The organism is Bradyrhizobium sp. McL0616, from assembly GCF_049993385.1.
Taxonomy (GTDB): Bacteria; Pseudomonadota; Alphaproteobacteria; order Rhizobiales; family Xanthobacteraceae; genus Bradyrhizobium.
Window position 1 is genome coordinate 1412009 of sequence record NZ_CP188255.1, and the last position, 445419, is coordinate 1857427.

The window sequence follows — 445419 nt, forward strand, 5'->3', positions numbered from 1 at the left end:
CACAACAGCCCCGAGGAGACGATGCGGTAATGCGGGGCGACGATCAGGCGGTCGAGCTGGTCGTCAGTGTTGTTGGCGAGCGCGAACACGATCCAGTTCTGGCCGCCCTCGCGGGCGCGCACCTCGATGCGGCGGACAATGCCGTCGGTGCCGGGCGCGGTGGAGACCTGGATGCGGTCGGCGTCGCTGCGCTGGTGCTCGAGCACGCCGGTGAGGTCGATCGCGGGCGCATCGCCGCGGACGCTGACAGCGTCAAGCGCGCGTGCTGGCGACGCGGCGACAAGAATCATGAGGCCCAGCGCGATGGGCGCGAGGCACCTGATCAGACGCAAGGTCAGTTCTCCGCGTTCGACGCAAACTTGGCGTGCAAGGCTGGCACGCAATGGCGATTTCAGGCCGGACGGAAGTGGTTCGGCACATCGCGATAGATGCCACGAAAGCGAGGAAAATCAAAGGGTTTCCGCCTTGCCGGGTGGGCCAGAGGCCTAGACCTCCAACACAATTTTGCCAATATGTGCTGAGGTCTCCATGCGGCGGTGCGCATCGGATGCCTTTTCCAGCGGGAAAGCGCTGTCCATCAGGGGTTTGACGCGGCCTTCGCGCAGCAGCGGCATCACTTTGGCCTCGATCGCGGCCACCATCGCCGCCTTGTCCGCATTACTACGGGGGCGCAGCGTCGAGCCGGTATGGGTCAACCGCTTCACCATCACCTTGGCGATGTTGACGCTGATCTTGGGGCCGTTGAGGGTCGCGATCTGCACGATCCGGCCGTCGACCGCGGCGGCGTCGTAATTGCGGTCGACATAGTCGCCGGCCACCATGTCGAGGATCAGATTGACGCCGGCCTTGTTGGTCTCTTCCTTGACCACGGCGACGAAGTCTTCGGTCTTGTAGTTGATGGCGCGGTCCGCCCCGAGCTTGAGGCAGGCATCGATCTTGTCCTGCGAGCCGACAGTGACGAACACCTTTGCACCGAACGCTTTCGCAAGCTGGATCGCCATGGTGCCGATGCCGGAGGAGCCGCCGTGGATCAGCAGCGTCTCGCCGGCCTTGAGGCCGCCGCGCTCGAACACATTGTGCCAGACCGTCATCAGGGTTTCCGGCAGCGCGCCGGCTTCCGTGATCGACAACGCGGGCGGCACGCTCATCGCCTGGGCGTCTTGCGCGATGCAGTACTGCGCATAGCCGCCACCGGCGACGAGCGACATCACCTTGTCGCCGATCTTGTGCCGCTTGGCATTGCTGCCGACGGCAACCACTTCGCCCGCGATCTCGAGGCCCGGCAGGTCGCTGGCGCCGGGCGGCGGCGGATAGGCGCCGGAGCGCTGCGCGACGTCGGGCCGGTTCACGCCGGCCGCTTGCACCTTGACCAGGATCTCGTCGGGACCGGGCTGCGGAACGGCACGTTGTTCCGGCACCAGCACCTCCGGTCCACCGGGCTTGGAAATGGCGACCACGGTCATTTGCGCGGGCAGCTTGTCCATGATGTGTCCTTGAGCAAAGGTGCGGGATGGAACGAGGCCTTTGCTTAGCCAGCGCGGTTCAAGCTGGCAACCGCTTCAACGCATGGAGGAACCACGATGGCGACGGAAGACGACGACCGCCCGCGCAAGAAAATCAGCCATGAGATCGGACAGGACCTCTCGCTTTTGTCGGTCGAGGAACTGACCGAACGCGTCGCCCTGCTCAAGACCGAGATTGTAAGGCTCGAGGAAGCCGCCACCAGGAAGCGCGCCTCGCGCGATGCGGCCAACAGCGTCTTCAAGTCGTAGGGCGGGCGACAGCGGGGCCTTCATGGTTCACCCGGCGATGCAAAGCATCATCCAGAGACGCGCGCGAAGAGCGCGCTCCTCACGATGAGGGGCAAGTCCTTGCCTGCCGCGCCTGCACCGAGACCGTTCCGCAATGCACTCAGCCAGCGGCCGACATGGCTAACGAATCCTCAAAAAAATCGTTCGTTTACTCCTAATTAAGCTTTCGAGTTTATGACTGGAACTGTCCTCGTTTGGACACCGAGTGGCTCCTGTCCACTCTGTTTGACGCCTCCCTGTTATCAACTTTCAAAGCCGCCGGTTTTCCGGCGGCTCTTTTTTTGCGTTTCTTTCCAGTTGAACTTCGAGGAAAGACCCGCGGAAACCATATCCGCGCTTGTCGCTGGACTCCGGGTCCGGCCCGCGCAATGATTTGTTCATCATAAGCCGGCGCCTAAGCCGGACCGGTAAACAGTTGCGTAAGGGGCGTTAACCATGGAACGTTTGCAAGCCGAAGGCGCTCTCGTTCAACTCAGCGAGCGGTTCACCAATTCTGCGGCGTTCGGCGTCCTGTTCCGTGAGGGCATGGACCTGGTCGAAGAGACCGCCGCCTATCTCGACGGCGCCGGCCGCACCGAGGCCAAGGCGCTCGACCGCGCCGTCAGCCTCACCTATGCCACCGAGAGCATGCGTCTCACCACCCGCCTGATGCAGCTTGCCTCTTGGCTGCTGCTGCATCGCGCGGTCAAGGAAGGCGAGATGACGCTGGGCCAGGCCAATCGCGAGAAGACCAAGGTCAAGCTCTCGGCCGCCGATCCCGGTGCCGCCGACAGCATCGACAAGCTGCCGTCGCAATTGCAGGACCTGATCCATCGCTCGATGAGCCTGCAGACCCGCGTGCGCCGCCTCGACACCACCATCCACACCCCGCCAGCCGATTACCCCACGATCGGCAACCCGCTGGTGCCGCATCTCAACGCGCTGAAGGCCGCGTTCGAGCGGTAAGCGCAACCCCGTCATTGCGAGCGAAGCGAAGCAATCCAGAATGTCTCCGCAGAGGCAGTCTGGATTGCTTCGTCGCAAGCGCTCCTCGCAATGACGAGAACCCCCAAACAAAAACGCCCCCGGTCTCCCGGGGGCGTTTTTCGTCTCCAGCCTTGCGGCCGGATCAATCCTTTTTGAGGAAGCCCGAAAACTTCTTCTGGAAGCGGGAGACGCGGCCGCCGCGATCCATCAGCTGGGCGTTGCCGCCGGTCCAGGCCGGGTGCGACTTCGGGTCGATGTCGAGGTTCAGCGTGTCGCCTTCCTTGCCCCAGGTGGAGCGGGTCAGGTACTCGGTTCCGTCGGTCATCACGACCTTAATCGTATGATAATTCGGATGAATCTCGGCTTTCATGACAATTCCTAGGGCGACCGGCGCCGCTCGCTTGAGTGATGATCGATGACGGATTTGGCGGCTCTATAACCCACGGGGGCCCCTAAAACAAGCCATTGTGGGGCAAGGAGAACCGGCCGGTCCCCTAAGTGACATCCCGGATTTGCCACTCCCCCTGCGCGGGCCTATGTGGAGCACACCTTACCTCTTTTGCCTCTTTTGGTCGGATCTCATGAGCGCAGTAGAACGGCTTGAAACCGGGCCTGTAGAAGACGCGTCGATCGAAGCCGAGCTGCTCGAGCAGCCGGCGAAGAGCCGCGCCAAGCTGCGGCCGCTGCTGGCGCTCGCGCCTTATGTCGCCCGCTATCGCGGCCGCGCCGCACTCGCCTTCGTCTCGCTGACGGTCGCCGCACTGACCACGCTGCTGGTGCCGGTCGCGGTGCGCAGGATGATCGATTTCGGCCTGACGCCGGAAGGCATCGCCCTGATCAACAGCTACTTCTCGGTGATGATCGCGGTCGTCGCGGTGCTCGCGCTCGCGAGCGCGTCCCGCTACTACCTCGTGATGACGATCGGCGAGCGCATTGTCACTGACTTGCGCAGCGACGTCTTCGCCCATCTGCTTTCGCTGTCGCCGGCCTTCTTCGATTCCGCGCGCAGCGGCGAATTGGTATCGCGGCTTACCGCGGACACCACCCAGATCAAATCCGCGGTCGGCGCCTCCGTCTCGATCGCGCTGCGCAATCTCATGATGTTCTTTGGCGCGGCAGCCATGATGGTGATCACCAGTCCGCGCCTGTCGGGCTTCGTGCTGCTCGCAATCCCCCTGATCGTGCTGCCGCTGGTCGCCTTCGGGCGCTGGGTGCGGCGTCTGTCGCGCAATGCGCAGGATACGCTTGCGGATGCGTCCGCCTATGCCGGCGAGCTGATCGGTGCGATCCGCACCGTGCAGGCCTATACCAGCGAAGGGCTGGCCGCGAAGCGTTTTGGCGGCGAGGTCGAGCAGGCCTATGAGGCCGCGCGGACCTCGACGCAGGCGCGTGCGGTGCTCACCGCCGTCATCATCTTCATCGTGTTCGCAAGCGTGGTCGCGATCCTCTGGATCGGCTCGCATGACGTGCTCACGGGCACCATCACGCCGGGCCGGCTCGGCCAGTTCGTGCTCTATGCGGCGTTTGCGGCCGCCGGCCTCGGCCAACTCAGCGAGGTTTGGGGCGAGGTTTCGGCGGCTTCCGGCGCTGCCGAGCGCCTGTTCGAGATTTTGCATGTGCAGCCCGAGATCGCAGCGCCCGCTTCCCCGCGCGCGCTGCCGGTGCCGGCGCGCGGCGAGGTCGGGTTCGATCATGTCAGCTTCTCTTATCCGGCGCGGCCCGACGTCAACGTGCTCGACGCCGTGTCATTCACGGTGCGGCCCGGCGAGAAGGTCGCGATCGTTGGTCCGTCCGGCGCCGGCAAGAGCACGATCTTCCATCTGCTGCTGCGCTTCTACGACCCGCGCAATGGCGCGATCTCGCTCGACGGCGTGCCGGTGAAATCGGCCGATCCGCGCGACTTCCGCGCCCGCATCGCGCTGGTCCCGCAGGAATCGAACGTGTTTGCGGCCAGCGCCCGCGACAACATCCGCTTCGGCCGGCCCGACGCGACCGACGCCGAGGTCGAGCGCGCCGCCGAGCTCGCGCATGCCACCGAGTTCATCCGCCGCCTGCCCGAAGGCTTTGACACCCCGCTCGGCGAGCGTGGCGTGACACTCTCCGGCGGCCAGCGCCAGCGCATCGCGATCGCCCGGGCGATCCTGCGCGATGCACCGCTGTTATTGCTCGATGAAGCCACCTCCGCGCTCGATGCCGAAAGCGAGACACTGGTGCAGACCGCGCTCGAAGAGCTGATGAGCCACCGCACCACGCTGGTGATCGCGCACCGGCTGGCAACCGTCTTGTCCTGCGACCGCATTCTCGTGATGGACCAGGGCAAGATCGTCGAACAGGGCACGCATGCCGAGCTCGTGGCGGTGAACGGGCTCTATGCGCGATTGGCAAGGTTGCAGTTCGAGGGCGCGTGAGGCGGCGCCTCATTCATGGTGTCATCGCCCGCGAAGGCGGGCGATCCAGTACTCCGTGACGGTAGTGAATCATCGATAGGCCGCGGCGTACTGGATTCCCCGCCTTCGCGGGGAATGACGTGCCCTACGGCTTCCACGCCATCTTCAATACCGGCCGCCCCGAGGTCGGATTCAAATCGTCGCCGGCATGGCCAAAGCCGTTGCGTTCGTAGAAGCGGATGGCGCGGGAATTGTCCTTGTTGACGAGCAGGGTGACGCCGGTCGGTGACAGGCGCTTGGCTTCGTCTACCAGCAGCCTTGCCGCGTCCGAGCCCCAGTGATCGGGGTCGACCACGAGCTGGTCGAGATAGCCTTCGCTATCGATGGTGACGAAGCCGGTCAGCGCGCCGTCCTGCTCAGTGACGACGATGGAAGCTTTCGGCACCAGATCCTTGCGCCAGCGTTCGCGCCACCATTCCAGCCGCGCGGCGAAGTCGATCTGCGGATAGGCCTGCTGCCAAGTGCGATGCCATAGGTCGATCGCGGCCGCTTCGTCGGCAGCCACGTAGGGACGGAGGTGGAGGGCGCTCACTACCGCTCCGTCAGCTTCAGTTCGATGCGGCGGTTGCGCTTGTAGGCGTCTTCGGTATTGGCGGTGTCGAGCGGCTGGAATTCACCGAAGCCCGCCGCGACCAGGCGCTGGGCCGGCACGCCGAGTGTGATCAAATACTGCACCACCGAGATCGCGCGCGATGCGGACAGGTCCCAGTTCGACTTGAAGTTCGCACCGCTGACCGGCCGGACGTCGGTGTGGCCGTCGACGCGTAGCACCCAGGCGATCTCGTTCGGGATCTTCTTGTCGAGCTCGATCAGCGCATTCGCGACGGTGTCGAGCTCGGCGCGGCCCTCAGGCAGCAGCGTCGCCTGCCCGGTGTCGAAAAACACTTCGGACTGGAACACGAAGCGGTCGCCGACCACGCGGATGTCGGGGCGGTTGCCGAGAATGGCGCGCAGGCGGCCGAAGAATTCCGAGCGGTAGCGCGACAATTCCTGCACCCGCTGCGCCAGCGCGACATTCAGGCGTGAGCCGAGATCGGCAATTCGATTCTGCGATTCCTTGTCGCGCTTCTCGGAGGCGTCGAGCGCCTCTTCCAGCGCCGCCAATTGCCGGCGTAGCGCGCTGATCTGCTGGTTCAGCACCTCGATTTGCGCGAGCGCCCGCGCCGAGACCGACTTCTCGGAGTCCAGCGCCTTGCCGAGTTCGGTGCTCTTGCCTTGTGCGTCGTTGCCGGCGGCGGCGAGCCCGTCGTAGAGGCCTTTGATGCGATCACGCTCGGTCTCGGCCGAGGCGAGGCCGGCCTTCAATTGCGAGACCTGGTCGTCGAGCGTGAGCTTGCCGAGCTTTTCCAGCGACAGCAGCTCGTTGAGCTGCGCGATCTTGGCGTTGAGCTGCTCCAGCGCCTTGTCCTTGCCGGTGACCTCCTGCGACAGGAAGAACTGCACGACAAGGAACACCGACAGCAGGAACACGATCGACAGCACCAGCGTCGACAGCGCGTCGACGAATCCGGGCCAGTAGTTGAAGCCGGCTTCGGTGCGGCGGCCACGGGCTAGAGCCATGATGCTCAGCTCTTCTCAGGCTGGCGCGCGATGCGCTCCAGCAGGCGACGGATCTCGCGGTTCTGCTCGCCCTGGCCGTCGGCCCATTCGCGGATCATCTGCTGCTCGGTCCGCATATGCGAGACCAGCGCCTGGATCGCTTCGGCGAGACTGGCCATCGACGCGGTGGTGCTGCGGCTGGCGGTGCCTTCCTCGAGCACGAGGCGCAGCCGCTCGACCGCGGCCTGGAGCTCGCCGCTCGCAACGCCGCTGCCGCTCGATGCGACGGCGACCTCGCCGCTGCCATATTCGCGCACGGTGGTGGCGAGCCAGTCTTCGAGGTCGGTGTAGAAACGGTTCTGCGCCTGGCTCGATTGCAGATCGAGGAAGCCGAGGATCAGCGAGCCGGCGAGGCCGAACAGCGAGCTGGAAAACGAGATGCCCATGCCGCCGAGCGGCGCGGCGAGGCCCTCCTTCAGCGTGTCGAACAGCGCGCCGGAATCGCCTCCGACCTTGAGGCCGTCGATTACCTTGCCGACCGAGCCGACCGTCTCGATCAGGCCCCAGAACGTGCCGAGCAGGCCGAGGAAGACGAGCAGGCCGGTCATGTAGCGCGAGATGTCGCGGGCCTCGTCCAGGCGGGTCGCGATCGAATCCAGCAGGTGCCGCATGGTCGTCTGCGTGATCGACATCCGCCCGGTGCGCTCGCCGCCCAGGATCATCGCCATCGGCGCCAGCAGCTTGGGGTGCCGGGCCGGCGCCAGGCCGGGATCGGAAATCCGGAAATTGTTGACCCAGGAGACCTCGGGATAGAGCCGGATCACCTGGCGGAAGGCCAGGATGATGCCGATGAACATCACGCCGCCGATCAGGGCGTTGAGCCCGGGATTGGCGAAGAAGGCCTGGATGATCTGCTTGTAGAGCACCACGCCCACCAGCGCGCACAGCACCAGGAAGACCAGCATCCGCACCAGGAAGACGCTGGGCGAGGATAGCTTGGTGTATTCGATGTCGAGGGAGGAGCGAGGCGAGGCGCCTGACGGCATGGCCGGTATCATCCGTTACGAAGCTTGCTTGCAGCGCGCACTATGGCACAGCGCCAGCCCAAAAAAAGCGCCGGTTGTGCCGATTTCGGGACGGCGCGGGGAACCCAGGGCTGAAACCGCGCTTTGATACCAACGTATTTTGTAAAACTTCGGCGTTCCATTGGCTTAGGTCGGATTTTTGCATGGCGATGTTTCTTGGGGGACTGGCGGCCATCGCGATATCGCTCGCGGTCCTGATGGCGTTCGCCTGGGTGGTGCAGCAGCGCACCGGCAATTCCGGCTGGGTCGATACCATCTGGACCTTTGCGCTCGGTCTGACCGGCGCAGGTGCGGCCCTGTGGCCGATGGCCGGCGAGGGACCCAATGCGCGGCAATGGCTGGTCGCCAGCCTCGTTGCCCTCTGGTCGGTCCGGCTGGGGGTGCATATCGCGATCCGCACGGCGGGGATCACCGACGATCCCCGCTATGCCGCCTTTGCCGCCGAGTGGGGCCTCAACGCGCCGTGGCGGATGTTCGTCTTTTTGCAGAACCAGGCGCTGGGCTCGGTGCCGCTGGTGTTTTCCATTTTCGTCGCCGCGCATGTCCCTGAGTCCGCCTTGCGCATTCAGGATTTCCTTGGTGCGGCGATCCTGCTGATCGGGATTGCGGGCGAAGCGCTGGCGGATGCGCAATTGCGCCGCTTCCGGCACGACCCCGCCAACCACGGCAAGGTGTGCGATGTCGGGCTGTGGCGCTGGTCGCGCCATCCGAACTACTTCTTCGAATGGCTGGGCTGGCTTGCCTATCCCGTGATCGGCCTTGCTATCGGATATCCGTGGGGTTGGGCCAGCCTGCTCGCGCCGGTCTTCATGTACTGGATCCTGGTCCACGTCACCGGCATCCCGCCCCTGGAAGCGCAGATGCTGCGATCGCGCGGCGAGCGCTACCGCGCCTATCAATCCAGAACCAGCATGTTCTTTCCCCTGCCCCCCAGAGAGGGAATGGCCGCATGAGCGTCGTGTCCACGATCATCGGCACTGCCGAACGCGTGCCGCTGCCGGACCTCGTGGTCCGTGCCGCGATCCAGCGCCTCTGCTCGCGCACGGCGACGCGTCTGGCCGCGCACACTGCCGTTGACGATGCCGCTTTCGCCGGGCGGATGATGATACGGCCGATCGCCGAGTACACCGACGCCGCCAACAGCCAGCATTACGAAGTGCCGTCGAGCTTCTTTGCGCAGGTGCTCGGCCCCAACCGCAAATATTCGTCCTGCTTCTACAGCAACGATGCGACGACTTTGCAGGAGGCCGAGGAGGAGGCGCTGCGCCAGACCGCCGAACATGCCGCTCTCGCCGACGGCCAGACCATCCTCGAGCTCGGCTGCGGTTGGGGCTCGCTGTCGCTGTGGATGGCGCGGCAGTTTCCGCATGCCAAGATCACGGCGGTGTCGAACTCGCAATCGCAGCGCGCCTATATCGAGGAGGAAGCGCGGCTGCGCGGACTGCTGAACCTGCGCGTGGTCACTGCCGACATGAACGTGTTCGCGCCCGACGGCCAGTTCGACCGCATCGTCTCGGTCGAGATGTTCGAGCACATGATGAATTGGCGCAAGCTGATGACGCGCGTGCACGCATGGCTCGCGCCCGAGGGGCGCTTCTTCATGCACATCTTCACCCATCGCTCGGGCTCCTACCAATTCGACCGCGCCAACCGCGAGGACTGGATCGCGCAGCACTTCTTCACCGGCGGCGTGATGCCGAGCCATCAGCTCGTCAGGCAATATGCCGACGTCTTCGCGATCGAAAAGGAATGGCGCTGGAGCGGCACGCATTATCAGCGCACGGCCAACGACTGGCTCGCCAATTTCGATGCGCATCGCGACGCGATCGAAGTGTCCTTGCGCAACGTCTATGGCGAGGACACCGCGTTGTGGATGCGGCGCTGGCGCTGGTTCTTCCTCGCCACCGCCGGTCTGTTCGGTTACGCCGACGGAACGGAGTGGGGTGTCAGCCACTATCGGATGAAGGCGGCGGGTTAGGCGTCTCATCAAGCATTCCGCGCCGAAAATCACGATCCATTTTCCGCCCGGGTTTGATCTAGCGCAAGAAGCTGAGATGTTTTCACGCTAACGTGGATGCTTCTCAATGCTTCATCAGAGGCTGCCATGATCATTGAGCGGTTGTCCCGGGAACATCGCAATATCGAGACACTGCTCGCCGTCCTCGAGCGCGAGCTGGAAGTTTTCGATCGCGGGGATCGCCCTGACTATGAGGTCATTCGCGCGATCATCAGCTATTTCGAACTCTATCCCGAGCTGTACCATCATCCGCAGGAAGATCTGGTCTTTGCCAAGCTGAAACTGCGCGATCCCGCTGCGGCTGCAAAGATCGGTAACCTCACACGTGAGCATCAAAAAGGAGCCGAGCGTTTGCGCCGCGTCGCTCAAGCGGTCGACGGTGTCCTCGCGGATCGTGAAATTCTGCGGCAAAATGTCGACAACATCGTTCGCGATTTCATAGAAAGCGAGCGGCGTCACATCATGATGGAGGATCGTGATTTCTTTCCTGCGGCCCTCAAGGCTCTAGAGCCTCAGGATTGGACGGAGATCGCTTCGGCCTCGATCAATCATGACGATCCGCTGTTTAGCGAGGCTGCCGAAGAAACCTTCGACGAGCTACGAGCGCGCATCTTGCAGTTGGAACAAGAGGCTGAAGCCGAGCGACATTAGTCGAGCGCGCATCGCATCTCGATTCTTCAAAAGCGGTAGTTCACGCCCAGACGAACGGTGTGGAAGGTGAGGTCGGCGGGGAAGCTGTCGGTCGTGTGCGGGGTGCCGACAAAGGTCGTGCCAATGAAGCGATTGCCCGCCGATCCCAAATCTACGTAGAGGTATTCCGCCTTAACGGACCAATTTCGGGAATACATCCACTCGGCGCCCGCCCCTGCCGTCCAGCCAATATGATTGTCGTGGGCCGACGCCGTCGCGGTCACCAGGCAACAAGGAATTACGTTCGTGACCACCTCGTCCGCCCTGGTCTGCCCGAAGGCAACGCCGGCCGTGCCGTAGAGCAGGACATTACTGACAGCGACGCCTGCACGGCCGCGCACGGTGCCGAACCAATCCAGCCGGTTTTCGATGGCCCAGTTAACGTCGCCGGGAATGGTGTTGAAGCTCCCCCGACCTTTCAGGTTTGTCCACGACGCATCGGCTTCAAGCCCGAACACGAGTGAGTTGACCTGATAGTTGAAGCCGATCTGCCCACCCGCGAGCCAGCCCTCGGCGTCGATTTTTCGATGGGACGGATCGAAGACCTCGAGCGGGCCAGTGCCGGGGTCGAAGGTGAGGTCGCCATCCGAGCGCCCCCAGGCATAGCCGGCATGACCCCCGACATAGAGACCGGTCCAATTGACGGCTTGCACGGCTGGAACGGGGAGTGCCTTGACGGGCAGATCCGCGGCCAGCGTCGAATTTGCCAAAACGCAAAGTCCAAGTGCAGCAAATGATGCGCGCATCACACGCCCTCCATTTACGCCCGCCAGCGCTGCATGCTGATGCAGCCAAAAGGTGCATTTTATGGACGGGGCACGTGCTTCACCGAATTTATGCGCAGCGTGGCATCTCGGACACAACAATGTTCCGACCGCGCGTCCTATCGGGTTCGGTCTAAAGCTGTCGCTGGGGCAGCGACGATTTCACGTCAGCCATCGGCTAAGCGCACACGGGCCGCTCTGACAGCGCTAGATCGGCAAATTGTCCGTCATGCCGGGTGGCACCTCGCCCTGCTCGGACCGCTCGGCTACAAGCTCCTTTTCGGCCTCGTACCAGAGCGTGTCCATTTTGCCATTGGGTTCGCCTGCAGCTTTCCAAAGCTCATAGGCGCGCTTGCGGATTTCTTCCTCGCTTAAACCTGCCATGCGCTGGCCTCCCTGGTCTCTCGACCTCCAAGCCGCGAATGTGCTGATAGTTCCGCTGTCGGGCCACTTGCACTCGCATCTGCGTTCAGTCTGTCGAGGAAAGCCCGCTCGAAGCTCTGTCAACTGGCCGCCGGAACGGTCAGAAAGAGTGCGCGTTGATCCCAGGTTGAATGGGAAGGACCTCGGATCCCTCGCACGGTACTGGTTGTGGATGACGATGCCAGCGTCCTCGAAGTCGTCGCGGCCATGCTCGAGGACCTCGGCTGCGAAGTCATCAGCGCTGAGAGTGGCAGCGAAGCCCTGGACCAGCTGAAGCGACACGATCGGATATCGGTCCTGATCACGGATATCAACATGCCCGGCATGGATGGGCATGAGCTGGCCGAGCTCGCGACGCGTCTTCGCCCGGCGTTGAAAGTTCTGCAACTCTCGGGGCGAGAGCGTCGGCGTGACGGCTTTCCGATGATCAGAAAGCCGTTCTCTGAAGAAGATCTGGCCAAGACGATGCAACAAACGACCGGCCTTTGCTGACGATCTCCACGCTGCGTCGGGTGTGTTCACAAGTGGACAGAACTTTCCCTTTAGCCGGCGTTAATGCTCCATCACAGCCCGACCCGTGGCTTTTATCTGTGATGAGACCGCCAGCAAGCGCTCCCGCCTTCCTCTCAATGGAAAGGAGCAGCGCCATGCTTTCGCGGCGTCGTTTCATACATGTAAAAACGCTCAAACAGCGACTGCTCGAAGAGGCTCGAAATCTCCGGGAGGAGGCGAAGTTATTGCCTTATGGACCGCTTCGCGATGCTGTCTTGATGAAAGCACGGCAGGCCGAAACTGCAGCCCACATGGACGATTGGCTTTCTTCTCCCGGCCTGCAGCCGTCGAAAAAGGACGATACGCCCGGTCCCAGCTAAACTCGGTCTGGCCCGCCTCAATTGGCAAACATGTTTCCGCTTGCGATGTTCTGTCGCAGAACGCCGCGATGGAACCCGACTCACAATCCGGTGACTCCCAAAAAGCGGCCTGAACTCAGCGCGATAGGGCGTGTGACATTGAGCCGCCTGCGCGATGCGTTGCGTCGCAGCAAGTCCATTCTATTTTGATCGCATCAGTCGCGCAGAAATTGCCCAGAACGGGCGTGGCGCGGTGTGTGATCAGTTTCAACAATTTTGGGGCACCCCACTTCATGTCAGGACTTCGAGCGCGATCGGCATGCGTTGCAGTGATGCTCGCGGCCTTTGCGCCGCTGCTGGGTGCTTGCAATGAATCCAGCTCCGCCGTCTCCGCCGCGCAGGCCCTCGAACCCGATGTCAGCGTCGTCACCGTCAAGCCACAAGCCCGCGCCGTGGTGCGCGAGCTGCCGGGCCGGATATCGCCGACGCGCGTCGCCGAAGTGCGCCCTCGCGTGTCAGGCATCGTGGTGGAGCGGCTGTTCCGCCAGGGCAGCGAGGTGAAGGCAGGCGATGCGCTCTATCGCATCGATCCGCGCCCGTTCGAGGTCGAGGTGATGGCCAATGACGCGGCGGTCGACAAGGCCGAGGCCGCGTTGATGCAGGCGCAGCAGCAGGCGCGCCGCATCGCGACGCTCACCAGCCAGCGCGCCGCGCCGGAAGCCGAGAACGAGAAGACCATCGCGGCCGAGCGCCAGGCGCAGGCTGAAGTCGAGGGCCGCAAGGCCGACCTCGCGCGCACAAAGCTCAATCTTGATTATGCGACCGTACGCGCGCCGATCGACGGCGTCGTTGGCGCGGCGCAGGTCAGCGAGGGTGCGCTCGTGGTGCAGAACGAGACCAATCTTGCCACCGTGCAGCAGCTCGATCCGATCTATGCCGACTTCACCCAGTCGGTAACCGAGCTCAACCAGCTTCGCCGCGCCCTCGAGAGCGGCGACCTCGATCGTATCGAGGCCGATGCCGTCAAGGTACGCCTCGTGCTCGACGACAACTCCGTCTATTCGCTCGATGGCAAGCTGCTGTTCTCCGAAGCCAAGGTCGATGCCCATACCGGGCAGGTGACGTTGCGCGGCGAGTTTCGCAATCCCAAGCGCGAGCTGCTGCCGGGCATGTATGTCCGCGTCCGCCTCGACCAGGGCCTGGATTCCGACGCGATCGCCGTGCCGCAGCAGGCGGTTCAGCGCAATGGCGGCGGCGGTAGCGAAGTGTTCGTCGTCAAGGACGACAACCGCATCGCGGTGCAGCCGGTCCGCACCGGCTCGGTGCAGGACGGCGTCTGGTTCGTCACCGAGGGCCTGAAGGCCGGCGACAAGGTCGTGGTCGAAGGCTTCCAGAAGTTCGCCGCCGGCGACAAGGTCAAGCCACAATCCTGGTCGGAGGCGGATGCGACCGCCGACAACCGGCACGCCCTCAAGGTCGCGCGGTAACCGACCATGGCAAGCTTCTTCATCGACAGGCCGATCTTCGCCTGGGTCGTCGCGCTGTTCATCTGTCTGATCGGCGCGATCTCGGTCCCGCTGCTGCCGGTCGCGCAATATCCGATCATCGCGCCGCCCTCGATTTCGATCTCGACGAGCTATCCGGGCGCGTCGCCGGAAAACCTCTACAACAGCGTCACCCGGCTGATCGAGGAGGAGCTCAACGGTGCCTCCGGCATCCTCAATTTCGAATCGACCAGCGACTCGCTCGGCCAGGTCGAGATCACGGCCAATTTCGTGCCGGGCACCGACACCAGCGCTGCTTCCGTCGAGGTGCAGAACCGCATCAAGCGCGTCGAGGCGCGGCTGCCGCGCGCGGTGATCCAGCAGGGCATCTTGATCGAGGAAGCCTCCAGCGCGGTGCTCCAGATCATCACGCTGAATTCGACCGACGGCAGCCTCGACGAGGTTGGCCTCGGCGACTTCATGATCCGCAACGTGCTCGGCGAGATCCGCCGCATTCCCGGCGTCGGCCGCGCCACGCTCTATTCGACCGAGCGCAGTCTTCGTGTGTGGGTCGATCCGGCAAAACTGGTCGGCTATGGGTTGACCGCCGACGACGTCAACAAGGCGATTGCGGCGCAGAATGCCCAGGTCGCCTCGGGCAGCGTCGGTGCCGAACCGTCGACCGAAAGCCAGCGCACCTCCGCGCTGGTGCTGGTCAAGGGCCAGTTGTCCTCGCCCGATGAATTCGGTGCCATCATCCTGCGCGCCAATGCCGATGGTTCAACCGTGCGGCTGCGCGATGTCGCGCGCGTCGAGGTCGGCGGCCTCAGTTACCAGTTCAACACCCGCCTGAACGGCAAGCCGACCGCCGGTCTCTCCGTGCTGATGTCGCCGACCGGCAACGCGCTGGCGACCGCGGGTGCGGTCGAGCAGAAGATGAAGGAGCTGTCGCGCTTCTTCCCCGCCAACATCGGCTACGAGATTCCCTACAACATCACGCCCGTGGTCGAGGCCTCGATCAAGAAGGTGCTGACGACGCTGCTCGAGGCCGTGGTGCTGGTGTTCGCGGTGATGTTCCTGTTCTTGCAGAACATCCGCTACACCATCATTCCGACCATCGTGGTGCCGGTGGCGCTGCTGGGCGCCTGTACCACGCTGCTGCTTGCCGGCTACTCCATCAACATGCTCTCGATGTTCGGCATGGTGCTCGCGGTCGGCATCCTCGTCGACGACGCCATCGTCGTGGTCGAGAACGTCGAGCGCATCATGACCGAGGAGGGCCTGCCGCCGAAGGAAGCGACGCGGAAAGCGATGTCGCAGATATCAGGCGCCATCATCGGCATCACGCTGGTGCTGATGGCGGTGTTCGTGCCGATGGCGTTCTTCCCGGGCTCGGTCGGCATCATCTACCGCCAGTTCTCGGTGACCATGGTCGCGGCGATCGGCTTCTCCGCGTTTCTCGCGCTGTCGCTGACGCCGGCGCTGTGCGCGACGATTCTCAAGCCCGTTGCGGCTGGCCACGGCCATGCCAGGAAGGGCGTGTTCGGCTGGTTCAACCGCATGCTCGAAGGCGGCAAGGAAGGCTATTCGCGCACCGTCGGCTTCTCGCTGAAGCGCACGGGCCGCTTGATGCTGGTTTATGTCGCGCTGCTGGCCGGCCTGTCCTGGGCTTTCGTCAAGCTGCCCGGCGGCTTCCTGCCCGTCGATGACCAGGGTTTTGTCACCACCGACGTGCAGACTCCCTCGGATTCGTCCTATGGCCGCACCGAGGCCGTGATCGAGAAGGTCGAGAAATATCTGGCGCAGCGGCCGGGCGTCGACAACGTCACATTTCTCACCGGCTTCAGCTTCTCCGGCCAGGGCATGAACACCGCGCAGGCCTTCATCACGCTGAAGGATTGGTCGGAGCGCGGGCCGAAGGAGTCGGCTGCGGCTGTCGTCGCCGACATCAACCGCGATTTGTCCTCGTCGATCCGCGACGCAAAGATCTCGGCGCTGCAGCCGCCGCCGATCGACAATCTCGGCAATTCGTCCGGCTTCTCGTTCCGCCTCCAGGATCGCGGCCAGAAGGGCTATCCGGCCCTGATGCGCGCCGCCGACCAGCTGATCGCGGACGCCAATGCGAGCTCTGTATTGCAGAAGGTCTATGTCGAGGGCCTGCCCGAAGCCGGCGTGGTCAATCTCGTGATCGACCGCGAGAAGGCCGGTGCCTTCGGCGTCACCTTCGAGGACATCAACAATACGATCTCGACCAATCTCGGTTCGAACTACATCAACGACTTCCCGAACCGCGGCCGCATGCAGCGCGTCGTGGTGCAGGCCGATAGCCGCGACCGCATGAAGACCGAGGACATCCTCAACTACAACGTCAAGAACTCCTACGGCCAGCTCGTGCCGTTCTCCTCCTTCGCTACCATCGAATGGGCGCGCGGGCCGACCCAGATCGCCGGCTTCAACTATTATCCGGCGGTGCGCATCTCGGGCGAAGCCAAGCCCGGCTTCACCTCGGGCGATGCCATCGCCGAGATGGAGAAGCTTGCGGGCAAACTACCGCGCGGCTTCGGCTATGAGTGGACCGGCCAGTCGCTGCAGGAGAAGCTCTCGGGCTCGCAGGCGCCGTTCCTGCTGGCGCTGTCGGTGTTCGTGGTGTTCCTGTGTCTGGCCGCGCTCTACGAGAGCTGGACCATTCCGCTTGCGGTGCTGCTCACCGTGCCGCTCGGCATCGTCGGCGCCGTGGTCGCGGCGATGCTGCGCGGTCTGCCCAACGACGTCTATTTCACCGTCGGCCTCATCACCATCATTGGCCTCGCCGCCAAAGACGCGATCCTGATCATCGAGTTCGCCAAGGATCTGCGCAAGGAAGGCAAGCCGCTGGTGGACGCCACCCTGGAGGCCTGCCGCCTGCGCTTCCGCCCGATCCTGATGACCGGCCTTGCCTTCATCTGCGGCGTGCTGCCGATGGCGATAGCTCACGGCGCCGGCGGCGCCAGCCAGCAATCACTCGGCACCGTCGTGATGGGCGGCATGATCGCGGTGGTGATCCTGGCGCTGCTGATGGTGCCGGTGTTCTTCGTGTCGGTGCAGCGTGTGTTGGCGGGAGATCGGGAGAAGGTGGCGAAGGAAGGCGAGGCGTATGGGCCGCCGGCGCCAGTGCGGCCGTAAGGCACGCTGTCATGCCCGCGAAGGCGGGCATCCAGTACGCCGCGGCCTCTCGGTTCAATCACCGCCGTCTCTGGAATACTGGATCATCCGCCTTCGCGGATGATGACAGCTGAAATGTGGAGAGGCCTTTGCCTTAAGCCTACTTCCGCAGCACCTTCACCAGCTCCCCATGCACGAATTCGTTCCCGCACACGACGTGCCCGGTGACCAGCGCATCGCCGGGCGTGTCGATGTCACTCACCGTGCCGCCCGCTTCGCGCACCATCAGCAGGCCGGCGGCGATGTCCCAGGATTGCAGATTGCGCTCCCAGTAGCCGTCGAGGCGGCCGGCGGCGACGAAGGCGAGGTCGAGGGAGGCGGCGCCGAAGCGGCGCAGGCCGGCGACACGGTCCTGGATCGCGGTCATCTCGCGGCGGAATTCTTCGTGGTCGCCACGGCCGATATGGGGCAGGCCGCAGGCCACCACGCATTCGTTGAGCTGGCGGCGGCCGGCCACGCGCAGGCGCTGGTCATTCAGGAAGACGCCCTTGCCGCGCTCGGCGATGTAGAGCTCGTCATTGGCGGGATTGTAGATCACGCCGGCGATCACCGTGCCCTCGCGCACGAGGCCGATCGAGATCGCGAATTGCGGGATGCCGTGCAGGAAGTTGGTGGTGCCGTCGAGGGGATCAACGATCCAGGTGTGGCTCTTGTCGGAACCTTCCCGCGTGCCGCCTTGCTCGCCGATGAAGCCGTAGCCGGGGCGGGCCTTGGCGAGGTCCTGGTAGACGATCTCCTCGGCGCGCTTGTCGGCGAGCGAGACGAAGTTGGCCGGGCCCTTCAGCGAGACCTGCAAATGCTCGATCTCGCCGAGATCGCGCTTGAGGCTGCGGCCGGCGCGGCGCGCCGCCTTGACCATGACGTTGATAGTGGCGGAATACAGCATGAGCTCTGGTCTTGATCGGGGGGAAGGGGCACGAACCGCGCCATTTGAGGGGATTGGGTGCCCCGCGAGGGGCCAAACGTCAAGTCATTTGGTCCCTAGCCATTTTTTGGCGGCGGCCTCGGCCTTGGCGCGGTCGTCCGCGGGCAGATCGGCCAGTTGCTTGTCGAGTTCAGGATCGCCCTTGCCGCCGGTTTTTGCCACCAGGTGCCATTTGAACCCCTCGACCTTGTCCGCGGTCGCGCCCATGCCGTTGATCAGGACCCAGGCCAGCCGGTTCTGCGCGATCGCGCTGCCCTGGCGGGACGCCTTGCGGAGCAACGCTACGGCCGCTGGCTGGTTCTTCGGCGTGCCGGTGCCGTTGAACAGCGCGATGGCGTATTCGACCTCGGCATCGACATTGTCGGCCAGTGAGGCCGCCTGGAGCAGTCGCACGGCCTTGTCGGCGTCCTTCGGCACGCCGGTGCCTTCCTTGTAGAAGGTCGCGAGCGCGTATTGCGCTTCGGGCAGGCCCGCGTCCGCCGCCTGGCGCAACAGCTCGGCGGAACGATTGACGTCCTGCGGCAGGGTCTGGCCGTCGAGGTAAAGCAAAGCCAGGTTATAGGCCGCCTTGGGCTCGCCGAGTTTGGCGGCGGACGCCATCAGCTTGACCGCTTCGCCCTTGTCGACCGGGCCGCCGCGGCCGGCGATGCGCATCATCGCGAGCGCGAACATGCCCTCGCGATCGCCGGCATCGGAGGCGCGCTTGTACCATTGCACCGCCTTGGTGTAATCGCGCCGCACGCCCATGGCGTTGGAATAGAGCTCGCCCAGCATGGTCATCGCCTTGGCGTCGCCGGTCGCGGCACGGGCGGTGGCGAGATCGAACGCGGTCTTGTACGCGCCGCGCTGATAGGCGCCGAACACCAGATCGACGTTGGAATTGTCCGTCGGCGGCGCGGGAATCACGGTTGCGGCCGGGCTCGGCGAGGCCGACGGCTTTGGCGCCGGCGCAGCTTCCTTTTTCTTGGTGATCGTGTGCGGCGCAGTCTTGGGTTTTTCCTTGGGCTTCTGCTTTTCAGCCGACGGGCTCGGCGTCGTCGCCGGCGGCGCGATCTGGAGCTGCGCGGCTGCGGGCGCCGTCAGCAGCAGCGTGGCCAGAAGGGTGATGCGCGAAGAATTCATCGCGGGCGCTAGCTCTGGCTCACGGCAAGCGCCGCATAGCCCTTCTTGATCGCAGCGTCCGCCTCGTTCAGCGCAGCCTTGGGCCCGCGCGGGTCGGCCCAGACGAGATCGCCGACCAGCACGAAATCGGCGCCGCTGGCCGCGAACTCATGGGCCTCTTCGAACGACATGGCAAAGCCGACGCAAGGCGGCTCGAACAGCTCCGCCCACCAGTCCAGCCGCTCGGCGATAGCCTGCGACGACGGCCGCTGGCCGTTGGCATCGGGCTCGCCGAACAGCAAATAGTCTGCGCCGATCTCGCCCGCATCCATGGAATGGTGCCGCGTCGTCAGCCCGCCGACGCCGGCGATGCGATCGGGCTTGAGCGACGGCAGCGCCTCTTTCAGTGCGGCGATGCCGGGCAGGTGCGCGCCATCGGCGCCGCCGCGCGCGACGAGCTCAGGATGGCCTTCGACGAGAAGTGCTGCGCCCGCGCTCTGGACGACCGGCGCCAGCGCCTTAATCCGCGAGATCATGGTGCGCTGGTCGGTCTCCTTCAGCCGCAGCAGCACGGCCGCGACATCCGCGGAGGCGAGCAGGGCCGGCAGCTCGGCGAGAAGCGAAGCGGGATCATCGACGACCGGCGTCGCGAGGTAGAGGCGCGGCACCGGGCGCGGCGGAGGCGGTTTGTTCGACAAGATCTAGGCTGCCTTCTTTTCCAGGCTGCTTTGCCATTCGCCCCGTGAGGCGAGGCCATTCATGCGCGCGCGATGACTGAATGCGGTCTGTCCGGCGGCAACATTCTCGGCCTTGCCCGACCAGGCCTTCTGCGGCGCGGCCTGCAGCGCGCGGCCATAGGAGAAGGTCAGGCCCCAGGGCAGCGGGCCGAGCTTGTGCATGGCATTGAGATGCGCGGTCGCCTCTTCATCCGACTGGCCGCCGGAGAGGAAGGCGATGCCGGGCACCGCGGCGGGCACGCAGGCCTTCAGCAGCCGGATCGTCTTCTCCGCGACCTCATCGACGGAGGCCTGCTTCGCGCATTTCTTGCCGGAGATCGCCATGTTGGGCTTGAGCACCATGCCTTCGAGCGCCACGCGCTGCACCCGCAATTCCTGGAACGTCTTGTTGAGCACGCGTTGCGTCACCTCATAGCAGCGATCGATGTCGTGATCGCCGTCCATCAGCACCTCCGGCTCGACGATCGGCACGATCTGCGCGGCCTGGCACAGCGCGGCGTAGCGCGCCAGCGCGTGGGCATTGACGCTGATCGCGGTCATCGAGGGAATGCCGCCGCCGATGTCGATCACCGCGCGCCATTTGGCGAAGCGCGCTCCGCGCTCGTAATATTTCTGCAAGCGCTCGGCGAGCTTGTCGAGCCCGACGGTGACGAGCTCGCCCGGGCACATCGGCAGGGCTTGCGTGCCCTCGTCGACCTTGATGCCGGGGATGGCGCCGCTCTGTTCGATCAGCTTCACCAGCGGCGTGCCATCCTTGGCATCCTGCCAGATCGTCTCGTCATAGAGGATCACGCCGGAGATGAACTGGCTCATGGCCTCCTGCGACCGGAACAGCATCTCGCGATAGTCGCGGCGGCTTGATTCCGTCGATTCCACGCCGATCACATCAAAGCGCTTCTTGATGGTGCCGGAGGATTCGTCGGCGGCAAGGAGGCCCTTGCCGGGCACGACCATGGCGGTCGCGATCCTGTTGAGCTCAGTCAGATTCATCGAGAGGTCCTCCCAAAACGATTCTGCCCTTGCCTGTGAAGTTAGACCGTTATCGGGCGGTTGCCGAGTTAACGTTCGTCGCAGGGTAATAAAGGGGAGGCCGGCCGTTCACCTCTCCCCGCCTGCGGGGAGAGGGGGAGGACAGGGCGTGCCAGGGCCCTTACGCCACCACGCGATCGCTACGCGACGCGGGGGTCGAGCTCGCCCTTGGCGTAGCGCTTGGCCATGTCGGCGGGGGTCAGCACCTTCTTGAACTTGGAGGCCTGGCCGGCAGTGTTGAACTCCTGGAGCCGCTGCTTGCACAGCTTGGTCATGGCTTCCATGGCCGGCTTCAGGTACTTGCGCGGGTCGAACTCTTCCGGATTGTCCTTGAGGACTTTGCGGATCTGGCCGGTCATCGCCATGCGGTTGTCGGTGTCGATGTTGATCTTGCGGACGCCGTGCTTGATGCCGCGCTGGATCTCGGCGACCGGCACGCCCCAGGTCGGCTTCATCTTGCCGCCATAGGTGTTGATGATGTCCTGGAGGTCCTGCGGCACCGACGAGGAGCCGTGCATGACGAGATGCGTGTTGGGCAGCTTGCGGTGGATTTCCTCGATCACGTTCATGGCGAGGATGTCGCCGTCCGGCTTGCGGGTGAACTTGTAGGCGCCGTGTGAGGTGCCCATCGCGATCGCGAGCGCGTCGACCTTCGTCTCCTGCACGAACTTCACGGCCTCGTCCGGATTGGTCAGGAGCTGGTCGTGGGACAGCTTGCCTTCGGCGCCGTGGCCGTCTTCCTTGTCGCCCATGCCGGTCTCGAGCGAGCCGAGCACGCCGAGTTCGCCCTCGACCGAGATGCCGCCGAGATGGGCCATGTCCGTCACCGTCTTGGTGACGCCGACATTGTAGCCCCAGTCGCCGGGGGTCTTGCCGTCGGCCTTGAGCGAGCCGTCCATCATCACCGAGGTGAAGCCGGCCTGGATCGCGGTCATGCAGGTCGCCGGCTCATTGCCGTGGTCGAGATGCACGCAGACCGGGATGTGCGGATAGATCTCGGTCACCGCGTCCATCATGTGCTTGAGCATGACGTCGTTGGCGTAGGAGCGCGCACCGCGCGAGGCCTGGATGATGACGGGCGCGTCGACCTGATTGGCGGCGTCCATGATCGCCAGCGCCTGCTCCATGTTGTTGATATTGAAGGCCGGTACGCCGTAATCGTGTTCCGCCGCATGGTCGAGCAATTGACGCAACGTGATCCGAGCCATCTGTATCTTTCTCCGTTTGGGCCAGTTCGGCCGCTAATTACTTGACGCGCAAGACTTCGACGCCGGGCAGGGGTTTGCCCTCCATCCATTCAAGAAATGCGCCACCGGCGGTCGAGACATAGGTGAATTGACCGGCTACATGGGCCTGGTTGAGGGCCGCGACCGTGTCGCCGCCGCCCGCGATCGAGATCAGCTTCTTGGCCTTGGTGCGCTCGGCGGCATGCTTGGCGGCCGCCATCGTGCCGCGGTCGAACGGCTGCATCTCGAAGGCGCCCAGCGGTCCGTTCCAGACCAGCGTGGCGGCATCGTCGATCGCGGCATGGATGCGCACGATCGACTGCGGGCCGACGTCGAGGATCATGCCGTCGGCCGGGATTGCATCGAGGCCGTAAGCATGCGACGGCGCGTTGGCCGCGAAATGATAGGCGACGGTGGCGTCCACCGGCAGGATGATGGCGCAGTTGGCGGCTTCCGCCTTCTCCATGATGCGCAGCGCAGTGGGGGCTAGATCCTTCTCGGCCAGCGATTTGCCGATGCCGACGCCCTGGGCGTGCAGGAAGGTGTTGGCCATGCCGCCGCCGATCACGAGCGCGTCGACCTTGGTCACGAGGTTCTCGAGCAGGTCGATCTTGGTCGAGACCTTTGCGCCGCCGATGATGGCGATGACCGGCTTGGTCGGCGACCCCAGCGCCTTCTCCAGCGCGACCAGCTCGGCCTGCATGGTACGGCCGGCGTAGGCCGGCAGCTTGTGGCCGAGGCCTTCGGTCGAGGCGTGGGCGCGGTGCGCCGCTGAGAACGCGTCATTGACCCAGATGTCGCCGAGCTTTGCGAGCTCCGCGACGAAGGCCGGATCGTTCTTCTCTTCCTCTTTGTGGAAGCGGGTGTTTTCCAGGCACAGGATGTCGCCATCCTTCAACGCCGCCACGGCCTGGGCCGCGGGCTCGCCGATACAATCGTCCGCGAAGGCGACGGGCTTGTTCACGACCTTGGACAGCGCCTCGGCGACGGGCTTGAGCGAGTCCTTGGCATCGCGGCCTTTCGGCCGGCCGAAATGCGCGAGCAGGATGACCTTGCCGCCCTTGCCCGAGATTTCGGTGATGGTCGGCGCGACACGCTCGAGCCGGGTCGCGTCACTGACGCGCCCATTGTCCATAGGCACGTTGAGATCGACGCGCAGCAGCACGCGTTTGCCCTTCACGTCGACGTCGTCGAGGGTGCGGAATTTGTTGGCCATCGGACACTTCCTTGTCCCGGGCGCATTGCGGCGCGAAGTGCCGCTGTGCTGAACCGGGACCTACGCGGTGAGAACCTACGCGGGTAAGACATGGCTCCCGGCTCTGCGGCGCACCGTGGAGCCACGCTGCGCCGCGTCCGGGACACGAGACGCTTAGATCACCTTCGCCAGCGCGACGGCGGTGTCGGCCATGCGGTTCGAGAAGCCCCACTCGTTGTCGTACCAGGCCATCACGCGCACCAGCGTGCCGTTCTGCACCTTGGTCTGGTCCATGTGGAAGGTGGCCGAGTGCGGATCGTGATTGAAGTCGATCGAGACGTTCGGCGCGGTGGTGTAGCCCAGGATGCCCTTGAGCTGCTGCTCGGAGGCGCGCTTCATCGCCTCGTTGATTTCCTTGGCGTCGGTGGCACGCTTGGCGACGATCTTCAGGTCGATCACCGAGACGTTCGGGGTCGGCACGCGGATCGAGACGCCGTCGAGCTTGCCCTTCAGTTCCGGCAGCACCAGGCCGATCGCTTTCGCAGCACCAGTCGAAGTCGGGATCATCGACATCGCCGCCGCGCGGCCGCGATAGAGGTCCTTGTGCAGCGTATCGAGCGTCGGCTGGTCGCCGGTATAGGCGTGGATCGTGGTCATGAAGCCGGTCTCGATACCGACTGTCTCATTCAGCACCTTGGCGACCGGCGCGAGGCAGTTGGTGGTGCAGGAGCCGTTGGAGACGACCAGATGCTCCTTGGTCAGCACGTCGTGATTGACGCCGTAGACGATGGTCGCATCGGCGCCATCCGCGGGCGCCGAGACCAGCACGCGCTTGGCGCCGGCGGTCAGATGTGCGGAGGCCTTGTCCCTGGCGGTGAAGATGCCGGTGCATTCCAGCGCGATGTCGACGCCGAGATCTTTCCAGGGCAGCTTCGAGGGATCGCGCTCGGCGGTCACCTTGATCTTGTTACTGCCGAGGCTGATCGAGTCACCATCGACGGTCACGGTGCCGGGGAAACGGCCGTGAACGGAATCGAAGCGGAGCAGATGGGCGTTGGTTTCGACCGGGCCGAGATCGTTGATGCCGACCACTTCGATATCCTTGCGGCCGGACTCTGCGATCGCCCGCAGGACGTTGCGGCCGATGCGGCCAAAACCGTTGATTCCAACGCGGACTACCATCTTTCGTCTCCTTCAATGACCGTTGTCATCCCGCCGGACGCGCGATTAAAGCGCCAGCGAGGGTTTTTTAGGGCGGACGCCCGGTTCGGCCGGGCGGAGCTTGATCATATGAGAAGTTACGTAGTCCTTTTTTTTGGCAAGCTCAACTCTCAGGTAACGCGCTTCAGCACAGCGTTAACCGCGGCCTCGGCGGTAATGCCGAAATGCTTGTAAAGGTCCTTCGCCGGCGCGCTCGCGCCGAAGGAATGCATGCCGATAAATTCGCCATCCTGGCCGATCACGGCATCCCAGCCCCAGCGTACCGCGGCCTCGATCGCGACCTTCACCGGCGCGTTGCCGATGATGGCGGCCCGCTTTGCCTCTGGTTGCGCTAACAACAGCTCGAGCGAGGGCACCGAGACCACCCGCGACGCGATGCCGCGCTCGGCGAGCTGCTTCTGGGCGGCGACCGCGATCTCGACTTCGGAGCCCGAGGCGAACAGCGTCGCCTTGGCTTCGCCCTGGGCTGCGACCAGCTCGTAGGCGCCCTGCTGGCAGGGAGTTTCGTTCGGAGCATTGGTGCGCAGCTGCGGCAGGTTCTGCCGCGTCAGCACCAGCACGGTCGGTCCGTCGATACGGTTGAGCGCCAGCTCCCAGCACTCGGCGACCTCGATGGAATCGCAGGGACGCAATACGCGCATGTTCGGGATGGCGCGCAGCGCTGCGAGATGCTCGACCGGCTGATGGGTCGGGCCGTCTTCGCCGAGGCCGATGGAATCGTGCGTCATGACATAGACGACGCCGGTGCCCATCAGCGCGGCCAGCCGCATCGCGGGACGCGCATAATCGGTGAACACCAGGAAGGTCGCGCCGTTCGGCGCGAAGCCGCCGTGCAGGAAGATGCCGTTCATGGCGGCACACATGCCGTGCTCACGGATGCCGTAATGGATGAAGCGGCCCTTCGGCGTCTTGGCAGAGAAGCCGGTTGCCGACTTCGCCTTGTTGTTGTTGGAGCCGGTGAGATCGGCCGAGCCCGCGAGAAATTCCATCGGCATCGCGCCGGCAATGACTTCGATCACGGCTTCCGAGGATTTGCGGGTCGCCGCAACAAGCGGCTTTTCCAGCAACTCCTTCTTGTAGGCGCGTACTGCTTTCGCGAGCGCCGCCGGGCGTTCGTGGCGCAGGCGGCGCTCGAACTCGGCGCGCTTGCGGCTGCCGAGCTCACCGAGCCGGCCTTCCCATTCCTGCCGTGCGGTTGCGCCGCGGCTGCCGGCCGCGCGCCAGGCCTTCAGCACGTCGTCCGGCACCGAGAACGGCTCGAGCGAGATGCCGAGATTTTCCTTGGCGGCCTTGAGCTCGTCGGCGCCGAGCGCCTCGCCATGCGCCTTCGCGGTGCCGGCCTTATGCGGCGCGCCGAAGCCGATGGTGGTGCGGCAGGCGATCAGGGTCGGCTTGTTGGATTTCTTCGCGCGGGTGATCGCGGCGGCGATCGCGACCTGGTCGTGGCCGTCGATCTTCTCGGCGGCCCAGCCGCACGCCTTGAAGCGCTTCACCTGGTCGACGGAATCGGAGATCGAGGTCGGGCCGTCGATCGAGATGCCGTTGTCATCGTAGAGCACGATCATCTTGTTGAGCTTCCAGTGCCCGGCCATCGCGATCGCTTCCTGCGACACACCTTCCATCAGGTCGCCATCGGAGGCGATCACATAGGTGTGGTGGTCGACGATCTTCTTGCCGAACTCGGCGGCCAGCATCTTCTCGGCGAGCGCCATGCCGACCGCGGTCGAGATGCCCTGGCCGAGCGGGCCCGTGGTGGTCTCGATGCCCTTGGTGTGGAAGTTCTCGGGGTGCCCCGGCGTCAGCGAGCCGAGCTGGCGGAACTGCTTGAGCTGGTCCAGCGTCATGTCGGCATTGCCGGTGAGATACAGCAGCGCATAGAGCAGCATCGAACCGTGGCCGGCGGAGAGCACGAAGCGGTCGCGGTCGGGCCAATGGATTGCGGCGGCGTCGAATTTCAGGAATTGCGTGAACAGCACCGTGGCCATGTCGGCGGCGCCCATCGGCAGGCCCGGATGGCCCGATTTCGCCTTCTCCACGGCGTCCATTGCAAGGCCGCGGATCGCGTTGGCCATACGGTTGGGATCGACCTGCGTCATGTCTGAAATCCGTCTGAAATGAGGCGCTTGTGGCAGCATTCGCCGCGCCGGAAGGAGCCTTTCGGCCGCTGGGGTCGCGGCTGGGATAGCATCTCGGTTCCGACAGGCCAAGGCAATCAAACGCCGGTTTGGCCGTAAAAGTTGCTTAGCAGTGCATAGTTTCGCGGCGACGTTGCGCTTCGCAAGCTTGCCACGTAAATTTCTGCTTCTAACCGCTTGCCGAACCGAGTCTTTTGCCGGCCGGCAAGCCCCGAAACAAAGGCCACCAAGGTCCGCCGCTGACTGCATGAACGATCGCGTTTCCAACAGTTCCGCCATGACAGAGTCCTCGGCCGTCGAGATCGAGATCGCGACCCGCAGGCTCATGGCGGCGCTCGACTCGCTCGAAAGCGCGGTCGAGCGGCGGCGCGATGCCGATCGCGACGAGAACGAACTCGCGACGCGGATTCAGGCGCTGGGCGCAGATCGCTCGCGGCTTGCAGACGAGCTCGACGGCGCGCTGGTGAAGGCGCGCAAGCTCGAGCGCACCAATCGCGAGATTTCCGACCGGCTGGATTCCGCGATCGTCACGATACGTTCGGTGCTCGATACCGGAGAGGACGGATGAGCCACATCAACGTCACCATCAATGGCCGGCAGTACCGCATGGCCTGCGAGGAGGGCCAGGAGGTGCGGCTGCTGAAGCTCGCCGAAAGCCTGGAGACGCGGATTGAGTCGCTCCGCGGAAAATTCGGCGAGATCGGCGATGCACGGCTCACGGTGATGGCGGCGCTGACCGTCTGCGACGAACTGGTCGACGCCGGCAACCGGATCCGCACCATGGAGCAGGAATTGGCCGAGCTGCGGGATTTCCGCAATGCCGCCGTCGAGCGCGCCCGGATGACCCAGACCGCGGTGGTGAACGCCCTGAATGCCGCCGCCGAACGCATCGAGAAGTCGACCCAGGTCCTGAACCGGACCGTCGGCAACGGGATTGCGATCGGGTAGAGGGCGTGTTGCCGCGTGGCCAGTGCGCTCCCTCCCTCGCTTGCGGGGGAGGGTTGGGGAGAGGGTGTTTCCACGATCGAGGACCCCCAAGAGGAGAAAGCCCTCACCCGCGCCTTCGGCGCGACCTCTCCCGCAAGCGGGAGAGGTTAAGCGAGCCCGCGGCGCGAGCAACTCACCCAAACACCATCCCGCCCGATGCATCGCTCTGGCGATTCGTCAGTATCGTTGTTACATTGCCCAGGCGAGGCTGCGACGCGCGTCCGGAGCCATAATATCCCCGGGGCCTTATCGATCCTTAAGGGAACTGTCCCTGGCCGGGCCCGTGGGCCCGGACATATGGTGCCCACCTACTTTCGTAGGGAACTCCGGGATCGAGCGCTTCAACGGCGTTTGCGGCTTCGCACTTTGTTTTCTGTTTGGCTTCTGCTTGTCGAAACGACCGCGGTCAGTTCAGTAGGTGCCATGCCCCGGCTTGACCGGGGCATCCAGTACGCTGCGGCCCTTGTGTGAATCACCACCGCCTCTGGAATACTGGATCACCCGCATTCACGGGTGATGACGGCAGACAGCTCTGCCTCGGGACCAACGCGCATGTCCAACTCCAAAGCCGAACTCCGCGCCAGGGCCCTCGCCAGACGCGACGCGCTGAGCGAGAAGAAGCGCAGCTCCGCCGCCACCAAACTCGCCAAGCGCGGACTGCCGTTCAAGCTGCTGCCCGGCAGCATCGTCTCCGGCTATTCGCCGATCCGCAGCGAGATCGACCCAGTGCCGCTGATGAAGAAGCTCTTCGAGGAGGGCGCAAGGCTGGCGCTGCCTTGCGTCACCGCGCGCGGCCAGGCGCTGGTCTTCCGCATCTGGCACCCGAACGACCGGCTGATGCTCGGTCCGCTCGGCATTCCCGAGCCGTCGCCGGCGGCCGCTGAAGTCATCCCCGATATCATGCTGACGCCGCTTGCGGCCTTCGACCGTCTCGGCCACCGCATCGGCTACGGCGCCGGGCACTACGACCACACATTCGCGCATCTGCGGAAAACCAAGCAGATCGTCGGCATCGGGCTTGCTTTTGCCGCGCAGGAGATCGAGGCCGTTCCGGCACTATCGCACGACGTGGCGCTGGATTATGTGCTAACGGAATCGGAAGTGTTTGATTTCCGGAGTTCTGAAGTTGCGCATTCTCTTCGTGGGTGATGTCGTCGGCCGTAGCGGCCGCAACGCCATCGCGGAATACCTGCCCGGCATGGTCAAGGACTGGTCGCTCGATTTCGTCGTCGTCAACGGCGAGAATTCGGCCGGAGGCTTTGGCATCACCGAAGCGATCTACCAGGAGTTTCTCGATGCCGGCGCCGACGCGGTGACGCTCGGCAATCATTCCTGGGACCAACGCGAAGCCCTGGTGTTCATCGAGCGCGCCGACCGCCTGGTGCGGCCGACGAACTATCCGCGCGGCACGCCCGGCCGCGGCGCCGCTTTGGTCGAGACCAAGAACGGCAAGCATGCGCTGGTCGTCAACGCTTTGGGGCGCGTGTTCATGACCCCGTTCGACGATCCCTTCGCAGCGCTGGAGCGCGAGCTCGGCGCCTGCCCGCTCGGCGTTGCCGCGGACGCCATCGTCGTCGATTTCCATTGCGAGGCGACCAGCGAGAAGCAGGGCATCGGCTTCTTCTGCGACGGCCGCGCCAGCCTCGTCGTCGGCACGCATACTCATGTGCCGACCGCCGACCACCAGATCCTCACCGGCGGCACCGCCTACATGACCGATGCCGGCATGACCGGCGACTACGATTCCATCATCGGCATGCAGAAGGAAGAGCCGCTGCGCCGGTTCACGTCGGGGATTCCGTCGGGCCGGTTTGAGCCGGCGGCGGGTGTTGCCACACTCAGCGGCGTTGCGGTGGAGACGGACGACGCGACGGGCCTCGCACTACGAATTGCGCCGGTGCGTGCAGGCGGCCGCCTGGAGCCGGCGACGCCGAGGTTCTGGTTGAGCTAGTTCTACAAGCTCAGTGTCGTCCCGGCGAAGGCCGGGACCCATACCCACAGGGAGCAGTTGTGGTGCGACGCTGGCAACCACGAGTCTTCGCCAAACCACTCCCCGTGGTTATGGGTCCCGGATCTGCGCTTCGCTTGTCCGGGACGACAGTTGAGATTGACGCGCGCAACTGCCCATCACTCACTTGCGATACCTACTCCGCCGTCTGCTCCCTCAATTCCGCCACATCCTTCGCCGTCAGCTTCGAGCCCTTCGTCCCGAACCGCGCCGTGACGTAGTTCGCCACCGCCGCGATCTCGTCGTCGCTATACGCATTGCCGAACGCCGGCATCGACAGCGCGCCGTCCGGCGTGTCGCGCTTGGTGCCCGACAGCACGATCTGCGCGACATTGGTGGCGGCGGGGTCGTTGACGGCCCAGGTCCCGGTCAGTGTTGCCATCGGCGACACCGGGCTCTCGCCGCTCCAGCCGTGGCAACTGGCGCAGGCGCCGGCGAACAGCATCTTGCCGCGCGCATCCGCCGTGACGCCGTCCTTGTGCGAGGCGGGCGCGACCGGCGCCGTGGTGGCGGGCAAATCGGGCGAGGCTACTGGCGGCACGCTGCGCAAATACGCAACGATGCCGCTGATGTCCTCAGGCGCGAACTGGCTGAAGCTGTGGTCGACCGCTTCGCCCATCGGACCCGAGGCCGAGCCATGGCCCGGCGCATGGCCGAGCGACAGATACGAGGTCAGATCCGCGTCGCTCCAATTGCCCAGGCCGGTCGCCTTGTCCGAGGAGATATTGAACGCGTGCCAGCCGGCCGTGATCGCGCCGCCGAACTTCTTGCGGTTATCCAGCGCGAAGCCGAGATTGCGCGGCGTGTGGCATTCGCCGCAATGCGCCAAGGCTTCCGCGAGATACGCACCGCGATTCCATTCCGGGCTCTTCGACGTGTCAGGCGCAAAGCGCGTGTCCGGATTGAACACCGCCGACCAGAAGATCATCGCCCAGCGCTGGTTGAACGGGAACGATAGCGTGTTCTCCGGCGCCTTGGCGCGGATCGCCGGCAGGCTGAACAGATAGGCCTTCACCGCCAGCACGTCCTCGTCCGTCATGAAGGTGTAGGACGTGTAGGGCATCGCCGGATAGAGCCGCGCGCCGTCATGGCGCTTGCCGCGCTGGACCGCGTTGAGAAAGTCCTGGTCGCTGTAATTGCCGATGCCGGTGTCCTTGTCCGGCGTGATGTTGGTCGAATAGAGCGTGCCGAACGGCAGCTTGAAGCCGAGCCCGCCGGAGTATTCCTTGTCGCCTGGCTTGGTGTGACAGACCATGCAATCGGCCGCCTTCGCCAGATACTCACCGCGTTCGACGAGGCTTGCCTTTTCGAGCTTTGCCGGCACGCCCGTCGGCTTGCCGGCGCGATAATCGGCCAGCGCCACCTTGGTGCCGCCGGCGAAATCGAGCGGGCCGGGCCCGCGGATGATCCAGACGCCGAGTGCCACCGCGACGATGGCGATCACGACGAGGCTTGCGAGGATACGCATTGTCCTGCTCATGCCTTTTTCCCCGCAGCCAGCAGTTTCCGGTCGATCGGCAGACGCCGCAGCGCCACGCCGGTTGCGGCATAAATCGCATTGCGCAGCGCCGGCGGTCCGGCGTTGACGCCCGCTTCGCCGATGCCGCCGGGCGCCTCGCCGCTCTTGACGACGGTGACGTCGATCTTCGGCGTCTCGTTGATGCGCATCATGCGGTAGTCGTGGAAGTTCGACTGCTGCACGCGACCCCTCTCGATGGTGATCTCGCCATAGAGCGCGGCGGTGAGGCCGAAGATCAGGCCGCCCTCGATCTGCGCCTTCACCGTGTCGGGGTTGACCGCGATGCCGGTATCCACGACCGAGGTGATGCGGCGGAGCACGATCTCGCCGATGTCGTCGATCTCAGCCTCCACCACGGTTGCGAGGAAGCTTGCAAACGACGGCTGCACGCAAACGCCGCGGGCGACGCGAGGTGGCAGCGGCTGGCCCCAGCCGGATTTTTCAGCGGCGAGGTTGAGCACCGCGAGCATGCGCGGGTTCTTTGTCAGATTGGCGCGACGGAATTCGACCGGGTCCTTGCCGGCCTTGCGCGCCAGCTCGTCCATCGCGCATTCGAACGCGAACACGTTGTTGTTCGGGCCGACGCCGCGCCAGAAGCCGGTCGGTACCGCGGGCGGCTCGGCGCGGACATATTCAACGTGAAAGTTGGGGAAGTCGTAGGGCATGTCCACCGCGGCATCGACCGCGTCGATATCGACGCCTTTCTGGAACGCCGGCGGCAGCCAGCGCGCAATCACCGCCGAGCCGGCGATCTTGTATTTCAAGGCCGAGACCTTGCCATCGACGACGGTCGCGGTGACCTGGTCGCGATAGACCGGGCGGTAGACGTCGTGCTGAATATCCTCCTCGCGGGTCCATATCACCTTGACGGGATAGTCGACCTGCTTGGCGATCTTCACCGCCGCAACCACCATGTCTGGCTCGAGCTTGCGGCCGAAGCCGCCGCCGAGCAGATGCTGGTTGACGATGACCTTGTCGACGGGAAGGCCGGCGGCCTTCGCCGCCTCCGACTGCACGCGCGTCATGATCTGCGTGCCGGTCCAGATCTCGCAGGCATCCGGCCGGACGTGGACGGTCGCGTTGATCGGCTCCATCGAGGCGTGCGCCAGAAACGGTAGTTCGAAGCTCGCCTCGAATCTGTCGCCGCTCGCGAGCCCCTTGGCGATGTCGCCGACTGACTTTGCGACCGCGCCGTCCTTCTCGCTGGCGGCGCGCAGATCCTGCCAGATATCCTTGGTGCTGATCCTGGCGTTCGGTCCCTCGTTCCACGCGATCTTGAGCGCTTCGAGACCTTTCTTCGCGGCCCACATGTGGTCGCCGATCACCGCAACCGTGTCCTCGAGCACCACGATTTTGCGCACGCCCGGAATCTTCGTCGCCGCGCTGTTGTCGACCTTGCCGACCTTGCCGCCGAACACCGGGCAATTGGCTATCACGGCGATCTTCATGTTCGGCAGGATCGCATCGATGCCGTAGACCACCTTGCCGTTGGTCTTGTCCGGCGTATCGAGCCGCTTCAGCGGCTGCCCGATGATGACGAAGTCCTTGGGGTCCTTGACCGGCACGTCCTTCGGCGGCGTCTGGCTCTGTGCGGCCAGCGCCAGTTCGCCATAGCCGAGCTTGCGGCCGCTTGCCGCGTGCACGATCTCGCCTTTCGACGCCGTGCAGCTTGCAGGATCGACCTGCCATTGTGCTGCTGCGGCCTGGACCAGCATCGCGCGCGCGCTGGCGCCTGCTGAGCGCAGCGGTTTCCACCAGGCGCGGATCGAGGTCGAGCCACCGGTCGCTTGCAGGCCGAATACGGGATTGGCGTAGAGCTTGTCGTTGGGTGGCGCGTGCTGGACCTCGACCTTGCTCCAGTCGGCATCGAGCTCTTCGGCCAGGATCATCGCAATCGAGGTATAGACGCCCTGGCCCATCTCGACCTGCGGCATCATCAGCACGGTGCGGCCGGTGTCGTCGATGCGGATGAAGGCATTGGGTGCGAACTTGCCGTCGGTCGCATCCTTCTGCTCCGGCTCGTTGCCGGCGGCGTGCAGCGGCAGATGGAAGGCGAGCAGGAAGCCGGTGGCGAGGCCGCCGGTCAGGAGCGCGCGGCGGGAGACGTTCGAAAGAGTCTTGTCTGTGATCATGGCGGACCTCACGACTGACGGCCGGAGGCGGCCTGCTTGATCGCCTCGCGAATGCGCACATAGGTGCCGCAGCGGCAGATATTGCCGGCCATCGCCGCGTCGATGTCGGAATCGTCAGGGTTGGGCGTTGCCGCCAGCAGTGCGGCGGCCGACATGATCTGGCCGGACTGGCAGTAGCCGCACTGGATCACTTCAAGATCGAGCCAGGCCTTCTGCACCTTCGCGCCCGACGGCGTGCTGCCGACATGCTCGATGGTGGTGATGGCGCGGTTCGCGACCGCGCTGACCGGAAGCACGCAGGAGCGCACCGCCTTGCCGTCGACATGCACGGTGCAGGCACCGCATTGCGCGATACCGCAGCCGAATTTGGTGCCGGTCATCCCCAGGATATCGCGCAGCACCCACAGCAACGGCATTTCGGGTGGCGCGTCGAAGGATTTCGTCTCGCCGTTGATGGTGAGATTGGTTGCCATATGCATCTCCTGGCTCGTCGATCGCTTACGGCGATCAGGTCGCGCAAGCATAATCATAACGATGCGAAACGATGAAGCATCGAATTTTCTGGCAATGCATATTTGCGCGGCTGAAGCGTCAGGCCATGACGTTCACGAATTTGTGCGGCGATCGCTGCAACGGTTTTGGGCTAGTTGATATGATAAGCGTCATGTTTTGACGCGTTTTCATCAATGCGCTGAGGCTCGTCGTAGACAATCGTGCGAACGCGCAAAAGCGTACGAAGACGAAACTCGTGCGATTGCGAAAATCGGCGACCTCAGCCAACGTGCGCGATGATGCCATCGTGCGCCTGTTTTGCCCGACGGGTCAACGGCTCCGTCTAGCGGCTGGAGCGCGATGAGTTGAGGTCGGATCGAGTTCGACCGACGCCGTCATGGCCGGGCTTGTCCCGGCCATCCACGACTTGCCCCGCGGCGCAAAGAACGTGGATGCCCGGGACAAGCCCGGGCATGACGACCCGTCGTGGATGTTCAAATGCGATTGTCCTGCCGACAAGCAGGGAGGGAACGCACCTCCGTCAGGGTGCTAGACGAGTCTCATTTCAGCTGGCGTTAAGCCATTGATTCCGTGCGCCCCGGCTACTGTGCATGGGGTTGTTTTCCAGCTTTTTGATTCAGGGACGCCAGAGCGCGGTCGCGCGAGGTGCGTCGCTGCGGTCGTCAGCCCTGCCGGAATCCCATCCGGAAGGCGCCCCAGTGCTTGCCGCGGATCACGATCGGCGACGACAAATCCTTCATCAGCACGAATTGCCCGCCGCCCATGTCGCGGCGATAGGTCTGGAGCAGGAAGGGCTTTGTGTTCGCGGCGACCTTCTTCACCGCGCGATCGGTGAACAGGCGGCGGTTGCGGCAGTTGGCGTTGTTCCAGACCGGGTCCTTGCCCTGCGGCAGGCGGTAGTTCGGATTGTGCGTCGGCAGATAGCCGCTTCTCGCCCAGGCGACGCAGAACGCGATGCGGGGATCGGATTTCTGGATCGGGTCCTGGATCGCAGGCAGCAGGCGATCGGTGAACTCGACGTAGTTGGTGTTGTACTGCTTGGGATCGGTGCCGGGAATTTCCCGGTAGTTCTCGTCCATGAGCTGGTCGAGCGTGATCTCGCCGCGATCGATCGCGGCCTCGAACTCGGCCGAGATGCGCTTGGCGGTGTCGACCACGGCGCGGATCAGCGGGGCATCCGACGTCTCCACCCCGCTGTCGGCGATCAGCGCGATCAGTCCCTCGGAGGTGTCGAGCAGCTTTGTCACCCGCTGGTCGGCGTTCTTGAGATCGCGCGAAGAGAGGTCGACGCCCTTGGCGAGCTCGTTGAGTTCAGAGATGACGGTGTCGCAATGGCCGAGATTGGAGGTCGCGGCGCGCGTGACGCTGTCGATCTCGGCTTCCACCGAGGCAAAACCCTGCTGGACGCGCGAGATGATGCCGGAGATCCGCTGGGCGCCTTCGCCGGCGGTCTTGGCACGCTGCGAGGCGTCGCTGCTCTCGCCGATCAGGCCTTCGATCTGGCCGTCGAGATCGCGTACGGTGTCGGAGATCTGGTGCGTGGCCTGGCGGGTGGCTTCCGCAAGGTTCTTCACCTCGCTTGCGACCACCGCAAAACCGCGGCCGGCATTGCCGGCGCGCGCCGCTTCGATGGTGGCGTTGAGCGCGAGCAGATTGGTCTGCTTGGCGATCGCCTCGATCGAGCCGGACACCTTTGCGACCTGCGCCAGCGCGGAGCCGACGGCGCTCAAGCGCGCCTCGATGCGCTCCACTGCGGCGACGAGTTCGGAGATGTGGCTGACCGCGGCGTCGACCGCGCCGCGCGACTGCGCGATCTCGCCGACGGCTGCCGACGTGGTCGATTGCACCGCCTGCGAGGCATTGGCGATGTCGTGGTTGGCGGAGACCATGGTCTGCGCCGTCTCCTGGAGGTGATGGAACCGCTCGGACTGGTTCGCGACGCGGTTTGCGACCTCCTGGACGTTGCCGGCGATGTCGGCAAGCTCGACGCCGAGACCGCCGATGCGGTCGGCGAGCTGGTCGATCAGGCGTTCGGCCAGCGTCCGGTTCGATCCGGTGTCCATTACTGCAAGCTGCGCGAGGGACATGCTTGGGCTTTCTCCAGTCAGAGCCGTTCGCGGGCTCTCCGCGGCATTCCCATTCCAATTCCAACTTTAAGGGGTGATTCGCGCCCGGCGTCTTGCCTGAGCGTGCACTACAGCTTGTACGCCGTGCGGAATCCACCCCAGTGCCGGCCCTGCACGCGGATCGGGACGTCGATCTCGCGCATCATCACCGTATTGCCGTTGCCCATGTCGCGCGCATAGCTCTGGATCAGATACGAGCGAAGGTTGCGCGCGGCGGCCAACCCCGCCGGATCGTTGAAGATGCGCCGGTTGCGGCAATTGGCCGTGTTCCAGGCGGCGTCGCCCGGTCGCTGCGGATGCGAATAGATCTTGTTGTGCACCGGCAGGAAGCCGTTGCGGTCGACCATGGCGCAGAACGCCATGCGCGGTTCCTTGACGAGAAACGCTTCCTGGAACGGCGGCAGCGCGCGGTCGGCCCAGTCTAGATATTTCGTGCGGTATTGCTGCGGATTGGTGTTTGCGATGTCCGCGTAGTCTGTGTCGAAGAGGTCGTCGCTCCTGACCTCACCACGCGCGACCGCCTGCTCGAATATCCTGGTCAGCGCGGTGCCCGCCTCCATCGCGCGGGTGACGAACTCCGTATTCTCCTCGTGGATCGACCAGAGCCTGTCTTCGATCTTCTCGCTGAGCGCGGCATTGGGGCTGACGAATTGCGTTCGGGCGCCGGCCTTGGACTGCTCGATCACGCGCAGGCGGCAGGCGCCGACGCCTTCGAGGTTACCATCGATGATCGCCTGCGGCGCGAGCCTGGCCGCATCCGGACCTCCGATCAGCACGCCGTCCATCGCGATCTCGTAAATTGGCATCACACCGCGCGCGCTCTCAAACTTCAGATGGCAGGGCAGTCGCTCGGTCTTGCGGCGGTCGTCATGCTCGCTCTGCTTGAGCAGCACCGCGCAGCGCGATTTTAGCTTCTGCGCGAAGGTCGTCACCGCTTTGCCGGCGCTGGCGACGTTCTCGCCATGGGTTTCGGCCGCCTTGGTCGCGGCGTCGATCTCGGCGGCACTCTCGCCGACCGAGATGATGAAGTCCGATGCGCTTGCCGCGTTGCCGGAGACCTCGCTGGTGGTGGCGTTCTGTTCGGCCACCGCGCCGTTGACGGTGTCGAACACCGGGCGGATCGCCTCGATCGCCTGCGAGATGCGGTGGACCGCGTCCGCGGAGCCGGCGGCATCGCGCTGGAGCGCGTCGATCTTCCTGGAGATCTCTTCCGTCGCGCCCTGGGTCTGTACCGCGAGTGCCTTGACCTCGGTGGCGACCACGGCAAAGCCCTTGCCGGCGGCACCGGCGCGTGCGGCCTCGATGGTCGAGTTGAGCGCAAGCAGCGTGGTCTGCCGGGCGATCTGCGCGATCAGATTGACGACATTGCCGATTGCCGCGGAGGACTCGCGCAGGCGGTCGACATTGGCGCGCGCCTCCTGCGCCGCGGCGCTGGCCTCATCGGCGAGCTTGCCGGCCTCGCGGACCTGCGCGCCGATCCCTAGCGCGGATTGGGTGAACTTGTCGGCGGCATGGGCGAAGGTCGAGGCGTTCGACTGCGCGGCATTGGTCCGCCCGGTCAGCGCGTCGGTGCGCTGGCGGATGTCCGCGAGCGTCGTGGCGGTCGCTTCGGCGCCGCCAGCCACGGAATTGGCGGCGCGCTCGAGCTGGCGGATCATGGCGCCGAGCTCGAGTTCCAGGAGTTCCAGGATTTCCCGGGCCGAATCGCCATCAGTGGCCGGAGCGGGCTCGGAATTGGCCGCCGGCGCAGCCTGCGGGGCCGCGGCGGGCGAAGCCACGTCCGGCAGACGCTTCCGAAATAATGCGAACGCCATCAGGTCACTCTTGTCGGGGGACAGGCGGACGCTATTTTTGCAGGCCGGAATGAAATCAGGGTTAACGATGCCTGACTTTGAGGCACGGATCGCTACGGTATTACCTTAAAGTCGTAGAGCCTCTTTCATTCCGGTGGGTTGGCGGCCTATAAGGCCGCGCTTCCCACGCTCACCTTGGCTGACAATTCCTTTACGAGACCACGCATGGCCGGACATTCCCAATTCAAGAACATCATGCACCGCAAGGGGCGGCAGGATGCCCAGAAGTCGAAGCTGTTCGGCAAGCTGGCGCGGGAAATCACTGTCGCAGCCAAACTCGGCACGCCCGATCCCAACATGAACCCGCGCCTGCGCGCGGCCATCATCGCGGCGCGCCAGGAGAACATGCCGAAGGACAATATCGAGCGCGCCGTCAAGAAAGCGCTCGGCAGCGACGGCGAGAACTATGACGAGATCCGTTACGAGGGCTACGGCCCCGGTGGCGTCGCCGTCATCGTCGAGGCGCTGACCGACAACCGCAACCGCGCCGCCTCCGACATCCGCTCGTTCTTCACCAAATCGGGTGGCAATCTCGGCGAAACCGGCTCGGTGTCCTTCATGTTCGACCGCACCGGCGTCGTCGAATATGACCGCAGCGTCGCTTCGGACGACGCCATGCTCGATGCCGGCATCGAGGCGGGCGCCGACGACGTGGTCTCTAGCGAAGGCGGCCACGAGGTCTACGCCTCGACCGAGAGCTATCGCGACGTCGCCAAGGCGCTGGAAGCCAAATTCGGCGAACCGCGCAAGGCCGCGCTGATCTGGAAGCCGCAGAATACAATCGCGGTCGACGACGAGACCGGCGAGAAGCTGCTCAAGCTGATGGACCTGCTCAACGAGCACGACGACGTCCAGCACGTCTACGCCAATTTCGAGGTGTCGGACGCCCTGATGGCGAAGATGGGCGGGTAGGGCCCGCTTTCCCCTGTTACTTCCGTTCTGTTTCTGTTTCCCCCCGCAGCAGTCAGCCGCTATCACTGGCGCATGACTGCGCTCCCGATTCGTGGCCCCGTTCGCATCATCGGCATCGACCCCGGCCTGCGCCGCACCGGCTGGGGCGTGATCGAGTCCGAAGGCAATCGTCTGATCTATGTCGCTTGCGGCTCGGTGGAACCGCCGGACGATCTGCCGCTGGCGAGCCGTCTGCTCGCGATCCATGAGGGGCTTGCGGCCGTTCTGTCCGATCACAAGCCGATGGAGGCTGCGGTCGAGCAGACCTTTGTGAACAAGGACGGCGTTGCGACGCTCAAACTCGGCCAGGCCCGCGGCGTCGCCATGCTGGCGCCCGCGATGTTCGGCATCAGCGTCGCCGAATATGCGCCGAACCAGGTCAAGAAGACCGTGGTCGGCGCCGGCCACGCCGACAAGCAACAGATCGCGATGATGCTGAAGATCCTGCTGCCCAAGGCCGAGCCGCCGTCGGCGGACGCCGCCGACGCGCTCGCCATCGCCATTACGCATGCCCACCATCGCCAGAGCACGGCGCTGAGGCTGAAGGTGGTGGGGATATGATCGGCAAGCTCAAGGGCCTGATCGATTCCTACGGCGAGGATTACGTGCTGCTCGATGTCGGCGGTGTCGGCTATCAGGTTCACTGCTCGGCGCGCACGCTCCAGCACCTGCCGTCGCCGGGCGAGGCCGCGGTGCTGTCGATCGAGACTTACGTTCGCGAGGATCAAATAAAGCTGTTCGGCTTCCGCACCGACCAGGAGCGCGAATGGTTTCGCCTGCTCCAGACCGTGCAGGGCGTCGGCGCCAAGGTCGCGCTCGCCGTGCTCGGCACGCTGGCGCCCTCTGATCTCGCCAACGCGATTGCGTTGCGCGACAAGGCTGCAGTGGCGCGCACGCCCGGCGTCGGCCCCAAGGTCGCCGAGCGCATCGTCACCGAATTGAAGGACAAGGCGCCGGCCTTCGCCAACGTCGATCCCGCCGCCGTGCATCTCGCCGGCGCCATCGACGACCAACGCGCGCCGCGGCCCGTCGCGGATGCGATCTCCGCGCTGGTCAATCTCGGCTATGGCCAGCCGCAGGCCGCAGCGGCGATCGCCTCGGCCTCGCGCAGCGCGGGTGAGAATGCCGAGACGGCGCAACTCATTCGCCTCGGCCTGAAGGAGCTCGCGAAGTGAGCGACCCCAAGGCAAACCGCATGGTCACGCCCGAGCGCCGCAGCGATGATGTCGGCGACACCTCGTTGCGCCCGCAGTCGCTGTCCGATTTCGTCGGTCAGCAGCAGGCACGCAAGAATCTCTCGATCTTCATCGAGGCCGCGCGCAAGCGCGGCGAGGCGCTGGATCACGTGCTGTTCGTCGGTCCCCCGGGCCTTGGCAAGACCACGCTGGCGCAGATCGTGGCCAAGGAGCTCGGCGTCGGTTTTCGCGCCACGTCGGGCCCGGTGATCGCCAAGGCCGGCGATCTTGCGGCACTGCTGACCAATCTCGAAGAGCGCGATGTGCTCTTCATCGACGAGATTCATCGCCTCAGCCCGGCGGTGGAGGAAGTGCTCTATCCCGCGATGGAGGATTTTCAGCTCGACCTCATCATCGGCGAGGGCCCGGCGGCGCGCTCGGTCAAGATCGAACTGTCGAAATTCACCCTGGTCGGCGCCACCACGCGCGCCGGCCTGCTCACCAATCCGTTGCGCGATCGTTTCGGCATTCCGGTCCGCCTCAACTTCTATACGATCGAGGAGCTGGAGAGCATCGTCACCCGCGGCGCGCGCGTGCTCAATGTCGGCATGAGCGCTGACGGCGCCAACGAGATAGCGCGCCGCGCCCGCGGTACGCCGCGCATCGCCGGCCGCCTCCTGCGCCGCGTGCGCGATTTTGCCTCGGCCGCCGATGCCATATCGATCGACCGCAAGATCGCCGACCACGCGCTGAGCGCACTCGAGGTCGACGCCGCCGGCTTAGATGCCATGGACCGCCGCTATCTCACGACCATCGCGATGAACTATGGCGGCGGTCCGGTCGGCGTCGAGACGATGGCCGCCGCGCTGTCCGAACCGCGCGATGCGATCGAGGACATCATCGAGCCCTATCTGATCCAGTGCGGTTATCTCCAGCGTACCCCGCGCGGGCGCCTGCTCACCTCGCACGCCTTCCGTCATCTCGGGATAGCCGAACCCTCGCGAGATGCGGCGGCGCAGTTCGGACTGTTTGGCACGGACGAGAGCGACGACTGATCTGCGCAAGAGCTCAGCGCTTCGATTGTCATGAACTTCCTGTAACCTCCGTGCAGACGGCCTGCACAAGCACACCCCAATTCCGCTCCAATCGGGCCGCATCACGGACGCGCACCACGATCGGGTTTCCATGATCTCTCGGCGCCATCTCATCCGTTCCATCGGCGGCCTCTCCGCCCTCGGCGTCTCGACCGCGGCTTACGGCGTCGGTGTCGAGCCGGTGCTGCGGCTTCGCGTCACCCGCTATCGTCCAACGCCGCGGCAATGGCCGGCGGACTTCCCGCTCAAGATCGCCGTCATCGCCGACATTCATGCCTGCGATCCCTGGATGTCGTTGGATCGGATCGAGGCCATCGTCGAGCGTAGCAACGCGCTCAGCCCCGATCTCATCGTGTTGCTCGGCGACTACGTTGCCGGTCATCACCATGTCACGCGCATCATCCCGGCCGATGAATGGGCCAGGGTGTTGACCGGTCTGAAGGCGCCGCTCGGTGTTCATGCCGTCATGGGCAATCACGACTATTGGGACGACAAGGTCGTGCAGCGGATCGGGCATGGGCCGACGGTCGCCCACCGTGCGCTGGAGGCGGCCGGCATTCCCGTCTACGAGAACGACGTCGTGCGTCTCACCAAGGATGGCCGCCCGTTCTGGCTCGCCGGCCTCGGCGATCAGCTCGCTTATGCGCCCTCGCAACGCTACGGCCGCGCGCAGCGCTTCGGTGCCGATCTCAATGCGACGCTGGCAAAAATCACCGACGACGCGCCAATCATCCTGCTCGCGCATGAGCCCTATATCGCGACGCGGGTGCCTGCGCGCGTGGCGCTGCAGCTCTCCGGCCACACCCATGGCGGCCAGGTCCGCCTGTTCGGCTGGGCGCCGGCGCTGCCGCCGCAGCATGGCGTCCAGCTCGTCTATGGCCATCTGCGGCTGAAATGCGACGTCATCATCTCCGGCGGGCTCGGTTGCAGCATCATGCCGGTCCGCGTCGGCGCGCCGCCGGAGATCGTCGAGGTGACGCTGGGGCGGGGGCCCGTGGTGGTGTAGCTACGCTTGCGCAGCCGACCGTTTTTGCGCAAAACGGACTGGAAGCGAAAAGCGAAGAGGCTCGCGACGTGACAGCCCATCTTGACGGCGATATTCGCGACGGCCGCCACCACATGCAGGTCCGCGTCTATTACGAAGACACGGATTTTTCCGGGATCGTCTATCACGCCAACTATCTGCGCTTTATGGAGCGCGGGCGGACCAACCATCTGCGGCTGATGGGCGCAGAGCAGCAGGCGCTGTTCGAGCAGGCCGAGACCGAAGATTCGAGCTTCGCCTTCGTGGTGCGGTCGATGCATCTTGATTTCCTCAAGCCCGCGCGGATGGACGACGTGCTCGATGTCGTGACCTGGCCGATCGCGGTGAAGGGCGCCTCCATCATGCTGGCGCAGGAGGTGCGGCGCGGCGACGACGTGCTGGTCAAGGCCGAGGTGCGCGTCGCCTTCATCAGCGGCGGCCGGGCCCAGCCGATCCCGAAATCGATCCGCACACTGATGAAGCCGATCTGATTTCATGATCGCCCGATAAGTGATCAGTCGATAGGCAATGGCCTATCGACTCCGCCAATTGCGGCGATAGATTTGCGGCCTCAACCAACCGATGAGGCCACCATGTCGCGCCCGCCGCTTCCGCCCTTCACCCGAGAGACCGCCGTGCAAAAGGCGCGCATGGCCGAGGATGCCTGGAATTCGCGCGATCCGGTCCGCGTCTCGCTCGGCTATACCGAGGACAGCCGCTGGCGTAATCGCTCGGAAGTGTTCCAGGGCCGCGAGGCCATCGTCGAATTCCTTACCCGCAAATGGGAGAAGGAGCACGACTACCGCCTGATCAAGGATCTCTGGGGCCTCGACGGTAACCGCATCGCCGTGCGCTTCCAGTACGAATGGCACGATGCGTCCGGCCAGTGGTATCGCTCCTATGGCAACGAGCAGTGGGAGTTCGACGAGCACGGCTTGATGAAGCGGAGAGAAGCGTCGATCAACGACATTACGATTGCGGAGAAGGATCGGCGGTTTCACTGGCAGGCGCCCGGGCCGCGGCCGGCGGATGTCGCGGGGCTGGGAACGGATCCGTTCTAACTCTCACCCCTCATGGTGAGGAGCCGCGACGCGGCGTCTCGAACGATGCAGGCCCTGCTGCCGCAGCTGGGCCTCTATCCTTCGAGACGCGCGCAAGAGCGCGCTCCTCAGGATGAGGAGATGGGCTTTTTCGCCAGAAACCGCGTAATCGCCCCACCGAGTTTGGCGTTGTCCATCGGCTCTGCCAGTGACGCCCGCGCCGTGGCAACGACATCCTCCGGCGCCTTGCCGTCGCGTAGCTCGCAGCACACTTGCGCAAAATCCACGTCGAATTCCGGATGCGGTTGCACCGACAGCGTAGTCCCGTTGGCGTAGAGCAGTCCGGCATGCGGGGTGAAGTCGGACGAGAGGATCGTCTGCGCGTCGCGCGGGGCTTCGACGACCTGGTCCTGATGCGAGCAGGCGATGGCGACCGCTTCACCGCCGACAACACCGTTGTCCTGCGCCACGCGATAGACGTGCCGCCCGATGCCCCAGCCCTTCTCCGACTTACGCACGGTGCCGCCGAGCGCCTGGGCGATCAGTTGATGGCCGAAACAGACGCCGACCATCGGTGTGCTGTTCGCGTGTGCAGCGCGCACGAAATCTTCCAGCGGCGCGATCCAGTCGAGCCCGTCATAGACGCCGGCCGCCGCACCGGTGATCAGGATGGCCTCCACCTTGTCGGGATCGGGGAGTGTATCGCCATTCGGGATGCTGACGACCTCGACTTCGGCTGACGGATCCTCGGCGCGGACCATGCGTTCGAACATGTCCGGGAACGAGCCGTGCCGCTCGCGATATTTAGTGGGAACCTGTCCCGTCTCGATGATGGTGATGCGTGCCATGTGCGCTAGCTCAGTCGCTTCCTGACTTGTATTCGTGTGGCGTTGCGGGCTCCAAGAGTGCGCTCTCCTTGCGGACCTCGCCGAGAAAGGCTTTTGCCAGGCGCGACAACGGTTCGGCCTCCGACCATAGCATATAGGCGACCGCGCGCGTCGTCGGCGTGAACGGTCGGACCACGAGACCGTGGCCACCGTTCTGGCGGGGCGAGAAGGGATCGACCACCGCGGCGCCGACGCCGGCGGCCGCGAGCACGCAGGCCGTGTTGCAATAACGCACCTCGACGGTCGGCTGGAACGGCGCGCCGGCGCGGGCAAAACTGTCGCGCACGGCTTCGCCCAGCCGCGTGCCGCGCTCGAGCCCGATGAAGGGCATACCGGACAGGTCCGCCGCCGATATCACCGCTCTGTCGGCAAGCGGATGCCGCGGCGGCAGCACGCACACCATATCGCCCGTGTGCACCACCTCATGCGCGATGCCGGGATGATGCGTCAGCCCGAGCGCGAAGCCGAGCTCGGCGACATGGCTGAGCACGCCTTCGATGATGCCCTCATAGCGCCGCACGTCGAAGAACACCCGCGTCTCCGGGCGGCGGCGCAGGAAGCCCGATAGCGCCGAGGGAATGATGCTGTAGGCGAGCGGCGGCGTCGCCACGATCGAAAGATGCCCGGAGCGGTTCTCGCGCAGATCGCGCACGCGGTTCTCGAGCTTGGCATGCAGCGCGAAGATCGCCTCGCTCTCCTTGTAGAGCGCCATGGCTTCGGCGGTCGGAAACAGCCGGTTGTTGACGCGCTCGAACAGCGCAAAACCCGCCTGCGTCTCCATCGTCTTCAGCGCGTTGCTGACCGCGGGCTGCGACAGCGCCAGTTCGTCCGCCGCAGCCACCGTGGTGCGATGGCGGATGACGGCACGCAGGATCTCGAGCTGGCGCAGGTTCATATCACTGCCAATTATACTCAGGGCCAAAAGATCATAGCACGATGAATTGCTTTTGCAGCCCCGCTTGCGCCTAATGCCTACGGATTTGCACGCTGGATCAAAGGGTTCGATCGCCCATTGAGGCAGCAGCGCGCACATATTGGAGGCAATCTTGGTTCGTGTCCTTCGCGCCGCCGCAGCCCAGATGGGGCCGACGCAAAAAGCCGATACGCGCGCACATACGCTGAATCGGATGCTCGGCATGCTGGAGGAAGCCGCCAGCCGTGGCGCCAGCCTCGTGGTGTTTCCCGAGCTTGCTTTCACCACTTTCTTCCCGCGCTGGCTGCTCGAAGGCGATGCGCTCGACCATTATTTCGAGCACGGCATGCCGAACCCGGCCGTGGCAAAGCTGTTCGACCGCGCGCGCGCGCTGCGCGTCGGCTTCTATGTCGGTTACGCCGAGCAGACGGCGGATGGTCGCCGCTACAATTGTGCCATCCTGGTCGATCGCGACGGCGAAATTCTCGGCCGCTATCGCAAGGTGCATCTGCCGGGTTCGGTGGAGCCGCGCACCGGCGCGCGCTACCAGCAGCTCGAGAAGCGCTATTTCGAATATGGCGATCTCGGCTTTCCCGCCTTCCGCGCCGGCTCGGCCTGGGCGCATGCGATCATGGGCATGATGATCTGCAACGATCGCCGCTGGCCGGAAGCCTGGCGCGTGCTCGGCCTGCAAGGCGTCGAGCTCGTCTGCATCGGCTACAATTCCGCTGCCTACGATCCCAATGGCGGCGTCACGGAAGACGCGTCCTTGCGCACCTTCCACTCGACGCTGGTGACGCAAGCGAACGCCTACATGAACGCGACCTGGGCGATCTCGGTGGCCAAGGCCGGCGACGAGGACGGCTCGGGTTTGATCGGCGGCTCCTGCATCGTCGATCCCAATGGCTGCATCGTCGCGCAGGCCGCGACCTTGACCGACGAGGTGATCGTCGCCGACATCGATCTCGACCTCTGCCGCCAGGGCAAGGACAAGATGTTCAATTTCGCCGCCCACCGGCGGCCGGAGCAATACCGGGTGATCACCGAGCGCGCCGGCGTCATCGAGCCGGCCGTTCTCGACGCGGACTGACCAAATGGCACGGCGCTGGCAAGCGTCGTCAAAAGGAAAAGATCGGCACAGGAAAAAGATTGGAGTTGACATGATCCGCCTCTCGCTTTCTCTCGGCCTTGCGGCGCTCGCCGCGATCGCCTCCGCGCGAGCTGCCGAACTGCCCGCGGAGATCAAGCAGGCGGGCACGCTGAAGCTCACGGTCAACGCGACCTACGCGCCGATGGAATATCGCGATCCCGCGACCAGTGAGCTGGTCGGGCTCGACATCGATCTTGCGAACGAACTCGCCAAGCGGCTGGGTGGCCTCAAGATCGTCTGGAGCGAGACGCCGTTCGCCGAGCTGATCCCATCGCTCCAGACCAAGCGCGCCGATTTCATCATCAGTGGCATTCAGGATCGCAGCTCGCGGCGCGAGACAGCGGACTTCGTCGACTATCTCACGACCGGCCCGCAATTCTTCGTCCTGACAGAGAGTGAGGCCAAGGCCGCCACCGATCTTTGCGGCAAGAAGGTTGGTACGACGCGCAGCACGGCATTTCCGCTCGAGATCGAGAAGTGGAGCAAGCAGAATTGCGAGGCGGCCGGCAAGCCGGCCATCCAGTATGTTCCCGGCGAGAACTCGATCGACGTCCGCAACCAGCTCAAGCAGGGCCGCATTGACGCCGCCGTGCAGGGCAGCGAGACGCTGCCCTATGCGCAGTCGCAGGAGGCCGGCAAATATCGCGTCATTGGCGAGCAGTTGTCGACCGGCTATCAGGGCATCATGTTCCGCAAGAACGATACAGCCTTGCGTGAAGTCGTGACGGAAAAGCTCACCGCCATGATCGCCGACGGCGCCTACAAGGCCGTGCTCGACAAATGGGGTCTCGGCGCAAATGCGGTGGCCCAGCCCATGCTGAACGCGGCGCCGCAATGAAGCCGGCGCCGGCACTCGCGGAGGGTTTTCCCGATCTGTCGGGCATGCGGATCGCGCGCGAGCCGCACTGGTTTCGCTGGCTGAGCGCAGCCCTGATCGTGCTCGTGCTGGCCGCGATCGCGCGTGCCTTCGCCAATGGCCAGATCGAATGGTCCTATGTCAGCCGCTTCATCACTGCGAAGGTCATCATCGAAGGCATCGTCAACACCATGGTGATGGCGGTGCTGGCGATGGCGCTCGGCATCTTCCTGGGCGTGGTCGTTGCGATCATGCGGCTGTCGCCCAATCCGGTGCTGAAGACGGTCGCGGCCGGCTACACCTGGCTGTTCCGTGGCACGCCGCTGATCCTGCAACTGCTGCTGTGGTTCAACCTTGCGCTGGTGTTTCCGAGCATCGGCATTCCCGGCCTGTGGAGCGCGCGCGCCGTCGATGTCATGACGCCGTTCCTCGCCGCGCTGCTCGGGCTCGGCATTAACCAGGGCGCCTATACGTCGGAGGTGATGCGTGCCGGCATGCTTTCGGTTGATGTCGGGCAATATGAGGCGGCGCAAGCGATCGGCATGGGACGGCTGCGCGCGCTGCGTCGGATCATCCTGCCGCAGGCGATGCGCGTGGTGATCCCGCCGCTCGGCAACGAGTTCATCGGCATGGTCAAGGCGACGTCGCTCGCGAGCGTGATTCAGTACCCGGAAGTGCTACACAACGCCGAAAACATCTACTACGCCAATTCACGCGTGATCGAGCTCCTGATCGTCGCTGGGCTTTGGTACCTGCTCGTCGTCTCGATCCTGACGCCGCTCCAGATGCTGCTCGAGCGCCGATTCGCGCGCGGCACCATGCAGTTCGCCCGATGACAAAGCCCCTCGTCGCGATCCGCTCCGTCAGCAAAAATTTTGGAGAGTTCCAGGCTCTCAAAAATGTCTCGCTCGACGTTTGGCCCGGCGAGGTGATGTGTCTGATCGGCGCCTCCGGTTCGGGCAAGACCACGCTGCTTCGCTGCATCAACCAGCTCACCACGATCGACAGCGGCGGCATCTGGCTCGACGGCGAGCTTTTGGGTGTGTGCGAGCAGGGCGGGCGGCTCTATCGACTCAGCGAGCGGGAGATCGGTCGGCAGCGGTTGAAGACCGGCATGGTGTTCCAGCGCTTCAATTTGTTCCCGCACAAGACCGCGCTGGAGAACATCACCGAAGGTCCTCTCCAGGTACAGGGTCGGAAATTCGACGAGGTGCGCGGCGAAGCCATCGAGTTACTCCGTCGCGTCGGGCTCTCGGCCAAGGCGGACTCGTATCCCGCGCAGCTCTCCGGTGGCCAGCAGCAGCGCGTCGCCATCGCGCGGGCGCTCGCGATGAAGCCGATGCTGATGCTGTTCGATGAGCCGACCAGCGCGCTCGATCCCGAGCTCGTCGGCGAGGTGCTCGCGGTCATGAAGGAGCTGGCGAAGAGCGGCATAACCATGATGGCGGTGACGCATGAACTCGGCTTTGCCCGCGAAGTCGCCGACCGTGTCGTCTACATGGACCAGGGCGCGATCGTCGAGCAGGGGCGTGCCTCCGAGGTGCTGGCTGCGCCGCGCGAGGAGCGCACCAAGGCATTTCTTTCGGCTGTGATCTGATATGGGGGCGTGTTGATGAAGAAAGTTCTGGTTGCGGCGGCGCTTTTCGGCGCCACGAGCGCGTTCGCTCTGGGTGTTCAGGCTTGGGCGATCGAGCTGCCGGCGGAGATCGCCAAGCGCGGCAGCATCAAGATCGCGCTGGTGCCGAATTATCCGCCGATGGAGTTCCGCGATCCCGCCACCAACGCGCTGTCCGGCTTCGATATCGATCTCGGCGACGCCATCGGCCGCAAGCTCGGAATCAAGATCGAATGGCAGGAGACCAGTTTCGACCAATTCATGCCGTCGATTGCGACCGGCCGTGTCGATGCGATCCTCTCGGGCTTCACGGACTACGCCAGCCGGCATGAGACTGCGACCTTTGTCGACTACCTCAAGAGCGGTCCGAACTTCTTCGTGCAGCAGTCGCGGGCCGCCGAGTTCAAGGACCTGGCCTCGCTCTGCGGCAAGAAGGTCGGCGCCAGCCGCCGCACCATGTTCCCGGCCATGATCAATGCCTGGAGCGAGAAAAGCTGCGGCAGCAATCCGGTCGTGTTCGTCGGCACCGACGGCTCGGCAGATGCCCGTACCCAGCTCAAGCAGGGCCGCATCGATGCCGCCGTGCAGGGCAACGAGACGCTGCCCTATGTCATGGACCTCGAGCCCGGCGCCTATGCGCCGGTCGGCGCACCCATCGCGCAGCAATTCACCGGCATCGCCATTCCGGTCAAGGAAAAGGCACTTGCGCAGGCCATGCTCGAAGCTGTCGACGCGCTGATCGCCGACGGCAGCTATCGTACCCTGCTTGCCAAGTGGAAACTGACTGACAACGCACTCGAAAAGGCGACCATCAATGCTGGACAGTAAGGCACTCCAGAGCATCCCGCTCATCCCAGCCAACACCGCAGATCCCGCGCCGGAATATCCCTGGCCGAAGCCGTATAACTCCGCGATGTTCCTCTCCTTTGACGTCGACGCGGAAAGCGCGTGGACCAGCAAGGACGCCGTGCATGCGCAGCGGCTCATCACCATGAGCTATGGCGGCTACGAGGCGCGCGTCGGCACGCCGAAACTTCTGGAGCTGCTCGACCAGCTCGACCTCAAGGCGACGTTCTTCGTCACGGGATGGTCGGTCGACGCGCATCCGGCGATGGCGGAATCCATCCTCAAGGCCGGCCATGAGATCGGCCATCACGGTTATCATCATCTCTTGCCCGATCCCGGCGATCCCTGGATCGAGGAGGAGCTGGAGCGTGGTTTCGAGGCGCTCAAGCGCCGGCTCGGCGTCAGGCCGACTGGCTATCGCGCGCCCTATGGTGAGTTCACCGAGGAACTGCGTGTCGCGCTGGTGCGCCACGGCATCGTCTATACGTCGTCGTTCCGCGACGACGTGCGGCCCTATCGCCATCGCCTCGCCGACGGCAAGCCCGGCACGATCGAATTGCCGGTGACCGCGAGCTATGACGACTGGATGCACGGCCTCTCCGCCCGCTTCAGCCCGCGCTCGATCTTCCCCAAGGAGCATGTGCTCTCGATCTGGAAGGACGAGCTCGACGAAACCAGGGACTGGGGCGCGATGGTGACGACGGTGCTGCATCCGCAATGCAGCGGCCGCCCGATGCGGCTGCGCCTGCTGCGCGAGTTCCTGACCTACGCAAAGTCCTGCCCGGATGTCTGGATCACGACCGGCGAGAAGATCGCGGCCAACTTCGTGCGCCACGAGGCCGGCAAAAGTTGAGCAATGCCATGACCCGTATCCTCGTCATCAACCCCAACTCCTCCGCGTCGGTGACGGCGGCGATCGATGATGCGGTGGCGCCGCTTCGGATCACCGGCGGCCCGGAGATCGAGGTGGTCGGGCTCGCCGAGGGGCCCCTGGGCATCAGCTCGCAGCGCGATGCCGATAGCGTCGTGATGCCGCTGGTCAACCGTGTGTCGCGCGACGATGCCGACGTCTTCGTGCTCGCCTGCTTCAGCGATCCCGGCCTGCATGCGGTGCGCGAGGCGGATGGCGGCCGTCCGGTGCTAGGCATCGCCGAGTGCGGCATCTTTCGCGCGCTGATGCTCGGCGAACGCTTCGGCATCATTGCGCTGTCGCCGTCGAGCATCCGCCGCCAGCAGCGCATGGCGCGGGTGATGGGTGTCGATGGGCGCTATGCCGGCAGCTGGTCGGTCGGCGCGAGCGCGGCGGAAACGGCGGGCGCGGACATCCGTGGCCGGTTGATCGAAGCCGGCCGCGCGCTGGTCACGCAATGCCGGGCCGATGTCGTCGTGATGGGCTGTGCCGGCATGGCGTCGCATCGCGCGGCGATCGCGGAGGCGATCGGCGTGCCCGTGGTCGAGCCGGCGCAGCAGGCGGTGGCGGCCGCGATCGGCGCGGTCTTGCTCAACACATGAAACGCCAATGATGCAGTTCGTCAGGAGCCCTTTGTAATGCCCGTCTCCCGCCGCTCGCTCCTCAAGGCTGCCGCAGCCGTTCCGGCGCTGTCATTCCCTGGTATCGTCCGCGCCGAATCGCGGACCACGCTGCGCTTCATCCCCGTCATCGATCTCGCCTTCGTCGATCCGATCTATTCGACCGCGCAGGTGTCGCGAAACCACGGCTTCATGGTCTACGACACGCTCTATGGCATGAGCTCCTCGCTCCAGGTCTCGCCGCAGATGCTGTCGGGCCACGCCATCTCCGGCGACGAGCTGCAATGGGACCTCAGCCTGCGCGATGGCCTGGTCTGGCACGACGGCGAACGCGTGCTCGCGCGCGACTGCGTCGCCAGCATCCGCCGCTGGGCCGCGCGCGACGGTTTTGGCGGCGAGCTGATGGAGGCGACCGATGAGCTCTCGGCCGCCGACGACCGCACCATTCGTTTCCGCCTCAAGCGTCCATTTCCGTTGTTGCCGCAGGCGCTCGGCAAGGCGGCGATCAACGCCTGCTTCATGATGCCGGAGCGGCTGGCGAGCCAGGACCCTTTCAAGCCACTGACCGAAGTGGTCGGCAGCGGCCCGTTCCGCTACCTCGCCGACGAGCGGGTGCAGGGCGCCCGCAACGCCTATGCCAAATTCGAGCGCTACCAGCCGCGCACCGACGGCAAGCCGGATTGGACGGCGGGTCCGAAGATCGTGCATTACGATCGCGTGGTCTGGACCACCACGCCCGATGCCGGCACCGGCGTCGCAGCGCTCCAGACCGGCGAGCAGGACTGGCAGGAAACCACGCCGCACGATCTCTTGCCGATCATTAAGGCGGCCGGCGATATCGAGACGCGCATCCTCGATCCCCGCGGCTATGCCTGCATGCTGCGCCTCAACCATCTCCAGCCGCCGTTCGACAATCCCGCCGTCCGCCGCGCGCTGCTGGGTGCGATCGACCAGTCCGCGTTCATGACCGCCGTCGCCGGCACCGATCCGGCGTTTCAGGTGTCGCCGATCGGCTACTTCGCGCCGGGCACGCCGATGGCGAGCGAGGTCGGCCTCGACGTGTTCCGCGGGCCGCGCGACTACGCCAAGGTCAAGGCCGATCTAAAGGCCGCCGGTTACAATGGCGAGAAGATCGTGGTGCTCGTTCCGACCAATTCGCTGGCGCAAAAACCGCTCGGCGAGATCGCCGTCGACTCACTGCGCAAGGCCGGCATGAACGTCGAATATGCCGGGCTCGATTTCGCCGTCGTCCTCCAGCGCCAGCTCAAGAAGGATCCGATTGGGCAGGGCGGCTGGAGCGCCGCGGTCGGTAACTGGCAGGGCATTGACTGGCTCAACCCGGCCGGCAACACCAATTTGCGCGGCGAGGGCAAGGTCGCCGGCTGGTATGCGAGCGAGAAGATGGGAGCCTTGCGCAGCCAGTGGCTCGCGGCCTCCGAACTTGCCGAGCAGCAGCGCATCTGCCGCGAAATCCAGGCGGTCGCATTCCAGGAAATCCCCTATATTCCGATCGGTCTGTACAAGCAGCCGACCGCCTATCGCAAAGCCATTACCGGCATTCTCGACGGCACCGCCGTCTTCTGGAACGTACGCCCCGCATGAGGACCATCGCAATTTTTGGCAGCTATGTGCTGTCACGCAAGGACGGCGCGCAGGATGTGTTGCGCGACCATTGGGTTCTGGTCGAAGGCAAGAAGATTGCCGCAATCACGCGCGACAGACCAAGCGCGGATCAGGTCTACGATCGCCCCGGCCGCTTCGTGCTGCCCGGCCTGCTGAACCTGCACAATCACTGCTTCTCTGAAGCGGTGGCGCGCAGCCACAGCGAGGATGGCAACGGCCGCAAGAACAACCAGAGCATCGTCTACACAGTGCTGTTGCCGCTGACCAAGCGCGGCGCTGAGATCTTGTCGGCGGAGGAGCGCATGGCCGTGGCGCGGCTCGGCATTCTCCAGCTCCTCAAGGGTGGCGCGACCACGGTGATGGAGCCGTTCCGCAATTCGATCCCGGAGATGTTCGACGCGGCGGAAGAGATGGGCATCCGCTTCTACGGCGCGCCGTATCTGTTCTCCACCTCCGACGCCAAGGCGGGTCCGGACGGTGTTGTTCAATATGCCGGCGATGATGGCACCGCCGACATGGCGACTTGGGATGCGCTGTATCAACGCTGGAACAATCGCGGCGACGGCCGCATCAGCCTTGCGATGAGCCCGCATGCCACCGACACCTGCGGTCCCGATCTGCTCAAGGCTTGCGCGACGCGCGCGCGCGAGCTCGGCGTGCCCATCACGACGCACATGGCGCAGAGCCGCACCGAGGTCGAGACCATCGGCAAGCGCTATGGCGGCCGCACGCCGGCGCAATATCTGGACTGGCTCGGCCTGCTTGCGCCCGATCTCATGGCGGCGCATTGCATGTTCAGTACCGACGACGATCTCAAGTTGATGGCCGCGCGCGGCATGACCGTGCTGAATTGCCCGCGCGTATTCGCACGCGCCGGCGTCACCGCGGCGTTCAGCCGATTTGCGGAGCATGGCGTGCGCACTGTGGTCGGCACCGACGGCTACAACATGGACCTGCTCGGCGAACTCAACGCCGCCTCACTCATCTCCAAGATTACCTCGCAGCGCGCCGATGTTGCGAACTCGCCCGAGCTGATCGAGGCGAACACGGCTGTTGCCGCTGACGTCATCAAGCGGCCCGATCTCGGCCGGATCGAACCCGGCGCGACCGCCGATCTGACCGTGGTCGATCTCACCCATCCGCATCTCCAGCCGCTGTTCGATCCGCGCCGCGCGCTGATCGCGCTCGCCAACCGCGCCAATATCGACCAAGTCATGGTCGATGGTCGCGTGCTGGTCGATGCCGGTCGCTATCTCGGCGCCGACGAGGCGGCGATCATGGCGGCCGGCACCGCCGCGATCGGCAAGATCTGGGATCTGCCGGAGGCGCAGGCGGCGTTCAACAGCTAATCGTCGAATTCGATAAGCGCTTTGCGCACGGTTTCGACCAGATCCAGCGCCACCGGCGAGGGGCTGCGCTGCGCGGGAAAGACCGCAGAGAATTCGAAGTCGACGCGCGGCAGGAAGCGGCGCACGACGACGCCGCGGGTAGAAAATTCCTGCGCGGTGAAGGGATCGCAAATCGCGACGCCAAGCCCCGACGACACCATGCCGCACATGATCTCCGACAGCGCGGTCTCCACCCGCAGCACGCGGCGGACGTCGTGACGGTGGAAGATCTGGTCGACGAGGTGGCGGCTCGACGATCCCGCCGACAGCGAGATGAAGGTCTCGCCTTCGAAGTCGCGCGGCTCCAAGACTTCCTTTTCTGCGAGGCGATGTCCCGTCGGCAGCACCGCAACGCGCGCCGGCGCCGGCAGCTTCTGGCTCGGCAGCCCGGAATGCGCGATCGGCACCTCGGCAAAGCCGACGTCGCACTGATTGTTCAGCACCCAATCGACCACGATCGGCGAGATCACGCCGAAAAAGGCGAGGTTGAGGTTGGGCCGCTCCTTCAGGAAATGCCCGGTGAGCCGCGGCAAATAGCCGTTCGAGAGCGCCGGAAGTGCAGCGATCCGCAGCGAGCCGGTGCGGCGGCTGCGGATTTCCTCCGCCGCCGCGGTGATGCGTTCGAGCCCGACGAAGGAACGCTCCACTTCGGTATAGAGCGCCATTGCTGCGGCGGTCGGCACTAGGCCGGTGCCGCGCCGCTCGAAAAGCTCCATCTTCAGCAGCGCCTGGAGGTCGCGCAGCAACCGGCTCACCGCCGGCTGCGTCACGGTCATCAGCGCGGCCGCCTCGGTCACGCTGCCCGTGAGCATCGTCGCGCGGAAGGCCTCCACCTGCCGCGAATTGATCCGCGCCATCCCAATTTCCATCCATAACATTTTGGCATGCAGAGGGTGCCATTATTCATTGGACGATGGAAGCTCAGGTTTGCGATCTTTTTCATCAGAGCTGGAGACAGCCCGCTTTTTCGGCAGATTGGAGGGGTTCGAACCTCCGGATCGCGCCAGAACCCGCCGAACAGGGGCCGGAGCCCTGGTGGATACGGGATTTGCGCGGAAGGAAATGCGGAAGGCGCTTTGGCCTATGAGACTCGTCGGCACGTCACCTCATTCCGGTATTGGAGATCGGTCCACATGAAGACTTTTCGCCTTCTGACAGCGGTCAGCATCGCGGCGCTCGCCGTCCTTCCGTCGGCCGCCTCGGCCCAGCAGAAAACGCTTTATGTCGCCGGCTATGGTGGCTCGTTCGAGAAGACCATCCGCGACGAGGTGATCCCGGCCTTTGAGAAGGAGAACGGCGTCAAGGTCGAGTACGTCGCAGGCAACTCCACCGACACGCTGGCAAAACTCCAGGCGCAGAAGGGCAACCAGCAGATCGACGTTGCCATCGTCGACGACGGCCCGATGTATCAGGCGATCCAGCTTGGCTTCTGCGGCAAGCTCGACAGCCTGCCCGCCGATCTCTATGACACCGCGCGCTTCAAGGATGATCGCGCCGTCGCGATCGGCATCGTCGCCACCGGCCTGATGTACAACACCAAGGTGTTTGCCGAGAAAGGCTGGGCGCCGCCGACCTCGTGGAATGATCTGAAGGACACGAAATACGCAAAACAGCTCGTGATCCCGCCGATCAACAACACCTATGGTCTCGAAGCGCTGGTGATGCTGTCTAAGATGAACGGCGGCGGCGAGGCCAACGTCGATTCCGGCTTCAAGATTTTCAAGGAGCAGATCAATCCGAACGTGCTGGCCTATGAGCCGTCGCCGGGCAAGATGACCGAGCTGTTCCAGTCCGGTCAGGCCGTGATCGCGGTGTGGGGTACGGGCCGCGTACAGAGCTTTGCCAACACCGGCTTCCCCGTCGACTTCGTCTACCCGAAGGAAGGCGCTGCGACGCTGCTGACGACGGCGTGTCCGATCACCAAGCCCAATGCCTCGCCGCTCGCCGGCAACTTCATCAAGATGTTGCTCGACGCAAAAATCCAGCTCGTGATGCTCAGGGATTATGGCTACGGCCCGGTGCTGAAATCGCTGGTGGTGCCGCCCGAGCTCGGCAAGATGGCGCCGATCGGCGAGCGCGCGGCAAAGCTCTATAATCCGGACTGGACGGTCATCAACGACAAGCGCGAGGAATGGACCAAGCGCTGGAACCGCGAGGTCGAGCGCTGATCTGATCATCCGTAGCGGAGACAGCGTATGGCCTTTCTCGAGCTCGAAGGGGTCGCCAAGCAGTTCGGCGCGCAGACTGTAGTCGATGACTTCAGTCTGTCGGTGGGCAAGGGGGAGTTCATCTCCTTCCTCGGCCCGTCCGGCTGCGGCAAGACCACGACCCTGCAGATGATCGCGGGCTTCCTCGATCCTACGCGCGGCGCGATCCGTCTGGAGGACAAGGACCTGGCCGCGATCCATCCGGCCAAGCGTGGCCTCGGCATCGTGTTCCAGAGCTACGCGCTGTTTCCGCATATGACCGCGGCGGAGAACGTCGCGTTTGGTCTGGAGATGCGCAAGGTCGCGCGCAGCGAGCGGGCCGAGCGCGTCCGTGCCGCGCTCGCGATGGTGGGCCTTGCCGGCTACGAGGACCGTCACCCGCGCCGCATGTCCGGTGGCCAGCAGCAGCGCGTGGCGCTGGCGCGTGCGCTGGTGATCAAGCCGAGCGTGCTGCTGCTCGACGAGCCGCTGTCGAACCTCGACGCAAAACTGCGCGAGGAGATGCAGATCGAGCTGCGCCAGATCCAGCGCACCATCGGCACCACCACGATCCTGGTCACGCACGACCAGAACGAGGCGATGTCGCTGTCCGACCGCATCGTGGTGATGAGCCAGGGCAAGATCGAGCAGATCGGCACGCCACAGGAAACCTATGAGCGGCCGGCCTCGGCCTTCGTCTCGCAGTTCCTCGGCAAGACCAACGATTTTGCCGCGACGATTGATCGGACCGTGACGCCGGCCCGGGTGACGGCGGGCTCCTGGAGCGCGCCGGTGCCGGCAGGACTCAGCGGTGGTCCCGTGACCGTCAGCATTCGTCCTGAGCGGATCGGGTTTGGCGATGCGGGCCTCGGTGCGAAAATCGTCACCCGCATTTTTCAAGGAAATCATTGGCTGTTCCAGTGCGAGAGCGAATGCGGGCCCGCAATCGTGATCCGTCAGAATGACGGCCAAGCGCAGCCGGTCGAAGGCGAGGCCGTTCGCCTCGTTTGGCGGCCGGAGGACATGAGCGTGAGGGGCGTCGCATGAGCACGGCCGCCGACGAGCGCGACGCGCGTGCGCCGTGGGCGCTGACCGCGCCCGCTTTGATGCTGTTCGTCGGCGTGCTGCTGATTCCGCTGGCGATGACCGTGATGCTGTCGTTCCATGATTGGGGCCAGTACAAGGGCATCGAGCCGGTCTTCATCCTGAAGAACTGGCGAGAGATCGCGACTGATCCCTATTACGCCGAAATGTTCTGGCGGACGTTTCGTATCGCGATCCTCACCACATTGCTCACCGCCGTGTTAGGTGCGCCCGAAGCTTACATCCTCAACCGCATGAGCGGCCGCTGGAGGAGCATTTTTCTGCTTGTGATCCTTGGGCCGCTGCTGATCTCCGTGGTGGCGCGCACGCTCGGCTGGGCGCTGCTGTTCGGCGGCAACAACGGCCTCGTCAACAAGCTGCTGATGTCGGCCGGGGTGATCCGCTCCCCCATTCCCTTCATGTTCACCGAGACCGGCATAGTGGTCGCGCTCGCGCATGTGATGATGCCGTTCATGGTGCTGTCGGTGTGGGCGGCGCTGCAACGGCTCGATCCGCAGATCGAGAATGCCGCGATGTCGCTCGGCGCGGGCCCGATCACCATTATTCGCCGCATCATCATGCCGCAGATCATGCCGGGCGTGCTGTCCGGCGCGATCATCGTGTTCTCGCTCTCGGCCAGCGCCTTTGCGACGCCCGCGATTATCGGCGGCCGCCGGCTCAAGGTTGCGGCGACGCTCGCCTATGACGAATTCCTCAACACGCTGAATTGGCCGCTCGGTGCGGCCGTCGCCACGCTGCTGCTGGTCGCCCTCGTGCTGATCGTCGTCGGTAGCAACGCGCTGATCGAGCGGCGCTATGCGGAGGTGTTCCGATGAGACGGAACGGCCCGCTGGCACTGATCTTCCACACCATCTTCGTCATCGTCATGGTGGCGCCGATCCTGGTGGTCTGCCTCGTCGCCTTCACGCCCGAAGGCTTCTTGTCGCTGCCGACCAACGGTTTTTCGCTCCGCTGGTTCAGGGCGATTGCGAACTATCCTGAATTCATCCATGCGTTCTGGGTCAGCCTTGGCCTCGGCGCACTGTCGTCCTTCGTCGCACTTCTGTTCGCAGTGCCGGCGGCGCTCGCGATTGCGCGCTATCGTTTCCGCGGCCGTGATGCGTTGGCGGCGCTGTTCCTGTCGCCGCTGATGATCCCGCATGTCGTGCTCGGCATCGCCTTCCTGCGCTTCTTCACCTCGGCAGGCCTCGGCGGCAGCTTTGCGGCGCTGATCATCGCCCATGTCATCATCGTGTTTCCGTTCGCGCTGCGGCTGACATTGGCGGCCGCGACCGGCATGGACCTCTCGGTCGAGATGGCCGCGGTCTCGCTCGGCGCCGGCGGCTGGACACTGTTCCGCCGCGTGACGCTGCCGTTGATTTTGCCGGGGGTCATCAGCGGCTGGGCGCTCGCTTTCATTCAGTCGTTCGACGATCTCACCATGACCGTCTTCCTTGCAGCACCCGGCACCGAGACATTGCCGGTGCGCATGTTCCTTTATATCCAGGACAACATCGATCCGCTGGTGACGTCGGTCTCGGCCTGCGTGATCGCGATCACCATGACCGCCCTCATTCTGCTCGACCGCTTCTACGGGCTCGACCGCGTGCTCGCCGGCAAGGGCGATACGGGACGATAGGAGAACTCATGTCAGGAGATTACGACGTCGCCGTGGTCGGCGGCGGACTGCTCGGCTCCGCCATCGCCTGGGGCCTTGGCCGGCTCGGCAAAAGCGTGGCCGTGCTCGATGAAGGTGACATCACCAAGCGCGCCTCGCGCGCCAATTTCGCGCTGGTCTGGGTTCAGAGCAAGGGGCTGGGCATGCCGGCCTATACGGTCTGGACGGTGCAGGCGTCGCAGGCGTGGGGCAGGCTCGCCGCCGAGTTGAAGCAGCAGACCGGCCTCGATGTCTCGCTACAACAAAACGGCGGCTTCCATCTCACGCTCGGCGAGGACGAATTCGGCCAGCGCATCGAACTGGTCAAGCGTATGCACAACCAGACCGGCGCGGCCGACTACAAAATGGAGATGATGTCGGCATCGGACGTGAAAAAGTCGTTGCCGCTGATCGGGCCGGAAGTCTCCGGCGGCAGCTTTTGCCCGCTCGATGGCCACGTCAATTCGCTGCGCACTTTTCGTGCCTTCCACACTGGATTCAAGGAATTCGGCATCGACTATTTCCCCGAGCGCCCGGTCTCTGCGATCACGAAGAGCGACGGCGAGTTCCGGCTGACCACGCCGAAGGGCGAGCTCCGCGCCGCCAAGATCGTGCTTGCCGCCGGCAATGCCAACCAGACGCTGGCACCGATGGTCGGTCTCTACGCACCGATGGGCCCGACCCGCGGCCAGATCGTGGTGACTGAGCGCACCATGCCGTTCCTGCCGCATCCGCTGACCACGATCCGCCAGACCGACGAGGGCACGGTGATGATCGGCGACAGCAAGGAGGACGAGCTCGACGATCGCGCGCTGAAGCATTCGATCAGCGGCGTGATGGCCGATCGCGCGCAAAAGATGTTTCCGCATCTGGCGCGGCTCAACGTGGTCCGGAGCTGGGCCGGCATTCGCGTCATGCCGCAGGACGGCTTTCCGATCTACGACCAGTCGGAGACGCATCCCGGCGCCTTCGTCGCCTGCTGCCATTCCGGCGTGACGCTCGCCTCCAACCACGCCTTCGAGATCGCGCGGATGGTTGCGCAGGGCGCGCTCGAACCGGAGCTGGTCGGCGCGTTCTCGGCCAGCCGTTTCGGCGGCGCGGGCACGGCGAACAACAGCGGCTATTAGAGTTTTTGAGAAGGAGCCAAGAGGCATCCCATGTTCAAACGATCCGAACAGGACAAACGGCCACAAGTTCAGATATTCGTCGACGGCGTTGCCATCGCTGCGCGTCAGGGCGACACAGTCTCCGCCGCGCTGCTGGCGTCCAGCCTTGACGTGCGCCGGTCGACCGCGGTGAGCGGCGCGCTGCGGCTGCCCTATTGCATGATGGGCGTGTGTTTCGACTGCCTCGTCACCATCGACGGTGTCGGCAACCGCCAGGGTTGCCTCGTGCCCGTTGCCGACGGCATGCAGGTCGAAATCCAGAAGGGCAAGCGGGAGATCGGAAAATGACCATGGCTCCCAAGCGCGAAGCCTACGACGTCGTGGTGATCGGAGCCGGGCCCGCCGGCCTCGCTGCGGCTGCGACATCTTCTGAGGCGGGCCTGTCGACGCTGCTGCTCGACGAGAATATCGGCCCGGGCGGCCAGGTATTTCGTGCCATCGCCTCCACGCCAGTGACCGAGCGCAATCAGCTTGGTGCCGATTACTGGGTCGGCGCCGATCTCGTGCAGTCATTGCGCGCGAGCGATGCGGAAGTTGTCCAGCGCGCGACGGTCTGGAGCCTCGACCGCAATCTCGACATCGCCGTCTCCGTCGGGGGCGCCTCGGCCTTCGTCAAGGCGAAGCGCGTGATCCTGGCGACCGGCGCGCTGGAGCGGCCGTTTCCGATTCCCGGCTGGACGCTGCCTGGCGTGATGACCGCGGGTGCCGCGCAGACCATGCTGAAATCGTCGGCGCTGGTGCCGGATGGCCGCACGGTGATCGCGGGGCAGGGGCCGCTGCTCTGGCTGCTCGCTGCGCAAATCTTGCGGCTCGGCGGCCGCATCGACCGCATCCTCGACACCACCGAGCGCAGCAATTATTTCGCCGCGCTGCCCCACGCCTTCGCGTTCCTGACCTCGCCCTATTTCGCCAAGGGCCTGTCGATGATGCGCGAGGTGCGGGCCAAAGTGCAGGTCGTCTCCGGCGTCACCGAGCTAGCTGCGTCTGGTGACGGCCAGCTCGCAAGCGTGAGCTATGTCGCCGGGGGCAAGCGCGAGACCATTCCCGTCGATCTGCTGCTGTTGCATCAGGGCGTCGTGCCCAACGTCAATCTGGCGATGGCCGCCAGCGTCGAGCATCGCTGGGACGATCTGCAATTGTGCTGGTCGCCGGTGCTCGATGCCAGCGGCAATTCGTCGGTCGCCGGCATCGCGATCGCCGGCGATGGCGCTGGCATCGGCGGCGCGAATGCGGCCGTGGTGCGTGGTCGCATCGCCGCGCGTGCTGCTGTTGACGCGCTGGCGCCGGCTGCTGCTGCGAAGCTTCCGTCAATGGCGACACTTCGTGCCGATCTTGCCAAGGCCGAGCGCGGGCGGGTGTTCCTCGACACGCTGTTCCGTCCCGCGCCGCAGTTTCGCATTCCCTCCGGCGATACCATCGTCTGCCGCTGCGAAGAGGTGACGGCCAAGGACGTCCTCGACTCCGTCGCGATTGGTGCGACCGGGCCTAATCAGCTCAAGGCCTATCGCCGCACCGGCATGGGGCCGTGCCAGGGCCGGCTCTGCGGCCTCACCGTCACCGAGCTGATCTCGCAGGCGCGCGGCAAGAGCCCGCAGGAGATCGGCTATTACCGGCTGCGCGCGCCGGTCAAGCCGATCACGCTCGCCGAGCTCGCGGCCGTTCCGAAGAGCGAGGAGGACGTCAAGGCGGTGGTGCGCGGATGACCAGGAACGTGGATGCGATCGTCGTCGGCGGCGGCATCCACGGATGCTCGACCGCACTGCATCTGTGTCTTGCTGGCCTGAAACCGGTGCTGATCGAGAAGGACTATGCCGGCCGGCACGCCTCGGGCGTCAATGCCGGCGGTGTCCGCCAGCTCGCGCGGCACATCCCGGAGATCCCGCTCTCGATCCGCTCGATGGTAATCTGGGAGAAGATTTCAGAACTTCTCGACGATGAATGCAGTTTTGAGAGCTACGGCCAGGTCCTGGTCGCGGAGAACGAGGACGAGCTCGCGGTCTGCCGGGCGCGTGTCGCCGAACTCAACGCGCTTGGCTTCACCCATGAGGAATTGATCGACGCGACTGAACTGCGGCGGCTCGTGCCTGCGGTGGCGGAGACCTGTCCCGGCGGCGTGGTCTCTCGCCGTGACGGCGCGGCCAATCCGGCGCAGACGACGACCGCGTTTCGGCGCAAGGCCGAGCAGCTCGGCACGACTGTGCGCGAGGGCGTGGCCGCCAGCAACATCCGGTACAGCGACGGTCTTTGGCATGTCGATGTGGGTTCGGAGAGCTACGCCGCGCCGGTGCTCGTCAACGCCGCCGGTGCCTGGGCCGGGAACATCGCCGCCGCGCTCGGCGAGCCGGTGCCGGTCGAGACCGTGGCGCCGATGCTGATGATCACCTCGCGCGTGCCGCACTTCATCGACCCCGTCGTGATCCTGCGCGGCCGAAAGCTCTCCTTCAAGCAGTTCAAGAACGGCACCGTGCTGATCGGCGGCGGCCATCTGGCAACGCCCTATCAGGACCGCAACGAAACGGTGCTGGACTGGAAGAGCCTCGCCACCAGCGCCCGCACCGTGTTCGAGCTGTTTCCGGTGATGCGCGATGCGACGATCATGCGCGCCTGGGCCGGCATCGAAGCCAGGATGAAGGACGATATTCCCGTGTTCGGGCCGAGTTCACGTCACAAGGGCCTCTACCACCAGTTCGGCTTCTCGCTGCACGGCTTTCAGCTCGGCCCCGGCGCCGGCGCCGTGATGGCGGAGTTGATCGTCAACGGCGGCACCCAGACTCGCATCGGCGATCTCGGCATCGATCGCTTCCATCCTTCCACGCTCTAGCAACAAGAGGACATCATGAGCATCACCCGCAGCATCCGCACGCCCATTCAGCACCGCGCCGTCGAAGCCAACGGCTTCGTCTTCATCGGCGGCACCATCGCCGACGATATCTCGGGCTCGATGGGCGATCAGACCCGCAACATCCTCGGCAAGATCGCCAGCTATCTGAAGGAGGCCGGTACCGACAAGTCGCGCGTGGTCAGCACCTCGATCTTCGTGACCGACCTCTCCAAGAAGAAGGAGATGGACGCGGTCTGGACCGAGTTTTTTGGCGACAATCTGCCGACCCGGGCCACCGTCGGCGTCGCCGATCTCGGCGGCGCGCTGATCGAGGTGGTGGTTACCGCGCTCAAGGGCTGATCTGGTCAGTCCGATCTGGCGAACATCCCGACCAGGGTCTCGCGCAGCCAGCGCTGCGCGGGCACGGTGTCGTTGCGCTGGTGCCAGAACAGGCTGACGATGCGCGCCGGCGCCTGGAGCGGCAGCGGCATCGTATGCAGGAACGGCGCGTGGCGCGACTGCGAGCGAAGATCGCTCGGCAGGACGGCGATGAGATCGGATTGCCGCACGACCTCGTGGGCGGCGCTGTAATGATTGACGGTCGCCACCAGATTGCGCGACAGCCCGCGCGAGGCGAGAAAGAGATCGTAGGACGGCAGCGTCTTTCCGGCGAGGCTTACGTCGACATGCCCTGCGTTGAGGAAGGCGCGCGTGTTCAGACGCTTTTGCGCGGCGAGCGGATGATCGCGCCGCTTCAGCCGGAATTGCTGGCGGGCCATGACGTGCTGGTCGAGGACAGCCTGATCAAGGAGGTCTCCGATCGGCCGCTGCAGGCCACCGCCGATCGAACCATCGATCTCAAGGGCAAGACGCTGATGCCTGGCCTGATCGATCTTCATGTGCATGCCATCGCCGTGGAGCTCAATCTGGCGCAGCAGGTCCACATGCCGAACGTGCTGGTGACGCTGCGCTCGACGCTGCTGCTCCGCGGCATGCTGCGACGTGGCTTTACCACCGTCCGCGATGCCGGCGGCGCCGGTCATGCGCTGAAGCAGGCTATCGACACCGGCCTGACTGATGGTCCGCGGCTGTCCGTCTCTGGCCCCGCGCTGAGCCAGACCGGCGGGCACGGCGACATGCGGGCGCGCTCGGATTACCTCGCGAGCGACGCGCCTTGTCCCTGCTGCGTGCGCGTCGGCGCGCTGGCGCGCGTCGCCGACGGCGTCGACGGCGTGCGCAAGGCTGCGCGCGAGGAGCTGCAAATGGGGGCCGACCAGATCAAGATCATGGCGTCCGGCGGCGTCGCGTCTCCGACCGATCCGGTCGGCGCCTTTGGCTATTCCGAGGACGAGATCCGCGCCATCGTCGAGGAGGCGCAGGGACGCCAGACCTATGTGCTCGCCCATGCCTACACTGCCGCGGCAATCGCGCGTGGGGTCCGCTGCGGCGTCCGCACCATCGAGCACGGCAACCTGGTCGACGAGCCGACCGCGCGCCTGATGGCGGAGAAGGGCGCCTATGTGGTGCCGACGCTCGTCACCTATGAGGCGCTTGCCAACGAGGGCGCGCAATATGGCCTGCCGCCGGAGAGCGTGGCCAAGATCGCGGACGTGCGCGACGCCGGCCTGCGCTCGCTCGACATCTATCGCAAGGCCGGAGTGAAGATGGGGTATGGCAGCGATCTGCTTGGACCGTCCCAGCGCCTCCAGAGCGACGAGTTCCGCATCCGCGCCGAAATTCTCCGACCCCGCGCAGTCATCGCCAGCGCGACCGTGATCGGGGCCGAGGTGCTCGGCATGGAGGGCAAGCTCGGCCAGATCGCGCCCGAGGCGCTTGCGGATTTGCTGGTGGTCGACGGCAACCCGTTGCGTGACGTCGCCTGCCTGCTCGGGCAGGGCGAGCACATTCCGCTGGTGATGAAGGCGGGCAAGATCCAGTTCGACAGGTTGGCTGCGTAACGGCGCGGCGCACGCCGGCTATCAAAACATGACGAAGATGTAATGGTCAGGACGCGTCGCCGGGCTTCTACGCGCGGCAGTTTCCGTTTATCGCTAGGGGACTCGGCTGGAATGCCCAATGTCCTCGCAGACCAATAACAACAAGCTGGCGATCAAATTTCGCTGCCCCAAAGAGCTGGAAGGCCTGCTGCCGCAGCCGGTCCCGGCGAACCTCGGCATTCCCGATTGGCTCAAGGCGATGCCGACGACCGCGTTCAGCGCGCTCAACCAGCAGGACGACGAGACCATCAAGCGCTGCCCGCCCTTCATCGATGCGATGACATGCGGATTCTTGATTCCCTTGATTTGCGACCTCCGGGTCGAGGATGGCGAGATCATCTGGGACAACGATGTCCCGCCGGGCGGCGAAATCGACTTTCCGCGCTCACCGATCAGTTTTCACGACCAGGGCCAGCTCACAGGCACGCCGCTGTTCGAAGCGGACCGCTTCGTCGTCAAGTTTCACAATCTCTGGACCATCGAAGCGCCGGAAGGCTATGCGCTGTTCTTCACGCATCCGATCAACCGCTTCGATCTGCCCTTCACGACGCTCAGCGGCCTGGTCGATTGCGATCGCTATCGCGACAGCTGGATTCACTTTCCGGCACACTGGCACAACACCAGCTTTCGCGGCGTACTGCCCAAGGGCACGCCGATCGCGCAGTGCATTCCGGTCAAGCGTGAGGATTGGACCCGGCAAACCTCCGCCTTCACCGAGGACGAAACGCAGAAGGTTCATGCCCTGCGCGCCGCGCTGAAGCGCGAGCCCGGCTTGTACCGGCGGAAATTCAGGGCGTAGCCGCCCGCTCGGGTTCGCGTTCCAGGAACTTCGCGGCAGCGCTCGGGCGGAAGAAGAAGCGGCCGTGCGACGAGGCGGCCATCGCGAATGCGGCGCGGCCAAGCATATGCGGCCGTCCGCGCAACACCGAACGCAGTGCGGCCTCGCCGCCGCTGCGCTCGCCCATCTCGCAGAGGCAGATCGCGAGATTGGCGCGGGACAACGTGTCGTCCGGGCGAAGCCCGAGCGCGTGACGATAGGTGTCGGCGGCCTCTGCATGGGCCCCATCGAGAAGCTGTGCCCAGGCAAGCTCCGTCAGGATATCGGTGCGGCCCGGCGCGGTGTGGCGTGCAGTGGTCAGGACGCGGCGGGCCTCTGTGCGATGGTTGTTGCGGACAAGCATGCGGCCGAGGTCGAGTTGCAGGTCGACGCTGGCAGGGGCGAGCGTGAGGGCGTCCTCGATGATCCGGACCGCGTCGCCGACCTCGCCGGCGTTCGCGAGCTGACCGGCCAGCTCCTGAAATGCAGGCAGATAGGGCGGCCGGCGCGCTGCGGTCCGGCGCAGTTGCGCGATGCCGTCCGCGGTGCGCCGCGCTCCACACAGGGCATGACCGAGAAGGGTCTCGATTTCCGGATCATTGCCGCGATGCGCAGCCTTTTCGAGCGGCACCACCGCCTCGTCCGCGCGACCCAGGCCCAGCAGGGCATGGGCGAGGATCATCACGGCATTCCGATCCGTGCGATTTGATTTCAGGGCTTCGGTCGCAAGCCGTGTTGCGATGTCGAACTGCTTTGCGCGCAGTGCCATGAAGGCTTGCTGAAGCAGTTGGGCGAGGGCGTTGTTCAGCTTGCCGTTCACGAACTGGCCTCTTGATTGAGACACGGATTTTGTTCGCCTGTATCGCGCCGCCTGCGGGGCGTCCATCAACGAGTTCGTGAGGCGTCGAGGGCGTCGTTCGGAATGCGCCTTGATCTCGCGCCCCGGCAGGATTATGAGCGGGTTATCAATCAGGAATTCGAAGCCATGGATTTTACCCCGACCGCAACGCCGACCTGCCTTGCACACGGGGAATACCATGCCTGCTTCGATCATCCTGTCGCGCCTGTCGCTGTCTACGCCTGACGGCCGCTCTCTTCTTTCCGACATCGATCTGACCTTCGGCGCCGAGCGCGCCGGCCTCGTCGGCCGCAACGGCGTCGGGAAAACGACGCTGCTCGCGTCGATTTCGAAAGAACACGGTCCTCAGTCCGGCCACGTCGTGGTCAACGGAACCGTTGGGCTCCTGCGTCAGGACGCTCAACTCCTGGCGGGCGCGACGGTCGTTGACCTGTTCGGTGCGCGAGGCGCGCTGGAGCTGCTTCATCGCGCAGAGCGCGGGGAGGCCTCGGTCGACGAGCTTTCCGATGTCGACTGGACCCTCGAGACGCGGCTGGCGTCCGCTCTCGCCCGTGTCGGATTCGATGTCGCCCCCGACATGGCGTTGGACCGCTTGTCGGGCGGGCAGGTCACGCGCGTTCGTCTTGCCGCGCTGCTCTTCACCGCGCCGGACTTCCTGCTGCTGGACGAGCCCACCAACAATCTCGATCGGGACGGGCGCAGGGCCGTGATCGAGCTCCTGGCGACCTGGCGCGGCGGCGCGATCGTCGTCAGCCATGACCGGGCATTGCTCGAGACCATGGACGCCATCGTCGAGCTGACCTCGCTCGGGGCAACGCGATACGGCGGCAATTGGAGCGCTTACCGCGACCAGAAAGCCGTCGAGCTCGCGGCTGTCAGGCATGACCTCGCGCACGCCGAGAAGCACCTGTTCGAGATCGACGGAAGAGCGCAGGAGGCCGCCGAACGGAAGGCGCGCAAGGACAGCGGCGGCAAGAAGAAACGCGCCAAGGGCGACATGCCGCGTATCCTGGCGGGTGCGCGCAAGGATCGCAGCGAAGACAGCGGCGGAAAGAACTTACAGATCGCCGAAAGGCGGCGCGCGGAGGCACTCGGTGCGGTCGACACGGCGCGCGGGCGCATCGAGATCCTTCAGCCTCTGTCCGTGAAACTTCCCTCGACACATCTGCCGGCGGGGCGGGAGCTGGTTTGGCTCGATGGTGTCAGTGCCGGCTATCAGCCGGAGCGGCCGGTGCTGCGCGATCTATCGCTCACCATCGTTGGACCGGAGCGTATTGCGCTGGTCGGGCTGAACGGCTCCGGCAAGACGACCTTGCTGAAACTCATCGCGGGCGAGATGCGTCCCCTGTCGGGCATCGTGCGCGTGAGGCCGGACTTCGCGCTGTTCGACCAGAAGGTCAGCCTGCTCGATCCCGCAGTCTCGATCCTGAACAATTTTGGGCGTCTCAATCCGGACGCAGGCGCGAATGAATGCCACGCCGCCCTCGCGCGCTTCATGTTTCGCGCCGATGCGGCCTTGCAGATGGTCGGCAGCCTGAGCGGCGGGCAGCTGTTTCGTGCGGGCCTCGCCTGCGTGCTGGGTGGGTCGGCGCCGCCGTCGCTGCTGATCCTGGACGAGCCGACCAATCATCTGGACCTCCAGTCCATCGAAGCCGTCGAGGCAGGCTTGAGGGCTTATGACGGCGCACTGCTCGTCGTCAGTCATGACGAGGCGTTCCTGCAGGCGATCGGGATCACGCGCCGGCTCGATTTCGCCGGCTCAGACTGATTGTTCGAATCGAACGAACAATGATGCCGGCCGACAGCCGATTATCTTTCGCCGGAAACGGGGTAGATCCTCCCCTGTCAGCCGCAGGCAGCGGCCCGGAACCACGGAGAAGGCAAGTGTCCAACGCAAACAAAAAAGTCGCTGTTGTCACCGGTGGCTCGCGCGGCATCGGCGCTGCGATCGCCGAACGGCTCGCCGGCGACGGCTTTGCGGTCGTCATCAATTATGCCGGTGGTGTGGCAGAGGCGGAGGCGCTCGCTGGCAAGATCGCGCAGGCCGGCGGCCGGGCCATCACCGCGCAGGCCGATGTCAGCGACCCCGCCGCAGTCGCACGCATGTTCGACGCGGCGGAGTCCGCGTTCGGCGGCGTCGACGTGCTCGTCAACAACGCCGGGATCATGCGGCTCGCGGCGCTTGCGGACGCCGACGACGCCGTCTTCGACAGCCAGATTGCGATCAATCTGAAGGGCACCTTCAACACGCTGCGCGAGGCCGCGCGCCGGCTCCGCAATGGCGGCCGCATCGTCAATTTATCGTCGAGCCAGGCCGGCCTGCTGTCGCCGACCTACGGCATCTATGCCGCCACCAAGGCGGCGGTCGAAGCCTTGACGCATGTGCTGGCCAAGGAGCTGCGCGGCCGCAACATCACCGTCAACGCCGTGGCGCCGGGGCCGACCGCCACAAAACTGTTTCTTGACGGCAAGTCGGACGAGTTGATCGATCGCCTTGCCAAGCTCGCGCCGCTGGAGCGGCTCGGCCAGCCCAACGATGTTGCTGCTGCGGTCGCGTTCCTCGCCGGCCCCGACGGCGGCTGGATCAATGGTCAGGTGTTGCGCGCCAATGGCGGGATCATCTGATCGCGCCGCTCGAAGATCGATCAAAAACCCGACGCTCTGCCCCCAGCGCGCCGGGTGGAATGAATGAGTATCAATCGGTGATCCCAACACAGACTTTGTGACGCGTGCTGCACCGACTTTCCACTCTGCGAAACTACCGCAACGGAACCGGGCCGCGCCTTCCGTCGATCTGTGCGACCTCAGGCACTGCCGCCCGGCTCCAACGCCTCGCCCATCTCTAGCGGATGCGCCATGGCCTCGTGCAGCGCGTCGCGGTCGAGCTCGCCTTCAGAGATGCTGATGACGACGCAGGCGACGCCGTTGCCGATCAGGTTGGTCAGCGCGCGGCATTCGCTCATGAACTTGTCGATGCCGACCAGGATCGCGATCGACTGGATCGGGATATCAGGCACGATCGAAAGCGTTGCCGCGAGCGTGATGAAACCGGCGCCGGTCACGCCCGAGGCGCCCTTTGAGGTGATCATCGCGATGCCGAGGATGCCGAGTTCCTGCCAGATCGTCAGATGGGTGTTGGTCGCCTGGGCGAGGAACAGCGTCGCCAGCGTCATGTAGATATTGGTGCCGTCGAGGTTGAAGCTGTAGCCGGTCGGTATCACGAGGCCGACGACCGAGCGCGAGGCGCCAAGGTGCTCCATCTTCTGGATCATCTGCGGCAGCACCGTCTCCGACGACGACGTGCCGAGCACGATCAAAAGCTCGTCCTTGATATAGGCGATGAAGCGCAGGATCGAGAAACCGGCGAGCCGCGCGATCGAGCCCAGCACGATCAGCACGAACAGGATGCTGGTGAGATAAAACGTGCCGATCAGGGCGACGAGGTTGAGCAGAGAGCCGAGGCCGTAGGCGCCGACGGTGAACGCCATCGCGCCGAACGCGCCGATCGGAGCGACGCGCACGATCATGCGGATGATGCCGAAGAACATCTTTGCGGCCTTGTCGACCGCCTCGGCGATCGGTTCGCCGGCCTTGCCGAGTAAGGCGATGGAGAAGCCCGACAGGATCGAGATCAGCAGTACCTGGAGCAGGTCACCGCGCGCGATCGCGCCAACATAGCTGTCGGGGATAATCCCCAACAGATGGGCGACGATGCCATCTTCCTTGGCCTTGGTGACGTAGGTCGCGACCGACTTGGGATCGATTGTCGCGGGATCGATGTTGAAGCCGTTGCCGGGCTGGAGAATTTCACCGACCAGCAGGCCCATCGCAAGCGCGAGGGTCGAGACCATCTCGAAATAGATCAGCGACTTCAGCCCGACCCGGCCGACGCGCTTGAGGTCACCCATCGAGGAGATGCCGTGCACCACGGTGCAGAAGATCACCGGCGCGATCATCATCTTGATCAGCGCGATGAAACCGTCGCCGAGCGGCTTCAGCTCCTTGCCGAGATCGGGATAGAAATAGCCGATGAGCACGCCGAGTGCGATCGCGATCAGCACCTGGATGTAGAGAACTTTGTACCAGGGCTGATGCCGGCGGTGGACGGCTGGCTGGATCGCGACTTGTGTCATAAAGTGAGCCCCGGAACGCATTGATTTTGCAGGATTTGGATCTTGCAAGGTTCGCATCATGTGACGCTCGCCGCAGAAGCGACAATCACATTTTTGTCTGTTCGCACGAAGATTGATCGCTGCACTGCAACGGGGGAAACATGTCGACAGCAACGGGCCCCGAAGAGCAGGTACAAGACCGTTCTTCACAAGGCTATTTTCCAAATTGGAAGCCGAAGACCTCCGGCGTGATCATGCCGGAGGAGCGGCTGTCATGGGGCCAGACCGTCGTCTCCGGTCTCCAGCATTGCGTTGCAATGTCGGGTTCAACGATCATCGCGCCGCTGCTGATGGGGTTCGATCCCAATGTTGCGGTGCTGTTCTCCGGCATCGGCACGCTGATCTTCTTCGTCATCGTGGCGGGACGCGTGCCGAGCTATCTCGGTTCAAGCTTCGCCTTCATCGCCGTCGTCATCGCCGCCACCGGCTATGCCGGGCATGGGCCGAACCCGAACCTGTCGGTCGCGCTAGGCGGCATCGTCGGGGCCGGCGTGCTCTACGGCCTGATCGCGCTGATCGTGATGTGGTCGGGGGTTGGCTGGGTCGAGAGGCTGCTGCCGCCGGCCGTCACCGGCGCTGTGGTCGCCGCGATCGGCCTCAACCTCGCGCCCGTGGCGGTCAAGGCGGTGAGCGCCGGCGCGTTCGACACCTGGATCGGGCTCGCGACGGTTCTGATCATCGGCGTAGTTGCCGTTGCCGCGCCAAGCCTGTGGCGCCGCCTGCCGATCATCCTCGGCGCGATCGGCGGATATCTTTTGTACCTGCTGTTCGCGAACGGCCTCGGCTTCGGCAAGCCGGTCGACTTCACCCAGCTTGCGGCTGCGCCGTGGCTCGGCCTGCCGAGCTTCACCACGCCGACCTTCCAGGCCGATGCAATTGTCCTGATCGCGCCGGTTGCGATCATTCTCGTCGCCGAGAACCTCGGTCACATCAAGGCCGTCGGCGCCATGACGGGCCGGAGCCTCGATGACTATCTCGGCCGTGCTCTGCTCGCCGACAGCATCGCGACGATCGTGGCGGCCTGCGGCGGCGGAACCGGCGTCACCACCTATGCCGAGAACATCGGCGTCATGGCGGCGACGAAGGTCTATTCGACCTTGCTGTTTGCCTTCGCTGCCATTGTGTCGATCGTGCTCGGCTTTTCGCCCAAATTCGGCGCGCTGATCCTGTCGATCCCCGGGCCCGTGATCGGCGGGCTCTCGATCGTGCTGTTCGGATTGATCGCCGCGATGGCGGGCCGGATCTGGGTCGAGAACAAGGTCGATTTCGCGAATCCGGCGAACCTGATCACCGTCGCCGTGGCGCTGACCGCGGGCGCCGGCGATCTCACGCTCAAATTCGGTGCGTTCACGATCGGCGGGATCGGCACCGCGACCTTCGGCGCCATCATTCTCTATCAGATCCTGACCTCGCCGCTCGCGCGTCCCGCGCAGTGAATCCCAGGGATGCGCCGAGGGGATGGAACAAAACGCGCCGTCGGCCGATGATGAAGCATTCCGGAGAGAACCCATGACCGATCGCTCGCCCCCGTTTCCCTCGCGCCTCACTGGCCAACACGCGCTGGTGACCGGCGCCTCGCAAGGCATTGGCCGCGCCGTCGCCATCCGGCTCGCCCAGGAGGGCGCGACGGTTGCCATCAACTATTTCGGTCATCCCGAGGGGGCCGAGGAGACGCTCGCGCTCGCGCGGACGGCATCGGGCGACCGCGGCCACAGCAAGCTCGATCATGTCATCGTCAAGGCTGACATCGGTAACGAGCAGGACATCGCCGCGATGTTCGAGACGATCCTGGCGCGCTGGAAGCGCCTCGACTGCCTCGTCAACAATGCCGGCTTCCAGAAGGAGTCGCCGAGTGAGGCGCTCGACGTCGAAACCTATCGCCGCATCATCGACGTCAATCTCAACGGCGCGGTGCTCTGCGCGCAGAAGGCGCTGGCGCATTTCGTCGCGCGCGGCGCAGGCGGCAGCATCATCAATTGCTCCAGCGTCCACCAGATCATTCCGAAGCCCGGCTATCTCGCTTATTCGATCAGCAAAGGCGGCATGGCCAATCTGACGCGCACGCTGGCGCTGGAATTCGCCGGCCGCGGCATTCGCGTCAATGCGGTAGGTCCCGGCGCGATCGACACGCCGATCAATGCCACTTGGACAGGCGACGCTGATAAGCGCGCCAACGTCGCAAGCCACATTCCGCTAGGCCGTGTCGGAACGCCGGAAGAGATCGCGGCCGTGTTCGCCTTCCTCGCCTCGGATGACGCCAGCTACATCACCGGTCAGACGATCTATGCCTGCGGCGGTTTGACGCTGTTTCCCGAGTTTCGGGAGAACTGGGCGAGCTAAAGCATGATCCGGAAAAGTGCGAAGCGGGTTGCCGAAAAGATCATGCTCAAACAATAGCCTAAAGCGCGATGACGATTCATCCTAACCTCATCGCGCTTTAGGGTACGGATTTGCGGTGGAACGCCAACTCAGGCGCGGCTGAGCCGGCCGTGTCAAAAATCTGCGGCGACCAAATTGTAGGACCCCCTGCTGCCCCGGACATACTTCCTGGCCGCGGCAGCACATATCAAGTCGCGATTGGAATCGAACGCGTTCAGAAAGCCCGATTCGTTGGAATGGGCGCCGGGCTGGATGCGCTGCAATGCCCCTTCTTCTATGAAAAATGAGGCCTCAATAGCGCTGTCGTGTCCCCAAAACCGCACGGCATGTCGCGTCCGGTCATATGAGCGGCTGTGATTTGGAAAATCAATCATGGCTTGGGCCGATCAAGTTGCAGGTGCCGCGCCGGCCTGTAGGCCGTTTAAACCAGGGTACGCTGGGCGACACGCGGCTTGTTTATGTCAGGAACGCGGACGCTTTGTCGAGACGCTGACAAGATCTGGCGTCGGGAAACCTTTTGGCGAAAGCAGAGAGGGTGCAGCGAACCGGTTGCGTTTCTTTCAAGTGATGATTGGCAACGGGTTATAACGCGGTTCGTTGCTTATCGTGTCAAATAGGCTCTGCCAGGCCTCGCTATTCGGCGGAAGGTCACTATATCGAGGTCATCACCGCACGCCCCTCGGCTGTTACCGGTGACTGAGAGCGTTGCGCTCCCGCCGCGACAAGAGGCGGTCAATATGTCGGATTCCCCCGGGTTCAACCTTCGCGAGTGGCTCGTACCTCGAGTATTGCTGCCGCTCTTCTTCGTGCTGTTGGTCGCCGCTTCAATGCTCATTCAATGGTAGTCGGTTTCGGCGCGCCGCCGCCATCGGATCAGGCAAGCAGCTCATTGGATTCGGGTCAGTCGTCGTTGGCTTGCGAGCTCAATTCCAGGGCGATCGACGCCCTTGGTAGAGCTCACGAGATGCCGTCAGGAGACAAGCGCACGGCGGCAATGCGCAGCGCGGCGATCCTTGGAAACGCCGCCGAAATCCTCGCGTATTTCGCGACAACGAAGCAATGCAAGCAAAATGATGATGCCGTTGAAATCTCGCTTCGTGACGGAACGGTCCGCGGACATCAGGTCCGGCAGCAGCCCACGTGATGTAGTCGCCAATGCTCGAGATCGATCTCCGTACGGGCCAGCACCCCGGCGCCACAGAATCGTACGAGGATGCTCTGGCGGCAGAGAATGTCAGCCTGCGGCTTCTCCTCGCCCAGGCCGAGATCGATACGAGGGATCTGCTTGCCAGGGCGGGCATTGACGCCAAGGAGCGAGAGACGTCCGACAAGCTGCAGAAGCTTATGCTTGAAGAGCTGCACCACCGCGTCAAGAACACACTTGCTACCGTCTCCGCCATCGTCTCGCAGAGCTTGCGCAACGTGCAAGGCGCAGATCACGCGCAGCAGGCTATCGAGGGCCGGTTGTTGGCACTCGGCCGGGCACACGATCTCCTTCTGCAGACAAAATGGTCAAACGCCGATCTCGGCGCGGTTGTCCGCAATGCCATCGAAGCTTTCGACGATCGCAATGAGTCGAAGTTCTCGATTTCGGGACCCGATATCCGGATTAATTCGGGCGCTGTCATCGCCGTCGCGATGACGCTCAATGAGCTTTGTACAAACGCCACGAAATATGGCGCCTTTTCTGTCTCACGGGGGTGCGTTGACATCGTCTGGACGATCGACCCGCAGACGTCACGCTTGCACCTGACCTGGACCGAGAAGGATGGTCCGTCGATCGAGCCACCCGTAAAGCGCAGCTTTGGAACGAGATTGATCGAAACCCTTGGCCGTCAACTTCAGGGCAACGTGCAATTGAGCTATGCGGCGCGGGGCTTCGCGTACACGTTCGACGCTCCGCTGGTTTCTCTGAGTGTCCCGATGCAGGTATAGCCGGCAAGCGGGGATACGCGGAGATTTTCAACGAAAGGAGCCCGCATGTTTAAATTCTTACAGTATCGTGCAAGAGCGGCCGCGTACGGCGAACTAGCCAGGAGTTCGTCCGGCAAGGACGATACTCGTAAATTTGAGAAACTGCAGGACAGCCTTGCATCGCGCGCGGACAACGAGCAGGCCCTCGCGGACAATTACGTGGATGCAGTCAACGCCGGGGAGACCGAGCGATCGCGCGGCGCTGCCCTTGCCACGGAGGAGGAGCATGTTTTGCGCTGTCTCGGCGCGGCGATCATCATGCAATGGAATTCATTGCCGACGCCCCTTCAGCGGGAGATTTTCGACACCGCCGGGTCGGTTGGAACATTGTTGGAGACAGCGGCGCTCCGCGGGCAGATCGCCCGGTTTCTTCACAAGCACAAGCATGACGTCGGTCCCCACAAGGTCTGACGGGTGATGTACTCGGGGGCAGAATAAGAGGTGCGGCCCGCGAAGCACGCGAACGTATGTCCGTCGGTCATTCTGTGCCCGCGAAGCACGTTCCGATCTTCCCGGGTCCTGTGTCGCCGGCCATCATGACGCCCTCGATTGCGCGCTAGAACTCGCCGCCGAGGCCCAGATAGGCGGTGTGCTCGGTGCCGCCACCATTGCCGTAGCCGCCGACCACGCTCAGCGGCATGGCGGTGTTGAGCCGATGGGCGAAGCCGAAACCGAAGCCGCCTTCGCCGTGATAGACCGAGCCACGCATCTGCCAGGTGGTCTTGCCGGGGGCTGACGGCATCGGCGCGCTCGCGGTTGCGACGGCGGCCGCGATGCCGCGGCGTGCCTCTGTTTGGTTGTTCCAGATCTGCGATTGCAGCCCGGAGAGCTGCGATTGGAAGCCCGAGGACATGCTGCTCAGCTGGCTCATGTTGACGGCGTCCGTCGCATTGATGCCCGCCGCGACGTTGGTCAGCCGGCGCTCGTTGCCGGCCGTGCCGAACGACACCGTGTTGGGAGCGCTCGCCACCGAATTTGCGCCGATCGCGACCGAGTTTGACCCTAGCGCCTGCGCCCCGGCTCCAAAGGCACTCGCAGTCGCGCCATTGGCAACGCTATTTGCGCCCATAGCCGTTGCGTTGATTCCAATCGCCTGGCTGGAAGAGCCCGTTGCGGTTGCGTTGTCGCCGGTCGCTTTGCTGAGGAAGCCCGTGGCGGTTGCGTTCAGGCCGGTCGCATTGCTGAAAAAGCCGGCTGCAGTCGCGTTGTCACCGATCGCGCTAGCCTGGCTGCCGAGTGCGGTGGCGTCGCCTCCAGTGGCCACCGAGTTGCCGCCGATTGCCGTGGCGATCAAGCCGGTTGCGTGGCTGAATTGACCGACCGCAGTGGCAGCCGAGCCGTCTGCGTTGGCCTGCTCGCCGTAGGCTGCTGCGGCATTGCCGTTCGTAGAGGCAAGGCTTCCCACCGCCGTCGCGTTGCCTGCGGCTCCGTTGTTCACGCCGCCACCCGCGGCGTAGTCGGCCGCCGCTGCCTCTTTTGCCGCCAGTAGCGGGACCGCCGCGGCCGCGAGGACGAAACTTGCCGATACAAGGCGACGGATGAAGATCGCGTGGCCCGCCCTGGACCGCGTGCGCTCGTGTTGGCGACGATCCACATCGTCCAGTCGGCGAAGCAACCTGAATGACATTCTTTGACGCCCCATTTGATTGTTGACGCCAACGTCCGGAAAGCGCGCCAATGGCGCATCAACCGTTGGGTTGAGAGCGCCTCGATACCGCCATGCGGCGGTTGGTTTTCCGCCGGGTGTTGCAGAATTACTGGCGCCGTTCCGGATGCATTTCGGCAACAGCCCGACGAAAAGCAGGTGCCAGAGACCGGCAGTGCTTCGACTTCAGCCGAACGGTTGATGTTCGACTTGTCGCCTTGGCCCACATTCGCAGCAGCCCACGGTATCCGGTCAAAGATCGGGACAGACCCGAGTTCTGGAGCTGAGAGCGCAAATGCTTCGTGCGATCGCTAAGTCGATGTTTCGTGTGACCAAATCCGTCGCGGGCGCAGCGCTTGTTCGTTACGTCAGGCTCGCCGGCATCGTCCTGGTGTTGGGCATCTCTGCGCTGGGCGTCTCTCCAGCAGCGGCCGATTGCTATTCCAATGGAAGTGGATTCCTGGGCAGCTGCGACGCCTCAACGTTGGGGCCAGGCCAAGCGACCGCGGTCGGCAACGGCGCTGCCGCGTTTGGAGCCGGCGCTACCGCGTTTGGCGATCAGGCGGGCGCAACGAACAGTGCGGCGACGGCGATTGGCGCTGGCGCCATTGCGACCGCCTCTAGCACATCATTGGGCAGCAATGCCGGCGACATCTTTATCGGTGCTGGACAGGGCGTGACGAGCATCGGCGCATACGCGAATCACAGGCAAGCTGACTTCGCCGATTGGAGCACGGCAATTGGTGCCGGTGTCGACGGCACGGCTGCTACGTCGTCCGGAGCGTACAGTGTTGCGATCGGTGGGGGCGATGGAGTATCCGGCCTGACTGGTGCAAGTTCCAGCGGTGATAAATCGGTCGCGATCGGCGTGAGCAGCGTCGCGGCGGGGGTATCTGCCACCGCGATCGGGAGCGGTGCGAGCGTCACGGCTGACAACGCCGTTGCTTTGGGCAACGCGGTCACGGCGAGCGGTACCAACGCCTTTGCGGCCGGCAACAACTCGCACGCCACAGGGACGAGCGGTATCGCCATCGGCGATGGTGCGAATGCCGGCGCCGGCGCCAATGCCATCGCGATCGGGACCAACGCCACCGCAGGCTTTGCGAACTCGACGGCCATCGGATCCGGCGCGACGGCGACGGCTCCCAATCAGGTCGCGATCGGTACGGCAAGCAACACTTATCGCATGGCCGGCGTCGCATCCGCGGCGAGTCTCGCGGCGCAGAGCGGGCCGGTCTCCTTCGTCACCACCGATGCGGCCGGCAATCTGGCGACGTCGAGCTTTAGCTCGGCGAACATCACTTCATTGCAGTCGCAGGTGACCTCGTTGCAGTCGCAGGTGACGGACAACCGGCTGGAAGCGCGCAGCGGTACCGCGGTTGCGCTGGCGGCCGGCTCGATGCCGGCGTTACAACAGGGGCGCAAGTTCGCGCTCTCGGCCGGCTATGGCAATTTCGAGGGAGCCAATGCCTTTGCGGTTGGCGCCACCGCACTGCTCTATGACGGCAAGAGCTATGCGATCATTGCCAATGCCGGCGGCGGCATCGGGCTCGAGCGTAACGTTGCGGGCGGGCGCGGTGCTGTTTCGATCCAGTGGTAAAAAGAACCCGTTCATCATGATGCTGCGCTGGGTGAGTGCCGGCTTCGGGCTTGTCCTGCTCGGGCTCCTGATCCTGGGCGCAGTGACGACATCCGCGCAGCAGACGCCGCCGCAACCGCAACAGGCGTCACCACAGCAGCAAGCAGCAAAGCCCGCCAACATCGACCGCAACGGCGTGCTCATGCTGATCCGCTCGACTTTGCTTGCGCTCGACCAGGCCAACAAGACCGGCAACTACACCGTGCTGCGCGATCTCGGCGCGCCGGGTTTCCAGGTCAACACCGCCGCGCGGCTCGCGGAGATCTTCGCCAAGCAGCGCGGCGACAAGCTCGATCTCTCCGGCGTCGCCGTCATCGATCCGCAGTTGTCGTTGCTGCCGCAGATCGAGCCGAACGGTCTGTTGCACATGGCAGGGTTTTTTCCGTCGGTGCCGTCGCAGGTGAATTTCGAACTGTTGTTTGCGCCGGTCGAAGGGCAATGGCGCGTGTTCGGCGTGTCGTTGTCGGTCGGACAGTCCGCGCCGGTGGCTCCCCCCGCGCCGGAAGCTGCGCCGGGCAAGGCGGTCGTTTCGCAGAAACAAGCCTCGCCGCCAAAGCCGAGCGGGTCCTCGAAACAGCCGACTCCGTCGGCAACGCAATGATCAGCCGAGCGCGGGTGATCTGGCAAAACCGGCCGGCACAGACTACATCTGCGCCATGGCAAATGCTCCGCTGGCAAACCACCCGCTCCAGGATTTCGTCGACCGGCACGAGCGTCTGTTCGTGCTGACCGGCGCGGGCTGCAGCACCAATTCCGGCATTCCCGACTATCGCGACAGCCACGGCAACTGGAAGCGGACCCAGCCGGTCAACTTCCAGGCCTTCATGTCGGAGGAGCATACAAGGCAGCGTTATTGGGCGCGCAGCCTGATCGGCTGGCGCCGGTTCGGCCAGGCCCGGCCGAACGATGCGCATCATGCCCTCGCCCGGCTCGAGGCCAAGGGTCGCTGCGAGATGCTGCTGACCCAGAACGTCGACCGGCTGCATCAATCCGCCGGCCACCGGCAGGTGATCGATTTGCACGGTCGGCTCGATCTGGTCCGCTGCATGGGATGCGGCGGCAAGACGCCGCGCCACGAATTCCAGGAAACCCTCGGCCGCGCCAATGCGGAGTGGCTGACGCTCGATGCCGCGGATGCACCGGACGGCGACGCCGATCTCGAGCATGCGGATTTTTCATCGTTCAAGGTGCCGGCCTGCGAGGCCTGCGGCGGCATCCTCAAGCCTGACGTCGTGTTCTTCGGCGAGAACGTCCCGCGCGAGATCGTCGCCACCGCGCAGGACCATCTGGCGCAGGCCGACGCGATGCTGATCGTCGGCTCATCGCTGATGGTCTATTCCGGCTTCCGCTTCGTGCAGGCTGCCGCGCAGCGGCAGATCCCGATCGCGGCGGTCAATCTCGGACGCACCCGCGCCGACGACCTCCTGACGCTCAAGGTCGAGGAGCGCTGCGAAGCGGCGCTCGCGTTTTTGCTTTGAACGCAGCCAACCGTACGCCCTCTATCGCATAGGTGCCACGCGCTTCACCATCGGAGCCGTCGCTGGTATGAGAATTGCTGCCATTTTCGCGCAATTTGACGATCAGTACGGAGAGTTTTGGAATGCTTGAGGGAGCCGAGGTGCGGCTTGCCGTCGATATCGGCGGCACGTTCACGGATATCGTGCTGGACGTGGGCGAGGCGCGCAAGACGCGCAAGCTGCTGACGACGCCGCAGCGGCCCGAACAGGCGGTGCTGGACGGGATGCGCCTCATCCTCGCCGATGCGCGTGCCCATATCAGCGACATCGACGTCTTCATTCACGGCACCACGCTCGCGACCAACGCGATCATCGAGCGGCGCGGCGCCAAGACCGCGCTGATCGCGACCGACGGCTTTCGCGACGTGCTCGATATCGGCACCGAGAGCCGCTACGACCAATACGATCTGTCGATCGACAAGCCGAGGCCGCTGGCGCCGCGCAATCTGCGCTTCACCGTGCCCGAGCGCATCGACGCGCACGGCGCCATCCGCCTCCCGCTCGAGGAAGCAGCAGTGCGCGCGCTCGCGCCGAGATTGCGTGCGCTCAACGTCGAGAGCGTCGCCATCGCATTCCTGCATTCCTACGCGAATCCCGAGCATGAGCGGCGCGCCGCCGCGATCATCAGTGAGGAGATGCCTGGCATCGCCGTGACGATGTCGTCTGCGGTGTGTCCGGAAATCCGCGAATATGAGCGGACGTCGACGGCAGTTGCCAACGCCTATGTGCAGCCGCTGATCGACGGCTATCTCGCGCGGATGTCCGATGCCTTGCAGGTCGAGCAGTACCGCGGCGCGATCTATCTCGTGACCTCCGGCGGCGGCGTTACCTCGATCGAGACGGCGCGGCGCTTTCCGGTTCGTCTCGTCGAATCCGGCCCGGCCGGCGGCGCGATTTTCGCGGCGCAGATCGCAGCGCGTCTTGGTGAGAGCAAGGTGCTGTCCTTCGACATGGGCGGCACCACGGCAAAGATCTGCCTGATCGAAAAATATCAGCCCGAGACCTCACGCGTGTTCGAGGTCGATCGCGCCGCGCGCTTCCTCAAAGGCTCCGGCCTGCCGGTTCGCATTCCCGTGATCGAGATGGTCGAGATCGGCGCCGGCGGCGGCTCCATCGCGCATGTCGATGCGATGAAGCGCGTTACCGTCGGCCCCGAGAGCGCCTCGTCAGAGCCGGGACCGGCCTGCTATGGCCGCGGTGGCCAGCGTCCCGCCGTGACGGATGCGGACGTAGCCCTCGGCATGATCGATCCCGACGCCTTTGCGGGCGGCACGATCAAGCTCGACCCGGAGCTTTCGAAACAGGCACTGCTGCGCGCCGTCGGCGAGCCGCTGGGCCTGTCGGCGGAGACAGCGGCCTATGCCGTGCACGAGGTCGTCTGCGAGAACATGGCGAGCGCCGCACGCGTGCACGCCGTCGAGCGCGGCGCCATTGTCGGCCAGCACACGCTGATCGCCTTCGGTGGTGCCGCACCGCTGCACGCGGCGCGCGTCGCCGAGAAGATCGGCGTCTCCCGGGTGATCGTGCCCTCGAATGCCGGTGTCGGCTCGGCCGTCGGATTCCTTGCGGCTCCGATCGCTTATGAGCTGGTGCGCAGCCGTCACGTCCGGCTCGATGATTTCGACACTGATGCGGTCTCCGACCTCCTGCAGGAAATGGCGACCGAAGCGCGTGCGCTGGTCGAGCCCGGCGCAGCCGGTGCACCCGTGCGCGAACGTCGCGCGGCCTTCATGCGCTATGTCGGCCAGGGTCATGAGATCACGATCGAGCTGCCGAACCGGCGGCTGAATTCGGCCGATCTCGCCGGCTTGCGCGAGAAGTTCGAGGCGAACTACTCTGCGATGTTCGAGCGTCCGATCCCGGGCGCTGCGGTCGAGGTCCTGAGCTGGTCGGTGCTTGCCACGACGGACGCGCGCAATCCGTCTGTTGTTGCCGCCGTTGCGCGCAAGCCTGCCGGTAAAGCATCCGGCAGCCGAAAGTTCTTCGACGGCCGGGCGGGCCAGGTGATCGACATCCCGCTTTATCGCCGCGAGGACATGGCGCCGGGCGCGACCATCGCGGGCCCTGCCGTGATCGCCGAGGACGAGACATCCACTTTCGTCTCCACCAGTTTTGACGCCCATATCGACGGGGCCGGCAGCATCGTCATGGAACGGAAGGCGGCCTGATCATGAGCAAGGCAAGCGGCGCGAGCCTGATCGACCTTCAGATCATGTGGCACCGGCTGATCGCCGTGGTCGAGGAGCAGGCGCAGGTGCTGCTCCGCACCGCCTTCAGCCCGATCGTGCGCGAATGCGGTGATCTCTCCGCCGGCGTGTTCGACCTCAAGGGCCGGATGCTGGCGCAGGCGGTGACGGGCACGCCCGGCCACGTCAACTCGATGGCGGAATCGGTCAAGCTCTTCATCGCGCATTTCCCGATCGAGACGATGAAGGAAGGCGACGCCTACATCACCAACGATCCCTGGATGGGCACCGGCCATCTCAACGATTTCGTCGTCACCACGCCCTGCTTCAAGGACGGCAAGGTCGTCGCGCTGTTCTCCTGCACCAGCCATCTGATGGACATCGGCGGCATCGGCTTCGGGCCCGACGCCACCGATGTGTTCATGGAGGGGCTCTACATTCCCATGCTGAAGCTGATCGACCAGGGCGTGGTCAACGAGACGCTGATGGCGATGATCCGCACCAACACGCGGCTGCCGATCGACACCGAGGGCGACACCTATTCGCTCGCCGGCTGCAACGACGTCGGTTGCGAGCGCCTGGTCGAGATGATGACCGAATTCGAGATCGATACGCTCGACGAGCTCGGCGACTACATCTGCGATCGCTCGCGCGAGGCTGTGCTCGCCGAGATCGCAAAGCTGCCGAAGGGCAGCTGGCGCAACTCCATGATCGTCGACGGTTATGACGCGCCGGTCACGCTGGCCGCGACGCTGACGATTTCGGATACGGGCATTCATGTCGATTTTGAAGGTACCTCGGCCGCCTCGAAGTTCGGCATCAACGTGCCCTTGTCCTACACTACGGCCTACACGGTGTTCGGCCTCGGCTGTGTCGTCGCCTCGCAGATCCCGAACAATGCGGGCTCGCTCTCGCCGCTGACGGTGTCGGCGCCGCTAGGCGCCATTCTGAATGCACCAAAACCCGCGCCGGTGGCGTCGCGCCATATCGTCGGCCAGATGCTGCCCGACGTCGTGTTCGGCTGCCTGCGCCAGATCATTCCCGAGCGCGTGCCGGCCGAAGGCACTTCGTGCCTGTGGAATCTCAACGTGCGCGGACAGACCCGCAGCGGCGCCGGCGGCAACTACGGGTTCTCGATGGCGGTGACCTCCAATGGTGGCACCGGCGCGCGCTTTGCAAAGGACGGGTTGTCGGCGACCGCCTATCCCAGCGGCGTGCGCGGCACGCCGGTCGAGATCGCGGAGACGCAGACGCCGCTGATCTTCTGGCGCAAGGAGCTGCGTCCTGACTCTGGCGGGGCAGGGCGCACGCGCGGCGGCCTCGGCCAGATCATCGAGGTCGGCAGCGGCATCGATGCGCCGTTCGACATCCTCGCAGCCTTCGACCGCATCGATCATCCGCCGCGCGGCCGCGACGGTGGCCGAAACGGTGAGGCCGGCTATGTCGGCTTGAAGTCCGGACAGAAGATGCGCGGCAAGGGCTTTCAGACCGTGCCGCCTGATGACCGGCTGGTGGTGATGACGCCGGGCGGTGCCGGCATCGGCGATCCCCGGGAACGCGCGCCGGAAAGTGTGTGCGGCGACATCGAGAGTGGATTGGTGTCTTCAGACAATGCGGTTGCGATCTATGGACGCGCGGGATGAGGTGACGGGCTCGGCTGTATCGTCTGCGTCACGCCGCCGTATCGCGTCATCATGATCGGCTTCGTGCTGCTGCTGACGCTCCGGCCGCGCACCGTCACGGTGCTGCCGCGCGTGCTGTACGGATAACCCGCTCGGTTCGAGATTTGTCGATTGAGACGAAACGGTCAGCGCCGCTGCCGTTTTAGTTCGCTCTCACGCATCAAATTCACGCCCTGCGCGCATTCCGTCTTTGCACTCTCTTTGATCAGGCGTACTCTATATCCGCGCGCAGAAGTGCAACAACAACCACTCCAGTGAACGTAGCTCCTTTGGCGATATGCGTCGAAAGAGGGGGACATCCGTTGGCAGCTCATGTCCGATGGAGAAAGATCAACGCGTACTGAACTGCAAACATCCCTCGCAGCGGCGCTCATCACGCAATCAACAAACACGAAAGCGGGAGGAAATGCATATGAGGAAGCAGTGGCGTAACTCGGGTTTGCCTGCTCTTGTCGGTGCAACGCTTGCGGCGTCGGCGGCTTTGGCTCAATCCGTGGACACGGCCCGGATCGAGGCCGCCGGTCAGAACGATTGGCTCACCTATCACGGTTCATACAAGTCGTATCACTACAGTCCCCTCTCACAGATCAATACCGGTAATGTGAACAATCTGGGTGTCGCCTGGATCCACATCCCCGGACGTTCGACCCGGGGGCTGCAATCGATGCCGCTCGCGGCCGATGGCGTGCTCTACTACACCGGCTCCTATAGCCGCACCTTTGCGCTGAACGGCGCTACCGGCGAGGTGATCTGGTCCTACTTCCCCGAGCTGGATGAAGCCTTGGTCGCGCGGCAGACCCATTCGCCCTACAATCGCGGTGCCGCCCTCGGCGAGGGAAAGGTCTATGTGGGGACAATGGATGGCCATCTCATCGCGCTCGACATGAAGACCGGAAAGGTCATGTGGGACACCAAGCTGATTGATTCCCAGAAGCTGACCGTTGGGTTCACCGGAGCGCCGCTTTACGCCAAAGGCACGGTGGTGATCGGCTCGCAGGGCGGCGAGTGGCCGGGCCGGGGTCCGATCTTCGGTGTCGATGCCACCACCGGCAAGAAGAAATGGGAATTTCTGACGGTTGCCGGCACCGACGACGCCATGAAGACCTGGGGCAATGACTCCTGGCGCACTGGCGGTGGCGGCGGATGGATGCCGGGGACCTACGATGCCGAGAACAACACAGTCCTGTGGGGCACTGCCAACCCGGCGCCGCTCTACGACTGGTCGGGAACCGACTACAAGACGCAGGGTGCGCGTCCGGGAGACAATCTCTACACCACCTCGGTAATCGCGCTCGATATCGATAGCGGCAAGCTGAAATCCTATCACCAGGAGCTGCCTCACGACGCCTGGGACTTCGACAGCGCGGTCGGCGAGTTCGTGATGCTCGATCGCGACGGCCAGAAGTACGTCATCCATCCGAACAAGAGCGGATACATCTTCGTCTATGACCGCAACCTCGGCGTCAAGAACGTCTGGCGGATCACGCAGAACAGCAATTTCGTCAAGGACATTGATCCTAAGACGGGTGAGCTGATTGGCCGTCGCGACTTCCCCGCAGGCAAGGTTTCCGAGCCGTTGTGCCCGCACATTTCCGGTGGAGTGAGCTGGAATGCCGGGTCGTACAACCCGAAGACGGGGCTCTACTACAAGCTCGGCCAGGAATGGTGCATGACGCTCGAAGTTCAGAAGACGACTCCGATCGTTGCTCCTCAGGCTCAGCTCAACATCGGCGCCGACTTCAAGATCGCGCCGCCGCCTGGTGGTGAGATCTATGGCCATCTCGACGCGCGCGACCCCATCACCGGCGCCAAGAAGTGGGAAGTCCGCTTCCCCGAGCCACCGCTCGGAAGCGTATTGTCGACCGGAGGCAATCTGGTGTTCGTGCCGGATTCGCGGGGCACAGTTCATGCCTACGATGCCGACTCCGGTGCCGAGCTGTGGAGCCACGGCGACGGCACCGGCCATCAAGGCGGCATCATCAGCTATTCCGTCAATGGCAAACAGTTCATCGCGGTCGTCGCCGGCTTCGGCGGCATGGCTTCGGATGACTACGCGCCGACCTTCGGCGGCGTCTACAAGAGCATGCCGCGCGACGACGGCGCGCTCGTCGTCTACAGTCTGAAATAAGGGCCTCGTGACATTGAGAGGGAACGGCGTGATGCCGCTCCCTCCCGTCAAAGCGGGGCTGATGAGCCTTGAGGCGAATTGGAGTCCTGAGAGGTAGTTTGGCCGGTATGCGATTGGCTCGGAACATTGCGACATTGTCGACGCCGACACTTGCCGTGCTGCTTCTCACGATTTCAGCCCTGCCGTCTCGCGCGCAGCAGCCTCCGCCGCCCGCGCCCGATAGTGGAGAGCTCGATGTCGGACAGTTGTTCGCGACGACCTGTGGCTGGTGTCACTCCGCCGGCGGTCGCGCCGCCGGCAAGGGGCCGCAGCTCATGGACACCAGGCGAGATGACGACTTCATGCGCAACCGCATCAAGAACGGCAAGGAAGGCGCGATGCCCGCCTTCGGCGCGTCGTTCAGCGATGCGCAGATCGACGAAATCGTCAAATACATCCGTGCCCTGAAGCCAACTGAAGGCTGAGCCAGCAAACCAGTACTGATCCACACCGGAAATCTCATGAAGACCTGTCTCCTCTTCGTGGTCGGCGTCCTGCTGGGACTAATTGGCGTGGCGCAGGCCCGTTCCCTCGGTGCGATCCGCGACTCCGGTGTGCTCGGACTATGCGCCCACCCCAACTCGCTGCCCTTCGCCAACAAGGCCGGCGACCCTCCGGGATTTCAGATCGAGTTGGGCGGCGCGTTCGCACGCGAGCTTGGCGTCTCGCTCAGGCTCGACTGGATCATCACGCAGTACCAGATGCGCAGTGCCGGCTGCGACATCGTGCTCGACGTCATCGCCGACCGCGAAGCGCAAGGCGAAACCCGCTTGAGGATATCGAAACCGTATTATCGCACGGGCGTCGTGCTGGCAGTGCCGTCATCCAGCGCGCTGACCTCGCTCGGGAGCCTCAACGAATCCACCAAGGTGGGAGTGCAGGTCGGGTCCGTCGCAGCAATGATCATCGGTCAACGGCGCGTACCGACATCGACGTTCGGCTTCGAGACCGATAGCCTCGATGCTGTGTCAAACCATGAGATCGATGCCGCCGCGGTCACGCCCACCGCGGCAAGCTATTTCAACCTGACGCATCCGGACAAGGCACTTCGGATACTGGATCGCGACGAGGGTGTGGCCGACCTCAACTGGAATGTCGCGGTCGGCATGGTCCGCCCGGATGATGCGTTGCGCGAGGCGATCGACGGAGCGCTGGAACGGCTGCACAACGACGGTACGATCGATCGGATATACGGTCGCTATGGGATCGTGCTGCAACCGCCGAGGTAGTGACCGGTTCCGGGTGCGGTCCTCTGATCCGCCACGTCCATGGCGGCAGCCTAGCGGCCGCAGTCGTTGGGCGCCGCCTTGCCCGCAAAGCGATCGGTCATCCAGTTCATCGCGGCCATGGTGCTCGCCTGCGCGGCGCGGCCGTGCCCGATGTTGCGAAGGACGACCATTCTCACCGGACTGCCCGCCTTGCACAGTCGGTCCATATAGGCGCGCGTGACCGCCGGCCGGATGATCTGATCGACAGTCCCCTGCGCCAGGAACACAGGGAGGGCGGGCGGCAATGTGCCGGCGCTGTTCTTCTCCAGCAGCGAGTGCCAGGGCTCACCTTTGGTCGGATCGGGGACGGTCAGGAAATATTGCTGGAGCGGCCGCTCGGTGCGCTGCCGGACGAAGATGTCGAAGGGTCCCTCGATGCATTCGCGCGCCAGCCGGTTGATCACCGGCAGCGCGCGCGGATCGACGATGTTGTCGAGCGCAACGTCGTAGACGCGATGCCAGGACCACAGCGTCATCGCCGTGATGTTCTTGCCGCCGACCGAATTGATGTCGTCGCTCATCAGCGTGGCGAGGTCGGTCGCGGGCGCAGCCGCAGCGACGCCGAGCAGATGGAGATCGGGCGCATAGGTCGGCGCCAGCTGTCCGGCAAACAACACCGCCTGTCCGCCCTGCGAGTGCCCCCACAACGTAAAATCCTTGGCCCCGCCCGCGCCGGGCAGGTCGCGCGCCGCCCGCACGATGTCGAGCACGGCGCGGCCCTCGCTCTCTCCGACGAGATAAGGATGCGGGCCCGGCGTGCCGAGCCCAGGATAGTCGGTCGCAGCGACGATGTAGCCGCGCCCCACCATCGAGCGCAGCCCCTGGATCTGCTGGAACAGGAAGATCGCGAGCGACGGCGCGCAGCGCGGCACGATGCCCGACGTCGGATGCGCCCAGGCGACGATCGGACGACCGCCGGGCGGCGGTGGGCCCGGCGGAACGATGACGACGCCTGAGACGAGGATTGGCTCGCCCCTCAGTCCGGTCGAGCGGTAAAGCACGCGATAAGTCGAGGCCCCGAGTGGCGCGCCGTCCATCGGCTCCTGCCGCACCAGGCTGCCGGGCGGGCCGTCGGCGAGCGATGCCGGCGCGTCGTAGAAGGCCGACTGCGCGCGGGCTGCCGCGACACCGGCGGCGAATATGACGAGTGCAGCTATGGTCGCGCGGGCGATGAAGGGCATCTGTGATCCATTCCTGCTCATGGTCACATCCCGTACAGGATCTTCAGGTCGCCGCTGGCGCGCAGCGCGAGCGTGATGCCGTCGGCGAGCAGCAGCGCCCTGTCGAACTGCACCGAGGACAATTTGCCTTCCATGCGAAAGCCGTCCTTGAGCGGGCGCGTCAGCCGCTGGTTCGCCGCCATCAGCAGGTTCTGGTAGGAGACGCCGTAGTCGATGTTCACGGCCTGCTTCAACTGCGCGGCGATCGCTTGCAAGGCCGGATTCGGTTCGCCGTCCTGCGCGGCGATACCGAGATCGGCAAGCGCGACGCTCTTGCTGGCATCGTCCACCCTGAGCGCACCGGAGAGGTAGGTCCACTGGCCCGCATTGGGATCGCTATCCGACGTCTTTGCAATGCGCAGGCCGATCACCAGCTTGCCCGAGGACGGATAGACCTGCACCTCGCGCAACGCGATGTCCTGCGCCGGAAGCGCGGCGATCGCCTGGCTGATCTTGTCCTTGATCGCGTCATATCCGATGCGGACGGGCAGGATGACGTCGAACGTTCCTGGCGCGGTCACATCGGTGCCGAGCGGCGGTAAGGCCGTCGGCGTGACGCTCGCGCCCTGCGGCCCGATCGACGTCACGGCGGTGCCGGAGAGTTCGAGCGAACCCGACAGAACCTTGTCATTGGCGCGCACGCCGGCGAAGGCAGCGTTCTCCGGCGTCACTTGCAGCCAGACAGGTGGTTCATCGGCAAGCTTCACCGGCTCGAACGCATGCGCCCAGGCCGCCGTCGCCTTGTCGCGAAGATTGAGCTTCTTCACGGCCGCCAGAGCGCGCGATCGCACGCGCGCGAGCTGGGCGCGGATGCGCGGCTCGACGTACGGCGCAAGGTCGATCTCGCGGCCGAGCACGTGCAGATAGGGCGCTTCGCTCCAGTGGAAGGAGTCGCTGAAGTTCAGGTCGAGTGACCAGTCCTTGCGCAGCGCGGGCCGCGCCTCGGCCTCGATGGTCGCGCGCGCTTCGGTCTCACCGCGGATGCGCGCGGTGAAGCGGTTGGCGCCCTGGCCTTCGGCCGCGCCGTAGATCGAGACTGCGCCAAAGACGCGGTCGCCGCGGCCATAGAGCGAGACGCCGCTGGTGCGGTTGACGAAGCCGAACACGTCGCAATTGGCGTTGACGCGAAACATCAGCACGCGGCGATGCACGCAGTTGACGCGCTCGTCGATGGTGGCAAGCCGCTGCGGGATATCCTGCTCGATCGCCTTGGCGAGCGCAGGCAGGCCGAACTCGATGGTCGCAGACACGCGCGAGGTCGTTGCGAGCGGCGCCGGCGGATCGGGATTGAGTGGCGGCTTGTCGGCGGCGAGTGCTGTTTGCGTGAGTGCGGTGAGGGCGAGCGCAGCAAACGCGGCGCGTTTCGCTGAACGAAAAATTCGCAGAGGATCTGGCATTGTTCTTATTCCAGCTTGGCCCATGCTTCGCGTTTAAGGCCGTCGGCAACGGTGCCGTGTCGTCCTCAGAGCAAAATCGCGGAAGGAGAGGGCATTCAGCAGATCAATTATTGCTTGTATTCGATGGTCGCGTATCGCGACGCTTGTATGGCGCGACATCGCGCTTTGGGCAAGGTGCGGCGCGTAGGCACGGTATGATGGTGGTTTTTGAATCGCTCAAAAAAATTTGACGCCGCCCCGGTTGGCCGGGGCGACGTCGCTGGTATGCGAAATATCAGGCGTGACTTTGGCTTACGCCGCAGCCTTCTTCCGCGCGAGCTCGGCCTTGTAAAGCTCGAACTCTTCCGCGACTGCTTTCGCGACCGAAGGCCGCTGGCGCAGGCGCTCGTAATAGGCCTTCACGTTCGGCCATTTGGCGAGCTCGATCGGTGGCGTCGCCATGGTCCAGTTGATGACCGTCACGAGATAGGCGTCGGCCACGCTGAAATGGTCGAGCAGGAACTCGCGTCCCTCAAGGTAGTTGTCGAGATAGTCGAGCCGCGACAGGTTCTTTTCCAGCACGTAGGCTTTCACTTCCTGCGGCGCCTTGCGGTCGAGCACGGGCACGAACAGGCCCTTGTGCAGCTCGGTGCCGATGAAGCAGAGCCATTGATGCAGCCGCGTGCGATCGATGCCCGCTGCCGCGCCGAGGCCGGATTGCGGAAAACGGTCGGCGACATATTGCAGGATCGCCGCGTTCTCGGTCAGCACCACGCCCTCGTCGGTGCGCAGCGTCGGGACAAGGCCGATCGGGTTCACGGCGCGGAAGTCGGAGCCGTCGCGCAGCACTGTCTTGGTCGGCGGATCGACTTCGAGATAGTTCGCCTTGGCGCCAGCCTCATACAGCGCAACGCGCGTCGCCATCGAACAGGCGAGCGGCGAGAAATAAAGATCCATCTGTAACCTCCTTGGGCAATTCCTCGTTGTGAGTGTCGCTCAACCTGGCCAGATTGATTTTTGTACCATCTTGCATAGTATGGGGGTGGTCAAGGATTATTTTGCGAAATGGTACAAAAATCAAAGCCGCCAGCTACTGCCAACGAACCGAAGCGCCGCGGCCGTCCGCGCGCCTATGAGCCCGATGTCGCGCTTGGCAAGGCGCTAGACCTCTTTCGCAAGCAGGGCTTTGCGGCAACGTCGCTCGACGATCTCAGCGAAGCGACCGGTATGAACCGGCCGAGCCTCTATGGCGCCTTCGGCGACAAGCGCGAGCTCTACATCAAGAGCTACCAGCGCTACCGCGAGGACGCGCGCGCATCGATGGTCGCGATCTTTCGCGAGGAGATGCCGGTGCGCCAGCGGCTGGAGCGCATCTACGCCTCCGCGCTGAACATCTATCTCTCCGGCGAGACCGGCCCGCGCGGCTGCTTTACGGTGGTGACAGCGGCCTCCGAAGCGGTCGGTGATCCCGAGATCCGCGCCATGGTGCTCGAGGGCCTGTCGGAGCTCGACAAGGCCTTTGCGAGTTGCTTCCGCCGCGCCAAGGAAAAGGGTGAGTTGCCGGAGAGCGCCGATCCCACCGTGCTGGCGCAACTCGCATCAGCCACAATCCACACCGTCGCCATCCGCTCGCGCGCGCGCGTGACGCGCAAGGAGCTGGAAGCGATCGTGAAGGGCGCGATTGATGTGATGGTGGGCTCCGCTGTCGTCCCGGCGAAGGCCGGGACCCATAACCCCAGGGAGTAGTTTGGCAGGCAATCGTCGTTCGGTACTGCGACCAATCACGATCGATGGATCACGCGGTATGGGTCCCGGCCTTCGCCGGGACGACACTGAGTATGTGTTGCGCGCCGGGGCTAATACCCTCTTATCCGGTCCACCACATTTTCCAACGCCCCACCTGCCTCAAACCGCGCGATCTGCTCGGCGACATAGGCCGAGATCGCGTCGGCGTCGGTGTCGGCCGCATTGTGCGGGGTCAGCAGCACCTTCGGATGGGTCCAGAACCGGCTGTCTTTTGGTTGCGGTTCCTGCACGAAGACGTCGAGCGATGCGGCGCCCAGCGTGCCGTCGTCGAGACAGGCCAGCATGTCGGCCTCGTTCTGCAAGCCGCCACGGCCGGCATTGATCAGCACGGGCGCGCCGAGTGGGCTGGTGCGATTGAGCTTTGTGAAGACGTCGCGGTTGAGGATGCCGTTTGTATCAGGCGTCAGTGGCAACAGGCTGACGAGGATGTCGGTCGCGCGCAGGAAGGTGTCCATCCCAGCGGTGCCATGGAAGCATTCGACGCCTTCGATGGTGCGCGGGCTGCGGCTCCAGCCGACGACACGAAAGCCGAGCCGCCGCAGCACATCGGCCGCATCAGCGCCGAGCGTGCCCAGTCCCATGACGCCGACCGTGACTGCGCTCGCCGGCCACTGATACGTCGGCTCCCAGCGCTTGTCGCGCTGCGAGGCCCGCAGATAGAGCTCCTGGCGGTGATGCATCAGGACGTGCAGAACGACATATTCGGTCATGCGGTTGGTGAGATCAGGCACGGCGACGCGGACCAGCGGCACATCAGGCAGGCTCTTGTCCGCCATCAGCGCGTCGACGCCAGCGCCGAGATTGAAGATCGCGCGCAGATTGGGGAAGGAGCCGAGGTCGCCCGGCACCGGCTTCCACACCGCGGCATAGTGCACCTCGGCCGGATCGAGCCCGGCATCGGGCAGCAGCACCACGCGGCGGCCGCCGCAGACCACGTCGAACCGGGCCTTCCAGCGCTCCGGCAGCCAGTTCTGCTGCGTGCTGTTGATCAGGACGGCCAGTGTGCCTTTGGTCATTCCAGGTGCCTCGTCGGTTCCGCTTCGAAAGGCCCTCCTTGGCACGATCTGCCGGATTTTTCTTGCAAATTTTTTCCGCAGCTCTGTCGGGGCCGGGCATATTGGATCGTCTTCAAAACAAGAGTTCAGGGAAGGTGCTGCCCATGCTTTATGCGATCCTTTGCTATCACGATGAGGACTTCGTCGGCTCCTGGAGCAAGGACCAGGACGAAGCCGTGATGAAGAAGCTCGCCGTGGTGCAGGAGAATCTCGCAAAGCAGGGCCGGCTCGGCCCCGTCGCGCGGCTGCTGCCGACCACTGCGGCGGCGACGTTGCGCAAGGAAGACCCGCCGCTGGTGCTCGACGGCCCCTATGCCGAGACCAAGGAGCAATTGCTCGGCTTCTACATCGTCGACTGCAAGAATCTCGACGAGGCCCTCGACGTCGCGCGCGACCTCGGCGCGGCCAATCCCGGCGGCGCCTATGAGGTGCGCCCGGTCGGCGTGTTCAGGCCGGGAGGGAGTTTGACGTGAGCGAGACCGACACCGCCTGGATCGAGACCGCGCTGACCTCGGCGCGTCCGCAGGCGGTCGGTGCACTGCTCCGCTATTTCCGCGATCTCGATACCGCCGAGGAGGCCTTCCAGAACGCCAGTCTTCGTGCGCTGAAAACCTGGCCGCAAAACGGACCGCCGCGCGATCCCGCGGCCTGGCTGATCATGGTCGGCCGCAACGTTGCGATCGATGAGGTGCGCCGTGCCCGCAGGCAGCAGCCGCTGCCGGAGGACGACCAGGCGATCTCCGATCTCGGCGACGCCGAGGGCGCACTCGCCGAGCGGCTCGACGGCTCGCACTATCGCGACGACATTTTGCGGCTGATGTTCATCTGCTGCCATCCGCAACTGCCGGCGACGCAGCAGATTGCGCTCGCGCTGCGCATCGTCTCCGGTCTCACCGTGAAGCAGATCGCGCGTGCCTTCCTGGTTTCGGAAGCCGCGATGGAGCAGCGCATCACCCGCGCCAAGGCCAAGGTCGCGGATGCCGGCGTTCCCTTCGAGACGCCCGGCCCGGTCGAGCGTTCCGAACGGCTCGCCGGCGTTGCGGCGATGATCTATTTGATTTTCAACGAGGGCTATTCGGCGAGCGGTGACACCGCCGAGTTGCGCAAGCCGCTGTGCGAGGAGGCAATCCGGCTGGGGCGTCTGTTGCTGCGCCTGTTCCAGAGCGAACCGGAGATCATGGGGCTGACAGCTCTGATCCTGTTGCAGCATGCGCGCAGCGCCGCGCGCTTTGCCGCGGACGGTTCGCTGATCCTGCTGGACGACCAGGATCGCTCGCTGTGGAACGGCACCATGATCGCGGAGGGCCTGGCGCTGATCGACAAGGCGATGCGCCACCGACGCAGCGGGCCCTACCAGATCCAGGCCGCGATCGCCGCGTTGCATGCCCGCGCGTTGACGCCGGAGGAGACCGACTGGGCCCAGATCGACCTGCTCTACGGCGCGCTGGAAGTGGTGCAGCCTTCGCCGGTGGTGACGCTCAACCGCGCGGTCGCGGTCTCCAAGGTGCGCGGGCCGCAAGCCGCGCTCGATCTGATCGAGCCGCTCGCCCCCAGGCTCGCCAACTATTTCCACTTCTACGGCGTGCGCGGCGCCTTCCTGATGCAGCTCGGCCGCAACGACGAAGCCCGCATCGCCTTCGACCGCGCCATCGCGCTCGCCAATACCTCGGCGGAAGCCGCCCACATCCGCATGCACATCGATCGCCTGATCAAGGACAGCCAGCCGAAGGGGACCAATGGCGGCGCCCGGCAGGGCGCGAAGGCGAAGTAGGGCGACCGTGCCATCACGTCGTCATGCCCGGCCATGACGGGTGGATATGTCTTGAAAAAAATCCCATTTCGAATTGTCGGCCCCAGCCCTTCCCCTTCGTCCTTAGCCCGTATCCAGGGAGCCACTTATGCTGAAAGCCGTTGCCGTCATCGCCATCGTGCTCGCGGTCGGGATCGCGGCCGTCCTCGTCTTCGCCCTCACCAAGCCCGATACCTTCCGAGTCGAACGCTCGCTCGCCGTGAAGGCGCCCGCCGCTGCGATTTATCCCCAGGTTGCCGATTTTCGTTTCTGGATGAGCTGGTCGCCTTATGAGGATCGCGACCCCGCCATGAAGCGTATCTTCGGAGCAACCGCGTCAGGCAAGGGCGCGACCTATGCCTGGGACGGCAACAACAATGTCGGCGCCGGCCATATGGAGATTCTCGAGGCGACCACGCCGTCGAAGCTGCGCATCAAGCTCGACTTCGAGCGGCCGTTCGAAGGCCACAACACCGCCGAGTTCACCTTTGTGCCGCAAGGCGATGCCACACTGGTCACATGGGCGATGTACGGTCCGGCGCCCTTCATGTCCAAGCTGATGCAGGTTTTCATGAACATGGACAGCATGATCGGCAAGGACTTTGAGGCAGGTCTCGTCAGCTTGAAGAAGCTGACCGAGAAGTAACGCTCTGTACGCCCGAGGAAAGCAAAAGGAGAGAAACGATGCTCAATCCCTATCTGTTCTATCAGGACACCTGCGAAGCGGCGTTCAACTTCTATGCCAAGGTTCTTGGCGGCAAGATTGAGATGCTGTTGCGGGTCTCGGACGCGCCGCCGGACATGCCGTCGGGGACGCCCGGCCGCGAGAAGACGATCATGCATGCGCGGATGTCGCTGCCCGGCGGCAGCGTGCTGATGGCCTCCGACGCGCCGCCGGAGCATATCGAGAAGCCGCAGGGCTTTTCGATCTCGCTGACGGTCACGGACGTCGCGGACGCCGAGCGCAAGTCAACGCGCTCGCAGATGGCGGCACCGTCACCATGCCCTTCAGCAAGACCTTCTGGGCTAAGGGCTTTGGCATGTGCGTCGACAAGTTCGGCATTCCCTGGATGGTGAACTGCCCGGCCGAGGGGATGTGAGCCGGGGCGTGATGCGTTGAGCCGCCCTCTCTCGATATCTTGTGAGAGAGGGGGCGGGCAGAGCCGCAATCACGTCGCCCGCCGGACATTGTCTCAGCGGATCGGTCTCAGCGGATTGATCCGGTCGTGTCCTCGCTCGGCGGCTCGGCAACGCAGCGACGGCAGATCACGAGCTTCGAGCCGAGCTGCCTGTCGTTCTCGGCCTCGATCTCGTCATGGACCGCCCACCATGCGTTGGAGTAGGGGCGCAGCGTGGCCAGCACGCGTCGCCGCTCCGGATTGGGGTCGCTCTCCGGCGCTGCGCGATTCGTAACGCGGCGGTTTGTGACAGCCGGACGATTGGGATCCTGGCCGAGCCCGTCCCATGCGATCGGACGACGCTCCGCCGCCGGTGCGGCTGTGCATCCCGCGAGCGTTGCGCAAAAACTGAGCAAAACAAGAATGTGTCGGGTCATGCCGGACCTGCTGTGCGGTACGCACCACGCAAACCGCGTGGAAAACTTTGCATCGCAACGATTAGTCGGGACTTAAGGGAAAACGACGACGCCGACATGGCCGAATATGGATTCGTGCTCTCGCCTCACGCCGCAAGAACAGTGCGAGCGTCTTCGCCATGAAGCGGACTGCATCGCACAACAACTGGCGCAATAATAGGCTGTGAACTTCGCGACAGAATCGCTAATTCTATTCACAATAACTACAAATTGGGGCGGGCGTGACTTGGAAGGGAGCGACCGATGGCAGCGGCGCTACAAATCAATTTTGCTCTTTGGGGAATGCTCATCTGCGCCAGCATGAAACTTGCGCCGATGATCCAGATTCTCTTCTATTAGAAGAACAGCCAGTTTGTGGCGGCCATGGCTCCCTGCGTGAGCGCGTAGAGCCAGCCGATGGTCATGACGGCGCTCGTGATCAGGAATGTCAGGGTGAAAGCTTGCTCGCTGCCTTTCCGCAAAAATGATGACTGAGCTTGCGAACCGGCATCTCCGTCGGTTCCGGTGCTGGTCATGAATATCTCCGCGGACGTCGGTGTCGCTTCGTCTGATGTATGCCAATCCAACTGGGCTTTAGTGTGACGCGGTTCACAGACGTGGTTGCATTCTGCCGGCGCAACGCGTCGTTCGTCAGCTGATGAACAATGCAATTAGCATGAAGCTCATGCCCATCACGACGATCATGGGAACGACATAGTTGCGGTGCCGCGACGGTCACCGCCATCTGTGAGCGACATCTGCTCAATCATCGGACGGCAGCCGCGTCCGCTAGGGTCACGATACGCGCAGGGAACCGATTGCCGCCCGTCGTCGCCGCATCATCGACAGAGCGGATAGATCGCGGCGAGGTCGCGTCCCTTCAACAGAAGCAGCCGCGCAGTCAGGCCGCCGCGGCGGCTGATCCAGTCGCGCACCGGGCCGGGATAGGCCTGCAGTACGGCTTCGGACGCTTCCGGTTCCGTATAGAAACGCCCGCGCCGGTCGACCGAGCGCGCCGCATGGAAGCCGAGCACGGCGCGCCTGGTGACGCAGATGCGCTCGCCCGGCACGATGCTGAGCACCAGCGTGCAGGCGGAGAGGCAGGGACCGTCGATCACCACGCGCTCGCCGCTGGCGCGCACCTTCTCGAACAGATCGAGGAACGGCCCGACCTGTCCGCCGGGGCTCTGGATGATGCGGACCTCGGCGGAAGCGGGCGTTGCCGCGAGCAACGCGGTCGCGAGCATCGTGAGCGTGACGAAAGCGGCGCGTTGCATGCAGCACTCCTACCCGTTCCGCCGCTGCCCGCGCAGCGTCGGCAGGCCGATACCCGCCGCATCGAAGCCGCCATCGACGGCCAAAATTTGGCCGGTGATGTAGCTCGACCGCCCGGAACACAGAAAGAAGATCGCCTCCGCGAGTTCCTCTTCGAGACCATAGCGGTTGAGCGGAATGGCGTCGTGATAGTCGGCGCGGATCTCCTTGGTGTGCACCTGCTTCGCCATCGCGGTGTCGACCGGCCCCGGCGCCACGGCGTTGACGCGGATGTTGAGCGAGGCGAGTTCGACCGCGAGCTGCTTGGTCAGATGGGCGAGGCCCGCCTTGCTGGTGCCGTAGGCCGAGCGCAGCGTCGAGGCGCGCACCGCCGAGATCGAGGTGATGTTGACGATGGCGCCGCCATCGCTGTCGCGCAGCAGCGGCACCGCGGCCTTGGTGCAGAGGAACGGGCCGGTCAAATTGACCTCGAGCACGCGGCGCCAGTCGGCCTCCGAGGTCTCCATCAGCGGCGCGAACACGGCAATACCGGCATTGTTCACCAGCGCATCGAGCCGACCGAAGCGCTGTTCGACGGCCTTCATCGCTGCGCCGACCGCAGCTACGTCCGAGACATCGCAGGTCAGCGCCAGCGTCACCTCGCTTTGGCCGATTTCGGCAACGGCACGGCCGAGCAATTCGCCCTCGATGTCGAGCAGCGCCACGCGCCAGCCCTCGATCAGGAATTTCTTCGCGGTCGCAAGTCCGATGCCGCGCGCGGCTCCTGTGACGAGGGCGACTTTTTGCGGGGCTTGAGGCATTGGCTGGTCTGTCCTTCTGTCGGAACGGAAGCCGCACGGGCGGCCAGCGCTTTTACTTCGCTTTCGTTCTGGCAAGAAGGGCGACGGCCCGGCTGGATCTGGGGCCAATCCATGCTTCGAGGCTCACCGTGCTTTGCACGGCGAGCGCCTCAGGATGACGGGTGGAGAGCAAGGGCTACTTAGGACAGCTCCGCCGCCGCGCGCTGCATGTTCGAGGACATGTCCGAGGTCACGATGCTCTGTTCCTCGACCGCGGCGGCGGTGGAGGCGATGAACTCGTTGACGCCGGCGATCGCGACCTTGATCGCGGTCAGCGAGCTCGCGACGTCGCCCGAGATGGTGTTCAGCGCGTCGATTTCCGACGTGATCGTGTCGGTCGCCTGCTTGGCCTGGTTGGCGAGGTTCTTCACCTCGGAAGCGACCACCGCAAAGCCGCGGCCGGCCTCGCCCGCGCGCGCCGATTCGATCGTGGCGTTGAGCGCGAGCAGGTTGATCTGGCTGGTGATGCCCGCCGGCGCGCCGGCGGCCGGCGCAATGACCTTCAAAATAATTCTCGTAGCCGTGTCGGTTCCATAAAAGGCCATTCGTCTTACAAAGGTACCGTTGTCATTCCGGGCTTGCGCCTGACGGCGCGTCCCGGAATCACGAAGCCAAAGAGGACTTCCATGCGATTCATGATGCTGATGATCCCGCTCGGTTACGAGAGCGCGCCAGCGGACGTGCAACTCGATCCCGAGCGCGTCGCCGCGATGATGCGCTACAACGAGGCGCTCAAGGATGCCGGCGTGCTGATCACGCTCGACGGCCTGCATCCGCCCTCGACGGGCGCCCGCGTCTCCTTTGCGACCGGCGAGCCTGTTGTGACCGACGGCCCCTTCATCGAAGCCAAGGAAGTCCTGGGCGGCTACTGGATGATCGAAGTCGCCTCGCGCGCGGAGGCGATCGCCTGGGCCAAGAAGTGCCCGGGATCACCCAACGAGGTGATCGAGATCCGCCAGGTACAGGAGATGAGCGACTTTTCGCCGGAAGTGCAGGAGGTCGTCGCCGGCTTTGGGGACCTGAAGAGGAAATAACCAACGCGGCCTCGCGGCCGTCGTCAATCCGTCAACACAGGGAGAGAACCGATGAGCACTGACACCTATCTCGCCGTTTTCCTCGGCAGCAAGACGAGCTCGAACATGGCCGCGTGGAATGCGCTGTCCGAGGCCGAGCGCAAGGCAAAGGAAATAGAGGGCATCGCCGCCTGGAAGGCCTGGGTCGAAAAGCACCAGGGCGCGATCCAGGCAATGGGCGGGCCGCTCGGCAAGACCAAGAAGGTCGACGGGAAGGGCACAACTGACATCGCCAACGAGATGGGCGCCTTCACCGTGGTCCGCGCCGCGTCCCACGAGGCCGCCGCAAAGATGTTCGAGAACCACCCGCACTTCGCGATCTTCCCCGGCGAACGCGTCGAGATCATGCCGGTGCTGCCGATCCCGGGCGGCTAGAGCGTTTTCGAGCGCAGTGGATACCGGTTCGCGTAGAGGAAATGCGTCAAAACAGGAAGCTAGAGCCCTGTTCCGATTCCATCGGAACGGGGCTCTAGAGCCTCGTCTGCGGCAAATACGGGTTAATCAAATCCGGTCGGCGCTAGTGACCTTCACATCCAGCTCATGTAAAGCTCGTTCACATGAGCTGGCGCAAGGAAGAGCGCCGCGCCGAGCGCGGCTATCACCACGGCAATCTGAAGGAAGCCTTGTTGCAGGCCGCCCTCGGGCTGATCGCCGAGAAGGGCGCGGCGGGCTTCACCTTTGCCGATGCCGCGCGCATGGCCGGCGTCAGCGCGGCGGCGCCTTACCGGCATTTTCGCGATCGTGACGAGTTGTTGTCCTCGATCGCGCAGCGCGGCTTCGAGCAGTTCGAGGCGCGGCTGACGGCGGCCTGGGACGACGGGCGGCCCGACACCGTCACGGCATTCGAGCGTGTCGGCCGGGCCTATCTCGCCTTCGCCCGCGAGGAGCCGGCTTTCTACAACGCGATGTTCGAATCGGGTCTGCCGGTCGACGCCAATGCAGCCCTGCAAGCCGCAAGCGAGCGCGCATTTAACGTCATTCGTGCTGCGGCCGAGCGGCTTGCAGCACTCGCTCCGCCCGGCATGCCGCGGCCGCCGGCGATGATGATGGCGCTGCACATCTGGTCGATGGCGCATGGCGTGGCGTCACTGTTCTCCCGGGGCGACGCCGCGCGGCGAAAACTGCCGATGTCGCCGGATGAGTTGCTCGAAGCCGAGGTGCTGATTTATCTGCGAGGGCTCGGCTTTCCGACTGACCGCCGTCCGCCGGCGAACAGCGCCGAGCCGCCGCCGGTGCCACCGGAGGCCCCCTCCGGTTCTGGCGTGCCGCCCGGCGGCCCCTGGGGCAAACCGAAATAAAATTGCGCAAATAATTCGGCAGACCTGTCGGGCGGCCAGCTTGACAAAATCGCGGGATGGGCTAGCTATGTAAATGTTATTTACATTCACAACGGCTCAGACGCCTTGATGGAGACGGAAATGGCCTACACCGCAGATGTCAATCGCTGGCGCGGCCCTTCAGACGACCAACAGTATGAGCGCCCCCATATGCTCGATACGCCCTGGCATCCCGGCTGGATCGCCGTGACCATCCTCGGCTTCATCATCTGGTGGCCGATCGGACTTGCACTTCTCTTTTTCACACTCGGGAGCAGAAAAATGGGTTGCTGGAGCCACCAGGATCGCTGGCAGAACAAGATGGAGCGGATGCAGTACAAGATGGACCGCATGCGCGGCCGCATGGAGCGCCGTGGCTTCGGCTTTGGCTTCGGTCCGCCGACCTCCGGCAACCGCGCCTTCGACGAATACCGCAGCGAGACCATCCAGCGTCTCGAGGAGGAGCAGGTCGAATTCAAGAACTTCCTCGAGCGTCTGCGCCACGCCAAGGACAAGGCAGAGTTCGACCAGTTCATGGCCCAGCACAAGACGCGTCCGACCCCGCCGCCGACCGACCAGCCGCAAGGCTGATCTGGAAAGGTTGATCCGGGGACTGACACCTCTCAAAGCCTTCAGGCGCAAGCCCCCAAAGTCCTGATGGCCCCGAGCCGCCCGCCTGCGCAACCCGCAGGCGGGCGGTTTGGTTTTTGGGGGAGAACCAACGGCCGGCGATTCGACACTAAGACTTGTGCGCACTGTCTCGCTCCGCCGCGCTGCTCATGTCTGGACGACGCGCATCATGGACCTCACCACCCGCTTCCTGCTTGGACTGACCGCCGTCGCGGTGCTGGGCTACATCAGTTTCGTCTACGGCAGCTGTGCGTCCGATCTCGACTGTCATTTTCGCTCTTGTGCCGGAGGTCGCCAGTTTTGCGGCGTTATCCACGCCCGTGTTCAGGAATATCAGACGCCTTAGAACCCGTTTCCCGCGAGGCCCGACCAAATCCTGACAGCGCCTCCCGCGCGCCAACGGGTACGACCATGACCGACGCCGCACGCAAGCAGATCACCCAGCGCATCGCGGCTCTCGAGCGCACCACCGCGCTGTTCGGGCGGTTCGGCGGCCTAATTCCGATGGCGATCGCGTTTCTCAATAAATGGCCGGCGGAAGTTGAACTCTATCCGCACTGGCAGGTCGGCGAGTCCTGGAAGCTCTTTATGAGCCTCTATCTTTATTGGTTCGCCTGGCTTGCACTCGGCCGCGCCATCTCGTTTGCGAAAGCGAGTATCGACCCATGATCCCGCTCCGCGATTTCGCGCTCTTCATACTTCCGGCTCTGGTCGCGGCGGGCGGCTGGCTCTATGCGCTCAGCCTGCGCAAGCGGGCCCGAACCACCCTCGAGCCCGCGAGCAATCGCGCGCCGGCGGCACGACTGGCGCCTTGATGCAGACCGCCTATATCTCCCGGTGCAAACGCGAACGGATCGGGGGCGGCGATGGCGGAAGCTGCGATCATGGCGAGCGACGGCCTCTGGCGGGAGATCCGCAGTGAGGCGCAGCGCGCGGCGGAGGCCGATCCGGTGTTCGGCAAGGCTCTTGCCGGCACCATTCTCGCCCATGATGGTTTTGCCGCCGCGCTCGCCGATCTGATCGGGCGCCGGCTCGGCGGCAGCGCGGTCGGGCAAGCGCGCTTCGCAGCCTTTTCTCTCGATGCCTTTCGCGACGAGCCGAACCTGATCGAAGCGGCGAGCCGCGATCTGCGGTCCATTGCGCTCCGCGATCCCGCCATCACCGCGTTGTTGCCGCCGCTGCTGCACTACAAGGGCTATGTCGCGTTGCAGGCCTGGCGCGTCTCGAACTGGTTCTGGCGCCGCGATCATCGCGATGCGGCGCTGCTGTTTCAGAACGAGGCTTCGAACCTTTTGCAGGTCAGCATTCATCCCGCAGCCAGCATCGGATCGGCCGTCTATCTCGACCATGCCACCGGCATCGTGATCGGCGCCAACGTCGTGATCGGCGGCGAGGTCACCATCCTCCAGAATGTCAGCATCGGCCGCCGCGGTGAACTGCCGACGCGCTCACCGCGCATTGGCCGCGGCGTCTACATCGGCGCCGGCGCGACCATTCTCGGCGATATCAGGATCGGCGATCTTGCAAAGATCGGCGCGGGCACGGTCGTCACCAGTGACGTGCCCGGCGGCTGCACCGCGGTCGGCAATCCCGCGCGACTGATCAACTGCCCCGAGCCCGCCTCGGCGGCATGAGCCCCATCGTCAGCTTTCAATCTTTGGAGATGTACAATGAAGACGGCAATCGTGATCGGCGTCGGCCCGGAGCGCGGGCTCGGGGCCCAGCTTTGCAAGCGCTTTGCAGCCGATGGGTTGAAGGTGATCGTCGCGGGCCGGACGCAGGCGGCATTGCAGGCGGTCGTGGATGACATCACGAAGGCGGGTGGTGTCGCCGTTCCCTTCGTCGCCGACGCGACCAAGGAGAGCGACATCACCGCTTTGTTCGATGCCGCGGGCGAAAACCTCGATCTCGCCGTCTACAATGCCGGCAACAATACGCCGGGAAAAATCATCGAGATGGAGGCCGATTACTTCGAGACCGCCTGGCGCGTGATCTGCTTCGGCGGCTTCCTGTTCGGCCGCGAGGCGGTGCGCCGCATGGCGCCGAAGAGAGCCGGCACGCTGCTCTTCACCGGCGCCAGCGCCTCGCTGCGCGGTCGCTCCGGCTATGGTGCGTTCAATTCGGCCAAGGCAGGCCTGCGCACGCTGGCGCAGGCCATGGCCAAGGAATACGCGCCCGACGGCATCCACGTCGCCCATGTCGTGGTCGACGGTGCGATCGCTGGCGACAAGATCTTTTCGCGCTTCCCCGACGCCGCAAGCCGCGAAGACAGCCTGATCAGCATCGAGGGCATCGTCGACGCCTTCGCCTTCCTCTACCGCCAGCCCGAACGAGCCTGGTCGTTCGAGCTCGACGTGCGGACGTCGAAGGAGAAGTGGTAGATCACGTCCGACGGATCAGGCGGCAGCCTTGTTCTTGAAGGCGCCGATGATCGCGGTGAGTATCGCCCCGCCGGCGCCACCGGCGACAACCTGTGACACGACGCCGCCAACGCTGAGATTTCCCGATTGCGCTGCGGCCATGACGGACGGAAGCAACAACGTCACGATCTGGCCGAGCACGCCACCGCCGACCAGACCGGAAATGACGTTTCCAGCCATTCCGAGATCAAATGTCGGCGAAGACTTGCCCGCGCCAATTCCACCAAGCGCGCCTGAGACGAGGTTGATCAGAATCTGTTCCATGGGGATCTCCCGTATGACGGGCAGCTCATCAGCCACCACCATCGGTTGACGAGCGGCCCATCCGGCACTCTCAGGCGGTTTGCAGACAAAAACAATAGAGCTGTATCGCCGATCGCGAGGTGGAGTTCCGTCGCGCGTGGCACAAACTGCATAACGATGCTTCCGACCGCGCCTTCACCGAATTTCGGATTCGGCGTGTGTGATGCGCCCCGCTCGGACGGAATGCGCCGCGAGAACGCCAACCGAAAAAGTGTGCCGTGTGGGCCTCCCCTGACCCTCCCCCGCAAAGGATCCGCAAGGGGGAGGGAACGCAGCTCGCGCGGGGGACAGCCTCGATGTATCCAAGACTCCCGCCAACCGCCTGCTCCGCCTACCTTTCCGGCTGCCTAATTCACTCCCGGTAACCCCGCATTAACTATCGCTGGCGTCTGGTAAATGACGGAAAGTCGCGCCCGGAGCCCTTAGTTTTGACATCTTGGCGGGGAAAGCAGACGGCCGGCTTCGGACGGGCCGCTGCAAACCAAAAAGATAAGGCTTTGAGCAGGCTTGCGAGCTGCGCCGTGACGCGCGGCCTTGGGGAACCGGCAGCCATTTTGCTCCCGGGAATACGTGGAACGATCGCCTTGAGAGGATATTGCTGATGAACCCGGCCGATGTGGCTCAGTCCGCCCTTCCGGTTGCCGCTTCCGCCGACGTGTCGCTGATCGCGCTGTTCTGGCAGGCTCACTGGATCGTGAAAGCGGTGATGCTGGGGCTGCTGTCCTGCTCGGTCTGGGTCTGGGCGATCGCCATCGACAAGATTTTCCTGTTTGCCCGCACCCGCCGCTCGATGGACCGATTCGAGCAAGCGTTCTGGTCTGGCGAGTCGATCGAGGAACTCTATCGCACGCTCTCGGCCAAGCCGACGCATTCCATGGCGGCCTGCTTCGTGGCGGCGATGCGCGAGTGGAAGCGCTCGTTCGAGAACCAGGCCCGCTCGGTCGCAGGCCTCCAGATGCGCATCGACAAGGTCATGAACGTCTCGATCTCCCGTGAGGTCGAGCGGCTGGAACGCCGGCTGCTGGTGCTCGCGACCGTCGGCTCCGCCGGCCCCTTCGTCGGCCTGTTCGGCACCGTCTGGGGCATCATGTCGAGCTTCCAGTCGATCGCGGCGTCGAAAAATACCTCTCTGGCGGTGGTGGCCCCCGGTATCGCGGAAGCGCTGTTTGCGACCGCCGTCGGCCTTATCGCCGCCATTCCTGCCACTATTTTCTACAATAAGTTCACCTCCGAGGTGAACCGGCAGGCCCAGCGGCTCGAAGGCTTTGCCGATGAATTTTCAGCCATTCTGTCACGTCAGATCGACGAACGGGGCTGACGGACGGCATGTATAGTGTGAAGGGCAATTTGGGCACCAAGCCATGGGCATGAACGTCGCGGGTTCGTCCGGAGGCGGCGGCCGTCGCAGCCGGCGCAAGCCGGTCATGGCCGAGATCAACGTCACGCCGATGGTCGACGTGATGCTGGTGCTGCTCATCATCTTCATGGTGTCGGCGCCGCTGCTGACCGTCGGCGTGCCGCTCGACCTGCCGCAGACCCAGGCCAAGAGCCTCGAACAGAACGACCAGAAGCCGATCCAGATGTCGGTCGACATCAAGGGCAAGGTGTTCATCAACGATTCCGAGATTGCGATCAACGAACTGATCCCGAAGCTGAAGGCGATCACGGACGCGCGCGGCGGCCTCGAAGAACGCATCTATCTGCGCGCCGACAAGAAGGCGGATTACGGCACGGTCGCAAGGGTCATGGGCCTGTTGTCCGGGGCGGGCTTCAAGAAGCTGGCACTCGTCACGGAAGCGGATCAGGGGTCCTAGACCGGTGAAGGTAAACGTCGACAAAACACTCGTTGCGTCGATTGCCCTCCACGTCCTCGTGCTTGGATGGGGACTGGTCACCTTTAGCAGCAAGGCCTTCATCGCCCCGGAAGAGTCGCTTCCGATCGATATCATTTCCACCGACCAGCTCGCACAGATGATGGCGGGGCAGAAGACCGGCAAGAAGGAAGAGCCGAAGCCCAAGGTCGAGAAGATCGCGGAGGCCAAGCCCGAGGAAGACGCCGTCGGCAAGGTCACCCAGAAGCAGGAGCTGATCAAAACCAATTCGACGCCGGAGCCGCCGCCAAAGCCCGTCGAGAAGCCGGTCGAAAAGAAGCCTGAGCCGCCCAAGCCGGTCGCCGAGGCCAAACCGAAGGAAGAGCCGAAGCCGCAGGAGAAGAAGCCTGATCCGGCCAAGGAAGATCCGATCGCCGAACTCCAGAAGAAGCTGGAGACCAAGAAGCCGCCGCCCAAGCCGCCTGAGCAGAAGGTCGCGGCGGTGCAGCCACAGCAGCAGCCGAAGCCCAAGGAGCGTTCGTTCGATCCAGCGCAGATCCAGCGCGACCTCGACAAGCGCGATTCGACCCGGCACGAGCTCACCGGGACAGCGCTGAATGCGTCCGCTTCGCTGGGATCGACGACAGGGACCGCCGCCAACAATGTCGCGACCTGGCGCGGTGCATTCCAGAACAGGGTCAAGCAGTGCTTCACGCCGACCTATAATGGGCAGGACGCTGACCAGTACGAAGCCGACATCGACATTCCCATGAAGATCGATGGCTCGCTGGCGTCGGAGCCTATCGTGGTTGCGGTCAGAGGTCCGTCGCGGTCGATTGCGCAGGCGGTGGCGGAGAGCGCCAAGCGCGCCATCGTGCAGTGCCAGGTCTATACGTTCATGCCAAAGCAGCAGTACGAGAGCTGGAAGACCATTCCGATGACTTTCGGCCTGAAAGATATGTTGTGACATCCGAGCAAAAGAATTTTCCGATGAATGACGTCCGATCGATGAACCGCCGCCGCTTCATGACCCTGACCGGATCGGGGCTCGCGATGCTCGGAGGCGGACGCGCCTTCGCCCAGGCCCAGGATCGCATCCGCATCGACCCCAATGCATTCCAGCCGATCCCGATCGCGATCACCAATTTCGTGGCGGGCTCGCCGTCCGATGCCGACGTCGGTAACGGTGTCACCCAGGTCATCACCAACAATCTGAAGCGTTCGGGCCTGTTCGCGCCGATCGATCAGGCCGCCTTCATCGAGCGCATCGGCAATATCGACGTGGCGCCGCAATTCCCGAACTGGAAGACCATCAACGCGCAGGCGCTTGTCACCGGCCGCATGACGCGGCAGCCGGATGGAAGGCTCAAGGCCGAATTCCGTCTGTGGGACGTCGTCTCCGGCCAGCAGCTCACCGGCCAGCAATATTTCACCTCGCCGGAATATTGGCGCCGCATCGCCCATATCATCTCCGACCAGATCTATGAGCGGATCACCGGCGAGAAGGGCTATTTCGACAGCCGCGTGGTGTTCGTCGACGAGTCCGGGCCGAAGGAGCGCCGCGTCAAGCGGCTTGCGATGATGGACCAGGATGGCGCCAATGTGCGCTATCTGACCCGTGGCGCCGACCTCGTGCTGACGCCGCGCTTCTCGCCGAACTCGCAAGAGATCACCTATATGGAGTTCGGGCAGGGCGATCCAAAAGTCTATCTCTTCAACATCGAGACCGGGCAGCGCGAAATCGTCGGCAATTTCCCCGGCATGACCTTTGCTCCAAGGTTCTCGCCGGATGGTCAGCGCGTCATCATGAGCTTGCAGCAGGGTGGCAATTCCAACCTGTTCGCAATGGATCTGCGTTCGCGCTCGACCACGCGCCTCACCGATACGCCGGCGATCGACACCTCTCCGTCCTACTCGCCCGATGGCACCCGCATCTGCTTCGAGTCCGATCGCGGCGGCAGGTCGCAGATCTACGTGATGGCGGCGGGCGGCGGACAGGCGCAGCGCATCTCCTTCTCCAAGGACGACACCAACGCCACCTATTCGACGCCGGTGTGGTCGCCGAAGGGCGACTACATCGCCTTCACCAGGCAAGGCGGCGGGCAGTTCTCGATCGGCGTCATGAAGCCGGACGGCTCCGGCGAGCGGCTGCTCACGTCCGGCTATCACAATGAGGGCCCAACCTTCTCGCCGAACGGCCGCGTGCTGATGTTCTTCCGCGATCCCGGCGGCGCCGGCGGACCGTCGCTGTTCTCCGTCGACATTTCCGGTCGCAACGAGCTGAAGGTGCCGACGCCGGGCTTCGCCTCCGACCCGGCATGGTCGCCGCTGCTGTCTTCGACAGCGGGCCAATAATGGCTGGCCCCTGGCGCGCAATCGTTTGAACGTGCGCCTTTTTCGAAAAACTTTGCGAGATGTTTTCCCGCCGAAATCATTCCTTTAGGTTGTGCTCGGCAAACTTTTCCTAGTGCATTGTTTCCATTTATGAATTTCAATTACTTGCGTTGTAAAACAACTCGACTTTAACGATGTTCCCTCAGAAAGACTTCATACCGGCTCGCTAAAACTACGTTCCAAACACGACGCGCGTGCGGGCCAAATGCAGTTTGCAAATCAGAGCGGAGAGCCGGAGCAGGGGCAGCCGTCAAATTCGGCGGCGCAAATTGATTCGTTCTTCGAAGCGCCCGGTCCGTTGCTTGCGGGGCTGATCTTCGTGTCCATCGGTGCGGCATTGACCGCGTTGAAGACGGGCGAACCTCTCGTCTGGGCATGCGTGGCACTTCTTGTCCTGGCCGGGACCGTCCGGGCGATCGATTTGCGCCTCTATCAGGCGCGCAAGGCGAACCTGACCGCTGAGGCGGCCGAACGCTGGCAGAAGCGTTATCGGATCGGCGCAAACATCCAGGCGGCTGCGATCGGCATCTGGTGCTCCACCGCCCTGTGGGCGACGAACGACGCGGTGGCCCACATGATCGCCTTGTCGGTCACCACCGGCATCGCGGCGGGCGGTGCGGGCAGGGCGTACGGACGGCCGGCGGTGTTCCATCTCCAGGCTTTGCTGATCTTCGCTCCGGCGGTGATCGCATTGGCGTGGCGTGGAACGCCCTACTACATCGCGATGGCTGTCGTGAGCGGCGCTTTTCTGATGGCGATCATGCAGCTATCGGTCAACCTGCACAGAATATTCATGCGCGCGGTCGTGGCACGCGAGCGCGAGGCAGCGCTGGCCGGTCAGTTCGACACGGCGTTGAACAACATGCCGCACGGGCTTTGCATGTTCCGCCCCGACGGACAGCTGGCGGTGATGAACTACCGCTTCGGCGCGATGATGAATCTGCCAGACGATCTCGCGCAGAGCGGCACAAACGCGCGTGACATCGTCGCGGCGTGCGTCCGCGCCGGATCGATCTCGGCTGCCAGCGGCGAACTGATTATCGGCGAAATAGAGCGCTCACAGGCGAAAGAAATCGTCACCGCAGATCCCGACATGAAGAGGAACCGGTCGCTGTCCTGGACCGTCCAGCCGATGGTTGACGGTGGCGCGGTGGTGTTGCTCGAGGACATTACGGACCGCCGCAACGCCGAGGCGAAGATCACCCATCTCGCGCGTTACGACGATCTCACGGCTCTGCCTAATCGCGTGAATTTTCGCGACGAGATCGAACATCTGCTGGCGGTGTCGCACAATGCGGAGCGACTCTCGGCGTTGTTGTTCGTTGATCTCGACCAGTTCAAGCAGGTCAACGATACGCTCGGCCACCCCTGCGGCGACCAGCTCCTCTGCGCGGTCGCCAACCGCCTGCGCGAGATGCTGCGGCCGGAGGATTTCGTCGCCCGCTTCGGCGGCGATGAGTTCGTCGTGTTCCAGCAGAACATCAACACGCCCGAGGACGCGGCAAGCCTCGCCCGCCGCATCGTCGAGCGGCTGAGCGAGCGCTATCGCATCGATAATCATCTCGTCGAGATCGGCGCCAGCGTCGGCATCGCTCTGGCCCCGCCAGAGGGTGTCAGCGCAGATACCCTTCTGAAGAACGCGGACATGGCGCTCTACCGCGCCAAGGCCGATGGTCGCGGCACCTTCTGCTTCTTCCGCGACGAGATGGCGGCAACCGTCGAGGCCCGCCGTATCCTCGAACTCGATCTGCGCAAGGCGCTCGCCAACGAGGAGTTCGAGCTGTTCTACCAGCCGCTGGTCAATCTGAAGTCCGGCAAGATCACCACTTGCGAGGCTCTGTTGCGCTGGAATCATCCGGTGCGCGGCACGGTCTCGCCGATCGACATCATCCCGGTTGCCGAGGACATGGGCCTGATCGTCGATCTCGGGCGCTGGATCCTGCGCCGGGCCTGCATGGAATGCATGAAGTGGCCCGAAGGCGTCAGCGTCGCCGTCAACTTCTCGCCGCAGCAATTCCACCAGCGCGACGTGCTGAGCGAGATCCGCTACGCGCTCGAAGTCTCGGGCCTGCCGGCGCATCGCCTCGAGATCGAGATCACCGAATCCTCGCTTTTGCGCAACACCCAGCTCACCCACGACATCCTGTCGCAACTGCATGCGCTCGGCGTACACATCGCGCTCGACGATTTCGGCACCGGCTATTCGAGCCTGAGCTATCTTCACAATTTCCCGATGCAGAAGGTGAAGATCGACCGCTCGTTCCTCGAGGGCATCGATACCGACCGTCCGCTCACGCTTTTGCGCGGCGTCGCGCGATTGTCCGCTGACTTGGGCATGTCGGTTGTCGTCGAGGGCATCGAAACCAACGAGCAGCTCGAACTGATCAGCGCCGACGGCACCGTGACCGAGGCGCAGGGTTACCTCTTCAGCCGGCCGGTTCCTGCGGTGCGCATCCGCCAACTGCTCAATGCCTCGCACAGCCGCCGCATGCCGGACGGCCAGTTCACCGTGGTGTCATCGCGGTCCATCGCCTGACCCTTCCCGAATAGCTCTCCAGTCTTTCAACTCTCAACGCGCTGCCCGTGTTTTGCGGGCCACAAAGGTTAACCTTAACACTTCTAAGGCTTTGCAATTCGGTTAAGGAACTATTAACCTCTGGCTACTCGCGGAAGTTGCTTGGAGTCTAGAGGTATCAGATGAAGTCCGGAGCCGAACCGAACACGGCGCTCCTTCCGCGGGGGGCCGCGTTGTTTGACCGCATCGACTATCGGCTCATTGAAACTCCGGAAGACAGAGACAACCTCTATTTGATGCGTTACCGGGCCTATTTGCATGCCGGGCTGATCGATCCGTCGGAGTCACGACGGGTCACCGATCGCTTCGACGAAGCGCCCAACACCTGGAATTTCGGTGTCTATGTTGATCGGGAGCTTTGCAGTTCCGTCCGCATCCACGTCCTGACGTCGGAATGGCGGACGTCCTATACGACCGAAGTGTTCGGAGACGTCCTGCATCCGCGTCTCGACCGTGGCGAGGTCTTTGTCGATCCATGTCGGTTTGTTGCTGATCCCGAAAAACACCAGCGGTTTCCGGAACTGCCCTATCTGACCGTGCGGCTGGCGTTTATTGCATGCGATCATTTTAATGCCGATACCGGCCTTGCGATGATCCGTACCGACCACCAGGCATTTTATCGCCGCATCTTTCTCCACGAGACGATCTCGCCCGAACCGCGTGGATTCCCTGGCTGGCCGACAAAAAAGGCGGTCCTGATGGCGTCGGATGTCCGCAACCAGCGGGAAAAGGTCCTGACGCGTTTTCCCATCCTGCGCTCCAGTGCGTTCGAGCGTCGGATGCTGTTTGAGCGCAGCAACCCGCGCGCGGCTGTTCATCGGCCGGTGCTGTTGTCCACGTCGCGAAACGCGGACGTGGTAGTGTCTGCGGTCGGGACCGCTCGCTAGACGCGATCCGCGGGTCCGCGTTCCGCCCTCTCAGGCCCAAAATTCAAGCAAAACAAGCGTTTTGCCGGCTGAAGCGACTTGCCTTCACCCTCGCGCCACATTTACAACCCATTAACCATCGCGGGTGCTTTTCGCCGGTGGGGGGCATTTGACCGGCTGCAGCAACGTCCCATCAAGGTTGACGGAACGTTCGCTTAACCAACCCCCTGTAGACCGGAAAGCAGTGGACGAAACGTGAGCGTGGAGGCTCCGGAATGAAACATCCTATGCGTATCCTCCAGGGATTGAAGCTGGCCGCGGTGCTTGCCGTCGCACTGTCGATGGGCGCTTGCGCCAACAAGAACCTGGGTGCCGATGCGATGGCCAGCGCGGCGACGCCTGGCAGCCAGCAGGATTTCGTGGTGAACGTGGGCGACCGCGTGTTCTTCGAAAGCGACCAGACCGATCTGACCCCGCAGGCGACCGTGACCCTGGAGAAGCAGGCGCAGTGGCTGCAGACCTATCCGCGCTACTCCTTCACGATCGAAGGTCACGCCGACGAGCGCGGCACCCGTGAATACAACATCGCGCTCGGCGCACGTCGTGCCCAGTCGGTGCGTTCGTTCCTTGCCTCGCGCGGCATCGATCCGAACCGCATGCGCACGATCTCCTACGGCAAGGAACGGCCCGTGGCCGTCTGTAACGACATCTCCTGCTGGTCGCAGAACCGTCGCGCCGTCACCGTGCTGAACGCGAGCTCGTAAAGCTCCCGCGCCGTCAGCCAAGTGTAAACAAATTCATCGGCCGGCGCCCTCTCGGGCGCCGGTTTCGTTTCAGCGATCTGTGACCGAAACCCCGTGGTGCCAGTCACATTTTTGGCGTACTCCCCTTCAATGTGTGGCGCGTCGAAGGTTCCGTCGCAGGCCATTTCGCTTTCGTCGTCAGGGCAAGATGTCATCGAAATTCAAGGCAATTACCGGCACTGTGGCGATCGCCGCGCTGCTCGCGCTCGGCTCGCCCGTCCTCGCGCAGTCGGACGATGCCGACCCGGAGATGCGGATCGAGCGGCTGGAAAACCAGCTGCGCCAGCTCACTGGCCAGAATGAAGAGCTGCAATATCGCAACCGCCAGCTCGAAGATCGCGTCCGGCAGCTCGAAGGCGGCGCGCCCGGCCAGGCCCCAGTTCAGCCCAACGCCGCCGCCGTGCCGCCAGCTCAGGTCGCGCCGGCCTATCGCCAGCAGCAGCAGGCCGCCCAGCCGAATTACGAGCAGCCGCAGATCGCTGCTCCCGCGCCGATCGTTCAGGAGCAGCCGGCGTCTGGCGCCCCCGGCACGCGCCGCCGCGGCGATGCGTTTGACCCGAACCAGAATCCGAGCGCGCCGGGCTCGCCGCGCGCGCTTGGCGGCGGCCAGCAGCCCATGTCGGCTGGAACGTCGGCGGGAGCGCAGGCCGGCGCGCCCGGCGGCCGCGGCGCCGGCGAGCCGCTCGATCTCAACAACAATGGCGGCCGCTATCCGCAAGCAGCAGTGCCTGGCGCACAGCCGGCCCAGCCCGGTTATCCGCCGCCGGCCGCCGGCGGCACCCTGGCGACCCTGCCGCCCTCGGCCACGCCGCGTGACGAGTTCGACCTCGGCATCGGCTACATGCAGCGCAAGGACTACGCGCTCGCCGAACAGACTATGAAGAACTTTGCGCAGAAATATCCGAGCGATCCGCTGCTCGGCGACGCGCAATACTGGCTCGGCGAAAGCTATTTCCAGCGCCAGCAATATCGCGACTCCGCGGAGGCCTTTCTCGCCGTCACCACCAAATACGACAAATCGGCCAAGGCGCCGGATGCGCTGCTGCGGCTCGGTCAGTCGCTCGCCGCGCTCAAGGAGAAGGAGGCCGCCTGCGCCGCCTTCGGCGAGGTCGGCCGCAAATATCCGCGTGCGTCAGGTGGCGTCAAAGCTGCCGTCGACCGCGAGCAGAAGCGGGTGAAGTGCTGACACGCGGCGTTAGAACCTGACAATTCGGGTGGTGCTGCGCTAAACAGTCTGACGATTGCCAGGCAGCGTCATGTCAGACGACGACAACTCACCGATCTCGGCGCGCGAAGCCAAGCGGCTCTTCGCCGATCTCAAAAGCGCCCCCGCGCTGGTGCTCGCGGTCTCGGGCGGGCCGGATTCGGTCGCGCTGATGTGGCTGGCGGCGCGCTGGCAGCGGAGCCTTGCCCGCGGCCCGAAGCTCGTGGTCGTCACCGTCGATCACGGCCTGCGGGTGGAGGCGGCGCGCGAGGCGCGCGAGGTCAAGCGGCTCGCGACTGCGCTGGCGCTGACGCACCGGACCCTGCGCTGGCGCGGCGCAAAGCCGAAAACAGGTCTGCCCGCCGCGGCCCGCGAGGCCCGCTACCGTCTGCTCGCGCAAGCCGCGCGTGCCGCCGGCGCGAGCCATGTGCTGACCGCGCACACCCGCGACGACCAGGCCGAGACGTTGTTGATGCGACTGCTCCGCGGCAGCGGCATCGCCGGACTGTCGGCGATGGCGCGCCTCACGATGCGTGACGGCATCGTGCTGGCACGCCCGCTGCTGGATGTCCCGAAGTCGCAGCTGATCGCGACCTTGACGCGGGCGAAGATCGGCTTTGCCGATGACCCCACCAACCGCGACACCACCTTCACGCGGCCGCGGCTGCGGGCGCTGTTGCCGCAGCTGGCGAGCGAGGGCGGCGATGCGCGCAATCTGGTGCGGCTCGCCGCGCGGCTTGCCCGGGCCAACACGGCGGTCGAGGTGCTGACCGACGGCGCCGAGCGCTTCCTTCACCTTCGGGATCGTGGTCTTGATCGTGGTCTTGGGGATCGCGGCGATGCGCCGCATGGCCCGGGCGCGCGAAGTTTCGAGGCCAAGGCCTTCGCCTCCCTGCCGGAGGAGGTCCGGCTGCGGCTCCTCTGGCGGGCCATCAACGCCCTTGGCCATGAGGGGCCGGCGGAACTCGGCAAGGTCGAAACCCTCCTGGCCGCGCTCGATCAGGCCATCCTTGATCAGACCATGGCCGCAAGTCCCCGTGCACCCGCAAATGGTCGTGCGATCCTGAAGCAGACGCTGGCGGGAGCCTTGATCAGCCTTGTCGGAGGGCGTATCCACGTCGCGCCGGCGCCGGCCCGGCGGCGCAAAGCGGCGGATAAGGGCGGATCATGACACCGGCCATTTCGGCAGGGCGGCGTCAGGCCACCCTTAACCAGGCGTGAAAAACCCCGATTCCGGCGCCATTATTTCAGCGGGAATCGCTCTAAGATGGGATAAATAGTCCCATCTCGTTCCCTTGGCAGCGACCGGGGCGGCACCTAAATTGTATGCGTCTAACCGAGAGGATTCCTTGGGGATTTCCTCGTGCTGACCAGATAGCTACCCAAGACAACTACCCAAGATAACTACCCAAGGATCAGGCCGCGATCCGCGCGACCACGAAGGAAGATCGATGAACGCCAATCTGCGCAATTTCGCCCTCTGGGTCATCATTGTCCTGCTGCTGCTCGCGTTGTTCACGCTCTTCCAGAATCCGGGTCAGCGCGCCTCCTCGCAGGACATCGCCTTCTCCCAGCTGCTGAGCGAAGTTGACCGCGGCAATGTGCGCGACGTCGTGATCCAGGGCCCGGACATCCACGGCACCTTCACCAACGGCTCCAGCTTCCAGACGTATGCGCCGAGCGATCCGACGCTGGTGAAGCGCCTCTATGACAGCAAGGTTCAGATCACCGCGAAGCCGCCCGGCGACAACGTGCCGTGGTTCGTCTCGCTGCTGGTCTCCTGGCTGCCGTTCATTGCGCTGATCGGCGTGTGGATCTTCCTGTCGCGGCAGATGCAGGGCGGCGCCGGCAAGGCGATGGGCTTTGGCAAGTCGCGCGCAAAGATGCTCACGGAAGCGCATGGCCGCGTCACCTTCGAGGACGTCGCCGGCGTCGACGAGGCCAAGCAGGATCTCCAGGAGATCGTCGAATTCCTGCGCGACCCCGGCAAGTTCCAGCGCCTCGGCGGCCGCATTCCGCGCGGCGTGCTGCTGGTCGGACCTCCCGGCACCGGTAAGACCCTGATCGCGCGTGCGGTTGCGGGCGAAGCCAATGTGCCGTTCTTCACCATCTCCGGTTCGGACTTCGTCGAGATGTTCGTCGGCGTCGGCGCGAGCCGCGTCCGCGACATGTTCGAGCAGGCCAAGAAGAACGCGCCCTGCATCATCTTCATCGACGAAATCGACGCCGTCGGTCGTCACCGTGGTGCCGGTCTCGGCGGCGGCAATGACGAGCGCGAGCAGACGCTGAACCAGTTGCTGGTCGAGATGGACGGCTTCGAAGCCAACGAGGGCGTGATCCTGATCGCCGCGACCAACCGTCCCGACGTGCTCGATCCCGCGCTGTTGCGTCCCGGCCGCTTCGACCGTCAGGTCGTGGTGCCCAATCCGGACGTCGTCGGCCGCGAGCAGATCCTCAAGGTCCACGTCCGCAAGGTGCCGCTGGCGCCGGACATCAACCTCAAGACCATCGCGCGCGGCACCCCGGGCTTCTCCGGCGCCGACCTGATGAACCTCGTCAACGAGGCCGCCTTGACCGCCGCCCGCCGCAACAAGCGGATGGTGACGCAGGCCGAGTTCGAAGAGGCCAAGGACAAGGTGATGATGGGCGCCGAGCGCAAGTCGCTCGTCATGACCGAGGAAGAGAAGCTGCTGACGGCCTATCACGAGGGCGGCCACGCCATCGTCGGCCTCAACGTCGTCGCGACCGATCCGATCCACAAGGCGACCATCATTCCGCGCGGCCGTGCGCTCGGCATGGTCATGCAGCTGCCCGAGCGCGACAAGCTGTCGATGTCGCTCGAGCAGATGACCTCGCGCCTCGCCATCATGATGGGCGGCCGTGTCGCCGAAGAGCTGATCTTCGGCCGCGAGAAGGTCACCTCGGGTGCGTCGTCCGACATCGAGCAGGCCACGCGGCTTGCCCGCATGATGGTGACGCGCTGGGGCCTGTCCGAGGCGCTCGGCACCGTGTCCTATGGCGAAAACCAGGACGAGGTTTTCCTCGGCATGTCGGTGTCGCGCACCCAGAACGCCTCGGAGGCGACGGTCCAGAAGATCGACACCGAGATCCGGCGTTTCGTCGAAGAGGGCTACAACGAAGCGACGCGCATTCTCACCGAGAAGCGCGCCGATCTTGAAGCTCTCGCCAAGGGTCTGCTCGAATTCGAGACGCTCTCCGGCGACGAGATCATCGACCTGCTCAAGGGCAAGAAGCCGAACCGCGAGTCCGTGCTCGAGCCGACCACGCCGCGCGCCTCCGCCGTGCCCCCGGCTGGCAAGCCGCGCCCGCGGCCCGATCCGGATCCCGGCCTGGAGCCGCAGCCGCAGGCGTAACGCAAGCGGCAGATCGAATTGAAAAACGCGGCGGAAACGCCGCGTTTTTTGTTGGCGGTGACGATTTGCGGATGGTGGCAACTGAGCGCCCCGTCATTGCGAGCGCAGCGATGCAATCCAGAGTCTTTCCGCGGTGGCAGTCTGGATTGCTTCGCTGCGCTCGCAATGACGGAGGAAAGTAGGGTGGGCACCCCACCCTACAAGCTTCTCATTTCGGCGCCGCTCCCTGCGCACGTTCCAGAAAATGCAGCACATCGTCGTTGAACTGCTCGGGGTCCTGCAGGAACGAGAAGTGACTGACCTCCGGCTGGATCAGCAGGCCGGCCCCCGGAATGTTCGCCGCCATGAATTCGGTGTTCTCGCGCTTGATCGCCTCGTCATGATCGCCATCCACGATCCAGGTCGGGACCTTGATCGCCGCGAGATCGGAGGCCGTCCATTTCGGCTGGCTCTCCCACATTTTGGTAATTTCCGCGACGAAGCTTTTGTACTCGGTCGGGGTCGGCGACAGGCGCTTGTACTCCTCGCCGGCTCTCGCGATGTAGGCGTTGAAGACGTCGCTCGACGCGATATCGGCAACGCCTGATGGATCCGAGTTCGCGGCGAAGGCGAACAGCTTGCTCACCCGCTCCGGGTGCTTCATGGCGATGTCGAGACCGATGATCGCGCCGTCGCTCCAGCCAACGATTGCTGCCCTTTTGATCTTGAGATGATCGAGCAGCCCGACCACGTCCGAGGCCATCAGATCGTAGCCATAGGGCTCCTGATTGCGGCTGCTGCGCCCATGGCCGCGGCTGTCCATGACGATGACCTGATAGTGCCGCTGCAGCGCGCGGACCTGGTGGCCCCAGTAATTGGCATTGGCGAGTCCGCCATGCAGCAGGATGACCGGCTCGCCGCGGCCGAACATTGCGTACCAGACCCTGATGTCGTTGACGGGCGCGAAGCCGCTCTGCGCCGCCTTTGGCAATGTCGGCGTCGGCGGCAGGCTCAGCCATTGCGGTGCCGCATGCGCCGCATTGATCGAGACCGCGACGAGCAGCGCGACGAAGAGACTGCGAAGCACCATGATGCGCCTTCCTGTTCGACCGCCCTGCGATCGCCGTCGCGATAATGATTGGAGTCTGCCGCGATGTCATGGCATGCTCACGTCAAATAAAGGTGCGGCGTGATCGCACCAACAAAGGGGAGGGGATACCGATGCGCTTTACGGCGGCATTGGGCGCGCTTGGCGCCGTTTCGTTCCTGTCATTCACGATTCCATCCATCGCCGCCGAGATGCGCGGCGTCACCGCGACCGAGATCAAAATCGGCCAGACCATGCCCTATAGCGGGCCGGTCTCTGCCTTCGGCGCGCTCGGCAAGGGCGAGGTCGGCTATTTCAAGATGCTCAACGACAAGGGCGGCATCAACGGCCGCAAGGTCAATCTGATTTCGCTCGACGACAGCTATGCGCCGCCGAAATCGGTCGAGCAGACCCGCAGGCTGGTGGAGAGCGACGAGGTCGCGCTGATCTTCTCCTCGATCGGCACCGCCCACAACACGGCGATCGCGAAATATCTCCAGTCCAAGAACGTGCCGCAGCTGTTCATCGGCTCCGGCGCCTCGAAATTCGCCGACATCACGCAATATCCGCAGGCGACCATGGGCGTGCAGGGACCGTTCCGCTACGAGGCCCGGCTCTACGCGCGCTATGCGCTGGCGAAAAACCCGAACGCGAAATTCGCCGTGATCTCGCAGAACGACGATTACGGCCGCGACTATCTCGCCGGCCTCAAGGACGTGCTCGGGGAGCAATACGATTCTGTTGTCACCAACGCGACCTACGAGATCCAGGACCCGACCATCGATTCCCAGATCGTGAAGTTGAAAGCATCGGGCGCCGACGTGTTCGTGATCGCGGCGACGCCCAAATTCGCGGCGCAGGCGATCCGCAAGTCGTTTGAAATCGGCTGGCGTCCCATGACGTTCCTCTCCAACGTCGCGGTGTGGATCTCGACCGTGATGGAGCCCGCAGGCCTGGAGGCCGGCACCGGCATTCTCTCCACGGCTTACGTGAAGGATCCCGACGATCCCGACTGGAAGGACGATCCAGGCGTCAAGGACTGGCGCGCGTTCATGACGAAATATGTGCCGGAGGCCGACCAGCACGACACCAACTACGTCAATTCCTACAACAGCGCGATGGCGCTGGAAGCGGTGTTGAAAGCCTGCGGCGATGATCTGTCGACCGGGAACATCCTGAAACAGGCGTTCGCGATCCATGACCTCGAATTGCCGATGCTGCTGCCCGGCATCAAGATCAATACCAGCGCGACCGACCATGTCCCGGTCGACCAGATGCAGTTCATGCGCTTTAACGGCAAGACCTGGGAGCGCTTTGGCGAATTGCGGACGGGGAATTGATAGCTAACGCGGGATCAGCGACCTCAAGGGAGGCTTCAATGATCCTGCCCGTTCAAGGGGGGCCCGCCAGATCACGAGGAGGGCATCGCGGCGGGGCCAAAATGCCTCGCCTTGGCCATGATTTCGAGCGTAGATCCGCCCAATCTGGGCGATGGCAGGGCAGTTGCAATGACGGCTCAGTCCCACAAGACGGCAGAAGAGGAGTACGAGGAGCAAGTTCGCATCCTCGTCCGTATCGTTTCAGCCTCAACTTTGGGGCTTCTCGCCTTCGCTGCGGGCCTGCTGATCGGGACCTTTCTGTTTTCGTGATCGATGGTGAATGATGGGCTCCCCACGAGCTGCGTCTTCACTTCGACGTCGTGGTGGCCGCGCCACGCACGCGACCGTCCTGACGTGCCGACCTGCCGCAATTGCGTCCAGGCAGGATTCAAGGGTGCTCCTCTCTAGCGGTGTAGCTGTTCTTTTGATTGACGCGCCGCCGCGAGTAGAACATTGCGCTGGGACTATTCGCCCATTCTCCGTATTCGAAGTTTGTCTCTGGGGTTGCGGGAGCGATGGTTTCAAGGCCATCGTCAGGCGGAAGATTGGCGCCTTCCGCTGTGGCCGAGACGAGCCGAGGGTCGCGTGGGCTCTGGCTGTCGAAGGTAAATCCTCGCCATTTTGTCGGCGTATCTGCGCTGTCGACAATGTAACCGTCGTATCCATACCCGCCTTCGGTCGGCCGTTCGCGAATGATGCCGCCGCAAAGGGCGATCAGGTCGACCTGCTTGTGCTCCTTCATCGCGGCAACGAAATTGTCATCCGCGCGAGCTTCCTCGTATCCCTGATCAGTCGGCCAGGCTTCGTGCCCACCTGCGAAATCAGAGACGGCCGCGCGGCATAGCCTTGCGCGGAGAAGCACAAGGCGGCTATCGGCCAAGCGAAATGCGACAATGGACCCAATAGGCTGATTGCACCAACCTCCAGTATTGATCCGATTATGCTGTAGCTCGCTGATGGCGTTCGACGCGTACTGGCGGCCGTCGACCTCGATCGTGACATCCAGGCGATATGCAAAGCGGACGCTGCAAAACGGGTTCAAGGAGATCCGGGGGCGATCCCAATGGTAGAAGACGAGCGCTGCAACGACAACGACGGGAGCAAGTCCTAGAAGCCACGGCTTGAGACGAGGCGACATCGGCGCTACCGGGGCTGCATCATATCGGCCCGCCCGTGGTGTCCCGCACATGCACCACCGCGACCTTGTCCGTATACACCCGCTTCCAGCCCCTGATATGATCCAGCATCTGCGCCGCCGGAGAATCCGGCATCAGCAGCGTTGCGTCGATCCGGTTGTCGTCGAGCATGCGTAAAAGGCCCGACACGTCGCGACCGTCTTCGGCGGCAAAATAGTCCATCAGGAATTTTTCGCCGTAGAGCTCCGATCGTCCGTCGACGAAAGGCTTGATGTCGCGAACGATCAGATAGCCGCCGAAGCCATAGGAATTGAAGATGCGCGCGGCCTTGCGTTCAGTCAGAACATCGACAGCGGCAACCGGTGTCTGCGTCGCGGAGAATTCGAAGGTGTGATGTGCAGCAAAGGTAGCGGTTACGCTTGCGGTCGCGAGCACGATGGCCACCGCAGCCAGCGCCGCCGGCGCCATCCGCAGCGTACGCGGCGCATCCGATGCGGTGCGCCTCATCCAACCACCCAGCGGCTGCGCCAGTACCAGCGGGACGAGCACGCCGAAGGTTTCGATGCTGCGCACATGCGCCAGCGCCATCCAGGTGACGACCAGGATCAGCAGCACGCGCGGCGGCGATAGCAGAAGGCCGCGCGAGAGCCCGAGACCGAGCAGTGCGAGCAGCGCGGCCGCGAACGGGCTGAACGAGCTGAAATCGGCCGGGCGCCATTCGGCGATGACCGCGAAGGATTTGCCAAGGCTGAGGATGCGCGCAGCACCCAGCACGGTGTCTATGCCGTAGGGCGTGCAGCAGCTCGCCACCAGCGCCGCTAGCCCGAATGCGGTCCAGCGCCATGCGAGCGCCAGCCGTCGCGCCGGCGCCGCGCGCCAGAGCACTTCAAGCCCGATCGCGCCAATCAAGGCGAGTCCGAGCACGAAGCCGCCGTGAAGGTTGGCCCACAGCGCCATCAGCGGCAGCAGCAGGAAGGAGGGCGCGCGGCCGCGATCGGCCGCGGCCATCAAGGTGCCGGCCCAGGCGACCATGACCGGCAGCGCGAGCACGTGCGGACGGGCCAGCAGATGCGGCGCCGCCAGCGTCATCGCCAGCAGGCAAAACACCAGCGCGTAGGGCAGATCGAGATGCCGTTGCAGCAGGGCCAGCAACAATCCCATCGCCAATGCGATCGCGGCCGCGGTCAGGACGACCGGCCCGGCCCATCCCCAACAAGAATAGGTCGTTGCGAACAGCACCTGGGACAGCCAGGACGTCGAGAGCCAGACCTCGCCCGCGTGCGTCAGGGAATAGAAGTCGGTCCAGGGCACGGCGCGGTGATCGAGAATCCATTGACCGACCTTGATCTGCCAGAGCGTGTCTGGATCGTGCAGCAAACTGTCGCCGCTCACCAGCAGCAGCAGATAGGTCGCAGCCGCAACGCACAGCGGCGCCAGATTGCGCTGGCGCCGCGCGATGGGAAGACTGGCCGCGATCGTCATGGTTTCGCCGGCGTGGCCGGCTCTCGCTCGCCGTCCCGCACATGGATCACGGCGATGTTGTCGGCGTAAAGTCGCTTCCAGCCCTTGATGTGGTCGAGCACCTGCGCGGCGGGGGCATCGGCGACCATTAGCGTGGCGTCGATCCTGTTTTCCTCGAGCAGCCGGGTCAAATTGTCGAGCTTCTTGACCTCCACGGCCTTGAAGAAGTCCATCACGAATTTCTCGCCATAGAGCTCGGCGCGGCCGTCGACGAACACCGGGATGTCGCGCGAGATCAGGTAGCCGCCGAACTGGTAGGCGTTGAAGATGCGCTGCGCCTTGCGTTGCTGGAGCAGATCGACGGCGGCGACCGGCGTCTGTCCCATCGTGAAGGTGAAACGATGATGCGACATGTAGATCGAGGTCGAGGTCCAGGCCGCCGCCGCGATCATCAGCGCGCCCGTCACGGTGACATAGCGGGCCGGCCAGCTCTCGGCGCCCCGCTCGGTATCTTGCGCGTCGAGTTGCGGGAGCGGAGATTTTTCACCAAGTGGCTTGGCCAGCACCAGCGGCACCAGGAACGCAAAGGCCTCGATGCTCCTGACATGGGTGAGCCCCATCCAGGTGAAGAGCAGGATCAGGAGAATGCGCGGCGGCGACAATGTGAGGCCGCGAAACAGGCCTATTGCGATCAGGCCGAGCAGCGCGCCTTCGAACGCAGAGAACGAGGCGAAATTGGCCGGCATCCATTCGGAGATGACCGACAGCAATTCGCCGAGATTGAGGATGTTGGTCGCGCCCAGCAGCGTGTGCCAGCCATAGGGCGTGACGCAGGCAGCGAGCATCGCAGCGACGCCGAACAGGAACCAGCGTGCGAGCAGCCGGACCTGCTTGCCGGAATCGAGAGTCCAGATAGCCTCGAGCGCCATCGGGCCGATCAGCGCGAGGCCGAGCACGAAGCCGCCATGCAGGTTCGCCCACAGCGACATCAGCGGCAGCCAGTACCAGGACGGCGTGCCCTTGCGGTCGGCCGCCGCCATCAGCATGCCGACCCACGCGATCATCACGGGCAGCGCCAGGATGTGCGGCCGCGCCAGGATGTGGTGCAGCGACAGCACGACCGCCAGCATCGCGAACAGCACGGAGCGCGGAATTTCGAGATGGGCATCGAGCAGGTAGACGAAAACCGCGGCCGACGCTGCAATCGCAAGCGCGGTGAAGACAACCGGCCCGGCCCAGTCCCACTGCGCATAGGAGAAGGCGAACAGCACCTGCGACAGCCACGATGTCGAGATCCAGGGCGCCCCCGGCCGCGTGAAGGAATAGAAGTCGGTATAGGGCAGGGCGTGGTGGTCGAGGATCCACTGCCCGATCTTGATCTGCCAGAACGAGTCGGAATCCTGCAGCAGCGTGTCGCCGATATAGAGGAAGAAGAGATAGGCGCCAGCGCCGACACACAGCGGCACCAGCGCTCGCGCGCGGCTCTGCACCGCAATGCTGTTGGTGAAGGAAATGGACATGCCGCCTCGTCTTGTTCTTGTCGGGTTGGCCGAGCGGACGGCATTGGACCATGGCGGTCATAACTTCGGGTAAACCGCTAGAGCTGCGCCGGTTCGTTTCCTGGCAATTTAACTGATCGTTTTACATTTCGGTTTACCATCGTCGAATACACGCAAACCGCTCTGTGTTTACGCAGTCGAATTAACTGCGGCGCAATTTTTTGCCCTTACGTTCGGTTCCATGGTCAGAAGGCGCTGGGAAGCCAAAAAGACCAGACCAGTTGTAGCCTCGTGTCCTCTTTGGGAGCAGTTTTATGAAGAACCTCGTTTCGCGTTTCGTGAAGGATGAATCCGGCGCCACCGCCATCGAATACGGCCTGATCGCTGCCGGCATCGCGCTGGCGATCATCACCGTCGTCAACAACCTCGGCTCGACCCTGAACACCAAGTTCGGTTCGATCTCGTCCAGCCTCAAGTAAGAGCTGACGAACCAGGAATACAAAGAGCCCCGTCCTGGACGGGGCTCTTTTCGTTTGGGCGCACGACATCGGGAAGCCCGTAGCTCGTAGGGCACGCCGTAGACGGTGAGCACGGTGTACCCACAACGTCATTGCGAGCGCAGCGAAGCAATCCAGACTGCCTAGGCGGAGAAACTCCTGGATTGCTTCGCTGCGCCCGCAATGACGAGGAAGCGCCAGCGTTTCGAAGGATGGCCGCAGGGGAAGCGCCCACCACCACATTCGGATGAGATTGCGTGCCGCGAGAAGACCGGCCTGTCGCGCCGCTATTCCGCGAGGCTGGGCTGCCAGGCCGCGGATGGGGCAGTTGCCGCAGAGGCCCGCGGCGCGCGCCCCAACCATGCGAGACAGAATTTCGCGGCCCAGATCGAGCCGGCTGCGAGCGCGATGCCGCCGGCGACGTCGATGATGTAATGCGCGCCGATCACCGGCGTCGCCGCGATCATCAAGAGGTTGAGCGCAGCGGCAATGCCGCCGATGCGGCGCACCGGCCACAGCGCCCACACGTAGAGCGCGGCGGATGCGGCGTGGAAGCTCGGAAACGAGACGATGCCTGCGAGCTTGAACAGTTCGAGCTCGTGCAGGCTGCCGTCGCGCAGCGCCAGGATGTCGCGCAGCTGTCCGGCGTAGACCGCGGTGTTGATGTCGGGGAAATGCGCGGCCGGCAACTGCAGTCCGTAATAAGTGCCGATGGCCGGCACGAGCGCCGAGATCGCGATGGTGATGGCGAGCGCGAGGCTCATCGCCAGCATGAACAATTGCAGCCGCACGTAACGCGCCGTCAGCGCCAGCACGACGGGGATGCCGAGCAGGGGCCATTTGATCAGACCGTAGCCGCGCGCAAGAGCGTCCGCGAGCCAGGGATGATCGTTGACGTAGCGCGCGATCGGCTCGGGATCGAGGCCGAGCGCACGATCGATCGCGAGCAGCGCCTGGTCCTGGAGTGGCCAGCCCATCTTGCCGGCGACATAGCTGAGCGGTCCGACGATGGCGCAGGTGAGGATGACCTGACCGATCGTGCCGAGTGAGAACACCAGTTTCGGATCGGCGAGATCGCCCTTGGCGATGCGGTGGTGATAGGCGATGGCGATGAAGGTCGCCGCGATCGCGAGCGTGATGCCGTAGGCGACCGGCTCGAGCCTGAGGTCGGTGACGGAGAGGCCGAGCGCCAGCAAGCCGCCCATGGTTGCGATGGGAAGCCAGTTCAGGTGGAAGAGCTGCCAGGCAGTTCGGGCGTCCGTGTCGACCATGCTGCACCGATATGGATCGCGGTCACAGTCGCGGACCCGCTTTAAGACTGCGGTAATAATTGTGGTTAGTGTTCGCCAACCGATACGCTGCAATTTGAGCGATCTGCGATCCCGCCTCCGGCGTGTGACGCTTTACGCATTTGCTTCTTGTCATCCACCCTGAATAGTTGTTCAGTCCTTGCGGGGCGATTTGTAGTAATTCGATGACGAAGCGTTCGGCCGCGGCGTGCGGTTGGCGGGTGGGACAGGAAGCGCGCCATGGTTTATCGGCGGACGCATCAAGTGGTTAAGCGCCTTGCGGCTCGGCGCAGCGCCATTCTGGCGGCGGCGAGGGAGGCTGCGGCCGAAGGCGGAATGGCGGCGGTGCAGATCGCGCCAGTCGCGGTCCGGGCCAGTGTGGCGGCAGGCACCGTCTATCGCTACTTCCCCTCCAAGGCCGAGCTGATCTCCGAATTGATTTCCGAGGTGTCCCGCGACGAGCTCGCGGCGATCCGCCGTGCGGCCGATGCCGCGCCCGGCCCGTCCTCGGCGCTGGCGGCTGCCGTGACCACCGTGGCCGTCCATACGCTGTCGCAGCGCCGGCTGGCCTGGGGCATCCTGGCCGAGCCGGTCGATGTCGATGTCAGTGCCTCCAGGCTTGCGAGCCGGCGCGAGATCGCGGGCGAGATGGCGGGGCGGATCGACGCCGCCGTGCGCGCCGGCCATCTGCCGGCACAGGACACTGCGCTCGCCGCGACCGCGCTGCTTGGCGCGCTGCATGAGGCGCTGGTCGGGCCGCTCGCGCCCGACAATCTGGAAGATCCCGGCAAGATGCGCGATGCCGTGCAGACCGTGACGCTGCTCGCACTGCGTGCCGTCGGCGTCATGGACGCCCGCGCCCGCGGTCTGGTGGTGCAGCAGACGCTGCTGCCGACCGCGAAAGCACTGGTCGGAGCCTGAGCTATCGGCCGGTGCGCGTCGCGCGCTGATTGGCCCGGCACATCAATGGTTTCGCCCGGTCCGTAAGGCACCGTGCCGGCACTTGACGGCTACTGTGCATGGGGTTGTTTTCGACTTTTTTTGTCGAAGGGCCCGCGCGAGATCAGATATCCGGATTGCCCTCGGGGCCAACGGTGGCGATGCGCACCATGTTGGTGGTGCCGGGGATGCCGAGCGGCACACCGGCGACGATGATCACGCGCTGGCCGGCCCTGACGAAGCCGTCGCGGAATGCGATCTGGCCGGCCCGGCTCACCATGTCGTCCTGGTCGCGCGCATCTTCCGCCACCACGCAATGCACGCCCCAGACCACGGCGAGCCGGCGGCCGGCCGTGATGTTCGGCGTGATCGCCACGATCGGCGGCTTCGGCCGCTCGCGCGCCACGCGCGAGGCGGTCGAGCCCGAACTGGTCCAGCAGATCAAGGCGGGCAGGTCGAGCGTTTCGGCGATCTGCCGCGCGGCGTCGGCGATGGCGTCGCCCGCGGTGGATTCCGGCGGAGGCCGTTGCGCGGTGAGCACAGAACGATAGATCGGGTCGCGCTCGACCTCCTCGCCGATGCGGTTCATGGTCGAGACCGCCTCGACCGGGAATTTGCCGGCCGCCGATTCCGCCGACAGCATGATGGCGTCGGCGCCTTCATAGACGGCGGTGGCAACGTCGGAGACCTCGGCGCGGGTCGGCACCGGCGACTGGATCATCGATTCCAGCATCTGGGTTGCGATCACCACCGGCTTGCCGGCGCGGCGCGCCATCCGCGTCATCTGCTTCTGCAGGCTCGGCACGCGCTCCAGCGGCAGCTCGACGCCGAGGTCGCCGCGCGCGACCATCAGCGCGTCGGAGGCTTCGATGATCTCGGCGAGGCGGTCGATCGCCTGCGGCTTCTCGATCTTGGCCATCACGGAGGCGCGGCCGCGGATCATCTTCTTGGCTTCGATCACGTCGTCGGCGCGCTGCACGAAAGATAGCGCGATCCAGTCGACGCCGGTGACCAGTGCCGCTTCGAGGTCGGCGCGGTCCTTCGGCGTCATCGCCGAGACCGGAAGGTCGGTATCCGGCAGGCTGACGCCCTTGCGGTCGGACATCCGGCCGCCGACCACGACGCGGGTTACTGCGTGCTCTTTCGAAGTCTCTTCGGCGATGAGCCGCACCTTGCCGTCGTCGAGCAACAGCGCATGGCCAGGCCGCAGCGCGGCCAGGATCTCGGGATGGGGTAGGTTGACGCGCGTGGCATCGCCCGGCGTCTTGTCGGAATCGAGCGTGAAGGTCTGGCCGTTCTGGAGTTGGACCGCGCCTTCCGCGAAGGCGCCGAGCCGGAGCTTCGGTCCCTGAAGGTCGACCAGGATGCCGATCGGGCGGCCGTAACTGCTTTCGACGTTGCGGATCGTCGCCACCAGCTCCCGCATCTTGTCATGCGGGGTGTGGCTCATGTTGATGCGGAACAGGTCGGCGCCGGCCTCGAACAGGCGGCGGATCATCGCGAGGTCTGAAGAGGCGGGTCCCAGGGTCGCGAGAATCTTGATACGGCGAAGACGCCTCATGGCTTATTTCCAGACGGGGGTGGCAGGCCGGGCGAGCCCGGGGGCGTAGCACCGGGCGGGCCATTGGGCAAACCCGGAACGCCGCCACCCGGGCCAACCGGGCCGGGCATGCCGGGTACGCGCGGCTGTGCCGGCTGCTCATTGGCGTCGGTGAGTTGCACCGTCCAGGCTCGCTGCTCGCCGGTATCGACCTCGAAATAGCCTGTGCGGTCATAGCCGCGCGTCAGGCAGTCCTCGGTGCCGCGGATGGTGAATTCCTTGTCGCGCGAGCACATGAAGGCCTGGCCGGACCATTCACCGCCGCGGTCATAGTCGATCGCGTAGATGTAATAATAGCGGGCGACCAGCGTGCCCCGCAGCAGCGTCTCGCAGGAACGGGACGAGATGTTCCACCAGCCCTCGGTGGTCCAGCCCTCGGCGTCCTTGTAGCCGAGCGCGATGCCGACCCGGCTGGAGGTGTTGTTGCAGAGGCGGAAGTCCGCGGAAGCCGGGCTGCTCCAGAAGCAGAACAGGGCAAGCACCAGCACCGGAGCGAACCGGGCGAGCAGGCGGAGGAGGAAGCGGGGAGATTCGGCGATCATTGTCGCGGAGGCTATATCAGATCATTGACGATTTGGCGTAGAGGCGCCGGAACCCGGTTTGGGCCGGCCTCAGGTCCGTTTGCGCCGCGATATGGCAAAATCTGTGACAGGGTCTACCTAAATCCGTAAGGGTGACCATCAAACCCAAGGGGATCCAGCTATGGCAATCGACGACAAAACCAGAACAGAGCTCGAGGCGGCCGCTTTCCGGCGCCTGGTCGATCATCTGCGCGACCGGAGCGACGTCCAGAACATCGATCTGATGAATCTGGCGGGCTTCTGCCGCAACTGCCTGTCGAACTGGCTCAAGGACGCAGCCGACGCGCAGGGCGTGGCCCTGAGCAAGGACGAGAGCCGGGAGGCCGTCTACGGCATGCCCTACGAGACCTGGAAGGCGAAACACCAGGGCACGGCCACGGCCGAGCAGCTCGAAGCGATGAAGAAAGTCCATCCCGGGCACTGAACGGCGCGCGCGCTGAGTCGCAAACACAACAGCTTTCTTTGCTTCCCTGCAGGAAGGTGTGGGCGCGCTGTGGACGAGCGCGATGCTGCCTTGAACGTCGGAGGTCCGAACCCTAAGGGTCTAGCCAGCACGCGCGGTGAGGATGCCGGCGTCACCTCGTTTTGCCAGTTCCATTGGGAGTACCAAGATGGCCACCTCCGCCGCCGTTCGCGACGACGAGCCCGCGACGAAATTTGCAAAAGACCAGCTCAAATCCATCATCGAGCGCATCGAGCGGCTGGAGGAGGAGAAGAAGGCGATTTCCGACGACATCCGCGACGTCTTCGCCGAAGCCAAGGGTAACGGCTACGACGTCAAGGCGCTGCGCACCATCGTGCGCATGCGCAAGCAGGACCCCAACGAGCGCGCCGAGGCCGAGACGATTCTCGAGACCTACATGCAGGCGCTGGGAATGATCTGAGGCTGACCCGGGCTGCAGTTGCAGCGCACCAGATTTGGGCAAAATCCGGTCGTCTGCTATGGTGCTCGGTGAAGGGACCGAGCCATGGATGTGCCTGGGCCAGAGCGCAGGCTCGCAGCGGTCCTCGCGGCTGACATGGTCGGCTTTAGTCGGCTCATGGAGGCCGACGAGGCTGGCACGCTCGCGCGCCTCAAGACCCACCGGATCGAGCTGATCGATCCGGCCATTGCCAAAAATCACGGCCGCATCATCAAGACGACGGGCGACGGCATGCTCGTCGAATTTCATAGCGTCGTCGACGCCGTGCTGTGTGCTGCTGAGATTCAAAGCCGGATGGGGCGACGCAATGCCGACGTCCCGCCGCCGCGATGGATACAATTCCGTATCGGCATCAATCTGGGCGACGTGATCGTCGATCAGAACGATATTTTCGGCGACGGCGTCAACGTCGCGGCACGGTTGGAGGCACTGGCCGAGCCTGGAGGTATCTGCATCTCGAGCGCGGTACGCGACCAACTCGGCCTGCGCCTTGATGGCGTTGCATTCGAGGATATCGGCGAGCAGAACGTCAAGAACATCGTCCGTCCAATCCGCGTCTACCGGATTCGACTGGAGGAGGGGCCGGCAAGCGCATCAGACGGCACAAGGGACACTGCAAAGGCGACGGGCAACTCGAAGAAGCCGTCCATCGCCGTGCTGCCCTTCGCCAACATGAGCGGCGACCCCGAGCAGGAGTTCTTTGCGGATGGCTTGACCGAAGACATCATCACCGAGCTTTCGCGCTTCCACGACCTGTTGGTCATCTCCCGCAACTCGACCTTCGTGTACAAGGGCAAGGCGGTCAAGGTGCAGGATGTCGGCCGCGAATTCGGCGTCGATTATGTGATCGAGGGCAGTGTGCGAAAGGCCGGAGATCGCGTCCGCGTCACCGTGCAGCTGATCGATGCGGAAACCGACCGGCACATTTGGGCCGAACGCTACGACGGCGAGCTCAAGGACATCTTCGCCATCCAGGACGAGATGACACGGGCGATCGCCGCCACGTTGCCCGGCCGCGTCGAGGCGGCCACGCACGATCGCGCGAACCGCAAGCCCACGGACAACATGGCGGCTTATGAATGCGTGCTGGCCGCCAAGGTCTTGCACCATCGCTCCAATCGCGAAGACAATGCGCGGGCGCAACTTCTGCTCGACCGGGCGGTCGAACTCGACGCGAACTATGCTCACGCGCACGCGTGGAAGGCGTGCGTCCTGGGCCAGACCTGGGTCTATAGCTGGTGCGCGGATCGCGACGCCACCTTCCAACAGGTGGCTTCGGAGCTGGAGACCGCGCTGGCCCTCGACGACAATGACAGCGACGTCCACCGCATCCTCGCGGCGCTCAATCTGAACCGCGACGACCATGACAAGGCCACCTACCATCAGGAGCGCGCGCTCGCGCTCAACCCGAACTACGATCTCGTGGTGGTGCAGCAGGGCGAGCTGCTGACCTGGCTGGGGAGGCCGGAGGAGGGCATCGACTGGATCAAGAAGGCGATGCGGCTCAACCCGTATCACCCGGAACGCTTCTGGAGCCATCTCGGGCGCGCCTATTATAGTGCCGAGAAATATGCCGAAGCCGCCGAGGCCTTCTCACGGATCACACGCCCCGATCACACCCATCACGCGTTCCTTGCGGGGATCTTCGCGCAAATGGGCAACGCGGTTGCGGCCGGCGCGCACGCGGCCGAAGTTCTCAAGCGTGAGCCGGCATTTTCGGTGGCCAATCATCTCTCGACCCAGCATTATAAGCGCGACGTCGACCGTCAGCGCTACGAGGCGGGCCTTCTCGGAGCAGGCCTGCCGGCTTGATCCGGCGCAGCACAGGCCGATTGGCGATCCATCGAGAGTGAAACCGTGACTGAGCCGCTGTTGCCGCGTGAGGTGAGCCGGGCCTTCGACGCCTTTCCATTGCCGATCCGCCGGCGTCTTCTCGACGTACGCAAGCTCATTTTTGCGACGGCCAAGGCGCATGACGACGTCGGTCCGCTGACCGAGACGTTGAAATGGGGCGAGCCTGCTTATCTGACCGATGAGACCGGCAGCGGCTCAACCATTCGACTCGGGCGCGTGAAAGACAGCGAGCACCCCGCGATTTTGTTCAACTGCAAGACGACGCTGGTCGATACATTCCGCGAGCGCTTTCCCGATCAATTCGAATATCGGCAGACCAGGGCTTTGCTGCTGCCCGTATCCGGCGCGCTGCCGAAGCAGGAGCTCACCGTCTGCCTGTCGCTGGCGCTGACGTATCATCTGGATCGCCGGCGCCGGAAAGCGGGATAAAAGTAGCGGGGTTGTAGCCCGGATGCAGCGCATCGAAATCCGGGATCTCGTCAGCGTTTGGAGTCTCGTCGGGCCTGCGCCCGCTTGTTGGCCTGCGAGACTCTTCCGATTGTTTCCGGTGGAAGTTTCTTGATTCGGCGGCGGCTTGGGATGGACCGCATGCCGTCATGCGAAGTTGGGGTCGTCTGTGGTCGAGAAAACTGACGCGCCCGACGGAGTGCTAACGCCCGTCGCGCCGCTTCCCCGAGCTCCCGCCGTGCTTCAAACTTTCGGATGCGCCTCAGCTCGTTCTTAACGCGCTTGATGGCAGCAGCGAAAACCGATTGGCGCTGGTTTGCGTGCTCTGCCGTTCCGGAGAAACTCTTGCCGCGCGGGTCGGCTGTTCCCTTTGTTTCGCGGCGTCGATGCCGCGACAATGTACGCTCCCTGTCGCGGAGATCCCGAAGGCGGGCGCGAAGGCTCTCAAGTCCATCGCGCTCCATCTCTCCAACCAGGGGATGGTGCGTCTTCAATATGACTTCGCGCTCGTCGTCCTTCAGAAGGCTGAGCTCAGACTTGCATGGAACTGACATCGCACGCTCCTCCTTCGCTGTAGCGACATTTCCCTTGAGATGCGGCGCCGCTACGGAAACGCGGACACCAAGGCAAACGCAATCGCGTCCTCGGATTTTGTCATGGCGTCCGTTCTGGGCGCATTGCCACAATGCGCGTTTGGAATGCGTAGCGATACCGGGTGGATTACCCGTTGGAAGTGGGGGAATCTCCCTTAGTTCAGATGCGCACCACGCTGGGACGGCACTGGGCGTGTGGCGCTGTCGTGCCGCAGGATGGCGCCGCGTTTCATCCGCGCTGCGGGACTACCGAACGGTGTAAGGGGAAAGATCTCAGCGCAACGCGGCGGTGCGCACGACAAAGGACGTCGTTGCGAGCTTGGCGGTGGCGCTGCCCGAGAAGCTGTCGCAGGACAGGCCCTGCATCGGATCGTCGGCAAAGCCCATCGCAACCACGGCCTGCGGCTTGACGAAATAGGCGCGCAGCGCCGCCATATCGAGCTCGCCCATCAGCGTGACCGACATCGCGCGGCTCGCGCTCGGGGACAGCATCACGATCTTCAGCCAGACGCTCTCGCCCTTGGCGGCGGAGAGCCGGGTCGCGGTCGCGATCATGCCGTCGGTGCTCTTGCTGACAACGGTATTGATCTCGGTGGCCGGCGCGGAATTGCGCGCTGCGGACGCGGGGCGCGGGGCGCGCGGGATCGGCGCGGAGGCGGCAACAACGTTGGCGCGGTCGACCGGCGAGGCGGCCGCCGGCGCATAGGCCAGCGCCTGATAGGCAGCGCTGGAGACGCTCGCGGTCGGCTGCGGATCGGTGGCGGCGGCAAGCGCCTGGCGCGCCTTCAGCGCGGCGACCTGGGCTGGCGTTGCCTGCTGCGGCGTGGCTGGGGCATCCCAGAAGCCGCGGGCATTGATGATGTCTGCCGGCGTCTCCGGCTTGTTGTCAGCAGATTTGCCGGCAGCCGGCTTGTCAGCCACAGCCGCGGGCTTCGGCCTGGGCGGCGCAACGATCTGCATGTCGGCCGAAGCAAGCTGGATCGCGGCGGCGACCTGTGGCTTGGCTCGCGGCGTCGGCACCGGATCGGCCGGCTTTGCAGCGGCTGCGACCACGACGGGCGCCGCCGGCCTCTCGGCCACGGCGGGTGCGCCCTCGTCATCCTCGTCGCTGCTCGTGGCGGCCGGAGCCGACTTGCCCTTGAACAGGGCCGCAAAGAAGCTCGGCTTGCTGCCGGCGTGGTCGCTCCGCTTCTCGATGTCGGCCTTCGCGAGCTCATAGCCCTTCAGCGGCGTACCATCGGTCGGGACATGGACGGTGCGGCCATCCGGGAACACGCGGACGAGTTGGTCATGCGTCATGCGCGGCCAGTGCCGGATGCTGCCGGTGTCCAGATGAACGAAAGGCGAGCCGGAGGTTGGATAGAAGCCGACGCCGCCGCGCTGGAGGCGCAGGCCGGCGAAGCGGATCTGCTCCAGCGGCACGTTCGGAATGTAGAAGTCCATCGCATGACCCAGCATGTGCTGGCTGAAGCGCGCGACGCCCGAGGAGCGGCGGCGGAGCATGGCGTTGGTGGCCGGGGAGCGATAGGAGGAGATGATCTGGATTGGCTGCTTGCCGTCGACGTCGCGGTAGACTTCCCAGAGGATGTCGAAGAGGTGACGGTCCATCACCGTCTCGTCCTGGGTGCGCCAGTCGCGCAGGAAGTGGTTGAGCGTCTTCAGCGCGGCTTCGTCGTAGCGGCCATCGCGCTTGAAGGTGACGGTGAGGTCTTCGCCGGAATGGGTGTGATGGAACGAGAGCGTCTTGGTTTCGTTCAGCGCGGCGGCGTTATGAACCGAACCGGCAGCCGCAAGCAGCACCAGCGAGGCGAGGCCGATCCGAGATCCGACCTTCACTCCCGCATGGGACAACGACGACGCAGCGAATTGGCGTGCGAAACCAGCCAGCACGTATGAGCCCACCCAGTCGACGAGCGTTCAATGGACTCTCCCGCCAAACCCCGCTAGCGCGCGAAAGAGGATGAACACTTTGTTAAAGCGAGAAGGTTAATTGGAGGTTTACCTTCCCGCCCCCCAAGCCAAGTCAGAATACGGACCTAAGCGGTTGAGTGTGGCAAAAAAACGCCCGCTGCCCGAACGGGAGTGGAGAATGGTTAACGTTAAGCGATCCCGCCCGGAGGGCGAGATCGCTGATTTTTTTGAAGAATCTTGGAAGCCGAGGTTCCGAGCGGGGCTCAGCGGGTGAATACCCGCTGAGCCTTGCGGCCGACCGGAGCCGGCGGCGGGGACGGCGCCCCGAACAGGCGTTCGAAGAAGTTCGGACCGGACGAGCCGCCATTGTTGGCCACCGCCACGCCGGGCGGCAGCGTCGTCGCCGGGCGCGAATAGCCCGGCTGCGAATGCGCAACGACGTTTTCGAGATCCTTGCCGCGGCTGTTCTTCAGGATGTTGATCATGGTCGCGTCGCGGCCATAGACGTCCTTGCGGAATTGCAGCTTGCCGCCATCGTCCACGAACGCGGTCTGGTAGGTGATGTTGACCGGGATCGGGGTCGGGAATTTCAGGTCGACTTCACCCGAGCCGTACATGCTGCGTACGCGCTCCGGCGTGTACTTCTCGCCCGGCAGGGCGATGTTGAGCAGGATCGAAGCGTACTGATCCGGATACTGAACACGCATGCAGCCGTGGCTGAAGGCGCGTTCGTCCTTGGCGAACAGGTTTTTGTCCGGCGTGTCGTGCTGATAAACCAGGAACTTGTTCGGGAAATTGAAACGGATGCGGCCGAGCGCGTTGGCTTCACCGGGCGGCTGCGAGATGTGCACCGAGCCGTCGCGGTTCTGCTCGAGCTTCAGGCCCATGCGCTGAAGCACGGTCGGGTCCTGCTGCAATGCCGGCAGATATTCGCCATAGACGATCGACGGCGGCACGTTCCAGGTCGGGTTGACCGTGATGTACTTCATCGTCTCGGTCAGCAACGGCGTGGCGTGCTGGCCGGGTTTGCCGGTGACGACACGGGTGCTCCAAACCTGCTGGCCGCGCTGCATCACCTTCAGCGTATAGTCGGGAATGTTGAGGATGACATAGGCATCGCCCAGCGAGGGCACGCCGAGGTCGCGCGGCAGCCAGCGCCAGCGCTCCATGTTCACCAGCACGGTGTCGATCTGCTTGTCGCGCTTCGGGCTGTTCAGCGCCTTCACGGTCGGCGCGTCGAGCACGCCGCTAGCCTTGATCTCGGCGCCGTCCTGGAATTTCCGCACGGCTTCAGCGACCGTGGCGTCGTAATGCGTGTCGTTGGCGTTTTCGGTGATGCCGAGCTTGGCGCGGAGCTGCGGCACGCGCGGATCTTCCACGACGATCTCAGCCTGCTTCCTGCCCCTGGCGGGCGTGTATTTCAGCGCCGGGCCGTCGGTGATCTCGACCACCGGGCCTTCGCCCTGGCCGCGGAGCTGCGCGAGCTTCGCCTTAAGTTCCTTGTAGAGCTTCTGCGGCGGGTTGTAGCTGTCGAGCGCGGCGGACGCGTCGGCCGCGGTCGCGACCTTGGTGAGCACCTCGTTCGGATCGATCGGATGCTCGGGGTAAAGGATGTCAGCGCTGACCTGCGACCAGTGCATGCGGCCGCTTTGCGCCTGGCGCGCATAGTCGAACATGCCGGCGGTGAGCTTGAGCTCCGCGTCGGCTAGCGCATCGGGCGTCGTGGCGGCGGCGAAATCCGGCACCGGATAGTCGGTGGCGTTGAGACCGTCGGAGGCCGCATCCTTGAGCCGCGCGATCACGCCCTTGGCCGCAGCGGTGAGGTTGCCAGACTGGGTCCAGACCGGCGCATAGTCGCGCGCGCCGTAAAACTTCTCGACGGCGGCGCGCTCGTTCTTGCGGTCGAAATAGCGCGAGGTCTTGGCGCCGAGGGCGTCCTTGAGCTTGTCGGCGACCGGCTGGTCGGCCGCGGGAACGTTGCTCGCGGCCTTCACCGGCTCGGCGGCCGGGGCCGCTGCTGCGGCGGCGGGTGCTGCGGGAGCAGCCGGTGCCGCGGCAGTGTCAGCCGTGGCTGGTTCAGATTTGACGGGCTCAGTCTTCGCGGGTTCGGTCTTGGCCGTCTCGCTCTTCGGCGCCTCAGCGGCGGGCGTGGTGGCGACGTCGGAGGGCTTGGTTTCGACCTTCTCGGGGGCCGGGGCAGCAGCTTCGGCCTTCACTGGTTCCTTGGCTGCATCCTTCGGGGCGTCTTGCACCGTTGCGGTGGTGTCGAGCTTGATGTCGGCGGCGCTCGGGGGCGGGACGTTGGCGGGCTCGGGGCGTGGGATCGCGGCCTCGATCGCAAGCTCGGCGGCGCTGCTGCGCGCCTGATCCTGCGCCAGGGCTGAGCTGGCCGATACCGTGAGGAAGGTCGCCGCGACCGTCATCAAAACGCGGTCAAAGCCTGCACGGTGGTTCAAACAGTCACGCATTGTGTCACACCCCTTGGGTGAACTGTCCCTCGTGGAACAGCTTTGTTTATCGTCTTCAGCTTCGGCAAAATTGCGCCGGCCTCACGCCTGCACGCAACGATTCTTACGCAGACGATATACAGGCCCCGATTTCGCAGCCAGCGCTACCCGGGACAACTCACGACAAACTGACTTCAAGGAAGCCGCTTTGCAACGGATTGTGCGCCTCTCGCACGCGCTTTTCCCGCCGTCTGTCACTTCCAAGTCACGGTTCCTGAACGGGGCGGATTCTTCCGTCATACGAACGGCTTACGGCCCCGTCGCAGCGTCCGGCAAACCACTGTTCACAGTGCGGCTCAGTGCGTCTCCTCGCCGCTTTTGCCGCCATGCCCCTGCACGCCGGCCTCGTCGAGTTTGCGGTAGAGCGTGGAGCGGCCGATTTTGAGGCGGCGGGCGACTTCGGACATCTGCCCGCGGTAGTGCGAGATCGCAAAGCGGATGATCTCGTTCTCCATCTCCTCCAGCGGGCGGACATCGCCGGTCGCAGTCAGCAGAGCGAGGGTTCCCACCGAGGAGAGCGGCGCGATTGGTATTTCATTACCTGAGATCATGGCCGGCGCCGCGATCGGCTCGATCATCAGCGGCGCGGTCGGGATGTCCGTTGCAGAATGCGGATGCGAGGCCAGTAGCGGGAAATCGTCGAGACCAAGCTGGTCGCCTTCGCTCATGACCACGGCGCGGTAGACTGCGTTTTCGAGCTGGCGGATGTTGCCGGGCCAGTCGAGTTGGGCGAGGTGCGCTACGGTCTCGCCGCTGATGCCGCTGATCGGGCGGTTCTCCTCGGCGGCAAAGCGCGCCAGGAAATGCCGCAGCAGATTCGGGATGTCCTCGCGCCGGGCCCTGAGCGAAGGGATCGTCAGTGGCAGCACGTGCAGACGATAGAACAGATCCTCGCGGAAATGGCCCTGCTTCACCCGCTCCAGAAGCTTACGGTTGGTCGCAGAGATGATGCGGACGTCGACCTTTACAGGCTTGCGGCCGCCGACCGCCTCCACTGCGCCTTCCTGGAGCGCGCGTAGCAGCTTGACCTGCGCGGTCAGCGGCAACTCGCTGACCTCGTCCAGGAACAGCGTGCCGCCATGGGCCTCGACGAACTTGCCCGTGTGCCGATCGGTCGCCCCGGTGAAGGCGCCTTTCTCGTGACCGAACAGAATGGACTCGACGAGATTGTCGGGGATCGCGCCGCAATTGACCGCGACGAAGGGCTTTGCCTTGCGCTCGCCGCTGCCATGGATGGCGCGCGCGAACATCTCCTTGCCGACGCCGGAGTCGCCCTCGATCAGCACGGGAATTGAAGAGTTCGCCGCCTTCTGCGCGGCGCGCATCACCGGCGCCATCGCCTCGGCGCGGGTGATGATGTCGGAGAAGGTCAGCCGGCCCTCGCGGCTGTGACGGATGCGCTGCAATTCGCCCTTGAGCGCGGAGGCGTTGAGCGCGTTGCGCAAGCTCACCTGAAGCCGCTCGACGCCGACCGGCTTGACCACGAAATCGGCAGCGCCGGCGCGCATCGCCGAGATCACGTTGTCGATGCCGCCATGGGCGGTCTGCACGATCACAGGCACGGTCATGCCGGCTTCGCGGATCTTTGCCAGCACGCCCATGCCGTCGAGGCCGGGCATCACGAGATCGAGGATCACAGCGTCGATGGCTGGCGCGTCGGGGGCGGTGAGCACGGCGAGCGCGGCGTCGCCGGACTCCACGACGATCGTCTCATAGCCGCATTTCTGCACCATGTTCTCGACCAGGCGGCGTGCCACGGCGTCGTCATCGGCAATCAAAATACTGGCAGCCATGGTGTTCCCCGCACGCTACTACTATCTGTCTCGAATCGGGGCACTCTGGCCGAAGCCGATTAACGCACTCTTAAACCTTGCCGACCCCAGCCATTGCGATCCCTGCCATTGCGATCGTTGAACACAGGTTTCCAACACGATGACGTCGCGCCCCTCCGCACTCCGCAAGTCGAACACCAAAAAAGCAGCCACCAAGGCAAAATCCTCCAGCAAACCTGCAAGCAAGACCGGCAGGCTTCCGGAGTGGAACCTCGCCGATCTCTATTTCGGGATCGACGCACCGGAAGTGGCGCGCGATCTCGAAACCATGGATGCCGATTGCGTCGCGTTCGAGACCGACTTCAAGGGCAAGCTCGCAACAGGCACAGCAAACGAAGATGGCGGAAAATGGCTCGCGCAAGCCGTGCGTCGCTATGAGGCGATCGACGATCTCGCCGGCCGCCTTGGCTCTTATGCCGGCCTCGTCCATGCCGGCGACAGCGTGGACCCTGCGATTTCAAAGTTTTACGGCGATGTGTCCGAGCGGCTGACGGACGCGTCGACGCATTTGCTGTTCTTCGCGCTCGAACTCAACCGGATCGATGACGATATTTTGACCCGCGCGATGCAGGCCCCGGAGCTCGCGCATTACCGTCCCTGGATCGAGGATTTGCGCAAGGAGAAGCCGTACCAGCTCGACGACAAGCTCGAGCAGCTCTTCCTGGAGAAGTCGCAGACCGGCTATTCCGCCTTCAACCGGCTGTTCGACCAGACCATCTCGGGTCTGCGTTTCAAGGTCGGGGCCAAGGAACTCGCGATCGAGCCGACGCTCAATTTCCTGGCGGACCGTGACGGTGCCAAGCGCAAGGCCGCGGCCGAAGCGCTGGCGAAAACCTTCAAGGCCAATGAGCGCACCTTCGCGCTGATCACCAACACGCTCGCCAAGGACAAGGACATCTCCGATCGCTGGCGCGGTTTCAAGGACGTCGCGGATTCTCGCCATCTGAACAACCGCGTCGAGCGCGAGGTTGTGGATGCGCTGGTCGCCTCCGTGCGCGCGGCCTATCCGAAACTGTCGCACCGCTATTACGGGCTCAAGGCAAAGTGGTTCAAGAAGAAGCGGCTCGCCTATTGGGACCGCAACGCGCCGCTGCCGTTTGCCGCGACCGGCACCATTGCCTGGCCCGAGGCGCGCAACATGGTGCTGTCAGCCTATCGCGGCTTCTCGCCCAAGATGGCCGATATCGCCGAGCGCTTCTTCACCGATCGCTGGATCGACGCGCCGGTACGTCCGGGCAAGGCGCCGGGCGCCTTCTCGCATCCGACCACGCCTTCGGCGCACCCCTACGTGCTGATGAACTACCAGGGCAAGCCGCGCGACGTGATGACGCTCGCCCACGAGCTCGGCCACGGCGTGCACCAGGTTCTGGCCGCGAAGAACGGCGCGCTGATGGCGCCGACGCCGCTGACGCTGGCCGAGACCGCAAGCGTGTTCGGCGAGATGCTCACGTTCAAGCGCCTCCTTGCCCAGACCAAGAATGCAAAGCAGCGCCAGGCGCTGCTCGCCGGCAAGGTTGAGGACATGATCAACACCGTGGTGCGGCAGATCGCGTTCTATTCCTTCGAGCGCGCGGTCCACATCGAGCGCAAGAACGGCGAGCTGACCGCGACGCGCCTCGGCGAGATCTGGCTCTCGGTGCAGGGCGAGAGCCTGGGCCCCGCGATCGAGATCAAGGCTGGCTACGAGAACTACTGGATGTACATCCCGCATTTCATCCACTCGCCGTTCTACGTCTACGCCTACGCGTTCGGCGATTGTCTCGTGAACTCGCTCTATGCGGTCTACGAGAACGCGGCCGAGGGCTTTGCCGAGCGCTATCTCGACATGCTGGCCGCCGGTGGCACCAAGCACTATTCCGAACTGCTGCGGCCGTTCGGGCTCGATGCCAAGGACCCGAAATTCTGGGATGGCGGGCTGAGCGTCATCGCGGGCATGATCGACGAGCTGGAGGCGATGAGCTGAGGCGGAGCCACGCCACCTGGCGTGCCGGCTCGGTTGGCTTTTTCGAACGAAAGGGCTGAGAGCGTTTTCGCGAGATCGGCTCTTGCCCCGCCGAGGGCGCTGGTTGACGGGTCTGGAGATCCTGCCGCACGGGAATGAACGTTCGTGCGGGTGGCAAGACTAACCGTGTAAGGTACTTTATTTTAAGAATGCAATTTTTGATTGTTGATTGTCTGAGTGCCCTGGCAGGGAGGCGGACATGGCCAGCTTTGGCCCTCACGTCCAGCAACCGGATACGAAACGGGTCGTCGAAGAGCAAAGATCCTGGGGCCAGCAGCACGGCGACATGGTCCGGCAGGAGCTCGAGGCGATCAATACCCGTCGTCGCGCCGAAGGTCTTTCAACTGTCGAGTATGTCAGTGCCGAGAAGCCGAGCGAGACCGTTGGGCTTGCGCTCTCGGGCGGCGGCATCCGCTCGTCCGCCATTTGTCTCGGCGTATTGCAGGCGCTCAATCATCACGATCTGATCAAACGGATCGACTATCTGTCGACGGTTTCGGGCGGCGGTTATATCGGCTGTTCGCTCACGGCGACGATGACCAGGGCGCGTGAGTTCGTCTTTGGTGGCGCCTCCGGAGGAAGACCTGCCAATGAAATCAGCGACACCCCCGCGGTCGGACACATCCGCAACTATTCGAACTATCTGATCCCCGCGGGTGCGCGCGATCTCGTCACCGGAATTGCGATCGTCGTGCGCGGCCTAGTCGCAAATCTCAGCCTGACGCTTCCGGCCGTGCTGATCGTCGCGGCGATCACAATCCTCTCCAATGCCGCTCGATCCTCGCTCTACGTGCCGAATCTCTTCGGGCTCAGGGTCGATGACGGGCAGACGCTCGGGTTCTTCGCCAAGCTTGGAGCGGAGCTTGCTTTCATCCTCGCCGGTGTGGCCATCGCTGCTGCCGCGCTGCTCATCGGCTTTTTTTACCGCCGGATCTTCAAGGTCGAACGCCGTGACTTGTTTTCCTATGTGGCAGGGATTGCACTGGCGATGGGGTTCGTGTGCACGATCGCACGCCACCTGAAGGTCGATCATTTTGCGCTCACGCTCGCGGCCGCGCTGTTCGGTTTGTTGATCTTTTTTGCCTGGGCGCTGCTGCGATCGATGATGCCCAGCACCAGAGGTGAATTTCGCGGCTATCCACCGACGGCCGGCGCCACATACCTCGTGCTGCTCGCGGTGATCTGCTTCTTTGAATTCCAGCCCTTCATGATCGCTCAAATGTTCGATGTCGCCGAGGCGAACGTGGCGCAGTCGGGCGGCATCGTCACGGGCCTGGCGGTCAAATGGATACAGTCGCTTGCCGCCGTCGCGGCGCCGGTTGCCGTGGCGGTCACGCTGTTCAGGCAGCAATTCGCCGAACTGCTGAAGGGCGTCGGAGCATCAGACTTTTCGTCGCGACTACTTGCCTATGTGGCGAGAGCGGCTGTGTGGATCGCTGGCCTCGCGTTGCCGCTGTTGATTTGGGTCGGGTATCTCTATCTCTGCTATTGGGGCATAGCCAACGACAAGGTGCTGATAGACACGGACCGCCAATACGCGATGGCGGAGGAGTGGGGTGACAAGGCCGTGCTGCCGAATGCGGCGAAAGCCGCGGCAAGCGTATCGGGCAACGTTCAATTCAACAGCGAGGCTCGAACGCTTTCGGCGAACATCGACAGCAAGGAGGAAGCCAAGCCCGGCATCACCAAACCGGTCAATGCTGTCTCCCACGTTCCCCAATGGTTGTATGCGATCGGCTGCTGGTGCAAGCCCGTCGAGTTCAAATGGTCGAAGTACGAGTTCGGCAACAACGTCAACTGGGCGATGGCGCCTCTCTACCTCGTTGCGGCCGTCATTCTGTTTGCGTTGTCCTGGATCCTGGGGCCCAACGCCAACTCGCTGCACCGCCTTTACCGTGATCGCCTGAGCAAGGCCTTCCTGTTCAACCCGAGATTCTACGCGGATGGCGAACCGTCGCGCAACGAACCCAGCCTGGACCAGGGGCGGGACTTCCTGCCGCTCGACGAGGAGAAGCTGAGCGAACTGCTTTACCCGACCGTTTATCCCGCCGACGCCACGCCTGCCGGGCAGGCGATGGCGGGCGTGAAATCGCCTGACCGCCTTTTGGCCTCGCCCTATCACATCGTGAATGCCGCGCTGAACATTCAAGGATCGGATTTCGCCAATCGGCGCGGTCGGAATGCCGATTTCTTCATGTTCTCGCCCTTGCACGTTGGCAGCGAGGCGACCGGCTATGCCGACACCGAAGCATTCCCGAATCTCGACCTGGCGACCGTCATGGCGATCTCCGGTGCTGCAGCTTCCTCGAACATGGGGTCGGGCTCGATCAAACCTCTGACGCCGACACTGGCCTTGCTCAACGTGCGCCTCGGCTACTGGCTGAAGAATCCGCGCTACGTCTCGTCGAACGGCAAGCCGCAGCATCACTCGACGCCGCTGTTCCTGTGGTCGGAAATCTCCGGCCGCCTCTACGAGAACGCCGACGCGGTGTATCTCACTGATGGCGGCCACATCGAGAACCTGGGCGTCTATGAATTGCTGCGCCGGCGCTGCCGGGTGATCATCGTGGTCGACGCGGAGGCCGACGCGCCGATGAATTTCTCCGCGCTGGTGACCCTGCAGCGATATGCGCGCATCGATCTCGGCATCATCATCGACCTGCCGTGGACGCCGATCCGCAACGCGACGCGGGAATGGATGAAGTGCAACGCCGGCAAGCCTTCCGATCCGGCACCGCGGTCGTCAGCGGGACCGCATGTTGCGGTCGGCAAGATCGACTATGGCGGCGGCGAGACCGGGTATCTCGTCTACCTCAAGTCGTCGCTGAGCGGTGACGAGAACGACTACATCCGCGACTATGCCCGTCGCAACGACACCTTCCCGCACGAGACCACGGGTGACCAGTTCTTCTCGGAAGAGCAGTTCGAGGTCTACCGGGCGCTCGGCTTCCACATGGCGCACGGCTTCCTGACCGAGGATGCCGGTGCGGACGCGATCGTGGTCGACGTCCCGGGCGAGCGCTGCGCGAAGCGGGGTTTTTGCGACAGCAAGGTGGACGCGATCCGGGCGGTTCGCCGCGCCCTCGGGCTGTCGGTCGACGAGCCGCCACCGTCGACGTTGACCATGGCGGTCCTGGATATGGGGTAGGGTCGGCGGGGGTCGGCGGCCTAAAGAAGTGCTGAGCATCTGATTGAACGGCTCTCACCGGGCGCCGCGCCGCTGGATCCGCGGCAATCTGGATTCCAAATGAGCCGATTTGCGGGAAAACGGCCCGCCCGTGCCGTTGCCCTGCCCGAAGGTTTAAGGTATCCCAGCCCAAGAATTCGACTTTCGACTGGGGACAATCCATGGCTGACCATAGCGAAGTGGCCTACACCACGGCCGACGGCAACGACTACGTTGCCCACGAGCAGACCTATGAGGGCTTCATCAAGCTCGTGAAGTACGGCACGGCCTCGGTCGCGCTCATCGTGATCCTGATGGCGATCTTCCTCACCTGATCCATCGCCTTTGCACCGCCAGCGTCGTCGGTGCCCATAATATTTGCATTCAAGCCGGTCCCAAAACCGGTATCCAACGTTGCGGGAGTAACGCTAAGTTCGCGTGCGCGTTTTTGCCCGCGTCGCCGGAGGGCCTATGAAGATCGCCGTTGCCAAGGAAATCGACCCGTCGGAGCCGCGCGTCGCCGCTTCGCCTGATACGGTGAAGAAGTTCAAGGCGCTCGGCGCCGAGATCGCCATCGAGCCGGGTGCTGGCCTCAAGTCGGGCTTGCCGGATTCCGAATTCACCGCAGTCGGCGCCACCGTCAGCGCCGATGCGCTGAAGGACGCCGACATCATCATCAAGGTGAAACGCCCCGAGGCGTCCGAGCTCGCGCAGTACAAGCGCGGCGCGCTCGTCATCGCCATCATGGACCCCTACGGCAACGAGGCTGCGCTGAAGACGATCGCCGATGCCGGCGTCTCCGCCTTCGCGATGGAATTGATGCCGCGCATCACCCGCGCGCAGGTGATGGACGTGCTGTCGTCGCAGGCGAACCTCGCCGGCTACCGCGCCGTGATCGAGGGCGCCGAGGCCTTCGGCCGCGCCTTCCCGATGATGATGACGGCCGCCGGCACCGTGCCCGCGGCAAAGGTGTTCGTGATGGGCGTCGGCGTCGCCGGCCTCCAGGCGATCGCGACCGCGCGGCGCCTCGGCGCCATCGTGACCGCGACCGACGTGCGTCCTGCGACCAAGGAGCAGGTCGAATCGCTCGGTGCGAAATTCCTCGCCGTCGAGGACGAGGAGTTCAAGAACGCGCAGACCGCCGGCGGCTACGCCAAGGAAATGTCCAAGGAGTACCAGGCCAAGCAGGCCGCGCTCACCGCCGAGCACATCAAGAAGCAGGACATCGTCATCACGACGGCGCTGATCCCGGGCCGGCCCGCGCCGAAGCTCGTTTCGGCCGAGATGGTCAAGTCGATGAAGCCGGGTTCGGTGCTGGTCGATCTCGCCGTCGAGCGCGGCGGCAATGTCGAGGGCGCGCGGCCGGGCGAGGTCGTCGATCTCGATAGCATCAAGATCGTCGGCTACACCAACGTTGCCGGCCGTGTCGCGGCGTCCGCTTCCAGTCTCTATGCGCGCAACCTGTTCAATTTCATCGAGACCATGGTCGACAAGGGTAGCAAGGCCCTCGCCGTGAACTGGGACGACGAACTGGTCAAGGCTACCGCACTGACCAGGGACGGCGCCGTCATCCACCCGAACTTCCAGCCGAAGGTTTAAGGAGAGCCGCCATGGAGCATGTTGCACAGGTCGTCGACCCCTTCGTCTTCCGGCTGTCGATTTTCGTCCTCGCCGTCTTCGTCGGCTATTTCGTGGTGTGGTCGGTCACCCCTGCGCTGCATACGCCGCTGATGAGCGTGACCAACGCGATCTCCTCGGTGATCGTGGTCGGTGCGCTGCTCGCGGTCGGTGTCGGCATGATCTCGAGCGGCTCGGGCTGGGCGCGCGGCTTCGGCTTCATCGCGCTCATCTTCGCCTGCGTAAACATCTTTGGCGGCTTCCTTGTCACCCAGCGCATGCTGGCGATGTACAAGAAGAAGGTGAAGTGAGCGGCGTGCACCTCGGGGTGACGAAGACAAAGGGGACCTGAGATGAACGCCAATCTGGCTGCAGTTCTGTATCTCGTGGCGGGTGTGCTGTTCATCCTGTCACTGCGCGGGCTATCCAGCCCCGCCTCATCCCGGCAGGGCAATTTCTTCGGCATGATCGGCATGGCGATCGCGGTCGCCACCACGCTGGCAAGCCATCCGCCGGCGGACGGTCTCGCCTGGATCCTCGTGATCCTCGGTATCGCCATCGGCGGCAGCGTCGGCGCCGTCATTGCGCGCCGGGTGCCGATGACTTCGATGCCGGAACTGGTGGCTGCCTTTCACTCGCTGGTCGGCATGGCCGCGGTGCTGGTTGCCGCCGGCGCGTTCTACGCGCCAGAAGCCTTCGACATCGGTACGCCCGGCAACATCCATCCGCAGAGCCTGGTCGAGATGTCGCTCGGTGTCGCCATCGGCGCGCTGACCTTCACCGGCTCGGTGATCGCGTTCCTGAAGCTGTCGGCCCGGATGAGCGGTGCGCCGATCATCCTGCCGTTCCGCCACATCATTAATATCGCGCTCGCCGCGGCGCTGGTGTTCTTCATCGTCGGTCTCGTGCTCTCCGGCAGCGCGCTGGACTTCTGGCTGATCGTCATCATTGCGCTGGCGCTCGGCGTGCTCATGATCGTCCCGATCGGCGGCGCCGACATGCCGGTCGTGATCTCGATGCTGAACTCCTATTCCGGCTGGGCTGCGGCCGGCATCGGCTTCACGCTCGGCAATTCTGCGCTGATCATCACCGGTGCACTGGTCGGCTCCTCGGGGGCGATCCTGTCCTACATCATGTGCCACGCGATGAACCGGTCGTTCATCTCGGTCATCCTCGGCGGCTTCGGCGGTGAGACCGCGGCGGCCGGCGGCGGTACGGGCGAGCAGAAGCCTGCCAAGCTGGGCTCGGCAGACGATGCCGCCTTCATCATGAAGAACGCGCAGAAGGTCATCATCGTGCCCGGCTATGGCATGGCGGTGGCTCAGGCGCAGCATGCGCTGCGCGAAATGGGCGACATCCTGAAGAAGGAGGGCGTCGAGGTGAAGTACGCCATTCATCCCGTCGCAGGCCGTATGCCCGGCCACATGAACGTGCTCCTGGCTGAAGCCAACGTGCCTTACGACGAGGTGTTCGAGCTCGAGGACATCAACTCCGAATTCGCGCAGGCCGACATCGCCTTCGTGATCGGCGCCAACGACGTCACCAACCCGGCGGCCGAAGACGACAAGACCTCGCCGATCTACGGCATGCCGGTGCTCCAGGTCTGGAAGGCCGGCACGGTGATGTTCATCAAGCGCTCGCTGGCGTCCGGCTATGCCGGCATCGATAATCCGCTGTTCTATCGCGACAACACCATGATGCTGCTCGGCGATGCCAAGAAGGTGACCGAGAACATCGTCAAGGCGATGTAGCATCCGAGCGCCGGCGCAGCGATGACCTTCCTGAAATGGATCGCCATCGTCGTTGCAGCCGGTTATCTCGCGGGTCTCGTCCTGCTCTATGTGAAGCAGCGGGACATGCTGTTTCCGATTCCGACCGCCGAGCGCAAGGCGCCCGCTGCCGCGGGATTTCCGGAGGCTGAGGAACACGTCCTCACGACATCAGATGGCGAGAAGGTCATCGTCTGGCATGTGCCGGCGAAGCCCGGCCGTTCCGTGGTGCTCTTCTTTCCAGGCAACGGTGATTTTCTCGCCGGACGCGTCAGCCGCTTCAGGGGTATCACGGCCGATGGCACTGGCCTCGTCGCGCTGTCCTATCGTGGCTATGCCGGCTCGACCGGCGCGCCGAGCGAGCAGGGCCTCGTGCGGGACGCTGTGGCCGCCTACGCCTTTGCGGCCGAACGTTATGACGCAGCGCGTATCGTCGCCTGGGGTTTTTCGCTTGGGACCGGCGTTGCTGTTGCAGTCGCATCCGAGCATCCGGTCGGCAAATTGATTCTGGAAGCTCCCTATACATCGACGGTCGATGTCGCAGCTTCGCGCTTTCGCTTCGTTCCGGTTCGTCTCCTGATGCGCGATCAATTCCGGTCCGACGAGCGCATCGCAGGCGTCGCGGTGCCGTTGCTGATCATGCACGGCACCAACGATCCGGCGATCCCCATCACATTCGGCGAGCAATTGTTCGCGCTGGCCCGCGAGCCCAAGAAGCTGGTGCGGTTTCCCGGCGGAGGGCACGAAAACCTTGATGACTTTGGGGCTATCGAGACGGCGCGGCAATTCGTCAATGACGGCTAAGGGCTGACGGGCGCGGTGTTCTCGCGCATAATCAGCGGGCACCTTTTGGAGGAACTGTTGGTATGAGCGCACACGGACCGATGCCGCGGTCGTCCTGGATCTTCCCCGCCTTGGCGGTGCTGCTGTTCCTGATCGTCACCGTGACCGGCTATGGCTTCACCCTGTCGGCCGGCGGGGGCGCCTTTGCGGTTGTCCTTCTGGTGATCCTGTTCGGCACCGTGTTCGCGGCCGTTCATCATTCCGAGGTAATCGCGGAACGGATCGGCGAGCCGTTCGGCACGCTGCTGCTCACGCTCGCGGTCACCATCATCGAGGTCGCACTGATCACGACGATCATGCTGGGCGACAAGCCCGCGCCGGCACTGGCACGCGACACCGTGTTCGCGGTCGTGATGATCGTCTGCAATGGGTTGGTCGGGCTCTGCATCTTCATCGGCGGCCTGCGCTATCGCGAGCAGGGCTTTCAGGTCTCGGGCGCCAACGTCTATCTCAGCGTGCTGATCGCGCTCGCGACCCTCACGCTGATCATGCCCAATTACACGCTGACGACGCCGGGTCCCTTCTTTTCGACGCTTCAGCTTGGCTTCGTCGACCTCGTGACGATCGTGCTCTACGGCGTGTTCCTGTATACCCAGACCGTCCTGCATAAGGATTATTTCGTCCACGAGCGGGCGGACGGCGAAGGTGCGGAGGCGCATTTGACGAGCAAGATGCTGGCGCTCAGCATCGCGTTGCTCCTGATCTCGCTGCTGGCCGTGGTCCTCCTCGCCAAGAAGTTCTCGCTGGTGGTCGACGCCGTTGCAGCGCAGATCGGTGCTCCGCCGGCGTTCGCGGGCCTTCTGGTCGCGCTCCTGATCCTCTTGCCGGAGGGCGTCTCGGCGATCGCCGCCGCACGCAAGAACGACCTCCAGAAGAGCATCAATCTGGCGCTCGGGTCGTCGCTTGCGACCATCGGGCTGACAATTCCGGCGGTCGGGCTCGCCGCCTATGCGCTCGACCAGCCGCTGGTGCTGGGCCTCAATTCCCAGAACACGGCGCTGATGATCCTGACATTCCTGCTGAGCATGCTGACCTTCGGCACCGGCAGGACCAACATCCTGTTCGGACTGGTCCATATGGTGGTATTCGCGGTTTTCGTGTTCATGGTTTTCGTGCCCTAAAGCGCGATCGCGCTTTAGGTTATTGTTTGGGCATGATCTTTCCGGAAAACCGCTGCACACTTTTCTGGATCATGCCGTAGAAGGAAATGCCAATGCTTGCCGCCCAATCCGAGGTTCAGGTCGACAACGAAGAGGTCCGGGTGACTGAATGGCGGCTGGCGCCGGGCAGTGCGACCGGGCATCACACCCACGGGATGGACTATGTGATTGTTCCCGTGGTCGCCGGCGAAATGACCATCGTGGCGCCTGGCGGCGAGCGCTCCAAGGCGAAGCTTGCGGCCGGAAAGTCCTACTTTCGCAAGGCCGGCGTCCAACATGACGTACTTAACGAAACCTCAACCGACATCGTGTTTCTTGAGATCGAGCTGAAGCGGTAGCTGACGTTACCGATTGCCATCGATCCGTCGCACTTGATCCCTTACTATGCCTCAAAGTTCCCGCATCAGATCACGCGGGGAGTGGCCGGAATGCTGAAATACATCGCTAAAATCTCGATGGATATCTTCCCCTCGGTGCTCGCCACGATCATCGGGGCCTACATCGTCAATCATTACATCAACGCCAGGCCGGCGGCGGATGCGCCGTCTGCCGTGGTGGCGCCTGCCCAGACCGGCAAGAACGGCAAGCCAGCCGATGTGGCCAACCTGCCGGCGCCCGGCGTCAAGGCCAAGGGCATTTCCGAGAAGAACGTGACGGAGAAGGCGGTTGTCGAGAAGTCGGCCGACAAGCTGGTCGACCAGCCCGCCGCTGAGACCAAGGCTGCGGACGTCAAGGCTGCGGACGCGGCACCCGCCGAAACCGCGCCCCATGGTCGCGCCCCGGCGCGTGAGAAGCCCGCCGCCAAGTCAACTCCAGCGTCCACCCCGGCCGTCGCCGCTCCCGCCACCGTTCCCGTGGTGGAGGCCAATTCGGCTCCCTCGACCTCGCCTGCGGCCGCGACCCCCGACGCCAACGATCTCGCGCGCGCTGCGATCGAGCGCCTGCGCAAATTCCCCGAAGCCAAGTCTCTCGAGGCCAAGTCCGCTGAGAAGCCGGCTGAAGCTGCGCCGCAGGAGGCCGCTCGCACGCCCGAAGCGCCGCGCGCTCAGGAGGCTCCGCGGTTCGTGACTGCGGCTCCCTTGGCCGTGCGGCCGCTGCCGCCGCCGATCACGGTGTCGACGCCGTCAGTCGAGACGCCTGCCAGCCCGCCTTACACGGCCTCGGTCGGCAATGACGACCCGAACCGGCTGACGCCGCCGGCTGATATTCCTGTCCCGGTGATTGCGCCGCCGCTCGACCTGCGCGCCGACGCAGGCGGATCCATGCCGCGGCCAAAGACCAATGTCGCCGACGAGATGTTGTCCGGCGTCAAGTCGATGTTCCACGCCGTTCTGCCCAAGAGCGCCACCCCCGACTGAGCGAGCGCTTGCGCCGCGCCAGATCTTTCAGCCGCCGACGCGGGCAAGACCGCTACGGGCGGCATCGTCGCGTGGACGAAGTGAGACTGCCTTGGTGTAGGACGCCGCCGCCTTGGTCTTGTCGCCCAGCCGCTCATAGGCTTGCCCCCGAATCGTCCAGACCTGGGCGTTGTGCGGGTCCGCGTCCGAGGCCTCATCGAGATCGGCCGCGGCTTCCTTGACCTTGCCGATGGCGAGATAGCTGATGGCGCGGCCGAGCAGCGGCTCGACCTTCTGCGGATTGAGCCCGCTCGCGGCACCGAAATCGGCGATCGCGGAGTCGTGCTCGTTATTGGCTTGGTAGACCAAAGCACGGCCATAGAGGGCCTGTGCATTGTAGGGATCGAGCGCAACGGCGCGATTGAACTCGTCGAGCGCTGCGGCCGTGTCCCCCGACTTTGCAAGGGCCTGGGCCTTTGCGGCGTGGTTCTGGGCTTCGCTGACGTTCCCTGCGCTGACGGCGCTCTCGGCGGCTGCGACCGGCTTGGCCTCTTCCCGCGGCTTCTCCTTCTCGGGCATCAGCGAGCCCATGTCGAAGGAGCAGCCGGACAGTGCGATCGCTATCAACGCCAAAGCGAGCGGGCGTTGGCAGGGTCGAAGTGACCATGCAAAGCCGGGCTCGGGGGAAGGGTCGGCCATCTACGGTTCGCTCGCGCGCTGGTGCCGCATCTGTGGCGCCCCGTCCCGGAAAAGGCACCGCTATAAAATAATAACGCGGGCCCGGGGCCCGCGTCATTGAAAACTAAAGTCTTGGAAAACCCAGTCTTGCCACTTCGGCAAAATCAGCGGGGTCCGCGCGGACCTGCACCTGCACCGGCACCTGCGCCCGCACCCGGGCCACCGCGACCGCCACGATCACCGCCGGGGCCGGCGCCGAACACCGGCTTCGGCTTCATCGGCAGCAGGCCTTCACGCTGCAGCTTCTTGCGGGCCAGCTTGCGCGCGCGGCGCACGGCTTCGGCCTTTTCGCGGGCCTTCTTCTCAGAGGGCTTTTCGTAATGGCCGCGGAGCTTCATCTCGCGGAAAATACCCTCGCGCTGCATCTTCTTCTTCAGCGCCTTGAGAGCTTGGTCGACATTGTTATCGCGAACGAGAACCTGCACGCGGCATCCTCTTCAGTGGATCGGATTTGAATTCTTGTAAGTCTAAGGGGATGGCAAACGCCCGGCCCTTAACCTTGAGGGCGCGGATGTATCAGACAAAACCCGGCATGTCCACCTGCGAGGCGGCTTTTCGGGCCAAGTTCAGCCACTAAATGGGGCGAAAATACTCCTGTGCGGCCTGATTTGGGTGGTTTGGCGCCAAGGACGGGCCGTTCCCGGACGCTTTGCGCCGGAAATCAGAAAATCAGGGGAGACGCCACATGGACATGAAGAAATACGCTGCCGAGGCCATAGGCACGTTCTGGCTCACATTCGCAGGCTGCGGCAGCGCGGTGATCGCGGCCGGCTTTCCGCACGTCGGCATCGGCCTGGTCGGCGTGTCCCTCGCCTTCGGCTTGAGCGTCATCACCATGGCCTATGCGATCGGACATATCTCGGGCTGCCATCTCAACCCGGCCGTCACGGTCGGCCTTGCCGCCGGTGGGCGCTTCCCGGTGGGCCAGATTCTGCCTTACGTGATTGCGCAGGTCTGTGGCGCGATCGTCGCCGCCGAGCTGCTCTATATGATCGCCAGCGGCGCTCCCGGATTCGACGTCACCAAGGGCTTTGCCGCCAACGGCTATGGCGCGCATTCGCCCGGCCAGTACAGCCTGGTCGCCTGCTTCGTCACCGAGGTGGTGATGACCATGATGTTCCTGTTCGTCATCATGGGCTCCACTCACGGACGCGCGCCCGCGGGCTTTGCACCGCTCGCGATCGGGCTCGCGCTGGTGATGATCCATCTCGTCAGCATCCCCGTCACCAACACGTCGGTGAATCCGGCGCGGAGCACAGGCCCCGCGCTGTTCGTCGGCGGCTGGGCGCTGGCGCAGCTCTGGCTGTTTTGGGTCGCCGCCTTGATCGGCGGCGCGCTCGGCGGAGTGATCTATCGCTGGCTCAGCGAGGAGCCGGGCGGCATCGTCGCGGGCGTGAAGACGGCTTGAGTGTAAAGCGGGATCGCCGGCGTCGCCGCGGTCCCGTCACTTGAACTTTACTTGTGAGCTTTACTTGGCTTTCGAAGGCCGGACTTCGGTGACATGGCCCATCTTGCGGCCGGGGCGCGGTGCGCCCTTGCCGTAGATGTGCACGGTGGCGCCGGGAACGTTCAGCCATGTCTCGTAATCGTTGATCTCGTCGCCGATCAGATTGGTCATGGTGACGATTTCGCCGTGGCGCACGGGCTTGCCGAGCGGCCAGCCGGCGATGGCGCGAATATGCTGCTCGAACTGCGAGACGGACGCACCGTCGAGCGTCCAGTGCCCGGAATTGTGCACGCGCGGGGCGATCTCGTTGACCAGCACCTTCGGTCCGGTGCCGTTGGTGAGCACGAACATCTCGACCGCCAGCACGCCGACATAGTCGAGCGCGGTTGCGATCTTGCCGGCGATACCGCGCGCTTCCTCGGCCAGTGCGCCGGGAATCGCTGCGGGGGCGCGCGAAATCTTCAGAATGTGATCGCGGTGCTCGTTCTCGGTGACGTCGAAACACTCGACCTGGCCTGAGGCCGAGCGGGCGGCAATCACGGAGATCTCACGCTCGAACGGCACGAAGGCTTCCAGGATCGCCGATTTGGTGGCGAGGCTGGTCCACACCTTCGCGATGTCGTCGCCCTCGCGGACGATGGCCTGGCCCTTGCCGTCATAGCCAAAGCGGCGGGTTTTCAGCACGGCCGGGAGGCCAATCTTTGCGATTGCCTCGCGTAACGATGCGACCGATGTGACATCGGCGTAAGCGGCGGTGCCGATGCCGAGCCGCGTGACAAAATCCTTCTCGGCAAGACGGTCCTGGGTGGTCTCCAGGATCTTGCGGTTGGGCAGCACCGGGCGGCGCGCGTCCAGTATCATCGCGGCCGCGGACGGCACGTTCTCGAACTCGTAGGTGATGAGGTCGACGTCGTTGGCGAACAGCTCCAGCGCCTCGACATCGGCGTATTCGGCGCAGGTCGCGTTCAGCACGACGTCGAAGGCCGGTGAATCCGGATCGGGCGAGAACACCTGGCAGCGCAGGCCGAGCCGCGCCGCGGCCATTGCCAGCATCCGGCCGAGTTGTCCGCCGCCGAGGATTCCGATGGTGTCGCCGGGCTTCAGCTTCACCTGCCTTGAGTCAGTCACGCCTTGTCCTCCGGGCGCTCGGCGACCGCCTCGGTCTGCGCCTTGCGCCAGGCGGCGAGGCGATCGGACAGGGCCGGGTCGGACAGCGCCAGCACGGCTGCCGCCAGCAGCGCTGCGTTGATCGCGCCGGCCTTGCCGATGGCCAGAGTGCCGACCGGGATGCCGGCCGGCATCTGGACGATCGAATAGAGCGAATCGATGCCCTTGAGCGTCCTGGATTCGACGGGCACACCGAAGACCGGCAGTTCCGTCAGCGCCGCCGCCATGCCGGGCAGATGCGCAGCACCGCCGGCGCCGGCGATGATGACCTTGAAACCTTGAGCCTTGGCCCCTCTGGCGAAAGCAAACAGCCGATCCGGGGTCCGGTGGGCCGAAACGATGCGGGTTTCACAGCCGACGCCGAGCGCTGCAAGCGTGTCGGCGGCATGCCGCATGGTGTCCCAGTCCGACTGGCTTCCCATAATGATGGCGATCGGCGCGGTCATGTCGTCAATTGTGCTCGGGAAACAGAAACATAGGCCAGATTAACGGTTCCGGCCGGCGGCTCGCAAGGCGGTGGCAAGGAGAAGGGAATGCACTATCCTGTCTTGGTGAATCCCCGCAAGCCTTCATTGAGCAAGATGCCCATGAAGAAACCAAAAAGGGCGACCGCTGCGAAGGCCAAAAAGGGCCGAAAAACCAGCGGAAGCCGAGCCAAAGCCGCTCCCAAGCGTTCAGCCGCGCCGGCGCGTCGCCGCGCGTCTGCCGTTGATGACGGCGCCAAAGAAACCGTCAAGAAAACCGACAAGGCAACCATCCGCGGCCTGCGGACCAGGCTCAAAGGGGCCCTGCGGCGGGTCGCGGAACTCGAGGCGGCCGCCGACACAGATTTCCTGCTCGACATTCCGAACCGGCGCGGTTTCGAGCGCGAGCTCAATCGGGCCATCGCCTATATGAAACGCTACCGCGCCAGCGGCGCGCTGATCGTGCTCGACGTCGACCGGCTGAAGCCGATCAACGATTCCTTCGGCCATGCCGCCGGCGACGAAGTGCTCAAGGCGATAGCCAGCACGCTGACGCGGCAGATCCGCGCGTCCGACGTGGTCGGCCGGCTCGGCGGCGACGAGTTCGCGCTGCTGTTGTGGAATCTCAGCGAGACCGATGCCAAGGCGAAGGCCGTGATCTTCGAGCAGGCGGTCGACGAATTGTCGTTCGTCTTTCGCGGCCAGCATGTGACGGCGGGCGCCTCCGCCGGTGTCGCGCTGCTTGGGTCGCAGTCCGATGCAGTTCGCGCGCTGGAACAGGCCGATGCTGCCATGTATGTGCGCAAGGCGCACCGCCGGCACGAGCCGCGGATCAGGCTCGTTGGCAGTTGAATTCAGAGTGTGGCGAGATCTTCCGGCACGTTGCCGAATTTGCGCAGTAACGTTGCGTCGCCGAATTCGCCGGTCATGGGATCACCGCTGCGGCTGAATGCGACCGCGCCGATGTGGCCGGCACCGTGCGACAGAATCTCGGCGCGCCGCAGCGCGGCCGTTGAGGACTGACATTCCTCGGCCGCGCCCGCGACTGGTGATCCGTCAGCATCGATCAGAAAGGGCATTGCAACGTAATAGGTCACATCCGACATGGCGTTGCTCCAATACTGAAATCAGGCGGCGCTGCTCCGCGCCTTGCTGCGTGAGGTTTCCGGAATGCAGCCGGCCGAGATCGCCGCCTGCAATTCCTCGAGTTCGGTTTCCAGATATTCGTTGGCCATGATCAGCGCCTTGATGGTGCTGCGCAGATTGCCGTCGCACATCGCGATGGCCTGGTCGCAGGCTTGTTCATAATGGCTGTTGTCGAAGAGGGCGGTTGCTGACATCTGCGTTTTCCTGAGCCGGTTGGGTACAAATGTTCCCTCTTTGTTCTTTTTGAGTCAAGCGGAATCAGGGGACGCAGCTTCGCTGCGAAACGATGCCTGTGGATCAGGCGATGATGTCGGGCGTGATCTGGTCTTCGATGAAGGCGATACGGTCGCGCAACAACAGCTTGCGTTTCTTCAACCGCTGCAACCGCAATAGGTCGGGGGCGGGCGATTGATGCAGTGCATCGATCGCCGCATCAAGATCTCGGTGTTCCTGGTGCAACCGGGCGAGTTCGGCTTCGAGCTCGCGCTCGTCTTCATTGGTCATGTCTGCGGTGGCCGAAAACCGATAGGCTTGAGATTAAAGGCTGTGGATGCCCTGTGGAAATTATCGTCCTTGCGCGTCGTGATCGCAAGCGATCTGGGTCGTCGGTTACCGTTCTCTCGAAAGATATTTCGGTGGATCGCTCAACGCGGCTTGCGCAAGCGTATTGATATCATGGATTTTTCGCCGCGTGGTTCCTTACTCACGTTTCGTTACATATGAATTTTCAAAAATGACACTGCGACGACGGATATCGATCGACAGAACGAATCGGTGATGTAGACTTGCTCGTCCGGATCGAATCCAAGGTCACCCCTACCGAGGAGGTTTCGAATGACAATTCAGGCACATCTGGTTGAATTGGAACGGAAGCACAAAACTCTCGAAAACGAATTGCACGAAGCTCTCGTGCACCTTTCAACAGACGACCTGCAAATTGTTGAGTTGAAGCGCCGGAAATTGCTGGTCAAGGACCAGATCGAGCGATTGAAGCACACCGGTGCCACGCTCCACTAGTAACCCCCATACAGCGTAGAGTTTGATCGTACCCTTTCCGCAGGGATGGGAGCTTTTGCGCTCATCCCTGCCTAAAGGTGTGCACTGCGTAACCATCGTCGTGTGGCGCTTAGAGTCCCGCGAGCTCGGCGACGTGATCGGCGATCGCGAGCGACGACGTTAGTCCCGGCGATTCGATGCCGAATAGATTGACCAGGCCCTCGACGCCGTGGTCGCGCGGACCCTGCATCAAAAAATCCTGCGTGGCGACCGCCGGGGGGACGATCTTCGGGCGAATGCCCGAATAGCTTGGCATCAGCGCGCCATCGGGCAGCGTCGGCCAGTATTTGCGGATCGCCGGATAGAAGCGTTCGGCGCGCGACGGATCGACCTCATAGTCGATCGTTTCGATCCACTCGACGTCGGGGCCGAAACGCGCCTGACCCGCCATGTCCAGCGTCAGATGCACGCCGAGCCCGCCGGGCTCGGGCACCGGATAGATCAGGCGCGAGAACGGCGCCTTCGCGTTGCAGCTGAAATAGTTTCCCTTGGCGAGATAGGCCGGCGGGATCCGATCCAGCGGCATGCCGTCGATGTGGCGCGCCACGTTCGTCGCCGAAAGCCCGGCGGCGTTGACGAGAAGGCTGCATTGCAGCGTCATCGGCGCCTCGCCGCCGGCCTCGACCTCGATGGCGCCGCTGGTCGCCTTGGCGCGAATGAGTGGTGTGTGAAACGCAAAGGCCGCGCCGGCCGCCTCGGCCTCGCCGCGCAGCGAGAGCATATAGGCATGGCTGTCGATGATGCCCGTCGATGGCGACAGCAGCGCAGCGTCGCAGGCCAGTGACGGCTCCAGCGCGCGCGCGGCTTCGCCCGGGAGCAACTGCATGTCGAGCACCCCATTGGCCTCGGCATGCGCCTTGATCGATTGCAGCTTCTCGCTTTCCTGGGCATTGGTCGCGACGATCAGCTTGCCGCAGTTCTTGTGCGGGATATTGCGCTCGCCGCAATAGCGGTAGAGCGCGTGCTTGCCGCTGACGCACATGCGCGCCATCCAGCTTCCGGCGCGATAGTAGATCCCGGCATGGATCACCTCGCTGTTGCGCGAGGAGGTCACGGTGCCGATGGCCTCGGCTTCCTCGAGCACGATCACCTCGCGCCCGGCCTGGGCCAGCTTCCGGGCCACCGCGAGCCCGACCACGCCGGCTCCGATGACGACGCAGTCGACCCTATCCATGGTTGTGCAGGATTCTCGCTGAAGGTGCCGATGGAGCCGGTTTGCCTGTGAAACGTGCCGTGCGGCCGTTTTCCGTTAAGGAAGCATTTATCATGTCAGGGCAATTGCCGTATTTCGCGTCACATTTTTCTGCTGGGCGTACAGGCGTTTACCCGATCCAAACGCGTGAAGCCAGACAATCCGCAGTTGAAATCGCGGGTGGCTGATGGCTGAGAAGAACTGGCACGCTGGCAGCACTATTCTGATTGCTGTGCAGGCCGTCGCGTGCCTAGGCGCGGCGATCGTGCCTGCGCGTGCTTTTGCGCTGTCCGAACCATTCGCTCCGGGGGCCTATCTTGCCGAGCTCGATCCCAGCTTGATCTGGGAAGGCCTGATCGGCGGTATTGCGGTTTGCTCGCTGCTGACGGCCATCGCTCTGTGGATCAATTCCGCATTGCGTCGTGCCAGGCGTTCGCAGTTGCGGCGCAACGCCTTCGTCTCCTCTGCCATGAACAATCTCAACCAGGGCGTGGTGATGACGGATGCGCAGCGCCGCATCATCTTCTGCAACGACCGCTATCTCGAGATCTACAGCCTGTCACGCTCGGACCTCTGGGCCGACATGAGCGGCTACGACATCCTCGAGCTGCGACGCCAGCGCGGGGTTCTGGGCGGCGTCTCCGACGACGAGTTTTACGAGAAGGCGGCCAGCCCCAACGGCTTGATCACCGAACTGCCGGACGGGCGGGCCATCTTGGTGAAATATTTCGTGCTGCCCAACGGCGGCTCGGTGGCGACCCATCTCGACGTCAGCGAGCAGCGCACGCTGTCGCGTCAGCTTGCCTCCACCAAGAAATTCCTGGAATCGGTGCTGGACAACGTGCCGGGCTGCGTCGCCGCCAAGACGATCGAGGATGGCCGCTACATTTTCGCCAATAGCGCCTATGAGCGCTTTTGGGGTTTCTCACGGGACCATGCCGTCGGCAAGAACGCGCGGGAGTTGTTTCCGATCGCCTCGGCGGCGAGCATCGAGGCTGCCGACCGGGCCGCGCTCGTGGCGCCCGCCGGCCAGTATCGCAATGAATTCGAGGTCGAACTCGGCGGAATGCGCCGCATGGTCGCCTCGATCCGGATCGTGGTTCGCAACGAAAGCAACCGGCCCGAATTCCTGCTGCTGCTGTTCGAGGACATCACCGACCGCCGCTCGCTCTCACAGGAGCTCGAGAGCACGAAAAAGTTCTTGGAGCTCGTGGTCGACAACATCCCGGTGGCGCTGATCGTGGAGCAGGTCAAGGATGGCCGCTATCTGCTCGCCAACCGCAGCGCCGAGACGATCCTGAACCGCAGGCGCGAGGAAGCCACCGGCCTGACCGCGTCCGACATCTTCAATCCCAAGGAAGCCAAGCTGATCATCGCGCGCGACGAGGCCGCGATCAAGAAGCGCGGGATGGTCACCGAGGAGCATCCGATCTCCACCAAGGATGGCCTGCGGTTGTTCCTCACCCGCCGCGCCACCGTGCTCAACGATGGTGGCGAGCCGCAATATCTGATCAAGACCCACGAGGACGTCACCGACCGGCGGCAGACCGAGTCGCGCATGGCGCATATGGCCTATCATGACGGCCTGACCGATCTGCCGAACCGGGCCGCTTTCCTTCAGGCGTTGACCCAGATGATCGAGGCCTGCGAAGGCACCGACGAGGAGTTCGCCGTTCTCTGCATCGATCTCGACGGGCTGAAGGAGGTCAATGACGTCTTCGGCCATGCGCTTGGCGACAAGCTGCTGGTCGAGGTGGCCCAGCGGCTCCAGGACGTCGCGCGTGGCGGCGTGGTGGCGCGCCTCTCCGGCGACGAGTTCGGGCTCATCATCGACGGCAAGCAGCCGGAGGCGGGCCTCGTGCTGGCGCAGCAGCTGGGCGACGCCATTGCCCAGGAATTCCACATCGACGGCCGCGCGGTCCGCGCCGGCGTCACCACTGGCATGTCGATCTTCCCGCATAATGGCGCCGACGGTGCCTCGCTGCTCGCGAACGCCGGTGCTGCGCTGTTCCGTGCCAAGCAGAAATCGCGCGGCACGATCAGCCTTTACCAGCCCGAGATGGACCAGCAGATCCGCGACCGCCGCGTGCTGCATCAGGATCTGTCGAAGGCGATCAAGAACGGCGAGCTGTCGCTCGCCTTCCAGCCGCAGGGTATCGCGCGTCACAGCGTGGCCGAGAGCGAGATCATCGGCTTCGAGGCGCTGGCGCGCTGGGCGCATCCGGTGCGTGGCCAGGTCTCACCGGCCGAATTCATCCCGATCGCGGAGGAGAGTGGCCTGATCGTCGAGATGGGCGAATGGATTTTGCGCCAAGTCTGCCGCGAGGCGGCGTCGTGGCCGAAGCCACTTCAGGTCGCAGTCAATCTGTCGCCGGCGCAATTCATGCACGGCGACGTGGTCGGCCTCGTCCATTCCATCCTGCTCGAGACCGGGCTCGCGCCCGGCCGGCTCGAGCTCGAAATTACCGAGGGCGTGCTGATCGAGGATTTCGATCGCGGCCTGGCGCTGCTGCGCCGGCTGAAGGCGCTCGGCGTGCGCATCTCCATGGACGATTTCGGCAGCGGCTATTCCTCGCTGAGCTATCTCCAGGCGTTCCCGTTCGACAAGATCAAGATCGACCGCGCCTTCATCATGAATCTCGGCCGCAACCCGCAATCGGCGGCGATCGTCCGCGCCGTGATCGATCTCGGCCACGGTCTCGAAATGTCGATCATCGCCGAGGGCGTCGAGACGGTGGACCAGCTCGCCTTCCTCGCCAAGGAGGGCTGCGACGGCGTGCAGGGCTATCTGCTCGGCAAGCCACTGCCGATCGGGCAATATGCCGGCCTCGTCGGTCGCGCCGAGGCCGTGGCGCTTGCGCTCAAGACCGGCTAGAGCGTTTTCCAGCGAAGTGGATACCGGTTTGCGCCAAGAAAACGCGTCAAAACAAGAATCTAGAGCCCCGTTCCGATTTCATCGGAATAGAAATGGCTCTAGTGATGAGGAGCGTCCTTTTCGCTCCCTCTCGACGGCTTCATGGCGGATTACGACCTTGCGATCATCGGCGGCGGCCTGAACGGTGTCAGCCTCGCGCGCGATGCGGCCGGCCGCGGCCTGCGCGTCATCCTGGTCGAGCAGGGTGATCTCGGCGGTGCCGCGTCGTCGGCGACGCCGCGGCTGATCCATGGCGATCTGTCGGTGCTGGAGCGCCGCGGATTCTGGCGGTGCGCCGGGCGCTGGCCGAGCGCCGGACCTGGCTCCGGATCGCACCGCATCTGGTGCGGCCGATGCGCTTCATCATCCCCGCCCATTCCGACGAGCGTCCGCCCTGGCTGCTGCGTGCCGGCCTGTATGTCTATGACAGCCTAGCGAGCCGGAGCGGCCTGCTGGGATCGACCACGCTCGACATCACCCATCATCCGGTCGGCAATGCGCTGAAGCGTCCGTTCGGCATCGCCTTCGCATATGCCGATTGCGTCGTCGACGATTCCCGCCTGGTGGTGCTCACGGCGCTGGACGCCACTGAGCGTGGCGCCGCGATCCACACCGGGGCGCGCTGCGTCCGCGCTGACAGGACCGATGTCTGGCGGCTCGCGGTGGTCGATCGCGGCCATCGCCGGGTGATTACTGCCCGCGCTCTGGCCAATGCCAGCGGCGGCTGGACCTCGATGGTTGCGGACACCGTGCTGCGGCAGCCGCAACCCGCCATGGCGGCGATGCAGATGAGCCAGATCGTCGTGCCGCGGCTGTTCGAATCCGACAACGTCTATGTCTTCCAGAACAATGATGGCCGGCTGATCTTTGCGAGCCCGTTTGAACGCGACTTTACCCTGATCGGCACGGTCACACACGACTTCACCGGCGATCCCGCGATCGTCGCGATGCCGGGTGCCGACGTGACCTATCTCTGTGAAGCCGCGAGCCGCTATTTTCGCGAGCGGGTCGCACCGACCGACGTGGTGCGGACGGTCTCCGGCGTCAACCTGACGCCGCCAGCAGCGCAGCGGCGCGACGGGACAACGCTGTTCCACGCGCGCCGGCGCAAGGCGCCGCTGCTCACGATGTTCGGCGGCGACGTCACCACCTCGCGCCTGCGCGCGGAGCGAGCGGTGACAAAACTGGCGCCGTTCTATCCGATGTCGCCGCGCTGGACCGCAGGCGCCGCGCTGCCTGGCGGAGATTTTGCCTGGGATCGTTTCGACACCGAGGTCGACCTCGCGCGCGACCGCTGGCGGTTTCTCGGGGAGCCGCAGGCCCAGCGGCTGGTCGCGGCTTATGGCTCGCGGCTGCCGGCCGTGCTAGGCGAGGCGAAGACACGCGACGACCTCGGCCCAGCCTTCGGCCCCGAGCTGACCGGCGCCGAGGTGCGCTATCTGATGAATCAAGAATGGGCGCGCTTCCCCGACGATATCCTCTGGCGCCGCTCCAAGCTGGGCCTGACCATGCCTCAGGTGGACCGCGACGCGCTGGCCGCGTTCATGGCTGGCGTGAACGATCCACCTCGAACCGGTTGAGCAAAGGCCGATCCGCCGCTAGCGTGCGGCGGCATTGGGGTTGGCAGGGAATATGGCTGAACAGTTGCCCAAGACGGACGTCGCGGTCGATGCGGTTGGCGGAAATGCGCATCCGGCGGCCGACCAGCCGTTGCTGCGCATCGAGGGTGTGGCGAAGACGTTCGGGACGTTCCGCGCGGTTGACGGCGTCTCGCTCGACATCAAGGCCGGCGAGTTCTTTGCGCTGCTTGGGCCGAGTGGCTGCGGCAAGACCACGCTGCTGCGCATGCTCGCCGGCTTCGAAGCGCCCGACGAGGGGCGCATCCTGCTCGGCGGCCAGGATATCGCGCAAGCGCTGCCGCATGAGCGCCCGATCAACATGATGTTCCAGAACTATGCGCTGTTTCCGCATCTGTCGGTGCGCGACAACATCGCTTTCGGCCTGAAGCGCGCCGGGATGGCACGCGCCGACATCGCCACCCGTGTTGCGGAGATGGTCGCGCTGGTGAAGCTCGAAGGACTGGAGAAGCGCAAGCCCGACCAGCTCTCCGGCGGCCAGCGCCAACGCGTCGCGCTGGCGCGTGCACTGGCGCGTCGGCCGCAACTGCTGCTGCTCGACGAGCCGCTCGCCGCGCTGGACAAGAAGCTGCGCGAGAGCACGCAAGGCGAGCTGATGGAGCTGCAACGCCGGCTCGGCATGACCTTCGTCATCGTCACCCACGACCAGGAGGAGGCGATGACAATGGCGAGCCGGATCGGCGTGATGAACGCCGGCAAGCTTGCCCAGGTCGCCGGCCCCCGCGAGCTTTACGAGGCGCCGCGCTCGCGCTGGATCGCGGAGTTCGTCGGGGACATCAATCTGTTCGACGGCGAGTCCAAATTGCGCGACGGTCATCGTCTGGTCATTGGCACGCGCGATGCGGGTGCGCTGGTGGTGGCCGAGCCGCGCGAACCGGTCGGCGCGGGTAAATTTTCGGTCGCGATCCGGCCCGAGAAGGTCAAGCTGTCGCGCCGCGGTCCGGTGAACGAGGCCGGTCATGAAACCGCGATCAACCGACTGGACGGCGTGATCGCAGACATCTGTTATCTCGGCGGCACCACCACCTACCAGGTGAAGCTCGATACGGGCGGGATGATACAGGCTTCGGTGGCCAACAGCGCGCGCATCGACGTCGATGCCTACAGCTTGAACCAGCACGTCGTCGCCTGGTTCACGCCTGACGATTGCGTGGTGCTGCCGTCATGAGCGCGCGCCGCATCTTTGCGCGACCGGCGCGCTTCGCTGCGATCGCGCCCTATGTCTGGATGGTGCTGTTCTTCCTGGTGCCGTTCGGCTTCGTTCTGAAGATCAGCCTGTCGCAGACGGCGATCGCGCAGCCGCCTTACGAGCCGGTGTTCGACCTGACGGCGGGCTGGACGGCGATCCAGGCGGCCTTCGCCGCACTGTCGGTCGACAATTTCAGGCTGCTCGCCTCCGACGACATTTATGTGTTCGCCTATGTGCGCAGCCTCACCGTCGCTCTCACGGCGACCGCGCTGTTACTGCTGATAGGCTACCCCATCGCCTACGGCATGGCGCGATTGCCGACGCGCTGGCAGGCGGTGGCGATGGTGCTGGTCATCGTCCCGTTCTGGACCTCGTTCCTGATCCGCATCTATGCCTGGATCAACATCCTCCAGCACGACGGCCTGCTCAACCAGATCCTGCTGGCGCTGCATCTGGTCAGCCAGCCGGTGGTGTGGCTGTCAACCGACAGTGCGATGTATCTTGGCATCGTCTATTCGTATTTGCCGTTCATGATTCTGCCGCTCTACGCCACGCTCGCCAAGATGGAGCCGGTGCTGGAGGAGGCGGCTTCCGATCTCGGTGCGCCGCCGTGGCAGGTGTTCTGGCTCGTGACCTTTCCGCTGTCGCTGCCCGGCGTTGGCGCCGGCGTGCTACTGTGCTTCATCCCGATCGTCGGCGAGTTCGTCATTCCCGACCTGCTTGCCGGCTCTAATTCGCTGATGATCGGCCAGACGCTGTGGCTCGAATTCTTCACCAACAAGGACTGGCCGGTCGCATCGAGTGCGGCGATCGTGCTGCTGGTTGTGCTGCTGTTGCCGCTCCTGCTCTATGAGCGGCTCCAGCGCCGGCAGCTGGAGGTGCGGTGAGATGCGCAAGCTCTCTCGCCTGTCCCGCTTCAACATCGCCTCGCTCGCGCTGGGGCTTGCGTTCCTCTACCTGCCGATCCTCATTCTCGTCATCTACTCCTTCAACGCTTCGCGGCTGGTGACGGTGTGGGGCGGCTGGTCGCTGCGCTGGTATCACGAGTTCTTCAATGACAGCGCCATGATCGAGGCGGCCTGGATGAGCCTCAAGGTCGCGGTCTCCTCCGCAACCATCGCCACACTGCTCGGCACGCTCGCCGCGGTGGCATTGTCGCGCGGCGAGCGCTTTCGCGGCCGCACGCTGTTCTCCGGCATGCTCTATGCGCCGCTGGTGATGCCGGAGGTGATCTCCGGCCTGTCGCTGCTGCTGCTGTTCGTGGCGCTGGACGCCGAGCGCGGCTTCTGGACCGTGACGATCGGGCATACCACGCTGACGATGTGCTTTGTTGCCGTGGTCGTGCAGTCCCGCCTCGGCTCGCTTGATCGTTCGCTGGAAGAGGCGGCGATGGACCTTGGTTGCGACCCGGTCCGTGCCTTCCTGTCGGTGACGCTGCCACTGATCGCGCCCGCCATCGTCGCCGGGTGGATGCTGGCCTTCACGCTGTCGCTCGACGATCTCGTGATCGCGAGTTTTACCACCGGTCCGGGCTCGGCGACCTTGCCGATCCGGATCTATTCGGAGGTACGGCTCGGCGTGAAGCCCGAGATCAACGCGATCTGCACCCTGGTGATCGGCCTGATCGCGGTCGTCATCGTCGTCGCTTCGCTCGCCGCTAAACTGTCGAGCTCACGAGGCGAGAGCGCGGCGCCGTTGTGATTCGAGGGGCATCATGACATTCGCCTACCAGGTCCTGACCCACACGCCGCTCTGGGTCTTCGCCCTGTTTGCCTATCTGGTGTGGCAGGGTATCCAGGCGATGCAGCCGCGCACGACGCCAATCTGGCGTGCGCTGATCGTGCCGGTCGTGTTCATCGTCTGGGGAGTTTCGCGGATCGGATTCAGGCATCAGGGCAGCGCATGGCCGCTGCTCGCCTGGATCGCGGCCGCGTTGGTGCTCTTGCCCCTTGGTGTGCTGACGCCGCGCCCATTTGAAGTCGATCACACCACCGGGCAGATCATCCGTCGGGGCAGCGCGTTTGCCCTGATCCGCAACCTGATCGTGTTTGTCCCGCAATATGCGGTCGGCGTGATCTCCGCGATCGACGCCAGCGACCGTGCGCTGGCGCTGATCGCCGGCCGCGCCGTTTCCGGCGCGACGGCCGGTTATTTCATCGGCTCGACGATCGCATTACTGATCGCATATCGACGCAAGCACCCAGTGGAGTGACCGGCGCGTCCGGGACGCCCGTGTCGAGACTTCGCGGCAGCTAGGTTAACAATTCATATAGCATATCTGGTTATCGTCGCGGCGCTTGGGGAAGAGGGGCGATGAGGCGACTTTATATTGGTGTGGCCAGCACGGTTCTGGCGTTGTTTTGTCTCGCCGTTCGGCCGTCGGATGCCGCGACCCAGATGGTGTCGCTGCTGTACAATGGATCGCCGCAGTCGCCACAGCAGATTGGCTCGGACGAATTTCGTCGCAAGCTCGTCGAGATCGCGCAGGGCCGCATCATCATCGATGAACGCGCCGGCAACGCGTTGGGCAGCGAGACGGCGCTCCTTGCGGCAATGCGCAGTGGCGTGGTCGACATGGCGACGCTGTCTGGCTCGGTCGTCAGCTCCGCCGTGCCGGAATTCGGTGTCTTCGACGTGCCGTTCCTGTTCCGCGATGCTGCGCAAGCCAAGGCCGTCGCTGACGGGCCGGTCGGCGCTCTGTTCGCCAAGCATTTCGCCGACAAGGGTTTGGTGCTGCTCGCCATCGGCAAGCAGGGCTTTCGCAACGTCACCAATTCGAAGCGGCCGATTCAGACACCCGCGGACCTCCGGGGGCTGAAGATCCGCGTCCTGCCGAACGAGGTCTATCAGATGACCTTCAAGGCGCTGGGCGCCGAGGTCGTGCCGATGGAGTTCACGCTGGTGTATTCCGCGCTGAAGGACGGCCGCATCGACGGGCAGGAGAACCCGGTCACGACGATTGCCGCCAGCCATCTTGAGGAAGTGCAGAAATATGCCAGCCTGACCGGTCATTTCTTCGCCCCCATTGCCTTCGTCGCCAATCGCGATGTGTTCCAGGCCCTCAAGCCCGCGGACCAGGCCGCTATCATCGCCGCAGCAAAGGCCGGCGCGGAGGCGACTTGGCAGAGCGGCGTCGCGGACGAGACGAAGAAAATCGAGGAGCTTCGCAAGGGCGGCATGGAGATCATCGAGAAGGTCGATCGCCAGCCCTTCATCGATGCCGTGAAGCCCCTGGAGCCCGAATTCGAGAAGCGCTTCGGCAAGGATCTGCTCGCCCGGATCCGGGCTACGCCGTAATTCTCCGGAAAACATCATGAACCTCTCTTTGCTTCTGTCGCGCATCGGCATCCGCCCGCGCATCTTCGGCGGCTTCGCGCTGGTCCTGGGTTTCCTCTGCGTGTTGGCGCTGCTCGCCGTCCTGCGGCTGTCCGAGATCGGGGGCACCGTCGGAGAGCTCGTCACCAGCGCAGACGGTGATGCCGGCATGGCGAGGGTGCATGCCGCGCTGCTCTCGGCGAACGTCACCGTCGAGAAATTCATCCGTACGCGCAATCTCGGCGACCGCGACAGCGCCATCAAGGCGATCGACGGCTTTGGCCAGACTTTTGACCAGGTCGACCAGCAATTCGGTCGCCTGCCGGCGATTGCAGCTGGCCGAGGCGCGCTGGTGGATGCGCTTGGGACCTATCGAAAATCCTTCACATCGGTCGCCGGCGCCGTCGATCGTCTCCGCAACGCAAGCACCAAGAGCGAATCGCTCGGCGCCTCGGCGGGCCTCGACGTCGGTGCGATCAATGTGACGCTCGCCAACCAGCCCGATCGTCTGCTCCAGCCGCTGCGTCTGGCCGGCACGGTGGATGCGATGCGCGTCGCGGCGCTGCGTTTCACAATTACCCAGGCCCAGGTCGACGCCGATGATGTTTCGCTGACGATCGGCTACGCGTTGGCCGCGGTTGCCGATAGCGAGGCAGAGATCGCCGATGTCGAGGCGCCGCGACTGAAGAGTCTGATCGCAGCCTTGAAGAAGGTGCTCGCCGATCAATCGGCGACGCTGACGGAGCTTTCCGCCGCGATGGGCGAGCTGCGCAAGGCTCAAGCCGATCTCGTCAAATCCAGCAGCGCGATCGACGCAAAGGCAGCCGAGATCAGCCGGGCCCTCGGCGCGATGCGCACCGAGCAGAGCCGGTTGACCGCTGAATCGGTTGATCATACGCGCAATCTCGTGTTCACGGTCTCCGCGTTTGCGCTCGTCCTTGGAGCATTGTTGGCGTGGCTGATCGGACGCAGCGTGTCACGGCCGATCGGCCAGATGACCTTGCGCATGCAGAGCCTTGCGAAGGGCGAGCTCGATGAGGCGATTCCGGGTGGCGAGCGCGGTGACGAAATTGGCCATATTGCCGGCGCGGTCGAAATATTCCGCCAGAATGCGCAGACCGTCCGGCGCATGGAGCAGGAGGCTGCCGCGCAGCGCGCCGCTGCCGAGACAGAACGCGCATCGATGATGGCCCAGCTTGCCGATCGCTTCGATAGCGGCATGGAGGGCGTCATCGGCGGCGTCTCAAGCCGTGCCGAGGAGATGGGACACAGCGCCCAGAGTCTCGCCCGCGTCGCCGAGCGTGGCCGCTCGCTCGCCGAGCAGGTCGCTGCGACATCGGCCCAGGCGTCCTCGAATGTGCAGACCGTCGCGGCCGCGACGCATCAACTCGCCGCATCGATCAAGGAGATTTCGAGCCAGGTGGCGCGCTCCGTATCGGTTTCGGACCAGGCCAAGGAAGAGGCGTCCCGTACCGAGGCGCTGATGCGCGCGCTATCGGATTCCGCCGAGCGGATTGGCACGGTGGTCCAACTGATCCAGGCGATCGCGAGCCAGACCAATCTCTTGGCTCTCAATGCTACGATCGAGTCGGCGCGGGCCGGCGATGCAGGCAAGGGCTTTGCCGTCGTCGCAAACGAAGTGAAGAGCCTTGCGACCCAGACCGCGCGCGCCACCGAGGAGATCGCAGGGCTCGTCGCCGAGATCCAGGGCTCGACCGGACAGTCCGTCGCCGCGATCGGCCAGATCGGCAAGACCATCGCCGAGATGACGGAGATCGCGACCACGATAGCCTCCGCCGTCGAGGAGCAGGGAGCGGCAACGAGCGAGATCGCCCGCAATGTCGAGCAGGCGGCGAACGGCACGGCGGCCGTGACTGACCAGGTCGGCTCCGTCCGCACCGTGGCCGGAGAGACCGATGCCGGCGCTGAAGCGACGCTCACGGCGGCTTCCGCGTTGCAGGATCAGGCACGCGCGCTCAAGAAAGGTGTCGCAGAGTTTCTGCAGACCGTGCGCAAGGCGGGGTGATCAACGCGACCGGGGTGCCCGTTTCGACGCTTTTGGGCCTGTCGCGCGCCGGCGCGATGCGGAGGCTGACACGGGCGCGGCATACCGCGTCCGCACTGCGCCCTGAACGGCGGCGACGAGCTGCCGCAGCGCGAGGCTGTCGAGCGGAAACTCCAGCAGGATGTGGATCAGGCTCAGCGCCAGCAGGAAGGTGAAGCCGAACGCATAGTCGTAGAAGTACAGCGCGGTGGAGGCGGCGCTGGCCGCAATCATCGCTGCCAGCCGCGCCTTCGGCACTTCCGCCCAACGGATCACGTCAGCTTTGATGAACCAGTTGAGGTAGTGATAGGTGTAGACGAAGGCGAGCAGGCTCGTCAGCCTGGTGTCGAGCACGAGGCCGGGCACGCCGAACAGCCGGCCCAGCGCCGGACCGACATTACCAAAATAGTCCTGCCCGACGCGGGCGAAGCTTGCGATGCGGATTTCGGCCGTCGGCGGCAGCAGCAGGATCGTCGCGATCGCGAGCAGGTAGACGGCCACCAACGCGGCCTGCAGGCGGCTGCCGGACCGGTTGGCGCCGAGCACCATGAAGATCAGCGTGAACAGGCAGACGTGGATCAAGGTCGGAATCAGGACGCCGATGACGGCGAGCGAAGATCCGCTTGAATACATGATCGCGGACAGCGCGAGCGCCACCATGAACAGCAGCATGCTTTCGATCGCCGAAGTGGTCGCCGCCAGCATGGCGCAGACAATCAGCGCGCCCCACATCGCGAAGCCGAACCAGGAGGCGTTGTCGATCAGCGCCGCGACCACGGCGACGATCACGAGCGCGGCCGCGATCCCGCGGTGAGGCAGATAGTAGCTGCGATCGTGCAGCCACGAGATCTCGGTGAAGTAATGCGCCGGGCCGAGCACGACATAGGCCAGCAACAGGAGCTCGAACGGGACCAGATAGGCCGCGGCGAGCGCCAGTAGCATCAGGCCGAGATGGAGTGCATCGTTGCTTCGCATGAGGAGCCCGCTGGCTTTGCGGACTGCAGGTTAGAGCAGGCGCGGACAACTGACAATTGTCCGCGGACCTGCTCGAACGCTGTGTTTGCTGCGCTCCGATCCGTCCTGACGCGTCAGGACTTCACCGCACCCGCCGTGAGCCCGCCCACCATGTAGCGGCGGAACGCGTAGTAGATCGCGGCCGGCGGCAGCGCGTAGATGAAGCCGGTCGTCATCAACAGCTCCCAGGGCGAGTCGTCGGCGGCGAGGAAGTTGCCGAGCGCGACGGGGAGGGTGATCTCGCGGTCGTTCGAGAGCAGCAGGAACGCGTAGAGATATTCGTTCCAGGCCAGCAGCACCGCATAGGTGCCGATCGCAACCAGCGAAGGCATCATCAGCGGCAAATAGACCAGGCGGAAGATCTGGAGCGTGGTGGCGCCATCCATGACGGCGGCCTCGTCGAGCTCGACCGGCAGCTTGTCGGAGGCCTGCTTCAGCACCCAGATCGCGTAAGGGCTGGCGATCGTCACCATCGCCAGGATCAGCGACCAGTGATTGTTGAGCAGGCCGTAATTGCCCATGGTGCGGTACATCGGCACGGCGAGGAACGCCGCGGGGATGAAATAGGTGAAGAGCGCGAGATTCATCACGATGCGCCCGCCCGGCACCCGCAGCCGCGAGATCGAGAACGCCGCCGCGGTCGCGATGAACAATGTCAACACGCCGACGGCTGCCGCAATCACCAGCGAATTCCAGAACTGGATGTAGAAGTCGCGCAGGAAGTAATGCTGCTGCTTGAACACGATCTCGAAGTTGTGGAGCGTCGGATGATCCGGCCACAGCTTGCCCGAGAACGCGTCCTCCTTCGGCGAGATAGCGAACAGGAACATGTGGTAGATCGGTATCATCGTCCACAGGAAGACGGGGATGCCGATCAGGAGCAGCCGCGTTTCGGTCGCGACTTCGCGTAAGGTAGGGATCTTCATCGCGACAGCCGTTTCATCATGAAGTACATCAGCGGGAGGACGAACGGTATCGCGCAGACGATGGAGGCCATCGCGAGCGAGAGCTGGTCGAGCCGGAGAAAGCGGATGCCGAGGGTCGACAGCACGTGAGTGAGGTCGGCCGGACCGCCGCCGGTGAGCAGATAGACGCTGTTGAAGTCCCCGAGCGTCCAGATCATCGAGAGCAGCGAGCAGGTGATGTAGAGCGTCTGCAGGGAGGGCCAGGTGATGTAGCGGAATTTCTGCCACCAGCTCGCGCCGTCGACCTCGGCGGCCTCGAACAAATCGTGCGCGATCGCGAGCCGGCCGGTCATCAGGATCAGCGTCCAGAACGGCAGCGATTTCCAGATGTGCACGCCGATCGCCATGGTCAGCGCGACCGTCGGGTCATTCAGCCAGTTCGGGCCGTCGTCGCCGGTCAAGTTGAAGATGAGGTGGTTGACCATGCCCCATTCGGGATTGAGCATGAAGCGCACCGACAGGATGGTCGGGATCGACGGCACCGCCCAGGGCAGGATGAAGATCACCGAGAGCCATTTGATCCAGGTGCGCTGCTGCGCGAAGAAGCCAGACAAAAACAGCGCGATCAGCATCTTGACGTTGATGCCGATGACCAGGAAGATCAGCGTGTTGAGCGCGGCGCGCGCGAAGATCGGGTCGTTGTAGAGCGCGACATAGTTCGCCGGAGCGCGCGCCAGCCAGAGCCCGTAGCAGACGGGATAGACGACGAAGGCCAGGAAGACGAGCAGATAGGGCGCGAGCAGCACGATGCCCCAGACCTGCGTCGGGGTCAGCCGCGACGACAAGGGCGGAGAGGGGATCGCATGATCGTCAGAGAGCGTGATCGCCATTCGTTAGGACTCTTCAAAAGGGCTGCCGGCCGCGCGAGGCGGCCGGTGTTAGCATTTCACCTCTCCCCGCGAGGGCGGGGAGAGGGAGGGATACAGTCTAACCCGCGACCTGCTTGATGCGGACGATCAGTTCGTCGACGGCCTTGTCGACCGGGACCTTCTCGCTGACAACCCGGTTCATCGCCTTGGCCCAGACGTTCTCGTTGTTGAGGATCGTGAACTTCCAGTTCTTGGTGAAGTCGAACGGCGCGGTACCGCCGGTGAACTGGGCGTAGACCGCCTTGCGATGCCTGTCGGCCTGCCAGAACGGGCTCTCCTGGCTCGCCTTGGTCACCGGGAACCAGCGGCCGAGCGCGCCCTCGATATAGGGACGGACGTTCTCTTCCTGGAGCAGGAAGCTGATGAACTGCTTGGCCTCGGCCTTGTTCTTGGCCGCGGTGAAGACCAGTCCGGTCTTGACGTCGGAGCGGTAGCGGATGGTCGAACCATCCGGTGCCTTCGGGAAGGACGCGGTGACGATGTCCTCTCCATAGGCCTTCTTGCCGGCCTCGCGCTGTTCGGGCGTCAGCGCCTGGTTCTGCGAATCCTCGAACCACTTCGCCGCGATCGAGATCGTGAAGTTGTGGGTCATCACGATCGTCTTGTTGTGGAAGGCGACGTTGTTGTCCGGATCCTTCCAGGTCGTCGAGGAGGGCGGGGTGCAACCCTTGATATAGGTGTCGGTGTAGTCCTTCAGCGCATGGATCAGGCCGTCGCGCACCTTGGGATCGTCGACCAGCAGCTTGCCGTCGTCGTCGACCAGCTTGACGTGATACGCGTCCATGAAGGTGTAGAACGACTGGAAGGCGTCGGTGGATTCCACGCCCATCGGCTGGCCGACGCCGTAGATGCGCTGGCCGGTGGCCTTACGGATGCCCGGCTGCACCTTGTCGCACCAGAACGACCAGTAGCCTTCCCAGTCGGTCGGAATATCGGCGATCTTGAAGCCGGCCTTCTCCAGCATGTCGCTCCAGATCTCGACATGCATGCTCTGCTGCTTCAGCGGGAAGCCGTAATAGGCTTTCTTCTTGGTGACGTCGTTATAGAGGACCGATGCGTCCAGCGTGTTCTGCACGAACCGATCCTTGATCGGCTCCATGACATCGGTCAGATCCTCGAGCTTGCCCTCGAAGGCCCACTTGCCCTGCGCCTGCACGTCATAGGAATCGGAATAGGCGACGTCGGGCACGGTGCCGGCATCGAGCGCGGCGACCGTCTTCGGAATCATGTCCTGGATCGCGTACTGCGACAATTCGACCTTGATGCCGGTCTTGGCTTCGAACTTCTTGATCGTATCGAGCAGTGCGTCGTCTTCGGAGCGATAGAAGCCCTTGCCCCACCAGACCGTAATCGTCTTTTGCTGCGCAAATGCGGGTGCAGCGGCTGCGAACAGCCCGGCCGCAGCGACCGCCAATGATAGTGCGCCAATAACCTTGGATTTCACGTTTTTCTCCCTGAAGCCGCCGGTGTTTTAACCGGTCGGATAAAACACTAGCCCATGGCCGCTATCCGATCTAGCGGCATGTTGTCAGACCTAGGTCGTGGGGTATCAGGCTGTGGGAGGATGCTTAACGTGGGCATCGATGCGATCGCCGCATCAATTCGCCCGGATCAATTCGCGTTGTCGCGCTGCGTCGGACGAGGCCTTCGTCAGTTGGATTTCGCGCCACCTTTGGCGTTGTCCGCTGTTGGCGATCCCTCCTCGGCGGGGCGATTTCCGCCGCCGGTGATGCGCCGCTTCAAGAGGTCGAGGAAGGGAGACGCCGCGGGCGACTGACGGATCAGGCTCTCGGGATCGGGGAAGATCAGGGGATCGTCCCAAGGGCCCTGCACAACGAAAGGCAGGGCGAAGCTGGAGTTGTTGAGGCTCGCGACACCCTTCATGTCGTATTCTCGCGTCGGCACCGACGCGGTGCCGGTCAGCGTGATCTTCGTCGCCGGCCCCTCGATGCGGATGTCCTCAGCGGTCGCAACGCCGTCGGCGAATTTCACAGCAATGGAGAGATTGTCATAAGGCGTCGAGCCGTTGCGGAAATTGCCGCCGCCGGACAGCGGCTTGCGCTCCAGCCGCTTCAGGAGCTGTTCGGCATTGAATCCCGCGATCGCGCCGTCATGCCCGGTTACGGTGGCGCTGCCGTCGAGCGACTGCACCAGGCCGAACGGGCTCGAGCCGGAGGCGAGCAGGGACACGTTGATATTGCCGCGGCCGGACAGCTTGTTGAGGCCGAACAGTTCGGAGGCGCAGGCCTGGAGGTCGACGTCGGTGAACTGGAATTGCGCCTTGATGTCGGCGACCGTGTCGGAGCGTGAGATACCGAACGAGCCCTTGGCGATGCCGCCATAGACCTGCGCCTCGCCGACCGAGAGCGCCAGCGTCCCGTTGCGCAAGTTCGCGCCGATCGCGGTGCGGCCGAGCTTCGTGGGGCCGACAGTCAGCTTGGCTGCCGAGAGGCGCATGTCGAGGTCGGTGCTGGAAAGCCCGTTGAGGTCGAACAGCTGCCTGTTCCAGTCGCGTGCGCCGCTCGCGAGCAGGCGGAAGGTAGAGATGTAAGGCGTGAAGTCGAGCGCGTCGGCCGCGAGCGTGGCTTGCAGCGTCTGCCGGCCGTTATTTGCGTAGGTCATCACGCCCTCGGCGGTATTGCCGTCGAGCTCGACATTGACGTTGGTCAGCGCGATCGAGGCGCCCACGACATTGGCGCGCGCCTTCAGCGCGAAGCGGCCGAATCCGCCGCTGCCGGGCTGCGGCTGGCCGGTCCAGCGCAGCGCGTTGCGCAAGGACGGGCTGTCGATGGTGAGCGTGCCTTCCATCATCGGGCTGGTACGGTTGGCAACGCTGCCGTCGAAGGCGAGCTTGAGCGGGGCGCTGGCGATCCGTGCCTTCAATCCCGAACGGTCGCCGGAGAGGGCCGCGACGAAATCGGCGAAGCTGATCGAGCCGTCGACGCGCTCGCCGCGCCAGTCGAATTGTCCGGTCGCGGCAAAGGAGCGCGAGATCGAGGGCCAGGCCAGCGACAGGTCGATGTCGTCGAGCTGCTCGGTGGCGTGGGTGGCGGCGTCCTCGTAATTGAGCACGCCGTCCTGGATCCTGATTTCGGAGAACGACACCTGGCTGTCGGCGCCGGGCTTCATCGTGCGCGCGATGGTCTGGATGAAGGGCGTCCAGTTGCTCTCGCCGTCCGGTTTCAGGCTGACATGGATGTGCGGCCTGAGCAGCGTCAGGTCGGCGATCTCGAACCGTTGCAGCAGCAAGGGCAGCAGGCGGAGATTGGCCGTGAGCACGTCGACATGGAGGGCGGGGTCGCTGGTGCCGCCCCCCTTCAGGCCGACGTCATGAAAGGAGATGTAGCTCGCCGGCAGCACCGAGATGTCGATCGCGCCGGCCACGCTGAGCTCGAGCCCGGTGACCTCGCGGATCTGGGTTTCCACCGCCTTGCGCAGCGCATCGCGGTTGATGAGCCAGGAGGTCGCGATCAGGGCGATCAGCACGACGCCGAGCAGCGCCGCGATCGGCGTCCCGAGGCGCTTCATTCCTTGGGCCATGGTCAATGGCATGTCCTGAACGGGTTGGTCGTTGGAGTCAGAAGGGCGGGGCGGGAAACCTGCGCGCCCCAAGCCCAACCCCCGCAACTTGATGGGTTTTCTTGTCTCTTTCAAGGCCGCGGACGGTTCTGCCGACGGCGTGGGCAGCTTCTACCACCGGCTGCCGGAACGGAGAACCCCGTATCATTGACGGCTTCGGACGATTTCGCCTAATAATCGCCGCCAACAAGGCGCGACGCCTGCAAGCCGAAGCTTCAGTCGAGGGTTTTTTGCATGAACAAGGTCTATCCCGACGCCAAGTCGGCGCTTGAGGGTGTTCTCAAGGACAACATGATGATCATGTCGGGCGGCTTCGGCCTCTGCGGCATTGCCGAGGTGCTGTCGGATGCGATCCGCGAATCCGGTGTCAAGGGTCTGACCGTCGTCTCCAACAATGCCGGCGTCGACGGCATTGGGCTGAGCCGCCTGCTCGAAACCCGCCAGATCAAGAAGATGATCTCGTCCTATGTCGGCGAGAACAAGCTGTTCGCCCAGCAATTCCTCGCCGGCGAGCTGGAACTCGAATTCAACCCGCAGGGCACCCTGGCCGAGCGCATCCGCGCCGGCGGCGCCGGCATCCCGGCCTTCTACACCAAGACCGGCGTCGGCACGCTGATCGCCGAAGGCAAGGAAGTGAAGGAGTTCGACGGCGAGAAATATCTGATGGAGCGCGGCCTGTTCGCCGACCTCGCCATCGTGCACGCCTGGAAGGGCGACACCGCCGGCAACCTGATCTACCGCAAGACCGCGCGCAACTTTAACCCGATGATGGCGACCGCCGCCAAGGTCACGGTGGCCGAGGTCGAGCATCTGGTTCCCGCCGGTGAACTCAATCCCGACCACATCCACACGCCCGGCATCTTCGTCAAACGTATCGTCGAGGTCGGCACGACCAAGAAGCGCATCGAATTCCGCAACACCCGCCCGCGCACGGCAGCTTGAGATCAGGAGAACCACATGGCCTGGACCCGTGAACAGATGGCCGCGCGCGCCGCGAAGGAATTGCGTGACGGCTACTACGTCAATCTCGGCATCGGTATTCCGACGCTGGTCTCGAACTACATCCCTGACGGCGTCGACGTCAGCCTCCAGAGCGAGAACGGCATGCTCGGCATGGGCCCGTTCCCCTATGAGGGCGAAGAGGACGCCGATCTCATCAACGCCGGCAAGCAGACCGTGAGCGAGCTGCCGTCGACCTCCTATTTCTCATCGGCTGATTCTTTCGGCATGATTCGCGGCGGTCACATGGATCTGTCGATCCTCGGCGCCATGCAGGTGGCCCAGAACGGCGATCTCGCCAACTGGATGATCCCCGGCAAGATGGTCAAGGGCATGGGCGGCGCGATGGATCTCGTCGCCGGCGTCAAGCGCGTCGTCGTGGTGATGGAGCATTCCGCCAAGGACGGCGCCAAGCTCCTGAAGACGTGCAATCTGCCGCTGACCGGCGAGCGCGTGGTCGACATGGTCGTCACTGATTTGGCCGTCTTCACCATCGACAAGCATGGCGACGGCGGCATGGCGCTGATCGAGCTCGCTGACGGTGTCACGCTCGACGAGGTCAAGGCCAAGACCGAAGCCGAATTCCGCGTCGCGCTGAAGAACACCTGAGATAGCGTTCCAGATCATCGTGAAATAGCCGGGCTTTGTCCCGGCCATTTTCGTTTGAACGCGCGAGGCACATCGTCATTGCGAGGAGCGCTTGCGACGAAGCAATCCAGACCGTTTCCGAGGAGGGATTCTGGATTGCTTCGCTGCGCTCGCAATGACGGAGTGTGAGGCACCGCCGTCGCTTTTTCAATTCGCACACCTGTAGCCCGCATGCGCGAAGCGACATGCGGGACCTTCCCGGGTGTCGCTTCGCTCACCCGGGCTACGCGATCACGACCGCGCCCACACCTTGCCCCATCGCGCCGACACGCTTGCGACCCATGACGGCTGTTCGCGCACCAGGCGGAAGCCGAGATTGGCGGGCGGCACGCCTTGTGCGCAGCCGCCGGCGCGGGCGTCGCGGATGAAGTCGGTGACGTAGGCGCGATGCGCGCCCTCGGCGACGCGCACGCCGCAGTTCACAGTCTGCCGCATGGGCTTGCCGGCCTCGTCGAACCGCGAGCGCACGAAGCAGGTCGAGGTCCACTCCCACACATTGCCGGCGAGATCTTCGACGCCGTGCTCGTTCATGCCGAACCGGCCGAACGGATAGGCCGTCGTGTCCGAAAGGTCGCGCTCAGATTCGCGTTCATAGCGGCTGATCCAGCGTTTTGCGGGATTGCTTGCGTCGACCGGTGATCCGTCGTCCTTGAACTTGCTGCCGGCCGCAAAGGCCCATTCCGCGTCGCTCGGCACGCGGTAGTGGTGACCGGTCTTGCGTGACAGCCAGTCCGCATAGGCCTGCGCATCGTGCCAACTCACTTGCACAGCGGGACGGTCCGGCGCGATCGCTATGCCGCGATCGAGCGCGCGGCAGGCGCCGTCCTGCACGCAAAGCTGATAGTCGGATGACGAGACCTGATCGCGCATGATGTGCAGTGGCCTGCTGAACCGCAACGCCCGCAGCGGCGCTTCCGCCTGCTGCCCGGCCCGCGTGAAGTCTCCGGCTTCGCGATAAGCGAGAGTGCCCGGCGAGATTTCGACGATGGCCGGCTCGGTCGTGGTGCCTCGGATGGCCATGTCCGAGACCAGCGGCGCCACGGCGATCGGCCCTGCGAGCCCGGCCGCGCAGGCGAGTAGCAGTTTCAGCTTGAATGCGATCAGCATGGTGATCCCCCGAAAGAAGAAGGGGCCGGCGATGGCCGGCCCCTTGTCGCCTCTAGTTGGTGCTGGCGGCCGGTATCTCCGCAGGTGCCTTTACCTGGGTCATCAGATCTTCGTTCCACTTGCCTTCGACCTTGAAGTGCGCGGTGGCGCCGAGGTCGGCGGCCTCGATCAGATTATGCGTGACATAGGCGTAGATGCCGGGTTGCAGGAACTTGTACATCGCCGCGCCCGCCGAGCCGCCGCGGATGAACCAAGTTTCGAGCCCGGTCTCCGGCGGGTTGGAGAACTTGCCAGTCTCCCAGACATAGTCGCCATGGCCGCCGATCAGGTGTGGACGGCTGTCGCGATTGGCCTGCGAATGCACGATCAGCACGTTCTCGCCGACATTCGCGGTCAGTGCATTCTTGCCGGTGAGTGCGCCGACCTTGCCGTTGAACACGACGTGGGACGGGATCAGCTTCTTCATCACCTCCTCGGTGTCGGTGAAGGCTTCGCCGGGCGAATCGTAGGACCTGAAGTTGCCCTTCTCGTCGCGCGGCACATACATGTCCTGCTCGCCGATATAATAGACCTTGTCGTATTTCAGCGGGTGGCCCTTGCCGTCGTTCAGGCCGTCGCGCGGCAGCACCATCACGGCGCCGTTCATGCCGGAGACGACGTGCCAGGGGATCATCGGGCCGCCCGGTGCGCAGTGATAGACGAACACGCCGGTCCGCGTCGCCTTCCAGCGCAGCACGGTCTGTTCGCCGGGATTGACCAGGGTCAGCGCTGCGCCGCCGAGCGCGCCGGTCGCGGAGTGGAAGTCGATATTGTGCGGCATGGAGTTGGTGGCGGGGTTGACCAGCGTCACCTCGACATAGTCGCCCTCATGCACGACCATCAGCGGGCCCGGCATCGAGCCGTTGAAGGTCATGGCCTGGAAGGTGGTGCCCTTCTCGTCGATGACGACCTTCTTCTCCTCGATGGTGAGCTTGAACTCGAGGATCTTGGGACCCTGCTTGGTCGCCTGCTCGTGCGCATGCACGAAGGGCGGGGCGACCAGCTCTACCTTCTGGCGCGGCAGCTTGAGATCATCGGCGGCAAAGGCGGGGGTTGCCAGCATCAGGGCGGTCACGGCGGCGCTGATCAATGCGGCTCTGCGGGTGAACATCGGAAGCATCCTTCATCTGAAAAGGGTTTTGATGACGGGATGCAGTGTGCGCCGATCGGGGCAAGACGATTTGCGCTGCGACAAGCTTTTCCCGGATTCGCCTCCGCAACAATCCTTAAGAGGTTTGCCGAGGTGCAGCTCCCGCGCCACGCTTTGAGCGAGCGCAAGGTCGCCGGTCCGAAAACGGGTAATCCAATGCCATCCGGGATTTGCCGCGGTCCTGCGCGGCGTCAATTTACGAATGGGAAAGACATGAGGACTGATCTCGCGGCGAGCTATGGCAAGGAACGTCTGCCGCGCTACACGAGCTATCCGACCGCACCGCATTTCTCGCCTGCGATCGGTGCGGATGCTTACGCTGGCTGGCTGGCCGAGCTCCCCGCCGGTAGCAGCGCGTCACTTTATCTGCACGTGCCGTTCTGTCGTGAGATGTGCTGGTATTGCGGTTGCCACACCCAGATCGTTCGCCGCGACGGGCTCATCGCGGCCTATCAGCGCACGCTGCGCAGCGAGATTGCGCAGGTCGCGGAAACCATTGGCCGCCGCATCAAGGTCGAACACATCCACTTCGGCGGCGGTACGCCGACGATCATGGCGCCGGACGCCTTTGCCGAATTGATGGCGGCGATGCGCCACGCGTTCTTCGTGCTGCCCGCGGCCGAGATCGCGGTCGAGATCGATCCGCGAACGTTGACCGCCGACATGGTCGAGGCCATGCGCCTCTCCGGCGTCAATCGCGCAAGCCTCGGCGTGCAGAGCTTCGATCCGGTCGTGCAGCGCGCGATCAATCGTGTGCAGAGTTTCGAGCAGACGGCCTCCGTCGTCGACATGCTCAGGCGCGCCGGCATCAACGGCATCAATTTCGACTTGATCTATGGACTGCCGCACCAGACCGTCGCCTCGTGCCTCGATACCGTACGGCGCGCGCTCACGCTCGCGCCCGACCGCTTTTCGGTGTTCGGCTACGCGCATGTGCCGGCTTTCAAGAAGCACCAGCGCATGATCGACGAAGCCGTCCTGCCCGATGGCCTTGCGCGCCACGATCAGGCCTGCGCGATTGCCGACGCGCTGAAGGACGCCGGCTATGTGCAGATCGGCCTCGATCATTTCGCGCGGCCCGATGATGCCATGGCCGTGGCCTTCGCGGAGCGGACGCTACGACGCAATTTTCAGGGCTACACCACCGACCAAGGCGAGGTCCTGCTCGGCTTCGGCGCCAGTGCAATCGGACATCTGCCTCAGGGTTATGTCCAGAACGAAGTACAGATCGGAGCCTATGCGCAAAGCGTTGCCGCCGGTCGCCTGGCCACCGCGAAGGGCTATGGGCTCACCGACGATGACCGGCTGCGCGCCGATATCATCGAGCGGATCATGTGCGAGTTCGGCGCCGATCTCCGCGACATCTGTGCACGCCATGGCGCCCCGCTAGATGCGATGCTGAGATCGGCATCGCGGTTGACACCGCTGATATCGGATGGCGTCGTCAGCCTCGATGGTGACCGGCTCGCAGTCGCCAATGACTCACGCTTCCTGGTCCGCAGCGTTGCCGCCGCGTTCGACGCGCATCTGGATCCGGCGAAGCAGTTGCACAGCCGGGCGGTGTAGCCTAGCCGAGAGGCGAGCCCCGGAATGACGACCCAGCTTGCGCTTCAACAAAGAGACCGCCGCCCGCTCCGCTATCGTCTTGTCGGAAAGGAGTTGTCCATGCCTTTCCGATCCGACGATCTGGTCGATGACATCATGCGTGCGGCGCCGCACTCGATCCGCGTGTTCCTCGCCTTCAGGATGGCCTGCGTCGGCTGTCCGATCGCAACGTTCCACACGGTGGAAGATGCCTGCCGCGAGCATGGCGTCGACCGTGACAAATTCCTGGCCGCGCTGTGCGAATGCGTGCCGGCGTGAGGCGGGTTGGAGTTCGCGCGGGCCGCGCGGATTCCCGGGTGAGGGCGAGCTTTCGCCGTAAGCGGAAGCGTCCTCACCCCTATCCTTAGGCTGGACCGCCGCTGTCCGGGGTCCGCTCCGACAGCACGACGATCTTGTGCGGATCCCGCAGGATGATGCGCTGGCGGCCGCTCTCGACGAGGCCTTGGCTCTCCCAGCCACTCAGGATGCGGCTGACGGTGTGCAGCGTGGTGCCGGTCATCTGCGCGATGTCCTGGCGGCTGATCGGGAAGTCGATCTCGATGCCGTGGTCGAGCTTCTTGCCGGATTGCTTGGCAAGCCGGAGCAGGGCATGCGCGACGCGCTGCTCGACCTGTTGGGTCGACATTTCCAGGATGCGGGTGTGGCTCTCTTGAAGTCGCGTGCCGACGGTCTGCAATGTATTGGCGGCAAGCGCCGGAAATCGCTCGGCCAGCCGTGGCCATGCGGCGGTCGGCCAGGTCAAGACGACGCTGTCGTCGACCGCGGTCGCGGTGGCCGGATACTGCGCGAGCCCGACCGCCATCGCGAGGCCAAAGGTCTCGCCGGGGGCGACATAGCGCACCACGATCTGCTCGCCGGTCGGCGTCGTCTTGGTTGCGCGGACGTGGCCGTGCAGCAGCAGGAAGAAAGATTGCGCGTCTGCGCCCTGCTCAAAGATGGCGCTGGCCCTCGGGTAACGCACTGAGCGCGCCTCGCGCAGGATCTCTCCGAGGTCGTCCGGCCTGACGCCGGCGAACAGCGGCAAATGCGCAACCAGCGATGTGTCGACCTTGGCCATGCTGCCTCCTTGGCGCTCGGGAGTGTGATGGCACCTGCAATCGTGCGGGAGTTTGCGATAGCGCAAAACGGACCGGCCAAACGGCAGTATTTTTCCAGATGACGGTCCGATTTCACAGGAGTTGCCCCATGGCTGGCGCCCGATCCCGCAATTTTCAGGGCTGGCCGCTGTTTGCGAACAGCTTTCGGCCCTTCTTTCTGCTCGCCGCGGTCCAGGCCGCGCTGTCGATCCTGGTCTGGCTGCCGGTGTTCTATGGCGAATTGTCGATGACATCGGCCTTCGCGCCGCGCGACTGGCACGTTCACGAGATGCTCTATGGCTTCCTGCCGGCGGTGATCACCGGGTTCCTGTTCACGGCGATCCCGAACTGGACCGGGCGGCTGCCGATCCAGGGCACCTCGCTGGGCGCGCTGGTGGTGGTCTGGCTCGCCGGGCGTGCAGCGGTGACCCTGTCCGCCGATATCGGCTGGGCGATTGCGCTTGCCGTCGATGCCGCGTTCTTGGCGCTGGTCGTGGCGGCCGCAACGCGCGAGATCATCGCGGGCGGCAATTGGCGCAATCTGCCCGTGGTGGTGCTTGTGCTGGTGCTGCTCGCCGGCAATGTTGCCTTCCATCTCGAAGCGCACTTCGAAGGCGCGGCGGATGTCAGCATCCGTGTCGGCATCGGCGTGGTCGTGTTGCTGATCTCGCTGATCGGCGGCCGTATCATTCCGAGCTTCACCCGCAACTGGCTGGTCAAGTTCAATCCCGGCCGCCTGCCGGTGCCGTTCGGTCGCTTTGACGGCGTGGTGGTCGGATTGAGTGCGCTCGCGCTCATCGCGTGGATGGTCGCGCCGTTGAGTATGGTCACCGGCGTCGCGATGGCCTTGGTCGGCGTGCTGCATCTGGTCCGGCTCGCACGTTGGGCCGGCGATCGCACCTCGCGCGAACGGCTGCTCTTGATCCTGCATCTCGGCTATATCTTCGTGCCGCTCGGCTTCCTTCTACATGCCTTGGCCGCCTTCGGTGCGCTGCCGCCGAGCGCTGGCATTCATGCCTGGATGGCAGGCGCAGCCGGAACCATGACGCTTGCGGTGATGACGCGCGCGAGTCTCGGCCACACCGGACAGGCGTTGACGGCCTCGCCTGCGACGCAAGCCATCTACGTCGCGATCACCGTCGCGGCGCTGGCGCGGGTCGCAGCCGTAATGTTGCCGGCACATAGCGATGCGCTGCTACACATCGCCGCCTGCGGCTGGGTCGTCGCCTTCCTCGGCTTTGCGATTGCGTTCGGCCCGCTGCTGGCCGGCAGCCGTCGGCGCGCGCTTGCCATCATGGGGGTGCCTGCTCCGGCCCGCTGAGCTTAAGCCGCGGTCGCCGAAGGCACGGCAGCAGGCTTGGCAAGCGGTCGCACTCCCTTTCGCCATGCGGTGATGGTGCAGCCGAAGCGGCTACGGAACCAGCGCGCCATGGCGCTTTGTGCAGAGAAGCCGAGCTGCACGGCGATATCGGCCAATGGCCGGTCCGGATCCTCGATCAGCTGGATCACCAGGTCGGCGCGCTGCGCGTCGAGGATCGCCGAGAAGCTGGTGCCGGCCTCGGCAAGGTGGCGGTGGATGGTGCGGCGGGTGCAGGCGAGGTGCTCAGCCACGCGCTCGACCGAGCAGTCGCCGCCGGCGAGGAGGGTACGCACGACTTCGTCGACCTTCTCCTCCCAGCTTGCGGGCCGGTTTTCGATCGCCTCGATCCGCTTGCGCAGATAGCTCGCGATCAGCGGATGCGCGCTCGGGATCCGGCGCTCCATGTCATGCGCCGACAATAGGATCGCATCGTCGTCCGCGTTGAAGGTCACGCGGCAGCGGTAGAAGTCGCGGTAGCGCTTGCGGTCGACGGGCGGTGCGTAGTGCAGGTGCACCTCCAGAGGACGCCAGTCGCTGCCGAACAGCGACTGGATGATGCGGTGGACGCTGCCGAGCGCCATGTCGATCGACTGGCGCGGCGCGGTCGGCTGCCGGCCGCGCAGATGCAGCGCGATGGTCACGGTCTGCTTGTCGCGGATGACGTCGAGCCGCATGCCCTCGTGATGGATATGGATGAAGCGCGAGAACGCCTCGATCGCCTCGCCGACGGTCGCCTGTTCCCGCACGATGAGGCCGACCGCGCCGAAATTGATCAGCCCGCCGCGCTCGGCGAGGCGCAAGCCGAAATCTTCGGCGCCGGACTCCTTTGCCGACAATTCGAGCAGGCGACGTAACGCTGTGACCGCAATGGGCGTGTCGGGCTTGTCGAGGATGGCCAGCGGCAGTCGGACCCTGCGCATCATCTGCCTGGGGTCGAGCCCGACCGACCGGGCGACCTCCGGGTAACAGCTCAAGCCTGCGCTGCGAATGAGGTCGGTCATGCGAACCGTTCCTGCCAGCCATTCCTGCAGATGTCCCGAAATGTAAAGTTTCTGTCCCGATCCGTCAAATCCGGGAACAGGGTGGAACATACATAAGGGAAACCGAAGCACTGGCGCGAATGCCGTGCTGATGACGGCGGGGCGCGATGGGGCCCCCGGCCGTCTCGGACCATTTGACCAAGACATTATTGGATCGGGATTATGCCGGGAAACACGCTTTCCAAGGGTGAGGTATTCGTCATTGACGCTGACGCTGCCTCCCGCGAACAACTTTCAACGGCGCTTCAACAGAGCGCCTATGAGGTGATCTGCTTTGCCGACGGCGCATCGCTATTGTCGGAAGCAAAGACGCGGATGCCGGCCTGCGTGCTGCTGGAGATGCCACAGGATCGCTCCGCCCTCGACGTGCTCAAGCGGCTGCGCGAGGAAAATTGCATGGCGCCGGTGCTGGTGACCTCGGCCAACGGCAGCATCGCCATGGCGGTCGACGCCATCAAGAGCGGCGCGGCCGATTTCATCGAAAAGCCATTCCGCACCCACGACATCATCGACCGGATCGATGCTGCGATCGACGAGTTCGCGCAGCCCGATGCGAACCGGCAGCGCTGGCTGCCCGGCTGCGAACCGCTGACCGCGCGCGAAGGCGACGTGCTCGAACACCTCGCGGCCGGCCTGACCAACAAGGAGATCGCCCGGCGCATGCATCTGAGCGCACGCACGGTCGAGGGTTATCGCGCCAGCATCCTGAAGAAGGCCGCCGCGCGGAACGTGACCGATCTGCTCCGCCGCATCTTCGGTCAGGGTTCGCCCAGCCCGATCTGAGGCTCGCCTTCTGAGGCGAGACCGCAGCTGCGCGATGACGCGTTCCGGGGCCTTGGTGCCGCCGCAGCGGCGCCCCACGGAAACCCCAATCGAACCGGTTCCTTCCCCGCCGCGTCTCACCACGATGGCGCGACATGTTTTCGCGCGTCCGGCTGTCGACGCGGCGATATCGGCAGGGAGGAGTTTTATGCGCACGATCGCAAGATGTCTGGCGGCGACGAGCCTGGTCCTGGTGACCGCAACACTCGCTTCGCGCACTTGGGCCGCGGATGTGGACGCCACATCGGCCATCGACACCGTCACGGTCTATCCCGATGGAGCGACCGTCACTCGCGTGATCGCGCTGAATCTTGCCTCCGGCGACAGCACGCTGGTTGCCAATGACTTTCCGCTCTCGCTCGATCCGTCCTCTCTGCGCGTCGAGGGTGAAGCGGGCGCCAAGCTCACCATCGGCACGATCGATGCGCGCCAGCCGCTCGCGGCGCAGCCCGTCAACCTGCCGGAGCTCGACAAGCGCATTGAGGCGTTGAAGGATCAGCGCGCCGATCTGCAAGGCGCGATCGATGCAGCGAGCGCCCGGCGCAAATTCGCGCAGCACTTTGCCGAAGCCTCTCCGGCTGGTCTCGGCGACAAGGGCGAGGCTCGGCCAATCACTGAATGGCGGGCGGCCTTTACCGCGGTCGCCGAAGAAGTCGCGGCCGCAGACACCGCGATCCGTGACGCCTTCCGAAAGCAACGCGAGATCGATCGCCAGATTGCACAAATGGAAGCGGAGCGTTCGGCCAAGCCGCCGAGCAAACTCGAGGTGAGGATCGACGTTGCCTCCGCAGCGGCGACGAAGGCGACGTTGCGGGTGACCTATGCCGTGCGCAATGCGCGCTGGCTGCCGCTCTATGACGCCCGGCTCGACACCGGCGCCAGGGACCGCAAGCCGCAGCTCGAGCTGGTCCGGCGCGCCGAGGTCACGCAGTCGACCGGCGAGGACTGGTCGAACGTCACGCTCGGCGTCTCCACCGTTCGGATCGGTCGCGGCGGCAGCGCTCCGGAGCTCGGCTCGCTGGTCGCGCAATATCCGCAAGTCCCGAAATCGCTTCCGCTGGGCTCTGTCGCGGATACTGCCATGCCAGCGGCGGCGCCGATGCTGCGAAAGATGGAGGCGGCACGAAGCCGGGAGGAATTTGATCTGCCGGCCCAACGAGCCGACGAGCAGCAAGCGGCCGCCGAGATCGGCGGCTTCCAGGCCACCTTCAAGATTCCGGGCCGCGTCAGCCTCGGCGCCGCCGAGGGCGCCAAGAGCTTGCGCATTGCTTCAATGAGCGTGCCCGCCGATCTCACGGTGCGCGCCGCGCCGGTGCTGGACGCCACCGCGTTCCTGGAGGCGAGCTTCAAGCAGACCGACGATACGACATTGCTGCCCGGCAAGGTCGCGATCTATCGCGACGGCGTTTTCGTCGGCCGCGGCAAGCTCTCGGGCTCGGCCAAGGACGACATCGTCCGGCTCGGTTTTGGCGCCGACGATAAGGTCAAGGTCGAGCGCGCGGTGCTCAAGCGCAACGAGGGCTCGGCCGGCCTCCTGGTTACGACGTCGAAGACCGACGAGCGCACGTTCAAGACCACCGTCCGCAACGGCCACGACTTCCCGATCAAGGTCGCGATCGAGGACCAGTTGCCGGTCAGCGAGAACGAGGACATCGTCGTCGAGATGCTGCCTGCAACCACGCCCCCGACCGCGAGCAACATCCGCGACAAGCGCGGCGTGCTGGAATGGTCGTTTGACGCCAAACCCGGCGAGGCCCGGGACATCAACTTCGCCTGGCGCGTCCGTTGGCCGAAGGACAAGGGCATGGTGATCGTGCCGGCGGGCTAGGTTGCTAGCCACGAAGGAGCTACGCTCCCTCTCCCGCTTGCGGGAGAGGGTTGGGGTGAGGGTTCTTTCCTCTAGGGGTTTCTCGATTGCGGAGACACCCTCTCCCCGACCCTCCCCCGCAAGCGGGGGAGGGAGCGCACCTTCACTGTGTTGGCATAACGGCGCGCATCGACTGCGGCAGTACGTAAGGCACGCCGTCGTCGGCCTGGTGCACGACGGCGTCGATCTCGAAGATGTCGCGGATGGTTTCGCGCGTGACGACCTCAGTGCGCGGGCCGTCGGCGGCGAGCCGGCCGCTGTTGAGCACGATCAGCCGGTCGGCGAAGCGGATTGCGAGATTGAGGTCATGCAGGATCGCGATTACCGCCGTCCCGCCCACCGCACGGCGGCGGGCCGCCTCGACGAGGTCGATCTGGTGGCGCAGATCGAGGCTCGATGTCGGCTCGTCCAGCAGCAAAAGGCCCGGTCCGCGCTCGGCCTCGCCGCAGGAAAGCTGCACCAGCACGCGGGCGAAATGCGTGCGCTGTTGCTCGCCGCCTGACAGTGTCGGCAATTGCCGTTCGCGAAAATGCTCGAGGCCCACCTCATGTAACGCGGCGTCGACAAGCCGTCCCGCATCGCCCGGGCTGCGGTCGCCCGCGCCCATCAGTACGATTTCCTCGACGGTGAAGGGGAAGCTGACGTTGATGTGCTGGGACAGCATCGCGCGGCGCGCGGCGAGCTCGCGCGGGGTGAAGCTGCGGATGTCGCGCTGCTGCAGCCGCACCTCACCCTCGCTCGGGCGAAGATCGCCGGACAGCAGGCGCAGCAGCGTCGACTTGCCGGCGCCGTTCGGACCGATGATGGCGACCATCTCGCCGGCCGTGACGGTCAGGCTAACGCCGTCGAGCAGCTTTGCGCGGCCGGCGCGCTTGCTCAAGGTCCGCGCCTCGATCACCACGCTCACAGCGAAGCCAGCCCGCGCTGCCGCAGCAGGATGCCCAGAAACACCGGCGCGCCGACCGCCGCGGTTAAAATGCCGATCGGCATCTCTGCCGGGGCCACGATCGTCCGCGCCAGCGTGTCGGCGCCGACCATCAGGATCGCGCCGAGCAGTACGGACGCCGGCAGCAGCAGACGATGCGCCGGTCCGACGATAAGGCGCAACAGATGCGGCACGACGATGCCGACGAAGCCGATGACGCCGCTGATCGACACCGCGACACCGGTCATCGCGGAAACCATCACGATCGAGATGCGCTTGAGACGTTCGACGTCGACGCCGCCGTGAAAGGCGTCGGCTTCGCCGAGCACCAGCAGGTCGAGGCCGCGCGCGATGAACGCGCAAGCCGCAAGCCCTGCTGCAAGAACAGTCGCAAGTATCGCAGCCTTGGTCCAGGTCGCGCCGCTCATCGAGCCCAGCAACCAAAACGTAATGTCGCGGAGCTGGCGATCATCGGCAATGAAGACGAGCAAACCGATGCCGGCATTGGTGATGGCGGTGATGGCGACGCCGGCGAGCAGGAAGATCGCGATCGAGGTTTTGCCGGCGCGGCTGGAGATGCCGTAGAGGATCGCGGTCGTGGCCAGCGATCCCGCGAACGCCGCGAGCGGCAGCAGCTCGGTCTGGAGGAAGCGAAACGCCTCGCCGAAGCGCGAGTCGGTGAAGACGATCGCGCTTGCCGCGGCGAGCGCGCCGCCGCTGGAGACGCCGACGAGGGCGGGATCGGCGAGGGGGTTGCGAAACAGCCCCTGCATGATCGCGCCGGCCGCGGCGAGCAGGCCGCCGACCATCGCGGTCGCCGCGATCCGGGGAATGCGGATCGACCACAGCACCAGCTGGTCGCGCGCCGTCATGGCATTCGCGGCGCTGTCCGAGGCGAGGCCCAGCGCAGCGGGCAATCGCGCGAGCGGAATGCCGGCCGCGCCGACAGTGAGTGCGATGATCGCGATCGCTGCGAGGGCCGCCAGCAAAACGGACATCGCCAACGATGCGGATCGCCGTCCCGCGCCTCGTCGTGGACCCCGCGCCTCCGTCCCGATCGCCACGCTCATTGCCGGCAATTCGCCGCAGACAGAGCCGAAGTGAATGCGCCGCCCTGGTCGGCCAACGCCGGATAGAGCTTGACCAACAGATCCCGCGCTGCCGCCGCGGTGCGCGGCCCGAAGCCCAGCAGATAAAGACCGTCCATCGTGACAAAGCTCTTGTTGGCCGCGACCGGGGTCAGGGCAAACCCGGGATGCGCATAGACCGCGTCGGCCTGGAGCGATTCCTTGCCGCGCTCGATCGAGAGCACGAATTCAGGCTTCGCTGCCACGATCGCCTCGTCGCCGATGATCTTGTAGCCGTCGTAATCGTCGACGGCGTTGGTAGCACCCGCAAGCTGGATGATCTCGTCGGCGGCGGTCTTGTGGCCGGCGACCATCGCACGCCCGTTCTGGAGCGACATCACGAACATCACCCGCACCGGCTTCGTCACCTTGGCGCGTAACGCGCGAAGCTGTGCAAGGTCGGCGCCGACCGCGGTGCTTAGGCACTCCGCGCGCGCATCGACGCCCATGGCGTGGCCGACCAGCCGGATCTTCTCGACCAGACCTTCCTCGGAGAAAGTCTCCGGCACCAGCACCAGCGGCACCTTCGCCGTCTCCAGGATGTCCATGGTCTCGCGCGGTCCCGCTCCCTGGATGGCGAGGATCAGCGTGGGGTTGAGACCGAGCACACCCTCGGCCGAGATCTGGCGCATGTAGCCGACATTGGGTTTGTCGTGCAGCGCCGCCGCCGGGTAGAGACTCGTGGTGTCGACGCCGACCAGCCGGCTCTCGAGCCCGAGCGCATAGAGGATCTCGGTGATGGCGCCGCCGATCGAGACCGTCCGCGCGATGTCGCTGACGGCGACATCGCGGTTGCGCGCATCATGCACGGTGATGCCGGCGGAGGCGAGCGCGATGGTGCCGGTGAGCAGGAGCTGTGCGAGGGTGCGACAAAATGTCATTTCAGGCTACTTGGTCAGGATCAGCTTGTGCTGCGAGGTCAGGCGAAGGCGATAGCTCTCCTCGCCATGCGTGATGATGATCTCGCGCTCGGCGGCGAACAGCTCGCGGCTGTCGATCCTGCTCCCGCGCATGGTCAAAGTTCTCGTTGTTGCAGAAGGGTTTTCCGCGTGCCCTCCGGCGTCGCCGATGTTGTCTCCGGATGCGGCTGACATGGGTCTCGTGATGCGCTTTCGAAATTTCAGATGCAGCTTGTCTGTATAAGCGGCATCAGGCGCATTCCAACCGCAGTAAATTACAATCGATGTAAACTGCAACCTCGCGACATTGACCGTCAGAGTGTTGCCACGTAACCAATCATGACGCGGAGCAACTTGCCCGCGACACGACAAATCAGCCAGCCAGTCGTTCGTGTTCCGCGAACGCACGCCAGCCAACCAACAAAGTGAAGTGCAGGCTGGGGCTGATATGGCTGACGGGGCTAGGTATTCGCGCGCCCTCATTTTGGGCGCGTCGGTGGTTTCAATTGCGGCAATGGCGACGGAGAGCAGTCTGGCGCAGACTGTTCAACCCCAGGCCGAACACACGTCAACGGAACGAGCGAAACAGGCCAAGCGCAAGCAGGCCAAGCCGCAGGTCGCGCAGGCAGCATCTGAAGTGATGAATGCCCGCGCCCAGGCCAGCGGCACCGCGCCGGTGCAGACGCTCGACACCATCACGGTTGCTGCAACCAAGACCAAGGAGCGCGCGATCGACGCGCTCGCGCCCGTGAGCTCCATTTCGCTCGACCAGATCCAGGGGCTCCAGCCGAACCGGCTGTCGGATGTCTTCTACAGTGTCCCCGGCGTGTCGTTCCAGGAACGCGGCGACGATCCTGCGACCGTCATCAACGTCCGTGGTTTGCAGGATTTCGGCCGCGTCGCGGTTGTCGTCGACGGGGCGCGGCAGAACTACCAGCGCACCGGCCACAACGCCAACGGCTCCTTCTTCCTCGATCCTGAATTGATCGGCGGCGTCGACGTGGTGCGGGGGCCCACCGCCAACATCTATGGCTCCGGCGCGATCGGCGGCCTTGTTTCTTTCCGAACCAAGGACATCAACGACGTGCTGCGCCCCGGCGAGCGCTGGGGTGTCGATCTCTCCGGCTCTTACGGTTCCAACAACGCACGCGGCCTCGGCTCGGTGTTCGGTGGCGTGCGCGCGACGCCCGACGTCGATATTTTCGGCGGCGCGGTCTACCGGACGCAGGGCAATTACAAGGACGGCAACGGCACCGAGATCGGCAACACCGGCAATCAGGTCGAGGCCGGATTGATGAAGGTCACGGTGCGCCCAGCCCTCGGCCACGAGGTAAAGTTCGGCGCGGTCTTCCAAGACTATCAATACGACATCGGCCAGATCAACCGAGGTCCAACGACATCCGCGGCGTTGATCGCGTTGAACCGAGGTTCGTCGGTCTATGCGTCGGATGCCAAGAACTATACCGGCACCGTCACCTGGAACTACGCGCTGCCAAGCGACAATCTGTTCGACTGGCACATGTCGGCCTACGCCAACCGCACCGAAAACGACCAGATCAAGATCTATGATTACGGGGCTCCAACGGCCTACTGCAATGGCGGTCTCGGAAACAACATTTCGGGTTGCGTCGGTAGCAGCCGTGCCTACGTGCTGGATACTTTCGGCTTCGACGCCAACAACACCACGCGCTTCAATGTCGGCGACTGGCGCAACGCGTTCACCTATGGCGTCGATGCGTTCCAGGACGACGTGATCACGACCGACAGCCGTGGCAACTCGAACGTCACGACGCCGAGCGGCATCCGCACCGTGTCGGGCGGCTTCCTCCAGCTCAAGCAGAATTACGGCACCTGGTTCGAGGCGGTGAGCGCGATCCGCTATGACCGCTATAATCTGCAGTCGGGCAGCACCAACACTGGTGGCGACCGCTTCTCGCCGAAGATCACCCTCGGCGTCACGCCGGTTGCAGGCTTCCAGCCCTATGTCAGCTATGCCGAAGGCTATCGCGCACCCTCGATCACCGAGACCGTGATCTCCGGCGCGCATGCGACTGGTGGCGGACCGGCCCTCTTTGCCTGTCCCGACGGATCCGCCGGCGTGTTTTGCTTCCTGCCCAATGCGAAGCTTCGCCCCGAGGTTGGCAAGAACAAGGAAGTCGGCTTCAACCTGAAATACGACAACATCTTCACCGCGTCCGACTCGTTCCGCGGCAAGATCAACCTGTTCCGCAACGACGTCAGCGACTATATCGACCTCGTCCCGTTTGGGTTCGTGGCATTCCCGGGTTTCGGCTCGTTCGCTCAGTTTTATCAGTACCAGAACATCGCCAATGCCCGTATCCAGGGTTTCGAGGCCGAGACGATGTACGATGCCGGCGACTGGTTCGTCGGTGTCGCCGGTCACTACATCCAGGGCAAGAACGCCGCCACGAACATCGGGCTCGCGACCATCACTCCGCGCAAGGTCGTCACCACCGGCGGCGTCCGCCTGCTCGATCGCACCCTGATCCTGACAGCGCAGTGGGCCTCGTTCGGTCCGAACAACGACGTGCCCGCCGGTTATCTGCCGGCGACCGGATACGAGCTGGTCAATCTGTACCTGACCTACAATGCGACCAAGGACATCGTGTTCTCGGCTTCGATCGATAATCTATTGAACCAGTACTACCGACCTTACGCCATTCCCGGCAGTTCGGTGGACGGCACCACGCAGAATGACGTGCTGTGGTCGAGCCCGGGACCGGGCCGGGTCTACAAGGCCGGTTTGAAGATTCACTTTGGAGGTGCGTAGCCGCTGCCGCCGCACACCATCAACCTCCGCCGGGCCGCGCTGATGCTCAGCGCGGCTTCGGCGTGTATTCGTTTCAATGAGAAGGAGAGACTCTTATGTTCATCGCCATGAACCGGTTTCAGGTGAAAAAAGGCGCGGAGACCGCGTTCGAAACCGTCTGGGCCACCCGCGAATCCTATCTCGGCAGCATGCCGGGCTTCGTCGAGTTTCATCTATTGAAGGGCCCGGAAGCCGAGGACCACACGCTCTATTCGTCGCACACCACCTGGATCGACAAGCCGGCGTTCGAGGCCTGGACGCGCTCGGACCAGTTTCGCCGCGCCCATGCCCGCGCCGACAATCCGACCGGCGAGAGCCTCTATCTCGGCCATCCTAAATTCGAGGGTTTTGAGGTGATCCAGAGCGAGCGCAAGGCCGCGGCCGCCTGAGGCGGCATAGCACGAAAGGAGCCGGACATGCTGAGCACCGATCTCGCCGATCTCAGGGCGTATATGGCCGACAATCCCGGCGCGGTGATCGAGGACGTCGCGCGTGAGCGCAAGGTCTCGCCGCGCGCCGTGATCGAGGCGCTACCGTCGTCGATGGTGCGCATCGGCAGCGGCGAGCATTTCGCCGCTGCCATGCAGGACATCGCGGCGTGGGGCGAGGTCACGCTGATCGTCCACACCGACGATGCGATCTTCGAGTTCACGGGTACCATTCCCGCAGGCGAGATCGGCCGCGGCTATTTCAACCTGATGCAGCCGAAAGGATTGCACGGCCATCTGCGCCACGAGCGCTGTGCGGCCGTGGCTTTCGTCGAGCGGCCCTTCATGGGCAAGAATTCGGCCTTTGTCGCCTTCGTCAATACCGATGGCGGCATCATGTTCAAGGTCTTCGTCGGACGCGACGAGACCAGGGCGCTGCGTGGGGATCAACTGGCGCGATTCCGGCAGCTTGCGGACCGGATCGCGGCGTAACGTCCCTCTGTCTGTCGGGAGATCAGGATGCAGGGCAATTTCTGGCTTCGGCACACGATCACAGCAATCGCGCTCGCGCCGGCACCAGCCTTCGCGATTGACGATGCGCTGTTGCCGCGCAATTTGTCACCTTGGGGCATGTTCGTGAGCGCCGACATCGTCGTGAAGGCAGTCATGATCGGGCTCGCCTGCGCCTCGTTGGTGACGTGGACGGTGTGGCTAGCCAAGACCATCGACCTGCGCCGCAAGGGCGCTCTCGCTCTCAAGCGCACGCGTGCGCTGGAAGGCAATTTGAAACTGACCGAGGCGGCAGAGCGAGCCGGAGATGCCCATGATGCGGTGGCCCAGCTCATCCAGTCCTGCGCCAAGGAAGCGGAGCTCTCTGGCGGCGTCCTTGACGATGGCCTCCAGGAGCGCGTGGCGCTGCGGCTGGAACGGGTCGAGGCCGCAATGTCACGGCAGATCGCGCGCGGCACCGGCGTGCTTGCGACCATTGGCGCCACGGCGCCGTTCGTCGGCCTGTTCGGAACGGTCTGGGGCATCATGAATTCCTTCATCGGCATCTCCGAGAGCCACACCACCAGCCTTGCCGTGGTCGCACCCGGTATTGCCGAGGCGCTGCTCGCTACAGCGCTCGGTCTCGTCGCCGCGATTCCGGCGGTCGTGATCTACAATCATCTGGTCCGCGGCATCACCAATTACCGCGCGTTGCTTGGCGACGCGTCGGCGCAACTCATGCTGCTGGTCAGCCGCCAGCGAGACCATCGCGATTTTCGCCTGTCGCGGGCGGCGGAGTAGGCCATGGCCGCGAAGCTCGGCGGACGCTTGGGATTGCCGCTCAGGTCGCGTGGAGACCCGGGCGATCTCGAGGTCACCCACGAGATCAACGTCACGCCGTTCATCGACGTGATGCTGGTGTTGCTGATCATCTTCATGGTGGCAGCCCCGCTTGCCACCGTCGACATTGGCGTCGAGTTGCCGGCGACCGCTGCCGAGCCGGCGCCGCGGCCCGACAAGCCGATCTTCGTCACCGTGAAGCCGGATCTCTCGATCGCCGTCGGCGAGGACATCGTTGCCCGCGATGCGCTCGGCACTTCGCTTGACGCTGTCACCAAGGGCCGCAAGGACGAGCGCATTTATCTGCGCGCCGACAAGGCTGTTTCCTATGGCGACCTGATGGAAGTGATGAACAGCTTGCGCAACGCCGGCTATCTCAAGGTCGCTTTGGTCGGCCTCGACGGACGCAGTTGATGGGGGCCGCCAACGCCTTTGCTCTGCACGGGCCGCTCGGCGAGCGTGAGGGCGCGCGCTGGGGCGTATCGGCGGCGGTGATTGTGGCGCTGCATATTGCCGCCGTGCTGGTTGCGATGAGCTGGCTCAAGTCGCAACCGGAGCTGGGCGTCAGCCTGCCGGCGATCATGGTCGATATGGCACCGGCGACGTCGGCGCCGCGGCCGACGCAGGACGATGTCGCGCCAGGACCGGTGATGCAGGCGGCCGACGCCTCGCCGCCGGAGCCGATGCAGCAGCAGGCCGTCGACGAAACCATCGCACCGACGCCGCCGCAGGAGAAGCCGGAGGTCGTGGCGCCGCCGGAGCATAAACTGGAGCCGACGCCGGCCAAGCCCGAGCCGGCGAAGATCGTGCCGGTTGAAAAGCCGGCGCTGGAGAAGCCGAAGGTGGTTCGCCGCGAGGCCAAAAAGCCGTCGGAAGCAACACCCGCGCCGCGCACCAGCGCGCCGTCGCGCGCCGAGCGCGAGGCGCCGATGGCGTCGGCCATGAGCGCAGGCGCGGTGGCCTCAGTGATCGCGTCGTACAATCAGCGCGTTCGCGCGCATCTGATGCGCTTCCACCAATATCCTTCCAGCGGCGGTGGTCAGCGCGGCGTCGCCAGGTTGAGCTTCACGCTCAGCCGGAGCGGGCAGGTCACATCCAGCCGTCTCGGCGGCTCGTCCGGCGTTGCGGCCTTCGATGCGCAAGCGATGTCGATGGTCCGTCAGGCCTCGCCGTTTCCGCCGATCCCGGACGAGATCAAGAACGGCGCGATGAGCTTTTCGATCCCGGTGGAGTTTACGGTGAGGTGACGGGGCTCTCTCACACCCTCTCCCCGCAAAGAGCGGGGAGAGGTTAACAGAGGAGAGAGCCGGGCCTTACTTCGCCTTCAGAAAATCCGCGACGTCGAGCAGCATGAACTCGTCGTCGTCGGCCTTGTTGGGATCGCGGCTGGACGAGAACGGCAGATTATTGTCGTTGCCGACGATGATGTGGGTCTCGTCGACGCGATCGACGTTCTCAATGGTGAAGAACGGGAAAGTGTAGACACCGTCATTGAGCGGCTTGCGCGCCTTCTTGTCGGGGTCCTGGATCTTCAACAGGTCGATATAGCCGATCTTGCGCACGGGCTTGCCGACATTGGCCTCCGTCAGCTCGATCTTGTAGACGCGCTTGAACTTGGCGACGTCGGGGAAGCAGTTCTCGCCGCGAGTGCCTTGCGGGCAGGCCTTGTCGGGCGTGCCCTCGCCATTGTCGCGCTCGATGACGAGGCCGGCGCTCGGGTCGATCATGTTGAAGTCGCCGATGGCGTTGCCGTTCTGCTCGAACACATATTGCCAGTAACGGCCGGTGAACTTTTCAGCAGTGACGTCGAATTCGAGGATGCGGGAGGCTTCCTTGCCGTCGACCCGCTCCCAATCCTTCTTGTCGGCATCCCACAGTGGGCCCTCGAGCAGGCCGTAAAGAAATTTTCCGTCCTTGGAGGACGCAAAGCCCTCGAAGCCCTTTGAGCGGCGGAGGTTGACATTGGTGTAGGTCGCGCCCGGCGCGCCCGGGGTCCCCACCGCCCAATGGTCGGGCGAGCGCACCGGCTTGCCGTCGGCGATGGTCTCGAACACGCTGAGGATCTTGCCGGTCTTGTCGGCCTTCAGGATGTAGGGGCCGAACTCGTCGCCGATCCAGAAGGTGTCGCCGATGATCTGGAAACCTTCGGTGTCGAAGTCGGAACCGGTGAGGTAGCGCTTCTGGGTGTCTTCGTGAACGATGCGGAAGGGCACCTTCTTGTCGGGATCGTGCAGGAAGATGGTCTCCTGACGCTCGATCTTGCCGCTGGCCCAGTCCATCTTGTAGCGGTTGAGGTACAGCATCGAGTCCGGCGAGTTGGCGCGCGCGCCCATGCCGTTGTCGGTGATGACCCAGAAGGTGCCGTCGGGCATCTTCTTGATGCCGGAATGGCCCTGCAGCGGCTGGCCCTTGAACGGAAGCGAGATCCCGGTCGAACGCTCAAAGGACTTGCCCATCACGGTGCCGAGTGCGTCGACGCGCTTGCCAGTGGTGTATTTGCCGGAGGTCTTGAGATCGGCGGGCGCATCCGCCGGCGCGTCGATGAAGGTCGCGGCGGGCATCACCACGTGGCCGGCGAGCTTGGCGGGGAATTCGCCTTCGCTCTGCGCGAGCGCCGTGCTCGCGGTGAGAATGATCGTTGCGACAGAGGCAAGAAAAGTCGCGCGCATGTGCGTCTCCTGTTAGCGGAGGCCGTCTTATGCGGATTGCATGTTGCAGTTTTGTGAAACCGGGCCAAACGCCGCAGCGGCCGGCTATTTTCTCGGCGGAGTCGGCGAGGTGACGGGGATCTCGAAACTGATCGTCTTGCTGTCGATCACGTGGTGCGTGGGATCAGCGAGCTCGAACAACACCTTGTGCGGGCCGGCGGGCAATCCGACCACGATCACGGTCTCGCCGCTCGCATCGACAAAATGCCACGGCGCGTCGTCGACCGTGATATGGAGATGGCCGATACGCGGCGATACGTCGAGCGCGCCCTTGCCGAACACGGGCACGACACGCAGATTTTCCGTGGTGTACTGGATGAAGACGAGACCCTTTGCCAATTGTTCGGCGAGCGGCGGATCGACGATCAGCCGAGCGGGTGCCTCGTTTTCGATAGCAACCAGCGGGGAGGGCCCGCGCACGTCTCGCGCGCTTTGAGCGATGGCGGCCGCTGCAAACATCGTGGAGGCTCCCAGAACGGCCATGAACTCAAGGGTGGCGTTCATGCTCTTTCCTTTTGAGAGATTGGATGGACGATTGACAGCACGTTCCGGAGAGACGCGGAGCGCTTCTCCGGAACGATCATCACCGGTTGATCACCCAAACACGCGATGACGGTTCATCCCGATCTCGTCGTGCTTCAGGCGATCTTGCGAGCGAGGAAATCGCGGATCAGCGGGGTCATTTCGTCGAACTTGTCCTCGAGTGCGAAATGCCCGGTATCGACGAGGTGAAATTCCACCTCCGGCAGGTCGCGCTTGTAGGGATGGGCGCCGTCGGCTGGGAAGATGAAATCGTTCTTGCCCCAGACGATCAGCGTCGGTGGCTTGTGCTTGCGGAAGTAGGCCTGCACCGCCGGATAAAGCGGCAGATTGGTCCGGTAATCGTAAAACAGGTCCATCTGGATCTCATTGTTGCCCGGACGGTCGAGCAGCGCCTGGTCGTGAACCCAGTTGTCAGGGGAGATCCGGCTCACGTCCGACATGCCGTCGGTGTACTGGAATTTCGTTGTCTCCGGCGTAACCAGTTTCATCAATGCCTGGCGGCTCGCATCCGACCCGTCGGCCCAGTACTGCTTGATCGGATTCCAGAACTCCTTCAGTCCTTCGTCATAGGCGTTGCCGTTCTGCACGATCAGGCCGCTGATCCGCTCCGGATGCTTCAGCGCCAGCCGCCAGCCCACGGGAGCGCCGTAATCCATGACATACATCGCATAGCGGGCGACGCCGAGCTGGTCGAGCAGGCCGTCAACGAGTTCACCGAAGCGGTCGAACGTGTACTTGAATGACGAGCGTGCCGGCATGTCGCTCTGGCCATAGCCGGGGTAGTCGGGAGCGATCACGTGGTACCGGTCTGCCAGAGCCGGGATCAGGTTTCGGAACATATGCGAGGATGTCGGAAAGCCATGCAGCAGCAGCACCACCGGTGCATCTTTCGGTCCCGCTTCGCGATAGAAGATATTGATCCCGTCGACAGACTTGGTTCGATGGTAGGTGACTGGATAATCGCTGCTCAAGTTTTGGTCGTCGCGTTGCGGTTTCGCCATTACGCGCGGCGAAGCCGCGGCAACCGCTATTCCGGACAATCCGAGAACGAGGTGGCGACGATGGAGGCAGGTTGATGGGGTCGTAACCGCAACGGTGTTCATGTCGATCTCCTCTCTAAATCGGGGGTTCGTGGAGGTCAGTCGTCCGCTATTCAAACGCCTTCATAGACCAGCCTGGTGAAGAAGCCGGGGTCGATGACGAACTGGCCGAATTTTGCGTCGAACGCGGCCGTCGGCTTGGCCGCAACCGTCTCGTCGCGCGTCTTGCCCTGCTTCTTGAGATTGCCGACGTTGTCCCGGATTGCGACCAGCATGTCGCGGAATTCCTGGAGCTCGGCCTTATTGCTGACGGGCTTGCCATGACCGGGAATGATGATGGTGTCGCCCTTGACCATGGCGAGATTGGCGTCGGACGCCGCAATCATGCCGTCGATGCTGCCGCCGGTCGAATAGTCGATGAAGGGGTAGATGCCGTTCCAGAACGTGTCTGCGACATGCAGAACATTGGCTTCAGTGAACATCACCGAAATATCGCTGTCGGTATGTGCGGGCCCGTAATGTTTAAGGGCAATCGATGCGCCGTTGAGCTTCAGATGATGCTCCTTGGCGAACACTTCCGTGGGCAACGCGTCGGCGGAAAGGGGCAGGAAATTGTAGTCCCAGTCTTCGACCCGCTGGACACCGGCGAGATGCTTGCGGGTGTTTTCGTGGGCAATAATTTTGGCACCTGCCCCGTGCAGCCACTCGTTGCCGTCGGCATGGTCAAAGTGCCAGTGTGTGTTGATAAGATGCGCGACCGGCTCGCCGCCGAGCTCGGCCAGCGCCTTGCCGAGCTGAGGGCGCGAGACGCCGATGCCCGCATCGACCAGAAGCTTGCCGTCTGACCCCGTAAGCACGGCGATGTTGCCGCCGGACCCTTCCAGGACGCTGATATTGTTGCGCAGCTTGTAGGTTGTGATCGGCGACGTTGCGGCGCTGTCCTTGATCAGGCTGACGAGGCCGCGGGCTTCTGCGTAAGCTTGCCGAGGGCTAAGCCACCCCGCACTAGCGGCATACGCTGCGCCGCCGACGCAACACAGGCAAAAGCCGCGGCGGGACAATGAATTAAGTTTTGGCGATCCCATGCAATCCTCGCTTTCTCGGGCGACAATCGACGGCGCCAACGGTCGACCCTCCCGCCGCGCGGGCAAGATGGGACCAAAGGAGTTAGCAGTCTATCAGGATTGCACGATCGGCTGCGATCGCGCTGCTACTCCTTGACCGCGCCGGTGAGCGAGGACACGTAGTAATCCACAAACAGCGAGTAGAAGATCGCGACCGGCAGCGAGCCGAGCAACGAGCCTGCCATCAGCGCGCCCCATTGGTAGACGTCGCCGGTGACGAGCTCGGTCAGGATCGCGACGGGCACGGTCTTGTTGGCGCCGCTCTGGATGAAGGCGAGCGCGTAGATGAACTCGTTCCAGGATAGCGTGAAGGAGAAGATGCCGGCCGAGATCAGGCCCGGCACGGCGAGTGGCAGCGTGATCCGCCGCAGGATCTGCAACCGCGTCGCGCCGTCGACCAGCGCGCATTCCTCGAGCTCGTAGGGGATCGACTTGAAATAGCCGATCAGCAGCCAGGTGCAGAACGGCACCAGGAAGGTCGGATAGACCAGGATCAACGCTAGCGGTGAGTCGAACAGGCCGAACTGCACCACGACGGTAGCGAGTGGAATGAACAGGATCGACGGCGGCACCAGATACGCCATATAGATGCCGAGGCCGACATAGGGGCTGCCGCGGAAGCGCAGCCGCTCGATGGCGTAGGCGGCCAGCGTGCTCGCGAACAGCGACAGCGTGGTCGAGCCGATCGCGACCAGCATCGTCGTCCACAGCCAGCGCGGATAGGAGGTTTCGAACAACAGATGCTTGATGTGGACGAGCGTCGGCGAGGTGATCCAGAACGGGTTGTGATCCTTGAAGTTCATCAGCTCCGCGTTCGGCTTGAACGAGGTGATGGCCATCCAGTAGAACGGAAACAGCAGGATCAGCACGAAGCAGCCGAGCGGCAGATAGATCATCATCAGCCGCCGCAGCCCGGAATCCCAGGCCATGGTATCGGGCGGCGCGGTGGCGACGGCGGCGGGTTGTGCGACGGTGTCAGTCATTGCTCTCTCCCTGCTGCCATTTGCGGCGCGCCAGGCCGAAATAGGAGAACAGCGTCGCGAACACCAGGAACGGGATCATCGACACCGCGATCGCCGCACCTTCGCCGAGCTCGCCGCCGGCGATGCCGCGCTGGAAGGCCAGCGTGGCGAGCAGATGGGTCGAGTTGCCGGGGCCGCCACGGGTGATGGCGTAGACGAGCTGGAAGTCGGTGAATGTGAAGATGATCGAGAAGGTCATGACGATGGCCAGGATCGGCATCATCATCGGGAAGGTGATGTAGCGGAAGCGCTGCCAGGCGCTGGCGCCGTCGAGCATCGCGGCCTCGTAGAGCGAGGGCGAGATGGTCTGCAGGCCCGCCAGCAGCGAGATCGCAACGAAGGGAATGCCGCGCCAGATGTTGGCGGCGATCAGCGAGAAGCGCGCCGGCCAGGGCATGCCGAGGAAGTCGATGTTGGTCGTGCGCCAATGCAGCACGTCGACCAGCAGATAGGAGATGATCGAAAATTGCGGATCGAAAATCCACCAGAAGGCCAGTGCCGACAGTACGGTCGGCACAATCCAGGGCAAAAGGATGATCGCGCGCAGCAGGCTCTTGAACGGGAAATGATTGTTGAGCAGCAGCGCGAGCCAGAAGCCGAGCGCGAACTTCCCAAATGTCGCGATCGCCGTGTAGACCACGCTGTAGAACACCGCGCCCCACCACAAGGGATCGGTGAGCAGATACTGGAAATTCTCAAGGCCGACGAAGACGCCCTTCCGCCCGATCGTGGTGTCGGTGAAGGCGAGCCAGATGCCGAGGCCGAGCGGATAGGTCAGGAACACCCCGAGCAGTCCGATCGCGGGCGCGAGGCACATCACGATCAGGAACGGCTTGTAGTCGAACAGGCGTAGCAGCCAGGACGGCTGCCGCTGCGTCAAAGCGGGGGAGGCGAGTGTGGTCACGGACATCGGGTCGTTGTCCTGTTCCGGGCTGTTACCGCGCCGTCATTGCGAGCGAAGCGAAGCAATCCAGTCTGTCTCCGCGGCGATAGTCTGGATTGCTTCGTCGCAAGTGCTCCTCGCAATGACCGCTGCTTTCGTCGTCGGTCGCTACTTCTGCCGCCGGAAGTACCGCTTGCAGCGCTGCTCGGCTTCCGCTGCGGCGGCCTCCGGCGTGGCCGCGCCGGTCGCAACGGAGGCGAACATCTGAATCAGCACGTAGTCGGCGCTGACGGCGCCGGTCGCGGTCGAGATCGGACCCGCGTAGCCGTCGTAATAGGTGCTGTTCATCGTGTCCTTGAACAGCTTCACCTTCGGATCCTGCGACCACACGGCGGCATCCGCATAAGCAGCCAGCGGCTGGGCCCAGTAGCCGGAGTTGGCGTTGAGCCACGGCTCGTACTGGTCCTCTTCCAGCATGTATTGCAGGAAGGCCTTTGCGGCGTTGGGGTACTGGCTGTGCTTGAATGCCATGGCGTTCAGCGTCAGGCCCGCCATCGGCGAGACCTTGGCCACGCCCTTCGGCAGCAACTGATGTTCAGTGTCGTCGGCGATCGCCTTGGTCGCCGGATCGTTCTTGAGAGAGAAATACAGCGAGACGCCGTTGGCGGTCAGCGCGATCTCCTGCGCGGCGTAGGCGCGGTTGTTGCTGACGTCGTTCCACGACGTCGTGCCGGCGATGAAGGTCGGGTAGAGCTGCTTGACCCAGTTCAGTGCTGCGATCGTCTCCTTGCTGTTGATGACGACGTTGCCGTCTTCATCGAGCAAGGAGGCGTTGTGCGACCACAGCGCCCAGTTCGCGAAGCCGTTGCCGTCGCCCTTGGCGTTGCCGAGCGCGAAGCCGGCCGGCTTGCCGGCCTTTTGGAGTTTCTGGCACAGGTCGAGGATTCCGGCATGGTCTTCCGGCACCTTGTCGAAACCGACCGATTGCAGGATCGATTTGCGGTAGAGCAGGGGACCCCCGGTGGCGCCGAACGGCAATCCGATCCAGGTGTCGCTCTTGTTCTTCTTGCCGTAGCGCTGTGCCAGAGGCAGCCAGCCGCCATAACGCTTGCCGACATAGTCGGCCACGTCGGTCAGCTCGATCAGCTTGTCGATATAGATGTGCGGAGCATCGGAGAAGCCGATGATGATGTCGGGGCCGGCGCCTGAATTGGCGGTCACCGCGGTCTGCTGGTTGATGTCCTCCCAGCCGACGAAATCGACCTTGACCTCGACGCCGGTGTCCTTGGTGAACTTGGCCGCATTGGCGCGGAACACGTCTTCGTCGGCCTGGACGAAGCGCACCGGCCGCAGCATGCGCAGCGTTGCGCCCTTCTCGATCGGCAGTTTCGGGGCGGGGACGTCCGCGGCCTTGATCGCGGATTGGGCATTCGCCGGAGCACCGGTTGCCGCGACGGCCGCAGCGGACAGGCCCAGCGCCAAGGCATCACGACGTGTGATGTCGTTCCTCATCAGTTCCTCCCTGTGATGTTTCCCTTCCCGGCGTTGATCGCCGGTGAAGGGCCGTTCCGGACTTTTGCCGGTCTTTCAGCGCGTATTGCGCCGGCCGCCTAGCTGTTCGGTCCGCGATCCATGCTGACGGGCTGCCAGCGGCGGAGCGCGGTGTCTTGCAGCACCGACGGGTTGACGCAGCTTACCGGCCACATGCCCTGAAGCACCAGTGACAATTCGTAGCCCACGCGGCGCTTGCGCGCCTCGTCGAACCGTGCCGATGCCGAGGCGACATGGGCGGTCAGGGTCACGTTCTCCATGCTGAGAATGGGATTGTTGTGGGAGGGCGGCTCCTTCTCCAGCACGTCGAGCGCGGCGTGCGCGATCCAGCCTTCCTGCAGCGCCTTGATCAGGCTCTCCTCGTCCACCGTGGCGCCGCGGCCGGTGTTGATGAAGATCGAGCCCTTCTTCATCTGCCGAAAATGCTTCTCGGTCAGCATGTGATGCACCTCGGGCCGGGCGGGCGCGTGCATCGAGACGAAGTCGGATTGCGACAGCACCTCGTTCAGCGTCGCCGGCATCACGCCGTGATCGTACATCAGCGTTTCCTGGATGAAGGGATCGTAGGCCATCATGCGCAAGCCGAACGGGGAGGCCCGCTTCGCGACCGCACGCGCGACGCGGCCGAACGAGATGAAGCCGAGCGTCTGGCCCATCAGCCGGGGAATCTTCAAGAGTGCCGGCCGGCCCTCGGCCCAGCGCCCGGTGCGCACCATCTTGTCCTGCTCGACCAGGCGGCGGAAACCGGCCAGCAGCAGCGTCATGGCGTGGTCGGCGACTTCCTCGATGAAGGTATCGGGGATGTTGGTGACGGGAATGCCGCGGGCGGTAGCGGCCTTGATGTCGACGCTGTCGACGCCGACCGAGCCGAGCGTGATGACTTTGCAACTCTCCAGTGCGTCGATGATGGTCTTGGTGATCGGGATGCCCTTGGCGTAGATGGCATCGGCGTTTTTCGCGGCGGCGATGAATTCGGCCTCGTTGGCGGGTGCCTCGACGATCTCGGCATCGATCGGATCGAGCGCCTCGCGCTCATACGAATAGTCGCTGCCGGCGACCGTGAAGCTCGCGCCCTTCGGCGTCACCACCCTGTATTTCGGCATTTCCCGCTCCCGATTTGGTTTGTCGGTTCTTGTTGTGACCCGTCCCTGTGGGCGGGCCTTTACGTCTTTTACGCGAAATCGAGGCGGTCGCGTACAATCATCGGTTGCCGGTGCTGCGATTTGTTCGGCGGTTTAGGCGTTTCTACCGGGCTTCTACGGAGCCGCCCGTAACAGGTTGATAAGGGGTCACATACTAAAAGTTGATTCAATTTCCAATCGATTCACTCGCGCGCCCGTATCCCTTTTACCTCCGGAGCCATCCCTTGAAGTTGAGCAATCTGAAGATCGCCCCCAAGCTTGGCATTCTTGTCGGCGTCACCTTGTTCGGCCTGTGCATCTCCGGGGTTCTCGCCGGATACCTGATGAAGCGCGAAATGGTGAACGCGCGCATCGACCAGGCCAAAGCGATCGTCGAGATGGGCCGCAACTATGCCATCACGCTGAAGAAGCGGATCGATGCCGGCGAGATGACGAAGGACGCGGCCATGGCCGATCTTCGCCGTTACGGCAACGCGATGACCTATGACAACGGCTCGGGCTATCTGTTCGGCACGTCTTATGATGGCATCACCCAGCTCGCGCCCGATCCGAAGCAGATCGGCACCAACCGCATGGAAGTTCTCACCAACGGCCGCAAGCTGTCTTGGGAGCTCATGGACGGCGCAAAGGCCAACGGCTCGATCCTGCTGTACTATGAATATGCGAAGCCGGGTGTGGAAGGGCTGATCCGCAAGATCGGCTACGCCGTCGCCGTCCCCGGCCTCGACATGTATCTCGGCACCGGCGCCTATCTCGACGACATCGACGCCAAGATGAGCCCGGTGTTCTGGTCGCTCGGCCTCGCGATGCTGGCCATCGTCATCGTCGCCGGCAGCGTCGCCTGGATGATCGGCCGCAGCATCAGCCGTCCGCTGGCGCAGCTCGGTGCCCGCATGAAGGATCTTGCCGACGGCAAGCTCGAGGGCGACATCCCCGGCGTCGGCCGTGGCGACGAGGTCGGTGCGATGGCGTCGACCGTCCAGATCTTCAAGGACAATGCTGTCCGCATCCGTGGCCTCGAGCAGACCGAGGCGGCGGCCAAGGAGCGTGCCGCGTCGGAACGCCGCAGCGCGATGGAAGGCATCGCCAGCGACTTCGAACGCAGCGTCAACGGCATCGTCCGCTCGGTCTCCTCGGCCGCAGCCGGCATGCAGTCGACGGCACAGTCGATGACGGCGACCGCCAGCGACGCCTCGTCGCGGGCGGCGACCGTCGGTGCGGCTTCGCAGAAGGCCTCCGGCAATGTCGGCACGGTCGCCGCCGCCGCCGAAGAGCTGTCGAGCTCGGTTGCGGAAATCTCCCGCCAGGTGACGCGCTCGACCGAAGTGGCGAGCCGCGCGGTCAACGACGCCGAGCGTACCAACGCCACGGTGCAGGAGCTCTCCACTGGAGCCGAGAAGATCGGCGAGGTGGTCAAGCTCATTCATTCGATCGCGGCGCAGACCAATCTGCTCGCGCTCAACGCCACCATCGAGGCGGCGCGCGCTGGCGAATCCGGCCGCGGCTTCGCGGTCGTCGCCTCCGAGGTCAAGGCGCTGGCCAACCAGACCGCCAAGGCGACCGAGGAAATCTCCGCCCAGGTCGCGGCGATGCAGACCTCGACAAGCGACGCGGTCTCGGCCATTGCCGGCATCACCCAGACCATTGCCGAGATGAGCGAGATTACCGCCGGCATCTCCTCGTCCATCGAGCAACAGGGCGAAGCGACCCGTGAGATCGCCCGCAACATCCAGTCGGTCGCGGCCGGATCGAGCGAGATCAATGCCAATATCGGCAGCGTCACCTCGGCCGCGGAAGCGACCGGCAACGCAGCCACCGACGTGCTCACCAACGCCCGCGAGCTGGACAGCCAGTCCGGCGCGCTGCGTAGCGCGGTCGACGGCTTCCTCGCCAAGGTGCGCGCGGCGTAAGCCTAGTGCATTCCACTCTGTCGTCATGCCCGGGCTTGTCCCGGCCATGACGGAGAACGATTGAGCGGTTACGCCTCTACTGCTTCTCGATCCCGGCGTCCTTGATCAACTTCTCCCACAGCACGAGCTGCTCGTTCACAAACGTGCCGAGCTGCTCCGGCGTGCCGGAGAAGGCGTCCATGCCCAGCGTTGCGAGCTGCGCCTTGATCTCCGGCTTCTCGACGATCTTCCTGATCTCGGCGTTGAGCCGTGTCACGATCTCCTTCGGCATGCCGGCCGGGCCGAAATAGCCCTGCCACGACGAGATGTCGAAGTCGGGCACGCCGGCCTCCTGCATCGAGGGGAGGTTCGGCACCAGCGGCGTGCGGTCCTTGGTCGTCACCGCGAGCGCCCGCAGCGCGTTGCCGTTGACGTGCGGCAGGCCGGTCAGGATGTCGACGAACATCATCGAGACGCGGCCGCCCATGACGTCGTTGAGCGCGGGCGGCGAACTCTTGTAGGGCACGTGCAACAGGTCGAGCCCGGCATTATGCGCAAAGGTCGCACCCGACACGATCGCCGAGGACGAGCCCGAGGCGTAGCTCAGCTTGCCCGGATTGGCCTTGCCATAGGCAACGAGCTCACCGACGGTCTTGGCCGGCACCTCGGGGTGAATCACCAGCATGAATGGCAGGTCGCCGGTGCGCGCGATCGGGGTGAAATCCTTCACCGGATCGTAGGTCAGGCTCTTGAGCAGAAACGGATTGGCCGAATGCGTGGTATTGGTGGTGACCAGCAGCGTGTAGCCGTCGGGCGCCGAGCGCGCGACATAGGTCGCGGCGATCATGCCGTTGGCGCCGGCCTTGTTCTCGATCACGATGCCGACGCCGAGCGCCTGCGACAAATGCTGCGAGATCAGCCGCGTCGTGGTGTCGGTGCCGCTGCCTGCCGCGAACGGCAGCACCAGCGTGATGTTGCGGCTGGGCCAATTGTCGGCCTGCGCGGCGGACGCGGCGGCGAGACACAGCATGGCCGCGCCGGCGGTGCGCAGGGCGCGGGTGAGCGATGACAGCATGTTTGGACGTTCCCTCTTTTTAGTTGGCGGGGAACCTAGCGGGTCCAAATCGAAACCGGAAGACGGCAGAGGCGCGCACTCGCGCCCGCGGCGCGGAATTACTTCACCGCCGAGCCCTGGCGCGATGCGATCACGACGCCCGCGAGCACCAGCGCGTAGCCGATCAGGTGGAACGGCTGGAGCTTTTCGCCGAGCAGGAGGATCGCCATCGCCGAGCCGACCACCGGCACCAGATGGAAAAACGGCGCGGCGCGGTTCGGCCCGATCAGCGCGACGCCGCGGTTGAAGAAGAGATAGGCGAGCGTCGAGGGAAAGATCAGGATGTAGCCGAGCGTCGCCAGCGTCACCGTGTCGAATTGGATGACGTGGCCGCTCCAGGCCTCCCAGATCGCCGTCGGCAACAGCATCATCGCGCCGCAGCAGGTGGTGAAGGAGAGAAACGACAGCTGATGAACCTTCGGCCGACGCGGGATGAAGGCGGAGTAGATTCCGAACGCCACCAGCGAGGAGGCGAACATGATGTCGCCCCTGTTGAAGCTGATGCTGGCCAGCGCGGCGAAATCGCCGTGCAGGATGATGACGAGCACGCCCGCAAGCGAGATCGCGATGCCGGCGAGCTGTGCACCCGTCAGCCCCACGCCGAACAGCACCAGCGACCACAGCGCTACAAACAGCGGTCCAGCCGACTGAATCAGCAGCGCGTTCAGCGCCTCGGTATATTGCAGGGCCCAGTACGAGATTGCATTGTTGAAGGCGAAGCCGACCAGCGACAGGAACAGCATCAGCGGCAAGCTCTTGCGCAACGCCGGCCAGTCGCGCTTCAGATGCGGCCATGAGAACGGCAGCAGGATCAGGAAGACGCCGAACCAGCGGATCGTGGTCACCGTCAGCGGCGGCACATGCGCGCCGACATGGCGTGCGAGCACGATGTTGCCGGCCCAGAACAGCGAGCTCAGGCTGAGCAGCAGGTATGGTTGGTTATTGAGCCAACTGGCCGCATTCGAGGCCGGTGGCGCGGGCGGAGCGATCGTCATTGGCGTTGGATACGACCTTGCGCCGGATCGCTGTCGTGACACAAGTCACGCGGCCGCAAGGCTACAATGCAGCATGACCTGAGGAGGCGTCATTGGCGGTTAATATGTTGAACATCGAAGGCCTGGAGCGGCTCGATTCAAGCGCGCCGGTGGTCATGCTGAACCTGATGCGCTTCCACGCGCGCTCGCGCGACGGCGACGGTTCCGGCTGGGACGCGTACTTGCGCTACAGCGCGATCACCGTGCCCATGATCAAGGCGCGCGGCGGCACGCTGCTCTGGACCGGCGAAGCCAAGACGGTCGCGCTTGGCCCGCACGACGGCAATGAGTGGGATTTCGTCGCGCTGGTCTTCTATCCCAGCGTCGCGGCCTTCCTCGACATGATGACGTCGGAGGCCTACGAGACCGAGGCCGATCCGCATCGCGTCAACGGCTGCGCCGAGCACGTGATCATCGCGACCAGCGAGGCGTACAGCAAGTTCACGACGCGTTAGCTCGTCTGCTTCCTCGAAGCCACGAACACCCCCGACAGCACCAGCGCGAAGCCGATGAAGTGGAACGCCTGCGGGTGTTCGCCCAGAAAGGCCATCGCCATGATCGAGCCGAACACCGGCACGACGTGGAAGAACGGCGCGGCGCGGTTGGCGCCGATCAGCCTGACACCGCGATTGAAGCAGAGATAGGCGAGCGTCGACGGAAACAGCGACACATAGAACAGCGTCAGCAGGTTCGGCCCGTCGAGCTTCATCACCGGACGCGCGGACAATTCCCAGATCTCCAGCGGAATGAGACAGGCCGCGCCGGCGCCGAAGGTGAAGGCGAGGAACGACAGGCCGTGCATCGGCGGACGTTTCAGGGTCAGCACCGAATAGAGCGCGAAAATGATGAGCGCGACGAGGAAGATCAGGTCGCCCTTGTTGAAGTCGATGTTCGAGAGCGTGGTGAAATCGCCGTGCAGCAGGATGATCAGCACGCCGCACATCGAGAGCAGCACGCCGAAGGCCTGCGCCGGGGTGAGGCGGATGCCGAGGATGGCCAGCGACCACAGCGCCACGACCAGCGGCGCGGCCGACTGCAACAGAAGCGTGTTGAGTGCCTGGGTATGCTCCAGCGCCCAATATTGCAGGGTGTTGAAGGCCCCGATGCCGGTGATCGACAGCACGATCATCAGGCCGAGCTTGCTGCGGATTGCGGGCCAGTCCTGTGCGAGATGCTTCCAGGCGAACGGCAGCACCAGCAGGAAGGCGAAGGTCCAACGCAGGAACGACAGCGTGACCGGCGGGATGTGGCCGGCCGCGAGCCGGCCGACAACCGCATTGCCGGCCCAGCACAGCGCGGTGATGCTGAGCAGGAGATAAGGCTGGTTGGCGATCCAGTTCTGGCCGGGCTCGTCGGTGCTGGTGGTCTGGCCGGTGGCGGACATTTTGCTTGTTATTGCTCCGCGTGGAGTGCGCCGGAGCCTTCGGCCCGGCGATGTCCGGGCCGGTCAATACCCGGCCCGGTTCAAAGACACGGAAATCGACGTTGCGGCAACGGGTGGCGGATGCATCGCGACCATGCAGCGGCTTGGGCTGCCTCTCACGCTTTGGTCGAAGGGAGCGCATCGTCTTGGAAGGTTTCCGGATTTTCCGGGGATATCAAAGGCTTGGAGTGGCCTCCGAGCCCTGAAAAAGCCCCGTTCTTGCTTGCCTAGAGAGGCCGCTTCCTTTATCCGGTTGGGCTGCCTCGCGTGCGAACGGCCTTGGGCCGGGAATTGGGCTGGGCGCAGGCATGATTCCGGAAAAGTGGGTACCGGTTTTCCGTTTGGATCATGCCACTTACAGAGAAATTCTTCGAAGGATTACCCGCGAATGGCCAATGTTGTCGTCGTCGGCGCCCAGTGGGGCGACGAAGGAAAGGGCAAGATCGTCGACTGGTTGTCGGAGCAGGCGGACATCGTCGCGCGCTTCCAGGGCGGCCATAATGCCGGCCATACGCTGGTGATCAATGGCGAGACCTACAAGCTCGCGCTGCTGCCCTCCGGCGTGTTGCGCCCGTCGAAACTGGCGGTGATCGGCAACGGCGTCGTGTTCGATCCGCAGGCCTTCCTCGACGAGGTCGCCAAGCTGCGCGGACAGGGCGTGGCGGTCGGCCCGGAAAATCTGCGCGTCGCCGAGAACGTTACCCTGATCCTGCCGTTGCATCGTGAGCTCGACGCCCTGCGCGAGTCCTCCAACTCCGCGACCGCGATCGGTACCACCCGTCGCGGCATCGGGCCGGCTTACGAGGACAAGGTCGGCCGCCGCGCAATCCGCCTGATGGACCTCGCCGACCTCGACACGCTGCCGCACAAGATCGACCGGCTCCTTGCTCACCACAACGCATTGCGCCGTGGCCTCAACCTGCCTGAGTTCGACGGCAAGGAGATCCTGGCCGAACTGACCGCGTTCGCGCCGCAACTGCTGCCCTACGCCGAGACGGTGTGGCGGCTGCTCGACATCGAGCGGCGCGCCGGCAAGCGGATACTGTTCGAGGGCGCGCAGGGCGCGCTGCTCGACGTCGACCACGGCACATATCCCTACGTGACTTCGTCCAACACGGTGGCGGCGCAGGCTGCGATCGGAACGGGCATCGGTCCGGGCGGGGTCGGCTACGTACTCGGGATCTGCAAGGCCTATACGACCCGGGTCGGCCAGGGTCCGTTTCCGACCGAGCTCCTGAACGAGATCGGCGAGGAGATCGGCCGTCGCGGCCGCGAGTTCGGGGTCAATACCGGACGCAAGCGCCGCTGCGGCTGGTTTGATGCCGTGCTGGTCCGTCAAACCGTGCGGACCTGCGGCATCAACGGCCTGGCGCTGACCAAGCTCGACATCCTCGACGGCTTCGATTCGATCGAGGTCTGCGTCGGCTACAAGCTCGACGGCAAGGAGATCGATTATTTCCCGGCCGGCGAGGGCGCGCAGGCCCGGGTCGAGCCGATCTGGGAGACCATCGAGGGCTGGAAGGAGCCGACCGCCGGCGCGCGGTCCTGGGCCGACCTGCCGGCCCAGGCCATCAAATATGTCCGCCGGATTGAGGAATTGGTGGGGTGCCCGGTCGCACTGCTTTCCACCAGCCCCGAACGCGAGGATACTATTCTGGTGCAAAATCCGTTTGAGGCTTAACGATATCTTACCGGGACGTGCGCTAGTTGAGTTCAAATGGCTGATTACTATCCGCTGATCGCCCGCGCTATTGCCGCCCTGGACCCCAACGCTCCCGGCGAAAGCCGTCGCGCGCTCTATGAGCGGGCGCGCACGGCTCTGATCGCGCAGCTCCGCAGCGTGCAGCCGCCGCTCTCCGAATCCGAGATCACCCGCGAACGGCTGTCTCTGGAAGAGGCTGTCCGCAAGGTCGAATCGGAGGCTGCCCAGCGCGCCCGCGAGGCCTCGCGTCCGGGTGGCGGCGCTCGCAGTGGCGGCAGCAGCGGCGATGCCTTCCGCCGAGCCAGCGCCCGCGCCACTGAGAGCAATCCGCCTGCATCGCCTCAGCCGGCTGCTCCCCCGCGTGCCCGTCCGGCTGCACCGCCGCCGCGCACCGACCGACCGCCTCTTGGCGACGACGACCAGGGCGATGCCCAGCGTCCGCCGCGCGCCCCGCGTTTCGATGCGCCGCGCCAGCCGGCTCCGCCCGAGCCGCCCAGCCCTCCACCGGCCGGACGTGATCGCCCCGCCGCGCGCCGACCTGAAGCCGGACCGCCGCCACCGCCGCCGCCGGCCCCGGGCGTGCGCGGCTTTCGTGACATTACCGCTGACGTCAATGATCTCGGCGGTGCCGCCGCGCAGGCCAACCGCGCCGCGCGTCGCACCTACGCCAACGTGCCCTCGCCCTCGCCGGAATTCGACCGGCTCGAGCCGAGCCTGGAAAACCGCGCCGCCGAGCCGGACGCGCCCTATTCCTATGACGAGTCGGTTGAAGAGGCCGAGCGCTATCCGCCGCGGCAAGCGTCGGGGCGCCCGCACATCCCCGTCCTCGGCCGCGATGCCAAGAAGCCCAAGCGTGCCGGCTCGATCTTTCCGTTCAAGAGCGCGATCGCCATCGGCATCGTACTGATCCTGGTCGGCGCCGGCATCCTCTGGGGCAAGTCGCTGGTCCAGACCGCGAGCGGCCTGTTCAAGTCCTCGCCCACCCAGGTGGTGGAGGCGCCGAAGGATACCTCGCAGCCGCAGAGCAAGCCCAAGATTCCGGATCGCGTTGGCCAGCCTTCGGCGAGCGATCAGCCGGTCGCGCCGGTGGCGCAGAAGGTCGTGCTCTATGACGAGGATCCGTCCGATCCCAAGGGCAAGCAATATGTCGGCTCGGTGGTGTGGCGGCTCGAGCCGATCAAGGCGTCGGGCAACCAGAAGGCCGACGTCGCCGTGCGCGCCGACATCGAAATTCCGGACCGCAAGTTCAAGATGACGATGTCGTTCCGCCGCAACACCGACTCGTCGCTGCCTGCGAGCCACACGGCTGAGCTGACCTTCATCCTGCCGCCGGATTTTCCGGGCGGCAGCGTCGCCAACGTGCCGGGCATCTTGATGAAGTCGAACGAGCAGGCGCGCGGCACGCCGCTCGCGGGCCTCGCCGTGAAGGTCACCGACGGCTTCTTCCTGGTCGGCCTCTCCAATGTCGACGCCGACCGTGCCCGCAACGTCCAGCTCCTGAAGGAGCGTTCCTGGTTCGACGTGCCGCTGGTCTACGCCAACCAGCGCCGCGCCATCATCGCCATCGAGAAGGGCGCCCCCGGCGAGCGCGCCTTCAACGACGCCTTCGCCCAGTGGGGCGACTAGGTCGAACCTAAGCCAATTCTGTCATTCCGGGGCGCGCGAAGCGCGAGCCCGGAATCCATTTTTCCGCATCACGTACTGCACGATGGATTCCGGGCTCGACGCTACGCGTCGCTCCGGAATGACGTCCAGATGGACCTACTGCGCGGCCGCTTCCCGCTTGCGCGTCGCTGCTGCGGCCGCTGCCTCGCGGTCCATCACGGCGCGGCAGCCCGGGCTAACATTCGCCTTGTTCCGCACCATGCAGGCCCTGATGCGCGGGATGTCGGGGATTTCACTGGAGCACAGCCGCATCGCATCGCCCGAGCACATCTGCTGGGCTTCGGATGAGAAGGCGAGGCCGGGCGATGTCTGGAATGCGATGGCGGTGGTGGCGAAGGCGAATAGCGTGGCGATGGTCTGGTAGCGTGTCATGAAAATGCGTCCCCGAGTTCAGTGGGCTTGAGCCGCTTGGTTTTTGGGGCGCCGCACGCAGCTTGATTTGCCGCATGTCACAGCCTTCACGCAGGGAGAACCCTGCATGTGGTCGCTCGATCTCTCGTGATGTTCGAATCGAAAAGTGCTGCGCCGCCCGAGCCAAGTATGCGCCATTGTCGCGAAGCTTCAATGGGAGGCGCAAAGGAATTCGCAATTGTTGCGCGTTCGTCACGCAACATGCCTGCACGAACTCACATGCCGTGGCTCTCGAACACCTTGCTGCAAGATCTCGACAGCTTGGCCCGGTTGCCCATCAGGCACGACTGCACTGCACCGTCATTGCCGAGATCCTTGCGGCATAGCCGCGAGGCGTCGCGCGAGCAGGCCTTCTGCTCCTGCGGCGAGCCCATATGGCCTTGCGCCAGAACCGGCGCATTCGTCAGGCCGCCGAGGGCCGTCAGTGTGATCGTCGCCAGGAACAACATTTTACGAGACATCGGCAGCTCCAAAACGGACAGGTGAATTTCAACTCCTGTCTGAACTCGTCGCCTTGCCGCTTGTTCCTCCAAACAGCCCGCAACCCCGCTATCCAAGGTTCCCGCCGCGCTGCTATAAAAGGCGCTGAGTATGAGGAGTACTTGATGAAACGCTATCTGGTGTTTGCGCTCGTTGGTCCGTTCGTGGGCGGGTTCTTGCTGCTGCTGACGACGACCTACCAGTCCGGCTACTGGACCCAGACCAATCTCGGCGAGGTCGGCAAGCTGTTCGTGGTGTTCTTCAAGACCCTGCAATACAGCTATCTTTTCGGCTTCCTGCCGTCGCTGATGATCGGCGCGGTGGACGACATCCTGCTCCACATAAGGCGGATCGGGCCGGCGCTGCGGATGCTGCTGGTCGGCCTGTTCGCCTTCATCCTGGCTGCGCTGACCTACAGCTCGCGCGGGTCGGATTCGGGCGCGGTGCAGTTCATCCTGTATGGCCTGGTCGGTTTCGTGCCGGCGGTGCTTTCATCCTGGCTGGTGCACCGATATGTCGAGGAGCCGCTACCGGCGGCGGCAGCGACCTGAGCGCGCGACCTTCGGGCGCAGTGCAGCAACTTCCGCCGCGCTGGCGCGTTTCCTCCAGGCCATGACCATGTCAGACGACGACATTATTGCTCCGCGCCAATCCCGTTCCGGAGGCCGTTCGCGCGCCCCCTTTCCGGGCGGCGAGGCGCGAGGGCCCATCATCGACCAGGAGGGCCACGAGATCCGGCCCGAGGCGCTGGAGCAGGGGTTTCGCGAGTTTCGCTTCGAGTTCGGCAAAGATAGTCCATTCGCTGGCAACCCGTTCGGCAACCTGACGCGGGAACAGCGGATCGCGCGGCTCGAGGCGCTCGCAAAGCTGCTCGACGTCGCCTTCGTCCTGCCCGGCACCAACATCCGCTACGGCATCGACGGGCTGATCGGGCTGATCCCGATCGTCGGCGACATCATCACCACCGCGATCTCGCTGTGGCTGGTGCGCGAGGCCCGTGCGCTGGGCGCGCCCTGGTATCTCACGGCGCGGATGCTCGGCAATGTCGCGGTCGACGGTGTGGTCGGCATCGTGCCGCTCGCGGGCGACGCCTTCGACGTCATGTTTCGCGCCAACATGCGCAACGTCCGCCTGTTGCGCCGCTGGCTCGACAAGCAGCCGCGTATCTGAGCCGTTTCTTTCCCTACAACGCGAAAAGCGCGACGGCCGTTTGGCCATCGCGCTTTCAGCGCATATCGAAAGGATTGCGAAAAGTTTACGCCGCGTCGGCGTCGGCGCTCTCGACCGGCTCGGGCTTGCGGTGGCGCTCCAGCGGGAACGCTTCGCTCTCATAGAGCGAACGGATGCCGTTCTGGTCGAACCGGGCTTCCTCGACCTGGAGATAGGCGCCGTTCAGCGAGTCCGTCGGCAACTGCTCCATCGCGAACTGCACGGCTTCGGCCGCGGTGCCGAACCGCCGATAAGTAAAGCCCGCCCGCTTCTTCTTGCGGATCGCGGCAGGGAAGAGTTCGGCGGATGTGTTGAAGTTGAACGGACGCAGTGGACGCATGGTCAAAGACCTCGTGATCTCTCTGGGGCTTTAAGCGCGTGGGGTTTGGGTGGGCGGTGGCCCCGATCCCTGGAGCCCGCCGCGCACGTCATTTTCGTCCTCTAATATAGTCCGATTTGACGGAAATGCGACCCCCGCGATGGGAGATGATGAATCCGCGCATGGCAGGTCCGCAAGTGTCATAAACCAAGCATTTTCAATGCTTTATATGGTTTACAACTTGCCGAGGAGCAACAGCACGACCAGCACTACGAGCACGACTCCGCCGATCCCCATGCCGGAATGGCCCATGCCGTAGCCATAGCCGCCGATGCGGCCTGACATTCCGCCGAGCAGATAGATGATCACCAGGATGATCAGGATGGTCCCGATTGACATGGCATCCTCCCTGGCGGCCGCCGAAATGCGATGACCGGCCGACCGCCAGAGAAGAAAAGCACATCGCGCCGCCGGGTTCCATGCCGGAACTGGCGGCGCGCGATGTTATTTCGGCTCGAGCTTCAGCGAAGCCGAGTTGATGCAGTAGCGCAGGCCCGTCGGCCCGGGGCCGTCGGGGAAAACATGGCCAAGATGGCCGCTGCATTTGGAGCAGAGCACCTCGGTGCGGACCATGCCGTGGGTCGCATCGTGCTCCTCGTCGACATGGCTCTCGACGGCCGGCTGGGTGAAGCTCGGCCAGCCGCAGCCGGAATCGAACTTGGCGTCGGATTCGAACAGCGCATTGCCGCAGCCGGCGCAGACATAGGTGCCGGCGCGGTGATCGTGCTCATACTCGCCGGAGAAGGGACGCTCGGTCGCCTTCTCGCGCAGCACTGCGTACTGCATCGGCGTCAATTCACTGCGCCACTGCTCTTCGCTCTTGATGACCTTGTCGTCCGTGGTTTTCGTCTTGGTGTCGGGCATGGGTCTCCCGTTTTTTTGGTGATGTTGTTTTCGATGATCTCGCGATCAGTTGGTCGCCTTGCTGGCACTCACCAGCGTCGGCTTTTCAATATAGTTATCCGCGAACAGTTTTTTCAGGTTCTCAAGCTTCGGGATGTCGTTGTAGGCGATATAGGGCTGGCTCGGATGCAGCGTCAGATAGTCCTGGTGATAGGCCTCCGCCGGGTAGAACGCCTCCAGTGCGCCGACCTTGGTCACGATCGGCTTGCTGAAGACCTTGGCGCCGTTGAGCTGGGTGATATAGGCCTCTGCGACCTTCTTCTGCTCGTCGGAGGTGGTGAAGATCGCCGAGCGATATTGCGTACCGGTGTCGGGGCCCTGGCGGTTGAGCTGGGTCGGGTCGTGTGCCACCGAGAAGTAGATCTGGAGGATCTTGCCGTAGGAGATCTTCTTCGGATCGTATTTGATCTCGACAGATTCCGCGTGCCCGGTCGTGCCGGACGACACGGTGTGATAGTCGGCGGTCGCCTTGCTGCCGCCGGCATAGCCGGAGACCGCGTTGACGACACCGGCGGTGTGCTGGAACACACCCTGCACACCCCAGAAGCAGCCGCCGGCGATCACCGCGGTCTGGATGCCGCTTACGGGCGCAGCGTCCACGGCGGGGGCGGGGATCACGACGGCGTCTTCAGCGGCCCGGGACGGCAAGGCAAAGGCCAGCGTCAGGGCGGTGGTGGCGGCAAGCAGGGGCAGGAGGGCGGGGCGGCGCATGGCGGATCCTCTTTCGGAAGGCCTGATAGTCTAGGGCGGTTGGGGGCGGGCGAACAGTCTGCCCGGCGGCGTATCGGCTACCTGAGATACGGCCGTAGCCCGCGATTGTTACGCCCGGACGGACACGAGTCTGTGAAAAACGCCGCCCAAGATAGTCCGGCTACGGCCCGGCTTGGCGAGATGAGGAACTCCGCGCTAGATGAACCCGCGCGATCGCCGATCGACTTAAAATGTGGTGGCTGGAGCTGACCTGACAACATGCTGCGCATCGTCCCCCTGACATTCGTCATACTCGTCTCCGGCGCCGTAATCGCCGCGGCCGAACCCCAGCCTGGCGACGATCTCGCCACCTGCCGCGATCGCCAGGCGGAGGTTCAGGCCCGTGCGGCGGCCTGCGACAATCTGCTCAACGCCGACCGCGTGACCGGCAAGGACAAGTCGCTCGCGCTCGTCGTGCGTGGAAATGCGCTGATCAGCAAGCGCGACTATGACCATGCGATCGAGGCACTGACATCCGCCATCGAGATCGATCCGGACAATGTCGGTGCCATCAACGTGCGCGGCGTCGCCCACGAGCACAAGGGCGAGGATGAGCTCGCGCTGGCTGACTACAATCTTGCCATCCAGAAGCGGGCGAATTTCGGTTTCGCCTACAACAATCGCGGCACCATTCAGCTGCGCCGGGGCGCTCTGCAAAGCGCGCTCGACGATTTTAACCTGTCAATCAAGTACACGCCCAAATTCCTGCTCGGCTGGACCAATCGTGCCCGCGTGCGCACGCTAATGAAGGACTATGACGGTGCGATCGCCGATTTCGCGGAAGCCGAGAAGATCGATCCGACCGCGCAGCAGATCGCGGGTAATCGTTGCATCACCTACGGCCTGATGGGCAAATATGATCTGGCCTTTGCCGATTGCAACGGTCTGGTCGAGCGGCAACCGAAGAGCGTCTTTGCGATCAACAATCGTGCCGATGTCAGCATGATGAAGGGCGATCTCGACGCGGCGCTGAAGGACTACAACACCGCGCTTCAGCTTAACCCGAACAATGTACGCGCCCATTCCGGCCGCGGTCAGCTCTACGAGCGCAAGAAAGATCTCGCCCAGGCTCGTGCCGACTACCGCGCGGCGGCCTATTCGCTGACGAAGTTCGACGAGTTCGACGTCGCGCGTGCCCGCGCGATCGCGCAGGAGCGGCTCGCCGCATTGACGCCGCAAACGCCGGGGCGCGCGCCCAGCGGGCGCCGCGTTGCGCTGGTGATCGGCAACGGCGCCTACAAGAACGTTCATGCCTTGCCCAATCCTCCACGCGACTCGAAACTGATCGCGAGCGTGCTGCACGATGTCGGATTCCAGACCGTGATTTCGGCCACCGATCTGACCCGCGACAAATTCTTCGACGCGCTGAAGACTTTTGCTGACGAAGCGGAGAAAGCCGACTGGGCGGTGGTCTATTACGCCGGCCACGGTTTCGAGATCGGCGGGGTGAATTATCTCGTTCCTGTTGACGCCAAGCTTGCTGCCGACAGGGACGCCGAGACTCAAGCCGTTGCACTGGAGCAGGTGATCGCCGCCGTCGGCGCCGCACGAAAAGTGCGCCTCGTGATTCTGGACGCCTGCCGCGACAATCCGTTTGCGCCGACCATGCAGCACACCTTGTCGCTGAAGCTGGTCGACAAGGGCTTTTCCAACATCGAGCCTGGCGCTGGTTTCATGGTGGTCTACGCCGCCAAGCACGGCGAGACCGCGATCGACGGCGACAATGGTGCCGACAGCCCGTTCTCCACCGCGCTCGCGCGCGAGATCAAGGAGCCGCGCATAGAGATCCGAAAACTATTCGACATCGTCCGCGACGACGTCTGGACCGCGACCAAGCACGAGCAGCAGCCGTTCACGTATGGCTCGCCTTCGGGGCGGGACGATTTTTATTTCGTTGCGGGGAAGTGAGGAATCGTAAGGTGGGTTAGATTAGCGAACGTAACCCACCACTTCTGTCGCCGCGGAGATTAAAGAGGTGGGTTACGCCTTCGGCTAACCCACCCTACGACACTACACAACAATGCTCAGCCGCTTCGCCGCCCTCGTAATCCCCGTGTACAGCCACCTCGCCCTGGACTCTTGGAACGCGAAGCTTTCGTCGAACAGCACGACGTCGTCCCATTGCGAGCCCTGCGACTTGTGCACGGTCAGCACATAGCCGAAGTCGAACTCGTCGTAGGGCTTGCGCTGCTCCCAGGCGATCGCCTCGACGCCGCCCTCGAAACAGTCGGTACGCACTGAGACCTTCGTCACCTTGTGCCCAAGATCCTCGTCGGGCGACAACCGCATGCTGAGGATGCGCGACTTGGAGCGCGAGGTGTTGCGCGACTTCACGCGCCACAGGCCGCCGTTGAATAGGCCCTTCTTGCGGTTGTTGCGCAGGCAGACCAGCTTGTCGCCAGCGACCGGAAACTGATCCTCGATGTTCTGGCGCTGGCGGAAGCGGGTGTTGTAGGCACGGCGGGTGTTGTTGCGACCGACCAGGATCTGGTCGGCGCTCATGACGCGGTCGGGATCGAGCTCCTTGCGCGACACCACCTCGCTCTCGCCGTAGCGGCCGATATCGAGGTTACGGCCTTCGCGGACGTCCATCGACATCCGCACGATCGGATCGTCCTGGGCCTGGCGATGCACTTCGGTCAGCATCGCGTCCGGCTCGGTGTTGGTGAAGAAGCCGGCGCCCTGGATCGGCGGAAGCTGCGCGGGATCGCCCAGCACCAGCAGCGGGCAATCGAACGACATCAGGTCCCGCCCAAGCTCCGCATCGACCATCGAGCATTCGTCGATCACGATCAGCTTGGCCTTCGAGGCCGGCGCGTCGTCCCAGAGCTCGAAGCTCGGCTGCTCCTCGCCGGATTCACGGGCGCGGTAGATCAGCGAGTGGATGGTGGAAGCGTCGTCGCAGCCCTTGTTGCGCATCACCAGCGCGGCCTTGCCGGTGAAGGCAGCGAATTTCACCTCGCCGTCGACGCCGTCGGCGATGTGCCGCGCCAAGGTGGTCTTGCCGGTGCCGGCAAAGCCGAACAGGCGGAACACCGGCGGCGTGCCGTTGCGGCCGGGCTTGGCCTTGAGCCAATCGCCAACAGCTTTTAGCGCGGCATCCTGATGCGGGGTGAAAGTGGCCATGTCTGTCTTGAGGAAGGGCGAAATCGAGGCGATTCGCCATCCCCCAAAACTAACCATTCCCCCCGCCGGTTCAAGCGGCCCAGTCCCCTATTGCCAGCCGGGAACGCCGCGCATGTCGGGCAGATGGTGGGCGATGCCCTTGTGGCAGTCGATGCAGGTCTTTTCGCCCGTGAACAGGAAGCGCTGATGCGCCACCGAGGCCCGCGGCGACTGCTTTGTGATGTCCATGGAATCGGCGCTGTGGCAATTGCGGCATTCAAGCGAATCATTGGCCTTGAAGCGCGCCCATTCATGCGCGGCAAGCTCGAGCCGGTGATCCAGGAACTTCTCGCGCGTGTCGATCGTGCCGAAGATCTTGCCCCAGACCTCCTTGGAGGCCTGCATCTTGCGCGCGATCTTGTCGGTCCAGTTGTGCGGCACATGGCAGTCCGGGCAGGTCGCGCGCACGCCGGAGCGGTTGCTGAAATGAATGGTCGATTTCAGCTCGGCGAAGACGTTTTCGCGCATCTCGTGGCAGCCGGTGCAGAATTTTTCAGTGTTGGTCAGCTCCAGCGCGGTGTTGAAGCCACCCCAGAAGATCACGCCGGCCGCAAAGCCCGCCAGCACCAGCACGCCGAGCCCGAACACCGAGCTTGGCCGGATCAGCACCTGCCACAGCTCGAGCGCAAAGTCCCAGCAGCGCAGAATGAAGCTGCGCTTTGGCTTCAATTTTTCCGGGGACTCGCCGGGGGTCGTCGTCATCGCCGGCCACCAGGGCTGGCGCGCGACAGCAGCGTGTCGATGTCGATGAAGTCGTTGCTAACAGGCGGCGTGGCGGTGTTCTGCGGTACGTGGCATTCGGTGCACCAGAAACGCCGCGGTGAGATCGAAGCCAGGAACTGGCCGTCGCGATCCATGAAATGCGTGATCGAGACCATCGGCGCCTGCGATTCCGCGGTGCGCGCCCGCGCGTGGCAGGACAGGCATTTGTTGCCGTTGAGATCGATCTGGTAGCCGTCGATCGTGTGCGGGATCACCGGCGGCTGCTCCGGATAGTTGCGCGACTCCCTCTCGGACGTATTGCGGTTCGGCAGCATCGGCGGCGCTGGTGCTTCCTCGTTGAGCGGGGTCGGGCCGCGCAGGCCCGATGTCACCGTCTGCGCGGTCAGCGAGCTCGCGCCCGCGGCGATCGCGACGGCGAGCAGCACGATTGCGGATCGTTTCATCATGACAGGCCCACCCGTTCGATGCGCACGGCGCACTTCTTGAAGTCAGCCTGAAACGAGATCGGATCTGTGGCGTCGAGCGTCACCTTGTTAATCAGCTTGGACTCGTCGAACCAGGGCACGAACACCAGGCCACGCGGCGGACGGTCGCGGCCGCGCGTCTCGACGCGTGCGCGGATGAAGCCGCGGCGGGATACCACCTTGACCTCGTCGCCGCGCCGGATCTTCGCTTCCTGTGCATCGTCCGGATGCATGAAGCACACGGCCTCGGGGAACGCCTTGTAGAGCTCGGGCACGCGGCGCGTCATGGTGCCGGAATGCCAGTGCTCCAGCACGCGGCCGGTCGAGAGCCAGAATGGGTAGTCGCTGTCGGGTGATTCCGCCGGCGGCTCGTAAGGCAGGGCGAAGATGCGCGCCTTGCCGTCCGGGTAACCGTAGAACTGTACGTCCGCGCCCTGCTTGACATAGGGATCGCTGCCCTCGCGGAAACGCCATTTCGTTTCCTGGCCGTTGACCACCGGCCAGCGCAGGCCGCGCTCCCGGTGATAGCTCTCGAACGGCGCGAGGTCGTGGCCATGGCCGCGGCCGAACGAGGCGTATTCCTCGAAGAGCCCCTTCTGCACGTAGAAGCCGAACGCCTTCGACTCCTCGTTGAGATAACCCTGCTCGATCTCCGAGGCCGGAAATTTATCGACCTGCCCGTTGCGGTAGAGCACGTCGAACAGCGTCTTGCCGCGAACGTCCGGCTTCTTGGCAATCAGCTCCTCCGTCCAGACCTCCTCGATCTTGAAGCGCTTGGAGAACTCCATCAGCTGCCAGAGGTCGGACTTCGCTTCGCCCGGCGCGGTGACGAGTTGATGCCAGAACTGCGTGCGACGCTCGGCATTGCCGTAGGCGCCTTCCTTCTCGACCCACATCGCTGTCGGCAAAATGAGGTCGGCCGCGAGCGCCGTCACCGTCGGATAGGCATCCGAGACCACGATGAAATTGTCGGGGTTGCGGAAGCCCGGATAGGTCTCTTCGTTGGCGTTCGGTCCGGCCTGGAGGTTGTTGTTGACCTGCACCCAATAGGCGTTGATCAGGCCGTCCTTCAGCATCCGGCTCTGCAGCACGGCGTGCGCGCCGTTCTTGTCGGAAATGGTGCCCTCGGGCAGCTGCCAGATATGTTCGGCCTTGTCGCGATGCTCCTTGTTGGTCACGACCATGTCGGCCGGGAGCCGATGCGAGAAGGTGCCGACCTCACGCGCGGTGCCGCAGGCCGAGGGCTGGCCGGTGAGCGAGAACGGGCTGTTGCCGGGCGAGGAGATTTTTCCGGTCAGCAGATGGATGTTGTAGACGAGGTTGTTGCACCAGACGCCGCGGGTGTGCTGGTTGAAGCCCATGGTCCAGAACGAGACCACCTTGGTCTTGGGATCGGCATAGAGCTCGGCGAGTGCCTCCAGCCGGTTCAGCGGCACGCCGGACATCTCGGCCGCCTTCTCCAGCGTATACTCCGAGACGAACTTGACGAATTCGTCGTAGCTCATGTCGGTGGAGTCGTTGGCCTTGGCCGCGCCTGTCGCCTTCTTCTGGAGCGGATGCTCGGGCCGCAAACCATAACCAATATCGGTCTGGCCGCGCCTGAAAATGGTATGGGCGGCAACAAAGTCCTTGTTGACCCGGCCGGTCTTGATGATGTGGTTGGCGATGGCGTTGAGAAGGTAGAGGTCGGTCTGCGGCTTGAACACCATGCCGATATCGGCGAGGTCGAACGAGCGGTGCTCGAAGGTCGAGAGCACGGCGACGCGGACATGCGGCGCGGACAGCCGGCGATCGGTCAGGCGCGTCCACAGGATCGGGTGCATCTCCGCCATGTTGGAGCCCCACAGCACGAAGGCATCGGTGGCTTCGATGTCGTCATAGCAGCCGGCGGGCTCGTCGATGCCGAAGGTGCGCATCATGCCGGCGACCGCGGAGGCCATGCAGTGCCTTGCATTGGGGTCAAGATTGTTGGTGCGGAAGCCCGCCTTCATCAGCTTTGAGGCGGCATAGCCTTCCCAGACCGTCCACTGGCCGGAGCCGAACATGGCGACGCCGTTGGGCCCGCGCTTCTTCAGCGTCTCCTTCCACTTCACCTCCATGATGTCGAAGGCTTCGGTCCACGACACAGGCGTGAAATCGCCGTTCTTGTCGTACTTGCCGTTCGTCTTGCGCAGCATCGGCTGGGTCAGGCGGTCATGGCCGTACATGATCTTGGAGAGGAAGTAGCCCTTGACGCAGTTGAGGCCGCGATTGACTTCGGCCTTGATGTCGCCATGGGTGGCGACGACGCGGTTGTCCTTGGTCGCGACCATCACCGAGCAGCCGGTGCCGCAGAAGCGGCAGGCGGCCTTGTCCCATTTCAGTTCGGATGTCTCGCGCTCGGTGACGAGATTGGCGGCGAGCGCCGGCGCCGGCATGCCGGCGGCGGCGGCTGCGATCGCGGCGGCCTCGAGCTTCAGCATCTGGCGGCGGTCGAGCTTTGGCGATGTCATGATGGCTCTCCCGGCCGTTAGGTCGTTTCGATGGCGTGAAACACCAGCGCTGCTGAATAGACGTTGGGCAGCGACTGGATGGTGTTAAGCAGGGTGCCGAGGCTGCCGGCGTCCGGTGCTTCGGTCACGACGACGAGTTTTCCGCGCGGATCGCGGCCGTGGATCTCGCAGCCAGGAAGGGCGACGATGTCGGCTTCAACCTCGGCGAGACGTTCGGGGCGCGCCTGCACGATGATGCTGGCGATCTCGTAGCCCGGCGGGGACACGATGCGGTCGGTGCTGAGCACCCGGCCGGTGATCAATGCGCGGCGGTTGAGTGTGGCTTTACTCAGTGAGGCTTGGGCCATGATGCCTGTTTTTCGCTGGCGAGGATTAATGCGGGGAGGGCGGCGGGCCGGGCGGGCCTGCGACCATCTGGTAGATCCAGACGCCGAGCCCGTAGGAGCCGACCGTTCCGACCGCGAGGACGGGCATCACGACCGCGGTCAGGAACAGGAACGCAAAAATCTCCATGCGCTTACGGCGCACGCGCGGAGTCGTGTCGTCAGGGGCCGACATATTCGGTCTCTCTGAAATTTTGGGAATCGGGACGGCATCCGGGCCGTTGCCTTGCTGCACTTTAGATGCATCAGGGCCGCTGCCGCGTTGATCTGGATCAATCGATCGGCTTGACCGGATGTCGCAGCGCGGCCAATGGGCGGAGCTTACGTGCGCGCTGGGGAACTAAGCGGCAACGATCGTTACCCAAAAAGCGAAGACGCTCTGCGGCTCCGGGGCCGCCAAGGCCGCATACTTCTTCTCTTGCCTCGGAAGTGCCTGCGACTTACACCCAGTGGTAGCGGGCGCCGCAACATCCATCGCTGCTGCGTGGGGGAGCTACATATGAGGCGAATCCGAATCATTCACAAGACCGAATATTTTTACAATCAGCCCGTCACCTTCGGCACTCATCGAGCCATGATGCGGCCTCGCGAGGGACATGACGTCCACATCGTGAGAGGGTCGGTCGATATCGAGCCGAACGCGGAAGTTCGCTGGTTGCGCGACAACTACGACAATGCCATCGCAGTCGTGACCTTTTTGGAATTATCCGACAAGCTCAGGATCGCAAGCGAGGTCGACGTCGACCTTTACTACGACGACCCCATTGAATGGCGGATTGCGCCATTCGCCAGTTCATTTCCCTTCCAATATCCTCCAGAAGAGCAACTTGAGCTGACGGTGTATCGTCTCCCGAGCTATATCTATGACGCGACCGCCCTGTTCGAATGGTTGCGCGACCTCTACAAACCCGGCCAGTTGATCGGCACGCTGGACCTTCTGAACAATCTGAATACTCACATCTACCGATCGTTCAAGTACGTTTCCCGCGAGGCTTTCGGGGTTCAATCACCCAACGAAACGCTGCGGCTCGGCAGCGGGACCTGTCGCGACTATGCGGTGTTCATGATGGAGGCTGCCCGCTACTGGGGATTTGGTGCGCGCTTTGTCACCGGCTACATCCAGATGGCCGAGGGGCAACACGGCGCCACGCACGCCTGGACCGAGATCTATATCCCCGGAGCCGGATGGCGCGGCTATGATCCTACCAACAACAAGATCGTCGGCAGTGAGCACATACCCGTCGCCGTGACGCGCGAACAGGAAAGGGCCTCGCCGCTTTCCGGCACGTGGGATGGTCCGGCGGATGCATTCAGCCGAATGAACGTCTCGGTGCAAGTCGTATCAATACCAGCATCACCATGATCGCAATCCACCGTCGATCACGGCAAGTGCGCGTTGACGGCCAGTCGACGTGTCCTTGATTCCCTCGCCGTCTTGTCATTATCATCTGAATTGAAGTCGGCGACCTCCATGGCGGACATTCATGTTTGATCTGACGATTGTCCTGGTCCTTCTTGGGGCGGCGATCGTGATGTTCGCGATCAACAGGCCGCGCCTGGACGTGGTCGCGCTGATCATGCTCCTTGCGCTCCCCTTCACCGGTGTCCTCACCATGGGTGAGGCATTGGCAGGTTTCAGCGATCCAAACATTGTTCTGATAGCCGCTCTCTTCGTGCTTGGCGACGGCTTGGTCCGAACGGGTGTCGCGCAGCGGCTGGGCGACTGGCTGATTGCGAAGGCCGGAGACAGCAGGATCACGCTGATTGTCCTGCTGATGACGGTCGTCGCTGGCCTCGGTGCGACGATGAGTTCGACGGCCGTTACCGCCATCTTCATTCCAGTCGCGTTGCGAATTGCAAACAGCACGGGTGTCGGACCGGGCCAACTGATGATGCCCCTCAGTTTCGCGGCGCTCATAAGCGGAATGCTGACGCTTGTTGCGACGGCACCAAACCTGGTCGTCAACGGTGAACTCGAGCGTCACGGGATTGAAGGATTTCGTTTCTTCAGCTTCACGCCGTTCGGCTTGCCGATCCTCGCCCTGGGCATTCTGTACATGTGCTTCGCGCATCGCTGGCTGCCCAACAAGGTGGAGGCGAAGAACGCCGGCAGCCCGAACTTCTCTGTCTGGATCGATGAATACAAGCTCGCGGAGCGCGAATACCGGCTTCGCGTGACGGAACAATCATCCCTCGCCGGCATGACCATCGAAGCCCTGGACCTTCGCGGCTCGTCCGGAGCAAGCATTGTGGCCGTAGAACGCAGCCGCAGATTTTCAAAGGAGGTTCTGCGTCCCACCGCCAAGCTGGAGCTCGCGGTCAATGATGTCTTGCTGATCGATCTGTTTGCAAACCACAGCAACATAGCTGAGCTTCGTCATCAATTTGCGCTGGAAGAGCTTCCGTTGAGCGGAAGCTATTTCACCGATCGATCGCAGGAAATCGGCATGGTGGAGGTCTTGTTGGTGCCGACTTCGGATCTCATCGGCAAGACGATCGTCCAGGCAAAGTTTCGCAGTCGGTTCGGATTGACCGTGATCGGCCTGCGGCGCGGCGTGGCTGCGCATCAAGACGACCTTCTGAACGATGCGCTGGCGGTCGGCGACATGCTGTTGCTGATTGGCCCCTGGGGGGACATCGAAGAGCTCCAGTCTGCCAATACGGATTTGGTCACGATCAGGCTGCCTGCCGAGTCCGGGCAGGTTCTCCAGGTACCGGGCAAGGCGCCGCAGGCGGTGATTTGCCTGGCGCTCGTCGTTGGTTTGATGGTCAGCGGCCTGATCCCGAATGTGCAGGCCGCCCTGATCGGATGCATGCTGATGGGCGCACTGGGCTGTATCGACATTACCAGCGCCTATCGTTCGGTCGACTGGAAGACCATTGTCCTGATTGTCGGGATGTTGCCGTTTTCGGTCGCACTTGAGAGAACCGGCGGGGTTGAACTGGCGGCTGATGGGCTAAGAGCCATCACCAGCGGTGCCGGCCATCACGTCATGCTGGCCACGCTCTTTGCCATGACGGCGCTGCTTGGGATGTTTATCTCGAATACCGCGACGGCAGTGTTGATGGCCCCCGTCGCCATCGCTGTCGCGAATGAAATGCATGCCTCGCCGTATCCGTTTGCAATGACCGTGGCCCTGGCTGCTTCGACTGCGTTCATGACGCCTGTGTCGTCACCGGTTAACACGTTGGTGGTCGCCCCCGGACATTACACGTTCGGTGACTTTGTGCGCGTTGGCGTGCCGTTTTCCCTGGTCGCTTTGATAGTCTGCACCTTGCTCGTGCCCTGGCTGTTGCCGCTCTGAACCGGGCAACGTCTTGAATTTGTTAAACGTGATTTGCTTCGCGATCTCGTCGGTCGCCGAGAACGAGGAGCATGATGGGCGCTAACGGCCCGACGCAGAACGCGATCCAGAACCAAAGCTTGCGCGATCTGCCACGCTCCCGGGCCATCTCGGTGGCAAGGGGCATCGCCGCAAAGAAAACGATAAAAATGAAAATCGACCACGCGTCCATCTGACCGTCTCCGACCGCCATCGCAACCATAACACAGAACCCGCGCTCGAATGCCGGGCTCAGCGAAAAGTGAGGTAGCCCCTAGTCGCGGGCTCCCGTTTTGGCCGACCTTCCAGTTCGGATGAAAGAGCAGACCGTTCTCCCGCAAGGCGGAATTGCGACCGCGTAGACAGCGCCGCCCCGCTCACTAAGATGAGCGCAACAAAAAATAGGCGGGAGGGGCGTCATGAAGTTCGGCATCTTCTACGAGCTGCAGCTGCCACGGCCCTGGGTGGCCGGCGACGAGCTCAGGCTCTACCAGAACGCGCTCTCGCAGCTGGAACTCGCCGACAAGCACGGCTACGACCACGCCTGGGTCGTCGAGCATCATTTCCTCGAGGAATATTCGCACTCGCCCTCGCCGGAATCCTTCCTCGCCGCGGCCAGCCAGCGCACGAAAAACATCCGGCTCGGCCACGGCATTCTCCAGCTCACCACCAATCATCCCGCCCGCGTCGCCGAGCGTGTCGCGGTGCTGGACCTGCTCTCGAACGGCCGCTGTGAGTTCGGCATGGGCGAGAGCGCCTCGATCACCGAGCTGACGCCGTTCGGCCGCGACATGGAGACCAAGAAGGAAGTGTTCGAGGAGGCCGTAGCGGCGATCTTCCCGATGTTCAGGGACGCCGGCAGCGAGCATCACGGCAAGCATTTCGACATCCCGTTGCGCAATGTGGTGCCGAAGCCGGTGCAAAAGCCGCATCCGCCGCTGTGGATGGCTTGCTCGCAGCTGCCGACCATCGAGCGCGCCGGCCGTCACGGCTTTGGCGCGCTCGGCTTCCAGTTCGTCAGCGCTGATGCCGCGCACGCCTGGGTGCACGCCTATTACAACGCGATGACCAAGCGGCTCAAAAAGCTCGCCGACTACGAGATCAACCCGAACATGGCGCTGGTGTCGTTCTTCATGTGCGCCAAGACCGACGAGGAGGCACGCGCCCGTGCCGATGGCGCCACCTTCTTCCAGTTCGCGCTGCGCTTCTACGGTGCTTCGCAGAACCGTCAGCGGCCTGCGCCCTACACCGTCAACATGTGGGACGAGTACAATAAGTGGAAGCGCGAGAACCCGGAAGCGCAGGAGGCGGCGCTGCGCGGCGGCCTGATCGGCTCGCCGGAGACGATCCGCAAGAAGCTCAAGCGTTTTCAAGGCTCGCATATCGACCAGGTCATCCTGCTCAATCAGGCCGGCAAGAACAGCCACGAGCACATCTGCGAATCGCTGGAGCTGTTCGGCCGCGAGGTGATGCCGGAGTTCCAGAACGATCCGGCGCAAGCGGCCTGGAAGCAGGGTGTCATGAGCGGCGACATCAAGCTCGAGGAGATCGACACCGAGGCCTTCACCGACCGCTACGGCAAGCTCGCGGTCAGCGTCGAGCCGGCGAAGGCGGCGGCGGGGTAGGCGGACTTCCGGCGTGCTGCCTTTGCTGATAAGTTTCGGCAAAACGCGGCAGGGAGAAAACAATGCGGCCCCACGGGACAGGCTCAGGCTTGGCGGCTGGCGATGTCACGCCCGCGGTGCTCGCCATCGGCCGGCCGGATTTTCCCAACGTGCTGATCGAGACGCTGCGCCGGCAAGCCGGAGTCGGCCATTGCATGGTGTTTGCGCTGAGCCGCGCGGGCGCGGCGAGTTGCCTGCTCGATGCCGGTAACATCCCGACCGGCAGCGATCTCGGCGCCGCCTATGCCGGCCAGTTCCACGAATCCGATCCCAATCGCGATGCACTGTTCGAAGGCGCGGGCAGCGCGCCGATCATGCTGCCGTCGTTCGCGCCGCGCATGTATGGCGCGCGCTACCGGAAAATCTTCTTTGCGGATTCCGGCATCGTCGACAAATGCGCAACCGCGATCTGGGTCGACGACACCTGCTTCTATGTCAATTTCTACCGCATCGCCGCCCAGGGCCGCTTCAGCGACGCCCAGCGCGCGCAGCTCAGAGCCATCGCGCCGGCGATCGGCGCAAGCGTGGCGCGCCATTTCCAGCACAGCACGGCGGCACCCGAGCAAAATCTCCCCGCGCTGTTTGCGACCCGCGTTCCACTCGCCGATCTCACGCCGCGCGAGCAGGAGGTCTGCCGGCACATCCTGCTCGGTCTCAGCTCGGAGGCGATCTCGCAAGCGCTTGGTATCAGCCTGCATTCGACGCTGACCTACCGCAAGCGCGCCTATGAGCGGCTCGGCATTTCCGCGCAGAACGAATTGTTTTCGATCGTGCTGCGCCTGCTCGCGGGGCCTAGCCGCCTGAACTAAGGGGTACGCTAAGTCCGTGATCTCTGCTTCCGAGCGCAAAGCGGACGCTCTATCGCTGGTGGGCGGGAATACGGCGGGACATCCCATTAGCGGACATTTAAACAGGCAGCGGTGGCTGCGGCCGACTTCGAAAACGGCTCTCGAACAGCAAGACTTCTTGTGTCTTCGTAGTGAGCGATTTACGTTGAACAGCCCGACAAACAGCGTACCGAGTTCGTGGGCGGCAGGGACGTCATGCGATTGCAAAATGTCCTTATTTTAGTTCTTGCTGCCGCGACCTTTGGAGCGCGTGGCGCAATTGCGCAGATTTCCGATGATGTCGTCAGGATCGGGGTGCTCAACGACCAGTCCGGCCTTTATGCTGATCTGGGCGGTCAGGGCTCGGTCGTTGCTGCGCGCATGGCGGTCGAAGATGCCGGTGGCGCCGTGTTGGGCAGGCCCGTTGAGATCATTTTCGCCGACCATCAGAACAAGGCTGATATCGGGATGGCCGTCGCGCGCCGCTGGTTCGAAACCGCCGGTGTTGACATGGCGATCGGATTTGACAATTCAGCCGTGGCGCTCGCGGTCGAACAACTTGCCGCCGACCACAGCCGGATCGTCATCGCCGGCGCGGTGGGGAGCACCGCCTTTACCGGCAAGGGATGTACGCCGACGGAGGCATCCTGGGTCCACGACAGTTATGCGCTCACAACCAGTCTGGCCAGGTCCATCGTGGCGGAAGGCCGCGATACCTGGTTCTTCATCACGGTGGATTATGCGTTCGGCCATTCGCTGGAGGCGGATGCAACCAGCGCGGTGCAGGCTGCCGGAGGCAAGGTGCTCGGCAGCGTACGGCATCCGCTCAACACTTCGGACTTCAGCAGCTACCTGCTTCAAGCGCAGGCGTCCGGTGCGAAGGTGGTGGCTTTCGCCAACTCCGGCGGAGACATGATCAACGCCGTCAAGCAGGCCAACGAATTCGGGCTGACGAAAAACCAAACTATGGTCTCTTTGCTGGTCTTCATTTCCGACGTTCACAGCATGGAGCTGCAGGCTGCGCAGGGCTTGAAGTTCGTGACGGCGTTCTACTGGGATCGCAACGATCAAACTCGGGCGTGGTCGAAACGCTTTTTCGAGCGGCACGGGAAAATGCCGACGATGGCGCAGGCCGGTACCTATTCGGCCGTCCGTCATTACCTCGCATCGATCGCCGCCGCCGGTACGGACGAGGCGAAGGCAGTCATGGTCAAAATGCGCGAACTGCCGGTGAACGATTTCTACACCAGCAACGGCCGGGTCCGGGAAGACGGCCGGATGGTCCACGACATGTATTTTGCGCAGGTGAAAAAGCCGTCGGAATCGATCGGGCCCTGGGACTATTACAACATTCTGAGTGTGATCCCGGGTAGTCAGGCGTTCCGTGCGGCGGCGGACAGCGGTTGTCCGCTGGTCGTGCACTGATTTTACCTGAGAGAGATTTAGCTACCCGCGGTAAGCACCGGGCGCACGCTGTCGATCTCCTCAATGATGAAATCAAAGAATGTCCGGACGCGCGGCATGTGCCGGAGGTCGGGGTGGGTCAGCAGGTAAATTGGCGAATAGAGTCCGGGCAATGGACCCAGCACGGATACAAGATCGCTGTCCCGAATTGCCAGCGGCACGGGTAGCGGTGCGAGACCCGCGCCCGACTTCACGGTCATGAGCAGTCCCGGCACAGTGTCGCTTCGGGCAACTACCCTAGCCGTGGGCGCCACCGACCGAAGCCATTTGGCGGCGTGGTGGTCCCTGATGTCGCCGTCGAATTCGATCACTGAATGCTTCGCGATATCTTCAGTCCGCTCCACCCGGCCGTGGCGCGCGAGGTAGCCGCGACTGCAATAGAGCGCCCAGGGCACATCCGCGATTTTGCGTCCAACGAGCGCTTCTTCATTCGGCACGCCGGCGCGGATCGCGACGTCGGCTTCGCCCTTGGCAATATTGAGGAAGTGGTCGCTCATGATCAGTTCGACCCGCAGGCCAGTGTGGCGACTATGAAAGGTTTCGAGCAGCGGCGACTGCATCAAGCGGAAACCGATCGACTCCGAACATGTCACCCTGATCGTGCCGGTCGGTGTCTCGTCTGCCGCAACGAGATAGCGCTCGAGCGAGCCGATCGCCTTTTCGACCTGTTCAGCCCAAGGCTGCAACCGCGTGCCGAACTCGGTCAGGCGATAACCCGTCGCATGCCGGATAACGATATTTCGCCCGACACGTTTTTCCAGTTCGAGCAGCCGCCGATGGACGGTCGACTGGCTGAGATTGAGCGCCTTCGCGGCTGCGATCGTGCTGCCATGCCGGGCTACCGCCAAAAAATACCGAAGATCGTCCCAGTCAAACATGAGTTATTCAATCTTGACTTGGCGCGACGCAATCTTGCTGCTGCCGTCTGTGGGAAAATGCGCCTAAGGCTGCTTCATTGATAGTCGATACTAAGGGAGGCAGCCTGTCATGCTTAAGAAATCGCATTATCTATTTGCGGTGTCGGCCTTCGCTGGTTCGTTGTTTGCCGGCGATGTTGCGGCGCAAGATACAGTCAAAATCGGGCTCGTCATGCCGCTCACCGGGGCATTGGGTCCGGTCGGAAAGCAGGCCGTAGCCGGCGCCCGCCTTTATGTGGCGCAGCACGGCGATACGGTCGCCGGCCGCAAGATCGAGCTGATCGTCAGGGACGACGCCAGCCTTCCCGACAATTCGAAGCGGATAACCCAGGAACTGATCGTCTCCGACAAGGTCGCCATTCTTGGCGGCGGCCTGACGCCGAACGTGCTGGCCATTGCGCCACTGGTCAACGAAAGCAAGACGGCGACGGTGGTCATGGTCTCGGGGACGTCGATCGTTACGGAGCGATCGCCGTATTTCGTCCGCACCAGTTGGACCCACGCCCAGCAGGCCAGCGTACTTGCCAACTGGGCCGCAAAGAACGGGTCGAAGCACGTCACCATCATCGCGTCGGACTGGGCGCCGGGGTATGAGGCTTCCGGGGTGTTTTCCTCCACCTTCACGCAAGCGGGCGGCGCCATCGTGGAAGCGCTCAAGGTGCCTCTCGCGAACCCGGACTTCGCGCCATTCCTGCAGCGCGCGCGCGATGGCAATCCGGACACACTTTTCGTCTTCGTCCCCGCAGGTCAGGCGGCCGTGCTTGCGAAGCAATTCGTCGAACGCGGGCTGGACAAATCGGGCATCAAGCTAATCGGTCCGGGCGACATCACCGATGACGAAGACCTGCCAGGCATGAGCGATGCGATGATCGGTACCGTCACGGCCGGCTTCTATTCCGCCTATCATCCCTCTGCGTTGAACAAAGAATATGTCGCGGCCTTCCAGAAGGCCAACGCCAACGTGAGACCGAACTTCATCAGCGTCAGCGCCTATGACGGCATGCACCTCATCTATGAGGCACTCAAGAAGACCGAAGGCAAAACGGATGGTCCTGCGCTCGTCGAGGCCATGAAGGGAATGGCGTGGGAGAGTCCGCGCGGCCCGATGTCGATTGATTCAAGGACGCGCGATGTTGTCCATAACATCTATATTCGCCGCGTCGAGAAGGTTAATGGCGCGCTTTACAGCGTCGAATTCGAGACCTTCAAGGCGGTCAACGATCCGACCAAGGTCGCAAACAAATAGTCTTGTCTGTCCCTATCGCTAGGGACAGACGTCGGCGCCTGGGTTCGCTAGTCTGGCCTGGAGCACACGAGAATCCAGGGAGACCGCCTTGAGCACCGCGCCGCGCATCGACATCGACCCGGCCGCGTTCTGGGCCGATCCCTATCCGATGCTTGCGAAGCTGCGGAAGGAGGCGCCGATCGCCTTCGTGCCGCAGCTCGGCTCGACGCTGCTGAGCTGCCGCGACGACATCTCGATCTCCGAGAAGCAGATCGACGTGTTCTCCTCGCACCAGCCCGCCGGCCTGATGAACCGGCTGATGGGCCACAACATGATGCGCAAGGACGGCGAGGCGCATCAGGTCGAGCGCCGCGCGATGTTTCCGACGGTGTCGCCGAAGACGGTGAAAGCGCACTGGACCGCGTTGTTCCAGGCTCATGCCGACCGCATCCTCGAGGCGATCGCGCCGGGGCGGATTGATTTCATGCGCGACTTCGCGCTGCCGTTCTCCGGAGAGTGCCTGAAGTCCATCACCGGCCTCACTAACATCGACTTCCACGACATGGATGCCTGGTCGCAAGGCATGATCGAAGGCATCGCCAATTACAGCGGCGATCCCGCGGTCGAGGCGCGCTGCCATGCTGCGACATCAGGCATCGATGCGGCGATCGACGACATTCTGCCGGTGATGCGCAATAAGCCGGACCAAAGCATCCTCGGCGTGCTGCTCGCTGCGGGCATGCCGATGGAGAGCGTGCGCGCAAATGTAAAACTCGCGATCTCCGGCGGTCAGAACGAGCCGCGCAAGGCGATCGCCGGTACGGTGTGGGCGCTGCTGACCCATCCCGACCAGCTCGACCTCGTGCGCAACGGCGAGGTGTCCTGGCTCGAGGCGTTCGAGGAATACGCCCGCTGGATCTCGCCGATCGGCATGTCGCCGCGGCGCATCGCAAAGCCGTGGAGCATTCGCGACGTGTCGTTCGAGCTTGATGAGCGCGTGTTCCTGATGTTCGGCTCGGCCAACCGCGACGAGAAGCATTTTGAGCGGGCCGACCAATTCGACGTGCGGCGTGATACGGCCAAGAGCGTTGCCTTCGGCGCCGGTCCGCATTTCTGCGCCGGTGCCTGGGCCTCCCGCGCCATGATCGCCGATGTCGCGCTGCCGACCGTGTTCGCAAAAGTAAAGAATTTACAAATCGCCGACGACGAGCCGGTGCGGATCGGCGGCTGGGCGTTTCGCGGGCTGCTCAATTTGCCGGTGAAATGGTTGCATTAGGCCGGCAGGTGACCGTGCGCGCCACAACAGCGCCCAGTCCGCGACGATGTCATCATGCTCCTGTTTTGCCCGACGGCGCAAACGACTTTGTCTGCCGCGTAAGTCATTGATCCGACTATCGTGGGCTACTGTGCATGGGGTTGTTTTTCACATTTTATGCCTGGCCTCGGAGCGTTGGCCCTAATCCGGGCGGCTCTCACATTCGCGTGCGGAAAAAAATCCCTCTGCGTGAGCGCGACCGCTTGAAAGATTAATCATGCGCTTTTCGGAAGCGCAGTGCTCGCATCGCTATTTTTCCGCCTGTCTCGACACCTCCGACAACCCGCACCATCATTCTTCAAACGTGAATGATGACGGCCATGTGCGGCCGGGAGCTCGGAATGCAGCGTCGGAACTTTCTGAAATTGTCCGCTGGAACCGCAATCGCGGCAGCGTTTGCGTCGCGCGCGACCGCGCAAGCGGGCGTGAAGGAAATACGTATCGGCTACCAGAAGACCGGCGTGCTGGTTATCACGCGCCAGCAGGCATCCTTGGAAAAACATTTCACCCCGCAAGGCATCGAGGTCAAATGGGTCGAATTCTCATCGGGGCCGCCGATGATGGAGGCGATGAATGTCGGCAGCATCGATTATGGTGCGGTCGGTGATTCCCCGCCGGTGTTCGCCCAGGCCGCGGGCGCCGCGATCGTCTATGCCGCCGGCCAGCCCATCACCAACGGCCAGGGCATTCTGGTGCCGAAGGATTCGCCGATCCGCGTCATCGCCGATCTCAAGGGCAAGCGCATCGGCTTCACCAAGGGGTCCAGCGCCCACAACGTCGTGGTGCAGACGCTGGAGAAGGCCGGTCTCACCTATGCCGACATCACCCCGGTCTATCTGACGCCGCCGGACGCGGGCCCTGCCTTTGCCAATGGCAGCATCGACGCCTGGGCGATCTGGGATCCGTATTTTGCGATCGGCGAGACCAAGCAGAGCGGCCGCATCCTGATCAATTCACGTGAAGTCACCAAGACCAATTCCTTCTACATCGCCAATCGCGATTTCGCCAAGAACCACGGCCCCATCCTGCAGCAGATCGTCGACGTGACGACCGCGACCGGTAAATGGGCCGAACAGCATCGCGACGAGGTCGCCAAATCGCTGGCCGCGGTGACCGGCGTCCCGCTGGACATCCAGACCGTCGCTGCCAACCGCTCGAACTTCGTGATCGGTCCCGTTACCGACGACATCGTCGCGACCCAGCAGGGCGTCGCCGATCGCTTCTACAGACTGGGCCTGATCCCGAAGCCGGTCGTCATCCGCGACATCGTCTGGCGCAGCGCGGCGACCTGATCGTGCCGACCAATCTCCCCATATCAAAAGGTCTAGACATGAGGCGCATCGTTCAACGTCTGATCGCAGCCATCGTCCTGTCGATCGGCATCGTCGCAGCCGCAGTCGGCACGTCCTATGGCCAGGATAAGGTCGTTCGCATCGGCTACCAGAAATACGGCAAGCTGGTGCTGCTCAAGAGCAAGGGCACGCTGGAGCCGAAGCTTGCTGCCGACGGCTACAAGGTGGTGTGGACCGAATTCCCCTCGGGCCCGCCGCTGCTCGAAGCGCTCAATGTCGGCGCGATCGATTTCGGAAACACCGGCGAAGCCCCGCCGATCTTCGCGCAGGCCGCCGGCGCGCCGATCCAGTATGTCGCCTATGAGCCGCCAGCGCCGAAGGGCGAGGCGATTTTGGTGCCGAAGGACAGCCCGCTGAAGTCGGTCGCCGACCTCAAGGGCAAGAAAGTCGCGCTAAACAAGGGCTCCAACGTCCACTATCTCCTGGTCAAGGCGCTGGAGAAGGCGGGTGTCAAATATTCGGAAGTTGAGCCCGTGTTCCTCGCACCGGCCGATGCGCGTGCCGCCTTCGAGCGCGGCGCGGTCGATGCCTGGGTGATCTGGGATCCGTTCCAGGCGGCGGCTGAAGCCGCCACCGGCGCGCGCACGCTCGCTGACGGCACCGACATCGTCGCCAATTACCAGTTCTATTTCTCCTCGAAGAAATTCCTCGAAGCCAACCCGAAGATCGTCGATGCCGTGCTCGCCGAGCTGAGCTCCGTCGACGATTGGGCCAAGGGCGACATTCACGCGGTCGCCGAGCAGCTGGCGCCGGCGATCGGGTTGTCCGTTCCGGTGGTCGAGGTGGCGCTGAAGCGGCAGTCCTACGGCATCAAGCCGTTGACCGATGCAGTGATCGCCGACCAGCAGCAGGTTGCGGATGCGTTCTTCGCGCTCAACCTGATCCCCAAGACAATCAAGATTTCCGACGTGGCGCGGAGGCCAGGTTCATGAGTCAGCAAGACAAGGCCAACATCCTCTGGTTCCTGCCGACCCACGGTGACGGCCGCTATCTCGGCACCGGCATCGGCGGCCGCGAGGTCAATTTCAACTATCTGCGCCAGATCGCACAGGCTGCCGACCAGCTCGGCTATTACGGCGTACTTCTGCCCACTGGCCGGAGCTGCGAGGATTCCTGGGTCGTGGCCTCCAGCGTCGCGCCGTTCACCGAGCGGTTGCGCTATCTCGTGGCGGTGCGCCCCGGCCTGCAATCGCCGACCGTGGCAGCGCGCATGACGGCGACGCTCGATCGCATTACCAACGGCCGGCTGCTCGTCAACGTCGTCACCGGCGGCGATCCCGTCGAGAACAAGGGCGACGGCATCTTCCTCAGCCATGACGAGCGCTACGAAGTCACCCGCGAGTTCCTCAACGTCTATAGCGACCTGCTCGCGGGCAAGACGGTCGATGTCGAGGGCAAGCACATCCATGTCGAGGGCGGCAAGCTGCTGTTTCCCCCGGTGCAGTCACCGCGGCCGCCGCTCTATTTCGGCGGCTCGTCGGATGCCGGGATTGACGTTGCCGTCGACGCTGTCGACAAATACCTCACCTGGGGCGAGCCTCCGGCTCTGGTCGCCGAGAAGGTCGCGAAGGTGAAGGCGGCCGCAGAGGCGCGCGGCCGAAAGCTCTCCTTCGGCATCCGCCTCCACGTGATTGTCCGCGAAACCAACGAGGAAGCCTGGCGCGCCGCCAACGAGCTGATCAAGCATGTCAGCGACGATACGATCGCGACTGCGCAGAAGAACTTCGCGCGGATGGACTCGGTCGGTCAGCAGCGCATGGCGCAGCTCCATGGTGGCAAGCGCGACAAGCTCGAGATCGCGCCAAATCTGTGGGCCGGCGTTGGCCTGGTGCGCGGCGGTGCCGGCACGGCGCTGGTCGGCGACGCCGAGACCGTGGCGGCGCGCATCAAGGAGTATCAGGACATCGGCATCGATACCTTCATCCTGTCGGGTTACCCGCATCTCGAGGAAGCCTATCGCTTCGCCGAGTTGGTCTTCCCGCTGCTCTCGCTGGACCTGCCGAGCAACGTGACCAGGCTTCACTTCAATGGCGGTCCTTTCGGCGAGACGGTCGGCAGTGATTATCGTCCGCAGCATCGGGTGTCGCAGTCATGAGCCTGATCGACAGTATTTCGCTCCCGCGCAACTTCCGCCTGCCGCGCGTCGACGGCCTGATCCAGTGGATCGTGCCGCTCGCCATCGTCGTGGTCTGGCAGATCGCCTGCGTCACCGGCTTCGTGCCAACCCGCGTGCTGCCCGCCCCGAGCGACGTTGCGCTGGCCGGCTGGAAGCTGCTGCTCTCCGGCGAACTCATCCGCAACATCTGGGTGTCGTTCTGGCGCGCCTCGATCGGCTTTTTGATCGGCGGCAGCATCGGCTTCGCGTTCGGGCTCGCCAACGGCCTGTCGCAGCTCTCGGCAAAACTTACCGACACCACGCTCCAGATGGTGCGCAACGTGCCGCATCTGGCGCTGATCCCGCTGGTCATTCTGTGGTTCGGCATCGACGAGAGCGCAAAGCTGTTCCTGGTCGCGCTCGGCGTTTTCTTCCCGATCTACCTCAACACGCTGCACGGCATCCGTACGGTCGATCCCCAGCTGATCGAGATGGGCCGCATCTACGGCATGAGCGACAGCGAACTGTTCCGCCGCGTGATCTTCCCGGGCGCGCTGCCCTCGATCTTCGTCGGCATCCGCTTTGCGCTCGGCATCATGTGGCTGACGCTGATCGTGGCAGAGACCATCGCGGCCTCTTCGGGCCTCGGCTACATGGCGATGCAGGCGCGCGAGTTCATGCTGATCGACGTCGTCGTGCTCTCGATCCTGATCTACGCTTTGCTCGGCAAGCTCGCCGACAGCGCCTCCCGCGTGCTGGAGCGCCTGACGCTCTCCTGGCACCCCGCCTTCCAGAAACGCTGAGAGTGACATGCAGACAGCTCTTCGTACCTCCCTTCCGGAAACCGAGCTCGCCAGCCGCGCCAATTTCGCGCCGACGGCCCGTGTTGCCCGCGAGGAACGTCAAGTGCAGAGCAGCGGCCTGCCGCTCAGCATCCGCGGCCTGCGCAAATCCTACGGCGATAACGAGGTGCTGCGCGGCATCGATTTGCATATCCCCGCCGGCCAGTTCGTCGCGATCGTGGGCAAAAGCGGCTGCGGCAAGAGCACGCTGCTGCGCCTGATCGCCGGCCTGGAAAAGATCGACGCCGGCAGCATCAGCTTCGGCGATGCGGCGGTCCAGCCCGAGGACATCCGCGTGATGTTCCAGGAGCCGCGGCTGCTGCCCTGGGCGCGGGTGCTCTCCAATGTCGAGGTCGGTCTCGGCCGCGATCGCTCATCCAGCGATGCGCATGTACGCGCGGAGAAGGCGCTGGGCGAGGTCGGACTGACCGACAAGCGCGATCAGTGGCCGTCGGTGCTGTCGGGCGGCCAGAAGCAGCGCGTCGCGCTTGCCCGCGCGCTGGTCTCCCATCCGCGCGTGCTGGCCTTCGACGAGCCGCTCGGTGCGCTGGATGCGCTGACCCGGATCTCGATGCAGCGGCTGCTGGAGCGCGTCTGGCGCGACCAGGGCTTTACCGCGATCCTGGTGACCCACGACGTTGCCGAGGCGGTTGCGCTGGCCGATCGGGTGCTGGTGATCGACGAGGGCCGCATTGCCCATGATGTCATGGTTAACGTCGCCCGGCCGCGCGAGCGCGGCTCGGTCGAGCTCGCAGGCCTCGAAGGCTCGATCCTGAGCCACCTTTTGTCGGCGGACGATCGTATATAAATAGAGAGGAACCCCGCTTCCGGGGAGAATGCCATGAATGTAGTCCCCCGCGATCTCATGACCGAAATTCCCGTCTCGTCTGCCGATTTCCGCGGCGCCATGCGCCACCTCACCGGCGGCGTCAGCGTCATCACCGCCGGACGGGGCAAAGACATCACCGGCATGACGGTGACCTCGGTGACCTCGCTGTCGGTCGATCCGCCGACCCTGCTGGTCAGCATCAGCCGCGACGCCTCGTCCTTCCCGCTGATCCGCCGCTACGGTGCCTTCGGCGTGAACATCCTGGCCGCCGACCAACTGGACGTCGCCGAGCGCTTTGCCGGCAAGGGCGGCCTGAAGGGCGCCGATCGCTTCGCCGGTGCCCAGTGGGTGACATCAGTCTCGGGCGTTCCGCTGCTGGTCGGCGCATTGTCCGCCGTCGATTGCGAGGTCGAGGAGATCGTCGAGCGGCATTCGCACGGCATCGTCATTGGTCGCGTCAGGAACATCAGGAATTCGACTCGCAATGCTGCGCTGGCCTATTGGCATGGCCAGTATGTGGCGGTCGATCAGGACGAAGATGCGGCCAGACTCGCGGACGTCAGCCTTCCCGTGCACGGCCGACGCGGCGTTTGAGCGCCGCCCACAGGCCGCGCAGGCTGGCCTTTTCGCTCTCATCGCTCTAGAAGCGCTGCCTGAGCCTTCCCGCCGGGACGGCAATGGAGCGCAATGATGAAACGCGTCGCGACCTGGGCTTTCTACGCCGTCGGCGCGCTGGCGATCGTCTATCTCGCGCTCTATGCCTATGCGATGTTTCGCGGTCAGCCGTTCGTGCCGGGCGATCCCATCCACATTTTCCGCCGGCCGGACGCGCCGAGCTATTCGTAGGACCCTCTCTCCTCGTCATGGCCGGGTCAAGCCCGGGCATGACGATGGAGGGCGTGGCGATCACCCCCGCAAGATCGCCAGCGCCAGCGCCTGCGCGCGCGGCACGATGCTGTCGAGCTCGAGATATTCCTCCGGCGAATGTGCGAGTCCGCCCACGGGTCCGACACCGCAGATGGTCGGCGTGCCGACCGCGGCGGTGAAGCCGGAATCGGCGCAGCCGCCGGAGAACTCGCCCTGGAGCGTGGTGAGGCCAGCCCGCTTTGCGGCCGCCTGATAGCCCTCGAACAGCGCCTTCGAGCTCTCGCTCTGCACGACCGGCACGAACTCGCCCTTGATCGTCAGCACAGCACTTGTGCCCGGCACGTAAGGCGTGGCGACGATCCGCTCGAGCTCGGCCATCACCGTGGCGCGATCCTTCGGATCGACGTAGCGCATGTCGATCTGGCCCTCGGCGTAGGGCGCCGTCGTGTTGACGGACTGGCCGCCCGAAACGAGGCCGACATTGAGTGTGATGCCCTTGGTGAGATCGGTCAGTGCGTGGATCTGGACGATCTTATGCGCGAGCTCGCCGATCGCGCTGATACCGGCGGCGAAATTGGCGCCGGAATGCGCGGCTTTGCCGGTGATGGCGACATGCATGAAGATGCCGCCCTTGCGGCTGGTGACGACGTTGCCGGTCGGGCGGCCCGGCTCGGAATTGAACACTGCGCGCGCGGCGCGCCCTTCGCGCTCGATCACCGGCCGCGACGAGGGCGAGCCGATCTCCTCGTCCGAGGTGATCAGCAGCTTGATCGGATGCGGCGAGCCGCCGAATTTATGGAACGCGGTCGCCACGAACACGTTCATGACGAGGCCGGCCTTCATGTCGGCGACCCCGGGCCCATAGGCGCGCTTGTCGCGAATCGTGAACGGACGGCGGGTGGCTTCGCCCTTGCCGAACACGGTGTCGCGATGCCCCATCAACAGCACCGGCTTCTCGTTGCTGCCGGGTTTTGCGACGTCCGCATGGAGCGCATCGCCAAAGGTGCCGTGGCTCTCCCGCCGGGAGGGAATGCCGTGCTCGGAAAAATGCCGCTCGAACCGCGCACCGACCGCATCGACACCTTCCTTGTCATAGGACCCGGAATCGATGTTCACGACATCGCGCAGCAGATCGATCATCGCCTGCCGCTGCGACGCCAGCCAATCCGTGATTTGAGCTTCAGACATGTTTATCCTCGCGTGGTTCTCGGTGGCGCTTATAGGGCTTTGCGCGGGCGGGACCTAGTCGGAGAACGCGGTGCGGCCATGTCCACCAATGTCGTCCCGGCGAAGGCCGGGACCCATACCGCGGAATCTATCGATTGTGGATGGTCAGAGTACCGAACGAGCAATCTTCGCCAAACCACTCCCTGTGGTTCTGGTTCCGGCCTGCGCCGGGACGACACCGAAGATGTGGCGTCAGTGTTCGCACTTCTCGCAAAAAGAAAATGCCCGGGACCAGCCCGGGCATTCGCGTCTCTCAATTTTTGCAGAAGCCCTACGCCCCCACCATCGGCATGCGCGGATATTCGCCCGGCGTCCCCGCAGGCGTGATCGGGATGCCGCCGTCGGAATATTCGTTGAGCTTGTTGCGCAGCGTGCGGATCGAGATGCCCAAAATATTCGCGGCGTGGGTCCGGTTGCCGAGGCAGTGCTTCAGCGTCTCCAGGATCAAATCGCGTTCGACATCGGCGACGGTGCGGCCGACCAAAGCGCGTGTCACCTGCTCGGCGGCGAACGTGGCATGGGCGACCGCGGGCACGGTCTTGGCGAGGTCGAGGCGGTCGCCGTCCGGCGTGAGGATCGCATCGGGCCCGATCTCGTCGCCCTGGGCCATCAGCACGGAGCGGTGCATGGTGTTTTCGAGCTCGCGGACGTTGCCCTGCCAGCGGTTGCTGGAGAGCACGCGACGCGCGTCCGCAGAGATCGGCCGCACCGGCACGCCGTTGGCCTCGGCGTATTTCTTCACGAAGTGCTGGGCGAGCTCCAGAATGTCGGCGGGGCGCTCGCGCAGCGGCGGGATCTTCAGGTTCACGACGTTGAGGCGGAACAGCAGATCCTCGCGGAACGTGCCTTCGCGCACGGCCTCGACCAGATTGCGATTCGAGGTCGCGATGATGCGGATGTCCACCGGCACCGGTTTGGTGCCGCCGACGCGATCGATCACGCGTTCCTGGATGGCGCGCAGCAGCTTCGATTGCAGGCGGACGTCCATCTCCGAGATTTCGTCGAGCAGCAGCGTGCCGCCGGTCGCTTCCTCGAACTTTCCGATGCGGCGGGCGATCGCGCCGGTGAAGGCACCCTTCTCATGGCCGAACAGTTCGGACTCCAGCAGATGCTCGGGGATCGCGGCGCAGTTGATCGAGATGAACGGGCGCTTGGCGCGGGCCGAGCGGGTGTGGACGTAGCGCGCCAGCACTTCCTTGCCTGTGCCGGATTCGCCGGTGACCATCACCGAGGCGTCCGAGCCCGCGATCTGCTGGGCGAGCTTCACGACCTTCGCCATCGCTTCGTCGCGATAGATCAGCTCACGGGAATCGTTGGCGACCGCGGCCAGCACCGCGGCGATCAGCTCCGGATCCGGCGGCAGCGGGATGTATTCCTTGGCGCCGGCGTGGATCGCAGCGACCGCGGCGCGGGCGTCGTTGGTGATGCCGCAGGCAACGATCGGGGCGTGGATGTGCTCGGCCTCGAGCCGCATCACGAGGTCGCGGATGTCGAGGGCAACGTCGACCAGCAAGAGGTCGGCGCCCTTGCCGCCGCGCAGCACGCGCATTGCCTGGTCGTGATCCTCGGCGTGGGTCACGGTGGCGCCGTTCTCCATCGCGATCTTTGTGGCGGTGGTGAGCTGGCCCTTCAATGTGCCAACGATGAGAAGCCGCATGTCAATCTCCTGTCCGTCTGTTCGCGCTGCCGCGCTTTATTCCTGTGCGTGCGCTAGCCGCGTTCAGTTTTGATGATTTCCGTCATGGTGACGCCGAGCTTGTCCTCGACCAGCACCACCTCGCCGCGAGCGACGAGCTTGTTGTTGACGTAGATGTCGATGGCCTCGCCGACGCGGCGGTCGAGCTCGAGCACGGTGCCGGGTCCGAGCTTCAACAGCTCGCCGACATCCATCTTGGAGCGGCCGAGCACGGCCGAGACCTGCACCGGCACGTCGAACACGGCTTCGAGGTCGGCGGCGACGCGGGCCGCATATTCTTCCTCGTTGTAGCTGACGTCGTTGCCGGTCGGCGGCATCGGGCCGTTGAGATCGGGCAGCGGAACCTGTCCATCGGTGTCGCTCATGGCTTAATTCCCTCTGCGGGACGCGATATAGCGTCCGACCAGCTCGTCCACCTTGGCCGCGATGGCGCCGCGCTCCAGCACGACACCGCCATCGGCCCATTCGATCCGGCAGTCGCCGGTCGCAATCTCCGGCTCGGCCAGGATCACCAGTCGCCCCTCGAAGCCGTTCTGCTTGGCGAGCCGCTCGATCTTCTCGCGCGCGCTGTCGTAGAGCGCGTCGTTGATGCGGACGACGAGATGCGGCGTCGCGACCAGATGCGAGAAACAGTCCTTGACCAGCGCCATGATCTCGCCGAGCGGCTCGGCGGCGACCAGATCGGCGCACAGCTTGCGCGCCACCGCGACCGCGACGTCGACCGCCTCGGTCTCCATCTTGCTCTCGATATTGCCGATGCCCGACGCGATGCCCCGGATCCCGATGTTGATCTCTTCCATGGCAAGCGCGACGCGGCGGTCGCTCTCGGCCTTGGCCTCGCGCTGGCCCGCGGCAAAGCCATCCTGATAGGCGCGTGCTTCGGCTTCGGCGACCTTCTGCGCGATCTCGGCCGCGGTCGCGGCCTTCTCGCGCGTCCGGTCGGGCGCGGCGAAGTCGGTATCGAACAGGAATTTTGCCGGAGCGCCCATCAATACACCAGCTCGTCGTCGGCGCGGTTCTTGGTCAGCATGATCTCGCCCTTGGCGGCGAGGTCCTTAGCGAGGTTGACCAGCAGCGCCTGGGCCTCGTCGACGTCGCGCAGCCGCACCGGGCCCATCGCGGCCATGTCGTCCTGGAGCATCTTGGCTGCGCGCGAGGACATGTTGCCGAAGAAGAAGTTCCGGACGTCCTCGTTGGCGCTCTTCAGCGCCACGCCGAGCTTGTCCTTGTCGACGTTGCGCATCAGCGTCTGGGCCGAGCCGGAATCGAGCTTGACGAGGTCGTCGAAGGTGAACATCAGCGCCTTGATGCGCTCGGCCGATTCCCGGTTCTCCTCTTCGAGCGAGGTGATGAAGCGGGTTTCGGTCTGGCGGTCGAAATTGTTGAAAATTTCCGCCATCACCTCGTGGGCGTCGCGGCGGCGGGTTTGCGAGAGGTTGGACATGAACTCGGTGCGCAGCGTCTTCTCCACGCTCTCGATCACCTCCTTCTGCACCGCCTCCATCTTCAACATGCGGTTGACAACGTCGAGCGCGAGGTCTTCGGGGAAGATGCCGAGCACGCGCGCGGCATGCTCCGGCTTCAGCTTCGACAGCACCACCGCGATGGTCTGCGGATATTCATTCTTGAGGTAGTTGGCGAGGACCTCTTCCTGCACGTTGGAAAGCTTCTCCCACATGTTGCGCCCGGCGGGGCCGCGGATCTCGTCCATGATCCCGTTGACGCGCTCGGGCGCCAGATATTGCTGGAGCAGCCGCTCGGTGGCGTCGAAATTGCCCATCAGCGCGCCGGAGGCCGACATGCGCGAGACGAATTCGAGCAGCATGTCCTCGACCGTGTCGACCTCGACGGTGCCGAGCGTCGACATTTCCAGCGAGAGCTGGCGCACCTCGTCGTCGTCGAGCAGGCTCCAGATCTTGCCGCCATATTGCTCGCCGAGCGCCAGCATCAGGATCGCGGCGCGCTTCGGCCCCGCCACCGCTTCGACCTTGGCGCCGGCGCGGCTGCCGGCACGCTGACCGAGCGTGGAGATCACGCTGGTGATGTCGTTCGAGTTGGCGTTTTGCAGATTGCCGGCCATGTCAGTTCACTTCTCGAATCATTTCGCGGGTTCGGTCAGCCATTGACGGATGATGGCGACCGTTTCGTTGGGGTTGCGTTCGGCAAGCTCGCCGACGCGATGAACGGACTGGGCGTGGACCTGGCCCTGGACGGTGGCGACGTCGATCGCGCTGGCGGCACCGCTTGGCAGGAGCGCCTGGCCGCCTGAGCCGGAGGCCGCCGCTCCGTCGTCCGAGCCGGCAGGGCCGGTGAGGACGCCGGAGATCGCGGCGGCGACTTCGTCGGAGGCGAGGATGCGCTTGACCAGCGGACGGATCACCATGAACAGCACGACCAGGCCGAGCATCATCATCACGCCGAGCTCGACGAAGTACATGACGTCGTCCTTGGTGAACTGGAGCATGCCGAGGAAGCCGGAGGGCTCTGCGATCGGGGCGGTGGAGGGGGCATCGGCAAAACGCAGATTGACGACCTCGACCTGGTCGCCGCGCTTCTGGTCGAAGCCGATCGCCGAGCGCACCAGCGTGGCGATGCGGTCGAGCTGCTCCTTGGTGCGGTCCTGATAGGCCAGGTCGCCCTTCTCGTTCTTGGAATAGATGCCGTCGACCAGGACCGCGACCGAGATGCGGTTGACGCGGCCGGCCTCGGTCACCTCGGTCTTGGTGGTGCGGGAGATCTCGTAATTGTTGGTCTCTTCGGTCTTCTTGCTCTGGTCCTTTGCCGCCGCGCCGCCATTCTGCTGGTTGCCGGGCAGCTCGTTGTTGACCGTGACCTGGCCGTTATTGTCGGCGGTCATGCTCTGCTCTTCGCGGGTCTGGCTCGAGCGCAGCACGCGGCCTTCGGGATCGAACTTGTCCGAGGTCTGGGTGACCTTGTTGAAGTCGAAATCGGCGGAGAGCTGGACGCGGGCGCGGCCGGAGCCGACCACGGAGGAGACGATGTCCTCGACCTGCTTGCGGATCCGCTTCTCGTAGGTGGTGCGGCGCTCGTCGCCGACCGCCTGCTCCGGATCGGTCGCGGCGCCATCGGCGAGCAGCGTGCCGGCCTCGTCGACGATCGAGACCCGCTGCGGCTTCAACCCGTTGACGGCGGAGGCGACGAGGTGGCGGATGGCGCGGATCTGCTGGGCTTCCAGCGAACCGCGGACCCGCACCACGATCGAGGCCGACGGCTCCGGCGCCTCGCGCGAGAACAGCGGGCGCTCGGGCAGCACGAGATGGACGCGGGCGGCCTGGATGCGGTCGATGGCGCGGATGGTGCGGGAGAGCTCGCCTTCCAGCGCGCGGAGATGATTGATATTCTGGACGAAAGAGGTGGTGCCGAGCGCGTCCGACTTGTCGAACACCTCGTAGCCGACCCCGCCGCCCTTGGGCAGGCCGCCTTCGGCGAGCTTCATCCGCAGCCGGGTGACCTTGTCCTTCGGCACCATGATGACGCTGCCTTCATTGCGCAGCTCGAACTGGATGCCCTGGCGCTCCAAGTCCTTGATAATACCGGAGGAATCCTCGACGCTGAGGTCGGTGAACAGCGTCGTCATCTGCGGCGTGGTGACGCGCATGATGACGAAGGCAAAGAAGCCGATGAGCGCGGCGGTGACCGCGATCATCGCCCCGAACCGGGCGGCGCCGATACCCTTTAAAAAGTCCGCAAGACCTTGCAAGCAACCGCCCCGACAGATTCGGCTGCTTTCACTGGAAAGGCCGACTGGGCAATTATTGCCTAGGTGATGGTTTCGATATGGTTAACGAAGGTTAAGAGCTGGGACAAAAGTAGCGTCATGAAAAAAATCGGCCTCGCGCGGCGAGACCGATTTTCGTCAAAAGCCGCAGATTTCCGGATCGCCTACTGGCGATATTGCTGGATGCGCGTGGTGCGAAGCCCCGCCAGACCGTGCTGGTCGATGGAAAACTGCCAGGAGAGGAATTCGTCAACCGTCAGGGTGTAACGGCTGCAGGCCTCCTCCAGCGAGAGAAGTCCGCCGCGGACGGCGGCAACGACTTCAGCCTTGCGGCGGATGACCCAGCGTTTGGTACCGGGCGCGGGCAGATCTGCAATCGTCAGCGGACTGCCGTCCGGCCCGATGACGTATTTTACCCTCGGGCGATGGGGTTCTGTCATGGCGTACTCACAAACTCTCAACCACTGAACTCACTTCACGACCGTACCCACCTCGGCTTAAAAATCCGCTAAGCCTAAGGCTTCAATACAATTCTCGTTGAAACTTGCGGGAACACGGCCGGCCCGGCGGGCTGAAAACGCGATTTCAGCCGGCCGAGCGGGGTCTTCGTAAATACTTTACTAACTTTGACTGTCGTCCCGGCCTGGTGCGCAATTGCGCACGGGGGGCCGGGACCCGTAACTACAGGAAGCAATTTGGCGAAGACTCGTCGTTGAGTGGTCTTTCGCGGTACTGCTACCTGCGCCTCATCGATAGATCACGCGGTATGGGTCTCGGCCTTCGCCGGGACGACAATTACTTTAGCTGCCGGTGCTGGTGCTGGTGGCGACGATGGTCTTCACCTGGCTCAGCGTGTAGCTCTGGCCATCGATCGTAAGCAGCGGCGGCGACTGGGTCAGGTCGACGGACGACACCGTGCCCTGCACCTGGGCGGCGATGCCGACATTGTTGCCCGCGACATCCTTGCCGGTCGCAGTGATCGTGTATTTGCCGTCCGGCCATTGCGTGCCGTCATTGCCCTGACCGTTCCAGGTGAAGGGAACGTCGCTGGCGGCGCCGGCGGTATATTTGCCGGTGAAGACGGTCTGGCCGCTGGAATTGGCGATGGAGATATCGACGGTGGCGTCGGTCGGCACGTTGAGGTGCCAGGTCGCGGACGAGCTCGTCATCGTCGCGGTGGTGCCGTCGACCACTGCGGTCTTGCCGACAAAGCCCAGCGCCTGGGTCGCCTGCGTGGTTTGTTGCAGGGTGACGAGCTGGGACAGCGAATCGTTGGTCTTGAGCTGCTGCTCGACACCGGCGAACTGCACCAGCTGCTGGGTGAACTGGTTGGTGTCGAGCGGATCGAGCGGGTTCTGGTTTTGCAGCTGCGTCGTCAGCAGCGTCAAAAAGGTCTGGAAATTGCCCGCGAGGGTCGCGCCGGTGGTCGAGCCCAGGCTCGAGCTCGACGAGGACGACGACGATGAGGTTTGGGTCGTGCCGGAGACGACGGCAGGTGCGGTGGCGGAATTCGTGGTGGTCATAAGCGAATACTCCTCACACTCTGATGTCGACGCCGCTGCTCGATCCGAGCATGCGGCCGTAGCTGCGGCTCACGGGCGCCGCAGGCGTTGCGTCTTCGTCGCTGATGATCAGCCGGCGGGCGTTGCCGCTGTTGTCGTTGTTCTGGCCGGAGTTCTGCCCCGACGAATTCTGGTCGCGCAGGCTGAAGGAGAGCCCGTTGCTGCCGGTCTTCAGCCCGGCATCGTCGAGCGCGCGCTGCAATTGCGGGGCGTCCTGCTTCAGCAGCGACAGCGTCTCCGGCTTCTCGACGGTGAGATGCGAGGTGACCTGACCGTTGCGATCGACATTGATGCGCACATCGATGCGGCCGAGATCGACCGGATCGAGGCTGATGTCGAAGCGGGTCTTGCCGGAACGCGCGGCCGCCGCGATCTCGACCGGGATGCCGCTGATCGGCACGGCGGTGGATGTTGCCGCAGTCGCGGTGAGCGTCGCAGTGGAGGCAGTGGCAGTCGACGTCGTCGTGGTCAGCGGCGCCTGCACGGCGTTGGCTGCCTGCGCGCTGGTATCGGTCGCTGCCGCAACGGCCTGCGTGTCGGCATGGACGTGCGCGGTTGGTGCGGCCTGCGTGGCGTCGGCAGTGCTGTTAGTGGCCGCGGCCTTCGCATCGGTCGCATTCGCGTCAGCCTGCGGTTTTGCGGTCTGCGGATGCGCGGCGGCGTTGGTGGCCGCAGTCGTCGCGGGATTTTGCGTGGCGGCTGACGCCGCGGTCTTGGCCGCATCCTGGCCGATATTGGAGGCGTCGGCCTGTCCCTGTGCCGTGGCGGCCGCCTTGAATGACGTCTTCGGCGTGCCCTGGTCGACCGCGACGAGTTGCGCGGCGTTCGCCTTGGCATCGGCCGCGGTGGCGTCGGCCGTTGCGGTCGCCGCATCGCCAAGCGAGGCCTTCGCGTCCGTGGTCTTGGCGTCGCCGGTCTTGGCCGTCTTGTCGCCGGTGGCGGTCGCATCAGGCTTGCCGCCTGCGATCTGCGCCGCGGTCGAGGCGCTGGCGGCGATGCCGGCAGCGGCAATCGTCAGCGGCGAGGTCGCAGTGTTGGCGGCCTGGTTCGCCGCTGCATTCGGATCGACCGGCACGACGGGTGCGGCGACCGCAATCGCGTTCGGATCGGGCACGGCGGTTTGCGTCGTCGCGGTCTGGGCACTGGCCGAGGCATCGACCGCGGCGGCAAGGCCGTCGGTCTTGTCACCCTTGTCACCTTTGGAGCTGTCGGATTTGTCGCCCGACTTGGTGCCGGAGGCGTCCGACTTGTCCTTGGTCTTAGTCGTTGTCTTGGCCGGATCGGTCGTGGTGTCGGTGCTGGCCGGCGTCGTGGAATTGGTGCTGTCGCTCGCCTGGTTCTGCGAGGATGGGTCGGTCGAGGACGAGTCGCGCGTGCTCCGGTCGGACGAGGAGGACGACGACGATGACGATGAATCACTGCGCCGCGGCGAGGTGTCCTGGCTCGAGGACGACGCGCTGTTGCTGATCGCCTGCGTATTGCTGTCGACCAGCGAACCGAAGGAGTCGCTCGGGGAGGTGTTCGCACTCTGCGACCGGGCAGGCTTCTGCTGCACGCTGGAGACCTGCGCACTCGCCGCTACGTCTGACGTGACACCAACCACAGGCGACCTCTCAAAAACATCTTCGGACAAGAGGTAGCAAGGAGCGGGCCAGCCCCGCGCAATGTCATTTTATATAATAAAATCAATATCTTGATGAATCGGCGCCAGATCGGTGCGGCCCTCGCGACCCCCGCTATTTCTGCCGCCCCGGCAAGAATTGCCCTAAGCTTATGGCCCGCGCGATTGCTTCACCGGAAGGCCGCCTATATTAAAGGGTGCTCTCAGCCGCTTTCGACCGGGCACGTCAGCCCCCGGGGGAACCGAAGTTCCCGGGGACCGCCGAATATCCCGGCGCAAGGCATCAGGAACCCATGCTCAACAGTCTGGATCTCGAAGGCCGTCCGCAGGACACCAGGGTCGTCGTCGCCATGTCGGGCGGCGTCGATTCTTCGACGACGGCTGCGCTGCTCAAGGCTGAAGGCTACGACGTCGTCGGCATCACGCTGCAGCTCTACGACCATGGCGCGGCGACCCATCGCAAGGGCGCCTGCTGCGCCGGCCAGGACATCCACGACGCCCGCGACGTCGCGGCAAAACTCGGCATTCCCCATTACGTGCTCGATTACGAGGACCGCTTTCGCGAGTCCGTCATCGACGTCTTTGCCGACAGCTACGCGCTCGGCGAAACGCCGGTGCCGTGCATCGAGTGCAACCGCTCGGTCAAGTTTCGCGACCTCTTGAAGACTGCGCGCGAACTCGGCGCCACCGCGCTCGCCACCGGCCATTACGTCGCCTCGCGCCGCCGCGACGACGGCTCGCGCGCGCTGGTGTGCGCTGCGGACGCCGATCGCGACCAGAGCTATTTCCTGTTCGCGACCACGCAGGAGCAACTCGACTATCTGCGCTTCCCGCTCGGCGACATGACCAAGCCCGAGACGCGCGAGCTCGCGCGCCGCTTTGGGCTTTCGGTCGCCGACAAGCACGACAGCCAGGACATCTGCTTCGTACCGACGGGCCGCTACACCGACATCATCACCCGGCTGCGGCCGAACGCGATGGACCCCGGCGACATCGTCGATCTCGATGGCCGCGTGCTCGGCCAGCATCACGGCATCGCCAATTTCACCATCGGCCAGCGCCGCGGCCTCGGTATTGCCGCGAGCGCGCCGCTGTTTGTGGTGCGGCTGGAGGCCGCCAACCGCCGCGTCGTGGTCGGCCCGCGCGAAGCCCTGAAGATGCACCGCATCAACTTGCGCGACGTCAACTGGATCGGCGGCGGCGATATCGACCGCGCGATCGGCAATGGCCTCGAAATGTTCGTGCGCGTGCGCTCGACCCGCAGCCCGCAGCCGGCGTGGCTGCGCGGCAGCAACGGCCACTATGAAGTCGAGCTCGTCGCCGGCGAAGAGGGCGTCTCGCCCGGCCAGGCCTGCGTGTTCTACGACGCGCCGACCGGCCAGGCCCGCGTGCTCGGCGGCGGCTTCATCCAGAGCGCCGCGGCGAAAATCACAACGAACGCGACGAGACCGCTCGCGGAAGCCGTGCGCGGCTAAAAAAATTCAGGGCAGGGGGCATGGCAGCAGACATCTCGCGGGCCGGGGTCGAGAAGGCCTATGGCCGCTGGGCGCCGGTCTACGATCTCGTGTTCGGCAAGGTGTTTGACGCCGGCCGGCAGTCGACCATCGCGGAGGCCGACCGCATCGGCGGCCGCATCCTCGACGTCGGCGTCGGCACGGGTCTCTCGCTGTCCGACTATGCGCGCACCACAAAAATTTGTGGCGTCGACATTTCCGAGCCGATGCTGCGCAAGGCGCAAGGCCGCGTGCGCGCGCTGCGGCTAAGCAATGTCGAAGTGCTCTCGGTGATGGACGCCAAGAACCTCGCGTTCCCCGGAAACTTCTTCGACGCGGTGGTCGCGCAATATGTCATCACCGCCGTGCCCGATCCCGAAGGCACGCTCGACGAATTCGTGCGTGTGCTCAAGCCCGGCGGCGAGCTGATCCTCGTCAACCACATCGGCGCCGAGAGTGGTTTTCGCAAACTCTCCGAGCTCGCCTTTGCGCCGCTCGCCCGCCGCCTCGGCTGGCGCCCGGAATTCCCATGGCAGCGCCTGGTCGATTGGGCCGCCAAGCATGGCGGCATCACGCTGGCCGAGCGCCGCCCGATGCCGCCGATGGGGCACTTTTCGCTGATCCGCTACGTCAAATCGTGATCGCAATTTGCTGTTGCTGTGCAACGTGACCTCATCCTGAGGGCCCGCCGCAGGCGGGCGTCTCGAAGGATGGCCGCAAGCGAGCTTCCCAAAACGCGATCACTTCGCGCTTAAGCCCGGAACATCGGGCTTGCCCCGCGCGTTTCCCACCCATGCGCAAGAGATCAAACATCATCCTGGCCAGCCTCCTGATCGCCGCCTCAGGCAGCGCGATCGCGCAGGCCCCGCCCGCCCCGGCCACGCCGCCGCAAGCGATCGCGCCGCAATCCCCGCAACGCGCCGCCGACTGCGCGCCGCAGGACCGCCCGAACCGGGCGACCGCGCCTGACGGCACCACCACCGGCCAGTCCCGGGAACTGCTCGGCGACAAGCTCGCCAAATCCGACGGCGTGCTGTGCCCGCCCCCCGGCGTCGACCCCGAAATGCACGCCCCCGCGCCCACGACCGACGGCGCCATGCCCGTCATCCCGCCCCCCGGCAGTCCCGGCGGCGACCCCACGGTCAGGCCGAAATAAGAGACTCTTCGCCTCTCCTAGCTCGCGGGGAGAGGCCGAAATTCGCGCAAAAGCGCGGATTTCGGGTGAGGGGGACTATCCGCGAGTCTGGTGCCGGAAAGCAGGCGAATACGGTGCCAAATCGGCCCCAGCTTCGCATCTGCGTTGCTTGACAGCGCGCCGCCCCCTTCCTTATATGCCGCGCGTTCGCGAGATCGGCCTGTTTCGGCCCCCGCGAGCCCTGTGGCGGGGTAGCTCAGCTGGTTAGAGCACGGGAATCATAATCCTGGGGTCGGGGGTTCGAGTCCCTCTCCCGCTACCAGATTTTTCAGTTTTATCAGTTGCTTAGACTTAAGTGTCGGCTAGTTGCCAAGTAGTTCGACTGCGTCGTAGCAAATCGGTAGCAGCGACTATTCGCTCAAGCTCCAAACGAGTCCTTGATGCTGCGTCACGACAGGAATCCTTGCGTCGTTCGGGAGAGTATGAGCCTTCTCGGCTAGGTCGCCTTATGCCAATGCCCCGGCTTGAAGGATTCGCTGCGCGCCTTGCATGAGGCGAAGCGCGAGACGCGGAGTGGCGGGCACTCCGGAGCAGTTGACTCTTAATCAGCGGGTCCCAGGTTCGAGCTCTGGTGCGCCCACCAAATAAATCAAACACTTAGCGGTTTGAGCAAGCGGCAAAACTGCCGCCGTTTACACCACCGTTTACAGTTTTGTTCTCGCTTCGAGCTTCAGAACTGCCGCTTCAGCAAGCTGAATGTCGCGGCCGAGGTAGTGCGCGTCGAGAATCGCCTCGACGTCTTTCAACGAATGGCCGGTCACGGCAGCGATGTGCGGTACGCTGGCGCCGGCTATCGCGAGGCGAACCACCGCTGTGCCTCTCAGGTTATGAAATGTCAGGCTATCGATGCCGGCGCGCTCGCAAGCCTTTCCCCATGACGTACGAAAGCCGTCAGACGTCCATGGCCGACCAAGAGTGTTCGTCAGGATGAGCGGCCCGCGACGCTCCATCGCATCGAGCAGAGTTCGCAGAGGGCCACCGGCAGGCATCGCAACGCGCCGACCACCTTTGGATTGGCGCAGGCGAATATATGGGCTCTCGTACGACGACCAAGGCAACCGCAAAAGGTCACCCTGTCGTTGCCTACTCCACAAGGCAAGGATCAACGCTAGCTGGATCTCGCTAGAGGCGACCACCGAGAGAACGGCAGCAATGTCTTGCTCGGTCCAGATCTTATCCTTGCGGTCTGCTACGTAGAGGCGGCCGCCGCGTTCGCACGGGTTGGTCGCGATGATGCCGCGGTCTTTTGCGAACGACATGATCCGCGCCAGGGTGGTCCATGCATAGTCCGCCTTACGTGGCGTCTCGGCGAACGAGTCGCGCTAGGTTTTGAATTCACCACGCACTCGACGGTCGGCCAGGGCTGCCACCGGCAGGTCGCCGAACCCATCTTCGATCAGCTTGATATAAGCGAGATACGCGGGTCGGGTCGACGCCGCCAGGCCAGTGAACTCTGGAGCGGTCTTGTACTGCGCAATTGGCCGCGATGTCGCAGCCGAAAACCAAAGGGAGCCCTTACATCCGCTACCATGCGTCAAAGAGGGGGCGTTCGCAGAAGCCATCCTCGCAGTCTCGGCATTCAGACGGCGTAAGGCCTTACGAGACTTTCGGTCGACTGATAAGATCTGGTCGCAAACGGAGTCAGTTCTTCGACTGATAAGGTTTCTAACAAAAGCTTATCAGTCTGATGAAAAGCATATCAGTTTCGCAATTTTCTTACTTGCTGATGTTCGCGCTGCTCGTTGTGATCATCATCTGCAAATACTACACAAGTTACGCCTGAGCCCGATTTATAAATGTCGCCTCTTGGCCCATCAGCGAAGTGGCGACACGCCTCCTTGAGGTCTGTTCATCGCGGCATAGCCGACTGGATTGTCTCACGTTCAGTTCCTCGCATTTTGACCTGCAGCAGACGTTAGGGCACTGCGTCCTGATCAACGGTTCACGTCAACGTCGCGCGATTCCGGAAGCGTCCACATCGCAAGGGTACTCACTGCGCACATGACCGCAACGTACCAGGCTGGCGCCATTGGATTGTGGGTGACCGCCAGTAGCCAAGTCACCACGAACTGGGCTGTTCCTCCGAAGAGCGAGGTGCCTATCGCGTAGACCAGCGAGAGACCGGTGCTGCGCACCGCGATGGGGAGCAGCTCCGGCACCTGGACCAGTCCTGCGCTGCCGAACATCGCGGTGAGGGCCGCAAGCACGGCAGTCACGGTCAGCAGGGTCGCGGCGCCTGTGGCGCCGGACAGCCACATAAACATGGGCACGATGAGGAACATCAGCGCTAACCGCGGGAGCAAGTTGATGGTCCGGCGCCCGAACCGGTCGCACAATGCGCCACCGGCCAGGGCGAAAGCGAAGGTCATCACTCCGCCCATCAGTACGCTGCCCTGCGAGAGGGCCACAGGCAGCTTCAGCACCTGCACCGCATAGGTTACCATGTAGTTACCCACTTGGGAGGCGACCGCCGTAGCCGCCGTGGCCAGTACGCCGAGAATCAGGATCCTGCTGTGGTTGCGAAACACCGATCCGACAATGGCCGCGCCGCTGTGCTCTTTGGTGCCGGCGTGCGTTTCAGGCAGGTCGCGGCGAATATAGACGGCGATGGGCACGAGCATCAGGCTGACAAGAAACGGCACGCGCCAACCCCAGGCCGCCAGATCTTGCGGTGACAGCAGTAGCGATAGCACCACACCGAAGATGCCGCCGACCGCCACCGCCAGGCCTTGGCTCGCGATCTGCCAGCTCGAATACAGGCCCCGGCGTCCCGGCGGCGCAGCTTCGATCAATAAGGCGGTGGCCGGTCCCACCTCACCTCCAAGCGCGAACCCTTGCAGCAGACGGCATAGCACCACAATGATGGGTGCCGCCATGCCAATGCTGGCGTAGCTGGGCGTGGCGGCTAGGCCCAAGGTTCCAACGGTTATCAGCACGACCGTGAGAATCATCGCCGGCTTGCGCCCAGCCTTGTCGGCAAAAGCGCCGATCAGCGCGCCGCCCAGCGGGCGTGTGAAGAAGCCGACGCCAAAGGCAGCCACCGCCGCCAAAAGGCTGCCGAACTCGCCCTCCACGGGGAAGAAGGTCTTTCCGATGTATACGGCGAAATAGGCGTAGATGACGAAGTCGTAAAACTCCAACGCGTTGCCGGTCACCGCGGCGACAACAGCCTTGCGGCTAATCGTTGTCCCGGACAGCGCGCCATCGCTTGCAATCGCGGCGCTCTGGGGCGCGAGATCGGAATTCAGGGTGGTAGTGCTCATGGGGGAACTCGCGAGTTTAATGGACAGGAGCTGCTTCAGGCTTCGACGGGGCAATCGGTCTGCAGGCCTTTGATCGCCTGCAGGCAGGCCTCGCGGCCTTGACGCCAGATGTCGTGCTTCCAGTCGTCGGCGTCGGGGTAGAAGGCCTCCTTGAGATCGCGCTTGATCTGGCGAGCAAGCAGCGGATCGGGCGTACCGCGACGGTGCAGCCAGTGCTCGGCGCGCAAGGCCGGAATGATCCGGTCGCTGGGATAGGTGCCGTATTCAAGACAGATGCCGATCTGTTCGGCCTGCGGGCACTCCTCGAACAACGCGGTCTGGATCGGTCCGGTCATCGGAATGCTGGTCGAGCTGCCGGTGTGGACGTCGGTCAATTCGCCCCACCATTGCCTGGCGCGCGGCAGCACAGCGGCATCGAAGCTTGCGAAGATGCGCTCGCCGTGGCCGCGGGGCCCGAGCCCGGTGTGGATGTCGACCGAGGCGAGCTGCCGCACCTTCGGCGTATAGCGCTTCAGGACCGAACGGAAGGTCAGGTTGCTCCAGGTGGGCGCATGTCCGCCGAAGAACATGCCGTCGGCACGCTCGTACTGGCCGAGGCTGATGGCGCGCTGCAGGCCACGCGCACCGTGTCTGGCGGCGTAGGCTGCCAGCCCAGCTTCCGCATCTGCTCCGGGCGGCCAGGTGATCGGTAGTAGCCAATCGTGGATCTCGGCGTAGCCGGCGTTGACCGGCAGCGGCTTCGCGAAGTCGACGAAGTTGCGGTTGAGGTCCACGTTCTCCTGCGTCACGCGTCGCAGGTGTGAAAAGCCGTAAGGGTTGATCGCATGCACGTGCAGCACGGCGGTGTCGGCATGCGCCGGTGCCCCCTCGGCCAGTAGGCCGGTCTGCACGGCGGAGCCGCAAAAGCCTTCCACCCCGTGCACGCCGCTCAGCACGATCAGCATTTTCGATGCGTCGGCCGGACCGTCCAGCACCACGTCCATCGCCAGCGTCTCCCCTTCGGCGCTGGGCATGTCCAGCACATGGCTGGCCAGCGCCAGCCCGCGGGCGCTGGCCGCGCCCAGAAACTTGCTGCGCGCGATCGCGTAGGTCGGGCTGAAAAGATCGAGGGGTCGGGAAACCTTGTCGTTCATGTCTGCTCCTGACGGATTTACGCCAACGCCGGCGCCGGCTCGACGGAACGCAGCCGACGCAACAGCCGCGCGCGGCATGCGACACCGAATGCGGTGAAAATGGCCTGCGCCAGCGGACAGTCGTCGACGCGCATCTCGGGATGAAACTGCACCGCGAGCGCAAAGGCCGGCGCGCAGGCGACCGAGAAGGCTTCCACGAGGCCATCGGGTGCCGTGGCTTCGACGCGCAGGCCTTGCCCCAGCCGGTCGATCCCCTGGTGGTGGAGGGAGTTGACCCGCACGCGCCGCTGGCCGAGCAGGTTCGCAAGCACGCCACCTGGCGCGATGTCGATGCTGTGGCTGTCCTCGTACCACTGCTCGATCGGTCGGTTGTGGTCGCCCTCACGATGGTCGAGCCCGCCGGGGCGCGTGTGCACTGCCGGATCCAGCGTGCCGCCGAAGGCCACGTTCATTTCCTGAAAGCCGCGGCATACGCCGAGAATAGGTACGCCGGCGGCTACGACTCGCCGAACCAGCGGCAACACGGCCTCATCGCGTGCCAAGTCGAGCTGCATCTCGTCGGGTACGGCCGTAGCTCCATAGCACGCGGGCGATACGTTGGAGGGACTGCCAGTGAGTAATAAGCCGTCAATGCTGTCGATGAGGCTGTCGGTATCGAAAGCTCCCGCCTCGGCGGGAAGGCCCAGCGTCATAACGCCAGCGCACTCCGACGCTGCGCGGACATAGCCGTGCAGTACGGCATGCGCAGCGTGGCCATGCCGATCAATCCGATCGGCGGCGACGACCACGAGAGGACGGCGGAGAGCGTCGCAGGTCATGTTCAGGGCGATCTCTAAGGGATGCCCAGAGTGTAGGGTGACGATATATTTGCGTAAATTGCAATTTAACTCTAGTTTAGTTGCTGAATCTGCAAGTGAGCGCATCTTGAACACTCGCCAGCTCCGCCACTTCCTCGCGGTATTGGACCGCGGCTCGCTCAGCGCCGCCGCCAAGGTTGTGCACCTGAGCCTGCCGGCACTGTCGCGCAGCCTGCGCTCGCTCGAGGATGAATTGCGCGTGCCGCTGTTCGACCGTCAGGACCGGCGCCTGCGGCCCACGCCTTATGCGCTGACCTATGCAGAGCGCGCTCGGCGAATTGTCTTCGATGAGACGGAAGGCGCGCGCGCGCTCGCTCTTATGCGGGACGGAGAGTCGGGGGCACTGTATTTCGGCATGGGCTCGTCAGTTGCGCGAATATTGATGGCACCGATGTTGCAGCAACTTCTATCGGATGCGCCGCGGTTGCGGCTCAACACCGTTGTGCAAAGTACCGATGCTCTGCTGGCCGCACTGCGGCGTGAAGAACTCGACTTCTTCATCGGCGACATACGTTCTGTCGCGCATGACAGCCAAATGCGGTTTGAGCCTGTTTACCGTTGCACACTCGGCTGGTTTGCTCGTCGCGGCCATCCGCTGGATGGCCGGGCAAAGCTCCCTATGGATGCCCTCAAGTCATATCCGCTCGTTGGAGCCGGATATGCCGACGAGGCGCTGTTTGAGCAGATGGCGGCGCTATATGGATTATCGCTACCGTTTCAGGATCATTTTGCGGTCAACACCAATGATGCGCCCACCCTGCTAACACTGCTCAACTCCAGCGACGCGATCGCTCCGGCCACAGACGTTTCGGTGTTCACGGATCTGCGGGACGGCGCGCTAATTAGCCTCGACGTCAATCCGCCACTGAACTTGCAGCTCACCTTGGGCATCGTCGAGCGCGACGGTCGAACCCGCGTGCCCGCGGTTGAACGAGCTTTCAAGATCATACGGGCGCACTTCGCATCTATGGAGCAGGCTGTTGGCCTCCGAATACCGCGGGCCAAGATGCACCGCAAGATCACGGGCAAGAACCAGACACGCACGAGGATCACGCGATAGTCTTGCCGTCAGCACGAAAAGTTTAGGCTCGGCCGCTTATACAAACTTCCGGTTATGGCGATTAACCGATAGGCATTGGTCGCAAGTGGAGTCGGTTTGCCAACTGATAAGGAAATACGCAAAAGCTTATCAGTTTCGAGCGAAAGAGCTGATCGAGCAGGCGAGAGTTTTCTCCGACCCGTCACAAGTTTAGGCGGCTACTTCAGGTAACAGCCTGCTGGCCTTTGCTGTGTGGGTTGACGACAGAGGACCATCAAGTTTGCTGACAACTTCGAGTTTACTAGGGAGCGGAAGTCCCCTCGCATGTTCATTTGTGTTGGGGCATACCGGCTGGAATGACTGTTTGAACGATCGAGGAATCCAGAGCTTCGTAGTCGTGCAGTCCGATCGTCGCGTAGAGCTCGGCGCGCGTCTGCATTTGCTCGACGACCTTGTGCGTGCCGCCGTCACGTGAGATCGCCGCGTAAAGCTCCGCCTGAGCCTTGTTTGCCATTCGCAGCGAAGAGACCGGCCAGATCACCATCGCGTAGCCCATGGTCTCGAATTCTGCGGCGGTGAAGAACGGCGTCTTGCCGAACTCCGTCATGTTGGCGAGCAGGGGCACGCCGGGCATGCGTTCGGCAAAGGCGCGGAACATCTCGGCAGTGTTGAGCGCTTCGGGGAATATCGCGTCGGCGCCTGCCTCCATATACAGCTTTGCGCGCGCGACCGCGCCGTCGAGGCCCTCGCTTGCGGCCGCGTCGGTCCTGGCGATGATCACAAGATTGCGTCGTGCTTTTGATGCCGCCGCGACCTTGGCCGCCATGTCGTGCGCATCGGCGATCTTCTTGTCGTTCAGATGGCCGCACTTCTTGGGCAGGATCTGGTCTTCGAGGTGAAGCGCGCCAGCGCCGGCATCCTCGAAAAGACGGGTCGCGTGCATCACGTTCAGCGCCTCGCCATAGCCCGTGTCGGCGTCGACGAGAAGGGGCAGTCCTGCCGCACGGACGATCTGGCGGACGAAGAATGCGACCTCATCCACGGTGATAACGCCAAGATCGGGAAGCCCCATCGATGCCGTCATGGCTGCGCCCGAAAGATAGAGCGCGTCGAACCCGGCTGCCTTGGCTTGCAGCGCCGCCATGCCGTTGTGAGCGCCAGGCAGTTGCAGGATGCCGGGGCGCTTCAACAGCTCGCGAAAGTATCGGCCGGCGGATTCGCGGGGAAGGTCGGCGGCAACAAGATAAGTCATCGTGAAGAGCTCCGGGACATTTAAGCGCTGCGCCGTGCTTGCGCAGTGGATGTGACAGGTCGATAGAAGACATTTCCCTCGAACAGCCGCCGCGCTGTGCGATAGACCGCGCCATGAATGGCGCGCACCTTTGCGGGGTCATCGGATTGTTCGACGGCGGCATCGACCACGGTCGTGCCGGAGGGGTGGGCGATGGTGATCGGGCCGTCGCCGCCGCGCGCCATCCGGTTCGCAAGCGTGCCTTTGATCCGCACCGCGATGGCAAGGCAGGTCGCGCCCGTGATCGGGACCGCGCGATGGGGCTGGCCGATCGAGATCATCCGGATGCCGAGCGACATGTCCGAGGGCTCGAGCCGCCGACCCGACAGCGTCATCATCTGGCGCGGCGGCACGATCATTGCGACCTTTGGAACGCTCGGGATTTTGGCGGCTTCCGCGACGTCAGGTGCAAGGCCCATTGCCACCGAAGCCGCGCAACGAATCGCCTCCATCCGTTCGAGGAAGATCGGATCGCGCTCGAGTGCTTCGGGCATTTCGCTGCCATCCTTGCCGACCGAGGCGGCTGCTACAAAGACGCAAGGGTTGGCGGCATCGACCAGAGACGCCTCGATCGAGCCGAGACCGGGGATTTCGAACTGATCGCAGGGCCGTTCGGTTGGCAGCAGGCGTCCGGTTCTGGTGCCGCCGGGGTTGATGAATTCGAGCCGGACGGGCGCGCCCAGTCCGCCGACGCCATCGATGCTCATGTCGCCCTCGGTCTCCACTTCGCCATCCGTCATCGGGAAGCGAGAGACGATGATCTTGCCGGTATTGGTGTTGTGAATGCGCACCACGGCTTCGCCATTCGCGGGCGCCTTTACAAGCCCCTCGCTCACGGCGAACGGCCCCATCGCCGAAGACATGTTGCCGCAATTTGCACTGTAATCGACCGCTGCGCTCTTCACGGAGATCTGCGCAAAGGTGTAGTCGATGTCGGCATCGGTGCGCGTCGATGCGCCGACGACGCAGACTTTGGAGAGAGACGACAGTCCGCCGCCCATGCCGTCGAGCTGACGGCCATTGGGATCAGGCGAGCCCATCACCGACAGAAAAATTGGACCCCATTGCGAGGGATCCGCCGGCAGGTCCTGTCTGTTGAACACGACGGCTTTAGACGTGCCACCGCGCATGAAAGTCGCCTTGAGCTTGTTTTGTGGCATAGAGTGATCCATTGCATACTGTTGTATACCTTGGATACTATTGTATACATCCGTTAACCGGCCTGCTACCCTTAATTCTAACCGGTGGACGCTGATGGCCTTGTTCCAGACAGGCGGTGCGACGCTGAATATCTTGCGTCGGTCGTGGGCTTCGGGCGATCGCAAGGATCAGGCGCAGATCAATGATGGACGGCCTGGCACCTTACGCTCGCAAGAGAGGTGGCTGCTGCCGAAAGAGATCGGGATGACTTTATGAACGACGAGATGGTGTTGCCGGACCGTACGAAGTTCGCATCTGCCGCTGATTACGCTTACGCAGCGCTGCGGCGTGAGATCGTCGAGGGGCGGTTTGCTCCGGGACGGCGCATGCGCGAAGTCGAATTGGCGGAACACCTCGGCATCAGCCGAACGCCGACGCGTCAGGCTTTGACGCGGCTCGAGCTCGAGGGCCTGCTCGACCTTCGGCCGCGAACCGGGCTTGTCGTTTCGGTTCTCGACATGGATGCAGTTGAAGAGCTCTACGAGATGCGCGCAGCGCTCGAAGGCACTGCGGCTGCGATGGCCGCGAAGCATGCTAGTCCGAAAGATCTTGCTGCATTAGCCCGGCTTGTGACCGAAGGCGAAAAGCTCGATCGCGATCCGGTCAGGCTCTATCGGCACAACAGGGAGCTGCACGACGCCATTCACGTCGCGACACACAACCGCTATCTCGAAAAGAGCTTGTCCGCTCTTCAGGATGCGATCGCGCTTCTGGGGCCGACAACATTGGCTGACAAGGGGCGTTTCGCCGTCGCTCAGGCGGAGCATGCTGCGATCGTGCAGGCCATTTCGCAAAGGGAAGGCGAGAAGGCCGATCGCCTGGCGCGTACGCATGTCTTGAATGCACTCGAGACCCGCCGCACGATCTTGGCGAAGGAGCGTGAGCTGGAGGCCCGCCTCGAACGGGACGGCGCCTGAAACTCACTCGCGAGCTGCGCTGACTCTTCCGCCCGCAACGCAGTCTTGAGGGCGTCCCACCCGCATTGAATTTTATATCACGCTGTTTTCATGGAGTTTTTCCTTGAAAACCGCCAGGTCAGAATTTTCTTGCATTCCGATGTATACATTAGTATCCATTAGAATACAGAAATTCATAAGGCGCAGGCCGGGCGGGAAGGAACGGAAATGCACGAAGAGTTCGATGTGATCGTCGTTGGCGCTGGAAACGCTGCCTTGGCTGCGGCGGTCTCGGCGAAGGAAAACGGCGCGGATCGTGTCGTCGTTCTCGAAAAGGCTCCCCGCGAAATGCGCGGCGGCAACACGCACTGGAGCGGCGGTGTGCTGCGCTTCGCGTACGACGAACCGCGCGAGATCGGCGCTTTGCTGCCGGGCATCGAGGACGAGTTCGACAATTTCTACGACGGCATCTCGCCCTACACGCAGGAAGATTTTCACGGCGACCTGATGCGCGTCACCAACGGACGTACGGACCCGATCCTTTCCCGTCTCCTCGTGTCGAACTCGCAGGCGACCGTTCGCTGGATGAAGGACACCGGCGCCATCAAGATGGAGCCGGCGATCAGCTTGTCCGCCGTCAAGAAAGACAATGTCATGGTCTGGGCGCGCGGGCTGGTCGTGCGCGCGGCGCATGAGGGGGTTGGCCTTTCGCGCAGCTGGTTCTCGACCTGCGAGCGCATGGGCATCGAGGTGCGATACGGCAATGCCGTGTCGGAGCTGCTCGTCGATGACAATGGTCGCGTCGTCGGCGTCAAAACCAAGGACGAGGAGGGCGTTCGCTCACTCGGCGCTAAGGCCATCGTGCTCGGCTGCGGCGGCTTTGAAGCCAATGTCCAGATGCGCACGCAGCACATCGGCCCGCTCGTCGGCGCCGCGAAGGTCCGCGGCACCCCTCACAATCAGGGCGACGGACTGCGGATGGCGCTCGCGATCGGCGCGATGCCATGGGGACAATGGAGTGGCTGTCATGCCACGCCGATCAGCGCGGACTGGGGCGATTTCGCGCCGCGTGAAATGACTGACCGCAGCAACCGCCTGTCCTACGTTTATTCAGTGATGATCAACCGCAAGGGCAAGCGCTTCGTCGATGAAGGCGAAGACGGCGCGCTCTTTACCTACGCCAAGTTCGGCCGCGCCATTCTGGCTGAGCCGGGCGCCAAGGCGTACCAGCTATTCGACAGCAAAGTCCTCCACCTGCTCGAGCCGCGCTATTCGACCAGCGATCCGATCAAGGCCAATTCGCTCGAAGACCTGATCGCGCAGCTCGACATCGACGACAAGGCGCAGGCGCTCAAGACCGTGTTGAACTACAACGATCATGCGCGCGCGGCGGACGAGGGCTTCGATCCCACGAAGAAAGACGGCCTCTCGACAATGGGCCTCGATCTCGAAAAGACCAACTGGGCGCTCCGTCTCGACAAGCCGCCCTACTATGCTTACAGCGCGACCGGCGGCATCACCTTCACGTTTGGCGGCCTGAAGATCAACGAGAACGCCGAGGTGATCGGCACCGACTGGCGTCCGATCAAAGGTCTGTACTGCTGCGGTGAGCTGGTCGGCGGCCTGTTCTACGACAATTATCCTGCAGGCACCGGCCTCGTCTCGGGGGCGACGTTTGGCAGGATCGCTGGGCGAAACGCTGCGAGCCAGCAGAGCGTGGCGCCGGTCAAAGCGGTGGCGTCGCGATGACCGTCAGCGCCACGACGTCGAGCTTGGCGGAGCGGATCAGTACCTATGATCCGCAGCCACGAGATGCGAAAGCCCTGGGACGCGCGAGGGCGGCAATCATCACGGCGTTCGGCCGGACGCTGTCCGGTGCGCCGGCTGCCGTCACGAAAGCTTTGCTGGCGACCCCCGGTGTTGCGGTGAGCGGCGGCTGCTCTCTGGTGTTCGGCACCGAACGGCGCACGAGCGCGGTCGATGCCGCGTTGATCAACGCGACGGCGGCCGTCGCCGGATCCGACGCATCCCCCGATGCTGCTAACGGAGCCTTTGTCGTTTCCCTGTTCGGGCTCTGCGAGGAGCGCGGGAAGACCGGACAGGAGTTCGTTGACGCGTTGATTGCAGGCGCTGACGTTTCGCGTTCACTTGCGCTGTCAGCTGGCCAGCTCGGATGTGCCTTGCTGGGCAGCGTCGCAGCCGCGGCGCGATTGCTCGAACTGAGCCGCCCGAAGATTGCAGCTGCGCTGCTCATGGCGAGCGTGGCGAATGCCGGCAATCCTGCGCTCGAGCAGGGCGGAGCGGAAGCTCTCGCGGTCGGTCAATGCCTGAGACATGGATTGCTTGCCGCGTTGCTGGCCGAAGCGATGGACGAAGCGTCCTGCCAACAGATGATCGGAGACGACCAGCGCGCCGCTGGCGGCGGTCTGCCTGGTGAGGAAGCGCTCGATCTTCTTACGGTCCTATCTCCGCCGGGCGCCGATCTCTGGGATCAGTTCGATCAGCAGGCCGGCGCTGTCCTGCCGCGCGATGACATCGCTCCGCTGTTCGAGCGGCTCGAGACGATCGACAAGGTAAAGGACCTCGCTATGGTTTCGCGTCTGTTGCAGGGACGCGGCACCCGAGCGGCTTCGAAGAAGGTCGTCTTCGCTCCGCGCGGGACGCATGAGTCGGAGGAGACCAACTGGGTTCCTTGACCTGCGAATGAGGGCGATGGCGTCGGACCGTCATCGTGAACAACAAGCATCACTGACACGAACAAGCCGAGCCTCAAAAGAAACGAGCAAGGCAGACAATAGCAACATCTGGGGAGAGATTGGAATGAAGCGTTTTGAGTTGGTTGCCGTGCTGGCGGCGTCCGTCGTCTGTTCCGCCGCGAAGGCCGATGACAGTGTCACGATCGGCGTGCATGCCAGCTTTTCCGGTGCAGGCGCCGCGTTCGCGGAAGGTATGCTCGCCGCAACCGATTTTGCCGCCGAAGACGTCAACAAGGACGGCGGCCTCGAGGTTGGCGGCAAGCGCTACAAGATCCTGATCAAGCAATATGACGACCGCTATCGCGCTGCGGACGCGGTCACGGCCATGGATCGCCTCATGATCCAGGACGGAATCCATTTCGTGGTCGGTCCCATGGGCTCGGCGGCGGCGGTGGCGACGAAGGACCAGACCACCTCCGGGAAAGTCATCACCATGACGCTGGCCTTCACGCCGCGGGCGCTCGGGGCCGATGCGCCGTTCGCCTATCGGCCGGTGATCACGACTGGCGAATTTTCCGACCCGCAGGTCGCCTGGCTGATGAAGAGCACCTCGGCAAAGCAGGTCGTATCGCTGCTTCCCAACGATGAGACCGGGCAGCAGATTGGCGTCGCGAACTTCAACTCCTACGCCAAGGCCGGCGCCAAGCTACAGGTCGAGTATTTCGAGCGTGAGCGCGTCGACTTCGTGCCTGTCCTCACTCGCATCCTCATGAAGGCCGATGGCCTCGAGCTCGGTGGCAACTCCCCGACCACCGCAGGGCTGATCCTGAAGCAGGCGCGCGAACTCGGTTACCGCGGTCCGGTTTTCGTCACCGGCGGCGATGTTTCGGCCGAGATGCTCAAGGTTGCGGGCAAGGACGCGGCTGAAGGCACCTATGTCCACCTGCCCATTGATGCCGGTCTGCCGGATACGGCGGCCTACGTTGCCCGCTTCAAGGCCAAGTATGGGCCGAACATGAACGGCTTCAGCCCATTCTTCTATGCCGGCCTGCAGATGCTGTTCACCGCCATGAAGAAGGCAGGAACTGTGGACGACACCACGAAGATCGCAACGACGCTCGACGGATTGTCGGACGTGCCGACCGCGATGGGCAAGGCGGGTTGGACCGGCGAGCAGAAATACGGAATCAAGCACCAGATCAATCTTCCTTTCTATGTCGGGCAGATCAAGGATGGCGTGGTGGCGAAAGTCGCGACCTGCGATGCCAACGCCTGCAAATAAGCGGCAGCCGAAGCAGGCGAGGCGTCTCTGGCGCCTCGCTGATACAATTGGAGTCGTCATTCCGTGAACATGGACATCATTTTAGCCCAGACGGTCGTCAATGGCCTTATGGTCGGCATGATCTACGTGCTGATGGCCATCGGCTTCACGATGGTGTTCGGAATCATGCGCATCGTCAATTTTGCGCATGGTGAGTTCTACATGATCGGCGCATTCCTGTTCGCTATTCTCTATGGCAACAACGATATGCCGTTCGCCGTCAGCGCTCTGCTCGCGATCGGCGCAACGGCCTTGCTCGGGCTGCTGATGGAGCGGGTGGTGTTCCGCCGATTTCGCGGCAACGAGCTGAACGGAATGATCGCGTCCGTCGGCGTCGCGCTGATTTTGCAGAACAGCGCTTTGCTGCTGTGGGGATCTTCCGCCCGCACCGTGCCGCCCGTCGTCTCCGGCATTTTATCCGTCGGCGGCATCGTTTTCCCGTGGTCACGCCTGGTCGTCATCATTGGGGCGATCGTTGCCGTCGTGTCGCTCAATCTCTTGATCGGGTATACCCGAATTGGCCGCGCCATGCGGGCGGTGGCCCAGGACGCCGAGATTGCCCAGGTGCAGGGCATTCGCGTCGACGTGATCTTCCCCGCCGCCTTCGTCCTGGGCGTGAGCCTCGCGGCATTCGCCGGCGTCCTCATGGCGCCGGTGCTGTCGGTCTCGCCCTTCATCGGTCTAGCGCCGACGTTGAAGGCTTTCGTGATCGTCGTCATTGGCGGCCTTGGCAGTGTTCCGGGCGCGGTTGTCGGTGGACTGCTCATCGGCCTGATCGAGAGCTTCGCCGGCACCTTCGTCAGCGCGTCCTTGTCCGAGATTCTCCAATTCCTGGTCGTGATCGGCGTCGTGTTGCTGCGCCCGCAAGGCTTGCTCGGCCGAAAGGAGCGTGAGGCGTGAAGTCTCCAACCACCAAGCCCGCACACTATGTCGGGATCGCCGCGGCAATTGGTGTTTCCGCGTTGTTGCCCTGGTTCGCGCCGAACCAGTTCTACATTCACCTGGCGACGGTCGGCTGCATCAATCTCATGCTCGTGCTCGGCCTCGCCATCATTGCCCGGGCGGGGCAGCTATCCATGGGCCATGGCGGCTTTGCGCTGGTCGGCGGATATGTCTCGGCCTTGCTGTCGATGAAGGGCTGGCCACCGCTGCTGACCCTGTTCATCGCAGGGCTGGTCGCGGCCGTCATCGCCGCAGCCCTTGGCTGGATCATCTTGCGTCTGCGCGGCGTGTATTTCGTGCTGGTGGCCTTTGCGTTCAGTCAGATTGCAGTGCTGCTCGCACTGGACATGAGCTCCATCACGGGCGGTGCGAACGGGCTCGTCGGCGTGCCTTCGATTTCGATCTTCGGCTATGTCCTTCGCGCCAAGCCGCAATTCTATCCTTTCGCGCTCGGCTGCGCGTTGACGACGCTGCTTCTGACCTGGTTGCTCTATCGGTCGCCTCTGGGGACAATGATGGCGGCCACGGCCGAGAATCAGCGCCTCACCGAGTCCAGCGGCATCGATACCCATCGTGTCCAGGTGATCGCCTTCACGATCGGATCCGGCATCGCCGGCTTTGCCGGAGCGTTGTCGACGCACTATCTCCGATTCATTTCTCCGGACTCATATACGTTCTGGGAGTCCGTGTCGTACCTGACCATGCTCGTCGTCGGCGGACGTGATGGCGTGCTGGGGCCGGTCGTCGGCGTTCTCGTCCTCACGCCCTTGCCGGAGCTGCTGCGATCCACCGAAGGCCTCCAGCACATCATCTATGGGACAGTGCTGGTGCTCTGCCTGATGTTCGTGCCGAACGGCCTGGCGAGCCTTGTCCAGATCTGGCGTACGCGCCAACTCGTTGCAACAACCCGCGCAACGCTCGTGGCGGAGGAAGTGCCATGAGCATGCTGCAAGTCGACAGCCTGAAGCGTTCCTTTGGCGGCCTTGTTGCCGTCCGAGACGTCACCTTTGATGTCAACGAAGGCGATTTTCTCGGCCTGATTGGTCCGAACGGCGCAGGCAAGACCACGTTGTTCAACGTGATCTCCGGTGTACTTCGACCCTCGGCGGGAACGGTCCGGTTCAGGGGCCGCGATATCTCGGGGCAGCCCGCCAACCAAACGGTGCGCCAGGGGCTTTCGCGAACCTTCCAGGCAGCAACCATCTACCCCGAGGCGACGGTCATTGAAAACGTGTCGCGCGGCACGCTGGGCTCGGACTTGACCGGCTTGTGGGGCGGGTTTCTCTCGAACAAATGGCGGGTGGCGGCGGAAGAGAAAGCGCTGCATGTGCTCGACCTGCTCGGGTTGACGCGCCGCGTGGGCCTGAAGGCGCGCGAACTGTCCTATGGCGAGCAGCGACGCCTGGGCGTCGCGATCGCGCTCGCCAGCGAACCCCGGTTGCTGATGCTTGATGAGCCGGTGGCCGGGCTCAATCCCGAGGAGGCGGCCGAGCTCGCCTCGGTGCTGCGTCGGGTCAAGGCCGAGCGCGGCGTCACGATGGTGATGGTCGAGCACCACATGCGCACCGTGATGGGCCTGTGCAATCGTGTCGTGGTGCTGGACCATGGCACGCTGATCGCGCAAGGAACGCCTGCGGAAGTCGTGTCGAACCCGGTCGTGATCGAAGCATATCTCGGCAAGGAAGCGGTCCATGCTTGATGTTCGCGGGATCAGCGTCGCCTACGGCCCCCTCACGGCGGTCCGTAATCTGAGCCTGTCTGTCGCCGATGGCACGATCGTCTCTCTCATCGGCTCGAACGGAGCCGGCAAGACCACCACGATGAAGGCAATTATCGGCCTCAAACCGGTGAGCGGCGGGGAGATCTATTTCGACGGCGAGCGCATCGATGGCGTTTCCGCCCCGCAGCGGGTCGGGCGCGGCATTGCGCTCTCGCCTGAAGGGCGGCGCGTATTCCCGCAGATGAGCGTCCTCGACAATCTCCTGGTCGGTGGCTACTCGCAGCGCGACAAGGCGCAGCAGAAGAAGACATTAGATCAAATCTACGGATACTTCCCCCGCCTCGTGGAGCGGCGGAGCCAGATGGCGGGTTCGTTGTCGGGCGGCGAGCAGCAGATGGTCGCCATCGGCCGCGCCCTCATGGCAAAGCCCCGCCTGCTGCTTCTGGATGAACCCTCGCTCGGGCTGGCTCCGATCATCGTCGACGAGATCGCGCGCATCATCGCCGAGATCAACCGTGATATCGGTGTGTCGATCATCCTGGTCGAGCAGAATGCAAAGCTTGCGCTGAACCTCTGCCATAAGGCTTTTGTGCTGGAAACCGGCGCGGTCGCGCTGAGCGGGAAGGGCCAGGAGCTGCTGGCCAGCGACTATGTGCGGCGGGCCTATCTCGGCATCTAAATGTTTTCTCTGTCTGGAAATTCCGGAGCTTTGACATGACTGGCACTTCGACCTTCGGCTTCATCGGTTTGGGCGTCATGGGTGAACCCATGTGCCGGCACCTCGTGCAGAAGACGAAGCAGAAGGTGTTGATCCACGACCTCAATGCCGAGCCCGTGGCGCGGCTGGTTCAGGCGGGGGCCATCGATGCTGGCTCGGTTGCCGCGGTGGCCAAGGCCGACACCGTCTTCATTTCGATGCCGAGCGGTGAGCATTTGAAGAAGATCTGCGAAATGCCGGGCGGGCTTCTCGAATCTGCACGCGCCGGTCAGACCATCGTCGACCTGTCCACGAGCCCGCTCAAATTGACGCGCGAGTTGGCCGGAGTCTTTGCCGCGAAGGGAGCCGACTATGCCGATGCGCCGGTCGCCCGGACGCGCGCGGCGGCTGAGGCGGGGACACTGGCGATTTCCGTCGGCGCGACGCCGGACGTGTTTTCGCGGATCGAGCCGCTGCTGCGATGCTTCGCGTCCGACGTGACCCATTGCGGCGATATCGGAACCGGCCAGATCGTGAAAATCCTGAACAACATGGTCGTGGTGGGGACCGTGACGGCGCTTTGCGAAGCCGCTGCGATCGCGAACGCGGCGGGCATGTCGACCCAGACCTTGTTTGATGCTCTCTCCAAGGGCTCCGCGGACAGCTTTGCGCTGCGCAATCACGGATTCAAGGCGGTTGCAGCGCGCGAGTTTCCCGAGCGGGTGTTCTCGACCGACTACATGCACAAGGACGTGTCCTATGCGCTGGACATGGCAAAGGATGCAGGCATCGAGGCCAGAGAAGCGGCACTTGGCGCCAGTCTTCTGACGGAAGCGTCCCGGGCCGGCTTTGGGGCGAATTACTGGCCGGTCATCGTGAGGATCATCGAAGGCAGCTCGAAGAAGTCATGATCCACGCGTGAAGGCCAAATTGCAAAAATAGCGATGGGAGGGTTCTGTGCGAGTGTTGTTGTTGGCGATCGCGCTGCTGCTGTCACATGGGAATTTGGCGGCAGCAGCTGAAACCTATCCCTCACAACGGATTACCGTCATCGCCCCGTTTGCTCCCGGGAGCGGGACCGATGGCGTGGCGCGCATCGTGTTTCAGCGGCTGTCGGAGCTGCTGAAGGCGACGATCATCATCGACAACCGCGTCGGCGCGAACGGCGCGCTGGGAGCGACGGCCGCCGCGCGTTCTGCGCCCGACGGCTACACATTGCTGGTTGGCGGAACGTCCACGCACGCCGCGAACCCCAGCCTGCTGAAATCGATCCAGTATGACCCCATCACGGACTTCGTTCCGATTTCGCAATTCGGCGTGTTTCCTTACTTTCTGATTGTTGATCCCGCACTCCCCGTCAAGAACGTGGCTGATCTCGTGGCCCTCGCGAAAACCAAGCCCGGCACGCTGACGTTCGGATATGCCAATGCACTCGGCCAATTGTCCGGTGAGGCGTTCAAGCGGCGGGCGGGGATCGACATTGCCGCCGTGCCCTACCGGAACAGCCCGCAGGTCGTCACCGACATCATCGCCCAGCGCGTCTCGATGACCTTCATGGACATGGCCCCCGCGGTCTCCCAGGTCGAGGCTGGTTCGGCCCGCGCGCTTGCGACCACGAATCCGGACCGCGCGTCCCTCTTCCCGCAGATCCCGACCATGAAGGAGGGAGGCGTCGCGTTCATCAATATCTCCGCATGGTCCGGCTTGTTTGCTCCCAAGGACACGCCGCCGGAGATCGTCGCGAAGCTCTCGGAGGGTGTGCGCGAGGTGCTGGCGGAGCCCGAGATCAAAAACCGTCTCGGCGATATCGGCTTCGAGATTCAGTGGATGGCACCGACCGATTTCGCCAGGCACGTCAAGGACGACATCGAATTGTGGGCCACGACAACGAAGGAAGCTGGCATCGAACGCCAGTGAAGGATCGATATGTCCGAGTATGAAATCTATGCAATCCGATACGCCAGGAAGGACCAGCGCCGCGCATCGGAGAATTTCATCGACAACAGCGATGTACCCGATACGCCGATGCCACTGGATTTCTTCGTCTGGGCGCTGGTTGGTCAGGACTGCACAGTAATCGTCGATACCGGCTTCGACGAGAAGGCGGGCAGGCCGCGGAATTATGCCGTCACACGGCCGGTCGCCGATGGCCTCAAGCAGATCGGTGTCAACCCCGATAAAGTCAAGGACGTCATCCTGACCCACATGCATTGGGATCACGCTGGCAACCACGACCTGTTTCCGCAAGCGCGCTACCACGTGCAGGAACGCGAGATGCATTTCTGCACCGGCCGCTGCATGTGCGACGCCGAGCAGAAGAAGGCCTACAACGCTGAAGACGTCAGCCATATCGTTAGGCGGAATTTCGAAGGGCGCGTGACCCTTCATGATCCCAACTCCGATTTTGACGACGGAATATCCCTGCACTGGCTGGGCGGCCATACCGCGGGACTTCAGGTCGTGAGGGTGAAAACGCGCCGCGGCCACGTGGTGCTGGCCTCGGACGCGTCGCACTATTACGCCAACATTCTCCAGCGCCGGCCGTTCCCGGTGTTGTTCGACACGAAGCAGATGCTGAATGGCTTTGCGGTCATCCGGAAACTGGCCGACAGCCCGTCGCACATCATTCCGGGGCACGACCGGCAAGTGCTCTCGCTGTTTCCCGCTGCCCGCGAAGGGATCGACGGGATTGCGCGATTGGACGCTGATCCCCGCGGAAGCCCCGCCTAAGCACCAACCGAAGGCCGGCGCGGGATGCGCCGTCCGGACCAAATACACCACATTCGCCAGTTGCGGAGATGATCGACCATGTCGAAGAAGTACGGAATTGCCATTGCCAACGAGACGGTGACCGCGCCAAACCAAGAATGGTTTGCGGCCATAAACCCCTACAGCCGCGAGGAATGGGCCTTGGTGCCGCAGGCAACGCCGGCGCAGGTCGCTGATGCGATCGCGGCGGCGAGGCGAGCCTATGAAACCGTCTGGAGCAAAACCACCGGTCTTGGCCGCGCAAATTTGCTGAACCGGCTCGCCGATCTGATCGATGCCCAGGCCGAGCGCATCGCCATCATGGAGAGCACCGACAACGGAAAGATCATCCGGGAGACGCACGGGCAGATGCACTTTGCCGCCCGCGCCTACCGGTTCTTCGCGGGCTGCGCCGACAAGATTTTTGGCGATACGATTCCGCTGGACCAGCGCGATGTGTTTGACTTCACGCGTCGGGAGCCGATCGGCGTCGCCGTTCTCATCACCGCCTGGAATTCGCCGATGGGCCTGCTTGCTAACAAGCTGGCCCCGGCACTCGCGGCGGGCAATTGCGTCGTCATCAAGCCGTCCGAGCATGCATCGGTGACGACGCTGGAATTCGCCGAACTGGTCCGCGAGGCAGGTTTTCCGGCAGGTATCGTCAACGTCGTAACCGGCGATTACAGGACAGGGCAGGCGCTGCTCACGAGCGACCGGATCGATCGCGTGAGTTTCACAGGAAGCCCGAATGTCGGTCGTCAGATCGCGGCGGAGGCGGGCCGCACGCTCGTGCCCGTGACATTGGAGTTGGGCGGCAAATCTCCCAATATCATCTTCGAGGACGCCGACCTCGACAAGGCGACTGTCGGAGCTCTCGCCGGCATTTTTGGCGCGACAGGGCAGACATGTATTGCTGGTTCGCGGCTTCTTGTTCAACGCTCGGTTCACGATGAAATCGCCAGGCGCCTCGTCGATCGCGCGGGCAAGATCCGCTTGGGGAACCCCCTGGAGAAGACGACGGATATGGGCACGGTGGCGAACGAGCCTCAGTTCGACCGTATCCTGAAATGCATTTCTGACGCCAAGGGGGAAGGCGCCGTTCTCGCTTGCGGGGGAAAGCCCGCGTCCGGAGACGCTCTCGGGAAGGGTCTCTTCATCGAGCCGACCATCTTTACCGGCGTGAACAACAAGATGGCGATCGCCCAGGAGGAGGTGTTCGGACCCGTGCTGTCCATCATTCCCTTCGACACCGAGGAAGAAGCGATCAGCATCGCCAACGACACCAAATACGGATTGGCGTCCGGGGTCTGGACGACGAACCTGTCGCGCGCTTTGCGAGTCTCTCGTGCGGTTCATGCCGGAACTGTCTGGGTCAACACCTACCGCGCCTCGAGCGCGATGGCCCCATTCGGCGGGTTCAAGGACTCTGGATTCGGCAAGGAGCGCGGCGTCGCGGCGCTGGACGAATTCCTGCAGACCAAGAACGTGATGATCGACTTCTCGAACGAAGAGCGTGATCCGTTTGCTCTTAGACTGTGAGAGAAATCTGAGGCTTCAAATAGGCTGTCGATGACGTAACGAATCCAATTCGTGCTGACTGGGCGAATACATCGGTCAGACGAAAGATAAGGTTTGGTCGCGGGCGGGCAGTTAGCAACTGACTGGCCCAATATGAAAATGGACCGAACTGATAAACTTTGGTCGCTAAGGGAGTCAGTTAGCCAACTGATAAGGTTCGCACAGCCAGGAGGCGAGATAGCCAGACAAGGGGCCGTGGCTGCGGCCGATTAGCTGGCGCAAGAGTGGCTGCCAATCCTGCGCCCGGTGGGCAACGTACGCCATCAGCTCGTGCGCCGTTCTCGGCAACTCGGGTTGCGGCTGCCTTGCGAAGCCAATGCACTCACTTGTCGATGACGCCGGCTTCGACGTGGGCGTTCTTGAAAGCGTTGCCCAGCGACTCATTGATGTACGGCATACCGTCTCGACTGCAGATGAATGGCTCCTTGCTGGTGGAGCTGGCGGCGATTCGGATGGGCATTCCTGCCGCCATCAAGTTTGCGCCGATGTCAGCTAACAGCCAGCCAGCTGCGGATTTGGCCAAGGAGAAGAGATATCTGTCCGAAGCCATCGCTCAGGAAGATCGGCGGATTACGTCCTTGGATCTTTAATGCGGATAGGGAAACTGCTTCCTGATTGACGATGTCGTCGTGAGCGCGTGCACCTTCTCGCACCTAAGCGGCGCGCGGCGAACTTGAACTCATTTACATCTGTTCGCCGGGAGGCCAGCACCCTTCCCGCCGGCTGCAGCTACAGCAAGCCACGCTTGTGCTGGGTGATGATTATAACGCGAATGATGCAGTCCGATATTGACTCGCCGGACCGGCGTATCTTGTGCAGCCGTTGCCACGTTTCCTCATCGATCACTAGCTGCCATTTGCCGCTTGATAGGCGCTGTCCGGTATCGTCGGACGGGAACTCGGCCGCAATCAGAGCGCGGCACTCGTCGGTAATTTCAATATCCGGCATTGTTGGTAGTTCTCGCTGACGGCGTCGGGTCGCGCGTAGCCCTCGCCCGATCCGGAGAAATCAGCCAGTTAAATCGCAGTAACAACCGACCTGGCCGGATCCAATGCTGGTCATCCTGACATTGACGCGGGGCGCGGCATCTGGACGCAGTCGCCGCTGGGCGCCGCGGCGGCGCCAATGGACGACCTGCTGAATATTGAGAGGCGCTGCGCAGACAATGAAGATCATTCAGTGACTTAGGTTCTCACTCCCGCAGCCATGACGCGGAGTGTGCCGGGCTCTCGCCGTCGCAAGACATTACCGATACTTCACAACCTTGACGCGATTTAACAAGGCATACGTGGACGGCGCGGATAAACCACGAGTCGCGGGGATGTCCTCTAAAAACGAGATAACGCCGTGAAGTTTGACGAGCAGGAAAGCACAGCGCTGACGGATGCCGGCTTTACCGTCGCCGACAACCGCAAGGCGGCTTACGTCGAAACCGTCGTGGTGATTGCCGCACACGACGACGAAACCTATTGGTTGACGTTCTCCCTGCCGAATGATGCTCGGATCGTGTGCGTTGTGCCACGCGACCAGATCGCCGCCGCGATCACGGAGACCTACGCAGCTCGTCGGAGCCAACTTCAATGAAGCTGACGTTTCCTCATGCAAGACTGCAAATGCTCTGGAATGAGGCCATCTTGCAATGGCCGGTTTCGGTGCGCGCCATGAAGGGCCGATATTTACCCGGTTTCTGGCTTGTCGGTAGCCAAGGCATCTATCTCGTGCGTAACGGCGTCAAGCCTCGCGGCAGCGTGGTTGTAGCCTACGCAAACGAATGCGACCCCCTCAAGGTGCCGGTCCAAAGTTGGTTAGCCATCAAGCGCGCTATCTTCGGCGACAGCGACGGCCTGGAATTTGTCGAGGTGGTAATGATCGGAACTGCTGTCGATGCTGGCGCTGACATCGAGGTGACGTTCGAACATGACACGATGACCGTGACTGTCGTAGAAAAAGGTAGGGCGAGTGTAAGACTGCAGTCGTTGCGCGACCGAGACAATATGATGCTGCGTAAGGAGGGGAGTCTATGGACACTTGGGTCCCCGTGTTCGCAACTCGCCCTTTGATCGATTGCTAAACCATCGCGTAGCACCCTCGTGTGACGAGAAGTATCGCTGTCTAGGTCAACGCCAGCAACCGCTTGCCAGAAAGGAGCGGCTCATACTCGACCAGATGGGGCTCGAACTGAGAAGGGCACTGGAGAAACCAGAAGCGGCCTCGATCGCTCGCACGTGCCCCCAGGCCTGTTCCGCCAGGAAGGCGAGCGACGAGGCATCGTGATTGGCAAGGTCCTCGACATTGGTGTAGCCGAACAGAAGCTCGGCAAAGCTCCGAGGAGCCCTGCCTGGCTGCACGCTTCCCGCTGCATCGCGGATCAGGGTTGAACGGGCCTTATCGTCACGCCAAGCCATAGTGTCCTCCAATTGCCGCGCCGTCCGACCGCGGTCTTACGTTCACACCGGCGCAAAGTGGAGCACGTCGGGCCGCCGCTCTCGCGCCGCGCGATGGTTCCCTGTTAAACGCATGGCTCGGGCTCAGCTCAACGTCGGATCGAGCGGCGATCGTGAGAGGAGCCTGGCCGTATTTCCCTGGCCGAATTTCAGTGATGCGCCGAAACACTCCTGACGGTCTCGGTCAGCACATCACCTGACGCGGAATGGCTGACGTCACCCAGACTGATCATGCCGACCATCCGCTTGCTCTTGTTGATCACCGGCAGCCTGCGGACCTGCAGCTTCTCCATATGACGCATCGCCTTTGCGAGGTCATCGTCCTCCCGGCAGCAATGGATGCCTTCAGTCATCACATCGTGCGCCGTCGCGCGGCCGGCATCGAAGTTGTGGCTTGCGAGCCCTTTGCAGACGATGTCGCGGTCGGTCACCATCCCGACCAGCTTGTCGTCCGCGCCAACCGGAATGCAGCCGATGTCATGCGCCCGCATCAATTTGGCGAGCTCGGTGATAGGGGTGTCGGGGCTGACCCAGTCGACACCCTTGTGCATCACGTCTTTGACTTTCATGGCGAGCCTCCGTTCCTGGGTTTCAGGTGCATTGATGCAATGCAGCAGCGCCCCCATTTTCTGAACTGTACAACCGATCGGGTGCGGGGTCGCAGGAGAAAGCATCACTCCTTGGCGATCCGACCAGACAAACGCCAACGCTGTCGCCGTCACCTTCCCCAACAATTTAACAGCGACTTCGCGTCCAGGGTTCCCCGCCCAGGATCGCAAAGGCAATGGGCGGTGCGCAAAATCCTCAGTCGTGCGCGCTAAAGCGCCCGTGCGGTGCGTTGGCCGTCAGGCGCGCAAACTGCGCGTGACCCATATGAAGCAGCGTCTCATGATCGCCGGCCTCCATATAGATGTCCGGCTGTGCCTCGATGCTGTCGTCGACGATGATATCCAACCCGTAGCATTTGCCGACGGCAGGAACTGCACCATGTGCACAGTCGCTGAACAGCCGATTGATCTCGGGTTCATCGGCCATGTGGACATTGTCGCCGAGACTTGTCCTTAGGTCCGACAGGCGGAGGTGATGCGATGCGGGCAAGATGGCCAGCATGTATTCGCCGTCGCGCCGCAACACGATGCCCTTGGCGAGGCGATCGCCCGAGATATGGCATGCCTCAGCCGTTCGCGCGGACGTCATGATGAGCTCGTGCGGGATCACCTCGTATTGGATGTTTTCAGCGGCTAGGTATTTCTGGAGCGTGGGAGCAATGGCCATGACATCACCTCCGGTGCAAAATGCAAACCATCCACCGTGAGATCCTCCCTGCAGACTCTCGCCATACGATGGGCGGCTGCCTGACTATAGACCCAACATAGGTCTTCCATCCGCAATTATATACGGGTTCGCAATTTTATTCAGGTAGTGCGCCAAGTTGCGCTATTTCGCGATACTATACGGTCCGGCTCCGCTGCGAGAGCGCCCTGTCGCCTGACGACTGACTGGCAGCGCGGCTGCATCAGCCGACCTCGCCACTTTGCGCTGTTCCGCGATCCCGGCGATGCAGGTTCGAGCACCCGTGTCCTCGCCTCGAGGCGCTAATCCCGACCGCGAAATCGAGCGGCGGGCTTCTCCCATTTCCGCTATAATGAAATCATGACGATCGGGATTACCGGACCCGGACGCAAGGTGCCAAGGCAAAATGCCGTGGTCGGGTTCATCGTTGCGGCCGTCGTCAGTGGGACTTGCCTCATCCTGCTCGGGCTCGCGAGCGACCTCCTGGTCGACTGGTTGTGGTTTTCCTCGATCGGTTATCTGCAGGTTTTTTGGACAACATTCGGCGCCGAAGCCGTCGTCTTTCTTGCAGTCTGGACAGGAACCACCGTCATCCTTTGGTTGAACGGATGGCTCGCACTTCGCTTTGCCCGACAGCGGTCGACGCAGCTTGTCGCCGCTCCGGCGTGGAGCGCCGCGGGCAACGCGCCGCCGGATCTGCTTGCGCTTGTGCGCGATCGACTGCCGTGGCCCCGGTTGATCGCAGGCGGTGCAGCGTTGCTCGCTCTTCTTGTTGCATCTGCCGAAGTCGGCAACTGGGGCGTCTTCCTGCGATTTGTCTATCAGGTACCCCACGGCGCAGACGATCCGCTCTACAACAAGGACATCGGCTTCTACCTCTTCTCACTGCCCGCCTATATCCTCATCAAGAACTGGATGATGCTCGCGCTCGTTCTGAACGGGCTTTTCGCCGCGGCGATCTACTGGGTGCACGGCGACATCGAATACGACGTTCACCGCCGATCGATATCGCCAACAGCGATCGCTCATGGTTCGGCTCTCCTTGGCTTTCTCTTCGCGGTAAAAGCCTGGTCCTATGTTCTCGACCGCTATCTGCTGCTCTACGGCGACAATAGCGTCGTCGTCGGTGCAAGTTACACCGATGTGCATGTGGGGCTGCCGGTGTTGTGGCTGATGATCGCACTTTCGATCATCGCGGCGCTTGCCGCCTGGGCGAACATCCGGGTTCGCACCTACCGGCTTCCGGCCGTGGCGATCGTGCTCGTCGGCGTCGGCACGTTCGTGCTGTCCGGCGTCGTCCCTGGGCTATTCCGGCAGTTCTTCGTCAAACCAAGCGAGTTGGAGCTGGAGAAGCCCTACATTGAACGCAACATCGCGCTGACCCGGCAGGCATACGATCTCGATCAGATCGCAGCCAAGCCGTTTACCGCCGAGCAGAAGCTTACCCCCGAGGTGCTCGAAGCCAACAAGGCGACAGTTGAGAATATCAGGCTGTGGGACTGGCTGCCGCTGTCGGATACCTACGCGCAACTCCAGGAAATCCGCACCTACTACAAATTCCATGACCTCGACGTTGATCGTTACTGGCTCGATGGCTCCTACCAGAGCGTGATGCTCTCGGCCCGCGAACTGCGGTCCTCCCTGCTGCCGCCGAACGCCCAGACTTGGGTCAATCGCCACGTGCTGTTCACCCACGGCAATGGCGCGGTGATGAGTCCGGTCACACGCAAGAGTGCCGAGGGACTGCCGCTGTTCTATCTGCGGAATATTCCTCCCGTCGCAGACGTCGGTCCCAAGATCGACGAGCCGCGCATCTATTTCGGCGAGCAGACCGACGACTACGTCATCGTCAAGGGCAGCACGCCGGAGTTCGATTATCCGAAGGGGAAAGAGAACGCCTATGCGGCCTATGGCGGCGCCGGCGGCATCCCGATCGGGGGAATGGCCACGAGAATGCTGTTTGCTTACTATTTCAGCGACCCGAACCTGGTTCTTTCAGACTACATGACGATCGATAGTCGGATCATGATCCGGCGCAATATCCAAGAGCGGGTGAGCACGATCGCTCCGTTCCTCAGGCTCGATCATGATCCTTATCTGGTTGTCAGCAGTGGGCGCATGTTCTGGATGCAGGACGCCTACACGACGAGCTCCTATTTCCCGTATGCAGAGCCCGCACCGGGTCTCGATCTCAACTACATTCGCAATTCGGTGAAGGTTGTCGTTGATGCGTATAACGGGACTGTCGACTTCTACCTGATTGATTCCGGCGACGCGATTGCGGCGACCTATCAGCGCATCTTTCCGAGCTTGTTCAAGCCGTTCACGACGATGCCGCCGGACTTGCGGAAGCACATTCGCTATCCGGAAGACCTGTTCCTGATTCAGGCCCGACTGTACCAAGCCTACCACATGGAGGCGGCCGACGTTTTCTACAACCGCGAGGATCTCTGGCAATTCCCGCGTCAGCCGGGCGGTGACGGCACCTCGGTGATGACCCCCTATTACATCATCATGCGGTTGCCCGGCGAACCGCAGGCCGAGTTCTTCCTCATGCTTCCCATGGTGCCGAGCCGCCGTGACAACATGATCGCGTGGCTCGCCGCGCGCTGCGACGCGCCCGACTACGGCAAGCTGATTGTCTACGAGTTTCCCAAGGACAAGCTCGTCTACGGGCCGTTCCAGATCGAGGCGCGCATCAATCAGACGACCGAGATCTCGCAACAGCTCACGCTATGGAACCAAATGGGCTCGCGGGTGATCCGCGGCGCCAATTTGCTTGTGATCCCGATCGACAACTCGATTCTTTATGTATCGCCACTGTATCTGCGGGCGGAGCACGGACACCTGCCGGAGCTGAAGCGCGTGATCGCAGCTTATGGTGAGCGCGTCGTGATGAAGGAAACGCTCGCTGAGGCGTTGTCGGCCCTGTTCACGGAATCCGGTTCTGCGCCTGTCGCCTCGAGCAGGACGGAGGAGACGCCTCTGGCAAGCCCCACGGCAAATCAGTCCAGGGAGGCGCTTGATCGCTATAACCAGGCAGTGGAGCGATTGAAGGCAGGGGATTGGAAAGGCTTCGGCACGCAATTCGATGCGATGCGCGAACTCCTGGAGGACATGAACCGACGCCCCGTCGGCCAATAACGCCCCGCGCTATCCGCATCCTTAGGTCCCTCTCTGGCCGAAGCCTGGAAACTATGCCGCTAAGAATTACAGCGTGATTTCAATAGTATAAGAGTTCGCAGTTTTATTCTGACTGGCGCGCCATAAAATCAATGATTTACAAAAGTTGGAGTGCATTCGTCGAATCTGCGACGAATAAGCGTCTGCGCACGAAGATGGACGCCGCCGCTCTCACGCGTATCAATCAACCATTCGATGGTGAAGTCGCCGACGGGCTATCCCATCCAGTCGCCGTATCTCTCGATTGCCAACAGACAGGCAGAGCAGTCTACGACCATTCTTTTACAGACATCGCTTTGATTTCACTGGCTAAACTGCTTGCGGGTCCCAGGTTCGAGCCCTGGTGCGCCCACCATTTGCAAAATCAGGCACTTGCGGCTGGTTGTGGGTCGACATGGTAGCTCAATTCACCCCCCACCAGGTTGACGCGCGTCGGCTTCACGCCCCGATATTTTGATACCGGGTTTACGCTGCTGGTCCGCAAGGACAGCACGATAAAGGCGCTCAAGGATGCGGATAAGGCCGAGATCACCATCGGAACGTTGACGGTTCCCGAGCAGATCGATTCTATGAAACGATTTGTACCGCAGGCAAAAATTGCGAGCTTTGACAGCGTCGACCAGCAATTCCTGGCGCTGCGGTCGGGGCGAGTGCAGGCGATTGGCGTCGATCTGCCGATTGGCATGTGGTATGCGGCCCAAAACCCGGAACTCGCTGTTGTGCCGGAGCTCTTTAGCGGCTTTCAGAATTACGGCATCGCCTACAAGCTCGGCGAGTTGACGTGGAAACAGTTCCTCGATGGATTCGTGTCCGAGTTGACCAGCGGTTACTCGTACAATGAATACGAGAAGATCTACGTCAAGTTCTTCAAGGTGGGTCCGCCGCCGCAGCGAGCCTACAAGCTTGAGATGAAGTTCTAAAGGGGTCAGCGAGTGCTGCGGGATCGATCCCGCAGCAGTGCCCTGTTTCGCCACCCCGTCAACCCCTCCCCCCATAAATATTCAGATTTACCGAAATTCGGAAGCGGCGTATGTATCGCCCATCCCGGCTCACCCAAGAGGGGCGATCTTGTGTCGTCACGTTTCGCGAGCCGGGCTTGCGGTGGACGCGGCAGCGTTGGGTGCGAGAGGTGCGGGCAGGGCGGGTAGTCCCTGTGAGCCCGAAGCTTCGTGCCGACGAGCGGCGCTGTTAGGTTCGTCTCGCCAGCATTCTTTCGGCAACGTCGACAACGCCGGAGGATAATGCTGCGAACAAGCGGGCCGTGCGTACGGCAAAACCGTGTGGTCCTTTCCGCCAGCGATTTTTTCGACCTTTTGGAGGCGGCGTAAGTATTGGAAAGTAAGCGCATATTTCGGTTGTTGCCCGGCTAACGAACGGCCCGCCCGAACCTGCCGGGCCCTATTAGGCCCTAGTTTCACATCCTGCCGTTTGGGCGCGAACTGGGGCTGCGCCCGGCGGCCCGGCTGATTGCGCCGACCTCGCCGCCTGAAATCCCGGCTTTGGCCTGCACCGAAAATATTGAAATTTGATCTATGTCATTTGGGCTCGGCAACCCTCGTGCAAGCTTGGGTGCGCTGGGGATTTCAGCGCCTAGCCATGGAAATACCAACACCGCCGAGCGATCATAGTCCGCTCCCGGCGGTGTTGTGCCTTTCGCCACACGTCACGGCGAGCGCCAGCGTCACGCTGGCGCGGCTTGCGCGGTTTCCTGTAGCCCGGCGCTCCCGGCGCGCTGTGCAGGCTTCTTGCGACCTCGACGCTGACCGGCCTCACTGAACTCAACGCACGATTAGGGTGGGCACTTTGCTGTACGCGAGGACTTCATTGGCTTGGCTGCCGAGTACCAAACGCCCTAAACCGCGACGCCCATGAGAGGCCATCACGATAAGATCGCAACCCTGCTTCTCAGCCGTTGCGATTATCCCCTCGGCGGGAGCGCTTTCTGGTACGTGAACGAGTTCGAAGTTGACGCCAACCGCCTTTGCTTGCTCGTCGGCTTCGTTCAGAATTCTTTGGGCCCACGCCGCTGCCGAGCCTTGGTAGCTTTCAATCGGATTGGCCTTGGTGAGCCTCGCTTCGTGCGCGATCTCCAAGGCCGACCACATGGGGGTCACGGTCACAACAACTACGGGGACTTTGAGTTCTTTCGCCAATTTGAGGCCATGCGCCACAGCGCGGTTCGCCAACTCCGATCCGTCCGTCGCAATCAGGATTTTCTTGTAGATCATTGGGGTCCTCCCGTTGTTTCCTTATTGAGTTCAACCTAACGACGAACCAATCCCGGGGCGCTTTATTTCGGGACGCACTCCACGTTGAAGGCAATAATGATCTGCGCTGGGTCGGCCTTACCAAGGCTCTTCAAGTCTTCCAAACCACTTCTCAGCTTGGTTCCTGCCTCCTTCAAGCTGCCCTCGAGTTAGAATTCCTGGAACACCACGGTTGGGAGCAGCCTCCATTCCGCTCTGTCGTTTGTAGCGGCTGGACTAACTGAGTAGGAGAAGAAGTACATCAGGACCCACATCGGCATGCTCCACTTGTGACGCGATGGCAGTGCCGGGACGGGGCCTCCCTCCCTTGTTTAGACGCGGATCGCCTTGGCCTCCGTTATTCCGTTGACTTAAGTGCGGCCGAGCACGCGGGCGACAATTCGGCAACTCGCGCCTTGAGGCAGCGTATGATGCGATGGCCACCGGGCCGAAGTGCTTTGCACAAGCGCTCCACATCGCTTTTGCATTCTCGTGCAATCTTAACGGGGTCGGTCAACCGGTTTTTGGCGAATGCATCTTGACCAGACAACGCGATTGCAATGCCGAACAAGGGGCTGAGCCAGTTCATCTAACTCTCTTCTACAAAGCTGTTCACGTGCCTGAGCCCGAGGGCACAACGTTGACCTAGATCAAACCATTGATGTCGGTGACGTTCTTCCAAACGGAGAGGGCCGCCGGGTGAGTGTCCGGCTGAGCTTGTTCTTTAATTCCCAGGATTTTGATCTATTTCGCCAAATGCGTGAGGGATGCAGATGTCGGACAATCCCATCGACGTGATCGAAGCCGCCATTCGCTCCGCATTCACCAGTTACCCAAAGGAGGACGACCCGGATTGGAGAAGTCCGCACTGGATCAAGCCCGAAGAGTGCACTCACTTGGCACAGGGCATACTGCTGGAATTGCAGGCAAAGGGATTTGAAATCGTGAAGAGGCAGACCTGATAGATCAGCGGAAGCCCGCGCAATTGGTCATTTGATGGCCGAAGTTTACAGCGGCGGTTTGGCGTACTTCTCGGCGGCTTGCCGTGGCACCACGCGCGCGCACGTTTGGAAAGATTTGAACCTCGCACAATTTTAGAAAGTTATGGTCCCTTACTTTTAAATCTAAATCGTCGCGCTAGTCTGCGCCGATCATCGCGTTAGTTTTTTGATCCAATGACTTTTGGAGTTGGTCCGATGATTGAGCGGCGAGCATTGGCGCGCATTGAAATCAACCAACCCGCGATGATTCACTTTGACGGAATTGACAGCGTTTATGGCTGCGTGGTGAAGGACGTGAACGATCAGGGGGCGAAGTTTCACTGCCCGTTCTACGTGTTTTCTCGCGATTTCGATCTGTCGCTGGATGGCTTCAAGACGACGAGGCGTTGCCATGTAGTGTGGCGGCACGGGACTACGTGCGGCGTCAGATTTGTCTTTTGATACCGCACTCCAATTGTTTGCAGGTAAATCACGCACCGAGCCAGACGTGGAGCACCCCCTCACGGAAGCCGCCAACGAAGTGGTCCGATACATCGGGCGGCATGATGCGGCAAACGTCGTCGAACGATCCGCTGACCACGGTGGCAATCTCATGTGCGGTCGCGACCTTGGCCCAACGCCGGCCTGCGTCCAATCCGCGCTGACGTTCCCGATCCACGCCCATACCTCCCCCAAATGAAATCTGCGGCGCGTGGGCTCAGGCCCGACCGCTACGTGTGTGCACGATTATCATGAGCTTTTCTGCCGTCGCCTTCGCCAGCACGGCGCCCGTGGTGCGATCAAGCTCCTTGGCGATCAGCGAGAGCGGCATGGTGCCCGCCAGCAATTTGAGCTTTTCGACCTCTTGCTCGGTCCAACTTACTTTCCAGCGCGCCCTGGGTCCCGATTCATCCTTTGCAAAAAGCGGCCAATTCGCCCGCACACACTATGGTCGAAATCTCGCTTCGCAACACCGGTTCCTGTGTATCCATCAGCGACAATGGCTTTTCCGTTGTTGATACGCCGAATGGCACAAACTGCACTTGCTGACGACGGCTAGTTACCTCAGCGTTTCACCGCCCTCGCCCCTGACGGATGTCCTACCTCCATAGATCTCTCTGACGGCGGGCGAGGTAGCGGCTCCGGCGCCTTTCCAGCCCCCAGCCCCGGCGCCGGGGCCGACGTTTGCCCCGTGTTCCTACGCTCAAAAGTGGGCCATCATCAGCTATGGTTCGCGGCCTAGTTTCCTTCAGGACGGCAATGTTGGAAGATGGCGCAGGAATTTCCGGACGACATAGGTCTGACCAAGTCGCGGCGAAGGGCGCTGGAAGCCGCCGCGCGAGGCGAAGTCACGCATGACCCCCACGTGTTCTCGTTCGGCTTTGTGAATCGTGCGAGCCGCAGCTCACAGTCGGTGTGGTGGCTTTGGCGCGCCGGGCTGATCGAGTATGGACGGAAAATCGATGACCACACGGTGATGATGGAGCCGACAGCCCATGGATGGGCGGCGCTTGGACATACGATGTGCTCGCCGCCGAGGATGCTGAACGACGCGCGCCACAACGAAGCGCACACCAGAAAAAGGCCGTCAGGGGATGCATAACCAACCACTGACGGCCCTTGCTGGTCGCCGTGCGAGCACGGCTGGTACACCAGCGCATCAGCGCTTCTGATCGAGGCGCGAACATAATCGCGCGGCGGTTTTTTCATGGTTGTCCACCGGAGCCGATGCGATCCGCCTTATCCTGCTTGGTTGCCCGCGATCCGCCGGCGCAGATCCAGCCAGCGGTCGATAACGACGCCGAAATCGTCGCGATAGCGCCATGTGAGCCGGCATCTTGCCACCGTCAGAAAGTCGTCGAACGTGATGTAAAAATCGATCGGTAGCAGGCCGAGCCGGTCTGAGTGGACGACGGCGCCGGTTCGGCTGACATCGTAAGCAATGATCTGCAAATCCTGGCGGCCATCAAAAAAGAGCAGCCCTTCGGTAGGATGCTTGTTCATGTGCAGTCCTCGGTACGTTGGCCGCGCTGGCTTTTGGTACGTAACGGAAGCGCATGGTTTAATGAGACGCACCATACGCCATAGGACTGGCCTGAATATTCGGAACCCGATTTAGAGTTAAGTGGACAATTTTACAAAACATTTGCTTATGACAAGGCTGGCCGGCTTTGAACTCAGCGCGCGGGCGCGTTTTATTTCCCGTCTTCGTCGTGCTCGTCAGCGCCGCGCGCGTCACATCGACGATGGATCGACCTTCGCGCGGCCAGCGACGACATAGATGCTCGCGATGGATTTCTCGAACGCCGAATCGCCCGGATCGTCTTCCTTCGCGGGAGGGTAAGGTGAGAAATCGAGATGCACGCTGCAATAGTCAGCGCAGCTGCTGGAAATCTTCAAGGACGGTCATCGGTTCGCGCTCAAGCTCGGCGGCGCATGTCCGGTTTGCCCCCAACAGCAATCGCACGCGCGCGCCGTCCTTTGCCCCGAGCCCGATGCGGATCGAATTCATCAACGGCGTTCTGCCAAGCCACGATCTCGTCTTCATACCAGACGCGCCGGTTCGGGCTGATGTAAGTGCACTTCGGAAACCGACCTGCCTGTTCCATCCTGTAAAGCGTGGTGCGGCTCAGCGGAACGATGTCCAGAAGTTGTTTCTCGTTGAGCATGCGTCGAGGCCGGGAATTGTCCGGTGTGCCATACTCGGTTTCGACTTCCGGGTCTGCGATCATCGTGAACTTACCCCAAACTTCGGCCGCGCCGTTCTTCACCTCGGCATCATTTGAAAAAGCATGGATACGCACACGATATAGCACGGCAGAGAGTGGTGATCGACCAATTTTTGGGGCTAAGAAAAAAATAGCGATTCAAAAAAGCACTGTGCTGCAAGCAGTTCTTGAATTGCGCAGAAAAAAATAGCGCGCGCTGCTCTCAGATTTTCTCTTGCGCATGTTCCTAAATATCTAGGTGCCTGAAGGCACCTCCGCGCCTCGACAGGCAAGCGGCGAAGATACTCCGTTTTGATCGCGCGGGTACCGTCCATTGTATCCGCAGCGTCCCTCATCGCCTCGGCGGCACAGTGGCCGAGCCGGACACGGCTATGGGCGTGATCTATGAAGCTCTACCCGGCCGATCGCGTTGCAATTGGTGATCGGGTTTACGGCGCATCTGCCTGCGCTGTGACGCATTCATGCTAATCCTGCGCGAGACATCGACGTGGTGATCGCCTTGATGGCGACGAGCAGGCATGGCCAGCGTGCAGCCGGTGCGAATCGCGCTTCTCTGGAACCACGCGCTAAGAGCTAACACAAGCTTATTTTGCGATAGTTGATGTCTATACAGCACGTATAATAACGGCCGGCCAGGGCGGCTCTAAACGCCCTGACCGACCTAACTAAGCCACGGGGTAGAGCCATGGCTAAGTCTAACAGCACATCTACCACAGTCGTTTGGATCTGGCTGCATGAGGCCCTGGCACTTGCAACCAAAGCCTGTGGGTCGGAGGTGTTGGCGAAAGAACGGCTGACGGAATGGATGGCTAGCGGTCGGCTGCCATGGGACTGCACGTCATTTGAGGGACCGAACGCGGATGACATAGCAAGGCTGCGGGAGGAAGAGAAGGAATCGGAGGTCGGTTACCTTCTTCCTTCGGCTGCATACCACAACGGTGACCCTGCATTCTGGCGCGCGAGTCTAAACATCTGGTGGGATGAGAATAAGAACGGGGCGCGCGAGAAATCAATGTTTGGCGCGAAAGCCCTAGGGATCAGGGTGCCGTCCCCCCATCTGCGGGCGCTGCTGCCAGGAGCGCCAGACGAAAACAAGAAAGTAGGCTCGCAAAAGGGCCGCGTTCTGTCGGTGCTGAAAAAGCTTTATCCGCCCGACGGCAAGGTGCCCGACGACATCCCGACCGAGGTTGTGCGAGGGCAGGTCGCCGGCGAACTGTCGGACGACAGCAAGAAGCGGGAGATCGCGACTCCCTCCTGGGACACAGTCAGTCGCGCGCTTGGTCGCAGCTAATATTTCCGTCCGCAGCATCCGCACGATCCGCATTGCGGAACGTGCGGAGTGCAAACTTACATTAGGTGCTGTCTCCTGCGCATTGAGCCTGTTGATGCTCGTTGCGGAGAAGATGCAATGACCACGCCCACCGACAACCATTTCAAGCTCCCATCAGCATTGGAGCTCGATCGGATCATCAGCATGCAGGAAGCCGAAGAGGTTTCCAGCCTCTCGGCAGACTCGTGGAAACGTCACCACCACGACAAGCTGGTCGAGCTGAGCCCGCGCCGTCTTGGCGTGCGGCTGCGCGACGCGCTGATGCTCCGCAAGCCCCGCTAAACGAAAACGCCCCCGGAGCTGAGGCCGCCGGGGCGCTTCTGTGTTGGCCTCGTCTCCTGGGAATGAACGCAGGTGGCCTGACCGCCAAGTCGAAAGCCACCTGCAATCTCGGCAAATACCGACCCCCCGAGAGGTAACAACAAGCGGGCCGGAGCGCGCCCGGAGGCGCAGGTAGATGAGTATCATCTATGCGAAGAAGGCAGGGGCTGCAAGCCTCTGCGGCACGATCGGCAACGCGATCCTCGACCGGACGATCGGCGAATTGATTTTCGGTCTGGATATGGCGGCCGGCCGCATCCCCCCGGACGATCTCGGCGGCGCGAACGAGGCGCATGTCGCGATCAACGCCGCCGTTCAGTTCCTCAACGAACTGCAGGGATGCCTGCACGAGTTGCGCGGGGCGGCCTAGACGACTTGACGGCGGCACCGTGACGAGCGGTGCCGCCGTATTTTTTAGTGAGCAAGGAAGAGGAGAAAAGACAATGGCCGACAACGTAAACAACGCTGACGCTGGCACTGCCATGCAGGCCTACACACTCGTTGATGATGGTTGGAACAGCCCCATCGACGACGATGGTGCCGGTCGTCAGATCCAGGGCACGCTGCTGCGCTTTGACGACAAACAGTGGTTTGCCGGCAAGGAAAAGGCGGCGATCCCCAATGGCAGCCGCTACATCGCTTTGGGTATCAAGACAGGCTGGAAGCGGTGGGAAAACGGCAAGGTCGTCGACTTCGTGAGGGAGATCGATGGCCACTATCCCAAGCGTCACGAGCTCGGCTACACCGACGAGAGCAAGTGGGAATGCGGTCCCGACGACAAGCCCACCGACCCGTTGCAGAACTCGCGAGAGGTGCTGCTCATCGACCCGCACACGTGTACGGCATACACCTTCTGCACGGCCTCGGCCGGTGGACGCAGCGCGGTGGACGATCTCAAGAACGCCGTACGCATCGCCCGCCGTCTTCGCCCCGGCGTCGTGCCGTTGGTGTCGCTGGAATGGCGGGTCATGCCGACAGACTACGGCATGAAGTCCAAGCCGTATTTCAAGATCGTGGACTGGAGCATTCCCGGCGCGGAGGTGATCGCCATCGCGCACGATAGCGGCGGGGTGAACGATCCCATCCGCTAACCAAGGTTGCGAAGGCGAGGCTTCGGCCTCGCTCTTTCCTAGTCTCAATTTCGACGAGGCCAGCCGTGACACCCACCGACGTACGCCAGCACATGATCAAATCCGGGTACGTGCCGACCCCGGTGGAGGGCAAAGCGGCGGTTCTCGAGGGCTGGCCGGAGCGCGTCGGGGTCTCCCAAGACGATCTTGCTATCTGGAGCAGGCTGTACCCCTGCGCCACCAACACCGGCATGCTCTGCGCGCATTGCCCGACATTGGATATCGACATTCTGGACGAGGCCGCCGTTGATGACGCTGTCGCGCTGGTGCGCGAGCGGTTCGGTGAGCGCGGCAAGGTCCTGCTGCGTTATGGGCGTCGTCCTAAGGTCGCAATTCCGTTCCGCACCGATATGCCATTCGCGAAGGTACACGTCCTGCTGACCGCGCCTGACGGTGACACCAACCAGAAGGTCGAGTTCCTCTGCCGTGGCCAGCAAGTTGTCGTCCACGGCGTTCACCCCGACACTCAAGAAATGTACCAGTGGAGCGGCGGCAATCCCGGCAACACCAAGCGCGCGGAGTTGCCGTTGATTGACGAGGCCGAAGCGCAGGCATTGATGGACGATCTTGCAGCGGTGATGCTGCACCACGGCTATCAGCGCAGCAGGAACGACAACGCCAACGGCAAGCAGAGTGATGCGCCTGCTGGTGGCGAAAGTACCGACGGCAGCGATGCGTCTGGCAACTGGGGCGATCTTTATGCGAACATTCTCGCCGGCCATGCCCTGCACGACAGCTTGCGCGATCTCGCCGCCAAGCTTGTTAAGGCGGGAACCGATCCCGGTGCGGTGGTCAATACGCTGCGTAGTCTGATGGCGAGATCGGAGGCACCGCACGACAAGCGCTGGAAGGAACGCCACCGCGAGATCCCGGAACTGGTGAAGAGCGGGTTACGGCTGTTACGGGAAAACAGGCAAAGGGAGGAGGACGTCGCAATTGACGCGGTGGCCGAGCACGACGGTGCCCCTTTACTCGACGATGTGCGCACCTATTTGGATCGGTTCGTCTGTTACCCGTCTGAGCATGCCACCATCGCGCACACGCTGTGGATTGCGCATACGCATCTGATGTCGGCGTGGGAAAGCACGCCGCGTCTTGCGTTTCTGTCGGCCGAGCCGGAAAGCGGAAAGACGCGGTGCCTCGAGGTAACCGAGCCATTGGTGCCCCGTCCCATCAACACCATGAACTCGTCGGCCTCCTACCTGTTCCGCAAGACCGGCAGCGATGAGGGACAGCCGACCGTGCTGTTCGACGAGATCGACACCATCTTTGGTCCCAGGGCGAAGGAGCACGAGGACATCCGGGCCTTTATCAATAGCGGTCATAGGCGCGGCGCCAAGTTTGGCCGCTGCGTGGTTCGCGGCACGATTGTCGAGACTGAAGAGATCGAGAGCTATGCCGCCGTTGCATTGGCCGGGATTGGCTGGCTGCCGGACACCATCCTGACCCGCAGCATCATCATTCGTATGCGCCGGCGTTTACGCGGCGAGCGCGTTGAGCCTTTCCGTCACCGCCTTCATACCCCGGAAGGTGCGGCCCTGTGCCGACGCTTGATCGGCTGGGCGCGCATGGTGGCCGCCGACGCCGAGGAAGCGCGACCCGTCATGCCGCCATCTGTCGAGGATCGTCAGGCCGACGGCTGGGAGCCTTTGCTGGCGGTGGCCGATCTGGCGGGCGGCGCGTGGCCGACGTTGGCGCGTGAGGCCGCTGAAGCCCTCGTTGCCGTGAGCCGGGACACGCCGGTTAGCCTGAACCTGAGACTGCTGGGGGATCTGCGTACGGTGTTCCTGAACAACCTGGTGGCGGTCTCGCAGGCGACCCCGCATGGCCTTCCCACCAAGAGGATACTTGAGGAGCTGTACGGGCTCGAGGATGCGCCGTGGCACACCGTCAACAAGGGGCAGGCCTACACACCCAGCCAGCTCGCGGTCACCCTGCGCGATTATGAGGTGAGGTCGGAGAACCTTCGGCCCCATCCGAACGTGAGGACGCAGGCGAAGGGCTACCCCATCGCCGCTCTCGCCGATGCGTGGCGCCGCTACCTCCCGCCTCTCTCCCTTCCGCCAGACGCCGTACCCAACGTCACCACCGCAACCAAGGACGTATACGAGCGCTTCTTCGAGGTGGTGGTTACGCCGGTTACGGTGGTTACGCCATCTAGCCAGAGGGAGGGAGGAACGTCGCCGCCGTCCGAGCTGGACCCGTCCCGCATCAATCAGCTGGCTGGCTGGTATTGCAAACGGGCCAAGGCTCTCCAGGCCGAGATGAGCCCAGCCATCCTGAAGGCCCATCTGGAACAGCAGCTGCGCGAGACGCTCGGCAACGAAGTGCTGGAGAACGCCCTCGATACCGAGGTAGGCCGCGTCGTGTGGGCGGCAAACAAGTCGAGATCGTCCACGCGAAACAAGTCATAAAGGGATGGACAGGAAGAGCACAGACGGCAGCGCATCGAGTAGCTTGGCGCCGCGCGGCACAAGACCGCGCTTAACCCCCGACGCCGGGCGCCGAGTCTCGCTCAGATGCGCAGTAACTCTGCTCCAGAAGGAAGGTGATGTGATGCGGCGGTGCGGTGAACCGCACACCCGCTGTCGCGCTGCACGGCGCACGCAGGCAAGTCTGATGGACGCGGCATGCCAGCGCAGCGGTTATCTTGCTGCCGTTACTCTCAACTCAGACATTCACAGGTCCGGACGAATGGCGCTATATTGGGCTCACGCTCCAATGAACCGGCCGAATGTCATTGAACCAGAAGCCAAGAGCCGAGGTCCTAATGCAATGGCGTTGGCTATCCTAGGCACCAACAGGAGGGGGTACCCAACCCATAAAGCATTGGCACGCAAAACAATACCAGCAGACATACGGTCACTGTGCCGGTCTTATACCAGCGAGGCTGTGCGATCTCTTGCCGCCATCATGCGTCAACCCGATGCGCCACCCAGCGCGCGCGTTCAGGCCATCGGCATCCTGCTCGACAGGGGCTGGGGCAAGGCAGTGCAGCCCGTTGCCGGCGAGGACGGCGAACCGCTTCGCGTCGTCATCCGACAGATCACCGAGGTGAGTGACCCCGATCTCACGCCGACTGGCACGACTGCCGGGCTGGTAAACTGAGCACCCATCGGGGACTGATTTGGGAGCCGAAAGGGCGCTCACGTTGGGGCCACGCGGCCGGGTCAGAGAAATCCTAGAGACCACGAGCCAAGACGTTTTTAACGCTGCTCGCGTACCAGGCGCCGCCACGGGGGCCTGCGATCCCCTGATCATTCAATCGATCAGCGATCTCGCGGAGCGACTTGGCTCCCGTTCCTTGGATCTTATGGATGAGAGGCATCACCTCGATCGCGCGGGCTTCGGCGGCTTCCCGATTTTGCTGGATAGCGCGCTGACGGGCGTCATTGAGGCTTGGATTGCCAAGCTTGACCCCACGCACCTTTGCCGCGGCCAGGGCGTCGCGGGTCCGCGTTGCAATCCACGTACGCTCCTTCTCGGCCAGTGCGGCGAACAAGTGCAGCACGAACGGATCAACGTCGGGACCCAGCTCCGCCACCACGAACGGAACGCGATGCACCATCAAGCCGCTAATGAAGTGCACGTCGCGGCTGAGGCGATCAAGCTTGGCGACGGCGAGGTGACATTTTGCCTTCTTGGCTTTCGCCATCGCGGCTCGGAGGACTGGACGACGCTCCAAAGCATCGTGGCCCTTACCGGAGTCGACCTCGACGAACTCGTCCATGATGTGGAAGCGCTCGGCTTGAGCAAAGTTGGCCAAGGCCGCGCGCTGCGCCTCGAGACCGAGACCTGAGCGACCTTGCTTTGGTCGGGACACACGCAAGTAATTCACAAGGGGACGCTCGGGAGTCACGGGATACCTCTCAGAAAGCCGCTGTAGTTATCTATACGACCGTTTAGAATCTGTACGATCCGCGTTTTCGGAATCGCAGCGATTCATTTTTGCTGTATCAACGAGTGCTGAGTCTTGCAGACTGATGCCCGGTCACGAGTGACGGTGATCTCGTTGTCTCAGGTCCCGATTTTCTGGACGTCTTTTCTTGATGGAGGTATTTCCCACGCTCGAGTTTCTGTGCGCATTAGAAGCGCTGGAGAGCGCGCTGCGTGGTATGAGCCGCAGGCGCATCAATGAATAGGCAGGCCGCCACACGCATCTGTCCAACGCCTCTGGCGGCCCTGCGGTAGACAACAGTTGCTGAGGGGGAGGGTGACCCCCGGGGCGTTCAGCCGGGATTGAAACGGCCATGGTACCGGTACCGGTTACACAGGCAATCGTTCGAGCAAGGTAGCAAACAATGAAGCATCCTGGCGAAAACGATAGGTGAGGTTGGTGCGAGTCACTCGGCCTGTATGCTGTAACCGTGCTGCGCGAAGAACATCTTAATCGCAGCTTGCTGCGCCTCCAGACCGAGGCCGCTCCGCTACCGGATCGATGACAATTCGGAATCCACTGCCATGCGCTTCAAAGATCATCCACGATGTTTCTGGCCGAGGGGGAGGGAAAAATTTGCGGAAAAGCATGCTTATATGCGAATGAGTCTCGTCCAAAGATCGATTGCTCGAAAGGACCAGATCGTGTGGTGCGACAATTGTGACAGGGTTCCAGGACGTCCTGAACGAGATACGGTTCCGTAGATCAAAAGGCTGGAATGGCACAGAACCGGTCGCACCCTGTGATGGCACAGCGCACCGAAGCCAAGGACGCTTCCTGACGCCGCCATGCGCGCTCTCATTAGTACGTCTCATCCCAACTTCAGATCACTCACCCCACGATGCGCGGTAGAGCCCGCCCCTGGCAAAGTACTTATGACCAAGGTGCTGTCGGAGTATTTCGGAGAGGTGCGAGCATCTGATGCTTATGCCTACGGGTACGGCTCCGTGCGCGACTATCTGGAGGCGTTTGACGTCCGGCGGCTCTAAACGATTGTCTCGACACTCACGGCCTTAGTCAGATCCGTCTGCTTCAGATCATCCTTTCCCCATGGCATCCCGAGGCTGGACCCAATTGATGTGGGACTGAATATCAGCCAGATTGTCCCAAGCTTAGAGGGGATGGCGGCCAGGGGCTGTCGGCTCACACAGCAACCGACACAACCCCGAAGCCCGTGCCCTTTCGCTTGGTCGTCCCGAGTTGTTGCACCCTACCGGCAAGGTTGAGCTATGCTGAAACACTTGCTCCTTGAAGTCATTGGACACGTATCCGGTCTCAGCGATACGCAGCTTGAGCAAATTGAGCGGTCATTGCCAGCAACCAAAGCGCTGATCGATCTTCTCAATCAGGCACATCCAATCATCGAACAGGCGGAAACGCTCTATAATGAAGCGCAGCCGCTGATCGATCAAGCCAAGAAGGAGTGGCAAGCAGTCGGCCCTGCAGTGCAAATCTTGATCGATGCGATCTCCCATCATCTCGACAAAGGCAATTCGCCGGTGGAGGCCGCTGAGACAGTGCGCGCATCGCTCGGCGCATCAATACAGAACGTCGCACAAGGTCGCGGGATGGACCGGGGAATGAACCGAGTAACCGTGTTTGGTGGGACTGGCTTTGTTGGTCGCCGCGTTGTGCGCAATTTGTGCGACTCCGCCGTGATGGTGCGCGTAGCTTCGCGGCATCCCACGCGGGGCGAGGGCGACAACGTGGAACAGGTCATCGCTGATGCGCATGATGAGCGCTCGATAGAGGCCGCCGTTATGGGGGCCGACGGTGTTGTCAATGCGATTAGTCTTTACGCTGAGCATTCAGGCGACACATATCACTCGGTGCACGTCGAAGCGGCCGCTAGAATCGCCAGAGTGGCGCGGCGCGCCGGTGCCAAACGGTTTGTGCACCTGTCAGGAATAGGTGCGGACCCCGCATCATCTTCACCCTATATTCGCAGTCGCGGCGAGGGAGAGGCGGCCGTACAAGCCGCATTTCCTGGCGCAGTCGTTGTCCGGCCTGCGGTAATGTTCGGGCCGGACGACGTCTTTCTCACGAAAATTCTTGGGTTGCTTCGGACCTTGCCGGCTTATCCGCTATTCGGCGACGGCAGGACTAGGCTTCAGCCGGTACATGTAGACGACGTCGCCGCGGCGATCGCACAAGTCCTGCCGCAATCGCAAAGACCGTATCCTATCTACGAACTGGCCGGGTCGCGCGTTTACTCATACGAGGAACTGCTGCGGACCATTGCGCGCACCGTTGGATTGCGGCCAACGCTGGTACGAATACCCTTTGCTTTCTGGAGTGCAGCCGCGGGCCTCGCTGAGATCCTGCCGCACCCGCCGCTTACGCGCAATCAGGTTGAGCTTATGCAGATCGACACGGCGGCCTCGGGCGGTCGGCCGGGATTTGGCCTACTTGGAATTTCGCCGCGATCGCTCGAAGAAGAACTCAAAGCAATGCTCGAGCAAACCAACGAGAAAACTCAAAAGCCAAAAGAGACGCGCACAGCTAGGTGCTAAGGGGACTGGGATTGTCTTTGAGACCCGCACCATCGAGGTCGATTGCTTGCCCCAGTTCAGGAGGCCTTGCACGTGAGAGCTAAGCAATAGATAGATCGTGTAATTGTGCATAGGCCGCGATCACCGGGGCCTGATTCTCGATCGAGTATCGTTGGTAGTCCGTGGACATGCGGACGTACTGCGCCGCCCTACTGACTTTCTGTGACTGAGATAATTCATCTCTATGGACGAAAGCGCGTTTGCCATGGCGCGTCTCCGCGGTCGCTATCATCTCAAGTTCCGCAGCGCTGCACCACGGGCGATATTCTTCAGAACGATTTCCGTCTATCTCCTAAAAGGCGTGAGCCAGCGCACTTTTTGTTTCCGCTGCTGTCCTTTTCGGACCTCGCGCTGAGCCCGTGATGCGCAGCAAAGCGGACACTTGCGGTCCATTTTGATCTCCGCCTTCCTTTGATAGACTACAGATCATCCGTCAGGAGATTATAGTCCTGACGCAAAACAGTTTGGACGTGAACCGCCGCGCGCGCGGCGGTATTGGCATCTGCCGCACCGGCTGCGAGCACACAGAGCGACCAGTTATTTTCAGCGTGCTTTGCAACGCGATTGATCGCTATTTCCAGGACGTTATGACAGCCGGGCTGCTTTCTCACTTCTAACAACGCTCGACGTTGCAATTCCTGGATTGAAATGCGGATCTTGGGCATAGGGCTGGCTCGGCAATCTTAATGGTTGGGGGGCCGCGCGCCCTATACCTAACAGAACAAGCGCAATTCGGGTTCCACTTGCGGGAGGCACGAACCTTCGATCGCAAGTTCGGCACCCGATATCCTGCGGCAGCGTGACACTCGCGATGTCGGCTCATCGGGGTAAAGTAGACCTCGCAACAGAGCGCGGCCAAGTCCTAAAATGACCCAAAGCCGGCCTTTGGCGTGGCCGTCGCTCGTGACGCAGCGTTCTGCTATAGTTGCGTTTTCATCGTTGACTATTGGCGAATGGAGCGCGCGATGACAAACAGCAAGGAGATCGAGACGAAGTCGCACAAGCCGACGCCGCAGGGCTATGTGCTTGGTGCCAGAGAGGGTGAACACCTGATCCATTTTCGCGATGGCGGCAACATCTTCATAATGGTCGACCCCGCAAAGGAGGCCAATAACCTTGCCTTGGGCACTCAGCAGCTACCCAAGGGCTCAGGCATTCCGGTTCACCGGCATCCCCAGAGGGACGAAGTCTTCTACATTCTGGAAGGCCGCGGCACGGTCACACTCAACGATGTGCGTCATTCCTGCGAAAAAGGTGGAATGATTTTCATACCCAGAAACACCTGGCATGGCTTCAGCAGTGCAGATCAGGAGCTGGTTCTGCTGTGGATCATGGCGCCACCAGGCCTCGACGGTTTCTTTCGCGAAACCTGCAGCCGACCTGGCGAACACCGAAAGGAATTGACGCGGGAGCAGATCAACGCGATTGGTCTTAAATATGGTGCAGAATACCGATAGGCGTGCTCAAGCATTTACTCCAGAAAGCTCAGACGTTAGGTCGGAGATCGGCCCTCGATCGCCGGGCTATAAAATCGACGTACAACGGCTTTTCTATCGCGCTACTCAGAGGCGGCCCGGTCGCCGTCCGTAAGCCGAGGCCGGGCCTAACCAACCGCGCGGGGGAAGTACTCGCGCAGCGGCTAGCCGAAATATGCTTCACCTTCGCGGCAGAGAAAAGGTCAAGCCTTCGCTCACATCCCGCTTGCCCGTTTGCATTGGGGCGACTTCCGCTTCTGGCCACCTAAGCCGAACACCGCAAGAGCCGCCGCCACTTCCGCTATCAGGGAGAGAGACGACGTTACGAGTCGTTGGGCCGACGGCCGCTTCTGACCCATAGCGGAGGCTATTAAACGTTCCGTCCTATGGAGATGGAGGTACTGGCCTGCTTCCCGGCTCTTGAAACGTGAGTGGCCCAACTCGATTTTCGGGCGCACTATGGCGCCGTGGATCAGCAAGACGAATATCGTCGCAATGCTGCGGAAGCTCAGCGGCAGGCGGACCGGGCAATCAATGAACCGGATCGCGCTGCTTGGCTCCGGCTTGTCGAAGGATGGTTAAGCCTGCTTCCGAAGCGACGGCGGTCGCCTCAGGAAAGCTTCGAGCAACAGCTTTCCGACGAGGGAACCGGGCAGGACGAAAACAACGCCTCGAATTGAGGGCCGCGTCCACGGCCTGCGTCCATTCGTTCCTATCCAACTCGTTAATAAATGACTCGCCGCCTGCAACTTCCGGGCGCACACTCTCGCCATCACAGACAGGAACGTGGCTTACATCTGTGATGAGAACGCCCGTTGCGCTCCCGCCTTCCTCGAATGGAAAGGAGCAGCGCCATGTTTGAGCGGCGTCGTTTCAAACAAACCATATCCGTTGAAGAACGGCTCGCCGAAGAAGTGAGACGTCTCCGCGAGGAAGCCGAATCGCTCCCTCATGGCCCTGTACGCGAGGCCGCCCTGCGCAGGGTGCGGCAAGCCGAAACCGGCTCGCACATCCGCGACTGGCTGCGCTCCCCCGGCCTACAGCCGCCGAAGTAGACCGGTCATGCCACTCGGATACTATGCTTACGCCATCGGTGACGATGGCCACGTTGTCAGTCGCATTGACCTTCTTTGCGACAGCGACGAAGACGCGCTTCGCAATGCCGAGCAGCTAGTGGATGGTCACGCCATAGAGCTATGGCAAGGGGCGCGACGGATAGCGGCGCTCAGGCCAAGGTCGAACGAAGGTGCGCATTAAGCTACGTCACAGATTTCCACCTCCGAAACCTTGGGTGTGGGAGATTCATGTCGGCAAGCGTCTGATCACAGCGTCACACGAATCCTATGCCTCACAAGACGAGGCTCACGGCGCGGGAAGGGCCGCGCTCGACCGCATAGTCTTGGAGTCTGTAAACCGGCCCGCAACACGACATAGACGGTAAAGCCACCTCAGCTGGCGGTTTTCTCCCATTTGCGGATGCGTCTCATGTCGCCTGCTGGCCCTTCGCGATTTTTTGCGCCCAGCCGAATATGTCCGAAGTGCGGGTCAGACCGGAAGTCAATCGTCGAAGCTTAAACCGGCGCTGTTGACCCGCAGCGGACATCGACGCTATGCGCGACGACTCGCGATCAGACGTTCGTGCCAAACCGATTTGATTGACCCGCCACAAACCAGAATGCGGCTAGAGGTTCATAATTCGCTGTTGAACGCCGTATTACGACAAGCCGAGATAAAGCGAGATTCAACATCCAAAGGCTGGACGAATTGAGCGATGATAATAAAAAAGTGCCCCGCGTGAGCAGGGCCATTTTGTTCTGACATCGCGGGTAGGTCTTACTGATTTGTCGGGGTCATCTTTGCGACAAGGCCAACAAATGGCTCGTAGGATTGCTTGGCAAGATCGCCGTACAGCGCGCCAATCTTCTGCGACTCCGTTACGAAGGTTTCGTAAGCCGTCTTCGCAAATTCGGTTTGAACTTCAATCGCCTTGTCGAGCGATCTGACGCCTGACAGCTTTTCCACAAAGGCTTTTGTGTCTTCAAACGATTTCTTCGTATAGTCACCATAGGCAGTGGCAATCGCCTGAAAGCTGGCTAATGGCGTCCCTGTATCAAGCCGTTTTTCGCCATCCTGTTGATGTGAAAACTTCTTAAAGCTGCTCTGGTTTTCATTCGACATTTTGAGTCTTTCCTTTTTGTTTAGCTTCAAACCAATGGCGCGCGTTACTAATGGTTCAGTTCCCGCTTGTTCGTTGGTAGATCATTGTGTGTTCATGTGATGATATCGGAACTCAAACTTGGCTGTCCGCGCGACGCAACTGGTCGATACAAGCCCGAATACGTCAGGTGGACCTTGGCAGCAATGCAAGCTGCCATTTTCTTTTATCGGAACAGCGCGGACTCCGAGCCGTTGTTATGATGTTCCCATGAAAGGAAACAACATGACGAACCAGAACCAACCCGGCCAGCAGAATCAAGGGCCGGGTCAGAAGTCCGGTCAACAACAGGGCGGTGGCTCGAAACCGGGCCAGCAGAGTCAGGCTCCTGGCAAGGACAATAGAAATCCCAAAGAGCAGTTCGACCAAACGAGCGACACCGATACGTAACTAACAGAAACGGCCCGCTTCGCGGGCCTGTTTTTGTGCCATTCCGCGGTTAACTCACACTCGGTATTTCCAACCACGTTCAGTAAATTTCAGTATGAGAGTCGACTTCTGTTATTGGCCCTTAGCGGACCAATCGCGGCACGGTGCGCGACGGCGGCTTTTGACCCATCTGCGACATGGGCAGGTTCAGCCGACCAGCTGGCAGTGCCCGCTGATGACAGTACCGTCGCGTTTATGCGCCTTAAGCGTGCCGTCGACGCGGTTGATGAAACCTTGCCAGACAGCGGTCGGGTCGAACAGATGTTGCCAAATGTTGCCGAGCGTAAGCGCCGTCTCAAAGAACAAGTGCGTATCCGTGACGTGGACGGCCAAATTGCTTCCGAATGTCCGAGAGTGCATCGTCCCCTCGTCCAGATTAACGGTGACCTGTTCCCCGTTTATGTAGACCGAGTTGCGCTCGCTACCCGTAAGGCCCCGCGCCCAGCATTTCAGATCGATCGTCTCGGCATGTGCAGCCGTTGCAGCTAGCAGCGCTGCGACGATGATGGTTGCTTTCAGCTTCACAGTTATCTCGTCGCTTTGTAGCGGCCCTGCCGGGGGTTCGGACACGGCAGGACATTCGATGACTTTGCCGAAATTTCGGTGTCGCCTTCGAAGGATGTGCAGAGGACTCAGTCGTTCAGAGATGAGCACGCGGCAATAGCCATCCCATGATCTTCTCATGCGGATCGCGACGACTGCGGACGAATGCTTTCTCGTTCTGCTGAGCGGCGATCCTGGCGAATTCAGAAATCCCCTCCATAGACTGCCGTTTATCCTTCGGAAGCTTCGCCCATTGGCGAATGATCTTCCGGCGGGCTTCGCGTTGCTTTTCCCTTACGTCATGCATCGGTACGCTCCTTGAAGTGGATTGTTCCGGTTCGGCCTACTATGGTTTGGGCTCACTAGAACTTCAACGTCCAATCAAGAACTCTTAGCCCCTCTGATCGTGCAGCGCTATACACGGGAGCTTGTCTCATATTGGCTTTGCAGGCCGGCCGCCCTAGAATTTTGCGCGGCGATCGCAGGACGGGCGAAATGCAGTACGTTTGCGACGCGCCGAAGGGTAAGACCTGGTTCCGTATCGAGACGGAAGGTGAAGCGGCGCATGAGTCGCGCCTGATGAGCCACACAGTCGAGAAATATTTCTGCCGCGAGCGGGAGAAGGCAGTCCAGTCCTGGCGTCCGGAGCGGCCCAACGCGATCGAGCGCGACATCGGCCTCGAGGCCCATGTACAGCGAGAGATGCCGCTTTTCCTCACGTTGCGCGACAGGGAGGGCAATGCACTGACTACAGCGATGCTGCCACCGGGTGGCAAGGATCGCGGCGGGTTCCGGATCATCATCGTTGCCGCATCCAATGCCGATCCTTATCCTCAGCAGGAAGCGGCCATCGCTGCGCTGGGAGCGCATTTCGGTCTCACACTCGATCGCAACCGCTGCTTCCCCTACGGCCGCTAAGGAGCCTGACAAGTACCGCCGCTTGATTGGAGCGATGTCGGCTCATGGCCCATAGCAGAAGGTCGCTTGAACCTGTGTCATGTCGGCTTTCAGAGGCAAACCCGACGGCAATCCGGCATCGCCTCGACCGCTGCTTGTGACCCACAGCCGACGTCGAAGGGCTGACCTAGTGCATCTTACAGGTCGATTTGCAGGGACTTTGCGCGAAATCGAGGAACAAACTGTCGTGCGTCCTCTTCGCACCTTTATTCGCCTCTTCAGGCCCAAACAGGAGTGCTTTTAGCGACCCAGTTGGGTACCGAGGTGGCGCGCCGGAGGACCGACGGGTTGGTTGGCGCGTAATGGCCTCATGCGACGGGAAGCACGGCGCGTCATGGATGAGTTGCGGCAGGCGATTCAGCTCTGCCTGAGAGCGAGGCCGGATCATCGAAATCATAGACGTTCAGGCCCTTCGCAGGATTGTCCGTCACACTGTCGAGAAGAGTGGACATAATTTTCTGTCCCACTGGCGAAGCGAGGGCGCCAGCGGACAGAACCACTACGCCATTGCACGACGGAGCGTTTGCGCCGTTCTGAACCCAGCTCTCAAACCCCATCCACGAGCTGAAGCCTGGTACGCCCCCATCTTTCGACAGGACACGTCCCGCGGCGCCGGCGATATTCGGAAAGAACCATCCAATTCCGACCGTGGGGCCCTGCGCCTGCACGCTGCAGGTGCCCGTCGTACCGCATTGGCCACGGGCCGAGCCGGTCTGCTGCTGCTGCGTTTGCAGGATGGCGAATTCCGTTGGCGAAGGCTGCAGTTGGCCCATGTTGTAGAGCAGCCATTGAAGCATGTCCGAGGCGCTACTGACGATCGATCCGCTCCCGAATACCATCGGTGGGCACGGCAGGTAGCTCTGGTTTACGGTGAAAGCCGTCGTCCCGTCATATCCACACGCCATGCTGGGAACTTGGCTCGTATTGAACAACGCGGTGTTGCCCATGCCCAGATCCGCGCACAGCTCCGCGAGTTGCCCGTTGTACGCATTATAGACGTCGACGTAGGGGTTCTGCGGGTTGAGGCCGACGATAGCCAGGGGGGACCAGGCAAGGTTTGAATACGTGTAGCACTGGCCCGCGGGGCAGATCCAAGCCGAGTTCTGTCCGCTGTTGAACCAATCGACGAGCTTGGCGAAGGTCTGCAAGTTACTGGCCGGGCAGAATTGTCCACGCGGATCGGGAGGCAGGCCATCGTCCTGCGGAAACCCCGAAGCATAAGTGATGATGTCGGCAACCGGAATCCCGCTGATTGCTGCAGGCAGGGAAATCGAGGGCATGCAGGACCCAACCGTATTTCCATCATATGTGCCTTGAAGACCGTAAAAAATTCTGGATGTGAAAACTTTTGAAATGGATCCGATTTCGAACAGAGTATTTGGCAGGTTCGCAGCGCTCACGAAACTATGGCTTGAGTCCCAAACCTCAATCTTAGAGGGAGAGAAGAACTTTGCAGAGGGGACGCCGGAGCCGTCAAAATCCGTAAAGACGTATACTGCCATCGCCATGTAATCGCTGACAGCAGCGTCTATGATGCTTTGGATCGCCGAGCTTGGGTTCGATAAAGCCATGAGCGCCTCTCCCCATTACACGCTGGATCGCAAGCAAACTTTAGCGCCTTTCGTTTCGGTTGTCTTTATTATAATAGAACCGTAGAGGTTGATTATAAATGCGTGGTGAAGGGCGTCCTAAGTCCCGTGTAGGCGCTATGTCTGGGTTTGGCCCTTAGCAGAAGGTCGCTTGAACCCGTGTCATGTCGGCTTTCAGAGGCCAACCTGACGGCAATCCAGCATTGCCTCGACCGCAGCTGTGACCCGCAGCGGATTGCAGTGCGAGGCACGCCTTTTGCGTAGCTGCTCTCAGACCTTCCGTACTTGATCTTGGAATGTTTGAGGTTATTCTGACCGATGTTTAGCCGCTTTAGGCAGCCCGAAAGATGCGCAAGGCAGTGGACCTAAAAGATTGGGCTTGGCAAGTCGCGGCAGACGCCTACCGGCTGAACTTATTCAGTCAGCTTACAGGGCGTACGCCCCCTAAGAAGCCATCTGTCAGCGATGATGAACTCACCGAAGCCATAAGCCAAAGCTTCACGCAGGTGAGCAACGCACGGTTCCGGGAGATGATCGAACTATCGACCGACGCTGCTCTCGAAGCCTACGACAGGGCCGTGTCTGCGACCATCAGGCTCTCGCGCAACCGCCGTCCCAACTGATTGCCCCTTGCGCTCTCGCATGGCGAGGCTGGCGGTAAGCCAGGACGAGGATATGAGCTGTTGGCCCTTAGCCGACACTCCTGCGCTCCGGGTCGTAAGGCCGCATTTGACCCAGAGAGACATGTGGTTATCGGCACAACATCTGGGCGGGTTCGGAGTAGATTCGGTTGCCGAACTGTTCCTATTGAGCCCGAGATGCTGGCCTACTTCCGACCTCGGTGGCCTCATTTGAGATCGCTATTGGTCTGTTTGCTTTTCAGGCGCATAAACGGGGATGCCAGAATCTCATCACCGGTCCTGTCAGTGCGGCGCAGTTTACAGCCGCACCGAATCCATGGCTCCGGGCCGACAAATTGCCAGCTTCGAATGCGCGGTTTGCGGAACCACCCTTGAGAGCTGGAACAGTGCTTGGGTCCCAAACTACCGCTTGATCGCTGGTCCTGTCCGGCTTCTGGCCGAGTGAAGTTCATCATCGAGATTTACGCGACGGGCCCGGATGCTCGGGGACCCTGCTTCACCGAGAGACGATCACTGCCATCAACCCGCTCGCAGCACGCAAGCAAGCGTCGCTCTTGCTCGCGGGCAGGAAGAAGGCAACCGGGGCGCGCGTGCTGAACGGACAGGGCGAGGTAATCTATAAAATCGGGTAAGTAAGGCCGCTTCTTTAGTTCGCCACATTGGCGGTCGACTTTTGCACACAGTGATTATCACTCGTCAGCCCGCGTCGCAGCAGCTCCCTAACTGCCGCCGCGCGGCTCGGAAACCGCTCCGCGAACCAGAAGTCGTCAATGACCTGCTTGTCTTGCTTCGACAGTTCCACCTGAAGGCGGACGATGCGATTTTGCTGTTGCATAAGCACTGAACGCAAAACCGAAATTACAGTTCCGGTCAGGAGCGATTAAAGCCGCCTCAGTTGGCGGCCTGTCGCTTCGTCAATTTCAGCACTTGGCCCGTCGGTGAAGTGGCAGCACGTCTCGTTGAGGTCCGGTTAGCGTGGTGCAGCGGACCGGGTTCACGTACGTTGCGTTTATCGTTTTTGAGCCATGTCGGACAATTGGTCACCCGATAAACGACGCCTTGCCAATTGTCCGTGTGCTAAGCTCTGTTCAGACCATTTTCGTGCTTCGGAGCGGAGATGAGGCGCCGCGATTTCATCGTATTGCTTGAAGGCGCATTCGCCTGCTTGCTCGCGACCTCCGGGCAAGCACGTGGGTCGCGCCCACTCATCGCCATTTTGTCCGGGACTTCGCCAGTATTTGTGTCGTCGCTCCTCAAAGCTTTTACGAAGCAGATGGAGGTGCTGGGACACGTTGAGGCGCGGGATTACGACGTTGTGGTTCGTTACGCAGAGGGGGACTTGTCGCGCTTGCCAGCGCTGGCGCTAGAACTGGCCGGGCTCAGGCCAGACATCTTTGTGGCTGCCAACACCACCGCTGCCGTCGCTGCGAGAGGTGTGACCACAACTATCCCGATCGTTTCAGTAGCGTTGATTGAGCCCGTACAGAAAGGGCTTGTTGTGAGTTACGCGCGTCCCGGGGGAAACTTGACCGGGATATTAATCTCGCTCGACACGCTATTGGGCAAGCAGCTTCAAATTGCGACCGAGCTGCTTGCCGAAGTCAAGAAAGCTGGCGTGCTTATCAACTCGCATTCCGCCTCCAGTCCCGTGCAGCGACCGGATATAGAAAAGGTCGCCGCGGCCTTGCACGTAGAGCTCGTATTCGCCGATGCCACCACAAGCAATCAGATCGAGCCCGCGCTTCACCAGCTTGCTCGCGATAAAATGGGCATTGTGGTTATACCTAGCGATCCATTATTTGTGAACGAGCGCCTGCTGATTGCTGCGGTTTTAGCAAAATTGCGTCTGCCCGCTGTGTACGGCCTACGCCAACACGCCGAAGTAGGAGGCTTGATCAGTTACGGCATCGATTTGCTTGCCAATTGGCGCCACACAGCCGATTTCGTGGACAGGATTCTAAAAGGGCGGACCCCGGCCGATCTTCCGGTCGAGCTGCCTCACAAGTTTGAGCTGGTGGTCAACCTCAAGACTGCGAAAGCGCTTGGCGTTGAAGTGCCGCCGGGGCTGCTCGCCCGCGCGGACGAGGTGATCGAGTGACGACGGCTTCTGGTCCAAAGGCGAAGGGAAACAATATGTCCCGCATGTCAGCATTCGAGGCCACGGCGGAGATCACGCGCGCGCTGCCAAATGATTCGATCCGTTAGCAGAGGCTGCTAAAGGTCGGCATGGACTGATTTGCTCGCTGGTCCCGAGCGAGGATGCCGCAATCGATGCCTGTATGAGCGAAGCAAGAGGCATCGTTCCGTACAGCCGTTCCACAATGATCGTTTTTAAAAAATCCCGACCGGAACTCGGTTGCGCGAACCATTTGTAGCGATGGAGCAGATTCCTCTATCGCTCTCCTAATCGAGGAGGAGTTGGTTGCAAGCGCTGATCGATCGCTTTTGTTGGGTGAGCCAAACGCTGTTGGGCGCTCCGGGCTGGCGGTTTTTCATTCGCAATATGCACGTTGGTGGGTATTTGGTTCCCCGTAAGTGATTAAAATCTCTGAAGAATTATCGTTCACATCTGAGCCGAGTGTTGCGGCTTAGCTACATCAACCTGCCGGCGAACGGGATAGCCTTGACGACGCAGGTGGGCGACATGCCTTTTTTGAACTTCTTCCTGGGAGATTTCTCGTAATGAAAAAGCTTCTGATTGCCGCGGTCGGGATGATGGCCGTGGGTCTATCCGCTCCTGCGTCGGCCGCTGATATGGCGGCGCGCCCGTACACTAAGGCGCCACCTCCGATCGTCGCTCCGATCTATGACTGGACTGGCTTTTACATCGGTGCCAACGGCGGCTGGGGTCAAAGCCGCGGTTGCGTGGATTTTGTCACGCCGGCAGGGACAGTCGCCGGTGGTTGCGCTTCTCGCTCCGGAGGTCTTGTCGGCGGACAGATTGGGTATCGCTGGCAAACAAATCAGTTTGTGCTCGGATTGGAAGCGCAGGGTGATTGGGCCGACATCAAGAACACGCGTGTCAGCCTGATCGATCCGCTTCTTTCGACTACAGGGAAAACCGACGGTATTGGTCTCTTCACGGCGCAACTCGGTTGGGCGTGGAACGCGTCACTGCTTTACGTAAAGGGTGGTGCGGCCGTGACCCACAATCGTCTTGATGTCTTCAACAACCTGACTGGGGTCGGTCTCGACTCGGCAAGCCACACGCGCTGGGGCGGTGCCTTGGGCGTTGGTTGGGAGTATGGCTTCGCGCCGAACTGGTCGGTCGGTGTTGAATACGACCATCTCTGGATGGGGAATGACAACCGCACCTTCGCAGGCGCAGGCGTGCTCTCACCCGGTGGCGTTACCATCCTCGGCGATAGGGTGAGCCAGGATGTGGACATGGTCACCGTTCGGTTGAACTATCGCTTCGGTGGCTTTGGTGCCCCGATCGCGGCGAGATACTGATCGCACTAGACTGCGCGAAGGCCTCGGCTCGCCGGGGCCTTCGGTCGCGAAGCCCTTTCCGTGGCGTCGACTGTATGGCGCTGAGTGGCACTTGGCTGTGAATTTTCAGGTCACGGTGTTGAAGGTCTTGGTGTCTTATCCCGGTGGCTTCGCCCCGATGGACGACATCAAGCGCGACATGGCGATCTTGGCGACCAGCGGCCGGGACTGGAGCGACCAGACCAAGCGGCTGGCGGCGCGCGTGCCAGACCTCGATATATTTTCGCAAGGTCTGGTTGATCGCGAAAGCGGCGGGTGGAAGATCACCAACAAGGGGCGGGCGGTGCTTGAGTTCATGGAGGCACGCACTGTGCTCGACCAACCGCTCGAGGTGGTCCCGGCCGAGACAGTCGATGCGCCCGTGCCTCCGCTGCCGCCGCTCGCGGAGCGGGCGAAGCGAAGTCGGGAACGGCGCGAGCGTCGTCGCGAAGGACGCGAACGAGCTCGAGCGAACGCGTCCTGAAGGAGCAAGCGCGTCAGAAGGTCATGAAATCCGGGCCGTAGAGCATGGCCGCGACGAGCGAAAGCAACAGTTCTAGGCCGCAGAAGATCGCGATGGTCTTGAATTCCTCCGCCCCGTCATTCGAGCGGACCGTACTCGACGCTATCCTTGCCTCTGCATTCATCGGTCGGTCCCTTCGCACGAAGTTGATAGCGGCAATTTACCGGCCTTCGCCCGCGGCGCGTGTGAACTGGCTCTCACGTCGAGAATGCCTCGGCGGCATTTATTGACCGACCCGCATGGACAGGCCTCGCAACGTCGCCGTGATCGTCGGCAGCCTCTTCCGACCGGGTTTAGGGGCCCTGGAAGCGAGCGTTCCGGCGCTCGATCTGCTTGCGCCGGTTTGAGAAAAGGGAAAAGCTTCCTTTCGCTTCAAGTCCTGCGATGGAGTGGCCCATGTCCGATCCCGCACTAGGCAACCTTGATGCCATGCTTCCCGACCTGGCCGAACTCTACAAGGATGTGCATTCACATCCCGAGTTGTCGATGCAGGAGACCCGCACCGCGGCGTTGGCCGCCGATCGACTTCGCGCTGCGGGTTTTGAAGTCACGGCGGGCGTTGGCAAGACCGGCGTGGTCGGCTTGCTCCGGAACGGCGAGGGGCCGACGGTGATGCTGCGCGCGGATATGGACGCGCTGCCCGTCGAGGAAGCGACCGGCCTTCCCTACGCGAGCAAGGCGACGGCTACTAATCACGACGGCAATTACAGTCCCTGTGTCGCACATGTGCGGCCACGACATGTACGTTACCTGGCTCGCCGGCGCCACCAAATTGCTCGCCGAGGCTCGGACCACCTGGCGCGGGACGATCATGGCGGTCTTTCAGCCCGGCGAGGAAACGGCGGAAGGCGCGCAGGCCATGATCGACGACGGCTTGTTCAAGCGATTCCCGAAACCCGATGTCATCCTCGGCCAGCATGTCATGGTGGGGCCATCGGGCACCGTTGCCGGACGAGCAGGTGCCATCACCTCCGCGGCGGACAGCTTACAGATTCGCCTGTTCGGCCGAGGTGCCCATGGATCGATGCCGCAGGCCAGCATCGATCCGGTCGTGATGGCGGCAGCGACCGTGATCCGGCTGCAGACTATCGTTTCGCGCGAGATTGCCGCTGCCGAGGCAGCAGTTGTAACCATCGGCGCCCTGCAGGCCGGGACGAAAGAAAACGTCATTCCGGACGAGGCGATCATCAAGCTGAACGTGCGGACTTTCGATGCCGGGGTAAGGACGCGCGTCCTGGCTGCCATCGAGCGGATCGTCAATGCCGAGGCGGCGGCCTCCGGTGCGCCTCGCAAACCGGAGATCACGTCGCTGGACCACTACCCTCTTAACGTCAACGACCGGGACGCCAGCGAACGCGTGGTGGAAGCATTCAGGGGACATTTCGGCACCGAGCGGGTAAGGGCGACCGGACCCGCCCCTGCGAGCGAGGACTTCGGGTCGTTCGGGACCGAATGGCACGTGCCCTCGGTTTTCTGGTTTGTCGGCGGTACCGATCCGGAGACCTATGCCAAGGCGAAAGCGGCGAACAAGCTCACCGAGTTGCCAGTGAACCACAGTCCGAAATTCGCGCCTGTTCTTCACCCCACCCTGCAAACCGGCGTGGAGGCGCTGGTGGTCGCGGCTCGCGCCTGGTTGCCGGCATAGTGCCGGAAAACGGCATCATGGAAGCGCTTCCGCTCGTGCTTGATCTGGCCGGCACCTTTGTCTTCGCGCTCAGCGGGGCGCTGGCGGGGGTCAAGCGAAAATTGGACTTGTTCGGCATTCTGGTGCTGTCGTTCGCCGCGGCCAATTCGGGGGGCATCACCCGGGATCTCCTGATCGGCGTCGTTCCTCCCGGCGCGATCGCCGACTGGCGCTATCTCGGCGTGTCTCTTTTCGCCGGCATCATCACGTTCTTCTTTTCGTCCTTGATCGTGCGGATGTCGAACTCGGTCCTCATATTCGACGCCGCAGGTCTCGCGCTTTTCGCCGTCACCGGCGCATCGAAGGCAATGGCTCACGGGCTGAATCCGCTCATGGCCATAGTGCTGGGCATGGTCACCGGGATCGGCGGCGGGATGGTGCGTGACGTGCTGCTCGCCGAGATTCCTACTGTGCTCCGTGCAGAGCTATATGCGGTCGCGGCGCTTGCGGCCGCAGCCGTCGTGGTGGTTGGGCACATGCTGCAGTTGCCGGTCGCGCCGGTGATGGCGGTGGCGCTGATTTCATGCTTCTCGCTGCGCGTCATGGCAATGAAGCGTGGCTGGCGGCTTCCGGTTGCGAAGATCACGGACTAGCGCGACCCGGCCGGCCGAACGCGGTCGGAGGTTCGGAGAGGTGCTAGTCGGCGCTCGCCAGCCCGCTGTCGATCGCCTTGCGCTGCGCACGGAACGGAGTGTGTTCGACTCCGTTGCACTCTTAACCTTCAGGACGGAGAACGGTCATGAGATTGATTTTGGCAGCGGCTTGCGCGGCCGCTATTTCGCTCGCTTTCGCACCCGGCGCGGACGCCAAGGGCTGAATCAAGGGGGCCATCGTCGGCGGCGTCGCCGGGCACATGGCGGGACACGGCAAGCTCGGCGCTGCGGCCGGGTGCGTCGTCGGTCATCACGAAGCCAACAAGACCGACGCCAATAAGGCAAACGCACAGGCGCCTGCGGACCAGAAGTGATCGACTTCTGCCTCCGCAAGGCAAGCCGGCGCATGTCCTCCCGATGCATCGTCATCGGCCTTGTGCTGGCGGGCGTCACGAGCTCCGCGCTTGCCGCCGAAATGAAGCCGGCCGCGATCGACTCGGCCGAGTCCTCGCCCCTCTCCAACGAGAAGCCGACCCCGGCGGGGGTCCGGCTGCAGGTCCTGCTTGATCGGGCGCACTTCTCGCCCGGCGAGATCGACGGAAGGTTTGGAGAGAATGCGAAGAAGGCGCTGCGGGCCTACGAAGAGGCGCAGCAATTGCCGGTCTCCGACGACCTTGGGGAAAGCTTGCTGCGGACGACCGCCCGGTGACGATGAACTACACCATCGCGGAGGAGGACGTCGCAGGGCCGTTCCTCAAGAAGCTGCCTGCGAAGATGGAGGACATGAAGGACATCCCGAAGCTGTCCTACTCCAGCCCGCGAGAAGGTTTGGCCGAGAAGTTTCACATGAGCGAGGATCTGCTGTCCGACTTGAACCCGGGACGGCACTTCGATCGCGCCGGCGAAGCTATCGTCGTGGTCGACGTCAGCGCTGAACAGAGATCGGAGAAGGCCACCAAGGTCGAAGTCGACAAGAGCCGACAGACGGTCAAGCTATTCGACAAGTCGAACACGCTGATCGGGTTTTATCCAGCGACGGTTGGCAGCGAGGAGAAGCCGTCCCCCTCCGGCACCTTGAAGGTGACGGAGATCGATCGCAATCCGAACTACCGCTACAATCCGGCTTACCATTTCAAGGGCGTTCACTCCCGCAAGCCGTTCACCATCAGGCCGGGCCCGAACAATCCCGTCGGCTCGATGTGGATCAATCTTTCCGGTGACGGCTACGGGATCCATGGCACGCCGTTCCCGGGAAAAGTCTCCAAGTCGGAGTCGCACGGCTGCGTCCGGCTCACTAATTGGGATGCCGAGCGTGTCGCGGAACGGCTCTCTAAGGGCACGCCGGTGGAATTCGTCGACCGCATGAAGTGATCCCCCGACGACTCTGGTCAGGTCGGCGCTTATAGCTCCAAAGGCCACGCCGCCCCCCGCGGTTGCCTAGAGTTGCGCTTCCAGGGCCGCCTTATCGATAATCGATCGAACACGTACGATCTTGTTGTTGTCGAATTGGTAGAAGACGTTCTCGTGGAATGAAACGCGCCTGCCATTCACTGGTAAGCCGAGAAAGACGCCTTTCGGAGAGCAATCGAAGTCCAACCGACTTGCCAGATAGGGATACTCGCTAATCACGATTTCCACGTTGAAGCGAAGATCGGGAATTGCTGCGTAATCCTGTTGGAGCATTTTTCGATAACCAGCCAGGCCGAGGGCATTGCCGTTGTGGGTGACGTCGTCGGCGACGAATGTTCCAAGGTTTGACCAAGCCTGCTCATTCAGACAATCAATATAGTCGCGGTATATATGCTTGAGGTCCGTCACTGAAGGACCTTTGGCATCACCACGACAATGTCGACGGGCTTCTTCACCACGTGTGTCGTGAGAGTGGCGATGTGGAGCGAGTAGTTGTCCTCGACCTCAGCAGCCGTTACTTCGTTCTCAGCAACAACGTACAGCATCGTTCCGTCGATCCATCAAATCGGATACCAGCGAAAGGCGATCAAACACCTCGGCGCTGACGACGGCAGCCACGAGAGCCTGTCCTGGTCCTGCATTAAGGAGAGTTTCATCATGCCGGCATGATATGAGGCGGCCGCACCAACGCAAGAATTTAGGGGTCGGGCAGCTTGCTTCCGTGCAGTCCTTGAGTGGACCGCATAGCATCGGGCCCAGCCGAAGCAGTAGTGACATTCCCTAGACGAGCTGTACCGGATAACAGTGAATGCGCGACTCAGTTTTGACTAAGTCTGGAGATCAGGCGGTCACATCCATCCGTTAGTAGGCCTGATGGAAAGAAAAATCATGATGCGATTAGTGTTGGCTGAAGCTGCGGGCGAGCTTTCGGTCAGCCCAGCCACACAGACGAAAATGGCTCAAACGATTGTAACCAAAGCGGCGGAGGGAGCTTCACGGGGGGAACTGAAGGCTGCTGCACTCGAAACGGGTAAAACACCCTCTGCTTAATGAGACCAATAAGTTCCGGCAAGTCAGGGGCCGAGATCGTTGAGATGGTGACATGGTCGCTCGATGGTTCCCCTCAAGCTCAGGGACGAACTGGCGCGCCTGTCGAAGAGCGAAGGCGAACTTATGCTCAAGGCTGTGGGGAACGCTCTCGATGGGCTGCCAGTGAAGCGCCGGCGCAGACAGCACAAGAAGCGCGACCGGCAGCGGCTGATGCACCGTTGGCGGCTGAAGCTGTAACGACGAAGGCCGCAGCGATCAACTCGCTGCGGCCCGCGCCGTGTCAAAAAATGCCGGGTTAAAAGGTCTAAGTGAAATATGCAGCCAGCCCCGGTAAACAAAACCTTAATGCGGGCGGGTGCATACAGCGAATCAATTCGCACTATGGAACAGGAAAAAGTGGCAATTGCTTAATGCACCTCCGGTGCGCTGAGGGAGAGCGCCGCTGGGGCTGGCAAGCTGGCGGGCTCTCACCCAAGCACAAAGCCGCGTATGTCCCCCACGGCTCCGTCCCAAGGCACAGACTGCCAGATCCTCATTTAATGGACGGCTAAGATCTCAACCGAACCGTGGAGAGATCTAGGCCCGCCGGTTTCCGCTGGCGGACTTTGATCTCACTCTTGACTTGGGTTGTGGAACGAACTGTCCACTTTGGTACTTAGGAACCTTGCCGCGACGCGTGGTGATTCGATGCTCGAAATGATCCTGATAATGTTCGCGTTCGGGACAGCGGTCGTTGGCAGCATAATCATCGTGATGGAGTGGCGCGCGCTGGTCGGTTACTGGCGCCTCAAGCGGCAAACGCGAGCACGCTAATTTTCCCAGTGGACGAGGCTCTCGCAATTAGCCAAAAGCAGCTTTAGAGCGGTTCCCAAAAAGTTCGGGCTGTACGCAAAAATATAGTTCCGGCGTCTCCCACAAATGTTGTTTTGCTGGCTCCGGCCGCAAGTACAGTGGCATTATCGCCGCCCGACCCCTTGGCAAACATCGGTGATGAGATCGCCCATCACAGCGCTCCGCCTTCCTCTCATGGAAAGGAGCGCGCCCATGCAGCGTCGTTTCACGCAAACAGTTTCACTTGAAGACCGCCTTGCTGAAGAAGCCAGACGACTTCGCGAGGAAGCTGACTGCTTCCTCATGGGCCTGTACGAGAGGCCGCCATCCGCAGGGCTCGGCAGGCCGAGACAGGCTCTCAAGTAAACCAGTGGCTGAAATCCCCCTCGCAGCCGCCAAAGTGACGGCAGTGATTCAAGACCATCAAGTCGAATCCTGCGCGTTCCGCGCGCGCATGTGTCTTGGCATCGCCGCCATTGGCCTCGTCATGTTGCTCGCCGGTTTACTTATGAGCATCTTCTAGCAGCGCTGTGCCGGTCCATTGCCCTATGGAAAGAGTGCCCGCCCAAGCGACCGGAAGTCCCGCCCGCTAAGCTCTCGCGGGCGGAGGAAGCGCGCCGGATCATTGAGGAGTATGCGAACGACCTTCGTGCAATAATTCGGAAGCTAGCTCGCAAGATGAATTGAAGGGCCGGCCTCAGTTGTCGGCCTCGATCTCACGCTGCAATTCAACTGCGTTAATGCGGGCTCGTCCAAACAGGCCCAGCCGCGATCGCAAAAGAAAGACCCTCGGCGGTAGGGGGCAACGCCGGGGTCCTGAAGTTTTGCTGCTCCGAATCGTGACCGCTCGAAGGAATCTTTAACGTGGGACCGCGGCAAGACGTTCCTGTAGAAGGTCGGCAATCTTCGATCACGGCCGCTATGCTGACCCTATCGGCGGCCATTGCCTTTGCACAGCCCGCCGGCGCCCCGAGCGGGCGAGGGGCCGTCGCTGGTGACCCGCGCCAGCTCGACGGCGCCGAGCAGAGACCCGCGTGGTACCACCGGCATGTCTCCTGGTTCGAGCAGTGGAAGTGGTACGTCCACTTCTGGCGGCAAAGACGACAATGGAGATCAGGGTCGAGACAGAATGCCGGATAGCAACAAGACGGTCCGGCCTGAGAACCAGCAGCCGGCAAAGCCGCACTAACGCCTAGAGTCCCGCGAGGATCGACTCTCGTCGAAGTTCTGGCGTGCCAATCGGAAGGAGCAAGCGACCTCAGCTCTGGAAGGGTGATGAGCTGAGGCCGCTTGAGCTTCGGAACGGAGGCGAATCCAACCGACGCTCAGCGAGGGTAGACTGCATCCATTCCCTCGCATGGTCCACTTGTGAACGAAGCCGCGACGATGTTAGCGCGCGTGCTTTACGTCTCGTGAATGTCCTCCGTCTTGCGCGAAGGGCCTCACGTTGAAGCTGCCGAATTTCGATAGGCCTCGGTATTTCAACGGGGATGTGCTTGGCGCCACTCAAAACTATCTTGCCGCGCTCGGAGTGAGCGTGGAAATGACCGGCCGCCGCAATAAGGACAATCCACCCGTTCTCATCTGCCAAGAATGCGGACGGCCGATGGTATATCTCGCTACACTTCCGAAGATTGCTAGCCTGCCCGCGGTACACGCTTACTTGTGTCGGCCATGTCAACGGGTCGACACCATCAAGCTGAAGTAAGAGCCGGGAGGCACTTTCTAGCCGTCTCGGCACCGAATGCCGAAGTTGTCGCGGGTCAACGCGAAGGCTTCCTTCGCCTTTGCATCCTCAAGGCAGAAGCGAGTGCCGATGTCTGCGCGGTCGGTCCACCACCCCAATTCGCCGCCCTTCGCAATGCGAGCGGCCTCTCCGCGCAACAGATCAAACGGTCTTCCGGCCGCGTGGACCACTAAGCAATTTTCCTTTGTCATGAATGTGGTCTTCAAAATGAAGCAATGCTCCCATTCTGATTCCGACAAAAAATTAAATGGCGTGGTGGCGTCAATGCTGGCGCTACTAACGCGGAAGCAGGTCGGCACCTGGCGGCAGCAGTCGCACATAGGTGCCGCTTTCGTGCAGCTCGAGCCAGCCTTTCTAGATCGCATATCTGATGCCGGCGCCAAACTCCGACCCGCTCGCATTGCATCCGGTCTTGGAAAGGAACGGGCCGTTGATCTTCTCGATGTGGATGCAGTCGTTGATCACCTGGACGCTAGCGGCAAGCTCGAGGAGCTTTCGTGCGGCGGCTTCCGGTTCGGCGTAGGGGCGGGCTTCAGCGTGTTTCATATAGCGGCCTGATCTTCTTTCACGCCACGTGCCACGATTCGCAACGCGCAGTCTGCAAGAGGACGCTGAAGTATTTTGGCTTCTTCCCAAGGCGCGTTCATCCAGGTGTCAACTTCACCCGGCGTCGTCAAATAACGGGCATTGCCTTCGGATGGATGGCCTCTACTTCGACGGCTGGTTGGGTTGTTAGAAATCCATAGAGGTCGTTGGTGGTCTCGCCTTCCTTGATCTTCCGGACCGACGTCCAGTTTACCCAGATGCCAGCGAAGCAGGCGAGGGGACGGGTTTCGTCGAACGCAAACCAGATGTCGTCGCCTGCGGCCTTTTTGGACTCGCTGAAGCTGGTGAACGGCACCAGGCAGCGATTGTCCGTCTGCGTTCGATCGCGCCGCCGCCAGTATCGATGGGCATCACGCCACCGCCATCATGGTACCTCCTACACTGGTTGTGGTTCCGCAATTGGCCCATCAGCGAAGTGGCGACACCGTTCATTGAGGTCAGCTTAGCGGGGGTAGCGGACGAGATTTGCTCACGCTGAGTTCTTCGCCTTCTGACCCGGAGCAGACCAAGGCTTGGGGAATATCCACGACAGCCGAACTGTTCGAGCTGGACTAGGGCACGGGCACGGAGCGTAACGCCTTTCGTGGTTAGCTCTTAGCCAGTGTTCCTGACCGCCTCAGTTAGAATGGCGTACAGCTGCTGCTTGCTGAATTCCTTGGGCTGCTGCCTCTCTGCCGTGCTCCGCGACGCCTTCTTTTCTACTCGACGTGCGAAGGCGGTCGACGACGTCGGCCTTAGCTTCGGGGGCGGCCTGATCTTGGGTCTTGCTGTTGGCGGCTTGTGGCCACGCTTCAAGCCCAAACGGGTTAGCATCCCGCAGACCGAGTTACGGCTATACCCGAGACGGCGTGCAATCTGTGCCGCGCTCTGTCCTGCGGCCCATAGCCTTTTGAGCAATGCTACGTCTTTCGCATCCCAGCCCATGCGAGATTATAGCGCTGACTGGCCGACACCGGCTAGTCTAGTCTTCATCCGGCTCGCGTACGACTGCCGGTTCGTCGGCTTCATCCTCCTCTTCGTCGTCCCCCTCGTCCTCCCCGTCTTCATCAGGATCTCGGGGCGGCATCGCGGCGTCCATAGCTACGAGCGGCGTCGAGGCGGTTGCTGTGATGAAAAATGCTTCGAAATCGTGTTGCCTCATGTTGTTATTACTCCTCGGAAAGCATGCACAGTCGAATGTTCCCGACGGACGGCATCCGGATGCCCCCAGGGCGCGATCGCTCCTACGCGACGGCGACCAGTTCGACAGCAGCGGCAAGGGGCGGCACCCAACACAACTGGCGGCGTTTACGAATACTTTGTGCCCGAGGACACATCAGGTTCTATATCTACCAAAACTTCGCCGGCAGTGATCTCGGGATCTCCAAGATCGAGGTCATGCAGACTTGCTTGAATAAACTCCAGTATCTTAGCGTTCGCTGCATTGGCGCTTTCGCGGTCCTCGAACATCATCACAGCGGCACCAACGCCGTCGCCCCCATCGAGCACGTAGTAGGATCTGAATCCGTGCGATTGCCGCAGGATCTGACCGATGCCGCTCTTGGCGCGGCGAGCAGCGTCCGCAACCGAACGAACCTTGCTGTACTTGCGAATGACTATGTACATGAGGTCACCACGCGTTACAGTTCCCGCCCCCCGCATCAAATCATCCAGAGCACCACTTCCCGGATGGCCGCGCCCGTTTCTCCAGTGAGCTAACCTCGCCCCGCAAGCGGGGGCGAGGTGCTGAGGCTCAGGAACCCTCGAACTTGAACGATACGTTGAGCTTGGCGCGATAGGCCTCTATTTTTCCCTTCTCGTCCAGTTGCATATCGAGTTTGACGACCTCTGCAATGCGAAGATCCCGGAGAGATTTTGCAGCTTGCCCGACCGCATTGGCGGCCGCCTTCTCCCATGAGTCGTTGCTGGTACCGATCAGTTCAATGACCTTGTAGACGCTATCAGGCATGTCGTCCTCCTGTTCGGTATGAAGCAGGAAGCAGATGCTCCCCGCCGACGCGAAATCTAGCATCAGGATATCGGTCGCCGATACGACGCGATACGGTCCCGGACGTCACCGGGGGTCCGCTAAGGACAAACGGCATTTGGCGGCGATGTCGCCTCTTGGCCCGTTTCGGACATGCCCCGCTGCGCTGACGATGTCCGTTGACAGGACAACAGCAGACCTTGGGAGTCCAAGCGCTGGGCGTGAGGAAACGCTGATAGCGGCTTGCCTGTGTCCATCGTTGGCGGGCGCATGCCCCTAGGTTGATTTAGATCAACACCCACTCTCCGGAATTTGGGCGACTTACAAGAGGGCGGGAGACCGGGAGTTAGAGATATGGGTCAACGTTCAGGATCGATGATCGGCCGTCGAAGCGTTCTTGCTCTTTGTGGATACGCAGCCGTGTTCGGACTCGTTGTCTCGCCTACCATGCTGATGGTGTCAGATGCTGGCGCTCAGACCTCAACCGCACCGACCACGCCCGCCGCGCCTTCCGCTGAGACACCGCAGTCCGGTACGGAGCGGCGTCAGGAACGACGCACAGGGCGCACAGAACGGCGTCAGGATCGACGGACGGGGCGAACAGAACGCCGTCAGGAGCGACGGACGGGGCGCACGGAGCGGCGCGAAGAGCGGCACGACGGCGCCGCCGAAGAGAAAAAGTAGCCGCGCGTCCACCGGCACGCCCCAAGAAATCAATTAGGAGTAAGAACATGAAAAGTTCAACGGTGCTCGGAGTGGCCCTCGGTGCAGCGATGTTCTGCTTGACGCCCGTGTCGTTTCACTGGTCACCAGCCGGGTCTGTCGTTATCTCCGTCGACAAAGCTGACGCTCGTGTCGGTCGTCCGCTCACACCTGGCAGCGTTGCGGGGGTTAATAGGCGAGTGCATCGGCGCGCGTATCGGCGCGGGTACTATGGAGCTGCTGTAGGCGCAGCTGCCGTCGGAGCAGCGGCCACGGGAGCGTACTACAATCGCCGGCAATGCGGTTATTATCCATACCCCCCGTGCTATTGAGAGCGACGTCGCATCCAGCGTTGACCCATCACCTAGTTTCCTTACCAGTCACAAGTGCTTGGCCGCGGTGCATCTCCATCGGTTCGCGGCGAAAGGTAGGATCACCATGCATCGGACAAAGAGTCTCTCGATAAAGTCGGCGACGGTTGCCCGGATTGCCGCCAGCGTCCTGTTGGGGGTGGCGGGTCTCACGCTCAATCCAACGCCAGCCAAGGCGGTCGTGTATTGCCAGTACGTTGAATATCCGGTGGGGTGCGTTGCGAGGGCTGGCGTCGTGCTCAGGCCTCGTCCGGTGGCGCGCGCTGCGGTCCGTCATAACGTCGGAGGCAACGCAAATGGCGGCGTCAATCGCGTTGGAGTGCGGCGGTAAGGCACTGTGTTGGTCAGTGCCGCATTGTTGAAAGATGCAGCCGCCTCAATTGCGGCTAGGGACTCAGCTATTGATTCGGTCGGTAGTCCAGCGTTCGCCGGCTTGTCCAACGATCCCTAGAACTCACACCTGGATCGGCCAACAATGGGAGTGCAAGGGCGCTTGGTCTCCAGACCGGGCGCCCCTGTGCTAAGCTCCGCGCCAGACGCGCGACACGCCTTCGCGGAAGCCACCACGAAATGATCGGATAGGGCCGGTGGCATAATTTTGCTGAGGTCGTCGAACGAACCGCTCACCATGGTCGCAAGCTCATGTGCCGGAGCATGCTCCGCCCAGCGGCGCCCAACTCCCAACCAGTTGGTGATCTTCCTCCACGTCCATCGCCTTGGGCCTTCCTGCGTTAATCGGCCCCGACGACGTTTGCTGACCGCGCCGGGGCCTTCGACGTTCTCGCCTATCTAGGAAGCTTGGGGGCTGGGAAGATCAGCGAGGCGTATCCCAGACAAGCACAATCCCGCTGCTTGGCTAGTGCACTTTGTGCCAATTCGATGCGGGATGACCGGCATCCCTCAATTCTACTGGCTGCCTCCAAGCGCACGCCACAGTCGCTCAAGTTCTAGCGTGACGCAGAATAGCGCGAACAGCGACGCCACCAGTTGCAGCCCACGACGGAACATGAGCCAAAGGTCGGCGCCTTGATGGATCTCCGGCAAATGTCTGAAGAACACGACGCCGAACAGCGAGCCTCCGAAAATAAAGGCAGGTCGCCCCAGAAATAGGAACAGGTGACTCAGGATCGGGTTCGTCGCGGTCATCGTGAAAGACGAGGTTAGTCGAGCCGCCGCTGCAGGCGATGGAACAGGCCGAGCAGCGGCAAGCGGTGAAGTAAGTCATGATAACATCATGAGTTGGAACCATGCCGCTCTCGCTCTCCGATGAAGAACTCGCCGCCGTCATGGACGCCGCCACGCCGCTGCAGCCGCACCAGCGCTCCGAATTTTTGCGCGACGTCAGCGCCGAGCTGGCAAGCTATGAGGTCGTCGGTCCCGGTGTGATCCATCGCATCGTGCGTGAGCTGCAGCGCGCGCATCTCAACCGTCACGGCTTCACCACCACGGCGTCAGCAAGTCCGGCTGTTGACGGCGTCCAATCTACCCGGCGGCTTACGAAGTGTTCACTTGACCAGTGAGCCTGCGCAGCCAAGAAGGTGGACAGACCAGAATTTCATTAAACAGTCGCAATGAGTCGCCCCAATTCTGACGCCGAGTCCGCCATGCAATACTTGGTTTGGGCATTCGAAATGATCGAAAAGACCGACAACAGTAAAGCTGCCAAGCACGCTCGCAATGCCTTGGAAGCGTTGTGCGACGCTAATGATCGATCAGTCGATCAGAACGACGAGCGCGCAAGCTAGTTGTGGTCGGCATGCTGCCGGTGGTGCTGCTCGCAATCCTGCTTTTCAAGATGTGATCCAAGTGGACCGTCACGACTGTCTTTTTGGTCATCCTCGATCTCTGGTGACGTCCTAGTCCATCTCCCCGATTGTGCTCAAAAGGTCCCCGATCTGATCAGCGGCCCATGCGGCGGCGAAACAGTTGACCGTCAACGGCTTTGGTCTGCAGCGGCCGCAAATATCGCGGGGGATATCTTCCCGGAAGTTCTACCGCCGCGAGCAGAGAGCGTTAAGCTCACGCCGTGGGGCGGGGACCCTAAACATCATGGCTTGGGCGACTCCTGAATATTCGAAACGCCGCGTAAATGACGCCGGTGCGTTTGTGGCGAACTACGCGTCGTCGCAAATAGACGAAGACTTCGACAAATATCTCGGTGCACTGGAAATCGTCAACAATTGGCGAACCGCTCATAATTTTCCGCTCAATACGTTCCATGTTGGACTGAAGAGGAGAGGAAAGTTGATCGACAGCGGAATCATCACCGCGCAGCGGATCAAGCGTCTTACTTCAATCGAGCACAAACTTTCTCGCTTCCCCACCATGACCCTTTCGCAAATGCAGGACATCGGTGGGTGCAGAGCGATCATGCGCTCGGCAAAAGCAGTCAAGCAACTCTGTGAGGCCTACGCATCAAGTGACATTAAGCACGCGCTGGCCGCGAATGACGATTATGTTTTGACACCAAAGCCTTCTGGCTATCGAGGCGTCCATCTAGTCTACAAGTATTTTTCCGACCGTAAGACCGACTACAATACGCTCAAGATCGAAATCCAGATTCGATCCCAACTCCAACACGCTTGGGCAACTGCAGTTGAAACTGTCGGCACGCTTCAGCAGCAAGCGCTCAAATCCAGCCAAGGCGAGAAGGACTGGTTGCGTTTCTTCGCCTTGGCCAGCAGTGCTTTCGCACTTCGAGAGGGGACCGAGCCAGTGCCGGGGACACCAATCTCCTATCGAGACCTTGTGTCTGAGATGCGCGACTATGTGCGCAGCCTCGATCTGGCGAAGCGGCTGCAGGCTTATGGCCATGCCATGCGATTTCTAGCCAGCCCTCAGCACAATAAAAACGATAACCACTATTTCCTGCTGGAGATGAATCCAGCGCAAAAGTCCGTTCAGGTCACGACTTTTAAGTTCAGCGAATCCACCCTTGCCAACCAGAAATACTTGGAGGTTGAGCGCAAATTGAAGGGCACGATGGGAGCGGAGGCTGTGCTCGTCTCGGTGGACTCGCTCGATGCGGTGCGGAAGGCTTATCCAAATTACTTTCTCGACACCGAGGTGTTCGTGCGATTGATCCGAGAGGCGACGAGGACACTATCACCGCCGCCTCGACTCAAAAAGGCGGCAGACAAGAGGCAGCTCAATCTGTTCAACTGAGCGCGCAGCATCGGGGCTGGGGGCCTAAATGGACTGGACACTTGTTGTCGTGCTGGCGCTCGCGGGCATCTTCTTCATGTGGCGGCAATCAAAGAACACGGAGAAGGCGAAAGCTGCCAATGAGCGGCTGAAGCGGGATACCCGCCTCTATCGAAACATCAAGGCAGGGATGCGAGAATACCATTTTCGAGAACGCGAACAGGATTTCTGGCGAGTGAAGGACGGCGAGTTGCTGTTTGAGACCGCCCACCTGTCAGCTTTCGGAGTCAGCCACCCCGCAGAAAGCCGAGTAGGGTTCTATTTCAAAGACAGCGAAGAGTTCGGGCTCTACGGCTTCTTCGCTGGCAACGACGACGATGTTTACCACAGCTATTACCGCACTGACCGCACCTTCCAAAAGGAAGAGATGCTGCTGACGAATGACGAGGATTGAGCTTGTAGTCGCGGCAATAAATCAGCACATCGCGCGCGCCCATCTCGCGCATCTCACCGAAGGTGATCTTTTGGGGATAGGTCGTCATGGCGTCAACCTTCATCGCCGGAGGTGGTTTCGACAGGGGCGGCGAAATGGAGGACTTCGATGCTTAAAGGGAACGATATTTGAGCGCAGGGCTTTGTGTTTATGATGGTTTCGCGCAACCCTCATTTAGAAGGTGCCATACAGTCGTTGGTGTGGGCCATCGAGGAAATTGCAAAGACTGGCAACAAAGACGCCGAGCATCACGCGCGCTTAGCGTTGAAGCACCTCCAGCCGCCGCCGACCGCTGAGCCAACCCCTCCCAAACATCGTTGACCGTGCCGCGCATCGCAGCCGTCGCCGCCCATGCGCTAAATCGAACCGCCCGTCACCCAAACCGGGCGGAAGGCCTTCGCCTGCCTCTGTCGCGGCGCGGGCCCAGGCTCGGCGCGGGGCCAGTTTAGCGCCCGCATCATGTCGATCCGCGCCAGCATCTCCGGGCCGTCGCGCTCGGCGACCAGCAACACTTCCATCGCGGCACATCGCGCGCGCCGGACTGACGCATCTCGCCGAAGGTGATCTTGACGGGGTAGGGAGTCATGGCAGGAGCGTCAGATGTCAGCGCCGCGAGACGCTTGCGCCATCGCCTTCTCGACCTCATCGGCAAGCTGATTCAGATGCTGCGCCAGCCGGCCGAACATGTCCCGCTTTGTGGGGTTGGTTGCGAGGTCGCGGATCAGGGCGGCTTCAGCCGCATCCCTGCGGAGCTTTTCCAAGCTGGCTTGGTAATCCTTCATGGGTGGACACTACACCGCGCTACACCGGCATTCATATAATTTGCGTTGTCGGCCGCCCCCTCGGATCGCGACACAAATGTAAACACAACGGCGTCAGCGCATTGATATATCGTGGCTTTTTGTTCCTGAAACTTCCCTGCGCAGGGAAGGAGGTCCGCGAGAGCTGTGACCGGGCTCAGAGACGGTCGGCATAGGCAATCAGGCGGCGAGCCGTGGGCCCTGCCTGCCCCAGGGCCTTAGCGACGGGCGCGCCGACGATCCGCCTCAGCTCAGCCGCGACCCCGTCCAGTACGGCGCGCTTCTCCTTCATGCGCTTGCTGTGATTGTAGACCTTGCCGGTAACTGTAGGCACGATCTGCTCGGAATTCTTGCTGGCAGCATGATCGAGGCATTTCGCGATCCAGGCGTCGTCAAATCCGAGATCACCGGCCAGCGTCGCTCCGGTCCGCCGCAGGTCGTGCGGCGTGAACGGTTTGAGGCCGAGCAGCTGGCAAATGCCGAGCGTCCTCACCTTGCCTTTGCGCTTGTCGCCGCGCAACGCGTCCGCCATGGCCTTGCGGTGCAACGGATGATCGCCGAGGGGGGAGGCGAAGACGTATTGCTTGTTCGATCCCCGCAGGGCTTCCTTGATGAGATCCACAGCGAGATCGGAGAGGGGCTGCTGGATCACTCGCCGCTTCTTGACCCGCTTAAGCGGCACGTCAAAGCGCGGCTTATCGGCATCGAGGTCGAATAGTTCGTCGCGGTGCGCGCCAAGCAACTCGCTTGACCGCAGCATGGTCACCAACTCGAACTTCAGTGCCAGCCGCGTCCTGCGATCCCATGACCGCATCAGATCCTCATCGTCGAGGCCGTGCTAGAATATGTTGATTTCATCCTCGGAAAGAACGCGGGTGCGGGCATGCTCCGCATCGAGCTTCGGAAGATTAATGCAAGGCGACGCACTGACGTAATCGCGGCCCGCCTCGGCCGCCCAATTGAACAGGGCACTGGCCGCCTTCCGCATATGCCGCGCATTGCTGACCGAGGGCTTGCCGTACGTGCCCGCGACGATGTCGTTCGAGAGCGTCGCGATGTCGTTCTTGGTGACCTCTCCCACGAGTTTCTTGCCGAGCCGGGCACCAAGGAAGCGCCGCAGATGGCTGGCGGTGTTCTCCCATGCCTCCAAACGGGGCCGCATCGCGCCGTCCGGCTTCTTGACTGGGGTCTTCATCCAGTCGATCCGCTCCTCGATCACCTCGGAGACGGTCTTGCCGCGCTTAGCCTTCGCCATCTTCTGGTCGCGGAAGGTCTCGGCGAGCGCGCCGCCGCCCATGCCCTTGAGGCCATAGACCTTGCTGCGGGCGTCCTCGACCGTGAAGGTCTCGGGATTGTAGACGCCGAGCCAGCCGGTACGCTGCTTGCCGGTCCCCCGGTCGGTGAACTTGAACGAGAAGGTCGCCACCCCGGCCGTCGTGATGCTGACGTAGAGGCCAGGGCATTTGCGGTCGTAGAATTTCGTCCGCTTGCTGAGGCGCTTCTCGCATAGGCGGTCGGTCAGGATGACGCTGCTATTGCGGCCCCGCTTGCCGGCGGGGGAGGGGGTGATGGTAGTATTCAGGTGGTTTCGGCTCCTAAGGCTTGGGACCAAAGGGCTCGGCTTTGAGGCTTTCAGTTTGTCGTGCGGACGCTGAAAGGCTTAGGGCCGGGCCCTTATTTTGGTGAAGCCCGCTGAAACAGCCCGCATCAGGGTAGTCGAAAAGCCCTTATTTTAAAGGGTTTTCTTAGTTTCGGCGTGTTTCACCGAACACCAAAATATAGACGTGTGGTCCTGGCCGTCGTTGCTACGGTCAAGCTCTTGCGGAGGCGGCATTCGCGTCAACCGGCGTGATGCCTTCGAATTTCGCAGGAGTGAGGGAGGCCAGAACGAACTCGGCTCCCGGGAGAGCACGGCATAAGCCGTCAACCTACTGCGCAGGGAAGGCCGAGTGATTGGTTACACCTGTATGCTGCTGTGCGGCTTCCTTGCGCTACACCTGCGCATGGCAGACCGCGGGTGCCAGCCGGCACCCGGCCTTCCCTGCGCCCTCTTGGATTTGAGAGGGTGGAGCGACGAAGCAAAGCTCGGGCGATTTGAGCCGCGAGAACGCGAAAGTGTGTCTGCAAGTTGAGAGGAGAATTGGGGGATGCCGAGAATGCCTCTCGCTCCGTCATTGCGAGCGCAGCGAAGCAATCCAGCCTGCCGCCGCTGAGGGATTCTGGATTGCTTCGCTGCGCTCGCAATGACGATGCTGAGGCCACGAGCGCCTGCCTCTTCCACCGTCACCTTCAGCGGCAACGGTTTGGCCATTGCACAGGGACCTCAACGCTCGACTTCACGGCAGATCGCGCTATTTTCTCGTCGTCATTCCGATGTCCCGCGCAAGGAGACCTGCGAGTGCTCGATCATATTCTCAGATTCATGACGCTCGGGACCGTCATCGTTGGCAGTATCGCGATCTTCACCGCGCTGCATACCAACAACCGGCGTCTGGGGGCCGACATCTTCCTGAGATATTCCGACCGGATCTCCGACCTGCGGCGTCGCCTCCCGGTCACTGCGTTCCTCGAACGCGAGGCTCATGGCGGCACCGAGATCACAGCGGAAGAGCGGCGGGCCGTGCATGAAATCATCCACTCGATCTGCGAGCTTTATGAACTCAAGGTACATGGCTTCTTTCCAACGGGGATCTGGAAGATCAGAGAGCCCGATATCGAAAGGTTGCTCTCGCTGCCACTGTTCCAGCAGGAATTGGCGAGCCTCGAAGACAGATTTAGGGGGCATCCACGCCTTGCCGATTGGCTCAAGTCGATCAGGCAGCACAAGATAGCCTGATTGACTGGGCAAGCGGCGTGCCATCCGACGCGCCTCATCCACCCGTCACGTCCGGATCACAAACCCCTTCGCAAGGTGGTTCCTTACAAAATAGATCATCGCAATTCCGGGGACGAGCGCGAGAACGGTCATGGCCATGACGAGGCCGACATCCGTTCGGAAGCCGAACAGCGCGTTGATGGCCATGGTGATGGGCTTGCCGCCGGTCGTCGTTAGAATGCGGGCAAGCACCACCTCGACCCAGGAGAAGATGAAGCAAAAGAACGCGGTAACGCCGATGCCCGGCGCTATGGCCGGAATGAGATGGCGGAAGACAAAGCTGACAAGAGAGTGGCCGTCGAGAAATGCTGTTTCGTCGAACTCGCGCGGTACGGCTGAGATGAACCCCTCCAAGATCCAGATCGCTATCGGAATGTTAAAAACGCAATGCACGAGCGCAATGCCGACCGGGGTGTTCTCCAGGCCGACCTGCGAGAACAGGACGAAGATCGGCAGTGACAGCACGACAGTCGGCGTGATGCGGAACACCAGCAGCAGGAAAAAGATCTGCCGATCGCCGACGAAGCTGTAGCGCGCGAACGCGTACGCCGCGGGCAATCCGACGCCGAGGCAGAGCGTGACGTTCAACACGACGTAGACGATGGAGTTCAGAATCGCCTGTTTCAGAACAGGCGAATGAAGAATGTTCTGGTAGTTGACGAGGCTGAAATGCCCCTCAGCGATCCCGTCTCTTGGAAGGGTCGAGACAAAGCTGACGATGATCGTCTGCGCCAGCGGCACGAGGACGAAGGCGCCCACCAATCCGAATACGATGATCCGCCCTACCCATGACAGCGACTTCACCGGGCGGGCTCCGTGGCGACCGGATTCCGCGCGCTGGTTGCTGCCTTGAAAGTCCACGCGACGGTCATGACGATCAGGAAGTAGACGATCGAGCGGGCAGCGGCCGGTCCGTAATTGAAGGACTGGATCTCTTCGCCGAGGTCGAGGCTCAAAAATGCGGTGGCGCCGTTCGGCCCTCCGGCATTGATGCGGAAGGCTTCGATGTAGATCATGAAGCTGTCCATGAACCGAAGAAGAAGCGCCATCGACAGCACGGTCTTCATTTTCGGCAGCTGGATGAAGCGAAAGATGTGCCATTGCGACGCGCCGTCAATGGCTGCCGCCTGGTAATAGGCCGGCGGAATGCTGGAGATACCGGCATAGGACAGCACGACGACCAGCCCCAGCCAATGCCATGTGTCCATCACGACAAGCACGATCCATGTGTGCAGGGCATCGAACTTGTAGTCGAAGCCGATGCCCAGCCATCCCAGCATCCGGCCGGCGAGACCGGCATTGGGATTGATGAAGTTCAGCCAGATCATCGGGATCATGTTCCAGGGCACCACCAGCGGAATGGTGATCAGAACAAGGACGGTGCTGACGACGAATCGATGCGATCGTTGCAGCAGCAGCGCAATCCAGATGCCGAGCGGCAGCTGGATCGACAGCACGATGGCCGAGAACAGAAAGCTCCGCCCCAGGCTGCCGTAGAAACGCTCCGAGGAGACGATGTTCCGGTACCACTCGACGCCGACCCAATAAGGATTGGTCAGGCTGAAGAGGTCCTGGAAGGAGTAATTCGTCACCGCGATGAGCGGAATGATTCCGACGAAGGTCATGATGACCAAAGCGGGAAGCAGCAGGTACCAGGCTCTATTGTCGTATGGCTTCATTATCGAACGATTGCGACGGGCGGGACGAGTAAGCCTCAGGAAACACGGAATGAGCAGGCGGCAGGATGCGCCGCGGGCATGCAAAAGGCCTCGATTGACACCGAGGCCTTCTGCTGCGCGCCGTCGCGGAGGTGGGCAGCTTCTGCCGGGACAGATTTGCCGGCGTGACGAACCTGCCATCTGGAATTCGCGATAACCCCTTGATGGCAATGACTCCCTGAGCTGGCACGCTCGTTGCACGCAGAACGTGCGTTTGCAATGACAGTGGAGTGTTCAAGTATGAGCGTCAGCAGCACGAGCAGCATCAATGGTGGAAGCGCGGCGGGTGCGTCTTCCTCGGTCGGCCAGTCGAAATCGACCGATGGTTCACAGGCGGGCGGCTCGACGTTTGCGTCTCTGATGCATGACGGCACGCCTTATGACGAGATCAAGGTCGATCTGCCCAACGGCATGTCGGTCGGCATCGTCCACTTCGGGGGCGGCGGCTTTGACAGCAGCGCGCTCAAGTCCATCGAGGATTTCGTGCAGAAGATGGCGAGCCAGCAGACGAGCGGAGCGTCGTCCGCAAATCCGGCGTCCAGCGCCGACCAAGCGGGGAATGACGGGACGCCTGATACCGTCGGGATCGACAAGATTCATGTCGATCTGCCCAATGGCATCTCGTACGAGGTGCTTCATTCCTCCGGCAATCAGACGACCGACAGCGCCGCCGTCATGAAGGAGCTCACCGAGGCTGCCGAGGAGCTCGGCGAATCCCTCGCGCAATATTCACCGGCATCGACCGCAGCGTCTGCCTATGCGACGCAGCAGGCCACGTCATCCAGCCGTACCAGCCAGGTCGACGCTCAGGGCTGAATACGTAGGATGGGTCAACTGCGATACCAACTCCCCAAATTCCACGTCGTCACATCCCATCCCGAGATATCCGCCATCAGGCCATTGACGGCGCCGCCGACGATATTGCGAGAGAGGATCGGCAGGAACACGTTGGCTTCGCAGAAGATCTCGTCGACCTTGATCAGCAGCGCGGCGCGCTTGACCGGGTCGAGCTCCTTCTGCGCCTGCTTGTAGGCCTTGTCGGCCTCGGGATCGGACCAGCGCGAGACGTTGCGGCCGAGCCATTTGTTCTCCTTGGTCGATATCTCCCAGGAGACGCACTGGTTCAAGAACCGCTCCGGGTCGGGCTGCGGCTGCGTCGCGTTGTACATTTCCATGTCGCAATAGAATTTCGAGTAAGTGTCGGGGTTGCCGACGTCTGATGAGAAGAACACCGATGCGGTGACCGATTTGAGCTCGATGTCGATCCCGGCACGCTGGCAGGCTTGCTTGATGATGGCCTGCGTCTTCTGGCGTGGCGCGTTGATCGAGGTCTGGAACACGTATTTGAGCTTGTTACCGCCCTTCTCGCGAATGCCGTCCGCGCCCTTTGTCCAGCCGGCCTCGTCGAGGATCTTGTTCGCCTTGTCGACGTCGAATTCGTATTTCAGCTTGCTCGACTTGAACTGCCTGGGCTGGTTGACGGAGCTCGCCGTTGCGATGCCGCCGCGGCCGTAGATGAATTTCTGGATCGCGTCGCGATCGATCAGGCAGTTGATCGCCCGGCGAACGGCCGGATCGGACAGCGTCGGGTGCCTGGTCTTGACACTGGACCGTTCGCCGTCGACCTCGGTCCACGGGTCGGTCGTGTTGAGGACGATGAACTCGATGCCGCCGGCGGGCGTGTATTCCACCCTGCCTTTCCCGCTGGCCTCCATGCGCTTGAGGACCTCGTCCTCCACCAGCAGGTTCCAGGCATAGTCGTACTCGCCGGTCTGCAGCACTGTGCGCGCCGCGGAGACCGCGTCGCCGCCACCCTTGATTTCGAGCGTGTCGAAATGCGGCTGGTTCCTGACGTGATAGTCGTCGTTGCGTTCGGCTCGGATCATGTCACCTGGCCTGAACTCGACGAACTTGTAGGGACCGGTGCCGACCGGCTTCAGATTGCCCGGCGCGTCGCGCGACTTGGCGCCGACATAATCGCCGAAATGATGCTTTGGCAGGATCTGGCCGACCGAGCCGACGAAGGCGTCGGCCCAGAACGGCGTCGGGTCCTTGAAGGTCACCTTGACGGTGTGGTCGTCGATCTTCTCGACCCTGATGTCCTTGTAGGACCCGGTGGTGTACGCGGCGGTCGCGAGATCGGCCGCGTATGTCCAGGTGAAGATGACGTCGTCGGCGGTGAAGGGCTTGCCGTCATGCCAATTCACGCCCTGCTTCAGCTTCCAGGTTACGCTCATGCCGTCCGCCGCGAGGCCGCCGTTCGCCTTGGTCGGTACCTCGGCGGCGAGGCAGGGGATGAGGTTGCCTTCCCTGTCCCAGCCGGCGAGCGGCTCGAAGAAGATGCGCGAGGCGACCTGGTCCTTGGTGCCGAGCGCGAAATGCGGATTGAGCAGCGTCGGAGCCTGCCAGAGCAGGATCTTGAGCGGGCCGCCGCCGCCGGCCTTGGTCGGCTTGTAATGCAGCGTGGCGTCCGCCAATGCCACGTCGTTCCAGATCAATATCTGGCTCGCGACGGGCGCGGCGATTCCGACCGCAGCCATTGTCTGGATGAACGAGCGCCGCGATAGCGAGCCTTGCTTCACATCCGCGACCAGGCCGCGAATCTCGTTTTCGTCCATCAGATGGCCTCCACCCGTCAAAGAAAGGTCGTCACCGGCCGCAATTGACAAGCACTCTAACGCGGGACGTCGGGCCGCGTGGAGTCAAAGATGAGGCAATTGGCTTGAAATGGTGTGCTTGCGATGAAAGGCCGCAATGACAATGTTGAAGTAGAATGCCTCAAAGGGCTGCAATCTCCGCGAGGCCGCTATGCTCCGAGCCGCGGCCATGACCGAGCCGTTGCCCTTCATGGGGCCGCCTCATTATAGTGTCCCCCTGACGATGACCGGAGCAGCCTGCGCGGCGCTCCGCGATGAGGGCCACGCGATGGACGATACGATTGGCTTCCCCGACCCCGGCCTCGATCTGTCGGACGGTTTCAAGCCGCACACTTCGCATTGGGGCGTGTTCTCGGCGCGGAACAGCAAGGCCGGGCTCGAAGTTCGGGCGTACGCAGGCGATCCCGATCCGAACGGCATCATCGATAATTTTCTGGGCGCGTTGCGCCACCAGGCGCGGATCACGCAGCCTGCCATCCGACGCGGCTGGCTCGAACGTGGCCCCGGTCCCGACGACCGGCGCGGCCGCGACGAGTTCGTCTCCGTCAGCTGGGAGAAGGCGCTGGACCTGCTCGGCGACGAGCTGTCGCGCATCCGCGACACCCACGGCCCCGGTGCTATCTTCGGCGGCTCCTATGGCTGGTCGAGCGCGGGCCGCCTGCATCACGCGCAGAGCCAGGTGCACCGCTTCCTCAACATCGCCTTGGGCGGCTATGTGCGTTCGGTGAATTCCTATTCCTCCGGCGCGTCCTCGGTGCTGCTGCCGCAGATTCTGGCGGGCTACGAAGACATCACCAAGCGCAACGTCACCTGGGAGCAGATCGCGGCCGAAACCGACATCGTGCTGGCGTTCGGCGGCATGGCGCTGAAGAACTCGATGGTGGCTGGCGGCTCGATCAGCAAGCATGTCGAGCGCGGCGCCATGGAAGTTGCGCGCAAACGCGGCTGCGAGTTCATCCTGATGAGCCCGCTGCGCGAGGATCTGCCGGTCGAGGCCGGCGCGGAATGGATGACCTGCATTCCCGGCACCGATACCGCGCTGATGCTCGGCATCGTCCATACGCTCGTGAGCGAAGGCCTGCATGATCAGGCCTTCCTCGATCGCTACACGGAGGGGTGGCCCGTCTTCCTGCGCTATCTCACCGGCGAGAGCGATGGCCAGGCCAAGGATGCCGCATGGGCCGCCGCGATCTGCGGTGTCGATGCGGAGACAATCCGCACCCTCGCGCGCCGCCTTGCCGGAAAGCGCGCGCTGATCACTGTCTCGCATTCGCTCCAGCGCGCCGAACATGGCGAGCAACCGGTGTGGATGGGCATGGTGCTGGCGGCCGCGCTCGGCCAGATTGGCCTTCCCGGCGGTGGCTACGGTTATTCGCTCGGCGCGATCGGCTATTACGGTCGCCGCGTCAACGACGTGCCGGGGCCGACGCTGGGGCAGGGCCGCAACGCTGTCCGGGATTTCATTCCGGTCGCGCGCATCGCCGACATGCTGCTCAATCCCGGCAGCACCTATCGCTACAATGGCGAGACGCGCACCTATCCGGACATCCGCCTCGTCTATTGGGCCGGCGGCAATCCCTTCCATCACCACCAGGACATCAATCGCCTGCGCAAGGCGTTCGCGAAAGTCGACACGCTGGTCGTGCACGAGCTTGCCTGGACCGCGACCGCGCGCCACGCCGACATCGTGCTGCCCTCGACCATGACGCTGGAGCGCGAGGACATAGGCTATTCCACCAACGATCCCCTCATGGTCGCGATGCATCGCATCGCCGAGCCGTTTGGGCTGGCGCGCGACGACTACGAGATCTTTGCCGATCTCGCCGATCGTCTCGGCGCCCGCGAACCCTTCACCGAGGGCCGCACGTCAAGGGAATGGCTGGAACATCTCTACGAGCCGACCCGTGCCTCGCTCGCCAAGCGCGGCCTCGAGGCGCCGAGCTTCGATGAATTCTGGCAGCGCGGCAGCCTGGTCGTGCCGCAACAGCCCGACGATGGCGGCCGGCTGCGCTCTTTCCGCGATGACCCCGTCGCTCATCCCCTGCCGACGCCGAGCGGACGAATCGAGATTTTTTCCACGAAGATCGCGGGCCATGGCGACGCGGATTGTCCGGGACATCCGGTCTGGCTCGAGAAGAGCGATATGCCGAGGCCGGGCACACCGTGCTTCCTCGTCGCCAACCAGCCGGTGACGCGCCTGCACAGCCAGCTCGATTTCGGTGGTCATTCGCTCGCCGCAAAACATCGCGGCCGCGAGGTCGCGCGCATGAATCCGCGTGATGCTGATGTGCGCGGCATCAAGGACGGCGACATCATCCGCCTGTTCAACGAGCGCGGCGCCTGCCTTGCCGCGGTGAACGTCACCGACGGTATCGCGCCCGGCGTGGTTCAGCTGCCGACCGGCGCCTGGTACGATCCGATGGATCCCGAGGACGAGGCGCCGCTCTGCGTCCACGGCAATCCGAATGTGCTGACCCGCGACATCGGCACCTCGTCCTTCGCGCAAGGCTGCACCGGCCAGCTCACCACCATGGAGGTGGAGAAGTTTACCGGCAATCTGCCGCCGATCCGCGCGTTCGATCCGGTGTAGCTACCCGCGCGAGATTCGCGTCATCTCCGCGCGATACCAGTCGCCGATCTCGCTCGCCGTCATCAACGCGACGCCGTCGTGGCCGATGACATAGTCGAGCAGCTGCTCGAGGTACTTGATCCGGTGCGGCACGCCGGTGATGTAGGGGTGGATCGAGATCGCCATCACGCGGGCATTCTCAGTGCCCTCGAGATACAGCCGGTCGAACTGATCGATGCCGCGCTTCAGGAACTGGTCTGACGGCAGATGCTGGAGCGCATGCACGACGATGTCGTTGGTCTCGACCGAATATGGGATCGTCGTGATGGTGCCGTGCGGCGTCGCGATGTCCTGCGGCAAATCGTCGATCACCCAGTCCGCAACGTATTCGATGCCGTTGAGGCGCAGCAGGTCGAGCGTCTCGTCGGTCTCGGTCAGGCCCGGAGACTCCCACGAGCGCGGCGCGCGCCCCGTAAAGTTGGCGATCGTCTCGACCGAGCGCTTGATCGCGTCGGCCTGGTCGGGAAGTCTATGCATCGGTCCCTGCATGAATCCGTGGCCCATGAATTCGAAGCCGGCCTCGCGCGCGGCGGAGGCGACCCGGGGGTAGGCGTTGCAGACATCGGCATTCGCGGCCAGCGTGACCTTCATGTTGCGATCGGTCAGCGCCTTGAATTGCCGCCAAAAGCCCGCACGCATGCCGTATTCGTGCCACGACCAGTTCGGCACGTCAGGCAACAGCGGCTGTCCCATCGGCGGGCTCAACACGACGCGCGGCATCGCGTTTTCGATCCGCCATTCCTCGACATTGAGGATCACCCACACCGCAAGCCGCTTGCCGTTCGGCAGCGTCAACTTCGGCCGGTCGATCAGGGCCTGATAGGGAATGCGGTCACTGAGGGCCATCGCGAGCCTCCTGTTGTCAAGGGCTGAAACTATCTTGTGCCGGCGGTGACGCGCGGCATCACCTGCTCGGCCATCAGGATCATTGAGCGGCGTCCGAGTTCGCGGTCGCTCCAGTCCTTGCCGGCGTAGAGCAGCGTGCCGAACCGCCCAACCTCGTCCTGAAGCGCCAGGATCTGGTCGGCGACGCTGTCAGGCGTGCCATAGATGATCAGCTTGTCGCAGACGGATTCGAGCGTGACCTCGTCATCCGGCTGGTCGCGCCGCGTCTTGAACAGCTCGATGCGCCCGTTGCGCTTCAGCTTGGTGAAGAGCGAGCGGTAATAGTAGACGTAGGGGCTGTCCGGATCGGTGGCATAGGCCTTGGCGGTCGCCATGTCCTCGGCGACGAACACGCTTTTGGCCACCCGCCAATTGTTGAAATCGACCGTCCTGCCGACGCGCTCGCAGCCCTCGACATATTTCGGCCAGTGGCTCTTCACCCACATCGGCATCAGGAAGTTGGCCGAGATCGGATCCCAGCCGCGCGCGGCGGCCTCGGTGACGCCCTTCGAGAACGGCGCGACGGCGGTGACGACGATCGGCGGATGCGGCCGCTGCAAGGGGCGGCCGATGAAGCCCTGGCCGATATCGGCCATCAGCGTCTTCTGCGTCGTGATGTTCCAGAACTGGCCCTCGATATTGTAGGGCGGCTCGCTCGCCCAGATCTGCAGCACCTGGTTGATCGCCTCGAGGAACATCGCGTTGCGATCGCGCTCGAGCGTGCCGAACAGCTCGGCGTCCGAGAGCAGGCCGCCCGGGCTGATGCCGAAGATCAGCCGTCCGTCGAGCATGTGGTCCAGCATTGCGATGGTGGCGGCAACCGTCGCCGGATGAACGTTCGGCATGTTCACGGTGCCGGTACCGAGCTTGATCTGCTTGGTGGCGGCGGCGATCCAGGCCAGGAAGGCCACGCAGGAGGTGATGTTCTCCGCCTTGTCGGTGACGTGCTCGCCGACATAGGCCTCGGAGAAACCCAGCTCGTCGGCCAGCAGGAACGCCTCGCGATCCTCCTGCAAGGACACCCGCCAATCCTTGTCGAGTGGATGGATCGGCATCGTGAAGAAGCCCAGTTTCATGGCCGGCACCTTATTGGTTTTGTGGGAAACTCAGGCCTGCGTTCCCATCAGCTTGTCCACGGTGGTCCGCAAATGCCGGCGCATCGCCTCCATCGCGCGGATGCGATCGCGCTGCTCGATCGCATCGATCAGCGCATCGTGCTCGGCAAAGGAGGAGTAGTCTTCAGGCGGACGCTTAGGCCTGGTATCGAGCCATCGCCAGACCACGGCGCGCCGCACGTCGTCGACCGTCTGATGGATCGCCGACAGCAGCGGATTTGCGGTGGCCTCCGCAATCAAGCGATGCAGCCGCCCGTCCAGCATCTCGTAGTCCTTCCACGTTTCGGCCTCGCGCATCTGCCGCGCCAAGACGCGCATCCCCTCGATCTGCTTGAAGGTGGCGTTGACCGCGGCGAGGCTTGCGATCTCCGGCTCGAGCACGAGCCGCGCCTCCATCGCATTGCGCGGGCTGGTGCTGTCGCGCAGCGCATCGAGATTCGAGGTGCCGGCTTCCGCAGGTGCGCGGATGAACGTGCCGCGGCCGACTTCGCGCGAGAGGCGCCCATCCAATTCCAGCCGCGCGAGCGCCTTGCGAATCTCGTTGCGCGAAACGCCGAACTGCGCTGCGAGTTGCCGCTCTGGAGGAAGGCGCGTGCCGGGACCGCCTTCGGTCAATCGAGCCAACAAATCGAACACCGGTTCAATCCTCTTTCGCAACCAATATCAACCAATCCGCATTTCACGCGCATTGTGTTCATAAATGCAAGACCAAAACGACAGTTCTGAAATTTAGGCGTTGACAGCAATGGATTTGAACGCGAGGCTTCAACCAATCAAAAGGCCAATTATAAAATTGGTTGACCAATAGGTGAGGATCGTTGCGATGGTCGAGGCTGCTGACGTTCACACGTCAACCGACATGCCGATTCCCGACACGATGAAAGCCTGGGTGCTGGGCGACCCCGGCCAGTTGCGCCTGACCGAAAAGCCCGTGCCAATGCCGAAGCGGGCGGAGGTGCTGGTGCGCATCGATGCTGTCGCGATCTGCGCGACGGATCTGGAGATCATCGAGCACGGCACGCCGGCGCTGATCCAGGGCGGTCCGCCCTTCAACAAGAACTTCACGCCCGGCCACGAATATATGGGCACGGTCGCAGCACTCGGCCCCGGCGTCGATGAATACAGGATCGGCGAGCGCGTCACGGTCGAGATCCATGCAGGCTGCGGCCAGTGCAAGCGCTGCCGGCAGGGCATGTACACGTCGTGCCACAATTACGGCCTGAACTACGGCAACGTCGACAAAGGCCATCGCGCCAACGGCTTCACCACGGATGGCGGCTTCGCTGAATATGCCGTCAACCACATCAACACGCTGTCGCGCGTGCCCGACAACATGAGCGACGAAGAGGCAACGCTGGTCGTCACCGCCGGCACCTCGATGTACGGTCTCACCGAACTCGGCGGCCTCGTCGCTGGCGAAAGCGTTGTCGTCACGGGGCCGGGTCCCATAGGCCTTCTTGCTGTGGCTGTTGCGAAGGCACTCGGCGCCAGTCCGGTGATCCTGTCAGGCACCCGCGATGCGAGGCTTGCCATCGGCACCAAGCTCGGCGCCGATCGCGTCGTCAACGTGCGCAATGAGGATCTCGTATCGGTCGTCAAGGAGATGACGGGCCGCGGCGCCGACTATGTCGTCGAATGTGCCGGCACCGACACGGCGATCAACGAAGCGGCGAAGATGGTCAATCGCGGCGGCAAGATCTGCCTTGCGGCGTTTCCGCACGAACCGGTGCTCGCCGATATTGGCGCTCTCGTGAAGAACAATGTCTACGTTTACGGCATTCGCGGCGAGGGCAAGAGCGCGACGCATCGTGCCATGGCGCTGATGGCGGCGAAGCGTTTCGATGCGACGCTGATCCATACCCACACGTTCCCGCTGGCTGATTTGCCGATGGCGCTGCACTATGCGCGCAATCGCATCGACGACGCTATCAAAGTCGTGGTCAGGACGCGGGGTGTGGTGACCCAGACGAAGAAGGAAGTGGCGTAGCTGCGACAGCGGCTAGCATCTGGAAGGAAACGGCTCATGTCAGACTCAAATCCCCGTACTCATTGGCCCGTCGAAGTGCAGCGCGAATATGAGGAGGGGCGCAACAGTGGCTGCGTCGGTAGCGTGCTGGTGTCGGAGACCGATCGCGTACGCGTCTGGCATCTGTCGATTGCGCCGGGGAAGCGCTGCGGATTCCATCGCCACGTGCTGACCTATTTCTGGACGGCGCACAATCCGGGCAAGGCGCGTGGCTATTTCGAGGATGGCCGCATCGTCGATGTCGAGCACCACAAGGGCGAGACCAGGCATCTCGCCTTCGGCGCCGGCGAGTATATGGTGCATGCGGTCGAGAATATCGGCACCACGGACCTGTTGTTCACCACGGTCGAGTTCCTCGATAGTGCCAACAAGCCCCTCGCGGTCCCCGATAGCGTGCGGCTGACGATTCCGCAGGGCGCCGACATCAAGATGGCATCGTAAGCGGGCAGCATTGGCACACAGGAATTCTTGCATGGGTACGAAAGCCAAGGCAATTCGCATGGCCGCGCAGGGCGGCCCGGATGTCCTGAAACTGGAGGCGGTCGAACTGGCCGCGCCCGGCAAGGGCGAGGTGCTGATGCGGCAGACCGCGATCGGCCTCAACTTCATCGACGTCTATTTTCGCGACGGCTCCTATGCGCTGGATCTGCCGGCCGGCGTCGGCGCAGAGGCCGCGGGTGTCGTCGAGGCCGTCGGCGAAGGCGTGACCGAGTTCAAGGTCGCTGACCGCATCGCCTATGGCGGCTCGGCACCGGGCGCCTATGCAACCCACCGGGTGATGCCGGCCGCCCGGCTCGTGCCTATTCCGCAATCCGTAAGCGACGAAGCTGCCGCGGCCGTGCTGATGAAGGGCATGACGGCGGAGTACCTCCTGAACCGGTGTGTTCCGGTGAAGCCGGGGCAACAGGTGCTGTTCTACGCAGCCTCGGGCGGCGTCGGCCTGATTGCCGGCCAATGGGGCAAGCATCTGGGCGCGCGCATGATCGGCGTGACCAGCGGCGGAGAGAAGGCGGCGCTGGCGCTCTCGCATGGCTACGACGCGGTGATCGATCGGAAGACCGAACGGATTCCGGAGCGGGTGAAGGCACTGACCGGGGGCAAGGGCGTCGCGGTCGCCTATGATTCCGTCGGCAAGGACAGTTTTGAGGCGACGCTCGCCTCACTCGCCCCGCGCGGCTTCTTCGTCACCTTCGGCGCCACCACCGGCGCGCCGCCGCCGCTCGAGGCAGCGTTGCTCCAGAAGAACGGATCTCTCTATTATACGAGGCCGACGCTTGCGACCTACATCGCCGCGCGCGACGATCTGGTAGCATCGGCGGCCGCGGTGTTCGACCTGGTCGGCAAGGGCGTGATCAAGCCGATGATTGGACACCGCTATGCCCTGTCCGAGGCGGCGACGGCCCATCGTGATCTCGAGGCCGGATCAACCCGAGGGTCGTCGTTGCTGATACCCTGACGCTAACGATGGAGGCGGAAAAGTCCCGCCTCCATGCCACCGCCGAAACAAGAACAACACGTCCATTGCGTGCGCAAACAGGAGGAGGCCGGGAGCGGATGGGACAAGTTGCAGGATTATTGCTCGATTCCATCGTATCCGGGATTCTCGTCGGGGGCTTCTACGCGGCCATGGCGGTCGGCATCTCGATTGCGTTCGGCATGCTCGGCATCAGCAACATCGCTCATCCGGCGCTCATCCTCCTCGGATCGTTCATCGTCTATGTGCTCAATTCCAAGTTCGGCTGGGATCCGATCCTGGTCGGCGTGCTGGCGACGGTTCCCTTCTACTTCATGGGCACGCTGCTCTACACCGCCTACGAGATCGCATTCGAGCGGCGCGGAACGCAGTTGATCCGGGGCCTTGCGTTCTTCTTCGGCCTCTTGTTCATCACCGAAGTCGGGCTTCAGCTGATCTTCGGCGTCGACTATCGCCTGGTCGAGGCGCCCTATATCGGGCCGTCCTACAATTTCGGGCCGGTCTCGCTGCCGGTTCGGATGCTGATTCCGTTCCTCTCCTCGGTCCTGCTCCTGGTCGGTCTGCAACTGTTCTTCACGCGCACCTTCACCGGGCGCGCGATCATGGCGGTGGCGCAGGACAAGTTTGCGCTTCAGCTCATGGGCGCGGCACCCGTTCGCATCAAGCGGATTGCGTTCGGCCTCTCGACGGCGACTGCGGCGATGGCCGGCGCCTTCCTCATCATTCTCCAGCCGGTGGAGCCGTCCATGGGGCGCGACTATATCGGCCGCATCTTTGCGATCTGCGTCCTCGGCGGCATCGGCTCTCTGCCGGGCACCTTCATCGCGGCCGTGATCGTGGGTGTCGCGGAGAGCATCACGGCGACCTTCTATGGCCCGTCATGGTCGCCCGCCATCGCATTCGGGTTCCTGCTGATCGCGCTGGTGGTCAGGCCGGCCGGCCTGTTCGGGAGAGCCTGATGTCGAACGGACGGTTCATCGCTCTCGCCTGTCTGGTCGGCATAGCGCTGGTCGCCGGCAGCCTATTCGTGACTAACGAATACTATGTGTTCGCGGCCTATTTCGTGCTGCAATACGTCGTGCTGGCCACAGCCTGGAATATCCTTGGCGGGTATGTTGGCTACGTTAATTTCGGCACGACGGCGTTCCTCGCCATCGGGCTCTACAGTGCGGCGGCGCTGAACAAATGGCTCGATTTGCCGATCCCGGTGCTCATTCCCATTGCGGGCGTGCTGTGCGGGGCCGTTGGTCTTGCAATGGGCTATCTGACGATCCGCCTGCGCGGCGTCTATTTCACCATCGCCACTCTGGCGCTCTCCGTCGTGGTCCAGACCTTCATCACCAACTGGGACTACGTCGGTGGATCGCGCGGCATCTACATCATGCGGCCGAGCGACGTGCCCGTGTTCGGCAGCTATGTCGCCTATCTCTTCTTCCTCATGACGGTACTTGCTGTGGCTGCCGTCGTGACCGCGCGCGTGATCGAGCGCTCGACCTTCGGCTTCGGCCTTGCCGCCATTCGCGACGATGAAACAGCGGCGGCTGCATCCGGCGTTCCCGTGCTGCGGCTCAAGCTGATCGCCGCCGCCATCAGCGGCGCCCTGATGGGAATGGCCGGTGCGCCGCTGCCGTTCTATCTGACCTATGTCGAGCCGACTTCGTCGTTCAGCCTCGCCTATACCGTGAACAGTGTCGCGATGCCGCTGGTCGGGGGGACCACGAGCTGGCTCGGGCCGGTGATCGGTGCGGTCCTGCTCGGGACCATGCAGCAGGCCATGACGGTGTTGATCTCGTCTTCGGTCAATCTGCTCGTGGTCGGCGTGCTGCTCGTGATCTTCGTGATCGCTGCGCCGAACGGGATTTTGGGATTGATCCGCTCCATGGGCGGCAAGAAGCCAGACCCCGAGACCAATCCGCTCGCCGCGATGCTCGTGACCGAGAAGCGGAGCGGCCAATGACAATCGAGGCGAGCGCAGCGGCGGCGAACGAGCTGATCCTCGATGCACGGGGCATCACCAAGCGCTTTGGCGGTTTCGTCGCGCTGAACAATGTCGACCTCGCAGTGCGGCCCGGCGAGCGGCTCGGATTGATTGGCCCCAACGGATCGGGCAAGAGCACGCTGACCAACTGCCTGTGCGGCGCTCTGAAGACCGATGGCGGCTCGATCGCGTTTGCGGGCAGGGCGATCGACAATCTATCCTCTTACCGGCGCGCGCGGCTCGGACTTGGCCGCAGCTTCCAGCTCCCGCGCCCGTTTCACAGCCTGTCGCTGCTCGACAATCTCCGCATCCCGCTGGTCTATGCCGTCAACGCGCGGGGCGGCAACCGCCTGACCGAACCGCAGATCCGGGCCCGCAGCACGGACTTGCTCGGCGAGTTCGGTCTTGGCGGCAAGCTGCATCGATTGCCCGGTGATTTAACCCAGGTCGAGATGCGCAAGCTGGAGCTGGCGCGCGCCATGGCGACAGATCCGACGCTGCTGGTGTCGGACGAGGCGCTTGCCGGCCTGTCGCATTCGGAGGTGGACGAGATCCTGGCGCTGCTGCTCGCGCTCAACAAGCGCGGCGTTGCCGTGATCTTCATCGAGCACATCATGCGCGCCGTGATGGCATTCTCGGAGCGGCTCGTGGTGCTCGTCGCCGGCGAGAAGATCGCCGACGGTGCGCCGAAGGACGTCATCGCCGATGAGCGGGTGATAGGGGCGTATCTTGGCCAGTAGCATTCGCATCGACAATATCCATGCCGGCTACGGTGCGGTCCGCGTTCTCCACAACGTGTCGATGAACGTGGGCGCTCGCGAGACGGTGACGCTGCTCGGAACCAACGGCAACGGCAAGAGCACGCTGATCAAGACCATCATGGGCGTGGTGCGGCCGACCTCGGGGCGCATCGTCGCGACCATCGATGGCAAGGACCACGACCTGATCGGCAAGGAGACCGAGGAGATCGTCGACCTCGGCGTGGCGCTGGTGCCGGAAGGCCGCCGGCTCTTTCCACGCCTGACGGTCGAGGAGAACCTTCTGCTCGGCGCCTATCGGCCCACGGCGCGGGCGCGGCTGAAGGACAATATGGCCTATTGCTACGAGGCGTTCCCGCGGCTCGCGGAACGCCGCACGCAGCTCGCGGGCACGATGAGCGGCGGCGAACAGCAGATGCTGGCGCTGGGGCGGGCGCTGATGTCGGCGCCGAGCATCCTGATCGTCGACGAGCCCTCAGTCGGGCTCGCGCCGCTGTTTGTCAGCCGCACCATCGACATGATCGCGCAGCTGAAGGAGCGCTATCATCTGACAGTGCTGATGGCGGAACAGAATTTCACGCAGGCGATGCGGATCGCCGACAAGGGCTATGTGATCGTCCACGGGGAGATCGCGTTTCGCGGCGAAAGCCCCGAAGAAATGCAGCAAAGCGATCTGATACGACAGCATTACCTCGGCATGTAGAACTCGAAACAATATGACAGGGAGGAAAACGTGAGGATGTTTCGGCTGAACGGCTTGAGGGGCGTCACACTGGCGCTCTCGACAATGATTGCAGCGTACTCGTGCACAGACGCAGCGCGCGCGGCGGATCCGATCAAGATAGGATTCGGCATGCAATTGACCGGCCCGCTTGCCGGCAACGGCAAGGCGGCGCTGCTCGGCGCACAGATCTGGGCCGATGAGGTCAACAAGGCCGGTGGCTTGCTCGGCCGACCGGTCGAGCTCGTGGCCTATGACGACCAGAGCAATCCCGGCCTCGTGCCTGGCATCTATTCGAAGCTGCTGGATGTGGACAAGGTCGATCTGCTGCTGTCGAACAACACCAACCAGACCGCGCCGGCGATGCCGACGATCATTCAGCACAAGCGGCTGCTGATGGGCATGTTCGCGCTCGCCATCAACGAGCAGTTCAAATATCCCGGCTATTTCCAGATCCAGCCCTATGGGCCGAACGGCAAGGACGCACTGACCCGCGGTTTCTTCGAGAACGCGATGGCGATGGACCCGAAGCCGACCACGGTGGCGCTGGTCGGGGCGGACGCGGAATTCTCCAAGAACGCGCTGGAAGGCGCCCGCATGCATGCCAAGCGGCTCGGTCTCACCATCGTCTACGACAAGGTCTATCCGCCGACGACGGTGAACTTCACGCCGGTGCTGAAGGCGCTGCAGGCGACGTCACCGGACCTGGTGTTCGTCGCGTCCTATCCGTCGGATACGGTCGGCATCATCCGGACCGCGCACGAGATCAACCTCGAGCCAAAGGTGTTCGGCGGCGCCATGGTCGGCACCCAATATGCGGCGATCAAGCAGCAACTCGGCGAGGCCCTCAACGGTGTCCTCTCCTTCGAGCAGTACATCCCCGAGCCGACGGTCAAATTCCCCGGCATCGAGGACATGCTCAAGAAGTACCAGGCCAAGGCGGCAGAGGTCGGTGTCGACGCGCTCGGCTATTACGTGCCGGCGTTCGTCTACTCGGCGCTCCAGATCTTAGGCGAAGCCGTGACCAAGACCGGCGGCGTCGACCAGCAGCAGCTGATCAATTACATCCACGGCCACACGTTCCAGACCGTGGTCGGGGATATCACCTTCGGCCCTGACGGCGAGTGGGTCGAGCCACGGATGTTCGCGGTGCAGTTCCGCAACATCAAGGGCAACGACATCCAGCAGTTCACCCAGGCCGGCAAGGAAGTGATCATCTTCCCGCCGAAGTACAAGTCCGGCGACCTCGTCTATCCCTTCGCCAATGCACAGAAGGCCGCGCAGAACTGAAGCCGGATACGTCAATCAAAAAGTAGAAACGAGACGTCATGACTGAAACGATCGGCATGCTCGGCATCGGGATCATGGGCTCCGCTATGGCGCGGAACCTGATCAAGGCGGGCTTTGCCGTGGTCGGCTACGATCCCGTGCCCGCGGCACGGGATCGTCTTTCCGATATGGGCGGCACAACGCGGTCGTCGCCGAGGGATGTGGTGGAGGCTGCCGCGATCAGTTTTGCATCGCTGCCGAGCGCGGCGGCTCTCGCAGAGGCCGCAGCTAGCGTCACCGGCGCGAGCGGCTCCGGGCAGATTTTGATCGAATGTTCGACGTTGCCTCTCTCCGCAAAGCGTGCGGCGCTCGCCGCGATGGAGAGCGCGGGAAAGATTCTGCTCGACTGCCCTGTCAGCGGCACCGGGGCGCAGGCGGCAACGGGCGATCTGGTGATCCTCGGAAGCGGCGACGAGCGAGCCTATGTGCGCTGCGCGTCTGCGTTTGCAGGGATGTCGCGACGGCAGGTCTATGTCGGCCGGTTCGGCACCGGCAGCATCATGAAATACATTGCCAATCATCTCGTGACGATTCACAATGCCGCGGCGGCGGAGGCGATGCTGCTCGGCATGAAGGCTGGGATTGATCCTGGCCTGGTCTACGAGACGCTTGCCGACAGCGCGGCAACATCGCGCATGTTCCAGATGCGTGGACCGCTGATGTGCGACCAGAACTATGACACCCCGACCGCGACCATCCGGACGCATCTCAAGGACCTCTCCATCATTTCAGGATTCGCCGCCGAGCTCGGATGTTCGCTGCCGGTCTATGCCGCCGCGGAGCAGCTCTACCACGCGGGTGAGGAGATGGGTTTTGCAGCGCGCGATACTGCCTCGATCTGCGCCGTGCTAGAACGCATGAACGGCTTCGACCGTCACGGCGGCGCGAGCGCCTCCACAACCCAGTCCTCCCAATCGTAAAGGAAGATCCATGTCTGCCTATTGGTGCGCACGCGTTCACGTGACCGACGCTGAGACTTACGCGAAGTATGCCGCTCTCGCAGGGCCTGCGATCGAAAAGCATGGAGGGGTGTTTCTCGCGCGCGGCGGAAAGCAGGTGATCCTCGAGGGAGGCAATTACGAGCGCAGCATCGTTGCCCGCTTCCCGAGCCTCGATGCCGCAGTAAAATGCTACAACTCGCCCGAATATAGCGAAGCTCTCAAGTACACGATCGGCTCGTCCGAGCGCCACATGGTGGCTGTCGAAGGGATAGAGTAGGTCGTCGCGATAATGTCCGCTTCTGGTGAAGCGGTAACCGGACCGCCGCCTGACAGCAGGTTCAGGCGACGGTCCAGTGCGAGCTAGACGAACTTGGGGAAGTTGTAAGGCCGCGCGCAGACGCTAACCCGGTCGATGCGGGCACATCAAGTTTCGCTGTGTTGCTCCGGCAAGAGATTTATTGCCGCAGCCAGGAAATTGCCACAGATGGCTGTCCGGGCGGCGAATGCGTCAACGCCCGTTCGCGAGCGCCACTGCGGCGTCCACCGCGTTCCCGAGGATCTCCTCCGACAATTGTTTGTCGTTGACGGCGCGCGACAATTGCAGAGCTCCGACCATGGTGGAGTAGATCGTGATCGCCTTGCGCCGGCGCTCCTCTGCCGAGCCATGACGAATTTGCTCTGCCACCAGCGAGAGAATGTCGGACATCTTGCCGGTGAAGGCATCACGCGTCGCCTTCGGATGCCGCGCGATCTCGGCGACGAGCGCGGCAGTCGGGCAACCGGTTCCGGCGCGGTCGCGATGCCGGGTCGAGAGGTAGTCGCGGATCGTGGTCTCGAGGGCGACACCAGTCTCGAGGTTGGCCTTGTGCCGCTCCTCGCGTCGGGTGAGCGCATCGGTCAGCATCTCCCGGACCAGATCCTCCTTGGAGGAGAAATGCGAGTAGAAGGCGCCGTTGGTCAGGCCGGCCTCCGACATGATGCCGGCGCGTCTCGTCCTTGTGACCCTTTTCGTAGCGCATCGGGCTGGACTCCCTCCTGCCGCCCCGCCCGGAAGGCGCGGCCACAGGATCGTGAGTGATTTGTCTATTGCATTACGACCATAATAATGAATTATGATCGTAATGCAATAGCTGCCCGATGGGCGGCAGGCTCCCGTGAACAGGACCGTAACGCATGTCAGTTGAGGACGTCGCCGCATCGCCCTTGTCCGCAATGGAGCCTCCAGCGCGGACCGCTGCCCCGCCTCGCCCCGCGGCGACGGCGGCCCAGAGCGCGGGTGAGCAGCGGCGCGCCGCGCTCCTGACGGCGCCGATTTTGCCGACACTGTTCAAGCTGGCGCTCCCGACGGTGACGGTCCTGGTGGCGCAGACTGCGGTCAACATCGCGGAGGCCTATTATGTCGGCTATCTCGGCACAGATGCGCTGGCCGGCGCCGCGCTGGTGTTCCCGATCTTCATGCTGATGACCATGATGTCGAATGGCGGGTTCGGCAGCGGCGTCGCCTCGTCGGTCGCGCGCGCGGTCGGCGCCGGCCGCCGCAACGATGCCGATGCGGCATTGTTCCACGCCATTGTGCTCGCGATCATCGCGGGCGGGCTGTTCACGTTGGGCGCAGCCCTCGGCGGCCCGGCGCTGTTCCGCGCGCTCGGCGGCCGCGATGGGGCGCTCAACGCCGCCGTCACCTATTCCAGCTATCTCTTCGCGGGCGCGATTCCGGTCTGGATCGTCAATCTCCAGGCGGCGGCATTGCGCGGCTCGGGCAACGTCAAGGTGCCTGCGCTGGTGACGCTGATCGGTGCGATCGTGACGATCCCGGTCTCGCCGCTCCTGATCTTCGGCTTCGGACCGGTCCCGAGGCTTGGCATTGGCGGCGCCGGCATTGCCTTCGGTCTCTATTATGGCGCGGCGATGCTGTTCCTGCTGCGCTACATGTCGTCGGGCGCCGCCGGGCTGACGCTCCGCATCGTGCCGCTGCGCGCAAAGATCTTCGGCGACATGCTGAAGGTCGGCATCCCCACTGCGTTCAATGCGGTGCTGACCAACCTCACCGTCATCCTCGTGACCGGCGCGGTCGGCCTGTTCGGGACCTCGGCGCTGGCCGGCTACGGCATCGCCTCGCGGCTCGACTACATCATGATCCCGCTTCTGTTCGGAATCAGCACGGCGACGCTGACCATGGTCGGCGTCAACATGGGTGCGGGCCAGACCGCGCGGGCGCAAAAGATCGGCTGGATCAGCGGGGCCGCCGGCATGATCATGACGGGCACAATCGGCCTTTTGGTCGCGATCTTCCCGACCGCCTGGCTCAATCTCTTCAGCCATGACGCTGAGGTCGTCAACGATGGCATGACGTACCTGCGCATCGTGGCGCCGGCCTACGCCGCGCTCGGCTTTGGTTTCGTCACGTCCTTCGCCGCCCAAGGCACCGGCCGCGCGATGGGTCCGCTGGTCGGCGCACTCGCGCGGATCCTGATCGCGGCCGGCGGCGGCTGGATCGCGGTTGCGAGCTTTGGAGCTGGAATGACGGGGCTCGCCACCATGGTCACGGTGTCGCTTGCTGCCTATGCCGTGATCTGCGTGCTGATCATGCTGTCGCCGGCAACCTGGCGGATCGAGCAACGCGCCTAGCGCGGTGCCTGACCCTGGATTCGTTTCCCATTTGACTGCTCACGGAGAAACGTTGTCCGCGGCAGGCGGCAAATAGGAATTTTCTTTTCATTGATTTCGCACTCCGGGCAGGGGAATACGGTTCCAACCGTTGTCACAGCCTTCACGGAGACCAAAGATGTCGTTTCGTTCCGCCCTGATCCTCTCAACCGTGCTCGCCGCATGGTCGGCCGCGGCTTCGGCCGAGACCATCAAGATCGGCGTGACGCCGGGCCCCCATGCGCAGATTTTCGAGGCCGTGAAGCCGGTCGCCGCCAAGCAGGGGCTCGATATCCAGCTCATCGAGTTCTCCGACTACGTCGTGCCGAACGCCGCGCTCGATGCCGGCGACATCCAGGCCAATTCGTTCCAGAACCAGCCTTATCTGGACAACCAGAAGGCCGATCGCGGTTACAAGATCGAGCCGGTCGGCCTCACCGTGAATTTTCCGATCGGCGTGTACTCGAAGAAGCACAAAGCTTTCGCCGACATTCCCGAGGGCGGTAAGGTCTCGATCCCCAACGATCCGACCAATGGCGGCCGCGTGCTGCTGCTCTTGCGCGACAAGGGCGTGATCAAGCTGAAAGAGGGCGTTGGCTTCAAGCCGACGGTGCTTGATATCACCGAGAATCCCAAGAAGCTGAAGTTCATCGAGGTCGATGCCGCGCAGGCGCCGCGCGCGCTCGACGATGTCGATGCCGCCGCGATCAACACCAACTACGCGACGCAGGCCGGCCTCGATCCCGTCAAGGATCCGATCCTGCGTGAAGATCCGAAGGGCCCGTATGTCAATCTGATCGCGGTGCGAACCGCCGACAAGGACAAGCCCTGGGTCAAGATCCTGGTCGACAGCTACCACACGCCAGAGGTGAAGGAGTTCATCCTGACCAAGTTCAAGGGTGCGGTGCTGCCGAGTTGGTAGGCAGTCTGCCTAGCCAAGGTCCAGCGCGGGGGCGCGATCCGGGCGGGCAGCTTTGCGCAATGCCCGCTTGTCTCGGGCCACGGCAACCGACATCATCGGGGTTGTTGTGGCCATCCTCGCCCGGCAGGGGTCGTATGAAACGCTTTGCAAACCTGAAAAGACTGGGATTCTTCACGCGGCTGCTCGACGAGGCGCCGCCGGCGGAACGCTATCGCTTCGCGGCCGAGCAGATCGTGCGCGCCGAGAAGGCGGGTCTGGATTCCGCATGGATTGCGCAGCACCATTTCCACGAGCGCGAGGGCGGACTGCCGTCGCCCTTCACCTTCCTCGGCTACGTCGCCGCGCAGACCTCGCGCATCCGCCTCGGCACCGGCATCGTCACCTTGCCGCTGGAGAGCGCGGTGCGGGTGGCGGAGGACGCCGCGGTACTCGATCTCCTCTGCAACGGCCGCTTCGAGCTCGGCGTCGGCACAGGCGGCAACCCGTCCGCCTTTGCCGCCTTCGGCCTCGACAGCGCCCAGCGTAACGATATCTTTGCACGCAATCTGGAGGTCGTGCGGACCGCGCTGACCGGGAAACCATTGGTCGGCGGCGATACGCTCTATCCGCAACGCCCGCAATTGGACGGCCGGATCTGGCAGGCAACATTCTCTGTGGCGGGAGGCGCACGTGCCGGCAAAGCCGGCGACGGCCTGCTGCTGTCGCGCACCCAGCCGCGGAGCAAGGACGCGCCGAAGGCTACGCTTGCCGAGATCCAGAATCCGGTCATCGATGCCTATCTCGAGGCGCTGCCACCGGGCTGCGAGCCGCGCATCATGGCGTCGCGCAGCATTTTCGTCGCCGACGATCGCCGCGAAGCGATGCGTCTTGCTGACATTGGATTGCGACGTGCGCTGCCGCAGTTCATGAAGGGCGGTCACCTTCCTCCGGGCGAGACGCTGGAGGAGATGATCACGGCGTTTGACACCCATGTCGGTGCGGCCGACGACGTTATAGCCTCGCTGCGTGCCGACGCCACGCTGGAGCGGGTGACCGATCTCGTGTTCCAGGCGCATTCGGTGGATCCGCCGCACCCCTACATCCTGCGCTCGATCGAGCTGGTCGCGGACAAGGTCGCACCGGCGCTGGGCTGGACCAAAACAGCGCCCGATGTGGCCCTGGCGGGCTGATCGGGATTTCGCGGAATTGCATGAGGCTGCATGATGAGTACCAAGGATATCATTGACACGCTCGCCGGGATCGAACCGGGATCGGCCCTGGACGCCATCCGCGCGAAGCGCGTGCAGGCGCGCGACAACGCGCAGAAGAGCTATCTCTCGTTGTTCGAGCCGATTGACGCCAGCGAGGTCTCGCTTGCGGAGCGTGCTGCGGTCGCATTCTTCGTTGTCGGTCTCCATGGCGAATCCCCGGTGACCGCCTTCTATCGCGCGAAGCTTGCGGCGAGTGCGAATGGCGCGGCGCTGGTCGAGGCGATCGACGCCGAGATCGCGCGGGGCAAGACCTCGGGGCCGTATGGCTCGTTTCCAGCAGGCCCGCTGTCGGCGGAGAACACGGCCGGCTTGATCTATCGCGTCAGTGCGAACGGCAAGTCGGCGCTCGGGGGCCGGCTCGTCGCGGCGCTCGAACATGCGCATTTGCTGGTGTTCCGGCCGCGCGACGCAGCGTCGGCCGACATGAAGGCGCTGCTTGCCGCCGGCTGGTCGAACACCGGCATTGTCACCTTGTCCCAGCTCGTCGCGTTCCTGTCGTTTCAGGTGCGCGTCGTCAGCGGCTTGCGCACGCTCGCCGCGGTGAACGCTTAAGAGGAAGCTGCATCATGAGCGCCACCGTCAATCCGCCCGTCGTCTTCACCCAGGATGAACTCGGATGGGTGTCCTGGATCGAGCCGCTGCCCGAGGCCGAGCTGACCGAGCGGCATTTCGCCGGCCTGGTGGATCGGTCCCGTGCCAAGTCCGAATATTTCCGGCTGCTGGTGCGCGATCCCGAGGTGCTGGAAGCCCGCACCAAGACCGACAAGGACATCTTCTACAACGTCGCTGACGGCCTGCCGCGCGCCGAGCGCGAGCTCGCGGCGGCAGCCACCTCGCGCTACAATGGCTGCATCTACTGTGCGTCCGTCCATGCGCGATTTGCCAGCACCTATTCCAAGCGCCGCGACGATGTGCAGCGGCTGCTCGACGAAGGCGTGGGCGCCGATCTCGGCGAGTGCTGGAATGCCGTCGTCAAGGCGTCGGTCGCGCTCGCCGCGACGCCGATCGCGTTCGGGCCGGACAACATCGCGGAGCTGCGCCGCGCCGGTCTCGACGATGCGGAGATCGTCGACGTCATCAACGGCGCGTCGTTCTTCAACTGGGCGAACCGGCTGATGCTGTCGCTCGGCGAGCCCTCGAAATAGGCATCTTCACTGGCACAAGAATTGCCATTTATCTCTAACATCTGACGGGATGGAGCCGTGCATGAGCAACATCAATCGCCGAACCCTGGTCAAGGGCTCGCTTGCCGCCGTGATGGCGGGAACAACATTTTCGCGCGCCGCCTTCGCTGACACCTCCGAGCCGATCCTGCTTGGCGTCAGCGGTCCGCTGACCGGACCGAACGCGCAATATGGCACGCAATGGAAGCAGGGCTTCGATCTCGCGCTGGACGAGATCTTGGCGAACGGCGGCGTCAACGGCCGCAAGCTCGCCTATAGCTTTGAGGACAGCCAGAGCGATCCGCGCCAGTCGGTCGCGATCGCCCAGAAGTTCGTGTCCGATCCCAAAATCGTCCTGGAGCTCGGCGATTTCTCGAGCCCAGCCTCGATGGCGGCCTCGCCGATCTATCAGCGCGGCGGGCTGGTGCAGTTCGGCTTCACCAATTCGCATCCCGATTTCACCAAGGGCGGCGACTTCATGTGGAGCACCTCCGTCAGCCAGGCCGACGAGCAGCCGCTGCTGGCGGCCTATGCCGTGAAGAAGCTTGGCCTGAAGAAGCTCGCCGTGCTGCACCTCAATACCGATTGGGGCCGCACCAGCCGCGACTACTTCACCAACGCTGCCAAGGAATATGGCGCGGAGATCGCAGTCACTGAGGCCTACATCGCGGAGGAGCGGGACTTCCGCTCGACGCTGGTTCGCGTCCGCGACGCCAATCCGGACGGGCTGATCCTGATCTCCTATTATTCGGATGGCGCGTTGATCGCGCGCCAGGCACGCCAGGTCGGACTGAAGCAGGTGATCTGCGCGGCAAGTTCGGTCTACTCGCCGAAGTTCCTGGAGCTTGGCGGCGAGGCCGTCGAGGACGTCCATGTTGGCACGCGCTACTTCCCGGAAGACCCGCGGCCCGAGGTGCAGAAATTCATCACGGGCTTCAAGAAGAAGTACAATGGGCTCGAGCCCGACGCCTTCAACGCCTATGCCTATGACGCGATGAACATGGCGGCCGCCGTGGTCAAGATCGGCGGTACCGACCGCCGCGCCATCCGCGATGCCTTCACGAAGGTGAAGGATGTCTCAAGCGTCATCTTCGGCACGGCGACGTTCGACGTCGCGAGCCGTCGCGTCAAAGGCGCGATGAATGCCGAGCTCGTCGTGCGCAAGGGCCAGTTCGCGCTCTGGGACGGCAAGCCGACCTGACATGATGGCCGGAGCCGTTGCTCCGGCCTTTCTCCCTTTATTAGGAACGCTGCGTGTCTTCCTGGCTCGACTACACGATCAACGGGCTGATCGTCGGTAATGTGTACGCCCTCGTTGCAGTCGGGCTCGCGCTGATCTTCGGCGTCAGCCGGCTGATCAACTTTGCGCAAGGGTCGATCTATCTCGTCGGCGCCTATATCGGCTGGGTCGCGGTGGTGCAGCTGCACACGCCGCTGCCTCTCACCATCATTGTGGTGGCGGTGGTGGCTGCGCTGGTCGGGCTGATCATCGAGCGCTTCGGCTTGCGTCCACTCCAGAACTCGGTGCGCATCGCGCCGCTGCTCGCGACGATCGGCATCAGCTTCGTGCTCGATCAGCTGGTGATGCTGACCTTCTCGCCCAATCCGCGCGCGCTGCCGAGCCAGCTGCCGGACCTGCGCTTCCAGGTCGGCGGCGGCACGATCGGGCCGCTTGATCTCTTGATCGCCGGTGTCGGCCTCACCAGCGCGATTCTGCTGTTCGTGTTCCTGCGCTACAGCAAGCTCGGCTGGGCGGTGCGCGCGGCCTCCCAAGACCGCGATGCGGCGATGCAGATGGGCGTCGATGTCAACCGCGTCAATCAGGCTGTGTTCGGCATTGCGGCTGCGCTCGGTGGTGTCTCCGGCCTGCTGGTCGGCATGTACTACAACCAGATCGACACCGCGATGAGCCTTCAGGCGACGCTCAAGGGCGTCGTCGCTGAAGTCGTCGGCGGCGCCGGCAATGTGCCGGGCGCCGTGGTCGGCAGCCTGCTGCTTGGCCTCGTCGAGAGCTACGGCGTCGCCGTGTTCGGTACCAGCTACCGCAATCTGTTCGCGTTCCTGCTTTTGGTCGTTGTGCTCGTGCTGCGGCCCAACGGCCTGTTCGCCAGCGCGCGGCAGGCGCCGCCGGAGCCGCTCACCGGCACTTTCATCGCGCCGAGCCGGCCCGTGCGGATTCCGCGCTGGGCCCTGCTGGTCGCGGTCGGCGGCTTTGCGATCCTGCCGTTCTTCCCGGTGTCTTTCTACGTGCTCCAGACCCTGATCAACGCCTGGCTGCTCGGCATGCTCGCGCTCAGCCTGACGCTGGTCGCCGGCACGATCGGCCAGGTCTCGCTCGGACACGCGGCCCTGCTCGCAATCGGCGCCTACACCTCCGCGCTGCTGTCACTGACTTTCTCCGTCCCTGTCGGCCTCGCCATCATTGCCGGCGGCCTGATGAGTGCCGCGCTCGGCACCGCGCTGATCTCGCCGTCGTTCCGCCTGCGCGGGCATTACGTCTCGATCGCGACGCTCGCGATCGGCGAGATCGTGTCGCTGGTGATCCTGAACTGGGAAAGCGTCACGCGCGGCCCCATCGGCATTTCCGGCATCCCGCCGCTGTCGCTGTTCGGCTATGAGCTGATCAGCCCAACGTCGATCTACTGGTTCAGCTTTATCGTGATGGTCGCACTTGCGTTGCTCCAGGCGCGCCTGCTCTCATCGCATCTCGGCCGCAGCTTTCGCGCCATTCGCGACGACGACATCGCCGCGCGCGCCTATGGCCTCAGCCTGAACCGCTACAAATCGCTCGCCTTCATCTTCGGCGGGTTCGCCGCCGGCGTCAGCGGCGGCATCGCCGCGCATCTCTATTCCTACATCAACCACGAAACCTTCAACACGCAGCAATCCATCCTGGCGCTGACGGTCGTGATCCTCGGTGGGCTCGGCAATGTCGTCGGCGCGGTCGTCGGATCGGTGGCACTGGTCGGCCTGCCGGAAGTGTTCCGGATCGCGGCAGAGTACCGCATCCTGATCTACGGCATCGTGCTCCTGCTGCTGGTGCGGTTCAGGCCGCAGGGCCTGCTGGGGACGATCTGATGGCGGATACGCTTCTATCCCTGCGTGGGCTGACGCGCCGTTTCGGCGGCCTGACTGCCGTCGACGGCATCGATCTCGATCTCGCGAGGGGCGAGCTGATCAGCATCATCGGCCCCAACGGCGCCGGCAAGACGACGCTGTTCAATCTTGTGACCGGGCTCGATCGGCCTGATGCCGGCAATGTTCGTTTCGAAGGGCGGGACATCACCGGTCTCTCGCCCGAGCGACTCGCGGCCCAGGGCATCGCTCGCACGTTCCAGCTCGGCCGCGTCTTCGGCAATCTCAGCGTCATGGACAATGTGCTGATCGGTGCGCATACGCGGCTGCGTGCGGTGAAGCCGGCCGTTCCGATCATCGGCCCGCTGCTGGAATTGGGATTGGCGCTGCTGCGGCCAGCCAGCGTCAAGGCGGAGGAAGAGCGGCTGCGCGAAGAGGTGAAGGCCATTCTCGCCCGCTTCGGCGAACGGCTGCTGCCGCGGATCGACCAGCCCGCCTACAGCCTGTCCTACGCCAACCGCCGCCGCGTCGAGATCGCGCGCGCACTGGCGCTGAAGCCACGCCTCTTGCTGCTCGACGAGCCGACCGCCGGCATGAATCCGAGCGAGACCGCCGAGATGCAGGGCCTCGTTGCCGAGCTGAAGGCGGAAGGGCTGACCATCCTGCTGATCGAGCACAAGCTGGAGATGGTGATGCGCCTCTCCGACCGCGTCATCGTCATGGACGAGGGCAAGAAGATCGCGGAAGGCGCCGGCGAGGCGGTCCGCAATGATCCCAGGGTGATCGAGGCCTATCTTGGCCACGGCCTGTCGGGGACGGCCGAGCAGGAGAGTGCGGCATGACGACACCCGATCCTCTGTTGACGCTGTCTAATATCAACACCTTCTACGGCCAGGCCCAGGTGCACTTTGATCTCTCGATCACGGTTGCGCGCGGTCACATCGTCTGCCTGCTCGGTGGCAATGCCAGCGGCAAGTCCACGACCATGAAGATCATTCTCGGCCTGGTGAAGCCACGCTCGGGTGAGGTGACGTTCGACGGCGCCTCGCTGATTGGCCTCACCACGCCGCAGATCGTCCGCCGGGGCATCGCCTCGGTGCCGGAGGCGCGACGGCTGTTTGCGGATATGAGCGTCCGCGAGAACATTTTGATGGGCGCCTTCGTGCGCAACGACCGCGACGCGGTGGCGCAGGATCTCGACAAAATGCTGACGCTGTTCCCGAAGCTCGGCCAGCGACTGTCGCAACGCGCTGGTTCGCTTTCCGGCGGCGAGCAGCAGATGGTCGCGATGGCGCGCGCGCTGATGAGCCGGCCGCGGATGATCGTGATGGACGAGCCGACCATGGGTCTGTCGCCGCTCTATGTCGATCGCGTACTCGAGCTGATCCGCACCATCAACCAGGAGGGCGTCTCGGTGTTCATGGTCGAGCAGAACGCCAGCCTCGCGCTCGAGATCGCGCACGAGGCCTATGTGCTCCAGACCGGCAAGATCGTGCTGTCCGGCTCGGCGCGCGCGCTGAAGGATGACCCTCGCGTCCGCGACGCCTATCTCGGCGGCGCTGAGGCCGCGTAGCGCGGCCATGCACGAAAACTGTCCCGGTCGCCCGGGATTGCACTGGTCCGTATGATCATTCTATGAAAATATCATACCGTTGACGCAATGAGGCGTGCGGCGGGATAAATTTCGTGACGAGATGGACTTTGCGAGCGGTCGAGCCCGCCCCCGTGCTGCTGTTCGGCGGGCTCATCGCCGCCAACATCGCCGCATGGATCTGGGCCTTCGCGCTGTTTGCCGACCGGCCCACGGTGATGGCCACCGCGCTGCTCGCGTGGGTGTTCGGCCTGCGCCATGCCGCCGATGCCGACCACATCGCCGCCATCGACAATGTCGTGCGCAAGCTGATGCAGGCGGGCGAAGCGCCCCGAAGCGTCGGCCTCTATTTCGCCCTCGGCCATTCCAGCGTTGTCGTGATCGCGACCATGCTGCTCGCCCTCGGCGTGGTCAGCCTTGGCGGCGACAGCCTGCTCAGGGATATCGGCGGTCTGATCGGCACCTCGGTGTCGGCGCTGTTCCTGCTGGTGATCGCAGCCATCAACTTTGCCATCTTCGTCGGCCTGTGGCGGACGTTTCGCGTCGCGCGGGAGCAGGGCGTTCATGACGCCGCGCAGCTCGATGCGCTGCTTGCGAACCGTGGCTTTCTCGCGCGCCTGCTCGGCCCGATGTTCCGCCTGGTGACAAAGCCCTGGCACATGCTTCCGCTCGGACTGATGTTTGGGCTCGGCTTCGACACCGCGACGGAGATCGGCCTGCTCGGCATCTCTGCCACCGAGGCCGCGCACGGCGCCTCGCTCGCCGACGTCCTGGTCTTCCCCGCTTTGTTCGCCGCCGGTATGGCGCTGGTCGACACCGCAGACTCCGCGCTGATGGTCAGCGCTTATCGTTGGGCCTTCGTCGATCCCTTAAGAAAGCTTTGGTACAACCTCACCATCACCGGCGCTTCCGTCGCGGTCGCGCTGTTCATCGGCGGCATAGAGGCGCTTGGGCTGATCGGCGAACGTCTCGGTCTTTCCGGCGGCTTGTGGGCGCTGGTCGATGCGCTCAACGAGTCGCTCGCCAATGTCGGCTTCGCGGTGATCGCACTCTTTGCGATCGCCTGGCTCGTCTCCGCCGTGCTCTACCGTCGCATGTCTGCGGATGACGAGCGCCGTGCCGCGCCAAAAGTCCTGGAATGCGCCGATGCGACCGAGGCGGGCTGAGCTCGGCCGTCGCTGCGGCGCGCGGACGGCACTCTCGGCTTTCGTCCTTCTCGCAGATGGCGGCGAGACCATTGCACAGGATAGTGACGCCTCGCACCAGCTGCCACCGATCCAGGTCACTGGCGGCGAGACACCGCGTCAAAAGCAGCCGTCGATCCCACGACGCGCGAGCAGACCGGCCGCGATCAGCCGTGTCATCGCTCAGCCGACCCCAGCTCCGGCGTCGTACGCCGCCAGCGTCGCCGTCAGCGTCGCCTCCGGCGCAAAGGGCCCGCCAGGCATGGCGAGCGAGCTCACCGTCTCCGGCGAAGCGCTTAATGCCCGCACCTTCATGCGACCGGGCGAGGCGCTCGAAGCCGTGCCGGGCCTGATCGTGACCCAGCACTCCGGCGAGGGCAAAGCCAACCAGTATTTCTTGCGCGGCTATAATCTGGACCACGGCACCGATTTCGCGATCACCGTCGACGACGTTCCCGTCAACATGCGGACCCACGCGCACGGGCAAGGCTATGCCGATCTCAACTGGCTGATCCCGGAAACCATCGCCGCGATGGACGTGCGCAAGGGGCCGTATTTCGCCGACGAGGGCGATTTTGCCTCGGTCGGCAGCATCCACATCAGCCTGATCGATCGCACTGAAGAGGGCCTCGCGCAGATCACCGTTGGCAGTTTTGGCTATCGCCGGTTGCTCGGCATGGACTCCGCGAAAGTCGGCGATGGGTCACTGCTCGTCGCCGGCGAGATCGGCACCTACAACGGCCCCCTGGGACAATCCCGACAATGTGCGAAAGCTAAACGGACTCGTGCGCTACAGCCAGGGCACCGCGACGGACGGTGTGTCCGTCACCGGCATGGCCTATGCGAACACCTGGAATTCGACCGACCAGGTGCCGCAGCGCGCGATTAAAAGCGGTCTGCTCGACCGGTTCGGCTCGGAGGACCCGAGCGACGGCGGCAACACCAACCGCTTCGCGCTCTCGGGCCGCGTGGCGCAGAGCGACGATGCAGGCTCCTGGAAGGCCAATGCCTATGTCGTGAAGAGCCAGCTCGATCTCTTCAACAATTTCACTTATTTCCTCAACGATCCCGTGTTCGGCGATCAGTTCCACCAGCATGACGACCGCCTGATGGCGGGCGCCAACATCTCGCGTACGCTGAACGGCTCCTTCACGGGACTGCCGATGCAAACGACCTTCGGCCTGCAATCGCGCTACGATGCGATCGATCTGGCGCTCTCCAACACGTTTCAGCGCAGCTTTCTCTCCGGCATCCGCAGTGACAAGGTCGGCGAAGGCAGCGTCGGCGTCTATGCCGAGAATACCGTGCACTGGAGCGACTGGCTCCGGACCACTGTCGGCTGGCGCGGCGAATATTATGTGGCTGACGTCACCTCGCTGTTCAATTCGAGCAATTCCGGCCACGTCGATGCGTCGCTCGGCAGCCCGAAATTCAGGATGGTGCTCGGGCCTTTCAACCAGACCGAATTCTTCATCGGCGCCGGCTACGGCATGCACTCGAACGACGCGCGCGGTGCGACGACGACGGAAGACCCGAGCGATCCCGCCACAAGGCTCTCGCCATCGCCGCTGCTGGTGCGCACCAGGGGTGCCGAAATCGGCGTCCGCACGAGGATCATTCCCGGCCTCGATTTCTCGTTCAGCGTCTTCATTCTCGACCAGGATTCCGAGATCCTGTTCTCCGGTGATGCCGGCGACACCTCGGCGACCCGCGCCAGCCGTCGTTACGGTTTCGAGTGGACCAACCATTATCGCGCGCAATCCTGGATCGACATCGGCGCCGATCTGGCGATGACGCATGCGCGCTTTCGCGGTTATGACAGCGACCAGGCGCAGGCCTATGCCTCGCTCGGCGGCTATCCCGCGGCGCAGATCGGCAATGCGCCCGGCAATTACATTCCGAACGCTCCGACGATGGTGGCTTCCGCTGGCATCGCGCTTGGCGAGAAGACCGGCTGGTTCGGGACCTTGCGCTGGCGCTATCTGGCGTCGAGCCCGCTGACGGAAGACAACGCCTTTCGCTCATCCGCAACCAGTGTCTTCAACGCCCGCCTCGGCTATCGCATCGACAATGGCTGGCGCATCCAGCTCGACGTGCTCAATCTCTTCAACTCCAAGGCGAACCAGATCACCTACGCCTATGGCTCGCTGCTCAAGACCGACACGCTCACCAATCTCTGCAACGGCGGTACCGCTCCATCAGCGGTCTGTCAGAACGGCGTGATGGACTACGTGCTGCACCCGGTCGAGCCGCTGACTTTTCGCGTAACGGTGGCGGGCGCGTTCTAAACCGGACTCAGGCAGAAGCTGCGCTCGGAGCCTGCTCCACCGGCAGGTCATCCGCATTGGGATCGCCCGGCGCCGTCGCCCAGGCGAGCTCCACAAGCGTCACGAACCTGCGTCCAGCGCCGTCGAGCTGGCAGACGATCAGGCCCTGCTCCTCCATGTAGCTGAGCAGGCGCTGCGCCCGGCGCAGCGAGTGCGAGCCGTAGGCGCGGGCGATCGCGGCATCGCCGGGGCAGGGCCAGCCTTCCTTGGCGGCGCGCGCGATCATCATGAATACGCCTTGCATGTCGTCGGGCAGGATCGAGGCGCGCAGCGACACCTCCTGCCAGGCGTCGTCGTCGGCCAGATCAGTGCCGAGCCCGGCGCGCGCGTGCGTCAGCATGCGGCGGAAGTCATTCAGATCAGGTACCGCCGAGCCAAGGCCCTCGATGCGGCAGCGGACCACGAACTCCTGGTAGAGCATGCCGATGGCGCGGAAGCCGGCATCGGGCGCGGCGAGCACGGCGCGAAGGGTCCGATCCACGCGCTCGCGTCGCTCCGCGAGCTCCTCGGCACTGACCGGCACCTCGACCACCTCGGGCCCGATCTCCGGTGCAGCAGCCTTCGCGGCGCGGAGCTGTTCGAGCAGGTCCGGTGCCGGCCGGCGCTGCGGCCGGCTGGCATCGGGCGGCGGCGCGGCCAGGATCACCGCGCGCATGTCCTCAAGGGTGGCTTCCGGCATCGGCATCAGCCGCGGCGTCGAGTTGCGCGCGTGGGTATCGGTCGGGCCGATATTCAAACGCAGGGGACGGCGCGACAGCGCGGGGCCGAGCGCCATGAACTGTCCACGCTCGAGATCGCGAAAGGCTTCCGCCTGCCGCCGCTCCATGCCGAGCAGATCGGCGGCGCGCGCCATGTCGATGTCGAGGAAGGTGCGGCCCATCAGGAAGTTCGAAGCTTCCGCCGCGACGTTCTTGGCGAGCTTTGCCAGCCGCTGGGTCGCGATGATGCCGGCAAGCCCGCGCTTGCGGCCGCGGCACATCAGATTGGTCATGGCACTGAGCGATAGTTTTCGCGCCTCGTCGGAGACCTCGCCGGCAACTGCCGGCGCAAACAGCTGCGCCTCGTCCACCACCACCAGCATCGGATACCAATGGTTGCGGTCGACGTCGAAGAGCCCGCCGAGGAAAGCCGCCGCGCGCCGCATCTGGTTTTCGGCATCGAGACCTTCGAGATTGAGCACGGTCGAGACCCGATGCAGCCGCGCGCGCTCGCCCGCGACCTGAAGGCCGCGCTCGGTGTGGTCCTCGGCCTCGATCACCAGGTGGCCGAAATGCTCGGCCAGCGTGACGAAATCGCCTTCGGGGTCGATGATGGCCTGCTGCACCCAGGGTGCGCTCTGTTCCAGCAGCCGTCGCAATAGATGCGACTTGCCGGAGCCCGAATTGCCCTGAACCAGGAGGCGGGTCGCCAGCAGTTCCTCGAGGTCCATGGCCGCCGCGGCGCCCGCCGTGGTCTGCCCCATCTCGATTGCAACCGTCATGTCCGACTCAGACCCCGTCCTTCGCGGACTGCGGCTTATCAACCTGATCGGGATGCGTCGAGCGAAACAGGGCGAATCATGCCGCGTTGCCCACGGCGGAGTTCAGGCGAGATTCGACAACAGCAGAAGTGCAGGCCGATAGGGCGGGGTGGGATCGTCGTCCTCATTCGCGGGGATAGCGCAGGACCCGAATTCCTGCCTAATCCGCTCGATCTCGGCGATGCGTTCGTGCAGCCGCTGCAAATGCTCCGGCGAGTTCGCCCTCCAGAACCGGAAGGTGTCGGCTGTGAGCGGAAGGAACGCAGTTCCGAACAGCGTCGGTTCGGGAACGATGGTGCGCCCGAGCAGCAGGAACTTGTCGGCGCCGGAGACGACGAGGGTGGCATAACCGCGGTTTCCGATTCGCCTGATGCCGTTCAGCGACCATTCGGCAAGCTTGCTGAAATACGGCTCCTCGCGCCAGCGATCGGGGCAATCATCGTCGACCGTCACGTTGACCGCGTCCTGGCTGAAATGCACCACGATGCCCGCCCTTGCGGGAAACCAGTCGTCGTCCAGATGGCCTTGCAGCCAGGCGCAGACGAAGGACCGGCACATCTGCGGGCGGCGCTCATAGATGGTGCATCCCGTGCCAGCCTGCCAATGCATGCACAGCTGGTTCACCGGCTTGTCGACGCCGGCGACCTCAAGGATATCGCAGCAGGCGTTGCACGACCCGCATTGTCGAGCGGGCCCGGTCGTCTTCGGCAGACCGGTCGGTCGAAAGCCCTGGCCATCGCGAACCAGGAGCTTCTGCTTCTCCAGCGCATTCAACGCACGCTCGATTTTGAGGCGGGACAGTCCGGTGGCGTCAATCACGCCTTTCATCGTCGTCGCGCCCGCCTCCATCGCGCGGACGACGCTCAGCATCGCCTGATCCATTTTTTTGCTGTTCTTGTTCTTGTTTTATTTTTCTTGTCTGGCGTATCGAACGTCAGCCGCGGAACCCGTCGCCGAAAATCGGCATCCGAAGCATGACGTCGCCGAAGAAATATTCGGGAGCAGCATGTTGCTCACGCATAATCGGAGAGACAAGAAGACGAGCCCGACATACGCGCATGCAGCTTTGCGCAAATGAAGGATCACGCATGAAGGAGCGCGAGCTCGTTCGCATCGCGACGGGCGGGAACGTGATCCGATCTGGATCAATTCGCGCGGTAATAGCTCACTTTAGTATCGTGCGTGGTCGAGATATGACGAGCAACATGCATTTGCGTCACGCAGACGTGATATTTTTAGGTAAGTGCGAGAGAGAAGCGCGGACGACACGATTGCGTGATGCCTGAGATGCAGCTGCCTCTTGTCAGCCGCAAGTGATGTCGTTGATGCGCGCAGTGAGCATCGGGAAGCGACTGCAGCGCTCGCACTGAGTTGGCTCCGTGTCACGCCGGGAACTCGGTGCCACTCTTCTCACGTGCGAAATGGCTATTGCGTGATGAACTCGACACGCGTCTGCGCATGCGACCAAAGTAGTGTATGCGACGTCGCAGGAGTGAGGCCGCGGCGCGTGCTCTTACTGCGCGCCGGAACCACCCTGCACGATCTTCTCGTTCAGCTTCTGGTCTACCGTCTCGACCGTGCGGTCGATCTCGGCGTTGGGCGCGCCGATCTGATGCGAGATCAGTTTCACCAGAAGGTCGACGCGTTCGATGAAGGGCGCGCCGCCGGCGACCGCGCGCGCCGCCGATGACGGCTTGAGCAGGCTCTCCGCGGCCTTGGCATATTTTGCGAATGGCACCTGGTCCTGCGGATCGGCGCCGAGGCGGCGCGCGATCGCGTCGACATGGTCGTAGATCGTCTGCGAGCGCTTAAGATCGCCATGCACGGCGTCGCGAATCGATTGCGGCTCATGCGGCGTGATACAGCGGTAGTTGCCGGTCAGCAGCATCGACCATTTCGCCAGCGGCACGAACAGGGAAGAGAACACTTTCAGCTTCACCGGGACGTCGTGGCCGTCGAGCGTCACTGCATCGATGTCCGCTTCGAGCTCGCGCAGCACCTTGTTGTGCTTGTCGTCGGCAAACACCGACGCCTTGAAATTCGTGGGCAGGCCGACATGAAGCACGTTCGCGGCTTCTTCCGGCGGACGGAAGGCCTGCGGATCGGGCGAGCACAGCGTCACCAGTCCGGGTTCGAACCGCTCCCACACCTGCGCATTGGTGTAGGCCTCCTCGAGATCCATGTCGGCCAGCGCCGGGATCCGCTTGAGATAAGGCAGCGGCGGCATGTTCATGATCGAGAGGCACGGCAGTTTCGCCGCGGCGATCCTGACCATGAGAACGCGAACGGTGTGGTTGGTGTATTGCGGCTCCTGCATCGCAAGGCCGACCAGATCGTAACGGGAGAGGTCGACGTCGGCGGGCGTCACCGCGTCCAGTTTGCCGGGCAGGTCGCGCGAGAAGATGGCACGGTGCACGGCTTCGTCGCGCAGCTTGATGCGCACCTCGGTACCTTCGCGATTGATCAGCTCCGCGGTCTTGGCGCGGCAAACCAGGGTCACGTTGTGTCCCGCCATCAGGAGCTTCGTGCCCAGCAGGGAGCCGTAGGAAGCTCCCAGGATCAGAATGTTGCGCGCCATGCCTCTTCCCTGTGACAAATCGTGCGATTTTTGCGCCCTGGCCGTTAGCTTGGGCGGATTGCGGGCATCTAAAGCGAAGTGCCCTGTGATGGCAACTGGGATAATGCATACAAGGCGGCGCCGATATTTTCCGTAGCCCGGATTGCGCTGCGCGCTCCATCCGGGCTGTGTCGGCCCGACGGGCAAAACACCTCGAGAGGACCGTCAAGCCGCTCGTGCAAAAATATTCCACTTTACCGAAATTCGGAATTGACGTATGTGTCGCCCATCCCGGCTCACCTTGAGGGGCGATCATGTGTCGTCACGTTTCGCGAGCCGGGCTTGCGGTGGACGCGGCAGCGTCGGCACGAGCGGCCAAGGGCAGGGCGGATTGCTCTCCGTGAGCCCAGGGCTTCGTGCGGATGAGCGGCGCTGAGGGGTCGTCTCGCCAACATTTTTCCGGCCGGGTGTACACCGACGGAGAACCCTGTGGCGGTCAGCGAACGTGCGTACGGCAAAACCGTGTGGTCCTTGCGTCCAGCGCTTTTTCCGGCCTGTCGGAAATGCCGGAAGCGCTCGAAAAGGTAGGCATAATTTGACTATCGCCGGACTAACGGAAGGCCCGCCCGAACCTGCCGGGACCCAATAGGCCCTGGTTTCACATGATGCGCTGGCGCGACCCATTCCAGTGCCGCTGACCCTATGGCCCGGCCGCGCTCTACGGCCTGTCCTGCGGCCTCGCCTATCTGCTGGCTCGGCCACTTGTCGTCTGCCGCGCGATGCTCGGCGCGGTACGTCGAGCACCCGCCCTCGACGCGAACGCCATCGACGGCGAAAGCGCCCCGCCGAGCGTGCTTAGCCCTCGCATCGGCCCTTGTGGATAATCGCCAGAGACCGCTGCTCACGCCGACGGCTCGGGTTTAGCTTTCGGTGGGCCGGGGATCGCAATGAATTCACAAGATCGGGACTACTATATCGAGACCGTCGATACGGGTGCTCGTCCGTACCCATGGCGCTGGGAATTGAAGCGGCGTAGCTCCCCGATGGGCATCAAGCTGGCCGCGGGTGGCTATCAGCTCGCGGGGCAGCGGGCGCTGGCGGAATTTCTCAAGGACTTATCGAGAGAGGAACGGCGCAAATGAACCCGGGGGAGCCGGGTCAACGCCAGTCTGCTAAAGCGCATGTGTCGCTTAAGGCGATCTCACCCTTCGGTGAGCTTCTTTTCGATGTAAGCGTTCACGGTCTCGGCGAACGACCGCTGCACGCCGAGTACAGCATTGTATTGGGCCAGCACGTCTTGCTGGATGAGCCGAAGGCCGCTTTTGCGAGCGCCCGAAGGGGTGGCTTCCAGATACTCGTTGACCGCCCGTTCGGCTAACGAGATGGCGTTGGGATCGCCCCTGGCGATCAGCCGACGAAGGACGGCCTGACAAGTTTGCAAGTGTGGCATGGGGTGAGCAACTAGCTCTCGGCCGCTTGGCTCGCGACCGACATCGGTATGCGCCCTGCGATCATACCCTCGATCTCGTCGCGGTCGTGCGGTGACAGCCGATGAAGCTTGCTGAGGCGCGCGCCTGCGACGTGCCAAAAGCGGTCACGCTCGGCGGGATCGTTCAACCGGTCCTCGATCACGGAGGCGACGCGGCAGAGGATCTTGAGCGTCGGTCGGCCTTCGACCAGCACGCGCTCGAGCAGGATGGCGTCTTGGATCAACGGCGCGCGCTTTCTGTGTTGACCTGCTAAACGGCGGCGATTCCAAGCGATCTCGAATTCCGGCATGATCGACTCTCCATATCGATATGCCCCAGCCTCGGCAAATGATCACAGCGTGTGGTTAACGCTCTCTTAAGAAGTGCATTGTCGCGGGTCCGACCGCCGCCTTCGCGGCCTGCGCTGCATGCCAGTAGGAAGCGCGGGGTTGCTGCGCCTCGCCATGCCCGCTGCCTGCCGCCGTCGTGACGCTGGGGGGCGTCTCTGCGCGCTGCTGCTGGACAGGGGCGTCGTGGGATGGAGGGCCTCCGCAACGACCGCTCGGGTCCTCTAGGGACGGTGACCGGGGCGGGGACCGCGAGACCGCACCTACCGAGGATATTTGTTACGAGAAAATCCGTGGTTGCAGTTACAGGAGAGGCAACGCGGCTACTGCCTACAAACCAGTCGCCAGGCTCGCCAGAAAAGTCCGCCATGCCTACGGTTTTTACCCTTGCCGTAAGTGGGCCCGTTCATCATCATTGGTGCCAATTCTCGACCCAGCTAGGTGGTGACGATGCCCAGCACGAGTATTTGGCAGCTGCGGGACGGCGAACGGATCATTGCTTGCAACGCAAGCCTAGTGGGCAAAAGGCACTTTCTGGTCGGCATCACCCGTGTTCGCAATGAAGCGCTTGTTCTCCAAGACACGCTTGACTACGTCGGCAAGCAAGTCGATGCGATAGTGGCGTACGACGACGCAAGTACGGATCGAACGCTGGAGATCCTTGGCGCACACCCGAAGGTCGCTCTGATTGTCGCAAATCAGGCATGGGAGGCGGACATCGAGGCACGCCGCATTGCGGAGGGGCGACATCGCGGACTTTTACTGCAGACGGCGCGTGAACAATTGTCGTTCGACTGGATGATTTGCTTCGATGCGGATGAGCGCGTTACTGGTGATCTACGCGGATTTATAGACGCAACGCATTCTAGTGATTGCGAGGGCGTGCAGGTTCAACTGTTCGACGCATATATGACCCCTGGCGATCATGCGCCCTATCGAGCGGATCGAGAGCTGTTGGGCTTTCGCCGTTTCTTCGGTCCGGAACAGCGAGACATCCTGATGCTGTGGCGAAATCGGTCGGAGGTCATCTTCACGGAGCACCACGGGCGGGAGCCGGGCGGCGTAGATCGCATGAAGACCGGCCTTTACTGCCAACACTATGGCAAGTCGTTGTCGGTCGATCATTGGGAAGAGACCTGCGAATACTACATGCGACACTTTCCGTTTGATACCTACGGAAAAAAATGGCGCGAGCGCAAAGGTCGAGCAATCCACACCCAATCTGATTTCATGCGACCACTGTATGAGTGGGGTGACGCGCTCTTCGCGAATGCGGTCAAGATCTAACTTGTTTGACAAACGAGCTTGCTTTCGTACCAACGTGACCGCTTTGGGCAAGCCCAGGCTTGGTCCGTTATGCCGCTGAAAGCCGAAGTGAGCCTGCGGCGACGCAGCAGGAACCGACACGATGTCTGAGGCCGTTCCCGTAAAGTGCGCCCATCGCCAACGGGGCCTTGACCGTCAGCGCGTCGGCACTGGCGCAGCATCTCGATTGCAGCCCACCTACATCGGCAAGCTGGAAGCTGAAGGCGTGATCCAGCGGCACGGCGACCGCTTCGATCTCGATGCGGCGCGGGTGGCTTACCTGCGCTTCCTGCGGCGTGAGCGCCAGAGGTCGCCGCGCCATGAGGCCGACGCTGACGGAAATGCTGCGCATCCAGATGGCGCTCATCGATCAGATCGCGGGCACCGTGCTCACGCATCTGAGCGGCATGGCGGCGCTGTGCTCGTCCGATCTAGCAGTCAGGGCGATCGGATCGATGAGGTGGTGCATCAGGTCCGCACCGAGATCGCGATAGCCTTCACGTCGATGGCCGATAGCGATCAGGTCGGTGAGCGCCGATGGAGCAGCAGGGCTGACAGCGTGGACGCTGACGCGCCGTGACAGACCGTGGCCTTCGTCGCGGCGGGCGCCGTCATGATGGCGCTGCTGTTGGTTTGATAGTTGACCGGACGTTCACTCCCTGCGAGACCGTAACTGTGATCATGCAATGCAGTGGAGACGAGATATGATGAAGGCCAAGGCCATTTTGCTAGGTCTGATGCTATGTGCAATAACAGCGCCGGTCGGCCACGCGCAGGTTACCATCGACGTGGCCAAGATCACATGCAATCAGTTCGCCACGTACAAGATCGCGAACCCGGAAAACATCGCATTGTGGCTTAGCGGATATCACAAGGGCAAAACTGGCGGGAACACTCTCGTCGACCCCCAAGCCTTGAAGGCTAAGTCAACCGAAGTGGTCAATTACTGCTTGCAACATCCTGACACACCGGTGATGCAGGCCGTCGAAACTTTGTTTGGCATAAGCAATTAAAATCGTCGCTCCCTGCGTCACCAAGTCCAAGCCGGAGCCGCGCCGTATTAGGTCTACGGCTTCCTGACCACGACACCGAATGCGGTGGTCGAGCCGATCCACGCCAAGGCCATGCCCGTGATCCTGACCCCCGATGAGGAGCACGACGTTTGGATGCCCGCGCCGTGGGCCGAGGCCAAAGCGTTGCAGCGGGACGATGCCCTCAGTATCGATTTACGATTGCGTTAGGCGAACCGCCGGCTGCGTCCTTTGCCGCGACCGCGGCGCGGATTGAACTCATCCACTACGTTCTGCCACGCTACAATCTCGTCTTCGTACCAGACGCGCCGATTCGGGCTGATATAGGTGCACCTCGGAAATCGGCCTGCTTTCTCCATACGATAGAGTGTGGTGCGGCCCACGGGGATGATCGCCAGCACCTGCGCCTCGTTGAGCATGCGGCGAGGGCTGGACCCACGCGCCGCGTCAGCTGCCGCTTCGATGTCTGCCTGCTTTGCTGCAATCATTGCGAACTCTACAAAGATCAATCCCTGTGCGCGCTAAGACTCAGTAATCCTTTCCGTTCACGAGAGGGGATCAAGCCCCGGCGAGCCCTTTCAAATTGCCAACCTGCAGTTGCTTAAACGCTAGCTCTGCGCCGTGCTGTGCAGCCTTCGTGAGCAACCCCGCCAATTCCATGGATGTTAGGATCGATATGCTGACTTCTGATGGAGCGAGACGAAGAGCGATTGTGCGATAGCCTCGTTTCTCAAGTTCTTCGTCGGCATGAATTTTGCGAACAAATCCATCGAGAATTTTATCTGACGTCTCTACCTCGTCTGCGAGCATTGGATACGTAAGAAGACGACGAGCCGCGAGTTCCGAGATTGTCAAATCCTGCTTTGCGGCTGTCTTGGCCAATTCGCGATAGTCCGCTTCAGGAATCCTGAATTGCAGAACGGCTCGCTTTCTCGTCTTTCGCTTCTTTTCATTCTGATCAGTACGTGAAGGTCTCGTAGCCATCGGCGTCCCCTTTTTCGTGAGCGTGTAGTGATAACACTACGAATCGTCGTTGACAAACGAATCTTGAGGCGTACGCTAAGCGCATGTAGTGAAATCACTACATGCGACCGCAGCGAGCAGGAAGAATGGTCCGCTGCGCAAACATAGCTTTGCGCGATGGGCTTTTTTGGTCCTCTTTTTGGGCGGGCGGTTAGCGAGATGCCGCGTGCGGTCGGGACAAGTCTGATCAACATCCGAGCCTCGAAGTTCGAAGCACAGCAGCAGACAACAGGAGGAACGAAACGATGACTGGAATTGCAAAACGAGAATCAGCGATTGCTCCCAACGATGGCTGGGAGGACACGGCGGCAGAAGCGGAGGCGCGGGTGATCCGCGGCTCGCTGGTCAAATTCTTGGAAGGGCGGTGGTTCATCGGCAAGGAAAATGAACCGGTGAAGGAAGGCCGCCAACTGGTTGCCGTGGCCACCTCCGCTGCTTGGGTGAAGTGGCAGAGCGGCAAGCCAGTCGAGTACCGGCTGCGGGAGCCGCGGTCACCCATGCCGGAGCGCGAAGGGCTTGGTGATTGCGAACGCGAGGGTTGGGAGAATGGCTCGGACGGTCAGCCGCGCGATCCCTGGCAGAGCACTCGCTTCGTGCACTTCACCGATCCGAAGACCGCCGAGGCTTTCACCTTCTCCACCTCGAGCGGGGGCGGCATCGACTGCGTGGTGAATCTTGCCGACCAGACCAAGCGCATGCGGAACAAGCACCCCAACGCCGTGCCGCTGGTCGAGTTGGGCAGCGCGCCGATGCGGACCAAGCATGGTTGGAAGTCGAAGCCGGTGTTGAGGGTGGTCGACTGGAAGAATGCAGTGAACGTCGTGGTCGACCAGCCAGAACAACTGCTGCTGTCCGGTGCTGAAGCCAAGTCAGCACACGCCGCGGCGACGCGCGTCGATGACATGGATGATGACATCCCGTTCTAGTCGAAGTGTCGATGGGAGCGGGAGAGCCTCTCCTTCCGCTTCCAACTTTTCGACTTTTTGCAACGCGTCGAGCCTCCGCCATGACGATGCTTCAGGAGAACCTTAGCGCTGCTCTGGCGCTTGCTTTTGCCGGCATCAAGATTTTCCCGGCGGGTGCGGACAAGCGGCCGCTGCTGAAGGGATGGCAGGACGCAGCGACATGCAATGCAGATCAGATCAATGCGTGGTTCGAGCACGCAGCCGCGCTGCCGGCGATTCCGTGTGGGCCGAATAATCTTTTGGTGATCGACTGTGACCGTCATGGTGGAGGCGCCGACGGGGTCGCCGCCTTCAAGTCCCTTGTGGCCGCGCATGGCCCGCTGCCGCCTCATGTGCCGTTGGTGAAAACGCCCAACGGCGGCCTGCACGTTTATTTCCAGCAGCCGGTGGGAGAGGCGTTTGGCAACGGACACGGCTCGTTGCCGCCGGGGATCGACGTGCGCGGGGTCGGCGGCTTTGTTGTCGGCCCCGGCGCACAACTGCCGGATGGTCGTGGTTGGACGTCAGTACCTGAACGTGCCGCGATCAAGGACGCGCCGCCTCTCCCGCAATGGCTCGGCGCCATACTGCGCCCGCCGCAGCGCGAGGCAGCTCGTCGGAGCGGAACCGACACCAGCGAGGAACGCGGCCGCGCTTTTGGAGTGGCGGCGCTTAATGGAGTTGAAGGTGAGCTCGCAGCGGCTCCGACTGGTGAACGAAACGACCGCCTCTACAGGACCGCATTTCGGCTCGCCACGATGGTGGCGCGCGGCTGGCTGATGGAAAGCGAAGTCATCGAGACGCTGGTAAGGGCCAGTGAGGGTAATCAATATCTGCGCGAGCATGGTCGCGGCGCGACGATGAAAACGATCGAGAGCGGCATCCGCGATGGACTCGGTATGCCGCACGACGATCTCGACGACCGCGACGAGTGTGCAGGCCATACGAGACGCGGGAATGGCGTGGACCACAAAGAGCAAGGGCAATCGTCAAAGGACCATCCCCGCCGCGCCCGAACCACCGGAGAGTGGGATGAGCCGGATATGTCGATCCTCGACGACCGCCGCGGTGAACTGCCGGAGCTGCCGATGGAGGTGTTTCCGCGAAGCATGCACCGCTGGATGGATGATGCGGCGCGTGGCGCTGGTGTTACCGTCGGGCATATTGCGCAGCCGCTGATCGGAATCTCCTCTGGTCTGATCGGCGTGGCGCGGCGGGTGCAGGCGACCCGTTCATGGCAGCAGCCGATGACGTGCTGGACCAGCCTGATCGGTGTCTCTGGTTCGGGCAAGACCCCGTCGCTCGACGTGGTCAAGCGCGCATTGTTGGTGGTGGAGCGTAGCCGTCAAGACGAGAATGCCGTGCGCCAGCTCGCGCACGAAACCCGCATGGAACGCGCCAAGGCGGCGCAAAAGAAATGGAAAGAGGAAGTCGCCGCCGCGGTTGAAGCCGGGCAACCGCCGCCCGTCAAGCCACTCGAGGCTCAGGAGGTACGCCCGTTCGTCGTGCCACGACTCTATGTTTCCGACTGCACGATCGAGCGGCTCGCGCCTCTCCTTGAGGCGCGGCCACGCGGTGTGACATATGTGGCCGACGAACTCGCTCGCCTGTTCCTGAATCTCGAGCGCTATAGCGGGGGTTCGGATCGTGCCTTCTGGCTGGAGGCGTCGGACGGCAACAGCTTCGTTGTCGAGCGCCTCGGCCGCCCGCCGGTGATGTTGCCCCATCTTCTTGTCGGCGTCGTTGGTGGCTTCCAACCGGACTTGCTGGCGCGGAGTTTCGCCGGTGACTCCGACGGTATCTATGGCCGTTTCCTCTATGCTTGGCCGCCGGAGGCGCCGTTTCGTGAGCCGACCGATGATGCCGACGAAGTCGATCCAGAGGTCATCAACGCCTTTGCGCGGCTGGTGAACCTTCAGGCTGGCGAAGAAGGTGCGTTCGCACCACGAAGTGTTCCATTGACTGCGGACGCCAGGCATGAATTTGCGCAGTTTGCGCAATTCGCGCACCAGGAAAGGCAATTACTCGAGGGGCGCGACCGCGAATACTGGTGCAAGGGGACAGCACATGTGCTGCGCCTGTCTGGCACGCTGTGCTTCCTCGAATGGGCTTGGAACGGTGGGGCGGAGCCACAAGTGATCGACGCCCGGCACATGAGTAGCGCTGTGACACTGTGGCGGAGGTACCTCTGGCCGCACGGCCGCGCTGCACTGCGCCTTGTGGGGATTACCGACAAGCATGGCCACGCCCGCACTGTGCTGCGCTGGTTACGTGCAGGCAATAAGGCAATGGTGTCGCGCGAGGAAGTGCGCCGCGAGGCGCTAGTGCAGCGGCTCGACGCCGGTGAGACACAGGCGCTGCTCGACATGCTGGTGCGCGCTGGCTGGCTACGTGAAGCCGCCATGATGGTGTCGGGACCGGGACGGCCGCCCCGGAGGTGGGAAGTTAACCCGCGCCTTAATGAAGTCACTATATAAAGCGGAAACTGCGGAGAATGCGGAAATTCGATCCAAGCAGCATTTCCGCAATTCTCGCAATTACCGCTGTGGGGTGGGCATTTGATCGTGGTGACCATCGCAACCGGAAGCGAGAAGCAGGGGCTCGGAAAAATGAGCAACATAGATGCAGATGGAATTGGCGGGCTAAGGTACAAACCGCAGCGGTTGCACCCTGATCTTGAGCCGTATTTAAGGACGGGGCCGTTTGGCGGCCAGTGCTTGGATCACCCGCTTGTTCAAGAACTTGACATAAATCGGGAGTTTGCCGCACTGCCGAACTGGGCATACAACGACAAGCGCGGACACTTGGATGAAGCACGTAAGCAGGCCGATTGGCATAGCTATGTGTTCTTACATATGCGCTCGTATCGGTTAGAGGCGCTTATGGAGATCTTACTCAACATCTCGAGCGCTAAAATATACTGGGAATTGCTCAGCGCAGTATGGATCGACAGCAAGAACGTGGCCCGACATGCTGATGAATGGTTTTCGCTTTGGAACGACCGCCGACCATACAAGCGTTTCGCAATGGATGCTAAGGAGCGCAAGGCACTCAGGCGACTTGATGAGGAGTTGACCATCTATCGCGGCATTGAAGAGGGCGGAAACCCGGAAGGGATGTCGTGGACGCTGGATCGCAAAAAAGCGATATGGTTCGCGCGAACGGGCAGCAGTAGATCGCGGTCAATTCTGCTTACGGCGCGTGCTCACAAGCAGAATGCCCATGCGCTATTGCTTGGTCGCAAGGAGAGCGAGATTGTGATTGATGAATTCGACATTATCGCAACAGACCATCTTACCGTGGACGTAGGTAACCCTTGACGTCGGGAAGGGCGTCACAGAGATAAAAGATCGAAATAGTTCCATCGCCAATTTTGATTCAGGATCAGCAGGTTTTTTCTGGGCTAACAGGCGACGGAGGATATCTTGGGAAGGCCGATTGGAAGTCTAAATCGGGAAAAGCCGTTCAACGATGCGCTCCGGATCGCGCTTCGGAGCCGTCCGCTCGCGCTGCGGAGGGTCGCGGACCAACTCCTCGACAAGGCGGAACAGGGCAACCTTGCCTACATTCACGAGCTGATCGATCGCCTCGACGGCAAGCCTGTCCAAGTCATGGACCAGCCCGACGCGCCGGCCGAACAACTCAGCGACGCCGAATTGTATCGCATTGCAGCGGGTGGCGGATCGTGCAGAGAGTCCTCAAAGATGCTGCTTATTCCGCCAGCAAAGATCAAGTCGGACGATCAGATCTGAGCCCATTCAGGTCGTCACCTGAGAAGTGCAGGCGACTAAGAAGTCTGATGACTTGAGTGGCTTGCCATGTGCCGCCTCTCGGTGTGGTAACCCCTCGCTCGTTCAGGATTATTGAGATGCGTTTGGCCGGCAGGTTGCGTAGCGGCGCTATCATCTGGCGGAAATGCTCCGCGTGTAGGTCAGCTTCTGCTTTGCGGGCTTCTCCGATTCCGGGATTGCCGAGCATCTGACCGCGAGCCTTGGCCGCCGCAAGGGCTTCCCTCGTGCGTTGAGCGATCCTCTCGCGCTCTTTCTCGGCCACCGCAGCATGAATGTGCAGCATGAAGGGATCGACATCAGGCCCGAGCTCGGTGACGATGAACGGAGTACGCTGAACCATCAGGCCGCTGATGAAGTGAACATCGCGACTGAGCCGGTCCAGCTTGGCGATGATGATCGGAGCTGCGCCAGCCTTGCCAACTTTGCCAACCTTACGGGCGTGTTTCATGGCTGCGGCGAGCTCTGGTCGGCGCTCCAACGCATCCGCGCCCTTCCCAGTCTCAATCTCGCGGTACTCTGCTTCGATGCTGTAACCGTGCTGCGCGCAGAAAGATCTGATCGCGGCTTGTTGCGCTTCGAGCCCAAGACCGCTGCGACCTTGCTTGGGTTTTGAAACGCGGATGTAGGAAACGGCTGCCCGCATAGAAGATTTATCCTCTCAAACTTTACGTGCGATCGAGCGTCTATGTGTAAACGTCGATAGCCTATCGGATCGATGCGCAATTCGGAATCCACTTTTCTTCGGAAAACGCAATTTATCGAGAGCGTGTCGGTAGTACGCACCTCCCGCTGCTAATCGCGCATGGCGAGATCCCGCTCGCTCAGCGGCGCGAGAGGAAGCGCAGCGTGGAAAGGACAGCCGATGCCGTCCCAGACAACCGCATGTGGATTTATCGAACAGCGAGATGTGTCTCGAGCAGCGAGATCCCCGGGTCCCCTTTTGGTCGAGGGGAGGGGGAGAGGGAAAAATTTGCGGAAAAGCATGCTGACATTTTTAAAGTCGCCTTAAAAAACCTGCACTCACATTCCGCTTTCTGGAGTAAAGCGGAAGTCGCCCCGCGCCGCAATCATCGACGGCTTGTGACCCTGGCTGTGTGAAAACGCTGCGTTTGACGTGATTCGCGCGATATGATTCCTGCACGATTTACGGGGGGCTGGAATGAAGCGCTTCGTTGCGGAGGCGGATCGTGGGCAGTCGACGTTATTGCCCGAATGCCTCGACGATTTCATTGACGAGAGCAACCCTGTTCGGGTGATCGATGTGTTTGTCGATGCGCTCGATTTGGCCGAGTTGAGCTTCGACGGGGTGAAGCCGGCGGCGACCGGTCGGCCGTCATACCATCCCTCGGTTCTCCTGAAGCTTTACATCTACGGCTATCTGAACCGGGTGCAGTCGAGCCGGCGGCTCGAACGCGAGGCCGGGCGCAATGTCGAGATCATGTGGTTGCTGGGTCGGCTCGCACCGGATCACAAGACCATCTCGGACTTCCGCAAAGACAATGGTCTGGCGCTTCGTAAGGTATGTTCCCGTTTCGTTGAACTCTGCAGCGAGATGGGCCTCCTCGCGACGGCGAGCGTCGCCATCGATGGCAGCAAGTTCAAGGCCGTTAACAACCGAGACAGGAACTTCACGCGCGCGAAGGTGGAGCGGCGGCGTGATCAGTTGGAGGAGAGCGTCGCGCGCTACCTCAGCCAACTTGACACGGCCGACCGGCAGGAGCCGAGCGAGGCGCTCGCCACGAAGGTGACGAGGCTCACCGAGAAGCTGACAAAGCTGAAGGAGGAAATGGGCAAGCTTGCTGTCTACGAGAAGCAGATGCTTGCTTCGCCCGACCATCAGATCTCCCTGACCGATCCCGACAGCCGCTCGATGGCCACGAGCGGTCGCGGCTCCGGCGTTGTCGGCTACAACGTGCAGGTCGCCGTGGATACCGAGCACCATCTGATTGTGGCGCACGAGGTCACCAACAGCGGCTCAGATCGTGCGCAACTGGCCAATATGGCCAAACAGGCGAAGGCCGTTCTCCAGACCGAGACGCTTGAGGCGGTTGCCGATCGCGGCTACTTCAGCAGCCTGGAGCTCCTTGCGTGCCACGAAGCCGGCATCACCGTAACTCTGCCCAAGCCGCAGACGTCGGGCGCCAAGTCGGATGGCCGCCTCGGCAAGCAGGATTTTGTCTATTTGCCAGAGAAGGACACCTATCGCTGTCCAGCCGGGAAGCAACTGCCATATCGCTTTACGAGTGAGGAAGACGGCAAGCGGCTACGGCGCTACTGGACCACAGCCTGCCGAGATTGTTCGCTTAAATCGCAGTGCACGACGGGGCCAGAGCGGAGGGTTCCAAGATGGGAGCATGAGCATGTGCTCGAAGCTGTGCAGCAGCGCCTTGATGCCAACCCACAAGCCATGCGCCAGCGTCGAGAGACGGTCGAGCATCCATTCGGGACGATGAAGGCGCGCATGGGAGCGACACACTTCCTCACCAAAACGCTTCCAAAAGTAGCCGCTGAAATGGCACTCTCGGTCCTGGCCTACAACCTGACACGAGCGATGAACATCATCGGGATCAAGCCGTTGATCGCCGCGATCGCGGCCTGAGACACGCGTGGCTCTTATCTTCCTGGATGGACGCGCTCTAAGATCGTTTTTACACGACCAAGACCCGTTGCAGACATCGTGACGCCTCTACCCAGGGTGAGAGAATCCCGAGCGGTCGGTGCCAAACAGTCGAGGGTCGGCGTCCTACCCCTTAGCGGCGGGTCCGGGCGGCACCGGCAGAATGATTTCGGAGGCGACCTTCCAATCATTCCCGACGCGAAGCCAATTGATGATCATTAGAAACGGCCTGGCTGTTCCATCTTGCCCCGCATAGGAGACCGTGATGTTCAACGGCACATAGGATTCGGCGACGTCGCGCGTCAGGCTGACAACCTTGAACTTCGAATAATCTGGCTCAAGCAAGACCGGACCGGAGGTGCCGATATCGTGCAGCTTTTGATCAACGGCCTCGTTGCCCCAAAAGCCGGCCCAGTTTCCCTCGGACTGGATCGCACTCTTGGCCACCAATAGGGTCAAGGGGGATTGCCAGAACATCTCATGCAGAGCTTTGAAATCGTGCTTCTTGGCCAACTCCATCAGCCTACCGAACTTCGATTTTATCGCGCTGAGCGTCGAAGCATCCAGCGGCTCTTTGCTGACAGCGGGAGCAGATGCGGCACCCCCGGTGGAAAAGGCCAAGGCAGATAGAGTGACGATAAGTATCTTGTACATACAGGATTTTCCTTCCCAACGCCCGGCTCGCATCATGACGACGCTCGTCGTGTTCAGCGATTGGCATACCCACTTCGATCGGCCGAAGACGTCATCACGACGTCTCAGCCTGCACATTCGCGGAGTAAAGTTGTGATTTTCGTATCGAGAGCGCGGGCGACGGCAAGGGCTTCCGGGCTGCCATAATGCAGCAGATAACTCTCCATCTTGTCGTAAGAGACGTGTACGCCATCGGGACGCTCATCGATCAGCACTGTGACTGGAGCATAGGAGCCAGCATCGGGCACGTGCTTGACCATTTCTTTCATGATGAGTGGGTTGCCAACCACGAACCGTTTGATCTTGGGCGTCCCGGATCCAGTTTCGCGACGTAGAATGTCGCCCAGGTCGAACTCCGCGAAGAGCATAAGGTCCGTTCGGCCGAGGCCGCGTTGTACGACGCGCTCCAAATCCGGGAAGGAATTTGTCGCCCTCGTCTCCCTAAAAAATTCGACCATGTCGGGCTGCCCGACCGCGGACTTGAGGGCGGCCACAATAGCGTCGAATGATTTTGAGCTCGTGAGGCTCAAACGTTCCACCTCGACTTTAGCGATTGTCATTTGTACTCCGTAACAACTCTCATTGATGGAATGCGTCTAATGGCGTCGGAACGCGCCGGGATCATGCAGCCGCGGGCTGTGATTCCAGGAATGTCCGGACATGGCTGACGAACATCTCGTGGTACTGAAACAGGGCGCCGTGCCCGGAATCGGGATAGAGCATTAGTTGAGCGTTGCTGAGTTGCTTGAACATTGCGTAGGCGTTGCTCGCGGGCAGCATGGTGTCGTGGCTGCCGCTGACCACAAGAGTGGGCTGGCGGATGGCGCGCAGAATGGCGTGCCCGGGATCAGGTGTGGCACACCAGGTGATCAGCGCCTTCGCCTGCGGATCGGTGACCGCGCTGCCGTTATCGCTGTCCCGATCGTCCTTGCGCACCTTCGCCCGCTTCAGGAAGGCCAAGCCAGACGACCGGCTGGCGGCTGAATTCGTGAAGAACAGCGGCAGGCGGGGGTCCGGCGCATCGGTCTGGGAAAACGCGTCCTGTAGAACCGCCAACAGGTGCTCCTCTCCGCCTTTCGGCGCGGTGCCGACGAGGATGAGCTTGCGGACCAGCTGCCCGTGCTCCGCGGCGATCTGCTGAGCGACGCAGCCGCCGAGAGAAAAGCCCAGCAGGTCGACCTCGGAAAGGCCGAGCAGATTGATGAAGGCGACTGCATCTCTCGCCATCGTCGCGACATTGTCAGGCGTTTGCCCGCTCGAGCGACCGACCCCGGCGTTGTCGAATGCGATTACAGGGCGATCGGTTGCGAGAGCGTTGACGACGGCGGGGTCCCATGCGTCGATGTTGCCCGAGAAGTGCTGCAAGAGAACAAGCGGCGTTCCGGTAGCGGGACCGAGGCGGCGATAAGCGAAGCGGATTCCGTGGCCTTCTACGTAACGGGTCGGCGCCGTTTCGAGCGCGGCGACGTCCTGGCTCGCGATGTCGAGTTGAGTCATGTCATTCTCCGGATGCTTGGCATAAAATAATCGAGTGGGGGATCGGTGCGACGCTGCGGATATTGCTGGCGCTTCCGTTGCTTTGACTGGTTTCGCCATCGCGGTCCGATGCGTTCTGGCTCTGAGCGAGCGGGCGCGCTCCCGGCGCGAAAGCGCCGGGAGCGGTACCGTCACTTCGCGAGTGCGGCCTTTTCAATCACCGCGGCGACATCCTTGGCATGAACGACGAGCGAAGCGTGGCTGCCGGCGACTTCCGTCGTCTGCGCCTTCATCCCGGCGGCGAATAGCTTCTGGACCTCGGGTGCGATCACCTTGTCCTTGGTGCTAATCACGTAGAACGTTGGCTTGTCACGCCAAGCGGCCGTATCGACCGGTGCTTCGAACGCCGTGTGATTCAACGGAAGCTGATGGCTTGCCAGGGATTCGGCGATCTGCCGGGGAAGGTCAGCTGCGACCGCCGAAGGAAACACCTTGGGATCGATGTAGAGGTTGCCTTTGTCGTCAGGATGAATCGCCGCGGTACCCTCGGTTGCAGGACCGCTCTTGGCGAGGGTCGCCAGAGACTGGCCCACGTCAGGCGCGAAAGCAGAGACGTACACCAGCGCCGACACCTTGGGATCGTTACCGGCTTGCGTGATGACCACGCCACCCCAGGAATGGCCGACCAGAACGGTCCTGCCGTCCTGCTTCGCGAGCGCGTGTTTGGTGGCATCGACGTCAGCAGCGAGCGAGGTGAGCGGATTTTCGACGAGCGTGACGTTGTAGCCTTTTTTCGTGAGAATATCGGCGACGGGCTGCCAGCTCGTCTGGTCCACGAAAGCGCCGTGCACGAGCACGATGTTGTGGGCTGCTCCTTTGGGCAGTTCGGCAGAATGGGCTGAGCCGACCAATGTCGATCCGGCCAGCAGTGCGGCGGCTGAGAAGAGGATATTTCGCATTGAATATGGTCCTGTTGCATATCGGACGGAATGAGGTCCGCGGGGGAATGGGCAGGCGTTTCCACAAGGTCGCGGTTCTTCCATCTGCCGTTGGCGAGATGGTTGCCGCACGCCGTCCGTTCGGAGCGGCACGGCAGAGGATGGCATGGCGGCTATCGAATGGGTTGTTACGAGGTGTAAGACGATGCAACGCATTGTTAGTTACGACAAAACCACGATGTACTTCATCCGTGCCCTCGTTGAGCCGCGGCAAGAACAGTTCTGACGGAGGCGGATGCACTGAGCGGCTGACGTTGTGCTATGCCCATTCGCTATTCGCCGACCCAAAGAACCTTCAGGACGGCTGCACGGCGTTCGTCGGATGCCGACTGATTGCGCAGAATGATAAGTTGAACGTTTTTGTTGAACGCTTATGGTGCTCGACAGATTCTGGGTTTGCAGGAGGTGTCCGAGGAGGACATGTTGTGCGTTAAGCAGCGTTAAACGATGTCATCGTCCATCGTCCTGACTCAGACCGCCCTGTTAAGGGGAGCGGCGCGCTGGCTTCCGTCGTCTTCGAGGGTCGAGCGCGCGACATTGCCTTTATCGACGGGCTGATTGACCGGATAGACCAAGGTGGATCGTCATCAGTGGCGAGCCTGGGATCAGGAATTCATCGCTCCTCGCAATCGCCAAGCAGCCAGCCGAAGAGCGCGGCGTCGCCATACTGAGCATGACCGGCGTCCTTGCCGAAGTCCATTTGCCGTTTGCCGCGCTCGAACGGGCGGTCCGTCGTGGAACGATGCCGAGGCGATGTACAACATGACGCCGATCGCGTCACCCCTTGCACCGAGACCGAAATCGAAAAAGCCTTCTTCGGAACGCGATCTCTGGTCGGCGCGGCCTGCTCCTCAAGGTGCTGATGTGGTTGCTTTGGCCTCGTCAGCGGCCTTGGCGACGTAGGGCCCGACCATCTTGGCGGGATCGACCACGCGGTCGACGCCGCCGCAATGCCGATCACGTGCTCGCAATTGTCGGGCACGAGAAGGATCTTCTTATCGCCAATAAAGGCCAGCAGACTCAGAAGCGGGTCCTTGGTCTGCACCGTGAGTCCCAATGTGGACGCGACCGCTGTCGGAACGAGATGGGGATCGGTCAGCACGGCCAGGTCGATGAAGAAGGCTGCGCCATGGAACTCGTCAATCAGCGCATGGGCGACAGAGATTGCCACGGTGGTTTTGCCGACACCGCCGGGGCCGACGATGCTGATGAACCGCCACATCTGAAGTTGCTGCACCAGCGCTCGAACGGTGTCATCGCGACCGACCATTCGCGGCAGTCGCGGCGGCAGCTTTTGAACGTGTTCTGTGGGGGTGATCCCAGTAATCGAAACCACCGGCTTGGCGCTCGAGCGTGTGACCGGCACCAACAAACAATAACCGCGCCGGGAAACATTGGATATGTAGCGTGCGCCGTCGCGTCCGTCGCCGAGCGCCTTTCGAAGGGCCGCGACGTGAACGCGGAGATTGGCTGCCTCCACGTTTATACCAGGCCAAACGCTGGAGATTAGCTCCTTGTGAGTGACGACTTGCCCAGCCCGCTGCGCGAGTGCGATGAGGACGTCGAGCGCCCGGCCACCAAGCGGTATCGCCTCGCCGGTCTTTTTGAGCAGTCTCTCGGCCACAAGCAGATTGAACGGGCCAAGAGACAAAACATCCTTGGGTTGCGGATTGCGGCGATGACTCATATTCGTTGTCCGCCCTTTGGCTAGAAAGCCGCCCTCCAGCTGAGCACTTTTCCCGATACCGGGCATGGCGCCATCTTTGGCGTTGATCCTGTTGGTGTGGATGTCGGCTCTTAACAAGCTCAGAGCTGCCAACGCCAGTTAAGCCGCGTTACACGAAGTTAAATGTTGTACTCCCGCGTACCACTCTGGCTGGGACCAACGCCGTAGATGACGCGCTTCAAGCGGGTAGCGAACGAAACGGCGGCGCCCCGCAGGCAGTTTCGCGGACCGTAGCGCGAAGCAACACAGCTTAACTCGGATCGCAGACCGGCCTATGCGAGGGTCAGCACGTTTCCCGTCGAAAAACACTAAAAAGGTGTGTCATGAACGAACTCCTCGCCACAGTTATCGCAACTTATGGTGGCCTCGACCGTTGGCGGACTCTGAAGCAAGTCTCATGTTCCCATCTTGTGGGCGGTCGCCTATGGGGCATCAAGCGAGTTGAGATGCCGACCTCACCGTTGCAAGTGACCTGCCAACTTCACGAGCAGCGGACTGAGGTTGAACCTTTTGGAAGTCCGGATTGGGGGATGACGTTCACGCCGAACCGCGTGGTCATCGAAAGCACGGCCGGCGAGACCATTGCCGAACGCGATAACCCGAAGGCCTCCTTTGCCGGCCACAAATACGACACACCGTGGGATCCACTGCATCTTGCCTTTTTCGAAGGTTATGCTCACTGGACCGGCCTGGCCTCTCCCTGGATTTTTTCCGAGCCTGATTTCGAGACCTGGGAAACCGAGCCGATGTCCGAGGACGGCGAGACGTGGCGCAGCCTCCGCGTGCGCTTCCCAGATCGGTTCGTCAGCTATCACAAAAAACAGACCTTCCGCATCGGGCCGGACGGCCTCATCCGCCGACATGACTACGAGGTAGAGGTTTGGGCAGCCTCCCGTGCCGCCGACTACCTGTTCGATTACGTCGAAGTGCAAGGTCTGAAATTCGCCACGCGCCGGCGCGTCTACATGCGACGGCAGGACAATACGCCTCAGAAGGATTTCATGACAGTCTCGGCAGACCTATCCGATTGGAAGCTGAGTTGAGGCAGGCGGCAGTAGCGGTTTGGTAGGGCGTCCAGCCGCGTTCTAGGCAAAACTTGACTTGACCCGTCTTTTGGCAGACGCCTACTGTCGCGGGAATGCGAGCCGCTGCCGCGGCTTGTCGCCACGCTGCAACGCTGAGCCAAGGTGCCCATATGCGCTCGTCGGCGAACATAGACAGCCGCGAAGTTTTCACCTTTGGTCCATTTGAGTTGGTCCCGAACGAACGATCCTTGACGATCGAGGCTCGGCCAATTTCTCTTGGGAGCCGAGCTTTTGACATTCTGGTTGCACTCGTCGAACGGGCACCCGAAGTGGTGTCGCAGCGGGAGCTGATATCTCGCGCGTGGCCCGACCTCGTCGTGGTGGACGCAAGTCTGCGGGTCCATCTGGTGCGGCTGCGTAAGACGCTCGGCTGCGGTAAAAATGGTGTTCGCTATATCACCAACGTTCCCGGTCGTGGATACAGCTTCGTTAAGCCGGTTCGGCGTCTTGCCCCTTTTGCAGAATCTGTCAGTCAAACAACGCCGGCCGGTTCAGTGGCGCGGCGCGATCATCTACCCTCGCGTCCAACCGGCGTGGTTGGCCGCGACCAGACGGTTGCCGAAATTCGCAGCCTGCTGTCGTCGCGACGTTTTGTCAGCCTAATCGGTCCCGGCGGCATCGGCAAAACGACGGTTGCACTTTTGGTCGCGCACGCCGTGCAGGAAGATTTCCCTAGGGCCGTCCATTTCGTCGACCTTGCCTCCATCACCAGAGAAGAACTCGTCGTGTCAGCAGTCGCGTCCGCTGTCGGAATGGCACGTATGGAAGATACGCTTTCCGGCCTTGTTTCCTGGCTGTCCAGCCGGCGTCTGGTAGTCGTCCTCGACAATTGCGAACACGTCATCGGAGCCGCCGCGGATCTTGCTGAACGGCTGCATCAGGTGGCGCCGCAGCTCCATCTTCTTGCAACCAGCCGCGAGACGCTGCGAGTCTCCGGAGAGCATATTTACCTCCTGAAATCGCTTGCGGCGCCACCACCCGGCAATCTGACCTACGCTGAAGCCGTCACATGGCCGGCGGTAAAGCTGTTTATGGACAGGGCAGCGATGAGTGGACACACAGCGCCGCTTCGCGACGAAGATGCAGACATGGTGGCCGAGATCTGCCGTCAGCTCGATGGCATCGCGCTTGCCATCGAGCTAGCTGCGAGCCGTGTCGGCAGCTACGGGTTAATCGGCACGGCCAACTTACTTCGAAATAGATTCAAACTTTTGTTGCAAGGACGGCGCAGCGCGATACCGCGGCACCAAACGCTTACTGCGATGCTCGAGTGGAGCTACAATCTATTGACAGAAAACGAGCGCCGCGCGCTCAATCGGCTCTCGGTTTTTGTCGGGTCATTTACGCTGCATGCAGCCGGTGTTGTTGCCGCCGATTCCATCCTGCCAAGCCTCGACATTGACGAATTGCTCGGCAGTCTCATCGAAAAATCGTTGCTGAGCGTTTCCGTCGACGCAGGGATGATTGAATATCGGCTGCTTGAGATCACTCGAAACTTCGCCTCCCAAAAGTTGCAGCAGAGTGGAGAGGCCGGCCCGGTCTCGCACCGGCATGCCGACTATTATGCAACAAGCGCCGAGATCGAGCCGCCTTCCGCCGATGGAATTGCGGCGACGCCTCAGCTGGCGAATATCCGAGCGGCGCTCGAATGGAGCTTTGGCCCATCGGGCGATCCCGGGACCGGCGCTCGGCTCGCGGTCCGGGCCATACCTTTGTTCCTCGCGCGTTCTCTCTTGACGGAGTGCCGACGCTGGAGTCGCGCGGCGCTTGGGGCATTGCCACCAGAGATCGCGCATACCTCGGGCGAGCTCACGCTTCGTGAGGCGCTCGCGAGTTCGTCGATCTTCACGCGTGGCCAGGTTGAAGATATCGGTCGGCTTATGGAGGACGCGCTGCTCACCGCCGAGCGGCTCGGAGAAAACAGCCGACAGCTGACTCTGTTGATTGGTCTTCATACCTATCACACGCGACTTGGTCAGTTTGCGAGCGCTGTCGGTATCGCAAGGCAGGGAATGGAGGTTGCCAAGAATCTCAACGATCCCACTTCGCTCGCAATTGCATCATGGATGATGGGATGCGCGTTTCACCATGCCGGCGACCAGACATCCGCGCAGTTTCATTTGGAAGTAGGTTTCCGTGAGGCGGAGCAATCGGACCGATCGCATTTTGACACGTTCGGTTATGACCAGCGTATGCGCGCGATGCTTGTTCTGTCGCGCGTGCTGTGGTTGCGCGGGTATCCAGATCAATCCGCACGAGTTGCCAATGAGGCGATCGCTCTCGCCGAACAACGGGAAAGTCCCGTCAATCTCTGCATCGCCCTATTGACCGTTAGGCCCACTCTCTGGAGAGGCGATCTCGATCTCGCCAAGCAGCGGGCGAATCGCTTGTTCGAGTTATCATCGATCCATCAGTTCGCGCCCTATATTGCCGACGCACTTGACACCAAAGGGGAAATTGCGGTTGCTGAAGGTGATGGGCAAGGCGCAATCGAACTGCTTCGGCGATGCCTCGAACTCATGCGTATCGAGAATTACCACAGGGATGCGGGGGCCTGTTATCGCGCGCTAGTCGAAGCCCATCTGCTGTGCGGCGACGTCGATGCTGCCCGGCTCGCTTCGGCGGACGCCTTGGCATGGGCCGCGCGGACGGGAGAGGCTGTTGAGCTTCCCAATATGCTCCGGGCTCACGCGGCTGTGCTTCTGGCCTCCTGCGAGCCCCAATATGCCGCCGCCGAAAGTGCCCTGACCCAGTCGCTGAAGGAAGCGACGCGTCAGGGCATGCTCAGCATCGAACTGAAGTCTGCTACGGACCTCGCGCGTTTGTGGAGGCTGACTGGACGTTCGCGCGACGGGTGGAGTCTCCTTGACCCAATCTACCAACGGTTCGCGGAGGGATTTTCGACCCCGGATCTCGTCAACGCTCTTCATCTTCTTAATGAACTCAAACCGACTGACGCTATCGGCACCACTTGCCCGCATAATCGGCCGTGACGACGCCGTAGACACCTTGTCGATGCTACTTGCCTCCGCGCTTTGTTAGATGATTAGTCGCTCGGTTAGTTCGAGCATCAACACCAACCTGACGTCCATCCATGGGAGCGCGGATGCCAACTTTTGGCCCATCGCGACATTGCGGTTACACAGAGGCGGTCGACGTCGGGGCGAACCGGACATCGAGGAAGGTCTATGAGCACGCGCCCCAATGAAAATCAAAGCGCTTGAAATCCCGCGCGGCGCCGAGCGCGCATATCTGATCGTCTTCGGGGTAGCTGCGATCTATATCGCGACCGTTTCGGGCAGGAAGGATCGAATAGCAGGCCCATGTCCGCTTCTGATGCTGTGGACGGCTCCTCCACCGGCACGAGAGTGCCAAGGAGTGGGCGCCGTTTGAGGCTCCCACGATTCGGAGGAGCTAGCTATGCAGTCAATTTCGACGATTGGACTGGATATCGCGAAGTCGGTCTTTCAAGTGCACGGCGTTGATGCGGCCAGCCAAGTGGTCCTGCGCCGGCAGTTGAAGCGCGGGCAGGTCCTGGCATTTTTCCAAAAACTGCCACCGTGCCTGGTGGGGATCGAGGCTTGCGCGTCGTCGCACCATTGGTCCCGCGAACTGCAGGCACTCGGGCATACGGTACGATTGATGCCTCCGGCCTATGTGAAGCCCTACGTCAAGCGGCAAAAGAACGATGCCACGGACGCGGAGGCGATTTGCGAGGCGGTCGCGAGACCCAACATGCGGTTCGTGCCGACCAAGACGGTCGAGCAACAGAGCTGTCTGATGCTTCACCGGGCGCGCCATCTCTGCATCCGCCAGCAGACTGCCGTCATCAATTCGATCCGCGCCTATCTCGCCGAGTTTGGGATTGTCGCCCCTGTCGGACGCAGGGGTGTCGAGCAGCTGCTGGAAGTCGTCGCCGATACAGCCGACCGCAGGCTTCCGGAACTGGCTCGCGCTTGTCTTGCTGCTCTTGGCAGCCAATTGCGCGCATTGAAGGCTCAAATCCTGGAGTTCGATCGACGCATCATCGCCTGGCATCGATCAAGCGCGACAAGCAAACGGCTGGACGCAATCCCCGGCGTCGGGCCAGCGCTGGCAACAGCTCTGGTCGCCAGTATTGCTGATCCCAAGGCCTTCCGATCGGGACGAGACTTCTCGGCCTGGGTTGGGCTCGTGCCCAAGCAGCACTCGAGTGGGGGCAAGGACAAGCTTGGCAGTATCAGCAAACGAGGCGATCGCTATTTGCGCAGCCTGTTCACGGCTGGCGCGCTCGCCGTGATCCGCTATGCCAAGATCCATGGCACCGATCATCGGCCCTGGCTCACTCGATTGTTGGCCCGGCGACCCACCAAGGTCGCTGCCATCGCGCTCGCCAACAAGCTCGCCAGGATGGCATGGGCGATGATGGCCAGAAACGAACCTTACCATGAACCCGCCGCTCTCACGGCGTGACGAGGCTACACCGGACATCCGGTGTGATGTAACGGTTGGGAGGGCGAACAGCACTTAATGCAGCGCCGGTCGATCCGGCGATCAGGACAACCCACTTGGGCCACAGCATCTTCGAATGCGTGCTTTTGACCGGGACCTGATCCGCGGAGGGCATTATGGCCAGCGGTGATGTGAACCGCGAAAACAGGCCGAACACATGGCCGCTCCGACCAACGCCGCAAAGTGAAGATTCTTCTTGCCAACCCGGAGCCGTCCACACATGGCCCATCGCTTCACTCGGTGCGATGCGGCGACACTTTCGGAGTTTTGGGGTAGACCGGAAGTGGCTGGCAGATGGCCAAACCGACGCGATTGACCCTCAACAGACATTTACTTCTGTTCCGAGTCCTGTCGATCCCACGGGATGATGACGCGTTTGCGCCGCTGGGGAATGGTCCCGAAGGCTACGAAGCGAATTGACTAGCTATTGGTGCGAATTGCGCGCCCAATCATTGCTGGGGCGCCGCGAATGGTTTCGACCGATCACTTCCGACACGAACTACGAGCCCAGTTGGCTCGTGCGGCCACAGGCGGTCTGATAGACCTTCTGGTCAACTCGGCGGAACTCTGTCGCTCTATCGTCAATGGTGGTTCCGGGACGACTTCCTGCTGCGACGCCATGGAAGCAGAATTTATGACGGGCGATACGTTGCTTCTCGACCGAGCCAATGGTGCGGGGATGACGGTCCGTTATCTTCTACCTCGAACCGTCGGCATCCAGATCTACCCCTCGCCAAAATCAAATTAGGCCACTGCCGTTTTTAAACTAGGCCCCTAGGGGTCATGTCAAAACAGGCCAGCGCGGAACGGTGAGGCCCTCTCAAGGTAAGCAATTATGCTCGGGCCCAACAGCAAAGATGTGCAATTTGTGCGACCATCGGGATTGCTCTGTCCGGCGCTAACTCAACGCCACCAAGCAACATTTCGACTTGGGGCGTTGTGAGCGTGGCTTTGTGAGCGTGGCCACCTAGCTACTAGCGAGTTGCTTCGCAGATATTCGGCTTTATCGCCAATGTCACCTTGTGGCCCATCGCTTCCGTTGACGCGATGAAGCGACATGTCGGCTTGTAGAGGCAGACCCGAAGTTTGCCGCCGGGGGCCAAACCGACGCGAATGACCCGGAAGTCGACGGCTTTCAGCAGTGCTAAGTATCGCGCCGGAAGGAGCCCGGCTTGCGTCCCCCTCAAATCAGTCGTTCCGGTTCCTGAGATGTGGATTGTCGTGCAAGACCACGTTCAGCAGAGAGTTATGGACCTCCAACTTTCCGTTGTACTGGATAAACCCCAGCTTGCGGAACTTGTTCATGAAGGTGCTCACCCGCGACCTCGTGGTACCGACCATCTCTGCGAGCGTCTCTTGGCTTATCTTCGCTATGACAGGCATCGGCTTGCCCTCCTTGCCAAAGTTCGCCATCAGAAGGAGCAATCTTGCAAGACGCTTCTCGCTCGAATTGAAGAGTTGGTCTACCAGGTCCTCCTCGACGCGGGCGTTCCTCGCCAACAAGAACGACATGAACATCTCGGAGAACTTCGGTTCGGTCTGCAGGATTCTCACCATTGCAGCCTTATCGAGCCGCAAGATGACGCTCTCTGTAATCGCCGATACCGATGCCAACCGCAGCGGCTGGCCGGTCAAGCAGCCTTCGCCAAAGAAGTCCCCATTCCCTTGAAGGGCGACGACCGCCTCCTTGCCCTCGTCCGATACGACATAAACCTTGACCCTGCCCCTTTGGATGAAGAAGACCGAATCCGCGGGGTCGCCCTGCGAAAAGACCTTCTGATCCTTGCGGTACGTCGCCACGGTCCTTCCGCCGTCAACCGTGTTGAGGAAGACCTTTACGTTGAATGGTTGCTTCTTCGCCTTAGCCACGACGCATAGCACCTCCTGCTCGGTGAACTGATATTCTAACGCGGGCCGTACGCCGGGGAAATCCCTGATTCAGTCGACAGCCATCCGGTCCTGACAAGACGTTTCGACAAGCCAGACCGCCACGGGCTCGACCGCAAGAAAATCAACCGGGGTGTTCAATAAAGAACATCCTGCGCGACCCTTCTGTGCCCTAATGCTGCACGCATTTCATCACCTGAACATTCTCGCGATAGGGCCCGGCCGGTCACCGGGCTTTTTCGTTGGCGGCGGGTTGCCGGTCAGGAGACGCCAGCTTACCGAGCGGTCCGAGGGGGGAGGGGGATGGACGCTGTTCCGAGAATGGCAGGGACCCGGACAAATCCTCTTCGGGTCCCGCCTCTTACTTTGCGGAATTGAGGCGTTAGACCCACAAGAGCCTAACGACGACATGCCAGATCGAGGCCACTCATGTGCGATCAGTGCGACAAACTCGAAGAGAAGATCTCGCACTATCGCTTATTTCTGAATCAGCGGTTCGATCCGCTCACCGAGGAGCGGATAAGGGCGCTGATCGCCGATTTGGAGAGGCAGAAAGAGACGATGCACTCTTGGGCGACTTTGCTCTCCTTGCCGGAACAAGGTTCCAAAGGCCGCGCATCCGACAGCCTTCTTCCTGCCAAGCGAAGCCTTGTATGTCGCCTGTTGGCCCTGAGCAGACGTTAGAGTCACTATGGAATGACAAAAAAGCCGCCCGGTTCATGGGCGGCTTTTCGGTCTCATCTCATACGGCGACCGTGCCCGGTTGGGTCGGTCCGTCTCACATTTGATCCTGATGATGGTGATGATGGTGGTGGTGTTCATGATGATGGTGGTGGTGATGATGTACCTCCACCTTCATGCTACCTTTATCCGCCATCGGCTTTTCCATCGGTTTTTCCATTGGCTTTTCCATTGGTTTGTCTGTCGATTTGTCTTGCGCGTTAGCAATTGAGGGTGCCGCTGCAAACGCAAGAGTGCCTAACGCCGCCAGCACATAACCAAACTTCTTCATGGAAGCCTCCAGAGTGCAAAATTGCACCAGGACGGAACAGGGTCATGAGCAAGAGGTTCCACATATCGTTCCTCTTCGCGCAGAAAAGTTCCATCGTGCTCAGGAATAATCGCTCTGGTGGGGCGCGCTTGCGCCGCCAGTCTGCCCACGCGTTGCACGATCGAATCGGCGTCGTCCTGCGCCGTCGAGGCTATCGAATAGGTACACTGTCGCTTGCTGGCTTGCTGGCCCTTGGCCGAACTGTGCTGATCCTATTGTGACGTCGGCTATCGTCAGGAGAGCGGACGCGGGACGGCGGTCGCTTTGATCGCTCCTTGTGACCCATCTCCGACCTGAGCGTCCAATTTTTGTTTGTGGTGCAACCGCTGATCCCCCTCAAAAGCGTGCTAGGTTTGACCTCTACCGAGGACGAAGCCATGAGACGGCGGGAGTTCATCAAGCTAATTGGCGCTGCGGTCGCTGCGCCTTCGATCTTACGACTAGACGGTGTGCGTGCGCAACAACCGGCGAAGATACCTACCATCGGTTTCGTGGGCTCGCTATCGCAGTCTGCGCAAAGCGAATGGACCAGTGCATTCGTACGGAGGATGCAAGAGCACGGTTGGATCGAGGGCCGCACCGTCACGATCGAGTATCGTTGGGGAGAAGGACACAGCGAGCGGTTCGCCGAAATCGCAGCCGAGTTCGTCCGACTGAAGGTCGGCGTCATCGTGACTGTAGGAACCGCATCATCTATCGCAGCGAAGCAAGCGACATCGGTCATTCCAATCGTCTTCGGGACGGCGGGGGACCCAGTTGGTGCCGGCTTGGTCGCAAGTTTGGCGCGGCCAGGCGGCAATGTCACCGGCCTCTCAAACGAGTCGGCAGACCTTGCGGGCAAGCGACTTGATATCTTGCGAGAGGTCGTTCCCGGTCTTCGCCGGTTGGCAATTTTGGCCAATATCGGCAGTTCTATCGGCCTGCTGGAGATGGGTGACGTCCAGGCCGCAGCCCGGACACAAGTACTTGAGGTCGTCAAAGTAGAAATCCGACGTGCGGAAGATATAGGGCCCGCCATCGAGGCGCTCAAGAACCGTGCCGATGCGCTTTATGTCGTGACAGAGCCGCTCGTAAACACCAATCGGATACAAATCAACGCCTTGGCGCTGGACGCGCGACTACCGACGCTGCATGGTCAGAGGGGCTATGTCGAAGCGGGCGGTCTCATGTCCTATGGCGCAGACATTCCGGACCTATTCCGGCGCGCTGGCGACTATGTCGATAAAATTCTGCGCGGTGCTAAGCCCGCCGAACTTCCTGTTGAGCAGCCAACTAAATTCGATCTGATCCTCAATCTCAAGACCGCCAAGGCCCTCGGCCTAGAACTGCCGACCTCTATGCTCGCCCGCGCCGACGAAGTGATCGAATAACGATGTGATTTGGTGCGGTGCATGAGTCCGTTGATGGCCCGTTGCCGAAGATCTCATGGTCCATCCGCAGGTCGGCTCGCTGGGTTTACCCGGACATAGTTCAGTCCGAGCGGGATCGCCGCTTTTGACCCTGGCTGCGTGAAAACGGGCTGTCTGCTATGATTCGCTTGGTGATTTGCGGGGGCAATTCATGAAGCGCTTCGTTGAGGGTGCCGATCGCGGACAATCGACGCTGTTGCCGGAATGCCTCGATGAGTGGGTCGAGGAGAGCAATTCCGTTCGTGTGATTGATTGCTTTGTCGACTCGCTCGATCTGGCCGCTCTCGGCTTCGAAGGCGTCGAGCCTGCAGCGACAGGCCGGCCTGCCTACCACCCCTCGGCTCTTCTGAAGCTATACATCTACGGCTATCTCAACCGGGTGCAGTCGAGTCGCCGGCTTGAGCGCGAGGCCGGCCGTAACCTGGAAGTCATGTGGCTACTCAGACGGCTGGTTCCCGACGACAAGGTGATTGCCGATTTCCGTAAGGACAATGGCGCGGCGATCCGCAGGGTGTGCGCGAGGTTCGTCAATCTCTGTCGCCAGATGGGCCTGCTGGCGAAGGCGAGTGTCGCGATCGACGGCAGCAAGTTCAAAGCGGTCAATAATCGGGATCGTAATTTTACACGAGGGAAGATCGATCGCCGGCGCGCGCAGCTCGAGGAGAGTGTGGCGCGGTATCTCTCCCAGCTCGATACGGCGGATCGACAGGAACCGTCCGACGTGCTCGTGCTCAAGACGACGCGGCTCAGGGAGAAGCTCGACAAACTGAAAGAGGAAATGGGCAAGCTCGAAGCCTACGAGAAGCAAATGTTGGCCTCGCCTGACGGCCAAATCTCGCTCACTGATCCCGACAGCCGCTCGATGGCAACGAGTGGGCGGGGCTCGGGCGTCGTCGGCTACAATGTGCAGGTCGCGGTCGACACCGTGAACCATCTGATCGTAACGCACGAGGTGACAAATACTGGCTCGGATCGCGCACAACTTGCGAACGTGGCGGGGGGGGCCAAGGTTGTCCTGCAAGTCGATAAACTCGATGCCGTTGCCGACCGCGGCTACTTCAATGGCGAGGAGATCCTGGCCTGCGAGCAGGCGGGCATCTGCGTGACGTTGCCCAAACCGATGACCTCGGGCGCGAAGTCGGAAGGCCGCTTCGGCAAGCAGGACTTCATTTATATGCCGGTGGAGGATGTCTATCGCTGCCCCGCCGGCGAGAAGCTCAAATTCCACTATGCCAACGAGGAACACGGGCAGAAGATGCACCGCTACTGGACGAATGCCTGCAAGACCTGCGCAATTAAAGATCAGTGCACCACAGCCAAAGAACGCCGGATCACGCGATGGGAGCACGAGCACGTTCTCGAAACCGTGCAGCAGCGGCTGGATCAAGATCCCCAGGCCATGCGCCGCTGGCGCGAGACGGTTGAGCATCCTTTCGGTACGCTCAAGATGCGGATGGGCGCGACGCACTTCCTGATGAAGACGCTGCCGAAGGTCGCGAGCGAGATGGCGCTCAGCGTGCTCGCCTACAATCTGACGCGCGTCATGAATATCGTTGGTACAAGGGCATTGCTGGCAGCGATCAGGGTGTGAGCGTGGAGACCCCATTACGTGCCGATCTTGAACCAGACCTTCCCAACACTCCCCACAATGGCTCAGAGGCAGCCCCTGATCGTCCAACAGGAAAAAATGCTCAAATCGGCAGTGTCGGACTACATTGGACCGGATCGTGGACCGCGCCAGCGCGTTATCACGCAACCAAGACCCATAGCCGACCTTGTCGGTGCTCAGATGACGATCGAGGGAGCTGAAAGGTCGTTGTAATCAACTACGATTGTGGCCTTCGCTTCTGGTTGGCAGCTCCGAAGACAAAGCCGCTGTCCCTCAACGTATCGTCGGTTCGATGGAGCGGTAGGGTCGGGTGATGAGCCATCTCGCGAAGCGCACCGGGCAACGGACACAGCAAAGTCCGTTCTGAGGAAGACCGAAGCGTCCCAGTAGGCGAGCAGTTCGGCCGATGCAAAAAGATGCCGTCTATCAGCAAGACGGAAGACGGCAGTGCCTCCAGATCATCGGCAGGCACGATGTCGTCCGTCACATGGTCGAAGAATGCTCGACGATACCGGCGAGAACCGCCGGGGCTTAGTGGGTCTAGCAGGTATCGCTTCAATGCTGAGTAGTTGTAAGAGTCCTCGAAAAAGCCTTCCGGTGAATGCCGCCCCCGCCGATATCTGTCCGCCTTGGGATTATGAAATCCGTCTATAGATGCTCGAATGACAGACCGCCCCTTGGCCGCGACGAGGCTTCCGAGTTCATCGGCGAATGTGGTCTTTCCGGCCCCATCAACCCCGTCGATGGCCACGCGGAACGTCCGATCTGGCGACGCCACGACAAGGCGAGCGGCCAGCTCGGAAAGTAATTGCCTTCTCTTTTCCATCTGAATTGAAATGCGCCGTGACCAAGTCCGTTTGAATTTACAACGGAGCAATCCACTTCCGCAATTGATGCTGTGGACGGCTCCTCCACCGGCGCGAGAGCGCCAAGGAGTGGGCGCCATTTTGAGGCTCCCACGATTCGGAGGAGCAAGCTATGCAGTCAATTTCGACAATCGGTCTGGATATCGCGAAGTTGGTCTTCCAAGTACACGGCGTTGATGCAGCCGGCCAAGTGGTCATGCGCCGTCAGTTGAAGCGCCGCCACGTGCTGGCGTTTTTTCAGAAGCTGCCGCCCTGTCTGGTGGGGATCGAGGCTTGCGCATCATCGCACCATTGGTCTCGCGAGTTACAGGCGTTAGGGCATACGGTACGGTTGATGCCTCCGGCCTATGTGAAGCCTTACGTCAAGCGGCAGAAGAACGACACCACGGACGCGGAGGCAATTTGCGAGGCGGTCACGAGGCCCAACATGCGGTTCGTGCCGACCAAGACGGTCGAGCAACAGAGCTGTCTGATGCTTCATCGAGCGCGCCATCTCTGCATCCGCCAGCAGACTGCCGTCATCAATTCAATTCGCGCCTATCTTGCCGAGTTCGGGATTGTCGCCCCCGTCGGGCGTAGGGGTGTCGAGCAGTTGCTGGAAGTCGTCGCCGATACAGCTGACCGCCGGCTCTCAGAGGTGGCCCGCGCGTGTCTTGCGGCTCTCGGCAGCCAATTGCGGGCCCTGAAGGCCCAAATACTGGAGTTCGACCGACGCATCATCGCCTGGCATCGATCAAGCGCGACGAGCCAACGGCTGGACGCGATCCCCGGCGTCGGGCCGGCGCTGGCAACGGCGCTGGTCGCGAGTGTTGCCGATGCCAACGCCTTCCGATCGGGACGGGACTTCTCGGCCTGGGTTGGGCTCGTGCCGAAGCAGAACTCGAGCGGGGGCAAGGACAAGCTTGGCAGTATCAGCAAGCAAGGCGATCGCTATTTGCGCAGCCTGTTCACCGCAGGCGCACTCGCCGTGATCCGCTATGCCAAGATCCATGGCACGGGGCATCGGCCCTGGCTCACGAGACTGCTGACGCGCCGACCCACCAAGGTTGCTGCGATCGCGCTCGCCAACAAGATTGCCCGGATGGCATGGGCCATGATGGCCAGGGGTGAGCGCTACAGGGAGCCCGTCGCGCTCGCGGCGTAACCTATCGCGCCGGACATCCGGTGTGACGTAACGGTTGGGAGGGCGAACAGCACGTAATGCAGCGCCGGTCGATCCGGCGATCAGGACAACCCACATGGGCCATGGCATCTTCGAATGCGTGCTATTGACCGGGACCTGATCCGCGGAGGGCATTATGGCCAGCGGTCAAGTGAACCGCGCAAACAGGCCGAACACATGGCCGCTCCGACCAACGCCGCAAAGTGAAGATTCTTCTTGCCAACCCGGAGCCGTCCACACATGGCCCTTTTCAGAAATGGCGGTTGCCGTGGCTGACGTCCGTTGTCGAGGGTAAACCGGAAGTGGCGCAGACCGGCCGCGACTTCCGGGTTTTGACCCGTAGCAGACTTGGCATACTTGTACTCGTATCGTACAATTGTTCGGTCGCGACCCGTTCCGCCTAGCCTAAAACAAATGGGAGCCCCGGTATGTGGCGAGCCATTTTGTCTGGGACCGTCCTTGGCACAGCTTTGTTTCTGATCGGCGGTCAAATCACCGTGGGACAACAAGCAACCGCGATCAAGCGGACCGACCTTCTCAAGACTGCCCTTCCGGAAATGGAGAAGGACATGAGCGTCTGGGTTGCTGACATTCCGCCAAACTCGTCTACCGGCCGACATTCACACCCAACGCCGAGATTCGTGTATGTGCTTGAGGGCGCAGTGATCTACGAGGTCGATGGAAAGCCGCCGCAGACCTTCAAGGCAGGCGAGGCATACGCGGAGATGCCGGGCGAAGTCCACAACTTTAGAAACGCGAGCCCGACACAGCCAGCGAAGGCTCTCGGTTTCCAATACGCTAACAAAGGCCAGCCGCTGCAGTCTAATGCCCCCTGATGTTACTTATGAAGCGACAGGGCTTCAAACTCTCCCGCTTCTGGTTAGAGTAAAAGCGGACTCCTTGTGCTCGTAGCGCGGCAGCGGCAGTCTTGCTGACCGGCCACGTCACGTAGTCTATTTGGTATCTTGATCCTGGCTGGGTCACATCTTTCAACTGCGAACGCATTATTCCGCCGTGTTCTTGGAGGAGGCGACCATGATCGTCCGTGCACGAAGGCATTTTTCTTTTCTTGTTTTATCCTTGCTGCTGGCGATGCCTGGTGTAGTCCGCGCGGGCAGCGAAGACGAAGTGAAAGCTCTTTTCACAAGGTTTGTTGCGGCACAAAACGCTCACGATCTCAAGGAGGTTGAGGCGCTGTTGCAGGATTCAGCGCAATTTTTATGGATCACGCGTGGCGCGCCTATCTGGGGCCACGACACGGCAATCAAGCGTTTCGAGGCGCTGTACCAAGGCACTTGGTCGCTCGACCCGAAGATGGACGAACTGAAGGTAATCGAATTGCAGCCGGGAGTGGCGCAACTCTACGTGCCAATAACGTTTATGATTTCTCCGGCCGGGCAGACTGCCCAGCCGGCACGCTTTCTGATGAATCAAGTGCTGGTGAAGACCGGTGATGCTTGGAAGATAACGAGCATTCTTCCAATTCCTGCGCCGCAACCATAAGGCAGGAATGGTTCGCGTTCTTCGGAACGGTGGTGACAACGTTTTGGCTCATGTCTTCTATTCGCCGATTTTGTTACAAAAGTCGGCTGTAACCGGTGGATGTCGTTGGGCCATTCGCTAAGGGTCGATCGGTTTTGGTCCGCCGACCCTGACGCTCTCAATCCTACGCTACGCGATACACAGGGTCTGAGCAGGTGGTGGTCGCGCAACCAGCGAAGCGAGGCGCCTCAGATGCTGAGCGATGGCAGCCAGAACAAACTCATCCTGGGCGCCTCGTGGGCCAAGAAGCCGAAGCCGACCAAGCCTCAGGATGCGCTTCAAATGCGCGAACTGAATCTCGACCTTCTTGGGCTCGCGGCGGGACCGCTCAAAGCTCTCGGTGCCAGCGAACGACCGGGCGACGTCTCGGGCATTCTCATGGATGTCTCGCGGGATCTTGCGCGATGGCTCCTTTGGGCAGCACTGAGGTTTGAGCGGACATCCATCGCAGTCGAGCTTGCTGGCGCGATACAGAAGGGTTTTGCCCTCGTGCCCGGTGCCGCTCGTCCCAAGCCGCTTTCCACCCAGGCAGTGGTAGATGTCGCCGGCCGGGTCATATGGAAGTCGCTGCGCGAGAAGGTGCCATCATCGATCGGACGGATGCGCTAGCGGCATCGAGCAAGATCGGTCTCCTGTGCGGGGCCGCTCGGTCATTTTAACCTGGGCATTTTCGCTCCAGCTGCGGCCCAATTGTCGTAGGTTCGGAATTGCAAGCCAAGCCTGTCGTAGTGGACCCGAAGATAGCCATCACGCCCGCGGTCGACCACGTCGGGCCGAAGCGTTTCGACCTCTTGCGCCACGACTCCGACATACGCTTTGTGGCCGCCGTTATAGGTGAAGCGGTAGTAGCCGAGCCCGTTCTCCAAATGGCCGAGCAGCACGATATCGTGCTTGAGGTTGAAGTCCGAACGGCGTCCACCGCCGCCACGACCTCCACCTCCGCCGCCACGGCCTCCACCGCCGCGAGCGCCGCCGCGGTATCCGCCGCCACCGCCGCCGCGGAAGCTTGCGCCACCCCGAGATCCGACAGCACGATGTCCCCCGCCTGCATATCGTCCGGCGGACGGTCGGGAACGCCCGGCTCGCGAAGCAGGTCGCGGCGCCACGCGCCCCGACCGCGCGCTGCGTCCGGCAGATCCACGGTTTCTGTTGACCGCTTGCCGGTTGCCGGCAGACGTTCTTCCGCCTCGCGCCTGCCTTCCACGATCAGCGCGTTGGCCGTGATGGCCGACCTGAGGCCGGTTTGCTCCCCGGCCGGCGTTAGGCCGGTTCTGTCCCTGGCCTATCCCCTGGCGGCCGCCGCCCGGACGCTGGTTGGCATTGCCAAACCTCTGCTGCAGGTTCGAATTGTTATAGCGCGCACCCTGACGATGCGCCGGATTGTGCTGCCAATGTTCGACGCGGGCGCCGCGATTGATATCGATGGCCCCACCGCCCCAGTTCACGCGGCTGCCACCCCAATAGCCGCCACCGCCCCAGTATCCACCACCTGAGGCCCAGCGGCCCAACCCATAGGCTGCGCCGAATGCGATACCCGTGGCGATGACGCCGGCGGCGATGTAGCCGGGGTATCCCCAGTAATAGGGGTAGGCAGGAGAGTCGGCGTAGGGCCAATCCCCAAACATCACGGACGGTTCATAATAGGGGACGTAAATTGAGTCGGGCACCGCAGGCTCGATGTAGATGGCGGACCTGTTTTGCTCCTGCCGCACCGTCACGACCTGTTCCCTGGTTGTCGATAGCTTCTTCCTGTCATAGGCCCTGGAGCGCAGTCGTTGCACGGCGTCCATCACGTCCTGCTGCTGGGCGAGGAATGCTTCGCCAAGCTTCTGCGTCCACTCGAGCCGCTCGTTCATCATCTGCAGCACCGAAGGTGTGGCAATCAGCGCCTTCACGCTGGAGTCCCAGCTCTGCTTCTCGGCAGCGGCCTTGAGCTCGTCGCCGTTCAGTTTGCCGTTGTCTTTCAGCCATCGCTCGGCCTTGACGACCTCGAGCGGATACGTGGCGGCCATCAGCACGTTCGCCAGAAGCGTGTCAGGATAAAGTGCAATAGGCGCAACCAGTCCATCCAGATCGGCCGGCTTGAGCGTCGCCGCCAGTTCCGAAGGCGCTGCCGCGGCAGGCTGAGCGGTCTGGTCGCTAGTCTGGCTGAGCGCGGGCTGACCGAAGAGCAGTGCACTCAAGACGGCTGGGAGGTAGAGCGTTCTGAACGGACGCATGCACGCGCGCCTTTTGGTTGGTTGCCACGTTCTAAATCGAACGCCGCTGACCCAGATCCAAAATTGATCTAGATCAAAGAATTCGTGGTGGTATCGAGGGTTCCATGATCGAAACGAGATGCGGCTTCAGCTGCCGTGGGGGGTGGGCCCTTGGTCCGAAGATAGCCAGTGAGAGGCGCGGACCCATGAACGAGCCAGCTCGCTAGAACGCAACCCAGGTCTTGGCGACGATCGTTGCACCGCACCAGTTCGAGACCAGGCCGGCCGGGTCAGTCACGAGATCGAAGCGGCCACCCGGTTGCGCGATTGGGTCGCCGGTAAAGACGAAATTATAAGTTCGGTCGCCGATGTTTACAGGTCTCCCCCGAACGGAAGATCTAAGGGCACCGGCAGCATTTACGATTGCCGACCCGCGGCAGTTTTTCGAGCGGTATCATCTCGCGCTCGCATTTCTCGCACGCGGGAGGTCGTGGAGCAGCATCGTTTGGAGGCATGGCGGCGAGATCGCCATTCTATTGCGGCATTTCAAATGTGTCGATTGGTCCCATCCAATCCGGGAAACTGTATCGGCTACCCCACCAACGATGGACCTTGGCGTTGCAGCTTTTGCAAACGAAGAGGTCGCGCAGATATGTCAGCTTTTTTTCGTGCGCGGCGCGATAAACGGCCTCGCAGGACGCACAACTAAAAAAGACGTGCAACGGTTTCTCTCGTTTTGGCCTGCGGGTGAAGGTCAACCGAAATCCGCTAGACGAAAAGCGCGCGAGCATCTTGTGAGTTTGAGCCAATTATTTGTTAATGCGGGCCGACGACCGTCGTTGGGGCGGCGCTCGTGGAGATGGTCGCGGCGAGACGGCAGCGCGTGAAAGCCGAAGGCCGGCACGAAACCGGACTGGCATCAGGATACGACCCGATCCTCTTTGTCGGCCCCGCACATGACGATCCTGAGCGAGTCATCCATCAACGGCCGCTGCAACGCCTTCGCCTCGTCCCACGGCGCACGCAGCCAAACATCGCGCTCCTCATCGGTCGTCAGGATCACCGGCATGGCTTTCGGGTGGATCGGCTCGACCAGCGCGTTCGGTGCGGTCGTCAGAAAGCCGTAGACCTGATGCGGGCCCTAGAAAGTACCATTACACGAGAGTGCGCGACCGTTACGGCCGTTCGCATGGATGAACGGCGAGGTTTGATCTAGGTCAAGCATGGGAAGCTTCAGAGCGCGACGCTTCGGACAGCGGCGTCAAAGAAGGAGCACGCCAATGTTGCGTTCAATTCTCCTCGCTTCAGCAGCTGCTGGTCACCTTCCTTCCTGACGACGCGTTCGCACGCGCTGGCAACAATACCAAACCTAGGAGCTTGCGATGATGATCGATAAAATAGCCGTTGCGATAACTGCAATTCTTTTAACGGCATCTCCTTTTGCCCAAGCAGCGGAGATGTCTTCCACTGTCGGAACGCCGCATCTTAGCGCCACGGACCTGAAGGCCTTGACGGATGCGCGCGTCGGCATAATCAAGGCTGCTTTGCAACTCACATCTGATCAGGAACAATACTGGCCGGCCATTGAAGAAGCTATACGCGCAAGAGCGAAGAGCCGACAAGCGCGGTTGGAACGGTTGGCACAACTGCGCGACTCCGGCCCCCTGGAAGTGCTTGGTGAACGCAATCCGGTTGAGCTTATGCAGGGCCGAGCGGAGATGCTGGGTCAACGTGCAGCCGACCTTAAAAAACTCGCCGACGCGTGGGAGCCGCTTTATAAAACGCTAACCGCGGATCAGAAGAAAAGGATGGCCTTCGCGACATACGCAGCCATGCGGGGAATACGCGATGCGATTGAAAATCGCATGGAACCCGAGGATGATGACGACTAAGCGTAGATCTGCATAAAGCGGCCACCGTCGCGGACAAAGTTGTTGGTCAGCGGTGGCGCCATCGCTTTGATACCTGAACAAGCAACTTTCCCGGGCAGTTAATCCACTCGTCATTCCGCTGCGAAGTAGCTGGCTGTCTGCAGTGCTCCGTGAGCCGAGGGGCGGCATGTGGCTCCTTCTTCACGTTTGCGGGCATTCGGTTCCCCGTAAGTGCTAACAGAAATAAAGAATTGCTACTGAACATCTGAGCTGAGTGTTGCGGCTTGGCTACATCAATAGGCAGCGAATTAGATAGCATCCATTGCGCAGGTGGGCGTTGCGCCTTTATCGAACTTCTTTCTGGGGAGATTTCTCGAAATGAAAACGCAGCTTTTGATTGCCGCGGCCGGGATGTTGGCCATAAGTTTATCCGCCCCCGCGTCGGCGGCTGATTTGGCGGCACGTCCCTACACCAAGGCGCCACCGCCGATGGTTGCCCCGATCTATGACTGGACTGGTTTCTACATCGGCGCCAACGGCGGTTGGGGCCAAAGCCATAACTGCGTGGATTTTGTCACTGCGGTCGGAACAGTTGCAAGCGGTTGCGGCGATGGTTCCGGAGGCATTGCTGGCGGGCAAATCGGGTATCGCTGGCAAAGTAATCAGTTTGTGTTCGGACTGGAGGCGCAAGGCGATTGGGCCGACCTCAAGAACACACGCGTGAGCCTGCTCAATCCGACGCTCTCGACCACGGCGAAAACCGACGCCATCGGTCTTTTCACCGGCCAACTCGGTTGGGCGTGGAATTCGGCCCTCCTCTATGTCAAGGGCGGCGCGGCTGTAACCGGAAATCGCTTTACTATATTCGACAACGGCACCGGGATCGGCCTCGTCTCAGCAAGCAGCACGCGCTGGGGCGGCACCGTGGGTGTGGGCTTTGAGTATGGCTTTACTCCTAACTGGTCGGTCGGTGCTGAATACGACCATCTGTTCATGGGACACGCCAACAATTCCTTCTCTGTGGTCGATCCGCGTCTCGCGGCCGTACTCAACGACCGGGTCGGTCAGGATGTGGACATGATCACCTTGCGAGTGAACTATCGCTTTGGCGGCTACGGCGCCCACTACTGATCTCTCTCCAATCTCCAGCGAACTTAAGCCCCGGCATCGTCCGGGGCTTTTTCTTGTCCGCTACGCGCAGTTGGATTGTCGTGAACAACGCTTCTGAGGCTGCTACCGTGACCCCGACTTCTCGCGCCCCAGCATCATCATCGCGACGGGCGTCCTGTCAGGAAACCCTGAATTTCTGTGGTCTTTTGCGGTCGCGCGGCACCGTCACGGGCGCGCGACTGGATCGCGGGCGCATCGGCCTCAGCTTGAAGGGTCGGCTCCGTCGCGCAGCGCCTCCATCGCAAGGCGGGCATGGCGGGCGGCTTCTGGGCTGCCGGTCCGCTCGATATGTTCGAGTGCCCAGATCAAATACTGCATGGCGGTTCGAGCGTCAGTGCTGTCGGACACCTTCATGGGCGGTTCGTATCCAACTCTGATCAGGGCGTCCACACGCTGACGCGCATAGACGAAATGCATCAGATTTGAGATGGTTCATTCTACAGCGCGACAGGGACGGAATGATCCGGTCGAAGAAGCGGGCGGACCACGCATCAGCGATACCCCACCCCGCCTCCGGCTTCCCCTGCCGCCATCATCTCGATGTGGTTGCCGCATCTGTAGTTGGCGCAATAGATCAACACGCCCCGCACGCCGCTGGAGCGCATCTGGCCGAAGGTGATCTTTTGCGGGCGCATCGAGCACTGGGCACAACAGACGTGTGTCCGCTCCAGATATGGCGACGTCGCGGCTTCCGACCATGCTTAGCCTGGTATATCGAAACTCGACAGCCGCAGGCGATCCAGGATCACGATCTCCCGATGAGTTTTTCCGATGAACTTCAGCACGGCCTCTCTCTGAAGTTGATTTACGGCGCGGGACACAGTTTCAAGCGTCAGGCCAAGGTAGTCGGCAATATCGCGACGGCCCATCGGCAACGACAACAGTCCAGCGCTGGTCAGCCTCCCGTCCATCTCAAGCAGGAAGGCAGCTACTTTTTCAACCGATGACTTGCGACCCAATAAAAGCATGTGGTCTTCGGCGTGCCGCAAGTTCTTGGTCGTCATGCTGAGCAGTCTGTGAAAGACGTTGGCGTCGGTCTCGGCTCCATTCTCAAGGCTTTGCCGCTTGAACAATCGAACGCTCGTCTCGACTACCGCTTCCGCGCTAAGCCGGTGGACGAGAGCGTTTTCCAACCCAAAAATGTCACCACTCAAGTGGAATGCTCCGATCTGACGGCGGCCGTCTGAGAGGAGCTTGTAGCGGCGCACGGCCCCCTTTCGCACTTGATAGACGTACTCGGCCGGATCGTTTTCGCTGTAGACTTCCTGGCCTTTCCTGTAGGTAAACTCACTTATTCCGACGGACGCGCTCAAGCCGCTCGGGATATCGAGATCACCGAGCAAATTGGGACGAGACGCCCGGTCTGCTTTGCCGCGCACAAGCACTGCTCCACTACCTATGTTTCGCGCTCTTAGGCGCGATCCGACCTGATATTAGTATCCAATGGTTGCATTGGCGCGGATGCACTACAAGCACTCAATCGATGTTCATTTACTAAGGCTACGAGCGCATTCGCCGCGCGTTCTGGAACTATGCAATTCCGTTTTTATCCGGGTCAAATATGCAGGGTAACTGCCGTCGCGCGTACCCGGCACCCGCTCTGCGCCCCAAAGTAACTTGAAGCCCCGCAGTCCCCCGCAGCGTCATCGCAGGCGTGGCGACGTGAGCGACGTTGAGCGCGACACCCAGGTCGCGACCGTGTCAGCATCGAGTACACTATCATCCGCTGCGCGGGTCTCTCGCCGTTAGCGGATCGTTAATCGACCGCGAGCACCATCGGTCTCGTCCATCTCTGTAGGACACAGCGTTACGTGCGTGAGCAGCAAGAGGCCGTCATCGTTTCGGCACCCCCAAGTCCGCGGTGACGGCTTTTTTGTGCCGACGTGACGCGAGCGGCACGCGCATCACCGTCACGGCGCGGACAGGCGACGGCGCAAGGCAATTAGCGCCAGAATAGAACGATGACCGTCAGGATGACGGGCGTAAGCCCGAGCACGCCCACCCAGAACTTAAACCACAAGTCTCGCCCCATCCGCACAGAGTAGCTTCTGGCGGAAGGTCGGGCAGACGGAACTGCACGCGCCAGCCGCATGAGCCTATGCGAGCCGAACTGCTCTGCACGTGCTGTTCTGCTTTTGGACACGGTAGTTCTCCGGGGAGAACAAGTGATCAATCCGTAGATGCGTCCAAAGCTCATCGTCGATGCGCACAAGTGCCGTCGTTCTTTCGGCCCCAGGTGGCGCTTGACTGAAACACACCACAGGTAAATTTCCCAAGGGTCGGCAACACCGCTGCCCCAAGGGACAATGGTCCCTCGCGGGGTCTCGCTTCATGATCGGCACGCCGTTGATCAACGGATCGATGCGGTGGATACCCGTCCTTGGCCTTCGAGCCCCCAAGCCCAGCCGAGGGCGGGACCGCATCGGCTCAGTTGGCGTTCTCCACTAGCTTTGTCCTCGTCTAGATTGCTCCGCCACGTCGTCGGCCAGCATTTCAAGTTGGCTTGCTAGTGCGCTGAAGCTTCGAGCGATGTTCGACAGCAAAGTGGCCCGCTTTTGAGAAATCCCAGCCACTTGCGCTTGCGCCTTCTGCTGGTCAGCAAGTCGACGACACATGGCGGCAGGTTGATCTAAATCAATCACGTCCCCGGGTGTTCTTTCAGCATTCCAAGCACCGCAACGGAGAACTGCCATGAGTGATCTAATCGTGATCGCATTCCCGACCGAAGCGAAAGCGGAAGAGGTTCGCCAGAAGTTGCTCGCAATGCAGAAGGAGTACTTAATCGAACTGGGCGATGCGGTAATCGCCGTCAAAGACGCCAAGGGAAACGTCAAGCTCAATCAATTGATCAATACCACCGCCGCCGGTGCGGTTGGTGGCGCCTTTTGGGGATCGCTGATAGGACTGATCTTCTTGATGCCGCTGGTTGGCGCGGCGCTCGGCGCCGCCTCTGGCACGCTCGGCGGATATTTGACGGATGTCGGCATCAACGACAAATTTATGAAGGATACCGCTGCCGCAATCCAGCCCGACACCGCAGCGCTGTTCGTCTTGGTTCGCAAGGTCACCGCCGACAAAGTACTTGAAGGGCTCAAGGGCGAAGGCGGCACTGTCCTGAAAACGTCTCTCGACCATACCAAGGAAGCGGCGCTGCAAGCTGCACTTGCTGGCGTCCAAGCTGCTGTTCCATCTGCGCCCGCTTAGCGCGGTTTGTCCTGGCGCCAACCACAGCGCAGACCGCTCGCTTTGGTTTGAACTGATGCCACTTGGCGCCAACGCCGCACAGGGCCGCGTCGTAGAGCGTCGTCTGCCCCATTGCGCATCGAGGACGCGCTCAGCTCATCGAGCGCACCAGCGCGCGTCCCTGCGACGCTGGGCACGCGAAAAGACAATGACAAATGAGGGGCTAAGACAGGCTGCAACTAAGGCCTGCATGCGTTCGAAGCGGGAAGTTATGCACAGCTACGGGTCGCTCATCGGATCGCGACACAAATGACGACACTCGATCCGCAGACCATTGATTTATCTACGCTTTTTGTCACCTGACATTTCATGCGCAGGGGGAGCGCCCGGTCAACGGTAGCCGGGACCGGGCTGGATGATGCAGTTGATCGGGGCAGCGGGCCGTGGCCCACTTTGTTCCAGGACCTTCACCATAGGTTTGCCGATGATCCGCCGCAGCTCCATCGCGACGCCGTCCAGCACCGCGCGCTTTTCCTTTATCCGCTTCGAGTGGTTGTAGACCTTGCCCGTAACGGTTGGGACGATCTGCTCCGACTTCTTGCTCGCCGCGTGATCAAGGCACTTCGCGATCCACGCATCGTCGAAGCCGAGGTCGCCGGCTAAAGTCGCTGCCGTCCGGCGGAGATCGTGCGGCGTGAACGGCTTGACGCCGAGCAACTCGCAAAGACCGGCGGTCTTGGTTTTGTCCTTGTTCGTCTCATGCTTGGTGCCGCGGAGCGCGTCGGCCATCGCCTTGCGGTGGATTGGCTGGCCTTTGTACATGGGGCTTTCGAAAACGAACTGCTGATCATCGGAGACGAGCGCTTCCTTGATGATCTCGACCGCCAGATCGGACAACGGCTGCTGGATCACGCGCCGCTTCTTGACCCGCTTGAGAGGTACGTCGAAGCGCGGATGCTCGCCGTCTAGGTCGAACAGTTCGTCGCGGTGCGCACCAAGCAATTCGCGCGAGCGCAGCATGGTGACCAACTCGAACTTGAGCGCTAGCCGTGTCCGGCGGTCCCAAGGAAGATCCTCGCGGTCGAGGCCGTGCCAGAAGGTCTTGATCTCGTCTTCTGAGAGAACCCGTGTGCGCGGATGCTCGGGGTCGAGCTTCGGCAGGTTGACGCAGGGGCTGGCCGTTACATAGTCGCGACCGGCTTCCGCCGCCCAGTTGAACAAGCCGGAGGCTGCCTTGCGCATATGACGCGCGTTGCTGACGGAGGGCTTGCCGAACGTGCCAGCGACGATGTCGTTCGACAGCGTCGCGATGTCGTGCTTGGTGACTTCCATGGCCAGCTTCTTGCCAAGGCGAGGCCGAACGAAGCGGTTGAGGTGGCTTGCCGTGTTCTCCCAGCTTTCCAATCGCGGCCGCATCTCGCCATCCGGTTTCTTGACCAGCGTCTTCATCCACGCGATGCGCTCGTCGATGATCTCGGCGACGGTCTTTCCGCGCTTCGCCCTTGCGGTCTTCTGGTCTCGGAAGGTTTCGGCGAGGGCGTCCCCACCCATGGCCCTGAGGCCGTAGACCTTGCTGCGGGCGTCCTCCACCGAGAAGGTCTCCGGATTGTAGACGCCGAGCCAGCCGGTGCGCTGCTTGCCGGTCTGTCGGTCGGTGAACTTGAACGAGAAGGTCGCCACCCCGGCCGCGGTGATGCTGACGTACAGGCCAGGGCATTTGCGGTCGTAGAACTTGGTCCGCTTGGCGACTCGCTTCTCGCACATGCGGTCGGTCAAGATGACGCTGCTGTTGCGGCCCCGCTTGCTGACAGGGGAGGGAACAATGGTAGTATCCATGTGGTGTCGGCTCCTAAGGCTTGAGACCAAAGGGCTCGGCTTTGGGGCTTTCAGTTTGTCGTGCGGCTCAGGGCCGGGCCCTTATTTTGGTGAGCCCGCTGAAACAGCCCGCATCAGGGTAGTCGAAAAGCCCTTATTTTAAAGGGCATTGTTAGTTTCGGCGTGTTTCACCGAATGCCAAAATATAGACGTGTGGTCCTGGCCGTCGTTGCTACGGTCAAGCTCTTGCGGAGGCGGCATTCGCGTCAACCGGCGTGGTGTCCGCGAATTTCGCGGGGGCGAGGGAGGCCAGAACGAACTCGGCTCCCGGGAGAGCACGGCATAAGCCGTCAACCCACTGCGCAGGGAAGGCCGTGTGTTCGGCTTCACCTGTATGCCGCTGTGCAGTTTTTCTGCATGTGCCTTCGCACAGCGGACCGTGGGTGCCAGCCGGCACCCGGCCTTCCCTGCGCCCTCTTGGATAAGAGGGGGGAGCGATGAAGCAGAACTCGGGCGAATTGAGCCGCGGGAATGCGAAACCGCGTCTGCAAGTTGAGATGCGAGTTGAAGGATGACGCCTATGCACCTTGCTCCGTCATTGCGAGCGCAGCGAAGCAATCCAGAGTCTTTCCGCGGAGGGATTTTGGATTGTTTCGCTCCGCTCGCAATGACGATTTGGAAGCAGTGCAAACATGCCTCCCCATCGTCGTTCTGGAGAAAGCCAGGACTCATTACCACCGAATTCCGAGATGAAAACACCACGCGGCCCGAGCTTGCTGCAACAACATTCTCTTGGGGCAATGGATCCTGGCTTCGCCAGGACGACGTCAGAGCATCGCGGATCTTGCTCATCCGCCTCTCAAAGAATGACGCGGCCGCGAAATATCCGGCAAGCGTCGCCAGCGCTATTCACCCGGAAATTGCGCGCTGCCTTAGCCCTGGCTCGCCACGCGCGCGCGGTCGAGGTGCTCCTCGATCTTCGGGCGATCGCGGGTGCGCTCGAAACTTGTGCAGAGGAGCTCGGTTTCCGCGAGCGAGACCGGAGCGCGATACAGCCGACACATGAACTCGGCCGTCGTCCGCCCCTTGCCGGTGCCAGGGCCGCGCTCGGCCAGGAACATGCAGTCCCGGCAGATGCTGGCATCAAGCCTCTGATGGGCCGCGTCGAGGTGATTGAGGACCTTCCGGAGCGAGTCGCGCAGCCCGATGCATTCCTCGGTGCCGAGCGCCGTAACCGCATTCACCACATGATTGATCGGATCATGCTGGTTCAGGCATTTCTCACCCTGTGGGGTGACGTCGAGCACGACGGAGCGCTTGTCCTCATGCGACGGCTTTCGGACCAGAAAGGACTTGCTCTCCAGCGTCTTCACGATCTGCGATGCGGTCGCCCTCGTGGCGCCGATGAAACCGGCCAGAGCGGACGGCGTCCGCGAGAAGCGGTTGGCGCGTCCGAGAAAACGCAGCGCCATCCACTCCCGATCGCGCAATCCGTGTTGATTGCCTTCGAAATACCAGGCTCTGGCCGCCTGAACCAGCAGCTCGACTGCTTCGCGTGCCAACGGCATGAATTTCCTACCTCGCCCCGGGAATCACGTCTGCGGCGCCCCGAAGCCGCTTTCCGTTCTGGCTCGCGAATCCGTCGAGAAACGCCAGGCAGCTGGAGCTGTGCAGTGAGAACGTTATCTCCCGCGCCTGCTCGAAAGCATGGACTGCAAGGCACCCGACTTGGACTGATGGGCACTGCAGGATATCCCGCGAGAAACGGCGGCTCCGATGGTGCGCCAACCGCAGCGTCGTCGAACGAAAGCCCGAATTGCCGTCACGACCGGACGATGGATCGGAATTGTTCAACCGCAGCCCCTGAGTTCAAGTCATAAGCAGACGTTTCTTATCTTCCGCCGAAACGATGGATGAGCTTCTCAACAAAATCAAGTAGAGACACTTCTTCGAGACTGATGTCGTTGCGAACGAATGTAACGTTCAAGACCATCTCGTTCCTCGGGACACGTGATGGTGAACGCAATACGCGATCTAGCAGGCTAGACGCACGCAACTCTACGACGGTTCGATATGCACGCATATGCTGTCCTTCGTTGATGCAAGTTGATCGAAGCTTGTGCATGAAAGGCGATGTAGATCGCGAAAGTCATCCACAACTTGCGCGATCTGCTTCGGAAAACGTCAAGAGAACTTGGTAGGATTACACGCGGCGGTTGTTGTGGCGTTATCTTCGGAGTATGGTCCCCGCATCGTTTTCCACGACGATGCCGATTTGCTCATCCGAACGGCTGAGATTCGCGTGGCGAACATTGGCGGCAACCAAACGCGTACGCGGGCAGCGCATCGCGACGACATGCGTTGCGCGAGACTCAGGATGCGCACGCGCGCGTCGCGTGCCGTCTCGCCCGGCTAGTCGCCCTTGAGCATGTCTCTCAGCTCGCGGAACGGATCGGCGCTCGGAGGGGCTGAGGCGTCTTGCCGCATTGCGTTGTATATTCGCGGGACCATGTCGACCGCCTGGTCGAGGCCCGAATCACGGCCCGACTGATATCCGCCCATCAGGCGAAGGTCGCGCGTGTCCTCGTATTTGGCCATCAGAGTGCGCAATTTGCTCACTAATTCGCGCTCCTCGGGGTCCCAGACGTTATGGGCGAGGCGGGAGACCGAGGCCAGCACATCCACGGCCGGATAGCGCGCCTGGTCGGCGATGTGCCTGGAGAGCACGATGTGACCGTCGAGCGTGCTGCGGATGGTATCGGCGACCGGCTCGTTGTGGTCGTCGCCGTCCACCAGCACGGAGAAGATGCCGGTGATGGTCCCGGATCCCTCCTCGCCGGGCCCGGCACGCTCCAGGAGGCGGGGCAGGTCGGTGAAGACCGTCGGTGCATAGCCGCGCGCGACCGCGGGCTCGCCGGCGGCAAGCGCGACCTCGCGGGCCGCATGGGCGAAGCGGGTGATCGAATCGACCACGAGCAGGACCGATTCGCCGCGGTCGCGAAAATATTCGGCGACGGCCATTGCCGTCTTCGGCGCCAGCCGCCGCATCATCGGACTTTCATCTCCCGTCGATACGATGGTGACGGAGCGGTGGCGGTCGTTGCCCAGCACGTCCTCGATGAACTCGCGCACCTCACGGCCGCGCTCGCCGACGAGTGCCAGCACGACGGTGTCAAAACCCTGGCTGCGGGCGAGCATTGCAAGCAGCGTCGATTTGCCGACGCCGGAGCCGGCAAAGATGCCGACGCGCTGGCCGGCGCAGATCGGCGCGAACAGATCGATGACGCGGACGCCGGTGCGCAGCGGCTTGTGGACGCGCGCGCGCTTCATCGCCGGCGGCGCCTCGGTCTCGGCCGAGACGGGCCGCGATCCCGGCGTGAGCGGGCCCTGTCCGTCGAGCGGCGTGCCGAGCGCGTTGATGACGCGGCCCTTCCAGCTCGGATCCGGCGCGAACGTCAAAGCCGGCATCCGGTAGGCGACCGAGCCGAGGCCGCCGGCGAACTGCCGGTCGAACGGCTTTGCGACGATGCCCTCGCTATCGATCCGGACCACCTCGCCGATCTGGGCCTTGCCGGCCGTATTGACGCCGATCAGCTCGCCGAGCCTGACGAAACGCGACAGGCCGGAGACGCGGAAATGCGTCGGCGCGATCTCGGAGATCGCGCCGCTGATGCTAGCCAGCGGCGTGCTCTGCTGGAGCTCGAGCAGCGCCCACTCAAGTTGCCGAAGAGCGTTCAAGGAAACTGTCCACCCAAATTACGCGCGACGCGCAGTCTACTTGCTGGGATCGCCCAGCGTCCGGATTGCATTGTTGAGCTCGCTCTCGGTGCCTTCGATCATCGAATTGGTGCCGTCGAAGGCGCGCGAGGCCGACATCAGCTTCGTCAATTCCATCATCGGATTGGCGCCGGAGCCCTCGACATAACCCTGCTTGAAGCCGTCCCGGGAGAAATCCGCGATGGCGGTCGCAGGTCGGTCGGGCGTGACGCCGGAATTGCCGTAGCGGTCGAGATTGGCGTCAGCCGGAATGTTGAACAGGCCGATGGTGCCGATCTCGTTGTTGTCCTGGGTAATCGCACCGCCGCGCGAGATCGAGACCGGGCCGCCGTTGGGGTCGAGCGTCAGCTGCGCGCCGCCGGAATCGATGACGGGGAAGCCCGACACCGTCTGAAGGTCGCCATTGGGGGCGATCTGGAGGCGACCGTCGCGGGTATAAACCGTGCCGTTCGGGCCGGCGAAGGCGATAAATCCCTGTCCGACCACGGCGACGTCGAGCGGGTTGCCGCTCTCGGTGATATTGCCCTGCTCGCGCGAGATGATGTTGTCGCCGGGCGAGGAGAACGCGACCGGGTTGGCACCGGCTTTGGACAGTATGGTCTCGAACTTCACCACGTCGGGGCGAAAGCCGGACGTGTTGACGTTGGCGACGTTGTTGGCGATCGTCTGGAGTCGCTTTTCGAGGGCGACCTGCGCCGACAATCCCACATAGAGAGCCGATTGCATGACTTACCTGTTGAACCGGATGTTCTGAAGCGTCGTGAGCATGTCGGTATCCAGGCCGACCGACGTCGAGGCGCCGCCGATCAGGACCAGCGCGGGATTGGTCGAGGTGTCGCTCTGGGCCTGGTTCGCATCCCACATCGCCGCGAAGCGCTGCACGAATTTGGTGACCTTGGTCGGGTCCTGGAAATCGGTGAGATTGATCTTGTCGGTGATCATCTTGGCCTGCATGTCGATGTCGCCCGAGCTGACGGTCGACGACCAGCCCATTGCGGTCTGCACCACCTGGGTCAGGGCCTTGTCGGCGAGGATCTGGTAGGGGCTCGTGATCGAGGAGGCCTTGCGTGTGAAATAGAGCGCAAGCCGCAGGCCCTCGTTCTGGTCGCCCGCGTTCTGCTCCATCGTCTGCGTGACGTATTGGGTGGCCGTGCCGGTCGTGGCCGCGGTGGTCGAGGTCGCGTTGGCGCCGTTGGCGGCGAAATTGAAGGCTGTGGCGAAGTCCCGGTAGCGGGTGTCGCTCAGCTTGTTGGCGAAGGCGTCCTTGTCCGTGATGCCCTCGGTCAATACCTTCCGCATGAACGCCTTGGCATATGTCATGTCGCTGAGGCCATAGGCCTTCATCGCATAGGAATAGAGCCGATAGTCACCCAGGAAGTCGTCGATCGTCTTCACGTTGCCGATATGGCTCAGGAAGTAGTCGGTGTCGCGGCTGACGTCCGGCTCCTGCGCCACCTGGGTCATCGACTTACCCATGTCCTTGGTCAGTCTGGTGTAGTCCGCGATGGTGGATAGCATGGCGCGCGCCCCTCTAGCCGCTTCTGCGACATCATCCCAAGTTGACGCGAATTGCTTGCGCGGGGCTGGCGACAGGGAAGCCAGCTTCGCGCAAGCGTCGCCGACTAGATATTCCCGGTGGGATCGGCGATGGAGCGGCGCGTTGGGCAGTTTCGTGGGGATTGTCATCACGGTAGCGGCACTGCTGGGCGGATTTGCCGCCATGGGCGGGCATCTGGGCGTGCTGATGCAACCGTGGGAGTTCGTGATTATCATGGGCACCGCGGCAGGCACCTTCATTATGGCCAATCCGTGGAAGACGGTCGTGGATACCGGGCTTGCGTGCGTGCAGGCCGTCACCGGCGCGGTGCCCGGTCAGCGTTACTATCTCGATCTGCTCGGAGCGCTCCACGCCCTGATGCGTGAGCTGCGGGGCAAGGGCCGCAACGAGGTGGAAGCCCATATCGACGATCCATCGTCCTCCGAGATATTCAAGGCGTTCCCGAGCGTGCTTGGCGACGCGTCGCTGCTCCAGTTCATCTGCGATTATGTGCGCCTCATCATCATGGGCAATGCCCGCACGCATGAGATCGAAGCGCTGATGGACGAGGAAATCCACACCATCGTGAAGAGCAAGCTGACACCCTACCACGCGCTGGTGGTGGTGTCCGAGGCGCTACCGGCGCTCGGCATCGTCGCCGCCGTGCTCGGTGTCATCAAGGCCATGGGTGCGCTCGACCAGTCGCCGAAGCTGCTGGGCGGCTTCATCGGGGCGGCCCTGGTCGGCACCTTCGCTGGTATCTTCCTGTCCTACGGCATCATTTCGCCGTTCGCGCTGAAGATCAAGATGACGCGCGAGAAGAAATGCCGGCCCTACATCATCGTCAAGCAGACGCTGTTGGCGTTCATGAACGGCGCCATGCCGCAGATCGCCGTCGAGCACGGCCGCAAGATGATCGCGAGCAGCGAACGGCCGTCGATCGACGTGGTCGAGAATGAGACGATCGCCGGGCCCAAGGCTGTCGCGACCGAGGTCGAACCGAAGGCTGCACGCGCATGATGACGGAAGACCTCGACGTCGATCAGCGGAAGCAGCTGCCGAACTACCTGCTGGACGCCGCCGGCATCTCGATCGAACGCATGCCGATGCTCAATGTGATCTTCGATCGCATGGCGGCATCGTGCACGGACAGCCTCCAGCCGATCGCCGGAACGCCTTGCTACTTCTCGGTCAATGGCATCACCAACGACCGCGTCGGCGACATCGTCAAGGACTACGAGGGCAACGCGGTCGCCGCCGTGCTCTATGCCGAGCAATGGGACTCCCGCATCATCATCGTGCTCGACCGCGACTTCGTTTTCACCATGGTGGAGGCGATGTTCGGCTCCGACGGCGCCGAACCGCCGCTCGACGTCGAGCGCTCGTTCTCGAACATCGAGATCCGTCTGGTCCAGGCGCTGTTCGAGCGGTTTGCCAAGGCGCTGCAATCCTCCTTCGCCGGCACCTCCAACGTCACTTTCCGCGTGGAGCGGGTCGAAACCGCGATGGCTTCGCTGGCGATTGGGCGCAGCGGCAACATGTCGATCTGCGCGAACATCATGTTGCAGGCGCTCTATCGCGGCGGCCAGATGTTCCTGATCATTCCGCACTCCGCGCTCAATCCGCTGCGGCAGAAGCTCGCCCATGTCGTCGTCAGCGACGGCCGCGCGGCCGATCCGCGCTGGCGCGAGCAGATGGAGAGCGAGGTCCACCGGACCGAGGTCACGTTGAGCGCGGTGCTCGACGAGAAGATGATATCCCTCGAGGACGTCGTGAAATTCAAGGTCGGGCAGGTGCTCGAGCTCGAAGCCACGCCGCGCACGCTCGCTAGGCTCGAAAGCAACAACCAGGTGCTGTTCTGGTGCCAGATCGGCCAGCTTGATGGCTACTATGCCATGCAGGTGGCAGATCCGGTCGATCAGAAGCGGGAGTTCGTCGATGATATCCTATCTCGTTGATGCCGTGCTGCTGATCGCGCTGGGTTTCACCAGCATGCGGGTGACCCGGATGCACCGCGAGCTGGCGCGGCTGCGCAGCTACCAGGGCGAATTCTCGACCATCGTCCACGAGACGGCAGGTGCCTTCGACACGGTCATCACCGCAGCGCACGACTCGACCGCAAATCTCGGGCGGCTCGCCAGCGTGCTGAGCACGAAGATCGATCAGGCCCACGAGGCGATCGCGGCGCTTGACGCGCGAAGCGGGCTTGCGCCGGTGGCGGCTACGAACGGCGTTGACGCGAACAAGCACTGAAACCGGGACTGACAGAACAAATACCATCGGAACGTCGCGGCGCTCCGGGAGTGGAAATACCAAAAGGCGAGACCAAATGGCGCAATCCTTCGACTATGAAGCTGCATCTGCATCGGGAGATGCCGAAACGTCTCCGCTGGAGCGGCTGGCGGAAATCGCCGCGCGCACCGCGGAGGAGACCGGCAAGTTCGCCAATGTCGATGCGATCCTGCGCATTCCCGTCACCATGCAGGTGGTGCTGGGATCGGCGACCATTCCGGTGGCCAACTTGATGAAGCTCGGCCGCGGCGCCGTGGTTCCGCTGGATCACCGCGTCGGCGAGCCCGTCGACGTCGTGGTCAATGGCCGCGTCGTTGCCCGCGGCGAGGTGGTCGTGGTCGAAGAGGACAATTCCCGCTTCGGCGTCTCGCTCACGGAGATCGTCGGGCCACTGGGGCAGGGTGATACCTGACCATGGCGGCACAGGTCGGTATCGCTCCCATCAAGCAGCGAGGCGTTGCCACGCTGCGCGGAACGGACAAGGTCGCGGCGCTCCTGCTGGCCATGGGCCGCCAGGCGGCCGCGAGCGTGCTCCAGCAGTTCGAGCCGCAGGATATCCGCATCGTCACCAAGGCCGCGGCCGAGCTGCGGCCGATCACGGCGCAGGAGCTGGAGTCGATCGTCGAGGAGTTCGCCCAGCAGTTCTCGATGGGCGCCAACATCCTCGGTACGATCGGCGGGCTCGAGGCCGTGCTTGGCGACGTGCTTCCCGCCGACCAGGTCTCGGCGATCATGTCGGACCTGCTCGGCAACTCGAGCAGGTCGGTGTGGGACCGCGTCTCGTCGGTGTCGGAAAATTCGCTGGCGACCTACCTCTCCAAAGAGCATCCGCAGACCGCGGCGTTGATCCTGTCCAAGGTCAAGCCGTCCTGCGCCGCCAAGGTGATGAGCCAGTTGCCGTCGAGCCTGCGCAACGAACTGATGCGGCGCGTGCTCAGCCTCAAGCCGATCGTCGACGACGCCATGAAGGTCCTCGAGAAGACACTGCACGAGGACCTGACGCTGAACTTCGCCCGCAACCTCGGGGCAGACACCTACGCCCGCGTCGCCGACATCATCAACAAGATGGAGCGCGGCCACATCGAGGACATGCTGAAGAGCCTGTCGGAGAAGCGGCCGAAGTCCGCCGAAGTGCTAAAGGAGCTGCTGTTCACCTTCGACGACGTGATCCACCTGACGCCGAAGGCGCGCACCATGATCTTTGATCAGGTGCCGACCGACCGCATCGTGATCGCGCTGAAGGGAACCGACAAGCATTTCCGCGAAATGATCCTGTCCTCGGTCGCCTCGCGCGTTCGCCGCGTCGTCGAGCACGAACTTGCGATCGGCGAGCCGTCGAACCAGCGCGACGTGCTGGAAGCGCGCCGCGTAATCACCGACCTCGCGCTCGACCTCGCGGAGAAGGGCGAGATCGAGCTCAATCCCGAACAGGAGGATGAGCTGGTCTTCCGCTGACCGCTGAACGGGCATGGCAGAATCATCCGACCAGGAGAGCAAAACAGAAGAGCCGACCGAGAAGAAAGTCCGTGATGCGCTCGAACAGGGCAATATCCCGGTCTCTCGGGAGGCGCCCATTTTCGCCTCGATGGCGGCGCTGCTGGTGATCCAGACGTTCCTGATCGGCCCGGGCGTGCAGCAATTGACGCCGACGCTGAAGAGCTTGCTCGACGACCCCGACGGCTTCCGTCTCAGCAATGCGGCGGATGTGCAGAACCTCCTCACTGTGGTGGGCCTCGATGCGTTGCGATTCCTGCTGCCGATGGTGGTCATCCTGACCGTGTTCGGGCTTGCGGCGCAGTTGCTGCAAAATGCGCCTAGCCTGGTGCTCCAGCGCATCATGCCGGACCTCTCGCGAATCTCCCCAGTCAGCGGCTGGAGCCGGATCTTCGGTAGCCAAGGCCTCGTGGAATTCGCAAAATCGATATTCAAGATCGTGTCGGTGACCGTCGTGGTCGCGTTCGTATTGCGCTCGTCGGAGGCGAGGGCGTTCGAGGCGATGTACACCGATCCCGTCGCGTTGCCGGAGATGATCCTCACCGTCGCGATGCGGATCGTGTCGGCGATCTGCATCGCGACGATCGTGCTGGTCGCGATTGATCTCGCCTGGGCGCGCTTCCACTGGCGGCGCGAGCTACGCATGACCAAGCAGGAGATCAAGGACGAGCACAAGCAGTCGGAAGGCGATCCGCTCATCAAGGCGCGCCTGCGCTCGCTCGCACGCGACCGGTCGCGCCAGCGGATGATCGCCTCTGTGCCGCGCGCGACGCTGGTGATCGCCAACCCGACGCATTTCGCGATCGCGCTGCGCTACAACCGCGAGGAAAACCCGGCGCCGCTCGTGGTGGCCAAGGGCATGGATGTGATCGCGCTGAAGATCCGCGAAGTCGCCGAGCAGAACAAGATTCCGGTGATCGAGAACAAGGCGCTCGCGCGCGCGCTCTATGAAGCGGTGCAGGTCGACCAGGTGATTCCGTCGGAGTTTTTCCGGCCCGTCGCCGAGATCATCTACTTCCTCCAGTCGAAGCAATCGCCGAGCCCCGAGAAGGTTCAGTAGATTTCGGAGGACAGTGTCCCCTGCATCAGCCTGGGGAAAGCTTGCAGCCCTAGGGTTGCTCCGAACAGACCAGAATGGGGCTGCCGTGGGACCGCTTTATCTCTTCGAACTGGCATCGTCGCAGGCGCGCTGGCTCGAGCTTCGTCAGTCAACCATTGCCACCAACGTCGCTAACGCCAATACGCCGGGCTTCAAGGCGCGCGACGTCGAGCCGTTCAACAAGGTGCTCGACGGAATGCCGGTCCGGCTCGCGACGACATCGCCCGCGCACATGCAGCTTTCCGCGACCGAGACCGACACGCGCGCGACCGCGAAGAAGGATAGCTGGGATGTCGTTCACTCCGGCAATTCCGTCAGCCTCGAGCAGGAGATGATCAAGGGTAGCGACGTCAATCGCGACTACTCGATGAACTCGGCGATCGTGCGGTCGTTTCACCGCATGGTCCTGACCGGCGCGAAGACTTGAGGTAAACTGACATGCTGGATGCTCTACAGGCTTCATTGACGGTCGCGAGCTCCGGGCTCGAAGCGCAATCGACGCGCATGCGCGTCGTCTCGGAAAACCTCGCGAATGCGAGCTCGACTGGGCGCAGCGCCGGTGCTGATCCGTATCAGCGCAAGACGATCACCTTCGACGCCGCAATGGATCGTGCCTCCGGCACGCAGCTTGCGAAGGTCAAGGAGATCGGGGTCGATACCACGCCTTACCGTGTCGAGTACGATCCGGGTCACCCCGCCGCCGACAAGGCCGGCTACGTCAAGATGCCGAACGTCAACATGATGATCGAGATGGCCGACATGCGGGAGGTCAATCGATCCTATGAAGCCAATCTCCAGGTCGTGAAGCAGGTGCGGTCGATGCTGGGCATGACCGTCGACCTTCTGAGGAGCTGACAATGCTAGAGGCGATTTCATCCACAGCGATTTCCGCAGGGCAGGCGGCGTCTCGAGCGACCGAGACGCAGGTAATCGCGCCCGCGGCGCCGACCGCGATCCAGTCCGGCGACGAGGTCGGCTTCGAATCGGTGATGAAGCAAGTAACGACCGATGCGATCGGTACCCTGAAGACGGGTGAGGCAGCTTCGATTTCGGCGATGCAGGGCAAGGAATCGACCCGGCGCGTCGTCGAGGCGCTGATGTCGGCTGAGCAGGCCTTGCAGACGGCGGTCGCGGTTCGCGACAAGGTCGTGCAGGCCTACCAAGAAGTCGTTCGTATGTCGATTTGATCTGAAGGAATGACATTGTGAAATCGCTTGCCATCGCGGCCACGGGCATGAACGCCCAGCAGACCAATATCGAGGTCATCGCGAACAACATCGCCAACATCAACACGACGTCGTACAAGCGGGCGCGTGCGGAGTTCACCGATCTGTTCTACCAGATGGACCGCATGCAGGGCGTCGCCAACGTCAACGGCTCCTCGCCGATCCCGGAAGGCGCCAATCTCGGCCTCGGCGTCAAATCGGCGGCCATCCGCAAGCTGCATATCCAGGGCGCACTCACGCAGACCGGCAATCCCTACGACATGGCGATCAACGGCCGGGGCTGGTTTCAGGTGTTGGGCCCCAACAACGAGGTGCAGTATACCCGCGCGGGCTCATTCAACACCAATGCCAACGGCCAGCTCGTGACCATGGACGGCTACCTGCTGGATCCCTCCATCACGGTGCCGCAGGGAACGGTGCAGGTCACGGTCAACCAGACCGGCCAGGTGTTCGCCAAGCTGGATACGGAAATCAATCCGCGCCAGATCGGCCAGCTCAACCTCGCGAACTTCGCCAACGAGGCGGGCCTCGAGCCGCTGGGCAGCAATCTCTATCGCGAAACCACTGCGTCTGGCACGCCGGTCGTCGGCCTGCCGGGTGATGCCGGCTACGGCAAGATCAACCAGCAATATCTCGAAGCCTCGAACGTCGATCCCGTCAAGGAAATCACCGAGTTGATCTCGGCGCAGCGCGCTTATGAGATGAACGCCAAGGTCATCCAGGCGTCGGATGAGATGGCGCAGACGGTGTCGAAGAATCTCAGTCGCTAGTTTCGGTGTGTCGATGTTGAACAGGGTGAGTCTGATCGCGCGCGGGTTGGCCGCCGCGCTGCTGGTTCTCGTCTCCGTACGGCTCGCCGTGGCAGACGAGCGGCGGCTTCCCGTGCCGGCCGTGTCGATTCGCGCCGGCGAGCTGATCAGGGACGACATGATCACCGAGCGTGCCTTTGCACCGAACGTGCTCGGGGTCGCCATGTTCATCGAGGGGCGTCAGGTGCTCGTCGGTCGCATGGCGCGGCGTGCGCTGCTGCCGGGCCAGCCGATCCCGACCAATTCGGTGGAGGATCCCTTCACCATCGCCCGCGGCGCCATGGTCAAGGTCGTGGTCGAGGATAGCGGGCTGTCGATCGTGACTTACGGCTCGGCGATGCAGTCGGGTGCGCCCGGCGCGCTCATTCCGGTGCGAAACACCGACACCGGCGTGATCATCAGGGCCATCGTTCAGCCGGACGGTACCGTCAAGGTCGCGGACGGGTCATGACCAGATTCCTGATCGCGCTCGTCCTGATCGTTTCAGCCGCCAGCGCCCACGCCGCCGTCCGCATCAAGGACATCGCGGACATCAAGGGACTGCGCGAGAACCAGATCGTGGGTTACGGCCTCGTGATCGGCCTGAACGGCACCGGCGACACCCTGCGCAACGCGCCCTTCACGGAACAGTCGCTCCAGTCGATGCTCGAAAACATGGGTATCAATGTCAGGAACGAGACCACCAGCACGACCAACCCGGCGCGGCCGACCACGCTGCGCACGCGTAACGTCGCCGCCGTGATGGTGACGGCGGACCTGATGCCCTCGATCGGGCCAGGTGAACGGATGGACGTGACCGTATCGTCGCTTGGCGATGCGACTTCGCTACTCGGCGGTACATTGGTGATGACGTCGTTGCGCGCGGCCGATGGTGCGGTCTATGCGGTGGCGCAAGGGGCCGTCACCGTCGCAGGCTATAGCGTCGGCGGCCAGGCGCAGAATGTCAGCCAGGGCACGCCGACCGCGGGCCGCATCCCGAATGGCGCGCTGGTTGAGCGCGAGGTGCAGGGAAACCTCCATGAGATGGAATTCCTGGTGCTGGAGCTCAAGAATCCCGACTTCGTCACCGCGACGCGAATCCTCGACGCCATTAATCGCTATGCCGGGGGCCGCTATCGCGCCCAGATCGCCTTCGAGCGCGACTACCGGACGGTCGTGCTGTCCAAGCCGCGCTATATCGGTCCGGTCCGCTTTCTCGCCGAAATCGGCGAGCTGACCGTCGAGCCCGATACGCCGGCGCGGGTGGTGATCAATGAACGCACCGGCACGGTGGTGATCGGACGGGACGTGCGGATATCGACGGTTGCGGTCACGCACGGCAATTTGACAGTCCGCGTCACCGAGATGCCCGTGGTGTCGCAGCCGGCACCGTTCTCGCAAGGCCAGACGGTGGTCGTTCCGCAAACCGTGGTCGAGGCCAACGAGGCCGGATCGCAGGTGGCGATCCTGAGCGGCGTCGATCTCCAGCGTCTCGTCCGCGGGCTGAACCAGATCGGATTGAAGCCGTCAGGCATCATCGCGATCCTCCAGGCGATCAAGACGGCCGGCGCGCTCCAGGCCGAAGTCATCGTCCAATGATGCATAAGCGTCGTGCAAGCTTGGTCGCTCAATGCTCTGGTCTTGACCGAGAATCGCACGCGGCCTGATGTTGAAGCTGGATCACAAAGCGCAAGTCTTCCTCCTGGTCGCGGTCTCCGCGCTGGTGAGCGGCTCGCCCGTGCGGGCGCTGGACGAGGCGAAGCCGTCGAAGCCGCTCAACCTGCTCTCGTTCGCGCGCGCCCGCGCGCCCGGGCCGCAGAAGCCGAATGCGCCGGCCACGTCGATTCCGAGCGACAACGCTCGGGCAACGGCCTGGGCGGCTGAAGACTCGGGTCCCGCGATTACCGGCGCGGTGCCGACTTCGGAGATGCCCCCTCCGACGCCGGCAGCGGCACCCGTGCGCCCGGCCAGGCCCGGTAGCGTCACGGCGCTCCCGAAGCCGGCGCCGGCCCAGGCTGCCGCGCCGGCGGACAACGAGGTCGCACTGTTCTGTAGCAACGTGGCTGACCCCGCTGTCGACGCCAGGCTGGCCTGGCAGTTGAAGGAGCTGGAGAAGGCCGAGGCCCAGCTGCGGGAGCGGATCGCCGAAGTCGAGGCCAAGCGGGCCGAATACGAGAAGTGGATGGCGCTGCGCGACGACTTCCTGAAGAAGGCCGAAGCGAGCGTCGTCGAGATCTATTCACGCATGAAGCCGGATGCGGCCGCTACCCAAATCGCCGGCATGGCGGACGAGACGGCCGCCGCCGTGCTCGCAAAGCTCAGCCCGAGGAGTTCGAGCGCGATCTTCAATGAGATGGAGACGGCGCGCGCGGCACATCTCGCCGATCTGCTCGGCGGAATGCGTCGTGTGGATGACGGAAAGACCAAGTAGATGAAGAAGCCGATCCTCATCCTGTCGCTCGTACTTCTCGCCGGATGCTCCCATGACCCGGCCGAGATCCTGACCGGCCCGCAAGTGTCGCCCGTCGGCAGCGGCCTGAGGAGTCAGGCCGATCCTATCCCGGTGACGCCGCGCGTCCGCACGCCCGTGAGCTATCGCTCGACCTGGGACGACGGCACCGATCTCTACCGCGACCCGCGTGCCCGGCGCACCGGCGATGTCGTGACGGTGATCATCTCGATGCAGGACAAGGCGAAGCTCGACAACAAGACCGACCGTTCGCGCGATTCGCAGATCAAGTTCGGCCTCGACTGGCTGATGAATGTCGCCGGATGGAGCGACACCGGCCAGGCCAACGCCAATCTTTCGACCAACACCCAGATCAAGGGCAACGGCCAGATCGACCGTGCCGAGGACATCAAGCTCTCGATCGCGGCCATCGTCACCGACGTGTTGCCGAACGGCAATATGATGATCAGCGGATCGCAGGAATTCAAGGTCAACACCGAGATGCGCGTGCTCAACGTCGGCGGCATCGTGCGTCCGCGCGACATCTCGCGCACCAACACGATATCTTACGAGAAGATCGCCGAGGCGCGCGTCGCCTACGGCGGTCGCGGAAATCTGTCTGATGTGCAGCAGCCTGGATGGGGACATCGGATCTATGACGCTGTTGCGCCGTTCTGAGGCTCGAGCGTCGCGGGGGCAGGGGGCACCATGCGCTTGATTGCTGCCATCGTGGTGTTGACCCTGATCGCGATCGGTGCGGGCGCGCTTGCGGGCCTGCACCTGTTCGCGACCGCCGAACGCGTCGCCGACGCGAAGAAGGGCGCCACCCCGCCGCCGCTCGCGTCGAGCTACGCCGGCAGTGCGCGGCTCAGAAAGCTGTCTCCGATCGTGACCAATCTCGCGGCGCCCGCCAACAACTGGGCCCGGGTCGAGGCCTCCATGGTGACCGAGAGCATGAGCGACGAGGATGCTGGCATCCTGGCCGCCCATATCAGCGAGGACATCGTCACTTATCTGCGGTCCGCGTCGGTCGCGCAGTTCGAGGGATCGCGCGGGCTCCAGCATCTGCGCGACGACCTGTCCGAACGCGCCAGCATCCGCTCGTCCGGCAAGGTCCGGGAATTGATCATTGAGACGTTGGTGATCCAGTGAAATTGAGAGTTCTGCTGCTCGCGTTGCTGCTGGTCGTGCTGCCTGAGGTGGCATTCGCCCAGATCCCGGATCTCAACTCGCTGCTGCCTCCGGGCAACGGCTCGACCAGCGGCCGCATCATCCAGCTCATGGCGCTGCTGACGGTGCTGTCCGTCGCGCCGGGGCTGCTCATCATGATGACTTGCTTCACGCGGTTTGCCGTCGCGCTGTCGTTCCTTCGCGCCGGTCTCGGCCTGCAGACGACGCCGCCAAATCTCGTTCTGATCAGCCTCGCGATGTTCATGACTTTCTACGTCATGGCGCCGACCTTCGACCGCGCCTGGGAGACCGGCGTCCAGCCGTTGATGAAGAACGAGATCTCGGAGGAAGAGGCCTATTTGAAGATCAGCGATCCCTTCCGCGAGTTCATGCTCGCCCATGTTCGCGACAAGGATCTCCAGACGTTCGAGTCGCTGGCCGCGGAAAGCTTTCGCAAGAAATTCGACGACAAGCGCATCGACATGCGCGTCATCATCCCGGCCTTCATGATCTCCGAGCTCCGGCGCTCGTTCGAGATCGGATTCCTCATCATCCTGCCGTTCCTCGTCATCGACATGATCGTGGCGACGCTGACCATGTCGATGGGCATGATGATGATGCCGCCAACGATCCTCGCACTGCCGTTCAAGATGCTGTTCTTCGTGCTGATCGACGGCTGGAACCTGCTGGCCTCAGGCCTGGTGCGGTCGTTCTCGTAACAGCCGGCGATCGCCGGCCGGCTGGTTATGGTTAGCGAGAAGTACCGATTTATGGTTAGCGCAGAGTACCGTTAACCATCTGATATTGCAGCGAAATTCAAGCCGATCTTAATCTCGGGGCAAGATTCTGCGTGCTAGCAATGCGGCACGGCGGGTTGGACCCCACCCACTTCAGTCCAAAGGCATGATGCCGCCCCTCCGTACCGGTGAAAGCCCGGTATGTCCCCTCGTGAAAATGTAACGCGTACATAAAGGGACATTCGCAATGTCAAGCCTGCTTACGAACTCGACCGCCATGACCGCACTCCAGACCTTGCGGTCTGTGAGCTCGCAACTCGCCACCACGCAGACCCGGATCTCCACCGGTCAGCGCGTCTCGACCGCTTCGGACAACGCCGCCTACTGGTCGATCGCGACGTCGATGCGCGCCGACAACGCCGCGCTCTCCGCCGTCTCCGACTCGCTCGGACTGTCGGCCGCGACCGTCGATACCGAATATACCGCTCTGACTTCGGTTGTCGGCGACAGCACCGGCGGCCTGACCAAGCTCCAGTCGCTGCTGGTCGAAGCCAAGACCGCCGGTATCGACCGTACCAAGATCCAGGCCGACGTCACCCAGATCCAGCAGCAGATGAAGGGCACCGCCGATGCGGCAACCTTCAACGGCGTGAACTGGCTGAGCACGACGACTGCCACGCCGACGACGGTCGACCTGGTGTCGTCGTATTCTCGCGTCGGCTCCACGCCGACCACCGGTTCCATCAACCTGACCGTTTCCACCTATTCGCTCTATACCTCGTCCACCAGCGGCATCCTGGACACGGTGAGCGGCGGTGCGTCGGTCAACACGATCGACATCTCCACACTGACCGACGCGGCGACTGACCAGGCCACGCTCGATACCTACATTGCGAAGGTCACCGGTGCGATCAACTCGGTGGCTTCGGCCGCCGCCAACCTCGGCGCCGTCAAGAACCGAATCTCGACCAACACGGACTTCGTGAAGTCGCTGATGGACTCGGTTGATCGCGGTATCGGCCAGCTCGTCGACGCCGACATGAACCAGGAGTCCACCCGCCTGGCGGCCCTCCAGGTCCAGCAGCAGCTCGGCGTTCAGGCGCTCTCGATCGCCAACAACAGCAGCCAGAGCATCCTGTCGCTGTTCCGCTAAGCCTCAAACAATCCGGGGAGGGCCGCGCTTCTCACGAAGCGCGGCCCTTTCGTTTGACGTGACGTCCCGCGCACGCCGTAATTTCGGCTGTCCTGTTGCGGCCGGGGCACACAGCCACAAGCCTCGCACAAGCTTCGCGGGTTACGGTCGCCGCTACGACAGGTTGGGCCCTAACCGCTTTTCCGGAGCCCAAAGGCATGACGCCGCCCTGTCGTACCGGTGCAAGCCCGGTATGTCCCCAAATCAACTCAATCTTCAAAGGGACATCAAAATGGGTTCAAGTCTGCTTACCAATTCCGCAGCAATGACCGCGCTGCAGACCCTCCGCAACGTCAGCTCCAACCTCCAGACCACCGAAAACCGGATCTCGACCGGCCAGCGCGTGGCTACTGCTTCGGACAACGCCGCCTACTGGTCGATCGCAACCTCGATGCGCGCCGACAACGCCGCGCTCTCCGCCGTCTCCGACTCGCTCGGTCTGTCGGCTGCGACCGTCGACACCGAATATACCGCTCTGACCGCGGTTGTGGGCGACAGCACCGGCGGCCTGACCAAGCTCCAGGCGCTACTGGTCGAAGCCAAGACCGCCGGTATCGACCGGACCAAGATCCAGGCTGACATCACCCAGATCCAGCAGCAGATGAAGGGCACCGCCGATGCGGCCACCTTCAACGGCGTGAACTGGCTGAGCACGACGACGGCCACGCCGGCGACCTTCGACCTGGTGTCGTCGTTCTCCCGCGTCGGCGGCACGCCCACCATCGGCTCCATCAACCTGACGATCTCCAACTATTCGCTCTATACCTCGTCCACCAGCGGCATCCTGGACACGGTGAGCGGCGGTGCGTCGGTCAACACGATCGACATCACCTCGCTGACCGACGCGGCGACTGACCAGGCCACGCTCAGTGGCTACATCACGCAGGTCACCGCTGCGATCAACTCGGTGGCTTCGGCCGCCGCCGACCTCGGCGCCGTCAAGAACCGCATCTCGACGAATACGGACTTCGTCAAGTCCTTGATGGACTCGGTGAACCGCGGTGTCGGTCAGCTCGTCGACGCCGACATGAACGCGGAGTCCACCCGCCTCCAGGCGCTCCAGACCCAGCAGCAACTCGGCGTTCAGGCGCTCTCGATCGCCAATCAGAACAGCCAGAGCATCCTGTCGCTGTTCCGCTAAGCCTGAAGACCATCTGAGGGGGCCGTGCTTCTCGCGAAGCGCGGCCCTTTCCGTTTTGGCGCGCGTCGTTCTCGCGCCGGAACCTCAACCTGGCATCTCGACTTTGCTCGTCGCTTTGCGAGCTCGAATTGGCTCACCTTGTTGCGGTCCGGTCACGGAGCCGCAAGCCTCGCACAAACTTCGCGTGCTATCGCCGTGGTTACGACAGGTTGAGCGCACTTTTCCGCAGCCCAAAGGCATGATGCCGCCCTGTCGTACCGGTGCAAGCCCGGTATGTCCCCAAAAATTCAATCCGTTTCAAAGGGACGTCAAAAAATGAGCTCTAGTCTGCTTACCAACTCCGCAGCAATGACCGCGCTGCAGACCCTCCGGAACGTCAGCTCCAGCCTTCAGACCACCGAAAACCGGATCTCGACCGGCCAGCGCGTGGCTACCGCTTCGGACAACGCCGCCTACTGGTCGATCGCGACCTCGATGCGCGCCGACAACGCCGCGCTCTCCGCCGTCTCCGACTCGCTCGGTCTGTCGGCTGCGACCGTCGACACCGAATATACCGCTCTGACCGCGGTTGTGGGCGACAGCACCGGCGGCCTGACCAAGCTCCAGTCGCTGCTGGTCGAAGCCAAGACCGCCGGTATCGACCGGACCAAGATCCAGGCTGACATCACCCAGATCCAGCAGCAGATGAAGGGCACCGCCGATGCGGCCACCTTCAACGGCGTGAACTGGCTGAGCACGACGACGGCCACGCCGGCGACCTTCGACCTGGTGTCGTCGTTCTCCCGCGTCGGCGGCACGCCCACCATCGGCTCCATCAACCTGACGATCTCCAACTATTCGCTCTATACCTCGTCCACCAGCGGCATCCTGGACACGGTGAGCGGCGGTGCGTCGGTCAACACGATCGACATCACCTCGCTGACCGACGCGGCGACCGACCAGGCCACGCTCAGTGGCTACATCACGCAGGTCACCGCTGCGATCAACTCGGTGGCTTCGGCCGCCGCCGACCTCGGCGCCGTCAAGAACCGCATCGCGACCAACACGGACTTCGTCAAGACCTTGATGGACTCGGTGACTCGCGGCGTCGGTCAGCTCGTCGACGCCGACATGAACGCGGAATCCACCCGCCTCCAGGCGCTCCAGACCCAGCAGCAACTCGGCGTTCAGGCGCTCTCGATCGCCAACCAGAACAGCCAGAGCATCCTGTCGCTGTTCAAGTAAGCTCCGGCTTTGGAAACGACCGTGCTCCCGATGGGAGCACGGTCCCCGCCGTGAACGGCGGATGTGACGGCACATGACGTGCCCGTAATCGACCTCCTGACGCCAGACCTCATGCCATACGCTAGGCCGATCGCGCGGTAACGCGTTCGATCGTCCGTTCGTTGCCATCGAACTGCCTGCGTCACCCAAAGCTCTTGTAAAATTGCAACGCCTCGCTTGCGAAGCGGCACATTCGCGTGGTTGCGCAACCTTCAGACAAGGTTCGCAGCGGAGTGTCCTCTACGTTCGCATTGGTACGAGGTCATATGTTCAGTCGCGCGCAGCTACAGCAGCTGCTCAACAATCTGCTGGAACTTGGGCCGCGACGTCTGATGGCCTTGGGATTGATCGGCTTTGCCGTCCTCGTCACCGTCGTCGGGGGCGCCTATTATCTGAGTCGCCCTGAATTCGAGCCTCTCTACACCGGTCTCGCCCGCGAAGACGTAACGCGCATCGGCGCCGCGCTGCGCGAGCAGAACATCCCCTTCGACGTCAACGCGGCCGGCGATACCGTCTCGGTGCGGCCGAGCCAGACCATGCAGGCGCGGATGCTGCTGGCCGAGAAGGGGCTGCCGACCAGCGCCAATTCCGGCTACGAGCTGTTCGACAAGATCGGATCGCTCGGCCTGACCTCCTTCATGCAGGAAGTCACCAAGCTTCGCGCACTCGAGGGCGAGATCGCGCGGACGGTTCAATTGATGAAGGGCGTCAAGGCCGCGCGGGTGCACATCGTGATGCCGGTGCGCGGCTCGTTCCGCGCCACCCAGCAGCCGCCATCGGCTTCCGTCGTGCTGCGCACCGATGGAGCGATCGAGGCACGTACCGCGCAATCGATCCGGCATCTCGTCGCGGCCGCCATTCCCGGCATGACGCGCGACAAGGTCACCGTGCTCGATGCGGACGGAACAATGTTGCTAGCAGAGGAGGACGAGGCCAGTGCCGCGCCGACCAAGATGGCGAGCCTCCAGAAGACGGTCGGCGGCATGGTGCAGGAAAACATCCGCAAGGCGCTGACGCCCTATCTGGGCCTGGATAATTTCGAGGTCAGCGTCTCGCCGCAGCTGTCGACCGATAAACGGCAGACCAACGAGACCGTCTACGATCCGGAGACCCGCGCCGAGCGTTCCGTCCGCAACGTCCGCGAAAACGAGAAGTCACAGAACGCGGATCGCTCGACGCCGACCACGGTGCAGCAGAATCTTCCGGACCAGCAGGTCAATGCCGGCGGCACCAAGAACTCCAGCGAGGACAAGACCCGCCGGGAGGACGTCACCAATTTCGAGGTCTCGTCCAAGACCACGACGACGGTGAGCGACGGCTATTCGGTCAAGAAACTCTTCATCGCTGTGCTGGTCAATCGCACGCGGCTCGTCGCCGACCTCGGCGACAAGACCAATCAGGCCATCGTCGACAGCAAGCTCGCCGAGATCAGCCAGCTCGCGGCGACCGCCGGCGGACTGGACAAGGCGCGCGGCGACCAGATCCAGGTCACGGCGGTGGACTTCGTCGAAGGATCGCGCGAGCTCGCGCCGGTGCCGCCGATCAGCTTCGTCGAAATGATCAACAAGCAGCTCGGCAGCGTCATCAATGCGGTGACGATCCTGGCCGTTGCCTCGATGCTGGTCTGGTTCGGACTTCGGCCCGCGGTCAACGGCATCCTGACCCATCGCGCGCAGCAGGAGCAGACCGAGGCGGCGGAGGCTGCGCAGCTCGAGGCGGCCGCTGCCCTTGCGCTGCCGGACGGCGAAGAGGCGGAGCTCAATCTGGTCGAAGACCTCGAGGGCAAGATGCAGCGAACGCCGCAGAAGCGGCTGGAGCAGATTGTCCGGCTCGATCAGATGCAGGCAGCAGCGATCCTTAAAGACTGGATGCGACGCGAGGAGGCGGCATGAACGCGGCAATTGGAAAACTCCTGACGCAATTCGACGCGAACGGCCGGGTCAAGTCCCCGCCGCCTCCGCCGCCGAAGATCCAGGACGTGCTGACAAGGTCGAAAGACGTCCGGCGCGAGCCGCAACCTCAACCTCAACCTCAACCGCAGCGTCAGGCGCAATCGCAGCCGCAACTTCAGCCGCCGCTTTCGGCGCCCGCGGCCGAAGCCGCACCGGTCAATCTCCTGGATGACGCCCATCGGCGCGGTTACACCGCCGGCCTCGCGGAGGGCGATAGCAAGCTCGCCGAAGAGCGCGTGCGCAGCGCAATCCGGCTCGGCGAGGAGCGGGCCAAATGGTCCGACCAGCAGGCGGTCGCGATCGTCAACGGCTTTGCCACGGCGTGCCGAGAGATCGAAAGCAACATCGCAAGCTCGGTTGCGCGGATATTGCTGCCGTTCCTCGCTGATGCGGTCCGCGACAAGGCGATCGGCGCGCTGGTCGAGCAGATCGCGGCGTTGACATCCAATTCGCCCGTGCCGGTGTTCCGTGTGACCGGGCCGAGCGATCTCCTCAACCTCGTCAAGGCGCAACTCGATGCGACCAGCCGCTCCGCCATCGAATACCAGGCCGCCGACACCGTCGAGGTTCGCGTCCTCGCCGATCAGACCACGATCGAGACGCAGATCTCGACGTGGATCGATCGCCTGAAAGAGGCGCGCCGGTAGTCGGCCATGGAGGAAGTCAAGCACGAGCTCGTCATCATCCGCCGGCGCAGCGCCTTCGAAGATGAGAAGCCGCACGGTGGCGTTTGGAAGATCGCCTATGCGGACTTCATGACCGCGATGATGGCGTTCTTCCTGGTGATGTGGCTGATCAATGCGCTCAACCAGGACCAGAAGCAGGTGGTTGCAAGCTATTTCAACCCGATTCAGCTTGCCGAAAATGCGCCGGCGCCCAAGGGGCTCAAGGATCTCAACAAGAAGGAGCCGACGACGTTCGAGGGCCAGGACGGCAAGCGCCAGCCCTCCGGCCCGAACGAGGAGCGCCGCGGCGATTCGCCGACGGCCGAGAAGCCGCCCTTCTACGAAGAGAAGGTCTTGTTCCGCGATCCCTATGCGACGCTCGCCGAGATCGCGGCCAGCTCGAACCAGGCCTCAGGCCAGCGCCGCGCCGGCGCCCTGACATCAGCGGAGGAAGACGGGCTCAAGGGCGGCGACGCCTATCGCGATCCGTTCGATCCCGGCTACTGGAAGCTCGCTCCGGAGGCGTCCAAGGAAGCGGACCGCATCATGGACGGCGAACCGAAGCCGAATCCCTCCGCGCGAGACAATGCGGCCGGCGCAAACCAGGGCGAGCCGCGCCGCGGCAAGACGGATGATGCCGGCGGCAGCGTGGCTCCCAACGCGGAGGCGTCGTCCGCAAGTATGTCGCCCCTGCTACCACCGGGGCCGGCGCCATCGTCGTCTGCGCGTGAGACCAGTGGCCAGCCGAACGCACAGGCCAACCTTCAGACTAACGCCGCGCCGCAGACGCGTCCGGCTGACGCTCCGAAGGAGTCCGATCCGCGTGATGCCGCCCAGACACAGCAGCTGACCGTCAAGCAGCTTCAGTCCGCGATTGCCGATGCGCTGTCGGACATCAAGGCCGGCGCCGGACCGGTGGCCGAGGTCCGCCAGGTCGAGGAGGGCCTTCTGGTCAGTCTGACCGACGATGCAAGCTTCGGCATGTTCGCGGTCGGCTCGGCCGAGCCGCGGCCCGAGCTCATTCGCGTCATCGACAAGATCGGTCCGCTGCTGACCAAGCGTCCCGGCACGATCATTGTCCGCGGCCACACCGACAATCGGCCCTACAAGTCGGAGACCTACGACAATTGGCGGCTGTCCACGGCCCGCGCGCAGATGGCCTATTACATGCTGGTTCGCTCCGGCGTCGATGCGCAGCGGATCGAGCATGTCGAAGGCTATGCCGACCGGCGGCCGAAGCTTCAGAACGATCCGGCCGCCGCGCAAAATCGACGGATCGAGATCCTGATCCGGGAGAAGCGCCCTTGATCAGGCCGTTGCTCCGCGCCGTGCTGCTGGTGCTGCCGTTCACGGCCACGCACGCATTTGCCGAGCCGGTGCCGCCGTCCGGCGAGCCGTATGAACTTGTCCGCGCGCTGCAAGCCGTTCAGGACGGCATCGCCAATGGCGACACCGCCGCGCATGGCAGCCACATCGCGCTGATCCGGCAGATCGGCGAAAAGCTTCTTGCCGCGGATCCGCGCGTATGGAGCAACCCGCAGAACGGCCAGGCGGTCGTCATCTACCTGCTCAGCGGCGGCGCGCCGCAGGTCGTCCGCAAGCTGCCGCGCGACAAGATGAATGTCGATGCGAAGCTGTTCGACGGCGCGCTTGCTTATGTCGAGGGCCGCCAGGAGGAAGCGCGCGAGCTGCTCAAGGACGTCCAGCCGCGTACGATTCCGTCCGGCATGGGCGGGCAGGTCGCGCTGGTCCAGGGCGCGCTGTTCGCACGTTCCGCGGCATCGCTCGCGATCGAGCGTCTCGACGACGCGCGTCTGCTGCTGCCGGGCACGCTCGTCGAAGAGGCGGCGTTGCGGCGCGAGATCCTGCTGGTCGGGCAGGCGGAGGATTTCGACAAGTTCGAGTTCTTGACGCTGGCCTATATCCGCCACTACCGCAATTCGGTCTATGCCGGCGATTTCTGGCAGCGCTTCTCCACCGGCCTGACACAATCGAGCCTCGCTCTGGACGATCGCCGCTTTGCGCGGATCGCCGCCCTGCTGGAGCAGATCGACCGCGCCAGCCGCCTCAAGCTCTATCTGGTGATCGCGCGCGCCGCGTTGGTGCGAGGCAAGCTCGGTGTGACGCGGCCCGCGAGCGAGCGGGCGCTGACGCTCAGCGCCGATGCCACCTCGGATCGCGAGCGCGCGCATTTCTTCCGCGGCGCATCCCGTGCGCTCACCGACGAGTATGACGGCGGCTTCGCCGAGCTGAAGGCGCTCGACAAATCGAAGCTGCCGGAGCGCGACGTCCTGCTCCTCAACGCAACCGTCCAGCTCGCGCTCGATGTCCGCAAGCCGATCGCAGGCCCAGCGGCCATCGTGGCCGCCGACAAGCCTCCGCCCACGCCAGCGCGGATCGATCTCGCGTCGTCAAACGCAATGCTCGCCCGCACCCAGAAGCAGCTCGGTGAACTGGAGCTACTCACCAAGGATCGCCGTCCATGACCAAACTCGAGGGAACATCCGGACAGGTTTTCGCGGGCCTGGCCGAAAGCCTCACGCGCGGGGTATCCCGTTCGGCGAAGGGCACCGGCGCTGCGGGCGCGAAATCGGCCGACGATTCTTCGTTCAACGATCTGCTCCACACCGTCTCGAACCTGGCAAAGCGGGCGCTGAACGACCAGGGAAGTGGCGCAACCGCGAAAGTGGGTTCGCTCCGCCCGCGCCTGGCGCAACTGACCGAGCGCGACACGTCGAAGGATGAGCCGGTGCATGAGCGCACCGAGGCCGCCGATGAACCCAAAACATCGGACAAGTCGTCGGATAAGCAAAGTTTGATCGACCAGGTCGCGAAAGCGGACATTCAGAGTCGATTGGGCCTTCCGGCGATCGTTGGCCAGGAGCTCGCGATCGCGCCCGCTGTAACGCCGCAGACGCCGCCGCCGTCGAATAACAAGAACGGCACGTCTGCGCGCGATGAACGCTCCCCTGCGACAACGCGCGAGGTTCAAGGCACGAGTGTGACGAAGGCGGCAACGACGGATGTCGCCCGGTCCGCCGCTGCTGCACCCAACGTCGCTCTATCCACGACCCCGCCATCGACGGCATCCCGATCGACGGTCTCGCCATCCAATATCTCTCCGTCCGCGGTCTTCCCATCCACCGTCGTTCCGACCTCCGTCGCCCCATCGATTGTCGTGCGATCCGCGGCCGCGCCATCCGGAACGCGCTCGCAGGCCGTGGCCTCGCCGACAACGGCGGCTCAGCGAGCCACGGCAACCGCGCAGACGGTGTCGTCGGAAGACGAGGCTCAGCCGAACGCGATGCCTAGCACACCCGGCTTCGAGGCTGTCACGGCCGATGTCGAGCGCGCGGCCAAGGCGTCGTCGCGCGAGACCTTGCCGGAAGCGACCAAGGTCACAGTGCTTCAGCAGGAGACCCATCTGCCGCCCGTGTCGCAGTTCAGCGCGCCGCAGCAGGTCGCAAACGCGGTCGTGTCCGAGCTGAACGGCTCGCCCGCATCGGCCTCATCCGCCGCGGCCGATCTCGCGGGCACCCAGAGCAACGCCCAGGACCAGCCGCTCAAGATACTGACTATCACCCTCGAGCCGCCGGCGCTCGGCAATGTCACCGTGCGCCTTCGTCTCGTCGGCACGGAGGTGACGGTCCAGCTTGCCGCCGAACGCAAGGATACCAGCCAGATGCTGGACCAGCAGCGCGACTCGATCCGCGACCTGATGCAGTCGGCGGGCTACGTCGCCGAGGTTGCACCGGTACAACACGGCTCGTTGGATGGATTTCAAACCGGCTCCGGCCAGTCGCAGCTCTCGGGTCAACAGCAGCAATCACCGCAGTCGCAAGGCACGTTCGGCGGCGCAAACACATCGTCCGGTCAATCGGACAGCGGAGCCAGGCAGGCTCGGCAGGAGCAACAGCCCAACCAGGAGACACGTCATGACCAGGACGTGGCGCCGCTTACTCGTCGTGGCCCTGTTTATCTGTAACGTCGGCGCTGCCGAGGCGGCGGCGACCGATACTGCGCGCCCCTGCGAGCGCGAGATGGCGCGCGCGTCGCAGCAGCATGGGATTCCGCTCGGCATTCTCTATGCCGTCGGCCTCACCGAGACCGGCCGGCGTGGCGCACTCTATCCTTACGCACTCGGTGCCGAGGGGCAGACCGTGTTCGCCAGGGATATGGATGACGCGATGGCGAATTTCGAGGCAATGCGAGCCAAGGGCATCAAGCTCATCGATCTCGGCTGCATGCAGATCAACCATTACTTCCACGGCGACAAGTTCGCGTCGGTGCGGGCGATGTTCGACCCCGCCAAGAACGTCGACTATGCCGCGCGCTTCCTGAAAGAGCTGAAGCAGCGCGAGGGAAGCTGGACCATGGCGGTGGCGCGCTACAATGCCGGCCCCAACAACCAGCCCGCGCAGAAACGCTACGTCTGCCATATCGTCGCTCATCTGGTGTCGAGCGGGTTCGGCGCGTGGACCGACAAGGCGCGCTCGCTCTGTCAGCCCAAGACGACGTGAGGCGACGACATGAAGTTGTGCATCGTCACTTACCATCAGCCCCGCGCAAGCAAGAACCCTCATTGTCAATACAACCTACCTAAGGAGTCCAATCCATGAGCCTGTTTGGTGTTATGCGCACTGGCGTTTCCGGAATGTCTGCACAGTCCAACAAGCTGTCGACCGTCTCGGACAATATCGCGAACGTCAACACCACCGGTTACAAGCGGGCTTCGACCGAGTTCTCCTCGCTGATACTGAAGAGCGGTTCGGGCAACTACGACTCCGGTGCCGTCGAGACGACGGTCCGTTACGCCATCTCCGATCCCGGCAATCTCAGTTTCACGACTTCGACGACGGACCTTGCGGTCCAGGGCAACGGCTTCTTCGTCGTGCAGGACGCCCAGGGCAATAACTTCCTGACGCGCGCCGGCGCGTTTGTGCCCGACAGCCAGGGCAACCTCGTCAATGCGGCCGGCTTCCAGCTCATGGGCTACAACGTCCAGAACGGTGCCACGCCCGCCGTCGCCGCCAACGGCTACGCTGGCTTGCAGGTCGTCAACGTCAATCAGATGACGCTCCAGGCGTCGGCTTCGACCACGGCGACCGTGGCTGCCAATCTGGATCCGAGTGCTGCGAATGTCGCCACACCGGCCGCAGCCGCTGGTCCGACCAATTACACGTCGAAGACCTCTATGGTGACCTACGACAATATCGGCAATGCGGTAACGCTCAGCGTCTATGCGGCTAAGACCGGGGCGAATACCTGGGATGTCGAGGTATACGATCCGGCGGGGAATGTGCTTACGACGCACGGCGCTGCGACGACGTTCAAGTTCGACGTAAGCTCGACCGGGAAGGGCACGTTGGATCTGGTCGGGCCGCCGCCGAGTGCGACGTCGCTTACCGTGGCGATCCCGGGCGGCTCTGGTGCCTTCAAAATTGACCTCTCGGCCATGACCCAGGTCGCCTCGAGCTTCGATTTCAAGGCGACCGTCGACGGCAACGCCCCGTCCTCGGTCGAGAAGGTGAACATCGACAAGAACGGACTGGTCACTGCGGTGCTTCAGAATGGATCGCAGCTGCCGAGCTACCAGATCGCGCTTGCCACCGTGCCGAGCCCGGATCACCTGACGCCCGAGGTTGGCAACGTCTATTCGACGAACCTGGACTCCGGAAACGTGCAGGTCGGACTGGCCAGCCAGAACGGTCTCGGGACCATCCAGTCGGGCGCGCTGGAGGACTCCAACGTCGATCTCGCGAACGAATTGACCTCGATGATCGAGTCGCAGCGCAGCTTCACCGCGAACTCGAAATCGTTCCAGACCGGCGCCGATCTGCTTGACGTCGTCGTCAACCTGAAGCGCTGAGTCCTCCAGCGCCGATCCCGGGCAAGAGCACGCCATGTCCCTTACGTCAGCCCTCGACTCCGCCCGCTCCTCACTCATGGCGTCGGGCGTCCAGTCGTCGTCCATTTCGCGCAACATCGCCGGCGCCAGTACGACCGGCTATTCGCGCAAGATCACCGTGCTGGACAACCTCCCTGGCGCAGGCGTCTATGTCGCGGCGATCCAGCGCGCCGCCAGCTCCGGCCTGTACAGCAATGTCCTGACTGCGACCTCCGCGGCCGCCACGCAGAGCGCGATCTATGACGGTCTCCAGAAGATCGCAACTGCCACGGTGGACGATCCGGAGCTCGATCAGTCGCCGACGGCGCAGCTCAATGCGCTGAAGCAGGCGCTCCAGCAATATGCCAACGCCCCGGACAACGCCACGCTGGCGCAGGCGGCCGTCACGTCCGCCAAGGACATGGCGACCGCGCTCAACCAGGCGACCCAGACCGTGCAGTCCGTCCGTGAGGGCGCGGACGCCGACATGAAGACGTCGGTTCAGAACATCAACCAGTTGCTCTCCCAGTTCCAGACCGTCAATACGGCGATCGTGAAGGGAACGATCGCCGGCGACGACGTGACCGACTATCTCGACCAGCGCGACAGCATCGTCTCGAATCTGTCGCAGGAGGTCGGTGTCACGATGTCGATCCGCACCAACGGCGATGCTGCGCTCTACACCGATAGCGGCGTGGTACTGTTCGACAAGACGGCCCGCACGGTCAGCTTCGCGCCGGTCACGTCCTATTCGGCGGGCACCACGGGCAACGCGGTCTTTATCGACGGCGTGCCCGTGACCGGCGCCAATTCGGTGATGCCGATCAAGTCCGGCAAGCTCGCCGGTCTCGCCCAATTGCGCGACAGCGACACGGTCACCTATCAGAGCCAGCTCGACGAGATCGCCCGCGGCCTGATCAATAATTTCAAGGAAAGCGATCAATCGGGCGCGGCGCTGCCCGACGTTCCCGGTCTCTTCACCTATCCCGGCGCGCCGGCGATGCCCGCGAGCGCCACCGTCTCGGTGGGCCTCGCCGGCACGATCTCGGTTGCGGCATCGGTCGATCCGGCCGTGGGCGGCAACCCAAATCTGCTGCGCGACGGTGCGATCAGCGGCAGCGCGGCCTACCAATACAACACCGCCGGCAACGCCGGCTATTCGACCCGGCTGCAGCAGCTCATCGGCAACATGGATGCGTCGCAGCCCTTCGATGCGACCACGCAAGGCAAGCCGAACGGTAGCGTGATCGACTTCGCGTCGTCATCAACGAGCTGGATCGAAAACCAGCGCAAGGCCGCCAACGACAGCTCAACATACCAGAGCACGCTGCTCGACCGCAGCACGACGGCGTTGTCGAACGTCAGCGGCGTCAACATGGACGACGAGATGTCGTTGATGCTCCAGGTCGAGCGTACCTATTCGGCGTCGTCGAAGATCATTTCGACCGTCGACCAAATGTTGCAGAGCCTGCTGGCAGCCGTGGGAACTACGTGATGATGAGCGCAAACTACATTTCCTCCCTGATGCTATCCTCGTCATTGAGGTATTCGATCACGAACAACCAGAGTGCGTTGAGCAAGGCGTCGACGGAGGCGACCACCGGCCGCTTCGCCGATGTCGGCCTCCAGCTCGGTGCCACGACGGGTGGCGACGTCAGCCTGCGAGCGGACTGGAACTTCGCCGGTCAGCTCGTCGATACCAACGGGCTCGTCGCGGGGCGCCTGGACGTGACCCAGAACCGCATGACCGAGCTCGGCTCGACTGCATCGGACTTCCTCAAGGACCTGATTGCGGCCCGCAGCACCGACGGCGGCGGGCGGATCGTTCTGCCGCCTGCGTCCGCCAACCTCCAGGACCTGATCGGCGCGCTGAACGTCTCCTACAACGGCTCGTATCTGTTCTCGGGCATCAATACGCAGAACCAGCCGATCACGGCTTACACCGCCGGCTCGGCCAGCAAGAACCAGGTCGATGCGGATTTCCTTTCGACCTTCGGCTTTTCGCAATCCTCGCCCAGCGTGAGCAGCATTACCCCTGCTCAGATGCAGACGTTCCTCAACACCACCTTCGATGCAGAGTTCGCGAGCCCGGCCTGGAACACCAACTGGTCATCGGCCACCGACCAGGTCATGCAAAGCCGAATCTCCACGACCGAGGTGGTTGATACGTCCGTCAGCGCCAACCAGACCGGCTTCCGCAAGCTCGCCGAGGCCTATACCATGATGTCCGATCTCGGAAACGTGAACCTGGACCAAACGACGTTCCAGACCGTCGTGGATAAGGCCATCGGCCTCGTCGGCAGCGCCATCACTGACCTCGCCACGCTCGGCGGCAATGTTGGCGTGGTCCAGCAGCGGCTCACCACGGCCACCGACAAGCTCAACGCGCAGAAGGACATCCTGAACAATCAGATCGTCGACATGGAGAAGGTCGATCCGGCCGAGGCGTCGACGCGCGTCAGCGCCCTGCAGACCCAGATTCAGACTGCGCTCGCGCTCACCTCGCAGCTCCAGAAGATCAGCCTCATCAACTACCTCTGAGCGAGAGCGGCAGTCGCTTTCGCTTTTAGTTTCCTGCAATTTCCTGCGCAGAGTGGTCCGGATGACTTTTGAAGCCTACGAAACGGTCGTTGAAGACAGCGGCCACGAGGCGCGGGGACGCGAGCGCCAGGCGCTCAGCCTCGGCATCGACCGGCTGGAGCGGCTCCAGCAGGGGCGCTTCAGCGCGGAGGATCAGGTTCAGAGCCTGCTCTACGTCCGGCGGCTGTGGACGATCTTCATCGAGGATCTCGCGCATCCGGAGAACGGACTGCCCGAGAAGCTGCGCGCCGACATCATCTCGATCGGCCTGTGGGTCGTCAAGGAAGCCGATCGCCTGCGCGAGGAAAGATCGAGCGACGTGATGCAGCTCGTCGAAATCAACCGCCTGATCCGAGACGCGCTTTAATGAAGATTTCCTTGCGGGCGGGCGAACGGGTCTACATCAACGGCGCGGTGCTGCGCGTGGACCGCAAGGTCTCCGTCGAGCTCGTCAACGACGTGATGTTCCTGCTCGAAGGGCAGGTCATGCAGGCGTCCGACGCCACCTCGGCGATGCGGCAGCTCTATTTCATCGTCCAGCTCATGCTGATGAACCCGACGGACGTTGCCGATGCAGCCGCGCTCTACGGGCAGCATTACGCCGCCCTGTGGGCGGTCTGCGAGAGCAAGGAGATGCTGGAGGGGCTCGCCGCGGTCGACGAGTTGGTCGGCGCGACCCGCTATTTCGAGGCGCTCAAGCGGATACGGGCGCTGTTCCCGGTGGAGGAGGCGATCTTGGCCAGCGCCACCGCCGATTCCCCATTTGAGGCTGCCTGACAGCGGAGAGGCACATGAACGTCCCTAGCGCAACCGATACAACGAGCAACACCTCGTCGACGACCGGAACTACATCGACGACGTCGAGCAACAGCGTCGACTACAACACGTTTCTTCAGCTCCTCATCGCCGAGATGAAGAACCAGGATCCAACCAATCCGATGGATACCTCGCAATATATGAGCCAGTTCGCGCAGCTCTCAACGGTCGAGCAGGCGACGCTAACCAACTCGAAGCTCGATTCGCTGCTGTCCTCGCAGGCGCTGACGCAGGCGGACGGGCTGATCGGGCGCACCGTGAGCTTCACAGATACGACCGGGGTGGCCGTTACCGGCAAGATCGCGTCGGTCTCCATCAACAGCGACGGCTCCGTCGCGACCCTCGAGGACGGCACGAAGATCGCGGTCGGACCCGGGCTCACGCTCAGCTAGGCCATGAACGAGCGTGACGCCCTCGACATCGTCCAGGCGGCGATCTGGACCATCATCGTCGCCTCCGGACCCGCCGTCGGTGCGGCGATGCTGGTCGGCATCCTCATCGCGCTGGTGCAGGCCCTGACCCAGATCCAGGAGGCGACGCTGACCTTCGTTCCGAAGATCATCGTCATCCTCGTGGTCGTGGCCATCACCGGCTCCTTCATCGGCGCGCATCTCTCGACCTTCACCGAGATGGTCTATTCGCGGATCGAGCACGGCTTCTGATCCGCGAGAGCCCGGCCACCACCCTCGCGTAAGCTTTGCGCGTCAGATTGAGGTCCGGAATCTGCTGCCGGTGACCCATGTCCGATACGTTAGCTGCTAGCCTGCCGAACCCGCGACGCCTCGGGGCGGACGCCTTCTTCGCGGGCGGTATCGTGACCATGCTCACGATCCTGTTCCTGCCCATACCGCCGATCCTGATCGATCTCGGTCTGGCCTTCTCGATCGCGCTGTCGGCCCTGATCCTGATGGTCGCGCTGTGGATCCAGCGGCCGCTCGATTTCTCGGCCTTTCCGACCGTGCTGCTGATCGCGACCATTCTACGGCTCGCGCTCAACGTCGCGACGACACGCCTGATTCTGTCGCGTGGCGGCGAGGGGGAGCAGGCCGCGGGCCACGTCGTGGCGGGCTTCTCGAAGTTCGTCATGGGCGGCGACTTCGTCATCGGTCTGATCATCTTCGCGATCCTGGTCACGGTGAATTTCGTCGTGATCACCAAGGGCGCGACCCGTATCGCGGAAGTCGGCGCCCGCTTCACCCTGGACGCCATCCCCGGCAAGCAGATGGCGATCGACGCGGATCTGTCCGCGGGCCTGATCGACGACAAGGAAGCTCAGCGTCGGCGCCGCGAACTCGAGGAGGAAAGCTCCTTCTTTGGCGCGATGGACGGTGCCTCGAAATTCGTCCGCGGCGATGCCATCGCCGGCCTGATCATCACGGCGATCAACATCTTCGGCGGCATCATCATCGGCGTTACCCATCACGGCCTGACGCTGTCGCGCGCCGCCGACGTCTACACAAAACTCTCCGTGGGCGACGGTCTGGTAACGCAGATGCCGGCGCTGATCGTGTCGCTGTCGGCGGGCCTCCTGGTCTCCAAGGGCGGCACCAGGGGGTCGGCGGAGCAGGCGGTGCTGCGGCAGCTCGGCGGCTACCCGCGCGCGGTGTCGGCGGCTTCGTTGATGATGTTCGTGCTCGCTCTGATGCCCGGATTGCCGATGGCGCCGTTCCTGCTACTTGGCGGCGCGATGGCTTTCGTCGGTTACTCGCTGCCGAGGCGGCAGGCGGCGCGGGATCGGAAAGAGGAGGCGCGCAAGGCCGAGGAGCGGTCGCTGACCGAAGCCAAGGATTCGGTCAAGGAATCGCTCAAGACCTCAGAGATCGAGCTGTCGCTCGGCGGCCATTTGTCGGTCCACCTGCTGGGATCGCGCAACGAGCTTGCGCACCGCGTCAGCAAAATCCGCAAGAAGTTCGCCAAACAGTATGGCTTCGTCGTTCCCGAGATCAAGCTGTCCGACAATCTGTCGATCGATCCCAAGGGATACCAGATCCGGATTCACGATACGCGCGTTGCCCATGGCGAGCTCAGGCTCGGCGAGGTGATGGTGCTGGTCGACAAGGACGGCAAGCCCGACGTGCCCGGCGACGAGGTGATCGAGCCCGCTTTCGGCATGAAGGCGCTGTGGGTGACGGAAGCCTTCGCCGACGAGGTCAAGCGACAGGGCTGCAAACCGGTCGACAATTTGTCGGTCCTGCTCACGCATCTGAGCGAAGTGATCAGGGCCAATCTCGCCCAGCTTCTGTCCTACAAGGACATGCGCGGCCTGCTCGACCGCCTCGAGCCCGAGTACAAGCGCCTGGTCGACGATCTCTGTCCGTCTCAGATTTCCTATTCGGGGCTGCTGGCGATCCTGAAGATCCTGCTGGCCGAACGCGTGTCAATCCGTAACCTTCACCTGATCCTCGAGGCGATCGCCGAGATCGCGCCCCATGTACGGCGCTCCGAGCAGGTCGCCGAGCATGTGCGGATGCGTCTGGCCCAGCAGATCTGCGGCGATCTTTCCGACAACGGTGTGCTCAACGTAGTCCGTCTCGGCAATCGCTGGGATCTCGCCTTCCACCAGAGCCTGAAGCGCGACGCCAAGGGCGACGTCGCCGAGTTCGATGCCGACCCGCGGCTGATCGAGCAGTTCGCGACCGAAGCCAGCGCCGCGATCCGGAAATTCACTGACGACGGCACCAACGTGGTGCTGGCAGTGACCCCGGAAGCCCGCCCCTATGTCCGCATGATCCTGGAACGGGTGTTCCCGACCTTGCCGGTCCTGTCGCATGTCGAGGTCGCGCGCAGCGCCGAGATCCGGGCGCTCGGAGCCATATCGTGATCAGCGGCCTCGCCGACAATGTGCTCGCCACGTTCATCGTGTTCTGCCGCATCGGCGCCTGCCTGATGCTGGTGCCCGGCTATTCCAGCGTCAACATTCCGCCCCAGATCCGCCTGTTCGTCGCGCTTGTCACCACGTTTGCGCTGACCCCGATCCTCGCTGCGATCGTGAAGCCGCTCGTGGACGACGCACCACCGCTGACGCTGGCGCTCTTGATCGGCACCGAGCTCCTGGTTGGTTGCGTCATCGGTCTCGGCGGGCGCGTGTTCTTTCTCGCGCTCCAGACCATGGCAACCGTGGTGGCGAGCGCGATCGGCCTCAGCAACATACCGGGCACGCCGGTGGGTGACACCGATCCCGCCCCGGCGGTGGTGCCGCTGATCATGGCGGCCGTCACGGTGTTGTTCTTCATCACCGACCAGCATTGGCAGGTCCTGCGCGGGCTGATGAACTCCTACGAGGTCTGGCATCCCGGCGAGAAGTTGAGCGGCGAGATGGCGCTGAATCAGCTCACGAGCCGCCTTGCGGAAGCATTCGTGCTGACGCTGCGGATCACCAGCCCGTTCATCGTCTACTCGGTCATCGTCAATCTGGCGGTCGGCCTCATCAACAAACTGACGCCGGCCGTTCCGGTCTATTTCATCTCGGTGCCCTTCGTTCTGTTCGGCGGCTTCCTGCTGCTCTACCTCACCAGCGACGAGCTGCTGACGCAGTTTATGCTCGGCCTGTCGACGTGGCTGGTGGAATGACCGGTCATGACATCGCGCGCGGACAAGCTTGTTCGGATCGTTTCGCTGGTGAAACTCCAGCTCCGGCTGTCCGAATGGCAGCTCGCACATTTGCGGCAGCAGGAGCAGACCATGCAGGATGAGCAGGCCTGGCTGGTGGGGACTCTGAACGAGGGTAAACCGCCGGCGGGCTCGTCGAGCGAGTCGATCGCGCGGCGCCTCAATAGGACGACCGTCGGCGCGCGCGCCGTGCAGGAGCGGGCGTCGCGTCAGCTCGACCAGGTCCGGTCGGAGAGCCGCCGGGTGAAACAGCTCGAGGAAGTCGCCAAGGTGGCGCTCGCCGACAAGCTTCGTGAGGCAGAGAATCGCTCGCTTGAGGAAATGACGGGGACACATCCCGCCGTGCGCGACTGGGCGCCACGGCCAGCTAGCCGGAACAAGACATGATCGTGACAGCGACACCCGACCTCGTTCTCGACGTCTTGGACGCCGCCGACCCCGTGACGCAGCGCGCGGCGACCGCGAAGCTCGATGCGCTGAAATCGTCGGACGCCGATTTTGCGGCCACGATGGACGCCGAGGTCAGCAAGGCCGCCGCAGCGGCAGCCGATCAATCCGCCGCGAAGGTGGCTGAGGCGCAATCGGGGGTGGTGAACGGGGCGCCGGTGCAGGTGATCAAGAAGCCCGCCCCGGGTGAGGTGTATCGCAAATTCGAAGCGTTCATCCTCCAGACCTTCGTCGAGACGATGCTGCCGAAGGAGTCGGAAGAGGTCTTCGGCAAGGGCACCGCCGGCAGCGTCTGGAAATCGATGCTGGCCGAGCAGCTCGGCAATCAGCTCGCGAAGGGCAAGGGGATTGGCATTGCCAAGCAGCTCGCCTCGGCGCATCCGGCGGTTCCGGACGTGACGGGGAAGGCCGGCTGATGGATCTGGAAATGGGTGACGAAGGTTGAGGGGTGAATTTTCTATGCAGGCAGAAGAAGGCGCGACAGCTCCGGTGATGGAGCAGCCGGTCGCGGACGATGAGGCGATGACGCAAGCCACGTCGGGCGATGCTCTGTTGCCCGTGCTGCTGCCGATCGTCGGCAGCGAAATGGCCTTCGACGGAACCGATGTAGCAAGGTCGGAAAGCGAAAGATCGGACGAGGTGCGCGGCCTGCTGATGGCTATTCGCCGGCTCGAGAGTATCATCGAGGAGGAGACCGCTGCGCTCGCGACCGGCAAGAAGATCGATTTCGACGACTTCAGCGGGCGGAAGAGCCGCAGCATGCTGGAATTCGTCCGCCTGATGCGGGCGCGGATGCATCTCGGCGGCGAAACCGAGATCACCGAAGAAATCCAGCGGTTGCGCGAGAAGCTCGAGCGCAACCGTTCTATCCTCGAAATGCACTATGACGCCGTGCGCGAGGTCGCGAGCATCATCGTCAGGGCGATGAAGGAAGCCGAGTCGGACGGCACCTATACCGGCCGTGCGGCGAAGGACGCAAAATGATCAGGCTGGTGCTGGCCGGGCTCTGGGTATGCATCCTCACCGCGGGCACGAGCTATGCCGTGGCCTATTGGAAGGAGAACGGCAGCCTGCTGCCCGCGAAGGACGAATATCTCGACGGGTTGCAATACCAGAAGACGCGGCCGATGAGCGTGCCCATGGTCGAGAACGGCGGTGTGCAGGGCTACATCGTGGCGCGTTTCGTCTACACCGTGGAGGCGCGGACCATGCACCAGCTCACCGTTCCGCCCGAGCCGTTCGTCGTGGACGAGGCCTTCCGCAGGATCTATGCGGATGAGCGTCTCGATTTCAGGAGGCTCGCCCGTTACGACCTCTCCATCCTCACCGCTTCCATCAAGCAGCGCGTCAACGAGCGGATGCAGGCCGACGTCGTCCAGGACGTTCTGATTGAGGACTTCAACTACGTCTCGAAGGACGAATTCCAGTCGAAGCCGTAACAATTCCCGCCGCGCATCCGCGCCGGCGCCGTGACCTTCCTGCCACTGAAAACAAAGCGGCCTCTGCGGGGTATCCCCGCAGAGGCCGGTCGTCGTTTGGTATCGCCACTTTGGCGTGTCAGTTTCCTGCCGAGTAGGCTGCCGGGGCGGTATGTGCCCGATTCAAAAGGATGCCGACCTCGTCGAGACCCTGGATCGGCTCGTCGATGGTCTCGCCGGCCGGGATGTTGAGGCGGTATCCGACGTAGCGCCGTGCCACGATCGCGTCGAAGCCGAGGCGGTCGCGCAGTTTCTTGCGCAGCTTGCTGACGTGGCTCTCGATCACGCTCTCGTCGAACGTGGATTCGAAGATGCCGTAGACTGCGTTGAAGATCTGCGTCTTGGTGATCCACTTGCCGTGATTGCCGACCATGTATTCAAGGATGCGCAGTTCGCGGCGGGGCAGTGTGAGGGCGTGGCCTCCGATCTCGGGATCTCGTCCGTTGAAGAAGACCTGGATCCTGGTCTCGCAGGGCCTCGGCAGGTCGCCGACCCTGCGGCGTGCGATCGCCGCGGTCCGCGCGAGGATCTCGCGAAGATGGATCGGCACGTGAACCACATCGTCCACGCCCGATTCGAAGAGCTCCAGCGTGTTCTTGAGCATCTTCTGGCCGCTCATGGCGATGATGGGAGCCGCGGACCGCTTGCGCATCGCCCGTGGCAGGCTTCCGCGGGCATCGCAGTCCCCCAGAAGGAAGGCATCGACGGCTGCGAGGTCCGATTCATTGGCGGATTGCAGCCAGTCCCAGAATTCTCCGGAGGAGAAGCCGATCGACGATACGCCTTCACGAACGAGCCCTCCTACGTAGCTGTTCGTGACGCTCTCGCGATCATCAACGATAATATACATCAGTCTTTCGCCCCTGTTTCGCACTTGCTGCGGCCGGGTGGTTTTGTGATGCCCCGGCGCGGCAGCCATGCTGTTTGACGATATTCCCATCCCGCGAACCGTTTTTATGGTTTGCATATTCGCGGGCAGCCCTACGCATTCAGCGCCCACGCTTTTCGCGGGCCTGTTACTTCGACTCAATACTGAACGCTTACTGCGTGATGCCCGGCGGGTGTCTTACGGATCACCTCGCGGAGCGGATTGAGAAAGCGACCTAGAACAGTT

At 62.9% G+C, this 445419-nt stretch carries 441 protein-coding genes, 1 tRNA gene, 1 other RNA gene and 10 pseudogenes (1 of these 453 running past the window's edge); 277 read left to right on the forward strand and 176 right to left on the reverse strand.

From position 1 onward, the window contains the following. Together ACPPVR_RS06785 and ACPPVR_RS06790 are read right to left on the reverse strand one after the other, a co-directional pair. Nucleotides 1-332, reverse strand: partial view of an EAL domain-containing protein gene (locus ACPPVR_RS06785; protein WP_426613469.1) — the 5' end (the start) only. Its footprint begins 2545 nt before the window's first position; the window shows 332 of its 2877 coding nt (coding positions 1-332); it begins with the start codon at nucleotides 330-332; its stop codon lies beyond the left edge, outside the window. 153 nt (nucleotides 333-485) lie between these two features. Continuing rightward, on the reverse strand, nucleotides 486-1484 hold the full coding sequence (locus ACPPVR_RS06790; RefSeq protein ID WP_426613470.1) for an NAD(P)H-quinone oxidoreductase: 999 nt from the start codon (nucleotides 1482-1484) through the stop codon (nucleotides 486-488). 96 nt (nucleotides 1485-1580) lie between these two features. On the opposite strand from ACPPVR_RS06790, the gene ACPPVR_RS06795 reads away from it, so the two are divergent. Beyond that, complete coding sequence (locus ACPPVR_RS06795; RefSeq protein ID WP_426613471.1) at nucleotides 1581-1772, forward strand: DUF1192 domain-containing protein; 192 nt, start codon at nucleotides 1581-1583, stop codon at nucleotides 1770-1772. 288 nt (nucleotides 1773-2060) lie between these two features. On the opposite strand, the gene ACPPVR_RS06800 is transcribed toward ACPPVR_RS06795, so the two are convergent. Beyond that, nucleotides 2061-2195 (reverse strand): hypothetical protein, encoded by a 135-nt coding sequence (locus ACPPVR_RS06800; RefSeq protein ID WP_426613472.1) that lies wholly within the window; start codon nucleotides 2193-2195, stop codon nucleotides 2061-2063. A gap of 51 nt (nucleotides 2196-2246) precedes the next feature. On the opposite strand from ACPPVR_RS06800, the gene ACPPVR_RS06805 reads away from it, so the two are divergent. Continuing rightward, entirely contained in the window at nucleotides 2247-2756 is a 510-nt protein-coding gene (locus tag ACPPVR_RS06805) for a DUF1465 family protein (RefSeq protein WP_426613473.1), read from the forward strand. A 163-nt stretch (nucleotides 2757-2919) separates the two neighbouring features. On the opposite strand, the gene rpmE is transcribed toward ACPPVR_RS06805, so the two are convergent. Continuing rightward, on the reverse strand, nucleotides 2920-3147 hold the full coding sequence (rpmE, locus tag ACPPVR_RS06810; protein WP_007599895.1) for a 50S ribosomal protein L31: 228 nt from the start codon (nucleotides 3145-3147) through the stop codon (nucleotides 2920-2922). Between the two features lie 211 nt (nucleotides 3148-3358). On the opposite strand from rpmE, the gene ACPPVR_RS06815 reads away from it, so the two are divergent. After that, on the forward strand, nucleotides 3359-5185 hold the full coding sequence (locus tag ACPPVR_RS06815; RefSeq protein WP_426613474.1) for an ABC transporter ATP-binding protein/permease: 1827 nt from the start codon (nucleotides 3359-3361) through the stop codon (nucleotides 5183-5185). Nucleotides 5186-5309: 124 nt separating this feature from the next. Here ACPPVR_RS06815 and ACPPVR_RS06820 read toward each other — a convergent pair whose 3' ends face one another. From ACPPVR_RS06820 to ACPPVR_RS06830, 3 genes are read right to left on the reverse strand one after another with little or no spacing between them, the layout of a single operon-like run. Further along, nucleotides 5310-5756: a GNAT family N-acetyltransferase gene (locus ACPPVR_RS06820; protein WP_426613475.1), complete on the reverse strand. Its 447-nt coding sequence runs from the start codon at nucleotides 5754-5756 to the stop codon at nucleotides 5310-5312. Next, a complete protein-coding gene (locus tag ACPPVR_RS06825) occupies nucleotides 5756-6784 on the reverse strand; it encodes a peptidoglycan -binding protein (protein ID WP_426613476.1) in 1029 nt (342 codons plus the stop codon). The genes ACPPVR_RS06820 and ACPPVR_RS06825 overlap by 1 nt, the downstream gene beginning before the upstream one ends. A 5-nt stretch (nucleotides 6785-6789) precedes the next feature. Further along, a complete protein-coding gene (locus ACPPVR_RS06830) occupies nucleotides 6790-7809 on the reverse strand; it encodes a flagellar motor protein MotA (protein WP_426613477.1) in 1020 nt (339 codons plus the stop codon). 182 nt (nucleotides 7810-7991) lie between these two features. Here ACPPVR_RS06830 and ACPPVR_RS06835 point away from each other — a divergent pair, with 182 nt between their 5' ends. The 3 genes from ACPPVR_RS06835 to ACPPVR_RS06845 all read left to right on the forward strand — a co-directional run bounded on the left by ACPPVR_RS06835 (nucleotide 7992) and on the right by ACPPVR_RS06845 (nucleotide 10516). Next, the gene (locus ACPPVR_RS06835; RefSeq protein WP_426613478.1) at nucleotides 7992-8801 is read left to right on the forward strand and encodes a DUF1295 domain-containing protein; all 810 of its coding nucleotides are present in this window, start codon (nucleotides 7992-7994) and stop codon (nucleotides 8799-8801) included. Continuing rightward, entirely contained in the window at nucleotides 8798-9826 is a 1029-nt protein-coding gene (locus ACPPVR_RS06840; protein WP_426613479.1) for an SAM-dependent methyltransferase, read from the forward strand. Before ACPPVR_RS06835 ends, ACPPVR_RS06840 begins: the two co-directional genes overlap by 4 nt. 126 nt (nucleotides 9827-9952) lie before the next feature. Then, a complete protein-coding gene (locus ACPPVR_RS06845) occupies nucleotides 9953-10516 on the forward strand; it encodes a hemerythrin domain-containing protein (protein ID WP_426613480.1) in 564 nt (187 codons plus the stop codon). Nucleotides 10517-10542: 26 nt separating this feature from the next. Here ACPPVR_RS06845 and ACPPVR_RS06850 read toward each other — a convergent pair whose 3' ends face one another. Together ACPPVR_RS06850 and ACPPVR_RS06855 are read right to left on the reverse strand one after the other, a co-directional pair. Continuing rightward, on the reverse strand, nucleotides 10543-11301 hold the full coding sequence (locus tag ACPPVR_RS06850; RefSeq protein WP_426613481.1) for an outer membrane protein: 759 nt from the start codon (nucleotides 11299-11301) through the stop codon (nucleotides 10543-10545). Nucleotides 11302-11526: 225 nt separating this feature from the next. Then, nucleotides 11527-11703 carry a DUF2934 domain-containing protein gene (locus ACPPVR_RS06855; RefSeq protein WP_426613482.1) on the reverse strand — a complete coding sequence of 59 codons (177 nt, stop codon included), beginning with the start codon at nucleotides 11701-11703 and terminating at the stop codon, nucleotides 11527-11529. 207 nt (nucleotides 11704-11910) lie between these two features. Here ACPPVR_RS06855 and ACPPVR_RS06860 point away from each other — a divergent pair, with 207 nt between their 5' ends. From ACPPVR_RS06860 to ACPPVR_RS06875, 4 genes are all read left to right on the forward strand, one after another. Then, nucleotides 11911-12234, forward strand: a complete 324-nt coding sequence (locus ACPPVR_RS06860; RefSeq protein ID WP_426613483.1) for a response regulator — start codon at nucleotides 11911-11913, stop codon at nucleotides 12232-12234. A 155-nt stretch (nucleotides 12235-12389) separates the two neighbouring features. Further along, the gene (locus ACPPVR_RS06865) at nucleotides 12390-12614 is read left to right on the forward strand and encodes a hypothetical protein (protein ID WP_426613484.1); all 225 of its coding nucleotides are present in this window, start codon (nucleotides 12390-12392) and stop codon (nucleotides 12612-12614) included. Nucleotides 12615-12886: 272 nt separating this feature from the next. Next, nucleotides 12887-14080, forward strand: a complete 1194-nt coding sequence (locus ACPPVR_RS06870; RefSeq protein WP_426613485.1) for an efflux RND transporter periplasmic adaptor subunit — start codon at nucleotides 12887-12889, stop codon at nucleotides 14078-14080. 6 nt (nucleotides 14081-14086) lie between these two features. After that, on the forward strand, nucleotides 14087-17239 hold the full coding sequence (locus tag ACPPVR_RS06875; RefSeq protein WP_426613486.1) for a multidrug efflux RND transporter permease subunit: 3153 nt from the start codon (nucleotides 14087-14089) through the stop codon (nucleotides 17237-17239). A gap of 139 nt (nucleotides 17240-17378) precedes the next feature. Here ACPPVR_RS06875 and ACPPVR_RS06880 read toward each other — a convergent pair whose 3' ends face one another. The 8 genes from ACPPVR_RS06880 to tkt form a co-directional block, all read right to left on the reverse strand. Then, nucleotides 17379-18164 carry an inositol monophosphatase family protein gene (locus ACPPVR_RS06880; protein ID WP_426613487.1) on the reverse strand — a complete coding sequence of 262 codons (786 nt, stop codon included), beginning with the start codon at nucleotides 18162-18164 and terminating at the stop codon, nucleotides 17379-17381. A gap of 84 nt (nucleotides 18165-18248) precedes the next feature. Continuing rightward, the gene (locus ACPPVR_RS06885) at nucleotides 18249-19325 is read right to left on the reverse strand and encodes a tetratricopeptide repeat protein (RefSeq protein WP_426613488.1); all 1077 of its coding nucleotides are present in this window, start codon (nucleotides 19323-19325) and stop codon (nucleotides 18249-18251) included. Between the two features lie 8 nt (nucleotides 19326-19333). Next, on the reverse strand, nucleotides 19334-20002 hold the full coding sequence (locus tag ACPPVR_RS06890; RefSeq protein ID WP_426613489.1) for a thiamine phosphate synthase: 669 nt from the start codon (nucleotides 20000-20002) through the stop codon (nucleotides 19334-19336). Between the two features lie 3 nt (nucleotides 20003-20005). Next, nucleotides 20006-21031, reverse strand: coding sequence for a class I fructose-bisphosphate aldolase (locus tag ACPPVR_RS06895; RefSeq protein WP_426613490.1), 1026 nt, complete (start codon nucleotides 21029-21031; stop codon nucleotides 20006-20008). 179 nt (nucleotides 21032-21210) lie between these two features. Further along, nucleotides 21211-22278, reverse strand: a complete 1068-nt coding sequence (gene fba, locus ACPPVR_RS06900; protein ID WP_426613491.1) for a class II fructose-bisphosphate aldolase — start codon at nucleotides 22276-22278, stop codon at nucleotides 21211-21213. Between the two features lie 37 nt (nucleotides 22279-22315). Continuing rightward, nucleotides 22316-23512, reverse strand: a complete 1197-nt coding sequence (locus tag ACPPVR_RS06905) for a phosphoglycerate kinase (RefSeq protein WP_426613492.1) — start codon at nucleotides 23510-23512, stop codon at nucleotides 22316-22318. 153 nt (nucleotides 23513-23665) lie between these two features. Next, on the reverse strand, nucleotides 23666-24673 hold the full coding sequence (gene gap, locus ACPPVR_RS06910) for a type I glyceraldehyde-3-phosphate dehydrogenase (protein WP_426613493.1): 1008 nt from the start codon (nucleotides 24671-24673) through the stop codon (nucleotides 23666-23668). A 149-nt stretch (nucleotides 24674-24822) separates the two neighbouring features. Continuing rightward, on the reverse strand, nucleotides 24823-26808 hold the full coding sequence (gene tkt / locus ACPPVR_RS06915) for a transketolase (protein WP_426613494.1): 1986 nt from the start codon (nucleotides 26806-26808) through the stop codon (nucleotides 24823-24825). 286 nt (nucleotides 26809-27094) lie between these two features. Here tkt and ACPPVR_RS06920 point away from each other — a divergent pair, with 286 nt between their 5' ends. The 5 genes from ACPPVR_RS06920 (at nucleotide 27095) to ACPPVR_RS06940 (ending at nucleotide 29785) form a co-directional block, all read left to right on the forward strand. Next, nucleotides 27095-27415: a DUF4164 domain-containing protein gene (locus tag ACPPVR_RS06920; protein ID WP_045002587.1), complete on the forward strand. Its 321-nt coding sequence runs from the start codon at nucleotides 27095-27097 to the stop codon at nucleotides 27413-27415. Then, nucleotides 27412-27795 (forward strand): cell division protein ZapA, encoded by a 384-nt coding sequence (locus tag ACPPVR_RS06925; protein WP_426613495.1) that lies wholly within the window; start codon nucleotides 27412-27414, stop codon nucleotides 27793-27795. Before ACPPVR_RS06920 ends, ACPPVR_RS06925 begins: the two co-directional genes overlap by 4 nt. A gap of 241 nt (nucleotides 27796-28036) precedes the next feature. Next, nucleotides 28037-28198: non-coding RNA, 6S RNA (ssrS, locus tag ACPPVR_RS06930), on the forward strand. Nucleotides 28199-28386: 188 nt separating this feature from the next. Then, complete coding sequence (locus ACPPVR_RS06935) at nucleotides 28387-28983, forward strand: 5-formyltetrahydrofolate cyclo-ligase (RefSeq protein ID WP_426613496.1); 597 nt, start codon at nucleotides 28387-28389, stop codon at nucleotides 28981-28983. Then, nucleotides 28961-29785 (forward strand): TIGR00282 family metallophosphoesterase, encoded by an 825-nt coding sequence (locus ACPPVR_RS06940; RefSeq protein WP_426613497.1) that lies wholly within the window; start codon nucleotides 28961-28963, stop codon nucleotides 29783-29785. Before ACPPVR_RS06935 ends, ACPPVR_RS06940 begins: the two co-directional genes overlap by 23 nt. 193 nt (nucleotides 29786-29978) lie before the next feature. Here the strand turns inward: ACPPVR_RS06940 and ACPPVR_RS06945 are convergent, their stop codons facing one another. The 5 genes from ACPPVR_RS06945 to ACPPVR_RS06965 all read right to left on the reverse strand — a co-directional run bounded on the left by ACPPVR_RS06945 (nucleotide 29979) and on the right by ACPPVR_RS06965 (nucleotide 37946). Continuing rightward, nucleotides 29979-31322, reverse strand: coding sequence for a c-type cytochrome (locus ACPPVR_RS06945; protein WP_426613498.1), 1344 nt, complete (start codon nucleotides 31320-31322; stop codon nucleotides 29979-29981). Beyond that, the gene (locus tag ACPPVR_RS06950) at nucleotides 31319-33493 is read right to left on the reverse strand and encodes a molybdopterin cofactor-binding domain-containing protein (protein WP_426613499.1); all 2175 of its coding nucleotides are present in this window, start codon (nucleotides 33491-33493) and stop codon (nucleotides 31319-31321) included. Before ACPPVR_RS06950 ends, ACPPVR_RS06945 begins: the two co-directional genes overlap by 4 nt. 8 nt (nucleotides 33494-33501) lie before the next feature. After that, on the reverse strand, nucleotides 33502-33966 hold the full coding sequence (locus tag ACPPVR_RS06955; RefSeq protein ID WP_426613500.1) for a (2Fe-2S)-binding protein: 465 nt from the start codon (nucleotides 33964-33966) through the stop codon (nucleotides 33502-33504). Between the two features lie 702 nt (nucleotides 33967-34668). Further along, nucleotides 34669-36093, reverse strand: coding sequence for a methyl-accepting chemotaxis protein (locus tag ACPPVR_RS06960; protein ID WP_426613501.1), 1425 nt, complete (start codon nucleotides 36091-36093; stop codon nucleotides 34669-34671). Nucleotides 36094-36200: 107 nt separating this feature from the next. Further along, nucleotides 36201-37946, reverse strand: coding sequence for a methyl-accepting chemotaxis protein (locus ACPPVR_RS06965; RefSeq protein ID WP_426613502.1), 1746 nt, complete (start codon nucleotides 37944-37946; stop codon nucleotides 36201-36203). A 204-nt stretch (nucleotides 37947-38150) separates the two neighbouring features. Here ACPPVR_RS06965 and ACPPVR_RS06970 point away from each other — a divergent pair, with 204 nt between their 5' ends. From ACPPVR_RS06970 to ACPPVR_RS07000, 7 genes are all read left to right on the forward strand, one after another. Beyond that, nucleotides 38151-38897, forward strand: a complete 747-nt coding sequence (locus ACPPVR_RS06970) for a YebC/PmpR family DNA-binding transcriptional regulator (protein WP_426613503.1) — start codon at nucleotides 38151-38153, stop codon at nucleotides 38895-38897. A 72-nt stretch (nucleotides 38898-38969) separates the two neighbouring features. Beyond that, nucleotides 38970-39497 (forward strand): crossover junction endodeoxyribonuclease RuvC, encoded by a 528-nt coding sequence (gene ruvC / locus ACPPVR_RS06975; RefSeq protein ID WP_426613504.1) that lies wholly within the window; start codon nucleotides 38970-38972, stop codon nucleotides 39495-39497. Next, nucleotides 39494-40111, forward strand: coding sequence for a Holliday junction branch migration protein RuvA (gene ruvA / locus ACPPVR_RS06980; RefSeq protein WP_426613505.1), 618 nt, complete (start codon nucleotides 39494-39496; stop codon nucleotides 40109-40111). Before ruvC ends, ruvA begins: the two co-directional genes overlap by 4 nt. 20 nt (nucleotides 40112-40131) lie before the next feature. Beyond that, entirely contained in the window at nucleotides 40132-41166 is a 1035-nt protein-coding gene (ruvB, locus tag ACPPVR_RS06985; RefSeq protein WP_426616043.1) for a Holliday junction branch migration DNA helicase RuvB, read from the forward strand. 130 nt (nucleotides 41167-41296) lie between these two features. After that, nucleotides 41297-42211, forward strand: coding sequence for a metallophosphoesterase (locus tag ACPPVR_RS06990; protein ID WP_426613506.1), 915 nt, complete (start codon nucleotides 41297-41299; stop codon nucleotides 42209-42211). Nucleotides 42212-42324: 113 nt separating this feature from the next. Beyond that, complete coding sequence (ybgC, locus tag ACPPVR_RS06995) at nucleotides 42325-42720, forward strand: tol-pal system-associated acyl-CoA thioesterase (protein WP_426616044.1); 396 nt, start codon at nucleotides 42325-42327, stop codon at nucleotides 42718-42720. A 102-nt stretch (nucleotides 42721-42822) separates the two neighbouring features. Then, entirely contained in the window at nucleotides 42823-43290 is a 468-nt protein-coding gene (locus ACPPVR_RS07000; RefSeq protein ID WP_426613507.1) for a DUF1348 family protein, read from the forward strand. A 107-nt stretch (nucleotides 43291-43397) separates the two neighbouring features. Here ACPPVR_RS07000 and ACPPVR_RS07005 read toward each other — a convergent pair whose 3' ends face one another. Beyond that, nucleotides 43398-44117, reverse strand: coding sequence for a type 1 glutamine amidotransferase (locus ACPPVR_RS07005; RefSeq protein WP_426613508.1), 720 nt, complete (start codon nucleotides 44115-44117; stop codon nucleotides 43398-43400). A gap of 10 nt (nucleotides 44118-44127) precedes the next feature. Next, nucleotides 44128-45051 (reverse strand): LysR family transcriptional regulator, encoded by a 924-nt coding sequence (locus ACPPVR_RS07010; RefSeq protein ID WP_426613509.1) that lies wholly within the window; start codon nucleotides 45049-45051, stop codon nucleotides 44128-44130. 184 nt (nucleotides 45052-45235) lie between these two features. Between ACPPVR_RS07010 and ACPPVR_RS07015 the strand changes: the two genes are divergently transcribed. The 9 genes from ACPPVR_RS07015 (at nucleotide 45236) to ACPPVR_RS07055 (ending at nucleotide 54038) form a co-directional block, all read left to right on the forward strand. Then, a complete protein-coding gene (locus ACPPVR_RS07015) occupies nucleotides 45236-46159 on the forward strand; it encodes an N-carbamoyl-D-amino-acid hydrolase (RefSeq protein ID WP_426616045.1) in 924 nt (307 codons plus the stop codon). Nucleotides 46160-46229: 70 nt separating this feature from the next. Then, nucleotides 46230-47057: an ABC transporter substrate-binding protein gene (locus ACPPVR_RS07020; protein WP_426613510.1), complete on the forward strand. Its 828-nt coding sequence runs from the start codon at nucleotides 46230-46232 to the stop codon at nucleotides 47055-47057. Then, nucleotides 47054-47911 carry an amino acid ABC transporter permease gene (locus tag ACPPVR_RS07025; RefSeq protein ID WP_426613511.1) on the forward strand — a complete coding sequence of 286 codons (858 nt, stop codon included), beginning with the start codon at nucleotides 47054-47056 and terminating at the stop codon, nucleotides 47909-47911. Before ACPPVR_RS07020 ends, ACPPVR_RS07025 begins: the two co-directional genes overlap by 4 nt. Further along, on the forward strand, nucleotides 47908-48672 hold the full coding sequence (locus tag ACPPVR_RS07030; RefSeq protein ID WP_426613512.1) for an amino acid ABC transporter ATP-binding protein: 765 nt from the start codon (nucleotides 47908-47910) through the stop codon (nucleotides 48670-48672). The genes ACPPVR_RS07025 and ACPPVR_RS07030 overlap by 4 nt, the downstream gene beginning before the upstream one ends. A gap of 15 nt (nucleotides 48673-48687) precedes the next feature. Further along, nucleotides 48688-49518, forward strand: coding sequence for an ABC transporter substrate-binding protein (locus ACPPVR_RS07035; RefSeq protein ID WP_426613513.1), 831 nt, complete (start codon nucleotides 48688-48690; stop codon nucleotides 49516-49518). After that, nucleotides 49505-50389: a polysaccharide deacetylase family protein gene (locus ACPPVR_RS07040; RefSeq protein ID WP_426613514.1), complete on the forward strand. Its 885-nt coding sequence runs from the start codon at nucleotides 49505-49507 to the stop codon at nucleotides 50387-50389. The genes ACPPVR_RS07035 and ACPPVR_RS07040 overlap by 14 nt, the downstream gene beginning before the upstream one ends. Nucleotides 50390-50397: 8 nt before the next feature. Continuing rightward, the gene (locus tag ACPPVR_RS07045; protein ID WP_426613515.1) at nucleotides 50398-51048 is read left to right on the forward strand and encodes an aspartate/glutamate racemase family protein; all 651 of its coding nucleotides are present in this window, start codon (nucleotides 50398-50400) and stop codon (nucleotides 51046-51048) included. A gap of 36 nt (nucleotides 51049-51084) precedes the next feature. Then, nucleotides 51085-52668 carry an ABC transporter substrate-binding protein gene (locus ACPPVR_RS07050; RefSeq protein WP_426613516.1) on the forward strand — a complete coding sequence of 528 codons (1584 nt, stop codon included), beginning with the start codon at nucleotides 51085-51087 and terminating at the stop codon, nucleotides 52666-52668. Continuing rightward, the gene (locus ACPPVR_RS07055) at nucleotides 52665-54038 is read left to right on the forward strand and encodes an amidohydrolase family protein (RefSeq protein ID WP_426613517.1); all 1374 of its coding nucleotides are present in this window, start codon (nucleotides 52665-52667) and stop codon (nucleotides 54036-54038) included. Before ACPPVR_RS07050 ends, ACPPVR_RS07055 begins: the two co-directional genes overlap by 4 nt. Here the strand turns inward: ACPPVR_RS07055 and ACPPVR_RS07060 are convergent. Next, the gene (locus ACPPVR_RS07060) at nucleotides 54035-54934 is read right to left on the reverse strand and encodes a LysR substrate-binding domain-containing protein (RefSeq protein ID WP_426613518.1); all 900 of its coding nucleotides are present in this window, start codon (nucleotides 54932-54934) and stop codon (nucleotides 54035-54037) included. The genes ACPPVR_RS07055 and ACPPVR_RS07060 overlap by 4 nt on opposite strands. Nucleotides 54935-55210: 276 nt before the next feature. Between ACPPVR_RS07060 and ACPPVR_RS07065 the strand changes: the two genes are divergently transcribed. Genes ACPPVR_RS07065 through ACPPVR_RS07105 form a run of 9 tightly spaced genes read left to right on the forward strand, consistent with a single transcriptional unit; the run spans nucleotide 55211 to nucleotide 63350 of the window. After that, complete coding sequence (locus ACPPVR_RS07065) at nucleotides 55211-56245, forward strand: ABC transporter substrate-binding protein (RefSeq protein WP_426613519.1); 1035 nt, start codon at nucleotides 55211-55213, stop codon at nucleotides 56243-56245. Between the two features lie 27 nt (nucleotides 56246-56272). Continuing rightward, a complete protein-coding gene (locus tag ACPPVR_RS07070) occupies nucleotides 56273-57310 on the forward strand; it encodes an ABC transporter ATP-binding protein (protein ID WP_426613520.1) in 1038 nt (345 codons plus the stop codon). Next, entirely contained in the window at nucleotides 57307-58182 is an 876-nt protein-coding gene (locus tag ACPPVR_RS07075; RefSeq protein ID WP_426613521.1) for an ABC transporter permease, read from the forward strand. The genes ACPPVR_RS07070 and ACPPVR_RS07075 overlap by 4 nt, the downstream gene beginning before the upstream one ends. Further along, complete coding sequence (locus ACPPVR_RS07080) at nucleotides 58179-58985, forward strand: ABC transporter permease (protein ID WP_247988405.1); 807 nt, start codon at nucleotides 58179-58181, stop codon at nucleotides 58983-58985. Before ACPPVR_RS07075 ends, ACPPVR_RS07080 begins: the two co-directional genes overlap by 4 nt. A gap of 8 nt (nucleotides 58986-58993) precedes the next feature. After that, the gene (locus tag ACPPVR_RS07085) at nucleotides 58994-60130 is read left to right on the forward strand and encodes an NAD(P)/FAD-dependent oxidoreductase (RefSeq protein ID WP_426613522.1); all 1137 of its coding nucleotides are present in this window, start codon (nucleotides 58994-58996) and stop codon (nucleotides 60128-60130) included. A 30-nt stretch (nucleotides 60131-60160) separates the two neighbouring features. After that, nucleotides 60161-60457: a (2Fe-2S)-binding protein gene (locus tag ACPPVR_RS07090; RefSeq protein ID WP_426613523.1), complete on the forward strand. Its 297-nt coding sequence runs from the start codon at nucleotides 60161-60163 to the stop codon at nucleotides 60455-60457. Beyond that, nucleotides 60454-61872 carry an NAD(P)/FAD-dependent oxidoreductase gene (locus ACPPVR_RS07095; protein ID WP_426613524.1) on the forward strand — a complete coding sequence of 473 codons (1419 nt, stop codon included), beginning with the start codon at nucleotides 60454-60456 and terminating at the stop codon, nucleotides 61870-61872. The genes ACPPVR_RS07090 and ACPPVR_RS07095 overlap by 4 nt, the downstream gene beginning before the upstream one ends. Then, nucleotides 61869-62990, forward strand: a complete 1122-nt coding sequence (locus ACPPVR_RS07100; protein ID WP_426613525.1) for an NAD(P)/FAD-dependent oxidoreductase — start codon at nucleotides 61869-61871, stop codon at nucleotides 62988-62990. Before ACPPVR_RS07095 ends, ACPPVR_RS07100 begins: the two co-directional genes overlap by 4 nt. A 15-nt stretch (nucleotides 62991-63005) precedes the next feature. Further along, nucleotides 63006-63350: a RidA family protein gene (locus tag ACPPVR_RS07105; RefSeq protein WP_426613526.1), complete on the forward strand. Its 345-nt coding sequence runs from the start codon at nucleotides 63006-63008 to the stop codon at nucleotides 63348-63350. A 5-nt stretch (nucleotides 63351-63355) separates the two neighbouring features. Here the strand turns inward: ACPPVR_RS07105 and ACPPVR_RS07110 are convergent. Beyond that, a pseudogene (locus ACPPVR_RS07110) lies at nucleotides 63356-63742 on the reverse strand (LysR substrate-binding domain-containing protein); the annotation flags it as partial. On the opposite strand from ACPPVR_RS07110, the gene ACPPVR_RS07115 reads away from it, so the two are divergent. Continuing rightward, nucleotides 63731-64948, forward strand: coding sequence for an amidohydrolase family protein (locus ACPPVR_RS07115; protein WP_426613527.1), 1218 nt, complete (start codon nucleotides 63731-63733; stop codon nucleotides 64946-64948). The pseudogene ACPPVR_RS07110 and the gene ACPPVR_RS07115 overlap by 12 nt on opposite strands. 118 nt (nucleotides 64949-65066) lie before the next feature. Further along, nucleotides 65067-65786, forward strand: a complete 720-nt coding sequence (locus ACPPVR_RS07120; protein ID WP_426613528.1) for a hypothetical protein — start codon at nucleotides 65067-65069, stop codon at nucleotides 65784-65786. Here the strand turns inward: ACPPVR_RS07120 and ACPPVR_RS07125 are convergent. After that, entirely contained in the window at nucleotides 65776-66858 is a 1083-nt protein-coding gene (locus ACPPVR_RS07125; RefSeq protein WP_426613529.1) for a tetratricopeptide repeat protein, read from the reverse strand. The genes ACPPVR_RS07120 and ACPPVR_RS07125 overlap by 11 nt on opposite strands. Here ACPPVR_RS07125 and ACPPVR_RS07130 point away from each other — a divergent pair. Together ACPPVR_RS07130 and ACPPVR_RS07135 are read left to right on the forward strand one after the other, a co-directional pair. Next, nucleotides 66842-68431 carry an ABC-F family ATP-binding cassette domain-containing protein gene (locus tag ACPPVR_RS07130; RefSeq protein WP_426613530.1) on the forward strand — a complete coding sequence of 530 codons (1590 nt, stop codon included), beginning with the start codon at nucleotides 66842-66844 and terminating at the stop codon, nucleotides 68429-68431. The genes ACPPVR_RS07125 and ACPPVR_RS07130 overlap by 17 nt on opposite strands. 116 nt (nucleotides 68432-68547) lie before the next feature. Further along, the gene (locus ACPPVR_RS07135; protein WP_426613531.1) at nucleotides 68548-69288 is read left to right on the forward strand and encodes an SDR family oxidoreductase; all 741 of its coding nucleotides are present in this window, start codon (nucleotides 68548-68550) and stop codon (nucleotides 69286-69288) included. A gap of 179 nt (nucleotides 69289-69467) precedes the next feature. Here ACPPVR_RS07135 and ACPPVR_RS07140 read toward each other — a convergent pair whose 3' ends face one another. Further along, on the reverse strand, nucleotides 69468-70796 hold the full coding sequence (locus ACPPVR_RS07140) for a dicarboxylate/amino acid:cation symporter (RefSeq protein ID WP_426613532.1): 1329 nt from the start codon (nucleotides 70794-70796) through the stop codon (nucleotides 69468-69470). Nucleotides 70797-70936: 140 nt separating this feature from the next. Here ACPPVR_RS07140 and ACPPVR_RS07145 point away from each other — a divergent pair, with 140 nt between their 5' ends. Next, nucleotides 70937-72271 (forward strand): solute carrier family 23 protein, encoded by a 1335-nt coding sequence (locus ACPPVR_RS07145; protein WP_426613533.1) that lies wholly within the window; start codon nucleotides 70937-70939, stop codon nucleotides 72269-72271. Nucleotides 72272-72344: 73 nt separating this feature from the next. After that, nucleotides 72345-73175: an SDR family oxidoreductase gene (locus ACPPVR_RS07150; protein WP_426613534.1), complete on the forward strand. Its 831-nt coding sequence runs from the start codon at nucleotides 72345-72347 to the stop codon at nucleotides 73173-73175. Between the two features lie 152 nt (nucleotides 73176-73327). Here the strand turns inward: ACPPVR_RS07150 and ACPPVR_RS07155 are convergent, their stop codons facing one another. Then, entirely contained in the window at nucleotides 73328-73588 is a 261-nt protein-coding gene (locus ACPPVR_RS07155; RefSeq protein ID WP_426613535.1) for a DUF1488 domain-containing protein, read from the reverse strand. Between the two features lie 590 nt (nucleotides 73589-74178). On the opposite strand from ACPPVR_RS07155, the gene ACPPVR_RS07160 reads away from it, so the two are divergent. The 3 genes from ACPPVR_RS07160 to ACPPVR_RS07170 are packed head-to-tail and all read left to right on the forward strand — an operon-like array spanning nucleotide 74179 to nucleotide 75599. Continuing rightward, a complete protein-coding gene (locus tag ACPPVR_RS07160) occupies nucleotides 74179-74358 on the forward strand; it encodes a hypothetical protein (protein WP_426613536.1) in 180 nt (59 codons plus the stop codon). Between the two features lie 11 nt (nucleotides 74359-74369). Next, a complete protein-coding gene (locus ACPPVR_RS07165) occupies nucleotides 74370-75149 on the forward strand; it encodes a sensor histidine kinase (RefSeq protein WP_426613537.1) in 780 nt (259 codons plus the stop codon). Between the two features lie 45 nt (nucleotides 75150-75194). Further along, entirely contained in the window at nucleotides 75195-75599 is a 405-nt protein-coding gene (locus ACPPVR_RS07170) for a hypothetical protein (protein WP_426613538.1), read from the forward strand. A gap of 145 nt (nucleotides 75600-75744) precedes the next feature. Here the strand turns inward: ACPPVR_RS07170 and ACPPVR_RS07175 are convergent, their stop codons facing one another. Continuing rightward, on the reverse strand, nucleotides 75745-76815 hold the full coding sequence (locus ACPPVR_RS07175) for an adhesin (RefSeq protein ID WP_426613539.1): 1071 nt from the start codon (nucleotides 76813-76815) through the stop codon (nucleotides 75745-75747). A 346-nt stretch (nucleotides 76816-77161) separates the two neighbouring features. Here ACPPVR_RS07175 and ACPPVR_RS07180 point away from each other — a divergent pair, with 346 nt between their 5' ends. The 8 genes from ACPPVR_RS07180 (at nucleotide 77162) to ACPPVR_RS07215 (ending at nucleotide 87253) form a co-directional block, all read left to right on the forward strand. Further along, entirely contained in the window at nucleotides 77162-78433 is a 1272-nt protein-coding gene (locus tag ACPPVR_RS07180; RefSeq protein WP_426613540.1) for a hypothetical protein, read from the forward strand. A gap of 16 nt (nucleotides 78434-78449) precedes the next feature. Continuing rightward, nucleotides 78450-79073 carry a hypothetical protein gene (locus ACPPVR_RS07185; protein WP_426616046.1) on the forward strand — a complete coding sequence of 208 codons (624 nt, stop codon included), beginning with the start codon at nucleotides 78450-78452 and terminating at the stop codon, nucleotides 79071-79073. A 55-nt stretch (nucleotides 79074-79128) separates the two neighbouring features. Continuing rightward, nucleotides 79129-79950, forward strand: coding sequence for an NAD-dependent protein deacetylase (locus ACPPVR_RS07190; protein ID WP_426613541.1), 822 nt, complete (start codon nucleotides 79129-79131; stop codon nucleotides 79948-79950). 122 nt (nucleotides 79951-80072) lie between these two features. After that, nucleotides 80073-82157 carry a hydantoinase/oxoprolinase family protein gene (locus ACPPVR_RS07195; RefSeq protein WP_426613542.1) on the forward strand — a complete coding sequence of 695 codons (2085 nt, stop codon included), beginning with the start codon at nucleotides 80073-80075 and terminating at the stop codon, nucleotides 82155-82157. 2 nt (nucleotides 82158-82159) lie between these two features. Continuing rightward, nucleotides 82160-83818 carry a hydantoinase B/oxoprolinase family protein gene (locus ACPPVR_RS07200; protein WP_426613543.1) on the forward strand — a complete coding sequence of 553 codons (1659 nt, stop codon included), beginning with the start codon at nucleotides 82160-82162 and terminating at the stop codon, nucleotides 83816-83818. A gap of 451 nt (nucleotides 83819-84269) precedes the next feature. Next, the gene (locus tag ACPPVR_RS07205) at nucleotides 84270-85985 is read left to right on the forward strand and encodes a pyrroloquinoline quinone-dependent dehydrogenase (protein WP_426613544.1); all 1716 of its coding nucleotides are present in this window, start codon (nucleotides 84270-84272) and stop codon (nucleotides 85983-85985) included. Between the two features lie 134 nt (nucleotides 85986-86119). Next, nucleotides 86120-86449 carry a c-type cytochrome gene (locus ACPPVR_RS07210; RefSeq protein WP_426613545.1) on the forward strand — a complete coding sequence of 110 codons (330 nt, stop codon included), beginning with the start codon at nucleotides 86120-86122 and terminating at the stop codon, nucleotides 86447-86449. A 36-nt stretch (nucleotides 86450-86485) separates the two neighbouring features. Continuing rightward, complete coding sequence (locus ACPPVR_RS07215; RefSeq protein WP_426613546.1) at nucleotides 86486-87253, forward strand: substrate-binding periplasmic protein; 768 nt, start codon at nucleotides 86486-86488, stop codon at nucleotides 87251-87253. Between the two features lie 50 nt (nucleotides 87254-87303). Here the strand turns inward: ACPPVR_RS07215 and ACPPVR_RS07220 are convergent, their stop codons facing one another. From ACPPVR_RS07220 to ACPPVR_RS07230, 3 genes are all read right to left on the reverse strand, one after another. Beyond that, nucleotides 87304-88494: a lipase family protein gene (locus ACPPVR_RS07220; protein WP_426613547.1), complete on the reverse strand. Its 1191-nt coding sequence runs from the start codon at nucleotides 88492-88494 to the stop codon at nucleotides 87304-87306. Between the two features lie 2 nt (nucleotides 88495-88496). Next, entirely contained in the window at nucleotides 88497-89909 is a 1413-nt protein-coding gene (locus ACPPVR_RS07225; RefSeq protein WP_426613548.1) for a DUF4403 family protein, read from the reverse strand. A 291-nt stretch (nucleotides 89910-90200) separates the two neighbouring features. Further along, nucleotides 90201-90845 (reverse strand): glutathione binding-like protein, encoded by a 645-nt coding sequence (locus ACPPVR_RS07230; protein WP_426613549.1) that lies wholly within the window; start codon nucleotides 90843-90845, stop codon nucleotides 90201-90203. A 108-nt stretch (nucleotides 90846-90953) separates the two neighbouring features. On the opposite strand from ACPPVR_RS07230, the gene ACPPVR_RS07235 reads away from it, so the two are divergent. After that, complete coding sequence (locus ACPPVR_RS07235; protein ID WP_426613550.1) at nucleotides 90954-91634, forward strand: TetR/AcrR family transcriptional regulator; 681 nt, start codon at nucleotides 90954-90956, stop codon at nucleotides 91632-91634. 110 nt (nucleotides 91635-91744) lie between these two features. On the opposite strand, the gene ACPPVR_RS07240 is transcribed toward ACPPVR_RS07235, so the two are convergent. Continuing rightward, nucleotides 91745-92710 carry a 2-hydroxyacid dehydrogenase gene (locus ACPPVR_RS07240; RefSeq protein WP_426613551.1) on the reverse strand — a complete coding sequence of 322 codons (966 nt, stop codon included), beginning with the start codon at nucleotides 92708-92710 and terminating at the stop codon, nucleotides 91745-91747. Between the two features lie 143 nt (nucleotides 92711-92853). On the opposite strand from ACPPVR_RS07240, the gene ACPPVR_RS07245 reads away from it, so the two are divergent. The 4 genes and pseudogenes from ACPPVR_RS07245 (at nucleotide 92854) to ACPPVR_RS07260 (ending at nucleotide 95638) form a co-directional block, all read left to right on the forward strand. Further along, entirely contained in the window at nucleotides 92854-93222 is a 369-nt protein-coding gene (locus ACPPVR_RS07245; protein ID WP_426613552.1) for a YciI family protein, read from the forward strand. After that, nucleotides 93219-94520 (forward strand): RNA polymerase sigma factor, encoded by a 1302-nt coding sequence (locus ACPPVR_RS07250; protein WP_426613553.1) that lies wholly within the window; start codon nucleotides 93219-93221, stop codon nucleotides 94518-94520. Before ACPPVR_RS07245 ends, ACPPVR_RS07250 begins: the two co-directional genes overlap by 4 nt. A gap of 127 nt (nucleotides 94521-94647) precedes the next feature. Next, nucleotides 94648-95184, forward strand: a complete 537-nt coding sequence (locus tag ACPPVR_RS07255; RefSeq protein ID WP_426613554.1) for an SRPBCC family protein — start codon at nucleotides 94648-94650, stop codon at nucleotides 95182-95184. Nucleotides 95185-95222: 38 nt separating this feature from the next. After that, nucleotides 95223-95638, forward strand: a pseudogene (locus ACPPVR_RS07260) (VOC family protein). A 107-nt stretch (nucleotides 95639-95745) separates the two neighbouring features. Here ACPPVR_RS07260 and ACPPVR_RS07265 read toward each other — a convergent pair. The 5 genes and pseudogenes from ACPPVR_RS07265 to ACPPVR_RS07285 all read right to left on the reverse strand — a co-directional run. Then, on the reverse strand, nucleotides 95746-96093 hold the full coding sequence (locus ACPPVR_RS07265; RefSeq protein WP_426613555.1) for a hypothetical protein: 348 nt from the start codon (nucleotides 96091-96093) through the stop codon (nucleotides 95746-95748). Between the two features lie 374 nt (nucleotides 96094-96467). After that, nucleotides 96468-96647 (reverse strand): hypothetical protein, encoded by a 180-nt coding sequence (locus ACPPVR_RS07270; protein ID WP_426613556.1) that lies wholly within the window; start codon nucleotides 96645-96647, stop codon nucleotides 96468-96470. Between the two features lie 303 nt (nucleotides 96648-96950). Further along, complete coding sequence (locus tag ACPPVR_RS07275; protein ID WP_426613557.1) at nucleotides 96951-97388, reverse strand: hypothetical protein; 438 nt, start codon at nucleotides 97386-97388, stop codon at nucleotides 96951-96953. 9 nt (nucleotides 97389-97397) lie between these two features. Then, the gene (locus tag ACPPVR_RS07280) at nucleotides 97398-98186 is read right to left on the reverse strand and encodes an SDR family NAD(P)-dependent oxidoreductase (RefSeq protein WP_426613558.1); all 789 of its coding nucleotides are present in this window, start codon (nucleotides 98184-98186) and stop codon (nucleotides 97398-97400) included. A gap of 179 nt (nucleotides 98187-98365) precedes the next feature. Further along, nucleotides 98366-98698, reverse strand: a pseudogene (locus ACPPVR_RS07285) (methyl-accepting chemotaxis protein); the annotation flags it as partial. 153 nt (nucleotides 98699-98851) lie between these two features. On the opposite strand from ACPPVR_RS07285, the gene ACPPVR_RS07290 reads away from it, so the two are divergent. The 8 genes from ACPPVR_RS07290 to ACPPVR_RS07325 all read left to right on the forward strand — a co-directional run bounded on the left by ACPPVR_RS07290 (nucleotide 98852) and on the right by ACPPVR_RS07325 (nucleotide 103625). Beyond that, complete coding sequence (locus ACPPVR_RS07290) at nucleotides 98852-99259, forward strand: YciI family protein (RefSeq protein WP_426613559.1); 408 nt, start codon at nucleotides 98852-98854, stop codon at nucleotides 99257-99259. A 51-nt stretch (nucleotides 99260-99310) separates the two neighbouring features. Then, on the forward strand, nucleotides 99311-99673 hold the full coding sequence (locus ACPPVR_RS07295; RefSeq protein ID WP_426613560.1) for a hypothetical protein: 363 nt from the start codon (nucleotides 99311-99313) through the stop codon (nucleotides 99671-99673). Between the two features lie 182 nt (nucleotides 99674-99855). Beyond that, nucleotides 99856-100596 carry a TetR/AcrR family transcriptional regulator gene (locus ACPPVR_RS07300; RefSeq protein ID WP_426613561.1) on the forward strand — a complete coding sequence of 247 codons (741 nt, stop codon included), beginning with the start codon at nucleotides 99856-99858 and terminating at the stop codon, nucleotides 100594-100596. 120 nt (nucleotides 100597-100716) lie between these two features. Then, nucleotides 100717-101205 (forward strand): DUF2852 domain-containing protein, encoded by a 489-nt coding sequence (locus ACPPVR_RS07305; RefSeq protein ID WP_426613562.1) that lies wholly within the window; start codon nucleotides 100717-100719, stop codon nucleotides 101203-101205. Nucleotides 101206-101413: 208 nt separating this feature from the next. Beyond that, on the forward strand, nucleotides 101414-101590 hold the full coding sequence (locus ACPPVR_RS07310) for a hypothetical protein (protein WP_426613563.1): 177 nt from the start codon (nucleotides 101414-101416) through the stop codon (nucleotides 101588-101590). A 65-nt stretch (nucleotides 101591-101655) separates the two neighbouring features. Beyond that, nucleotides 101656-101913: a hypothetical protein gene (locus ACPPVR_RS07315; RefSeq protein WP_426613564.1), complete on the forward strand. Its 258-nt coding sequence runs from the start codon at nucleotides 101656-101658 to the stop codon at nucleotides 101911-101913. Nucleotides 101914-102110: 197 nt separating this feature from the next. Beyond that, on the forward strand, nucleotides 102111-102878 hold the full coding sequence (locus ACPPVR_RS07320; protein ID WP_426613565.1) for a serine O-acetyltransferase: 768 nt from the start codon (nucleotides 102111-102113) through the stop codon (nucleotides 102876-102878). Between the two features lie 36 nt (nucleotides 102879-102914). After that, a complete protein-coding gene (locus ACPPVR_RS07325; RefSeq protein WP_426613566.1) occupies nucleotides 102915-103625 on the forward strand; it encodes an SDR family NAD(P)-dependent oxidoreductase in 711 nt (236 codons plus the stop codon). A 15-nt stretch (nucleotides 103626-103640) separates the two neighbouring features. Here the strand turns inward: ACPPVR_RS07325 and ACPPVR_RS07330 are convergent, their stop codons facing one another. Beyond that, nucleotides 103641-103928 (reverse strand): hypothetical protein, encoded by a 288-nt coding sequence (locus tag ACPPVR_RS07330; RefSeq protein WP_426613567.1) that lies wholly within the window; start codon nucleotides 103926-103928, stop codon nucleotides 103641-103643. A gap of 640 nt (nucleotides 103929-104568) precedes the next feature. Between ACPPVR_RS07330 and tolQ the strand changes: the two genes are divergently transcribed. The 10 genes from tolQ to ftsH all read left to right on the forward strand — a co-directional run bounded on the left by tolQ (nucleotide 104569) and on the right by ftsH (nucleotide 116994). Further along, on the forward strand, nucleotides 104569-105285 hold the full coding sequence (gene tolQ / locus ACPPVR_RS07335; RefSeq protein WP_426613568.1) for a protein TolQ: 717 nt from the start codon (nucleotides 104569-104571) through the stop codon (nucleotides 105283-105285). Nucleotides 105286-105328: 43 nt separating this feature from the next. Then, nucleotides 105329-105781, forward strand: a complete 453-nt coding sequence (gene tolR, locus ACPPVR_RS07340) for a protein TolR (protein WP_426613569.1) — start codon at nucleotides 105329-105331, stop codon at nucleotides 105779-105781. Between the two features lie 4 nt (nucleotides 105782-105785). Further along, on the forward strand, nucleotides 105786-106745 hold the full coding sequence (locus ACPPVR_RS07345; RefSeq protein ID WP_426613570.1) for a protein TolA: 960 nt from the start codon (nucleotides 105786-105788) through the stop codon (nucleotides 106743-106745). A gap of 23 nt (nucleotides 106746-106768) precedes the next feature. Beyond that, on the forward strand, nucleotides 106769-108133 hold the full coding sequence (gene tolB / locus ACPPVR_RS07350; RefSeq protein ID WP_426613571.1) for a Tol-Pal system beta propeller repeat protein TolB: 1365 nt from the start codon (nucleotides 106769-106771) through the stop codon (nucleotides 108131-108133). Between the two features lie 244 nt (nucleotides 108134-108377). Next, complete coding sequence (locus ACPPVR_RS07355; RefSeq protein WP_426613572.1) at nucleotides 108378-110708, forward strand: putative bifunctional diguanylate cyclase/phosphodiesterase; 2331 nt, start codon at nucleotides 108378-108380, stop codon at nucleotides 110706-110708. A gap of 161 nt (nucleotides 110709-110869) precedes the next feature. Further along, entirely contained in the window at nucleotides 110870-111634 is a 765-nt protein-coding gene (locus ACPPVR_RS07360; RefSeq protein WP_426613573.1) for an N-acyl amino acid synthase FeeM domain-containing protein, read from the forward strand. A gap of 254 nt (nucleotides 111635-111888) precedes the next feature. After that, nucleotides 111889-112377 (forward strand): peptidoglycan-associated lipoprotein Pal, encoded by a 489-nt coding sequence (pal, locus tag ACPPVR_RS07365; RefSeq protein ID WP_426613574.1) that lies wholly within the window; start codon nucleotides 111889-111891, stop codon nucleotides 112375-112377. Between the two features lie 187 nt (nucleotides 112378-112564). Beyond that, a complete protein-coding gene (gene ybgF / locus ACPPVR_RS07370; protein ID WP_426613575.1) occupies nucleotides 112565-113602 on the forward strand; it encodes a tol-pal system protein YbgF in 1038 nt (345 codons plus the stop codon). A 70-nt stretch (nucleotides 113603-113672) separates the two neighbouring features. After that, complete coding sequence (gene tilS, locus ACPPVR_RS07375) at nucleotides 113673-114791, forward strand: tRNA lysidine(34) synthetase TilS (protein ID WP_426613576.1); 1119 nt, start codon at nucleotides 113673-113675, stop codon at nucleotides 114789-114791. 280 nt (nucleotides 114792-115071) lie between these two features. Next, nucleotides 115072-116994, forward strand: coding sequence for an ATP-dependent zinc metalloprotease FtsH (ftsH, locus tag ACPPVR_RS07380; RefSeq protein ID WP_354222761.1), 1923 nt, complete (start codon nucleotides 115072-115074; stop codon nucleotides 116992-116994). A gap of 208 nt (nucleotides 116995-117202) precedes the next feature. On the opposite strand, the gene ACPPVR_RS07385 is transcribed toward ftsH, so the two are convergent. Then, nucleotides 117203-118063 (reverse strand): alpha/beta fold hydrolase, encoded by an 861-nt coding sequence (locus ACPPVR_RS07385; RefSeq protein ID WP_426613577.1) that lies wholly within the window; start codon nucleotides 118061-118063, stop codon nucleotides 117203-117205. A 131-nt stretch (nucleotides 118064-118194) separates the two neighbouring features. On the opposite strand from ACPPVR_RS07385, the gene ACPPVR_RS07390 reads away from it, so the two are divergent. Then, on the forward strand, nucleotides 118195-119400 hold the full coding sequence (locus ACPPVR_RS07390; RefSeq protein ID WP_426613578.1) for an ABC transporter substrate-binding protein: 1206 nt from the start codon (nucleotides 118195-118197) through the stop codon (nucleotides 119398-119400). A 111-nt stretch (nucleotides 119401-119511) separates the two neighbouring features. Next, nucleotides 119512-119709 (forward strand): hypothetical protein, encoded by a 198-nt coding sequence (locus tag ACPPVR_RS07395; RefSeq protein WP_426613579.1) that lies wholly within the window; start codon nucleotides 119512-119514, stop codon nucleotides 119707-119709. Between the two features lie 118 nt (nucleotides 119710-119827). Here ACPPVR_RS07395 and ACPPVR_RS07400 read toward each other — a convergent pair whose 3' ends face one another. Genes ACPPVR_RS07400 through ACPPVR_RS07410 form a run of 3 tightly spaced genes read right to left on the reverse strand, consistent with a single transcriptional unit; the run spans nucleotide 119828 to nucleotide 123556 of the window. Then, nucleotides 119828-120577: a hypothetical protein gene (locus ACPPVR_RS07400; protein ID WP_426613580.1), complete on the reverse strand. Its 750-nt coding sequence runs from the start codon at nucleotides 120575-120577 to the stop codon at nucleotides 119828-119830. Nucleotides 120578-120596: 19 nt separating this feature from the next. Further along, complete coding sequence (locus tag ACPPVR_RS07405) at nucleotides 120597-122057, reverse strand: hypothetical protein (RefSeq protein ID WP_426613581.1); 1461 nt, start codon at nucleotides 122055-122057, stop codon at nucleotides 120597-120599. Further along, nucleotides 122054-123556 (reverse strand): hypothetical protein, encoded by a 1503-nt coding sequence (locus tag ACPPVR_RS07410; protein WP_426613582.1) that lies wholly within the window; start codon nucleotides 123554-123556, stop codon nucleotides 122054-122056. Before ACPPVR_RS07410 ends, ACPPVR_RS07405 begins: the two co-directional genes overlap by 4 nt. 293 nt (nucleotides 123557-123849) lie before the next feature. Here ACPPVR_RS07410 and ACPPVR_RS07415 point away from each other — a divergent pair, with 293 nt between their 5' ends. Then, entirely contained in the window at nucleotides 123850-124014 is a 165-nt protein-coding gene (locus tag ACPPVR_RS07415) for a Flp family type IVb pilin (RefSeq protein ID WP_128949876.1), read from the forward strand. A 305-nt stretch (nucleotides 124015-124319) separates the two neighbouring features. On the opposite strand, the gene ACPPVR_RS07420 is transcribed toward ACPPVR_RS07415, so the two are convergent. Then, nucleotides 124320-125303 (reverse strand): phosphatase PAP2 family protein, encoded by a 984-nt coding sequence (locus ACPPVR_RS07420; protein ID WP_426613583.1) that lies wholly within the window; start codon nucleotides 125301-125303, stop codon nucleotides 124320-124322. 258 nt (nucleotides 125304-125561) lie between these two features. Here ACPPVR_RS07420 and ACPPVR_RS07425 point away from each other — a divergent pair, with 258 nt between their 5' ends. Continuing rightward, nucleotides 125562-126242, forward strand: a complete 681-nt coding sequence (locus ACPPVR_RS07425; protein ID WP_426613584.1) for a helix-turn-helix domain-containing protein — start codon at nucleotides 125562-125564, stop codon at nucleotides 126240-126242. Between the two features lie 142 nt (nucleotides 126243-126384). Here ACPPVR_RS07425 and pyk read toward each other — a convergent pair whose 3' ends face one another. Together pyk and ACPPVR_RS07435 are read right to left on the reverse strand one after the other, a co-directional pair. Next, entirely contained in the window at nucleotides 126385-127821 is a 1437-nt protein-coding gene (gene pyk / locus ACPPVR_RS07430; protein ID WP_426613585.1) for a pyruvate kinase, read from the reverse strand. Further along, on the reverse strand, nucleotides 127818-128402 hold the full coding sequence (locus ACPPVR_RS07435; protein ID WP_426613586.1) for a DUF1036 domain-containing protein: 585 nt from the start codon (nucleotides 128400-128402) through the stop codon (nucleotides 127818-127820). Before ACPPVR_RS07435 ends, pyk begins: the two co-directional genes overlap by 4 nt. Nucleotides 128403-128562: 160 nt before the next feature. Between ACPPVR_RS07435 and ACPPVR_RS07440 the strand changes: the two genes are divergently transcribed. From ACPPVR_RS07440 to ACPPVR_RS07455, 4 genes are all read left to right on the forward strand, one after another. Next, on the forward strand, nucleotides 128563-128865 hold the full coding sequence (locus tag ACPPVR_RS07440) for a DUF1244 domain-containing protein (RefSeq protein WP_426613587.1): 303 nt from the start codon (nucleotides 128563-128565) through the stop codon (nucleotides 128863-128865). Between the two features lie 187 nt (nucleotides 128866-129052). After that, complete coding sequence (locus tag ACPPVR_RS07445; RefSeq protein WP_007596286.1) at nucleotides 129053-129325, forward strand: DUF2312 domain-containing protein; 273 nt, start codon at nucleotides 129053-129055, stop codon at nucleotides 129323-129325. A gap of 84 nt (nucleotides 129326-129409) precedes the next feature. Then, nucleotides 129410-131176, forward strand: a complete 1767-nt coding sequence (locus ACPPVR_RS07450) for an adenylate/guanylate cyclase domain-containing protein (RefSeq protein ID WP_426613588.1) — start codon at nucleotides 129410-129412, stop codon at nucleotides 131174-131176. A 45-nt stretch (nucleotides 131177-131221) separates the two neighbouring features. Beyond that, on the forward strand, nucleotides 131222-131647 hold the full coding sequence (locus tag ACPPVR_RS07455) for a DUF1801 domain-containing protein (protein ID WP_426613589.1): 426 nt from the start codon (nucleotides 131222-131224) through the stop codon (nucleotides 131645-131647). Nucleotides 131648-132531: 884 nt separating this feature from the next. On the opposite strand, the gene ACPPVR_RS07460 is transcribed toward ACPPVR_RS07455, so the two are convergent. The 3 genes from ACPPVR_RS07460 to ACPPVR_RS07470 all read right to left on the reverse strand — a co-directional run bounded on the left by ACPPVR_RS07460 (nucleotide 132532) and on the right by ACPPVR_RS07470 (nucleotide 138469). Further along, nucleotides 132532-134160 (reverse strand): DUF882 domain-containing protein, encoded by a 1629-nt coding sequence (locus tag ACPPVR_RS07460; protein ID WP_426613590.1) that lies wholly within the window; start codon nucleotides 134158-134160, stop codon nucleotides 132532-132534. Between the two features lie 272 nt (nucleotides 134161-134432). Then, a complete protein-coding gene (locus tag ACPPVR_RS07465; protein WP_426613591.1) occupies nucleotides 134433-136637 on the reverse strand; it encodes a L,D-transpeptidase family protein in 2205 nt (734 codons plus the stop codon). Nucleotides 136638-136972: 335 nt separating this feature from the next. After that, nucleotides 136973-138469 (reverse strand): sigma-54-dependent transcriptional regulator, encoded by a 1497-nt coding sequence (locus ACPPVR_RS07470; protein ID WP_426613592.1) that lies wholly within the window; start codon nucleotides 138467-138469, stop codon nucleotides 136973-136975. A gap of 139 nt (nucleotides 138470-138608) precedes the next feature. Between ACPPVR_RS07470 and ACPPVR_RS07475 the strand changes: the two genes are divergently transcribed. The 10 genes from ACPPVR_RS07475 to ACPPVR_RS07520 all read left to right on the forward strand — a co-directional run bounded on the left by ACPPVR_RS07475 (nucleotide 138609) and on the right by ACPPVR_RS07520 (nucleotide 150423). Beyond that, nucleotides 138609-140471, forward strand: coding sequence for a M3 family oligoendopeptidase (locus ACPPVR_RS07475; RefSeq protein ID WP_426613593.1), 1863 nt, complete (start codon nucleotides 138609-138611; stop codon nucleotides 140469-140471). Nucleotides 140472-140709: 238 nt separating this feature from the next. Further along, nucleotides 140710-143658 (forward strand): patatin-like phospholipase family protein, encoded by a 2949-nt coding sequence (locus ACPPVR_RS07480; protein ID WP_426613594.1) that lies wholly within the window; start codon nucleotides 140710-140712, stop codon nucleotides 143656-143658. A gap of 200 nt (nucleotides 143659-143858) precedes the next feature. Next, a complete protein-coding gene (locus ACPPVR_RS07485; RefSeq protein WP_008136857.1) occupies nucleotides 143859-144011 on the forward strand; it encodes an aa3-type cytochrome c oxidase subunit IV in 153 nt (50 codons plus the stop codon). A 136-nt stretch (nucleotides 144012-144147) separates the two neighbouring features. After that, nucleotides 144148-145275 (forward strand): Re/Si-specific NAD(P)(+) transhydrogenase subunit alpha, encoded by a 1128-nt coding sequence (locus ACPPVR_RS07490; RefSeq protein ID WP_426613595.1) that lies wholly within the window; start codon nucleotides 144148-144150, stop codon nucleotides 145273-145275. 11 nt (nucleotides 145276-145286) lie between these two features. Further along, entirely contained in the window at nucleotides 145287-145604 is a 318-nt protein-coding gene (locus tag ACPPVR_RS07495) for a proton-translocating transhydrogenase family protein (RefSeq protein ID WP_018453812.1), read from the forward strand. Between the two features lie 42 nt (nucleotides 145605-145646). Then, nucleotides 145647-147044 (forward strand): NAD(P)(+) transhydrogenase (Re/Si-specific) subunit beta, encoded by a 1398-nt coding sequence (locus ACPPVR_RS07500; protein WP_426613596.1) that lies wholly within the window; start codon nucleotides 145647-145649, stop codon nucleotides 147042-147044. A gap of 21 nt (nucleotides 147045-147065) precedes the next feature. Further along, nucleotides 147066-147866, forward strand: a complete 801-nt coding sequence (locus ACPPVR_RS07505) for an alpha/beta hydrolase (protein WP_426613597.1) — start codon at nucleotides 147066-147068, stop codon at nucleotides 147864-147866. Between the two features lie 62 nt (nucleotides 147867-147928). Further along, complete coding sequence (locus ACPPVR_RS07510; RefSeq protein WP_426613598.1) at nucleotides 147929-149026, forward strand: calcium:proton antiporter; 1098 nt, start codon at nucleotides 147929-147931, stop codon at nucleotides 149024-149026. 92 nt (nucleotides 149027-149118) lie between these two features. Further along, nucleotides 149119-149403 (forward strand): cupin domain-containing protein, encoded by a 285-nt coding sequence (locus tag ACPPVR_RS07515; RefSeq protein WP_426613599.1) that lies wholly within the window; start codon nucleotides 149119-149121, stop codon nucleotides 149401-149403. A gap of 90 nt (nucleotides 149404-149493) precedes the next feature. Further along, complete coding sequence (locus ACPPVR_RS07520) at nucleotides 149494-150423, forward strand: hypothetical protein (RefSeq protein WP_426613600.1); 930 nt, start codon at nucleotides 149494-149496, stop codon at nucleotides 150421-150423. Between the two features lie 27 nt (nucleotides 150424-150450). Here ACPPVR_RS07520 and ACPPVR_RS07525 read toward each other — a convergent pair whose 3' ends face one another. Then, nucleotides 150451-151101, reverse strand: a complete 651-nt coding sequence (locus ACPPVR_RS07525; protein ID WP_426613601.1) for a tetratricopeptide repeat protein — start codon at nucleotides 151099-151101, stop codon at nucleotides 150451-150453. Between the two features lie 143 nt (nucleotides 151102-151244). After that, the gene (gene rpsU / locus ACPPVR_RS07530) at nucleotides 151245-151565 is read right to left on the reverse strand and encodes a 30S ribosomal protein S21 (RefSeq protein ID WP_426613602.1); all 321 of its coding nucleotides are present in this window, start codon (nucleotides 151563-151565) and stop codon (nucleotides 151245-151247) included. A 260-nt stretch (nucleotides 151566-151825) separates the two neighbouring features. On the opposite strand from rpsU, the gene aqpZ reads away from it, so the two are divergent. Then, entirely contained in the window at nucleotides 151826-152548 is a 723-nt protein-coding gene (aqpZ, locus tag ACPPVR_RS07535; protein WP_426613603.1) for an aquaporin Z, read from the forward strand. Nucleotides 152549-152608: 60 nt separating this feature from the next. On the opposite strand, the gene ACPPVR_RS07540 is transcribed toward aqpZ, so the two are convergent. After that, complete coding sequence (locus ACPPVR_RS07540; protein ID WP_426613604.1) at nucleotides 152609-153715, reverse strand: 5-(carboxyamino)imidazole ribonucleotide synthase; 1107 nt, start codon at nucleotides 153713-153715, stop codon at nucleotides 152609-152611. Continuing rightward, nucleotides 153712-154200, reverse strand: a complete 489-nt coding sequence (purE, locus tag ACPPVR_RS07545) for a 5-(carboxyamino)imidazole ribonucleotide mutase (protein ID WP_426613605.1) — start codon at nucleotides 154198-154200, stop codon at nucleotides 153712-153714. Before purE ends, ACPPVR_RS07540 begins: the two co-directional genes overlap by 4 nt. Before the next feature lie 141 nt (nucleotides 154201-154341). On the opposite strand from purE, the gene ACPPVR_RS07550 reads away from it, so the two are divergent. Continuing rightward, the gene (locus ACPPVR_RS07550; RefSeq protein WP_426613606.1) at nucleotides 154342-155070 is read left to right on the forward strand and encodes a GGDEF domain-containing protein; all 729 of its coding nucleotides are present in this window, start codon (nucleotides 154342-154344) and stop codon (nucleotides 155068-155070) included. Nucleotides 155071-155072: 2 nt separating this feature from the next. Here ACPPVR_RS07550 and ACPPVR_RS07555 read toward each other — a convergent pair whose 3' ends face one another. From ACPPVR_RS07555 to ACPPVR_RS07565, 3 genes are all read right to left on the reverse strand, one after another. After that, complete coding sequence (locus tag ACPPVR_RS07555) at nucleotides 155073-155324, reverse strand: hypothetical protein (protein WP_426613607.1); 252 nt, start codon at nucleotides 155322-155324, stop codon at nucleotides 155073-155075. Nucleotides 155325-155345: 21 nt separating this feature from the next. Next, on the reverse strand, nucleotides 155346-155558 hold the full coding sequence (locus ACPPVR_RS07560; protein ID WP_426613608.1) for a hypothetical protein: 213 nt from the start codon (nucleotides 155556-155558) through the stop codon (nucleotides 155346-155348). A 103-nt stretch (nucleotides 155559-155661) separates the two neighbouring features. Next, the gene (locus ACPPVR_RS07565; RefSeq protein WP_045013818.1) at nucleotides 155662-155868 is read right to left on the reverse strand and encodes a YdcH family protein; all 207 of its coding nucleotides are present in this window, start codon (nucleotides 155866-155868) and stop codon (nucleotides 155662-155664) included. Between the two features lie 330 nt (nucleotides 155869-156198). Between ACPPVR_RS07565 and ACPPVR_RS07570 the strand changes: the two genes are divergently transcribed. Continuing rightward, a complete protein-coding gene (locus tag ACPPVR_RS07570) occupies nucleotides 156199-156381 on the forward strand; it encodes a YdcH family protein (protein WP_426613609.1) in 183 nt (60 codons plus the stop codon). Between the two features lie 109 nt (nucleotides 156382-156490). On the opposite strand, the gene ACPPVR_RS07575 is transcribed toward ACPPVR_RS07570, so the two are convergent. Beyond that, nucleotides 156491-157594 (reverse strand): NAD(P)/FAD-dependent oxidoreductase, encoded by a 1104-nt coding sequence (locus ACPPVR_RS07575; protein ID WP_426613610.1) that lies wholly within the window; start codon nucleotides 157592-157594, stop codon nucleotides 156491-156493. 205 nt (nucleotides 157595-157799) lie between these two features. On the opposite strand from ACPPVR_RS07575, the gene ACPPVR_RS07580 reads away from it, so the two are divergent. The 8 genes and pseudogenes from ACPPVR_RS07580 (at nucleotide 157800) to ACPPVR_RS07615 (ending at nucleotide 168693) form a co-directional block, all read left to right on the forward strand. Continuing rightward, on the forward strand, nucleotides 157800-160487 hold the full coding sequence (locus ACPPVR_RS07580; RefSeq protein WP_426613611.1) for an EAL domain-containing protein: 2688 nt from the start codon (nucleotides 157800-157802) through the stop codon (nucleotides 160485-160487). Between the two features lie 141 nt (nucleotides 160488-160628). After that, a pseudogene (locus ACPPVR_RS07585) lies at nucleotides 160629-162106 on the forward strand (glycerol-3-phosphate dehydrogenase). Nucleotides 162107-162158: 52 nt separating this feature from the next. Next, nucleotides 162159-163331, forward strand: a complete 1173-nt coding sequence (locus ACPPVR_RS07590) for an ABC transporter ATP-binding protein (protein WP_426613612.1) — start codon at nucleotides 162159-162161, stop codon at nucleotides 163329-163331. Further along, complete coding sequence (locus tag ACPPVR_RS07595; protein WP_426613613.1) at nucleotides 163328-164239, forward strand: ABC transporter permease; 912 nt, start codon at nucleotides 163328-163330, stop codon at nucleotides 164237-164239. Before ACPPVR_RS07590 ends, ACPPVR_RS07595 begins: the two co-directional genes overlap by 4 nt. 1 nt (nucleotide 164240) lies before the next feature. Next, nucleotides 164241-165053 (forward strand): ABC transporter permease, encoded by an 813-nt coding sequence (locus ACPPVR_RS07600; RefSeq protein ID WP_426613614.1) that lies wholly within the window; start codon nucleotides 164241-164243, stop codon nucleotides 165051-165053. A gap of 13 nt (nucleotides 165054-165066) precedes the next feature. Then, nucleotides 165067-165564, forward strand: a complete 498-nt coding sequence (locus ACPPVR_RS07605) for a DUF6622 family protein (protein ID WP_426613615.1) — start codon at nucleotides 165067-165069, stop codon at nucleotides 165562-165564. Nucleotides 165565-165665: 101 nt separating this feature from the next. Then, nucleotides 165666-166649, forward strand: a complete 984-nt coding sequence (locus tag ACPPVR_RS07610; protein ID WP_426613616.1) for a TRAP transporter substrate-binding protein — start codon at nucleotides 165666-165668, stop codon at nucleotides 166647-166649. A 16-nt stretch (nucleotides 166650-166665) separates the two neighbouring features. Next, on the forward strand, nucleotides 166666-168693 hold the full coding sequence (locus ACPPVR_RS07615) for a methyl-accepting chemotaxis protein (protein ID WP_426613617.1): 2028 nt from the start codon (nucleotides 166666-166668) through the stop codon (nucleotides 168691-168693). On the opposite strand, the gene ACPPVR_RS07620 is transcribed toward ACPPVR_RS07615, so the two are convergent. The 5 genes from ACPPVR_RS07620 to ACPPVR_RS07640 form a co-directional block, all read right to left on the reverse strand. Beyond that, a complete protein-coding gene (locus ACPPVR_RS07620; protein WP_426613618.1) occupies nucleotides 168694-169686 on the reverse strand; it encodes a hypothetical protein in 993 nt (330 codons plus the stop codon). It lies immediately after the preceding gene. 113 nt (nucleotides 169687-169799) lie between these two features. After that, nucleotides 169800-170651 (reverse strand): carbohydrate ABC transporter permease, encoded by an 852-nt coding sequence (locus ACPPVR_RS07625; protein WP_426613619.1) that lies wholly within the window; start codon nucleotides 170649-170651, stop codon nucleotides 169800-169802. Beyond that, nucleotides 170648-171520 carry a carbohydrate ABC transporter permease gene (locus tag ACPPVR_RS07630; RefSeq protein ID WP_426613620.1) on the reverse strand — a complete coding sequence of 291 codons (873 nt, stop codon included), beginning with the start codon at nucleotides 171518-171520 and terminating at the stop codon, nucleotides 170648-170650. Before ACPPVR_RS07630 ends, ACPPVR_RS07625 begins: the two co-directional genes overlap by 4 nt. A gap of 97 nt (nucleotides 171521-171617) precedes the next feature. Next, the gene (locus ACPPVR_RS07635) at nucleotides 171618-173003 is read right to left on the reverse strand and encodes an ABC transporter substrate-binding protein (RefSeq protein WP_426613621.1); all 1386 of its coding nucleotides are present in this window, start codon (nucleotides 173001-173003) and stop codon (nucleotides 171618-171620) included. 206 nt (nucleotides 173004-173209) lie between these two features. Continuing rightward, nucleotides 173210-175099 carry an AsmA family protein gene (locus ACPPVR_RS07640; protein WP_426616047.1) on the reverse strand — a complete coding sequence of 630 codons (1890 nt, stop codon included), beginning with the start codon at nucleotides 175097-175099 and terminating at the stop codon, nucleotides 173210-173212. A 273-nt stretch (nucleotides 175100-175372) separates the two neighbouring features. Here ACPPVR_RS07640 and ACPPVR_RS07645 point away from each other — a divergent pair, with 273 nt between their 5' ends. Further along, nucleotides 175373-176080 carry a CoA transferase subunit A gene (locus ACPPVR_RS07645; RefSeq protein WP_426613622.1) on the forward strand — a complete coding sequence of 236 codons (708 nt, stop codon included), beginning with the start codon at nucleotides 175373-175375 and terminating at the stop codon, nucleotides 176078-176080. A 15-nt stretch (nucleotides 176081-176095) separates the two neighbouring features. Next, on the forward strand, nucleotides 176096-176746 hold the full coding sequence (locus ACPPVR_RS07650; protein WP_426613623.1) for a 3-oxoacid CoA-transferase subunit B: 651 nt from the start codon (nucleotides 176096-176098) through the stop codon (nucleotides 176744-176746). Nucleotides 176747-177016: 270 nt separating this feature from the next. On the opposite strand, the gene ACPPVR_RS07655 is transcribed toward ACPPVR_RS07650, so the two are convergent. Further along, nucleotides 177017-177892, reverse strand: coding sequence for an SUMF1/EgtB/PvdO family nonheme iron enzyme (locus ACPPVR_RS07655; protein WP_426613624.1), 876 nt, complete (start codon nucleotides 177890-177892; stop codon nucleotides 177017-177019). Nucleotides 177893-177944: 52 nt separating this feature from the next. Then, complete coding sequence (gene nirK / locus ACPPVR_RS07660; protein WP_426613625.1) at nucleotides 177945-179042, reverse strand: copper-containing nitrite reductase; 1098 nt, start codon at nucleotides 179040-179042, stop codon at nucleotides 177945-177947. 252 nt (nucleotides 179043-179294) lie between these two features. Between nirK and hemN the strand changes: the two genes are divergently transcribed. Continuing rightward, nucleotides 179295-180647 carry an oxygen-independent coproporphyrinogen III oxidase gene (gene hemN, locus ACPPVR_RS07665; RefSeq protein WP_426613626.1) on the forward strand — a complete coding sequence of 451 codons (1353 nt, stop codon included), beginning with the start codon at nucleotides 179295-179297 and terminating at the stop codon, nucleotides 180645-180647. Between the two features lie 99 nt (nucleotides 180648-180746). Then, entirely contained in the window at nucleotides 180747-180944 is a 198-nt protein-coding gene (locus tag ACPPVR_RS07670; RefSeq protein WP_426613627.1) for a DUF1858 domain-containing protein, read from the forward strand. A gap of 85 nt (nucleotides 180945-181029) precedes the next feature. Here the strand turns inward: ACPPVR_RS07670 and ACPPVR_RS07675 are convergent, their stop codons facing one another. Next, nucleotides 181030-181743: a Crp/Fnr family transcriptional regulator gene (locus ACPPVR_RS07675; RefSeq protein WP_426613628.1), complete on the reverse strand. Its 714-nt coding sequence runs from the start codon at nucleotides 181741-181743 to the stop codon at nucleotides 181030-181032. A gap of 128 nt (nucleotides 181744-181871) precedes the next feature. On the opposite strand from ACPPVR_RS07675, the gene ACPPVR_RS07680 reads away from it, so the two are divergent. Then, nucleotides 181872-183083, forward strand: a complete 1212-nt coding sequence (locus tag ACPPVR_RS07680) for an NnrS family protein (RefSeq protein WP_426613629.1) — start codon at nucleotides 181872-181874, stop codon at nucleotides 183081-183083. Between the two features lie 2 nt (nucleotides 183084-183085). Here ACPPVR_RS07680 and ACPPVR_RS07685 read toward each other — a convergent pair whose 3' ends face one another. After that, nucleotides 183086-184123: an AraC family transcriptional regulator gene (locus tag ACPPVR_RS07685; RefSeq protein ID WP_426613630.1), complete on the reverse strand. Its 1038-nt coding sequence runs from the start codon at nucleotides 184121-184123 to the stop codon at nucleotides 183086-183088. Between the two features lie 201 nt (nucleotides 184124-184324). Here ACPPVR_RS07685 and ACPPVR_RS07690 point away from each other — a divergent pair, with 201 nt between their 5' ends. Then, nucleotides 184325-184945, forward strand: a complete 621-nt coding sequence (locus ACPPVR_RS07690; protein ID WP_426613631.1) for a response regulator transcription factor — start codon at nucleotides 184325-184327, stop codon at nucleotides 184943-184945. A 187-nt stretch (nucleotides 184946-185132) separates the two neighbouring features. Beyond that, complete coding sequence (locus ACPPVR_RS07695; RefSeq protein WP_426613632.1) at nucleotides 185133-186812, forward strand: mucoidy inhibitor MuiA family protein; 1680 nt, start codon at nucleotides 185133-185135, stop codon at nucleotides 186810-186812. A gap of 142 nt (nucleotides 186813-186954) precedes the next feature. Here the strand turns inward: ACPPVR_RS07695 and ACPPVR_RS07700 are convergent, their stop codons facing one another. Genes ACPPVR_RS07700 through hemP form a run of 4 tightly spaced genes read right to left on the reverse strand, consistent with a single transcriptional unit; the run spans nucleotide 186955 to nucleotide 189916 of the window. Then, entirely contained in the window at nucleotides 186955-187758 is an 804-nt protein-coding gene (locus ACPPVR_RS07700; RefSeq protein WP_426613633.1) for a heme ABC transporter ATP-binding protein, read from the reverse strand. Next, complete coding sequence (locus tag ACPPVR_RS07705; RefSeq protein ID WP_426613634.1) at nucleotides 187755-188846, reverse strand: FecCD family ABC transporter permease; 1092 nt, start codon at nucleotides 188844-188846, stop codon at nucleotides 187755-187757. The genes ACPPVR_RS07700 and ACPPVR_RS07705 overlap by 4 nt, the downstream gene beginning before the upstream one ends. After that, nucleotides 188843-189784, reverse strand: a complete 942-nt coding sequence (locus tag ACPPVR_RS07710; RefSeq protein WP_426613635.1) for a heme/hemin ABC transporter substrate-binding protein — start codon at nucleotides 189782-189784, stop codon at nucleotides 188843-188845. The genes ACPPVR_RS07705 and ACPPVR_RS07710 overlap by 4 nt, the downstream gene beginning before the upstream one ends. A gap of 6 nt (nucleotides 189785-189790) precedes the next feature. Beyond that, nucleotides 189791-189916 carry a hemin uptake protein HemP gene (gene hemP, locus ACPPVR_RS07715; RefSeq protein WP_426613636.1) on the reverse strand — a complete coding sequence of 42 codons (126 nt, stop codon included), beginning with the start codon at nucleotides 189914-189916 and terminating at the stop codon, nucleotides 189791-189793. A gap of 334 nt (nucleotides 189917-190250) precedes the next feature. On the opposite strand from hemP, the gene ACPPVR_RS07720 reads away from it, so the two are divergent. The 6 genes from ACPPVR_RS07720 to ACPPVR_RS07745 all read left to right on the forward strand — a co-directional run bounded on the left by ACPPVR_RS07720 (nucleotide 190251) and on the right by ACPPVR_RS07745 (nucleotide 195636). Beyond that, nucleotides 190251-192593 (forward strand): TonB-dependent hemoglobin/transferrin/lactoferrin family receptor, encoded by a 2343-nt coding sequence (locus ACPPVR_RS07720; RefSeq protein ID WP_426613637.1) that lies wholly within the window; start codon nucleotides 190251-190253, stop codon nucleotides 192591-192593. Between the two features lie 95 nt (nucleotides 192594-192688). Beyond that, nucleotides 192689-193021, forward strand: coding sequence for an antibiotic biosynthesis monooxygenase family protein (locus tag ACPPVR_RS07725; protein ID WP_426613638.1), 333 nt, complete (start codon nucleotides 192689-192691; stop codon nucleotides 193019-193021). 27 nt (nucleotides 193022-193048) lie between these two features. Beyond that, nucleotides 193049-193552 (forward strand): heme utilization cystosolic carrier protein HutX, encoded by a 504-nt coding sequence (hutX, locus tag ACPPVR_RS07730; RefSeq protein ID WP_426613639.1) that lies wholly within the window; start codon nucleotides 193049-193051, stop codon nucleotides 193550-193552. A gap of 27 nt (nucleotides 193553-193579) precedes the next feature. Then, nucleotides 193580-194350 (forward strand): tonB-system energizer ExbB, encoded by a 771-nt coding sequence (gene exbB / locus ACPPVR_RS07735; protein ID WP_426613640.1) that lies wholly within the window; start codon nucleotides 193580-193582, stop codon nucleotides 194348-194350. Between the two features lie 3 nt (nucleotides 194351-194353). Then, complete coding sequence (gene exbD, locus ACPPVR_RS07740) at nucleotides 194354-194803, forward strand: TonB system transport protein ExbD (protein ID WP_426613641.1); 450 nt, start codon at nucleotides 194354-194356, stop codon at nucleotides 194801-194803. Beyond that, on the forward strand, nucleotides 194803-195636 hold the full coding sequence (locus ACPPVR_RS07745; RefSeq protein ID WP_426613642.1) for a TonB family protein: 834 nt from the start codon (nucleotides 194803-194805) through the stop codon (nucleotides 195634-195636). Before exbD ends, ACPPVR_RS07745 begins: the two co-directional genes overlap by 1 nt. 66 nt (nucleotides 195637-195702) lie before the next feature. Here ACPPVR_RS07745 and ACPPVR_RS07750 read toward each other — a convergent pair whose 3' ends face one another. The 8 genes from ACPPVR_RS07750 to ACPPVR_RS07785 all read right to left on the reverse strand — a co-directional run bounded on the left by ACPPVR_RS07750 (nucleotide 195703) and on the right by ACPPVR_RS07785 (nucleotide 204363). Beyond that, nucleotides 195703-197058: an esterase-like activity of phytase family protein gene (locus ACPPVR_RS07750; RefSeq protein ID WP_426613643.1), complete on the reverse strand. Its 1356-nt coding sequence runs from the start codon at nucleotides 197056-197058 to the stop codon at nucleotides 195703-195705. 84 nt (nucleotides 197059-197142) lie between these two features. Then, on the reverse strand, nucleotides 197143-197601 hold the full coding sequence (locus tag ACPPVR_RS07755) for a DUF6130 family protein (protein WP_426613644.1): 459 nt from the start codon (nucleotides 197599-197601) through the stop codon (nucleotides 197143-197145). Nucleotides 197602-197735: 134 nt separating this feature from the next. After that, nucleotides 197736-198743: an alpha/beta fold hydrolase gene (locus ACPPVR_RS07760; RefSeq protein ID WP_426613645.1), complete on the reverse strand. Its 1008-nt coding sequence runs from the start codon at nucleotides 198741-198743 to the stop codon at nucleotides 197736-197738. A 50-nt stretch (nucleotides 198744-198793) separates the two neighbouring features. Next, entirely contained in the window at nucleotides 198794-199765 is a 972-nt protein-coding gene (locus ACPPVR_RS07765; RefSeq protein WP_426613646.1) for an MBL fold metallo-hydrolase, read from the reverse strand. Nucleotides 199766-199890: 125 nt separating this feature from the next. Then, on the reverse strand, nucleotides 199891-200787 hold the full coding sequence (locus tag ACPPVR_RS07770; protein ID WP_426613647.1) for a carbohydrate ABC transporter permease: 897 nt from the start codon (nucleotides 200785-200787) through the stop codon (nucleotides 199891-199893). After that, on the reverse strand, nucleotides 200780-201736 hold the full coding sequence (locus ACPPVR_RS07775; RefSeq protein WP_426613648.1) for a carbohydrate ABC transporter permease: 957 nt from the start codon (nucleotides 201734-201736) through the stop codon (nucleotides 200780-200782). Before ACPPVR_RS07775 ends, ACPPVR_RS07770 begins: the two co-directional genes overlap by 8 nt. Before the next feature lie 141 nt (nucleotides 201737-201877). Next, nucleotides 201878-203221: an ABC transporter substrate-binding protein gene (locus ACPPVR_RS07780; protein ID WP_426613649.1), complete on the reverse strand. Its 1344-nt coding sequence runs from the start codon at nucleotides 203219-203221 to the stop codon at nucleotides 201878-201880. Between the two features lie 98 nt (nucleotides 203222-203319). Next, complete coding sequence (locus ACPPVR_RS07785) at nucleotides 203320-204363, reverse strand: C-terminal binding protein (protein WP_426613650.1); 1044 nt, start codon at nucleotides 204361-204363, stop codon at nucleotides 203320-203322. A gap of 263 nt (nucleotides 204364-204626) precedes the next feature. Between ACPPVR_RS07785 and ACPPVR_RS07790 the strand changes: the two genes are divergently transcribed. Continuing rightward, a complete protein-coding gene (locus ACPPVR_RS07790) occupies nucleotides 204627-206312 on the forward strand; it encodes a methyl-accepting chemotaxis protein (protein ID WP_426613651.1) in 1686 nt (561 codons plus the stop codon). Nucleotides 206313-206388: 76 nt separating this feature from the next. Here the strand turns inward: ACPPVR_RS07790 and ACPPVR_RS07795 are convergent, their stop codons facing one another. Together ACPPVR_RS07795 and ACPPVR_RS07800 are read right to left on the reverse strand one after the other, a co-directional pair. Continuing rightward, a complete protein-coding gene (locus ACPPVR_RS07795) occupies nucleotides 206389-207366 on the reverse strand; it encodes a Bug family tripartite tricarboxylate transporter substrate binding protein (RefSeq protein ID WP_426613652.1) in 978 nt (325 codons plus the stop codon). Nucleotides 207367-207464: 98 nt separating this feature from the next. Then, nucleotides 207465-208400, reverse strand: coding sequence for a DMT family transporter (locus ACPPVR_RS07800; protein WP_426613653.1), 936 nt, complete (start codon nucleotides 208398-208400; stop codon nucleotides 207465-207467). Between the two features lie 104 nt (nucleotides 208401-208504). Here ACPPVR_RS07800 and ACPPVR_RS07805 point away from each other — a divergent pair, with 104 nt between their 5' ends. After that, on the forward strand, nucleotides 208505-208894 hold the full coding sequence (locus ACPPVR_RS07805; protein WP_426613654.1) for a DUF1330 domain-containing protein: 390 nt from the start codon (nucleotides 208505-208507) through the stop codon (nucleotides 208892-208894). On the opposite strand, the gene ACPPVR_RS07810 is transcribed toward ACPPVR_RS07805, so the two are convergent. Then, nucleotides 208891-209823, reverse strand: coding sequence for a DMT family transporter (locus tag ACPPVR_RS07810; RefSeq protein WP_426613655.1), 933 nt, complete (start codon nucleotides 209821-209823; stop codon nucleotides 208891-208893). The genes ACPPVR_RS07805 and ACPPVR_RS07810 overlap by 4 nt on opposite strands. A gap of 427 nt (nucleotides 209824-210250) precedes the next feature. Here ACPPVR_RS07810 and ACPPVR_RS07815 point away from each other — a divergent pair, with 427 nt between their 5' ends. Together ACPPVR_RS07815 and ACPPVR_RS07820 are read left to right on the forward strand one after the other, a co-directional pair. Beyond that, nucleotides 210251-211543 (forward strand): adenylosuccinate synthase, encoded by a 1293-nt coding sequence (locus tag ACPPVR_RS07815; RefSeq protein ID WP_426613656.1) that lies wholly within the window; start codon nucleotides 210251-210253, stop codon nucleotides 211541-211543. 36 nt (nucleotides 211544-211579) lie between these two features. Continuing rightward, on the forward strand, nucleotides 211580-213190 hold the full coding sequence (locus ACPPVR_RS07820) for a hypothetical protein (protein ID WP_426613657.1): 1611 nt from the start codon (nucleotides 211580-211582) through the stop codon (nucleotides 213188-213190). A gap of 135 nt (nucleotides 213191-213325) precedes the next feature. Here the strand turns inward: ACPPVR_RS07820 and ACPPVR_RS07825 are convergent, their stop codons facing one another. Next, nucleotides 213326-213601, reverse strand: coding sequence for a hypothetical protein (locus ACPPVR_RS07825; RefSeq protein WP_426613658.1), 276 nt, complete (start codon nucleotides 213599-213601; stop codon nucleotides 213326-213328). Nucleotides 213602-213855: 254 nt separating this feature from the next. Then, the gene (locus ACPPVR_RS07830; protein WP_426613659.1) at nucleotides 213856-214101 is read right to left on the reverse strand and encodes a cysteine rich repeat-containing protein; all 246 of its coding nucleotides are present in this window, start codon (nucleotides 214099-214101) and stop codon (nucleotides 213856-213858) included. A 144-nt stretch (nucleotides 214102-214245) separates the two neighbouring features. Between ACPPVR_RS07830 and ACPPVR_RS07835 the strand changes: the two genes are divergently transcribed. Beyond that, entirely contained in the window at nucleotides 214246-214671 is a 426-nt protein-coding gene (locus ACPPVR_RS07835) for a DUF5413 family protein (RefSeq protein ID WP_426613660.1), read from the forward strand. A 61-nt stretch (nucleotides 214672-214732) separates the two neighbouring features. Further along, entirely contained in the window at nucleotides 214733-215290 is a 558-nt protein-coding gene (locus ACPPVR_RS07840; protein WP_426616048.1) for a DUF4112 domain-containing protein, read from the forward strand. Nucleotides 215291-215375: 85 nt separating this feature from the next. Here the strand turns inward: ACPPVR_RS07840 and ACPPVR_RS07845 are convergent, their stop codons facing one another. The 4 genes from ACPPVR_RS07845 to msrA all read right to left on the reverse strand — a co-directional run bounded on the left by ACPPVR_RS07845 (nucleotide 215376) and on the right by msrA (nucleotide 217322). After that, nucleotides 215376-215669 (reverse strand): hypothetical protein, encoded by a 294-nt coding sequence (locus tag ACPPVR_RS07845; RefSeq protein ID WP_092034847.1) that lies wholly within the window; start codon nucleotides 215667-215669, stop codon nucleotides 215376-215378. 213 nt (nucleotides 215670-215882) lie between these two features. After that, nucleotides 215883-216047: a DUF3309 family protein gene (locus tag ACPPVR_RS07850; protein ID WP_426613661.1), complete on the reverse strand. Its 165-nt coding sequence runs from the start codon at nucleotides 216045-216047 to the stop codon at nucleotides 215883-215885. Nucleotides 216048-216152: 105 nt separating this feature from the next. Then, entirely contained in the window at nucleotides 216153-216572 is a 420-nt protein-coding gene (gene msrB / locus ACPPVR_RS07855) for a peptide-methionine (R)-S-oxide reductase MsrB (protein WP_426613662.1), read from the reverse strand. Nucleotides 216573-216617: 45 nt separating this feature from the next. After that, nucleotides 216618-217322 (reverse strand): peptide-methionine (S)-S-oxide reductase MsrA, encoded by a 705-nt coding sequence (gene msrA / locus ACPPVR_RS07860; protein WP_426613663.1) that lies wholly within the window; start codon nucleotides 217320-217322, stop codon nucleotides 216618-216620. A gap of 258 nt (nucleotides 217323-217580) precedes the next feature. Between msrA and ACPPVR_RS07865 the strand changes: the two genes are divergently transcribed. Next, nucleotides 217581-219269 carry a caspase family protein gene (locus ACPPVR_RS07865; protein WP_426613664.1) on the forward strand — a complete coding sequence of 563 codons (1689 nt, stop codon included), beginning with the start codon at nucleotides 217581-217583 and terminating at the stop codon, nucleotides 219267-219269. A gap of 102 nt (nucleotides 219270-219371) precedes the next feature. On the opposite strand, the gene ACPPVR_RS07870 is transcribed toward ACPPVR_RS07865, so the two are convergent. The 6 genes from ACPPVR_RS07870 to napE form a co-directional block, all read right to left on the reverse strand. Then, nucleotides 219372-220487, reverse strand: coding sequence for an ATP-dependent DNA helicase (locus ACPPVR_RS07870; RefSeq protein WP_426613665.1), 1116 nt, complete (start codon nucleotides 220485-220487; stop codon nucleotides 219372-219374). A gap of 87 nt (nucleotides 220488-220574) precedes the next feature. Then, nucleotides 220575-221228: a NapC/NirT family cytochrome c gene (locus ACPPVR_RS07875; protein WP_426613666.1), complete on the reverse strand. Its 654-nt coding sequence runs from the start codon at nucleotides 221226-221228 to the stop codon at nucleotides 220575-220577. Further along, nucleotides 221225-221695 carry a nitrate reductase cytochrome c-type subunit gene (locus ACPPVR_RS07880; RefSeq protein ID WP_426613667.1) on the reverse strand — a complete coding sequence of 157 codons (471 nt, stop codon included), beginning with the start codon at nucleotides 221693-221695 and terminating at the stop codon, nucleotides 221225-221227. The genes ACPPVR_RS07875 and ACPPVR_RS07880 overlap by 4 nt, the downstream gene beginning before the upstream one ends. After that, on the reverse strand, nucleotides 221692-224205 hold the full coding sequence (gene napA / locus ACPPVR_RS07885) for a nitrate reductase catalytic subunit NapA (RefSeq protein WP_426613668.1): 2514 nt from the start codon (nucleotides 224203-224205) through the stop codon (nucleotides 221692-221694). Before napA ends, ACPPVR_RS07880 begins: the two co-directional genes overlap by 4 nt. 17 nt (nucleotides 224206-224222) lie before the next feature. Beyond that, the gene (locus tag ACPPVR_RS07890) at nucleotides 224223-224552 is read right to left on the reverse strand and encodes a chaperone NapD (protein WP_426613669.1); all 330 of its coding nucleotides are present in this window, start codon (nucleotides 224550-224552) and stop codon (nucleotides 224223-224225) included. A 25-nt stretch (nucleotides 224553-224577) separates the two neighbouring features. Then, a complete protein-coding gene (gene napE / locus ACPPVR_RS07895; protein WP_426613670.1) occupies nucleotides 224578-224763 on the reverse strand; it encodes a periplasmic nitrate reductase, NapE protein in 186 nt (61 codons plus the stop codon). A 324-nt stretch (nucleotides 224764-225087) separates the two neighbouring features. On the opposite strand from napE, the gene ACPPVR_RS07900 reads away from it, so the two are divergent. Both ACPPVR_RS07900 and ACPPVR_RS07905 read left to right on the forward strand, forming a co-directional pair. Then, a complete protein-coding gene (locus ACPPVR_RS07900; RefSeq protein WP_426613671.1) occupies nucleotides 225088-225951 on the forward strand; it encodes a transglutaminase family protein in 864 nt (287 codons plus the stop codon). A 121-nt stretch (nucleotides 225952-226072) separates the two neighbouring features. Further along, a complete protein-coding gene (locus ACPPVR_RS07905) occupies nucleotides 226073-227893 on the forward strand; it encodes an SLC13 family permease (protein ID WP_426613672.1) in 1821 nt (606 codons plus the stop codon). A 22-nt stretch (nucleotides 227894-227915) separates the two neighbouring features. On the opposite strand, the gene ACPPVR_RS07910 is transcribed toward ACPPVR_RS07905, so the two are convergent. After that, nucleotides 227916-228104: a hypothetical protein gene (locus tag ACPPVR_RS07910; protein ID WP_426613673.1), complete on the reverse strand. Its 189-nt coding sequence runs from the start codon at nucleotides 228102-228104 to the stop codon at nucleotides 227916-227918. Nucleotides 228105-228330: 226 nt separating this feature from the next. Here ACPPVR_RS07910 and ACPPVR_RS07915 point away from each other — a divergent pair, with 226 nt between their 5' ends. The 3 genes from ACPPVR_RS07915 to ACPPVR_RS07925 all read left to right on the forward strand — a co-directional run bounded on the left by ACPPVR_RS07915 (nucleotide 228331) and on the right by ACPPVR_RS07925 (nucleotide 231827). Next, nucleotides 228331-229536 carry an LLM class flavin-dependent oxidoreductase gene (locus ACPPVR_RS07915; protein ID WP_426613674.1) on the forward strand — a complete coding sequence of 402 codons (1206 nt, stop codon included), beginning with the start codon at nucleotides 228331-228333 and terminating at the stop codon, nucleotides 229534-229536. Nucleotides 229537-229598: 62 nt separating this feature from the next. After that, nucleotides 229599-230384: a helix-turn-helix transcriptional regulator gene (locus ACPPVR_RS07920; protein WP_426613675.1), complete on the forward strand. Its 786-nt coding sequence runs from the start codon at nucleotides 229599-229601 to the stop codon at nucleotides 230382-230384. Between the two features lie 234 nt (nucleotides 230385-230618). Beyond that, nucleotides 230619-231827: an ABC transporter substrate-binding protein gene (locus ACPPVR_RS07925; protein ID WP_426613676.1), complete on the forward strand. Its 1209-nt coding sequence runs from the start codon at nucleotides 230619-230621 to the stop codon at nucleotides 231825-231827. Nucleotides 231828-231844: 17 nt separating this feature from the next. On the opposite strand, the gene ACPPVR_RS07930 is transcribed toward ACPPVR_RS07925, so the two are convergent. Continuing rightward, nucleotides 231845-232744 carry a LysR family transcriptional regulator gene (locus tag ACPPVR_RS07930; protein WP_426613677.1) on the reverse strand — a complete coding sequence of 300 codons (900 nt, stop codon included), beginning with the start codon at nucleotides 232742-232744 and terminating at the stop codon, nucleotides 231845-231847. Between the two features lie 109 nt (nucleotides 232745-232853). On the opposite strand from ACPPVR_RS07930, the gene ACPPVR_RS07935 reads away from it, so the two are divergent. The 9 genes from ACPPVR_RS07935 (at nucleotide 232854) to ACPPVR_RS07975 (ending at nucleotide 241287) form a co-directional block, all read left to right on the forward strand. Next, nucleotides 232854-234029, forward strand: coding sequence for an ABC transporter substrate-binding protein (locus ACPPVR_RS07935; protein ID WP_426613678.1), 1176 nt, complete (start codon nucleotides 232854-232856; stop codon nucleotides 234027-234029). Between the two features lie 88 nt (nucleotides 234030-234117). Further along, on the forward strand, nucleotides 234118-235284 hold the full coding sequence (locus ACPPVR_RS07940) for a cytochrome P450 (protein WP_426613679.1): 1167 nt from the start codon (nucleotides 234118-234120) through the stop codon (nucleotides 235282-235284). 380 nt (nucleotides 235285-235664) lie between these two features. Continuing rightward, nucleotides 235665-236615 (forward strand): sulfonate ABC transporter substrate-binding protein, encoded by a 951-nt coding sequence (locus ACPPVR_RS07945; RefSeq protein WP_426613680.1) that lies wholly within the window; start codon nucleotides 235665-235667, stop codon nucleotides 236613-236615. Nucleotides 236616-236653: 38 nt separating this feature from the next. Continuing rightward, a complete protein-coding gene (locus ACPPVR_RS07950) occupies nucleotides 236654-237607 on the forward strand; it encodes a sulfonate ABC transporter substrate-binding protein (RefSeq protein ID WP_426613681.1) in 954 nt (317 codons plus the stop codon). Next, on the forward strand, nucleotides 237604-238770 hold the full coding sequence (gene ssuD / locus ACPPVR_RS07955) for an FMNH2-dependent alkanesulfonate monooxygenase (protein ID WP_426613682.1): 1167 nt from the start codon (nucleotides 237604-237606) through the stop codon (nucleotides 238768-238770). Before ACPPVR_RS07950 ends, ssuD begins: the two co-directional genes overlap by 4 nt. Next, nucleotides 238767-239573: an aliphatic sulfonate ABC transporter permease SsuC gene (gene ssuC, locus ACPPVR_RS07960; RefSeq protein ID WP_426613683.1), complete on the forward strand. Its 807-nt coding sequence runs from the start codon at nucleotides 238767-238769 to the stop codon at nucleotides 239571-239573. The genes ssuD and ssuC overlap by 4 nt, the downstream gene beginning before the upstream one ends. 7 nt (nucleotides 239574-239580) lie before the next feature. After that, complete coding sequence (locus tag ACPPVR_RS07965) at nucleotides 239581-240420, forward strand: ATP-binding cassette domain-containing protein (RefSeq protein WP_426613684.1); 840 nt, start codon at nucleotides 239581-239583, stop codon at nucleotides 240418-240420. A gap of 33 nt (nucleotides 240421-240453) precedes the next feature. Next, entirely contained in the window at nucleotides 240454-241035 is a 582-nt protein-coding gene (locus tag ACPPVR_RS07970) for a flavin reductase family protein (protein ID WP_426613685.1), read from the forward strand. Between the two features lie 96 nt (nucleotides 241036-241131). Beyond that, nucleotides 241132-241287 carry a hypothetical protein gene (locus tag ACPPVR_RS07975; protein ID WP_426613686.1) on the forward strand — a complete coding sequence of 52 codons (156 nt, stop codon included), beginning with the start codon at nucleotides 241132-241134 and terminating at the stop codon, nucleotides 241285-241287. Between the two features lie 60 nt (nucleotides 241288-241347). Here ACPPVR_RS07975 and ACPPVR_RS07980 read toward each other — a convergent pair whose 3' ends face one another. The 9 genes from ACPPVR_RS07980 to ACPPVR_RS08020 all read right to left on the reverse strand — a co-directional run bounded on the left by ACPPVR_RS07980 (nucleotide 241348) and on the right by ACPPVR_RS08020 (nucleotide 251135). After that, complete coding sequence (locus ACPPVR_RS07980; RefSeq protein ID WP_426613687.1) at nucleotides 241348-242496, reverse strand: M20 family metallopeptidase; 1149 nt, start codon at nucleotides 242494-242496, stop codon at nucleotides 241348-241350. A 310-nt stretch (nucleotides 242497-242806) separates the two neighbouring features. Beyond that, nucleotides 242807-244192 (reverse strand): sigma-54 interaction domain-containing protein, encoded by a 1386-nt coding sequence (locus ACPPVR_RS07985; protein ID WP_426613688.1) that lies wholly within the window; start codon nucleotides 244190-244192, stop codon nucleotides 242807-242809. 53 nt (nucleotides 244193-244245) lie between these two features. Beyond that, complete coding sequence (gene fliN / locus ACPPVR_RS07990) at nucleotides 244246-244596, reverse strand: flagellar motor switch protein FliN (RefSeq protein WP_045007779.1); 351 nt, start codon at nucleotides 244594-244596, stop codon at nucleotides 244246-244248. A gap of 3 nt (nucleotides 244597-244599) precedes the next feature. Beyond that, entirely contained in the window at nucleotides 244600-245220 is a 621-nt protein-coding gene (locus tag ACPPVR_RS07995; RefSeq protein ID WP_426613689.1) for a FliH/SctL family protein, read from the reverse strand. Continuing rightward, nucleotides 245220-246311 carry a flagellar motor switch protein FliG gene (gene fliG, locus ACPPVR_RS08000; protein ID WP_426613690.1) on the reverse strand — a complete coding sequence of 364 codons (1092 nt, stop codon included), beginning with the start codon at nucleotides 246309-246311 and terminating at the stop codon, nucleotides 245220-245222. The genes ACPPVR_RS07995 and fliG overlap by 1 nt, the downstream gene beginning before the upstream one ends. A gap of 18 nt (nucleotides 246312-246329) precedes the next feature. Further along, nucleotides 246330-247952 (reverse strand): flagellar basal-body MS-ring/collar protein FliF, encoded by a 1623-nt coding sequence (fliF, locus tag ACPPVR_RS08005; protein ID WP_426613691.1) that lies wholly within the window; start codon nucleotides 247950-247952, stop codon nucleotides 246330-246332. A gap of 182 nt (nucleotides 247953-248134) precedes the next feature. Next, nucleotides 248135-248410: a DUF1153 domain-containing protein gene (locus ACPPVR_RS08010; protein WP_002714638.1), complete on the reverse strand. Its 276-nt coding sequence runs from the start codon at nucleotides 248408-248410 to the stop codon at nucleotides 248135-248137. A gap of 360 nt (nucleotides 248411-248770) precedes the next feature. Beyond that, nucleotides 248771-249493 (reverse strand): flagellar hook assembly protein FlgD, encoded by a 723-nt coding sequence (locus tag ACPPVR_RS08015; protein WP_426613692.1) that lies wholly within the window; start codon nucleotides 249491-249493, stop codon nucleotides 248771-248773. A gap of 13 nt (nucleotides 249494-249506) precedes the next feature. Then, entirely contained in the window at nucleotides 249507-251135 is a 1629-nt protein-coding gene (locus ACPPVR_RS08020; RefSeq protein WP_426613693.1) for a flagellar hook-length control protein FliK, read from the reverse strand. Between the two features lie 311 nt (nucleotides 251136-251446). Between ACPPVR_RS08020 and mnmA the strand changes: the two genes are divergently transcribed. From mnmA to ACPPVR_RS08040, 4 genes are all read left to right on the forward strand, one after another. After that, the gene (mnmA, locus tag ACPPVR_RS08025) at nucleotides 251447-252628 is read left to right on the forward strand and encodes a tRNA 2-thiouridine(34) synthase MnmA (protein ID WP_426613694.1); all 1182 of its coding nucleotides are present in this window, start codon (nucleotides 251447-251449) and stop codon (nucleotides 252626-252628) included. Nucleotides 252629-252648: 20 nt separating this feature from the next. Continuing rightward, entirely contained in the window at nucleotides 252649-253287 is a 639-nt protein-coding gene (locus tag ACPPVR_RS08030; RefSeq protein ID WP_426613695.1) for a class I SAM-dependent methyltransferase, read from the forward strand. 152 nt (nucleotides 253288-253439) lie between these two features. Then, a complete protein-coding gene (locus ACPPVR_RS08035) occupies nucleotides 253440-253802 on the forward strand; it encodes a hypothetical protein (protein ID WP_426613696.1) in 363 nt (120 codons plus the stop codon). Nucleotides 253803-254026: 224 nt separating this feature from the next. Further along, nucleotides 254027-254103, forward strand: a tRNA-Met gene (locus tag ACPPVR_RS08040). Nucleotides 254104-254485: 382 nt separating this feature from the next. On the opposite strand, the gene ACPPVR_RS08045 is transcribed toward ACPPVR_RS08040, so the two are convergent. From ACPPVR_RS08045 to ACPPVR_RS08060, 4 genes are all read right to left on the reverse strand, one after another. Continuing rightward, on the reverse strand, nucleotides 254486-255100 hold the full coding sequence (locus ACPPVR_RS08045) for a tyrosine-type recombinase/integrase (protein ID WP_426613697.1): 615 nt from the start codon (nucleotides 255098-255100) through the stop codon (nucleotides 254486-254488). A 675-nt stretch (nucleotides 255101-255775) separates the two neighbouring features. After that, complete coding sequence (locus tag ACPPVR_RS08050; RefSeq protein ID WP_426613698.1) at nucleotides 255776-257104, reverse strand: MFS transporter; 1329 nt, start codon at nucleotides 257102-257104, stop codon at nucleotides 255776-255778. Nucleotides 257105-257139: 35 nt separating this feature from the next. After that, nucleotides 257140-258237, reverse strand: coding sequence for a M14 family metallopeptidase (locus ACPPVR_RS08055; protein ID WP_426613699.1), 1098 nt, complete (start codon nucleotides 258235-258237; stop codon nucleotides 257140-257142). A 17-nt stretch (nucleotides 258238-258254) separates the two neighbouring features. Beyond that, entirely contained in the window at nucleotides 258255-259004 is a 750-nt protein-coding gene (locus ACPPVR_RS08060; protein ID WP_426616049.1) for a gamma-glutamyl-gamma-aminobutyrate hydrolase family protein, read from the reverse strand. A gap of 157 nt (nucleotides 259005-259161) precedes the next feature. On the opposite strand from ACPPVR_RS08060, the gene ACPPVR_RS08065 reads away from it, so the two are divergent. After that, complete coding sequence (locus ACPPVR_RS08065; protein ID WP_426613700.1) at nucleotides 259162-260154, forward strand: LysR family transcriptional regulator; 993 nt, start codon at nucleotides 259162-259164, stop codon at nucleotides 260152-260154. 307 nt (nucleotides 260155-260461) lie between these two features. Here ACPPVR_RS08065 and prpB read toward each other — a convergent pair whose 3' ends face one another. Next, nucleotides 260462-261385 (reverse strand): methylisocitrate lyase, encoded by a 924-nt coding sequence (gene prpB, locus ACPPVR_RS08070; protein ID WP_426613701.1) that lies wholly within the window; start codon nucleotides 261383-261385, stop codon nucleotides 260462-260464. Nucleotides 261386-261405: 20 nt separating this feature from the next. Further along, complete coding sequence (locus tag ACPPVR_RS08075; RefSeq protein ID WP_426613702.1) at nucleotides 261406-262584, reverse strand: 2-methylaconitate cis-trans isomerase PrpF family protein; 1179 nt, start codon at nucleotides 262582-262584, stop codon at nucleotides 261406-261408. Between the two features lie 252 nt (nucleotides 262585-262836). Between ACPPVR_RS08075 and ACPPVR_RS08080 the strand changes: the two genes are divergently transcribed. The 13 genes from ACPPVR_RS08080 to ACPPVR_RS08140 all read left to right on the forward strand — a co-directional run bounded on the left by ACPPVR_RS08080 (nucleotide 262837) and on the right by ACPPVR_RS08140 (nucleotide 275812). Further along, nucleotides 262837-263541, forward strand: coding sequence for a GntR family transcriptional regulator (locus ACPPVR_RS08080; protein WP_426613703.1), 705 nt, complete (start codon nucleotides 262837-262839; stop codon nucleotides 263539-263541). 207 nt (nucleotides 263542-263748) lie between these two features. Then, complete coding sequence (gene tcuA / locus ACPPVR_RS08085; RefSeq protein ID WP_426613704.1) at nucleotides 263749-265269, forward strand: FAD-dependent tricarballylate dehydrogenase TcuA; 1521 nt, start codon at nucleotides 263749-263751, stop codon at nucleotides 265267-265269. Continuing rightward, the gene (locus ACPPVR_RS08090) at nucleotides 265266-266216 is read left to right on the forward strand and encodes an MmgE/PrpD family protein (RefSeq protein WP_426613705.1); all 951 of its coding nucleotides are present in this window, start codon (nucleotides 265266-265268) and stop codon (nucleotides 266214-266216) included. Before tcuA ends, ACPPVR_RS08090 begins: the two co-directional genes overlap by 4 nt. Before the next feature lie 124 nt (nucleotides 266217-266340). After that, nucleotides 266341-267498, forward strand: coding sequence for an ABC transporter substrate-binding protein (locus tag ACPPVR_RS08095; RefSeq protein WP_426613706.1), 1158 nt, complete (start codon nucleotides 266341-266343; stop codon nucleotides 267496-267498). A gap of 69 nt (nucleotides 267499-267567) precedes the next feature. Further along, the gene (locus ACPPVR_RS08100; RefSeq protein ID WP_426616050.1) at nucleotides 267568-268437 is read left to right on the forward strand and encodes a branched-chain amino acid ABC transporter permease; all 870 of its coding nucleotides are present in this window, start codon (nucleotides 267568-267570) and stop codon (nucleotides 268435-268437) included. Continuing rightward, nucleotides 268434-269420, forward strand: coding sequence for a branched-chain amino acid ABC transporter permease (locus tag ACPPVR_RS08105; RefSeq protein WP_426613707.1), 987 nt, complete (start codon nucleotides 268434-268436; stop codon nucleotides 269418-269420). The genes ACPPVR_RS08100 and ACPPVR_RS08105 overlap by 4 nt, the downstream gene beginning before the upstream one ends. Continuing rightward, on the forward strand, nucleotides 269417-270178 hold the full coding sequence (locus ACPPVR_RS08110) for an ABC transporter ATP-binding protein (protein ID WP_426613708.1): 762 nt from the start codon (nucleotides 269417-269419) through the stop codon (nucleotides 270176-270178). Before ACPPVR_RS08105 ends, ACPPVR_RS08110 begins: the two co-directional genes overlap by 4 nt. Beyond that, entirely contained in the window at nucleotides 270171-270878 is a 708-nt protein-coding gene (locus ACPPVR_RS08115) for an ABC transporter ATP-binding protein (RefSeq protein ID WP_426613709.1), read from the forward strand. Before ACPPVR_RS08110 ends, ACPPVR_RS08115 begins: the two co-directional genes overlap by 8 nt. Nucleotides 270879-270913: 35 nt before the next feature. Beyond that, entirely contained in the window at nucleotides 270914-271807 is an 894-nt protein-coding gene (locus ACPPVR_RS08120; protein WP_426613710.1) for an NAD(P)-dependent oxidoreductase, read from the forward strand. Nucleotides 271808-271853: 46 nt separating this feature from the next. Next, nucleotides 271854-272813 carry a Bug family tripartite tricarboxylate transporter substrate binding protein gene (locus tag ACPPVR_RS08125; protein WP_426613711.1) on the forward strand — a complete coding sequence of 320 codons (960 nt, stop codon included), beginning with the start codon at nucleotides 271854-271856 and terminating at the stop codon, nucleotides 272811-272813. Between the two features lie 9 nt (nucleotides 272814-272822). Beyond that, nucleotides 272823-273626, forward strand: a complete 804-nt coding sequence (locus tag ACPPVR_RS08130) for an N-acyl homoserine lactonase family protein (protein ID WP_426613712.1) — start codon at nucleotides 272823-272825, stop codon at nucleotides 273624-273626. Between the two features lie 78 nt (nucleotides 273627-273704). Next, nucleotides 273705-275183 (forward strand): aldehyde dehydrogenase, encoded by a 1479-nt coding sequence (locus ACPPVR_RS08135; protein WP_426613713.1) that lies wholly within the window; start codon nucleotides 273705-273707, stop codon nucleotides 275181-275183. A gap of 398 nt (nucleotides 275184-275581) precedes the next feature. Further along, nucleotides 275582-275812 (forward strand): hypothetical protein, encoded by a 231-nt coding sequence (locus tag ACPPVR_RS08140; protein WP_426613714.1) that lies wholly within the window; start codon nucleotides 275582-275584, stop codon nucleotides 275810-275812. A 139-nt stretch (nucleotides 275813-275951) separates the two neighbouring features. Here ACPPVR_RS08140 and ACPPVR_RS08145 read toward each other — a convergent pair whose 3' ends face one another. Further along, complete coding sequence (locus ACPPVR_RS08145) at nucleotides 275952-276170, reverse strand: hypothetical protein (protein ID WP_426613715.1); 219 nt, start codon at nucleotides 276168-276170, stop codon at nucleotides 275952-275954. 399 nt (nucleotides 276171-276569) lie between these two features. Here ACPPVR_RS08145 and ACPPVR_RS08150 point away from each other — a divergent pair, with 399 nt between their 5' ends. Then, nucleotides 276570-276806 (forward strand): hypothetical protein, encoded by a 237-nt coding sequence (locus ACPPVR_RS08150; RefSeq protein ID WP_426613716.1) that lies wholly within the window; start codon nucleotides 276570-276572, stop codon nucleotides 276804-276806. Beyond that, on the forward strand, nucleotides 276803-277282 hold the full coding sequence (locus ACPPVR_RS08155) for a DUF3085 domain-containing protein (RefSeq protein WP_426613717.1): 480 nt from the start codon (nucleotides 276803-276805) through the stop codon (nucleotides 277280-277282). The genes ACPPVR_RS08150 and ACPPVR_RS08155 overlap by 4 nt, the downstream gene beginning before the upstream one ends. Before the next feature lie 57 nt (nucleotides 277283-277339). On the opposite strand, the gene ACPPVR_RS08160 is transcribed toward ACPPVR_RS08155, so the two are convergent. The 3 genes from ACPPVR_RS08160 to ACPPVR_RS08170 form a co-directional block, all read right to left on the reverse strand. Then, entirely contained in the window at nucleotides 277340-277627 is a 288-nt protein-coding gene (locus ACPPVR_RS08160; RefSeq protein ID WP_426613718.1) for a hypothetical protein, read from the reverse strand. A 188-nt stretch (nucleotides 277628-277815) separates the two neighbouring features. After that, nucleotides 277816-278235 (reverse strand): CBS domain-containing protein, encoded by a 420-nt coding sequence (locus ACPPVR_RS08165; protein WP_426616051.1) that lies wholly within the window; start codon nucleotides 278233-278235, stop codon nucleotides 277816-277818. Between the two features lie 235 nt (nucleotides 278236-278470). Then, nucleotides 278471-278941, reverse strand: coding sequence for an aminoacyl-tRNA deacylase (locus ACPPVR_RS08170; protein WP_426613719.1), 471 nt, complete (start codon nucleotides 278939-278941; stop codon nucleotides 278471-278473). Nucleotides 278942-279319: 378 nt separating this feature from the next. Between ACPPVR_RS08170 and ACPPVR_RS08175 the strand changes: the two genes are divergently transcribed. Then, a complete protein-coding gene (locus tag ACPPVR_RS08175) occupies nucleotides 279320-282103 on the forward strand; it encodes a UPF0182 family protein (protein ID WP_426613720.1) in 2784 nt (927 codons plus the stop codon). Nucleotides 282104-282564: 461 nt separating this feature from the next. After that, entirely contained in the window at nucleotides 282565-283062 is a 498-nt protein-coding gene (locus ACPPVR_RS08180; protein ID WP_426613721.1) for a hypothetical protein, read from the forward strand. An 858-nt stretch (nucleotides 283063-283920) separates the two neighbouring features. Here the strand turns inward: ACPPVR_RS08180 and ACPPVR_RS08185 are convergent. Continuing rightward, entirely contained in the window at nucleotides 283921-284370 is a 450-nt protein-coding gene (locus ACPPVR_RS08185; RefSeq protein WP_231143430.1) for a universal stress protein, read from the reverse strand. Between the two features lie 376 nt (nucleotides 284371-284746). Continuing rightward, complete coding sequence (locus ACPPVR_RS08190; RefSeq protein ID WP_426613722.1) at nucleotides 284747-284977, reverse strand: cysteine rich repeat-containing protein; 231 nt, start codon at nucleotides 284975-284977, stop codon at nucleotides 284747-284749. Nucleotides 284978-285161: 184 nt separating this feature from the next. Between ACPPVR_RS08190 and ACPPVR_RS08195 the strand changes: the two genes are divergently transcribed. Together ACPPVR_RS08195 and ACPPVR_RS08200 are read left to right on the forward strand one after the other, a co-directional pair. Further along, on the forward strand, nucleotides 285162-285350 hold the full coding sequence (locus ACPPVR_RS08195) for a hypothetical protein (RefSeq protein WP_244464034.1): 189 nt from the start codon (nucleotides 285162-285164) through the stop codon (nucleotides 285348-285350). Nucleotides 285351-285584: 234 nt separating this feature from the next. Continuing rightward, nucleotides 285585-285830: a PilZ domain-containing protein gene (locus ACPPVR_RS08200; RefSeq protein WP_426613723.1), complete on the forward strand. Its 246-nt coding sequence runs from the start codon at nucleotides 285585-285587 to the stop codon at nucleotides 285828-285830. A gap of 28 nt (nucleotides 285831-285858) precedes the next feature. Here ACPPVR_RS08200 and ACPPVR_RS08205 read toward each other — a convergent pair whose 3' ends face one another. Continuing rightward, nucleotides 285859-286047, reverse strand: a complete 189-nt coding sequence (locus tag ACPPVR_RS08205) for a hypothetical protein (RefSeq protein ID WP_426613724.1) — start codon at nucleotides 286045-286047, stop codon at nucleotides 285859-285861. A gap of 591 nt (nucleotides 286048-286638) precedes the next feature. On the opposite strand from ACPPVR_RS08205, the gene ACPPVR_RS08210 reads away from it, so the two are divergent. Further along, nucleotides 286639-286971 (forward strand): hypothetical protein, encoded by a 333-nt coding sequence (locus ACPPVR_RS08210; RefSeq protein ID WP_426613725.1) that lies wholly within the window; start codon nucleotides 286639-286641, stop codon nucleotides 286969-286971. Nucleotides 286972-287108: 137 nt separating this feature from the next. Here ACPPVR_RS08210 and ACPPVR_RS08215 read toward each other — a convergent pair whose 3' ends face one another. The 3 genes from ACPPVR_RS08215 to ACPPVR_RS08225 all read right to left on the reverse strand — a co-directional run bounded on the left by ACPPVR_RS08215 (nucleotide 287109) and on the right by ACPPVR_RS08225 (nucleotide 288172). After that, nucleotides 287109-287372, reverse strand: coding sequence for a hypothetical protein (locus ACPPVR_RS08215; protein ID WP_426613726.1), 264 nt, complete (start codon nucleotides 287370-287372; stop codon nucleotides 287109-287111). 231 nt (nucleotides 287373-287603) lie between these two features. Further along, a complete protein-coding gene (locus ACPPVR_RS08220) occupies nucleotides 287604-287768 on the reverse strand; it encodes a hypothetical protein (protein WP_426613727.1) in 165 nt (54 codons plus the stop codon). Nucleotides 287769-287788: 20 nt separating this feature from the next. Continuing rightward, nucleotides 287789-288172 (reverse strand): helix-turn-helix transcriptional regulator, encoded by a 384-nt coding sequence (locus tag ACPPVR_RS08225; RefSeq protein WP_426613728.1) that lies wholly within the window; start codon nucleotides 288170-288172, stop codon nucleotides 287789-287791. 610 nt (nucleotides 288173-288782) lie between these two features. Between ACPPVR_RS08225 and ACPPVR_RS08230 the strand changes: the two genes are divergently transcribed. The 6 genes from ACPPVR_RS08230 to ACPPVR_RS08255 all read left to right on the forward strand — a co-directional run bounded on the left by ACPPVR_RS08230 (nucleotide 288783) and on the right by ACPPVR_RS08255 (nucleotide 293986). Beyond that, nucleotides 288783-289388 carry a hypothetical protein gene (locus ACPPVR_RS08230; protein ID WP_426613729.1) on the forward strand — a complete coding sequence of 202 codons (606 nt, stop codon included), beginning with the start codon at nucleotides 288783-288785 and terminating at the stop codon, nucleotides 289386-289388. A gap of 117 nt (nucleotides 289389-289505) precedes the next feature. Continuing rightward, nucleotides 289506-289709: a hypothetical protein gene (locus ACPPVR_RS08235; RefSeq protein ID WP_426613730.1), complete on the forward strand. Its 204-nt coding sequence runs from the start codon at nucleotides 289506-289508 to the stop codon at nucleotides 289707-289709. A gap of 175 nt (nucleotides 289710-289884) precedes the next feature. Then, on the forward strand, nucleotides 289885-290118 hold the full coding sequence (locus tag ACPPVR_RS08240) for a hypothetical protein (protein WP_426613731.1): 234 nt from the start codon (nucleotides 289885-289887) through the stop codon (nucleotides 290116-290118). Nucleotides 290119-290191: 73 nt separating this feature from the next. Next, nucleotides 290192-290839, forward strand: a complete 648-nt coding sequence (locus ACPPVR_RS08245) for a hypothetical protein (protein ID WP_426613732.1) — start codon at nucleotides 290192-290194, stop codon at nucleotides 290837-290839. Between the two features lie 65 nt (nucleotides 290840-290904). Next, complete coding sequence (locus tag ACPPVR_RS08250; RefSeq protein ID WP_426613733.1) at nucleotides 290905-293292, forward strand: DUF3631 domain-containing protein; 2388 nt, start codon at nucleotides 290905-290907, stop codon at nucleotides 293290-293292. Nucleotides 293293-293791: 499 nt separating this feature from the next. After that, the gene (locus ACPPVR_RS08255) at nucleotides 293792-293986 is read left to right on the forward strand and encodes a hypothetical protein (protein WP_426613734.1); all 195 of its coding nucleotides are present in this window, start codon (nucleotides 293792-293794) and stop codon (nucleotides 293984-293986) included. Nucleotides 293987-294059: 73 nt separating this feature from the next. On the opposite strand, the gene ACPPVR_RS08260 is transcribed toward ACPPVR_RS08255, so the two are convergent. Next, complete coding sequence (locus ACPPVR_RS08260) at nucleotides 294060-294737, reverse strand: recombinase family protein (RefSeq protein WP_426613735.1); 678 nt, start codon at nucleotides 294735-294737, stop codon at nucleotides 294060-294062. 1307 nt (nucleotides 294738-296044) lie between these two features. Here ACPPVR_RS08260 and ACPPVR_RS08265 point away from each other — a divergent pair. Beyond that, complete coding sequence (locus tag ACPPVR_RS08265; protein WP_426613736.1) at nucleotides 296045-297328, forward strand: complex I NDUFA9 subunit family protein; 1284 nt, start codon at nucleotides 296045-296047, stop codon at nucleotides 297326-297328. A gap of 458 nt (nucleotides 297329-297786) precedes the next feature. Here the strand turns inward: ACPPVR_RS08265 and ACPPVR_RS08270 are convergent, their stop codons facing one another. Continuing rightward, complete coding sequence (locus tag ACPPVR_RS08270; RefSeq protein WP_426613737.1) at nucleotides 297787-298032, reverse strand: hypothetical protein; 246 nt, start codon at nucleotides 298030-298032, stop codon at nucleotides 297787-297789. Nucleotides 298033-298332: 300 nt separating this feature from the next. On the opposite strand from ACPPVR_RS08270, the gene ACPPVR_RS08275 reads away from it, so the two are divergent. From ACPPVR_RS08275 to ACPPVR_RS08285, 3 genes are all read left to right on the forward strand, one after another. Next, nucleotides 298333-298824, forward strand: coding sequence for a cupin domain-containing protein (locus tag ACPPVR_RS08275; RefSeq protein ID WP_426613738.1), 492 nt, complete (start codon nucleotides 298333-298335; stop codon nucleotides 298822-298824). Nucleotides 298825-299273: 449 nt separating this feature from the next. Beyond that, nucleotides 299274-299522 carry a hypothetical protein gene (locus ACPPVR_RS08280; RefSeq protein ID WP_426613739.1) on the forward strand — a complete coding sequence of 83 codons (249 nt, stop codon included), beginning with the start codon at nucleotides 299274-299276 and terminating at the stop codon, nucleotides 299520-299522. A gap of 174 nt (nucleotides 299523-299696) precedes the next feature. After that, nucleotides 299697-299897, forward strand: a complete 201-nt coding sequence (locus tag ACPPVR_RS08285; protein WP_426613740.1) for a hypothetical protein — start codon at nucleotides 299697-299699, stop codon at nucleotides 299895-299897. 778 nt (nucleotides 299898-300675) lie between these two features. Here ACPPVR_RS08285 and ACPPVR_RS08290 read toward each other — a convergent pair. Next, on the reverse strand, nucleotides 300676-301020 hold the full coding sequence (locus ACPPVR_RS08290; RefSeq protein ID WP_426613741.1) for a phasin family protein: 345 nt from the start codon (nucleotides 301018-301020) through the stop codon (nucleotides 300676-300678). 262 nt (nucleotides 301021-301282) lie between these two features. Here ACPPVR_RS08290 and ACPPVR_RS08295 point away from each other — a divergent pair, with 262 nt between their 5' ends. Further along, complete coding sequence (locus ACPPVR_RS08295; protein ID WP_426613742.1) at nucleotides 301283-301447, forward strand: hypothetical protein; 165 nt, start codon at nucleotides 301283-301285, stop codon at nucleotides 301445-301447. 186 nt (nucleotides 301448-301633) lie between these two features. On the opposite strand, the gene ACPPVR_RS08300 is transcribed toward ACPPVR_RS08295, so the two are convergent. Both ACPPVR_RS08300 and ACPPVR_RS08305 read right to left on the reverse strand, forming a co-directional pair. Further along, nucleotides 301634-302011, reverse strand: a complete 378-nt coding sequence (locus ACPPVR_RS08300) for a hypothetical protein (RefSeq protein WP_426613743.1) — start codon at nucleotides 302009-302011, stop codon at nucleotides 301634-301636. Nucleotides 302012-302126: 115 nt separating this feature from the next. Continuing rightward, nucleotides 302127-302336 carry a hypothetical protein gene (locus ACPPVR_RS08305; protein WP_426613744.1) on the reverse strand — a complete coding sequence of 70 codons (210 nt, stop codon included), beginning with the start codon at nucleotides 302334-302336 and terminating at the stop codon, nucleotides 302127-302129. Nucleotides 302337-302524: 188 nt separating this feature from the next. On the opposite strand from ACPPVR_RS08305, the gene ACPPVR_RS08310 reads away from it, so the two are divergent. Continuing rightward, a complete protein-coding gene (locus tag ACPPVR_RS08310) occupies nucleotides 302525-302947 on the forward strand; it encodes a hypothetical protein (protein ID WP_011087400.1) in 423 nt (140 codons plus the stop codon). 371 nt (nucleotides 302948-303318) lie between these two features. Here the strand turns inward: ACPPVR_RS08310 and ACPPVR_RS08315 are convergent, their stop codons facing one another. Beyond that, entirely contained in the window at nucleotides 303319-304557 is a 1239-nt protein-coding gene (locus ACPPVR_RS08315) for a serine hydrolase domain-containing protein (RefSeq protein WP_426613745.1), read from the reverse strand. Nucleotides 304558-304922: 365 nt separating this feature from the next. On the opposite strand from ACPPVR_RS08315, the gene ACPPVR_RS08320 reads away from it, so the two are divergent. The 4 genes from ACPPVR_RS08320 to ACPPVR_RS08335 all read left to right on the forward strand — a co-directional run bounded on the left by ACPPVR_RS08320 (nucleotide 304923) and on the right by ACPPVR_RS08335 (nucleotide 309171). Further along, a complete protein-coding gene (locus tag ACPPVR_RS08320; protein ID WP_426613746.1) occupies nucleotides 304923-305198 on the forward strand; it encodes a hypothetical protein in 276 nt (91 codons plus the stop codon). Nucleotides 305199-306333: 1135 nt separating this feature from the next. Beyond that, complete coding sequence (locus ACPPVR_RS08325; protein ID WP_426613747.1) at nucleotides 306334-307314, forward strand: ABC transporter substrate-binding protein; 981 nt, start codon at nucleotides 306334-306336, stop codon at nucleotides 307312-307314. 584 nt (nucleotides 307315-307898) lie between these two features. Next, on the forward strand, nucleotides 307899-308669 hold the full coding sequence (locus tag ACPPVR_RS08330) for an outer membrane protein (protein ID WP_426613748.1): 771 nt from the start codon (nucleotides 307899-307901) through the stop codon (nucleotides 308667-308669). A gap of 97 nt (nucleotides 308670-308766) precedes the next feature. After that, nucleotides 308767-309171 (forward strand): hypothetical protein, encoded by a 405-nt coding sequence (locus ACPPVR_RS08335; RefSeq protein WP_426616052.1) that lies wholly within the window; start codon nucleotides 308767-308769, stop codon nucleotides 309169-309171. A 13-nt stretch (nucleotides 309172-309184) separates the two neighbouring features. On the opposite strand, the gene ACPPVR_RS08340 is transcribed toward ACPPVR_RS08335, so the two are convergent. Next, nucleotides 309185-309334 carry a hypothetical protein gene (locus ACPPVR_RS08340; protein ID WP_426613749.1) on the reverse strand — a complete coding sequence of 50 codons (150 nt, stop codon included), beginning with the start codon at nucleotides 309332-309334 and terminating at the stop codon, nucleotides 309185-309187. A 615-nt stretch (nucleotides 309335-309949) separates the two neighbouring features. Here ACPPVR_RS08340 and ACPPVR_RS08345 point away from each other — a divergent pair. The 4 genes and pseudogenes from ACPPVR_RS08345 (at nucleotide 309950) to ACPPVR_RS08360 (ending at nucleotide 312858) form a co-directional block, all read left to right on the forward strand. After that, a complete protein-coding gene (locus tag ACPPVR_RS08345) occupies nucleotides 309950-310855 on the forward strand; it encodes an amidohydrolase (protein ID WP_426613750.1) in 906 nt (301 codons plus the stop codon). A gap of 17 nt (nucleotides 310856-310872) precedes the next feature. Beyond that, nucleotides 310873-311487, forward strand: coding sequence for a trimeric intracellular cation channel family protein (locus tag ACPPVR_RS08350; RefSeq protein ID WP_426613751.1), 615 nt, complete (start codon nucleotides 310873-310875; stop codon nucleotides 311485-311487). A 146-nt stretch (nucleotides 311488-311633) separates the two neighbouring features. Next, nucleotides 311634-311861: pseudogene (locus ACPPVR_RS08355) on the forward strand (hypothetical protein). 101 nt (nucleotides 311862-311962) lie between these two features. Then, nucleotides 311963-312858 (forward strand): annotated as a pseudogene (locus ACPPVR_RS08360) (L,D-transpeptidase family protein). 66 nt (nucleotides 312859-312924) lie between these two features. On the opposite strand, the gene ACPPVR_RS08365 reads toward ACPPVR_RS08360, so the two are convergent. Continuing rightward, entirely contained in the window at nucleotides 312925-313305 is a 381-nt protein-coding gene (locus tag ACPPVR_RS08365; protein ID WP_426613752.1) for an ester cyclase, read from the reverse strand. Continuing rightward, complete coding sequence (locus ACPPVR_RS08370) at nucleotides 313302-313442, reverse strand: hypothetical protein (protein WP_426613753.1); 141 nt, start codon at nucleotides 313440-313442, stop codon at nucleotides 313302-313304. The genes ACPPVR_RS08365 and ACPPVR_RS08370 overlap by 4 nt, the downstream gene beginning before the upstream one ends. Nucleotides 313443-314010: 568 nt before the next feature. Between ACPPVR_RS08370 and ACPPVR_RS08375 the strand changes: the two genes are divergently transcribed. After that, nucleotides 314011-314184 (forward strand): hypothetical protein, encoded by a 174-nt coding sequence (locus tag ACPPVR_RS08375; protein ID WP_426613754.1) that lies wholly within the window; start codon nucleotides 314011-314013, stop codon nucleotides 314182-314184. A 964-nt stretch (nucleotides 314185-315148) separates the two neighbouring features. Beyond that, a complete protein-coding gene (locus ACPPVR_RS08380) occupies nucleotides 315149-315301 on the forward strand; it encodes a hypothetical protein (protein WP_426613755.1) in 153 nt (50 codons plus the stop codon). 1202 nt (nucleotides 315302-316503) lie between these two features. Here the strand turns inward: ACPPVR_RS08380 and ACPPVR_RS08385 are convergent. The 7 genes and pseudogenes from ACPPVR_RS08385 to ACPPVR_RS08415 all read right to left on the reverse strand — a co-directional run bounded on the left by ACPPVR_RS08385 (nucleotide 316504) and on the right by ACPPVR_RS08415 (nucleotide 319079). Next, nucleotides 316504-316731 carry a hypothetical protein gene (locus ACPPVR_RS08385; RefSeq protein WP_426613756.1) on the reverse strand — a complete coding sequence of 76 codons (228 nt, stop codon included), beginning with the start codon at nucleotides 316729-316731 and terminating at the stop codon, nucleotides 316504-316506. Nucleotides 316732-316879: 148 nt separating this feature from the next. After that, a complete protein-coding gene (locus ACPPVR_RS08390) occupies nucleotides 316880-317071 on the reverse strand; it encodes a hypothetical protein (protein WP_426613757.1) in 192 nt (63 codons plus the stop codon). Further along, a pseudogene (locus ACPPVR_RS08395) lies at nucleotides 317068-317441 on the reverse strand (SOS response-associated peptidase family protein); the annotation flags it as partial. The gene ACPPVR_RS08390 and the pseudogene ACPPVR_RS08395, both read right to left, overlap by 4 nt. A gap of 284 nt (nucleotides 317442-317725) precedes the next feature. Further along, a complete protein-coding gene (locus ACPPVR_RS08400; protein WP_426613758.1) occupies nucleotides 317726-318055 on the reverse strand; it encodes a GcrA family cell cycle regulator in 330 nt (109 codons plus the stop codon). Between the two features lie 37 nt (nucleotides 318056-318092). Beyond that, the gene (locus tag ACPPVR_RS08405; protein ID WP_426613759.1) at nucleotides 318093-318272 is read right to left on the reverse strand and encodes a hypothetical protein; all 180 of its coding nucleotides are present in this window, start codon (nucleotides 318270-318272) and stop codon (nucleotides 318093-318095) included. A 146-nt stretch (nucleotides 318273-318418) separates the two neighbouring features. Further along, nucleotides 318419-318736, reverse strand: a complete 318-nt coding sequence (locus tag ACPPVR_RS08410) for a hypothetical protein (RefSeq protein WP_426613760.1) — start codon at nucleotides 318734-318736, stop codon at nucleotides 318419-318421. 127 nt (nucleotides 318737-318863) lie between these two features. Then, nucleotides 318864-319079 (reverse strand): dodecin family protein, encoded by a 216-nt coding sequence (locus ACPPVR_RS08415; protein ID WP_426613761.1) that lies wholly within the window; start codon nucleotides 319077-319079, stop codon nucleotides 318864-318866. Nucleotides 319080-320237: 1158 nt separating this feature from the next. Between ACPPVR_RS08415 and ACPPVR_RS08420 the strand changes: the two genes are divergently transcribed. After that, nucleotides 320238-320501 (forward strand): hypothetical protein, encoded by a 264-nt coding sequence (locus tag ACPPVR_RS08420; protein ID WP_426613762.1) that lies wholly within the window; start codon nucleotides 320238-320240, stop codon nucleotides 320499-320501. Between the two features lie 575 nt (nucleotides 320502-321076). On the opposite strand, the gene ACPPVR_RS08425 is transcribed toward ACPPVR_RS08420, so the two are convergent. After that, the gene (locus ACPPVR_RS08425) at nucleotides 321077-321316 is read right to left on the reverse strand and encodes a hypothetical protein (RefSeq protein ID WP_426613763.1); all 240 of its coding nucleotides are present in this window, start codon (nucleotides 321314-321316) and stop codon (nucleotides 321077-321079) included. A 101-nt stretch (nucleotides 321317-321417) separates the two neighbouring features. On the opposite strand from ACPPVR_RS08425, the gene ACPPVR_RS08430 reads away from it, so the two are divergent. The 3 genes from ACPPVR_RS08430 (at nucleotide 321418) to ACPPVR_RS08440 (ending at nucleotide 323768) form a co-directional block, all read left to right on the forward strand. Beyond that, nucleotides 321418-321690 (forward strand): hypothetical protein, encoded by a 273-nt coding sequence (locus tag ACPPVR_RS08430; protein ID WP_426613764.1) that lies wholly within the window; start codon nucleotides 321418-321420, stop codon nucleotides 321688-321690. A 406-nt stretch (nucleotides 321691-322096) separates the two neighbouring features. Then, nucleotides 322097-323335: a RelA/SpoT domain-containing protein gene (locus tag ACPPVR_RS08435; protein ID WP_426613765.1), complete on the forward strand. Its 1239-nt coding sequence runs from the start codon at nucleotides 322097-322099 to the stop codon at nucleotides 323333-323335. Nucleotides 323336-323363: 28 nt separating this feature from the next. Continuing rightward, the gene (locus tag ACPPVR_RS08440) at nucleotides 323364-323768 is read left to right on the forward strand and encodes a hypothetical protein (protein ID WP_426613766.1); all 405 of its coding nucleotides are present in this window, start codon (nucleotides 323364-323366) and stop codon (nucleotides 323766-323768) included. Between the two features lie 395 nt (nucleotides 323769-324163). Here ACPPVR_RS08440 and ACPPVR_RS08445 read toward each other — a convergent pair whose 3' ends face one another. The 4 genes from ACPPVR_RS08445 to ACPPVR_RS08460 form a co-directional block, all read right to left on the reverse strand. Further along, nucleotides 324164-324325 (reverse strand): hypothetical protein, encoded by a 162-nt coding sequence (locus tag ACPPVR_RS08445; RefSeq protein WP_426613767.1) that lies wholly within the window; start codon nucleotides 324323-324325, stop codon nucleotides 324164-324166. 78 nt (nucleotides 324326-324403) lie between these two features. After that, on the reverse strand, nucleotides 324404-324589 hold the full coding sequence (locus tag ACPPVR_RS08450; RefSeq protein ID WP_426613768.1) for a hypothetical protein: 186 nt from the start codon (nucleotides 324587-324589) through the stop codon (nucleotides 324404-324406). Between the two features lie 175 nt (nucleotides 324590-324764). Next, the gene (locus tag ACPPVR_RS08455; protein ID WP_426613769.1) at nucleotides 324765-325421 is read right to left on the reverse strand and encodes a tyrosine-type recombinase/integrase; all 657 of its coding nucleotides are present in this window, start codon (nucleotides 325419-325421) and stop codon (nucleotides 324765-324767) included. Between the two features lie 24 nt (nucleotides 325422-325445). After that, nucleotides 325446-326219, reverse strand: a complete 774-nt coding sequence (locus ACPPVR_RS08460) for an integrase arm-type DNA-binding domain-containing protein (protein ID WP_426613770.1) — start codon at nucleotides 326217-326219, stop codon at nucleotides 325446-325448. 528 nt (nucleotides 326220-326747) lie between these two features. Between ACPPVR_RS08460 and ACPPVR_RS08465 the strand changes: the two genes are divergently transcribed. Beyond that, nucleotides 326748-327443: a hypothetical protein gene (locus ACPPVR_RS08465; RefSeq protein ID WP_426613771.1), complete on the forward strand. Its 696-nt coding sequence runs from the start codon at nucleotides 326748-326750 to the stop codon at nucleotides 327441-327443. Between the two features lie 45 nt (nucleotides 327444-327488). Here ACPPVR_RS08465 and ACPPVR_RS08470 read toward each other — a convergent pair whose 3' ends face one another. Continuing rightward, nucleotides 327489-328286: a carbohydrate ABC transporter permease gene (locus ACPPVR_RS08470; protein ID WP_426613772.1), complete on the reverse strand. Its 798-nt coding sequence runs from the start codon at nucleotides 328284-328286 to the stop codon at nucleotides 327489-327491. Next, a complete protein-coding gene (locus tag ACPPVR_RS08475; protein WP_426616053.1) occupies nucleotides 328283-329164 on the reverse strand; it encodes a carbohydrate ABC transporter permease in 882 nt (293 codons plus the stop codon). The genes ACPPVR_RS08470 and ACPPVR_RS08475 overlap by 4 nt, the downstream gene beginning before the upstream one ends. 276 nt (nucleotides 329165-329440) lie before the next feature. Between ACPPVR_RS08475 and ACPPVR_RS08480 the strand changes: the two genes are divergently transcribed. Beyond that, nucleotides 329441-330016 (forward strand): hypothetical protein, encoded by a 576-nt coding sequence (locus ACPPVR_RS08480; RefSeq protein WP_426613773.1) that lies wholly within the window; start codon nucleotides 329441-329443, stop codon nucleotides 330014-330016. A 14-nt stretch (nucleotides 330017-330030) separates the two neighbouring features. Here ACPPVR_RS08480 and ACPPVR_RS08485 read toward each other — a convergent pair whose 3' ends face one another. Then, complete coding sequence (locus ACPPVR_RS08485) at nucleotides 330031-331818, reverse strand: peptide ABC transporter substrate-binding protein (RefSeq protein ID WP_426613774.1); 1788 nt, start codon at nucleotides 331816-331818, stop codon at nucleotides 330031-330033. A gap of 307 nt (nucleotides 331819-332125) precedes the next feature. Between ACPPVR_RS08485 and ACPPVR_RS08490 the strand changes: the two genes are divergently transcribed. Then, complete coding sequence (locus tag ACPPVR_RS08490; protein WP_426613775.1) at nucleotides 332126-334447, forward strand: molybdopterin guanine dinucleotide-containing S/N-oxide reductase; 2322 nt, start codon at nucleotides 332126-332128, stop codon at nucleotides 334445-334447. On the opposite strand, the gene ACPPVR_RS08495 is transcribed toward ACPPVR_RS08490, so the two are convergent. The 3 genes from ACPPVR_RS08495 to ACPPVR_RS08505 are packed head-to-tail and all read right to left on the reverse strand — an operon-like array spanning nucleotide 334448 to nucleotide 337122. After that, nucleotides 334448-335332, reverse strand: coding sequence for a polysaccharide deacetylase family protein (locus ACPPVR_RS08495; protein WP_426613776.1), 885 nt, complete (start codon nucleotides 335330-335332; stop codon nucleotides 334448-334450). Nucleotides 335333-335361: 29 nt separating this feature from the next. Then, nucleotides 335362-336447 carry an LLM class flavin-dependent oxidoreductase gene (locus tag ACPPVR_RS08500; protein WP_426613777.1) on the reverse strand — a complete coding sequence of 362 codons (1086 nt, stop codon included), beginning with the start codon at nucleotides 336445-336447 and terminating at the stop codon, nucleotides 335362-335364. Between the two features lie 30 nt (nucleotides 336448-336477). Next, a complete protein-coding gene (locus ACPPVR_RS08505) occupies nucleotides 336478-337122 on the reverse strand; it encodes a FadR/GntR family transcriptional regulator (RefSeq protein ID WP_426613778.1) in 645 nt (214 codons plus the stop codon). Between the two features lie 187 nt (nucleotides 337123-337309). Here ACPPVR_RS08505 and ACPPVR_RS08510 point away from each other — a divergent pair, with 187 nt between their 5' ends. From ACPPVR_RS08510 to ACPPVR_RS08555, 10 genes are all read left to right on the forward strand, one after another. After that, the gene (locus ACPPVR_RS08510; RefSeq protein WP_426613779.1) at nucleotides 337310-338473 is read left to right on the forward strand and encodes a zinc-dependent alcohol dehydrogenase; all 1164 of its coding nucleotides are present in this window, start codon (nucleotides 337310-337312) and stop codon (nucleotides 338471-338473) included. 36 nt (nucleotides 338474-338509) lie between these two features. After that, nucleotides 338510-338953, forward strand: a complete 444-nt coding sequence (locus tag ACPPVR_RS08515) for a hypothetical protein (RefSeq protein ID WP_426613780.1) — start codon at nucleotides 338510-338512, stop codon at nucleotides 338951-338953. Nucleotides 338954-338984: 31 nt separating this feature from the next. Continuing rightward, nucleotides 338985-339968: a quinone oxidoreductase family protein gene (locus ACPPVR_RS08520; protein WP_426613781.1), complete on the forward strand. Its 984-nt coding sequence runs from the start codon at nucleotides 338985-338987 to the stop codon at nucleotides 339966-339968. Nucleotides 339969-340066: 98 nt separating this feature from the next. Beyond that, nucleotides 340067-340945 carry a branched-chain amino acid ABC transporter permease gene (locus tag ACPPVR_RS08525; protein WP_426613782.1) on the forward strand — a complete coding sequence of 293 codons (879 nt, stop codon included), beginning with the start codon at nucleotides 340067-340069 and terminating at the stop codon, nucleotides 340943-340945. Continuing rightward, entirely contained in the window at nucleotides 340945-341943 is a 999-nt protein-coding gene (locus ACPPVR_RS08530; RefSeq protein ID WP_426613783.1) for a branched-chain amino acid ABC transporter permease, read from the forward strand. The genes ACPPVR_RS08525 and ACPPVR_RS08530 overlap by 1 nt, the downstream gene beginning before the upstream one ends. Then, a complete protein-coding gene (locus tag ACPPVR_RS08535; RefSeq protein ID WP_426613784.1) occupies nucleotides 341940-342704 on the forward strand; it encodes an ABC transporter ATP-binding protein in 765 nt (254 codons plus the stop codon). The genes ACPPVR_RS08530 and ACPPVR_RS08535 overlap by 4 nt, the downstream gene beginning before the upstream one ends. Continuing rightward, nucleotides 342694-343425, forward strand: coding sequence for an ABC transporter ATP-binding protein (locus ACPPVR_RS08540; RefSeq protein ID WP_426613785.1), 732 nt, complete (start codon nucleotides 342694-342696; stop codon nucleotides 343423-343425). The genes ACPPVR_RS08535 and ACPPVR_RS08540 overlap by 11 nt, the downstream gene beginning before the upstream one ends. Nucleotides 343426-343575: 150 nt before the next feature. Next, nucleotides 343576-344733, forward strand: a complete 1158-nt coding sequence (locus ACPPVR_RS08545; RefSeq protein WP_426613786.1) for an amino acid ABC transporter substrate-binding protein — start codon at nucleotides 343576-343578, stop codon at nucleotides 344731-344733. A 38-nt stretch (nucleotides 344734-344771) separates the two neighbouring features. Continuing rightward, a complete protein-coding gene (locus ACPPVR_RS08550) occupies nucleotides 344772-345692 on the forward strand; it encodes an NAD(P)-dependent oxidoreductase (protein WP_426613787.1) in 921 nt (306 codons plus the stop codon). 10 nt (nucleotides 345693-345702) lie between these two features. Then, the gene (locus ACPPVR_RS08555; RefSeq protein ID WP_426613788.1) at nucleotides 345703-345990 is read left to right on the forward strand and encodes a DUF1330 domain-containing protein; all 288 of its coding nucleotides are present in this window, start codon (nucleotides 345703-345705) and stop codon (nucleotides 345988-345990) included. A 231-nt stretch (nucleotides 345991-346221) separates the two neighbouring features. On the opposite strand, the gene ACPPVR_RS08560 is transcribed toward ACPPVR_RS08555, so the two are convergent. Continuing rightward, nucleotides 346222-346689: a TetR/AcrR family transcriptional regulator gene (locus ACPPVR_RS08560; protein ID WP_426613789.1), complete on the reverse strand. Its 468-nt coding sequence runs from the start codon at nucleotides 346687-346689 to the stop codon at nucleotides 346222-346224. Nucleotides 346690-346886: 197 nt separating this feature from the next. Between ACPPVR_RS08560 and ACPPVR_RS08565 the strand changes: the two genes are divergently transcribed. The 11 genes and pseudogenes from ACPPVR_RS08565 to ACPPVR_RS08615 all read left to right on the forward strand — a co-directional run bounded on the left by ACPPVR_RS08565 (nucleotide 346887) and on the right by ACPPVR_RS08615 (nucleotide 359832). Continuing rightward, the gene (locus ACPPVR_RS08565; RefSeq protein ID WP_426613790.1) at nucleotides 346887-348341 is read left to right on the forward strand and encodes an MATE family efflux transporter; all 1455 of its coding nucleotides are present in this window, start codon (nucleotides 346887-346889) and stop codon (nucleotides 348339-348341) included. A gap of 157 nt (nucleotides 348342-348498) precedes the next feature. Further along, nucleotides 348499-349281: a MetQ/NlpA family ABC transporter substrate-binding protein gene (locus tag ACPPVR_RS08570; RefSeq protein WP_426613791.1), complete on the forward strand. Its 783-nt coding sequence runs from the start codon at nucleotides 348499-348501 to the stop codon at nucleotides 349279-349281. Nucleotides 349282-349415: 134 nt separating this feature from the next. Continuing rightward, a complete protein-coding gene (locus ACPPVR_RS08575; protein ID WP_426613792.1) occupies nucleotides 349416-350450 on the forward strand; it encodes a putative FMN-dependent luciferase-like monooxygenase in 1035 nt (344 codons plus the stop codon). Between the two features lie 33 nt (nucleotides 350451-350483). Beyond that, complete coding sequence (locus ACPPVR_RS08580) at nucleotides 350484-351083, forward strand: CMD domain protein (RefSeq protein WP_426616054.1); 600 nt, start codon at nucleotides 350484-350486, stop codon at nucleotides 351081-351083. Between the two features lie 14 nt (nucleotides 351084-351097). After that, nucleotides 351098-351676 carry an alkylhydroperoxidase domain protein gene (locus tag ACPPVR_RS08585; protein ID WP_426613793.1) on the forward strand — a complete coding sequence of 193 codons (579 nt, stop codon included), beginning with the start codon at nucleotides 351098-351100 and terminating at the stop codon, nucleotides 351674-351676. Between the two features lie 61 nt (nucleotides 351677-351737). Beyond that, the gene (locus ACPPVR_RS08590; protein ID WP_426613794.1) at nucleotides 351738-352895 is read left to right on the forward strand and encodes an ABC transporter substrate-binding protein; all 1158 of its coding nucleotides are present in this window, start codon (nucleotides 351738-351740) and stop codon (nucleotides 352893-352895) included. Nucleotides 352896-352948: 53 nt separating this feature from the next. After that, complete coding sequence (locus ACPPVR_RS08595) at nucleotides 352949-354772, forward strand: ABC transporter permease (RefSeq protein WP_426613795.1); 1824 nt, start codon at nucleotides 352949-352951, stop codon at nucleotides 354770-354772. Then, nucleotides 354772-355611, forward strand: coding sequence for an ABC transporter ATP-binding protein (locus ACPPVR_RS08600; protein ID WP_426613796.1), 840 nt, complete (start codon nucleotides 354772-354774; stop codon nucleotides 355609-355611). Before ACPPVR_RS08595 ends, ACPPVR_RS08600 begins: the two co-directional genes overlap by 1 nt. Further along, on the forward strand, nucleotides 355608-356342 hold the full coding sequence (locus ACPPVR_RS08605; protein ID WP_426613797.1) for an ABC transporter ATP-binding protein: 735 nt from the start codon (nucleotides 355608-355610) through the stop codon (nucleotides 356340-356342). Before ACPPVR_RS08600 ends, ACPPVR_RS08605 begins: the two co-directional genes overlap by 4 nt. Nucleotides 356343-356455: 113 nt before the next feature. Then, nucleotides 356456-357526 carry a HoxN/HupN/NixA family nickel/cobalt transporter gene (locus tag ACPPVR_RS08610; RefSeq protein ID WP_426613798.1) on the forward strand — a complete coding sequence of 357 codons (1071 nt, stop codon included), beginning with the start codon at nucleotides 356456-356458 and terminating at the stop codon, nucleotides 357524-357526. Then, nucleotides 357507-359832 (forward strand): annotated as a pseudogene (locus ACPPVR_RS08615) (TonB-dependent receptor). Before ACPPVR_RS08610 ends, ACPPVR_RS08615 begins: the two are co-directional and overlap by 20 nt. 7 nt (nucleotides 359833-359839) lie before the next feature. Here ACPPVR_RS08615 and ACPPVR_RS08620 read toward each other — a convergent pair. The 3 genes from ACPPVR_RS08620 to ACPPVR_RS08630 all read right to left on the reverse strand — a co-directional run bounded on the left by ACPPVR_RS08620 (nucleotide 359840) and on the right by ACPPVR_RS08630 (nucleotide 363968). Next, complete coding sequence (locus tag ACPPVR_RS08620) at nucleotides 359840-361351, reverse strand: helicase HerA domain-containing protein (RefSeq protein ID WP_426613799.1); 1512 nt, start codon at nucleotides 361349-361351, stop codon at nucleotides 359840-359842. A 102-nt stretch (nucleotides 361352-361453) separates the two neighbouring features. Beyond that, on the reverse strand, nucleotides 361454-362272 hold the full coding sequence (locus ACPPVR_RS08625; protein WP_426613800.1) for a YkgJ family cysteine cluster protein: 819 nt from the start codon (nucleotides 362270-362272) through the stop codon (nucleotides 361454-361456). Between the two features lie 631 nt (nucleotides 362273-362903). Then, a complete protein-coding gene (locus ACPPVR_RS08630) occupies nucleotides 362904-363968 on the reverse strand; it encodes a ketopantoate reductase family protein (protein WP_426613801.1) in 1065 nt (354 codons plus the stop codon). Nucleotides 363969-364894: 926 nt separating this feature from the next. Between ACPPVR_RS08630 and ACPPVR_RS08635 the strand changes: the two genes are divergently transcribed. Beyond that, nucleotides 364895-365089 (forward strand): hypothetical protein, encoded by a 195-nt coding sequence (locus tag ACPPVR_RS08635; protein ID WP_426613802.1) that lies wholly within the window; start codon nucleotides 364895-364897, stop codon nucleotides 365087-365089. A gap of 59 nt (nucleotides 365090-365148) precedes the next feature. On the opposite strand, the gene ACPPVR_RS08640 is transcribed toward ACPPVR_RS08635, so the two are convergent. Next, on the reverse strand, nucleotides 365149-365397 hold the full coding sequence (locus ACPPVR_RS08640; protein WP_426613803.1) for a hypothetical protein: 249 nt from the start codon (nucleotides 365395-365397) through the stop codon (nucleotides 365149-365151). Between the two features lie 11 nt (nucleotides 365398-365408). Continuing rightward, nucleotides 365409-365660 carry a hypothetical protein gene (locus tag ACPPVR_RS08645; protein ID WP_426613804.1) on the reverse strand — a complete coding sequence of 84 codons (252 nt, stop codon included), beginning with the start codon at nucleotides 365658-365660 and terminating at the stop codon, nucleotides 365409-365411. A 553-nt stretch (nucleotides 365661-366213) separates the two neighbouring features. Between ACPPVR_RS08645 and ACPPVR_RS08650 the strand changes: the two genes are divergently transcribed. Beyond that, nucleotides 366214-367050: a glycosyltransferase family 2 protein gene (locus ACPPVR_RS08650; RefSeq protein WP_426613805.1), complete on the forward strand. Its 837-nt coding sequence runs from the start codon at nucleotides 366214-366216 to the stop codon at nucleotides 367048-367050. 67 nt (nucleotides 367051-367117) lie between these two features. On the opposite strand, the gene ACPPVR_RS08655 is transcribed toward ACPPVR_RS08650, so the two are convergent. Beyond that, on the reverse strand, nucleotides 367118-367435 hold the full coding sequence (locus tag ACPPVR_RS08655; RefSeq protein ID WP_426613806.1) for a hypothetical protein: 318 nt from the start codon (nucleotides 367433-367435) through the stop codon (nucleotides 367118-367120). Nucleotides 367436-367772: 337 nt separating this feature from the next. On the opposite strand from ACPPVR_RS08655, the gene ACPPVR_RS08660 reads away from it, so the two are divergent. Then, nucleotides 367773-368081 carry an HdeA/HdeB family chaperone gene (locus ACPPVR_RS08660; RefSeq protein WP_426613807.1) on the forward strand — a complete coding sequence of 103 codons (309 nt, stop codon included), beginning with the start codon at nucleotides 367773-367775 and terminating at the stop codon, nucleotides 368079-368081. 84 nt (nucleotides 368082-368165) lie between these two features. Beyond that, entirely contained in the window at nucleotides 368166-368309 is a 144-nt protein-coding gene (locus ACPPVR_RS08665; protein ID WP_426613808.1) for a hypothetical protein, read from the forward strand. Here ACPPVR_RS08665 and ACPPVR_RS08670 read toward each other — a convergent pair. Then, entirely contained in the window at nucleotides 368306-368587 is a 282-nt protein-coding gene (locus ACPPVR_RS08670) for a helix-turn-helix transcriptional regulator (protein WP_426613809.1), read from the reverse strand. The genes ACPPVR_RS08665 and ACPPVR_RS08670 overlap by 4 nt on opposite strands. Nucleotides 368588-368657: 70 nt before the next feature. Further along, a complete protein-coding gene (locus ACPPVR_RS08675; protein WP_426613810.1) occupies nucleotides 368658-369083 on the reverse strand; it encodes a hypothetical protein in 426 nt (141 codons plus the stop codon). Between the two features lie 284 nt (nucleotides 369084-369367). Between ACPPVR_RS08675 and ACPPVR_RS08680 the strand changes: the two genes are divergently transcribed. From ACPPVR_RS08680 to ACPPVR_RS08695, 4 genes are all read left to right on the forward strand, one after another. Beyond that, a complete protein-coding gene (locus ACPPVR_RS08680) occupies nucleotides 369368-370048 on the forward strand; it encodes a hypothetical protein (RefSeq protein WP_426613811.1) in 681 nt (226 codons plus the stop codon). A gap of 80 nt (nucleotides 370049-370128) precedes the next feature. After that, nucleotides 370129-372543 (forward strand): DUF3987 domain-containing protein, encoded by a 2415-nt coding sequence (locus ACPPVR_RS08685; protein ID WP_426613812.1) that lies wholly within the window; start codon nucleotides 370129-370131, stop codon nucleotides 372541-372543. A gap of 81 nt (nucleotides 372544-372624) precedes the next feature. After that, nucleotides 372625-373386: a hypothetical protein gene (locus tag ACPPVR_RS08690; RefSeq protein WP_426613813.1), complete on the forward strand. Its 762-nt coding sequence runs from the start codon at nucleotides 372625-372627 to the stop codon at nucleotides 373384-373386. 105 nt (nucleotides 373387-373491) lie between these two features. Continuing rightward, nucleotides 373492-373818 carry a hypothetical protein gene (locus tag ACPPVR_RS08695; RefSeq protein ID WP_426613814.1) on the forward strand — a complete coding sequence of 109 codons (327 nt, stop codon included), beginning with the start codon at nucleotides 373492-373494 and terminating at the stop codon, nucleotides 373816-373818. Here ACPPVR_RS08695 and ACPPVR_RS08700 read toward each other — a convergent pair. Continuing rightward, the gene (locus tag ACPPVR_RS08700) at nucleotides 373796-374500 is read right to left on the reverse strand and encodes a recombinase family protein (protein ID WP_426613815.1); all 705 of its coding nucleotides are present in this window, start codon (nucleotides 374498-374500) and stop codon (nucleotides 373796-373798) included. The genes ACPPVR_RS08695 and ACPPVR_RS08700 overlap by 23 nt on opposite strands. A 516-nt stretch (nucleotides 374501-375016) precedes the next feature. On the opposite strand from ACPPVR_RS08700, the gene ACPPVR_RS08705 reads away from it, so the two are divergent. Next, nucleotides 375017-376456 carry an IS1182 family transposase gene (locus tag ACPPVR_RS08705; protein ID WP_426613816.1) on the forward strand — a complete coding sequence of 480 codons (1440 nt, stop codon included), beginning with the start codon at nucleotides 375017-375019 and terminating at the stop codon, nucleotides 376454-376456. A 144-nt stretch (nucleotides 376457-376600) separates the two neighbouring features. On the opposite strand, the gene ACPPVR_RS08710 is transcribed toward ACPPVR_RS08705, so the two are convergent. The 5 genes from ACPPVR_RS08710 to ACPPVR_RS08730 all read right to left on the reverse strand — a co-directional run bounded on the left by ACPPVR_RS08710 (nucleotide 376601) and on the right by ACPPVR_RS08730 (nucleotide 381460). Next, entirely contained in the window at nucleotides 376601-377128 is a 528-nt protein-coding gene (locus ACPPVR_RS08710; protein ID WP_426613817.1) for a hypothetical protein, read from the reverse strand. A 104-nt stretch (nucleotides 377129-377232) separates the two neighbouring features. Continuing rightward, nucleotides 377233-377727, reverse strand: coding sequence for a DUF302 domain-containing protein (locus ACPPVR_RS08715; RefSeq protein WP_426613818.1), 495 nt, complete (start codon nucleotides 377725-377727; stop codon nucleotides 377233-377235). A 61-nt stretch (nucleotides 377728-377788) separates the two neighbouring features. Continuing rightward, on the reverse strand, nucleotides 377789-378664 hold the full coding sequence (locus tag ACPPVR_RS08720; protein WP_426616055.1) for an alpha/beta fold hydrolase: 876 nt from the start codon (nucleotides 378662-378664) through the stop codon (nucleotides 377789-377791). A gap of 170 nt (nucleotides 378665-378834) precedes the next feature. Next, a complete protein-coding gene (locus tag ACPPVR_RS08725; protein WP_426613819.1) occupies nucleotides 378835-379602 on the reverse strand; it encodes an alpha/beta hydrolase in 768 nt (255 codons plus the stop codon). A 652-nt stretch (nucleotides 379603-380254) separates the two neighbouring features. After that, nucleotides 380255-381460, reverse strand: a complete 1206-nt coding sequence (locus ACPPVR_RS08730; RefSeq protein WP_426613820.1) for a winged helix-turn-helix domain-containing protein — start codon at nucleotides 381458-381460, stop codon at nucleotides 380255-380257. A 437-nt stretch (nucleotides 381461-381897) separates the two neighbouring features. On the opposite strand from ACPPVR_RS08730, the gene ACPPVR_RS08735 reads away from it, so the two are divergent. From ACPPVR_RS08735 to ACPPVR_RS08745, 3 genes are all read left to right on the forward strand, one after another. Then, nucleotides 381898-382410 carry a hypothetical protein gene (locus ACPPVR_RS08735; RefSeq protein ID WP_426613821.1) on the forward strand — a complete coding sequence of 171 codons (513 nt, stop codon included), beginning with the start codon at nucleotides 381898-381900 and terminating at the stop codon, nucleotides 382408-382410. A gap of 230 nt (nucleotides 382411-382640) precedes the next feature. Beyond that, a complete protein-coding gene (locus ACPPVR_RS08740; RefSeq protein WP_426613822.1) occupies nucleotides 382641-385445 on the forward strand; it encodes an ATP-binding protein in 2805 nt (934 codons plus the stop codon). A 427-nt stretch (nucleotides 385446-385872) separates the two neighbouring features. Further along, a complete protein-coding gene (locus ACPPVR_RS08745; RefSeq protein WP_426613823.1) occupies nucleotides 385873-386904 on the forward strand; it encodes an IS110 family transposase in 1032 nt (343 codons plus the stop codon). Nucleotides 386905-388131: 1227 nt separating this feature from the next. On the opposite strand, the gene ACPPVR_RS08750 is transcribed toward ACPPVR_RS08745, so the two are convergent. Further along, on the reverse strand, nucleotides 388132-388812 hold the full coding sequence (locus ACPPVR_RS08750; protein ID WP_426613824.1) for a Crp/Fnr family transcriptional regulator: 681 nt from the start codon (nucleotides 388810-388812) through the stop codon (nucleotides 388132-388134). 447 nt (nucleotides 388813-389259) lie between these two features. Between ACPPVR_RS08750 and ACPPVR_RS08755 the strand changes: the two genes are divergently transcribed. Beyond that, entirely contained in the window at nucleotides 389260-389514 is a 255-nt protein-coding gene (locus ACPPVR_RS08755; protein ID WP_426613825.1) for a hypothetical protein, read from the forward strand. Nucleotides 389515-389608: 94 nt separating this feature from the next. On the opposite strand, the gene ACPPVR_RS08760 is transcribed toward ACPPVR_RS08755, so the two are convergent. Beyond that, nucleotides 389609-389842 carry a hypothetical protein gene (locus ACPPVR_RS08760; protein ID WP_426613826.1) on the reverse strand — a complete coding sequence of 78 codons (234 nt, stop codon included), beginning with the start codon at nucleotides 389840-389842 and terminating at the stop codon, nucleotides 389609-389611. 416 nt (nucleotides 389843-390258) lie between these two features. Here ACPPVR_RS08760 and ACPPVR_RS08765 point away from each other — a divergent pair, with 416 nt between their 5' ends. The 5 genes from ACPPVR_RS08765 (at nucleotide 390259) to ACPPVR_RS08785 (ending at nucleotide 396430) form a co-directional block, all read left to right on the forward strand. Further along, a complete protein-coding gene (locus ACPPVR_RS08765; protein ID WP_426613827.1) occupies nucleotides 390259-391251 on the forward strand; it encodes an ABC transporter substrate-binding protein in 993 nt (330 codons plus the stop codon). Nucleotides 391252-391441: 190 nt separating this feature from the next. Then, a complete protein-coding gene (locus ACPPVR_RS08770; RefSeq protein WP_426613828.1) occupies nucleotides 391442-392881 on the forward strand; it encodes an IS1182 family transposase in 1440 nt (479 codons plus the stop codon). A gap of 996 nt (nucleotides 392882-393877) precedes the next feature. After that, entirely contained in the window at nucleotides 393878-394909 is a 1032-nt protein-coding gene (locus tag ACPPVR_RS08775) for an IS110 family transposase (protein WP_426613829.1), read from the forward strand. 446 nt (nucleotides 394910-395355) lie between these two features. Continuing rightward, a complete protein-coding gene (locus ACPPVR_RS08780; RefSeq protein WP_426613830.1) occupies nucleotides 395356-395763 on the forward strand; it encodes a cupin domain-containing protein in 408 nt (135 codons plus the stop codon). A gap of 199 nt (nucleotides 395764-395962) precedes the next feature. Beyond that, nucleotides 395963-396430 (forward strand): nuclear transport factor 2 family protein, encoded by a 468-nt coding sequence (locus ACPPVR_RS08785; RefSeq protein WP_426613831.1) that lies wholly within the window; start codon nucleotides 395963-395965, stop codon nucleotides 396428-396430. Between the two features lie 168 nt (nucleotides 396431-396598). On the opposite strand, the pseudogene ACPPVR_RS08790 reads toward ACPPVR_RS08785, so the two are convergent. The 3 genes and pseudogenes from ACPPVR_RS08790 to ACPPVR_RS08800 form a co-directional block, all read right to left on the reverse strand. Next, nucleotides 396599-396943 (reverse strand): annotated as a pseudogene (locus tag ACPPVR_RS08790) (transposase); the annotation flags it as partial. A 176-nt stretch (nucleotides 396944-397119) separates the two neighbouring features. Further along, on the reverse strand, nucleotides 397120-398688 hold the full coding sequence (locus ACPPVR_RS08795; protein ID WP_426613832.1) for a DUF3300 domain-containing protein: 1569 nt from the start codon (nucleotides 398686-398688) through the stop codon (nucleotides 397120-397122). A gap of 898 nt (nucleotides 398689-399586) precedes the next feature. Further along, a pseudogene (locus ACPPVR_RS08800) lies at nucleotides 399587-399808 on the reverse strand (SOS response-associated peptidase); the annotation flags it as partial. A 241-nt stretch (nucleotides 399809-400049) separates the two neighbouring features. Here ACPPVR_RS08800 and ACPPVR_RS08805 point away from each other — a divergent pair. Both ACPPVR_RS08805 and ACPPVR_RS08810 read left to right on the forward strand, forming a co-directional pair. After that, nucleotides 400050-400559: a Spy/CpxP family protein refolding chaperone gene (locus tag ACPPVR_RS08805; protein WP_426613833.1), complete on the forward strand. Its 510-nt coding sequence runs from the start codon at nucleotides 400050-400052 to the stop codon at nucleotides 400557-400559. Between the two features lie 357 nt (nucleotides 400560-400916). Further along, a complete protein-coding gene (locus ACPPVR_RS08810; RefSeq protein ID WP_426613834.1) occupies nucleotides 400917-401669 on the forward strand; it encodes an outer membrane protein in 753 nt (250 codons plus the stop codon). A gap of 240 nt (nucleotides 401670-401909) precedes the next feature. Here the strand turns inward: ACPPVR_RS08810 and ACPPVR_RS08815 are convergent, their stop codons facing one another. Together ACPPVR_RS08815 and ACPPVR_RS08820 are read right to left on the reverse strand one after the other, a co-directional pair. After that, on the reverse strand, nucleotides 401910-402062 hold the full coding sequence (locus ACPPVR_RS08815; protein ID WP_426613835.1) for a hypothetical protein: 153 nt from the start codon (nucleotides 402060-402062) through the stop codon (nucleotides 401910-401912). 347 nt (nucleotides 402063-402409) lie between these two features. Then, nucleotides 402410-403093, reverse strand: a complete 684-nt coding sequence (locus ACPPVR_RS08820; RefSeq protein ID WP_426613836.1) for a helix-turn-helix domain-containing protein — start codon at nucleotides 403091-403093, stop codon at nucleotides 402410-402412. Between the two features lie 1306 nt (nucleotides 403094-404399). On the opposite strand from ACPPVR_RS08820, the gene ACPPVR_RS08825 reads away from it, so the two are divergent. Continuing rightward, nucleotides 404400-404912, forward strand: coding sequence for a DUF1269 domain-containing protein (locus tag ACPPVR_RS08825; protein WP_426613837.1), 513 nt, complete (start codon nucleotides 404400-404402; stop codon nucleotides 404910-404912). Nucleotides 404913-405281: 369 nt separating this feature from the next. Here the strand turns inward: ACPPVR_RS08825 and ACPPVR_RS08830 are convergent, their stop codons facing one another. From ACPPVR_RS08830 to ACPPVR_RS08850, 5 genes are all read right to left on the reverse strand, one after another. Beyond that, complete coding sequence (locus tag ACPPVR_RS08830) at nucleotides 405282-406727, reverse strand: tyrosine-type recombinase/integrase (RefSeq protein ID WP_426613838.1); 1446 nt, start codon at nucleotides 406725-406727, stop codon at nucleotides 405282-405284. A 911-nt stretch (nucleotides 406728-407638) separates the two neighbouring features. Beyond that, nucleotides 407639-408274 carry a MarR family winged helix-turn-helix transcriptional regulator gene (locus ACPPVR_RS08835; protein WP_426613839.1) on the reverse strand — a complete coding sequence of 212 codons (636 nt, stop codon included), beginning with the start codon at nucleotides 408272-408274 and terminating at the stop codon, nucleotides 407639-407641. A gap of 844 nt (nucleotides 408275-409118) precedes the next feature. Continuing rightward, a complete protein-coding gene (gene fliI, locus ACPPVR_RS08840; RefSeq protein WP_426613840.1) occupies nucleotides 409119-410444 on the reverse strand; it encodes a flagellar protein export ATPase FliI in 1326 nt (441 codons plus the stop codon). Nucleotides 410445-410480: 36 nt separating this feature from the next. After that, nucleotides 410481-411209: a flagellar basal-body rod protein FlgF gene (gene flgF / locus ACPPVR_RS08845; RefSeq protein ID WP_426613841.1), complete on the reverse strand. Its 729-nt coding sequence runs from the start codon at nucleotides 411207-411209 to the stop codon at nucleotides 410481-410483. A gap of 3 nt (nucleotides 411210-411212) precedes the next feature. After that, complete coding sequence (locus ACPPVR_RS08850) at nucleotides 411213-412001, reverse strand: DUF1217 domain-containing protein (protein ID WP_426613842.1); 789 nt, start codon at nucleotides 411999-412001, stop codon at nucleotides 411213-411215. A gap of 142 nt (nucleotides 412002-412143) precedes the next feature. Between ACPPVR_RS08850 and motA the strand changes: the two genes are divergently transcribed. The 38 genes from motA to ACPPVR_RS09040 all read left to right on the forward strand — a co-directional run bounded on the left by motA (nucleotide 412144) and on the right by ACPPVR_RS09040 (nucleotide 444266). Beyond that, entirely contained in the window at nucleotides 412144-413040 is an 897-nt protein-coding gene (gene motA, locus ACPPVR_RS08855) for a flagellar motor stator protein MotA (protein ID WP_426613843.1), read from the forward strand. Beyond that, on the forward strand, nucleotides 413037-413978 hold the full coding sequence (locus ACPPVR_RS08860; protein WP_426613844.1) for a flagellar motor switch protein FliM: 942 nt from the start codon (nucleotides 413037-413039) through the stop codon (nucleotides 413976-413978). Before motA ends, ACPPVR_RS08860 begins: the two co-directional genes overlap by 4 nt. Continuing rightward, complete coding sequence (locus ACPPVR_RS08865) at nucleotides 413959-414273, forward strand: hypothetical protein (RefSeq protein ID WP_426613845.1); 315 nt, start codon at nucleotides 413959-413961, stop codon at nucleotides 414271-414273. Before ACPPVR_RS08860 ends, ACPPVR_RS08865 begins: the two co-directional genes overlap by 20 nt. Nucleotides 414274-414349: 76 nt before the next feature. Next, nucleotides 414350-414724, forward strand: a complete 375-nt coding sequence (gene fliN / locus ACPPVR_RS08870; RefSeq protein WP_426613846.1) for a flagellar motor switch protein FliN — start codon at nucleotides 414350-414352, stop codon at nucleotides 414722-414724. A 2-nt stretch (nucleotides 414725-414726) separates the two neighbouring features. After that, nucleotides 414727-415767, forward strand: coding sequence for a flagellar motor switch protein FliG (locus ACPPVR_RS08875; protein WP_426613847.1), 1041 nt, complete (start codon nucleotides 414727-414729; stop codon nucleotides 415765-415767). Between the two features lie 13 nt (nucleotides 415768-415780). Beyond that, complete coding sequence (gene flhB / locus ACPPVR_RS08880; protein WP_426613848.1) at nucleotides 415781-416866, forward strand: flagellar biosynthesis protein FlhB; 1086 nt, start codon at nucleotides 415781-415783, stop codon at nucleotides 416864-416866. Nucleotides 416867-416951: 85 nt separating this feature from the next. After that, on the forward strand, nucleotides 416952-417332 hold the full coding sequence (gene flgB / locus ACPPVR_RS08885) for a flagellar basal body rod protein FlgB (protein WP_426613849.1): 381 nt from the start codon (nucleotides 416952-416954) through the stop codon (nucleotides 417330-417332). A gap of 11 nt (nucleotides 417333-417343) precedes the next feature. Then, nucleotides 417344-417760: a flagellar basal body rod protein FlgC gene (flgC, locus tag ACPPVR_RS08890; protein ID WP_426613850.1), complete on the forward strand. Its 417-nt coding sequence runs from the start codon at nucleotides 417344-417346 to the stop codon at nucleotides 417758-417760. A 2-nt stretch (nucleotides 417761-417762) separates the two neighbouring features. Next, a complete protein-coding gene (locus ACPPVR_RS08895) occupies nucleotides 417763-418092 on the forward strand; it encodes a flagellar hook-basal body complex protein FliE (protein ID WP_426613851.1) in 330 nt (109 codons plus the stop codon). A 17-nt stretch (nucleotides 418093-418109) separates the two neighbouring features. Beyond that, nucleotides 418110-418901, forward strand: coding sequence for a flagellar basal-body rod protein FlgG (flgG, locus tag ACPPVR_RS08900; RefSeq protein WP_426613852.1), 792 nt, complete (start codon nucleotides 418110-418112; stop codon nucleotides 418899-418901). Between the two features lie 13 nt (nucleotides 418902-418914). After that, nucleotides 418915-419391: a flagellar basal body P-ring formation chaperone FlgA gene (flgA, locus tag ACPPVR_RS08905; RefSeq protein WP_426613853.1), complete on the forward strand. Its 477-nt coding sequence runs from the start codon at nucleotides 418915-418917 to the stop codon at nucleotides 419389-419391. Beyond that, nucleotides 419388-420518: a flagellar basal body P-ring protein FlgI gene (gene flgI / locus ACPPVR_RS08910; RefSeq protein ID WP_426613854.1), complete on the forward strand. Its 1131-nt coding sequence runs from the start codon at nucleotides 419388-419390 to the stop codon at nucleotides 420516-420518. The genes flgA and flgI overlap by 4 nt, the downstream gene beginning before the upstream one ends. A 67-nt stretch (nucleotides 420519-420585) precedes the next feature. After that, nucleotides 420586-421350 (forward strand): MotE family protein, encoded by a 765-nt coding sequence (locus tag ACPPVR_RS08915; RefSeq protein WP_426613855.1) that lies wholly within the window; start codon nucleotides 420586-420588, stop codon nucleotides 421348-421350. Next, nucleotides 421351-422046: a flagellar basal body L-ring protein FlgH gene (gene flgH, locus ACPPVR_RS08920; RefSeq protein WP_426613856.1), complete on the forward strand. Its 696-nt coding sequence runs from the start codon at nucleotides 421351-421353 to the stop codon at nucleotides 422044-422046. It abuts the gene before it with no gap. A 30-nt stretch (nucleotides 422047-422076) separates the two neighbouring features. Then, the gene (locus ACPPVR_RS08925) at nucleotides 422077-422520 is read left to right on the forward strand and encodes a flagellar basal body-associated FliL family protein (RefSeq protein ID WP_426613857.1); all 444 of its coding nucleotides are present in this window, start codon (nucleotides 422077-422079) and stop codon (nucleotides 422518-422520) included. Next, nucleotides 422517-423257 (forward strand): flagellar type III secretion system pore protein FliP, encoded by a 741-nt coding sequence (fliP, locus tag ACPPVR_RS08930; protein ID WP_426613858.1) that lies wholly within the window; start codon nucleotides 422517-422519, stop codon nucleotides 423255-423257. Before ACPPVR_RS08925 ends, fliP begins: the two co-directional genes overlap by 4 nt. 265 nt (nucleotides 423258-423522) lie before the next feature. Continuing rightward, complete coding sequence (locus ACPPVR_RS08935) at nucleotides 423523-424428, forward strand: flagellin (RefSeq protein ID WP_426613859.1); 906 nt, start codon at nucleotides 423523-423525, stop codon at nucleotides 424426-424428. Nucleotides 424429-424699: 271 nt separating this feature from the next. Next, nucleotides 424700-425608 (forward strand): flagellin, encoded by a 909-nt coding sequence (locus ACPPVR_RS08940; RefSeq protein WP_426613860.1) that lies wholly within the window; start codon nucleotides 424700-424702, stop codon nucleotides 425606-425608. A gap of 315 nt (nucleotides 425609-425923) precedes the next feature. Further along, entirely contained in the window at nucleotides 425924-426832 is a 909-nt protein-coding gene (locus ACPPVR_RS08945; RefSeq protein ID WP_426613861.1) for a flagellin, read from the forward strand. Between the two features lie 305 nt (nucleotides 426833-427137). Next, on the forward strand, nucleotides 427138-428763 hold the full coding sequence (fliF, locus tag ACPPVR_RS08950) for a flagellar basal-body MS-ring/collar protein FliF (protein WP_426613862.1): 1626 nt from the start codon (nucleotides 427138-427140) through the stop codon (nucleotides 428761-428763). After that, nucleotides 428760-429470: a hypothetical protein gene (locus ACPPVR_RS08955; protein WP_426613863.1), complete on the forward strand. Its 711-nt coding sequence runs from the start codon at nucleotides 428760-428762 to the stop codon at nucleotides 429468-429470. The genes fliF (ACPPVR_RS08950) and ACPPVR_RS08955 overlap by 4 nt, the downstream gene beginning before the upstream one ends. Nucleotides 429471-429476: 6 nt before the next feature. Then, nucleotides 429477-430796, forward strand: coding sequence for a MotB family protein (locus ACPPVR_RS08960; RefSeq protein WP_426613864.1), 1320 nt, complete (start codon nucleotides 429477-429479; stop codon nucleotides 430794-430796). Next, entirely contained in the window at nucleotides 430793-431974 is a 1182-nt protein-coding gene (locus ACPPVR_RS08965; protein WP_426613865.1) for a chemotaxis protein, read from the forward strand. Before ACPPVR_RS08960 ends, ACPPVR_RS08965 begins: the two co-directional genes overlap by 4 nt. Continuing rightward, entirely contained in the window at nucleotides 431971-433473 is a 1503-nt protein-coding gene (locus ACPPVR_RS08970; protein WP_426613866.1) for a flagellar hook-length control protein FliK, read from the forward strand. The genes ACPPVR_RS08965 and ACPPVR_RS08970 overlap by 4 nt, the downstream gene beginning before the upstream one ends. Next, complete coding sequence (locus ACPPVR_RS08975; RefSeq protein ID WP_426613867.1) at nucleotides 433424-434008, forward strand: transglycosylase SLT domain-containing protein; 585 nt, start codon at nucleotides 433424-433426, stop codon at nucleotides 434006-434008. The genes ACPPVR_RS08970 and ACPPVR_RS08975 overlap by 50 nt, the downstream gene beginning before the upstream one ends. Before the next feature lie 95 nt (nucleotides 434009-434103). Then, nucleotides 434104-435357: a flagellar hook protein FlgE gene (locus ACPPVR_RS08980; RefSeq protein ID WP_426613868.1), complete on the forward strand. Its 1254-nt coding sequence runs from the start codon at nucleotides 434104-434106 to the stop codon at nucleotides 435355-435357. 34 nt (nucleotides 435358-435391) lie between these two features. Further along, nucleotides 435392-436870, forward strand: coding sequence for a flagellar hook-associated protein FlgK (flgK, locus tag ACPPVR_RS08985; protein WP_426613869.1), 1479 nt, complete (start codon nucleotides 435392-435394; stop codon nucleotides 436868-436870). Further along, nucleotides 436870-437916 carry a flagellar hook-associated family protein gene (locus ACPPVR_RS08990; protein WP_426613870.1) on the forward strand — a complete coding sequence of 349 codons (1047 nt, stop codon included), beginning with the start codon at nucleotides 436870-436872 and terminating at the stop codon, nucleotides 437914-437916. Before flgK ends, ACPPVR_RS08990 begins: the two co-directional genes overlap by 1 nt. 61 nt (nucleotides 437917-437977) lie before the next feature. Then, the gene (gene flaF, locus ACPPVR_RS08995) at nucleotides 437978-438322 is read left to right on the forward strand and encodes a flagellar biosynthesis regulator FlaF (RefSeq protein WP_426613871.1); all 345 of its coding nucleotides are present in this window, start codon (nucleotides 437978-437980) and stop codon (nucleotides 438320-438322) included. Further along, nucleotides 438322-438732: a flagellar biosynthesis repressor FlbT gene (flbT, locus tag ACPPVR_RS09000; RefSeq protein ID WP_426613872.1), complete on the forward strand. Its 411-nt coding sequence runs from the start codon at nucleotides 438322-438324 to the stop codon at nucleotides 438730-438732. Before flaF ends, flbT begins: the two co-directional genes overlap by 1 nt. Before the next feature lie 14 nt (nucleotides 438733-438746). Next, complete coding sequence (flgD, locus tag ACPPVR_RS09005; protein WP_426613873.1) at nucleotides 438747-439163, forward strand: flagellar hook assembly protein FlgD; 417 nt, start codon at nucleotides 438747-438749, stop codon at nucleotides 439161-439163. 3 nt (nucleotides 439164-439166) lie between these two features. Next, the gene (gene fliQ, locus ACPPVR_RS09010; protein WP_426613874.1) at nucleotides 439167-439433 is read left to right on the forward strand and encodes a flagellar biosynthesis protein FliQ; all 267 of its coding nucleotides are present in this window, start codon (nucleotides 439167-439169) and stop codon (nucleotides 439431-439433) included. Between the two features lie 77 nt (nucleotides 439434-439510). Then, nucleotides 439511-441592, forward strand: coding sequence for a flagellar biosynthesis protein FlhA (flhA, locus tag ACPPVR_RS09015; RefSeq protein WP_426613875.1), 2082 nt, complete (start codon nucleotides 439511-439513; stop codon nucleotides 441590-441592). Beyond that, nucleotides 441589-442341 carry a flagellar biosynthesis protein FliR gene (gene fliR, locus ACPPVR_RS09020; protein WP_426613876.1) on the forward strand — a complete coding sequence of 251 codons (753 nt, stop codon included), beginning with the start codon at nucleotides 441589-441591 and terminating at the stop codon, nucleotides 442339-442341. The genes flhA and fliR overlap by 4 nt, the downstream gene beginning before the upstream one ends. Before the next feature lie 6 nt (nucleotides 442342-442347). Then, complete coding sequence (locus ACPPVR_RS09025) at nucleotides 442348-442767, forward strand: hypothetical protein (RefSeq protein WP_426613877.1); 420 nt, start codon at nucleotides 442348-442350, stop codon at nucleotides 442765-442767. After that, nucleotides 442764-443243, forward strand: a complete 480-nt coding sequence (locus ACPPVR_RS09030; protein ID WP_426613878.1) for a rod-binding protein — start codon at nucleotides 442764-442766, stop codon at nucleotides 443241-443243. Before ACPPVR_RS09025 ends, ACPPVR_RS09030 begins: the two co-directional genes overlap by 4 nt. A gap of 43 nt (nucleotides 443244-443286) precedes the next feature. Further along, the gene (locus ACPPVR_RS09035) at nucleotides 443287-443811 is read left to right on the forward strand and encodes a flagellar biosynthesis protein FlgN (RefSeq protein ID WP_426613879.1); all 525 of its coding nucleotides are present in this window, start codon (nucleotides 443287-443289) and stop codon (nucleotides 443809-443811) included. Continuing rightward, complete coding sequence (locus ACPPVR_RS09040; RefSeq protein WP_426613880.1) at nucleotides 443808-444266, forward strand: hypothetical protein; 459 nt, start codon at nucleotides 443808-443810, stop codon at nucleotides 444264-444266. The genes ACPPVR_RS09035 and ACPPVR_RS09040 overlap by 4 nt, the downstream gene beginning before the upstream one ends. Nucleotides 444267-444384: 118 nt before the next feature. Here the strand turns inward: ACPPVR_RS09040 and ACPPVR_RS09045 are convergent, their stop codons facing one another. After that, on the reverse strand, nucleotides 444385-445155 hold the full coding sequence (locus tag ACPPVR_RS09045) for a response regulator transcription factor (RefSeq protein WP_426616056.1): 771 nt from the start codon (nucleotides 445153-445155) through the stop codon (nucleotides 444385-444387). Between the last annotated feature and the right edge of the window lie 264 nt (nucleotides 445156-445419).

Bases quoted from the DNA above. Each gene is read 5' to 3' on its own strand.
- ACPPVR_RS06790 (WP_426613470.1), bottom strand. From the start codon at position 1,484: ATGGACAAGCTGCCCGCGCAAATGACCGTGGTCGCCATTTCCAAGCCC.
- ACPPVR_RS06795 (WP_426613471.1), top strand. From the start codon at position 1,581: ATGGCGACGGAAGACGACGACCGCCCGCGCAAGAAAATCAGCCATGAG.
- ACPPVR_RS06800 (WP_426613472.1), bottom strand. From the start codon at position 2,195: ATGATGAACAAATCATTGCGCGGGCCGGACCCGGAGTCCAGCGACAAG.
- ACPPVR_RS06805 (WP_426613473.1), top strand. From the start codon at position 2,247: ATGGAACGTTTGCAAGCCGAAGGCGCTCTCGTTCAACTCAGCGAGCGG.
- rpmE (WP_007599895.1), bottom strand. From the start codon at position 3,147: ATGAAAGCCGAGATTCATCCGAATTATCATACGATTAAGGTCGTGATG.
- ACPPVR_RS06815 (WP_426613474.1), top strand. From the start codon at position 3,359: ATGAGCGCAGTAGAACGGCTTGAAACCGGGCCTGTAGAAGACGCGTCG.
- ACPPVR_RS06825 (WP_426613476.1), bottom strand. From the start codon at position 6,784: ATGGCTCTAGCCCGTGGCCGCCGCACCGAAGCCGGCTTCAACTACTGG.
- ACPPVR_RS06830 (WP_426613477.1), bottom strand. From the start codon at position 7,809: ATGCCGTCAGGCGCCTCGCCTCGCTCCTCCCTCGACATCGAATACACC.
- ACPPVR_RS06835 (WP_426613478.1), top strand. From the start codon at position 7,992: ATGGCGATGTTTCTTGGGGGACTGGCGGCCATCGCGATATCGCTCGCG.
- ACPPVR_RS06840 (WP_426613479.1), top strand. From the start codon at position 8,798: ATGAGCGTCGTGTCCACGATCATCGGCACTGCCGAACGCGTGCCGCTG.
- ACPPVR_RS06845 (WP_426613480.1), top strand. From the start codon at position 9,953: ATGATCATTGAGCGGTTGTCCCGGGAACATCGCAATATCGAGACACTG.
- ACPPVR_RS06850 (WP_426613481.1), bottom strand. From the start codon at position 11,301: ATGCGCGCATCATTTGCTGCACTTGGACTTTGCGTTTTGGCAAATTCG.
- ACPPVR_RS06855 (WP_426613482.1), bottom strand. From the start codon at position 11,703: ATGGCAGGTTTAAGCGAGGAAGAAATCCGCAAGCGCGCCTATGAGCTT.
- ACPPVR_RS06865 (WP_426613484.1), top strand. From the start codon at position 12,390: ATGCTTTCGCGGCGTCGTTTCATACATGTAAAAACGCTCAAACAGCGA.
- ACPPVR_RS06870 (WP_426613485.1), top strand. From the start codon at position 12,887: ATGTCAGGACTTCGAGCGCGATCGGCATGCGTTGCAGTGATGCTCGCG.
- ACPPVR_RS06875 (WP_426613486.1), top strand. From the start codon at position 14,087: ATGGCAAGCTTCTTCATCGACAGGCCGATCTTCGCCTGGGTCGTCGCG.
- ACPPVR_RS06880 (WP_426613487.1), bottom strand. From the start codon at position 18,164: ATGCTGTATTCCGCCACTATCAACGTCATGGTCAAGGCGGCGCGCCGC.
- ACPPVR_RS06885 (WP_426613488.1), bottom strand. From the start codon at position 19,325: ATGAATTCTTCGCGCATCACCCTTCTGGCCACGCTGCTGCTGACGGCG.
- ACPPVR_RS06895 (WP_426613490.1), bottom strand. From the start codon at position 21,031: ATGAATCTGACTGAGCTCAACAGGATCGCGACCGCCATGGTCGTGCCC.
- fba (WP_426613491.1), bottom strand. From the start codon at position 22,278: ATGGCTCGGATCACGTTGCGTCAATTGCTCGACCATGCGGCGGAACAC.
- ACPPVR_RS06905 (WP_426613492.1), bottom strand. From the start codon at position 23,512: ATGGCCAACAAATTCCGCACCCTCGACGACGTCGACGTGAAGGGCAAA.
- gap (WP_426613493.1), bottom strand. From the start codon at position 24,673: ATGGTAGTCCGCGTTGGAATCAACGGTTTTGGCCGCATCGGCCGCAAC.
- tkt (WP_426613494.1), bottom strand. From the start codon at position 26,808: ATGACGCAGGTCGATCCCAACCGTATGGCCAACGCGATCCGCGGCCTT.
- ACPPVR_RS06920 (WP_045002587.1), top strand. From the start codon at position 27,095: ATGAACGATCGCGTTTCCAACAGTTCCGCCATGACAGAGTCCTCGGCC.
- ACPPVR_RS06925 (WP_426613495.1), top strand. From the start codon at position 27,412: ATGAGCCACATCAACGTCACCATCAATGGCCGGCAGTACCGCATGGCC.
- ACPPVR_RS06935 (WP_426613496.1), top strand. From the start codon at position 28,387: ATGTCCAACTCCAAAGCCGAACTCCGCGCCAGGGCCCTCGCCAGACGC.
- ACPPVR_RS06945 (WP_426613498.1), bottom strand. From the start codon at position 31,322: ATGAGCAGGACAATGCGTATCCTCGCAAGCCTCGTCGTGATCGCCATC.
- ACPPVR_RS06950 (WP_426613499.1), bottom strand. From the start codon at position 33,493: ATGATCACAGACAAGACTCTTTCGAACGTCTCCCGCCGCGCGCTCCTG.
- ACPPVR_RS06955 (WP_426613500.1), bottom strand. From the start codon at position 33,966: ATGGCAACCAATCTCACCATCAACGGCGAGACGAAATCCTTCGACGCG.
- ACPPVR_RS06960 (WP_426613501.1), bottom strand. From the start codon at position 36,093: ATGTCCCTCGCGCAGCTTGCAGTAATGGACACCGGATCGAACCGGACG.
- ACPPVR_RS06965 (WP_426613502.1), bottom strand. From the start codon at position 37,946: ATGGCGTTCGCATTATTTCGGAAGCGTCTGCCGGACGTGGCTTCGCCC.
- ACPPVR_RS06970 (WP_426613503.1), top strand. From the start codon at position 38,151: ATGGCCGGACATTCCCAATTCAAGAACATCATGCACCGCAAGGGGCGG.
- ruvC (WP_426613504.1), top strand. From the start codon at position 38,970: ATGACTGCGCTCCCGATTCGTGGCCCCGTTCGCATCATCGGCATCGAC.
- ruvA (WP_426613505.1), top strand. From the start codon at position 39,494: ATGATCGGCAAGCTCAAGGGCCTGATCGATTCCTACGGCGAGGATTAC.
- ruvB (WP_426616043.1), top strand. From the start codon at position 40,132: ATGGTCACGCCCGAGCGCCGCAGCGATGATGTCGGCGACACCTCGTTG.
- ACPPVR_RS06990 (WP_426613506.1), top strand. From the start codon at position 41,297: ATGATCTCTCGGCGCCATCTCATCCGTTCCATCGGCGGCCTCTCCGCC.
- ybgC (WP_426616044.1), top strand. From the start codon at position 42,325: ATGCAGGTCCGCGTCTATTACGAAGACACGGATTTTTCCGGGATCGTC.
- ACPPVR_RS07000 (WP_426613507.1), top strand. From the start codon at position 42,823: ATGTCGCGCCCGCCGCTTCCGCCCTTCACCCGAGAGACCGCCGTGCAA.
- ACPPVR_RS07005 (WP_426613508.1), bottom strand. From the start codon at position 44,117: ATGGCACGCATCACCATCATCGAGACGGGACAGGTTCCCACTAAATAT.
- ACPPVR_RS07010 (WP_426613509.1), bottom strand. From the start codon at position 45,051: ATGAACCTGCGCCAGCTCGAGATCCTGCGTGCCGTCATCCGCCATCGC.
- ACPPVR_RS07015 (WP_426616045.1), top strand. From the start codon at position 45,236: ATGGGGCCGACGCAAAAAGCCGATACGCGCGCACATACGCTGAATCGG.
- ACPPVR_RS07020 (WP_426613510.1), top strand. From the start codon at position 46,230: ATGATCCGCCTCTCGCTTTCTCTCGGCCTTGCGGCGCTCGCCGCGATC.
- ACPPVR_RS07025 (WP_426613511.1), top strand. From the start codon at position 47,054: ATGAAGCCGGCGCCGGCACTCGCGGAGGGTTTTCCCGATCTGTCGGGC.
- ACPPVR_RS07030 (WP_426613512.1), top strand. From the start codon at position 47,908: ATGACAAAGCCCCTCGTCGCGATCCGCTCCGTCAGCAAAAATTTTGGA.
- ACPPVR_RS07035 (WP_426613513.1), top strand. From the start codon at position 48,688: ATGAAGAAAGTTCTGGTTGCGGCGGCGCTTTTCGGCGCCACGAGCGCG.
- ACPPVR_RS07040 (WP_426613514.1), top strand. From the start codon at position 49,505: ATGCTGGACAGTAAGGCACTCCAGAGCATCCCGCTCATCCCAGCCAAC.
- ACPPVR_RS07045 (WP_426613515.1), top strand. From the start codon at position 50,398: ATGACCCGTATCCTCGTCATCAACCCCAACTCCTCCGCGTCGGTGACG.
- ACPPVR_RS07050 (WP_426613516.1), top strand. From the start codon at position 51,085: ATGCCCGTCTCCCGCCGCTCGCTCCTCAAGGCTGCCGCAGCCGTTCCG.
- ACPPVR_RS07055 (WP_426613517.1), top strand. From the start codon at position 52,665: ATGAGGACCATCGCAATTTTTGGCAGCTATGTGCTGTCACGCAAGGAC.
- ACPPVR_RS07060 (WP_426613518.1), bottom strand. From the start codon at position 54,934: ATGGCGCGGATCAATTCGCGGCAGGTGGAGGCCTTCCGCGCGACGATG.
- ACPPVR_RS07065 (WP_426613519.1), top strand. From the start codon at position 55,211: ATGAAGACTTTTCGCCTTCTGACAGCGGTCAGCATCGCGGCGCTCGCC.
- ACPPVR_RS07070 (WP_426613520.1), top strand. From the start codon at position 56,273: ATGGCCTTTCTCGAGCTCGAAGGGGTCGCCAAGCAGTTCGGCGCGCAG.
- ACPPVR_RS07075 (WP_426613521.1), top strand. From the start codon at position 57,307: ATGAGCACGGCCGCCGACGAGCGCGACGCGCGTGCGCCGTGGGCGCTG.
- ACPPVR_RS07080 (WP_247988405.1), top strand. From the start codon at position 58,179: ATGAGACGGAACGGCCCGCTGGCACTGATCTTCCACACCATCTTCGTC.
- ACPPVR_RS07085 (WP_426613522.1), top strand. From the start codon at position 58,994: ATGTCAGGAGATTACGACGTCGCCGTGGTCGGCGGCGGACTGCTCGGC.
- ACPPVR_RS07090 (WP_426613523.1), top strand. From the start codon at position 60,161: ATGTTCAAACGATCCGAACAGGACAAACGGCCACAAGTTCAGATATTC.
- ACPPVR_RS07095 (WP_426613524.1), top strand. From the start codon at position 60,454: ATGACCATGGCTCCCAAGCGCGAAGCCTACGACGTCGTGGTGATCGGA.
- ACPPVR_RS07100 (WP_426613525.1), top strand. From the start codon at position 61,869: ATGACCAGGAACGTGGATGCGATCGTCGTCGGCGGCGGCATCCACGGA.
- ACPPVR_RS07105 (WP_426613526.1), top strand. From the start codon at position 63,006: ATGAGCATCACCCGCAGCATCCGCACGCCCATTCAGCACCGCGCCGTC.
- ACPPVR_RS07115 (WP_426613527.1), top strand. From the start codon at position 63,731: ATGATCGCGCCGCTTCAGCCGGAATTGCTGGCGGGCCATGACGTGCTG.
- ACPPVR_RS07120 (WP_426613528.1), top strand. From the start codon at position 65,067: ATGTCCTCGCAGACCAATAACAACAAGCTGGCGATCAAATTTCGCTGC.
- ACPPVR_RS07130 (WP_426613530.1), top strand. From the start codon at position 66,842: ATGCCTGCTTCGATCATCCTGTCGCGCCTGTCGCTGTCTACGCCTGAC.
- ACPPVR_RS07125 (WP_426613529.1), bottom strand. From the start codon at position 66,858: ATGATCGAAGCAGGCATGGTATTCCCCGTGTGCAAGGCAGGTCGGCGT.
- ACPPVR_RS07140 (WP_426613532.1), bottom strand. From the start codon at position 70,796: ATGACACAAGTCGCGATCCAGCCAGCCGTCCACCGCCGGCATCAGCCC.
- ACPPVR_RS07145 (WP_426613533.1), top strand. From the start codon at position 70,937: ATGTCGACAGCAACGGGCCCCGAAGAGCAGGTACAAGACCGTTCTTCA.
- ACPPVR_RS07150 (WP_426613534.1), top strand. From the start codon at position 72,345: ATGACCGATCGCTCGCCCCCGTTTCCCTCGCGCCTCACTGGCCAACAC.
- ACPPVR_RS07155 (WP_426613535.1), bottom strand. From the start codon at position 73,588: ATGATTGATTTTCCAAATCACAGCCGCTCATATGACCGGACGCGACAT.
- ACPPVR_RS07160 (WP_426613536.1), top strand. From the start codon at position 74,179: ATGCCGTCAGGAGACAAGCGCACGGCGGCAATGCGCAGCGCGGCGATC.
- ACPPVR_RS07165 (WP_426613537.1), top strand. From the start codon at position 74,370: ATGCTCGAGATCGATCTCCGTACGGGCCAGCACCCCGGCGCCACAGAA.
- ACPPVR_RS07170 (WP_426613538.1), top strand. From the start codon at position 75,195: ATGTTTAAATTCTTACAGTATCGTGCAAGAGCGGCCGCGTACGGCGAA.
- ACPPVR_RS07175 (WP_426613539.1), bottom strand. From the start codon at position 76,815: ATGTCATTCAGGTTGCTTCGCCGACTGGACGATGTGGATCGTCGCCAA.
- ACPPVR_RS07185 (WP_426616046.1), top strand. From the start codon at position 78,450: ATGATGCTGCGCTGGGTGAGTGCCGGCTTCGGGCTTGTCCTGCTCGGG.
- ACPPVR_RS07190 (WP_426613541.1), top strand. From the start codon at position 79,129: ATGGCAAATGCTCCGCTGGCAAACCACCCGCTCCAGGATTTCGTCGAC.
- ACPPVR_RS07195 (WP_426613542.1), top strand. From the start codon at position 80,073: ATGCTTGAGGGAGCCGAGGTGCGGCTTGCCGTCGATATCGGCGGCACG.
- ACPPVR_RS07200 (WP_426613543.1), top strand. From the start codon at position 82,160: ATGAGCAAGGCAAGCGGCGCGAGCCTGATCGACCTTCAGATCATGTGG.
- ACPPVR_RS07205 (WP_426613544.1), top strand. From the start codon at position 84,270: ATGAGGAAGCAGTGGCGTAACTCGGGTTTGCCTGCTCTTGTCGGTGCA.
- ACPPVR_RS07215 (WP_426613546.1), top strand. From the start codon at position 86,486: ATGAAGACCTGTCTCCTCTTCGTGGTCGGCGTCCTGCTGGGACTAATT.
- ACPPVR_RS07220 (WP_426613547.1), bottom strand. From the start codon at position 88,494: ATGAGCAGGAATGGATCACAGATGCCCTTCATCGCCCGCGCGACCATA.
- ACPPVR_RS07225 (WP_426613548.1), bottom strand. From the start codon at position 89,909: ATGCCAGATCCTCTGCGAATTTTTCGTTCAGCGAAACGCGCCGCGTTT.
- ACPPVR_RS07230 (WP_426613549.1), bottom strand. From the start codon at position 90,845: ATGGATCTTTATTTCTCGCCGCTCGCCTGTTCGATGGCGACGCGCGTT.
- ACPPVR_RS07235 (WP_426613550.1), top strand. From the start codon at position 90,954: ATGGTACAAAAATCAAAGCCGCCAGCTACTGCCAACGAACCGAAGCGC.
- ACPPVR_RS07240 (WP_426613551.1), bottom strand. From the start codon at position 92,710: ATGACCAAAGGCACACTGGCCGTCCTGATCAACAGCACGCAGCAGAAC.
- ACPPVR_RS07245 (WP_426613552.1), top strand. From the start codon at position 92,854: ATGCTTTATGCGATCCTTTGCTATCACGATGAGGACTTCGTCGGCTCC.
- ACPPVR_RS07255 (WP_426613554.1), top strand. From the start codon at position 94,648: ATGCTGAAAGCCGTTGCCGTCATCGCCATCGTGCTCGCGGTCGGGATC.
- ACPPVR_RS07265 (WP_426613555.1), bottom strand. From the start codon at position 96,093: ATGACCCGACACATTCTTGTTTTGCTCAGTTTTTGCGCAACGCTCGCG.
- ACPPVR_RS07270 (WP_426613556.1), bottom strand. From the start codon at position 96,647: ATGACCAGCACCGGAACCGACGGAGATGCCGGTTCGCAAGCTCAGTCA.
- ACPPVR_RS07275 (WP_426613557.1), bottom strand. From the start codon at position 97,388: ATGCAACGCGCCGCTTTCGTCACGCTCACGATGCTCGCGACCGCGTTG.
- ACPPVR_RS07280 (WP_426613558.1), bottom strand. From the start codon at position 98,186: ATGCCTCAAGCCCCGCAAAAAGTCGCCCTCGTCACAGGAGCCGCGCGC.
- ACPPVR_RS07290 (WP_426613559.1), top strand. From the start codon at position 98,852: ATGCGATTCATGATGCTGATGATCCCGCTCGGTTACGAGAGCGCGCCA.
- ACPPVR_RS07295 (WP_426613560.1), top strand. From the start codon at position 99,311: ATGAGCACTGACACCTATCTCGCCGTTTTCCTCGGCAGCAAGACGAGC.
- ACPPVR_RS07300 (WP_426613561.1), top strand. From the start codon at position 99,856: ATGAGCTGGCGCAAGGAAGAGCGCCGCGCCGAGCGCGGCTATCACCAC.
- ACPPVR_RS07305 (WP_426613562.1), top strand. From the start codon at position 100,717: ATGGCCTACACCGCAGATGTCAATCGCTGGCGCGGCCCTTCAGACGAC.
- ACPPVR_RS07310 (WP_426613563.1), top strand. From the start codon at position 101,414: ATGGACCTCACCACCCGCTTCCTGCTTGGACTGACCGCCGTCGCGGTG.
- ACPPVR_RS07315 (WP_426613564.1), top strand. From the start codon at position 101,656: ATGACCGACGCCGCACGCAAGCAGATCACCCAGCGCATCGCGGCTCTC.
- ACPPVR_RS07320 (WP_426613565.1), top strand. From the start codon at position 102,111: ATGGCGGAAGCTGCGATCATGGCGAGCGACGGCCTCTGGCGGGAGATC.
- ACPPVR_RS07325 (WP_426613566.1), top strand. From the start codon at position 102,915: ATGAAGACGGCAATCGTGATCGGCGTCGGCCCGGAGCGCGGGCTCGGG.
- ACPPVR_RS07330 (WP_426613567.1), bottom strand. From the start codon at position 103,928: ATGGAACAGATTCTGATCAACCTCGTCTCAGGCGCGCTTGGTGGAATT.
- tolQ (WP_426613568.1), top strand. From the start codon at position 104,569: ATGAACCCGGCCGATGTGGCTCAGTCCGCCCTTCCGGTTGCCGCTTCC.
- tolR (WP_426613569.1), top strand. From the start codon at position 105,329: ATGGGCATGAACGTCGCGGGTTCGTCCGGAGGCGGCGGCCGTCGCAGC.
- tolB (WP_426613571.1), top strand. From the start codon at position 106,769: ATGAATGACGTCCGATCGATGAACCGCCGCCGCTTCATGACCCTGACC.
- ACPPVR_RS07355 (WP_426613572.1), top strand. From the start codon at position 108,378: ATGCAGTTTGCAAATCAGAGCGGAGAGCCGGAGCAGGGGCAGCCGTCA.
- ACPPVR_RS07360 (WP_426613573.1), top strand. From the start codon at position 110,870: ATGAAGTCCGGAGCCGAACCGAACACGGCGCTCCTTCCGCGGGGGGCC.
- pal (WP_426613574.1), top strand. From the start codon at position 111,889: ATGAAACATCCTATGCGTATCCTCCAGGGATTGAAGCTGGCCGCGGTG.
- ybgF (WP_426613575.1), top strand. From the start codon at position 112,565: ATGTCATCGAAATTCAAGGCAATTACCGGCACTGTGGCGATCGCCGCG.
- tilS (WP_426613576.1), top strand. From the start codon at position 113,673: ATGTCAGACGACGACAACTCACCGATCTCGGCGCGCGAAGCCAAGCGG.
- ftsH (WP_354222761.1), top strand. From the start codon at position 115,072: ATGAACGCCAATCTGCGCAATTTCGCCCTCTGGGTCATCATTGTCCTG.
- ACPPVR_RS07385 (WP_426613577.1), bottom strand. From the start codon at position 118,063: ATGGTGCTTCGCAGTCTCTTCGTCGCGCTGCTCGTCGCGGTCTCGATC.
- ACPPVR_RS07390 (WP_426613578.1), top strand. From the start codon at position 118,195: ATGCGCTTTACGGCGGCATTGGGCGCGCTTGGCGCCGTTTCGTTCCTG.
- ACPPVR_RS07400 (WP_426613580.1), bottom strand. From the start codon at position 120,577: ATGTCGCCTCGTCTCAAGCCGTGGCTTCTAGGACTTGCTCCCGTCGTT.
- ACPPVR_RS07405 (WP_426613581.1), bottom strand. From the start codon at position 122,057: ATGACGATCGCGGCCAGTCTTCCCATCGCGCGGCGCCAGCGCAATCTG.
- ACPPVR_RS07410 (WP_426613582.1), bottom strand. From the start codon at position 123,556: ATGTCCATTTCCTTCACCAACAGCATTGCGGTGCAGAGCCGCGCGCGA.
- ACPPVR_RS07415 (WP_128949876.1), top strand. From the start codon at position 123,850: ATGAAGAACCTCGTTTCGCGTTTCGTGAAGGATGAATCCGGCGCCACC.
- ACPPVR_RS07420 (WP_426613583.1), bottom strand. From the start codon at position 125,303: ATGGTCGACACGGACGCCCGAACTGCCTGGCAGCTCTTCCACCTGAAC.
- ACPPVR_RS07425 (WP_426613584.1), top strand. From the start codon at position 125,562: ATGGTTTATCGGCGGACGCATCAAGTGGTTAAGCGCCTTGCGGCTCGG.
- pyk (WP_426613585.1), bottom strand. From the start codon at position 127,821: ATGAGGCGTCTTCGCCGTATCAAGATTCTCGCGACCCTGGGACCCGCC.
- ACPPVR_RS07435 (WP_426613586.1), bottom strand. From the start codon at position 128,402: ATGATCGCCGAATCTCCCCGCTTCCTCCTCCGCCTGCTCGCCCGGTTC.
- ACPPVR_RS07440 (WP_426613587.1), top strand. From the start codon at position 128,563: ATGGCAATCGACGACAAAACCAGAACAGAGCTCGAGGCGGCCGCTTTC.
- ACPPVR_RS07445 (WP_007596286.1), top strand. From the start codon at position 129,053: ATGGCCACCTCCGCCGCCGTTCGCGACGACGAGCCCGCGACGAAATTT.
- ACPPVR_RS07450 (WP_426613588.1), top strand. From the start codon at position 129,410: ATGGATGTGCCTGGGCCAGAGCGCAGGCTCGCAGCGGTCCTCGCGGCT.
- ACPPVR_RS07465 (WP_426613591.1), bottom strand. From the start codon at position 136,637: ATGCGTGACTGTTTGAACCACCGTGCAGGCTTTGACCGCGTTTTGATG.
- ACPPVR_RS07470 (WP_426613592.1), bottom strand. From the start codon at position 138,469: ATGGCTGCCAGTATTTTGATTGCCGATGACGACGCCGTGGCACGCCGC.
- ACPPVR_RS07475 (WP_426613593.1), top strand. From the start codon at position 138,609: ATGACGTCGCGCCCCTCCGCACTCCGCAAGTCGAACACCAAAAAAGCA.
- ACPPVR_RS07480 (WP_426613594.1), top strand. From the start codon at position 140,710: ATGGCCAGCTTTGGCCCTCACGTCCAGCAACCGGATACGAAACGGGTC.
- ACPPVR_RS07485 (WP_008136857.1), top strand. From the start codon at position 143,859: ATGGCTGACCATAGCGAAGTGGCCTACACCACGGCCGACGGCAACGAC.
- ACPPVR_RS07490 (WP_426613595.1), top strand. From the start codon at position 144,148: ATGAAGATCGCCGTTGCCAAGGAAATCGACCCGTCGGAGCCGCGCGTC.
- ACPPVR_RS07495 (WP_018453812.1), top strand. From the start codon at position 145,287: ATGGAGCATGTTGCACAGGTCGTCGACCCCTTCGTCTTCCGGCTGTCG.
- ACPPVR_RS07500 (WP_426613596.1), top strand. From the start codon at position 145,647: ATGAACGCCAATCTGGCTGCAGTTCTGTATCTCGTGGCGGGTGTGCTG.
- ACPPVR_RS07505 (WP_426613597.1), top strand. From the start codon at position 147,066: ATGACCTTCCTGAAATGGATCGCCATCGTCGTTGCAGCCGGTTATCTC.
- ACPPVR_RS07510 (WP_426613598.1), top strand. From the start codon at position 147,929: ATGAGCGCACACGGACCGATGCCGCGGTCGTCCTGGATCTTCCCCGCC.
- ACPPVR_RS07515 (WP_426613599.1), top strand. From the start codon at position 149,119: ATGCTTGCCGCCCAATCCGAGGTTCAGGTCGACAACGAAGAGGTCCGG.
- ACPPVR_RS07520 (WP_426613600.1), top strand. From the start codon at position 149,494: ATGCTGAAATACATCGCTAAAATCTCGATGGATATCTTCCCCTCGGTG.
- ACPPVR_RS07525 (WP_426613601.1), bottom strand. From the start codon at position 151,101: ATGGCCGACCCTTCCCCCGAGCCCGGCTTTGCATGGTCACTTCGACCC.
- aqpZ (WP_426613603.1), top strand. From the start codon at position 151,826: ATGGACATGAAGAAATACGCTGCCGAGGCCATAGGCACGTTCTGGCTC.
- purE (WP_426613605.1), bottom strand. From the start codon at position 154,200: ATGACCGCGCCGATCGCCATCATTATGGGAAGCCAGTCGGACTGGGAC.
- ACPPVR_RS07550 (WP_426613606.1), top strand. From the start codon at position 154,342: ATGAAGAAACCAAAAAGGGCGACCGCTGCGAAGGCCAAAAAGGGCCGA.
- ACPPVR_RS07555 (WP_426613607.1), bottom strand. From the start codon at position 155,324: ATGTCGGATGTGACCTATTACGTTGCAATGCCCTTTCTGATCGATGCT.
- ACPPVR_RS07560 (WP_426613608.1), bottom strand. From the start codon at position 155,558: ATGTCAGCAACCGCCCTCTTCGACAACAGCCATTATGAACAAGCCTGC.
- ACPPVR_RS07565 (WP_045013818.1), bottom strand. From the start codon at position 155,868: ATGACCAATGAAGACGAGCGCGAGCTCGAAGCCGAACTCGCCCGGTTG.
- ACPPVR_RS07570 (WP_426613609.1), top strand. From the start codon at position 156,199: ATGACAATTCAGGCACATCTGGTTGAATTGGAACGGAAGCACAAAACT.
- ACPPVR_RS07575 (WP_426613610.1), bottom strand. From the start codon at position 157,594: ATGGATAGGGTCGACTGCGTCGTCATCGGAGCCGGCGTGGTCGGGCTC.
- ACPPVR_RS07580 (WP_426613611.1), top strand. From the start codon at position 157,800: ATGGCTGAGAAGAACTGGCACGCTGGCAGCACTATTCTGATTGCTGTG.
- ACPPVR_RS07590 (WP_426613612.1), top strand. From the start codon at position 162,159: ATGGCTGAACAGTTGCCCAAGACGGACGTCGCGGTCGATGCGGTTGGC.
- ACPPVR_RS07595 (WP_426613613.1), top strand. From the start codon at position 163,328: ATGAGCGCGCGCCGCATCTTTGCGCGACCGGCGCGCTTCGCTGCGATC.
- ACPPVR_RS07600 (WP_426613614.1), top strand. From the start codon at position 164,241: ATGCGCAAGCTCTCTCGCCTGTCCCGCTTCAACATCGCCTCGCTCGCG.
- ACPPVR_RS07605 (WP_426613615.1), top strand. From the start codon at position 165,067: ATGACATTCGCCTACCAGGTCCTGACCCACACGCCGCTCTGGGTCTTC.
- ACPPVR_RS07610 (WP_426613616.1), top strand. From the start codon at position 165,666: ATGAGGCGACTTTATATTGGTGTGGCCAGCACGGTTCTGGCGTTGTTT.
- ACPPVR_RS07615 (WP_426613617.1), top strand. From the start codon at position 166,666: ATGAACCTCTCTTTGCTTCTGTCGCGCATCGGCATCCGCCCGCGCATC.
- ACPPVR_RS07620 (WP_426613618.1), bottom strand. From the start codon at position 169,686: ATGCGAAGCAACGATGCACTCCATCTCGGCCTGATGCTACTGGCGCTC.
- ACPPVR_RS07625 (WP_426613619.1), bottom strand. From the start codon at position 170,651: ATGAAGATCCCTACCTTACGCGAAGTCGCGACCGAAACGCGGCTGCTC.
- ACPPVR_RS07630 (WP_426613620.1), bottom strand. From the start codon at position 171,520: ATGGCGATCACGCTCTCTGACGATCATGCGATCCCCTCTCCGCCCTTG.
- ACPPVR_RS07640 (WP_426616047.1), bottom strand. From the start codon at position 175,099: ATGGCCCAAGGAATGAAGCGCCTCGGGACGCCGATCGCGGCGCTGCTC.
- ACPPVR_RS07645 (WP_426613622.1), top strand. From the start codon at position 175,373: ATGAACAAGGTCTATCCCGACGCCAAGTCGGCGCTTGAGGGTGTTCTC.
- ACPPVR_RS07650 (WP_426613623.1), top strand. From the start codon at position 176,096: ATGGCCTGGACCCGTGAACAGATGGCCGCGCGCGCCGCGAAGGAATTG.
- ACPPVR_RS07655 (WP_426613624.1), bottom strand. From the start codon at position 177,892: ATGCTGATCGCATTCAAGCTGAAACTGCTACTCGCCTGCGCGGCCGGG.
- nirK (WP_426613625.1), bottom strand. From the start codon at position 179,042: ATGTTCACCCGCAGAGCCGCATTGATCAGCGCCGCCGTGACCGCCCTG.
- hemN (WP_426613626.1), top strand. From the start codon at position 179,295: ATGAGGACTGATCTCGCGGCGAGCTATGGCAAGGAACGTCTGCCGCGC.
- ACPPVR_RS07670 (WP_426613627.1), top strand. From the start codon at position 180,747: ATGCCTTTCCGATCCGACGATCTGGTCGATGACATCATGCGTGCGGCG.
- ACPPVR_RS07675 (WP_426613628.1), bottom strand. From the start codon at position 181,743: ATGGCCAAGGTCGACACATCGCTGGTTGCGCATTTGCCGCTGTTCGCC.
- ACPPVR_RS07680 (WP_426613629.1), top strand. From the start codon at position 181,872: ATGGCTGGCGCCCGATCCCGCAATTTTCAGGGCTGGCCGCTGTTTGCG.
- ACPPVR_RS07685 (WP_426613630.1), bottom strand. From the start codon at position 184,123: ATGACCGACCTCATTCGCAGCGCAGGCTTGAGCTGTTACCCGGAGGTC.
- ACPPVR_RS07690 (WP_426613631.1), top strand. From the start codon at position 184,325: ATGCCGGGAAACACGCTTTCCAAGGGTGAGGTATTCGTCATTGACGCT.
- ACPPVR_RS07695 (WP_426613632.1), top strand. From the start codon at position 185,133: ATGCGCACGATCGCAAGATGTCTGGCGGCGACGAGCCTGGTCCTGGTG.
- ACPPVR_RS07705 (WP_426613634.1), bottom strand. From the start codon at position 188,846: ATGAGCGTGGCGATCGGGACGGAGGCGCGGGGTCCACGACGAGGCGCG.
- ACPPVR_RS07710 (WP_426613635.1), bottom strand. From the start codon at position 189,784: ATGACATTTTGTCGCACCCTCGCACAGCTCCTGCTCACCGGCACCATC.
- hemP (WP_426613636.1), bottom strand. From the start codon at position 189,916: ATGCGCGGGAGCAGGATCGACAGCCGCGAGCTGTTCGCCGCCGAGCGC.
- ACPPVR_RS07720 (WP_426613637.1), top strand. From the start codon at position 190,251: ATGGCTGACGGGGCTAGGTATTCGCGCGCCCTCATTTTGGGCGCGTCG.
- ACPPVR_RS07725 (WP_426613638.1), top strand. From the start codon at position 192,689: ATGTTCATCGCCATGAACCGGTTTCAGGTGAAAAAAGGCGCGGAGACC.
- hutX (WP_426613639.1), top strand. From the start codon at position 193,049: ATGCTGAGCACCGATCTCGCCGATCTCAGGGCGTATATGGCCGACAAT.
- exbB (WP_426613640.1), top strand. From the start codon at position 193,580: ATGCAGGGCAATTTCTGGCTTCGGCACACGATCACAGCAATCGCGCTC.
- exbD (WP_426613641.1), top strand. From the start codon at position 194,354: ATGGCCGCGAAGCTCGGCGGACGCTTGGGATTGCCGCTCAGGTCGCGT.
- ACPPVR_RS07745 (WP_426613642.1), top strand. From the start codon at position 194,803: ATGGGGGCCGCCAACGCCTTTGCTCTGCACGGGCCGCTCGGCGAGCGT.
- ACPPVR_RS07750 (WP_426613643.1), bottom strand. From the start codon at position 197,058: ATGCGCGCGACTTTTCTTGCCTCTGTCGCAACGATCATTCTCACCGCG.
- ACPPVR_RS07755 (WP_426613644.1), bottom strand. From the start codon at position 197,601: ATGAACGCCACCCTTGAGTTCATGGCCGTTCTGGGAGCCTCCACGATG.
- ACPPVR_RS07760 (WP_426613645.1), bottom strand. From the start codon at position 198,743: ATGAACACCGTTGCGGTTACGACCCCATCAACCTGCCTCCATCGTCGC.
- ACPPVR_RS07765 (WP_426613646.1), bottom strand. From the start codon at position 199,765: ATGGGATCGCCAAAACTTAATTCATTGTCCCGCCGCGGCTTTTGCCTG.
- ACPPVR_RS07770 (WP_426613647.1), bottom strand. From the start codon at position 200,787: ATGACTGACACCGTCGCACAACCCGCCGCCGTCGCCACCGCGCCGCCC.
- ACPPVR_RS07775 (WP_426613648.1), bottom strand. From the start codon at position 201,736: ATGTCCGTGACCACACTCGCCTCCCCCGCTTTGACGCAGCGGCAGCCG.
- ACPPVR_RS07780 (WP_426613649.1), bottom strand. From the start codon at position 203,221: ATGAGGAACGACATCACACGTCGTGATGCCTTGGCGCTGGGCCTGTCC.
- ACPPVR_RS07785 (WP_426613650.1), bottom strand. From the start codon at position 204,363: ATGCCGAAATACAGGGTGGTGACGCCGAAGGGCGCGAGCTTCACGGTC.
- ACPPVR_RS07795 (WP_426613652.1), bottom strand. From the start codon at position 207,366: ATGCTGTCATCGCTCACCCGCGCCCTGCGCACCGCCGGCGCGGCCATG.
- ACPPVR_RS07800 (WP_426613653.1), bottom strand. From the start codon at position 208,400: ATGACGATCGCTCCGCCCGCGCCACCGGCCTCGAATGCGGCCAGTTGG.
- ACPPVR_RS07805 (WP_426613654.1), top strand. From the start codon at position 208,505: ATGTTGAACATCGAAGGCCTGGAGCGGCTCGATTCAAGCGCGCCGGTG.
- ACPPVR_RS07810 (WP_426613655.1), bottom strand. From the start codon at position 209,823: ATGTCCGCCACCGGCCAGACCACCAGCACCGACGAGCCCGGCCAGAAC.
- ACPPVR_RS07815 (WP_426613656.1), top strand. From the start codon at position 210,251: ATGGCCAATGTTGTCGTCGTCGGCGCCCAGTGGGGCGACGAAGGAAAG.
- ACPPVR_RS07820 (WP_426613657.1), top strand. From the start codon at position 211,580: ATGGCTGATTACTATCCGCTGATCGCCCGCGCTATTGCCGCCCTGGAC.
- ACPPVR_RS07825 (WP_426613658.1), bottom strand. From the start codon at position 213,601: ATGACACGCTACCAGACCATCGCCACGCTATTCGCCTTCGCCACCACC.
- ACPPVR_RS07830 (WP_426613659.1), bottom strand. From the start codon at position 214,101: ATGTCTCGTAAAATGTTGTTCCTGGCGACGATCACACTGACGGCCCTC.
- ACPPVR_RS07835 (WP_426613660.1), top strand. From the start codon at position 214,246: ATGAAACGCTATCTGGTGTTTGCGCTCGTTGGTCCGTTCGTGGGCGGG.
- ACPPVR_RS07840 (WP_426616048.1), top strand. From the start codon at position 214,733: ATGACCATGTCAGACGACGACATTATTGCTCCGCGCCAATCCCGTTCC.
- ACPPVR_RS07845 (WP_092034847.1), bottom strand. From the start codon at position 215,669: ATGCGTCCACTGCGTCCGTTCAACTTCAACACATCCGCCGAACTCTTC.
- ACPPVR_RS07850 (WP_426613661.1), bottom strand. From the start codon at position 216,047: ATGTCAATCGGGACCATCCTGATCATCCTGGTGATCATCTATCTGCTC.
- msrB (WP_426613662.1), bottom strand. From the start codon at position 216,572: ATGCCCGACACCAAGACGAAAACCACGGACGACAAGGTCATCAAGAGC.
- msrA (WP_426613663.1), bottom strand. From the start codon at position 217,322: ATGCGCCGCCCCGCCCTCCTGCCCCTGCTTGCCGCCACCACCGCCCTG.
- ACPPVR_RS07865 (WP_426613664.1), top strand. From the start codon at position 217,581: ATGCTGCGCATCGTCCCCCTGACATTCGTCATACTCGTCTCCGGCGCC.
- ACPPVR_RS07870 (WP_426613665.1), bottom strand. From the start codon at position 220,487: ATGGCCACTTTCACCCCGCATCAGGATGCCGCGCTAAAAGCTGTTGGC.
- ACPPVR_RS07875 (WP_426613666.1), bottom strand. From the start codon at position 221,228: ATGACGACGACCCCCGGCGAGTCCCCGGAAAAATTGAAGCCAAAGCGC.
- ACPPVR_RS07880 (WP_426613667.1), bottom strand. From the start codon at position 221,695: ATGATGAAACGATCCGCAATCGTGCTGCTCGCCGTCGCGATCGCCGCG.
- napA (WP_426613668.1), bottom strand. From the start codon at position 224,205: ATGACATCGCCAAAGCTCGACCGCCGCCAGATGCTGAAGCTCGAGGCC.
- ACPPVR_RS07890 (WP_426613669.1), bottom strand. From the start codon at position 224,552: ATGGCCCAAGCCTCACTGAGTAAAGCCACACTCAACCGCCGCGCATTG.
- napE (WP_426613670.1), bottom strand. From the start codon at position 224,763: ATGTCGGCCCCTGACGACACGACTCCGCGCGTGCGCCGTAAGCGCATG.
- ACPPVR_RS07900 (WP_426613671.1), top strand. From the start codon at position 225,088: ATGAGGCGAATCCGAATCATTCACAAGACCGAATATTTTTACAATCAG.
- ACPPVR_RS07905 (WP_426613672.1), top strand. From the start codon at position 226,073: ATGTTTGATCTGACGATTGTCCTGGTCCTTCTTGGGGCGGCGATCGTG.
- ACPPVR_RS07910 (WP_426613673.1), bottom strand. From the start codon at position 228,104: ATGGACGCGTGGTCGATTTTCATTTTTATCGTTTTCTTTGCGGCGATG.
- ACPPVR_RS07915 (WP_426613674.1), top strand. From the start codon at position 228,331: ATGAAGTTCGGCATCTTCTACGAGCTGCAGCTGCCACGGCCCTGGGTG.
- ACPPVR_RS07920 (WP_426613675.1), top strand. From the start codon at position 229,599: ATGCGGCCCCACGGGACAGGCTCAGGCTTGGCGGCTGGCGATGTCACG.
- ACPPVR_RS07925 (WP_426613676.1), top strand. From the start codon at position 230,619: ATGCGATTGCAAAATGTCCTTATTTTAGTTCTTGCTGCCGCGACCTTT.
- ACPPVR_RS07930 (WP_426613677.1), bottom strand. From the start codon at position 232,744: ATGTTTGACTGGGACGATCTTCGGTATTTTTTGGCGGTAGCCCGGCAT.
- ACPPVR_RS07935 (WP_426613678.1), top strand. From the start codon at position 232,854: ATGCTTAAGAAATCGCATTATCTATTTGCGGTGTCGGCCTTCGCTGGT.
- ACPPVR_RS07945 (WP_426613680.1), top strand. From the start codon at position 235,665: ATGCAGCGTCGGAACTTTCTGAAATTGTCCGCTGGAACCGCAATCGCG.
- ACPPVR_RS07950 (WP_426613681.1), top strand. From the start codon at position 236,654: ATGAGGCGCATCGTTCAACGTCTGATCGCAGCCATCGTCCTGTCGATC.
- ssuD (WP_426613682.1), top strand. From the start codon at position 237,604: ATGAGTCAGCAAGACAAGGCCAACATCCTCTGGTTCCTGCCGACCCAC.
- ssuC (WP_426613683.1), top strand. From the start codon at position 238,767: ATGAGCCTGATCGACAGTATTTCGCTCCCGCGCAACTTCCGCCTGCCG.
- ACPPVR_RS07965 (WP_426613684.1), top strand. From the start codon at position 239,581: ATGCAGACAGCTCTTCGTACCTCCCTTCCGGAAACCGAGCTCGCCAGC.
- ACPPVR_RS07970 (WP_426613685.1), top strand. From the start codon at position 240,454: ATGAATGTAGTCCCCCGCGATCTCATGACCGAAATTCCCGTCTCGTCT.
- ACPPVR_RS07975 (WP_426613686.1), top strand. From the start codon at position 241,132: ATGAAACGCGTCGCGACCTGGGCTTTCTACGCCGTCGGCGCGCTGGCG.
- ACPPVR_RS07980 (WP_426613687.1), bottom strand. From the start codon at position 242,496: ATGTCTGAAGCTCAAATCACGGATTGGCTGGCGTCGCAGCGGCAGGCG.
- ACPPVR_RS07985 (WP_426613688.1), bottom strand. From the start codon at position 244,192: ATGCGGCTTCTCATCGTTGGCACATTGAAGGGCCAGCTCACCACCGCC.
- fliN (WP_045007779.1), bottom strand. From the start codon at position 244,596: ATGAGCGACACCGATGGACAGGTTCCGCTGCCCGATCTCAACGGCCCG.
- ACPPVR_RS07995 (WP_426613689.1), bottom strand. From the start codon at position 245,220: ATGGGCGCTCCGGCAAAATTCCTGTTCGATACCGACTTCGCCGCGCCC.
- fliG (WP_426613690.1), bottom strand. From the start codon at position 246,311: ATGGCCGGCAATCTGCAAAACGCCAACTCGAACGACATCACCAGCGTG.
- ACPPVR_RS08010 (WP_002714638.1), bottom strand. From the start codon at position 248,410: ATGACAGAACCCCATCGCCCGAGGGTAAAATACGTCATCGGGCCGGAC.
- ACPPVR_RS08015 (WP_426613692.1), bottom strand. From the start codon at position 249,493: ATGACCACCACGAATTCCGCCACCGCACCTGCCGTCGTCTCCGGCACG.
- mnmA (WP_426613694.1), top strand. From the start codon at position 251,447: ATGCTCAACAGTCTGGATCTCGAAGGCCGTCCGCAGGACACCAGGGTC.
- ACPPVR_RS08030 (WP_426613695.1), top strand. From the start codon at position 252,649: ATGGCAGCAGACATCTCGCGGGCCGGGGTCGAGAAGGCCTATGGCCGC.
- ACPPVR_RS08035 (WP_426613696.1), top strand. From the start codon at position 253,440: ATGCGCAAGAGATCAAACATCATCCTGGCCAGCCTCCTGATCGCCGCC.
- ACPPVR_RS08045 (WP_426613697.1), bottom strand. From the start codon at position 255,100: ATGTCGTTCGCAAAAGACCGCGGCATCATCGCGACCAACCCGTGCGAA.
- ACPPVR_RS08050 (WP_426613698.1), bottom strand. From the start codon at position 257,104: ATGAGCACTACCACCCTGAATTCCGATCTCGCGCCCCAGAGCGCCGCG.
- ACPPVR_RS08055 (WP_426613699.1), bottom strand. From the start codon at position 258,237: ATGAACGACAAGGTTTCCCGACCCCTCGATCTTTTCAGCCCGACCTAC.
- prpB (WP_426613701.1), bottom strand. From the start codon at position 261,385: ATGACTTATCTTGTTGCCGCCGACCTTCCCCGCGAATCCGCCGGCCGA.
- ACPPVR_RS08075 (WP_426613702.1), bottom strand. From the start codon at position 262,584: ATGCCACAAAACAAGCTCAAGGCGACTTTCATGCGCGGTGGCACGTCT.
- ACPPVR_RS08080 (WP_426613703.1), top strand. From the start codon at position 262,837: ATGAACGACGAGATGGTGTTGCCGGACCGTACGAAGTTCGCATCTGCC.
- tcuA (WP_426613704.1), top strand. From the start codon at position 263,749: ATGCACGAAGAGTTCGATGTGATCGTCGTTGGCGCTGGAAACGCTGCC.
- ACPPVR_RS08090 (WP_426613705.1), top strand. From the start codon at position 265,266: ATGACCGTCAGCGCCACGACGTCGAGCTTGGCGGAGCGGATCAGTACC.
- ACPPVR_RS08095 (WP_426613706.1), top strand. From the start codon at position 266,341: ATGAAGCGTTTTGAGTTGGTTGCCGTGCTGGCGGCGTCCGTCGTCTGT.
- ACPPVR_RS08100 (WP_426616050.1), top strand. From the start codon at position 267,568: ATGGACATCATTTTAGCCCAGACGGTCGTCAATGGCCTTATGGTCGGC.
- ACPPVR_RS08110 (WP_426613708.1), top strand. From the start codon at position 269,417: ATGAGCATGCTGCAAGTCGACAGCCTGAAGCGTTCCTTTGGCGGCCTT.
- ACPPVR_RS08115 (WP_426613709.1), top strand. From the start codon at position 270,171: ATGCTTGATGTTCGCGGGATCAGCGTCGCCTACGGCCCCCTCACGGCG.
- ACPPVR_RS08120 (WP_426613710.1), top strand. From the start codon at position 270,914: ATGACTGGCACTTCGACCTTCGGCTTCATCGGTTTGGGCGTCATGGGT.
- ACPPVR_RS08130 (WP_426613712.1), top strand. From the start codon at position 272,823: ATGTCCGAGTATGAAATCTATGCAATCCGATACGCCAGGAAGGACCAG.
- ACPPVR_RS08135 (WP_426613713.1), top strand. From the start codon at position 273,705: ATGTCGAAGAAGTACGGAATTGCCATTGCCAACGAGACGGTGACCGCG.
- ACPPVR_RS08145 (WP_426613715.1), bottom strand. From the start codon at position 276,170: ATGCCGGATATTGAAATTACCGACGAGTGCCGCGCTCTGATTGCGGCC.
- ACPPVR_RS08155 (WP_426613717.1), top strand. From the start codon at position 276,803: ATGAAGCTGACGTTTCCTCATGCAAGACTGCAAATGCTCTGGAATGAG.
- ACPPVR_RS08160 (WP_426613718.1), bottom strand. From the start codon at position 277,627: ATGGCTTGGCGTGACGATAAGGCCCGTTCAACCCTGATCCGCGATGCA.
- ACPPVR_RS08165 (WP_426616051.1), bottom strand. From the start codon at position 278,235: ATGAAAGTCAAAGACGTGATGCACAAGGGTGTCGACTGGGTCAGCCCC.
- ACPPVR_RS08170 (WP_426613719.1), bottom strand. From the start codon at position 278,941: ATGGCCATTGCTCCCACGCTCCAGAAATACCTAGCCGCTGAAAACATC.
- ACPPVR_RS08175 (WP_426613720.1), top strand. From the start codon at position 279,320: ATGACGATCGGGATTACCGGACCCGGACGCAAGGTGCCAAGGCAAAAT.
- ACPPVR_RS08185 (WP_231143430.1), bottom strand. From the start codon at position 284,370: ATGATCTACAAGAAAATCCTGATTGCGACGGACGGATCGGAGTTGGCG.
- ACPPVR_RS08190 (WP_426613722.1), bottom strand. From the start codon at position 284,977: ATGAACTGGCTCAGCCCCTTGTTCGGCATTGCAATCGCGTTGTCTGGT.
- ACPPVR_RS08195 (WP_244464034.1), top strand. From the start codon at position 285,162: ATGTCGGACAATCCCATCGACGTGATCGAAGCCGCCATTCGCTCCGCA.
- ACPPVR_RS08200 (WP_426613723.1), top strand. From the start codon at position 285,585: ATGATTGAGCGGCGAGCATTGGCGCGCATTGAAATCAACCAACCCGCG.
- ACPPVR_RS08210 (WP_426613725.1), top strand. From the start codon at position 286,639: ATGGCGCAGGAATTTCCGGACGACATAGGTCTGACCAAGTCGCGGCGA.
- ACPPVR_RS08215 (WP_426613726.1), bottom strand. From the start codon at position 287,372: ATGAACAAGCATCCTACCGAAGGGCTGCTCTTTTTTGATGGCCGCCAG.
- ACPPVR_RS08230 (WP_426613729.1), top strand. From the start codon at position 288,783: ATGGCTAAGTCTAACAGCACATCTACCACAGTCGTTTGGATCTGGCTG.
- ACPPVR_RS08235 (WP_426613730.1), top strand. From the start codon at position 289,506: ATGACCACGCCCACCGACAACCATTTCAAGCTCCCATCAGCATTGGAG.
- ACPPVR_RS08240 (WP_426613731.1), top strand. From the start codon at position 289,885: ATGAGTATCATCTATGCGAAGAAGGCAGGGGCTGCAAGCCTCTGCGGC.
- ACPPVR_RS08245 (WP_426613732.1), top strand. From the start codon at position 290,192: ATGGCCGACAACGTAAACAACGCTGACGCTGGCACTGCCATGCAGGCC.
- ACPPVR_RS08255 (WP_426613734.1), top strand. From the start codon at position 293,792: ATGCGTCAACCCGATGCGCCACCCAGCGCGCGCGTTCAGGCCATCGGC.
- ACPPVR_RS08265 (WP_426613736.1), top strand. From the start codon at position 296,045: ATGCTGAAACACTTGCTCCTTGAAGTCATTGGACACGTATCCGGTCTC.
- ACPPVR_RS08270 (WP_426613737.1), bottom strand. From the start codon at position 298,032: ATGCCCAAGATCCGCATTTCAATCCAGGAATTGCAACGTCGAGCGTTG.
- ACPPVR_RS08275 (WP_426613738.1), top strand. From the start codon at position 298,333: ATGACAAACAGCAAGGAGATCGAGACGAAGTCGCACAAGCCGACGCCG.
- ACPPVR_RS08285 (WP_426613740.1), top strand. From the start codon at position 299,697: ATGTTTGAGCGGCGTCGTTTCAAACAAACCATATCCGTTGAAGAACGG.
- ACPPVR_RS08290 (WP_426613741.1), bottom strand. From the start codon at position 301,020: ATGTCGAATGAAAACCAGAGCAGCTTTAAGAAGTTTTCACATCAACAG.
- ACPPVR_RS08295 (WP_426613742.1), top strand. From the start codon at position 301,283: ATGACGAACCAGAACCAACCCGGCCAGCAGAATCAAGGGCCGGGTCAG.
- ACPPVR_RS08305 (WP_426613744.1), bottom strand. From the start codon at position 302,336: ATGCATGACGTAAGGGAAAAGCAACGCGAAGCCCGCCGGAAGATCATT.
- ACPPVR_RS08310 (WP_011087400.1), top strand. From the start codon at position 302,525: ATGCAGTACGTTTGCGACGCGCCGAAGGGTAAGACCTGGTTCCGTATC.
- ACPPVR_RS08315 (WP_426613745.1), bottom strand. From the start codon at position 304,557: ATGGCTTTATCGAACCCAAGCTCGGCGATCCAAAGCATCATAGACGCT.
- ACPPVR_RS08320 (WP_426613746.1), top strand. From the start codon at position 304,923: ATGCGCAAGGCAGTGGACCTAAAAGATTGGGCTTGGCAAGTCGCGGCA.
- ACPPVR_RS08325 (WP_426613747.1), top strand. From the start codon at position 306,334: ATGAGGCGCCGCGATTTCATCGTATTGCTTGAAGGCGCATTCGCCTGC.
- ACPPVR_RS08330 (WP_426613748.1), top strand. From the start codon at position 307,899: ATGAAAAAGCTTCTGATTGCCGCGGTCGGGATGATGGCCGTGGGTCTA.
- ACPPVR_RS08340 (WP_426613749.1), bottom strand. From the start codon at position 309,334: ATGAATGCAGAGGCAAGGATAGCGTCGAGTACGGTCCGCTCGAATGAC.
- ACPPVR_RS08345 (WP_426613750.1), top strand. From the start codon at position 309,950: ATGTACGTTACCTGGCTCGCCGGCGCCACCAAATTGCTCGCCGAGGCT.
- ACPPVR_RS08350 (WP_426613751.1), top strand. From the start codon at position 310,873: ATGGAAGCGCTTCCGCTCGTGCTTGATCTGGCCGGCACCTTTGTCTTC.
- ACPPVR_RS08370 (WP_426613753.1), bottom strand. From the start codon at position 313,442: ATGCTGTACGTTGTTGCTGAGAACGAAGTAACGGCTGCTGAGGTCGAG.
- ACPPVR_RS08375 (WP_426613754.1), top strand. From the start codon at position 314,011: ATGGTTCCCCTCAAGCTCAGGGACGAACTGGCGCGCCTGTCGAAGAGC.
- ACPPVR_RS08390 (WP_426613757.1), bottom strand. From the start codon at position 317,071: ATGAAACACGCTGAAGCCCGCCCCTACGCCGAACCGGAAGCCGCCGCA.
- ACPPVR_RS08400 (WP_426613758.1), bottom strand. From the start codon at position 318,055: ATGGGCTGGGATGCGAAAGACGTAGCATTGCTCAAAAGGCTATGGGCC.
- ACPPVR_RS08405 (WP_426613759.1), bottom strand. From the start codon at position 318,272: ATGAGGCAACACGATTTCGAAGCATTTTTCATCACAGCAACCGCCTCG.
- ACPPVR_RS08410 (WP_426613760.1), bottom strand. From the start codon at position 318,736: ATGTACATAGTCATTCGCAAGTACAGCAAGGTTCGTTCGGTTGCGGAC.
- ACPPVR_RS08415 (WP_426613761.1), bottom strand. From the start codon at position 319,079: ATGCCTGATAGCGTCTACAAGGTCATTGAACTGATCGGTACCAGCAAC.
- ACPPVR_RS08420 (WP_426613762.1), top strand. From the start codon at position 320,238: ATGCATCGGACAAAGAGTCTCTCGATAAAGTCGGCGACGGTTGCCCGG.
- ACPPVR_RS08425 (WP_426613763.1), bottom strand. From the start codon at position 321,316: ATGACCGCGACGAACCCGATCCTGAGTCACCTGTTCCTATTTCTGGGG.
- ACPPVR_RS08430 (WP_426613764.1), top strand. From the start codon at position 321,418: ATGCCGCTCTCGCTCTCCGATGAAGAACTCGCCGCCGTCATGGACGCC.
- ACPPVR_RS08440 (WP_426613766.1), top strand. From the start codon at position 323,364: ATGGACTGGACACTTGTTGTCGTGCTGGCGCTCGCGGGCATCTTCTTC.
- ACPPVR_RS08445 (WP_426613767.1), bottom strand. From the start codon at position 324,325: ATGGAAGTGTTGCTGGTCGCCGAGCGCGACGGCCCGGAGATGCTGGCG.
- ACPPVR_RS08450 (WP_426613768.1), bottom strand. From the start codon at position 324,589: ATGAAGGATTACCAAGCCAGCTTGGAAAAGCTCCGCAGGGATGCGGCT.
- ACPPVR_RS08455 (WP_426613769.1), bottom strand. From the start codon at position 325,421: ATGCGGTCATGGGATCGCAGGACGCGGCTGGCACTGAAGTTCGAGTTG.
- ACPPVR_RS08480 (WP_426613773.1), top strand. From the start codon at position 329,441: ATGAGCGTCAGCAGCACGAGCAGCATCAATGGTGGAAGCGCGGCGGGT.
- ACPPVR_RS08485 (WP_426613774.1), bottom strand. From the start codon at position 331,818: ATGGACGAAAACGAGATTCGCGGCCTGGTCGCGGATGTGAAGCAAGGC.
- ACPPVR_RS08490 (WP_426613775.1), top strand. From the start codon at position 332,126: ATGGACGATACGATTGGCTTCCCCGACCCCGGCCTCGATCTGTCGGAC.
- ACPPVR_RS08495 (WP_426613776.1), bottom strand. From the start codon at position 335,332: ATGGCCCTCAGTGACCGCATTCCCTATCAGGCCCTGATCGACCGGCCG.
- ACPPVR_RS08500 (WP_426613777.1), bottom strand. From the start codon at position 336,447: ATGAAACTGGGCTTCTTCACGATGCCGATCCATCCACTCGACAAGGAT.
- ACPPVR_RS08510 (WP_426613779.1), top strand. From the start codon at position 337,310: ATGGTCGAGGCTGCTGACGTTCACACGTCAACCGACATGCCGATTCCC.
- ACPPVR_RS08515 (WP_426613780.1), top strand. From the start codon at position 338,510: ATGTCAGACTCAAATCCCCGTACTCATTGGCCCGTCGAAGTGCAGCGC.
- ACPPVR_RS08520 (WP_426613781.1), top strand. From the start codon at position 338,985: ATGGGTACGAAAGCCAAGGCAATTCGCATGGCCGCGCAGGGCGGCCCG.
- ACPPVR_RS08525 (WP_426613782.1), top strand. From the start codon at position 340,067: ATGGGACAAGTTGCAGGATTATTGCTCGATTCCATCGTATCCGGGATT.
- ACPPVR_RS08530 (WP_426613783.1), top strand. From the start codon at position 340,945: ATGTCGAACGGACGGTTCATCGCTCTCGCCTGTCTGGTCGGCATAGCG.
- ACPPVR_RS08535 (WP_426613784.1), top strand. From the start codon at position 341,940: ATGACAATCGAGGCGAGCGCAGCGGCGGCGAACGAGCTGATCCTCGAT.
- ACPPVR_RS08545 (WP_426613786.1), top strand. From the start codon at position 343,576: ATGCAATTGACCGGCCCGCTTGCCGGCAACGGCAAGGCGGCGCTGCTC.
- ACPPVR_RS08550 (WP_426613787.1), top strand. From the start codon at position 344,772: ATGACTGAAACGATCGGCATGCTCGGCATCGGGATCATGGGCTCCGCT.
- ACPPVR_RS08555 (WP_426613788.1), top strand. From the start codon at position 345,703: ATGTCTGCCTATTGGTGCGCACGCGTTCACGTGACCGACGCTGAGACT.
- ACPPVR_RS08560 (WP_426613789.1), bottom strand. From the start codon at position 346,689: ATGTCGGAGGCCGGCCTGACCAACGGCGCCTTCTACTCGCATTTCTCC.
- ACPPVR_RS08565 (WP_426613790.1), top strand. From the start codon at position 346,887: ATGTCAGTTGAGGACGTCGCCGCATCGCCCTTGTCCGCAATGGAGCCT.
- ACPPVR_RS08570 (WP_426613791.1), top strand. From the start codon at position 348,499: ATGTCGTTTCGTTCCGCCCTGATCCTCTCAACCGTGCTCGCCGCATGG.
- ACPPVR_RS08575 (WP_426613792.1), top strand. From the start codon at position 349,416: ATGAAACGCTTTGCAAACCTGAAAAGACTGGGATTCTTCACGCGGCTG.
- ACPPVR_RS08580 (WP_426616054.1), top strand. From the start codon at position 350,484: ATGAGTACCAAGGATATCATTGACACGCTCGCCGGGATCGAACCGGGA.
- ACPPVR_RS08585 (WP_426613793.1), top strand. From the start codon at position 351,098: ATGAGCGCCACCGTCAATCCGCCCGTCGTCTTCACCCAGGATGAACTC.
- ACPPVR_RS08590 (WP_426613794.1), top strand. From the start codon at position 351,738: ATGAGCAACATCAATCGCCGAACCCTGGTCAAGGGCTCGCTTGCCGCC.
- ACPPVR_RS08600 (WP_426613796.1), top strand. From the start codon at position 354,772: ATGGCGGATACGCTTCTATCCCTGCGTGGGCTGACGCGCCGTTTCGGC.
- ACPPVR_RS08605 (WP_426613797.1), top strand. From the start codon at position 355,608: ATGACGACACCCGATCCTCTGTTGACGCTGTCTAATATCAACACCTTC.
- ACPPVR_RS08620 (WP_426613799.1), bottom strand. From the start codon at position 361,351: ATGACGGTTGCAATCGAGATGGGGCAGACCACGGCGGGCGCCGCGGCG.
- ACPPVR_RS08625 (WP_426613800.1), bottom strand. From the start codon at position 362,272: ATGGATCAGGCGATGCTGAGCGTCGTCCGCGCGATGGAGGCGGGCGCG.
- ACPPVR_RS08630 (WP_426613801.1), bottom strand. From the start codon at position 363,968: ATGGCGCGCAACATTCTGATCCTGGGAGCTTCCTACGGCTCCCTGCTG.
- ACPPVR_RS08635 (WP_426613802.1), top strand. From the start codon at position 364,895: ATGAATTCACAAGATCGGGACTACTATATCGAGACCGTCGATACGGGT.
- ACPPVR_RS08640 (WP_426613803.1), bottom strand. From the start codon at position 365,397: ATGCCACACTTGCAAACTTGTCAGGCCGTCCTTCGTCGGCTGATCGCC.
- ACPPVR_RS08650 (WP_426613805.1), top strand. From the start codon at position 366,214: ATGCCCAGCACGAGTATTTGGCAGCTGCGGGACGGCGAACGGATCATT.
- ACPPVR_RS08655 (WP_426613806.1), bottom strand. From the start codon at position 367,435: ATGAGCGCCATCTGGATGCGCAGCATTTCCGTCAGCGTCGGCCTCATG.
- ACPPVR_RS08660 (WP_426613807.1), top strand. From the start codon at position 367,773: ATGATGAAGGCCAAGGCCATTTTGCTAGGTCTGATGCTATGTGCAATA.
- ACPPVR_RS08670 (WP_426613809.1), bottom strand. From the start codon at position 368,587: ATGATTGCAGCAAAGCAGGCAGACATCGAAGCGGCAGCTGACGCGGCG.
- ACPPVR_RS08675 (WP_426613810.1), bottom strand. From the start codon at position 369,083: ATGGCTACGAGACCTTCACGTACTGATCAGAATGAAAAGAAGCGAAAG.
- ACPPVR_RS08680 (WP_426613811.1), top strand. From the start codon at position 369,368: ATGACTGGAATTGCAAAACGAGAATCAGCGATTGCTCCCAACGATGGC.
- ACPPVR_RS08685 (WP_426613812.1), top strand. From the start codon at position 370,129: ATGACGATGCTTCAGGAGAACCTTAGCGCTGCTCTGGCGCTTGCTTTT.
- ACPPVR_RS08700 (WP_426613815.1), bottom strand. From the start codon at position 374,500: ATGCGGGCAGCCGTTTCCTACATCCGCGTTTCAAAACCCAAGCAAGGT.
- ACPPVR_RS08705 (WP_426613816.1), top strand. From the start codon at position 375,017: ATGAAGCGCTTCGTTGCGGAGGCGGATCGTGGGCAGTCGACGTTATTG.
- ACPPVR_RS08710 (WP_426613817.1), bottom strand. From the start codon at position 377,128: ATGTACAAGATACTTATCGTCACTCTATCTGCCTTGGCCTTTTCCACC.
- ACPPVR_RS08715 (WP_426613818.1), bottom strand. From the start codon at position 377,727: ATGACAATCGCTAAAGTCGAGGTGGAACGTTTGAGCCTCACGAGCTCA.
- ACPPVR_RS08720 (WP_426616055.1), bottom strand. From the start codon at position 378,664: ATGACTCAACTCGACATCGCGAGCCAGGACGTCGCCGCGCTCGAAACG.
- ACPPVR_RS08725 (WP_426613819.1), bottom strand. From the start codon at position 379,602: ATGCGAAATATCCTCTTCTCAGCCGCCGCACTGCTGGCCGGATCGACA.
- ACPPVR_RS08735 (WP_426613821.1), top strand. From the start codon at position 381,898: ATGACGTTCACGCCGAACCGCGTGGTCATCGAAAGCACGGCCGGCGAG.
- ACPPVR_RS08745 (WP_426613823.1), top strand. From the start codon at position 385,873: ATGCAGTCAATTTCGACGATTGGACTGGATATCGCGAAGTCGGTCTTT.
- ACPPVR_RS08755 (WP_426613825.1), top strand. From the start codon at position 389,260: ATGTGCGATCAGTGCGACAAACTCGAAGAGAAGATCTCGCACTATCGC.
- ACPPVR_RS08760 (WP_426613826.1), bottom strand. From the start codon at position 389,842: ATGAAGAAGTTTGGTTATGTGCTGGCGGCGTTAGGCACTCTTGCGTTT.
- ACPPVR_RS08765 (WP_426613827.1), top strand. From the start codon at position 390,259: ATGAGACGGCGGGAGTTCATCAAGCTAATTGGCGCTGCGGTCGCTGCG.
- ACPPVR_RS08770 (WP_426613828.1), top strand. From the start codon at position 391,442: ATGAAGCGCTTCGTTGAGGGTGCCGATCGCGGACAATCGACGCTGTTG.
- ACPPVR_RS08775 (WP_426613829.1), top strand. From the start codon at position 393,878: ATGCAGTCAATTTCGACAATCGGTCTGGATATCGCGAAGTTGGTCTTC.
- ACPPVR_RS08780 (WP_426613830.1), top strand. From the start codon at position 395,356: ATGTGGCGAGCCATTTTGTCTGGGACCGTCCTTGGCACAGCTTTGTTT.
- ACPPVR_RS08785 (WP_426613831.1), top strand. From the start codon at position 395,963: ATGATCGTCCGTGCACGAAGGCATTTTTCTTTTCTTGTTTTATCCTTG.
- ACPPVR_RS08795 (WP_426613832.1), bottom strand. From the start codon at position 398,688: ATGCGTCCGTTCAGAACGCTCTACCTCCCAGCCGTCTTGAGTGCACTG.
- ACPPVR_RS08805 (WP_426613833.1), top strand. From the start codon at position 400,050: ATGATGATCGATAAAATAGCCGTTGCGATAACTGCAATTCTTTTAACG.
- ACPPVR_RS08810 (WP_426613834.1), top strand. From the start codon at position 400,917: ATGAAAACGCAGCTTTTGATTGCCGCGGCCGGGATGTTGGCCATAAGT.
- ACPPVR_RS08815 (WP_426613835.1), bottom strand. From the start codon at position 402,062: ATGAAGGTGTCCGACAGCACTGACGCTCGAACCGCCATGCAGTATTTG.
- ACPPVR_RS08825 (WP_426613837.1), top strand. From the start codon at position 404,400: ATGAGTGATCTAATCGTGATCGCATTCCCGACCGAAGCGAAAGCGGAA.
- ACPPVR_RS08830 (WP_426613838.1), bottom strand. From the start codon at position 406,727: ATGGATACTACCATTGTTCCCTCCCCTGTCAGCAAGCGGGGCCGCAAC.
- ACPPVR_RS08835 (WP_426613839.1), bottom strand. From the start codon at position 408,274: ATGCCGTTGGCACGCGAAGCAGTCGAGCTGCTGGTTCAGGCGGCCAGA.
- flgF (WP_426613841.1), bottom strand. From the start codon at position 411,209: ATGCAATCGGCTCTCTATGTGGGATTGTCGGCGCAGGTCGCCCTCGAA.
- ACPPVR_RS08850 (WP_426613842.1), bottom strand. From the start codon at position 412,001: ATGCTATCCACCATCGCGGACTACACCAGACTGACCAAGGACATGGGT.
- ACPPVR_RS08860 (WP_426613844.1), top strand. From the start codon at position 413,037: ATGATGACGGAAGACCTCGACGTCGATCAGCGGAAGCAGCTGCCGAAC.
- ACPPVR_RS08865 (WP_426613845.1), top strand. From the start codon at position 413,959: ATGATATCCTATCTCGTTGATGCCGTGCTGCTGATCGCGCTGGGTTTC.
- fliN (WP_426613846.1), top strand. From the start codon at position 414,350: ATGGCGCAATCCTTCGACTATGAAGCTGCATCTGCATCGGGAGATGCC.
- ACPPVR_RS08875 (WP_426613847.1), top strand. From the start codon at position 414,727: ATGGCGGCACAGGTCGGTATCGCTCCCATCAAGCAGCGAGGCGTTGCC.
- flhB (WP_426613848.1), top strand. From the start codon at position 415,781: ATGGCAGAATCATCCGACCAGGAGAGCAAAACAGAAGAGCCGACCGAG.
- flgC (WP_426613850.1), top strand. From the start codon at position 417,344: ATGCTGGATGCTCTACAGGCTTCATTGACGGTCGCGAGCTCCGGGCTC.
- ACPPVR_RS08895 (WP_426613851.1), top strand. From the start codon at position 417,763: ATGCTAGAGGCGATTTCATCCACAGCGATTTCCGCAGGGCAGGCGGCG.
- flgA (WP_426613853.1), top strand. From the start codon at position 418,915: ATGTTGAACAGGGTGAGTCTGATCGCGCGCGGGTTGGCCGCCGCGCTG.
- flgI (WP_426613854.1), top strand. From the start codon at position 419,388: ATGACCAGATTCCTGATCGCGCTCGTCCTGATCGTTTCAGCCGCCAGC.
- ACPPVR_RS08915 (WP_426613855.1), top strand. From the start codon at position 420,586: ATGTTGAAGCTGGATCACAAAGCGCAAGTCTTCCTCCTGGTCGCGGTC.
- flgH (WP_426613856.1), top strand. From the start codon at position 421,351: ATGAAGAAGCCGATCCTCATCCTGTCGCTCGTACTTCTCGCCGGATGC.
- ACPPVR_RS08925 (WP_426613857.1), top strand. From the start codon at position 422,077: ATGCGCTTGATTGCTGCCATCGTGGTGTTGACCCTGATCGCGATCGGT.
- ACPPVR_RS08935 (WP_426613859.1), top strand. From the start codon at position 423,523: ATGTCAAGCCTGCTTACGAACTCGACCGCCATGACCGCACTCCAGACC.
- ACPPVR_RS08940 (WP_426613860.1), top strand. From the start codon at position 424,700: ATGGGTTCAAGTCTGCTTACCAATTCCGCAGCAATGACCGCGCTGCAG.
- ACPPVR_RS08945 (WP_426613861.1), top strand. From the start codon at position 425,924: ATGAGCTCTAGTCTGCTTACCAACTCCGCAGCAATGACCGCGCTGCAG.
- fliF (WP_426613862.1), top strand. From the start codon at position 427,138: ATGTTCAGTCGCGCGCAGCTACAGCAGCTGCTCAACAATCTGCTGGAA.
- ACPPVR_RS08955 (WP_426613863.1), top strand. From the start codon at position 428,760: ATGAACGCGGCAATTGGAAAACTCCTGACGCAATTCGACGCGAACGGC.
- ACPPVR_RS08960 (WP_426613864.1), top strand. From the start codon at position 429,477: ATGGAGGAAGTCAAGCACGAGCTCGTCATCATCCGCCGGCGCAGCGCC.
- ACPPVR_RS08970 (WP_426613866.1), top strand. From the start codon at position 431,971: ATGACCAAACTCGAGGGAACATCCGGACAGGTTTTCGCGGGCCTGGCC.
- ACPPVR_RS08975 (WP_426613867.1), top strand. From the start codon at position 433,424: ATGACCAGGACGTGGCGCCGCTTACTCGTCGTGGCCCTGTTTATCTGT.
- ACPPVR_RS08980 (WP_426613868.1), top strand. From the start codon at position 434,104: ATGAGCCTGTTTGGTGTTATGCGCACTGGCGTTTCCGGAATGTCTGCA.
- flgK (WP_426613869.1), top strand. From the start codon at position 435,392: ATGTCCCTTACGTCAGCCCTCGACTCCGCCCGCTCCTCACTCATGGCG.
- ACPPVR_RS08990 (WP_426613870.1), top strand. From the start codon at position 436,870: ATGATGAGCGCAAACTACATTTCCTCCCTGATGCTATCCTCGTCATTG.
- flaF (WP_426613871.1), top strand. From the start codon at position 437,978: ATGACTTTTGAAGCCTACGAAACGGTCGTTGAAGACAGCGGCCACGAG.
- flbT (WP_426613872.1), top strand. From the start codon at position 438,322: ATGAAGATTTCCTTGCGGGCGGGCGAACGGGTCTACATCAACGGCGCG.
- flgD (WP_426613873.1), top strand. From the start codon at position 438,747: ATGAACGTCCCTAGCGCAACCGATACAACGAGCAACACCTCGTCGACG.
- fliQ (WP_426613874.1), top strand. From the start codon at position 439,167: ATGAACGAGCGTGACGCCCTCGACATCGTCCAGGCGGCGATCTGGACC.
- flhA (WP_426613875.1), top strand. From the start codon at position 439,511: ATGTCCGATACGTTAGCTGCTAGCCTGCCGAACCCGCGACGCCTCGGG.
- ACPPVR_RS09025 (WP_426613877.1), top strand. From the start codon at position 442,348: ATGACATCGCGCGCGGACAAGCTTGTTCGGATCGTTTCGCTGGTGAAA.
- ACPPVR_RS09030 (WP_426613878.1), top strand. From the start codon at position 442,764: ATGATCGTGACAGCGACACCCGACCTCGTTCTCGACGTCTTGGACGCC.
- ACPPVR_RS09035 (WP_426613879.1), top strand. From the start codon at position 443,287: ATGCAGGCAGAAGAAGGCGCGACAGCTCCGGTGATGGAGCAGCCGGTC.
- ACPPVR_RS09040 (WP_426613880.1), top strand. From the start codon at position 443,808: ATGATCAGGCTGGTGCTGGCCGGGCTCTGGGTATGCATCCTCACCGCG.
- ACPPVR_RS09045 (WP_426616056.1), bottom strand. From the start codon at position 445,155: ATGTATATTATCGTTGATGATCGCGAGAGCGTCACGAACAGCTACGTA.